A 458,017-nucleotide genomic window follows, 5' to 3' on the forward strand; every position below is an offset into this window, starting at 1 on the left:
TGCTGGTTGCGTCCGGTGTGGGCGAAGGTGACGATGCCCTCGCCCGGCCGGCTCCTGGACTCGCGCTTGTCGACGACCTCCGTCTCGGCGTAGAGGGTGTCGCCGTGGAACAACGGTTTGGGAAAGGCAACCTCACCGAACCCCAGGTTGCCGACGATGGTGCCCTGGGTGAGCTGGGCGACCGACAACCCCACCAACGTGGACAGCGTGAACATCGAGTTGACCAGCCGCTGGTTGAAAGGCGGCAGCGCATCGGAGAACGCGGCGTCCAGATGCAACGCCTGGGTGTTCATGGTCAGCGTGGTGAACAGGACATTGTCGGCCTCTGTGATGGTTCGCCCCGGCCGGTGCTGGTAGAGCACATCGGTCTCGAATTCCTCGAACCACAGACCACGCTGGACGACCGTCTTCTTCGGCGCTTCGCCCATCACTTCTGCCCGATCGTTCGCCCCGCTCACAAGCCCAACTCTCGCCCGATCAGCATCAGCTGCACTTCCGTGGTCCCTTCGCCGATTTCGAGGATCTTGCTGTCCCGGTAATGCCGGGCCACCGGGTACTCGTTCATGAAGCCGTAGCCGCCGAAGATCTGGGTGGCGTCGCGGGCGTTGTCCATGGCCGCCTCGCTGGCCACCAGCTTGGCGATCGCGGCCTGCTTCTTGAACGGCTTGCCCGCGAGCATCAACGCGGCCGCGTCATAGTAGGTCGCTCGGGCGACGTGGGCTCTGGTCTCCATCCGGGCGATCTTGAACGCGATCGCCTGGTTGGTCCCGATCTTGCGGCCGAAAGCCTCACGCTCCCTGGCGTACTTGACGCTCTCATCCACGCACCCCTGTGCCGCACCGACCGACAGCGCCGCGATCGCAATGCGGCCCTCGTCGAGGATGCGCAGGAAGTTCGCATATCCACGCCCCCGCTCGCCGAGAAGGTTCTCCTGCGGCACCCGCACGTCGTCAAAACTCAAAGGATGAGTGTCCGAGGCGTTCCAGCCCACCTTGTTGTAGGCCGGCTCCGCGGTGAAACCCTCGATCGGCACCGGCACCAGGATCGACGAGATCTCCTTTTTTCCCTCGTTCTCACCGGTGACCGCGGTGACCGTCACCAGCTTGGTGATGTCGGTGCCCGAGTTGGTGATGAACTGCTTGCTGCCGTTAATGACCCAAGTTGAGCCATCGCTCCGGGCGGTCGTCTTGGTGGCTCCGGCATCGCTACCGCCGCCCGCTTCGGTCAACCCGAACGCCCCGAGCGCCTTTCCGCTCGCCAGCAGCGGCAGCCACTCCTGCTTCTGCTCCTCATTGCCGAAGCGGTAGACCGGCATGGCACCCAGCGACACCCCGGCCTCCAGCGTGATCGCCACACTCTGGTCGACCTTGCCGAGCTCTTCCAGCGCCAGACACAGCGCGAAGTAGTCACCGCCCATGCCGCCGTACTCCTCGGGGAACGGCAGCCCGAACAGCCCCATGTCAGCCATCCCGGCCACGACCTCGTACGGGAACGAGTGCTCTTCGTCGTGTTTGGCCGAGACCGGCGCCACCACGCTCTGCGCGAAGTCGCGCACGGTCTTGACCAGCTGTTCGTAGTGGTCGGGCAGCGTGCCGGTCGCCAGGAAGTCGGTCGGCTGATTGTGGGTCGTCACTGCTGCGGCTCCTCAGTTGCCGTTATCCGGGCCAGCACCTGGCCCACTTTCACCTGTTCGCCCACGCTGACGAGCAGTTCCACCACACCGTCGACCGGTGCGGCCAGCGCGTGCTCCATCTTCATCGCCTCCACGGTGACCACCACCGCGCCGGTCGTCACCGTCGTACCGTCCTGGATACCGACCGCGACGACCGTGCCGGGCATCGGACTGGTCAGCTCGGCGTCGCCACTGTGCGCGTCATCAGGACGCACGGGCGCTTCCAGGATCTCCTCGACCAACGCGACCCGACCCGATCCGGCCAGCCACACCTGTGCGCCTACGGCAGCCACCAGGTATTGAGAGCGTAACCCGTCGACTGTCACCGACAGCCGGTCATCGTCGAGAGATGCCCGCAGGGTTCGGGTTCGACCACCTTCGACGGTGGCTGTGGCGTTGTCCGGTGAACCGGTCAGCCAGACGTGGTCGGTCCGCTCCCCGGCCCGCAGCCGGATGGTCGTGGGCGCGCGGCCTGCGATGCGCCAGCCCGAAGGGACGTCCCACGGGCTTGCCGGAGAAACCGGCCACGACTGCAGCCATCGGTAGGCCGCCGCGGCGATCAACTCACCGTCTCCAGGGCCCTGCGGGGTGAAATCCGGGGTGCGGCGGTCCAGCAACCCGGTATCCAGCCGTCCGGCGGCCACGTCGGGATCCGCAAGCAGAAACCGCAGGAATTCGACGTTGGTGGTGAGACCGAGCACGGCGGTCTCGGCCAACGCCGCGTCGAGCTCGCGCAGTGCGGTGGCCCGGTCGGCGCCGTGAGCGATGACCTTCGCCAGCATCGGGTCGTAGTCGCTGCCGACCATGGTGCCACGGGCCAACCCGGAGTCCACCCGGATCCCGGGTCCGGCCGGCTCGCGCAGGCCGACGACATCGCCACCGGTTGGCAGAAATCCGCGGGCGGGATCCTCGGCGTACACACGCGCTTCGATCGCGTGGCCGGTCATCCGGACATCGTCCTGGACGATCGGCAGCTTCTCCCCCGCGGCGATCCGCACCTGCAGCTCGACCAGGTCCAGCCCCGTCACCATCTCGGTGACCGGATGTTCCACCTGCAGGCGGGTGTTCATCTCCATGAAGAAGAACTCGTCGGGCCGGTCGGCGGAGACGATGAACTCCACGGTTCCGGCGCCGGTGTAGTCGACGCTGCGGGCGGTGTCACATGCGGCGGCACCGATGCGGGCGCGGGTGGTGGCGTCGAGCAGCGGTGACGGCGCTTCCTCGATCACCTTCTGATGCCTTCGCTGCAGGCTGCACTCACGTTCGCCGAGATGCACGACGTCGCCGTGGGTGTCGGCGAGCACCTGCACCTCGATATGGCGCGGGTTGAGCACGAATCGTTCGAGGAACAGCGTGTCGTCGCCGAACGCCGACGCGGCCTCACGCCGCGCCGAAAGGAGGGCAGCGCTGAGCTTCTCGGGGTCGTGCACCACCCGCATGCCCTTGCCGCCGCCTCCCGCCGACGGCTTCACCAGCACGGGGAAGCCGACCTCGGCGGCGCCGCCGATCAGGTCGTCGTCGGTCAGGCCGGGCCGGGAGATCCCCGGCACCACGGGCACCCCGAAAGCCGACACCGCTGCCTTGGCCGAGATCTTGTCACCCATTGTCTGGATCGCGGCCACCGGCGGTCCGATGAACACCACCCCCGCCGAGTTCAAGGCATCGGCGAATTGCGCGTTCTCCGAGAGAAATCCGTATCCCGGGTGGACAGCTTGTGCGCCGGTGCGATCGATCGCCGACAGCAGTGCATCGATCGACAGATAGCTCTGCCGGGCCGGCGCAGGGCCGAGGCGCACGGCGATGTCGGCCGCAGCGACGTGGCGGGCGTCGGCGTCGGCGTCGCTGTACACCGCCACCGAACGGATCCCCATGGACCGCAACGTGCGGATCACCCGGACCGCGATCTCGCCACGGTTGGCGACCAGTACGGTGTCGAAAAGCTGTGTCATGTCTTGGTCACATCCGAAATACGCCGTAGGAAACCGGTTCGAGCGCCGCTTGCCCGACGACCGAAAGTGCCAGCCCGACAACGGTTCTGGTGTCAGCGGGGTCGATGACCCCGTCATCCCACAGGCGTGCGGTCGAGTAGTAGGGATTGCCCTGATCTTCGTACTGTGCTCGGATCGGCGCCTTGAACGCTTCTTCTTCTTCCGCGGTCATCTCGCCGCGCACCGTGGCCAGCACCGACGCTGCCTGCTCGCCGCCCATCACCGAGATCCGGGCATTGGGCCACATCCACAGGAAGCGTGGCGAATACGCGCGGCCGCACATCGAGTAGTTTCCCGCGCCGTAGGAGCCACCGATCACCACGGTCAGCTTGGGAACCCGCGCACAGGCCACGGCCGTGACCATCTTGGCGCCGTGCTTGGCGATGCCACCGGCCTCGTAGTCGCGGCCGACCATGAACCCGGAGATGTTCTGCAGGAACAGCAGTGGGGTGACGCGCTTGTCGCACAATTCGATGAAATGCGCGCCCTTGACCGCAGACTCGCCGAACAACACACCGTTGTTGGCGACGATGCCGACCGGATGACCGTGGATGCGCGCGAATCCGGTCACCAGGGTGGCGCCGTACTCTGACTTGAATTCTGCGAACTCGCCGCCGTCGACGATGCGATTGATGACCTCGTGCACGTCGTAGGGCACCCGCGAGTCGACGGGGACGACGTCGTAGAGCTCGGCTTGCTCGGCGACCGGATCGACTGTCGGCGCCACTTTCCAAGGCGGTTCCGTCGGCGGCGCCAGGGTACCCACGATGCGGCGCACGGTCCGCAGCGCGTCGCGATCGTCGTGGGCGAGGTGATCGGTCACGCCGGAGACCTTCGTGTGCAGATCCCCCCCACCGAGTTCCTCGGCGGTGACGACCTCGCCGGTTGCCGCTTTCACCAGTGGGGGCCCACCCAGGAAGATGGTGCCCTGGTTCCGGACGATGACGGCCTCGTCACTCATCGCCGGGACATAGGCGCCGCCGGCGGTACAGGAGCCGAGCACCGCCGCGATCTGCGCGATCCCGTTGGCGCTCATGGTCGCCTGGTTGTAGAAGATGCGCCCGAAGTGTTCACGGTCGGGGAAGACCTCGTCCTGGCGGGGCAGGAATGCGCCGCCGGAGTCCACAAGGTAGAGGCACGGCAGATGATTCTGGGCCGCGATCTCCTGTGCCCGAAGGTGTTTCTTGACGGTGATCGGGTAGTACGTACCGCCCTTCACTGTCGCGTCGTTGGCGACGATCATGCACTCGCGGCCCGAGACGCGGCCGATCCCGGCGATCATCCCCGCTCCCGGGCACTCGTCGTCGTACATGCCGTCTGCCGCGAGCGCGGCCAACTCCAGGAAGGGGCTGCCCGGGTCGAGCAGGCCGTCGACACGGTCCCGCGGCAGCAACTTACCCCGGCTGACGTGACGTTCCCGGGACCGCTCCGGGCCGCCGAGAGCAGCCCGCGCCAGCTTGGTTCGAAGCTGCTCGACCAGCGCCACATGATCGTCACGATGTGATGCCCGCGCTGCCATCGCTGATTCCGCCTTGCTTGAGTTAATCGGGACTAACTGATGGTATGTTAATCATCATTAACTCTCGGTGTCCACCATCGGTATAGGAGGCGGCGGCATGAGCACGCACCACCCGCCGCCGCTCCCCCCGGTCGCCTCACGGCGCAGCAAGGCCAAATCCGACCGCCGCGGTCAACTGCTCTCCGCCGCAGAGCGGCTGATGGCCGAACACGGCTACCTCGCTGTGCGTCTCGAGGACATCGGCGCGGCGGCGGGTGTCAGTGGGCCTGCGATCTACCGGCACTTCCCGAACAAAGAGGCGCTGCTGGTGGAGCTGTTGGTGGGGGTGAGCACTCGATTGCTGGCCGGTGCGACAGATGTGGTGGGCCGCTCCGGCGACCCCCATTCCGCGCTCGAGGGGTTGGTCGACTTCCACCTGGAGTTCGCGCTCGGCGAGTCCGACCTGATCCGGATCCAGGACCGCGATCTCGGCAACCTGCCGGCTGCGGCGAAGCGACAGGTGCGACGCAAGCAGCGGCAGTACGTCGAGGTCTGGGTGGATGTGTTGCGTCGGCGCCAACCCGGGTTGACCGAAGCCGACGCGCGGCTGGCGGCTCACGCGACGTTCGGACTGCTGAACTCCACGTCGCACAGCGTGAAGCCGGGGATCACGAAAACGGCCGAGGCGAGCACGAGGACCGTCCTGAGAACGATGACGGTCGCCGCGCTGACCTCGGCCGAACGATTGTCCGATTGATCTTGTTGAGTCAGTACCAGGCTTTCCTGCCGCCGACCGGGCGCCCGACGGATCCCAGGATCCAGAAGACGGCACCGATCACCAGGAGCACGACACCGATGTAGGTGAGGATTGCCATATTGAACAAAAGACCCAGGATGAGCAGGATCGCACCCAAGACGATCATGACCGCTCCTTTTCTGCCAGATGACCAGTCAATTGACTACTGACTGGGTTGGGGAATATTGCACTCCGTGACTTCTGGATTGACACCTGCGTAGTTCAGCGGCCCTGCGACCACGGTCAGCGCGATGGTTCCCGCTGTGGCGCAATTGGCTTCGCCACCGGTGAAATAGTCCCGCTGATAGGCGGCGAAAACGCCGATCAACAGCCAGACGAGCACTATGACGCCGAGTACTCCTCGCATGCCATGCCTCCTCCGTATACGCACCCATCTGGCGCGCAACAAAGACTTACCCTGCAGACAATTTCGTAAACCTCTATCGACAGGTCAGTTGGCGAATGCGTCGGTCAACCAACCGGTCATCGCCTTCAGCAGCACCGCACGGTTCTCACGTTTGTCGATCTCGTGGCCGTCGTCCTCGAAGAGCAGCAGCTCCGTGCGGCGCCCGAGCGCGCGCAGCGCCTGGCACATCTGCTCGGACTCACTGGGCGGCACGTTGGTGTCATTGAGGCCGTGCACCAACAGAAGTGGCGCGGTGATGGCTTCGGCCCGCGGCAGCGGCGAGAGTTGTTCCAACAGCTCACGATCGCTGATCGGATGGCCGTACTTGGGGTAGGCCGCCGCGGCGATCCACTGTTCGGTGTTGCGGTACCAGGTGTTCAGATCGCTCATCCCGCAGATGCTGATGCCCGCGGCGAACTCGTCGGGATGGAAGGCCAGCGCCGCCTGCGTCAGGTAACCACCGTAGGACCAACCGCAACAGGCGACCCGCCCCGGCGGGGCATGGCCGTTGTCGACGAGGAACCGCACTGCATCGGCGACGTCGTCGATGGCGGCGAAGCGCCGCTCGCGGTCGTCGGCGTGCATGAACGTCCGCCCGAATCCTCCCGAACCGCGGACGTTCGGAAGAAACACACAGATGCCAGCTTCCAACAGCGCAGGGAAGAATTCGTTGTAGCCGGGCCGGCCCTGGCCCTCCGGGCCGCCGTGTAGGAACAGCATGGCACCGATCGTCTCCACACCGACCGGCGGCTGGAACAGCCAGCCGGTGAACTGCAGTCCGTCGCGTGCGGTGACGGTCTCCAGGGTCGGGTCGGCGGACAGCGGGCCACTGCTGGGCTCACGGTCGACGAGCTCCCATTCGCGAGTTCGCGGGTCGACCAGCTCCACGGTCGGGGGCTTGGACGGGCCCTCCACCGTCATGGCCAGCATCGATCCACCCGCGCTGATGCTCAGTTCGCTGGCGACCATGCCGGGCAACGGGATCGGATCGTGCAGCGTGCGGTCGGCATACTCGAGGATCTGCAACTCGCTGGCGCCGTGGTTGTTCCACAGAATCGCCACCGTCGACAGATCATCGCTGACGGTGAACTCGTCCAGCACGTAGCCCGGCCGCTCGGCCAGCACCTGGTACGCGACGCCGTCCGCGGTCGTCGTCACCTCGAGCAGCCGGGCGTGCTCGGTACCGTTCTCGCTTCGCACCAGCGCACGCACGTAGCCGTCGGTGCCGTTGAGGCCGTACTCCTTCGCCGGGTGGTAGAGCTTGAGGGTTTCGCCTTCCGGGCCCGAGCGCAGCCTGCGCGGGCTGTGGTCGTCGAGAATGATGCCGGTGTCGGTGGTCGAACCGGGATCGTACGGCAGCAGTGCGATTTCGGTGAGCCCCCGCAACATGATCAGGTCGCGGTAGCCGCGTGGGCCGACACGCACCAGCGACGCGCCGGCCCAGGCGTCGACCAGCCGGCCGCCGGAGCGACGGTCGAGCACGGTGGTCGTTCCCTCTGACGGATCGATCAGACACGAGCTGCCCACACCGTCTTCGCCGGTCAGGATGGCCGCGACGAGCGTGCCGTCCCATCCGATCAACTCGGCGGTGCCCTCGGCCTCTGTCGGCCAATGGTCGATCCGGCGGGCATCACGGTCGTCGGGATCGGTTGTCACGACCCAGATCTGGCTGCGGGTGCCGCCCTCGGGGGCGACCTGGCAGGCCAGCCAGTATCCGTCGGCCGAATGCATCACCCGCGTGACGGGTCCCTCGATGGGCAGCTCGACGTCGCGCGATGAGCTCGCCCGCCAGCCGCGCAGGAAGCGCTGCACCGCGCGCGGGTATCCCCCGGCGTCGACGAGGTGGGCGAACGCCGTGGCGTCCGGCGACATCGACGCCCCGTAGAGTCTGCGAACCTGCTGTACCACGGCTCCTGATTCTGCATGGTCTGCGCCCGTGAGGGGGTGCGGGCCGGTGACCGGCGCCTTGAGCGGTTGCACAGGTACCCTGCAGCCATGAGGTGGGCATGAGCGACCGCGGACGTGAGGAGCAATCAGGCTTCAGCGGACGTGAGGAGCGATCGGGGTTCAGCGGACGTGAGGAGCGATCGGGGTTCAGCGGACGTGAGGAGCCGACCCAGCAGTTCGGTTACGGCCACCCCGGGTACACCGATCCGGCCTATGCGAGCCAGACGCCGTACGGGCCGTCCTACGCGGCGCCGCCGCCGCACCCGACCGAGCACCTACCTGCGTATTCGCCCTACGGCTACGACCCATCAGCTACCGGGCGGTACGGGCCGCCCTATCCGCCCGGTCCCGGAGATGAGCCGCCACCACCTGAAGGCCCGAAGTCGCCACGCTGGCTGTGGATCGTCGCCGGAGTCGCGGTCGTCATGGTGGTCGGCCTGGTCATCGCACTGGTGATCGTCAACAGCTCCCGGCAGGAGACCGTGGTGGCGCCGCTGCCGTCGCTGCCCGAACCGAGTTTCTCCACCCCCACGACGACGCCGCGAAGTCCGTCCACGACGACGCGGGCCCCCTCGACGCCGATACTGCCGCTGCCCAGCCTCCCGTCGCGGACCCCGTCCACCGACACCACCGTCCCCGGCGCGACGGACAGCGTCGTCTACACCGTCGGCGGTGACGGTCGGGCCATCAACATCACCTACGTCGACACCGGCGGCCTGCTTCAGACCGAGTTCAACGTGATGCTGCCGTGGAGCAAGGAGGTGTCGCTGCCCCAGCCCGCCGAGGGCTCGGCCAGCATCAGCATCATCAACGTCGGCCGCGAGGTGAGCTGCTCGATCTCGGTCAACGGTGTCGCGGTGGAGGAACGCACCGGCGCCGGTCTGACCATCTGCGCAACCAGCTAATCGCGAATACGCACGTGCGGCGCCCGAACAGCCAGCATCGCTGCCAGACCGAGTGCGAGCACCACGCACAGGCCGCCCATTCCCGCCCGGTCGGTGCCGAAGACGTCGATGAAAACAGAGAACAGCCACGGCGCAAGGAAAGACACCGCGCGGCCGGTGGTCGTGTAGAGCCCGAAGGCGACACCCTCGTTGCCTTCTGCGGACATCCGTAGCAACAGGGTCCGGGACGCCGACAGAATCGGACCGATGAACAGGCACAGCAGCAGGCCGCACACCCAGAAGGCCAGTGCTCCGGACAACGCCATCAGGGTCAGCGCGACGACGATCATCGTCGCAAGAGACAGCACGATCACCCGTTTGGCCCCGAACCAGTCGTCGGCGTGACCGCCGAGCACCGCCCCGATCGCGGCCACCACGGACGCCGCGATACCGAACAGCAGCACATCGGCGGCTGAGACCCCGTACACGTTGACCCCGAGTATCGCGCCGAACGCGAAGATGCCGGCCAGTCCGTCGCGGAATATCGCGCTGGCGCCCAGGAAGTAGACGAAGTTGTGGTCCCGACGCCACTCCCGCCGGATCTCGGCTGCCAGCCTGCGGTAGGCGCCGCGGACGCCGACGCGCGCGCTTCGCTCCACCGCGGTCGCCGGCGGCACCGAGATCAGCAGCGGCAGGGCGAACAAGGCGAACCACGCTGCGGTCAGCAACATCGCCGCCCGCACGTTCTGGCCGTCGTCGACGGGAAGGCTCAGTAGCCCCCGGGTGTCACCGCTTCCGGAGATGAACCCGAGATACACCACCAGCAGCGCCAGCACGCTGCCGAAATAGCCGAGCCCGAGACCCAGCCCGGATATCCGGCCGGAGTTCCCCGGGGTGGTGAGCTCCCGCAGCATCGCGTTGTACGGCACCGTGGCGAGTTCACTGCACGCCGCGGTGCACGCCAGCAGGATCAGACCCGGCCACAGGTAGCGGTGATCGTCCCGGATGAGGCTCATCGTCGCGGTCAGCAGGACGACCATTCCGGTCAGCGCGGCGAGGACCCGCCGCCGGCGCGCCGGGGCGTCCACCCATACGCCCGTGACAGGTGCCAACAAAGCCACCACAAGGCCGGAAAGCCCGAGCGCCCGGCCGAGCCAGCTGGCCGGGCTGGTGTCCCCGGGCAGGTCGTCACCGACGGTTCCGGTCAGGTAGACCGAAAACACGAACGTCACGGCGATCGCGTTGACGGCGGTGGCGCCGAAGTCCCACAACGCCCACGCCAACACGCGCGATCGTGCCGTGGCGATAGCCGACGTCCGGACCGGAGGCGGCAGCTCGCTCATGAACGCCCACGATATAGTCCGGCGCATGGCAGTACCCGCTCCCAGCACCGACGCCCGTGCTGTCGTCACCGGTGCGTCGCAGAACATCGGCGAGGCGCTGGCCGTCGAGCTCGCCGCTCGCGGCCATCACCTGATCATCACCGCCAGGCGGGAGGACGTGCTCGCCGCGCTGGCGAGTCGGCTGCGCGAGCAGTACGGGGTGACGGTCGAGGTGCGCGCCGTCGACCTCGCCGATCCGGCCGGACGCGACGCGTTGTGTGAGGAACTCGCCGGTCGCAACATCTCGATCCTGTGCGCAAACGCCGGCACCGCGACGTTCGGAGCCGTGGCCGACCTGGACCCAGCCGAGGAACGGAAACAGGTGCAGCTCAACGTCCTCGGCGTTCACGATCTGGTGCTTGCGGTGCTGCCCGGCATGGTGGCACGGAAGGGAGGTGGCATCCTGATCTCCGGTTCAGCCGCCGGCAACTCCCCGATTCCGAACAACGCGACCTACGCCGCGACCAAGGCGTTCGTGAACACTTTCAGCGAATCCCTACGCGGAGAGCTGAAGTCAGCGGGCGTGCACGTCACCGTGCTGGCCCCCGGACCGGTGCGTACCGACCTGCCCGACCCCGACGAGCAGTCGCTGGTGGAGCGCCTGATCCCGGACTTCCTGTGGATCTCCACCGAGTACACCGCCAAGCTGTCGCTGGATGGCCTGGAACGCAACAAGATGCGGGTGGTCCCGGGCGTCACGTCCAAGGCGATGTCGGCGGCCAGCGGTTACGCCCCGCGTTCAGTCGTCGCGCCCATCGTCGGCGCGGTCTACAAGAAACTCGGCGGCGACTGAACCCCGTTGCGCCGGAACTGTATTCCAGCAGCGGATTTGCGAGTCGAGGCCTGCTGGAATGCAGTTCCGGCGCAGGGGTCGGCGCGGTTTACCGACGGCGGCGTCGGCGGCCGGTGCCGAAGATGCTGCGGGTGATCTCACGCCCGATCACCGTTCCTGCGGAGCGCATCGCGCTCTTGAACGCCGGGCTGTCCATCACCTGCTCCAGGAAGCCCGGTTCCGGCGGCAGACCCGGCGCCGGCATCGGCGGTACCTCGACAGCCGGTGGTACCTCGACAGCCGGTGGTACCTCGACAGCCGGTGGTACCTCGACAGCCGGCGGTACCTCGACAGCCGGCGGCACCTCGACGGGCGGTGGTACCTCGACGGGCGGTGGCGCCAGCCTGGCGGCCAACCGCTCGTAGGCCGAATCTCGATCGACGGATCGTCCGTACTCGGCCTGCAGTGGGCTTGCGGCCGCAGCCGCAGTGATCGCGTCCGGGCCGATGGTGTCCATCAGCGAGCGCGGCGCGCGCATCCGGGTCCAAGCCACCGGCGTCGGTGCTCCCTTTTCGGAGAGCACTGTGACAATGGCCTCACCGATACCCAGTGAGGTCAGTGCCGACTCCAGGTCGTACACGTCGGTCTTCGGATAGGTTCGCACCGTTTTCGACAGGGCCTTCTGGTCGTCGGGGGTGAACGCGCGCAGCGCATGCTGGATGCGGGCGCCCAGCTGGCTCAGCACGGCGTTGGGCACGTCGTTCGGTAGCTGGGTGCAGAAGAAGACGCCGACGCCCTTGGAGCGGATCAGTTTGACCGTCTGCTCCACCTGCTGCAGGAAGGCTTTGGAAGCGTCGGTGAACAGCAGATGGGCCTCGTCGAAGAAGAACACCAGCTTCGGTTTGTCGAGGTCACCCACCTCGGGCAGCGTGGTGAACAGATCGGCGAGCACCCACATCAGGAACGTGGAGAACATCACCGGCCGGGCGGCCTGGGTGCCGAGTTCGAGCAGGGTGATGATCCCCCGCCCCGAGGCGTCGACCCGCATCAGGTCAGCGGGCTCGAGCTCGGGTTCGCCGAAGAACGTGTCGGCACCTTCGGCCTCGAGGTTGACCAAGGCGCGCAGGATCACCCCCGCGGTGGTGGTCGAGACCGCACCCAGCGCCTTGAGCTGCGGCTTGCCCTCGTCGCTGGTCAGGTACTGGATCACCGACCGCAGATCCTTGAGGTCGAGCAGCGGCAAGCCCTGCTGGTCTGCCCAGTGAAAGATCAGGCCAAGCGTGGATTCCTGAGTCTGGTTGAGCCCCAACACCTTCGACAACAGGATCGGCCCGAAGCTGGTGACGGTCGCGCGGACGGGCACTCCGATCCCGGCCGTGCCCAGTGACAGGAACTCCACCGGGTACGCGGTGGGCGTCCAGGTGTCGCCGATATCGACAGAACGCTGGGTGATCTTGTCGTCGCCTTGCCCTGGGCGCGAGAGCCCGGACAGATCACCCTTCACGTCGGCCATCAGCACCGGCACGCCTGCTCCGGAAAGCTGCTCGGCCAGCACCTGCAGCGACTTCGTTTTCCCGGTGCCGGTGGCGCCGGCGACCAGGCCGTGCCGGTTGACCGTCGCCAGCGGGATTCGCACCTGCGCTACCGGATCACAGACCCCGTCGACAAGCACCGCGCCCAGTTCCAGCGCGGCACCTTCAGAGCTGTAACCTGCGGCGATCTGCCGTGCGGGGGACGCTGCGGACTCCGTGGCCATGCGGGGAACCCTACTTGGGCAGCCGCCAGTAGGTGGGTGTGGGAAGCCGCCCGAGGTCGTGGGGCTTACTGTTGAGCGCTGTGCGAGACGAACTGGTGTGGATCGACTGCGAAATGACCGGCCTGGACCTCAAGTCCGACCTACTCGTCGAGATCGCGGTCCTTGTGACCGATTCCGAACTCAACATCCTCGGCGACGGCCTCGACGTGGTGATCCACGCCGGAGACGAGGCACTGTCGTCGATGGTCGACGTGGTGGCACAGATGCACACGAAGTCCGGTCTGATCGAAGAGGTGCGGGCGTCGACCACCGACGTGGCCACCGCGGAGTCGATGGTGCTGGACTACATCCGAACCCACGTGTCCCAGGCCAAGACCGCGCCGCTGGCCGGCAATTCGATCGCCACGGACCGCGGGTTCATCGCCAGGGACATGCCCAAGCTCGACGATTACCTTCACTACCGGATGATCGACGTCAGCTCGATCAAGGAGTTGTGCCGCCGGTGGTATCCGCGGATCTACTTCGGTCAGCCGGAGAAGGGCCTCGCGCACCGCGCGCTGGCCGACATCCACGAATCCATCCGTGAGTTGCGTTACTACCGGCAGACGGCATTCGTGACCCCGCCTGGCCCGTCGACCAGCGATATCGCCGCGATAGCGGCCGAACTCGGTCCACCGACGCGCGACGACAGCGCTACCAATTCGGCTACGGAGGGTTCCACCGGCTAGTATCGACGACGCCGCGTGAGCGGCAATGGTGGCTGTAGTTCAGTTGGTAGAGCACCAGGTTGTGATCCTGGCTGTCGCGGGTTCGAGTCCCGTCAGCCACCCGCTCTCAGAGGCGCCGTCTACTCCGGTAGGCGGCGCTTCTGCGTCGGCGCCGGAAGAGTCTCGTTCCCGACGCCCACGCCGTCAGATCACGTGAAGCGAGGACAGGCCGCCCGCACCCGTCCCGGTGACGGGTGCGCCGTCGCTACTGCCCGTCAGATGTTGGCGTTGCCGGCTTCCCACTGCTCCCAGGGGACGTTCCAGTCGCCAAGACCGTCGGTGCCGGGCAGCGTCGATCCCACGGTGTTGATGATCTCGACCACGTCACCGCGCTTGGAGTTGTTGTAGAACCACTGGCCGTTGCTGGTACTCACGTTGATGCAGCCGTGGCTGACATTGCTGTATCCCTGGCTGCCCACCGACCACGGCGCGGCGTGAATGTAGATCCCGCTGTAGGAGATCTGGGTGGCCCAGTCGACCTCGGTGCGGTATCCGTTGGGCGAGTTGACCGGCACACCGTAGGTCGACGAGTCCATCACCATCTCCGCACGGCGGTCGCCGACGATGTAGACGCCGTTGTTGGTGGGGGTGCTGTTCTTGCCCATCGACACCGGCATGCTCTTGATGACCTCGCCGTTGCGGCGGACTGTCAGCGTCTTCGTGCTGTCGTCGACGGTCGTGATGACCGCATCACCGACGGTGAAGCGGGTGGACACGTTGTCCTGACCGAACAGACCGTCCCCCAGGTCCACGCCGTAGGTGTTGACCGCGACGTCCACGGTCGTACCGGGCTTCCAGTATTCCGCTGGGCGCCAACGGACTTCGCGGTTACTCAGCCAGTAGAAGGCGCCATCGACGGGCGGGGTGGTCTTGACGGTGATCGCGCGCTCCGCGGCGACCCGGTTCGGGATGTTCTCGTCGAAGCGGATGGCCACTGGCTGACCGACGCCGACGACCTCACCCTCGTTGGGGAGCACGTAGGGCATGGTGAGGTTCTCGGGCGAGTGCGTCTCGAACGTCATCTGCCGGCTGGTGGCACCGCCCAGGCCGAGCGACTGCGCGGTCAACGTGTAGCGCTTGTTGTATCCGAGCGGCTCGGCGGTTTCCCAGGTCAGGCCGTCCTTGGAGAGCTGACCGTCGACAGCCTCACCGTCTTCGTTGACCATCGACACAGCACCCAGCACACCGAATTCAGCGCTGACCTCGACAGGCGAATCGACGCTCACCCCGACGGCGCCGTCCTCGACCGAGGACGTCAGCTTCGGGACCAGCAGGTCACCGAAGGGTGTGCCCTTGTCGGTGATCACCTCGGGCTGCGCCGGTTCGGAACTCCCGCCGCATGCTGTCAAGGCAAACGCAATCGCGGGAACGATCGCGGCGGCCACCAACCGGGTCCGATTCCGTCGCAGACGGGCCACCGTGCTGACCTGCCACATACTTCGTTCCACCTCACATACAGGACTGTTCAACCGACAGCGAACAGTCTACGGCCAGATCCGACAAGGAGCACGATCGTGAGGAGGCTCCGGCCCCCACGGGGACGTTGTGATTTCTCCGTCTGCCGCCAGCCTGTTATTGTCTCTCACGCGCGCCGTTAGCTCAGTTGGTAGAGCAGCTGACTCTTAATCAGCGGGTCCGGGGTTCGAAACCCTGACGGCGCACTTCAGCCCTTGATGCCTCTGCACTGCAATCGAGACAAGTACCCCGCTCAGGCGGGTTTCTTGTCGTTCCTCGCGACGCCACGGCCCGTGCCCGCCGTTTGGCCACGCCGACAGCGGGTACCGCTCATCTAGGTGGTCGCGATCATCTGAGCGAGTCCTGAAATAGGGTTCCACGCCGAAACAGTCCGGCACTCTCGCGGCCGATCGATTCGGAAGGAGCGGCGCCATGCCCATGACCAAGAAGAGCGGCAAGCCGAAGAAGAAGGAACTGCCCAGCACGCTACGCAAGTCCGGTAAGAAGGCTCAGCGCACGTTCGCCAAGGCTCACGATGCAGCGGCCGAGGAGTACGGCGACCGTGAGCGCGCCCACCGCGTCGCCTACAGCACGTTGAAGCGCAAGTTCGAGAAGGTGGGCGACCACTGGGAGAGGAAGGACAAGAAGGGTCCGTCGGACGAGCGCGCCCGTAGCGGTGGCCCGAATCCCAAGGGCAAGACTGCCGAGGGAGTCAACGCGAATGCCACCAAGAAGCACCTCACCGAGGTCGCCCGCAAGCTCGACATCCCGCGTCGCTCGACGATGAACAAGGACGAGCTGGTCTCCGCGATCAAGAAGGCCAACCGCCGCGAAACCGCTCGCAACCGCTGAGCTGACCGCCCCCGGCTGCTTACGCCAGCCTGATTACGCCGCGACCAGGTCCTCCGCGGCTCCGGCCAGCTCCTCCACTGTCGCGCCGGCAACGGTCGGCAGCGCGATCTCGATGTCGCCGACGTTGATGAAGCCCCACTGGGTGAAGTTCTCGTACGGGGTGGCCGAACCGACCACCTGCAACGTCAGAGTGTCACCCGGTGACATGGTATAAGCGATCTGCTCGAGGTCGACGGTCACCGTGTGGGTACGTCCGTCGAGCGTCACCGGCACCGGCGTGACGAGATTGCCCAGGACGAGGCCAGTTGTCTCGTTGACCAACTGGGCGTAGATGTGTCGGCTGGTCCCGAGTCCCGAGTAGCTGAAGCTCAGGACCGGCGCTCCGACGATCTCGGTGGTGGTCTCCGGTCCCGGGATCTCGACGTCGAGCGCCAACCAGGCTTCCGAGGCCACCGCCGGCGACAACAGCAACGGTGTCGGCGACTGAGTCTGCGGCCCGGAACCGCCGAGCAGCGGGATGAGGGGCAGGAAACCCCCGGATCCCGTGGTGACGAGCGGCTCGCCGTAGAACGCCGGATCGGTCGGCAGCAGATCCGACGAGTGGTAGTCGCCGTTCTGATCGAACCACTCGAACCGCGGACCTGTCGGGACCAACTCGTCTCCGTTCACGTACTTGTCCAGCCAGGCCATCGTGGAGTCGATGAGCAGCGGTGTCTGCAACGGATTCTCCGGGTCCAGGCAGATCCCGTGCCCGCCGCAGGCCCAGATCATGCTCACCGGAGTGCCGGCTTCGTCCAGCAGCAGCGCGTTGGTGACGGACTGCGCAAGGGTGAAAAGTCCGTCGGCCGTGCCCTGGATCAGCAGCGTCGGGGCCGTGATGCTGCTCACCAGAACGGTGGGGCCGCTGCTCGCCAAGATGGCCTGCTGGCTCTCGGTCAGGAACCCCAGCAGATCACCGAGGATGAGTGCGGGGTAGATCTGCGAATTGATCCGGGCACCGGCCTCGAGGAGATCCAACCCGAGCAGCGTGCCCCAGCCGGACTTGAATGCCGCGGTCGGGTAGAGAGCTTCGATCAGCGAGTTCCACGCGATGACCGGGACGATCGCCTCGATGCGGTCGTCGATGCCCGCCGACACCAGCTGGATGCCGCCGCCGTACGAGCCGCCGACCATGCCCATCGTCGGATCCCCCGGCGCGTCCAGTTCGGTCTCCGGCCGCGTGGCGACCCAGTCGATGATGGCCTGCACGTCGCGACCTTCGAAGAACGGATTGTCCAGCTGCAGCACCCCACCGGACGCGAACTCGCCGCGGGGATCCCAGGTGACGACGTTGTAGCCGGCGTCACGTAGCGGCACCAGGCCCGGGACGAGGTCGAAGACGATGGTCTCGGAGGTGGGGTCGATGTTGCCCGCGCTGCCCAGCCCCGGCCCGTTGAGCACGGTCGTGGCGGTCTCGCCTGCCCCGAGTCCGCTCGCGGGGAAGAAGTTGGTGCTGATCTGCACACCGTCGAATGAGGTCACCATCGTGGTGAACGCCACCGGTGCCCCTTCAGGCACCAGCGCACCGACGTTGACGTCGATCGGCGCGAACACCCGGTAGCCGATGAACGGCTGCAGGATGGCCCCCAGGATGGGCACCTGCTGCAGGCCCAGCACGATGGGCTCGACGAAGTCGCCGAGGATCGGCACCTGCTCCAGCAGCGCCACGAGCGCAGTCTTCTGGCTGACCATCACGGTGAACTGCTCGATGCCGCGCGAGTCCACCACCGACAGATCAGGCAGGAAGGAGAACGTGCCGTCGGTGTTGAGCGTGACCTTTCCGCCCTGATCCGGGTCGTCGATGAGGGTGTAGATCAGCGGACGGTCGCGGGAGTCCGTGGCGCCGACGTCGCCGTAGATGACGCCGTTGGTGAACTCGAACGTCGGGCTCACCGAGATCGGTCCGCTGGCGACGAGCTGGTCGCGGCGCGCCGCCGCGGCCATCGCCCATTCCAGCGGCGTACCCGTCGGAGGCACTGACGGCCCGTCCTCGGCAAAGGGGTTCAGCACACCGTTGACGATCTGGAAGACGGCGTTCACCGGAGCCGTCGGCTGCGACGTCGACTCCGTTGAGTCACCCGTCGTCGGCGGCACTGCCGTCGTCGTCAGCGTCGGCTGGGCGACCGGCGTCGTCTCAGCCGGCGCCCGGCCGGCGGTTGCCTTCGGGCTGGACAGCCACGCCTCGGCCTGTTCCGTGGCCGTGGTCTCAGCAACGTTCTGGGTGGCGGTCTCGGAGTTGTCGCGGGATCGCTTGCCGGAACCGGAGCCCGAGGACACCGGTTCGTGTTGCGCATCGAGGTCCGAGTCACCGGTCTCCGTCGAGTCCGCTTCGGGCTCCTCCGCCAGGTCGGGTTCGTCGGCTGCGTCGGCGTCTGCGTCATCGGCGTCTGCGTCATCAGCGGTGTCTGCCTCGGCGTCGGCGTCAGAGGCGTCGGAGGCTGCCGAGTCTCGGTCCGACCTCTTGCGCTCCGAGGTCGTTCCCGATGAACCGCCGGAGTCGTCAGCGCCCTGCGAGGACGTGTTCGATTCCGATCCCCCGGACGCGGGTTCGGCCGCCGCGACGCCGTGGCCGGTGAAGACCGCCGTCCCGACCCCGAAGGCCACCGCGAGTCCACCGACACGACCGATATACCTTGCAGCGCTCATGGTTCCCCCAGGGCAGACGAGCAACGCGGCAAACTATATCCCCGGCCATCTCCCCGGAACCGGCGAATAGCGGGATATGTAACAAACGGATTTCGACGCTGAAACCGGCTTAGACCTTCGTCGTCTCCCCGTAGTAAGCCAGGATCGCGTCCGAGACGTCGGTGGAGCGTGTCAGCACCGCGTACGAGCGGATGAAGGACTCACCGACACATCCGTCGATCTTGATCCGGAAGCCGTCGACCATGACCCACGGCTCGGCGCCGGTGAACTCCTTCTCGGCGACCGTGACGACGTTGATGATCCCCGGCTTGAGGCCGATGGTGATGGCACCACCCAGGTTCCCGGCAACGCCGGGGAGGATGGCATCCGGGAACGGCCCGATGACGTCGACCCCGAGGATGCCGATCGAGGGAGTGATCCCCGCAGTGCCCGTCAGCGCCACACCGTTCGACGTGCTCATGTCGATACCGCAGCCGATCTGATAGCCGACTTCGAGCATGCCGCGCGGGGGCTCGTCCTCGGCCGGACCTGTCATGGACGCGGTGTAGGTGCCGCCGACCTCGTACTCACGCGTCGACAGCGCGGTGGTCAACGGCGCGATGGGCCGTTGAGTTTCCTCCTCGGCCGCCAAGGTGAGAGTCCAGCCGTCCGGGCTCGTGGTCGTCACCGGTGGCGGGGACACCACCATGCCGGTCGGCGCCTCCGCCGCAGGTGCGCCTGCCACCGGGGACGACGCTTCCGCGGCGACCGGCTCGACCGCGGGTTCCGCCGCCGCCACCGGAGCGATGATCGTAGTTGCCAGCAGGAAGCCGACTGATAGAACGCCGACTGATAGAACACTGGGGCGAATCAGCACAACTCACCCCCTTCTCGGGCGTTATCAGGCCGTGACCGTAAAGGGAACTTACCGTGCCTAAATACCCGACTGACGCGCGGTGGCGCGGAGGGTTCCCGCCCCGGTCAGCGGGCGCCGGGTCCGGGCTGGCCCAGAAGTGGGTTCATCTGGCCGCCACCCGGCGCAGTGTGCTCGCGTTGATGCTGCTGGATCGCGTTCAGCAACGGATTGTCTTTCATCATCTGACGCCGGTCCTCATCGGAGAGCTCGTAGAACGTCCACATTCCCCAAGCTGCAGGCCGGATGTAGAGAGTGACCTTCTGCCGCTTGCGGGGGCCCTGCGGCAACATCGCCGGAATCGGTACCACCCTGTCCAGGGTCACCGCACTCACGAACTCCTGCGCGAGTTTGTCGACGTCGGTGCCATCCTGGAGTTCGTACACCGATGACTGGTGGCTGGGCAGCGCCGAACCCTGCAGGGCGAGATACCACGCCATGGTGCGTCTCCTTTGCTCGTCGCGGACAGCGCCAGCGTAGAGGACACCCTTCTCGGCGTCTTACGGGGTGCCCCGCGACGTGGAGACGGCGCCGGTACATCACGGCAAATTTCGCGGCCGCCTTTCATCCGCGACCTGGAACAACTCATGTGCATCGACGCTCGATGCTTCATTGATGTGCTGGATATCAGCTTTGATGCACATCGCCGACGGGCGAACAAACCCGTCGGCAGTAACGGCCTTAACCGACCGGCTACATACATGGCCGTTGCGCTGGGCAAAAGGGAGGCGGTGATGCTAGAGTCTGTTAGCTGGCACGGACGATCACTACGCCACACGCGGCCAGCGGGTGCGAAATGAGGAATTAGCTGATGTCAAGCTCTTGCGAACCGGTGGCCTCCGGCGCCGACGGCGAGGACACAGCTATCGCCGTAGCTGCGCAACGGCCTGTGGCGGTGTACTCGTGCAGCCGCCTCGGTCGCGTCGCCAACCCACCCGGATTCTCGCTCGCCACCTGGTTGCGTTCCGGTCGCCTGCGCTGACCCGTCCGCTCAGCGTTGCCGCAGCCGGCGCACAGTCAGCACGAGCACCAAGGCGCCCACCGCCGCCAGCGACATCGCAACCGGGGGCTGTTTGACGAACCGCACCACACCGGCCTTGAGGTCCTCGGCGACCCGGCTGGGGTTGGCCCGAGCGGCGAGCGAGTCGACCGTCGACGCCAACTGCTCGCGCGCCTCGTCGATCTCAGCCTTGATGGTGTCGGGATCCCGGTCCGCCACTTCTGCCTCCGCTGCCTCAACGCCATTCCACGTCGTCATCGACGACGATCTCTTGCATGCAGTCTCCGAACACCCTGCCTTGCCGAACTACCCTAGATCAGCCGGTGCGCACCGCAGCGCTCCGGTCGACCGATCGATCAGAGGAACACCGCGATGCCGCAGACCCAACGACTCGAAGTGGGCGACAAAGCCCCTGCTTTCAGCCTGCCCGACGCCGACGGCAACACCGTGAAGCTCTCGGACTACAAAGGCCGGAAGGTCGTCGTGTACTTCTACCCAGCCGCGTCGACGCCCGGTTGCACGAAACAGGCCTGCGGCTTCCGGGATAGCCTCGCCGATCTCAACGACGCCGGACTCGACGTCGTCGGCATCTCCCCGGACAAGCCGGAGAAGCTCGCCGAGTTCCGCGACGCCGAACATCTCACCTTCCCGCTGTTGTCCGACCCGAAACGGGAGGTTCTCGAGGCGTGGGGCGCGTACGGCGAGAAGAAGATGTACGGCAAGACCGTGCAGGGGGTGATCCGCTCGACTTTCGTGATCGACGAGAAAGGCACTGTCGCAGCGGCGCAGTACAACGTCAAGGCCTCGAGTACGGACACCAAGATCGCGCGCTTCATCTCGGAGTTCGGAGGATAGGCCAGCGCTCAGACCGCCTGGATTGCCGATCGCCGAGGTTGTCCGTACCCTCGACGATGTTGCGTCACGCAGCCAGGTCGGGCTGCTAGCGGGCCGTTCACATCCACCGCCCACTAGGTATCGCCGCCAGGCCGAGCCGACCACTTTCGTGCAGTCGCCAAATTCGAGAAGCGCGCCAACTCCGCCAAGGGATTGAGGGCATAGGGCGGCAAATCACCAATGGAAAACCAATGCGACGGCTGTAACAGCCCTGTCCTGATCGACGAAAAGCTCTGCCCGAGATGTGTTGTGCGGCAGCAGAAGCAACCAGCGCTGTTGACGAAGTTGCTGCTGTGGAGACGGTCCACGCTGGCCTACCCCCGCACAAGGTGAGGCGTGAATCGGCGAGGTGCGGCCTGAGCTACACCGAGCCGAGACCCTGCAGCAGCAGCGCCTCGGCTGTAGCCGCACGCTCGAGAACACCCAGATGCAGGCTCTCGTTGATGCTGTGCGCCTGCGTGTCCGGGTCTTCGACGCCGGTCACCAGAACCTTGGCCTCCGGGAACGCCTCCGCGAACGAGGCGATGAACGGAATCGATCCCCCGACACCGGTATCGACCGCGTCGCATCCCCATGCGTCCCGGAAAGCCTCGCGGGCCACGTCGTAGATGGGGCCGGCGGCATCGATCGCGTACGGCTCGCCGAGGTCACCGGGAGTGACGGTGACGCGGGCCCCCCACGGTGCGTGTGACTCGAGATGTCGGGTCAGCGCGGCGAGATGATCCGCAGCGGCGCCGCCAGGCGCAACCCGCATACTGACCTTGGCCCGGGCCCGTGGGATCAGAGTGTTGGACGCCTGCGCGATCGGGGTGGCATCGATGCCGATGACCGTGATCGCCGGCTTGGCCCACAACCGTTGCGCCACTGAACCTGAACCGAATTCGTGTACCCCGTCGAGCAGGCCGGTGTCTGCGCGGACCCGCTCGGGGGTGTAGTCGACGTCCGCTGCGGCGGCTTCGTGCAGACCCGCGACCGCGACGTTGCCGTCATCGTCGTGCAGGCTGGCGAGCATCCGCACCAGGACGCTGAGCGCGTCCGGCACCACTCCTCCCCACATCCCCGAATGAAGACCGTGATCAAGGGTGGCGACCTCGACCACACAGTCCGCCAAGCCGCGAAGCGACACGGTCAGGGAAGGCACGTCGGTGCTCCAGTTGTCCGAATCCGCGATGACGATGACGTCGGCGGCCAGCAAGTCGTGGTGTGCTGAGAGCAAGCGCGACAGCGACGGCGAACCCGACTCCTCCTCCCCCTCGACAAAAACCGTCACGCCGACCGGCGGCCGGCCACCGTGGGCCCGGAATGCAGCCAGATGCGTTGCGATGCCGGCCTTGTCGTCAGCAGTCCCGCGTCCGTAGAGCCGCCCGTTGCGTTCGGTCGGCTCGAACGGGGGCGACTGCCATTGCGAGGGGTCGCCTTCCGGTTGCACGTCATGGTGGGCGTACAGCAGCACCGTCGGCGCTCCGGCGGGGGCGGGGTGGCGGGCGATCACCGCCGGAGCCCCTCCCTCGGCGACGATCCGCACGTCACCGAAACCCGCCTCGGTCAACAGCTTCGACACCGCGTCGGCGCTGCGTTGCACCTCGGGGCGGCGGGCGGGATCGGCCCAGACGGATTCGATGCGCACCAGGTTCTCGAGGTCGGCCCGCACCGAGGGCAGCACGTCGCGGACGCGCTGGACGAGATCGCTCATGGTGTACACGCTAGTTGCTTTCGATCACCGCGACCGCGCGCTCAGGCACACAGTTTGCGGCGCGCCGCTGTGCAAACATGCGCGCTCGCGGTGCCGGGGGTCAGCGCTCCTCGAGCACCGCGACGGCGGCGGCGGTGTCGGCCTCGTGGGTCAGCGACAGATGGATCGTCACCTCTTTGAGGTGTTCGGCGATCGCCCCCGACAGCCGCACCCGAGGCCGCCCCCACATATCGGTGATGACCTCGATGTCACGGTGGATGCCCTCGGGCAGCACCGGCCTCTTGGAGAACCGCGACCCGGACCATGCCTTGATCACCGCCTCCTTGGCCGCCCAGCGCGCGGCCAGGTGGCGCGCCGCCGACGAACTCTTGTCGGCGGCGTCGCGGCGCTCACCCGGGGTGAACGTCTCGGCGAACACCGTGCCCGGCCGGTCCACCTGTTCGGCGAATTCGGGAATGGAGACCAGATCGATGCCAATCCCGACTATGCCCACGGCGAGCACGCTATCTCACGGGTCAACGCAGGTACGCGCCGTCCTCGCCGAGTCGTGACGCCGCATCGAGCAGCATGGCCGCCTCCTGCACCTTCTCGGGGTGCTCCTGGTCGAAGCGGCGCCCGTCGGGCCGCTCGTACATCGGCCGCCCGCCGGCGATCGCCGACGCCAGCCTGCGCTGCCCGGCCAGGCTGCGCTCCTGCGCCTGAGCCGCGTAGGTCTCCCGCTGCTCGGGACTCAGCGACGCGATGAACGCCTGCGGGTGCACCAGGGCGATCAGACCCGACACGTGACCGAATCCGAGGCTGGTCACCAGGCCCGCCTTCAACGGGTATTTCTCGCCCATCCTCAGCGTCTCTCGCGGCCACACGAAGTGCGCGGAGGTGGCCAACTCGTCGTCGACGCAGTCGAGGCTGCGGTTCGGCGGGATGACGCCGTCACGCAGGATCTGGCACAGGCCCATCGTCTGGAAGACCGCCGCGCCGCCCTTCGCGTGCCCGGTGAGGCTCTTCTGACTGACGATGAACAGCGGCGCGCCCTCGGACCGACCCAGCGAGTCGGCGAGCCGCTCGTGCAGCTCCTGCTCGTTGGGGTCGTTGGCCAGCGTCGAGGTGTCGTGCTTGGAGATGACGGCGATGTCGTCGGCGCCCACGCCCAGCCTGTTCAGCGACTTGGCCAACACCGATTCCCGGCCACCACGACCGGCACCCAGAGCACCGAGGCCGGGAGCGGGGATCGAGGTGTGCACACCGTCGCCGTAGGACTGGGCGTAGGCGACCACGGCCAGCACCGGCAGCCCCATCCGGAGCGCCAGGTCGCCGCGAGCCAGCAGGATCGTGCCGCCGCCCTGTGCCTCGACGAAGCCCAGCCTGCGCCGGTCGTTGGCGCGTGAGAACTTCGAGTCGCTGATGCCCTTGGCCCGCATCACCCCGGTGTCAGCGGTGGCGGCCATGTCACCGAAGCCGATGACGGCTTCCAGTGTCAGGTCGTCATAGCCACCGGTGACGACGAGCTCTGCCTTGCCCAGCCGGATCTTGTCGAGCCCCTCCTCGAGCGAGACAGCCGCTGTCGCGCACGCCCCGACCGGGTGGATCATCGATCCGTAGCTGCCCACGTAGCTCTGGATCACATGTGCAGCAACCACATTCGGCAGAGTCTCCTGCAGGATGTCGTTGGGCTTGTTCTTGTCGAGCAGATTGCCGTGGAACATCGTCTGCATCGAGGTCAGGCCACCCATGCCGGTGCCCTGCGTGCTGGCAACCAGGCTGGGATGGACCCACCGCATCAGCTCCGTCGGCGAGAAGCCGGCGGACAGGAACGCGTCGACCGTCGCGACGAGGTTCCACAACGCCACCCGGTCGATGGAATTCGCCATGTCCGGCGTGATGCCCCAGACCTGCGGGTCGAATCCGGTCGGGATCTGCGCGCCGACCGTGCGGGACAGCTTCGACTTGCGCGGCACGCGGATCTCGGTACCGGCCTTGCGGATGACGGTCCAGTCGGTGCTGTCGGGCACCTGGCTGATGACCGTGTGCTCCGGGTCGAACTCCACGAACGCCCGCGCATCGGCCTCGGACGACACCACGAAGGAGAAGTCCTTGTCCAGGAACACCGACACCAGCAGCGGGGCCGAGTGATCCGGATCGATGGCCGCGTCGCCGACGAACTCACGGATGCCGACGCGCTCGACGACCACGTCGTGGTACTTCTCGACCAAGTCCGCTTCCTGGACGAGCTCACCGGATTCGGTGTCGTACCAACCCGGTTGAGGATCGTCTTCCCACTTGATCAAACCTGTGGTCCATGCGAGCTCGAGAACTCCGGCTGCCGACAGTTCATTGTCGACCTCCATCTCGAATCGGGTGCGCGACGAGCCGTAGGGCCCCAGTTCCGCACCACCGACGATGACGACCAGATCGGCGGGGTCGACGTCGAGGTCGGCCCAGTCCGGCGCGGGCGCCTGGGTGGCCGGACGTGGCGGCGACGGCAGCGCGGCGATCGTGTGATCGGCGGTCTCGTCGTCCTCGGCCTCCTCTGCCGGTGCGGCAGCGTTCTCGCGGGCCTTGGTGGCGAGCTCGGACAGATCCAAGTTGGCCTCCGCCAGACCGCCGGTCAGGTCGGCCTGCACAGGCTCGCGAGCAGCTGCCACCTTGGTCTCGACGTCGCACAGGTCCAGCAGCATGGCCGCCATCTGCTCGGTGGAGTAGGTGGTGACCCCGGCTTCCTCGACCGCATCGACGATGATGTCGTTGTGGCCCATCAGGCCGGTACCGCGGGTCCATCCGATCAGCGCATGCGCCAGGCTGACGCGCTGTGCCCACGACGTTTCCGCCTTCCAGCGGGACACCACCGCGTCCAACGCCGCCTTCGACTCGCCGTACGCGCCGTCACCACCGAACATGCCGCGATTCGGCGAGCCGGGCAGCACGACGTGCAGGCGGGCAGCGATGTCGCGGTCGGCACTGATGTGAGACAGCCCGCCGATGAGCCGCTGCACGGCCCACAGCAGAACCTTCATCTCCATCTCGGAGCGAGATCCGGCGTCGGAGAGGTCTCCACCCACCCGCGGTGCCGCGAACGGGAACAGCAATGTCGGGGTCAGCGCATCCTTGATGTGGATCGATTTCGGCCCGAGACTCTCGGTCTGCTCCGTGCCGACCCACTCGACCAACGCGTCGATGTCGTTGTAGGACGCCATGTTCGCCGGCAACACCCACAACTGCGCACCGAAGCGGGCGTTGTCGCGGTAGAGCTGACGGTAGAAGCCGAGCCTGCTGTCATCCAGCTTGGACGTGGTCGCGACCACGGTGGCGCCACCGTCGAGCAGCTGAGCCACCACCGAGGCGGCGATCGAGCCCTTCGACGCGCCAGTCACCACGGCGACTTCCTCGCTGTAGCGACCCGTGCCCGGGTTCTCCGCACCCGCTGCGGCGCGGGCGTAGAGCGAGGCGTGCACGTTGCGCCCTGCGGCCAGCGCCTTGCCCTGCCAGTAGGTCGCCTGGGTGCCCACGACGTGACCGGTCCCCTCGAACCGCTCCGACAGGCGCGGCCAGTCGGCCTCGATGTCGCCTTCGTCCATCAGCCAGATCTTGACCAGGTCCTCACGCGCACTGGCCCACCGGTCGTCGAACAGCACGGCCTTGCGCCCGTCGAATGACGGTGCCACCAAACGTGGCCAATCCGAACCGAGTTCGGCGGTGACCAGGTCGATGAGCTCCGCGTCCGCCGACGGCTCGGGGGTGACGACGGGAACGCTCAGGCCCAGCTGATCCAGGATGACGCGGGCCGCGTTGGCGAGCACCCCATCGGGACCCGTGACCTGCTCGGCGAACTCACCGAGCGCGGCGGAGTCGACCACTCCGCCACCAGCACCCGCGGCGGAGGGAATCGAGACCGACACACCACGGCGCGCGCCGACAGCGGCGACCGCGGCGTCGATCGCCTTGTCGACGCTCGCCGCGTCGGCCAAGGCGCCGTCGTGCAATCCACCCAGTGCTCCACCGCGGACACTGGAACCCTCGCGGGTGCCCAGCGCCACCTCGACGGTGGCGTGCTTGACCCAGCCGTCACCGAGCTCCCAGGTCTTCTTGACCCGCTCGGCGATGTAGGCCGGCCGCTTGCCGGACGGCCCGAAGACCGTGCGCAGCTGGTCGTTGATCGCATCGGAGAGCACCGGGCCGAACGGCTTGTAGGTGCGGGCCAGTTTGGTGACCTGCCCCTTCAGTCCGGCCAGATCCGCCTCGGCGGCACCGTCGATGGCACCGAGGTTGAGCTCGGAGCCGAGGTCCACCAGCATCTGGTTGCGTCGCGATGAGGCACCGTCGGTGATCGACTCGATGGAGTCGAGTGGTTCGATCTGGTCGATACGGATCTTGGCCGAGAGCGCGATCAGCGCCGTCGTGGCATCGGCAGCGTCGAAGGTCAGGTCGTCAGGGCGGGGGCCACCGCTGGGTGCGGCGGCAGGTGCCGCAGCAGCGGGTGCCGCGGCGGCCGCCGGTGCCGCTTCGGCAGCCGGCGCCGAATCCTCCACCGGCTCATCGACATCGGGCTCGGGATCGGTGTCCGTGGCGAACAACACCGCGGCGTCACGCTCGGCGTTGAGCACCTCGGTGGTGTTGTGCGAGTACTCCGGCAGCTTCAGCGTGTTGGTGGCCAGTCCCGCGACGGTCGGTGCGGATTTCACGCCGATCTCGACGAACCGTTCGATACCGAGACCACCCGCGGCCTCCTCGATGAAGAGCAGGTCCTGCGTCTCGATCCAGCGCACCGGGCTGGCGAACTGCCAGGCCAGCAGTTCGATGACGACCTTGCGCATCAGCTCACGCGGACGCTCGTTCCGCCAGGTGTCGTAGTCGGCCAGTATCTCGTCGAGCGGCTCGGCAGGCACCAGATCCCGGATCTCCTCGATGAAATCGCGATCCAGCGTGAACGGGCGCGGCACCAGGTTCGGGATGTACTTGCCGATCAACAACTCCGGATCGGCATCGGTCGGCATGACCCGCTCCAACGACCGGCGGAAGTCGGCGACACCGACCCGCAGCACCTCCGAGTGGAACGGCACATCGATGCCGGGCACCAGGATGAAGGAGCGCTTGCCGCCGCTGAGTTCGCGACGACGCTCGACCTCGGCCTCCAATTCCTCCAGCCCGCGCACCGTGCCGGCGATCGCGTACTGCGCGCCTCGCAGGTTGAAGTTCACGATCTGCAGGAATTCCCCTGTGCGCTCGGCGATCTCGGCGACGAAGTCGGTGACGTCGTTGTCGTCGAGGTCGATCTGCGACGGGCGGATGGCCGCGAGCCGGTAGTTCGACCTGCCCTGCGCGTCCCGCGGCACGATGTCGTGCATCTTCGAGCCGCGGTGGAAGACCACTTCCAGCAGCGCTTCGAGCTGGTACACGCCGGAGACGCAGGCCAGTGCCGTGTACTCGCCCACCGAGTGGCCACACGCGATCGCGCCCTCGACGAACGCACCCTGCTCGCGCATCTCGGCGACCTGGGCAGCGGCCACCGTCGCCATGGCGACCTGGGTGAACTGCGTCAGGTACAGCACCCCTTCGGGGTGGTGGTAGTGCACGCCGGAGGCGATCAGGCTGGTCGGGTTGTCGCGGACGACGTGCAGCACCGAGAAGCCCAGCGTTTCGCGGGTGAACTTGTCGGCCGAATCCCACACCTTGCGCGCGGCTTTCGACCGGGCGCGCACGTCCATGCCCATGCCCTTGGACTGGATGCCCTGGCCGGGGAACGCGTACACGGTCTTGGGGGCAGCGAGCTGAGCGGTTGCCGCCATCACGAGCTCACCGCCGACCTTGGCCGACACCTCGATGATCTCGGCACCGCGGTCGATGCCGACGCGGTCGACCCGGAACTCGATCTCGTCGCCGGGCAGCACCATCCCGAGGAACCGGGAGGTCCAACCGACCAGGCGTGCCGGCGGGGTGGCCCGTCCATCGGTTGCGGTGACAGCATGCTGCGCTGCGGCGGAGAGCCACATGCCGTGCACGATGGGCGTTTTCAGACCGGCGAGCAGCGCAGCCGCCCGGTCGGTATGGATCGGGTTGTGATCGCCCGAGACCACGGCGAAGGCGCTCATGTCCACAGGTGCGGTGACGACGACGTCGCGGCGCCTGCGCCGGGGCGTGTCGGTCGCGTTGTCGGTGATCGCTCCGCCGGCGCGCACGGGATCGGCCAGTTCGACCGGGCCGGTGCGACCCCGGATCGCGAAGCGCTCCTCCAGCGTTGCCAGCTCGGCACCGTCGGACCCGGTGATCGTCACCGCGACCGGGACAACGCGCCCGACCTCGGTGTCGACAGCCGTCGAAGCCGTTGCCGTGACCGTCAACTCGGCCTTGGTTGCGGGCATGCGCTGGAGCAGGTGTGCGGCGTGGTCGAGGTGCACCAGGCTCAGCAGGCCCTCGATGACCGGGAAACCGTCGTCGGTCAGCGCCGAACCGATGGCCGAGAACACCGCGGGCCAGCACAGGCCGACCAGGGCGTCGGGCACCAGGGTGAGACCTGGCGCCAGCGGGGCACCGAACGTCGCGGTGACCCCGGTGTGGTCGGCGACCTTCTCCGGGTCCCATTCGACGGTGACACTGACAGCACCGTTGCCGTCGACGGCGGGAAGGGTTTCCGGGCTCTCCACGCCTGCGGCGATCGCAAGCACCGCCCGCATCGCCTTCGAGGCGTCCTCGACGGTGACGATCGGCATGCCGCCGTCGACGGTGGTCGAGGGCAGCGTGAAGCGGATGTCGATCCAGATGTCGGACAGCGGCACGCTCAGCGTCACGGAGACGTTTCCGGCGCCGTCGGCGCTCTGTTCGAGGCGGGCGCCGGTGTTGGGATGCGTCGCGCTCGGCTTGCCGGGCACGTCGTTGACCTGCCACTCGGCGGGCTCGCCGATGCGGTGCACCGGGTTGATGGCGGTGCGTCCGGCCCACAGCACGTCGGGCGAATCGAGCACGACGGCCAGCGGGCCGCTCACGTCGGCGCGGGCCTGCCGGCGGGACACCACCGACACCGGCTGCACACCGGAGGCGACCACGTGATCGACGATCGCCTGCTCGAAACGGTCCAGCAACTCACCGACCGGCTCGTCGACGCGGGTGATACCCGCAACCGCCTGCGTACCGGGGATGATGCAGACCTGGTCGGCGGTGTAGCGGGCGTCATGCGCCTGCCACAGCGAGTCACTGCGCCACCAGCGGCGCACGTCCTTGTCGATGACGGGCACGAAGTTCACCGGCTTACCCGGCTTCTTGCACAACGTCACGAAGAACGGCACGTCGGCCGGATGCAGCTTCACGGTCTCGGCGTCGGGGTAACGGGCCACCAACATCGCGACGGCCTGGTCCGGATGCTCCAGCAGCGCCTGTCCCTCGGCGCCGGCGTACAGGGATTCGATGGGCCCGAAGTCCTGCTCGTTGAGACGCGCCTCGGCACGCCTGAGCATTTCGTCGAAGCGCTCACGCCAGGTGTCGGCCAGCCATGGGCTACCGGGGGCAGCGGTGTCTGCGGTGCTGTCACCGTCGCCGATGGCGAGCTCGAGGTAGCGCTGCAGCCACTGCAGGTAGGTCATGTCGGCGACGTCGCCGAAGTACGGCTTGGCGGTGTCGGCCATGGCGGCGATGATCTCGTCGCGACGCTCCGCGACAGCGTCCGCGTCACCGGCGACCTCGTCGAGCAGCCGACCGCACCGCGATGCGGTGTTGTCGATCTCGTGGATGTCGGCGCCCAGCTGGCTGCGACCGCTGGCCATGCCGTTGATGGCGTTCCCGGCGCCGACCCAGGTCTCGGTGCCGGTGGTGTCCACCAGCATCTGCTTGACCGCCGGTGACGTGGTGGCCTCCAACGTGGCCATCGCGGCGGTGCCCACCAGGATGCCGTCGACCGGCATCTCCGGGAACCCGTAGGCCCGTGCCCACTCGCCGGACAGGTACTCGGCCGCTCGCTCCGGAGTGCCGATGCCACCGCCGACGCAGATGGTGACGTTGGCGTACTTGCGCAGTTCCCCGTAGGTGCTCAGCAGCAGATCGTCGAGGTCCTCCCACGAATGGTGTCCACCTGCGCGGCCGCCCTCGATGTGGACGATGACGTCGCGGTCGGGCACTTCGGCCGCGATCTTGATGACGGACTTGATCTGGTCGATCGTGCCGGGCTTGAAGCAGACATGGGTGATGCCGACCGTGTGCAACTCCTCGATCAGATCGACGGCTTCCTCCAGATCGGGAATGCCCGCGGTGACGACCACACCGTCGATCGGGGCGCCGGACTGGCGCGCCTTCTGCACGAGCCGCTTGCCGCCGATCTGCAGCTTCCACAGATAGGGGTCGAGGAACAGTGAGTTGAACTGCACCGCACGGCCCGGCTCCAGGAGCTGGGTGAGCTCGGCGATACGTCCGTCGAAGATCTCCTCGGTGACCTGACCGCCGCCGGCCAGTTCGGCCCAGTGCCCGGCGTTGGCCGCAGCGGCGACGATCTTGGCGTCGACGGTCGTCGGGGTCATGCCTGCCAGCAGGATCGGCGACCGGCCGGTGAGGCGGGTGAACTTCGTCGAAGCCTTGACCGAACCGTCGGGCAGGGCGATGGTCTGCGGAGCGTAGCTCGCCCAGGCCGGTGCCACTGCGGGCGCAGCGCCCACGGTGAAGAGGCTGCGCTGGCCGGACCGCGTCGCGGCGGGGACGATTCCGATGCCGAGGCCGCGGATGATCGGCGCGGTCAACCGCGTCACGGTGTCACTGGGCCCCAGGTCGACGATCCACTTGGCGCCGGTGGCGGCCAGACCCTCGACCTCGGCCACCCAGTCCACCGGCTTGACGAAGATGGTCTCGGTGAGCTCGCGCGTCAGTTCGCGATCCAGGCCCGTACGGGCGGCCCACTCGTTGACCAGGTCCACACCCGCCGACAGGCGCGGCGTGTGGAACCCGACCTCGACGTTGAGCTGGTTGAAGATCGGGCGGAAGATCGCGCCGCCGCGCGTCTTGTTCTTGCGCTCGGCCTCTTCCTTCTCGGTGATCTTCTCGCAGTACAGCTCGAAGCGGGCCAACTGCTCGGGGGTGCCGGTGATGACGACGGAGCGCCGGCCGTTGCGGATCGACAAGGCCGGCGCCAACACGGTGCGCACGTCCTGGGCGAACTCGTCGAGAAGCTCCGCCATCCGCGCCGGGTCGACGTTGAGGACCGACACCATCGGGGCCTTGTCGCCACGGCCGACCATCCCGCAGCGGCGGGAGACCAGCGATCCGGCGGCGCCGATCAGCTGCCCGATGGCGAGTAGTTCCACATCACGGGTCCCGCGAGCCTTCAACGACTCCACGGCGGTGACGCCTTGCGAATGACCGGCGATCGCGACGGGAGGATGTCCGTCGAGATCCAGTCCCTGGCGCTTGAGGGCGCGCTGCGCGGCCATCTGGGTCAGCAGGATGCCGGGGCCCGAGATCGCGGCGGTCGTGAGGTCCTTGACGGCGGGCAACGGCTCGTCGGCGGCCAGTGCGCGGATCCACTTCATCGGTTCGAAGCCGATCGGGCGCACCACCACCAGTTCCCGCGCCAACGGCTCGAGCAACAGCTCGGCCTCGGCGACCAGCTGACTGATCTCGGACTCGATCCCTGCCGAGTTCACCAGCTCCTCGAGGTTCTCCAACCAGGCGCCGCCCTGGCCGCCGAACGCGACCGCATACGGCTCACCGGAGTGCAGTCGATCGACGAGGGCGTGCGTCCCTGACAGCGGTTCGAAGACCTCCCCGTTCTCGGAGGTGTGGGTGGCACGCTGCTGGTCGTTGATCGTCACGTCTTGTTGTCTCCTCGGTGTTGCGCGCTACATCGCTCGTCGTGGGGCTGCTGCTCGTCGTGGACTGTGGGCGGCCCCGTCCGGGTGCAGATCTGCACTCCGGCTGGAACCGTTGCGATTCGGCGTCGAATCCGGCTGGTGTCGTCCGCAACCCTGGGTGCCGCCAAGAAAGCGCAAGCACTCCGACGCATCCTCGCGGATCGCGGTGGACACTCCAGCCGTACTAAGAGTGTCATAAGAGACAGCACCATTTTTGCGCCGAGAATGGTTACTGGCGAGTTCTACGCATGGGTAACAGGGATTGCATAACGCGCTGTTCAGGACGCCCGAAACCCTTCCGGGACAAACGTCCTGCATGCAGGTGGTTACGGTCGAGTAGGAAAGAATCGCAGATCAAGGCAGTATTGTTACACAATCGTTATGTGGGAAGCACTGTTCGCACATGACGCGACCAGGCCAAGTGCACAGACGACAACTTGCGCACAAATGTCTTGTCATGTGTTTTCGCGATGTGTCCAAGTTTGCTGTCGAAACTTACCAGTCGGTAAGTCTTGAGTCCCGCGACCGAAACTCGGATTGAGGAACCTCCCAGAAGCCTCACTCGGCCCGACTCGCCTCCCGGGGCTCCCACTCACCGCTGAACAGGATCCCGGCGGTGTAATCGGTTGCCGAGGTCACCATCAGGCGTCGGGTCGCCTCGTCGAAGCGGGCGGCCAGGACGGCGGCCCCCAACTCACGGTAGTCCTGGACGACCTCGCGCAACCGGTCCATCTCATCGGGCCTGGGCAGGTACTGAGCGCCGACCCGGGCGCGGTACAAGCTGTTCAGGCTCGCGACGAACCCCTTGGCGGCGTCGTTGACGGCTCCGTCGGCCGCGTCGAGGAACTTCACCAGCGCGCGCACGTACAGCAGGCGGTCCGGTGACCGGCTCAGGATCTCGCCGACGACACCGTCGACCACCATCACCACCTTGCCGGCGACGATGTCGGCGAGGCCGTAGGACACCAACTTGCGGGCCTCTTCGGTGTCGGCGTCGAGGCCGACTGCCTCGCCTCGGTCCTCCGACGTGGTCCGCGGCCCCAGCACCGCCCGCTGAAGGCCCAGGATGTCCGCGAGGTCGGTGCCCTGGCGCATGCTCGTGAAGAACTCGGCGATGTGGGTCGAGGTGAAGCCCTTGCGCAGTAGCTCACTGATGGTGTTGAGCTGCGAGAGGTGGTAGTCGTCGTAGAGCGCGGACCTCCCGACCCTGCGGGGCGGGTCGAGAAGGCCACGTTCCCGGTAGGCGCGAATGTTTCGGGCGCTGACGCCGGATGCCCGCGCGAGTTCCTGCAGCTGGTACTCAGCCACCGCACCGCTCCCCCGCACGTCGTACCTGGCGGGGTGAACGGAGACTGCAGCAGTACATGGATCAACTTTAACCGCGCCGCCCGCCCATCGAGCGAAGCATTTTCACGGCGCCGTACCGACCCGCCCACAGCAAACCTGAGCGTTCTATCTGGGCAAACTCGGGCAAGGGCACAGAGCTGCCGACGTGCATGCACACTTCCAGCCAACTTCTCCCCCGGCGCAGAGTCGATCCGCGCGGCCCGCACACGGATATCGGTTGGCGCCGGCCCCCGCGTCTGGGGAATCATGGATGGGCCGCCCCTGCATTCGCAGGACATTAAGACAAATTACGAGAGGTGCCGCGTGCGTCCCTGGATCGTCTGGGCGACCGGGCTGCTCGCTTACATCGTGGCTGTGCTGGACCGCACCACACTCGGTGTCTCCGGCCTGGCAGCCGCCGACCGATTCGATGCGAGTCCGAGCCTGCTGGCGACGTTCGTCGTCCTCCAGGTCGTCGTCTACGCCGGCGCCCAGGTGCCCGCGGGGCTGCTGCTCGACCGATTCGGGTCGAAGGCCCTCATCGTGGCCGGGGCGGCACTGATGGCATCAGGGCAGCTCGTCCTGGCGTTCACCGAGTCGCTGCCGACGGCCATCGCGGCGCGCGCGGTCGTCGGGCTCGGCGACGCGGTGACGTTCATCTCGGTGCTGCGGCTGGTCCCTCACTGGTTCAGCCCGCGCCAGGTACCGCTGGTGACGCAGCTGACCGGGATCTGCGGGCAGCTCGGACAGGTGCTGTCGGCGGTGCCGTTCCTCGCGCTGCTGGCCGCCGCCGGCTGGTCGGTCGCCTACGCATCGGTGGCGGCCCTGGGGGTGCTGGCGATCGTGCTGATCCTGCTCATCGTCAAGAACGCCCCCGAGGGGCACGTGGTCACCGCGGAAGCGATGACGGTCCGGCAAACGCTGCACAGCGTCAAGACGGTGTGGCTTCGGCCGGGCACCCGGCTGGGGTTCTTCACCCATATGGGAACCCAGTTCTCGGTCACCGTGTTCGCGCTGATGTGGGGCGTGCCCTACCTGACGGTGGCGCAGGGACTGTCCGCGGCGGCGGCCGGAACGCTGCTGACACTGTCGGTCGTCGCCGCGATCTCCTCGGGGGTACTGGTGGGCATCTTCACCGGCAGGCACCCCCAGCGACGCTCCCGCCTGGTACTCGCCATCATCGCCAGCAACGCGCTGGTGTGGACGGTGGTGCTGGCGCTTCCAGGGCCGGCTCCGGTCTGGCTGCTTGTTGTCCTCGTCGTGGTCATCTCCGTCGGTGGGCCCGGGTCGATGGTCGGTTTCGACTTCGCACGTACCTTCAACCCCACCGCCACGCTCGGCACCGCGCAGGGCATGGTCAACATGGGCGGCTTCCTGGCGTCCCTGCTGCTCATGCAGGGGATGGGATGGCTCCTGGAAGCAGGTGGCGGCATCTCGTTCGACTCGTTCCGGATGGCCTGGACGCTGCAGTACGCGGTATGGACGCTCGCCGTGGTCGGCATCCTGATCACCCGGAGCAAGGCGCGCAGGCTGCTGCGGGAACAGAACGACCAACTGCTTCTCGAGGGCGCGGGGAACCTCGACAATCAGGGTTCGCGTTGACTGCTCGCCACGGCCTCAGCGACCGTATCGCTGATCCGGCAGAGCCGTTCGGCAGGTCGGTCCGGATCTGCGACGGGGCCGCCGCGATACTGTGCGTTCATGGGCGAGGCGGTCGGTGTGGTGCTGGCAGCCGGCCTGGGGACCCGGGTCGGCGCCGACGGGAACAAGGCATACCTGCCACTGGCCGGGCGCAGCATGGTGATCTGGTCCCTGCACACCCTGTCGCGGCTGCCGGACGTAGCGCGAACCGTCCTGGTGTACCGCCAGGGTGAGATGGAGGTGGCGCGCGACAGCGTGGCGCGCGAACTCCCCGACGCCCAAGTGGAACTGGTCGAGGGTGGTCAGACCAGGCACGCGTCAGAGTCCCGGGTGCTGCAGTACCTGTCCGCCGACATCGAGTCGGGCGCCGTGGACGTGGTCGCGATCCACGACGCGGCCCGGCCGCTCGCCGGACCTGAGCTGTTCCGTACGGCGATCGCAGTCGCCCGGGAGTTCGGCGGCGCGCTGCCTGCCCTGCCCGTCACGGGGCTTGTGCGGGTGGGTGCGGACGGGCCGGAATCGGTGGCCGCGGGCGGCGCGCTGGTCAGAGTGCAGACGCCACAGGCGTTCCGGGCGCAAGAGCTGCTGCGCGCCTACCGTTGCGCCGCAGGAGACGGCTTCGAAGGCACGGACACATCGTCGTGCGTCGAGCGCTACACCGATGCGCTGGTGCACACCTTCCCGGGCGACCCCACCAACCTGAAGGTCACCTATGCGCGCGACATCGCCGTCGCAGAGCACCTTCTCACGGCGTCGGAAGATCCTGCCGAGTTGTGATGAGCGCCGCGAGATAATCCGTGTCGCGGGGCAACTCGACGCTCAACGCTTCGGCGTCACCGTCGATGAGGCTCACCGGGACGCCTGCCGACAGCGCTGCCTCCAGTTCGTCGAACGGACCCGATCGGTGCAGACCGACCAGCTGCGTCAGCACGTCCGCGGCGAACCCGCGGGGATACTGCACGGTGCGCAGCTGTGAGCGGTCCAGCGTCGCTGTCAGGGCACCATCCGGATCGACCGACTTGACGCTGTCGGTGACCGGACGAGAGGGCATCACTGCCACCGCCCCCTCCCGCAGCGCGGCCGCGATGCGATCGACGACACCGGTGCCGGCCGTGGGCCACTCGATGTCGTGGACGACCACATGACTGGCGTCGGCGACAACGGTAAGACCGGCGGCCACACAGTGCACGCGTTCGCCCGGCGGCTCGGAAACGACCACCCGCACCCTTGAAAAAGGCTGTCCGGCAAGGGCCTCACCGACCTGGTCGGCGAGCGGACCGGCCACGGCGATCACGACGTCGCCCGCCACCTCGAGTGCGCGGACGGCACGGTCCAGCGGAGAGGTTCCCGCCACCGCGGCGAACACGGCGTCCCGACGCCGCGCGAACCGAACCGGCACCGGCAGGATCGCCGTGACTGTCACGGCGCTGAGGGTATACCGCTCACACCGGGTCGAACGACTCGATGAGCCAGGCGCCGTCGATCTTCGTCAGACCCACTTTGACGCTGCTGGCCGCGAACGCACCGTCGGGATTCTCCTTGCTGGTGGTGGTCTGGTTGATGAACACCAGGACCTCCGCGGAATCCGGTTGGATCTCCGAGACCGCGGCCCTCGCCACGGACGCCGCCGTCTTGACGGATTTCTCGGTGGCGGCCGGCGTGACGATCTGTTCGGTGAACTGTGTGTAGTAGGAAAGGAAGTCACCGGTGAGGCGGGACTTGGCAGCTGCGAAATCCTGGTCGAGCGATTCAGGCGAATACGACAGCAGCGCGATCGTGCCGGTGGTGGCGGCATCGAGCGCCACCTTCGCTGCAGCGGCGTCGGTCTGTTCATCCGGCCGGTACTGGTTGACGTACAGCCAGCCCGCCAGTCCCGCAGAACCGAGCAGGGCCGCGGCCAGCAGGATGGCACTCACCTTGAAACGCGTGCCACGCCACGCACTGCGGGGACGGTCACCGACGGCCGCATCGGCGTTCCGCGCTCCCTCTACGGACCCGGCGTCGTCGGACTCGTCAACAGCGGCATCGTCGCCTGCGACGGTGGCCGCGTCGGCGTCCTTGTCTTTTTCGCTGCCTTCATCGCTCACGGGACGAACTCGACTTTCGACATCTTGATCTGGTCACCTTCGCGCTGCAGATCCACGCTGAGTCGCCACGTCCGGGGCTCCTGGTTGGCACCCTCGGAGTTGGTGACGCGGGAGGACGCCGCGACGAGCACAACCGCCGAATTCTCGGTCATCGATTCCACGGCCACAGAGTTCACCGTGACCTCGGTGATGACCTTGGAGGCACGCGCCACCTCGACGAAGTCGGTGGCCTGCTGCTCGAAGTCCGTTTTGAACTGGCCGGTCGAGTTGTCGATGATGCGCTGCACATCCTCCTGCGCCTGGTTGAAGTCCAGCGACATCAACGTCACCACGCTCTGCCGACCCGCCGCGGTGTACTCGGCGTCCAACTGCTGCAGTTCAACCGCTTGACGGTGGTGCCAGACCATGTAGCCGCTTACCGCCAGCAGGGCCGCCGTGCACACGATCACCAGTGCGGCGAGCAACCCCTTCCAGCTCGGCCGCGGCAAGCGCCGCATCCGCCGGCCGGCGGATGCGTCCTCCGCGACGGTCGACTCGCCTTCGGTGTCGCCTTCGGTGTCGGTGTCGGTGTCGGTGTCGTCTTCGATGCTGTCTTCGGCGTAGGTGTCGAGTTCGGCGTCGGTGTCGTCCACCGCTTCCCGTTCGACCTCGGCCTGCGGCGCGTCGACGTCGACAGGTTCTTCGGCCTCTCGTCGCAACCTGATCGCGCGTGCTCGCGCCCGGGCGGCGGCCGCCATCGCCTCGGCCTCGGCAGCTTCTGCTTCTGCTTCCTCGGCCAGCGCTCGCGCCTGCTCGGCGTCGAGCGGACGGTCGAAGGTCCGCGGCGGGTCGACGGAATCGGCGTCGATCACCGAGTCACGGCGCCTGAAAGACGGCACACCGACCTCCTGAACTGAACCTCAGGGCACGTACGGATACGTGCACTACTGCGAGAATGGCATTCTTCATTTTGAGTATTGCCGCGACGATACCCGTCTCCGCGGAGCCCGGCAAAGAGCCATTGTCTGCGGAAATGATGTTTACACGCTGTGCGGATGCTCAGCGGTGATGGCCTTGCAACTTGTCTTTCATCACCTTGCCGGTGGCGTTCAACGGCAACTCGTCGAGGAACTCTACATACCGCGGCACCTTGAAACCGGCCATTCGGTCGCGACTCCACGCGATCAGTTGCTCGGCGGTCACCACCCCACCCGTGCTCTCGTCCGCCTTCGGCACCACGAATGCCTTTCCCACCTGTCCCAGACGTTCGTCGGGCACCCCGATGACCGCAGCCTGGGCCACCGCGGGGTGCTCCAGCAGGAAACCTTCGATCTCGGCCGGATAGGCGTTGAAGCCCCCCACGATGAACATGTCCTTCTTCCGGCCGACGATGCGCAGCCGACCGGCGCCGTCGATGGTGCCCAGGTCGCCGGTGTGCAACCAGCCCTGCGGGTCGATCGCCTCGGCGGTGGCGGTCGGGTCATCCAGATACCCCTGCATCACGGTGTAGCCGCGCACCAGCACCTCGCCGTCGTCGGCGATACGCATCTCGACACCGTCGCAGGCCACGCCGGCCGTCGTCGCGATGTCTTCGAACGAGTCCCCCGGCCGCGACAACGTCACCGTGCCGGCCTCGGTGAGGCCGTACCCTGTCGCCAGCGTCTGGAACGGAAGCTCCTCGTGCACCCGACGCACCAGCTCGACCGGGATGTCGGCAGCGCCGGTCACGCCGGCGCGAAGCGTCGCCAGAGCGGCCTTGTTCTCGACACCCAACAACGAGTGATACAGCGTCGGCGGCCCAGGCAACATCGTCACCCGCTCTGCGGCAATGAGTTCCACGACACGGTCGACGTCGAAGGTCGGAACCGGCAACATCGTCGCCCCTCGGATGCACGATGCGATCAGACCCGCCTTGTAGCCGAAGGTGTGAAAATACGGATTGACCATCAGGTAGCGGTCACCCTGGCGGAGATCCGCCAGCTCACACCACTCTTCGTACAGGCGCAGGTTCTGGCGATGGTTCATCATCACGCCTTTGGGCCGACCGGTGGTGCCCGAGGTGAAGATGATGTCGGAGATGTTTTCGCCATCGACCGGGCGGCTGTACGGCCGACCGCTCGACAGGAAGTCGGACTTGATGTCGATGACCGGGACACCCTGGGGTGCGGCGTAGTTCACGCCGAGGAAGCCCTGCTGAACCAGCACGGCCTTGGCTCCGCTGCGGCTGATGATGTCGGCCGCTTCGTCGGCCTTGAACCGGGTGTTGACGGGCACCAACACGCCGCCGGCGGTGATCAAGCCGAACGCGGCGATGATCCATTCGGCGCTGTTGGGCGCCCAGAGAGCGGCACGGTCACCTTTCGCGATGCCGAGATCAGCAAAGGCGCCTGCGGCACAGTGGATTCGCTCGACCAACTCGCTGAAAGACAAGCGCAGCGGACCGTCGACGACCGCTTCCGCGTCGCCGAATCGGTCCGCCGCGCTGGCGACCATCTCCGGGATGGTGTCCCAGCGGGCCTGGTACGTCACGTAGTGACGAGGCGACCCAGGTTGCCGCCCATGATCTTCGCCTGATCCTCGACGGAGAGATGCTCGAGCGCGGTCACGTAGTGTGTCGGTTCCGCCAGGCCCTCCGGGTGCGGCCAGTCCGAGCCGTAGAGCACCTGGTCCACTCCGATCAGGTTGATCAGATCGTCGATGCCCTCCTCGTAGAACGGGCTGACGTAGATGCGGTTCTTGATCTCTTCCATCGGGTTGCCGGCGAATGCCTCGGGCGCCTTCTTGTACACCTCGGCCATCGAGTCCAACAACGGGAACATCCACTTCGACCCCGCCTCCACGATGCCCACCTTCAGCTTCGGGAACCGGAACAGCGCGCCGTGGATCACCCAGGACGCCACCGCATCCTGGATCGGGCGCCACTCGTTGAGAATCGACATCGCATTGGTCTGGAACGGCAGCATCTCCTGCGCGGCGCCATCCCATTCGGAGGTGTAACGGGAGTAGCCGCTGTCACTGGAGTGCATTCCGACGAAGATGTCGTATTCGACGCAACGCTCCCAGAACGGATCGAACTCCGGCAGCGCGAACGAGCGCGGGCCGCGGAATCCCGGTACCGGAGCCGGGCGGATCAGGATGGCTCGGGCACCGCGCTTGACCGCCCACTCCAGTTCCTCGATCGCCTTCTCGACGATCGGCAGTGTGATCACCGGCGTGGTGAAGATGCGGTTCTTGTAATTGAATCCCCACACCTCGTGCAACCATTCGTTGAGCGCGTGCACGATGACGTGGATGGCGAGCGGATCGTCGCTGAGCCGCTCTTCGATCAGGCTGGCCAGGGTCGGGAACATCAGCGAACGGTCGAGACCGAGCTCGTCCATCTTGATCAGCCGGGGGGCGGGCTCGAAGAACGCCGGAATCGCCTTCATCGGCTCGCCGAAGAGTTCGCGCTTGCTCTTGCCATCCGGGTTGCCGAACTTGAAGTACTCCTCCCAGGCACCCGGCTTGGCGACCACCGAGAACGTCGGGTTCGGAATGTAGTTACTGATCTGACCCTTCAGCGCGATCTTGGTGCGCCCGTTGACCTCCACGTACTGGACGACGTCCTTGTACTCCTTCGGCAGGTACTTCGTCAGTGCCTCCGGTGGCTCGTACAGATGGTTGTCCGCATCGAACAACGGAAACGGGATGTCGACCCGGTGCGATAGTTGACCCATGAAACACTCCTTTTCTTCTTGAGAGAATCCTATTCTCATTGTTCGTGGGCCGCAACGAGCAGGGGGCCATCCTCACGTGCTCCCGCACTCCGCCCTCACGTGCTCCCGCACTGTGCCCTCACGTGCTCCCGCACTGTGCCCTCACGTGCTCCCGCACTGTGCCCTCACGTGCTCCCGCACGGCGAACTTCTGGACCTTGCCGCTCGCCGTCCTCGGATACTCGTCCACCCGGTGCAGCTCCTCCGGCCATTTCTGACGTGCCATCCCGGCGCCCCTGAAGTGGGCGCGGACGTCCTCCAGCGACGGCATCTCGTGGCCGTGCCGGATGCGCAACACGGCCGCGGCCCGCTCGCCGAGGCGGGCATCCGGCGCCGCCACGACCACAGCCTCGGCCACCGCCGGCATCGACAGCAGCACTTCCTCGACCTCGACCGCGCTGATGTTCTCGCCGCCGCGGATGATCACATCAGCCTTGCGGTCGGTGATCGTCAGGTATCCGTCCTCGTCGAGTACGCCGACATCGCCAGTGCGGTACCAGCCATCGTCGTCGAAAGCGCCGGCAGTCAGCTCGTCGTCGGTGTACCCCAGGCACAGATCTGGACCGCGGGAAAGGATCTCCCCGTCCTCGGCGATCCTGATCTCGACGCCGGGTCGCGGGTTGCCATCGGTGTAGAGGCGTTTCTCCTCGGGCGCCTGCGGACCTGATCCGGTGATCGACGGATGCTCGGTGCTGCCGTAGGACCGGAAGACGAACATGCCCAGGTCGGCCAGCCGGCGGGTCACCGCCGCGGGCACCGTGGACCCGCCGAGGCCCACCGTGGTGAACAGCCGGCGGTGGTCGTCGGTGCAATCGGGGTGGTCGAGCAGACTGGTGACGAAGTACGGCGGCCCTCCACCCACCGACAGGCCGTCGGACTTCATCAGAGCCAGGACCTTGCCCGGATCCCACACATCGACCAGGTCGATCGGGGCACCCTCGAGCACCGGTATGAGAAACGCGCCGAGCATTCCGATGAAGTGCCCGACGGGGGTGGCCGTGAGTTGGCGGCCCCGGTCGGTCGGATAGTTCGCCAGGAGCTGACGCGTCTCACAACTCAGCGTCTGATGACTGTGGATGACCCCCTTGGGCGCGCGGGTGGTCCCTGAGGTGAACGCGATCAGGGCGGGCCCGGCCGGGTCCGTCGCCTCGGTGCCGACCAGGGGTTCGTCGTCGAAGAGCTCGTCGAATCCGGCGGTACCCACAAGGCCGACGATCGGCACTTCGGCACACAGATCGGGCTGGTGCTGCATCCGTCCGAACGACTCGGCGGTGATGAACACCTGCGGCTTGGCGGCCGCCAGGATGTACGCGAGTTCCTTGCGGCCGTAGAAGTGCACGATCGGCACGATGACGGCACCCAGGAAAGATGCCGCCCAGAATGCGACGGCCGCTTCGCGCCAGTTCGGAAGCTGTATCGCCACGACATCGCCGGCGCCGGTCCCGCGCGAACGCAGACCGGCGGCCAGGCGGCGGGCGTCGTGTTCGACCTCGGCGAAGGTGCCGGCGTACGGCCGCACCTCCGAGTGGACGTGGAAGCCGGTGTCGGGACCGGCCGCCAGGCCCTGCGCGACGAGATCGCCGAGCGTTTCCTGGGTCCACCAGCCCTCTTGCTGGTAGAGCTTGGTCAGCTCAGCAGGAATTTCTCGCATGCCTGGCGCCACCTCCCGTTCGGGAGGCGATGCTATTCTCCGCTCGCGAGAATGCCAATACCGCAGATGGAGAACGGGCGATGGTGGACCTTGAATTCGACGATGGCCTGGCGGTCATCACCATCGACCGGCCGCACGCACGCAATGCGATCTCGCTGGAGACCATGGACCAACTCGACAAGGCGCTCGACGGCGCAGCGGGAGCAGCCGCCCTCGTGCTCACCGGGGCAGGCGACCGCGCGTTCGTCTCGGGTGGGGACCTGAAAGAACTCAGCGCGCTGCGCACCGAGGCTCAGGCCTCCGCGATGGCCTTCCGGATGAGGTCGATCTGCGACCGCATCGCCGGCTTCCCGGCGCCCGTCATGGCCGCTCTCAACGGTCATGCGCTCGGCGGGGGCGCAGAGTTCGCGGTCGCAGCCGATATCCGGGTGGCAGCAGACGACATCAAGATCGGGTTCAACCAGGTCTCGCTGGCGATCATGCCCGCCTGGGGTGGTGCCGAAAGGCTGGTGGCGTTGGTCGGCTACAGCAAGGCGCTGCTGCTGGCGGGCACTGGCCGCATCGTCGACGCGGCCGAAGCCGAGCGGATCGGGTTGATCGACCAGGTGTGCGCGCGCGCAACCTTCGACGAGCAGTGGCGCGCGATCGGGCGGTCGCTGGCCGCCGCACCGGCAGGGGAAGTCAAGCGGGTGATGCGCGGCGTTCCCACCACCGAAGCCGTCGCAGCGTTCGCCAGGCTGTGGGTGTCCGACGAGCACTGGGCAGCCGCGGACCGGGCGATGAAACGGCCCAAATAGACCGCCTCGTCACCGCGCGGAGGCTGCCCCGATACCCGCTCGCCCCGGATGATTCTCTCTGGACGAGAACGCCATTTCCGATTATCGTCAGCGTCGTGTCGACATCGCAACGGGCACTTGCGCCCGAAATATCCACCTGGCCGGCGGACGATCCCCAGCTGATCGGCAGCAAGTGCGACAGCTGCGGCGCTGTCACCTTCCCCACACAGCAGCGCTGTCCGCGTTGCAGTTCGGGATCGATGGCCGAGCTGCTCCTTCCTCGCACCGGGACGTTGGTCGCGTGGACCACGCAGGGGTTTCCGCCCGGGGCGCCGTACGCGGGGCCCACAGGCAAGGAGTTCGTGCCTTTCGGCGTGGGGTTGGTGCAACTCGGTACTGGAGAAGACGCCGTGATCCGGGTCGAGGGAAGACTCACCGAGAACGACCCGGCCAAGCTGGAATTCGGTCAGGACGTGGAGTTGACCATGATTCCGTTCACGACCGATGCCGACGGCAACGAGGTCGTGACTTTCGCCTTTCAACCGGTCACCAATTAAGGGACTCAAATGAGCAACGCCAACGACGTCGCGATCATCGGCGTGGGTCTGCATCCGTTCGGCCGGTTCGACAAGACGGCCATGGAGATGGGCGCCGAGGCGATCGATCTCGCGCTTGCCGACGCCGGGATGGAATGGAAGAGCATCCAGTTCGGCTTCGGCGGCAGCTATGAGGTCTCGAACCCCGACGCGGTGACCCGACTGGTCGGCCTGACGGGGATCACGTTCACCAACGTGTTCAACGCCTGCGCCACCGCCGCCTCGGCGATTCAGCAGACGGCGGACACGATCCGGCTGGGCAAGTACGACATCGGGATCGCGATCGGTCTGGACAAGCACCCCCGCGGTGCGTTCACCGACGATCCCGCCAAGCTGGCGCTACCCCAGTGGTATGCCGAGAACGGACAGTTCGTCACCACAAAGTTCTTCGGCATGAAGGCCAACCACTACATCCACAAGCACGGCATCTCGGAGGAGACGCTGGCGCGGGTGGCCAACAAGAACTTCCGCAACGGCACGCTGAACCCGAATGCCTTCCGGCGCAAAGAGATCTCGGTCGAGGAGATCATGGCGTCACCAGTGCTGAACTATCCGCTGCGGCAGTACATGTTCTGCGCCCCGGACGAAGGTGCAGCTGCGGTCATCATGTGCCGTGGCGACCTCGCCCACAAGTACACCGACAAGCCGGTTTTCGTGCGCGCCAGCGAGATTCGCACGCGCACGTTCGGGGCCTACGAAGTGCATGCCACCTCGGCGCCCCTCGACGAGGATCCGTCCCCCACCGTGTACGCGGCGAAAGCCGCCTATGAGGCGGCGGGCATCGGCCCCGAGGACATCGACATCGCCCAGCTGCAGGACACCGACGCCGGGGCCGAGGTCATCCACATGGCCGAAACCGGGCTGTGCGCCGACGGCGAACAGGAGAAGTTGCTCGCCGACGGCGCCACCGAGATCCACGGCGTCATACCCGTCAACACCGACGGCGGGTTGATCGCCAACGGCGAGCCCATCGGCGCCTCAGGACTTCGGCAGGTTCACGAACTGGTGCGCCAGTTGCGCGGTGAGGCCGGCGACCGCCAGGTACCGGGAGAGCCGCGGGTGGGCCTTGCCCAGGTCTACGGCGCCCCCGGAACCGCCTCGGCGACCATCCTCTCGCTGTAACGCCCCACCTGCTGGAGCTTCGGTTGCCGATCGGCTACTCTCTCTTCAAGTAGCCGATCGGCAACCGACAGATGGGGGCGTCATGCAGGTACTTGCCGAGGCCGAGGAACTGCCGAAGACGGCGAACATCAGGACCCAGCTGATAGCCCTGTGGACGACTCCGGTCATCGGCGCGATCCTGCTGGTCGCGTTCCTGGCCTTCCCCGGCTTCTTCCCGCCGATGTCGCCCACGATGTCCGCCGACGAGGTCGCGGCGTTCTATGCGGACAACACCGCGATGATCCGGTTCAGCATGATCACCTACAACCTCTGCGCCATCATGTTGTTGCCGTTCTTCATGGTGATCGTCGTGCAGATGAAGAGGATGGCCACCCAGAGCCACGCGTTGGCCTACTGCTATCTGACGGCCGTGGTCAGCGGCGCCACCATCTTCGCGTTGGCCGACATCTTCTACCTGGTCGCGGCGTTTCGCCCGGAGCGCAGCCCGGAGTTGCTGCTGTTGCTCAACGATCTGGCCTGGATCACATTGGTGGCCCCGGTCGGGATGCTCGTGGCGCAGAACCTGCTGCTCGCACTCGCCGTCTATCTGGATACCGGACCGAATCCCGTATTCGAGCGGTGGGTCGGTCATTTCGCGGTCGTGACCGGGTTGGCCATGGCACCGGCCGCGGCGGCCGCGGTGTTCCAGACCGGCCCGCTGGCCTGGGATGGTGCGATCTCGTTCTGGTTGCGTGCCGGCGCCTTCACCCTGTTCGTCGTGGTGATGTTCTTCGTGCTGCGTTCAGCGGTTCACCGGCAGGCCGTCGAGGAGGGCGTGGCGCGATGAGCCCGGTGGTGTCACCGGACGCGACGACCGCGTCGACCGGTCAGGAACCCGACACGACGAGCAAGCGTGACATCTGGATCGTCTTCTCGATCGTGCCGGCGTTCTACACTGCGTTCGGTGCGATCTTCTTCCTGCTGGCCAGGACCATGCCGCCGCCGCGCCCGGACGTGACCACCGAGGAGAAGGTCGAATTCTTCACCGCCCACAGCCTGACGATCCAGATCGGGTTCGGCATCCTGATCCTCATCGTGGGTGGCGCCGGGGTCGCCAACGGCATCGTCGTCTACCACATGAAACGCATGTCGGCGGGCTCGACTATGGCCTACGTGTACCTGGGCGGGATGGCCGTCGGCGCGCTTCCGGGTTGCCTGCTGGTCGCGTTCTGCTTCCTGGTCGCCGCCTTCCGCCCCGACCGCGATCCCGAGGTGCTGGCACTGCTCTACGACCTCGGGTGCCTTTCCTATGTCGGTTCGCTGGGTTGCTTCACCGCAGCATACTTCGGCTTCGCCATTGCGATCCTCTACGACCGCAACAGAATATTCCCGAAATGGCTTGGCTACGTCACCATCTGGCAGATCGTCACCGAGATCGTGGCAGTACCGGTCTTCGTTGCACCGGCGGGTCCGTTCGCATGGAACGGCTCGATGTCGTTCTGGACCGGGACGGTGATCTTCGGCTTCTGGCTGTCGTGTGTGATCTTCTTCCTCAAGAAGGCCAACGAGGAGCAACCCGCCGACCAGGTCCCGCTGCCATGACGGAGACGACTCAGACTGCCCCCCAGCGCGCCGAACGAGCGCCGGGCAACCACCTGCCCGGCGACGGCGCCATGTGGGTGATGGTGCTCGGCGACCTGATCATCTTCGGGTCGTACTTTCTGATCTTCATGGTGCACCGTGCGATGGCGCCACAGGAATTCCTCGAGGCGCAGCAGCATCTGAACCTCAACGTCGGCGTCCTCAACACCCTTGTGTTGCTGACGAGTTCGTGGTTCGTAGCGCGCAGCGTGGTGGCGGCCCGCAGTGGTGACCACGATGCAGCGATCCGCCTGACCTACGCCGGCGCCGGATGCGGAGCGCTGTTCATCGGGATCAAGGCCTACGAGTGGACGACGAAGGTCGCCGAGGGGCACACGATGGCGGGCAGCGAGTTCTTCATGTTCTACTACATGCTCACCGGCGTGCACCTGTTCCATGTGACGCTCGGGCTGCTGCTCATGGGAATTGTTGTGCGGGAACTACGAAACCCTCACAAGCGCCGGATGTCGATGGTCGAGTCCAGCGCGACCTACTGGCACATGGTCGACCTTCTCTGGGTCGTCATCTTCGGCCTGCTCTACGTGATGAGGTGAGCGGGTTGACCACGAGCACCGATTCTCCAGAGCGCTCCACACGTGCCATCACCGCCGCCTGGCTCGTCCTCTCGGCGATCACAGTGGTCTCGTGGTGGCTGGCTCCGGGGCATTCCGAAGACCACGCGAGCGCCAGCGTGCCCATCACCGTCACCGCGATTCTGCTCGGGTTCATCAAAGGCCGCGTGATCATCCGGTATTTCATGGAGGTCCGCGACGCCCCGCGGTGGCTGCGTCACAGCACCGACCTGTGGCTCGCGGCGCTGTGGGGGGCGGTGCTGGTCATCTATCTCTGGTGAGCGGGGTCGTCGACGGCGACCGGGGCGGCGGGCGTCACACCCGCTTCTGGTTCACCCTCGAGGCGCCTCAGCCACCCCTCGCAGAAGGCGAAGGTCTCCTCGTGACCGGTGGACATGCCGAGCGCACGTTCCATCACCAGCGCCTGCGACACGCTCGTCGCGAACACCGTCCACACCACCGGGGGGACGTCGGTGGCGTCGATGCCATGGCTCCGAAGTGCAGCGGCGATGGCCTTGTTCTGCTCGTCACGGAACCGCTCGGCGTAGTAGACGATCTCCGCGCGCAGGGCCTTGCGGTGGTTGGCCAGTCCCATGAACTCCATGGTCAGCCTCGTGGCCTCGGGAGCCGTGCTGAACCGCCACAGCGCCCACAGCGGCTGCGGCGACTGCAACGCGGTGGCGAGCACCTTGAGACCCTCTTCGGCTCTGCGGTGGAACACCGCCAGGAACAGGTCTTCCATGGTGCGGAAGTAGTAATGCACCAGCTGCGGCTTCAATCCCGCCTGGTCGGCCACCCGGCGTGAAGTCACCGCCGCGTAGCCCTCCTGGATCAGCAGCTGTTCGGCAGCATCGAGCAACACGACACGGTTCTTCGCGTCCGGCGCCCCGATCCGTCGCGGCGATGCCATGCCCAACTCCTGCTTCCCCAACTCGCGCTCATTGCCTGCGTGTCGCTTCGATCTTGACCCTAACTCTTACCTCATGCTAAGCAGGTGCTCAGCATTTTCGCGAAACCATCAAAACTGAGCGAATCAGCCCATCCCTCGATCAGCATGGCCCGGGAGGCACCAGCACATGAGCGACTTCGACACGATCGATTACTTCACCGATCAGTCTCTTGTGCCGGACCCGCACCCGTATTTCGACCATCTGCGCAGCAAATGCCCGGTGGTGCGGGAACCCAACTACGGCGTGCTGGCCATCACCGGCTACGACGAGGCCGCGACCGTCCTCAAGGACCCCGACACGTTTTCGTCGTGTATCGCCGTGGCCGGTCCGTTCCCGCCGCTGCCGTTCACACCCGAGGGCGACGACATCACCGAGCAGATCACGGCTCACCGATCACAGATGCCGATGTTCGAGCACATGGTCACCATGGACCCGCCCGAACACACCAACGCGCGTTCGCTGCTCAACCGCCTACTCACCCCCAGTCGGTTGAAGGAGAACGAGGACTTCATGTGGCGACTGGCCGACGAGGTCCTCGATGACATCATCGGCAGGGACCCTGTCGGCAAGTGCGAGTTCCTGAGCGCATACGCAAAACCGTTCTCGCTGTTGGTGATCGCCGACCTGCTCGGCGTACCGCAGGCCGACCACGAGGAGTTCCGCACCGTGCTCGGCTCCCCGCGGCCCGGCGCGGTCGTCGGCTCGCTCGACCACAGCGACCTCGTCGGCCTCAACCCGCTGGAATGGCTCGACGACAAGTTCGTCGGCTACCTCGAAGACCGCCGCGAATCCCCCCGCGACGACGTGCTGACGGCGCTCGCCACCGCGAAGTACCCCGATGGGTCGACGCCTCCGGTGCTCGAGGTGGCACGGTCTGCGACATTCCTGTTCGCCGCGGGCCAAGAGACGACCACCAAGCTGCTCTCCGCCTCGCTACGGGTGCTCGGCGACCATCCAGACATCCAGGAGACCCTGCGTCACGACCGCAGTCGCATCCCGGTGTTCGTGGAAGAGGCACTGCGAATGGACGCCCCCGTCAAAAGCCAGTTCCGGCTCGCGAAGAAGAACACCACCGTCGGGGACATGGACGTGCCGGCGGGCACCACGTTGATGGTCTGCCCCGGAGCGGTGAACCGGGACCCCAAACGATTCGAGCATCCCCACGAGTTCGACCTGAACCGCAAGAACGTCCGGGAGCACATCGCGTTCGGCCGGGGCGTGCATTCCTGCCCGGGAGGCCCGCTGGCCCGCGTCGAGGGGCGCGTCTCCATGGAGCGCATCCTGGACCGGATGGGCGACATCGCGATCGATGCCGAACGGCATGGCCCCGCCGACGATCGCAGCTACAACTACGAGCCCACCTTCATCCTTCGGGGCCTGACCGAGTTGAACATCACGTTCACCCCGCAGGGGTAGCCCCACCTTCCGCCGGAATTGCATTCCAGCAGGCGCTCACTCGCAGATCGACGCCTGGAATACCGTTCCGGCGGAAAGGGGGCGGGCGGGAAGGGGGCGAGCCGGCCAATCCGGGCACACGACGGGAAGCGTGTTCTAAGATTTGGAAATGCTGTTCTGCAAACCGCTTCCACTTGTCGCTGCGACCGCGGCCGGCTTGCTCGCAGCCAGTGCCGTGCTCGCCGATGTGCGCGCCGAAGCCCAACCGGCCCTGCACCACGTGCGCTACACCGTGGGGGCCAGTCAGGACATCGCGAACGCGGAGATTTACTACCGCGACACCCAGCCGCCGAGCTGGGCCGAGTACAGCCACAACACCTACCTCTACACGCCCAACGCCGAAGCCAACCTCGGGCCGGGTCAGCCGTGGGTGCTCGAAGCCATGCTGGCCGACCCGGAGGACTGGGCGATGGTCGTCGTCGGCCTACCGGGGCCCACCACCGCGCCGCTCGCGGAACCGGGCTTCGTCTGCGAACTGCGTGTCGACGATGTCGTGGTGGCGACCGACTCGGGCACCAAGGGCGCACTCTGTTCGCTGCGCAGTTGGTGACTCTGCTCTTGATGATTACTGGGGTGGCGGATTGCCGCCGCCCACCGACTGATCGCCGCGGGCCCAGTAGGACCGGTTGTCCTTCGCCACGCAGGTGAGGAAGAGCCCGTCCGGCGCCTGGGCCACTTCGCCTTCGAGGCTCGGGCACAGGGCACCCTCGTTCTTGATGCCGTGCATCTCGGGGGACCGGAACCATCGCGGCTCATATCGCCGCGGCGAGCCACAGAACACCAGCCGACCCCAGTCGGTCACCCCGAAGACGTAGTAGGTGGTGTTGTTGCAGTACGACCCCAGCACGATGTTGGGCGCGATTCCGGGCGTGCAGTTGGGGTAGTTGCATTCGGCCCCTGGTGGTGGCGGGGGTGGTTGAGCGGCCGCGGGCGGGGCGGCGAGAACCCACGCGGGACCCGCCAGGGCAGCCATCGCTGCAACAAGGAAACGCACCCCATCATTTTTCCATGTGCGGGAACGAAATTCTCACTTTTGGAGAGCATTCCTCCAGTGCCGATTAGGCTGGGTCTCATGCGCGCAGCACGTGTGATGAGCAGCCTTGCCGCGACGACGGTAGCCGTCGTCGGAAGTCTAGGCGCTGCACCGACGGCTCAGGCAACGGATTTCGGGGTGAACATTTCCGGAACATGGGAGGTGTTCTCCGACGGCGAATGGGCGCGGACCAACGAGGTTCTCATCGACCAACTGTCGGTGCGGGAGACCTGGACCGTCAACGTGTCCTGTGTGAGTCCGATCGAGTGCACCGGCGAGGTCACCAGCAGCCTCGGGTGGACAGGAACAGCCCGACTGCCGGGGGACTACTGGTTCATCGAACGCGATGTGCCGAACTGGATGCCCTGCCCCAACGGAACATTCGCCACGGGTCACCAGAAGTTCATCATGTGGGGCGTCGACCGCAACACCGAGGAACGACTGACCAAGAACTTCACCTACATGGCGGGACGCAACGTCACCAAGAGCGACAGCGGCGCGTGCGGCGTCAACACCCCGAAGGTGATCGAACTTCCGGTGTCGGCGCAGAAAGTCAGCTAGCTCGCCGCTCAGGTCGGCAGCAGATCCTTCCATGTCTTCGGGGCGGGCCCGGTCGCCACCTGCTGCAGCGCACCGTCCGCGGTCAGGTACTGGCCCGTTTCCGGGTTGTAGTGAGCGGTGGCCACCGATGGCCCGCCAGATGCGTTGCCGTCGAACGCACTCGGCGCAGCCGGCACTGCCTGACCGGGAGCCGACGGCCCCAGCGGCAGTGGGGGCGGCGACGGGGCCAGCTCGGGTGATCCCTGCGGTGTTCCGGACGGGGCCGCGCCGGGCGGCAGCGGAGTCCCCTCCGTCGGCGCGAAGATCCGCTCCTCGAAGTCGACCCGGTCATCGAGCGGAAGTCCCTGTGAGACCAGGTTGGGGTCGAACGGATACGGGCCGAGCAGATGATCGCGCATCGCCAACGGCTGATATCCCCTGGGGTCGTTGCAGAGCTCGACGGTAGGCGCCCGCTTGCCGGGATGCTCGATGCAGGGGTAGTTGCGGGCCCCGCGAACGTTGAGCGGAGAATCCTGGGGCAGCTTGCAGTACAAGCCGTCAGGGGTGTCGATCGTCGTCTCGTCTTCGGGTGATCGCCACTGTGACGGCGGCAGAAATCCGGTGGTACACGGGTTCGGATCGCTGATGGTCAACGCGAAATCGCCTGCGGGCAAACCCGTCGGGTTGTTCTTCGGCAGCCCGAAGGACTGCTGCGCTGCGATGATGCCCGGAAAGACCACCAGCAGTTGCTCGATCGACGGGTTGTAGGTGAGCAGGACCTGGCTCACCGTGGTGAGGTTGGCCAGCAGGATCGGCAGGGTGGGCTTGACCTGATCGAGCAGCGAGCTGACCTCCTGGGCGAAGCCGGGGCCGCTCTGCAGAATCGCACGCAATTGCGGATCGTTCTGCACGACCTGCGCGGTGACCCCCGACAGGCTGCGCGCCCACGTCCGGATCGCATCGGTCGTCTCGGCCTGCGATTCCAGAAGTGGACCGATGTCATCGACCAGCGCGCGGGTCTCGCCGGAGGCGTCGTTGATCCTGTCGGTCACCTCGGACGCGGAGTCCAGCAGCGATCCGAACTCCGGGCCCGCCCCGTTGAACGCCTTGAACGTCTCATCGAGAAGGTCGGGAATCCGGTCCTTGGGCAGACTCTCCACCAGCGCGCTGAGCTGATCGAGCATCGGACCGACCTGTTGCGGAACTGTGCTGGCCGACATCGGAATTCGCGATCCGTCTTCCAGGAACGGTCCGGAGTCGGTATTCGGACGCAGATCCACGTACTGCTCGCCGACAGCCGAGACGCTGAGCACCTCGGCCGCAAGATCGGCAGGGATCTTCGGCGACGTTTCCAGTGACAGAGTCGCTTCGGCACCGTTCTCGGTCAGCGCCACGTCGGTGACCTTGCCGACCTGCACCCCGCGGTACGTGACATTGCTGAACCGGTAGAGACCGCCGGAGGCAGGCAGTTCCAGCTTCACGGTCAGACGGCCGACACCGAGCAGGGTGGGCACCTGCATGTAGGCGAAGATCATCACCCCCACGCCGACGATCGACGCGATGGTGAAGATGATCAACTGGGTTCGGACGAAACGAGTCAGCATCAGCCGCCCCCTCCCGGTGTCGGTGCCACGGCGGCAGGCGGCGCGGCCGGCGCAGGCGGTTGCTCTCCGTACGGACCGGCGAAGATCTGCGCACCCGTGATCGGCTGTGCCTGCGGGAGCCACGGCGCGGAGGGCGGCGGCGGGCCCACCGGCAGCAGCGGTCCGGTGACCGGCGGCATCGGCTCACCGGGGGCGGCCTGCGGCGCCGGCAGCGCCTCCTCGGGCGGCGGCGCGACACCGATCTTCAACGGATCGTAGGAATAGTTCAGGTAGTACGGATCTCCGGGAGCGGGAATCAGTTTGGCGTTCTCGTCACCCCACCGCGTGCCGAGCAACAGGGTCTTCTTCAGGCGCGGATAGGTGAGGTCGAACGTCGCGAACAGGTTGATGTAGTCACCCTTGGTGATCTTCTCGGCGAAGCCCGGACCGTAGGGGAATGCGGAGGCCCACAGCAGAGCAAGGTTGAGGTCGGGCCCGATGTCGGCCAGCGCCCCGAGGACGGGTCCCAGATTGTCCAGGTTCTGCACCAGGTCGTCACCGGCGTCGTTGACCAGCCCGGTGGCGGTGTCGCTGAACTGTCCGAGCCTGTCCAGAGCGGTGGTGAACTGGGGCCGCTGCTGGATCAGCACGTCGAGCGCGGGCGGAATGTCCTTGAGCGCGCGGTCGATCGTCTCGGTCTGACCGGCGAAGGTTCCGGCGACGCGCTGCAGTTGCTGGATGGACGCAATGATGTTGTCCTGCTGCTGCTCCAAGACGCCGACAAAATCGTCGAGCCGGATCAGCAGGTCCCTGATCTCCGTCTCACGACCGGAGATGCCCGCGTTGAAGTTGTGGATGATGTCGCCGATCTGGCCGAGCCCTCCCCCGTTGATCACCGTCGACAGCGACGACAGGGTCTGCTCGGTGGTCGGGTACGTCGACGACGCGTTCAGGGGCAGGGTGGCCCCGGGCGCCAGTCGCCCGCTGGGTTCCTCACCGATCGGCGGGTTCAGCGACAGATGCATCGAGCCCAGCAGGCTGGTCTGGCCGACGGTGGCCACCGCGTTGCCGGGAACCACCACGTCGGGCTTGACCGAGACCTGGACATCGGCATGCCAGTCGTTCACCGTCATCTCACCGACGCTGCCCACGACCACGTCGTCGATCAGCACCGGCGAGTTCGATTCCAGCGTGGCGACATTGGCGATCTCGACGTGGTAGGTGACCGCATCCGGTCCCCGACCGACCGCCCCGGGCAGGGGCAGCGAGTTGACACCCTGGAACGCGCACCCGGTCATGGACAGGGCGACGCTGCACCCGACGACCGTCCATCGCTTCACACTGCGGATCATGACGGCGGCATCCCTTCTGCAGGTAGCAGCGGCGCACCGGGCGGCGCTGGTGGCGCCGGGGTCGGGGGCAACAGCAACCCGTCGACCGTCTGCGGCTGCGCCGGCAGATTGGTCTGCACGTTGGGCGGCCCGGGGATCGGCGCACCGGGGAACAACGCCGGCGACGGAATGGCGGGCGCATCGTCGTCGGTGGTGTAGATCCCGGGCGGACCGGCCGGCGAATGCCATCCCGGCGGTGGCGGGACGTCCCCGGCGCCGGTGTAGGCCGACACTGTGGGCGGCGCCTCGGGTGGGTCCCCGGGTCCCGCGCCGCCGGGCGCCAGCTTCGGGTCGGTGTAGATCAACCGGTCCGGGTTGACCGCCGGCCTCAGGTAGGGGTTGATCGGGAACGGCAGGTTACCGAAATTGACCAACTTCAACGCGGGACCGAGATACTGCGCGCACAGCTTGGCCGTTTCGGGGGCGGTGGTGTTCGCGACGCCACCGATCAGGCCGCAGACGAACCACACCGGGTTCGCGAAGTTCGACAGAGAGAACGCGCCCGTCACCGATCCACCGTTCGGGTAGAAGATGTTGTTGAAGTTGGCGATCGCGTTCGGCGTGATGTGCAGGACGTTCTCCAGATCCAGCCGGTTGTCGGCCAGCACCTGGGTGACATTGCCCAGCCGCTCGATCTGCTCGGAGGTCTGGTTCCTGCTGCCCGCGACGAAGCGCTGCACCTCACCGATGGCGACCGACAGGTCCGACAGCGCCGCGTCGAGGTCGGATCTGCTGTCGTTCACCACGCTCGTCAGGCTGGCGAGGCGGTTCTGGAACAGCACGATCTGGTCCTTGCTGTCGCGAAGCGCGGTGACGAAGGTCTGCAGGTTCTTGATGATGTCGACGATGTTGCCGCTGCCCTCGGCGAAGATGCGTGCCACACCCGAAAGCTGGCTCAGCGTCTGCCGTAGCTTGTCCCCGTTATCGTCGAGCGCATTTGCGGCACTGTCGACGAAGCGTGAGATCGAGGTATCGGAAACCCCCGCCTGGGGACCCAGTTCGGCGGCGAGCCGGGTCAGTTGGGTTTTGACCTCATCCCATTCGACGGGCACCGCGGTCCGGTCGCTGGGGATCACGCCGCCGTCGCCCATCGTCGGGCCGTCACCTTCACGGTAGGAGGGCGTGAGCTGGACGTAGCGCGCAGCCACCAGGTTCTGCGCGACGATCACCGCCTTCGCGCCGGCCGGGATCGGCACATCTCGGTCGACCTTGAGGGTCATCTTGGCCTCAGTGCCCTCGGGATCGATCCGGTCGATCGTGCCGACCTCGACGCCGGCCACCCGCACCTCGTCGCCGGGATAGATCGCGGTCGCCGTCGGGAAGTAGGCCGTGATCGTCTTGGGTCCGAAGAACACCTGCCGGACGAGGAAGACCGCGCCGGCGATCAGGACGATGGCCAGCAGGATCGTCGTGCCGGCCACCAGTCGCTTACGGGTTGCCGTCATTGGGGAGATCTCCTGGCTGCGGAATGCTGTTGACGGGGAAGGGGAGCTCCGCTCGCGGGCCCGCGTTGTCCGGCGGCTGGCCGGCATCGACACCGCGCCGGAAGCCGAACGCGTAGTCCAGGAACGGCTGCAGCAACTGTGCCGGTTGGATGTTGGGCACCAGGGCGTTGTAGTAGGCGCCGTTGGAGACGATCTCCCCCTGGGTCAGGTAGTACTTGGCGGCACCGGGCAGGATCTTGGCCAGGTTGTCCCGGTTGCGTTCCAGCATCGCGACGACGTTGTTCAACCGTTCCAGCGCCGGTGCCAACTGTTGCTCGTTGTCGGCGACCACCCCGGTCAGCTCGCGGGATACCGCCGAGATGTTGGCAAGCAGGCTGGTGATCGCGTAACGGCGGTCGTTGAGCACCGCGAGGAGATCGTTGGCGTTGAGGATCAACGCGTTGACCTGGCTGCTGCGTTCGGAGAAAATCCCGGTGACGTCGCCGGCGGTCTCGAGCAGCTCGGACAGGCTCTCGTTTCGGCTGTTGAGCGACCGCGACAGTCGCGACAACCCGTCGAAGGTCGGTCCCAGCTGCGGCGAGATCTGGTCGAGTGTCTGCGCGAGCGTATCCAACGACTGGTTCAGTGAATCGGTGTCGGTCTCTGCGGTATTGGAGGTGAGGTCACCGACCGCGTCGGTCAACGAATACGGCGACGACGTCCGCGATGTCGGGATGACCTTCTGTCGATCGAGCTTGCCGCTGCCGTCGGAATCCAGCGCCAGTACCCGCTCACCGAGCAGAGTTCCGGTGCGGATGTGGGCGGTGGTGTCCGAGCCGAGCGCGTACTTGCCGTCGATGGTGAAGCCGACGAGCGCGTCCCCGTTGTCGAGTTCGATCGAGGACACCGAACCGACCTTGATCCCGGAGACCGTCACGTCATTGCCGACAGTCAGACCGCCCGCTTCGGCGAACAGAGCCTGATAGCGGATTGCGGTTGCCCATGACAGCAGGCGTTCGGGCTGCAGCCCGACAGCGATGACCAGGATGATCACCACCACGCCGATGAAACCGGCCCTGGCGAGCTGAGATCCGCGATATTTCAGCATCTACTCGTCCACACACCTTCCGGTCTCTTGCTTGATCCACGGGAACACCACGGTGCGGCCCTCGAGATCGCTTGCACGGAAGGTGATGCCGCAGATGTAGTACGGGAACCAGGCGCCGTAGGAGCCGACGCGGGCGAGCTCGCGGTAGATCTCCGGCAACCGCTGGATCGTGGCGTCGAGACGCTCGAGGTCGTTGTCCACATACGGGGCGAGCCGGGCCAACTCGTCCACGGTGCCGGCCAGGGGCGCCCGTCCGCGACTGAGCAGGTCTGCGATCGAGGCGGTGCCGTTGTCGAGCGCCTCGATCGCGGTGCCGATCGGGTCACGGTCGGTCGACAACCCACTGACCAACTGCTCGAGGTCGTCTATCGCGCCGGAGAATTCGTCACCCTGTTCGGACAGCGTCGCCAGCACCGTCTGCAGGTCGCCGATCAACTGTTCGATCACCTCGTTGTTGTCGGCCAGCGAGTTCGTGAACGACGAGGTCTTGGAGAACAGCGATTCGATGGTTCCGCCCTGACCCTGCAGGATCTGCACCAGCGACGTGGTGAGGCCGTTGACGTCCTCGGGATTCAACCCCTGGATGACCGGTTTGAGACCCCCCAGCAGCACATCGAGGTCGAGTGCCGGCGCGGTCCGGGAGATGGGTATCTGCGAGCCGGCCGCGAGGATCTGCGTCGAGTCCGGGGTGTCGACGAGCTCGAGGAACCGATCGCCGACCAGGTTGAGGTAGCGGATCGCCACCTGGGTGCCGGTGGTCAGCGCGGTACCGCGGTCGGTGTCGAACGTGACCAGGACGTTCCTGTCGGCCTGCAGTTCCACGTCTTTCACCGTGCCGACCCGGATTCCGGCGATTCGCACCGTGTCCCCCGACTTCAGCCGCGATGCGTTGCTGAAAACTGCCGAGTACTCGTTGGTCGCACCGGTTCTGCTGTCGCTGAAGACCAGAAACAGGAATGCCGTCAGCACCGCCATGACGAGGCCGAACGCCGTGAACTTGAGCAGTGTCCCTGTTGATCGTGTCATCCCGGCATTCCGATCTGCGCGGAGTTGCGGGGCGGCCCGTCGAGGGGGCCGAACAGCCAGTTCTTGAGGCCCTCGGAGTTGAGCAGGATTCCGGCGTTGCCGTACTGGGCGGGGTTGGCGCCGACGTCGCCGATGAGCAACGGCGGCACGAACTCGGCAGGCAACTCGGGCAGGCCCAGTTCGGTGCAGTAGTCGCGGCCTCCGCTCTTGGCCGCGACCTTCGGCAGGTCGCCGGGATACCGGTACCGCTCGACCCCCAGAGTCAACCCAGCCGAAACGAAGACACCCGAGAACTGGGGCGGGGACTTCGCGAACGGGACAAGACCGCCGATCCCGCACCACAGCGACTTGCGGTACAGGCGGAGCAGCTCGGTGGTCGGCACCAGCAACCTCGTGACGTCGGTGAGGCCCTGCCGGTTGGCGCCGACCACCTCGTTGCCGAGCTCGGCCAGACCTGTTGCGCTGACCAGGAACTCGTCCAGGTTCTGCTGCTCCTCGACGATGGAATTGCTCAACTCGGAGGTGTTCTCGATGATCGACACGAGATCCTGGCCGGCGTCGCCGTAGGCGGTGAGCGCGGGAACGGACGCCTCGATGTCGCGGGCGAGATTCGGCAGGCTGGGTTCGAGTTCGGCCAGCAGCGCGTTGAAGTCGGACAGCGTCGTGCCGAACTGCTCGCCGCGGCCGTTGAACGCCTGGGCGATGGCGCCGAGGGTCTCGTTGAGCTTGACCGGGTCGATCTTGTCGAAGACCTGAACCAGTTGCTGGAACACCGTGTTGATCTCGACGGTGACCGTGTCGCCGCGCAGCACCTGGTCTTTCTTCAGGGTCTGTGCCGCGGGATCTGGGGGGGCCTCGAGCTGAACGAACTTGGCGCCGAAGACGGTGGAGGAGGCGATGTCGACGTTGACGTTCGACGGGATGAGGTGCAGTTGCGAGGGATCCATGTCCAGGCGCAGGGCCGCAGTGCCGTCGGGCCGGTAGTCGATCGACTTCACCGATCCCACCTGGACGCCCCGCATCTTGACCTTGGCGTCCGGATTCATCACCAGACCGGCGCGATCCGAGATCACGGTGACGGGAACGGTTTCGGTGAAGCTGCCACGGAACAGGCCGACCGACAAGGCGAAGACGGCGAGGAGGGCGACGATCAAGCCCAGCCCGGCCAGTGGCCGGACGAACGTGGACCCTCGGTTTGTGCTCAACTCGTCTCCTAGCCCGACAGGTTGAAGTTGCCGTTGGAGCCGTAGATCGCCAGGGACACCAACAGCGTCACCGACACCACGACCACCAGAGAAGTACGGACCGCGTTACCCACCGCCGCGCCCACACCCGACGGCCCGCCGGAGGCGAAGAACCCGAAGTAGGTGTGCACCAACAAAATCGCAATCGCCATCAACACCGCCTGCAGGAACGACCACAACAAGTCGATCGGGTTGAGGAAGGTGTCGAAATAGTGGTCGTAGAGTCCCCCGGACTGACCGAACAACACCACGGTGGTGAACTGGGAGGCAACGAACGACAGGATCACCGCGATCGAATACAACGGGGTGATCGCGATCATCCCCGCCACGATCCGGGTGGACACCAGATACTCCACCGACCGGATCCCCATCGAATCGAGCGCGTCGATCTCCTCGTTGATCCGCATCGCTCCCAACTGCGCGGTCACCCCTGCCCCGAAGGTCGCCGCCAGCCCGATCCCGGCGACCACCGGTGCGGCGATACGCACATTGATGAACGCCGCCAAAAAGCCCGTCAACGCCTCGATACCGATGTTGCCCAACGACGAGTAACCCTGGATCGCCAACGTGCCGCCGGCGGCGAGGGTCAAGAATCCGACGATCACCACGGTGCCGCCGATCATCGCCAAGGTGCCTGCACCCATCGAGATCTCGGCGATCAACCGGATGATCTCCTTGCGGAAATGCACAGCCGCGTGCGGGACCCCGCCCAACGCCCGGCCGTAGAACAACACGTGATCGCCGATGCGGGACAGCCAGGCCACCGGCCGACCGGCCTGGTTGACCAGCCGCGGGAACCGCGACCGCACCACCGTGGAAGTACCCATGACCGCGGCCCCTATCCCGTCGTCATCCGGATACCGATGGCCGTGACCACCACGTTGATCACGAACAACGCCATGAACGCGTACACCACTGTCTCGTTGACCGCGTTGCCCACCGCCTTGGCCCCACCACCGGTGATCGTCAACCCGCGATAGCACGCCACCAAGCCGGCGATCAGCCCGAACAGCGCCGCCTTGACACACGAGATGACCACCTCGGGCACCCCGGTCAGCAACGTGATCCCGGCAGCGAACGCCCCGGGATTCACGTCCTGGACGAAGATCGAGAAGAAGTAACCGCCCAGGATCCCGATGATCACCACCAGGCTGTTCAACAGCAACGCCACCAGACCCGCCGCCAGCATCCGCGGAGTCACCAGACGCTGCACCGGGTTGATCCCCAGCACCTCCATCGCGTCGATCTCCTCACGAATGGTGCGCGACCCCAGATCAGCACACATCGCGGTCGCACCGGCCCCGGCCACGATCAACACCGTCACCAGCGGACCCACCTGGGTCACCGCGCCGAACGCCGCGCCGGCCCCTGACAGGTCAGCAGCGCCCAACTCGCGCAGCAGGATGTTCAGCGTGAACGACACCAACACCGTGAACGGAATCGCCACCAACAAAGTCGGCGCCATCGACACCCGCGCCACGAACCAGCACTGCTCCAGAAACTCCCGCCACTGGAACGGCCGCACGAAAACGAACTTCACCGCATCGACAGCCATCGCGAAAAACCCGCCGACAGCCGCCATCGCCCCCGACAACCCGTTCGGTAACGCGATACCCGTCGACCACCGCTCCGGCCCCTTAACCGCCATCAGTCAGGTCCTCCAGGTCCTTCTAGGATCGTCACGCCCGCCACGGCCGTCGGACCGCCAATGTTGTGCGCCAGCGCGATCCGGGCACCGTCCACCTGGTTGACGGCCTCGCCGCGCAGTTGTTGGAACAACTCGACGCACTGTGCCACACCGGTGGCCCCCGGCGGGTGACCTTTGGCTTTCAGGCCCCCGCTGGGATTGACGGGCAGCGCCCCGCCGACGCTGGTCACCTCGGCCTCCAGAAGCTTGTATCCGCCCATCCTCTCGGCGAAGCCGAGGTCCTCGTAGCTCATCATCTCGATACCGGTCAGGAAGTCGTGCACCTCGGCGACATCCACGTCGCCCGGGGTCATGCCTGCCATCGCGAACGCCTGCTTCGCGGCCCGGGTGGTCGCCGGCAGCATCGTCATGTCCGGCTTGTGCTGATGCATCACCGAATCGAGGCCGAGACCGACACCCCGGATCCACACGGGTCTGTCGGTGAACCGGTCGACGACGTCTTCGGCGGCGATCACCAGCGCGGCCGCGCCATCGCTCTGCGGTGCGCAGTCGTAGAGCCGGAACGGGGTCACGACCGTCGGTGCGTTCAGGGCCTGCTCCATCGTGATCTCGAAGCGCAACCGCGCCTTGGGGTTGTTCACCCCGTGACGGTGGTTCTTGACCGCCACCATGGCTAAGTGTTCTTCAGTTGCCGGAGATTCGTGGAGATATCGACGAACATGTAAGGCGAATCCCGCGGGGGCGACCAGGCCGAGCGGATAATCCCAGGCCATGTCGCGGGCCATCGCCTCCCATTCCCACAGCATGCCCGCAGATGTGGTGTCGCGCAGCTTGTCGGCACCCATCACCAGCGCGACGTCGAAAGCCCCGGCGGAGACGGCGAACAACGCGTTGCGGATGGCGTCGTGTCCGGTCGCACAGGAGTTCTCGATACGGGTGACTGGCAAATCGGGCAGACCCAGTGTGTCGGCGAGGATGCCGGACGGGAATCCGTCGGCGGTGCCCATCGCACCGAACCAGGCGGCCTGCAGATCGGACTTGGCGAAGCCTTTGTCGACGGTGCCGGCACAGTCGGAGAACGCCATCGGAAGCAGATCTTTGATGCCGAGCGCGAAGTGCTCGCCGAACGGCGTCATGCCGGCGCCGACGACCGCAACCCTCCTCATGCCGCGGCTCCCACTCGCTCTGGTTCGAATGCGTAGCCGTAGTCCGGTACCCCGGAACGCACGGCAACACGACGCAGCGCCAGCCGCCCCCGGTCGCCGATGTCGACCACCCCCGCAGGCGCGCCGGTGACCTTCACCAGTGCGCGCACCCCGACCCCGTCGAGGTCGACGATGACCAGCGAGTAGGGCGTCCGCAGACCGGGCACCGGGATGTTCACGGTGGTCTCGGTGTAGACCGTGCCGGTGCGCGGCAGCGGCACCAGCTCGTAATCGGTGGCCAGAGCGCCGTCGGAGCCGACCCGGTACCGCGGGGGGAAATCGAGCTCATCGGAGTCGGTGAACTGTCCTGCCTCCCAACGGACTTTCGCCTCGAAGGCCCGCTCATAGGCGGCTAGCGAGATCGGGATGTCCACGCCCGCCGTGAAAGAGCCTTCGGGCACCGCTCGAGGGCTGGGTTCCCGTCGGTGGATGAGCGCGGTGCCCCCACTGACGGTGATGCCGGACAGGATCGCCTGTTCGACGGCGACCAGCGGCCCCGTGGCACCCCGTGCGGCCATTCCCGCCAGCGCGAACAGGCTCGAGCTGGCGCCCGCGGTCGGCAGTGCAGGCGGGTCCCCCAGACACAGATCGGCGGCGCGTTCATGGTCCACCCCGGCCACCGCGGCCGGCGTGTCCAGCCAGGCCGCGGCCAGCGAGGCGATCAATCCGCGCTCGTGCAGCAACCGCGGATCGCCGTAGTCATGGACATCGCCGGTGGATTTGCGGGTACGCACCGGCAGGCTGCGCGCGACCCGGGCCGCCGTGCGCACCTGCAGCCCGTGTTCGGCTGTCAGGATCGCCGCGGCCCCAGCCGGTTCGAGGTCACTGCCGATGATCAACGTCCTGGGCCGCGCCGAGCTGAGAGCGTCGACGGTCGCCGGGGCACCGCCCAGCCGTTCGTCGACCTCCAGCTCGGGATCCAACCCCAGACCCGCGAGAAGAACCGCGGCGTTGCTGCTTTCCACCAGCGGGAGATCACGGCTGACGAACACCACACGCTCGACGGCACCGCCACCGGACAACGCCGCACGGCCCGCCTCGACGGCCATCGTGACGGCGTCTTCGTCGTCGCCGGCCACCCGCTGCAGGGGTGTACCCCAGCAAGGCAGGTAGGTGCCGACGGACACGACGTAGGGCATGCTTGTCTCTCCAGTGGTGTGACGGTCGCTCAGGTGACGGCGCCGGCCGTCTTCAGCTCGATGATTCGGTCCCAATCGAGGCCCAGCTCCAGCAGGATCTCGTCGGTTTGCTCCGCGAAGCCTGGCGCCGGCCCCGATTGTGGTCCGGCGACGTCGAACTGCACCGGATTGGCCACCAATTCGAGTTCGCCTGCCCGAATGATGTATTCGTTTGCCCGGACCTGTGCGTCCTTGGCGGACTGCAGGGTGTCCTGCACCGGCGCCCATGGGCCGGCCAGTGTCGCGAAACGTTCGCTCCACTCGACCAGAGGGCGTTTCTTCATCGTCTCGGTGAGGATCTCGTTGGCCGCGGCGGTGTTCTCGGCGATCGCTTCGGCGGTGGCGAAGCGCGGGTCGTCGGCGAGTTCGTCGAGTTCCATGTGCCGGCACACATCGGCCCAGAACTTCGTGGGCTGCATCATGACAAATGAGATGTAGCGGTCGTCGGCGGTCGGATACAGGCCCACCAGCGGATTGATCGGTGACCCGTGCACCCCGGGCGGGAACGCCTCCATGCGCTCGCCGAGATGATTGGTCAGCGCCACCGTGTGCCCGAGCGACCACAGCCCGCTGCCGAGAAGCGAGACGTCCACCACCGAAGATTCGCCGGTCCGTTCGCGTTTGAGCAACGCCGCCGCGATGCCACCCGCGAGGTTGGTCCCGGAGATGGTGTCGCCGTAGGCCGGTCCGGGAGGCCCGATCATGCCCGGCATGTCGGGCGGGGTGATGGTGCGTGCGGTGCCGGCGCGGCACCAGAACGCGGTCATGTCGTAGCCGCCTTTGACCGCTTCTTCGCCGCGGGGCCCGAGCGCGCTTCCCCTGGCGTAGATGATGTCGGGATTGACCGCTCGGATGTCGTCGACGTCGATGCCGAACTTGTCGCGGTGACCGGGCAGAAAGCTGGTCAGGAACACGTCCGCGCGGCGGGCGAGGTCCAGGAGCACCTCTCTGCCCTCGGGCACCGACATGTCGAGTCCGATGCTGCGCTTGCCCCGGTTGGCGTGCTCGATGTTCGGGTTGGGATCCCCCTCGACCCGCAACAGCCCGGTCTGTCGCAGCCCTCGCTGCGGGTCACCGGTGACGGCGTGCTCGACCTTCACGACGTCGGCGCCCCACTCACCGAGCACCGCTCCGGCCGACGGGACGAACCCGTACATCGCGACCTCGAGGACCCTGATTCCCTCCAGCGGGCGGCTCATGACGTCTCCCCGGCGAGAACGGTCGCGAAGGTTTTCGTCTCCAGGAACTCCGCGAGACCGGCCGTGCCCATCTCCCTGCCGATCCCCGACTGCTTGTAGCCGCCGAACGGGCTGTCCGGGCTGAAGTAGTTGCCGCCGTTGATCGAGAAGGTGCCGGTGCGGATGCGTCGTGCCACTGCCAGTGCCCGGTCCTCGCTGCCGAACACGGCGCCGGAAAGGCCGTAGATCGAGTTGTTCGCGATGCGCACGGCGTCGTCGTCGTCCTCATAGGCGATCACGACCAGAACGGGTCCGAAAACCTCCTCCTGAGCGATCTCGCTGTCCGGGTCGACGTCGGCGAGCAACGTCGGGGTGTAGAAGTAGCCGGGGTCGACCTTCTCGCCGCCCGTGACCAGAGTTGCCCCAGCGGCGACGGCTCTCTGGACCATGCCGTCGACCTTGTCGCGCTGCTTCTCGCTGATCAACGGACCCATGTAGGTCTTGGGATCAGTGGGATCGCCGTACCGCACCATGCCGAAGTTGGTCTTGATCAACTCGACGATCTCGTCTTTGTGCTTCTTGGGCACCAGCAGCCGGGAGGTCAACGCGCAGCCCTGGCCTGCGTGGGTCACCATGCTGAACGCCGAGAACAGGGCCGCGGTACCGAAGTCGGCGTCGTCGAGCACGATCGCGGCCGACTTGCCGCCGAGTTCGAGGAACACCTTCTTGAGTGTTTCGCTGGCGGCGGCCATGATCCGGCGCCCGGTGGGCGTCGAACCGGTGAAGGTGACCATGTCGACGTCCGGGCTGGTGGTGAGCACCGCGCCGACCTCGGGATCGGCGCCGGAGAGCACGTTGACGACGCCGGCCGGGATGTCGGTGTGGTTGGCGATGAGTTCACCCAACGCCAGGGTGATCAGCGGAGTGTCGGGCGCGGATTTCAACACGACGGTGCAACCCGCTGCCAGCGCGGGCGCCAGCTTGGCCAGCGCGAGCTGATTCGGATAGTTGTAGGCGATGATCGCCGCGACGACGCCTGCCGCTTCCTTCTCCACCCATCGGTGGTGCTGCATGCCGCGGCTGGAGATGTTGCCCAGATCCTCGGTCATCGGATAGTCCCGCAGCAGGTCGGCGTAGTAGCGCACGATGCCGATGGGCTGATCCAGCTGGGCGCCTTGGCAGAGCGTCTCGGTGGCTCCCACCTCGGCAATGGTCAGCGCGGCGAGTTCGTCGCGGTGGTCGACGAGGGCCTGGTGCAGCTGCTCGAGGCACCGGACGCGCAGCTCGGTATCGGTCGACCAGTCGGTGGTGTCGAACGCCTGGCGCGCCGCGGTCACCGCTGCCTGGGCGTCGGCGACCGTAGCGTCGGGTGCGTGTCCGAGCACCTCTCCGGTCGCCGGGTTGAGTGAGGGAAACGACCGATCGGTCTCGATCAGACGTCCGCCGATCAAGATGCGCCGACTGACGTGCGAGGGCCGCTCATAACCCTCACGAACACCCGAGATCGTGGCTGTTTCCTGCATCATCCTCCTCAAGGACCTGTGACTTCAGCGCCTAGAAGTGGCTACTGTGATGGAAACTGCATTCTCATCCTCGGCGAATCATACATTCGCGAGATGAGAACTCAAGAAAATAAGCGGAACCGTCACTGCCTGCGGAGAACGGTGCGACAATCGGCCGTCAAACGTCTCACCAGTGCGAACAGCCAGGCCCACATGTCTTGCGAGAGAGCAGTATGCGAGAGTACGGTTCTCATAATCGGAAGGATGATTCTTGGATGACCAAGGATATCGAGAGCTCAGCCGGAGTCCACGAGTGAAGAACGCGGTCGTGACCGGAGGTGGTTCGGGCATCGGAGCCGCCGTGGCAGACCGGCTGCGTGCGGACGGCCTGCGCGTGGCCACCCTCGACCTCAACCCCGGCGAGGAGAAATTCTCCTACACCGCCGACGTCACCGATCGGGCAGCGGTTGACGCCGCACTCGACGAGATCCGAACCGAGCTGGGTCCGGTCACCGTGCTCGTCAACGCCGCGGGGCTGGAACGGTTCAAGCGCTTCGTCGACCTCACGTTCGCCGACTGGCAGAAGGTCGTCGACGTCAATCTCAACGGCGTGTTCCACTGCGTCCAGGCCACCCTTCCCGACATGATCGACGCCGGCTGGGGACGCATCGTCAACATCTCCTCGTCGAGCACACACTCAGGGCAGCCGTTCATGGCGCCCTACGTCGCGGCCAAGTCGGCGGTCAACGGCCTCACCAAGTCGCTGGCGCTGGAGTACGGGCCCGACGGCATCACCGTCAACGCGGTCCCTCCCGGATTCATCGACACCCCGATGTTGCGCAAGGCCGAGGAGCGCGGATTCCTCGGTGACACCCAGAAGCAGATCGATGCGACGCCGGTGCGCCGTATCGGCCGCCCCGAAGACATCGCCGCAGCATGCTCCTTCCTGATCTCGGAGGACGCCGGCTACATCACCGGACAGATCCTGGGCGTCAACGGCGGCCGGAACACCTGAGACAAACCAGCACAACCACAAGAACTTTCGAAAGGACAACGGGTTATGGGACGCGTTCAAGGAAAGGTCGCCTTCATCACCGGCGCCGCGCGTGGACAGGGACGCAGTCATGCCGTCCGGCTGGCCGAAGAGGGCGCCGACATCATCGCGGTGGATCTGTGTGAGAACGTCGAGACCATCGGCTATCCGATGGCGACCGCGGAAGATCTGGAGGAGACGGCCGCGTTCGTCGAGAAGACCGGCCAACGCGTCTACACCGCCAAGGCCGACGTCCGCGACGCCGCACAGCTGAAGAAGGCACTCGAAGACGGGATCGCCCAAATGGGTGGCCTCGACATCGTCGTCGCCCAGGCGGGCATCGCCGGCATGAAGGGCGATCCGCCGATGCAGGCGTGGACCGACGTGATCAACACCAACCTGGTCGGGACCATCAACGCCATCCAGGTGGCGCTGCCCCACCTCAAGGAAGGCGCATCGATCGTCGCGACCGGCTCGACCGCCGCGCTGATGGACGCCCACAACAAGCCGAACCCGGGCAGCGACCCCGGCGGCATGGCCTACATGACGTCAAAACGCCTGCTGTCTCAGTACGTGCACGACCTGTCGACGAATCTGGCCGTCCGCGGGATTCGCGCCAATGTCGTACATCCGACGAACTGCAACACCGACATGCTGCAGAGCCCCCCGATGTACAAATCCTTCCGGCCCGATCTGGAGAACCCGACCCGCGCGGACGCCGAACCGGTCTTCGGAGTCCAGCAGGCCATGAAGGTCAACTTCATCGAGCCCGAGGACATCAGCAACGCCATTCTGTGGCTGGTGTCCGACGAGGCCAGGTACGTCACCGGGATGCAGCTTCGCGTCGATGCCGGTGGCTACCTGAAGTGGTACGACTGGCACGTTTAGGAAGGACGGCGACTTGAAGGTTTTTGTGGACTCGGGACGATGCCAGGGGCACACGCTGTGTTCGATGATCGCGCCGGACTCCTTCGAGCTCAGCGATATCGACGGAACAGCGTCACCGGTCAACGAGGTCGTGCCGGTCGATCAGCAGGACGCGGTGCGCGAGGCCGCCCACTCATGCCCGGAACAGGCCATCTCGATCGAAGAATGACGTGTCCGATCGCTGTCAACAACAGCAAATGCACAGAGAGAAGACCGCTTTGAGTGTCGACGACGTCGTGAACGGCACCGCCGACGACAACCACCGCAAGAGCACCTATCACTTCGACAGGCACACGCCCGAGTACCGGTTGCAGTTCGAGAAGATCACCGAGGAGATGCAGAGCAAGTGTCCGCTCGCGTGGACGGACACCTACGACGGGCACTGGGTGGCCGCCGACAGCAAGCACGTCTTCGAGCTCGCCCGCTGCCCGGTGGTGTCCAACCATCACGACATCAGCGGTGAGACGCCGTTCAAGGGCATCACCATCCCGAAGGCCAGTCGCGCCACCGTCGTTCGCGGCGGCATCCTCGAGATGGACGAACCCGAGCACAGTACCTACCGCGGCGCGCTGAACCCCTATCTCTCCCCCGCAGCGATCAAGCGCTGGGAACCGTTCGTCGACGAGATCACCCGCGCCGCACTCGACGAGCACATCGCGTCGGGTCGGATCGATTTCGTCGAAGACCTCGCCAACGTCGTACCGGCGGTCTTCACCCTGGCGATGATGGGCATCGACCTGAAGAAGTGGAACGTCTACAGCGAGCCCACTCACGCCTCGGTTTACACCCCCGAACACGCACCGGAGCGCGAGAAGATCAACGAGCAGCACCGGGAGATGGGCATCGATCTCATCAACAACATGATGGAGATCCGCGAGAACCCCCGGCCCGGGTTGGTCAATGCGTTGCTGCAGTTGCGAATCGACGGCGAGCCGGCCCCCGATATGGAGATCCTGGGCAACCTGGGGCTGATCATCGGCGGCGGCTTCGACACCACCACGGCGCTCACCGCACACGCATTGGAGTGGCTCGGTGAGCACCCCGACGAGCGCGACCGCCTCAGCAGGGAGCGCGACAAGCTGTTGCACCCCGCCACCGAGGAGTTCCTCCGCTTCTTCACCCCGGCCCCCGGCGACGGTCGGACGTTCGCCGAGGACGTCGAGGTCGCGGGCCAGCAGTTCAAGCAGTTCGAGCGACTGTGGCTGTCGTGGGCGATGGCCAACCGCGACCCCTCGGTGTTCGAGAACCCGAACGAGATCGTGATGGACCGGAAGGGCAACAGGCACTTCAGCTTCGGTATCGGCGTGCACCGCTGTGTGGGTTCCAACGTCGCGCGCACCGTGTTCAAGTCGATGCTCACCGCCGTGCTCGACCGGATGCCCGACTATGTGTGCGACCCCGAGGGCACTGTGCACTACGACACCATCGGCGTCATCCAGGGCATGCGAAACCTGCCGGCCACCTTCACTCCGGGCAAGCCGCAGGGTCCAGGGTTGGACGAGACACTGGAGAAACTCCAACGCATCTGCAACGAGCAGGAGCTCGCGCGGCCGATCACCGAGCGCAAGGAAGCAGCCGTCATCGATTGACCGTCCGAACCGGCCCGCAATCCGCGGCGGGGTGGTTCGATGGATGGCGGCGGGGAGCAGAAGAAGGGCAGCACAGGGTCATGAAGCTCAGCAGGATCGGGTCCGCGGCGGCCGCGCTCATGGCGATGGCGACGCTTCTCGCGCCACCGTCGTCGGCGGCCGGGATGCAGTTGGGCAACTACGACCTCTGGACCAACCGGTATACCCAGGCGTCGTGGTTCTGGTTCATCAGTACCTGCACCCCCGACAAGAACCCGGACTGCATCAGGGTCGCCGCGCGGCCGCGGCTGAAGTTCTACGCGTACTACGAGAGCAGGACGTACCTGGTGGACGGACGGTACACATTCACCGTCGACGTCCCCGACGGGCTACGCTGCTGGGGACACAACATGCCCACGCGCGAAACGTACTCGTGGGACGCGACCACGCTGCTGGGCACGATCGACTCGAAGTTCGACGTCGGCTGCAACAACGGTCCGCCGGGAACCCAGTTCTGGACCTTCAAGCTCCAGCGACTGTGATCACGAGTCGCCGGCTCACAGCAACGCGTACCGCTGCCGGATCCCGTTGAAGCGAGCCCACATCTGCTCGGTTCGCTCAGCCACGGTCACCCTTGCCGAATCCGTGGGCAGCACCTCGGCCAGCTGAAAGCGCTCGACCAGTCGGGTCCGCAGCACCGCGGGCGCCCCCTCGAGCATGTGCCGGTACGTCAGGTTGCCCCGCTCGAAACCCTGGGTGTCGATCCAGTTGTGGTAGCCCGGGTCGTCGTGGGCAAGGATCAGCCGGACCTTGCCGTCGCCGTCGATTCTCGTGCGACTGGGCGTGTAGCTGACCGGGCGATAGAGGAAGTCCATGCTGTTGAAGAAGACGCCCATGTTCGTCAGCGTCCATAGTCCGTCGTGCGCATCGAACTCGACGACCAGCGCCTCATCCGGCCCGAGCACCCAGTGCATGTTGCTCGCGGCCCGGCCCCGCTTCTCATCATCTGGACTGGATCCCACAGCCGGAAAACTGTTCGGCTGATCGGGGTTGACGCCGCCGTGGGCGAAAGGGAACTCGGGCCAGTCGTGCATCACACCGGTGATGAACTCTCCCGCCCACCCGATCGCTTCGACCATCTCCTCGGCTGTCGGCAACGGTTTCGGTGAGGCCATGTCGACCCGTTCGATCCTCATCCGGGCCGGCCGCTCTTCCCAAGAATCGAAGCCTTGGCGGATGAACAACTTGCGCGAGCCCGGCGTGGTGGGCAACCAGTTCGGACCGTCGCGTGGTCCCCCGACGTAGACCTCGAAGCTTCCATCGGCGGAGACCTCGAGTTGGTCCCCGGCCAGACTCGCCTCGGGGACATCGCCGAACGGCTCGTGCAGCACGCCCGGCCCGTCGGCCCGCGGACCCTGCACGGTGATGTTGACAAACCTGGCCGTTCCTCGGTCTCCGGCGATTCGGTAGATTGACCGGCCGTCGATCCAGGCCTGCTGATAGGTGAAGTCGGCACAGTCCCCGCCCAGCTTTCGGGTCGGGCCGCAGAACGGGTGCAAGCTCGGGTAGCGGCTGTTCCTGGTCTCGAGCGCGAGGTCGAACGCCTGGCCGAGGTTCTGGGTGAGAAACCGCAGACCGTCCACCCGCTGACGGCTCGAGGATGTGTTGTGGTCCTTGAACACCTGCTGCCCGGCCGCCTTGAGCTGATCACAGAACGAGTCCCACGCGTGGTCGAGGGAGGCGTCGTCGGGGCCGTCGCCGAACGCCACCGGCTATCCCGCCGTGTCCTCGAGGCGCCGGAGCATCGCCGACACCGAAGCGCAGGCGCGGCTTGCAGCTTCGACTCGCCCTTCGCGCTCGATCCGAGGTCCGATCAACTCGAGATCGAAGCCATGCGGGTAGCCGGCGGTGAGCGCTTGGTCGATCACCGTCTCGAGGGGAATCGCACCGTCACCCGGCACGGCACGCGCCGGCAGCGCCCGGTCGCCGAGCACGTAGTCACTCAGCTGGATCATCACCGTGCGGGGCAATGCCCGCTCCACCAGGGCGGAGAGGTGCGCTTCTGTCCAGCAGTGGAACAGGTCGATGCAGATTCCCACGCCGGCCATCTCGGCAAGCTCGATGGTGTCCCGCAGCGTGTGCGCGATGTGGATGTCGGCGTAGAGGCCCGAGGCGTTCTCGATCGCGAGAGCCACCCCCGCCTGCCGCGCGGTGTCCGCACCCGGTTGCACCGCAGCGCAGAATCGATCGGCTGCCTCCTCCCAGGACAGTTCGCCCCGACCACCGGTCAGCATGTAGATCGAGCGTGCGCCGATGGCGGCGGCGGCGTCGATCACCCGGTTGAGACTGTCCGCCGATTCGAACAGATGGAACACCGTCTCAACCGTGTAACCCTGTTCGGAAATCACTTTCGGTAGTTGCGGTTCGAGTATCCGGGAATCGAGGAGGCTGAGCCGGGTGACTCCGAGTGTCTGCCAATAGGTGCACAGCTGGTCGAAAGACGCGTCGCCGAAGGTGACGCTGTGCACCGACAGGCGCTCGTCGACCGTCAACTCCTCGGGGGGCACCTCACTCACGTTTTTCTATCTCCACCCCGAATCGCTCGCGGAACGGCCGGAACTCCTCGTGCAGCACATCAAGATCCTCGCCGATGTCGGTGAGCAGCTTGGTCGAATAGCGGAACTTTCCGTGGCGGTCACCCCGGTTGTCGGCCAGATAGTCACGCATCGCGCCACCGGCTTCGGGCGTCATGGTCTGCCCACAGAACTCGTAGTAGCGGCGAGCCGTGTCCACCGGGTCGTCCACGAAGTCGCGGTAGCGGACGTGCATGATGCGCGGGTCGTCGACGAGTTCATGTGTCATGGTGTTGGCGATGCTGGCGCGAGTCAGGTCCAGATGCATCTTGGCCGCGGCCTGCAGATCGACCGGCCCGACGAGGCCCTCCATGATGTCGGCCATCATCATCGTCCGGGAGGCCGCGACCTGTACCGGGTCGCGGTGCAGCCACAGTAAGGTGGCGTCGGGGTACGCCGCGAACAGCTCGGCCAGCCGGAATCCGTGGAACCCTTTGAGCACCCAGCGCTTTGGCGTCCTCCCGTACTGGAACTGCTGCAGCATCGCCTTGTGGATGCGGTACTGCGCTCGGGCATCGGTGGGCAGTCCCCCGACCACCGTCTGCATCGGCACCCGCCACCACGCAGTGGGCGTCATGACCCGGAAGTCGAAGGCCCAGGTGCGTTCGTCCTCTGGCAGTCCGTTGCCGAGCATGTCGTTGTAGGGATGACTGTGCAGCCACTTCGGCATCTTCGTGTTGATCTCCCGCCAGTCGGCGTCGGCGCGAGACGGCCTCGGGTCGTCGGCACGGGCGAGCCCCGGGGGCGGTGACGGGTACATCACCTCCCAGAACCGCAGCGCGCGTGCCTGCGGGTCGACCGACAGCAGCGCATGCATGAGGGTGGTGCCCGAACGGGGTTCACCGGTCACGAACATGGGCCGCTCGATTCTCTCGTCGGCCACCGGGTATCGTCGGCGATCCTCGAAGAACTCCAGACGGGCGGTCAGCAATCCGTGGCATACCTCCGCGGCCTGACGCACGCCGTCGGAGTCCATGCCCTGACGGTTGAGATGCTCGACGGCGACCGCGAAACGCGAAGGCAGCGTCGGGTCCCCGTGGTCGCTCAGACCGGTGTCGTCGTGCGCCCGGGAGAGCATCCGGTCAGCATCCAGATGTGTTGTCACCGCGCGCCTTCACAGAGTCTCATGAGCTCGTCCTCCGCCCGGCGGACGTTCTCCGCCGACGCCGCCGCGTGGTCGAGTCCGGCCATGGCCCCGTAGTCCAGGATCTTGGGCACCCGCAGGCCGGCGTCGACGAAGTCGCCGATCATCCGCGCCACTTGTTCCGGCGTGCCGTGCGGCACCATCGCGAGGATCATCTCGGGCTCGACCCTTCCGAGGAAGTCGACGATGCGCTCGCGGGTGAGAACGGCGGGGTCGATGTCATGGAAGCCACCCCAGTTCTCCCCCATCGGATGCCCGAATCCGAAGCCGCGGAGCACCTCTGCGGATACCTGCAGCAAGAAGGACTTGACCAGCGGGGCCTGCAGGATCTCGGCCAACGCCGCCTCGTCACGGCCCATCACACAGATCTGGATGAAGCACGGGGTGATCGACATCGGATCGCGCCCCGCGCGATCGGCCGCGTTCCTGACACGCGCAAGCTTGCCTGCATAGTCCTCGGGGGTCCACGCGCCCGCCGGCCACCAGCCGTCCGCGAACCGTCCCGCGATGTCGAGAGACCGCGGACCGCTGGCGCCGATCCAGATGCGGGGGAACCGGCCCTCGTAGGGCTCGGTGTCGAGGCGGGCGTCGTGCAGTCGGAAGAATCGGCCCTCGAAGTCAACCGGACCGTCGGTCTCCCAGAGCATTTTGATGACCCGCAGTGCCTCCTCGAGCCGGCTGACCGGCCGGTCGAAGTCGAACCCGTAGGGAACGATGTTCTCGGCTTCGCCGCTCCCGAGCCCGAGGATGAAGCGGCCTCCGGACAGGTGGTCGATCGTCAACGCGCTCTGGGCCAGTGAGGCGGGATGGCGTCGCACGGTGTCCACCACGCTGGTGGCCAGCGGCACGTTCTCGGTCAGCACTGCCGCTGCCGCCGCGACGGCCATCCCGTCGAGATGGCGGTGTGGCGACGGCGACGCCGTGGCGAGATCGGTGAACTCCGGGGTCCAGATCGAGTCCGGCCAGAAGCTGACCATGTGGTCGGGCAGCCAGATCGAATGGTAACGGCCACTGTCGAGACGCTCGAGCTGACTCAGGTCCAGGGGCAGAGTGGTCCTCAGGAACGCGGCCGGCTGAACCTTCACGTGTGGTGCGCGTGCTATCGGCGGGGCAGGCCGAGTACCTGCTGCGCGATGATGTTGCGCTGGATCTCCGAGGTGCCGCCTGCGATGGTGCCGGAGAAGCTGCGCGCATACCGCTCGAACCAGCTCGCGAAGTAGTGGTCGAGGTTCATGTGTTCGTAGGGGCCGGAGGTCGACGGGTGGATCAGGCCGTCAGGCCCGGCCGCCGTCAGACAGGCGCTGGCAGCTCGCATCTCGGCTTCCGCACCGAGCAACTTCGGTATCGACACCGACGCGACGTCGACCTCGCCACGCGCGGCTTTGGCCAGTCCGACCGAACCGAGCAGGCGCAGTGCCTGATAGTCCATGATCGTGGTGGCCAGCTCATCGCGTTCGAGTGCGTTGGACGGCCGAGAATCGGCGATCGAGTTGGCGATTCGGTCCGCGAAGCCCAGCCACATCATGGTGCGCTCATGGCCCAGTGAGCCATTGGCTACGCCCCAACCGCCGTTGAGCGGGCCGACGAGGTTTTCGGCCGGCACCCGGACGTCGGTGAAGAAGACCTCGTTGAAGTCCAGGTTGTCGATCCCCGTCATGTCGGCGAACGGCCGGCACACGACACCCTCGAGGTCGGTCGGGATCAGCAGCACGCTGATGCCCTTGTGCTTGGGTGCGTCGGGGTCGGTGCGGACGAACGTCAGCAGGAAATCGGCGTCGTGGGCGCCTGAGGTCCACACCTTCTGGCCGTTGACGACGAAGTAGGGATCGTCGCCGCCCGAGACAAACTCAGCCTTGGTGCGCAGCGACGCGAGGTCGGACCCCGCGCTGGGCTCACTCATTCCCAGCGAAGCGGTGCGCTCCCCCTTGAGGACCGGCACTGCCCACTGGTGCTTCTGTTCCTCGGTACCGAACGTCAGCAGCGACGCCGCGATGATGTTGACGCCCTGGGGGTTGAAGCTGTGATAGATCCGGCGCCGGCACAGTTCTTCGAGGTGAACGTAGGTCTGCAGCACGGTGGCGTTGCGCCCGCCGAACTCCGGTGGCTGCGCGGGCAGCAGCCAACCGTTGTCGAACAGCTTTCGCTGCCAGTCACGGGCCCACTTCGGCATGTGCGACACCGACCGGGGGCGCTCGAGCGTCTCAGCCGGGGTCGGGATGTTCTCGTCGAGGAATGCGCGGAACTCGGCGCGGAATTCCTCGACATCGTTGTCAAAGGTCAGCTGCATCAAATTCCTCCGCGATGATGGCTCGATGCTCGGCAGCGCCGCCCAGCATGTGTTCACCGGCCTTGGCCCGTTTGAGCGCGAACTGGAGGTCGTTCTCCCAGGTGAACCCCATCGCGCCGAACATCTGCAGGCCGTGGCGGAACACGAGCGCCTGGCACTCCCCCGCCGATGCTTTGGCCATGGCAGCCGCCAACCGCCGGCGCGGGTCGTCGGCAGCGATGGTGAGTGCCGAGAAGTAGCACAGCGCGCGCGCCCGTTCGATCGCGACATGCATGTCGGTCGCCTTGTGCTGGATCGCCTGGAACGTCCCGATTGCCACCCCGAACTGCTGACGGCTCTTGGCATGCTCGAGCGCCAGGTCCAATATCCGCTGGCAGGCGCCGACCATCGTGATCGCCATCCCCATGAGCGCAATGTGGCGAGCCCGTTCGGTATCGGCAGCCAGCCGCTCTGCGTCGGCGACGTGCACTCCGACGAAGGACACCTCGGCGACATGCAGGACCGGGTCGAACACCTCGACACGACGCGAGGTGACGCTGGAGGCGTCGGCTCTCGGATCGACGAGGAAGACACCAGCGGGGGTGACGACGGCAAACCGCTCTGCGCGGTCCCCGTCGAGTACAAACCGGTCGGTTCCCGTCAGCACCCAGCCCTCGGCATCGCGGGTGGCGTTGACCCCGCTGTAAACCGCCGCGCCCGCTGCCAGCGGATCGAACCGATCACCGGCAAGGGGGGCGAACTGGGTCAAGGTGGCCAGCATCGGTGTCGGGTCGGTGACCCGGCCCAACTCCTCGAGAACGATCGCGAGCTCGACGGCGTTCTCCGGGTCGGTCAGCTCGGTCCAGCCGGCTTCCACGTAGCTGTTCCACAGCGGCGCCGGATCGACACCGTTCTCGGCGATGTCGCGGATCAGGGACGGCGGGCACTGCTTGGACACCGCATCGCGCACGGTCTCCTGCCACAGCCTCTGATCAGCGTCGAACTCAAGCAGCATCCAGCGCCTCCGGACTCGGTACGTTGAAGGGAGAATAGCATTCTCCGTTCCGGGGCCACCGTTCTCTTCACGCGGGTTGACACTTTCGCGAGCGAGAAGCTAAGCACTGTCCAGCGGTCCCGTTCACCTGCGTAGATGTAAGCGAAGTGCTGGAGAACAGAATTCTTGCTAAAGAAGAACAACGATCTACACTGGGATCGTGACGGCCGCGCCCTCGGTTGTCCGGAAAGCGAAGGATGGGGTCCGTGAAGGAATTCAATGACGGGGCCGGCGGGATCGAATCCGGCCCGGTGAAGGTCCCCGTCATCGATGTCAGCGTGCACATATTCAGCCAGTCGAACAAGGACCTGCGGCAGAACTTCATGCAGGAGCCGTTCCGCAGCCGCGGCTTTCCCGACTACGAGATGGACTGGTACGGCGCCCCCGGTGGCGAGTACGCCAAGCATGCCGAGGGCCCCGATCGCCAGTACCCTGGCTCGGACCCGGAGCTGGCCGGCAAGCACCTGTTCACCGATCGCGGCGTCGACGTGGCGATCCTGCACCCGATGACCCGCGGCATCATGCCCGACCGCCACCTGGGCACGGCCATCGCGGCCGCGCACAACGAGATGATGGTGACCCGCTGGCTGGAGCACCCCGAATTCGGGGACAAGTTCCGCGGCACCATCCGGGTCAACCCGGACGACATCGTCGGCGCGCTGCGCGAGATCCACAAGTACAAGGACCATCCGCGGGTCGTCCAGCTCGGGGTTCCGCTGCAGTCGCGCGAGTTGTACGGCAAACCGCAGTTCTGGCCCCTCTGGGAGGCGGCAGTGGATGCCGGCCTGCCGGTCGCCGTGCACTTCGAGGTCGGATCCGGCGTCATGTTGCCGCCCACGCCCAACGGAATCACCCGCACCTACGAGCAGTTCGTCGGGTTCACGGCGCTGAACTTCCTCTACCACCTGATGAACATGATCGCCGAAGGGGTGTTCGAGAGGATGCCCGCGCTGAAGTTCGTCTGGGCCGACGGCGCCGCCGACATGCTGACACCGTTCATGTGGCGGATGGACTGCTTCGGCAGGCCGCACCTGGAGCAGACACCGTGGGCGCCGAGGATGCCCAGTGACTACCTGCCGGGACACGTCTTCTTCGTACAGGGCAGCCTCGACGGACCCGGTGACGTGGAGTTCGCCGGCGAGTGGGCAGGGTTCACCGGCAAGGACGACATGGTGATGTACGGCTCGAGCTATCCGCACTGGCAACTCAATGAACTGTCGGTACCGAGCGCCTACAGCGCCGAGCAGCGCGACAAATTGTGCTGGCGGAACGCCGCAGAGCTGTACGGCATCCAAAGTCCGGTCATCGCGTCCGCCGCTGGGGCACAGTAGAGGGAACGAGGAGGCAACACCATGACCACCACAGCCAATCCACGGGTACCAGCCGCCGAGCGCATCGCGGTGCGGTGCGTCGACTCCGACGTCCACCCGGCGCCTCGCAGCGGCGATCTCGGTCAGTACATTCCCGAACCCTGGCGCAGCAAATATTTCGGCACGCACAAGGTCGGCGACCAGATCTACTACGACGCACCCGACTACGCGCACTCCTATGCGATGCGCCTGGACACCTTCCCCCCTGACGGCGAGTTCGCCTGCAGTGACCCCGATCTGGCATTCAAGCAGCTGATCATGGAGGCCGGATCGGACATCGCGATCCTGGAACCGGCGGCCTACCCGGCGCGAATTCCCGAAGCGAACCACGCGATGAACTGTGCGCTCAACGACTGGCAGGCCAACCACTGGCTCGACAGCCACAACAACTGGCACGAGCGGTGGCGCGGGTCGATCTGCCTGGCCATCGAGGAGCCGGAAAAGAGTGTGGCCGAGATCGAGCGCTGGGCCGGTCACCCCTACATGGCGCAGATCCTGATCAAGGCCGAGCCCCGTCCGTCGTGGGGCAATCCCAAATACGACCCCATCTGGGCCGCCGCCACCAAGCACGACATCACGGTGAGTTGCCACCTGTCACGCAGTCACTACGACGAACTGCCGATGCCGCCGGTCGGATTGCCCAGCTACAACCACGATTTCATGGTCACCTACTCGCTGCTGGCGGCGAACCAGGTGATGAGCCTGATCTTCGACGGCACGTTCGACCGGCATCCCAACCTGCGGATCGTGTTCGTGGAACACGCGTTCACGTGGATCCTGCCACTGATGTGGCGGATGGACGCACTCTACGAAGCGCGCAAGTCCTGGATGGACATCAAGCGCAAGCCGAGCGAGTACGTCAAGGACCACATCAAGTTCACCACCCAGCCGTTGGACTATCCGGAGGACAAGACCGAACTCACCCGGGCGTTCGAGTGGATGGAGTGCGAGAAGATCCTGCTGTTCTCCAGCGACTATCCGCACTGGACATTCGACGACCCCCGCTGGCTGGTCAAGCACCTCCCCGAGCACGCCCGTGAGGCCATCATGTTCCGCAACGGCATCGAGACGTACAAGCTGCCGGACACGGTGCCGGCGCTCGAGGGCCAGGTGCGGGTTTTCTGACACATGGACAAGGACAAGACGCCCCGCCTCGCGCAGGGGCGTGAACACGTCGTCGCCACAGTGGACGAGATCCCTTCAGGCACACACAAACTGGTGCCGATCGGGCGCCATGGTGTCGGCGTGTACAACGTCAACGGCACGTTCTACGCGATCGCGAACTATTGCCCGCACGAAGGCGGTCCGCTGTGTTCGGGCCGGGCGCGCGGCCTGAACATCGTCGACGACAGCGTGCCCGGTGACGCGGTGATGGTGCGGGACAAGGAATACATCTTCTGTCCCTGGCACCAGTGGGGATTCGAGCTCGCCACGGGAACGACCGCGGTCAAGCCCGAGTGGAGCATCCGCACCTACCCCGTTCGGGTCGTCGGCAACGACGTACTCGTGCAGGCCTGAACCGAGCGTCGAGCCCAGAAGACGGAGAAAAGTTGCCCAACAAGAAGATCGAGATCAACGGCGGGAACGTCGTGTACGAGGTCCTGGGCAAAGAGGGCGAGTTCATCGTCCTCACTCCCGGCGGCCGCTTCAGCAAGGACATCCCGGGCCTGAAGCCGCTGGCGCGCAAGCTGGTCGATGGCGGCTACCGCGTGCTGCTCTGGGACCGGCCGAACTGCGGCAAGTCCGACGTGCAGTTCTACGGTCAGAGCGAATCACACATGCGTGCGGAGACCCTGCAGCAGCTGATCTCCGAACTCGGCATCGGACCGTGCATCATCGCCGGTGGTTCCGGGGGCGCCCGCGACTCGATGCTGACCACCATGCTGTACCCGGAGTTGGTCAAGAAGTTGGTGGTCTGGAACATCGTCGGCGGCGTGTACGGCTCTTTCGTGCTCGGCTCCTACTACATCGTCCCGAGCATCCTCGCCGTCCGCGGAGCCGGCATGAAGGCCGTCGCGAAGGTACCCGAGTGGCAGGAGCGCATCGCCGAGAATCCGGACAACGAGGCGCGCTTCGCGGCCCAGGATCCCGAGCAGTTCCTCAAGCTGATGCTCCGCTGGCTCAACGCGTTCGTGCCCAAGCCGGGACAGACCATTCCGGGCGTCGAGGACGAGATGTTCGACAACATCACGGTGCCGACGCTGATCATCCGCGGTGGCGAGAACGACCTCGACCACCCCAAACGCACGTCACTCGAGGTGAGCTGCCTCATCAAGGGGTCGAAGGTCATCGACCCGCCATGGCCCGAGGATGCCTGGGAGCGGGCCGGTGAGGCGCGGGCGTCCGGGAAAGTCAAGCGCTTCAACATGTTCGACACCTGGGTACAGGCCGCCCCGGCGATCCTCGATTTTCTGAAGAAGTCGAAGTGACAGCGGGACGACGCTCACCCCGGTCAATCGACGGCGACGATCTGGACCTCGCAGTTCAGCGATGCCTCCAGGGCGGTGTGTACCCGGCTCTCGGGGATCCGCTGCAGGTCGGACTTGAGCAGCGTGACCTTGACGATGTCCCAGCCGTCCTCGGTGGGAACGCGCTCGATCTCGCCACGCAGGCCCAGCCCCGCCAACACCCCGTGCGCGTCATCGTCGGTTCCGCGGCTGACATAGGTCAGCACACCCGCCGATGGTCGGGCGCCGAATCGTCCGAATGCCGTGATGCACAGGCCGACCGCGATGTCCTTGAGCTGTTCGGGGTCCTCGCCGGCGATGAGCACCTCGACCTGCCGACGGCTGGCCGGCATCAACGAGAGATCGGCGTCGACGACCTGGATCCCGAGTTCGGCAGCCGACTGGACGAGCGCGGTCATGCCGTCGCGTAGCTGTGCCGGCGCCAGCAGCGCCGACGGGTCGACGTCGACTCGCACCACCGCAGTTCTCATGCCCGCCAGCCTATCCGCGGGCAGGAAGGCTCGATCATGACCACCACCGACAACGGGTTGGCAACCGGGTTCACCGTCACCGTGTGGCCCGGCGTGACGCCGCGCCTGCTGCGAATCTCCGACACCACCGAGGTCGAGGACCATCCCGCATACGTCGACTCGGGTGGTTACCAGGAACTCGACGATCCGGACGCACTGCTCGAGGAGGTCGACCGCAGCGGACTGCTCGGACGGGGCGGGGCGGCATTCCCGCTCGCGGTGAAGCTGCGCACGGTGCGTGATGCGAGCCGTGCAGGCAGCGCGACGGTCGTGCTCGCCAACGGCGAGGAAGGCGAACCCGCCTCCGTCAAAGACAAGTGGCTGCTGCGAAACCGGCCGCATCTCGTGCTCGACGGTGTCCGGCTGGCCGCACGCATCGTCGGCGCCGGCCGCGCCTACGTCTACGTCTCTGACGCCCAGGCCGCCAACGCGCTCCGCGCCGCGCTGGATGCCGCGCCCCTGGGTGACCTCGCCGCGTCGGTGGTGACCGTCGAGCCCGGCTATGTCGCCGGCGAGGAGACGGCCGCGGTACGCGCCGTCAACGGCGGTCTCGCCAAGCCCACCGACAAGCCACCACGTCCGTTCCAAGAGGGCGTGAGCGGTCTGCCGACAGTGGTCGGCAACGTGGAGACTCTGGCGAATCTGCCCTTCATCCTGCGCCACGGCAGCGACGCGTTCCGCGACCACGGCACGTCGGCCTCACCCGGCACGTTCCTGGCCACCGTGACCGGTGGTGGCAGACCGCCGGCACTCTACGAACTGCCGCACGGCACACCGGTCACCGATCTCCTCGAGCACCATCAGATTCCCGCGGGCGACGTGAAGGGCGTGTTGATGGGCGGTTACTTCGCCGGGCTGCTGAACCGCGAGGTCCTCGACACCACGCTCGACCACGAGTCCATGCGCCGGCTCAACAGCGGACTGGGCTGCGGCGCGGTCTCGGTCCTCACCGACGACTGCCCGGTTGCGGTCGCCGCGTCGGTGATGGCGTACTTCGACCGTGAGAACGCGGGCCAGTGCGGCTCGTGCTTCAACGGCACCGCGGCGATGTCCGCGGTGACCGACGCGCTGCGCCACGGTGCGGCCACCGAAGACGATCTGACCCGTCTGCAACGATGGTCGGTGGTACTGCGTGGCCGGGGTGCCTGCGCGACGCTGGATGCGGCCACCAACGTCGCCGCCAGTCTGCTGCGGGCCTTCCCGACCGACGTCGCCCGGCATCTGGCCGGGCAATGCGACTCCTGCCGCACCCACACCTACCACGCACTGCGGCCCTACGAGGTGGAGGCGGTTTCGTGAGCGAGCCGATGAAGATCAAACTGGACCGCACGATGTGCGACGGGTTCGGCGTCTGCGCCAAGCATGCGCCCGAGTACTTCTCCCTCGACGACTGGGGTTACGCCTCGCTGATCGGCGATGGCACCGTCGCCGATGCCGATCGCGACGCGGTGATGCGCGCGCTGCTGGACTGCCCCGTACACGCCATCACCGAGCTGGGCGAGCACGGCCCGCTCGGCCAGCGGCCGCCGGCAGTCAACGCCGAGGAAGCCGCCGAGCCTGATTTGACCAGCGAAGACAGCGAAGCGATCTCGGAGTTTGTTCGTTGACCAGACCACTGCCCCAGCTCACCGCACAGAACGAGTTCTTCTGGACGTCGGGCGCCGACGGGGAACTTCGCATCCAGGAGTGCCTGAGCTGCCGATCCCTGATTCACCCGCCCGCACCGGTGTGCCGGTACTGCCGCGAGACCACGATGGGCGTGCGTGTCGTATCGGGCAAGGCGACGCTGGCAGGCCTGAGCGTCAACCACCGCTTCGGCTTCCCCGACATGCCACCGCCCTATGTGGTGGCCGAGGTGGCACTCATCGAGGACCCACGAGTCCGGTTGACCACCAACATCATCGACGCCGATCCCGACGAACTCGCCCTCGGTCAACCCGTCGAGGTGACGTTCCAGCAGGTCGAGGATGTCTGGCTGCCGCTGTTCAAGCCCGCCGCCGACCAGTCCGCGCCCACCGCGATGCCGACCGACGAGATCCCACCCGAGCAGTTCGCCAGGTACGTCCGGCCGATGCTGGGCGACAAGAAGTTCGAGGATCATTCCGCGATCACAGGCATCGGCATGTCGACGATCGGCCGCAGGCAGATGGTCCCGCCGTTGTCGCTCACGATCGCTGCCTGCGAGCAGGCGGTGGCCGACGCCGGGCTCACCTACGACGACATCGACGGGTTGTCCACTTATCCCGGCCTCGACATGGCGGGCATGGGTGAGGGCGGGGTGAGTGCCCTCGAGGGCGCCCTCGGCCTGCGGCCCACCTGGATCAACGGCGGCATGGACACCTTCGGCCCCGGTGGTTCGGTGATCGCCGCGATGATGGCGGTCGCCACCGGCATGGCCCGCCACGTGCTGTGCTTCCGCACGCTCTGGGAGGCGACGTTCGGTCAGCTGGTCAAGGAGGGCAAGATGTCACCTCCGATGGGTGCCCGGACCTCCAGCTGGCAACATCCGTTCGGCGCCATCTCCGCGGCACACGTGTTGGCACAGAACGCAAGCAGGCACTTTCACCGATACGGGACCACCCGCGAGACACTGGGCTGGATCGCCTTGAACCAGCGCGCCAATGCCGCACTCAACCCGACCGCCATCTATCGCGACCCGATGACGATGGACGACTACCTGTCGGCCCGGATGATCACGACGCCGTTCGGGTTGTACGACTGCGACGTGCCCTGTGACGGCGCGGTGGCGGTGGTGGTGTCGGCCGTCGACGCCGCGAAGGACCTGGCCAAGCCGCCGGTGCGGTTCGAAGCCGTGGGCACCCAGATCATCGAGCGACTCGACTGGGACCAGACCACGCTCACCCATGAGCCGCAGGTACTCGGTCAGTCCGCGCACCTGTGGTCCCGGACGTCGCTGCGGCCCGACGATGTCGACGTGGCCGAACTCTACGACGGGTTCACGTTCAACTGCCTCTCGTGGCTCGAAGGGCTCGGCTTCTGCGGGATCGGCGAGGCCAAGGACTTCCTCGACGGCGGCAAGGCCATCGCCCGCGACGGGATCATCCCGCTCAACACGCACGGCGGCCAGCTGTCACACGGTCGTACCCACGGCATGGGGCTGATCCATGAGGCGGTGACGCAGTTGCGCGGCGAGGCCGGTGACCGCCAGGTGCGTGGCGCCCGGGTTGCGGTGGCCAGCAGCGGCGGCCTCACCCCGAGTGGCGTGATGCTTCTGCGGACCGACGGGTGACGGTCCACGACGAGGCCCCGGCGGCCGTTCCCGCGCCCCGACCGCGCGTCGTGCTGGTCGACGGGGTGCCGATGTCGGGACTGGCCGTGCAGGTCAAGGACCCACGAGGGATCGTCGTCGCGGTGCACGGCGGGGCCACCTCATCGGCGTACTTCGACTGTCCCGGACATCCGCGCCTGTCACTGCTGAGATCCGCTGCGGCACGCGGTTTCACCGCGATCGCCCTGGATCGCCCCGGATACGGCGCCTCCGCGGTGTATGCGGCCGAGTTCGCCGACGCCGACCGGCGGGTCGCCGCCGCGTTCGGGGCGGTGGACAAGATCATCGCCGACGGTGACCTCGGTGCCGGCCTGTTCCTCGTCGGTCACTCCGCAGGCTGCGAGCTCGCGCTGCGGATGGCGACGACGCGGTCTGACGTGCTCGGCATCGAACTGGCGGGAACCGGGTTGCGCTACAGCGACACCGCCAAGAACATCATCAGTGAAGCCACAGTCACGTCGCGGCCGGTAGGGCTGCGAGATCTGTTGTGGCAGCCCACCGAGCTCTATCCGGCAGAGGTGCTCACGGGAGCACTCTCCGCGCCGGGAGTCGCCTACGAGGCCGCGGTCACGGCCAACTGGGCGCGGCGCGACTTTCCCGAGATCGCCGCACGCGTAGATGTGCCCGTGCAGTTCAGCGTCGCCGACCACGAGAGCGTGTGGGAGTCCACGCCCGAGGCGCTCGCCGCCGTGGCGGCGCTGTTCACCGGTGCACCCCGCGTCCTCGTCAACACGATGGCGGACAGCGGACACAATCTCAGCGTCGGCCTCAGCGCCGACACGTACCACCGGAACGTCATGTCGTTCATCGAGGAATGCATCGCGGGCGCTGAGGGTCGCGATCACGAGCAATCGGAGGCGGGTTGATGAGGGTCGGATTCATCGGGCTGGGCAGTCAGGGCGGGCCGATGGCGCGCCGGATCGTCGAAGGCGGGTTCGAGCTCACCCTGTGGGCCCGCAGGCCCGCGTCGGTCGAACCCTATGCCGACACGGCTGCCAAGGTGGCCTCGACACCTGCCGAGCTCGCGGCGGCCAGCGACCTGGTGTGCCTGTGCGTCGTCGGGGATGACGACGTGCGAGAGGTGCTGACAGGAGAATCCGGGGTGCTGGCGGGGCTCGCTCCCGGTGGCATCGTCGCGATCCACAGCACCGTCCACCCCGACACCTGCCGCGAGCTGGCCGATATCGCTGCCGCACAGCAGGTCACCGTGATAGACGCCCCGGTCAGCGGTGGCGCCCCCGCGGTCGAGGAGGGCACGCTGATGGTCATGGTCGGCGGGGACGACGAGGTGGTCGAGAAGGTCCGTCCGGTGTTCGCCACCTACTCCGATGCGATCGTCCACCTCGGTGCACTGGGCAGCGGCCAGGTCGCCAAGATCCTCAACAACCTGTTGTTCAGCGCGAATCTCGGTGCGGCGATGAGCACCCTCGAACTCGGTGACGCCCTCGGCATCCCGCGTGACCGTCTCTGCGAGGTTCTGCACCGCGGTTCGGCGACCAGCAAGGCGGTCGGCAGCATCACGGTCTTCGGTGGAAGCCTGGAAGGGCTTGCCCCCATCGCCGGCGCGTTGTTGCAGAAGGACGTGCGGCACGCGGCGAGCCTGGCCCGGCACGCAGCCGCACCCGAGGGCACCGTGTTCAACGTGGCGGATACGGCGCTGAGACTGATGGAGCACGGTCGATGAGCGCTCGCGCGAAGAGAAGACAGCGGCGATGAGCGCTCGCGCGAAGAGAAAACAGAACCGATGAGCGCTCGCGCGAAGAGAAGACAGCGGCGATGATGAGGCTCTCATGAGAATCGGGTTCGTCGGCGCCGGCCGGATGGGCGCGCCGATGGTGCGTCGGCTCGTCGAGGCCGGCCATCAGGTGCGGGTTCTCGGCCGCTCCGGCGAGCAGCGTGCGGCGCTCCGGGAACTCGGCGCACAACCCGTCGCCGACATCGCGGAGGTTTCCGGCGGTGCCGACGCGGTGGTGGTCTGCGTGTTCACCGACGACCAGGTAAGGCAGCTGTGTCTGGACGGTGACCTGGTCGCGGCGATGCGGCCCGGCGCGACACTGGTCCTGCACACCACCGGCAACCCGGAGACCGCCCAGTCGATCAGCGAGCGCTTCGACCACGTCGCGGTCGTCGATGCGCCTGTCAGCGGTGGCCCCCACGACATCGCGGCCGGGCGGGTGACCTTGTTCGTCGGCGGGACCGATGACGCCGTCGAGCGGATCAGCACCGTGCTCGCCGCCTACGGCGACCCGATCCTGCACGCCGGCCGCACGGGATCCGGACAGCTGGTGAAGCTCGTCAACAACACACTGTTCGCTGCGCAGATCGGGCTGGTGGCCGAAGGGGTCAGGTTGGGCTCGCGCCTCGGCGTCGACGAAGGACCGCTGCTCAACGCCCTCACGCACGGCAGCGCGCAGAGCCGCGTCCTGTCGATGATCGCGTCTGCGGGTTCGGCGGACGCGTTCATCGCGGCGGTCGGCGAGTTCATCGGCAAGGATGTTGCGGTCGTGCGCAACACCGTCGCCGAACTCGGCGGTGACCTCGGCAAACTCGAGCCGCTCGTGGACAGCGCGGTACCGACATGAACCGCCCCCTTACGCTCCGCGATTCTGCTGACTTTCAGGCAGTTTTGCCGCATACTGTAGGCGTTACAGTTTGCCAGCCTTTCGTAATGTATCCGGCCCTGTGTACGGCGCCGAGGAGGACGCAGTGACCAAGCCCAAACTCGTGTTCAGCCCGGTGGCGCCGGATTACTTCGAGAATCCGTACGAGATATACCAGCGGATGCGCGACGAAGCCCCGATCTACTACGACGAAGACGAGGACTTCTACGCACTGACCCGGCACGCAGACGTAGCGGCGGCGTTCAAGGACCATGAATCGTTCTCGTCCGCCCGAGGGTGCCACCTGCCTCAAATCCGCTCCGGCGAGCCGCCGCAGAAGTCGATCATTTTCATGGACCCTCCGGACCATCGCCACATGCGTAGCCTGCTCAACAAGGCGTTCACTCCTCGCGCCATCCAGTCCCAGCGCGACACGGTCGTCGAACTCGTCGAGCATTACCTGAGCAAGGTCGATCCGGACCACTTCGACGTTGTCCAGGACTTCTCCGCCCCATTCCCCGTCGAGGTCATCACCCGCATGGCCGGGGTCCCTGAGGAGTTCCGTCAGCAGGTCCGGCATTGGATCGACCAGGGCCTCGAGTGCGAGCCCGGCGAGATGGAGCTCAGTGACAAGGCCATGGAGGCCAACATCCAGTCGGGGATCTACTACTACGGCCTGGTGCAGGAGCGCCGCAAGGACCCGCAGGACGACATGATCAGTCGGCTCATCGCCGCAGAGATCCCCGGCCCCGACGGCACCAATCGCATGCTCGACGACATCGAGATCACCGGCTTTGCGGCGCTGTTGGGAGGCGCGGGCGCAGAAACCGTGACCAAGCTGATGGGTAGCGCCGTGGTGGAGTTCGCACGCCACCCCGAGCAGTGGCAGAAACTGCTCGACGACCGAAGCAAGATCCCGGCCGCGGTCGAAGAACTGCTGCGCTACGTCGGCCCCGTTCAGTACAACGTCCGGTACAGCGTGAAGGAGGTGGAGTTGCCGAACGGCACGGTTCCAGCACACAAGCCGGTCTTCCTGATGGGCGCTTCCGCCAACCGGGACCCCCGGGCTTTCGACGACGCGGAGACCTTCGACATCGACCGCGACCGTAGTCAGGCGCAGAACCTCGGCCTGGGCTACGGCATTCACAGCTGCCTGGGGGCGGCGCTGGCACGGATGGAGAGTGCCATCGCCCTCGAGTACCTGCTCGACTTCATGCCGCGCTTCGAGGTCGACTTCGACGGACTGCAGCGCACCAACATGCAGAACGTGGCCGGTTACCACCACGTCCCGGTGAAGGTGCTGAGGTGAACCAGCGAGGAGCGAAGCGGGGTTGCGTATGACTCAAAAGGTGGACGTCGACTTCGGACTCTGCGAGAGCAACGGGGTGTGCATGGGCATCATCCCCGAGGTGTTCGACCTCGACGACGACGACTACCTGCACATTCTCCAGGACGAGGTGACCCCGGAGAATGAGCAACAGATCAGGGAAGCCGTCCGCCAGTGCCCGCGTCAAGCGATCTTCCTCAAAGACGAATGACCGCAACCGAACTCGTCTTCGACCCCTTCTCCCGAGAATTCTTCGACGGGCCGTGGGAGATCTACCGGCGGATGCGTGAAGAAGCGCCGGTCTATTACAACGCCGAGCACGACTTCTATGCGCTCTCGCGCCATGAGGACGTCGCCGCGGCGTACAAGGACTTCGCGACGTACTCGTCGGCCTACGGCCTCGACCTCGCGACCATCCGCTCATCGGAGCCGACGGCGGCGAAGATGATCATCCTCATGGATCCGCCCGAGCACCGGAAGATGCGCAGCCTGGTCAACAAGGTGTTCACCCCGCGCGCGATCGAGGCGATGCGGCCGATGGTCACCGAGACCATCGACCGCTACCTCGCCGGGGCCGGTCCGGGCAGCTTCGACGTCGTGCAGGACTTCTCGGCGTTCTTCCCGGTCGAGGTCATCACTCAGATGCTCGGTGTACCCGAGGAATACCGCCAGAAGGTGCGGGAGTGGGTGGACACCTCGCTGCACCGCGAGCCCGGCCAGATCGACATGTCCGAGGAGGGCATGCAGGCGATCGTCGAGGCAATGGGGTTGTACTACAACCTGATCCAGGAGCGCCGCGCCGAACCGCGTGATGACATGTTCAGTCGCCTCGTCGCTGCCGAGATCGAGCGCGATGACGGGGAGATGGAGTCCCTCGATGACTTCGAGATCGCAGGTTTTGCAACACTTCTGGGTGGAGCCGGCGCCGAGACGGTGACCAAGCTCGTCGGCAACGCAGCAGTGACGTTCGCGCGGTTTCCCGACCAGTGGCAGAAGGTGCTCGACGACCGGAGCAAGGTCGCAGCCGCAGTGGAAGAACTGCTGCGTTACGAGCCGCCCGTGCACTACAACGTCCGGCGCTCCATGCGCGAGGTGACGCTGCACGGAGTCACGATCCCGGAAGGCAAGCCCGTCTTCCTGCTCGGGGGGTCGGCGCACCGAGATCCCGAGGCGTTCACCGACGCCGACGTGTTCGACATCGACCGCGACCGCACCGAAGCGCAGAACCTCGGTTTCGGTTACGGCGTGCACAGCTGCCTGGGTGCCGCACTGGCGCGCATGGAGACTGCGATCGCGCTCGAGCGGCTGCTTGACACCATGCCGCGTTATGAAGTGCTGTGGGACGACTGCCGCCGGGTTGCGATGCAGAACGTCGCGGGCTGGTCCCACGTGCCTGTGCGCGTACTCGGCTAGCCATTCTCCGCGAAATAGCATTCCTGGCTGTGAATTGGCCTGCAACCACAGCCAGGAATGCTATTTCGCGTCAAGGGCGGGCGCCCCTCAGAAGCCGGAGACGATGACCCCGTTGCAGTCAGCGGCTGCCTGACGCAGCTTGGCAGCTGCCTGGTACTCGTCGGAGTAGTACCACTGCTTGGCAGCCTCGACCGACTCGAACTCCAGGAGCACGGTCTGGGTGCCGTGCCACTGCCCTTCGAGCGTCTCGGCCGCCGGGCCGAACGCCAACACCTTCGCGGTGCCCATCGTCTGACTGGCCAGCTTGCCGTACTCGGCCATGCCGTCGGCGTCCTTGATGTCTTCGGTGATGATCACATAACCTTTGGCCACTTACCGCATCTCCTTGAATGTCAACTGATTTCGCTTATCGCGTGTTCGGGACAGTTGTCGATGGCCTCGCGGGCGGCAGCCTCGAGCCCCGCGGGCACGTCCTCGGGGTCCGCGACCGCCCAACCGTCGTCACTCATTTCGAACACCTCTGGGCACAGCGTCAGGCACATGCCGTGGCCGGCGCAGCGGTCTTCGTCGACCGTGACCCTCATCTGACGTCGAACTCCAGATGCAGCTCGGTCAGCCCGCGCAGGATGTAGGTCGGAATGTACTGATACCGCCTGTCGCCCACCGGACCGTGCTTGCTCTCCGAGATCCGGATGTCGGTCGTCCGGTCGAGCAGCCGCTCCAGGCCGACGCGGGTCTCCGCACGGGCCAGCGGCGCGCCGGGGCAGCTGTGGATCCCACGGCCGAACGCCAGGTGCTGGCGCGCGTTCTTGCGCTCGGGGTCGAAGCTGTCCGGGTCCTCGAAGCGGCGCGGGTCGCGGTTCGCAGCGCCGTTGATCACCATCACCGTCGAGCCGGCTCCCAGCGCCTGGTCGCCGACGGTTGTCGGCACCCGTGACAACCGGAAGTCACCTTTCACCGGGCTCTCGATGCGCAGACACTCCTCGATGAAGTTGCCCAGCAGACTGCGGTCCTCGCGCAGTCTGGCCTGGATGTCGGGACGGTCCCCCAGCACCTTCAGCGCGGTGCTGAGCAGCCGCACCGTCGTCTCCTGTCCGGCCGAGAAGACATTGGTGGCCACGCGCACCACATCGCCGACCTCGGGCATGGTCCCATCGGGGAACATCGCCGTCGCCAGCCCGGTCAGCACATCGTCGCGCGGTTCGGCGCGTCGTTCCTCGACGTAGGTGGCGAACACCTCGTAGAGGTGCTCCAGCGGCGTCTTGTTCATCGTCTTCTCGGCATTGCCCACCGCGCTGCCGTGCGTGCCGCGCGCCAGCCGCTCGAGAAGGTCGGCGCGGTCCTCTTCGGGCACACCGAGCAGATCGGCGATGATCCGCAGCGTGAAGGGCCCCGCGAAGCCTTTGATGAACTCGCCCTCACCCGGGGCCAGGAAGTCGTCGAGGATGTCGTCGGCGAGGCCCCACATCGCGTCCTCGTTCTCCTTGAGGCGCTTGGGCGTGATCAGCCGCATCAGCAGGGCGCGATGATTGGTGTGCGTCGGTGGATCCAGCGTCGGCAACTGGTCGCTGAACGGGATCTCGTCGCGGTGCTCGACGATCAGGTCGGTCAAGTCGTCGTTCTCCCTGCCTTCCAGCGACACCGGAAAACCGGGGAACGGCCCGGTCACCGAGATGCACGACGAGAAGGTTTCGGAGTCGTTGTATACGTCGACGGCCTCCTGCCAGCCGGTGACCATCGTGACACCGTAGTGGTCCTCCCGGCTGACGGGGCACTTGTTCCGCAGTGCCTCGTAGAACGTGTACGGGTCGTCCGTCAGCCGACTGTCCCTGAAGAAGTCGACCGTGGTGAGGTCTTCCGACATGCCTGCTCCGCTCCGACGATCTCTCGATACGAGAACGTGATTCTCATTCCTGGGCATCAGGTTTTCACACCAGCCGCGTGCCGTCAACGAAGACCGGCCTCAGTGCCCTTCCGGCTGGACGCCCAGGACGTTCACCGTGACGGCCAGCAGCTGATAACAGCCGACCGTGAACAGCAGATCCAGGATCTGTTGCTCGTCGAAATGTTCCTGAAGCTGCGACCACGTGGTGTCGCTGACCGTGTGTGAATCCTCGACCTCGTCCACAGCGCGCACGACGAGCCCGTCAACCGGATCGGCGACCACACCGCCGCGGACTGCCTCGATCTCCTCGGGGGTGAGCCCGGCCCGTTCGGCGATGGGCACGTGGTGGTCCCAGAGGTACTCGGACCCACGACGGTGGACGGCTCGCAGCAACGCCACCTCACGCACCCGGGGGGACACCGTCGAGCGCAGCAGCAGGTGGGCGTTGAACTCGAGGTACGCGCGCGTGAGTGCCGGGTTGCGGAGAAGCGTGCTCACCACGTTGCCGGCGTCGCGGGGGTTGGCCCGCTCGGTCGGCAACAACGGCCTCACCGCGTCACGGACGTCGTCGTCCCAGTCCTCGGCGGGCAGCGGATCCATGCGGGGGGCGGACGTCATCCCTATTGGATCGGTTCGTCGCCGAGCACCGTGGTGCGCAACATCTCCCGCGGTGAATCGGGATCGTAGGGAGCGGCGCGGTGCAGAACACCGTTGTTGTCCCAGATCACCGTGTCGCCGACCGACCACCGGTGGCTGTACACCAGATGCGGTTGCGTGGCGCGGTCGAGCAACTCGGCCAGCAACGCCTGCCCCTCGTCACGATCCATCCCGACGACGTAGTGCGCCGAGGCGCCCAGCACGAGCGACCTGCGGCCGCTGCGATGCGTCCACACCAGGGGATGTTCGTGCGTCGGCCGAGACCGCCAACGCCTCAGTTGCTCTGCCGACGGGTCGGGGTTGACCCGACTTTGCGACGCCTCCAGCGAGTGCACGACACGAAGCTTGGCGAACCGTGCCTTGTCCTCATCGCTGAACGCTTCGTAGGCGGCGTAGGAATTCGCGAACTCGGTCTCGCCGCCACGCTCGGCCACCTGCACCGCGGACAGCACGGTGGCCTTCTGTGGGCATTCGTCACCGGTGGGTGTGCAGCCGTCGATGTGCCAGTCGAACGTCGCGCGCAGATAGGCCGCCGACGCGTTCTTCGACTTGTCCAGCGTGATCGGGTAGATGCCGGCGACCGGGTGGTGCCCGTCCGAGGAGTGGTCGACCTCCCCGAGGCGCGTGCAGAACGCCACCTGCGCTTCTGGGTCCAGGTGGAGGTTCGGGAACACCAGGACCCCGTTGTCTTCGAGCGCGTCGAGCACGGCATCGGCGAGCGAGTCGTCGTTCACGAGGCGGTCCGGATCCACGCCGACCACTTCGGCGCCGACTGATTCGGTCAGTTTGTTGATCGTCAGCAGGCTCATCGCCCGTCCTTTCCCGATTGTGTTGTTCGAAGGGGGGATCACGGAACCGGCGCACTGACGCGGTCGATGACGGCGTCGGCAGAGTCGGCGGGTTTCTGCGTACCGAAGACCTCCACGGCCATCGACACCATGATCATCGAGTAGATCAGGTGCAGCAGGTTCAGCACATCTTCAGGCAGATCGTCGAGCGGGAACTTGTCGCAGTAGTCGATCGCTTCCTCGAAGCGCGGCGAGAACGTGTCGTAGAACTGGTGGATCTCCGGCATCGGTGTGGTCAGCCGGGTCTCCCACCGCTCCGGTTCTGTTGCCAGGCACCACTTGTCGGCGAACGGTTCCAGTTCGGCGAACGCGGTGGGCAGTCGCTTGTCGGACATGCTCACACCCCGACCGGACGGCGCTCGTTGTTGTACTCCTCGACCCAGTCGACGGCCACTTTGTGCAGGTGGCGTACGAGGATCTCCTGGTCGTTGAGCGGATAGTCGTCGACTATCGGTTCGTCCAGGCCGTACTCCAGTGCGGCCTGGGTGCCACCCAGCATGCCGGCGTCCTGCAGCGCGAACTCCTTGAGAACGACCGAGGCGACCTCATGCTCGACACGCTCCCTCACCGTGGTCGCGGGGTGAAAGGCGTTGTACGCCTCGAACTTGTGCGTGTTGTGTGACGTCGGCCAATACCGGTACAGCAGGTACCACCCGTGGTAGATCAGGATCTCCAGGTTCGGGAAGATCTGGAAGTTGGTGATCCCCCACGGCTCGATGTTGCCGGGGTTCAACCCTGCCGAGAAATGCGTGTCCGGGGTGCGCCACGGTCCGACCAGACCGCTGCGGGTGGCCCGCTCGACGGGGTACATGTACTCCGGCGCGAGCAGCCAGCGTCGGGTGCCCGCGGTGGACACCAGGCGGTGCGGCCCGTCGATCTGGAAGTGCCCGCACTCGAATGTCGCGTTGGGCTGGCGCACCTCGGTCGGCACCTGCTGAGAGTGCAGCGACGGCACGTGGTAATACTCCTGGAACGCGTCGGCGAAGATCTTCCAGTTGCTGTTGTTGTGCGCGACGAAATCGTAACGCTCCGTCATCTTCTCGAACGGATAGTCGTCCAGCGCGGTGATCATCGGCCCGAGGAAGTCGCGTAGGCTCTGGCGCGGCTCCCGGTCGAGGTTGATGAAGATGAAACCGTTCCAGACATCGCAGTGCACCGGGCTCAACCCGTACTGCTGCTCGTCGAGGTCGAAGAACTCCCCGGCCTGCTGCACGAACTTCAGCTCGCCGTTGAGGCCGTAGCGCCACCCGTGGTACTTGCAGGTGAACTGGCGACAGGTGCCTTTGACCTCCTCGTTGGGATAGTCGTTCCAGACCAGTTTGTTCCCGCGGTGGCGGCAGACGTTGTGGAAGGCGCGGATCTTCTCGTCGCGTCCCTTGACGACGATGATCGATGTTCTCGCCACCTCGATTTCCTTTGTGAGGTAGCTGCCGACGCGCGGAACCTCTTCGACGCGAGCGACGTTGAGCCAGGCCCGCTTGAAGACCGCCTCCCGCTCGAGCTCGTAGAACTCCGGCGAGGTTGAATCGCGGAACGACACCGGCCCCGTCCCGAGCTCGGGATAGTGTTCCGTCCAGCTGCCCTCTTGGGGCTTAGGCCACCGGGCCATGTGAACCTCCCTGTTGTCGTGCGCTTTTCGTACGGCTGAGGACCGCGCGTTTCACGTCACATCACCGATCCGCCGTTGACCCCGAGGGTCTGACCGGTGATGAAGCCTGCCTCCTCAGAGCACAGGAACCCGACGGCGGCGGCGATGTCCTCGCCGGTGCCGAGATGGCCGACCGGGATGCTGGCCGCCATCTGCTCGTTGGGCGGTAGATGCCCTTCGGCCTGGGACTGATGCTGCATCGGCGTCTCGATGCCCGACGGCGGGATGTTGTTGACCGTGATGCCGACCGGGCCGTACTCCCGGGCAAGGGATTTTGTCAGCGAGATGAGCGCTCCCTTCGAGGCAGCGTAGTGCGCCATTCCCGGCGAGCCGCGTTGCGCGCTCGACGACGAGATCATCACGATGCGGCCCCACCCGGCTTCCAGCATGTCGGGCACCGCGACCTGCGCACAGTGGAAAGTCCCGTTGAGGTTGACGTCGATGAGACGCTGCCAGGTCTGCGGCGAGATGTCGACGAACGGTGCGAAGTCCACCAGTCCGGCACTGGTCACCAGGATGTGCACCGGCCCCAGCTCGGTGCGTACCTTGGCGAACGCTTCCTCGACTGCGGCGCGGTCGGTCACGTCCGCTGCGACCCCGAGCGCGTCCGCACCCTCGGCACGCAACTCCTCGGCCACCCGTTGTGCCGCTGCACCGTTGAGATCCAGGACCGCGACCCGGTGCCCCCGTCGGGCGAGCTCATGGCAGGTCGACTCACCCATGCCGGAGCCACCGCCGGTCACCACCGCCACGCGGCTCATCGGCTGCGCACCCTTATTCCGATCACATTCGAGCTCCTACTCATAGACCACACGGACCCTGCGGCTGGTGGGCAGCGTCTGACAGGTCAGTACCCAGCCCTCCTCGACTTCGTCGTCCTCCAGCGCGTCGTTGTTCAGCATGCGTGCACTGCCTTCGACGACGCGGGCCATACACGTTCCGCACGAACCGGTTTCACACGACGACGGGGCGCGCAACCCGGACATCCGCGCCGTCTGCAGCAACGTGTCGCCCTGGCGGTAGCTCGCCGTCGTCACGCGACGATCGAGTTCGATGACGACCTCTTCGGTGACGTCCGCGGCGTCGAGGAGCGCCTCTGGGGCGACCTCGGCCACGGTGAAACGCTCGAGGTGGAGCCGCTTGCTGGGCACGTCGGCTGACTGCAAGGCGCTCTCCACTGTCGCCATGAACGGCGCGGGCCCACAGATGTAGAAGTCTGCGTCCTCCGCACCCACGGCGAACCGTTCGACAGCCGCCGGTGTCACCACGCCCTCGTCCTCGTCATAGTGATGTTCGACGACCAACCTGTCGGCGTTGGCGTCGGCGAGGCGGGCCAGCTGCTCGGAGAAGATCACCGAGTCGCGTGCGCGGTTGGCGTAGAAGAGCTTGATACGTCGCGACGAATCGGCCAGTGCGGTCCGGACCAGCGACATGATCGGCGTGATCCCGCTGCCGCCCGCGAACGCAACCAGATCGGCGGCGGCCGAATCGCACTCCGGCAGGACGAACTTCCCGTCCGGCGGGGCGGCATGCAGCTCGGTACCCGCAACGGCGGAATCGTTGAGCCAGTTCGACACCACGCCGCCGGGATCTCGTTTGACGGTGATCTGCAGCTCGTCCTCGACCGGAGCCGACGACATCGAATAACACCGGCGCAGGTCCCTGCCGTCGACGGTGATCCGCACGGTGAGGAACTGGCCGGCCTTGTAGCGGAACTGGTGCGAGCAGTGCTCGGGCACATCCAGCACCAGTGACACCGCGTCCGAGGTCTCCCGCACGACACGCTTGACGCGCAGCGGTGCGAATCCGTCGGTGGTGCTCTCGTCGGCCATCCCGGCAATGTTATCAAGTACTTGTCATTATCCTCAAGTACTTGTCATGACCGGATTCAACGGATGGGCCTACGTCAGTTGTCGACGTGGTCTGCGAACAACTCGTGACCGGTGCCCTGCTCGACCACCCTGCCCAAGAGCTCGCGCAACGTCTTTTGCTCGTCCTTGCTCAGGACACCGAAGACCTTGTCGTGAGCGGCGATCGCGTCATGGACCACGGCGCCCGCGACCTTGCGCCCCTGGTCGGTGAGGTACGCCTGCAGAATCCGGCCGTGCTGCGGGTCCTGCTTGCGCTGGACCAGGTTCCGCCGCTCGAGCGCAGTCAGCGCGAGCTGCACACCCTGCGGGCTGATCAGCAGCCGGCGGGCGAGCTCCGCACCGGAGAGCCCCGGCTCGTTGGACAGCTGCCGCAGCACACCGATCTGGGCGGTGCTCACGCCGTGGTCACTGACCGCCTCGTTCACCGTCGTCAGCGTGAAGTAAAAGGCCTGTTTGAGCAGCCACAAGATGTTGTCGGTGAGCTCGATACCCAGCTCCGCGTCGCTGTTCATATGCGCCTCCACACCTGTGACGTTAGCTCTTGTAGATCGCGCCGTCCTTCATCACGAACTTCACGTCGAGTGTGGCCGCGATGTCCTGCGACGGATCCCCCGCCACCGCGATGACGTCGGCGAGGTAGCCCGGCGCCAGCCGGCCGAGTTCGTCATCGGCTTCGATGAGCTCGGCACTGGTGATCGTCGCCGCCCGCAACGCCTGCATCGGTGTCATGCCACGCGCAACCAGGGCGCACAACTCCTTGGCGTTCTGCCCGTGCGGCACGGCGGGCGCGTCGGTTCCACACGCGATCCGCACACCCGCCGCGATCGCCTTCGGCAGCATCGCCTGCGCCCGGGGAAAGACCTCCTCGGCCTTGCGGCGCAACTCGGGTGCGATGCGGTCGACCGCCATGGCCTCGGTGAGGTAGGTGGTCGACACCAGAAACGTGCCATGGTCGACCATCATCTGGATCGTCTCGTCGGTCGCGAGGAAACCGTGCTCGATACAGTCGATTCCGGCCCGGATACATGCACGAATCGCGCTGTCCCCCACGGCGTGCGCGGCCACCCGCACACCGGCTCGATGTGCTTCGTCGGCGATGGCCGCGAACTCGTCATCCGAGTACTGCTGTGCGCCGGGCGCAGTGCTGTGTGACATCACCCCGCCCGACGCCGACACCTTGATGAGCTTGGCGCCGTGCCGGACCTGATAGCGCACGCAGGTTCGCACGTCGTCGACGCCGTTGGCGATTCCCTCGGCGACCGACAGCGGCATGATGCCCGGAGCCAGCCGCTGGAACACCGTGGGGTCGAGGTGCCCGCCGTAGGGGGTCACAGCATGCCCCGCCGGGACGATCCGGGGCCCGACGTGCCAGCCCTGGTCAATCGCACGCTGCAGCGCCACGTCGAGCAGATAGCCGCCGGTCTTGACCATCAGGCCCAGGTTGCGCACGGTCGTGAAGCCGGCCTCGAGCGTGGTGCGCGCGTTGACCGCACCCCGTAGCGTGCGATACGCGGGGTCGTCCTGCACACCGTGCATGGGGCTGGGTAGCCCCTCGGGACCACCGGGTCCACCGATGAGCAGGTTGAGTTCCATGTCCATCAGCCCGGGCAGCAACGTGACATCGCCCAGATCGATGTCGTGGGCTGGATTATCGGGAAGCACAGCGGGGTTCACGCCGGTGATGCGGTTGCCCTCGATCACCACGACCGCGGGTGCGCGTACCTCACCGGCCTCGACGTCGGCCCAGCGCGCAGCCCGAAGGACGGTCGTGGCCGGGCCCGACGCGTCCCCGGACGAGCCGTGCTCGGTCACGGAACCGGTTCGGCGACGCAGTCCAGCGTGGTCGCTCCCGAGTCGGGCACCTTCGGTTGCTTCCAGCACTCGACCGGGAACGACACTTGGATCATCGAGTACAGCAGGTGCATCAGATTGAGTACGTCGTCGGGCAGGTCGTCGAGGCTGAACTTGTCGCAGTAGGAGATCGCCTCCTCGGCGCGTGCGGTGATCGCGTCGTAGAAGGCCTGCATCTCCCGCATCGACGTGCCGAGACGCTTGGCGTACCGCTCCTGCTCGGCGCCCAGACACCAGTCGGAATACCGCTCCAGGTCGGCGAATTCGGGTGGCAGTTTGGCTGTCATGGTGTCGGCCACGGTCACACCCCCTGTCCGACGTGCTGGGTCTTTTGCTGGTAGTCCTCGACCCACGCGGCGGTCTCCTTGTGCAGGTGGCGGATCAGCACCTCCTGATCGCAGAGCACGAAGTCCTCGAGCACCCGCGACTCGACCATCGTCTGGGTGGCCTCGAGGGTGTTGGCGTCCTGAAGCCCGTACTCCTTGAACGACACCGCGGCCAGTTCCTGGGCGATGCGTTCCCGCGGGGTGCGCGGCTGTGGGAAGTAGACGGTCCCCTCGAAGATGTGGGTGTTGTGCGAGGTCGGCCAGTAGTGATAGGTCAGGTACCAGCCCTGCCCCCAAAACAGGATGACGAAGTTCGGGAACAGCTGGAACGAGTCCAGGCCCCACGGGTCACACTTCGCCGGGTTGAGGCCGACCGGCATCTCCCCGAGATCCGGCTTGTCCCAGGGCCCGAAGAGTCCGCTCTGGCAGATGTCCTCGATCGGCTTGCGCATCTCGTCGGGCATCTCCCAGGCCCGCACACCCGAGGTGCTCACCAGGCGGTGCGGCCCTTCGATGCGGTAGTGGGGTGCCTCGAATCCGGCTTCCGCGGCGGCCTTCGAGTAGGCGGTCGGCGACTGGTTCGCATGCAGTACCGGCGCGTGGTAGAACTCCTGGAACGCGTCCATGTAGAGCTTCCAGTTCGCCTTGACCTCGGAGCGGTAGTGGAAGCGCGACGTCATCCTGTCGAACGGATAGCCTTCGAGATCGGTGATCATCGGCCCGAGGAAGTCCCGCAGCGTCTGCTCCGGTTCCGGTGCGAAGTTGACGAAGATGAAGCCTTCCCAGACCTCGCAGTGCACCGGGACCAGCCCGTAGCGGCTCTTGTCGAGGTCGAAGAATTCGCCCTCCTGCTGCACGAACGTCAGGTTGCCGTCCAGGTCGTAGCGCCATGCGTGGTACTTGCAGGTGAACTGCCGGCAGACGCCGCTGGTCTCCTCGAGCGGCATGTCATTCCACACGAGCTTGTTGCCGCGGTGCCTGCAGATGTTGTGGTACGCCTTCACCTCACCCGACCCGATTCCCCGGTCGCTTCGCTCCTGCCCGCCGGACGCGGTCCGCACCACGATGATCGAGGTGTTGGCGACCTTCAGTTCCTTGGTGAAGTAACTGCCCTTGCGGGGGATCTGTTCGACACGGCCCACATTGAGCCATGCGCGCTTGAAGACCGCCTTGCGTTCGACTTCGTAGAACTCCGGGTCGATCGAGTCCTCGTAGGACACCGGCCCGGTCCCCAGCTGCGGGTAGTGCTCAGTCCAGCTGCCTTCTGGCGGTTTGGGAAATCGGGCCATGGTCGTCTCCTGTTGACTTCATTCACTGTCGGGGCCGCCCGCTCGCGAAGCGCCGGACGAGTCTCTGAGGCAAACAAGCACGCACAGCTGCCTTTTCGCCATTTCGGAGGAGACGGCAGTTTCGACGGTATATGCTTGCCCAGGCAATCGCAAGTAGTTGATATTGAGCGGAACGTCAGGACGGAGACAGGCGGCGTGGGTTACGACGAGCTGTTCATCGGCGGCGCATGGCGCAAGCCCAGCACCGATCAGCGCATCGAGATCGTCTCGCCCCATACCGAGACGCACGTCGCACGGGTGGCCGCCGCCGCACCGGCCGACGTGGACCTGGCGGTTCAGTCCGCGCGGGCCGCGTTCGACAGCGGCCCGTGGCCCAGGACCTCTCCGGCAGAACGCATCGATGCGGTGCTCGGACTCGCCGAGATCTACGGCGGGCGTCGGGCCGACATGGCGGCGCTGATCACCTCCGAGATCGGCGCGCCCATCAGCTTCGCCCAGCGGGCGCAGGTGGCGCTGCCGTGGACGATGATGAGCGCGTTCTGCGATGTGGCGCAATCGTATCCGTGGCAGGAGGCGCGGCCCGGGCGCTACGGCTCCGACATCACGATCCTGCGCCAGCCGGTCGGCGTCGTCGCGGCCATCGTCCCGTGGAACATGCCGCAGTTCCTGATCGTCACGAAGCTGGTCCCGGCGCTACTGGCCGGGTGCGCCGTGATCCTCAAGCCGGCACCCGAATCGCCGCTCAACGCGCTGCTGCTCGCCGAGCTCATCACCGAGGCGGGGCTGCCGCCTGGCGTCGTGAGCGTGCTGCCCGGCGACGGTGCCGTCGGCGAGCACCTGGTCAGACACCCGGGGGTGGACAAGGTGTCCTTTACCGGTTCGACTGCCGCAGGCAGAGCCGTGGCCGCGGCCTGCGCCGCCGACCTGCGCCGGGTCAGCCTCGAACTCGGCGGCAAGTCGGCTGCGATCGTGCTCGACGACGCGGATCCGGCCACCGTCGCGACCGGCGTGCGGTCGGCCAGCCTGAGCAACAGTGGTCAGATCTGCAACGCGCTGACCCGGATTCTGGTGCCACGAACCCGCGCAACCGAATTCACCGACGCACTGGCAGCCGAGGTGAGTGCGCTCGTCGTCGGCGACCCGACAGACAGCGGGACACAGGTCGGGCCACTCGTCGCGCAGCGGCAGCAGCAGCGTGTCGCCGGATACCTCGAGCAGGGGGTACGCGACGGCGCCCGCATCGTAACCGGCGGTAGCGGTACGCCCGACGGCTGCGACCGCGGGTGGTACGTCAAGCCCACCCTGTTCGACCAGGCGGACAATTCGATGGCCATCGCCCGCGAGGAGATCTTCGGCCCGGTGCTGACCGTCATCGCCTATGACGACGAAGACGAGGCGGTGGCCATCGCCAATGACTCGGACTACGGGCTGGCCGGATCGGTGTTCACCGCGGACACCGACCGCGGAATGGCCATCGCCGCCGCGATCCGCACCGGCACCTTCGGCGTCAACCAGGGCTACACGATGGACCCGTTCGCACCGTTCGGCGGGGTGAAGGCCAGTGGATACGGGCGAGAGCTCGGCCCCGAGGGCATTGACGGCTACACCGACAGCAAATCGATATCCATCGCAGCGAAAAAGGATCCGGCCGCCGCAGCGGCGGGAAAGGGAGCGTGACGCTGTGACGACACTGCAGACCCGCGAACCGAATTTCGCCCGCCCGGTCGCTCCGCACCGGGCACGGATCTACCTCGGCGTCGGGCTGCTGACCGGGGTGGTTTTCCTGGGGATGACGATCGGCGTGCAGTTCGGGCTGATCACACCGAGCTTCACCGCCGACGTCATCGCCAACCTGCTCTTCGGTGTCCCGGTGATCTTGGTTCCGCTGGTCATCCTGTGGGACGCACCGGGCGAGAACCGAACACGGCTCGACAAGGCCGCCGAGCTCACACTGTTCTACCTGCCCTACACGGCATGCAGCCAGATCGGCTACGAGTTGATGTTCCTGATCGGCCATCCGCTCGGCTGGTGGACGCCGACGACGGACCCCGGCTGGAAGTGGTTGTGGTGGCAGTACGCGCTGGCCGACACTCGCTACGTCAGCGGAAACCCGTGGATATTCGCGCTCGAGGTGGTCGGCGTGGTCACCGGCGTCATCGTGTTCGTCATGTGGACGAGGTTGATCAAGGTGGATCTGTCCACGGAGTCCCGGATCCGTTGCCTCTGGGGCGCCTTCGCCGGCTGCGCTGTTCTGATGAGCAGCACCGCGGTGTACTTCCTGTCCGAGGTGGGCGCCGGCTTCGAGAACATCGGCCAGGACGGATATGGCCTGGGCTTCAAATTCATCGCCGAGAACGTGCCGTTCATCGTGCTGCCACCGCTGGTGCTCTACGCGATCTACCTTCAGATCGACTACCTCACGCGGCGGGCAGGGCAGGCGGGGTTCGCTATGCAGGCAGACCGAGGATTCGTCGAGCGATGACGTTGCGCTGACCGGTCGCCCGCTATTTCAAGCAGCTGCCCAGATCGATGGGCATCGCGACCCCGGTGACGAAGCGGGAGTCGTCGGAGGCGAAGAACATCACGGCGTTGGTGATGTCTTCGGCCTCGACCCACGGCCGCGGCATGGTGTGGAACATCTGGCAGATGGGCGCGATGTCGTCGGGGCCAGGGTTCTCCAGATCCGGCCGGAATAGGTCGAACGTCTGCTGGTTCATCACCAGCGGGGTGTCGACGTGGGTGGGATGCACGCTGTTCACCCGAATCATGTGCTGTCCCAGCTCGACCGCGCAGGATCGCATCAGGCCGACCACTCCGTGTTTCGCCGAAACATATTGACCCATCTGCGGATACGCTTTCAGGCCAGCGACCGAGCTGGTCAACACGATTGACCCGCCCAGCCCTCCGGCGATCATGTGTGGAATGCCCGCCTTCACGGTTTTCCATACGCCGGTGAGGTTGATGTCCATCATGGCCTGCCACACAGGTTCTTCCAGCATCTCGATGGTCTGGCCTCCGTTGCCGATGCCGGCGTTGGCCAAGATGATGTCCAGCCTGCCGAATTCGGCGACCCCGCGGTCCACGACAGATTTCATGGCGTCGAAGTCACGGACGTCGGCCTCTTCGGCGATGATGCGCCGACCAAGCGCCTCGACCCTTTCCTTCGTCTCCAACAGGTCTCCGGGCGAGGCGAGTTCCAGCTGACAGTGGTCGACGTTCTTGCAGATGTCGATCGCGATGATGTCGGCGCCCTCTTCAGCGAGTTTCAGCACGTGGCTGCGCCCCTGTCCGCGGGCTGCACCCGTGACAAAAGCGACCTTTCCCTCTACCCGTCCGGCCATTTCAAGGTCCCTTCGTTGTCATACCCGTGCAGGCATGCTGTCCCAGCCGCGCACTGTGGAGGACGAGGAAAACACCGCACTGTCGAGATCCACCTCCCAGTCCGGGAATCGGTTCATGATCTCGTCCAACGCAATTCGCCCCTCGATGCGCGCCAATGCGTTGCCGAGGCAATAGTGGGCACCTATTCCGAATGACAGATGCTGACGGGGCGAGCGGGTGATATCGAAGGTGTCCGCGTCGTCGCCGAAGCGACGTTCGTCGCGGTTGGCCGCGCCGATCAACGTGAGAATGCTGCTCCCCTCGGGCACCGTTGTGCCGTGTAGCTGGACATCGCGCGTGACGTATCGCGCGGCCTGGAGTGCGGGCGGCTCGAATCTCAACATCTCTTCGATAGCGCCCGGCAGCAGAGTGCGATCGGCTACCAACCGCGCGCGTTGCGCAGGATGTTCGGACAACAGCTTGCCCGCCCAACCGATCAGTCGGGTTGTGGTCTCCGCGCCTGCCACCGCAACCAGGTTCATGAACATCAGCAGTTCTTCTCGTCGCAATTTTCTGGTGCTGCCCGTCTCGTCCTCGAACTCCGCATGGAGCAACTCGGTCGTCAAGTCATCAGCCGGATGGTCGGCGCGCCAGTCGATGAAGTCGGCGAACACCTGGCCATCCGTAATCGCACCGTCCGGGTTGTCCGTCATCTGGCCACCGCGCTCGGTACGCACGAACTTCTCGCCGTCCTCCTGCACAAGACGCTGGTAGTCCTCGGGAATTCCGAACAGCATGCCGACCACCCGCAGCGGCATCACCGCCCCGAGCTGCTCGACGAAGTCGAACCGGTCACCACCTACCAACGGGTCCAGACACCGGGCGGTGAACTCGCGGATCTTCGGTTCAAGGCCGCTGATCTTGCGGGGCGTGAAGGCCCGCGACAGCAGACCTCGATGGAAGTCGTGGACCGGCGGATCCTCGAAGACCAGCAGGCCCGATGGGATCTCGATGCCCGACTTGATGATCTCGAGAACCGCGCCGCGGGCGGAGCTGAACGACTGGTGGTCTACCAGGACGCGGCTGGCGTCATCGAACCGGCTCACCGCATAGAAGTCGTGGACCTCGTTGTAGTACAGCGGGGCGTCATCGCGGAAACGTTTGAACGTGGGATACGGATCCGCATTGAGCTCAGCGTCCCAGGGGTCGTAGGCCAACTGGCCTGCTGGAGCAATGGACACAGTCACCTTTCAGAAACTCAGGCCGTGCTTCTCGAAATGCTTTGCCAGCGCCTGCATGTACCCGTCTCCGTGGAAGGGCCCACGCGCGCCTATCGCCGCCTCCAAGAACGGGCCGTACTCTTCGTCGTTCACATATGTCGACCAGTGCACGATCTCAGCGTCCTCGTTGGTATCGACGAAGCTGATCGAATAGAAGCCCATCACCTTGCCGTCGTTGACGTTCGTTCCCTCCCACCGGTAACGCATGACGAAACCGTTCTCGGCCGGCCAGCATTTGTAATCGACAGGCTTCCAATCGGGGAAGGTGATGCCGTACGCCTTGGCCTCCACGGTGGCAGCGGTATCCCAGTGCGTCGCCACGTCCTTGAGTACCAGTTCCTGCCCGGCAACGAAGTACGGCGAGGTGTAGACAGCGTCGTCGGTGAACACCCACTCGTCGTAGGTCTCGCCCTGCTGCACCTTCTGCAACACGTACTTGTCCCGGTAGCTCTCGGCCATACGGCGGTGTTTCGCGATGCGCTCTTCCAGCTTCATTCCGAGAGGTCTCCTTCGACCCTTTGAAAGGTCTTGCATTTTCGGCGATTTAGAGGGGATGCGGCACGCGGAGGCGCCGCGTCATCCCACAATATACAAACTCGTCTCTTTTATACAAGAGCGTATATGAACTGTGCGGCGTAGCCGAGCCATCCGGAACACAACCTGGAAGGATCAAGCCGTGGCAGAACGATGGACGCGGCAGCGGCGCATGGAACACACCCGGAGCCTGCTGCTCGATGCAGCGCAGGAAGTCTTCGCGAAGCAGGGTTTCGGCGGTGCCGCGCTCGACGACATCGCCGAGGTCGCGGGTTATACGCGCGGGGCGATCTACTCCCACTTCGGCACCAAGGAGGAACTCTTCCTCGCCGTGATCGAACGCCACATCAATCGCTTCCTGGACAGCTTCGCCGATGTGATCGAATCGTTCGAGGGCCTGGACACTCTCGACGTCGAACGGCTTGCCGAGAAGTGGCGTGACCTCACCATCGCGGGGCCGGACAGCGCAGCGCTGGGTTACGAGTTCTCGCTATTCCTTCTGCGCAATCCCGACGCCCGCGACCGACTGACCGCCCAGCGCGAGGAGGCGGTGAGTTCGCTCGCGAACTACATCACCATCCACATCGACCGCTTGGGCGGCGAACTCCAGATGCCTGCAGAAACCCTCGCGCGACTGCTCATCGCCAGCAATGAAGGCATCACGATCTTCGGGCACATCGATGGTGACGACCTGTTCGGACCCTTTCTGCAGATGGTGATGGCCAACGTATCGCCCAAGCCCGCCCCACCCACAAGGCCTCGCCGACGGGCCGACCGAGCGTCGCCGACGTAGCCTGGAACGTCAGGATATCGATCCGCGTCAGGGCAGCTTGATCGCTGACATGTACATCTCGATCACTGGACGGTAGAGGTCGACATCGTCGAGTTCGCTTCCCAGCACCACAGAATCGCTGGTGGCGACCAGCACCTGAGCCAAGGTCAGCGGCTCGATCAGCAGGGACCCACCGAGCCGGTCGATGCCCTCGACGATGAATTTCGCGAGCGCCTCCACGACCTCTGACCGCTTCTCCGCGACGCGCTCGCGCGCATCAGGATTGCGGAGCAGGTAGAGCGCGAACTCATGCCCGAGTGCGGCGTGCTCGGCGCCGCGGTCACGGCTGAGGTGCCGCCAGCGCGCGGCGATCTCGTCGAGCTCTCTCGATCCGACCTGCTCCGCGGACGCCATGACCTCGGCGAAGTTGTCGAAGTAGCGGCGCCAGTACCGGTCACTCACGGCCAGGAACAGGTCTTCCTTCGTGGCGAAGTGCTTGTAGATGGCGCCTTTGGTGTAGCCCGCCGCGTGCGCGATGTCGTCGAGAGTGGCCGGCGCGAAGCCCTTTTCCGCGAAGACATCCTCAGCGGCGTCCAGCAGCAGCGAACGCGTGTGCTCCAGACGTCGTTCCCGCGTCCAGCGCTCCACCATGCCGAAAGTGTGCCACAGAATCTGAGAAACCCTCTGGACATTCAGATACTGATTGGTATATTTCCGAGCTGGTGCGCATCGTGCGCACGTCTCAGGAGGGGCTTCGTGAGCGATTCGCCGAACAGGAAATCCGCCGTCACGCATTCGGTGAGCGACACCGTCGGCATGGGCGCGGTCACCCCGCGGTCGTCGAATGCCATCAAGATCTGGGCGACCGTCGGCGCCGTGTTCCTGGCGCTGACGCTGTATCTCATCATCCGATGGGTCAGCGGACCCTACTTCGAGCCTGTGGCGGGAGGGCCGAGCGAGCCACCGCTGTACATGAAGATCCCGTTGATCGCCAACGCGGTGGTGCTCTGGATCGGCCTGCCATTCGCACTCTGGTTCTTCATCATCCGGCCCTGGGTGCGGGAGAAGCGCATCACCCTCGACGGCATGCTGCTGGTGTCGATGGGCCTGATGATGTTCCAGGACCCGATGCTCAACTACTACAGCACCTGGTGCACCTACAACGCCTGGCTGTTCAACCAGGGATCCTGGGCACCGCACTTTCCGGGCTGGGTGGCGCACGAGGAACCGGGCCACACGGTGCCCGAACCCCTGCTGACCAACATTCCCGGCTACATGTACGGCGTGCTGCTGCTCACCATCGTCGGATGCGCGATCATGCGCAAGATCAAGAACCGGTGGCCGGGGATCAGCAATCTGCGACTGGTCTTGGTCACGTATGCGATCGCCTTCGTCTTCGACTTCATCATGGAGGCGCTCATCCTCCTGCCGATCGGCTTCTACTCCTACCCCGGCGCCATTCAGTCGCTGTCGTTCAATGCCGGCACCTACTATCAGTGGCCCATCTACGAGGGGCTGATGTGGGGTGGCGTCCAGACGGCGCTGTGCTGCCTGCGCTTCTTCACCGATGACCGGGGACGCACCTTGGTCGAACGTGGACTGGACAGCATCCGCGGTGGGTTCGTCAAGCAGCAGTTCATCCGCTTCCTGGCGATCTTCGGCGGTGTCAGCGCATGCTTCTTCCTCTTCTACAACGTGCCCGCGACCTGGCTCGGCATGCATGGCGACCCGTGGCCCGAAGACGTGCAGAAGCGCTCGTACTTCAATCCCGGCATCTGTGGTGAGGGGACCGACCGGCCGTGCCCGAACCCTGATGTGTTGCCGTACCCGACCAAGCACTCGGGCTACATCAACCACGACGGCGAATTCGTTCTGCCGGAAGGCGCCGAGATGCCCTCGCCCGTGCCCATCCAACGCGGGCAATGAGCCCTCAGGGCATCTTGACGGCGGAGACGTACATCTCGACGATGGGCTGATAGAGATCGATGTCGTCGAGGTGGCTGCCCAGCTCCACGGCGTCCGTGGTGGCGATGATGATGTGGGCGAAGGTCTTAGCCGGAATCAACAACGTGGCGCCGAGGCTGTCGATGCCCTCGACGATGTAGCGGGCGAGCTGGTCGACGACCTCTGATCGTTTGGCGGCCACGCGTTCGCGCGCCTCGGGGTTGCGCAGCAGGTAGAGGTTGAACTCGAGGCCCAATGCGGAATGTTCGGCGCCGCGGTCGCGGCTCAGCTCACGCCAACGCTCGCCGATGTCTTCGAGTTCTCGCGCCCCGATGTGATCCGACGACGACATGATCTCGGCGAAGTTGTCGAAATACCGGCGCCAGTACCGGTCGCTGGCTGCAAGGAACAGATCTTCCTTGGTGGCGAAGTACTTGTAGATTGCACCCTTCGAGTAGCCCGCCGCCCTGGCGATGTCGTCCAGAGTCGCAGGGATGAAGCCCTTTTCGGCGAACACCTGCTCTGCGGCATCGAGTAGCAGCGAGCGGGTGCGCTCGAGGCGCCGCTCCCGAGTCCACGGCTCCACCATGCGCCAAGCTTGCCATAGATCTTTTTTTGACCCCTTGGTCATTCAGATACTCACTGGTATATTTTCGACGCGTCGGCCACTTCGGGAGGGAGCTCTGAGGTCCATGGGATCGACAAGTGCAGAGGAGACGGTGTCGTGAGCGACCTGTCGAGCAGGAAAAAACCAGTTCTCACCGAAGCGCTCAGCGACGCAACACTCGGTGCGCAGCCACAGAAGAAGATCACGCCGATCAGAGTCTGGGCCACGGTCGGTGGCCTGATCCTCGCCTTCCAGCTGTATGTGTGGGGCAAATGGGTCACCGGGCCGCACTTCGAGCGGGTGCCCGCAGGACCGACCGACCCACCGACCTTCATGAAGGCGATCCTCTTCACGTGGACTGCCGTCATCGTGGTGGGTCTGCCAGTGGCCGTCTGGTGGTTCCTGATTCGCCCCTGGCGCCGGGAGCGGCGAATCACCCTCGACGGCATGCTCTTTGTGTCGTGCGGCCTGCTGTGGTTCCAGGATCCGTTGCTGAATTACTTCAGCACGTGGAGCACGTACAACACCTGGATGTGGAACATGGGCTCGTGGGTCCAGGACGTCCCAGGGTGGGTGTCGTACGGGGAACCGGGCGCCATGATGGCAGAACCCGTCCTGATGAACGCCCCCGGCTACTTCTTCGTGCTGCTGTGCACGATGCTCGGCTGCGCGGTGATGCGCCTCGCCAAGAGGCGGTTCCCGAACATCAACACCTACGGCTTGATCGGCGTGGTGATCGCCTGGACCTTCTTCTTCGACTTCGTCATCGAGGGCTTGTTCCTGATGCCGATGGGGCTGTTCACCTATCCCGGGGCCATCCAGGCGCTGTCGATCAACGCCGGCACCTACTACCAGTGGCCGATCTATGAAGGGCTCATGTGGGGCGGTGTCCAGGCGGGCCTGTGCTGCATGCGGTACTTCACCGACGACCGGGGTCGGACGTTCGTCGAGCGCGGGCTCGACCAGGTGCGAGGCGGTTTCGTCAAACAGCAGCTCACGCGGTTCCTGGCGATCTTCGCCGCGTGCAGCATGTTCTTCTTCGTGTTCTACAACATTCCGGCACAGTTCTTCGCCATGCACCAGGATCCGTGGCCGGAGGACATCCTCAAGCGCTCGTACTTCCTGATGGGCATCTGCGGTGAGGACACCGATCGGCCGTGCCCCGACCCCGCACTACCGATGCCCCTGACGAATTCCGGCTACATCAACCACGACGGTGAGCTCGTCCTGCCCGACGGAGTCGAGCTCCCCGTGAACGTTCCACTCGAGCGAGGAGATTAGATGTTGAACAGTACTTCTGCGGTGGTCGCCCCCGTTTCGCACGCACCGTTCTACCGTGCGGTGGGCGACGAGGTGGAGGTCTTTCAGGCGGCGGCCCGCCGAGGCTTGCCGGTGCTGTTGAAAGGCCCCACCGGCTGCGGGAAAACCCGGTTCGTGGAGGCAATGGCTCACCAGTTGAACCGGGATCTGATCACCGTCGCGGGCCACGAGGACATGACGTCGGCGGATCTGGTGGGCAGGTTCCTGTTGAAGGGCGGCGAGACGGTCTGGGTGGACGGGCCGTTGACCCGCGCGGTGCGTGAGGGCGCCATCTTCTATCTGGACGAGGTGGTGGAGGCGCGCCAGGACACCACCGTGGTGATCCATCCGCTCGCCGATCACCGCCGCGAGCTGCCCGTGGACCGCCTCGGCACCACACTGCAGGCGGCACCCGGCTTCCAGCTGGTGATCTCCTACAACCCCGGCTACCAGAGCGTGCTGAAGAACCTCAAGGAGTCGACGCGTCAGCGCTTCGTCGCCATCGAGCTCGGTTACCCGTCGCCCGAGATCGAGACCGAGGTGGTCGCCTACGAAGCTGGAATCGACACTGACACAGCGCGTTCACTGGTCAGACTCGCGTACGCCATTCGGAACCTGGACGGCTCACCGTTGCGCGAAGTGTCCTCCACGCGCATGTTGATCTTGGCGGGCGGCCTCGCCGCTGAAGGGCTCAACCTGCGCAGTGCCGTGCACGCGGCCGTGGTCCAGGTGCTCTCCGACGACGAGGACGTGATCCGCGCCCTCGACGAACTCGTCGACACGGTACTGCCGAACACGTGACCGGGGATTCGAACCCGGACCGGTTCCGGTTCCTCGCCACCTACATCGCGGGCAGGTCCGTCGAAGTCGTCGAGGCGCCGGGCGGCCAACCTGTACACACCAACGGTCAGTTCATCTTCGTGTCGGCCGGCGGTTCAGCCTCCGAGCAGCGACGCGAGATGCTGCTCCAGGCCGCACTTCTCGGCGGGGGCAGCCTCGAGCAGCGATTGATCAAGGGACTGCGGGCACGTGCCACGTTGACCCGCCGTTATCTGGCACTCGAAGGCCACCGGGTTCTCGCCGAACTCGCCGACCGGGTTCCACTCGATCCCGCACTTCTCGCTGAAGGGCACCCCAGTACCGCAACTGCCGACGAGTCTCTCGAGCTGGCAAAGAGCCGAGCAGCAATTGCCGACCCCCCGGAATGGTTCGGTGCCATCAGACCCTCCCGGCTGATGGCAGCGCCCGCCGGACCGGGGGGGCAGGCCACCGACAAAGACCTCAAACTGCAGTTCGACCCCATCGACTTGCCCGAATCGGACGACGATGAAGAAGACGACGACGAAGACGGCGGGAAGTCCGGGGAGAGCAAGATCCTCAAGCTGTTCGAGAGCCCACTCTTCAACAACCAGTCGATGTCGGACTACATGCGCAAGATGTTCGGCGGCAAACGCACCCCCGGCGAGGGGGCCGCAGGCGCCGAGATGACGGTCCGCTCCACCCGCCGGGTTCAGGAGATCGGCCCGAATGCCCGCCCCCTTCCCACTCGGATCCAATTCACCGATGACGGCAAGCCCGGTGCTGCCATTGGCGTGGGCGGCGCCCTGTATCCGGAATGGGACGTCTTCAACGACCGGTACAAGCCCGACTGGTGCCGGGTCATCGACTTCCCGCTGACCGTCTCCGCGGACGTCTCTGATGCCGGTGTCGCGCGCGACGACGTGCTACGGCGCCGTCTGGCCCGCGTCGGACTCGGCCCGAAGGTCCTGCGGGGCCGCGCCGACGGGGACGACCTCGACATCGAGGCGCTCATCGACCTGTTCGTCGACCTCCAATCCGGTTTCTCCGCACCTGAACACGTGTACCTCGAGCGCCGCAAACTCGCCCGCAACCTCGGCGTGCTGATCCTGATCGACGCCTCCGGGTCCGCCGTCGACGCCGATTCGGATGGCCTCGCGGTGCACGACCACCAACGCCGGGCGGCGACAACGCTGGCCGTCACACTCGAGGAACTCGGTGACCGCGTCGCCGTCTACGCGTTTCGGTCGCAGGGCCGCCACGCTGTCCATCTGCCGGCGATCAAGACGTTCGACCAGAATTTCGGTGCCCTCGGACGCGCTCGGCTCAACCAACTCGAACCAGCGAGCTACACCCGCCTCGGCGCCGGCATCCGGGGGGCGGGCGAGGTTCTCAAGAACGAGGCCGGCACACCGAATCGGCTGCTGCTGGTCCTCTCAGACGGCTTCCCCTACGACGACGGCTACGAAGGTCGTTATGCGGAAGCCGACGCCCACAAGGCCCTCGAAGAGCTCCGCACAGAGGGTGTTGCATGCCTGTGCCTGTCCATCGGCTCTGCCACGGAAAACGATGTGCTCGAACGCGTCTTCGGATCGGCAAGCTTCGCCAGCGCTCCCGCGTTGTCCGACCTGAGCCCTCAGATGGACGAGTTGTTCATGTCAGCGCTCGCCGAGCTCGCCGCCCCGAAACCCGCGCGGGTCTGAGACCCGCCAGCGGAACTGTCATCGGTCGAGGGACTCCCAGAACCGAATGAGCGCCGCGGCGCCGGCGGCGGGGTCCTCCAGCATCCACCAATGGCCCAGCCCGTCGAGCACCTCGGTCCGGGCGCCGGCTCGGCCGGCCGCCCGACGCTGCATCTCCTCGGTGCCGACGAAAGTGTCCGCGGTGGCCAGAAGCGCCAGTCCCGGGCGGGCAGCGGCGTTCTCGAGTGCCCGTCCGGCATCGGCCAAAGCCGGCTGGCATGCCGAGCGGTAGAGCGCCAGAACAGCGCGGCTCATCTCTGGCCCCTGCGCTGCCGCAAACGAAGTCGACACCTCGGCGGGAATGCCGAAGGTGACCAGCTGCTGTGCTCGTTGCTCTATCGAACCGTCGTGCATCATCGCGACGAGCTGCTCGCCAACCTCCGGGGTCTGGAACCCTTGGGCCACGTCGTGCCATACGTAGTCGCGGTCGAACAGGCCGACGACGTCAGTCGCCCAGCTGCGCACGAGTTCGGGCCGGTGCATCACGGTGTTCACGACGTGACCTCCGCCCCAGTCGTGTCCGACGAGGTCGACGGGCTGATCCAATCCCTCCAACTCGTCGACCAGCCAATCGCGGTAGGCGAGATAGGTCGCAGAGAACCCGCTGGGAAGGGGGGCTCCGAACCCTGGCGGAGACAACCGCACCACGTCCGTGCGCCCGAGGGCATCGACAAGCGGACTCCACACCGCATCGGTCTCCGGATTACCATGTACCAGAACCAAAGTCATGCCATGATCCTCGCACGACGGGACGGCGCGGAGAATCGCACCGCCGCGAATTGCACCTGCTGCACGCAGCCCAGATTATCAAGTACTTAACATTTGGGGTTCGGTGCGCTAAGACTGATGAGATGCTCGACGCAGAAAAGATCCTCATCACCGGCGCCACCGGCAAGATCGCCTTCCCCATCGCACGCGCGCTCGCGAAGAACAACGAGGTGTGGGGTGCCGCTCGCCTGAGAGAACCCGCCGACAGGGACAGGCTGGCCGAAGCCGGCATCATCCCGGTCGCGCTGGACCTGGGTGTCGGCGACTTCGCCGCCCTCCCTTCGGACTTCACATATGTGTTCCACGCCGCCGTGGACACCGGTGACGGTGAGTGGGCCCACTGCGTCGACACCAACGCGCAGAAATCCGGGGACCTGCTCTACCACTGCCGCACCGCCAAAGGCTTCGTGTTCTGTTCCACCGGTTCGGTCTACGGTTACCAAGGCCGGCGACCCCTACGGGAACCAGACCCGCCCGGTGTACCGCTGCGCGCGAACTACAGCTTCTCCAAGATCGCCGCGGAGGCGGTCTGCACGTGGGTCGCCAAGCAGTACGACATTCCGTTGACCATCATCCGGATCTGTTCCACCTACGGGCCGCAGGGCGGTGCGCCTGCGGACCGATTGGCGATGATGCTGGCGGGAAAGCCGATCCGGCTCCACCCCGACACACCCAACAACTACAACCCGATCTACGAGGACGACTACGTCGATCTCGGCGTGCGGGCCATGGAGGTCGCGGCCACCCCGCCCGTGGTCGTGAACTGGGCGGGCAGCGAGACGGTCAGCGTCGAGGAGTACTGCACGTACATGGGTGAGTTGGTGGGTGTCGAGCCGATATTCGAGTACACCGGCGACGCGCACACCCCGTTGTGGCCCGATGTCACCTACATGCACGAGGTACTGGGACGAACGAAAGTCCCTTGGCGCGACGGATTCCGGCGGATGATCGAGGCGCGCCACCCCGAGCTGCTACCCGCCACGGCCGACTGAAGGGACCCGACATGCAGTTACCCGGCAGGCCGTCCGACGACGCCGCCGATGTGCTCGCCGAAGGCAGCGGGGACATCACGACGCTGTTCGTGTCCATGGCACGGCGCCACCCCGAGGGTGCCGATGCCGACTACCTGCGCTGGCACACCCTCGACCACCGCCCGGAGCAGCACCGGCTTTCCGCGGTGCGGGCGTCGCTGCGGCTGGTGTCGACTCCGGCCTGCCGGTCCGTGCGTGCATGCAGTCATGACCGCTACGACGACATCGACCACGTGATGACCTACTTCTTCACCGATCCCGCGGGGATGGAGCCGTTCCTGAGCCTGTCCAAAGCGCTCGGTGACGCGGGCCGCAAGCTTCCGCTGCTGCCGCCGGTCGAACGCGGCGTCTACGCCGTCGGCACCAAAGCGGCGGTACCTGATGTCAAGGTCGGCGCCGACGTGCTGCCGTGGTGGCCGGTGCGTGGTGTCTACCTGCTGCTGGAATCGGCCGCGTCATCGCCGGCGGATCTGCTCGACGTCGACGGTGTCGCAGGGGTGTGGTCGGCGACGTCGCTGCCGGTCGAGGCGCGACTGGCGAGCGCAGTCGCGGGACAGACGATCTCGTACTGCTTCCTCGACGACGACCCGGTGACGACCGCCGAGAGGCTGGGGCCGGTGCTGGACAAGCGCTGGAGCGTGGGCGGGGTCGAACCGCTCTTCGCCGCCCCGTTCCATCCCGTCGTGCCGCACGAGTGGGACCGTTATCTGCCGTGACCATGTGCCGTGACAAAGGAGCGCCATGCGTATCGGGCTGATGGTCGGATCCGACAAGGAACGTCCGCGCGACGAGCGACTGTCCGGACTGCTGAGCGACGGGGCCGCCGCCGAAGCCTCCGGGTTCAGTTCGTTCTGGTTCCCCCAGGTGCCCGGTTATCTCGACGCGATGACAGCGCTGGCGCTGCTGGGACAGGCCACCACGACGATCGAACTCGGCACCGCTGTGGTCCCCGTCCAGACCCGCCATCCGATGATCCTGGCGCAGCAGGCGCTCACGACGACAACTGCGTGCGGCGGCCGGTTCACACTCGGCCTCGGCGTCTCTCACGATTGGATCGTCGACGGCCAGTTGGGCATTCCGTACGAGCGGCCCGCACACCAGCTGCGCGACTGTCTCGATGTCCTCGCCGCGGCGTTCGGCGGACCTGGCCAGGTCGACGTGGACAACAACACTTGCCGTGTGCACAGCCCGGTGGATGTCACCGATGGGACGGCTCCGCCGGTCCTGCTCGCCGCGCTGGGACCCACGATGCTGCGGATCGCCGGCGAGCGGACCGACGGCACGATTGTGTGGATGGCCGACGAGCGTGCGATCGGCGAGCACATCGTCCCGAAGATCAGCACGGCCGCTCAGGTCGCGGGTCGGCCCGCGCCTCGGGTCGTTGCGGGTATCCCGGTCGCGTTGTGTTCGCCGGCCGACGTACCGTCCGCGCGCACCCATGCCAGCGAGGTCCTCGGGCACGCGCACTTCTCCCCCAACTACGTTCGGCTTCTCGAGCATGGGGACGCCGGCGATGTCGGGGACACGATGGCTGCGGGGGACGAAGCCGCCGTTGTGGCCCGGCTGCGCCGGTACCGCGATGCCGGCGTCACAGATCTGGCTGCGCGGATCGTTCCGCTCGGGACCGACGTCGCCGCACGAGTGTCCTCCCGACGGCGCACCCAGGAGTTCCTGGCATCACTCGACGCGACGTGGTGACGCGGCAGAATCTGCCTGGTCGGCGGCGAAGCCACCCATGAACTCGATCGGCACCCCGCCCACGGAGCAGAAGAACAGGTCGACGCCGGGCACGCCCGCGTCGAACAATGTCACATCGCTGGCATACGCCTTCGCAGCCTCGTAGTTGCGGGCGAACTCCTCGGTCAGGAATGACAGGGCGGCCAGCCCTTCGGGCGCGGCCTCTCGCAGATGCTCCGGGACATCGAGCACCTCGATCAGTCCGGCCTCGCCGCTGCCGAGAATCGTCACGTCGGCGCCGTCGGACGGCGGCCATCCCAACGTGGCTTCGAGCACGGCGCCCGGCACCCGCAGCTGATACTGAACGCCCATACCCACCACGTCGGTGAGGAAGGCGATGAACGTCGCGGCCGAATGGCTGCGCATCACGACGTGGTGGAGCTGGCTCGGCACGGTCGGCCTCCTCGGGGTGGACACGGCGTGCGTACAGCTCGCCTCGTCGCAGGCTACCGAGTCGACGCCGCCCTGGCGCCGGATTGCGCCGCTTAGTTAGACGACGGTCGACTATTTATTTCGCCGAATCCGCCTGTTATGTTCGTGCAATGCCACCGATGACCGCAGGCAGTGATGCTGAACGTGGTCAGCGCCGCGCATCGTTCCAGCGGGCCCGGTCATACGAGACGAAGCGCCTGCTCGTGCAGGCGGCGATGGCACTGTGGCGCACCAAGGGATACGCAACGACCACCGTCGCCGACATCTGCACGGCGGCGGGCGTTTCGAAGGCGTTGTTCTACTTCTACTTCCCCCGCAAGGAGGACGTGCTCTTCGAGGTCGGAGTGATGTCCACCCAGTCGGCACAGCGTGCCATCCACAAACTGTTGACCAAGCCCTACGAGATCGAGACCGTCATTTCTGCCGCCCTGGTGGCGTTCGGGCAGTCGATGGCGCGAAATCCGAGGGAGCTGATCATCGAGACGATCCTCGAGGGCTATCGACACGAGCACCGGATCCTGGCCGGACGAACTCCGCGGGACTTGGATGCGGACATGTTCAGTGAGCTCTTCATCAGGGCGAAGGCGGACGGCAAGCTCGGCACCGGGGTCGACACAGCGCATCTGGCGTACCTCGCGCAGACAATGGTCAGCGAGGGTGCCCGTCACTGGGCGGCCGGTGCGTTCGGTCGGCGTTCGTTCGCCGAGGTCGTCACCGCCGACATCTGCGCGCTGATCCACGGATACAACCACCGACCCTGATCGCCGGCAAGGAGGCCGCATGTGGGATTTCGAGACCGACCCCGACTACCAGAAAGTGCTCGACTGGGCCGACGAGTTCGTCCGCGAGGAGGTGGAGCCCCTCGACCTGGCATGGCCGCACCAACAGTTCGTGCCGCTGGACGGCATGCGGCGCAAGGCCATCGACCCGCTCAAGCAGGAGGTGCGCCGTCGCGGTTTGTGGGCCACCCACCTCGGAGCCGACCTCGGGGGCCAGGGATACGGCCAGCTCAAACTCGCACTGCTCAACGAGATCCTCGGTCGTTCCCAGTGGGCACCGATCGTATTCGGATGTCAGGCACCCGACACGGGCAATGCGGAGATCATCGCCCACTACGGCACCGCCGAGCAGAAACAACGCTATCTGAAGCCGCTGCTGGAGGGCGAGTTGTTCTCCTGTTATTCGATGACCGAGCCGCATGCCGGCGCGGACCCCACGATGTTCACGACGACCGCGGTGCGCGACGGTGACGACTGGGTGATCAACGGCTGGAAGTTCTTCTCCTCCAACGCCAGAACCGCGTCCTTCCTGATCGTCATGGTGGTGACGAACCCGGACGTCAGCGCCTATCAGGGGATGTCGATGTTCCTGGTGCCCACCGACACCCCGGGAGTGAAGATCGTGCGCAACGTCGGCCTCTATGGTGAGCGCGCCGACGAGGGTTCGCATGCGCTGATCCACTATGACAATGTGCGGGTCCCGTCGGACGCCGTCCTCGGAGGCGAGGGCCAGGCGTTCGCCATCGCCCAGACCCGACTCGGCGGCGGACGCATCCACCATGCGATGCGGACGATCGGCTTGAGCCGCAAGGCTCTGGACATGATGTGCGAACGGGCGCTGAGCCGTGAGACCCAGGGAAGTCGACTGTCGGACAAGCAGTTCGTCCAGGGCTACATCGCCGATTCATACGCACAGTTGTTGCAGTTCCGGTTGATGGTGCTCTACACCGCCTGGGAGATCGACAAGTACAACGACTACAAGAAGGTGCGCAAGGACATCGCCGCGGTGAAGGTCGTGATGCCTACCGTTCTGCACGATATCGCCTGGCGGGCAATGCAAGTGCACGGGGCGCTAGGGGTGACCAACGAGGTGCCCTTCCTCGGCATGGTGACCGGCGCGGCGGTCATGGGCCTGGCCGACGGACCCACCGAGGTCCACAAGACGACGGTCGCCAAGCAGGTGCTGCGGGACTACCAGCCCGCGGAGGGCACCTGGCCGACGGAGTGGATTCCGGCCAAACGCGAAGCGGCCCAAGCGAAATTCGCCGAGTATCTCGAACACGAGGTGGGTAATCTGTGAGCGAGCTGGAAGTTGCCCGCCTTGCCGACTGGATGGACGCCGCAGCGCTGCCCGGCAAGGGCGAGCCGCTCGATGCCCGCTTCCTGTCCGGCGGCACGCAGAACGTGATCTACGAGCTTCGCCGGGGCGAGCACCGCTGCGTTCTTCGGATGCCGCCACCCGGTGCACCGCCCGACCGTGACAAGGGCATTCTGCGGGAGTGGCGGATCATCGAGGCGCTCGACGGGACGGATGTCCCGCATACCGCCGCGGTGGGCGTCTGTGACGACGCCTCCGTGCTCGGCCGCCCGTTCTACCTGATGGGCTTCGTGGACGGGTGGTCACCGATGGACACCCACGGCAAGTGGCCGGCACCGTTCGACAGCGATCAGGCGGCTCGGCCCGGGTTGAGTTACCAACTGGCCGAGGGTATTGCGCTGCTCTCGAAGGTGGACTGGCGCGCCGTGGGGCTGCACGACCTCGGGCGGCCCGAGGGCTTTCACGAACGGCAGGTGGACCGGTGGACCGGTTTCCTCGCACGGATCAAGCAGCGTGAGCTCCCCGGCCTCGAGGCGGCCACCGCGTGGTTGCGGGCACACAAGCCGCTCGACTACATACCCGGGCTCATGCACGGCGACTACCAGTTCGCCAACGTGATGTACCACCACGGTGCGCCCGCGCGGATGGCGGCGATCGTGGACTGGGAGATGGGCACCGTCGGCGATCCCAAGCTCGACCTGGGCTGGATGGTGCAGAGCTGGCCGGAGGACACCGACAATCCCGGTCCTTCGGAGATGAACTACGTCGACATGCGGGGAATGCCCTCACGTGACGACGTGGTCAGCCACTACGCCGCGGTCTCGGGACGTCAGGTCGACGACCTGGATTACTACCTGGTGCTCGCCAAATGGAAGCTGGCGATCGTGTTGGAACAGGGCTTTCAGCGCGCCGGCGATGATGAGAAGCTACTGGCGTTCGGCCCGGTGGTGACGAGCCTGATGACCTCGGCCGCCGAGCTCGCCGAGTCCACCGATTACCGGGGTTGACCGCACCGTGCGTGCCGCGATCTGCCCGCGATACGGCCCACCGGAGGTGGTCCGCGTCCAGGAGCACCCCGTGCCGGTAGCCGGTCCCGGCCAGGTCGGAGCGCGGGTGCGGGCGGCAGCGGTGAACTTTCCCGACGTCCTGCTGGTGGCCGGCACCTACCAGATCAGGGTGCCGCCGCCGTTCGTCCCCGGCAGCGAATTCGCCGGCGTCATCGACGAGGTCGGTTCCCCGGACTGCGGTTTCTCGATCGGGGATCAGGTGACGGGCACCGGGATGTACGGCGCGTTCGCCGAACGTGTCGTCGCCGACACCGCTGCAGTGACGCGACGCCCCGACGGTCTCGACGCGTTCGCCGCCGCCGCCGGCGGTGTCGCCTACCGCACGGCCTACCACACACTGCGTTCCACGGCGCGGCTGAGAGCCGGGGACGAACTCGTGGTGCTCGGCGCGGGCGGCGGTGTCGGACTGGCAGCGGTGCAGCTCGGTGTCGCACTGGGGGCGCGCGTCACCGCGGTGGCGTCGTCACCCGAAAAGCTGGCGGTTGCCGCCCACTACGGCGCCGGCACGTTGATCAGGCACGGCGACGGCCCGCTTAGGGCCGCGCTGCGCACCGCGCTTCCGGACGGAGCCGACGTCGTCGTCGACCCGGTCGGAGGCGAACTGGCCGAACCAGCACTGCGCTCCCTGCGCCGCGGCGGCAGGTTCGTCACGGTCGGATACGCATCAGGGGTCATCCCGAGCATTCCGTTGAACCTGGTGCTGGTCAAAGGGATTCACGTGCTCGGCTTCCAGTTCCAGGATGTGCCGGCCGACCAGTTCGAGCGCAATGAACACGAACTGCGCGATCTGCTGGTGTCCGGGCGCGTATCACCCCACGTCGGTGCGGTGTACCCGCTGACGCGGACCTCCGAGGCCCTGCGTCACGTGGGCGACGGCCGCGCTATCGGCAAAGTCCTGATCGATATGAGCTGACGGCGAACTGCCCGGTCAGCTCGCCGGAACCAGGTCCGCGGCGACCGACAGCATCATGCCGCAACAGAACGTCTCGCTGCGGCCGACCGGTTCGACGACCGCGCCGATGGCCACCGCGAGTGCCTGGGCCTTGAAGGCCCGCGCCGCAGCACTGAGCCGGTGCTCGACGGAATCGACGCTGCTGTCCAGTTCGGCGGGCAGGGGTGCGCCCCACAGGGTCACCTCGGTCGCACCTTGTTCGAGCGCCCCGAGAACCCCCCTGCGCACCCGGTCGTCACGGTCGAAGAGATCTGCGGCCACCGCCACTGTCTGCGGGTGCGGGCGCTGTTCCCATGACTCCAGCACTGCTTCCAGGTCCAAGGTCTGTGCGCCGAGGATCTCGAGGGGGCGCACGTCTTCGTCGCTTCCGACCAGCACGGTGACATCCCAGCCCGCCATCACCCGGTCGTAGATCCAGCCGCCGGCGAACTGCACCGCATCGAGCACGCTGGGCGCGACGACGTCGAGTCGGTACCTCATGTCGCCTCCTGCGGTGTCAGATCCCGCGCCAGCGACTCCGCGTACTCCTTGAACACCTCGGTCAGGGGGACTGAAGGGTCGAGTAGCCATAGGATCTCCATTCCGTTGATGAAGGCCAGAATCTCCACGGCCTTGGCGGCCGCGTCGAGGTCGGTGCGGTAGTTCCCGTCGCGCTGGCCGCGCTTGATCATCGACACCAGGATGTCCACCGCGTCTCGATAGCGCTTGTGCAGCCTGTCGTGCAACGGCGCGTCCGGGGCGATGTTCTCCGCCAGCAGTACCGCGAAGGTCCCGACGAGCTCGGGGGCCCGCTCGAAGCGCTCCGGGACACGGACGAGCTGGGCGATCAGGTCACCCGAGCGGTCCGCGTGGGCGTCGTCGTCGGCGTCTCGTGCGTCCAACACGGCGTTGAGGAGCTGCTCTTTGGACTCGAAGTGGTGCAGCAGGCCGGCGGGTGTCACCCCCGCCTCTTTGGCGATCAAGGCCAGCGAGGTGGTGCGCCAACCGTTGCGCGCCAACAATCGCTCTGCCACGGCGAGAATGCGCTGCCTGCGGTCCTCACCTTTGGCGAACAGGGTCGCGTAGGGGCGGGACACGGATCCGGGGGCTGCCACTGGACTCCTTGCTGAACCAACCTAGTGAACACACAGTAGGTAGGTTTGCGACCTGTGACAAGGGTCTCACCCGAATTGTTTTCGACGAGTTTTCGACCTACCCGGTCACAACCCCAGCGACTTGGCGATCATCACCTTCATGACCTCGCTGGTACCCGCGTAGATGCGGGCCACCCGCGCATCGGTGTAGAGCCGAGCGATGGGGTACTCCATCATGTAGCCGTATCCGCCGAAGAGCTGAAGGCAGCGGTCGACCACCCGCTGCTGCATCTCGGTGCAGAACAGCTTCACCCTGGCCGCGTCGGCGCCGGAGAGTTCGCCCTCGACGTGCAGCGCGATCGCCCGGTCCAGCATCGCCTGGCCGGCCTCGACATCCGTCGAACAGGCAGCCAGCTCGAATTTGGTGTTCTGGAACGACGCGACCGGCGTGCCGAAGGCCTTGCGGTCCTTGGTGTAGTCGATGGCCGCGGCGATCGCCGAGCGGGCCTGCGCCACCGATCCGACGGCCACGGTCAACCGCTCCTGGGAGAGGTTGTGGCCGAGGTAGCCGAACGCCTCGTCGACCTCACCGAGCACATTCGTCGCCGGGACACGCACGTCGACGAAGGACAGCTCCGCGGTGTCCTGCACCTTGCAACCCATCTTCTCCAGTTCCCGGCCGCGGGTGAAACCGGCCATCCCGTCCTCGATGACCAACAAGGTCAACCCCTTGCGGCGGTTGTCCGGATCGGTCGAGGTGCGGGCGACGACGATCACCAGGTCCGCCTGCATGCCGCCGGTGATGAACGTCTTGGCGCCGTTGACGATCCAGTCCGCGTCGTCCCCCGACCCGTCCCGGACCGCGGTGGTGCGCATCCCCGCGAGATCCGATCCGGTGCCTGGTTCTGTCATTGCGATCGCGGTCAGCAGCGTCCCCGCCGCGAGGCCGGGAAACCAGCGCCGCTGCTGCTCGGCATTCGCGTAATGCAGAAAGTAGGGAAGGATCACCTCGAGCTGGGTGCGCACCGTCGACAGCGTCACCAGCGCCCGGGCGGCTTCTTCCTGCAGCACCACGTTGTAGCGGTAGTCGGGCGTGCCCGCGCCGCCGTACTCCTCGGGGATGGCCATCCCGAGCATGCCGAGCGAGCCCATCTGTTCGAAGACCTCGCGGGGCATCCGGCCACCCTTTTCCCACTCCGGGTAGTGGGGGACGATCTCCTTGTCGACGAAATCACGGGCGAGCTCGCGAAAAGCCTCATGATCCTCGGTGAACAAGTCTCGACGCATTGTGCTCTCCTCAGGCGACGAGCTCGACCAGCGTGGCGTTGGCGGTGCCGCCGCCCTCACACATGGTCTGCAAGCCGTATCGAATTCCGTTGTCCCGCATGTGATGAATCATCCGCGTCATCAACACCGCGCCCGACGCGCCCAGCGGGTGACCCAGCGCGATCGCGCCCCCGAGTGGGTTGAGTTTGCGCTCGTCGGCTCCGGTGTCGGCCAGCCACGCCAGCGGGACCGGGGCGAACGCCTCGTTCACCTCGAACACGCCGACGTCGGAAAGGTCCACACCGGCTTTGTGCAGAACCTTCTCGGTCGCCGGAATCGGCCCGGTGAGCATCAGTTTCGGATCCGCGCCGGTGACCGCACCGGCCCGGTAGCGCGCCAGCGGCGTCACACCGAGTGCCACCGCGTTCTCGGCGGTCATGACCAGCAGCGCCGCTGCGCCGTCGGAGATCTGCGACGAGTTCCCGGCGTGGATCACACCATCGTCGGCGAATGCCGGCTTGAGGCCTGCGAGTTTCTCCGGGGTGGTGCCGCGCCGGATCCCCTCGTCGCCGGTGACCACTCCGCCCGATGTGAACACCGGCACGATCTGGTCCTTGAAGGCCCCGGCGTCCTGCGCGGCGGCCGCCCGCTCGTGGGACTGCGCTGAGTACTCGTCGAGCCGGGTGCGCGAGAAGTTCCACTGCTGCGCGATCATCTCGGCCGAGATGCCTTGGTTGAACGCGAAGTTGTGATAACGGGCAAGGACTTTGGGCCCGTAGGGCATCCCGGTGGCGCGTGCCGCTCCCAGGGGGACCCGGCTCATCACCTCCACTCCCCCGGCCACGACGACGTCCTGCTGACCCGACATCACCGCCTGCACGGCGAAGTCGAGGGCCTGCTGACTGGACCCGCATGCCCGGTTGACCGTGGTGCCGGGGATGTGTTCGGGCCAGCCTGCCGCCAGCACGGCGTATCGGCCGATGTTGCTGGACTGGTCGCCCACCTGGGATACGCAACCCCAGACGACGTCGTCGATGATGCCGGGATCCACACCGCTGCGTTCGACGAGCTCGTTGAGCACCACCGCCGACAGATCGGCGGCGTGTTGGTCGGACAGTCCGCCGTTGCGCTTGCCGACCGGTGTACGTACCGCCCCGACGATGACCGTTTCCCGCATCAGCTCTGCTCCTTCTCGTGCAACGCCCAATTTCCGGTGAACTCCGGCTCCCGCTTCTCGGCGAAGGCGACATACGCCTGCGTCGAGTCTGCCGTCGCGAAGTTGCCGGGCTGCGCCCGGGCTTCGTTGGCCAGCGCCTCGCGGAGCGTGGCGTTGGCGCCGTCGTTGAGCAGCGCCTTGCTCTGCGCCAGCGCGAACGGTGGTCCCGCGGCCAGCCGGGCGGCCAGCTCGTCGACGAACCCGTCGATCGCATCGGAGGCCTTCACCCAGGTGACGAGCCCGAGTGCGTGCGCTTCCTGCGCGTCGATCATGTCGGCCAGCAGCACCAGCCGCTTGGCCTGCTGCAGTCCGACGATCCTGGGCAGCAACCAGGACCCGCCGAGATCCACCGACAGTCCGCGCTTGGCGAAGATCTGGCAGAACCGCGACTCGGGGGTTGCCACGACCAGGTCGCATCCGAGCGCCAGGTTCCAGCCGGCGCCGACGGCGATGCCGGTGACCTTCGCGATCGTCGGCACCGTGAGTTCGTGCAGTGCCAGTGCGACATCGGTGAGACGGTCCAGCTTGTAGCGCGGGTGGATCTCCTCACCGGTGCCGATGTCGGCTCCCGAGCTGAACGCACCACCGGCGCCGGTGAGCACCAGCGCGCGCACGTCGCGGTCACGCCGGACGTCGCGGAGCGCGTCGGCGAGTTCCACCCACAGCCGGGCGTCCAGCGCATTTCTGCGTTCGGGCCGGTTGAGTGTGAGCGTGCGCACGCCGCCGCGATCCGCGGAAAGCAGCACCTGGTCGTCAGCCTTCTCCGGACGCGAGGAGGAATTGGACATCAGTAGGCCGGTCCGATCGCGCCCTCGGCCCGCAACCGGACCAATTCCTCGGTCGACACTCCCAATTCGCTTAACACCGCGTCGGTGTGCTGTCCCAGACCGGGGACCGCTCCCATCGGCTGTTCGAAGCCGCTGATCACCGGCGGGGGCCGCAGCGCCTGGATGTCACCGCGGGGGGTGGCCACACTCCGCCACCTGTCGCGCGCCGCCAATTGCGGATGCGCCACCACTTCGCTGGGGAGGTTGTAGCGGGAGTTGCCGATGCCGGCGGCGTCGGCGATCTGCTGGATGTCCGCCAGATCGTGCCTGGCACACCATGACCCGATGGCCCCGTCGAGGATCTCCCGGTGTGCACAGCGACTGGAGTTGGTGGCGAACCTCGGGTCGTCAGCGAGGTCCTGGCGATCGATGATCTCCCGGGCGACCCGCTGCCATTCGCGGTCGTTGGTGGTGCCGAGGACCACGGTCTGACCGTCGCGCGTGGGGAACGCGCCGTACGGCGCCACGGCGGGCGAGCCGACCCCGAGCGGTTGCTGGTCGATGCCGGAATGCTGGGTGTAGGTGAGCGCATAACCCATCACGTCGGTCATCACGTCGAACAGGCTCAGCTCCACCGACGGGGTCGCCGACCCTGCGGGTCGTGAGTTCCGTCCGAACAGCAACGCCAGTATCGAGATGGCGGCGTAGAGCCCGGTGCTGAAGTCGGCCATCGCCGGTCCGGGTTTCGCGGGCATCCCCGGATAGCCGGTGATCGCGCACGATCCCGACTCCGCCTGCACCAGGAGGTCGTAGGCCCGCTTGTGCGAGATCGGCCCGCCGGGTCCGTATCCGTCGATCTCTACCGGGATGACGTCGGGGTGCCGCTCGGCGAGGTCGGCGGGTGCGACGCCCAGCCGTGCCGTCGCGCCGGGCGCCAGGTTGGACACGAACACGTCGGCACGGTCGAGCAACCGGTGCAGCAGTTCGACACCTGCCGGAGTCTTGGTGTTGAGCGTCACCGACTCCTTGCCGCGGTTGCACCACACAAAGTGCGCGGCGAGGCCGCCGGGGCCGTTCACGACGTCGTCGTAGTCACGGGCGAAGTCGCCGCCGTTGGGGTTCTCGACCTTGATGACGCGCGCGCCGAAGTCGGCCAGCACCCGGGTACACATCGGTGCGGCGACGGCTTGTTCCATGGCGACGACGGTGACGCCGGCCAGCGGGGCGGGGTGGGGTTGCGGTTCTGTCACCTGTTCAGATCACCATGCCGCCGCCAAGCGACCTCTGCGGGGGCATCTAGTAGCTCCTGGGCAGACCGAGGACGTGTTCGCCGAGAAAGTTGAGGATCATCTCCTGGCTGACCGGGGCGATCTTCATCAGACGCGACTCCCGGAAGTACCGGGACACGTGGTACTCCTCGGAATATCCCATCCCGCCGTGCAGCTGCAGTGCCCGGTCGGCTGCCCCGAAGCCCGCGTCGGCGCACAGGTACTTCGCGGTATTCGCTTCTCGGCCACAGGGTTTGCCGTTGTCATACAGCCAGGTCGCCTTACGCAGCACCAGTTCGGCGGCATCGAGACGGGCCAGGGAGTCGGCCAGCGGAAATTGCAGGCCCTGGTTCATGCCGATGGGGCGGTTGAACACGACACGCTCGTTGCCGTACTTCACCGCCTTCTCCAGCGCGACGCGGCCGATGCCCAGCGCCTCGGCGGCGATCAGCATCCGCTCGGGGTTCAGTCCGTCGAGGATGTACTTGAACCCCTGCCCCTCTTCGCCGACGCGGTGCTCGATCGGCACCATCAAGTCGTCGATGAACAGTTCGTTGGAACTGACGGCGTTGCGTCCCATCTTCTTGATCGGACGGATGTCGACGTGGTCACGGTCGAGGTCGGTGAGGAACAGCGTCATCCCGTCGGTCTTCTTGGTGACGGCGTCGTACGGCTCGGTGCGGGTGAGCAGCAGGATCTTCTCGGACTCGAGCGCCTTGGAGATCCAGACCTTGCGGCCGTTGACGCGGTACCGGTCCCCTTCGCGTTTGGCGGAGGTGGTGATGCGTGAGGTGTCCAGTCCCGCACCGGGTTCGGTGACCCCGAAGCACACATGCAGGTCACCATCGACGATCCGGGGCAATGTCGCTGCTTTGAGCTCATCGGAGCCGTGTTTGACCACCGGCTGCATGCCGAAGATCGAAAGGTGGATGGCGCTGGCGCCGTTCATGGCAGCCCCTGAGCGTGAGATCTCCTCGAGCAGCAGCGTCGCCTCGGTGATGCCGAGGCCGTGACCGCCGTACTCCTCGGGGATGGTCATACCGAGCCATCCGCCCTTGGCGACGGCATCGTAGAACTCCCGGGGGAATTCGTGCGCCAGGTCCTTTTCCATCCAGTACTGGTCATCGAACCTGCCCGCCAGCTCGGCGACGGACTTGCGGATCAGCTCCTGGTCCTCGGTGAGTTCAAAACTCATGCCACCCGGCATATCTGCCTCTCTCCGTATCGTTCCACCGCCGGAACTGCATTCCAGCAGGTCTCTTCTTGAGCTTCCTCTGCTGGAATGCAATTCCGGCGACGTGCTGCTCAGTCCGCTCAGGCTGCTCAGCCTGCTCAGTCTGTGTTGCCGGACATCTCCTTGGCATTGGCCGCGAAGTCGGCGAAGCTGGGCCCCCCGTGGTCGTGCTTGCTGAGGGCTTGGATGGAGACGTCGTGGCCTTCGGAGGCTTTGCGCAGTGCTCCGACGGTGGCCTGGTCTTTGGGGACGTGGGTGAACGGGTCCCAGTGATACCAGCGCATCGCGTTCTCATAGGTCATCTTGTTGGTCTCGGCGTCGGTGACCTGATGGGTCTTGAGGACCGCGTCGAGTTCCTCGGGCGCGTTGGGCCACATCGAATCGCTGTGCGGATAGTCGGCTTCCCAGCAGATGTTGTCGATCCCGATCTCGTTGCGCAACGCCACCCCGACCGGATCAGAGATGAAACAGGTCAGGAAATGATCCCGGAACACCTCCGAAGGCTTCTGCTTGCCGAAATCCTGACCCGTCCACGTCGAATGCATCTCATAGGTTCGATCCGCACGCTCCAGGAAATACGGAATCCAGCCCGTCCCACCCTCGGACAACGCGATCTTCAACCCCGGATACTTCTTCACCGGCGCCGACCACAACAAATCCGCCGCCGCCTGCACGATGTTCATCGGCTGCAACGTGATCATCACATCCATCGGCGCATCCGCCGCGGTGATCGCCAACCGCCCCGACGACCCGATATGGACATTCATCACCGTGTCGGTATCGACCAACGCCTCCCACACCGGCGTCCAGTACTCATCATGAAACGACGGATACCCCATCGCCGCCGGATTCTCGCTGAAGGTCAACGCATGCACCCCACGCTCAGCGTTACGCCGAATCTCTTTCCCGCACGCCTCGGCATCCCAGATCACCGGCAACGTCATCGGAATGAACCGCCCCGGATACGCCCCACACCACCCTCGACATGCCAATCGTTGTAGGCCTGCAACAACGCCAAACTGAACTCCGGATCCTCAGTGGCGAACAACCGACCCGCGAACCCCGGAAACGACGGAAAACAAATCGACCCCAAAATGCCGCCGGCGTTCATGTCCTTGACCCGCTCATCCACCTTCCAACACCCCGGCCGGATCTCATCAAGACCCTGCGGCTCCAACCCGTACTCCTCCTTGGGCCGACCCGCCACCGCATTCAACGCCACATTCGGAATCACCACATCACGAAACTGCCAGGTATCCGACCCATCAGCGTTGTGCACCAACCGCGGCGCCTCATCCAAATACTTCCTGGGCAGATGATTCTTGAACATGTCCGGCGGCTCCACCACATGATCATCAACACTGATCAAAATCATCTCGTCCTTGTGCATGACGACTCCTCTCGTCCCACACGCCTACGTGTCGGACACCTGATACTGCTGCTTGTTCTCCTACTAAGGAAACTAGCTTCTCCACCAGCGAGAATCAACGTCCCTGCCGGAGTTCGCGGCCTCCTGGCTGCGTACTTGCACCCCGCGCCGCCAGGCCACTGACCGGCAGATCTGCCGTTCGCCGTTGACGAGCCATCCGAAAAGTGGAAATCTACTGGCCAAATATGAGAACCTGATTCTCATGAGCGAGAGGAGCTCGTCGGTGCGAGTCGCCCCCCTACCGGCAGACCGATGGGACGAGGCTGTCGAAAAGGCGTTGCGCATGATGCCCGAGGAGCTTCGGAATCCGACGGACGCCGGCAACGCGGTCTCGACATTCGTCAACCACCCTGACCTCACCCGCTCCTACCTCAGCTTCAGCTTCTACCTGCTGACGCGGTCGACGCTGCCCCCACGGCTGCGTGAGTTGGCCGTACTACGAATCGCACACCTCACCGGATGCGCATACGAGTGGAGCGAGCATCTGGTGATCGGCGGCAATGCCGGGTTGTCCGAAGATGACATCGCCGCGCTGCAGCACGGCGAGGCCGCCGACGAATTCGACCGCACCGTGCTGTCGGCAGTCGACGAACTCCTCGAGCACACCCGCATCTCCGACAAGACATGGGCGGCGCTGAGCGAGGTATTCGACACCCGCCAGCTGATGGACTTCGTCTTCACCGTGGGCGGCTACCACATGCTCGCGATGGCACTGAACACATTTGGCGTCGAACCCGCAAACGTCGAGTCAACAGAGGAGAACTGAACGTGGCATTCTTCCCCAAGCCCGAAGTTGGTAGCTGGACCGAGAACTGGCCGGAGCTCGGCACCGCACCGGTCGACTACACCGACTCGATCGACCCCGAGCACTTCAAGCTGGAGCAGCAGGCGATCTTCAAGAAGACCTGGCTCAAGGTGGGCCGGGTGGAGCAGCTACCCAAGAAGGGCAGCTACTTCACCCGCGAGATGCCGTCGGCCGGTCCGGGCACCTCGGTGATCATCGTCAAAGACAAAGATGACGTCGTTCGGAGTTTCTACAACCTCTGCCGCCACCGGGGCAACAAGCTGGTGTGGAGCGACTACCCCGGCGAGGAGGTCTCCGGTACCTGCCGTCAGTTCACCTGCAAGTACCACGCCTGGCGATACGGCCTCAACGGTGACCTGACCTTCGTGCAGCAGGAGGGCGAGTTCTTCGACCTGGACAAGGGAGACTACGGACTGGTCCCGGTGCGCTGCGAGGTCTGGGAAGGGTTCATCTTCATCAACTTCGACAACGATGCGGCACCGCTGCGGGAGTACCTGGGTGACTTCGCGAAGGGGCTCGAGGGCTATCCGTTCCACGAGATGACCGAGCACTACAGCTACCGCTCGGAGATCAACGCGAACTGGAAGCTGTTCATCGACGCATTCACCGAGTTCTACCACGCGCCGATCCTGCACATGAAGCAGGCGGAGAAGGAGGAGGCCGAGAAGCTGGCCAAGTTCGGCTTCGAGGCGCTGGCCTACGACATCAAAGGTGACCATTCCATGGTGTCCTCGTGGGGAGGCATGTCGCCGCCGAAGGACCTGAACATGGTCAAGCCGATCGAGCGGATTCTGCACAGCGGACTGTTCGGCCCCTGGGACCGGCCGGACATCAAGGGAATCCTGCCCGACGAACTGCCGCCGGCCATCAATCCCGGCCGTCACAAGAGCTGGGGCACTGATTCTTTCGAGTTCTTCCCGAACTTCACGCTGTTGTTCTGGGCACCGGGCTGGTACCTCACGTACAACTACTGGCCGACCGCGGTGGACAAGCACATCTTCGAGGCCGACCTCTACTTCGTGCCGCCGACGAACCTGCGCCAGCGGCTGTCTCAGGAACTGGCCGCGGTGACGTTCAAGGAGTACGCGTTCCAGGACGCCAACACGCTGGAGGCAACCCAGACCCAGATCGGCACCCGGGTGGTCACCGACTTCCCGTTGTGTGATCAGGAGATCCTGCTGCGCCACCTGCACATGACCGCCCATCAATATGTCGACCGGTACAAGGCCGCCAAGAACGGCAACGGATCCGCCAACGGAAGTGCGACGGCGGCCTCGACGGACGAGAAGGACGCCGCGCATGTCTAAGCTGCCTGAAGAATTCGCCGACCTGGAACGATTCGCCGACTGGTGCCTGCCCACCGAGGAGGAGCGGTACACCAAGCGCCTCAACTCGTCGATGGCCGAGATGCAGGAGCTCTACGACGCCGGCATCGCGCGACTCGAGGACATCATGGTCTACGTGGACGCCCGATTCCCGCTCAAGGGGATGCCCGAGGACGCCAAGGCGCTCGTCCATCTGGGCCAGTCGATCGTCATGGTGAGTTTTCCCATCGAGGTCTGGAAGCAGCCCCGCGTGCTAGACAGTGGAGCGGCCTACATCAAACTCATCAAGGAGCCGGTGGTCTGAGGGTGGTACTGACGCTCAAAGCAGCGGGCTACGTCGACGTCGACGCCGGCGAGATAATCCGGCCCGCCGTCGTCGTCATCGAGGACGACCGGATCGTCCGGGTCGGCGGCGAACCCGAAGGCGACGTCATCGATCTCGGAGCCGCCATCCTGCTCCCCGGCCTGATGGACATGGAGGTCAACCTCCTGATGGGCGGGCGTGGTGAGAACCCCGGCCTGTCCCAGGTCCAGGACGACCCGCCGACCCGGGTACTGCGAGCGGTCGGCAACGCCCGGCGCACGCTTCGTGCCGGCTTCACCACCGTGCGCAACCTCGGGTTGTTCGTCAAGACCGGTGGCTACCTGCTCGACGTCGCACTGGGCAGAGCCATCGACGCCGGGATGATCGAAGGTCCGCGGGTGATCCCTGCCGGACACGCGATCACGCCGACCGGTGGGCACCTCGACCCGACGATGTTCGCGGCGTTCATGCCTGGCGTGCTGGAACTCACCGTCGAAGAAGGCATCGCCAACGGCACCGACGAGATCCGCAAGGCGGTCCGGTACCAGATCAAACACGGTGCACAGCTGATCAAGGTGTGCTGTTCGGGTGGCGTCATGTCGCTGACCGGAGAGGCCGGCGCACAGCACTATTCGGACGAAGAGCTGCGCGTCATCGTCGACGAGGCACACCGGCGAGGGCTACGGGTCGCCGCGCACACCCACGGCGCGGAGGCGGTCAAGCATGCAGTGGCGTGCGGCATCGACTGTATCGAGCACGGATTCCTGATGGACGACGAGGCGATTCAGATGCTGGTCGACAACGACCGGTTCCTCGTCTCCACCCGCCGGCTGGCCGAGGCGATGGATGTCTCCAAAGCGCCGAAGGTGCTGCAGGACAAGGCGGCCGAGATGTTCCCGAAGGCACGGACCTCGATCAAGGCGGCCTACGAGGCCGGAGTGAAGATCGCCGTCGGCACCGATGCACCGGCCATCCCCCACGGCCGCAACGCCGACGAACTCGTCACGCTGGTCGACTGGGGTCTTCCGCCCGCTGCTGTATTGCGCGCAGCCACGGTCGTTGCGGCCGACCTGATCAACCGGCCCGACCTCGGTCGACTGGCCGACGGCTACCTCGCCGACATCATCGCGGTGCCCGGCGATCCACTAGCCGACATCTCCGTTACACAGCACGTCCATTTTGTAATGAAGGGCGGTAAGGTCTTCAAGAATGACACCCACAAGAACTGAGGATCTCGTCGAGATTCAGCAGCTGCTCGCCAAGTACGCCGTCACGATCACCCAGGGTGACGTCGATGGCTTGGTGGAGGTCTTCACGCCGGACGGCACCTACAGCGCGTTCGGGGACACCTACACGATCAACCGTTTCCCGGTCCTCGTCGATGCTGCGCCGAAGGGCCTTTTCATGACCGGAACCGCGCTCGTCGACCTGGTCGAGGGTTCCGATACCGCCACGGGTACCCAGCCGCTGTGTTTCATCGAGCACTCGAAGCACGACATGCGGATCGGCTACTACAAGGACACCTACGTCCGTACCGAGGACGGCTGGCGACTGAAATCCCGCGCCATGACGTTCATCCGGCGCAGCGGCGAGCACGACTCCGGCCGGCCGCACGCGATCGGGCGGCCGGAGGCCGGATGACCATCCCGCCCACAGCCGAGTTCCGATCGGATCTCATTGCCTGGCTGGATGACAACGACCTGACCCCACCACCTGACGACCACACGCTCTCAGGGCACATGCGGCAGTTCGCCCGGGTGCAGCGGGCGCTCTACGACGCCGGCTGGAGTCGCTACGGCTGGCCTGAGCATGCCGGCGGACTCGGCGGCCCGGCGATGCTGCGTGCCGTCGTCGGCGAAGAGGTCGTCGGCCGGCGACTGGCCGAGCCCGGGCCCTACTCGATGCTCGAAGTGCTGGCCCCGACGATGATCGACTACGCACCCCCAGAACTGGCTGCCGACATGGTTCCCCGACTGCTCAGCGGCGACGAACAGTGGTGCCAGGGGTTTTCCGAACCGGGATCGGGCAGCGATCTCGCCTCGCTGACCACTCGCGCCGTGCTGGACCCCGATTCGGGCGGCAGCCGCTACATCATCAACGGCCAGAAGGTGTGGACCAGCTTCGCCCAGTACTCGCACCGGTGCATCCTGCTGGCCCGGACCGGAGGTGCCGACACCCCCAACCACGAGGCGATCACCGCGTTCTTCGTCGATGTGGACACCCCGGGCATCACCGTGCGCCCACTGCGCACGATGCACGACGTCGACGAGTTCTGCGAGGTGTACTTCGACGACGTGGTGGTCGACGCGGGCCGGGTGCTCGGCAAGCCCGGTGACGGATGGCGCCTGGCGATGGATCTGCTGCCCTACGAACGCTCGACCTGTTTCTGGCAGCGCATCGCCTATCTGTACTCCCGGTTGGATGCGCTGATCCACGACGTCAAAGGGCTTGGTCAAGCAGCAGATTCGGACGTCGGTGATACCTACCTGGCCCTGCACACCCTGCGTTGCCGGTCCCGGGCCACTCAGCATCGATTGGCCGACGGTCACAAGCTGGGTCCCGACACGTCGATCGACAAGGTGCTGCTCGCCGGCGCCGAACAGAAGCTCTACGACACCGCACGCGATCTGCTGCCGGGCGCCGTCGAACTCGACGACACCGAGTGGCGCACCGAGTTCCTGTATTCGCGGGCCGCAAGCATCTACGGCGGCACCGCCGAGGTGCAGCGCAACATCATCGCCCGTCGGCTGCTCGACCTCGGGAAGGAGTGACAATGGACCCCGACTCTCTCGCATTGCTCGAAGACGGACTCCGCAAGACCATGCTGTCGACCTCCGGCGCCGAGCTGGACAAGGCGCTCGCCGAACTGGGCTGGGCCGAGATGCTGGCGGACATGCACGAGTCCGCCGTCCCGCTGGTGTTCCGGCTGCTGGGTGAAACCGGTTCGCACGCATCAGTTCTCAACGATGTAGTGCTCCTGACCGCCGGCCGCGAGGAAGGGGACACCCCGGCACTGCCCTACGCCGGCGGCACTTGGGTGGTGTGGGACTACGCCCAGGCGGGTCAGAGCTCCGCGCTCGGCGGGCTGCCGCTGCGTCGGGTGGAGGAGGGCGGGCACCTGCGACTGCCCGACGCCCGTCGCGCTGTGGGCTGGTGGCTGGTGGGCTCAGCACGGGCGATGCTGACCCTGGCACGCCAACACGCACTCGACCGTGTCCAATTCGGCAGACCGATCGCCGGTTTCCAGGCCGTGCGGCACCGACTCGCCGAGACGCTGGTGGCCATCGAGGGCGCCGAAGCCACGCTGAGCCTGCCCGGCGAGGACAATCCCGACCTGACCGCGCTGCTGGCCAAGGCCGCCGCCGGCAAAGCCGCACTGACCGCGGCCAAACACTGCCAGCAGGTGCTCGGGGGCATCGGCTTCACCGCAGAGCACGATTTGCACCACCACATCGAAAGGGCCCTGGTGCTCGACGGATTGCTGGGCAGTTCAAAGGAACTCACCAGGCGGGCCGGAGCAGGCCTGCGGGCCCGCGGTTCGGCGCCGCGCCTTGCGGTCCTCTGAGGGCGTCCCTTTCCCGTCGAGCGCGCGTGTCTGCACGCCGCCGCGCCGCAGATCCTGGCATTGCGTGCGCGCTCGCCGGCGTCGAGTGCGCGCTTGCTGCCGCCGCGTGACGGCGTGTCGCGTGCAGACACGCGAGCTCGGCCGGAGGGGTTACTTGTTGATGTTGGCCTTCATCTCGTCGAGGTTCACCAGCACCGGCCACCCACCGACGCTCAGCGCGTTACCGTGGCCGGTCTGGTGGACGTCGAACACCGACTGGATCGCCGCGTAGAACCCCTGGACATCCAGCGTCTGGTTGACCGCACGCTTGGCCTGGCGGAGTGCGAACGGCGGCATCGTGGCGATGTGTTCGGCCATCGCCCTGGTCTCGCTGTCGAGCTCATCGCGCGGGACCACCTTGTTGACCATCCCGGTGCGGTGGACTTCCTCGGCGGTCATCGCCCTGCCGGTGAACAAGATCTCCTTCGCCTTGCGAGGTCCGAGTTCCCAGGTATGGCCGTGGTATTCGACACCACCGATTCCCATCAGCACGACAGGATCGGAGAACTGCGCATCATCGGCGGCGATGATGAGGTCGCAGGGCCAGCACAACAGCAGGCCCCCGGAGATGCACCGGCCCTGCACTGCGGCAATGGAGGGCTTGGGGACGTTGCGCCAGCGGAGCGTGTACTCGAGGTAGCGCTTGGCTTCGTGCTGGATGATGAACTCCAGGGTGATCTTGTCCGGCACCGGACCGCCTCCCCGCAGGTCGTGGCCTGCCGAGAAATGCTTCCCGTTGGCGCGCAGCACGATCACCGCCACGTCGTTGTCCTCAGCCGCCCGCGTCCATGCCGCATCGAGTTCGTCGAGCAACTCCGGGTTTTGGGCGTTGGCGGCCTCGGGCCGGTTGAGGGAGATGGTTGCGATCTTGTCGGTCACGTCGTAGTCGATGTACACGGCGGATCCTCAGGTCTCGGAGCGTGCCCTCGAGGGCGACGCTGACAGTCGATTGTCGAGCGGTGGAAGAAGAGAGCAAAAGCGCCCCGGACTCGATGCCGTACTTGGGCCTTCTGTTATCACCAAAATGAGAATACTATTCTCGCGATGAGGAAGTTACAATCTCTGACACGTGGGCCGAGAGGGGGTGCAGGACCGCAATGGCAAGACGTTCTCCGGTACAGTCAGTGCATGTTCTCCCCAGTCGGGCTGCGACAGAGGCGCCGGTGACCAGCCCCAGCGAGGAACCCGCCTGGAAGCAGCGCGCGGTCGAACGGTCGATCAAGACCGCCAAGCTGCGCGCCGCCCAGCGCGTGCAGCGATTCCTCGACGCCGCGCAGGCCATCATCATCGAGAAGGGCAGCACCGACTTCACCGTACAAGAAGTCGTCGACCGCTCCCGCCAGTCGTTGCGAAGCTTCTACCTGCAATTCGACGGTAAACACGAACTGCTGCTCGCGCTGTTCGAAGATGCGCTGAGCCGCTCGGCCGACCAGATCCGCGCAGCCACCGACGGCCAGGAAGACCCGCTCGAACGCCTGAAAGTGGCAATCCAGCTGCTGTTCGAGACGTCCCGCCCCGACCCCACGGCCAAGCGACCGTTGTTCACCGACTTCGCCCCGCGCCTGCTCGTGTCGCATCCCTCCGAGGTCAAGGTGGCCCACGCCCCGTTGATCGCGCTGCTCACCGAGCTGATGGAGGAGGCCAGCGCCGCCGGCGAACTACGCGCGGGCATCAACCCGAAGCGCATGGCAGCGATGACCATGCAGACGGTGATGTTCGTCGCCCAGTCCAGCGGCGACGTCGGCGACGGCACCGCAAATCCCATCTCCGCCGACGAGGTCTGGGACTTCTGCGCCCACGGCTTCACCGCCGAATAGCGCAGAGTCGCCCTCTCCGATACTCAGAAGAGTATTTCCGGCAATGGACGGCCGACACATCGCACGCCTGGCGATTTCCTGAACGAGAGGGCTGTTCTTCTTTTCGGAGAGGGCTGCATGCCCGAAACGATTCCCCCATTGACACTCGCCTGTCCGCGATGCCAGAGTTGTGAGACAAATGGCATCCCGTTGTCTTACGAAGACTTGTCCAGCGAGAGGGACACTGTGACGATCAGCGCTGACAGCTCCGACGTGGATGACGTCGCGACCGACGAGCTGTACTACGACACCTACGGCGTCGACCTCAACATGAACCCCTATCCGGTGTTCGCCCGCATGCGTGAAGAAGCGCCGCTGTACTACAACGCCAAGCACGACTTCTACGCGTTGAGCCGGTTCGACGACGTCAATCGGGCCCTGATCGATCATGAGACCTTCATCTCCGGACGTGGAGCCATCCTCGAGATCATCAAGTCCGGCATGGAAATCCCCCCGGGCACATTGATCTTCGAGGATCCGCCGATCCACAACATCCACCGCAATCTGCTCTCGAGGATGTTCACCCCTCGGAAGGTCCTGGCTCTGGAACCGCAGATCCGGGAGTTCACCGCACGCTGTCTGGACCCGCTGGTCGGCACCGAGCGCTTCGATTTCGTCAACGATCTCGGAGAGCAGATGCCGATGCGCGTCATCGGGATGCTGCTGGGGATCCCTGAAGAACATCAGCGCCGGGTGACCGACCACGGTGAGGCCACTTTGCAGAGCCAGCAGGTCGACTTGATGGCGACCGGTGAGGTTTTTGCCGAGTTCATCGACTACCGAACCGAACATCCCTCCGACGACATCATGACCGACCTGTTGAACGTGGAGTTCGAGGACGAGACCGGCACCGTGCGTCGGTTGACCCGTGCCGAGCTGCTGATGTATCTGACGGTGGTCGCCACCGCAGGCGCAGAGACGACCACCCGGATGATCGGCTGGGCCGGAAAGACGTTGGCGGACTATCCCGATCAGCGTCGGGACCTCGCCGAAAATCCCGAGCTGATCCCCGGGGCGATCGAGGAGATCCTGCGTTGGGAGCCCCCCGCACTTCAAGTGGCCCGCTACGTCGCGCGTGACACGGAGTATTACGGCCGACCGGTGCCCGAAGGCAGCGCGATACTGCTGTTGGTCGGTGCCGCCAACCGTGACCATCGGCGCTTCCCGCCGGACGGCGACGTTTTCGACGTCCGCCGGGTACCGCGCTCGCACTTGACTTTCGGCGCGGGGACCCATTTCTGTATGGGCAATGCGCTCGCGCGGTTGGAAGGCCGGATCGCGCTCGAGGAGATCCTCAAGAGGTTCCCCGAGTGGGAGGTGGACTGGCCCAATGCTGTCCCCTCCCAGACCACCGCGGTCCGCGGCTGGGAATCCATGCCCACCTTCGTTTCCTGATTTCTCGACAACTACCACCACAAAGGACTGAACATCATGGCGGGACGCGTAGAAGGCAAAGTCGCTTTCATCACCGGTGCAGCGCGCGGGCAGGGACGGGCGCACGCGGTGCGGCTGGCTCAGGAGGGTGCCGACATCATCGCCGTCGACATCTGCAAACAGGTTGACAGCGTGCAGATCCCGCTGTCCACGCCGGAGGATCTCGCCGAAACCGCCGACCTGGTCAAGGGACTCAACCGGCGGATCTTCACCGCCGAGGTCGACGTGCGGGATTTCGACGCGTTGAAGACGGCTGTGGACACCGGTGTCGAGCAGATGGGCCGGCTCGACATCATCGTCGCCAACGCCGGTATCGGCAACGGCGGCGCCACGTTGGACAAGACCAGCGAGGTCGACTGGACCGACATGATCGACATCAACCTCGGCGGTGTCTGGAAGACCGTCAAGGCCGGTGTGCCGCACCTTCTCGCGGGTGGCCGTGGCGGGTCGATCATCCTGACCAGCTCGGTCGGCGGGCTCAAGGCTTACCCCCACACCGGCCACTACGTGGCGGCCAAGCATGGTGTGGTCGGCCTGATGCGGACCTTCGCCGTGGAACTGGGCGCGCAGAACATCCGGGTGAACTCGGTGCACCCCACCAATGTGAACACTCCCCTGTTCATGAACGACGGCACCATGAAACTGTTCCGGCCCGACCTCGAGAACCCGGGACCGGACGACATGAAGGTGGTCGGAGAGATGATGCACACCCTGCCCATCGGCTGGGTGGAACCGGAGGACATCGCCAACGCCGTGCTGTTCCTGGCATCCGATGAAGCGCGCTTCGTCACCGGCGTCACGCTGCCGGTCGACGGCGGCAGCTGTCTCAAGTAGCCGGCCGACCGATGACTGCCGCGGAACTGTCGATTCCGCAGGGATGGGACGAGATCTCGCCGGCGTGGATGACCTCGGCGCTCGCCCAGAGCTTTCCGGGCGCCGAAGTCGACGACGTGCGCGTGGTGCTGCGCGACGACGGCACCAACCGCCGGGCCCGCCTCGAACTGGGGTACTCGGCAGGCGACGGTCCGGCCACGGTGTTCGCCAAGGCCGTCGACCCCGAGCATGCCGATCTCGTCGCGTTGACCAGCGGCCTGTACCACGAACCACGGTTGTTCTCCTCAGAGGTCACACTGCCCCTGGACCACCCCGCCGTGTACACCGCGATCATCGACGAGGACCGCCGCGACTTCCTGCTGATCATGGAGGACGTGGTCGCTCGCGGCGCGGACCCGCGGGACTCGACTCGACCGATGTCGGTCGATCAGGCCGCGGCCGGGGTGCGCGGACTGGCCCGGCTACACAGCGGGTTCTGGGGCGGCCGGCTCACCGGGAATCCCGCGCTGCAGTGGGTGGAGCCGTTTGTCGCGTTCGAGGGACTCGAGTACGCGCCACTGCACATCGCGCACGAGCGTTTGGGGGACACCGCCCCTGCCGAGGTGATCGCGCTGAACGGTACCGAACTCTTCGTCGACATCTGGGCGCGCTACATCGGTTCACTGACCGCCTCGACCCCGACGCTGCTGCACGGTGACCCGCACATCGGCAACACCTATGTGCTGCCGGACGACACGGTCGGCTTTCTCGACTGGCAGATGGTGCGCCGTGGGAGCTTCTCCCTGGACCTGGGCTACTTCCTCCAGGGGGCACTGACCATCGAGGACCGCCGCCGGTCAGAACGCGACCTGCTCGAGCAGTATCGCGATGCACTGCAACTGCCCGAGGCCGACATGCCGACGGCTCAGGACATCTGGCTGGGTTACCGCGCTTCGGTCGCGCACGGTCTGGCGATCTGGATGGCCACGCTCTCCGGCGGTGATGCATGGCAGCGTGCGGACATCTGCCTGGCGTTCGCGCAGCGGTACGGCGCGGCGTTCGTCGATCTGCAGACGCGCGAGGCGCTGGACACCATCTGCGGCTGACGCTTTCGGGGAAACCACCCGTGATCATGATCCCGGGGTGGTTGCATGGTCTCCCATGAGGCGACTCAACGGCATGGACGCCATGCTGTTGTACAGCGAGACGCCGAATCTGCACACGCACACGCTGAAGGTCGCGGTGATCGACGCGGCCGGCTTGCGGGGTCAGTTCGGGTTCGATGAGTTCCGCCGGACGGTGGCGCGTCGACTCCATCTGCTCGAACCCCTGCGCTACCGACTCGTCGACATCCCTTGGCGGCTGCATCATCCGATGTGGATGCAGGACTGTCCGGTCGATCTGGACTATCACCTCCGCCGGGTGCGGGTTCCGGCCCCCGGCGGCCGGCGTGAACTCGACCGGGTGATCGGTGAGATCGCCGGCACGCCGCTTGACCGCTCTCGCCCCCTGTGGGAGTTCTACTTCGCCGAGGGGATGCCCGACGACCGGTTCGCGCTGATCGGAAAGGTCCATCACACCCTCGCCGACGGCGTGGCGTCGGCCAACCTGCTTGCGCGGCTGATGGATCTGACGGGTTCATCGCAGGACGAAAGCGAGGAACCGCCGCCGACGTGTGAGCCACCGTCTACCGGGCAACTGCTGTGGGAGGCCCAGCTCGACCACTTCCACAACATGGCCGAGATGCCGCGGCTGTTCGCTGACGCGGCGCGAGGGCTGTCCCGGCTGCGTCGGCGCGCCCGAAGTCGGAGTGACCACCCCGACCTGGCGAAGCCGTTCAATGCCCCGCCCACCTTCCTCAACCATGTCGTCTCCCCCGTCCGTACGTTCGCGACCGCAACGCTTTCGCTGGCCGAGGTCAAGGAAACCGCCCGGCAGCTGGGCGTGACTTTCAACGACATCGTGCTCGCGGTGGCCGCTGGTGGTCTGCGGGAACTGCTGCTGCGCTACGACGGCCGCGCCGACCGGCCGATCCTGGCCACCGTGCCGATCAGCACCGACAAATCCGCCGAGCGGATCACCGGCAACGAGATCGGCGGGCTGATGGTGTCGGTGCCGGTGCATGTCGACGATCCGCTGCACCGGGTCGAGCTGACCTCGTTGGCCACCAGGCGCGCCAAGGAGAACAACGACCTTCTCGGACCCACGCTGCAGGGCAGGATGCTCGAGTACCTGCCGCCGCCGCTGGCGCCTGCGATGTTTCGCGTGCAGTCCAGGCACGCCGACCACAACCGGATGATGAACGTCGCCGTCTCCAACGTCCCCGGCCCCCGGGTCCGGGGGCACATCGGCGGTGCGCCGGTCACCGAGATCTACTCTGTCGGAGTACTTTCGGCAGGTAGCGCCTTCAACATGACGGTGTGGAGCTACGTCGACCAGGTCGACATCGCGGTGCTGTCCGATGACCGCACGTTCACCGACCCACATGAGGCCACCGAGGCCATGGTCCATGCCTTCGACGAGTTGAGACAGGCGTGCGGCCTGCCGCCGTCGAGCATCGTGGACACCGCCATGGGCCCTGCGGTGGCCGTCGACTAGCCCTGTGCGCGAAGCTCGTTGCGCAGGATCTTGCCGGTGCTCCCGCGGGGCAGCTCGGGCAGAATGGTGATCTCGCGGGGTACCTTGTAGTTCGCCAGGTTGTCCCGCACGTGCTGTTTGAGGTCGTCGACGGTGACCGTGTCCCCGGCGGGACGGTCGGCGAGAACGACGAAGGCGACGAGGCGTTGCCCGTACTCGGCGTCGTCGACCCCGAGTACCGCCGCCTCGGCCACTGCAGGATGGCCGACGAGTGTCTTCTCGACCTCGATCGGATACACGTTCTCCCCGCCCGAGACGATCATCTCGTCGTCCCGGCCCACGACGAACAACCGGCCTGCGGCATCGAGGTAACCCATGTCGCCCGAGGCCATGAATCCGTCGTGGAAGTCTCGGGTGGCGCCGGAGGTGTATCCGTCGAACAGCGTCGAACTGCGGACGAAGATCTGCCCGACGTCCCCGGGCGGGGCTTCCCGGTGGTCACCGTCGAGAATCCGGATCTCGGTTCCGTCGGCCGGTCTTCCCGCGGTATCGGGCGCCGCACGGAGATCGGCCGGAGTGGCCGTGGCGATCATGCCCGCCTCCGTGGCGTTGTAATTGTTGTAGATGACGTCGCCGAACTCGTCCATGAACGCGGTGACGACATCGGGGCGCATCCGGGAGCCCGACGCAGTCGCGAAGCGTAAAGTGCTGCCGCTGTACAGGTTTCGTATCTCCGTCGGCAGGTCCATGATGCGGTCGAACATCACCGGCACAACCGCCAGACCGGTGGCCCGGTGCCTGTCGACGAGCTCGAGCGTCGCCTCGGGGTCGAACTTGCGTCGGGTGACGATGGTGCAGGCCAACAGGCCGGCGAACAGAAGCTGCGAGAAGCCCCAGGCGTGGAACATCGGCGCCGCGATGACGATCGGCTCCTCGGCCCGCCACGGGGTGCGATCGAGGACCGCCTTCAGGTCAGCTGCACCGCCGCTGCCGGCAGATCGTTTGGCGCCCTTCGGCGTTCCCGTGGTACCGGACGTCAGCAGGATGATGTCGCTCTTGCGGTGGCTCGGCTCCGGCCGCTGTCCGAGGTGGGCGCCGATCAGCTCGTCGAGCGTCGGCGTCGCTTCAGGGGCCTGTACCCAGCTCAGAAACCGGGTGACCCCCGGCGCGTTCTGAAGCGCCCTGTCGACGGTGCCGCTGAACTCCTGGTCGTAGATCACGACATCGGCGCCCTCGCGTTCGATCACCTCGGCCATGGCCGGACCGGCGAACGACGTGTTCAACAGCAGAACGTCGGCGCCGATGCGGTTGGCGGCCACCAGCGCCTCGACGAATCCTCGATGATTTCGGCACATCACCGCGACGGTTCTGGGGTCCAGCTTCTGTAGCGCAACCCCGAGTGCATCGATCCGATCGTCGAGCTGTTTCCAGGTCAGGGTGCCCTTTTCGTCGATGAGCCCGGGCCGGTCGGGGCACCGCTGGGCAGCCGCAGCGAACCCGACCGTCGCGCTCACCCCGGCACGGCGCACTGCCGCCCCCATGCGCAGATAGCGATCCGGACGTATCGGCGCGATCAGCCGTGCCCGCCACAGGGTCGCCAGCAGCCCCAACTGATCGGCCATCGCGCTCACCCCAGCACCGGAAAACGCCGTTGGCGGGACAACTCGTCGAGTCCTGCCTGCATGACCGCCCGCACGTGCAGGTCGACCTCGGCGACATCCGGGTCCTCGCCGAATTCCGCGACGACGTCGATCGGGTCGAGGACACGGGTGACGATCTTGGACGGCAGCGGGATGTTGGGCGGCAGGATCACCGACAGCCCGAACGGGAAACCGACGCTGACGGGCAGGATCTCAAGACGGGCTTTGTTGAGGCCGAGCCTGCGCGCGATCGAGTCGCCGCGGGCCAGGAAGATCTGGGTCTCCTGGGCGCCGATCGACACCATCGGCACGATCGGCACACCGGCTTCCACGGCCGTGCGGACGTATCCGGTGCGGCCGGCGAAGTCGACGACGTTCGCGGTGAGGGTCGGCCGGTAGGAGTCGTAGTCGCCTCCGGGGAACACCAGCACCACAGCACCGGAGCGCAGTGCCGCACCCGCGTTCTCGCGGCTCGCCTCGATGACGCCCGCGCGACGCAGATAGTCCCCCATCGGCCCGAGAAAGATGCCGTAGTGCCCCAACGTGTACAGCGGCCGGTCGAATCCGAATCGCTCGTAGAACTCCGGGGCGAACACCAGTACGTCCGGGGTGAGCATGCCGCCGGAATGGTTGGAGACCAACAGCGCCCCGCCCGCCGCAGGCATCGAATCCAGACCGCGCACTTCGGCACGGAAGTATCGTTTGATCAGCGGACCCACCCAGCTCGTGATGTGGCGGGTGAATTCAGGGTCCCACTCGGCCATCTCGGCGCGGTCGTCGGCCATCGTGACAGCATATGTTACTCTCCGTAAAAGAGAATGTCATATCCGCAGGTAGGAGTAGTTTATGCCGGGAACGGTGCTGGTCACCGGAGGCTTCGGACTGGTCGGCTCGGCGACTGTGCGACGGCTCTGCGAACTCGGCCGCCGCGTTGTGATCGCCGACCTCGACACCCCGGCCAACCGCACCGCCTCCGAGAAGCTGCCGGCCGGCGCCACGGTGCAGTGGGCGGACCTGACCGACGCGGACCAGACGGGACGACTGGTCGCCGCCGTCGACCCCGAGGCGATCATCCACCTGGCAGCGGTCATCCCGCCGGGCATCTACAAGAACCGCGCGCTGGCGCGGCGGGTCAACGTCGACGCCACCGCCACGTTGGTCGGCGTCGCCGAGGCCCGGCCCACTCCCCCACGATTCGTGCAGGCATCGAGCAACGCGGTGTTCGGGTCGCGCAACCCTCACCGAGCCACCGGGCCGGTCACCGCCGACATGCCGATGCGCCACTCCGACCTCTACAGCACGCACAAAGCCGAGGCCGAGGCGATTGTGCGGGCCTCCTCGCTGGAGTGGGTGGTGCTGCGGCTCGGCGGGGTCCTCAGCGTGGACCCGAAGGCGATGACGCTGTCTGCCGATGCGCTCTATTTCGAAAGCACGCTGCCCACCGACGGCCGGCTGCACACCGTCGACGTCCGCGATGTCGCGTGGGCGTTCGCGGCGGCGACGACAGCTGATGTCGCACGGGAGATCCTGCTGATCGCCGGTGACGATTCGCACCGGATGCTGCAGGGGGATGTCGGGCCCGCACTGGCCGCCGCCCGGGGACTCAAGAACGGTCTACCTCCGGGCCGCAAGGGCAATCCCGACAGCGACGACGACTGGTTCGTCACCGACTGGATGGACACCGCCCGCGCTCAGGAAGCGCTTGGTTTCCAGCACTATTCCTGGCAGGACATGATCGACGAGGCTCATCGGAACGCCGGTGCCGCGAAGTGGGTGCTGCCTCTGGCGGCACCGCTCGTCCGTGCGGTCCTCAGGCGTCGCGGAGCCTACTGGAAGCAGCCGGGGCAGTACGCCGACCCGTGGGGAGCGATCCGCCGCAAGATCGGCGACCCGTCGCCGGATTCATGATCCGGGCCCGAGCGTCGCGGTGCCCGTCTGCGGATGGAAGTACCAGCCTCCCGCCGCTTCGGTCCCGCCGTCCACGTGGATCGTCTGCCCGGTGATGTAGTCAGCCATGCTCGAGGCGAGAAACACTGCGGCAGAGGCCATTTCATCGACGTGACCGAAGCGGCGCATCGGGACGCCATCTGCGACGCCCGCGGGCAACTCGGCGCCGGCGATGTTCTGCAGCCCCTCGGTCATCGTGAGATCGGGCGCCAACGCGTTTACCCGGATCCCGTGTGGCGCGAGCTCGAACGACGCGGTCTTCGTGTAGTTGATGACGCCGGCCTTGGCTGCTGCATACGCTGCGTAACCCGGCGCCGCGCGCACCCCCTCGATGGAGGTGACGTTGATGACGCTGCCGGGAGCGCGTGCCTGCACCAACCGACGAGCGACCCGTTGGGTACACAGCAGTACGTGCCGCAGGTTGCTGCGGTACAACGCATCCCAGCCGTTCTCGGTGGTGTCCAGCAGCGGCGAGTTGAAGGTGCCACCGGCGTTGTTGACCAGGATCGACACCCTTCCGAGCTCGCGTTCGGTGCGCTCCAGCGCGGCGTCGACCGCCTCGGCGTCGCGCACGTCGGTCGGCACCCCAAGACCGCCGATGGCGTCGGCCGCCGCCGAACAGGTGTCGGGGTTGCGTTCCCAGATCGCCACCGACGCTCCGAACGCCGCCAGTCCCTGGGCGATGCCACGGCCGATGCCGGCTCCGCCTCCGGTGACGACCGCGACGCGGTCGGTGAGCAGGATGTGGGAGGGGTCGATGGCCATAACCGTCGACGTTAGCGGGCCGGCGATGTGCCGATGACGCCATCGGCGGTGAGTCGACCGATCTCGTCGGCGGTGAGTCCGAGTTCGGAAAGCAGTTCGGTGTTGTGCTGGCCGAGCAGCGGTGCGGAAGTGCGGTGCACACGACCGGTCTCCCCGGAGATCCGGAACGGCATGGTGGTGTGTCTGGTGGCGGGATTGACGGGATGTCCGACCACTTCGAAGAAGCCGCGTGACGTCAGTTGTTCGATCTCGGCCTGCCGGTGCGGCTGGATGACCTTGGCGACCGGGACCCCGTTGTCCCACAGCGCGGCGACGATCTCGTCTGCGGCGTGCGCGCCGCACCACTGGGAGAGATGGCGGTCGATCAGGTCGTGATGGGCGTGGCGACCCGGGGCGGTCACGAGCTCGTCGGACATCACCCATTCCGGCCGTCCGAGCGCATCGCGAAGCCCAATCCACTGAGCGTCGGTCGCCACCGCCACCGCCACCCAGCTGTCGAGCCGACCGAACTCGTCGATCTCGTTGGTGAGGTACAGGTTCTGCGGTGCCGCAGCCGGTCCGCGGTTGCCGTTGCGCTGCAGCAGGGCGCCGTAGGCGGAGTGCTCGATCACCTGCTCGGCGGCGATGGCGAGGGCGGCGTCGACCATCGCTGCTTCCACCATCACCCCTTCGCCGGTACGACGGCGATGTTCGAGCGCCAGCAGCACCGCGTTGAATGCGTGGATGCCGGCGTTGGGGTCACCCAGCGAGTACGGCTCGAATGGGTTGCGGTCGGGATAGCCCGTGAGCCAACTGATACCGGCGGCGGCCTCGATGACGTAGGCGAACGCCGGGTTGTCGCGCCACGGCCCGTCGAGCCCGAAGCCCGGCATCCGCACCATCACGATGTCCGGCCGGATGGCCCTGACAGCGTCATAGGTCAACCCCATGCTCTCCAGAACCCGCGGCGTGAAGTTCTCGACAACGACATCCGCGGTCGCGATCAGTCGGTTGAGTACGTCGCGGCCGGCAGTGCTCTGCAGGTTCAGCGTCAGCCCACGCTTGTCGGTGTTGAGCCCCGAGAAGATCGGCGAGCGCTCCCACCAGAGTTCCTCGGTCGCCGGGATGCCGGCGATGAGCCTGGTGCCGTCGGGATGGCGGGTGGACTCGACGTGGATGACGTCGGCACCGAGCATCGCCAGCATGTGGGTGCAGCTCGGTCCGGCCCAGAAGGTCGTCATGTCGACGACGCGCACGCCCTCGAGCGGCAACCCGTCTTTCGCCGGAACGGTATTCCACGTGGTCCTCGGGCCGGAATCACGACGTGGAATACCGTTCCGGCGGTAGGTCTCGGTGTGCTCGCCGAGCCGCGGCGCGGGCTCCGGCGGGCGCAGCGCAGCAGGTGTCATGCGGTACGGGTGCGCCGGCTGGGTGAAGCCGTCGCGAGGGTTGGGGACGAACGAGCGCCGGGCCACGAAGTGGTCGAGCGAGTCGACGTTGGCGCCGTTGGCGACCGGCGCGTTGGGAATCCGGAAGGCGGTGGCCAGGTCTCTGATCTCGTCGACGGACTGATCGGCCACCCACGCGTAGAGTTCCTCGGCCTTCTCGTTGGCCTGCTCGGTGATCGACAGTGTCGACTCCTCGTCGATCCACTCGACGTGCCCCGTCATCGCGCACAGGTCGAACCACTGCTGGGCGGTGCCGCAGCCGATGTCGACAAGTCCGTCCTTGGCGTGTGCGATGCCGGGAACGGTGAGTCGTCGCGCATCCCGCCAGGGCCTGCCGAGCATCTCGAAGTAGGTCACCGGGTAATACGTGAGTCCCAGGATCGCGGTCTCGAGCATTGACAGGTCGATCAGCTCGGCCCCACCCCGCATCCGCGACGCCAGCGTGGCCGCGCTGGCGTACGCCCCGGCGAGGTACTCGCCGACCTGGCCGCCGACGTGAACCGGGGCACGGTCCGGGGCGCCGCGACCGAGGCCGACGATGCCGCCCGACCACGCCTGCAGTGTGAATTCCGTTGCTGGACGGTCACTCCAGGGTCCGCGGAGACCGAACGGAGTGATGGCCGTGACCGTCAGATGTGGGTGGTTGCGGTGAATCACATCCACATCGAAGGCAGGGTCTTCGGCCACGCCGGACCCGCGTGACCACACGACCGCATCGGCGTCGGCGAGCAGTGCGTCGACGAAGTCGGTGTCCGAAGCCGCATCGGCCACCACCGAGTGCTTCGAGCACGCCAGATAGCTGAACAGCGCACCGTCGGTTCCGTCCGCGATGTCCGCACCCGAGGCCGACCAGCCGCGCAGTGGATCTCCCTGCGGCGATTCGACCTTGACGATCCGGGCGCCGCCGTCGGCGAGCAGCTTGGTGCAGTAGGCACCGGCGATGCCGCTGGACAGGTCGACGACGACGTAGCCGGCGAGCGGCGGCGCCGACGGCGGGGACAGCTCGGACATCGCCGCTCTAGTCCCCCTTCGCCCGGTTGCGCTTGCTCAGCCGGAATTCCGGCGGGAACTTGCTGTCGTTGTCGTTGACCGCGGCGGACAACCCGGAGTCGATCGACTCGAACATGTCCAGGTCCTCGTCACTGTCGTTGGCGACCCCGTTGCCCATCGATTCGAAGAACGCGCTCAGTAGGCTGCCCATGTACTCGCCCTGCTGCTGCTTGAAGATCTCGAAGAACATCTTCTGCTGGAACACGGTGTCCACCGGCCGGTTCCGTGCGCACGCCATGGCGTATTTGCGGGTCTCGGCCTCGAGCGCGTCGCGCGTCACCACCTTGTTGAGGAAGTTGCAGTCGTACATCTCCGCCGCAGTGAACGGCCGCCCGGTGAAAACCATCTCCTGGAACTTGCGCAACCCCATCATCTGCACCCAGGTCCACATCCGGGGACCCCAGCCGTGATAGCGGAACGACGGGTGCCCGAACAGCGCGTCATCGGAAGAGATCACCAGATCGGCGTCGGCGCACTGATAGAAGTGCCACCCGTAGCAGTAGCCCTTGGCCTCGACGATGCTGATCTTCTTGAAATCCTGCAACGCACGGTTGCCGGCCTGCGAGTTGGCGTACCAGGCACTGATGGTCGCCCCGTTCCGGAACGTGCCCTTCGGCGGGTAGGTCACCTCGCCCACGCCCTCGTCCTCGAGCCGCAACTCGGCCAGTCGCACGGCCGGATCGTCGTTTCCCTCCATGAACTCCGGAAGGTCCGCGCCGCTGCCCAGGTTGTCCCCGACGCCGCGGATTATCACCACCTTCACATCGTTGTCGGTGTTGGCCGCGCGCAACACATCCGCGTACCGCAACCGCGCCATCGAGGTCGGAGCGTTGAGGAATTCTGGACGGTTGAACGTGATGGTGGCGATCTTGGTCTTCGGATCCTTCTCGTAGAGGATGATCTCCTCCGGCGACGGCCGGTCAACCATGAACGGCCTCTCCGTATGCCGGAGCGGCCGACATCACCTCGGCGCCGTCGGCGGTGATCAACACCGCGTCGCGGGTGAGCACCCCCCCGACGCCCTCTTCCCAAACATAAGCGGTCACAGCGAGCACCATCCCTTCCTCGAGCACCTCGGCTTCGGCGGTCGCCCGCAGAGTCGGTGACACCACTGGCGGGTCGAAGCCCAACCCGAGCCCGTGCGCGACGGGCATCGCCGGCAGACGCTCACCGGCCTGGTGGTAGGCAGCCAGCAACGCGCTCGTGGCCGAACCGGGACGGCAGGCCTCGATCAACAGGCGCCACAGGTCGTCTCGCCGCCGGTACAGCGCGCGCACGGCGTCGGTCGGTTCACCGACATACAGCGTGCGTGCCACCTCCGCGACATAACCATCGGCCAGCACCCCGGCCGCCACCACCACCAGGTCACCGTCACGCACCCGGCCATCACCGTCGGCGCGGCGCCACGGATGCTCCTTCGACGTCACCCAGGCGGCATCCTGAGTCGCCGGGGTGCTCACGCCACCGGCGGCCTCGGCCTCCAGCACAGCGCCGGCGAGGGCGTTCTCGGTGGTACCCGGACCGAGGGCGGCCACACCCGCGGCAAGTCCCTCCTCAGCGACGACGAGCGCGCGACGCAGCGCCTGCACTTCCTCGGGCGTCTTGATCCGGCGGGCCGCTTGCATGGCCGGCTCAGCGTCGATCAGTTCCGCTTTCGGGAAGGCCATCGGTAGTAGCTTGGCGAACGTCGGTGTCAGGGCGTCTGTTCCGACTCGACGTACGGTGTCGGCACCCTTGATGTCCTGCAGTATGCCGATCAAGGTCATGGGGTTCCACGCGAACCCGTACAGGTTCTCGTGCGGTATCTCCTCGGGGATGCCCTCGTCCCACGTGCTGTTGAGGTGGATCTCACCGGTGGCACGCACGAACTCGCAGATCGGCCCGAAGGGACGCGTTCCCACCACCCACAACTGCGGGGCACCCGAGATGTAGCGAACATTGGCCTGTCTGCCCAGCACCAGCATGTCGAGGTCGTGAGCTTCCATCTGCGCGAGGGCACGCTCCCGACGGCTGAAACGCAAAGCGCGGCCGTCTGCCTCGATCTCAGTTCCCACCGGACACCTCGTACGGGTCGTAGGGATACGCGGTCAGCGGCATCCAGCCACCGTCGGTGACCACTACGATCTCCTCGCCGCGGTACCCACCGGTGCCGTCCTCCCAGACCACCGGCTCGAACACCAACAGCATGCCGGCCGGGAAGACGAAGTTGTCATCCCACTCCTGGCCGAGATCCGTTCCGATCATCGGCATCTCCGCCGCACTGGTCCCGATGCCGTGTCCCAGGTAGAAGTGCGGCAGCCACGGCTTCTCCCCACCGGCAGCTGCGGTCGCCGCGCGCCCGAGGTCACCACAGGTCGCCCCGGCCTTGGTCACCGCCAGCACGGCGTCGACGATCTCGGCCCACTTCTCGAACTGCCGCTGCTGAGCCGGCGTCGGATCCTGGCCCACGATCCAGGTGCGCCCGTGGTCGGAGCAGTAGCCGTGGTAGGCGATCGACACGTCGGTCCACAGCACATCACCCTGCTGGATCTCACGCTCGGTGGTCAGAAGGGGTAGCGCGAGATCGCCGGTGGTGGTCCAGGTGCCCTCGGCCTTCGATGTCGGCATGGCCTGCCAGATCGAGTCGAACATGTTGGTGGTCGCGCCGAGTTCGAAGGTGCGGCGGACGAATTCGGCAGACAGGTCGATCTGGCGTGCGCCCGGGGTCAGCGACTTCTGAATCTCGGCGATGGCTTCCTCGGTGATCTGACACGCGCGCTGGATACACGCGATCTGGTCGACGGTCTTGACCAGTTTGGCCGCGCCGACCACCGCGGCGGCATCCACCGGTGGGCTCGGGAAGAGTGCGCTGCCGGCCCGCCGCATCGCCCCGGTGAACTCGTCCGTCGCGATCGTCGCGCCAGCCGGAATGAGGCGGTCCAGCACCTTGGCGAAATCGGCGACGCCTTCGTCGAACTCCAGATAAACCGGCCCGTGCAGGTGATCATCAGGTAGGTCCGACTCCATGGCCGCACCCTCACGGAAGGGCAGGAACAGATGCGGGTGGTCGTCGTCGGCCAGCACCACCGCCACCGGCCGCTCGACATGCGACAACCCCGCGTCCGCCAACGGCCAACTGATGCCGGTGGCGTACATGACGCTGCCGTTGCCGAGCAAGACCAGCGCATCCACGCCCTGATCGGCCATTGCGGCGTGCAGACGTACGCCGACTTCTCTCCGCATCCGGGCGAAGTCGGGCTCGGCAGGGATGTCCAGCCACGTGTAACCGGTCCGGGCGATCTGGGTGACGCCCGAATTCGTGGCCGTCGTCGCCGTCGTGCTCACGAAAGCCCCAGGAACTTCTGCACGTTGGTGCTGACGATCTTGAGCGCGGCGTCCGGGCCCACCGCGTCGACCACCGACGCCAGCGACTTCTCGGAGTAGCCGAACGTGCTCTCGTTGTGCGGGTAGTCCGAAGACCACATCACGTTGTCGACGCCGATGCGATCGATCAACCGCAGGCCGAGCGGGTCGACCATGAACGAGGCACTCATGTGGTTGTCCCAGTAGTGACGGACGTCGTGCTCGAGTTGGTGGTTGAACATGTGCCGGTATGACGCGAGCATGTGCTCGGCGTCCTGCAGAGCGGTGGGCACCCAGGCGATCCCGCCTTCGAACCATCCGATCTTCAGCGACGGATGTCGGTCGAGGATCCCGGAGAACACGTATTTGGCGAACTGCTCGCGGAACGAGTCGACGTTGACCATCATGCCGACCACGACGCTGTTGTTCTGGCACGGTGTCTTGGGAGGCGTCTCGCCGATGTGATGGCTGACCGGGAGCCCGGCGGCCTCGATCTCATCCCAGACGGCGTCCATGGCGGTGCTGCCGTAGTCGTAGATGTTGCCGTCGTCGTCCTTGCCCGGGTTCAGCGGTAGCAGAAATGTCTTGAGACCGAGTGACTTCAGCTCTTCGAGCGTACTGCGGGTGCCTTTCGGATCCCACCAGTTGATCAACCCGACGCCGTAGAAGTGGCCGTTGGAACGTTCCTGCAGATCGGCGATGTGCTCGTTGTAGATCCGGAACACCCGCTCGCGTAGCGACTTGTCGGGGTAGTGGAACAGGGCCAGCACGGCATTGGGAAACGCCAGCTCCTTGTCGATGCCGTCTTCTTTGAGCTCCCGAATGCGCGCCTCGATGTTGTTGGAGGCGGCACCGGCGAGGTCGTCGTACTGCATGAGCACACGGCCGAAATCGCCCCCGGTCCAGGCCTTTCCCTTCATCCCCACCATATAGGCGCCGTCCTCGTACCAGATGCGCGGCGCCGCGCCCTTGAGTTCCTCGGGGAACCGCTCGTAGAAGATGTCATCGGCAACGGAGATGTGGTTGTCTGCGGAGAAGATCACCGTGTCTGTGGGAAGGCCGGTGACACCGCCGACGGAGTGGCCGTGGCGGTTCTTCGGTGCGCCCCACCCCTCCGGCGGATACAGGGTCGCCGGTGGGTCGGTGGGCGATGAAACTGTGGGAGTGGTCATCTTCGGACTCCAATCGGGCTGTGTGCGGGGCTGTGGATCGGGCGGCGGCTACCAGCTCACCGGAAGTTCATAGACGCCGTAGGCGAGTCGGTCGTGCTTGAAAGGCACCTCGTCGAGCGGGATGGCCAGACGCATCGTGGGGATCCGGCGAAGCACCGTGTGGAACACGATCTGCAGTTCGGCACGGGCCAGCTGCTGGCCGACACACTGGTGACGGCCGTAGCCGAAACCGAGTTGCTGGCCGGCGTCGCGGGTGAAGTCGAGCCTGTCGGGCTCGGGATAGGCGGCGCTGTCCCAGTTGGCCGGGGCGAGGTCGATGATGATGCCCTCGCCGGCACGGATGGTCTCACCGGCGATCTCGATGTCCTCGATGGCGACCCGGCGCTGCCCGTTCTGGATGATGGACAGATACCGCATGAGCTCTTCGGCGGCGTTGGCGATGAATTTCGGATCGTCCGAGTCCCGAAGTAGCGCGGCCTGTTCCGGGTTCTCCAGCAACGCCAGGATGCCGATGCCGATCATGTTGGCCGTGGTCTCGTGTCCGGCGATCAACAGCCCGGTACCGAGCTGCGCGGCCTCTTTGACGCTGATCTCCCCGGCGGTGACGCGCTCGGCCAGATCGGAGACCGCGTCTTCGGAGGGGTTGGCCTGCTTCTCCTCGACGAGATTGATCAGGTACTGATGCAGGCTCATCGCACCCTTCTGCATGGCATCCGCGGCGGCGTAGCGGGCCAGACCGGCGTTGGCGTGCTCCTGGAAGAACTCGTGATCGTCGTAGGGCACGCCGAGCATGTCGCTGATCACCCGGGTGGGCACCGGTAGCGCGAGCCTGGCCACCATGTCGGCCGGCTGCGGACCGGCGAGGATCTCGTCGATGCACTCGTTGGTGACGTCCTGGATCACCGGCCGCAGCGCCTCGACCCGACGGAACGTGAACGGCTTGGACAGCATCCGGCGGAACCGGGTGTGCTCCTCGGCGTCGGAGGTGAAGACCGACCGCGGCCGCTTGTTGACCGTGGAGAGCATGTGCTCGTTCCAGTGTGGGAAGCCCTCGATGCGATCGTCGACGCTCACCCGAGCGTCCGAGAACAGGGTGCGGGCCACCTCGTGTCCGGTGATCAGCCACGGCGTGGTGCCGTTCCAGATCCGCACTCGGGATAGAGGTTTCGACTGGTTCATCTCGAGCATCTGCCGCGGGGGCGCGAAGGGGCATCCGGACTCCCGCTCCATCGGATACTCCGGCGCGGCGGAGACCGCTTGCTCGTCGAGCGTGTCTGTCATGTTCACTCCTCGATGTGGATGGCCAGGGCCGGGCAGGCGGCCGCGGCATTTCGGGTCTGTTGGGCGTGGTCGGGGCCTGGTTCGGGATTCAGCAGCTCCACCACACCGTCGTCGTCGCGCTGGTCGAAGACCTCGCCGGCATTCATCACACACATCCCCGACGAGACGCACTTGTTCTGGTCGACGGTGACCAACATGTCAGGGCAACTCCGTGACCGGGGCCTGCCACAAGCCGACGATGGCGTCGATGATTCCTGATCCGACTGCGCTCCAACTCGTTCGAGGCAGGTCCGTGCCGTCGGCGAAGGCGCGCTCGAAATCAGCGCAGGTGTGGACCAGCAGGTTTCGCGCCATGATGTTGCGCTCGGTCACCACGGCCATCGGAAGGTCGGGCAGGCAGCGGGTGATCCCGTCGACGACACGCACCAACGATCGGGAAGCCAACGCATCCCGCACCACGACCCGCTGATACGCCGGATCAGCCAGTGCCTGGGCCGCGAAGCGCGCATACCATGTCGGGTTTCCGAGTTGGGCCAGATGCTCGGTCAGGGAGCACACCAGGCAAGCGATCCAATCACGCAGGTCCGCAGAATCTCCGGTGGCCGCCACCATCCGCTCCAGGAGCAGCTCGATCGACGCGCGATGCTTGTGTTCGATGGCACGCACCAGGTCGGTCTTGGTGCCGAAGTGATAGCCGACGGCGGCGTTGTTGCCCTGGCCTGCCGCCTCACTGACCTGCCTGTTCGACACCGCGTACACGCCGTGTTCGGCGTACAGCCGCTCGGCGGCTTTCAGGATCGCCTCTTGGGTGGTGCTGGCACGGTCGGCACGGACCGTCCTTGCTGTCGTCACCCTGTCAGTGAACCAAGTCACATCGTGTAAGTCAAGCGATTGATTTAAACCGGTCATCGCTGGCTGTCCCCTGTTTTCACGGTTCTGCGCACGATGACCTTGCCGGCGACGGTGCCACCGTCGATCGGTAGCACCGTGCCGGTCACATAACGGGATCTGTCGGTCGCCAGGTAGAGAGCGGCCTCGGCGACATCCGCGGCGGTGCCCTCCCTCTTCAGTGGTCGGTCGTCGCGCATCTGCTGCCGGATCCTGGCCTCGAACCGCTCGAGGCGTTCGCGGTCCTCGTCGGTGGCCGACGACGCGAGGATGGGTGTCGGGATGTTCCCCGGCGCCAGGCAGTTCACCCGGACCTCGTGATGCGCGAGCTCGATCGCGGCGCACTTGGTGAAGTGGATGATGGCGGCTTTCGACGCCCGGTAGCTCGACACGCCCCCGCCGGCCTGGATCCCGCCGATGGAACCGAGGTTGATGATCGACCCGCCGCCATGCTCGGACATGTGGCGCGCTGCATCCCTGGTGCCGGCCATCACCCCGAGGAGGTTGACGCGCATGACACGATCGAACTCTTCGAGGTCCTCGTCGAACAGGCTCTTGCGCAGCGGGCTGGAGATACCTGCGTTGTTGACCATCACGTCCAGTCCACCGAGCGTCATGGCGGCTTCAGCCACCAGTTCGGCGATCTGAGCCTGGTCGCCCACATCCGTCCTGCGGTACACCGTCCTCGAACCGGCTGAGTTCAGCTCCGCGGCAAGGGCTTCCCCCAGATCGTCGCGGACATCGGCGATCACCACGGCGGCGCCCTCGGCGGCGAACCGCTCGACGATGCCGCGGCCGATCCCCGACGCGCCACCGGTGACGACAGCGACCTTGCCTGTGAGTTCGGTCATGCCGCACTCCCTCTCGAATGCTGTTCGCCCGAACCGGTGTTCGGGCGGGATACTACGGCCTGTCCTCGCCGTCTCGTCGAATCCGGTGTCATACCGACGCCAGGAATTCGAGCAGTAGCTCGTTGACGGCCCTGGGCTGCTCGATCTGCGGGCAGTGCCCCGCGCCCTCGATCACCGCGGCTCGGCCGAGGGCAATCTGCTCGGCGATCTTGTCCGCCCAGCCCGCCGGCAGCAGCTTGTCCCCCTGTCCCTCTACCACCAGCGTGGGGACTGCGATGCGTTCATATGCCCGCACACTGCTCGGGGTGGCCGGCGCCTCGAGCCCGGGCCGGCGGAACCTCGCCGCCGCCAGCGATTCCCATGCACCGGGTGCGATGCTGGACTCGTAGCGTCTGCGCACGTACGCCACGTCTTCGGGAAAGGCGGAGTCCAGGAACAGCGCCGCGACGATCCTGCGCATACCGGCGAGGGTGGCGTCATAGTCGTAGAGCGCGCTGACATGCTCATTGCGCTGGATGTCACCGCCGCCGCAGATCGCCACAATGCTGCGAACCGGCAACACCGGCGATTCCGAGGTGGCGTCCACGAGCAGGTTGATCGCACCCATCGAGTTTCCGACGAAGTGCGCGGACGCGACGCCCATCACCTCGCAGAACCGGGCGATGTGCCTGATCCGCATGCCTCGGCCGTCGGTGAAATCGACGACCTTGGCCGATCCCCCGAACCCGAGCATGTCCGGTGCGAGCACGCGGTACCGCGCAGCCAGCGTGTCCACGGTGTGTTCCCAGCCGATCTCGGCGTTGGCGCCGAACTCGCCGCCGTGCAGCAGCACGACCGGATCGCCTTGTCCCGCCTCCAGATAACTGGTGCGTAGCCCGTCGACCAGCACAGTGTGCTGGTCGCTCACGCTGACGCCTTCGCTGTCCCGGCGAACGCCAGCAGCTGAGTGGCCAGCAGGCCGAGCTGATCGCCGACGGCGGCGCCCTGAGGAGTGTCGGCGAGCTCGCCCGACGAAGCCCATACCTGGTCGGCGGAGTTGATTGCCACACCGAGCGGTGTCGGCCACGCTCGCAACGCATGCCCGATGCCGCGCAGCTGGGTCAGCGTGCCGACCGCCGCCTGCCATCCGTAGGCACAGCTGATGCACCCCCACGGCGTGTTGTCGAGGTAGACGCGCGGATCCTCCCGGAGATCCTCGATGTAATCCAGGGCGTTCTTGACCAGACCGGACACGGCTCCGTGATAGCCGGGTGAGCCGACGACGACGGCGTCGGCGTCGCGTAGCGCCGTCACCAGTTCGAGTGCCCGCGGTGTGCGTTCCAGCTCGTGCGGGGCGTACATCGGCAGGTCGAGGTCCTCGGCACAGAACAACCGGGTTCGCCCGCCTTGGTCCTCCACCGCCGCCAGGCAGTACCGCAGTGCCCGCTCCGTGGAAGAGTTCGCCCGCAGTGTGCCACCGAGGCCGACGATGAACGGTTGCGCTGATCCTTTGTCACTGGTCATTTTCAACACTCACTTGATCGCAATCGGACTGACAGGGGCACCGACCGCACCCACCACCTTCAGCGGCGGCGCGATGAGCTGGAACTCGTAGACACCGTCGGCGGCACAGTCGGCGGCCAACGGTCCGAGGTCCCAATATTCACCGAGCATCAAACCCATGTCCCGAAGACACAACATGTGCATCGGCAGGAATGTGCCGTCGACTCCCTGGGACGGATCCGGGTCCTCCACCATCAGGTTGTCGGAGGCGACGGCGGCGACTTCGTGCTCATGCAACCAGGACGCACATGTCCAGTGCAGCCCGGAACCGGCCTCGGCGCCGTCCGCGGTGGCCAGGAACCTCGTCCACCATCCGGTGTGGACCACGACGACGTCACCCGAACGGACCTCGACGCCCTGCTTCGCGGAGATCTCGTCGAGTTCTGATGGCGTGATCGGCGTGCCGGCCTCGCAGAACGTATCGACGCCGCGATGGGCCACCACGTCGAGAAGCACACCTCGCGAGGTGATGCCCTTGTCGGCGACCTTCTCGATGCCGAGGTGGAACGCGCCGAAGCTGGTCACGGAATCCGCAGGAAAGCCGTTGTAGAGCTTGTCCTCGTAGTACACATGTGACAGCGCGTCCCACTGGGTTGCGGCCTGCAACGGCATGACGATGAGGTCGTCGTTGAACCGGAAGGGGTTGTCGGCGAAGAAGGCACTCACGTCGGCGGCCACCGCGTTGCGCAGCCATTGCGGGCCGTACTCGACCAGCGTCGAGGCGTCACCGCCATCGACGGTCATCACGTGCACGGGATTCTGCCGGAACTTGAATGCGCCCTGCGGCCCACCGGCGCCGAAGTCACCGCCAAGCGAGATGACCTTTCCCTGCCTCGCCAGACCCGCGCCTTCCGCAACCTTTTCGCGCGTGATGAGGTTCAACGTGCCGATCTCGTCGGCGTCCCCCCAGCGCCCCCAGTTGCGTACCTCGTCCGCCATCTTGCGGAAGTCCGCCATGCTGCCGGCCATCGTCAACTCCCCTGTGCCACTGAGGCGGTATGAACCTGGGTCCAGAATCGCTCGCCGAGTATCCCACCGTCGGTCCACAGCACCTGCCCGGTGATGTACCCGGCGGCGCGGCTTCCCAGAAACGCCAGTACTGCCGCCTGCTCCTCGGCGGTGGAGACCCGGCCCAGCGGAGCGGTGAAGGAGTCCAGGTACTGCTGTCCGTAGGCCGACCTCAACTGGTCCAGGATCGGGGTTTCGGTGACACCGGGTGCTGTGCAGTTGATCCTGATGCCCCGACCGCCCAGCTCCACGGCACGGCGCATCCCGTAGAGGATGATGGCCTCCTTGGACAACCGGTAGCCGCCGTCGGCGAGCGCATCGGGATTCTCCGCGCACCACTGCAGTCCCGCGGGTACCGATGCAGTCTCGACGAGACCAGCAGTGACACCTGCGTTCTCGCGGTAGGACGACGCCGCCAACGAGGACACATTGCAGATGGCCGCACCTGCGGGCATGCGGTTGACCAATGCCTCGGTGAACTGCCTCATGCCCAGGAAGTTGATCCGGACGACCACCAGCGGATCACCGATTCCGGACGAGACCCCCGCGACGTTGAACAGCGCGTCGACCGCACCGTCGACCGCTCCGGCCGCCGCTTCGACCGAACCGGGCTCGGCCAGGTCCACCTCGATGAAATCGGTTGGCGCCGTGCCGGTGTCGCTCGGCGCCCGGCGGTCCAGTCCGGTCACCCGGGCTCCGAGTCGGCCGAGGTGGCGGGTCAGCTGCTCGCCGATGCCCGAGGCGCAGCCGGTGACCACGGCGTGGGCACCGTCGTAGCGCACCAGCTCGTCGAGTGTGGTCACCTTCAGCTCGCGGCTTCCTTCGCGGCCTTGGCGTCCTTCTCCAGCTGAGCCGCTTTGACCCGACCCTCGTTGATCTCGGCCATCGCCTCGGGGATCTCACCGGCGGTGAACTTGCCGCCGCGGCCGGTGGGCAGCCCACCGAATGCGTAGGTGTCGTCGAACAGCGGCACATCCCAGGACTGCCTGCGCGCCTCCACCTTCTCAATCACCGGCTCGAGCCGCTTCGCCTTGTCGGCGACGGCCTTCGCGTCACGCTCGATGAACTCGGGCAGGATCTCCTTGCCCATGATCTCGATCGATTCCATCGTGCCCTCGTGGCTACGCGGGTTGAGCAGCAGGATGATCTCATCGACGCCGCTGGCCTCGTAGCCGCGGAGAAATTCCCGCACCGTGTCCGGTGAGCCGATCGCACCGCGCCCCGGCCCGTAGGCCAGTGTCGGATCCTCCTTGACGGCCTCTTGGTAGCGCTCCCACACCTTGGTGCGGCCCGGGGTGTGCATCCCCGTCAGGTAGTAGTGCATGATCCCGAACGAGAAGAACCCGCCGCCGGTGCCCAGTCGTCTGAGCGCCTCGTCGTCGCTCTTGGCGACCATCATCGACAGATCTCCGCCGATCGCCAGCAGGTTCGGGTTGATCGCCGGGGTGATCGGCGCCCCCTGCTCCTCGAACTCCCTGTAGTAGCCGTCCACCCTCTCCTTGAGCGCCTCCGGCCCGGTGTAGGCGAAGCTCAACGCACCGATCGCCTTCTGGGCGGCCATCTGTACCGAGGACGGTCGGGTGCAGGCCACCCAGACCGGTGGGTGCGGCTTCTGCAGCGGCTTGGGAATCACGTTGCGGGCGGGCATCTCGACATGCTCACCCTTGAACCCGCTGAACGGCTCCTCGACCATGCAACGGATCGAGACCTCCAGCGCCTCTTCCCACTGGGCGCGCTTGTCGGCCGGATCGATGTTGAACCCGCCGAGCTCGGCGACCGACGACCCCTCACCGGTGCCGAACTCCACCCTGCCGTTCGACAGGTGGTCCAAGGTCGCGACGCGTTCGGCGATGCGGGCCGGGTGGTTGATCGGCGGCGGCAGGTGCATGACGCCGAAGCCGAGACGGATGTCCTTGGTGCGCTGGCTCGCCGCCGCCAGGAACATCTCCGGGGCGGTCGAATGGCAGTACTCCTCGAGGAAGTGGTGCTCGGTCAGCCAGACAGTGGAGAAGCCGGCTTTGTCGGCGAGTTCCACTTCGTCGAGACCGTGCTGGAACAGCTGGTGTTCGTCGTCCTCGGACCAGGGCCGGGGCAACGGGAACTCGTAGAACAGGGAAATCTTCACTTCTTTTTTCCTCCTTGGCGTGCTGGGGGGACTTCGCTGTGTTCAACACTTCTCGTCGGGCAGGTTTCGGCGATGTGCCGGGCGGCGACGTAGCCGAAGGCCATCGCCGGTCCGATGGTGGCGCCGGCCCCCGCATAGCTGCGGCCCATGACCGCGGCGGACGCATTCCCGACCGCGTAGAGGCCGTCCACGACGCTGTCGTCGGCGCGCAGCACCTGGGCGTGCTCGTCGGTCCGCAGACCACCCGAGGTGCCGAGGTCACCGAGGATGATCTGGAACGCGTAGTACGGCGGCTTGCCCAACGGGTGCAGGTTCGGGTTCGGCAGCGTCGGGTCCCCGTAGTAGTTGTCGTAGGCGCTGTCGCCGCGATCGAAGTCGTCATCGTGCCCCTTGCGGGCCAGCTCGTTGAATCGCTCTGCGGTGGATCGCAATTGCGCGCCGGGGACGCCGATCTGCGCGGCGAGTTCCTCCCAGCTCGCACCCTCCTTGACCACGCCCGACTCCAGCCACGCCGACGGGACCTTCCAGCCGGTGGGCACCGGCGCGAACGGGATCTTCGGCAGGGGCAGATGCCCTGCCACGACGTAGCGGTGGAACGACCGGATATCGGTGATGAGCCAGCAGGGAATGTGGGTGACACCGGAGCGTTGGCCGGCGATCATCGCGTGGGCGAAGTCCATGTACGGGGCCGCCTCGTTGATGAAGCGTCTTCCGTCGCCGTTGACGACGAACTGGGAGGGCATCATACGTTCGTTGAGCATGAACTGCAGGCGGCCGTCCGGCCAGCAGATCGCCGGGAACCACCATGCCTCGTCGAGCAGCTCCGTGCTGCCCCCGACCTTCTCCCCGGCGCGGATTCCGTCTCCCATGGCGGCGGGATTTCCGAAACTCCAGTCCTTGTCGACCTCGGGGAGGTGCTCGGCACGCCATTTCATGTCGTGGTCGAAGCCTCCGCTGGCGATCACGACACCGCGACGGGCCCGGACCCGGATGCCACGGCCGTCCTTCTCGATCACCGCGCCGGTGACCGCGCCGTCGACATCGGTGATCAGCTCCGTCATCGGGGAGCTGAGCCACAGCGGGATGCCCTGTTGCTTCATCGCCAGCCGGAGCCGGGCGGCCAGCGATTGACCGATCGCGGCCATCCGGTCGCCGAACACCCGGGCCCGCAGCATTCGCCAGACCAGTTTCAGCAGCACTGCCTTGCCCCGCCACGACTGGCGGACCTGGTAGAACAGCCGCAGATCCTTGGGGCCGAACCAGATTCCCTTGGGAGCCAGGGCCAGCGGGGTCAGCAGGTTCTGCTCATCGTCGCCGAGCACCCTCAGATCGATGGCCTCGACGTTGATGGTGCTGCCGAGCGCCGAGCCTCCCGGCGCCTCGGGATAGTAGTCGGCGTACCCCGGCTTCCACACGAATTCCAGCCACGGGCTGAGGTTCTCGAGGAACTGCATCATCTCCGGTGCGGTGTCGACGTACTTACGCAGCCGCGCGTCGCTGACCAGACCGCCGGTGATGTGCTTCAGATAACCGAACACCGCGTCGGGGTCCGGGACGTGGCCCGCGCGGCGCTGGGACGGTGCGCCCGGTACCCAGATCCCACCACCGGACAGTGCGGTCGATCCGCCGAACTGGGCCGACTTCTCCACGACCAATGTGTCCAGGTCGGCGGCAGACGCCGTCAGCGCGGCGGTCATCCCGCCACCGCCGGATCCGATCACCAGCACATCGGTGACGTGGTCGAATTCCGGTTCTGTTGCTGCGCTCACGAGTTCACCGCCGTTCTGAGCGCAAACCCGGCGATCAGGTCCGGCGCGGCGCGGTAGAAGTGGTTGCTGGTCGTGTATCCGCCCTGGGCGGCCAGCGCTGCGAACGCGGCGACCCAGGTCCGTATCTCGTGGGCGGAGTTCCCCGCCTGCTGGGCGACCCAGCCGTTGTCCCAGCCGTCGACGTCGGCGAGCCGTTGGTTGTCGAGTAGGTCGAGGAACGCGTGGTCCCATTCGGGATTGAGGGGTGCGAGAGACCCGTGGCCCGAGGCGAACTCACGCGCAGCTTCCATCACCGCGACCTGGCGGGCTTGCCGCTGCTCGCCGGTCATCGGTTTGCCGTGCACGATCCGCTCCAGTGCTGCCGGCGGCGCGGTGGCGAGGGTGGGCACCGGTGGGTCGTGGGACAGCCCGCCGGAACCGACGACGAGCACCCGCTTGCCCAGCTCGGCCAGGTGGGTCCCGACGGCGGCCCCCAGCGCTCGCACCCGGCTCAGCGGTCCCAGCGGGGTGGCCACCGAGTTGATGAACACCGGGATCACCGGCTTGGCGGTGGCATCTCCGAAGAGTTTCTGCAACGGCTGCACGGTGCCGTGGTCGACGTGCATCGCCGCCGAGATCGCGATGTCGACGCCGGAGTCCAAAACCGCTCGGGCGCAGTCGTTCGCCAGATCGGCGGGAACATCGAGCGCCCCCTTGTGAGTGCCGTAGTCACCGACGCCTTCTGCAGCGGTGCCGATGCAGAACGGTGGCATCACGTTGTAGAAGAAGCCGTTGTAGTGGTCCGGCGAGAACGTGACCACCAGATCGGGATCGAACGCGGTGACGAACTCCCGCGCGTGCGCGATCGCCGACTCGATGTCGTCAAGGAGTTCCTGTGACGGTCCCGGAAGGTTCAGTAGCGGGCTGTGCGACATGCAGCACAGCGCGATCTGGGTTGCCATGAGAAGCGGGGTCTCCTTCCCGGCTCAGGGTGGCGGTGGTCAACTGCAGCACCGCGAACAGCGACGCAGACACCTCGGGTGCGCGTTGGGCGATACACGCCGCGGCGATGCACCGGTCGGGCCGCAGGAACAGTACGGAGTCGGTGTAGACGTCGAACCAGGATTTGAGGGCGCCGGTACGGTCGCCGACGACCACGACGTCGGGGTCGTCGTGCCCGGGCCAGTGCAGCTGTGTCATCGGGCGGGCTTCGATGAACTTGGCGCCCAACGTCTTCCAGCGATCGAACGCGCTCTCCCCGAGAACGGCGCGCAGATTGTTACTCCAGCACAACACGGCGAACCCTGTTCCCAGGACGTCGTCGAGCATCATGTCGTGTTGCTCCCGGGTGTCGACACGTGGCTGGATGAACAACGTGCCCGTCGGCGAGTTCCCGGATCGGCCTGCCTCTGGTGCGGCGTGGTGGACGGCACCGTCGAGGTAGCGCGGCATCGGCTTGAAACGCATCTCGAGCACATAGCGTTTTACCGACGGCACCACCGACGCGGCGTGGATGACACGGTCCCGCAGCGCGGCCACCCGACGGTTCGTCGGCGAGATGACCCGACCGACCATCGTCGAAAGGTCGATCATGGCGCGGGCGTGCTTGCGCCGCTCCACGTCGTAGGTATCGAGCAGCCCCTCGCCGGCCTGGCCGGATACGACGGCGGCCAGCTTCCAGCCGAGGTTGGCCGCATCCCGGATGCCGCTGTTGTAGCCCTGCCCCTGCCACACCGGCATCAGGTGCGCGGCATCGCCTGCGAGCATCAGCCGGCCCTTGCGGAAGGATCCGGCGATGCGCGAATGATGCGTGTAGACCCGGTGCCGGATCATGTCGACGCGTTCGGGATACGGAACCCGCTGCGCGAGCATGCGACGCACGAATTCCGGTTCTGCGGCCTGCTCGTCGGTCTCGTCGGGATGGATCAGGAATTCAAAACGCCGAATGCCGTGGGCGATCGAGATCGACACATAGGGCCGGCGGGGGTCGGCTCCCACTTCGCTGTTCGGATGCCCCAGCGGATCATTCGCCACGTCGACGACCAGCCATCGCGTCGATGACGTGGTCCCGTCGAAGGACACTCCCATCAGCCTTCGGATGGCACTTCGTCCCCCATCACAACCCACGACATAGCGGGCGGCCACCGGGGTGCGCCCATCGGCGAACTCGACGGTCACCCCGTCCGGGGTCTCGACACAGGTCTGCATCCGATGACCGAAGCGCACTTCCACGTGGTCGAATCGCTGCAGGCCGCGGCACAATTCGGCGTCGACCAGCGGCTGGACGAAACCGTTGCGCTTCGGCCAGCCGAAGCGGGCGTCCGGAGGTGCCATCTCGACGAGCAGGCGCCGTTGCGCATCGAAGAAGCGCAGGATCTGGTTCGGCACCGTGTGCGGCAGTACCTGTTCGACAAGCCCTATCGACTGGAAGGTGCGCAACGACTCGTCGTCGAGGCCGACTCCACGGGGATAGTCGATGAGAGTGTCGCGTTCCTCCACCACCAGTGTGCGAATGCCCTGGAGCCCGAGGATGTTCGCCAACGTCAGCCCTGATGGGCCGGCCCCGACGATGACGACGTCCACCTGGTTGTCCACCTGATCGTCCGTGTCCACGGCAGTCATGCGCGCCCCAGCAGGAAGTCCAGATGCAGCCGGTCGAACGTCTTGGGGTCCTCGTACTGCGGCCAGTGCCCGCAGCCCGGCATCACCTCGAAGCGGGCGCCGGGGATCATCGACGCCATCCGGCGTCCCTCCTGGACATCGGCGGTCGGATCGTCACTGGTCCACACCACGAGCGTGGGTGCGGTGATCGCGCCGTACTCGTCAGGGCCGAGCAGGTTGCGCGCACGGATCTGCGGATCCTGCAGGGCCATGATGTCTTTCATCGCTGCGGCGAAGCCCGGCTGCTGGTAGACGCGCTGTCGGCTGGCGACGATGTCGTCGTAGTCCTTTGACTTGTCGGCCATCAGCCACTTGATGCGCGCCTGAACGGTTTCCCAGGTGGGGTTCTCCGCCGCGGCCATCGACAACGTGATGATCCGCGCCATCACCTCGGGGTCGGCCTGGGACCCGCCCGCGGTGTTGAGGACGAGGCGCTCCACTCGGTGCGGGTGGTCTATCGCCATGCGGGCGGCGACCCATCCGCCGAGGGACTCCCCGCTGACGTGGGCGCGGCCGACTCCGATCGCGTCCAGGAACGCGACGAGATGTTCGACGTAGTGCGCGATCTCGAGGGGATGGCCGGGTTTGTCGGTGTACCCGTGGCCGAGCATGTCGATCGACCACGTGGAGAAGTGTTCGGCGTGTGCCTCGAGGTTGCGGACGTAGGCCTCGGCGTGCCCGCCGGACCCGTGCAGGAAAACCAGCGCCGGCTTGCCCTGGTCACCAGCGTGCAGATAGCGGGTGCGAACTCCCCCGGCATCGAGATAGCCCTGCGAGAAGGCGACGCCCTGCAGGTCGCTCCACACGCTCTCGAAGTCGGTCACCCCGCACCCCTTCCTGTTCTCGTTGAGGGCTTGACGACGAGAATGTGATTCTCGTATTTTGTAAGCACTCTGCTCATTTATCGCACATCCATGTGCACTATAGTCAGAGCATCACTCTCGGGAGTGTGTCTGTCAAGGAAGGCCCGCATGACTCGACCGTCCGTCGAACCGGGGAGCACCGCTGCGGCTGCCGGCGCCCCCGGCTCCCAGACGCTGGCCCGTGGCCTGAGCGCACTCCAGTTGGTGGCGAGTTCCCCGACCGGGCTGACGGTGACCCAGGTCGCCGACGACATCGGGGTGCACCGCACCATCGCCTATAGGCTGCTCAGCACCCTCGCCCAGTTCCGGTTCGTGGCCAAGGGAGAAGACGGCCGGTACCGCTCTGCGGCCGCCCTGGCGGTCCTGGGAGCATCGTTCGACAACAACGTCCGTCAGATGTGCGTGCCGACGCTGCGGGGCTTGGCCGACGAGCTCGGCACCACGGTGTCGCTGTTGGTGGCCGAGGGTGACCAACAGGTCGCGATCGCGGTGATCGTGCCGACCAACGTGTTCTACCAACTGTCGTTCCACGAGGGCAGCCGGTACCCGCTGGAGCGCGGCGCGGCCGGGATCGCGCTGTTGGCCAGCATGCCGCCGCGGCCGGGTGAACGGGACCTCGTACCGTTGGCGCGTCAGCAGGGCTGGGTGAGCACCCACGGTGAGATCGAACCCAACACCTACGGCCTGGCGGTCCCGGTACGCCGCCGGCCTCCGGCACCGCCCACCTGCATCAATCTGATCTCGCATCGCGAAGACGTCGTCGTCGACGGCCGCGAGACAGTCATCAAGGCGGCCGACGAGTTGTCGGCGATCCTCAGCTGAGATCCGGTCTCGCGGGCGCCGAACGAGGAAGGGAGACAAGATGACCGACTGGGACCACGACGTCGACGTCGTCGTACTGGGTAGCGGGGGCGCGGGGCTGACCGCCGCACTGTCCGCGGCGGTCGCCGGTGCCACGGTGGAGGTCTACGAGAAGGCCGAGACGGTCGGCGGCACGACCGCGGTCTCCGGCGGGATCGTCTGGATACCCGCGCACGGCCGGTCCGCCGACGGCCCGCTAAGCACCGATGACGCCATGGCATACCTGCGCGCTCAATCGCTGGGCTTCATGGACGACGAGTTGGTCGAGACGTTCGTGCGCAGTGGCGCCGCCATGCTCGACTTCGTGGAGGCGCACAGCGATCTCGAGTTCGAGGTCGCCACCGGGTTCCCCGACTACAAGCCCGAACTACCGGGCGGGAAGCCCGGCGGTGGACGATCGCTGAACGCCAAACCGGTCGACCTCGCACAGCTGGGTGACTGGCGTGACCGGATCACGTCGTTCCCTGCCGATTTCAGCAACGTCGGCATCGACGCCGAGACACGGGCCCGCATCCACGCGGCCGTAGACGACATGTCCGGCGAGTTCTGTGTCGCCGGAACGGCGTTGATCGCCGGGTTGCTGAAGGGGTTGCTGGACGCGGGTGTGGTCCCGCATACCGGTGCGCGGGCAGTCGAACTCATCGCCGATCCCCTCGGCATCACCGGCGTGCGGATCGAACAGGGCGGCAGCCAGTTACGGGTGCGTGCCCGCCGCGGCGTGGTGCTCGGAACCGGCGGCTTCGAGTGGGACCAGCGGCTGGTCGAGGCCTACCTGCGAGGTCCACTCCATGGCGCTGTCTCCCCACCCAACAACACCGGCGACGGCCTGCGGATGGCGATGGCGCACGGCGCCGACCTGGCCAACATGGGTGAGGCGTGGTGGGTACCGATCGTGCAGATCCCCGGCGACACCTACGCGGGACATCCGCGGAGTCGCAGTGTCCGGCTCGAGCGCACCCGCCCCCGGAGCATCATCGTCAACAGGGCGGGCAAGCGCTTCCTCAACGAAGCGGGGGAATACAACTCGATGGCGGGCCCGTTCCACTTCCTCGATCCCAAGCTCGGATATGCCAACGACCCGGCATGGATCGTGTTCGATTCGATCCACTTCAAGCACTACGGCTTTCTCGGCGTGGATCCCGACGGACCCGTGCCCGACTGGTTCTGCCAGTCCGCCGACCTCGCCGAGCTCGGCGACAAGACCGGCATCGACCCAGCAGGGCTGGAGCGGACGCTGCAGGCCTGGAACTGCAACGTGGCCGATGAGCACGATCCCGACTTCGGCCGTGGCGCAAGCGCATACGACGGCTACTGGGGTGACGACAAAGCAGCCACCCCGGCGGCAAAGACCCTCGGCCCGATCGACACCGCCCCGTACTTCGCGGTGCCGGTTTCCGTCGGTGCGATGGGCACCAAAGGCGGGCCGCGGACCGACAGCGACGGCCGGGTACTCCACGTCAACGGCACCGTGATCACCGGCCTGTTCGCCGCGGGCAACGCGATGGCGGGGGCAACGGGCAAGGCATACGGCGGCGCCGGCGGCACCCTCGGCCCGGCACTGGTGTTCGGCTACCGCGCCGGCCACGCCGCGGCCACCGGCAAATCGGTGTCCTGACACCGCAGGATCGGTTGCCGGTCGACTACCCTCGTCGCTGTGACCTCCGCGCCCATCGGCAGCCGGTTCAGCGCCATCTCGCGCACCGCCGCACAGACCAGGGTGCTGGACGCCGCCCTCAAACTCATCGCCGAGCACGGGGTCAGCGGAACGTCACTGCAGATGATCGCCGACGCCATGGGGGTCACGAAAGCCGCGGTCTATCGCCAGTTCAAGACCAAGGAAGAGATCGTCGTCGCCATCACCGAGCGAGAGATGGCCAGGCTCGAGGACGCGGTGGAGGCCGCCGAGGCCGAAGGCCACCCGGTGCGCGCGCGGGAAGTGCTGCTGGACAGGATGATCGATCAGGCTATCGAACGCCGCGGGGTGGTCAGCGTGCTGCAGTTCGATCCGGTGATCATCAGGCTGCAGGCCGAACACGAACCGTTCCAGCGCTTCGTCGAGAGGCTCTACGCGGCGCTGCTCGGCACCGAGGCCGGCGTCGAGGCACGCTTCCACGCGGCGATGCTGTCGAGCGCGATCAGTGTGGCTGTCATGCATCCGCTGATCGCCGATTTCGACGGCGCCACCCTCCGCGCGCAGTTGACCCAGATGACCCGCCGGATGCTCGACCTGCCCGAGTCCGCTCAGGATTCGGCAGGGACGACGAATAGCCGGTCGGCAGCCCCGTAGGGGTCGTCCCGGCCCTCGGCCACGGCCTGAGCCAGCCGTTCCAGGTCGGGATGACTACGTAGCCGGGTCTGTGCCATCGACAGGATCTGGGCGCGGGCGCGTGCAAGACGCCGGTCGGCGGTGTCGGTTCGGTGGTAGGTATCGATCGCCTCGAGCAACTCGACGATCCCGTCCCCCTGCGCAGCGACGAGTTTGAGGACAGGAGCGTCGGTCTCGGCGCGCAGCTCGCGCACCGTCTGGTCGGCGCCGGCGCGGTCGGCCTTGTTCACCACGACGATGTCGGCGACCTCGAGAAGCCCGGCCTTGGCGGCCTGCACCGCGTCACCGGCGCCTGGGTTCAGGATCACCACGGTCGGTTCGGCGACGGCCGCGATCTCGATCTCGGACTGACCGACGCCCACCGTCTCCAGAACCACGAGGTCATAGGACAGCGCCGCGAGCAACGTGACGGCGGCGGGCACCGCCGCCGCGAGTCCGCCCAGATGACCCCGGGCCGCGACCGAGCGGATCAGAACGTCGGGGTCGTTGATGTGGGCGGCCATCCGAATCCGGTCTCCGAGCAGCGCACCACCGCTGAACGGCGACGACGGATCGACCGCGAGCACCGCCACCCGAAGTCCGTTGGCGCGGTAGGCGCCCACCAGGGCGCCGACCGTCGTCGACTTCCCGGCCCCGGGGGGTCCGGTGATGCCCACGACGCGGACCGGAGCGACCTCACCGAGGGCGGCTAGCACCTCGTCGCGGCGCGGGCTCTCCACCAGACTGAGCAGCCGCCCGGTGGCTCTGGCCGAACCGTTGCCTGCTGCGGCGATGAGCTCGTCGATGGTCACTCCAGAAAGATTACGCAGCCGATTACCCCTCATCTCATGAACCCGTTCCGAACTTGAGAATGATATTCTCGCTCATCGAGAGTGTCAGTTTCAAGGAGGATGCGCATGCAGATCAGCGGTAGCTCTGCCCTCGTCGTCGGGGGCGCGGGCGGGTTGGGCGAGGCGACGGTGCGGCGGCTGCACGCAGCGGGCGCCAAGGTGGTGGTGGCCGACATGGCAGACGACAAGGGCAAGGCGCTCGAAGAAGAGCTCGGCGTGCGCTATGTCCCGACCGACGCCACCTCGGAGGAGTCCGTGAACTCCGCCATCGCCGCAGCAGAATCGCTTGCACCGCTACGCATCTCCGTCGACACCCACGGCGGGCCGGCCAGCGGCGGGCGGCTTGTCGGCAAGGACGGGTCCCCGCTGGACCTCGAGGGTTTCAAGACGACCATCGAGTTCTATCTGACCGCGGTGTTCAACGTGATGCGCCTGTCCGCCGCCGCCATCGCCAAGTCGGAGCCGCTCGACGAAGGCGCCCGCGGGGTCATCGTCAACACCGCGTCCATCGCGGGCTACGAAGGCCAGATCGGTCAGCTGCCCTACTCGGCCGCCAAGGGCGGCGTCCTCGGGATGACGCTGGTCGCCGCCCGCGATCTGTCACCGTTGGGAATCCGCGTCGTCACGATCGCGCCCGGGACCATCAACACCCCCGCCTACGGCAAGGCCGCCGGCCAGCTCGAGCAGTACTGGGGCCCGCAGGTGCCGTTCCCCAAGCGGATGGGGCGCTCGACGGAATATGCCCAACTGGCCCAGAGCATCATCGAGAACGACTACCTCAACGGCGAGATCATCCGCCTCGACGGAGCGCTGCGGTTCCCGCCCAAGTGAGCGGCGCACTCGCCGGAAAGGTCGCCTTCGTCGCCGGCGCCAGCCGGGGCATCGGCGCGACGATCGCAGCGGCGCTGGCTGCCGACGGCGCCGCGGTCGCCGTGGCGGCGCGCTCGGAGAACGAGGGCAGGGTTCCCGGGAACATCCACTCCGTCGCCGACAGGATCGAGTCCTCGGGCGGACGCGCACTTGCCGTCCCCTGCGACGTCACCAGCGAGCGCTCGGTCGACAGCGCGGTCGCAGCCACACTCGCCGAGTTCGGCGGAATCGACATCCTCGTCGCGAACGCGGGCGTGCTGTGGCTCGGCCCGATCGAATCCACCCCGCTGAAGCGCTGGCAGCTGTGCCTCGACGTCAACACCACCGGCGTCTTTTTGGTCACCAAGGCCGTCATCCCGCATGTGCGTGCCCGCGGTGGTGGCTCGCTGATCGCGGTGACGACCACCGGTGTCGGGATGACCGACCATGGCGCCAACGCCTACTGGGTGTCCAAAGCCGCCACCGAGCGGCTGTACCTCGGCCTGGCCACCGATCTGAAACCCGACAACATCGCGGTGAACTGCCTGAGCCCGTCACGGGTGGTGCTCACCGAGGGTTGGCAGGCCGGGGGCGGCGGGATGCAGGTTCCGCCCGACATGGTCGAACCACCCGAAGCGATGGCCGACGCCGCGGTGTGGCTGGCCCGGCAGGACGCCGGCGGGACCACCGGAACCATCCAGCGCTCCGAGAACCTCACCCGTTGACCGTGAAATATCATTCCTGGCTGTGATTTCAGCCAAACCCACAGCCCGGAATGATATTTCGCGGCAAGCGGGCGGTCACCCTTTGGCGATCAGGCCGTCCACGATCCTGTTGAAGTCGGCGGTCCCGAACGACACGTACTCCGCGAGGTTGGCGTAGTCCAACGACGCCATCACCGACTTCTCCAACTGGATGTTCATCAACCGCTTGGTGGCCTCCACCGCCTGCTGCGGCAGCTCCATGATTTTCTCGGCGCACGCGATCGCCTCGGTGACCGGGTCGGCGACGACGTGGTTGGCCAGACCCAGCTCGACCGCGCGCTGCGCCTTGATCCGGACGCCGGTCAACGCGAACTCCTTGGCCCGCAACATGCTGATCTGCGACGGCCACACCAGGGGCCCGCCGTCGGCGGCCACCAGACCGATCTGCACGTGCGGGTCGGCGAAGAACGCGTTCTCGGCGATGTAGACAATGTCGGACAGCGCAGCCAGGCTGCACCCGAGCCCGACGGCCGGGCCGTTGACGGCGGCGACCACCGGGACGCGGCACCGCACCATACCGATGACCAGATCGCGACCGTGTTTGATCGTCTTCTGGCGCAGAGCTTCGTCGTTGCGAAGCTCGTCGAGATAGTTGAAGTCACCGCCGGCGGAGAATGCCCGGCCCGCACCGGTGATCACTGCTGCCCGCGCATCGGCATCCTCGTTGAGCGCTTCCCACACCTTGGCCAGGCCCACGTGCAGGGCATCGTTGACGGCATTGAGTTCGTCGGGACGGTTCAGCGTGATGATCCGCAGGCCGCCGTCGGCGCGGACGTCGATTTCGGCTGGCATACCGTACATTTCAGGCTCCTCTGCTCTTCATCGCGATCCTCTGCTCTTCGCGCAAGCGCTCATCGCCCGCCGTCTGCTCTTCGCGCAAGCGCTCATCGCCCGCCCAATCCGAGAATGCGCTGCGCGATGATGTTCTTCTGGATCTGCGACGTGCCGCCCATCACGCTCTGAGCGCGGCTGTACATGTATGCGCCGAACAGTTCGGCATCCCCGGTGCCGACAGTGGCCAGTGCCGCATGTCCCACCGACTGCTCGACCCATGTCATCAACAGCTTGTCGAGCGAGCCCTGCGGACCATGGGAGATCCCGTCGAGTTGCTCCGAAAGCCGACGACGTACGTGCAGGCGGAGCATCTCGGTCTGCACCCACGCCCACGACAGCTCTTCGGGAGTGGCGGTGCCGCTCCGGGATGCCAACTGGCGCACCAGCTTGCCGTATCGCGCCGAGAAACCCAGCGTCGAGGGCTCCCGCTCATGGCTGACCACCGTCATCGCCAGCTTCCAGCCCTCTCCGGGTGCACCGACCATGTTCTCGGCGGGCACCCGGGCACCGTCGAAGCTCACCTGGCCGAACTCCCTGGTGACGCCGCTGATCATCTTCAGCGGGCGCTGCTCGATGCCGTCCTGGTGCATGGACACGATGAACGCCGAGATCCCCTTGTGCTTGGCCACACTCTTGTCGGTTCGGGCCAGTACCAGGCACCAGTCGGCGACGTCGGAGTAGCTCGTCCAGATCTTGTGCCCGTGGATCACATACGTGCCGGGGTCGTCTCCGCACGGGGTGGCGGTGGTGGTCAACGACGCCAGGTCCGACCCGGCGCCCGGCTCGCTGAACCCTTGGCACCAGCGCTCGGTCCCGTTGATCATCCCGGGCAGGAACCGTTGTCGCAGTTCCTCGTTGCCGTGGTGCGACAGACCGACGACGAGGTACCCCAGACTGGGCCGCGCCGGTGCCCCCGCCTTCGCGATCTCCTCGTCGACGATGACGTCGTAAACCGCGGGCAGATTCTTGCCGCCGTACTCCTCGGGCCACGACGTCCCGAAGAAGCCCGCCGCGTAGAGCGCCTGGTGCCACTCCCCCGCCTTGGCCCAGTACTCGTCACCAGAGGTCGGGAACTTTCCCTTCTGCTCGACCAACCAGCCGCGCAACCGCTCCCGAAAGGCGGCTTCATCTGTGGAATCACGAAAGTCCAATGGTCAGCTCCTCCAGCTTCACAGGCCACGTCTCGGTGGCGGCGAGCACCCGCCGCAGGTAGATGTGCGCCAGACACTCCCAGGTGTTGCCGATGCCGCCGTGGACCTGGATGGAGGTCTCACACACCGTCAACGCCGAACGTGCACAGTAGATCTTGGCCACCCGGGCGGCCTCGATGGCCGCCCCCGGGGCCAGCTCGTCGACGGCCCAGGCGGCGTGGCGCAGCACGCTGATCGAGCCCTCGATGAGCGCCAGACTCTCCGCCAGAAGATGGCCCACGGCCTGATATGACCCGATGGCAGACCCGTACTGCTCACGCACCTCGGCGTATTCGCAGGCAAGGGCATGGGTGCCGCGCGCAGCGCCCACGAGGTCGGCGCAGGTGACCGTCAGGGCGAGAGCACGCCACCGGTCGGCGTCCTCATCGGAGAGCTCGCCCAGTTCGGTTGGCGACTCGACGACACCGACCAGACTCCCGGTCAGGTCGACGGACTCAGGCGCCGTCATGGTCGAGGACGTTTCGCGGCCGAGCCGGCGGTTCAGGTCGTCGGCCAGCACCGGGCCCAGGAACGGCACGTCGACCAGGCGGCGGGCGAACTCCTCGGCGACGATCGCCACCTCGACACCGGAGGCGCCGTCGGAACGTAGTGTCCGAAAACCGGTCGCGTGCACCGCTTTCTCCAGCCGCGTGGTCCGGCTGCTGTCTTCGAGATCGGCGACAGATCCGGGTCCGAGGTCCTCGGCAAGACCCGCCGCGGCATCCCGCAGCTGTTGCTGTTCACTGGTCAGACGGACGTCCACAGACGCTCCTTCAGTACTCGGCGCAATACTTTTCCCGATGGCAGACGCGGTATCTCGGACACCACGAAGATCCGGCTCGGCTTCTTGTAGGTCGCCAACCGCTCTGCAACAAGCGCGACGAGCGCCTCGATTTCGACCGCAGCGCTCGTCTTCACCGCGGCGACAACGGCTTCGCCACTGGCTGCGTCGGGCACTCCGAAGACCGCACAGTCCTCGACGGCGGGATGCCCGTGCAGCACGGCTTCGACTTCCGCCGGCGCCACCTGGAATCCGCGCACTTTGATCATCTCCTTCGCGCGGTCGGTGATCCGCAACCAGCCGTCACCATCGAGGTAGCCCACGTCGCCGGTGCGGTACCACCCGTCGGCGAACGCATCCGCGGTCGTCTCGCTCGGCAGGTAGCCCGTCATCACCGACTCCGAGCGCACCTGGATCTCCCCGTCTGCCCCGGGGCCGAGCGTTTCACCGGAGTCGAGGGAGACGATCCGCACGTCCACCCCTGGCACCGGTTTACCCACGGTGTCCAGACGGGGTCCCTCGAGCTGATTGCAGGAGATCACCGGCAGTTCGCTGGCCCCGTAGGCAGTCATCCAGCTGACCCCGGTGCGGGCGGTGACCGTATGCGCCACGCTCTCGGTGACCGGAGTGGCACACCACATGATGTAGCGCAGCGACGACAGGTCGTGGGACTCCAGCCGCGGGTGCGCGGACAACGCCAGCGCGATCGGCGCGACGGCCATCTCGATGGTGATGCGGTCCGATTCGATGTGCCGCAGCATCATGTCGATGTCGAACCGGGGGTGCAGCCTGATCCAGGCGCCGGTGTCGAGCGACGTCACGATGTTGAGCAGACCGAGAATGTGCGACGGCGGAGTCAGCACCTGCATCCGGTCGGTCGCGGACAGGTGCAGCGCGTCCCGCCAGTGGCGCACCGCGGTGGCCAGCGAAGCGTGCGTGTGCCGCACAGCCTTGGGCATGCCCGTCGTGCCGGAACTGAAGACGAACACCGCATCGGCATCCCCGCCGCCCGCCCCGACCGCGCCGGCGTACCGTCGCGGGGTGATCGGCTCGTCCAGATGCAGCATCGGCATCGCGTCGGCGAGCACCGGGTTGTCGCCGACAGCATGCGACGGGGCGGTCAGCGTCAGCGCATGGCCGACCTCGGCCTGCTTCCACGCCGGGCTCAGCAACACCGCTGCGGCGCCCAACCGCCAGATGGCGCGTAGCGCAATGACGAATTCCGGCCGGTTCGACGACATCACCGCCACACGGGCGCCCGGGCCGACGCCCCGCGCGTCGAGCACGGTGGCGATGCCGCCGGCCAGTGCGTCGAGATCGGAGAGGCTGTACTGCCGGTCCTCGAAGGCGAGCGCCATCCGCTCACTCACGTTGCGCGCGCCCCTTCCGGAAGTCGTGGATGATGTCTACGAGAGGATTACCGGTTGTCCAGGAGAATAGTATTCTCCTAGAATCAGAATGACAATGTCGAAGGAAGGGTCCTCATGACCGACCCGCAGGGACCGGGTTCCTCAGTGTCCGAAATGCAGGAGGCGGGCACCGTCACCATCCACCTGGATGGAAGCACCGCATCGGTGACGCCGAAGGCCGGCGAGACGCTGCTGGAGAGCGCGCGCCGCGCAGGGATGGGCCCGCCCTTCTCCTGTGAAGCCGGCAACTGCGGCACCTGCATGGCACTGCTGACCGACGGCAAGGCCACGATGCGCGTCAACGACGCACTGACCGAGGACGAGGTCGACGAGGGATACGTGCTCACCTGCCAGGCCGTTCCCGACACACCATCGGTGACGGTCAACTACGACGAGTGAGCGGGGCGCGAAGCGCCACCTATGGCGTCAGCGTGCTCGTCGAGCCTGGGCGCGGGCCGATAGTCGGGGTCATAACCTTCGATCCGGATCGGGCTGCCCACCAGATCGAACTCCCCGGCTCTGATCACGACTTCCGGCGTGGCTGCGAGAGCCTCAGGCAGGGTGCGCACCGCAGAGACCGGGATGCCCAACGGCCGCAGTCTGTCCTGCCAGCGTGACGCGGTGTCGGTGGCCAGCACAGCGCTGACGACGGCGAGCACTTCGTCGCGGCGCGCCGCCCGCTCGGCCATCGTCGGAAAGCCCTCGATACCTGCCTCCGCGGCGAACGCCGCCCAGAACGCGTCGTGGGTGATGAACAGCGCGAGATATCCGTCAGCGGTCGCGAAGAGTTGTGCCGGAACGTAGTACGAATGCGCGCCGTAGGGGTGGCGTCGCGGTTCGACGCCTTCGTTGAGGAATGCCGCAGCGCGATAGTTCAACTGCGAGAGCATCACATCACGCAGCGACACGTCGACCTGCCCGCCGCGTCCGGAGATGATCTGGGCAAGAAGCCCCAGAGCTGCGGTGAGACCGGTCGAGTTGTCGGCCGACGAATACCCGGGCAGTGTCGGCGGCCCCTCTGGATCACCGGTCATCGCCGCCACCCCGGTGGCCGCCTGGATGACGTAGTCGAACGCCGGGTCGTCGCCGCCGTCGAGCCCGAACCCGGTCATCGCCACGCAGACGATGCGCTCGTTGAACGCCCGCAACGACTCGTAGGTCAACCCCAGCCGCCGAATCGCCGACGGCTTCATGTTCACCAGCAGCGCATGCGAATCCGCGACCAGCTCACCGAGCTTCTGCCGTCCCGCCGCAGACCTGAGGTCCAGGCAGATGCTCTGCTTGTTGCGGTTGAGGCTGGCGAAGTAACTGTCGCCGACCTGCCGGGAGATCTCGCCGCCGGGCGGCTCGACCTTGATCACCTCGGCGCCCAGATCGGCGAGCAGCATGGTGGCGTAGGGCCCGGCGAGCATCACGCCGACTTCGATGATGCGGATGCCTGCCAGCGGGCCCACCGACGTCACCGGCGTCACCGCACGGCTTTGGCGAGCTCGGCGATCACCTCTCGGGTGCGGTACTTCGACGCGACCAGCTCGTCCCTGGTGTCCCCGATCGGCAGCAGCCGCACCGAAAGATCGGTGACACCCGCGTCGGCGAACATCTGGAATCGACGCAGGATCTGCTCAGCATCGCCCGCCGCACACAGGTCTCCGACGTTGCGTGCGTCGCCGCGGTCCAGCAGCTTCTGGTAATTGGGCGACGTCTCCGCCTCGGCCAGGATCCGGTTGGCGCGCTCCTTGGCCGTGTCGATCTCCGAGTTGGCGCACAGGCACACCGGGATCCCGGCGACGATGCGCGGCGCGGGGCGGCCCGCTTCGGCGGCCGCCTTGTTGATCTTCGGCGCGATGTGGTCGCCGATCGCCTTCTCGTCTGCCATCCACAGAACCGTACCGTCGGCCTGCTCACCGGCGATCTGCAGCATCACCGGACCGAGCGCCGCGACCAGCACCGGCATCGGTGTCTGGGCAGCCAGGACGGTCGGGTTGTGCACCGTGAAGGAGTTGTTCTCGACATCGACCGGGCCGGGCCCGGCGATTGCCGTGTTGAGCACCTCGAGGTAGTCACGGGTGTAGGAGGCCGGCTTGTCGTAGGGCAGGCCGAGCATGTCCCTGACGATCCAGTGGTGTGACGGTCCTACCCCCAGCGCCAGCCGCCCGGCCGACATGGCGTGCACCGAAAGCGCCTGCCGCGCAAGGGCGATCGGATGCTGGGCCTGTAGCGGAACCACCGCAGTTCCCAGCTCGATGCGGGTCGTGTGCGCCGACATCAGCGCGACCATCGTCATGCAGTCGAAGTCGTCGGGAACCTGCGGCATCCAGGCGGTGTCCAACCCTGCCGATTCGGCCCACTCTACGTCGGCCACCAACTTGTTGACCTTGCGCGTCATGTCGCCGCGCTCCGCCCCGATCATCACGCCCAGTTTCATGCTTGATCGCCTGCCTTCTCGGTCAGCTCCCGTACGTCGTGCACCAGGGTCTCCAGCGAGGTGCCCGTCGGGAACACCGCCGCCGCACCGGCGTCCAGCAGCTTCTGCACGTCGCTACCCGGGATGGTGCCACCGACGACAACCGCGATGTCACCGGCATCCGCCGCGCGCAACGCGTCGACGGTGCGGGTGGTGAGCGCGACGTGCGCGCCGGACAGGATCGAGAGTCCCACCAGTGCAACGTCTTCCTGCAGTGCGATGGAGACGATGTCTTCGATGCGCTGACGGATCCCGGTGTAGATGACCTCGAAACCGGCGTCCCGCAGGGTGCGCGCGACGATCTTGGCACCGCGGTCGTGCCCGTCCAGGCCGGGTTTGGCGACCAGCACGCGGGTCGCCATCAGCACTGCCCTCGCATCTTCATCGATGGCTCTTCGCGCAAGCGCTCATCGCGGCGCAAAGCGCTCATCAGAAAACCACCGGCTGCTGGAATTCGCCCCACACTGCCTTCAGCGTCGACACCATCTCGCCCACCGTGCAATACGCTCCTGCGCAGTCGATCAGCTTGTGCATCAGGTTGTCGTCTCCCTCGGCTGCTCGAGCCAGCGCGGCAAGAGCTTCTTTCACGGCGATGTCATCGCGTTCGGCCTTGACCTTGGCCAGTCGCGCGAGCTGCTTGTCCCGGCCTTCGGCATCGAGCTCGTAGGTGGCCAGGTCGGGAGCAGGTTCGTCGACGACGAACTTGTTCACCCCGACGACGGGCCGCACACCCGACTCCACCTCCTGGTGGATCTTGTACGCCTCGTCGGCGATCAGGCCCTGCAGGTAGCCGTCCTCGATGCACCGCACCATGCCCCCGTGCTGTTCGAGGTCGTGCATGATCTCGATGATCTTGGCCTCCGTGGCGTCGGTGAGTGCCTCGACGAAGTACGAACCTCCCAACGGGTCGGCCACCTTCGTCACGCCGGTCTCATAGGCGAGAATCTGCTGCGTGCGCAGAGCCAACGTGGCCGACTCCTCACTGGGCAGCGCGAACGGCTCGTCCCAGGCCGCGGTGAACATCGACTGCACGCCACCGAGCACCGCCGCCATCGCCTCATATGCGACGCGCACCAGGTTGTTCTGTGCCTGCGGCGCGTACAGCGACGCGCCGCCGGCCACACAACCGAAGCGGAACATCGAAGCCTTGTCCGTCGTCGCGCCGTAACGCTCCCGCACGATCGTCGCCCAGCGCCGCCGCCCCGCACGGTACTTGGCGATCTCCTCGAAGAAATCGCCATGGGTGTAGAAGAAGAACGAGATCTGCGGTGCGAACTTGTCGATGGTCATCCGGCCGCGCTCGACCACGGTGTCGCAGTAGGTCACCCCGTCGGCCAGCGTGAAGGCCATCTCCTGGACCGCGTTGGCGCCGGCATCGCGGAAATGCGCACCGGCCACCGAGATCGCGTTGAATCTCGGCACCTCCGCGGCGCAGAACTCGATGGTGTCGGCGATCAGCCGCAACGACGGCTCCGGTGGCCAGATCCAGGTGCCGCGCGACGCGTACTCCTTGAGGATGTCGTTCTGGATGGTGCCGGTGAGCTTTTCCCGCGGCACACCGGCCTTCTCGGCCGCGGCCACATAGAGGGCCAGCAGGATCGCCGCGGTGCCGTTGATCGTGAAGCTGGTGCTGATCTTGTCGAGGGGGATGCTGTCGAACAGCAACTCGGCATCGGCGAGCGTGTCGACCGCCACCCCGACCCTGCCGACCTCCTCACCGAACTCAGGGTCGTCCGAGTCGTAGCCGCACTGGGTGGGCAGGTCCAGCGCGACCGACAGCCCGGTGCCGCCCTGGGCCAGCAGATAGCGGTAGCGGCGGTTGGACTCCTCGGCCGTGCCGAAACCCGAGTACTGCCGGAACGTCCACGTCTTGCCGCGGTAGCCGGACGCGAAGTTGCCACGGGTGAACGGGTAGCTGCCCGGCGGGGGCTGGTCGCCGGCCCGGTCGGCCGGTCCGTACACGGGTTCCAGCGGGAGCCCGGAAGGTGTCTGTACTGGCTCGCTCATCAGACGATAACGTACTTCCAAAAAAGGAGAATGCCAATACCGCCTCGCGGAAAGATGCACTCGGGAGCGGGTGCCGGGTCCGCAGTTCAGCGATCGAAACCCCGATACACAGCGATTATGCGATTCCCCTAAAATGAGAACCACACTATCCTGGTGTGCAGGGTCCGCCAGCCGAGGAGGCTTATGTCCAGCGAGTCATCATTCACCGACCGCACCCTGGTGGTCTCCGGTGGCAGCCGCGGGATCGGACTGGCCATCGCGCTCGGCGCCGCCAGGCTGGGCGCGAACGTGGTGCTGTTGGCCAAGACCGCCGAGCCGCACCCGAAACTGCCCGGCACCGTGCACACCGCGGTTGCCGAGGTGGAGGCCGCCGGCGGCAAGGGGCTGGCGGTGGTCGGCGACGTTCGCAACGAAGAGGACGTGCAGCGCGCCGTCGACGCGGCAGTGCAACGTTTCGGCGGGGTCGACGTCGTCGTGAACAATGCCAGCGCCATCGCGACCGACCGCACCGAGGATCTGTCGGCCAAGAAGTTCGACTTGATGATGGACATCAACGTCCGCGGCACGTTTCTTCTGACCAAGGCGGCGTTGCCGCATCTGCGCAAATCCACGCACCCGCACGTGCTGACGATCTCGCCGCCGCTGAACATGAACCCGTACTGGCTCGGGGCACACCCGTCGTACACGCTGTCGAAGTACGGGATGACCCTGCTGAGCCTGGGGTGGGCCACCGAGTACGCCGACGCGGGAATCGGATTCAGCTGCCTGTGGCCGCAGACCTACATCGCGACCTCGGCCGTGACCAACCTCGCCGAGGGCGACGCGCTGGTGGCGGCCTCCCGCCACCCCGACATCATGGCGGACTCAGCGGTGGCAATCCTGTCCGAACCGCCCTCCGAGGTCAACGGGCAGTGTTTCGTCGACGCCGACGTCCTCACCGCGGCCGGCGTCACCGACCTGTCGCGCTACGGCGGCGGCGACAACCCGATGTGGGATATCTTCCTGGACAAGTCATGAGTATCTCGTTGCTGTTGGAAATGGCGTCCTCGGCCGACCCGGACCGGACGGCGGTGGTCTCCGACGACGTCCGCCTTTCCACCGGCGAACTGAGCGCACTGGCCGACGGCGGCGCGGGCGTCTTCGCGGCCTCGGGCGCGCAGCACGTCGCCTACGTCGGCACCGGCGGGGCCATGCTGCCCCTGCTGCTGTTCGCCGCGGCGCGCGCCGCGGTGCCGTTCACGCCGCTGAACTACCGGTTGTCGGCCGACGGCCTTCGGGCGCTGCTCGACCGTCTTCCGGACCCACTCGTGGTGGTCGACGACGAGTACCGCGACGCCGTGGGTGCCGGCTACCGCACGGTGGGCTCGGACGAACTGCTCGACTCCGCCCGCGGCGCCGAGCCCGCAGCCGAGTTCGCCGACCCGGACGCGGTGGCCGTGGTGCTGTTCACCTCGGGCACAACCTCCAAGCCCAAAGCCGTCGAGCTCACCCACAACAACCTGACCAGCTACGTGACCGGAACTGTCGAGTTCGCTTCGGCCGATCCCGGTGACGCCGCCCTGATCTGCGTGCCGCCCTACCACATCGCCGGTGTCGGCGCGGCCCTGTCCAACCTGTACGCGGGGCGGAAAATGGTGTACCTCAGGCACTTCGACGCCGCCGAGTGGGTACGCCTGGTGGGCACCGAGAACGTCACCTCGGCGACGGTGGTGCCGACCATGCTCGACCGTATCGTCACCGTCCTCGATGCAGACAAGGTGACGCTGCCTTCGCTGCGCACCCTCGCCTACGGCGGCTCCAAAGTGGCCCTGCCGCTGGTCCGCAAGGCGCTGTCGTTGCTCCCGCAGGTCGGGTTCGTCAACGCCTACGGCCTCACCGAGACGAGTTCGACGATCGCCGTGCTGACCCCGGATGACCACCGCGCGGCGCTGGCCGCGGCCGACGGACCGGCCGCCCGGCGGCTCGGCTCGGTGGGCCAGCCGGTGCCGGGCATCGAAGTCGAGATCCGGGCGGAGGACGGCACAATCCTCGGCGCGGGCCAGACGGGTGAGCTGTTCGTCCGCGGCGAACAGGTGTCCGGCAAGTACACCGACATCGGCTCGGTGCTCGACGAGCACGGCTGGTTCCCGACCAAGGACGTCGCCTATCTCGACGACGAGGGCTACCTGTTCATCGGTGGCCGCTCCGACGACACCATCATCCGAGGGGGCGAGAACATCGCGCCCGCCGAGATCGAGGACGTGCTGGTCGAGCACCCGCAGGTGCGCGACTGCGCAGTGGTCGGCGTCGAGGATCCCGAGTGGGGGCAGATCATCGTCGCGGTCGTGGTGCCCAGGTCCGGCGCCGACCCCGACCCCGAGGACCTGCGATCGCACGTCCGCTCGCAGCTTCGCGGATCGCGCACGCCCGACCGGGTGGTCTTCCGGGACGAACTGCCCACGAACGCGACCGGCAAGGTGCTGCGCCGCGAACTCGTCAGTGAACTCAGCGAACTCAGCGCCCGATCCCCCACTGCGTCAACCAAGGAGCCCGCATGATCAAGAACGGCACCCGCCTGCAGAGCCAGGTCTGCGACACCCAGGTCATCGTGGTGCGTAGCGCCGACAGCCTCGACGACCTCCGGGCGGGCGGGGCGCCGATGGTGCCGATCGGTGAGCAGGCCGACGGCAGCCTGGCGCTCGACGATGCGCTGGCCGACGGGAACCTGATGGGCAAGCGCTACGTCGACGACAGCGGCGCCGAGGTTCTCGTCACGAAGGCCGGCAAGGGCACGCTCAGCATCGGCTCGACCCCGCTTGCTCTCAAGGAAGCCAAGCCGCTGCCCGCCAGCGACTGATACCTTCGGCCGTGTGAGGCCACGCCGCCTGCTGACCCGCTACGCAGCTGGTCTCACGTGGGCCTATGTGCTGACGGTCGCCGAAGTGGTGACGATCGTCGCGTCGCTGGTGGGGCGCAGCGTCGTCACCCCGGGCAACGTCATCGCCTTCGCCGTGGTCAGCGTCATCGGCACCGCCACCGTCGCCGTCGGCGCGGTCCTGATCGTCACCCCCACCCTGCGGTGGCTCGGCACCGGTCTGAGTCCGACCGATGCGCAACTGCGCTCGGCGACCAAGATGATGCGCCGGCAGTCCGCGATCACGCTGGCGCCGTGGGGCCTGGCCGCCGCTGTCCTGGTACCGCTCAACATCGACGCGGGGCCGACCGGGCTCATCGTTCTCGCCTCGGCCATCCTGTTCGGCGCCATCGCCACGGTGTGCACCGGATTCCTGTTCACGATCCGCACGCTGCGCCCGCTGCTGGCCGCCGTACCCGCTCACCTCACCCGGCCTGCCGCACCGGGCGTGCGCGCCCGACTGCTTCTGATGTGGACCGTGTGCACGGCACTGCCCGGGTTGGCCATCGCCATTCTGCTGATCATGCGGTCCAACGGCTGGTTGCTCGACGCCTCCGCCCCGATCGAACTCGCTCTCACCGTGTTGGCACTGGTCGCCGTGGTGCTGGGACTACGCGCGATGATCCTGGTGTCGATGTCGATCTCCGACCCGGTCAGCCAAGTGGTCGACGCGATGGCCGACGTCGAGAAGGGACACATCGACCGCACCATCGACGTCTACGAGTGGTCCGAGATCGGGCGGTTGCAGAGCGGGTTCAACCGCATGGTGGCGGGCCTGCGGGAGCGCGACCGGCTGCGGGACCTGTTCGGTCGCCATGTCGGCGAAGAAGTCGCCCGCCGCGCCGTCGAGCAGAACGCCTCGCCGGCAGGGGACGAACGTGAGGTGGCGGTGCTGTTCATCGACCTGGCCGACTCCACGCAGCTGGCGATCGTCCATGAACCCCATGAGGTGGCACGAATACTCAACGAGTTCTTCCAGATCGTGGTCGCCGCCGTCGACGAGCGGCACGGTTTGATCAACAAGTTCCAGGGTGATGCGGTGTTGGCGGTGTTCGGCGCGCCACTGAGCATCGCCGATCCCGTCGCCGCGGCGCTGTCCACCGCGCGAGCGCTGGCGACCGAACTGCGCAGGCTTCCCGTCGACTTCGGTATCGGGGTGTCGGCGGGGCCGGTGTTCGCGGGCAACATCGGTGCCGAGAACCGTTACGAATACACGGTGATCGGGGACCCGGTCAACGAGGCGGCACGACTGGCCGACTGCGCCAAGGAGTTCGATGGCAGGGCGCTGTGCTCGGGCGCGGCCTTCGCGCAGGCCGGCACCGACGAACGGGACCGCTGGGCTCCCCGCGGCAGCACCAGGCTGCGAGGCAGACCCGCGCCCACCGACATCTACGTGCCGTCGACGCGCAACTGAAGCAGCCGTCAGGGCGCGGCCACCGTGCGCACCAGCACCGTGGTGAACCGCCGCCGGGCAAGACGCCACCCGGATGCGGTGCGCACGAACTCGTCATCGTAATAGCCGACTGCGTTCACACCGGAGCTGTTGTCCTGCGCCATGATCAACGCATCGACGTAGGCACGGGCGGTTGCCGAGTCGCCCTCCACGGTGACCACCTGGTTGGTGATCCGGTGCATCGTGTGCCCCGCCATCTCGTGTGCCGCCACCATGAACTCGGTGACGGCGTCGACGCCGCTCCAGCTGCCGATGTCACCGTAGTCGAGTTCGCAGTCCTCGGTGAACACCGTGCGGAACAGCGGCCAGTCACGTCGGTCGATGCCGGTCGCATAACGGATCTGCGCGGAGCTGATTTCCTGGATGTCGGCGTGGTTGCTCATTTGATCAGCTCGGCGCGGGTTCGTATCGGAGCATGGTCACGTCGTGTTCGGGATAGTCGCAGAACACCGGTCGGACCCGCATGCCGACCGAGATGTCCTCGGGGTCCACGTTGACCAGTTCGGTCGAGAATCGCGGGCCCTCGTCCCACTCGACGATCGCCAGCAGCTGCGGCACCGCGTCGGCGAAGTGCGGGCCGACGGGACGGCGGGCCACGGTGAAGGCGTACACCGTGCCCATGCCGGAGATCTCGCGCCACTCCAGGTCGTCGGCGAGGGTTCTCGGCGCACGCACCCGCGGGTAGAAGACATAGGACTGCGACGACGGTGAGTACTGGATGAGCACCCGGTGTTCGGCCAGCGCATCCCAGAACGGGGCGCTGGTAGGGGTTTTGACAGGCATCGGTCGCTGGAACATCGCGCTGCTCACCGTCAGTCCCCTTCCAGTACGAGCGTGGTCTGTTCGGACAGGATGCCACCGTTTCCGGAGACGAAGGCCCGGTGGCAGTCGGCCACCTGGGCGGCGCCGGCACGGCCCATGATCTGACGAGTGGCATCACAGACGTGGTGCATGCCCCCGGCGTTGCCCGCCTGACCGAAACCGAGTTGGCCGCCCGCGGTGTTGAGGGGGAAGTCGCCTCGGAAGGTCAGGTCGTGCTGGGAGACGAACTCCATCCCCTTGCCCTTCTCGCAGAAGCCGGCATCCTCGAGGCTCAGCAGGACCGTGATCGTGTAGCAGTCGTAGATCGAGACCATGTCCATCTGTTGGCGGGTCAACCCAGACATGTCGAACGCGGTATCGGCGGCCCGGATGATGGGCGTCTGCAACAGATCCTCGGCGTAGGTCGGCGTCTTGTACGGCACCTGCTCGCCGAACCCCTTGATCCACACCGGACGGTTCGTCGACCGGGCCGCGGCGTCGGCACTGGCGACCACCACAGCGGCGCCCCCGACGCACGGCATCACGATCTCGAGCATGTGCAGCGGATCGGCGATGACCGGGCTTGCCAGCACATCGTCGACCGTCAGCGGCGTGTCTCTCCAGATCGCGCCCTCGGTGTGGTTGGCGTTGAAGCGCTGGTCCGCGACGATCTTGGCCATCGCACGCTCGTCGTAGCCGTAGACCGAGGCATACCGCTGGGCGACCTGACCGTACGGACCGTTCTGACCGAGGTTGCCGTACGGAATCTCGAATTCTGCCTGCGGAGAGCCGAACTGGTTGCTCGACGCGCCGAAGAACACCGCGTCCACCAGCGGTTTGGGCTTCTTCTCCGAGGTCGGGGTGATGTAGCGCGCGGGTATCGCGCACAGCACCACGTCGCAGATTCCCAACTCGACCGCGGCGGCCGCGCGCCACACCATGCCCACCGCGCTGGCTCCCCCGAGATCGACGAGCTCGGCGAAATTCGCCCGGACGCCGAGGTATTCCGTGACTGTCGACGGCACGAAGATCTCCGACTCACTCAGGTGTGAGGTGACGATGCCGTCCACCGACTCGCCGGCAAGTCCGGCGTCGGCCAGCGCGGCGGCACCCAACTCGGCCCACTGCTCCAGCATGAAAGGGGCCGGCGTGGCCTTGTTCAACCGTTCGGGAGGCAGCTCCACGTAGCCGACGATCGCGGCATCTCCGCGCAACCCCATGTGCACTCACTTCCGTTGAAGCCCCGCGTCACTTGCGGGGCAGTCCGAGGATCATCTGAGCGATGATGTTGAGCTGGATTTCCTTGGTCCCCCCGCCGATCAGCTCGGCCGGCAGGTGGAAATACGGTTCGACCACCGACAGTCCCCCGGGGCCAGCGTCCTCGGTCAGCGCTGCCGGGGCGGTGAGTTCGAGGGTGGCCTTGAAGGTGCGGCGCAGCATCACGTTCATCGCGACCTTCGCGATACTCGACGCCGGCCCCGCCGCCTGCCCGTCGAGCAGCCGGATGACCTCGCGCAGGGCCAGTACCTTGATCGCGTTGGCGTAGGCATCGGCATCACCGAGTGCGGACAGCACCCGGTCGTGGTCCGGCCCGGCGTCGTCGGCCAGGCGCCTCAGGATGCTGGCGCGGTCGAAGTTGACGTAGCCGCTGATCGCCACCCGCTCCTGCGCCATCGTCGCGATCGCCTGGTTCCACCCGTCGGTCGGTCCACCCAGCAGCATCTCGTCGGGCACGAAGACGTCGGTCAGGAACACCTCGTTGAAGTGTGACTGACCGGTTGCCTGCCGGATGGGTTGCAGCTCGATGCCTTCGGATCGCATGTCCACGATGAAGTAGCCCAGACCGCGGTGCTTCGCCACATCGGGGTCGGTGCGCGCCAGCAGGGCCCCGAAATCCGCGGTGTGGGCAGATGAGGTCCAGATCTTGTGGCCGTTGACCAACCAGCCGCCGTCGACCTTGGTGGCCCTGGTCGTCAGCGAGGCGAGGTCCGAACCGGCACCCGGCTCGCTGAACAACTGGCACCAACCCAGCTCGCCACGCTGCGTGGCCGGGATGAACCTGTTCTGGAGGTCCTCGGAAGCCGAGCTGATCAGCGTGGGCAGGATCCATTCGGCGATGCCGAGAGACGGTCTGACGAGATCGGGACGCTTGGCGAACTCCTCATCGACGATCAGCAGCTGCAGTTGGGTGGCGTTGACGCCCCACGGCCGCGGCCAGTGCGGGGCGATCAGCCCTGACTCCGCGATCAGTGTGCGTTGTGGCCCGGTGGCGAGGTTCTCGTAGTCTCCCTGCCGACCCGGCCGGTCGTTTCGAAGCTTCTGCGCCTCGTCGAGCACCGCGGCGACCTGTTGACGGAACCCGTCGTCGACGTCGCCCAGTTTGACTGCGACATCCCGTGTTTCGGTGCGGGACAGGCCACCCAGTGCGTGGGCGTAGCGACCGGCGGGGCCGATCGACGCCGCCAGACCGGTGGCCTTGCGCCAGTACAGATGTAGGTCGTGTTCCCAGGTGTAGCCGATCGCACCGAACATGGTCAGCGTGTCGAGAACGAGATCCGGCGCCGGAGCCACCGCCATGAGCGCCGCTCCCGCCGCCGCGATCCGTTGCTGCGCAAGACATTCGCCGCCCTCGGCGCCCTCGCTTGTCGACCTGACGGCGTCCCACGCCGCTGCGGTTGCCAGTTCGCTGTTGACCAGCAGCATCGCGGCCTGGTGCTGGAGCGCCTGGAACGCACCGATCGGTTTCCCGAACTGTTCGCGGGTACGCAGGTGAGCGGTGACCGCGTCGACGCACCAACGGATGGTTCCGGATGCGGCGGCGGCGGTCAGCGCCACGGTCAGGCAGCGGGCCTCCTCGTCGATGATCCCGGTGAGCGCCGAATCCGTTGTGCACGAATATCCGTCGAGCCGCACTGTCCCGACATCCATCGTCTTGTCGGTGCCGTTGAGCACATCGATGCCGACACCGGGCGCGGACGGGTCGAGCGCGAACCAGAGCGTGCCGTCGTCGCACTGGGCACCCACGACGATCACCTGCGCCGAGCACAGCCCCGGGGTCGCCGCCGACGCACCGCTCACCGTCCAGCCGTCGTGGCTCGATACCGCTCGAAGCCCCCGGCCATCCGGTAGGACGACCGCTGCCGAGGCGCCCTGAGCCAGTCGGACCAGCAGCGCCTGCGCATCCGGTGTCCGGTCGGCCGACAGCACGATCGCGCCGGCGGTCACCGTGGGCACCACCGGCCCGGGCAGCATCGCGGTGGCCGCCGCCTCCACCACGCACGCCGTGTCCATCAACGTGCCGCCCTGTCCACCGACCTGCTCGGGCAGGTGCACCGCGTGGAAACCGTTGACGACGAAGTCGTCCCACCACTGCGGCAAATCGCCGGCGGCGAGCGAGTCGAACGTGCCCCGTGTCTTCTCGATGGGTGCGTGGCGTGCGGCGAACTGGGTGACCGCCTCGGCCAGCTGCTGCTGCTCGGGGGTGAGTCCGATCGTCATCGTGATTCCTCTGCGGCCGCGGGCCGGCGGTGTGCTTCGCGGAAGAACTGCGCTGCCGCGACGATCGCCTCGGGTGTGGGCCGCGGTTGCCAGCCCAGTTCCCGGACGGCCTTGGTGTGATCCAACGGGGTCATGATGTGCATCAGGCGGATGTTGAGCGGCGTCAACTTGGTGTCGGCGCCCCGCAGACCGGCGATAGCACTGCTGACGTAGCCGGCTGCCGACATCAGGCGGATCGGCACCCCCCACCGCGGCGGTGCGACACCCACTGCATCGCAGGCGGTCTCGTGGATCTCCCGAGTGCTCATGAATCGTTCGGAGACGATGTAGCGTTCACCGATGCGCCCGTGCTCGCCGGCGAGGAGCAAGGCCTTCGCCGCATCCTCGACACCGACGACTTCGGCCTCGTAGCCGTCGATGTAGAACGGCAGCTTCCCGCGGACCGCGGCGGCCAGCAGGCCGCCGTGAGGGGTCGGCAACCAGTCGCCCGGTCCGTAGGTGTTCGCCACGCACATCGCCACGCCGGGCAGGCCCCTGTCACGACAGGCCTGCAGCAGCAGCTTCTCGGCGGCCACCCTGGAGCCGATGTAGTCGCCGCCCACGTCGAGCCAGTTGTGGACGGTGTTCTCGTCGGCGAGCCCGTGTTCGGATCTGCCGATGGTGCCGATCGAGCTGGTGAAGACGAACCGCGTCAGGTCGGCCTGCACAGCCACGTCCAACACCGTGCGCAGACCGTCGACATTGGTCCGCCACAACGGTGCGGGGTCACGCAGCCACGGTCGCGCGTCGACCACGCAGTAGTAGACGACATCACAGCCGTCCATGGCGGTGCGCAACGACGCGGTGTCGAAGACGTCGCCGTGGCGGACGTCGATGGGCAGCCCGTCGATGGCCCGCGTCGAGCTGGTGGCGCGGATCAGCACGCGCACGTCGTCACCACGCGCGACCAGCTGCTTGGTGACGTGCGACCCGAGGAAGCCGCTGGCCCCGATCACCAGCTTCGTTCCCACCATCGCCCCGTTCGTCCACACGATTTCACGAGACGCAACGTCTCGTCTTGTGGCAGACTACGGGCGATGTCTCAGGGTGTAAAGCGCAGGGTCGGTTGATGACCACCCAGGCCACTGCGCCGCGGCGGCGCAGCGAGAAGTCGCGCATGGCGATCGTCGGCGCCACCCGGGAACTGCTGCTCGAACGGGGCTTCGACAAGCTCAGCATCGAGGCGGTGGCCGCGCGCGCCGGTGTCGGGAAGCAGACGATCTACCGCTGGTGGCCCAGCAGGCACGCCCTCGTGGCCGATGTCATCCTGGAGGACGCCGACAAGATCCTGCGGCCGGTCACCAGGACCGACGACGTCACCACCGACCTCTGCACGTGGGCGGTCGGCCTCGCCACAACCCTGACGACGGCCCGCGGCAACGCCATGTTGCGCATCCTCACCACCGCCGGGATGGAGCATCCCGACACCGCAGCCCGACTACGCGCGGGGTTCAGCACCCCGCTGCACGAGACGGTGCACCAACGACTGCTGACCGACGGCTTCGACCACCGCACCGCCCAGGACGCCGCCGACGCCATCGTCGGCGGCGTCGTCTACGCCATCCTGACCGAGGGGCGGTCGTTCGCCCACCACCGGGCCGAGTCGATCACCCGTACCGTTCTCGGCGGCACGCGCACCAGCTGATCTGGCGCGACGACGCGCCGCGGGGTTGGATGAGGTGATGTCCGAGGTGAGCCGTACCCGCACGATCGCTGCCGACACGGAAAAGATCTGGGCGGTGCTGGCGGATTTCGGCTCGCTCAGCACGTGGGCCGACGGTGTGGACCATTCCTGTCTGCTCGGCAACGCCGCCGACGGTGACCCGCTCGGCATGACCCGCCGGGTGCAGGTCGGATCCGACACACTCGTCGAGACGATCGTGGCCTTTGCCCCGCCGCACCTCATCGCCTATGAGATATCAGGCGTGCCGCGTCCGATGTCGGCGTCGAATCGGTGGGATCTGCGGCCCGACGGCCCTGGGCGCACTACCGTGACGCTCACCAGCACCGTCCGGATGAAACCAAGTCCGCTGCGCCCGGTCGCCGAGAGGATCGGCGCCCGGCTGGTGGCGAAGCGCTCCGCGGCGCTACTGGACTCGTTGGCCGAGCACTGTGAGGAGACCCGATGACTGCCAGAACCAGCGGTGATCGACCCGACATCGTCATCGTGATGACCGACGAGGAACGCGCGGCCCCGCCGTACGAAACCGCGTCGATCACCACGTGGCGTGACCAGACGCTCACCGGGCGAAAATGGTTCGACGACAACGGCGTCAGCTTCATCCGGCACTACACCGGCTCACTGGCCTGTGTGCCCAGCCGCCCGACGATGTTCACCGGGCACTACCCCGACCTGCACGGCGTCACCCAGACCGACGGCCTGGGCAAGGCCGCCGACGACTCACGGTTGCGCTGGCTGCGCCGCGGCGAGGTCCCCACACTCGGCAACTGGTTCCGCGCCGCGGGCTATGACACCCACTACGACGGCAAATGGCACATCTCGCACGCCGACCTGATCGATCCGGCCACCGGGAGACCCCTGGCCACCAACGACGACGACGGGGTCATCGACGCCGAGGCGGTACGTCGCTATCTGGAAGCAGATCCCCTTGCCGCATATGGCTTCTCGGGATGGGTGGGCCCGGAGCCACACGGGGCGGCCCTGGCGAATGCCGGCATCCGTCGCGATCCGCTGATCGCCGACAGGGTGGTCGCCTGGCTCGAGGACCGCTACGCGCGACGTCGCGCAGGCGACGCCGCCGCACTCCGACCGTTCCTGTTGGTGGCCAGCTTCGTCAACCCGCACGACATCGTGTTGTTCCCGGGCTGGGTGCGGCGCAATCCGGTCGAGCCCTCCCCACTGGACCCGCCGCACGTCCCGCCCGCGCCGACAGCGGATGAGGACCTGGCCACCAAACCGGCCGCACAGATCGCCTTCCGCGAGTCGTACTACTCCGGCTACGGTCCGGCGCGGGTCATCGAGCGGACCTATCGGCGAAACGCGCAGCAGTACCGGGATCTCTACTACCGACTGCACGCCGAGGTCGACACCCCGATCGACCGGGTGCGCCGCGCGGTCACCGAGGGTGGCTCCGCCGACGGGCCCGACGACACGGTCATGGTCCGCACCGCCGACCACGGCGACCTGCTCGGCGCCCACGGCGGCCTGCACCAGAAGTGGTTCAACCTGTACGACGAGGCGACCCGGGTGCCGTTCGTGATCGCCAGGGTCGGGTCCCACCCGACGCCTGCGCGCTCGGTGTCGGCGCCGACCTCGCACGTCGATCTGGTCCCGACGTTGCTGTCAGCGGCCGGTGTGGACGTCGACGCCGTCGCCGCCACGCTGGCCGAGACCTTCTCGGAGGTGCACCCACTGCCGGGTCGTGATCTCATGCCGGTCGTCGAGGGCGCACCCGCCGACGACACCCGGACGGTGTACCTGATGACCCGCGACAACGTCCTCGAAGGCGACACCGGCGCCTCAGGCGCGGCACGCGCGCTGAAGTTGACCGCGAATCCGCCTGCGCCATTGCGTATCCGGATTCCGGCACACACCGCCGCCAACTTCGAGGGCCTTGTCGGGCGCGTGGACGACGACGCCGCGCCCGGAGGCGCCGGACATCTGTGGAAGCTGGTGCGGACGTTCGACGACCCGGGCACCTGGACCGAACCCGGTGTCCGCCATCTCGCCGCCGACGGGATGGGTGGTCCGATGTTCCGCAGCGACCCCCTCGACGATCAGTGGGAGCTCTACGATCTGACCGCCGATCCGGTGGAGGCACACAACCGCTGGACCGATCCCGACCTGCACGAGCTACGCGCACATCTGCGCGCTCAGCTGAAATACGTCCGCACGGAAGCGGTTCCCGAGCGCAACCAGCCCTGGCCGTACGCGGTGCGGCGTTCCGCGACCCCGGCGCGGCGGTCGCCGCTGCGCGCCCTGCGGGCCCGCTTCAGCTGACTCACTCGCACCGGGGAACTGCACACGAGATCCGACTTTTGTAACCAACTTTCGAGAAGAAGTCTGCAAAAGTCGGTTCTCGGCGTGCTTGGTGGCGCTGACTCACGCCTGCGCGAACTGCTTCTCGTCGTAGAGGCGGGCCCACTCGGCGCGGGGCCGGATCGACACGTCGACGTCGGCGCCCTTGGCCCGCAGCGCCCCAACGGTCGCCTGGTCGCGGGCAGTGCGCTCGAACGGATCCCAGCCGAAGAACCGGCAGGAGTTCTGCCAGGTGATCTTGTTGATGTCCGAGTCGTCGGCGCCTGCGGCGTTCAACTCCGCCAGCACCTGCTCGGGCGCGTCGGGCCAGAAGCAGTCCGAGTGCGGGTAGTCGCACTCCCACGCGATGATGTCGATGCCGATCTCGTGGCGCAGCTTCAGCGAGGTCTTGTCGGTGACGTAGCAGGCCAGCGAGTGTTCCCGGAAGACGTCGCTGGGCAACTTGTCGCCGAAGTCGCGACGCAGCCATTTCTGGTTCGTGTAATGCCGGTCGCTGCGGTCGAGATAGAACGGGATCCACCCGATGCCGCCCTCGGAGAACGCGAACTTCAGGTCGGGGTAGTTGCGCATGGCCGGGCCCCACAACAGATCCTGCGCACACATCGCCGACACCTGGGTGGCCAGGATGATCAGGTTGTCGATCGGCGCGTTGGGCGCCATGCTGATCGCGCCGAAACCGGTCCCGATGTGCAGGCACATCACCACCTGCTCTTCGGACAGGGTGCGGAACACCGGACCCCAGTACTCGTCGTCGTGGTAGCTCGGAAGTCCTTCCAGGTGCGGCAGTTCCGGCATCGTCACCGCGCGGCAGCCCTTGGCGGCCACCCTGCGGATCTCGGTGCACATGGCTTCCGGATTCCAGGTGGGGAGCACGGCGATCGGGATGAAACGGTCCGGGTACGAACCGGCCCACTCGTCGATGTGCCAGTCGTTGTAGGCCGACACCATCACCAGCGTCACGTCCTCGCGGTGCATGTTGAGGTGCCGGGCGGAGAAGCCGGTGAAGGTCGGGAAACACATCGACGCCAGGATCCCGTTGCGGTTCATGTCCCGGACGCGCTCGTGCACGTCGTAGACACCCGGTCGCATCTCGGCGAATCCGGCGGGGTCGCGTCCCCATTCTTCGGGCGGCCACGACACCACGGCGTTGAGGCCGCTGACGCCCTGCGGCCTGCCCTGGTACATCCATTGGTCGACGCCCTTGTCGTCGGTCACCACGATCGGCGCTTCCGCCTTGTACTTGGCCGGGACGTGGTTGAGGAACATGTCCGGCGGTTCCACCACGTGGTCGTCGATGCTCACCAGGATCAGGTCTTCGGTCTTCATATCTCCACTAGTACCGTGGTTGGACATGACCGTCTCTGCGTCTTCGGACAGAGTCTTGTCCGACGCGGCCAACATGCCCCGCCGCGTCATCGAGCTTCGGCGCGGCGGTTCCGCGCGGGGCGGGAGTTACCTCTACCAAGGCGACGCGCTGATCACCGGATGGCACTCCCACGAGGTGCACCAGATCGAGTACGCGCTGCACGGGGTGGTCGAAGTCGAAACCGACTCCGCGCACTACCTACTGCCACCGCAGCAGGCGGCCTGGATTCCGGCGGGCCTGGATCACCAGGCGGTGATGAACCCCGACGTCAAGACCGTGGCGGTGATGTTCGACCGGACGATGATCGCCGACGGCGGTGACCGTGCCCGCATCCTGGCCGTCTCCCCGCTGATCCGGGAGATGATGATCTACGCGCTGCGCTGGCCGATCGACCGCAGCCGCGGCGCGGCCCGCGACGAGGAGATGTCCGACGGGTTCTTCCGCACCCTGGCCGCACTCGTCGGCGAGGCACTCGAACACGAAGCACCACTGAGCCTTCCGACATCGGAGCACCCGATGGTCGCCGCCGCGATGGACTTCACCAAAAGCCACCTCGACGCGGTGACCTGTGCACAGGTCAGCCGGGCGGTCTCGGTCTCGGAGCGAACACTTCGCCGGTTGTTCTCCGACACCCTCGGCATGTCATGGCGCACGTACCTGCTGCATGCCCGGATGCTGCGGGCGATGGCCCTTCTCGCGGCCCCGATGCAGTCAGTGCAGGAAACCGCCACAGCCGTCGGTTTCGACAGCGTCAGCTCGTTCACCCGTGCGTTCGCCCAGTTCTGCGGGGAAACACCGTCCGCCTACCACAAACGGGTCACCGGGACCCAAGCAGACTCAGTCGGCACCGGGTCGGCGGAACAGACCTTCGCGGAGCAGTGAATCCACGGACGCCTGCCATCGCTGGAGTTGCGAAGGAGAGGTGAACGGCTCGGGAAGCTGCCGGTCGATGTGCGCGCTCAGACTGGCAGCACCGAGCGCGAGCACGATGCCGTTGAGGGCGGCCCACGTCAGATCGATGTCCGGCCGGGTTTCCCCGCGTTCCGCGCGCTGCTCCCAGCGAGCCTTACCCAACGCGAACAACGCGTCGAAGATCGTCGCCCCCAACGGACTGCCGTCGACGAGCGCCCGGCTGACATAGGCCGCGACATCGGGGTGCTCGACGAAGATCCGGTTCACCCGCTTGCCGATCTCGGCGATCGAGTCCACCGCGCCCTCGGGGATCGGCTGGGCCATCGGCGTGATCACCAGATCCAGGACACCCTCGTCGACCGCTTGGATCAGACCGGCCTTGGTGGCGAAGTGATGTTGCACCAGCCCCAGGGACACTCCCGCCGCCGCCGCCACCCCCCGCAGCGTCGTCCGCGACGTGCCCTGGGCCGCGAAGCACCGCAGGGCCGCAACACGAATCCGTTCGATGTTGCGCGGTTCTTCCGGCCCGGTCCGGTCCGGTTTCGAACTCACACTGGCCACCGTAGTCCTGGCCACCGTAGTCAACGTCACCCCAAGCAATTCGACAGTACAGCTGTACCGTTAGTACAATACAAGCGTATTGTCCACGACGGGAGGGAGGGTGTCCGTGCATCCGGTGTCGATCACAGAGGAAGCGTGGACCGCGCCGTGCACACGCGACCCCGACCGGTGGATGACCGCCCCCGACGACGGCGCCAAAGCCCTCTGCCGGGCCTGTCCCCGGCGCTGGCAGTGCGCCAAAGAGGCATGCGTCACGCCCGGAGCGGAGGGCTTGTGGGCCGGGATAGTGCTGCCCGAGAGCGGCCGCAACCGTCAGTTCGCCCTCCGGCAGCTGCGCTCCCTGGCCGAGCGCAACGGTCTCCCGGTGCGCAAAAGGTGAGCTGAGACTCCATCGCCCCGGCTGATGGTTTCGTCGCCGTACGCGTGGGTAACAACGATGCATCACCCGGTACGCGCACTAGGAGAACCCATGGCCGAGATGGCCGAAAGCCGCTACGACCCCGACGACCCGTTCACCGAGACCCTCGCTACAACCGGCCTGTTTCTCCTGGTCACCGCCATCATCGCGGTTGCGTTCGGCCTGGCGAGCTGGGGGATGTCCGAGACTCTGATGGCGGTCCTCGCCGGAGTCGCCGCGGTACTGAGCTTCACCGCGAGCATCTTGTGCTTCAAGGCCCAGGCCACCGAACTCCCTGCCGACGCGCCCGCCTGATCGGCGCGGCGTAAGCCGCAGACATCCGATGATCGAGTGCGGGCGGTGGGACTCGAACCCACACGTTCTTTCGAACACGGGCACCTAAAGCCCGCGCGTATCGCCAATTTCGCCACGCCCGCAGCGCTTCGATGGTAGCGCGGTACCGTTTAGACGTGTCCACTACACGGCGTAGCAGGCCTGCGCTCGTCCTGCTGGTGATCGCCGCCGCCGGCGGTTGCCTCGCCTTGGCGTGGTGGCAGTGGACCCGCTTCGAATCGACCTCCGGCAACTTCCAGAACCTCGGGTACGCACTGCAGTGGCCGCTGTTCGCCGGCTTCTGTGTGTATGCCTACTTCAAGTTCGTCCGCTACGAGCAGGCGCCTCCGGAACCACCCTCGCAGCAGACCGAGATCCCCGCCGGATTGCTGCCCGAACGGCCGGCGCCGGCGAGCCACATCGACGGCGACCCCACCCTGAGTGAGTACAACGCTTACCTGGCCGACCTGGCGAAGGCCGACAGTGACGATCGAAAGAAGACGACATGAGACTGACAGGAACTGGTACGTGACAGCACCCGACTCCCCCTCGCCCATCACCTCCGTGGAGAGCATTCGCAAGGCGTTACTCGGCTACCGAGTGCTGGCCTGGGCGACAGGCATCTGGCTGATCGCGCTGTGCTACGAGATGGTGATGAAGTACGCCTTCAACGACGATTCGCTGGGCTGGATCGCGGTCGTGCACGGGTGGGTCTACTTCATCTACCTGTTGTTCACCGCCAACCTCGCGGTGAAGGTCCGCTGGCCGATCGCCAAGACCGTCGGAGTGCTGCTCGCCGGCACGATTCCGTTGGTCGGCATCATCGTCGAGCACTTCCAGACCCAGAACATCAAGGCTCAGTTCGGCATCTGAGCTCGCTAGACTCGATGCGGTGACAGCCGGCACCGCGATGCGCCGCAGCGCTGCCCCGGCGGGTAGCAGCAACTCACACTCGTCTCGAATTCCCGCCCTGACCGGTATGCGTGCCGTCGCCGCGCTCCTCGTCGTCGGCACCCACGCGGCATTCGCGACCGGCTACCTCACCCACGGCTATCTCGGCGGGATCTACGCACGTCTGGAGATCGGTGTCGCGATCTTCTTCGTGCTCTCCGGATACCTGTTGTTCCGCCCCTGGGTGCGCGCGGCTGCGCACGGCGGCCCGGCTCCGTCCGTGACGCGCTACGGTCGGCACCGGGTGCGCCGCGTGGTCCCGGCCTACGTGCTCACGGTGGTCGCGACCTTCGAGATCTACATCGTTTTCGCCCCCGGCCCGAACCCCGGTCAGACCTGGCACGGGTTGCTGCGCCACCTGACGTTCACCCAGATCTACACCGACGACTACCTGACGACGATGCTGCATCCAGGGCTGTCACAGATGTGGAGCATGGCGGTCGAAGTCGCCTTCTACGCCGCCCTTCCCGCGCTGGCATATCTGCTGCTGCGGGTGCTGTGCCGCGGGCAGTGGCGACCGGCACTCCTGCTGACCGGGCTCGCCGCGCTCGCCGCCATCACGCCGGCATGGCTGGTCCTCGTCGTCAGCACCGAGATGCTGCCGAACTCCGCGGGCATGTGGCTTCCCGCGCACCTCGCCTGGTTCGTCGGTGGCATGGCCCTGGCGGTGCTGCAGGCGATGGGCGCCCACTGCCGGGCAGCGGTGGCGGTCACTGTCGCGGTCGCCCTGTATCTGGTGGTGTCGACACCGATCGGCGGTGCCCCGCCCGGGCCGGAACCGACATGGGCACCGGTCACGAAGTCGCTGCTGTATGCGGTGATCGCGACGTTGGCGGTGGCACCGCTGGCGCTGGGCTCCCCCGGCTGGTACTCGCGCCTGCTGGCGAGCAGGCCGATGGTCTGGCTCGGTGAGATCTCCTACGAGATCTTCCTGGTGCACGTCGTTGCCATGGCGCTGGTGATGCACCTGGTGCTGGGCTGGCCGCTGTTCACCGGCTCGATGCCCGGGCTGATCGCCGCGACCCTGGCCCTGACGATCCCCGCGGCGTGGCTCCTGCACCGGGTGACCAGACCTCAACTCTCCGCGACGAGGGCTCGCAGCGCCGGCACCAACGCCGCCAGCGCACGGCCGCGGTGTGAGACCGAGTCCTTGTCCTCTGGGCTGAGCTCGGCTGCCGTCCTCGTCGACCCGTCGGGGACGAAGACCGGGTCATAGCCGAACCCCCCGTCGCCGCGGGGCTCCCGCGCGATGCTGCCCACCCACTCGCCGCGGACCACCGAGTTGTCGGCGTCCCCGGGCCCGAACACCAGCGCGCACGCCGACACGAAGGCCGCCCCGCGCCGCTCGTCGGGGACATCACCCAGCTGTCCCAGCAGCAGAGCCGTGTTCGCGGCATCGTCGCCGTGCCGTCCCGACCAGCGCGCGCTGAGCACCCCCGGCATCCCGTTGAGCGCATCAACCGCCAGCCCGGAATCGTCCGCCACCGTGGGCAACCCCGTGGCCGCAAAACCGTCGCGCGCCTTGGCCACCGCGTTCTCCTCGAAGGTGGCCCCCGTCTCGGGCGCCTCGTCGAACGCCGGCACGTCGTCGAGCGACAGCAGCGTCAGCCCAGACAGTTCCGCCCTGTCGAGCACCCGGCGCAGTTCGGCCAACTTCTTCGGGTTGCGACTGGCCACCAGCAGCCGGGTCACCCGCGTCAGCTTCCGAACCCCTTCTTCGTGGGCTCTGCCGACTCGGGCAGGACACCGGGATACGGCAGCTCCAACGCCTGCCGCTGAACGTCGAACAGCTGATCGCAGGCGACCATCGCGACGTCGAGCATCTTGTCCAGCGTCGACCTCGGGAACGTCGCGCCTTCACCGGTGCCCTGGATCTCGACCAGCGTGCCGGTGTCGGTGGCCACGACGTTCATGTCCACCTCGGCGCGGGAGTCCTCGGTATAGGGAAGATCGACACGGATGCGGCCATCGACGACGCCCACACTGACCGCGGCGATCGCGCACGACAGCGGCCGCGGGTCCGAAAGCCGGCCCGCCGCGGACAGGTAGGTCACGGCGTCGGCCAGCGCCACGTATGCGCCGGTGATCGCCGCGGTGCGGGTTCCGCCGTCCGCCTGCAGCACGTCGCAGTCGATCGCGATGGTGTTCTCGCCCAACGCGGCCAGATCGATACAGGCGCGCAGCGACCGGCCGACCAGCCTGCTGATCTCCTGGGTCCGTCCACCCACGCGGCCCTTGACCGATTCGCGGTCCGAGCGGTCGTGCGTGGCGGCGGGCAACATCGCGTATTCCGCGGTCAGCCAGCCCTGGCCGGAGCCCTTCCGCCAGCGGGGCACGCCCTCGGTGACGCTGGCGGTGCACATCACCCGGGTCTGACCGAACTCCACCAGCACCGATCCCGCGGGGTGAGAGGTGAAGCCGCGGGTGATGGTGACCGGGCGCAGTTCGTCGTCGAGTCGGCCGTCTTCTCGTCTGGACACGGGGCAACCCTATCGGGTCACCCGACCCGCGCCGGGCCGCGGTTCAGGAGCGGGTGACCTCAAAAGACTCGTTGCACACCACGGCATGCACCGGACCGTCGAACTCCGCTTTGGCCTCGCTGATGACGTCCTCGCGCGACGTCCACGGCGGGATGTGGGTGAGCAGCAACTCGGACACGCCTGCCCGCGCGGCGGCCCGTCCGGCTTCCGTACCCGATAGGTGCAGCCTGGGCGGCCGCGACGGCGAATGAGTCCACGACGCTTCACAGAGGAAGACGTCGGCGCCGCGGGCCAGATCGATCAGGGCGTCGCAGTAACCGGTGTCGCCGCTGTAGACCATCGTGGCCCCGGACGGATCGGTGATGCGCATGCCGTAGGACTCGGTCGGATGACACACCAGCCTCGGCAGCACCGTCAGCGATCCGATCTGCACGGGCTGGTTGTCCACCCAGTGGCGGAGGTCGAAGATATCGCTGAAGTCGTCGATCTCGCCGCCCTCCGGCGAAGAGGCGGCACCCAGTCGCGCCCAGGTGTTGGCGGGTCCGTACACGATGCCCCGCTCAGGCGCCGGTGACGGATGGTAGCGGCGCCAGACGAAAAGCCCGGGCATGTCCAGACAGTGATCAGCGTGCAGATGGGAGAGCAACACATACACGGAGTTGGGGTCGGCGTGGCGTTGCAGCGCACCCAGCACCCCCCCGCCGAAGTCGAGGACCAGCGGCGGTGTGTCGGGCGCCGTCACCAGATATCCCGAGGCGGGCGAATCGGGGCCGACCACACTGCCGGAACAACCCAGTACGGTGATTCGCACGCCCACTAGCTTGCCATGCCCGCGATCTGCATGGCGAAAACATCGCCGCTTTCGGCGAGGAACGTCATGTTCGCGCGCCGAGGTGACGTTCGACCGGCCGGACCCCGTTCACCGACGGGCCCAGAAATCGTGCTGCCAGGGCGGTGAAAGCCTCGGGATCACCGGTAGCTTCGAAAAGCCGCAGCGCCCGGGGCGCCCCCGGCTCGGGATGCGGCTTGAGCAAGTCGTTCTCGGTGAGCACCCGCAGCAGATCCTTTGCTGTCTCCTCGGCGCTGGACACCAGGCTCACGTCGTCGCCCATCACCAACTGGATCAGGCCCGACAGCATCGGGTAGTGGGTGCAGCCGAGCACCAGCGTGTCCACCTCGGCGCGTTGCAACGGCTCCAGGTACCCCTCGGCCAGCCCCAGCACCTGTCGGCCGCTGGTCACCCCGCGTTCGACGAAGTCCACAAAACGCGGACACGCCACCCCGAACACCTCGATGTCGCGGGCCGCGGCGAACGCGTCCTGGTAGGTGCCCGAGGCGATGGTGGCAGCCGTGCCGATCACCCCGACGCGCCCGTTGCGGGTGGAGCGCACGGCCCGGCGCACCGCGGGCAGGATGACCTCGACCACCGGCACCGGCGCGTACCGCTCGCGGGCGTCGCGCAGGCAGGCCGAGGACGCGGTGTTGCACGCGATCACGAGCGCCTTGACGCCGCGGTCTGCGAGATGGTCACCGATGGCCAGGGCATGGGAGCGGATCTCCGGAACCGTCAGCGGGCCGTAAGGTCCGTTGCCGGTGTCCCCGACGTAGATGACGTCCTCATCGGGGAGTTGGTCGATGACCGCCCGCGCGACGGTCAGCCCCCCGACTCCGGAATCGAAGATCCCGATCGGGGCCTGCGGTGAGGTCATGTGTTCAGCGACGGCGGCCGCACCGGGCGCCGCAGCGCACGCGCCTTGCGTTCCGGCCCGGACAGCAGATAGGCGGCGAGCAGACCCGCCAGCGCCCCGCACAGATGGCCCTGCCACGAGACCCCGAACGTCCCGGGCAGCACGCCGAGCAGGATGCTGCCGTAGATGAACAGCACCACCACGCCGATGACGATCTCCCAGATGTTGCGGGTGAAGAACCCGAAAACGATCAGGAACGCCAGCCAGCCGAAGATCAGACCCGAGGCGCCGATGTGGTTGGTCTCGATCACCACGCCGTTGTAGACCGGTGCGCCGAAATTGCCGATCAGCCACGTGCCAAGCCCGCCGACGATCCAGATGATCGCGGTCGCGTACAGGAACCGGGACAGCCCGGCCAGCGTCACCAGGAACCCGAGCACCAGCGCCGGGCCGGTGTTGGCGATCAGGTGTTCCCAATTGGCGTGCAACAGCGGTGCCGTCAGGATGCCGGTCAGACCGTCGGTCTCCAGCGGCCGAATTCCGTTGTCGTCGAGCTGGTGCCCGGTCAACGCGTCGAAAAGCTCGATCACCCAGAGCAGGAACACGAACGAGACGATGGTGACGATCCCGACGACCCACGCCGGGCGTTTCTTCGGCTGCGCGGGCGGTCCGGCCATGCCCGGATAGCCGCCCGGCAGACTCATCGGCGAACCCTCAAGCCCATAGCTGCCCTTCCAGCGCGTCCTCTGCGTCATCCAGGCTACCGGCGTAGGCGCCGGTCGACAGATACTTCCACCCGGCGTCGCACACGGTGAACGCGATGTCGGCCCGCTCACCGGCCTTGACCGCCTTGGCGGCCATGCCGAGCGCGGCGTGCAGGATCGCGCCGGTGGAGATACCGGCGAAGATCCCCTCGGACTGCACCAGCTCGCGGGTGCGTCGCACCGCGTCATAGGAGCTGACGGCGAAGCGGGTGGTCAGCACGTCGGGGTCGTACAGCTCCGGGATGAAGCCCTCGTCGATGTTGCGCAGCGCGTAAACGCCCTCGCCGTAGCGCGGTTCGGCGGCGACGATCTGCACGCCGGGGACGTGCTCGCGCAGGTACCGGCCGGTGCCCATCAGCGTGCCGGTGGTACCGAGGCCCGCCACGAAGTGCGTGATCTCGGGCAGGTCGGCGAGCAACTCCGGGCCGGTGCCGTCGTAGTGTGCGGCGGCATTGGAGGGGTTACCGTACTGGTACAGCATCACCCACGAGGGATGTTCTGCCGCAAGCTCTTTGGCGTGCGCGACCGCGGTGTTGGAGCCACCTTCGGCCGGAGAGTAGATGATCCGGGCACCGTAGAGCTCCAACAGCTGACGACGCTCGATCGACGTGTTCTCCGGCATCACGCAGACCATCTGGTAGCCCTTGAGCAGCGCGGCCATCGCCAGGGAGATACCGGTGTTGCCGCTGGTCGGCTCCAGGATCGTGGCCCCGGGCTGCAACAGACCGCTGCGCTCGGCGTCGGTGATCATCCGCAACGCGGGGCGGTCCTTGATTGACCCGGTCGGGTTGCGGTCCTCGAGCTTGGCCCACAGCCGCACGTGTGGTGAGCCGGCCCAGGACGGCGAGATCCTCTGGAGCCCGACCAGCGGGGTACCCCCGAGCGCTTCGAGCAGCGAGTCGTACCTGGTCATGTCGCCGTCACCCCGACCATGTCAGCCACCGGCGACGGCGGGCAGGATCGTCACCGAGTCCCCGTCGGAGATCGCGGTGTCCAGGCCGCCGGAGAACCGGACGTCCTCGTCGTTGACGTAGATGTTGACGAACCGGTGCAGCTTCTCGCCGTCGACGATCCGCTCGGTGATCCCCGAATAGTTCGCCTCCAGATCGCTGATCACCGCGGCCAGCGTGTCGCCGGAGGCGCTGACGCGCTTCTCACCACCGGTGTGGGTGCGCAGAATGGTCGGGATCGAAACGGTGACGTTGGCTGAATCGGGCACAGGTTTCTCCTACTGGTACTGGTCGACGATCTTGACGGGCTCTTCGGTGACGACGCCGTCCACGATGCGGTAACTGCGCAACTCGTGCTCGTCGGGGTCACGGGTGGACACCAGCACGTAGTGGGCGTCGGGTTCGGCGGCGATCGCGACATCGGTCCGGCTCGGGTAGGCCTCGGTACCGGTGTGTGAGTGATAGATCACGATCGGCGCCTCGTCGGCCTCTTCCATCGCCTTCCACACCCGGAATTGCTCCATGGAATCGAACCGGTAGAACGTCGGCGAGCGCTCCGCGTTGAGCATCGCGATGAAGTTCTCCGGACGGTCGGACCCCTCGGGCCCGGAGATGACCCCGCAGGCCTCGTCGGGATGGTCGGCACGGGCATGGCTGACCATCGCGTCGACCAGGTCGGCACGGATCGTCAACACTGCGCCTCCTTCACGAGCTTCCTCTCATCCCGAACGCTCCCGGCAACAGGGAACGGTAGGTGGGTATTCCGGCGACCGACTCGGCGGCCAGCACTCCGACGAGCACCGCGCGGGCCAGACAGTCCGCGGCGGCTGCGCCGATCGCGGTGATCAGCGGCACTTCCGGGGACATCGACGCGGGGGTCGTCGGGTCCGGATCGACCTCTACCGCGCCGGTGGCCAATGCGAACACCGTATCGCCGTCGAGCGGGGTGTGGCACGGCAGGATGGTGCGCGCCAGCCCGTCATGCGCAGCAACCGCCATCCGGCGACAACCCGCCGGGCTGAGCGCGGCATCGGTGGCCACCACGGCGATCGTGGTGTTCAACGGGCTGAACTCGGCGCGCCGTTCGGCGTAGGCCGCCAGCTCGTCGGCCGGCGGCGGCACCAGCCCGAACTCCGCGATCTGATACGCCAGCCAGGGCAGCCCGGTGCCGCGGTCGACGACATCGCCGGCGGAGTTGACAACGACGAGCGCGCCGACGGTCACCCCGGAGTCGAGGGTCACCGAGGCGGTGCCCACGCCGCCCTTGAGCACCCCGGCCCGCGCCCCGACGCCCGCCCCGACGGTGCCCACCGCGACCTCGGTGCCCGCCCGTTGGGCCGCGAGATATCCGAACTCCGCGGTGGGCCTGCACCGCCAGCCCCCGACGGGAAGATCGAAGACCACCGCGGCCGGAACGATCGGCACCACGCCACCGTCCATCGCCACCCCGCGGTCGTGCTCCTCGAGCCAGGTCATCACGCCGTCGGCCGCGGCGAGCCCGAAGGCGCTGCCCCCGGAGAGCACCACACCGTCGACATGGCGCACCGAGTTGCTCGGGTCCAGCAGGTCGGTTTCGCGCGTCCCGGGCGCTCCCCCGCGACCGTCGACCGCGCCGACAGTGCCGGGAGGGGTCAGCACGACGGTCGTGCCGCTCGCCCAGCCGGAGCCGAGCTCTGCGTCGGAGTCGAGCATGTGGTGGTGACCGACGCGGATACCGCTGACATCGGTGATCGCGCCGACCACTAACGCTCTTCGTTCTTCGCGCAAGCGCTCATCAGCGTCTTCTGTTCTTCGCGCAAGCGCTCATCAGCGGCCCCCGTCGATCAGGCTCAGCACCAGATACTCCTGCAACACCGTCAGCCACTGGTACACGTCGAGGTGCCCGGCCATCGGATGGTCGGCGGGCAGCCGATCGGGCCCGTCGGCGCCGATGTCGAGCATCGTGCCCAACGCCAACCGCACGTCGTTGACAGCGGTGGCCCAGGCCTGCGCGTCGTCCTCGGTCAGTTCGAACTTCCCGCCGCCCGCCGGGACGGTGTCCAGCAGGCGTTGCGCCGCTTCACGTTTCGCGTCGATGATGGCCGGCTCGTGCAGGCCGCGCAGCGCGCTGTTGAGACTCTCCGCGGCACCGGACCCGGCAGGATGTTCGGTCGCCGGCCGATAGAAGTCCGGCAGCAGACGCTTCATCGTATCGTCTTCCGGCGGAACCGAATTGCCAGTTCGAATTCCGGTGATCTCGGCAAGCTCGTCGGTCGGAGCCGAGGACTGGCGATCCTCGAGCATTCCGAGCAGGGAGGTCACCAGGCTGCTCAACAACTCGGCTTCGTGTGCGGCCAGCGCCGACCGCAACCGCGGGCCGTCGGCGCCCTCGACCCGCTTCCACTTACGCACAATCTCCTCAGCGGTCCTGTTGCAGCGTCGCCCACAACCCGGCGGCGTGGAGCTTGGACACGTCGATCTCCATCGACTCCCGACTGCCCGCCGAGACCACCGCCTTGCCCTCGTTGTGGACCTGCAGCATCAGCTTGGTGGCATGCGGTTCGGAGTAGCCGAACAGCTTCTGCAACACATAGGTCACGTAGGTCATCAGATTCACCGGATCGTCCCAGACCAGCGTCACCCACGGGCTGTCGGGGGCGACCTCGTCCCGCGGGACGGTGGCGACGTCGCGTTCTTCGCGGGTTCCCGGACGGGCCTTCGCCGGCGTGACCATGCGCCCAAGAATACCGGGGCCACATCCGTGCGCCGAACCGATACGGTTGACGGGTGACTGGATCGCCCCCGGCCTCGTCTCCGGGTCTGCCGCTGGGGCTGCTGACCGACAAGTACGAACTGACGATGCTCGCCGCGGCATTGCAGGACGGTACCGCGCACCGGCGCGCCACGTTCGAGGTGTTCGCCCGGCGCCTTCCCGAAGGACGGCGCTACGGCGTCACCGCCGGTACCGCCAGACTCGTGGAAGCGTTGCAGGAGTTCAGGTTCGACGCACCCACGGTGAACTCACTGGACGACTTCCTAAACACCGACACCCTCGAGTACCTGGCAGGGTACCGGTTTCGGGGCGACATCGACGGCTACCCGGAGGGCGAGCTGTACTTCCCCGGGTCGCCGGTGCTGTCCGTTCACGGAACCTTCGCCGAATGCGTGCTCCTCGAGACGCTGACGCTGTCGATCTTCAACCACGACACCGCCGTCGCCTCGGCCGCTGCCCGCATGGTCGGCGCCGCCGACGGCCGCCCCCTGATCGAGATGGGCTCCCGGCGCACCCACGAACACGCCGCCGTCGCAGCGGCACGCGCGGCCTACCTCGCCGGATTCGCCGGATCGTCGAACTTGGAGGCCAAGCGCCGTTACGGGGTGCCGGCGCTCGGGACGAGCGCCCACGCCTTCACGCTGCTGTACACCACCGACGGCGAGGGGCAGTCGCCGTCGGACTGGGAGAAGGCGGCGTTCCGAGCCCAGGTCGCTGCACTGGGTGTCGAGACGACGCTGCTGGTGGACACCTACGACATCACCACCGGGGTCGCCAACGCCGTCGAGGTCGCGGGGCCCCGACTGGGGGCCGTCCGCATCGACTCCGGCGACCTCGGTGTACTGGCCCGTCAGGTACGCGAACAGCTCGACGGTCTCGGCGCCACCGAGACCCGGATCGTGGTCTCCGGCGACCTGGACGAGTTCGCCATCGCCGCACTTCGCGCCGAACCCGTCGACTCCTACGGTGTCGGCACGTCGGTGGTCACCGGATCGGGCGCCCCGACCGCCAACATGGTCTACAAGCTGGTCGAAGTCGACGACATCCCCGTCGAGAAACGCAGCAGCCACAAGGAATCTTACGGCGGGCGCAAATGCGCGGCCCGGGTGGCCAAGGGATCCGGGACCGTCGTCGAGGAAGTCGTGTACCCGGCCGACGAACCACCGCCCCCATCCCCGGGCCTGGTCTGGCGACAGCTGACGGCACCGCTGGTGCGCGGCGGGGAGCCGGTCGCCGACCTCGACGTGCACGCCGCGCGGGAACGCGTCGGCGAGGGTCTGCACAGCCTTCCGTGGGACGGTCTGAAGCTCTCCAAAGGAGACCCGGCGATTCCGACTCGGCTGATCGCGCCGACACGGCGCGGACGCTGAGAAACGGGGCTGCGGATGCCTGAGGTCACCGAGCTGCTGGCCCACGCTGTGGCCGCACTGGGCGGGACGGAACGCGCCGGGCAGATCGCCATGGCCGAGGCGGTGACCAATGCTTTCGCACGCGGTGAGCACCTCGCGGTACAGGCAGGCACCGGCACCGGCAAGTCGCTGGCCTACCTGGTGCCCGCGGTCGCGCACTCGCTGGCAGATCACCGCCCCGTGGTCGTGTCGACCGCGACCATCGCCCTGCAACGTCAGCTGGTCGACCGCGACCTGCCTCGACTCGCCGACTCGCTGGCCGGCTCACTGCCCCGCAGGCCGGAGTTCGCTCTTCTCAAGGGGCGGGGGAACTACCTGTGTCTCAACAAGATTCACAACGGCAGTCAAGCGGGCTCCGACGGCGCTCCGCCGGCACCGGAGGACCTACCGCAGGAGGAACTCTTCTCCCCCGTCGCGGCCAGCGCCCTGGGGCGCGACGTGGCGCGGCTGATCAAGTGGTCGTCGAGCACCGAGACCGGCGACCGTGACGAGCTGGCCCCCGGGGTCCCCGACCGGTCGTGGTCGCAGGTCAGCGTGTCGGCTCGGGAATGCATCGGGGTGTCCCGCTGCCCGTTCGGCACCGATTGTTTCGCCGAACGCGCCCGCGACCGGGCCGGCCACGCCGATATCGTCGTCACCAACCACGCCTTGCTGGCGATCGACGCGATCGGCGAGGCCAACGTCCTGCCCGAGCACGACCTGCTGATCGTCGACGAGGCCCACGAGTTGGTGGACCGGGTCACCGGCGTGGCGACCGCAGAGCTCTCGGCGGCGTCGTTGGGCATCGCGCAGCGCCGCGCGGCCCGGATAGTCGCCCCCGAACTCGCACAGCGGCTGGAGGGGGCGATCGCGACGTTCTCCTCGGCGCTGTTCGACGCCCGGCCGGGCCGCATCGACGTACTCGACGAGGAGCTGACGAATTACCTGACGGTGCTGCGGGACGCCGCGGCAGGGGCCAGGACCTCGATCGACACCGCACCCAATGACCCGAAGGCCGCCGCGGCGCGCGCCGAGGCGGCGACCGCGCTCTCCGACGTCGCCGACACCGCGTCCCGGGTCCTCAGCTCTTTTGTTCCCGCCATCCCCGACCGCTCCGACGTGGTGTGGATCGAGCAGACCGAGGATGCCCGCGCCGGTGCCCGCTCGACCCTGCGGGTGGCCCCGCTGTCGGTGGCAGGCCTGTTGCGCGCCAGCCTGTTCGGCCGTTCGACTGCGGTGCTGACGTCGGCCACGCTGACCGTCGGCGGCAACTTCGACGCGATGGCCTCGGCGTGGGGCCTCGATCGCGGCGACGAGGCCGAAGTCACGTGGCGGGGCATCGACGTGGGCTCCCCGTTCGACCACGCCAGATCGGGGATCCTCTACGTCGCGGCGCACCTGCCGCCGCCGGGGCGTGACGGCACCGGGTCGGCCGAGCAACTCGACGAGATCGAGTCGTTGATCGCCGCCGCCGGCGGACGCACACTCGGGCTGTTCTCCTCGATGCGGGCGGCCAAGGCCGCCGCCGAGATCATGCGGGACCGCCTGGACACCCCGGTGCTGTGCCAGGGTGAGGACACCACCTCGGCACTGGTGCAGCGCTTCGCGGACGACGAGCCGACCTCGCTGTTCGGCACGTTGTCGCTGTGGCAGGGCGTCGACGTCCCCGGCCCGTCACTGTCGCTCGTGCTGATCGACCGGATTCCGTTCCCCCGACCCGACGATCCGCTGCTGACCGCCCGGCAACGGGCGGTGGCCGCGCGGGGCGGCAACGGTTTCATGGCCGTGGCCGCCGGCCACGCCGCGCTGCTGCTCGCCCAAGGCGCCGGCCGACTGTTACGCCGGGTGGACGACCGCGGCGTGGTCGCCGTTCTGGACTCGCGGATGGTGACCGCGCGCTACAGCGGGTTCCTCCGCGCGTCCCTGCCACCGTTCTGGGCGACGACCGACGGGGAGTCGGTGCGCGCGGCGCTGCAGCGGCTGCGAGCACCGGCCTGAGCGTGGCCGAATCCGCCTGCGCCAGGTGCGGGCATCCGCCGATTCACTATCCTGACTGCAACGTTGCGGTGCGTGCCGCCCAGGCCGCGCAGTGACCATCGGGAGGCTGTCGTCCATGAGTCGATCCACGGGTCGGTACAGAAGGCGGCGTCACCTCGTCGGCGCCACGATCGCGACGTGCTCGGTGCTGCTCGGCAGCGCCTGCTCGACAACGCTGCAGGGCCAGGCGGTATCGGTGTTCGACGATCCGTTCAGCGTGGCCGGCATGCCGGCGACCGACGGGCCCACCGGCCTGCGGCCCAACGCCGAAGGGCCCACCCGGGACATCGAGGGCACCGACGGCGGCGAGATCGACCAACTGGCCGGAACCGCGATCAGTGACATCGAGCAGTACTGGGACGACGCCTACCCCGAGACGTTCGACGACGACTTCACCCCGGCGCGGGCCGTGGTCTCCTGGGATGCCGCCGGCTTCGACGCGGAGTTCTGCGGCGACAGCACCTACGGGCTGGTCAACGCCGGCTTCTGCTATCCCGACCGCACCCTGGGCTGGGACCGCGGCGAACTGCTGCCGTCCTTGCGGGCCGCGCACGGCGACATCGGTGTGGTGATGGTGCTCGCCCACGAGTACGGCCACGCCGTGGCGCGGCTGTCCGGCATGTCGAAGCGGGGCACCCCCACGTTGGTCAACGAGCAACAGGCGGACTGCCTGTCCGGCGCGTACATGCGCTGGGTGGCCGAAGACAACTCCCCGCGCTTCACGCTGAGCACCGGCGAAGGGCTCAACAACGTGCTGGCGGGCGTCATCTCGTTCCGGGATCCGCTGCTCAACGAGGGTGATCCCGATGCCGGATACGACGAGCACGGCTCGGCGTTCGAGCGGGTCTCGGCGTTTCAGTTCGGCTTCACCGACGGCCCGGCGGCCTGCGCGGCGATCGACCTGCGGGAGATCGGCCAGCGGCGTGGCGATCTCCCGGTGCTGCTGCCCGAGGACCAGACGGGCGAGCTCGCGGTGACCGAGGACTCGGTGCGCTCCATCATCGATGCGATGGGGGTCCTGTTCGAGCCCGCCGACCCCCCCGCACTGAGCTTCGACCCCGCCGACGCAGAGAACTGCGGCGATGTCAGGCCCAGCCCGCCGGCATCGTTCTGCCCCTCCAGGAACACCATCGTCGTCGACCTGCCGGGGCTCGAGATACTCGGCACCCAGGGCACCCCCCGCGATGGCAGCAACCTGGCCACCGGCGACAACATGGCCTATTCGGTGCTGGTGTCCCGTTACATGCTCGCTATCCAGCTCGAACACGGCGGAGTTGAGCTCGACACCGCCGCCGCCGCGTTGCGTACGGCCTGCCTGAGCGGGGTGGCGACGGTGAAGATGAGCAAGGAGGTCACCACCCCCGACGGCAACACCATCGCGCTGACCGCAGGCGACATCGACGAGGCGGTGTCGGGGATCCTGACCAACGGCCTGGTGGCCAGCGACGTCAACGGCGAGTCCGTGCCGTCCGGGTTCTCCCGGATCGATGCGTTCCGGGTCGGTGTTCTCGGCGACGCGCAGCGCTGCTTCAAGCGGTTCCGGTGACCGTCACGCGAGCGTGACCAGACCGAGTTCGTTGTCGGCGGCGAGCAGCCGGTGGTGCGGCAGCACCCGGACGGTGTAACCGACCGAACCGGTGATGGGCAGCGGTGTGGTCGCCGTGAACATCTCCTTGCCGCCGTCGACGGCTCCGGTGTGCCGCATCGGTACGGCGACGGGATCGACCAGGGCTTCGGCAGCGTCGACGCGGCCGAGCACCGCCTGCACCGACACCTCTTCGGGCTGCAGTCCGGCAAGGTCCACCTGCGCGGTCAGCGTGAGTTGCGAACCCAGCAACGGCGTGTCGGGCAGCCCGTAGCTGTCCACGTCGGTGATCTCGATCTGCGGCCAGGCCCGGTGGACGCGATGCCGGTACTGCGCGAGTTCGCGGGCAGCGCCGAACGGTGCGTCGAAATCGCCGGCGCTGGAACTGCCGGGTTCGATCGTCCGCCGTAGCGACCGGGCCGCCGGGATGTAGTACTTCTCGGTGTAGTCCTGCACCATCCGCGACGCCAGCACCTTGGGGCCGAGCACCTGCAGGGTGTGGCGGACCATCTCGACCCAACGTGTCGGGATCCCGCCTTCGTCCCGGTCGTAGAACTTGGGCGCCACCGTCTGCTCGAGCAGGTCGTAGAGGGCGGACGCCTCGATGTCGTCACGCCGGTCCTCGTCGGCCAGCCCGTCGGCGGTCGGAATCTCCCATCCGTTCTCGCCGTCGAACCACTCGTCCCACCACCCGTCCCGGATCGACAGGTTCAGCCCGCCGTTGAGCGCACTCTTCATCCCGGAGGTGCCGCACGCCTCGAGCGGCCGCAACGGGTTGTTCAGCCAGACATCACAGCCGTAGTACAGCTGCCGGGCCATCGACATGTCGTAGTCGGGAAGAAACGCGATGCGGTGACGCACTTGCGGGCGGTCGGCGAAGCGCACCACCTGTTGGATCAGCGCTTTGCCTCCCTCGTCGGCCGGATGCGCTTTACCCGCAACTATCAATTGGATCGGGCGTTTGTCGTCGAGGAGCAACTTCTCCAGCCGGTCCGGATCTCGCAGCATCAACGTCAGGCGCTTGTAGGTGGGCACCCGGCGGGCGAACCCGATGGTCAGTACCGCCGGATCGAAAGCCGTTGCAGTCCAACCCAGTTCGGCCTCCGCAGCGCCGCGCTCGAGCCAGGAACGCCGGATCCGGGCGCGTACGTCCTGGACCAGTGCCTCCCGCAACTGAGAACGTATCCACCACATGTGTCCGGGGTCGACCTTCTTGAGCCGCTCCCAGGTCTGCGGTTCGCGCAGCGAGCTCAGGTCGTCGCTGCCCAGCAACTCACGGCCCAGCTCCGTCCACTGCGGCGCGGCCCAGGTGGGCGCGTGCACACCGTTGGTGATCGAGCCGATCGGCACCTCCGCCTGGTCGAATCCGGGCCACAGGTCGTTGAACATCCCGCGGCTGACGTGCCCGTGCAACAGCGACACCCCGTTGGCGCGCTGAGCCAGCCGAAGACCCATGTGGGCCATGTTGAACTTGGTTGCGTCGTCTTCGTCGCCGAAGGCGACGATGCGGTCGACGGGCACACCGGGCAACAGTCGCGAACCCACCGCCCCCGGATCCGGCCCGAAGTAGCGTTCGACCAACTCGACCGGAAAACGGTCGATGCCGGCCGGAACCGGCGTGTGGGTGGTGAACACCGTCGACGCGCGGACGACGGTGAGCGCGGTGTCGAAGTCCAGCCCGGCCTCGATGAGCTCGCGAATGCGTTCCGCACCCAGGAAACCGGCGTGCCCCTCGTTCATGTGGAACACCTCGGGCGACGGCAGACCCTCGGCGGCGGTGAACGCCCGGATGGCCCGGACCCCGCCGATGCCGGCGAGGATCTCCTGCCGTATCCGGTGCTCCTGGTCGCCGCCGTAGAGCCGGTCGGTGACCCCGCGCAGGTCGTGTTCGTTCTCGGGGATGTCGGAATCGAGCAGCAGCAACGGAATTCGGCCTACCTGCGCGATCCAGATACGTGCGGCGAGCTGTGCATCGTCGGGCAGGGCCAACTCGATCAGGATCGCCTCGCCCGACGCGTCGACGAGCAGGCGCAGCGGCAGACCCTGCGGATCGAGCGACGGATAGCTCTCACGCTGCCACCCGTCGGCGGTCAACGACTGCCTGAAGTACCCCGACCGGTAGTGCAGCCCCACCGCGATCAGTGGAAGGCCCAGGTCCGAGGCCGACTTGAGGTGATCACCGGCGAGGATTCCCAGGCCGCCCGAGTAGTTCGGAAGCACCTCGGCGACGCCGAACTCCATCGAGAAGTAAGCGATGCCCTTGGGCAGCGCACCGTCGGCACCGCCGCCGGTCTCGGCGGCGAGCTGCTGATACCACAGCGGCCTGCTCAGATAGTCGTCGAGATCAGCGGCCAGGGCGTCGAGGCGCTGCACGAACGACTCGTCGCGGGCCAACTCGTCGACTCTCTCCGGGCCGACGTGACCGAGCATCGACACCGGATCGCAGCCGACCTGTTTCCACAGCGCGGGATCCATGGTTTCGAACAAATCCTGGGTCGGCTTGTCCCACGACCACCGCAGATTGCTGGAGAGCTGTTCGAGCGCGCGGAGCCGCTCAGGGAGGTGGGCGCGGACGGTGAACCGGCGGAGAGCTTTCACGCGAGCCAACCTTACTGACGTTGTGGCCCGCGCAGATCAGTTCGTAGGCGTCCGCTTCGGGCTCCGCGAGGTTGAGGTCCGCACTACGGTGGGTATAAGCGCCAGAGGGTCGAACAACCAGGCAGCGAACCAGACCAGACATCGACACGCGCGGCGCGCGCCGCACGGGCAAGGAGTGGCCAGTGACCGCCGGTCGGATCGAGATCGATGACGTTGCGCCCGTGGTATCCGGCGGACGGTTCCCGGCCAAGGCGGTCGTCGGCGAGGTGGTGCCGGTGACAGCGACGGTGTGGCGCGAAGGCCACGACGCAGTGTCCGCCACGCTGGTGGTGCGTTACCACGGGACGACCTATCCCCCGCTGGCCGACGAGCCACCCGGGCGGGTGCGGGCCCCTGAGCCGGTCCCGATCCAGGAACTGGTGAACGCGCCGCGGGTCCGCCCCGTCACCGTGCCGATGCTGCCGGGCAGCACACCAGATGTGTTCCACGGCCAGTTCAGTCCCGACGCCGTCGGCCTGTGGACCTACCGTGTCGACGGCTGGGGTGACCCGATCGCGACCTGGCGCCAGCATGTGATCGCCAAGCTGGACGCCGGCCAGAGTGAAGGCGAGTTGTCCAACGACCTGCTGGTGGGAGCCCGCCTGCTGGAACGCGCTGCGGCCGGGGTGCCGCGGCAGATGCGGTACCCGCTGATCGAAGCCGCGGAGCGGCTGCGCGAACCCGGCGACCCGTTCTGGCGCGCGGGCCCGGCACTGGCACCCGACGTGACCGACCTGCTCTACCAGTATCCGTTGCGCGAGCTGATCACGCGGGACGAGCAGCACGGGGTGTGGGTGGATCGGCCGTTGGCACGGTTCAGTTCGTGGTACGAGTTCTTCCCCCGGTCGACCGGTGGGTGGGACAGTTCGGGTAACCCCGTGCACGGCACGTTCGCCACCGCAACCAAGGCGTTGCCCCGAATCGCCCGGATGGGTTTCGACATCGCCTACCTGCCGCCGATCCATCCGATCGGGAAGGTGCACCGCAAAGGGCGCAACAACAGCGTCACCGCCGCGCCTGACGACGTCGGCTCGCCCTGGGCGATCGGCAGCGACGAGGGCGGGCACGATGCGGTGCACCCGGCGCTCGGCACCATCGAGGATTTCGACGAATTCGTCGCGGCCGCCCGCGACCACGGCCTGGAGGTGGCCCTCGACCTGGCGCTGCAATGCGCCCCCGACCACCCGTGGGCACAACAGCACCCGGAGTGGTTCACGGTGTTGCCGGACGGCACCATCGCCTACGCGGAGAACCCGCCGAAGAAGTACCAGGACATCTACCCCCTGAACTTCGACAACGACCCGGCCGGGTTGTACGAAGAAGTACTGCGGGTGGTGCGATACTGGATCTCTCACGGCGTCAAGGTCTTCCGCGTCGACAACCCGCACACCAAGCCGCCGAACTTCTGGGCGTGGCTGATCGGCGAGGTCAAGAACGAAGATCCCGACGTGCTGTTCCTCGCGGAGGCGTTCACCCGGCCGGCGCGGCTGTTCGGGCTGGCCAAGCTCGGGTTCACCCAGTCCTACACGTACTTCACGTGGCGTACCGCCAAGTGGGAGCTGACCGAATTCGGCCAGTCGATCGCCGAGCACGCCGACTACAGCCGTCAGAGCCTGTGGGTGAACACGCCCGACATCCTGCACGAGAGCCTGCAGCACGGCGGGCCGGGCATGTTCGCGATCCGCGCGGTGCTGGCGGCGACGATGAGTCCCACGTGGGGGGTGTACTCGGGCTTTGAACTCTTCGAGCACCGCGCGGTCCGTGAGGGCAGCGAGGAGTATCTCAATTCCGAGAAGTACGAACTGCGCCCCCGCGATTTCGACGCGGCGATGGCCGACGGCGAGTCCCTCGAACCGTTCTTGACCCGGCTCAACGAGGTCCGGCGCCTGCACCCCGCGCTGCAGCAGCTGCGCACCGTGACGTTCCACCACATCGACAACGACGCGCTGCTGGCCTACAGCAAGTTCGATCCGGAAACCGGGGATCAGGTGCTCGTGGTGGTCACCCTCAATCCGTTCGGCCCCGAGGAGGGCACGTTGTGGCTGGACATGGACGCGCTGGGAATGGAGCAGCAGGACCGCTTCTGGGTGCGCGACGAGATCACCGGAGATGAATATCACTGGGGTCAGGGCAACTACGTTCGCCTCGAACCCGCCCGGGCGGTGGCGCATGTGCTCAACATGCCCCAGCTGCCCGCCGACCGACGACTGACCCTTCTGCGTAGGGAGTGACGACATGACCAAAGCGTCCAACCTGACCAACCAGGTGCAGAGCCCGCATCTGCGACCGCACACCACCGACCTCAACCGCCTCCTGACCGGCGACCACCACGATCCGCACTCGGTGCTGGGCGCGCACGAGTACGGCGACCACACGGTCATCCGCGCCTATCGCCCGCACGCCGTGGCGGTCGACGCGGTGATCGGCGGCCGGCGGCACCGCTTCGAACACGTCGAATCGGGGCTGTTCGCCATTGCGCTGCCGTTCACCGATCTGATCGACTACCGCCTCGAGATCAGCTACGACAACGGCGGCGAGAAGCCGCACGTGCACGCGGTCGCCGACGCATACCGCTTCTTGCCCACGCTCGGCGAGATCGACCTGCACCTGTTCGCCGAAGGGCGCCACGAGCGGCTGTGGGAGATCCTGGGCGCGCACCCGCGCAGTTTCACCACTGCCGACGGCGTCGTCGAGGGTGTCTCGTTCGCGGTGTGGGCGCCCAACGCCAAGGGCGTCACCCTGATCGGGGAGTTCAACCACTGGGACGGCAACGAGGCGCAGATGCGCGCGCTGGGCTCCACCGGCGTGTGGGAACTGTTCTGGCCGGGGTTCCCGGTCGGCGGACTCTACAAGTTCAAGGTGCACGGCGCCGACGGCGTGGTCACCGAACGCGCCGACCCGATGGCGTTCGCCACCGAGGTGCCGCCGCAGACCGCGTCGCGCGTCACCCACAGCGAGTACACCTGGGCCGACGACGAGTGGATGGCCGGCCGCACGCTGCGCAACCCGGTGTTCGAGCCGATGAGCACCTACGAGGTTCATCTGGGCTCGTGGCGACCGGGGCTCAGCTACACCGAGTTGGCCGACCAGCTCACCGACTACGTGGTGGCACACGGATACACCCATGTGCAGATGCTTCCCGTCGCCGAGCATCCCTTCGGCGGCTCCTGGGGCTACCAGGTGACGTCCTACTACGCACCGTCCTCGCGGTTCGGCACACCCGACGAGTTCCGTCATCTCGTGGACACGCTGCACCAGGCCGGCATCGGGGTTCTCGTCGACTGGGTGCCCGCCCACTTCCCGAAGGACGCGTGGGCGCTGGGCCGGTTCGACGGAACCGCGCTCTACGAGCACGCCGATCCGCGCCGCGGCGAGCAGTTGGACTGGGGCACCTATGTCTTCGACTTCGGCCGGGCGGAGGTTCGCAACTTCCTGGTCGCCAACGCGTTGTACTGGCTGCAGGAGTACCACATCGACGGGCTGCGGGTGGACGCCGTCGCGTCGATGCTCTACCTGGACTACTCACGGCCCGAGGGCGGTTGGACACCGAACGTCCACGGTGGCCGCGAGAACCTCGAAGCAGTGCAGTTCCTGCAGGAGATGAACGCCACCGTCCACAAGATCAACCCGGGAATCGTCACCATCGCCGAGGAGTCCACGTCGTGGCCGGGCGTCACCCGCCCGACGAACCTCGGCGGGCTGGGCTTTTCGATGAAGTGGAACATGGGCTGGATGAACGACACGCTGGAGTTCATCAAGCGCGACCCGATCCACCGCAGCTACCACCACCACGAGTTGACGTTCTCGCTGCTCTACGCGTTCAGCGAGAACTTCGTGCTGCCCATCAGTCACGACGAGGTGGTGCACGGCAAGGGCACGCTGTGGGACCGGATGCCCGGAAACGACCACATGAAGGCTGCCGGTATCCGCAGCCTGCTCGCCTACCAGTGGGCACACCCCGGCAAGCAGTTGCTCTTCATGGGACAGGAGTTCGGCCAGCGTGCCGAGTGGTCCGAAGAGCGCGGGGTCGACTGGTTCCAGCTGGACGAAAACGGTTTCTCGGACGGGATCCTGCGGATGCTGGGCGACGCCAACAGCGTCTATCGCCGCAGCCGTGCCCTGTGGTCACGCGACTCCTCGCCCGAGGGCTACTCCTGGATCGACGCCAACGACTCGGCCAGTAACGTGCTGAGCTTCCTGCGGTTCGGCGACGACGGCTCGATGATGGCGTGCGTGTTCAACTTCTCGGGTGCCGAACACCCGCGGTACCGGCTCGGCCTGCCCCACACCGGCTCCTGGCGCGAGGTGCTCAACACCGACTCCGACTCCTACCACGGATCGGGCATCGGCAACTACGGCGCGGTCGAGGCGACCGACGAGCCGTGGCACGGTCGGCCGGCGTCGGCTGTCATGACGCTGCCCCCGCTCTCGGCGCTGTGGTTCGAACCGGTCGTCGGTTAGAGCCAACCCGCGTCCGGCACGCTGGCCAGCCTCACGTAGGTGGAAGCCGCCTCGGCCCGGTTCGTCGCGCGAAGTTTGCGCAACACCCGCTTGACGTGGGATTTCACCGTCCCCGTCGAGATGACCAGGTCGCCGGCGATCTGCTGGTTGGTGCGCCCTGCCGCCATCAGCCGTAACACCTCGACCTCGCGACGGGTCAGGACCGCCCGGATGGACTCCGGTTCGACCAGCGAGCGCGCTGCCGAACTCTGCTCCGGGGGTTCCACCTTCCGCAGGTCCAGGTCGGCATCCTGCAACGCTCGGGCTGCGGCTTCGGCGGTCGCCAGGGCGTTCCGCACGTCGGCCTGCTGGCGACGCATCCGCTCCATCAACACCGTGCGCTCGAACGCGTACCCGAAGCCCTCGGCGAAGGCCCACACGGTGTCACGATCTATGTCGTCCACGGTTTGACCGGAGTACAGGCGGTCGGCGTGCAGGAAGCCGATGACCTGGCCGGTGGGCATCACCGGGGCGGCGACGTAGGACCTGGTCAGTGAGAAGTCGATGATCGGCCGGTTGACCCGGGGATCGGTGGTCGCGTCGCGGACGATCGCAGGCGCCCGCTTCCGGATCATCTCGGTCTCGAGCAACATGTGATCCAGCGGAGGGGCCACCGACTGCGCGAATGCCACCATCTTCTCGGCCCCCGCGCTGTCGTCGCCGAAATAGGCGGCCTCCATCACCATCCGACCGTCGTGGACGCGGAACAACACCGCTCGGTCGAAACCGCACGATTCGACCAGTTCCCGGGGCGCCCGGTCGACGATCTCGGCGACCCCGTCGACCGCGCGCAGCTTGCTCAATCCGTCCTGCACCCGCAGCAGCGCCCGGCCGCGCCGGTGGGCGCCGTCCTCGATCAGTTCACGCTCGAGCAGCGACAGATCCAGCACCGACTCCAGCGCGGCCAGGGCTTCGTCATCGCCGTGGCCCTCCAGCGCGCACCGCACGACGGCGGCCGCCGCGTCGACGGCCTCGGCCACTGCCTGCGCCGGCATGTCCCCGGCGTCGCAGTGGATCAGCCCCTGTTCGCGCGCCTCCTGGATGCGACGGGACACGGCGGTGGCGCGCTCCGGGCGCGACGCCCATCCGGGGTGGCCGTCGTCGGCCAGCGCGGTCGGTGCGGGCACGCCGGAGGCATCGGTAGCCAGGTCGGTGATCGCCATCGTCCGCCGATCGTCTCACCGCTTGCGGGGCCTGGGAGGTGAATCCGCCCGGACGGGAGAACAAGTGCGTCCCATCGGGGGATCGACCAGGCCGACGTCGCGGATCAGGCTTCAACCATGACCTTCACCCGCGGCGATTCCGCGATCACCGGTTCTGCCCTCGACCTGCTCACCACCCCGGAGGGGATAGCCAACCCGTACCCCCTCTACGACACCCTGAGGGCCGCGTCGCCGGTTGCCGGCTATCGCGACTGGCCGCCGGGCACCGTGCCGGGAGCCGACGAGCCGGTCACCGCCTGGGCGTTGTTCCGCTACGAACAGATTTTCGCCGCGGCCCGTGACCCCGAGACGTTCTCCTCTCGCGATCCGATTCAGGAAGCTTCGTCGGCGCCGAGCCTGATGCTGGTGAACACCGACGCTCCCCGACACACTATCGAGCGCAAGCTGGTCAGTCAGGCGTTCTCACCGCGACGGGTGAAGCGACTCGACAGCTGGCTCGGCGAACTGGCCCCCCATCTGCTGGCCGAGTTCGACGGCGACGCCGCGGAGACGGTGGTCGATGTGATGGATTTCGCCGCCGAGGTCCCGACCCGGGCGATGGTCCGGCTACTCGGCCTGCCCCAGGGTGATCACGTCCGCTTCAAACGGTGGGCCAATGCATTCATGTTGTCGTCGGATCTGACACCCGAGCAACGGATCGCCAGCAACGAGGAGATGGTTGCAGCGTTCGCCTCACGGTTGGTCGAACACACCGGCCACCTGGCCGAACGCCCACCCAGTGGCGGCATCGAAGAGGCCGAGGACCTGATCTCGGCACTGTTGCGCGCCGAGGTCGACGGTGACCGCTTGACGCCCGAGGAGATCGTCCGGTTCTGCGTGACGCTGGTCGTGGCGGGCAGCGAGACGACCACCTACCTGATCGGCAACCTGCTGCACGCGCTCGCCCGGGAACCGGAGATCGCCGAACGGGTACGCGCAGACCGCTCGCTGGTGCCGGTGTTCATCGAGGAGACGATGCGGGTGGACGGGCCGCCCCAGCGACTGTTCCGGATCGCCACTCGCGACGTGCAGATCGACGGTGCCGACATCCGCAGCGGCGACTGGGTGGCGTTGTTCTTCGGCGCGGCCAACCGGGATCCCGACGTGTTCACCGACCCGGAGAAGATCGATCTGGACCGCCCGAACATCCGCCAGCAGCTCTCGCTCGGCCATGGTGTGCACTTCTGCCTCGGCGCCCCCCTGGCCCGGTTGGAGGTGACCGCGGTACTCAACGCCGTCCTCGACCGTTATCGGGGCATCGCCCTGACCGATGACCCCGGCGACAAGCAGACAGCGAGCCTGCTCACCCACGGATTCGTCCGGCTGCCGATCCGGCTGACCCGATGAGCCGGCGCAACATCGACGCGACCGCGGCGATCTACGCCGCCATCCCGGCCGGTGATCTCGATGGCGCCCTCGTGCACCTGGACCCCGAGATACGGATCACCTACTACGGGACCCCGGCGATCCCGTATGCGGGCGACTACCGGGGCATCGACGAGGCGTTGACCTTCTTCTCCAGGGTGGGCACCGCAATCGAGATCGTCGAGATGCAGGCGTGGAAGTTCATCTCCGAGGGAGACGACCTCGCGGCATGGGGACGGCAACGGTTCCGGCGACGCGACACCGGCCGCGAATGGGAATCGGAGTTCGCCCACATCATCACGCTGCGTGACGGCCGGTGGCTGCACTTCCGGGACTTCATGAACTCCGCTCTGACGCATCTCGCGTTCAGCGAAGGCTGACCGGGCCGGTCAGTACAGAGCGTTGGCGAGGTTGCGCCGACCTGCGATCACCTCGGGATCGGCGGGGTCGAACAGCTCGAACAGTTCGATTAGCCGCGTCCGGACCTTCGTGCGCTCGTCACCCGAGGTGCGCTTGACCAGTCCGGTCAACCGCTGGAACGCCGCTGCGATGTTCTGCTGCAGGACCTCGACGTCGGCGGCGGCGAACGCCGCCTCGATGTCGTCCGGTGACGCGTCGGCGACCGCGACGGCGTCCCGCGGGTGCGCGGTGGCCCGCTGCAGGAAACCGATCTGACGCACCGCGCCGTTGGCCTCGGCGTGGTTCGGATTGCCTTCGAGGATCTGCTGGTAGGCGGTCAGGGCGGCGTCGAAGTCCCCGTTGTCGAGGTGCGTTCGAGCCTGTTCGACCACCGGGTCGACCTGCTCGGCCTGCTCGGCGTCAGCTGCGCCGGTCAGCTTTCCGGCCGTGGCGTCCAGCAGCGAATCGATCCAGCGCCGCAGCTGATCGGGGGGCTGCATGCCCTGGAAGCTCGACATCGGTTGGCCGGCGGCCAGCGCGACGACGGTGGGTACCGCCTGCACGCCGAACATCTGGGCCACCCGCGGCACGGTGTCGACGTTGACCGTGGCCAACGCCCACTTGGGGCCGTCGGCGGCGGCGAGGCCGGCCAGCGCTTCACCGAGCTGGACGCTCGTGTCGCTGCGCGGCGACCAGAGCACCACCACCACGGGCACCTCGTTGGAGCGAACCAGCACCTCGGCTTCCAGATTGGCCTCGGTGATTTCCACTCCGCCGGGCTTGCCGGGGGAGGCACCCGACGGCGTGCCCTCATTGGGGGCGGTGGCCCGCTGTTTGAGTGCCGACAGATCAACGGCGCCCGCCATGGCAGGCGCGATCGGGGGTCGAGGACGAGTCACGAGATCAAGTCTGTCACGTTGTTTCCGGTACCGACCGCCCTGGTTGCCCACCGGCGGGCACCACGCTCGCGGTTGCCGAGGACGGGTCCATCCGACCCGTCCGATCAGCCCATATGAGGAAAATCACACTGCCCAACGGCACGATGCTGCCCAGCAACGCCAGCAACCATGTGCCGATCCCCCACTTGTGGGCGAGACCGACCAGCACGGCCGCCACCACGAAGGCGACGAAGACCCCACCGTGCACGGGTCCGAACACCTTCACCCCGACCTCGGTCTGCGGGGAGCCCAGGTACTTGAAGTACATGCCGATCAGCAGTCCGACCCAGCTGACCGCTTCAGCCAAGGCGATCAGCCGGAACCATCCCGCGACACTGCGAACGTCGAATGCGCTTGTCATGGCCACCATTGTGCCGGAATCCCCGCCCAGCTACTACGTTGCGTCGTTGATCAGCCCGCGCGGCTCAGGGGCGCCGCAGGATCAGAGCATCACCCTGGCCGCCGGCGCCGCACAGCGCTGCCACCGCATACCCCGGCCGTCCACCTGCACCGCCCCGGCGCGCCAACTCCAGCGCGGCATGCAGCGCGATTCTGGCGCCCGACATCCCGATCGGATGGCCGATGGCGATGGCCCCGCCGTTGGTGTTCACCCGCTCGGGGTCGACTCCCAGCTCCTTGGTGGAGGCCAGCGCGACGGCGGAGAAGGCCTCGTTGATCTCGATGACATCGAGGTCGTCGAGACTGATGCCTTCCTTGGCCACCGCCTTGCGGATTGCGTTGGCGGGCTGGCTCTGCAGTGTCGAATCCGGTCCGGCGACGACGCCGTGAGCACCGATCTCGCACAGCCAGGTCAGCCCGAGTTCCTCGGCTTTCGCTTTGTTCATCACCACGACCGCGCATGCGCCGTCGGAGATCTGGGAGGCAGATCCGGCGGTGATGGTGCCGTCCTTGCGGAACGCGGGCCGCAGACCTGCCAGCGACTGGGCCGTGGTGTCGGCGCGGATGCCCTCGTCCTCGGTGAATTCAACCGGATCACCCTTGCGCTGCGGGATCTTCACCGGCACCACCTCGTCGGCGAAGACGCCGTCTTTCCAGGCCCTGGCGGCTTTCTGATGCGATGCCGCGGCGAATTCGTCCTGCTCCGCGCGGGTGAACTGATCCACGTCGTTGCGCTGCTCGGTCAACGCCCCCATGGGCTGGTCGGTGAAGACGTCGTGCAGACCGTCGTAGGCGAGGTGATCGAGCGCGGTGACATCGCCGTATTTGTAGCCGGACCGGCTGTTCATCAGCAGATGCGGCGCCTGGGTCATCGACTCCTGACCGCCGGCGACGACGACGTCGAACTCCCCGGCACGGATCAGTTGGTCGGCCAGCGCGATGGCGTCGATGCCCGACAGACACATCTTGTTGATGGTCAGCGAGGGCACATCCCAGCCGATTCCGCCGGCCACGGCCGCCTGACGGGCCGGCATCTGCCCGGCGCCCGCGGTCAGCACCTGCCCCATGATCACGTACTGCACCGCCGAGGCCGGGAGACCTGCCTTCTCGAGGGCACCCGCGATGGCGACCCCACCGAGATCACTGCCGGAGAAATCCTTCAGCGAACCCATCAGCTTGCCGACCGGCGTGCGGGCTCCAGCAACAATCACAGACGTCGTCATGCGTACCTCCAGGCAGGTTTCGAGCGGCTCAGAAACGGCTAGTTCAGGCTATACATCCGGCCCGACCTATTCGAAACCGATGTCGTTAGGTTACCTTTGCGATATGACCGCCGAGCAGACTGACGCCCGTCCTGTGCTGGCCACCGCGCTGGTCACCGCCATCGACCACGTCGGCATCGCCGTGCCCGACCTGGACGTTGCCATCAAGTGGTATCACGATCATCTGGGCATGATCGTGCTCCACGAAGAGGTCAACGAAGACCAGGGTGTGCGCGAAGCGATGTTGTCGGTGCGGGGCGCCCCGCTGGGCAGCGCCCAGGTGCAACTGATGGCCCCCATCGACGACACCTGCACGATCGCCAAGTTCATCGACAAGCGTGGCCCGGGCCTGCAGCAGCTGGCCTACCGCGTCAGCGACATCGACGCGCTGACCGCTCGGCTGCGCGAGCAGGGTGTGCGGTTGCTCTATGACGCCCCGCGGCGCGGCACCGCCAGCTCGCGGATCAACTTCATCCACCCCAAGGATGCGGGTGGCGTTCTCATCGAGCTCGTCGAGCCGGCGGCCGCCGAGGACGATCACTAGACCTCCACCAGACCCCCGGTGTCACGACCACCTGCGTGTCGGGCCACGGGTCGCCCGGTGGGTCCAGCACGCAGTGTGCCAGTGTCTGCGGTCCTCGACCGCGTGCGGCGCGCCTGAGTCCGCCGGCAGCGCGACCACATGCGCTGTTCCCGGCCTGATCTCGTGGTCGCAACCGGGACACCGATAGACCTTCGTCGCTCTCGCCGCCGGCACCGGCCGGACCTCGTAGTCGTTGCCGTCGGCGCCCACCTCGATACGCCGGGGCGCCGGTAGCGGATTCCGACTCGGCGTTCTCCGTCCCGCCGCTCGCCGCCGCACCATCAGAACAGCCGGAACTCGTCGCTGTCCATGCCGCGCATCTTGTCGTAATCCAAAGTCAGACAGCGGATCCCGCGGTCCTGAGCCAAGGTGCGTGCCTGCGGCTTGATCTGCTGGGCGGCGAACACGCCCGCCACCGGGGCCAGCAGGGAGTCGCGGTTGAGCAGCTCGAGGTAGCGGGTGAGCTGTTCGACCCCGTCGATCTCACCGCGACGCTTGATCTCCACCGCCACCGAGCGGCCCTGCTCGTCTCGGCAGAGCAGGTCCACCGGGCCGATCGGGGTCATGTACTCGCGGCGGACCAACGTGTACCCGGAGCCGAGCAACTCGACGTGTTCGGCCAGCAGCGCCTGCAGGTGGGCCTCGACGCCGTCCTTCACCAGCCCGGGGTCGACACCCAACTCGTGGCTGGAATCGTGCTCGATGTCCTCGACGGTGATGCGGAGTTGTTCACCGGCCTTGTTCTCCACCACCCACACCGGCGCGGCACCCCCCGCGTCCTCGACCAACCAGCACGGCGGGCTCATCCAGTTCAGCGGCTTGTAGGCCCGGTCGTCGGCGTGCACGCTGACCGATCCGTCGGACTTGAACAGCAGTAGGCGCCGGGCCGACGGCAGATGAGCGGTGAGCCGACCGACGTAGTCGACGGTGCACTGGGCGATCACGAGACGCACCCGAACCACCTTAAACGTCGAACAAACGTCTCGACCCGACACGGTCATTAGGCTGACGCCACGATGACGGCGAACCGGACGGTGGCACAGCGGCTGGGCCGTGTGCTGGAACGAGTGACCAAGCAGAGCGGCAGGGTCGCGGCGACCCCCGAGTTCGGTTCGTGGATCCTCGGCCGCGTCTCCGAGAGTCAGGGTCGACGACGGGTCCGCATCCAGGTCATCCTGACCACGTTCGTGGTGATCGCCAACCTGATCGGGATGGGCGTCACGGCGCTGGTGGTCACCGTCGCGTTCCCCACCCCAAGCGTGTTCGACCGCGACGTCGTCTGGATCACCGCGATCGCGGTGCCGGTCTATCTGGTGACCGCGTTGGTTGTCGGGGTGTTCTGGGCCACGCTGCGGGTCATCAAGAACGTGCGCTGGGCGATCGAGGAGCGTCCCCCCACGCGCGCGGACCAACGCAACACATTTCTGGCCCCGTGGCGGCTGACCCGGGTCCTGTTGATCCTGTGGGGCCTCGGCACCCTGGTCCTCACCACGCTCTACGGTGTGCAGGACACCGCCTACATCCCGAAATGGCTACTGGGGGTGAGCTTCCCCGGCATCGTCGTGGCCGCGAGTTGTTATCTCTTCACCGAGTTCGCGCTGCGCCCTGTCGCCGCCCAGGCGCTGGAGGCGGGCAAGCCCCCGCGCCGCTTCGCCGAGGGCCTGATGGGCCGCACCATGCTGGTGTGGGCGCTCGGGTCCGGGGTGCCCGTGCTCGGCATCTTCCTCGCAGCCGCAATCACGTTGATCCAACGCAACCTGACACCAACCCAGTTCACCGTCGCGGTGATGATCCTGGCGCTGTTCGCCCTCGTATTCGGGGCCATTCTGATGTGGATCCTGGCCTGGCTCACGGTGACACCGGTCCGGGTGGTGCGGGCGGCTCTCAACCGGGTCGAGCAGGGCGACCTGGACACCAGCCTGGTGGTCTTCGACGGCACCGAACTCGGCCAGCTGCAGCGCGGGTTCAACGCGATGGTCCACGGGCTGCGGGAACGCGAGCGGGTCCGTGATCTGTTCGGACGTCACGTCGGCCGGGAAGTCGCCGCGCTGGCGGAGCAGGAACGGCCCGAGCTGGGAGGCGAGGAGCGCTACGCCGCAGTCGTCTTCGTCGACATCATCGGGTCGACCAAGCTGGTGACCAGCCTGCCGGCCGCCGAGGTCGTGGAACTGCTCAACCGGTTCTTTGCGGTGATCGTCGAGGAGGTCGACCGCTACCACGGGTTGGTGAACAAATTCGAGGGTGACGCCGTGCTGGCGGTGTTCGGCGCCCCGGTGTCGCTGGAACATCCCGAGGACGAGTCGCTGGCGGCGGCGCGGGCCATCAGCCGTCGGCTGTGTGACGAGGTGCCCGAGTGCGAGGCGGGCATCGGCGTCGCCGCGGGACATGTCGTCGCCGGCAACGTCGGCGCGTGGGAACGCTTCGAGTACACGGTCATCGGCGAACCCGTCAACGAGGCGGCCCGGCTCTGCGAACTGGCCAAGAACGAACCGTCACGGCTGGTGGCCTCGGCCTCGGTGGTGCGCAACGCCACCGAAACCGAAGGTGCGCACTGGACTCTCGGAGAGTCGGTGACCCTGCGCGGATACGACGAGCCGATCCGGTTGGCCACTCCGATCAGTGCGAACTGACGCGTCAGGTGCGATCCAGCCAGGCCTGCGCTTCGTCGACGGCGGCGTCGACGGTGTGGAAGCGAACTGCTTGCAGCTCGGACTCCGAGCGGATGACGATCCCGTCGGGGTCCACCAGATAGCCGACCTTGCCGGCGGACCGTAGCGCAGCGCTCATGCCCGACAGCAGTGCCCGTGCGGTGTCGTCGATGTCGTCGACACGGGACACGTCCAGGATCGCGACCTCGAAGTTGTCCCGGTCCCGGTCAGCGACGCGCAACACCTGCTCGGCTCCGCTGAACAGCAGATCGCCATGGGTCTCATAGACCCGAACGCCCGGGCGGGGCTCGTACACCGCACGCAGTGTCGACCGGGAATCTCGCGCCACCGTCAGGAAGTGCAGACCCAGCTGTTCGGACAGGCTGCGGCACAACAAAACTCCGCGCACACTGTTGCCCTTGCCATCGAGCAACGGGGAATACACCCCGATGCCGAGCTGGCCTGGCAGCACCGCGACGATCCCGCCGCCGACGCCGCTCTTGGCGGGCATGCCCACCGCGCTGACCCAGTCTCCGGCTGCGTCGTACATCCCGCAGGTGACCATCACCGACAGCGTGCGCCTGACCACCGCGGCGCCGACGACCCGCCGGCCGGTCTGGGGGTTGACACCGCCGCGGGCGAGCGTAGCCCCGATCTTTGCCAGGTCCGTCGACGTCACGCGCAGCGAGCACTGGCGGAAGTACACGTCGAGGACTTCGTCGGGATCGTCGTCGAGCGCCCCGAGACTCTGCAGCATGTAGCCGATCGCGCGGTTGCGGCTGCCGGCAGCCTTCTCGGAGGCGTAGATGTCATCGTCCAGTTCGAGTCGCCGTCCCACGATCGCCGAGTAGAAGCCCCGGATCAGCGCGAACCGCTCGTCGGGAGAGGCGCCGGGTACGAGTGAGACCGCGGCGATCGCCCCGGCGTTGATCATCGGGTTCTTGGGCTTCTTCGTCGCGCGGTCCACGCTGATCTCGTTGAACGCTTCGCCGGAGGGTTCCACGCCGATCTTCGCATCGACTGCAGCCATCCCGATGCGCTCGAGCGCCAGCGCGTACGTCAACGGCTTGGAGATCGATTGAATCGTGAATTCGACTGATGCGTCGCCGGATTCGTAGATGAAGCCGTCTGCGGACGACAGCGAGAGGCCGAAACCGTTCGGATCGGCAGATGCCAGCTCGGGGATGTAATGAGCCAGCTCGCCGTCGGTGACACCGGCATGTTCGGCGCGGATGCCGTCGAGGTAGCGCTGCACCAGTTCGGCCACAGCTCGGAGTATGGAGCTTGCACCCCGGGTTTGTCATGCTCTGACGTGTTCGGCCCGGACAGCTTCGATGTCGGTTTTCCGCTAGTGATGTCGGCGCCCACGTGTAAGTGTGAATGTCATGCACACCGACTTCGACCGCTGCTACCGGGCCGTCCAGGCCAAGGACGCGAGGTTCGACGGTTGGTTCGTCACCGCTGTGCTCACCACGAAGATCTACTGTCGGCCCAGCTGTCCGGTCCGGCCGCCCTTTGCCCGCAACATCTGCTTCCATCCCACCGCGGCCGCGGCGCAGCGGGCCGGATTCCGGGCCTGCAAGCGGTGCCGGCCGGACGCCTCCCCCGGCTCACCCGAATGGAATGTCCGCGGTGACGTCGTGGCCCGTGCGATGCGGCTGATCGCCGACGGCACGGTCGACCGGGAGGGCGTCACCGGTCTGGCTGCGCGGATGGGGTACACCGTGCGCCAGCTGGAACGGCTCATGCATGCCGAGGTGGGAGCGGCGCCGCTGGCGCTGGCCAGGGCACAGCGGGCGCAGATGGCACGAGTGCTCATCGAGACCACCGAGATGCCGTTCAGCGACGTCGCTTTCGCGGCCGGGTTCTCCAGCATCCGCCAGTTCAACGACACCTTGCGCACGGTCTGCGACCTGACACCGACGTCGCTACGCCGAAGGGCGCGTACCCGTTTCGGCGCTGACGACACCCTCGGCACCGGTGTTATGACGCTGCGGCTGCCGGTGCGGGCACCGTTCGCCTACGAAGGGCTGTTCGGCCATCTGGCGGCCAGCACCGTGCCCGGTGTCGAGGAAGTGCGTGACGGCGCGTATCGGCGGACGCTGGCCCTACCACACGGCACCGGGATCGTCAGCCTGCAACCACACCCCGACCATGTCCGGTGCCGACTTGTGGTCGACGACTTTCGAGACGTGTCCACAGCGATTGCCCGGTGCCGGCGACTGCTGGATCTGGACGCCGATCCCGAGGCCATCGTGGCTGCGCTCGGCGCCGACGAGGAGCTCGGTACGTTGGTCGCCAAGGCCCCCGGTCAGCGCATCCCACGGACGGTCGACGAGCACGAGATCGCCCTGCGTGTCGTCCTCGGCCAGCAGGTGTCGATGGCGGCGGCGCGTACCCACGCCGGACGAATCGTGGCGGCCTACGGCCGTCCCATCAAGGACGCCGAAGGCCACCTGACCCATGTGTTTCCGTCGGCCACCGACCTTTCGGACCTCAACGAGGAACTGCTGGCATTTCCGAAGGCCAGGCGGCGCACGTTGACCGCGCTTGTCACCGCGTTGCGGGACGGGGACGTCGTGCTGGACTCCGGATGTGATTGGACCCTGGCGCGCAACCAGTTGCTCAAGCTTCCCGGCATCGGCCCCTGGTCCGCGGAGATGATCGCGATGCGCGGCCCCGGGGATCCGGATGCGTTCCCGGCCACCGACCTGGGGGTGGTGGCGGCGGCGCGCCAGCTCGGGTTGCCGACGGCGCCGACTCATCTGCAGGAGCGCAGCACCCGTTGGCAGCCGTGGCGTTCCTACGCCACCCAGCACCTCTGGACCGCACTCGACCACGCCGTGAACCAGTGGCCACCCAAGGAGAAATGATGGAACACATTCGATATCGCACCATGGACAGCCCAGTCGGCACGCTGACACTTGCCGGCTCGGCGGGCCGGCTACGGCACCTGCGCATGGTGGATCAGACCTATGAACCCAGCCGCGCCGGCTGGGAACCTGACGACACTGCGTTCGCCGACGCCGTCGCCCAGCTCGAGGAGTACTTCACCGGAACACGAACGGATTTCGAGCTGGAACTGGACCTCGTGGGAACCGCTTTTCAACGCCGAGTGTGGGCGGCACTGCTGACGATCCCGTATGGAGAGACACGTTCGTACGGCCAGATCGCCAAACAGCTCGACGCCCCGGGCGCCTTCCGCGCCGTCGGACTCGCCAACGGCCACAACCCGATCGGCATCATCGTGCCGTGCCACCGAGTCATCGGGGCGAACGGGAGCCTGACCGGATACGGCGGCGGCCTTGAAAGAAAAAGGGCGCTTCTGGAAATGGAGAAGCAGAAAGTAGCACCGGTGGCGACTCTGTTCGACTGACCAGAATAGGTGACGGAATAGCTGCAGAAATACCGTCTTTTAAATGCCTTTGCCCCCCAATTGTGTTTGGGGGGCAAAGGGCTTTAATGTGTGTTCGGCGGTGTCCTACTTTTCCACCCGTGTGGGTAGTATCATCGGCGCTGGCAGGCTTAGCTTCCGGGTTCGGGATGGGACCGGGCGTTTCCCTGCCGCTATGGACCGCCGTAACTTTATTTTCACTCGTTTTTGAGTGCCACCCCGTGTTGTGGGGTGGAGGTGTTATTTGGTGGTGGGGTGTGAATGCGTGTTTGGGCATTCGTGGTGTGGTTGCGAGGTTTTGTTGTTGTTGTAAGTTTTCGGCCGGTTAGTGCCAGTTCCCTGCGCCTATTGCTAGGTTTCTAGGTCTGGTCTATCGATCCCGTGGTCTGCGGGGGGCCTTATCCCACTGAATGGGTGAGAAGCCTGGTCTTGGAGGGGGTTTCCCGCTTAGATGCTTTCAGCGGTTATCCTGTCCGAACGTGGCTATCCAGCGGTGCCCCTGGTGGGACAACTGGTGTACCAGAGGTTCGTCCGTCCCGGTCCTCTCGTACTAGGGACAGGTTTCCTCAAGCTTCTGACGCGCGCGGCGGATAGAGACCGAACTGTCTCACGACGTTCTAAACCCAGCTCGCGTGCCGCTTTAATGGGCGAACAGCCCAACCCTTGGGACCTGCTCCAGCCCCAGGATGCGACGAGCCGACATCGAGGTGCCAAACCATCCCGTCGATATGGACTCTTGGGGAAGATCAGCCTGTTATCCCCGGGGTACCTTTTATCCGTTGAGCGACACCCCTTCCACTCGGGGGTGCCGGATCACTAGTCCCGACTTTCGTCCCTGCTTGACATGTACGTCTCGCAGTCAAGCTCCCTTGTGCACTTACACTCAACACCTGATTGCCGTCCAGGTTGAGGGAACCTTTGGGCGCCTCCGTTACTTTTTAGGAGGCAACCGCCCCAGTTAAACTACCCGCCAGGCACTGTCCCTGAACCGGATAGACGGTTCGAGGTTAGAAGCCCAATACGATCAGAGTGGTATTTCAACAACGACTCCACAACCACTGGCGTGGCCGCTTCACAGTCTCCCACCTATCCTACACAAACCGTATCGAGCACCAATACCAAGTTGTAGTGAAGGTCCCGGGGTCTTTTCGTCCTGCCGCGCGTAACGAGCATCTTTACTCGTAATGCAATTTCGCCGAGTCTATGGTTGAGACAGTTGAGAAGTCGTTACGCCATTCGTGCAGGTCGGAACTTACCCGACAAGGAATTTCGCTACCTTAGGATGGTTATAGTTACCACCGCCGTTTACTGGGGCTTAAATTCTCCGCTTCACCCCGAAGGGTTAACGGGTCCTCTTAACCTTCCAGCACCGGGCAGGCGTCAGTCCGTATACATCGTCTTGCGACTTCGCACGGACCTGTGTTTTTAGTAAACAGTCGCTTCTCACTGGTTTGTGCCACCCCCCACCGCTGCCCACCGCAAAGGGTGTTGACGGTACGGGGGTCCCCCTTCTCCCGAAGTTACGGGGGCATTTTGCCGAGTTCCTTAACCATAGTTCACTCGTACGCCTTGGTATTCTCTACCTGACCACCTGTGTTGGTTTGGGGTACGGGCCGTGTGTGTGCTCGCTAGAGGCTTTTCTCGACAGCATAGGATCACCGAATTCGCCTCAATCGGCTATGCATCACCTCTCAGGATATGTGAAACCCGGATTTACCTAGGTTCCTCCCTACAGGCTTACCCCAGTATTACCACTGACTGGTACGGCTACCTTCCTGCGTCACCCCATCGCTTGACTACTACCCATCCGGGTCCCGCGCAGCCGGCGAACCCCGCACCCTCGAAAGGGATTGGTGATCCACCATTTGGGCGGTTAGCAGAACAGATTCATCAGGGACGCCCACACACGGGTACGGGAATATCAACCCGTTGTCCATCGACTACGCCTGTCGGCCTCGCCTTAGGTCCCGACTCACCCTGGGCGGACTGGCCTGGCCCAGGAACCCTTGGTCTTTCGGCGGGCAAGGTTCTCACTTGCCTAATCGCTACTCATGCCTGCATTCTCACTCCCACACCCTCCACCACTAGATCACTCTGTGGCTTCACCGGATGCAGGACGCTCCCCTACCCAGCACAACAAGTGTGCTGCCGCGGCTTCGGCGGTGTGCTTGAGCCCCGCTACATTATCGGCGCACAATCACTTGACCAGTGAGCTATTACGCACTCTTTCAAGGGTGGCTGCTTCTAAGCCAACCTCCTGGTTGTCTCTGCGACTGCACATCCTTTTCCACTTAGCACACGCTTAGGGGCCTTAGCCGGCGATCTGGGCTGTTTCCCCTCTCGACGCACGGAGCTTATCCCCCGCCGTCTCACTGCCGCATTACACCGTGTCGGCATTCGGAGTTTGGCTGACGTCAGTAACCTTGTGAGGCCCATCGGCCATCCAGTAGCTCTACCTCCGACACGAACACTGCGACGCTGCACCTAAATGCATTTCGGGGGAGAACCAGCTATCACGGAGTTTGATTGGCCTTTCACCCCTACCCACAGCTCATCCCCTCAGTCTTCAACCTAAGTGGGTTCGGGCCTCCACAACATCTTACTGCTGCTTCACCCTGGCCATGGGTAGATCACTCCGCTTCGGGTCCAGAACACACCACTACACCACACACTGTTGTGTGGATACGCCCTATTCAGACTCGCTTTCGCTACGGCTACCCCACACGGGTTAACCTCGCGACATGTCCCTGACTCGCAGGCTCATTCTTCAAAAGGCACGCCATCACCCCACCACGAAGGAGGGCTCTGACGGATTGTAAGCGCACGGTTTCAGGTACTATTTCACTCCCCTCCCGGGGTACTTTTCACCATTCCCTCACGGTACTAATCCGCTATCGGTCACTGAGAAGTATTCAGGCTTACCGGGTGGTCCCGGCAGATTCACAGCAGATTCCACGGGCCCGCTGCTACTCGGGGAACCTGTGACAGCAGATAACGTGTTTTCGCCTACGGGGCTCTCACCCACTACGGCAGACCATCCCAGGCCACTTCGACTAACACACTATTTTATAACTGCTGCTCTCCTCGGCGGAGGAAAGAACACAGACCCCACAACACCGCACACACAACCCCCGCCGGGTATCACATGCACACGGTTTAGCCATCCTCCGCTTTCGCTCGCCACTACTCACGGAATCACTTTTGTTTTCTCTTCCTACGGGTACTGAGATGTTTCACTTCCCCGCGTTCCCCCCCGCACCCTATGTATTCAGGTACGGGTGACACGACATCACTCGCGCCGGGTTTCCCCATTCGGACATCCTCGGATCCACGCTCGGTTGGCAGCTCCCCGAGGCATATCGCAGCCTCCCACGTCCTTCATCGGCTCTCAGTGCCAAGGCATCCACCATGCGCCCTTAAACACTTACAACACAAAACCAAAAAAATGAGTCATCACCCACACACCACACCCACCCCCGAAAGAGCAGACACCATGTGCGGGTATCAGAAAAATTTGCATTACATCCAAGAACACAACCCCAAAAAGGCTGTGCCTCTTGATGCTCGCAACCACTATCCACAAATCAAACACCACACCCCACCACCAAAGCAGGGCAACAACACTCCGACTCCACCAACGCAGAGCCACCCCCGACAGGGGCACGGGCTTGTTGTCTCAAAGCCCAATAGTGTGTCCGGCAGTCATTCTCGACCAGGAATCGAACCCCCGAAAGGATCCTCCCGACCCGGTCAGTTGCTTGTTGTCTAACTTTATGCACCAGACCCCCACCCACTACAGGCGAAGGGCCATCCACAGAATCGCCCAGACAATCCCGAACCCCCACACGATGTGGGCGGGCACTGAGTCTTGTGGTGCTCCTTAGAAAGGAGGTGATCCAGCCGCACCTTCCGGTACGGCTACCTTGTTACGACTTCGTCCCAATCGCCGATCCCACCTTCGACGGCTCCCTCCCACAAGGGGTTAGGCCACCGGCTTCGGGTGTTACCGACTTTCATGACGTGACGGGCGGTGTGTACAAGGCCCGGGAACGTATTCACCGCAGCGTTGCTGATCTGCGATTACTAGCGACTCCGACTTCACGGGGTCGAGTTGCAGACCCCGATCCGAACTGAGACCGGCTTTGAAAGGATTCGCTCCACCTCACGGCATCGCAGCCCTTTGTACCGGCCATTGTAGCATGTGTGAAGCCCTGGACATAAGGGGCATGATGACTTGACGTCATCCCCACCTTCCTCCGAGTTGACCCCGGCAGTCTCTCACGAGTCCCCACCATTACGTGCTGGCAACATGAGACAAGGGTTGCGCTCGTTGCGGGACTTAACCCAACATCTCACGACACGAGCTGACGACAGCCATGCACCACCTGCACACAGGCCACAAGGGAACCGACATCTCTGCCGGCGTCCTGTGCATGTCAAACCCAGGTAAGGTTCTTCGCGTTGCATCGAATTAATCCACATGCTCCGCCGCTTGTGCGGGCCCCCGTCAATTTCTTTGAGTTTTAGCCTTGCGGCCGTACTCCCCAGGCGGGGTACTTAATGCGTTAGCTACGGCACGGATCCCAAGGAAGGAAACCCACACCTAGTACCCACCGTTTACGGCGTGGACTACCAGGGTATCTAATCCTGTTCGCTCCCCACGCTTTCGCTCCTCAGCGTCAGTTACTGCCCAGAGACCCGCCTTCGCCACCGGTGTTCCTCCTGATATCTGCGCATTCCACCGCTACACCAGGAATTCCAGTCTCCCCTGCAGTACTCCAGTCTGCCCGTATCGCCCGCACGCCCACAGTTAAGCTGTGAGTTTTCACGAACAACGCGACAAACCACCTACGAGCTCTTTACGCCCAGTAATTCCGGACAACGCTCGGACCCTACGTATTACCGCGGCTGCTGGCACGTAGTTGGCCGGTCCTTCTTCTGCAGGTACCGTCACTTTCGCTTCGTCCCTACTGAAAGAGGTTTACAACCCGAAGGCCGTCATCCCTCACGCGGCGTCGCTGCATCAGGCTTGCGCCCATTGTGCAATATTCCCCACTGCTGCCTCCCGTAGGAGTCTGGGCCGTATCTCAGTCCCAGTGTGGCCGGTCACCCTCTCAGGCCGGCTACCCGTCGTCGCCTTGGTAAGCCATAACCTCACCAACAAGCTGATAGGCCGCGGCCCATCCCACACCGCAAAAGCTTTCCCCCACCAGTCATGCAACCAGCAGGAAATATTCGGTATTAGACCCAGTTTCCCAGGCTTATCCCAAAGTGCAGGGCAGATCACCCACGTGTTACTCACCCGTTCGCCACTCGAGTACCCCGAAGGGCCTTTCCGTTCGACTTGCATGTGTTAAGCACGCCGCCAGCGTTCGTCCTGAGCCAGAATCAAACTCTCCAAACAAAACCCTCTCGCACCCACAGGCACAAGCAGAATTCGAATCAGAACAAGCCTGACCTAACAAACAGACACCAAAAACTGGCATCCAAAAAACAGTCACACCCCCAAACGGGAAAATGCAGGCATGACCAAAAAACAAACAAAAACCACCAAACACACTATTGAGTTCTCAAACAACACACCCGGTTTTCAGGCAACCCTGCCACTGTACTGCATGTGACCAGGGAGGTCAAACCTCGTCCGCCGCGCCTTTTGGGCTGGGGCCGTTGGCTTCTTCCGAAATACTACGCGCTGTGGCGCTCAGTCCCAAATGACCAGCACAGCGCCAGTTCTGGGCTGCGGGACACTACTCGACGCGCTCGATCTCCGCGCCCAGAGCGACCAGGTTTTCCACGAACTTCGGGTAACCGCGGTCGATGTGAAAGACGTCGTGCACCTCGGTGTCACCATCGGCGACCAGACCCGCGAGCACCAGACCGGCGCCGGCGCGGATGTCCGAGGACCACACCGGAGCACTCGACAGCTGAGGAATCCCCCGCAGCACGGCATGGTGACCGTCGGTCCGGGCGTCGGCACCGAGCCGGATCATCTCTTCGACGAACCGGAAGCGCGCCTCGAACACGTTCTCGGTGATCATCGATGTCCCCTCGGCGATCGCCGCGAGACCGATGGCCATCGGTTGGAGATCTGTGGGGAAGCCGGGGAACGGCAGCGTCGCCACGTTCACCGCCTTCGGGCGTTCGTACTGGACCACCCGGAAGCCGTCGTCACTCTGCGTCACCGTCGCCCCGGCGTCGTGCAGTTTGTGCAACACCAGCTGCAGATGGGCAGGATCCACCCCGGTGACCGAGATGTCGCCTCGTGTCATCGCCGCCGCGATGCCCCACGTCGCGGCCACGATCCGGTCACCGATGACCCGGTGCTGCGTGGGATGGAGACGGTCGACACCGGTGATCGTCAGGGTCGACGACCCGGCACCGGCGACCTGGGCGCCCATCTGGTTGAGCATCGTGCACAGGTCGACGACGTCAGGTTCGCGGGCGGCGTTGTGGATCGTCGTCACACCCTCGGCGAGCACCGCGGCCATCAGGATGTTCTCGGTGGCGCCGACGGACGGGAACTCCAGTTGGATCTCGGCGCCGCGCAGGTGGTCGGCTTCCGCGACGACACAGCCGTGTTCGATGTTGCATCGCGCACCCAGCTGGCGCAGGCCCGACTGATGCATGTCCAGCGGACGCGAGCCGATGGCGTCACCGCCGGGCAACGCCACCTTCGCCCGCTTGCACCGCCCCACCAACGGACCGAGCACACACACCGACGCGCGGAACTGACGGACCGCGGCGAAGTCCGCGTCGTACTTCAGCTCGTCTGGTGAGGTGATCTGCACGACGCTGCCGTCGAGCTCCACGGTGGCGCCGAGGCCCCGGAGCACCTCGGCCATCAGCGGCACATCGAGAATGTCGGGGCAGTTGGTGATGGTGCTGGTGCCCTCCGCGAGCAGCGAGGCCGCCATCAGCTTCAACACGCTGTTCTTGGCGCCCCCGACGGCAACTTCGCCAGATAACCGACTGCCGCCGGTCACTACGAAACGCTCGCTCACGCGGCCAGTGTAAACAGCCTCCGACGAGCGTGTCAGTTTCCTGGCATCCAACGCGCCGCCCGCACCGGTACGGTTTCAGCATGGCTGTCCACCTCACCCGCATCTACACACGGACCGGCGACGATGGGACCACCGGGCTCAGCGATTTCAGCAGGGTCTCGAAGAACGACGCACGGTTGGCGGCGTACGCCGACTGTGACGAGACCAACGCCGCGCTCGGTGTCGCCGTGTCTCTCGGACATCCCGAGGGGCGACTTCTCGACGTGCTGCGGCAAATTCAGAACGACCTCTTCGACGCGGGCGCCGATCTGTCGACCCCGGTGGTCGAGAACCCGGAGTACCCGCCGCTGCGCATCAAGCAGGACTACATCGATCGCCTGGAATCGTGGTGCGACGAGTTCAACGAGGGGCTGCCGGCGCTCAATTCGTTTGTGCTGCCGGGCGGCACGGCGCTGTCCGCGTTGCTGCACGTGGCGCGCACCGTGGCGCGGCGAGCCGAGCGGTCCGCGTGGCATGCGGTCGACACCGAAGGAGAGTCGGTCAGCGTGTTGCCCGCGAAGTACCTCAATCGGCTCTCCGACCTGCTTTTCATCCTGTCCCGCGTGGCGAACCCGCAGGGCGACGTGCTCTGGCGGCCGGGCGAGCAGTCTCAGTAGCTTCGGCGCCGCGCCCGCGGCGACGGCCGCGATTCCAGCCACGAGGTGAACGCCGTCAACGCGCCGCGATCCAGCGCGATCTCATAGCCTCGTCCGGGCTCGGGTCCGACGTCACGCAATTCCAGGATGACAATCTCCTCGGTCATGATGTCGAACTCGTCACCGCGGGGCGCTCGCCTCGACACGACCTCCAGACCCCGACGGCTCAGCGTCCGGTCCGGCCACCACCGCATGCTCGACAGCCGGTAGAAGCCGGCCTCCCCGCCGCGGTACCGCATCACGCCGTGCCGCCAGCCGTGACCGCCGACGGCGGGCACGTCCCGCAGGATCGCCGCGGTGCCCCCGACCTGCCTGAGCTTCCACAACCGGTACGAGAGCGCGACGACGACGATCAGCAGCACGCCGACCAGCGCGACCATGAACAGCATGGACGCGCTCACCGGCTCGCCTGCTAGTCGATCTGACCGAGGGCGCGAAGCCGCGCCCTGCCCCATGCCGCGGTGTGCTCGTCGTCGGACTCGGAGTCCTGCTTCGCCTCGTCGGCATTGATCTCCGACTCGAACTCGGCCCGCTCCACCAGGATCCGCACTGCCTCTTCGGTGACAGACAAGAACCCGCCGTCGACCGCGATGCGCAGGTCGTCCTCGCCTTCGCGCTCGACACGCACCATCGCGTCGTCGACGAGCTCGGCCACCAGCGGGATGTGCCGCGGCAGGATGCCGATCTCGCCGGCGGTGGTGCGGGTGAACACGAACGTCGCCTCACCCGACCACAGTTCGCGCTCCACGGCGACGATCTCGACGTTGATTTCGGCCACGTCACACCACCTTTCGCAGCACAGCGCTCAGTGCTCGTCGGTTCTTCGCGCGAGCGCTCATCACAGCTTGGCGCCGAGGCTTTCGGCCTTCTTCGCCAGGTCGTCGAGCCCACCGATCAGGAAGAACGCCTGCTCGGGCAGGTGGTCGAAATCGCCCTTGCTCAGCTTGTCGAACGCCTCGATGGTCTCCTTGAGCGGCACCGTCGAGCCAGGCTGACCGGTGAACTGCTCGGCCGCCATCATGTTCTGGCTCAGGAAGCGCTCGATCCGCCGTGCCCGGTTGACCAGCTGCTTGTCCTCTTCGGACAGCTCGTCGACACCGAGAATGGCGATGATGTCCTGGAGGTCCTTGTAGCGCTGCAGGATCCGGATGACTTCCTGTGCCACCCGGTAGTGCTCGTCACCGACGACCGAGGGATCCAGGATCGTCGAGGACGACGCCAGCGGGTCCACGGCCGGGAAGATGCCCTTGGAGAACACGTTTCGGCTGAGCTCAGTGGTCGCGTCGAGGTGCGCGAACGTCGTGGCCGGCGCCGGGTCGGTGTAGTCGTCGGCGGGCACGTACACGGCCTGCATCGAGGTGATGGAGCGGCCCCGGGTCGAGGTGATGCGCTCCTGCAGCTCACCCATCTCGTCGGCCAGGGTGGGCTGGTAACCGACCGCGGACGGCATACGGCCGAGCAGCGTCGACACCTCGGAACCGGCCTGGGTGAACCGGAAGATGTTGTCGATGAACAGAAGCACGTCCTGCTGCTTCTCGTCGCGGAAGTACTCCGCCATCGTCAGCGCCGAGAGCGCCACACGCATACGGGTGCCGGGCGGCTCGTCCATCTGGCCGAACACCAGCGCGGTGTCCTTGAGCACGTCGGCATCGGCGAGCTCGACCCACAGGTCGTTGCCCTCACGGGTGCGCTCCCCCACGCCGGCGAACACCGAGGTGCCACCGAAGTTGCGGGCGATGCGGTTGATCATCTCCTGAATCAGCACGGTCTTGCCCACGCCGGCGCCGCCGAACAGGGCGATCTTGCCGCCACGCACGTACGGGGTGAGCAGGTCGACGACCTTGAGGCCGGTCTCCAGCATCTCGGTGCGAGGCTCGAGTTCGGCGAACGGCGGCGGCTTGCGGTGGATGGACCAGTGGTCGAAGTCCTCGCCGTAGCCGGGTTCGTCCAGGCAGTCGCCCAGCGCGTTGAACACGTGGCCCTTTACGCCGTCACCGACGGGTACCTCGATCGAACGGCCGGAGTTGGTCACCTCGACGCCGCGCACCAGACCGTCGGTGGGCTGCATGGAGATGGTGCGCACCAGGTTGTCGCCGAGGTGCTGCGCGACCTCGAGGGTCAGCGTCTTGGCCAGGTCCCCGTAGGTGATCTCAGTGTGCAGCGCGTTGAACAGCTCGGGCACCGCTCCCCGCGGGAACTCGACGTCCACGACCGGCCCGGTGATACGCACGACGCGACCGGCGGAACCGCTCTTGCTGTCGCTCTTGGTCTCTTCTGCGGTTGCAGTCATTTCCTCTTCGCTTCCTACGGGGGCTTACTTCGCGTCGGCCAGCGCGTTGGCGCCGCCGACGATTTCGCTGATTTCCTGGGTGATCTGGGCCTGACGTTCGCGGTTGGCCATCAGCGTCAGATCCTTGATGAGATCGTCGGCGTTGTCGGAGGCCGACTTCATGGCGCGTCGCCGCGACGCCGACTCCGAGGCCGCCGCTTCCAGCAGCGCGGCGTAGACGCGGGTTGCGACGTACCGCGGCAACAGCGCATCGAACAGCGTCTCTGGGTCCGGCTCGAACGAGAACAGCGTCCGAGGCCCGTCATCTTCGGGCTCGTCCTCGACGTACTCGACCACCATCGGCGCGATCCGGCGGGCCGCAGCGGTCTGCGACAGCATCGACCTGAACTCGGTGAACACGATGTGCAGCTCGTCGACGCCGAGAATGCCGTCGTCGCCGGGTTCGTCACCTTCGTCGTCGACCCCGGACATGAACGCGTTCACCAGCGTGCCGGCGATCTCCCGCGCGTTCTCGTAGGTCGGCCGCTCGGAGAACCCGGTCCACGACTCGGTCACCTCACGCTGGCGGAAGTTGTAGTAGCCCAGGGCCTTTCGGCCGACCACGTACAGCTCCGGTGTCTTGCCCTCTTCCCGTAGCAACGCGAACAGTTCCTCGGCCTGCCGCAGCACGTTGGCGTTGTAGGCGCCGCACAGTCCGCGGTCCGAGGACACCACCAACACGCCCGCCCGCTTGGGGTTCTCCCGCTGAACGAGCAGCGGGTGGTCCAGCGCGCTGGCGCTGGCGAGCTCGGTGAGCATGTTCGTGATCTCGTTGGCGAACGGCCGAGCCGCCTGGACTCGGGCCTGCGCCTTGGCGATTCGCGACGTCGCAATGAGTTCCTGGGCCTTGGTGATCTTCTTGATCGACCCGGCGGAACGGATGCGCCCGCGAAGTTCGCGCAGTGTTGCAGCCATCTAGCTCTCCAGACCCTTTCCAGATCCTATGATTTCGGGTCCGCTCTACTTCTTGGGCGCCGGCTTACGGACCTTCACGGATTCTTTCTCGACGTCTTCCTCGTCCATGGCCTCGGTCTCGGCTTCGTTGACGACCACCGAGCTGCCGTCGCTGGCCGAGAAGCCCTTCTTGAACTCGTTGATGACGTCGGTCAGCTTCTTCTCGGTCTCCTCGGAGAGCTTCTTGCTCTCCCGGATCTCCTTGAGGATCTCCTCGTGGGACGCCCGGACGTGCTCCAGGACCTCGGATTCGAAGCGCGCGACGTCTTCCACCGGAACCGAGTCGAGGTGACCCTTGGTGCCGAGGAAGATGGCGACGACCTGGTCTTCCACCGAGTACGGCGTGTACTGCGGCTGCTTGAGCAGCTCGACCAGACGGGCGCCACGCTCCAGCTGGGCCTTCGACGCAGCATCCAGATCCGAGGCGAACGCGGCGAATGCCTCGAGCTCGCGGTACTGGGACAGCTCTAGGCGCAGACTTCCCGCCACTTCTTTCATCGCCTTGATCTGTGCGGCGCCACCGACGCGGGACACCGACACACCGACGTTGATGGCCGGTCGCACACCCTGGTTGAACAGATCGGACTCCAGGAAGCACTGGCCGTCGGTGATCGAGATGACGTTGGTCGGGATGAACGCCGAGATGTCGCTGGCCTTGGTCTCGATGATCGGCAGTCCGGTCATCGAGCCGCCGCCGAGTTCGTCGGACAGCTTCGCGCAACGCTCCAGGAGCCGCGAATGCAGGTAGAACACGTCGCCGGGGAAGGCCTCGCGACCCGGGGGGCGGCGCAACAGCAGCGAGATCGCGCGGTAGGCGTCGGCCTGCTTGGACAGGTCGTCGAACACGATCAGCACGTGCTTGCCGTCGTACATCCAGTGCTGGCCGATGGCCGAACCGGTGTAGGGCGCCAGCCATTTGAAGCCAGCGGCGTCGGATGCGGGTGCTGCGACGATGGTGGTGTACTCCATCGCGCCGCCCTCTTCGAGGGCCCGCTTCACGCTGGCGATCGTGGTGCCCTTCTGGCCGATCGCGACGTACACGCAGCGCACCTGCTGCTTGGGGTCGCCGGTCTCCCAGGCTTGGCGCTGGTTGAGGATCGTGTCCACGCAGACGGCCGTCTTGCCGGTCTTGCGGTCGCCGATGATGAGCTGGCGCTGGCCGCGGCCGATCGGAGTCTGCGAGTCGATCGCCTTGATACCGGTCTGCAGTGGCTCCGACACGCCCTGGCGCTGAATCACCGACGGCGCCTGGAGTTCCAGCGCGCGGCGGGTGTTCGACTCGATGTCGCCCTGACCGTCGATGGGCTGTCCCAGCGGGTTGATGACGCGCCCGAGGAACGCGTCCCCGACCGGCACCGAGAGCACCTCGCCGGTGCGCTTGACCTGCTGGCCCTGCTCGATCTTCTCGAAGTCACCGAGGATCACCACGCCGACGCTGTGCTCGTCGAGGTTCAGCGCCACCCCGAGCACACCGCCGGGGAACTCGAGGAGCTCCTGGGTCATGACCGAGGGCAGGCCTTCTACGTGCGCGATGCCGTCACCGGCGTCGATGACTGTGCCGATCTCCTCACGCTCGGTCTCGGCGGAGAAGTTGGCGACGTAGTCCTCGATCGCCCCTTGAATGTCAGAAGCCGAGATTGTCAACTCTGCCATGGCTTTTGGTTCCTGCCTTCGTGTCTGTCGTGTCGAATTCTGTTAGTCGGGCAACTGGGTCTCGGCCGCTGCCAGCCGTGACGACAGCGAGCCGTCGATGACCTCTTCGCCGACGGCGATCTTCAGGCCGCCCAGCACGTCGGGGTCGAGGTGGAGCTGCAGCGACACCGGGTGCCCGTAGATGCGCGTCAGCACTTCCGTGAGACGGGTACGTTGCCCGTCGCTGAGATCGGCGGCCGCGGTGACGTGCGCGACGACCTCGCCGCGACGGGCCACCGCGAGTTCGGCGAGTTCCCGGACCGCCTCGTCGGCCCGCTCGCCTGCAAGCAGTTCGATCGTCTGGTTCAACAACGCCCGCGTCGTGGAGTTGGCGTTGTCGCCGAGTACGCCGTCGAGCAGACCGATCCGCCCCTCGGCGGGTGCGGTGTGATCGCTCAGCAACGAGTTCAGCTGCGATTCGGAGTCCAGGACACGGCCGAACCGGAACAGCTCGTCCTCGACCTCGGTGGTCTCGTTGTTCCGCTCCGCCCGCACCAGCAGGGCCAGTCTGGCGACGTGCCGGACCGCGAAGGCCAGATCCGCTTCGCTCGACCAACGCTGTGACACCGCGGCTTTGACGATCTCGAGCGAGGTGTCGGAGATCTTGCCCGACAGCAGGGTTTCGGCCAGGCCGGCTTTGCCCTGTCCCTCGTCCGCAGGCTCGGCGAAGTGCTTGGCCAGCACCATCTCCGCGCGCAGCAGCTTCGCGAACGACGTCAGGTCGTCCGCCACCGTCGACAGACCCTCGGCGTCGACGTCGGAGGTGAGTTCGTCGAACCGCGCGACCACGGCATCCAGGGAATCTCGGCTGGTGGCTCGCAGTTCGCTACCCGCGGTGTCCGCGATCACGGCCTCCGACGGGGCCATGGCGTCCAACTCGTCGAGGAACCGATCGACAGTGGCCGCCTGCCGGTCCGCGTCCGACACGTGCTGCCGGACGAGTTCGCCTGCGCGATAGATGGATTCGGTGCCGAGATTCTGACGAAGCTCGCGGATCAGCTGCTGCCGCAGCAGTTGGACCTGCGCGGCACCCTGCACCTTGATCCGCTCGACCTCTGCATCGGCTTGCGCCCGCAGCTGCTCGCCGATCTTCTCGGCATCAGCACGCGCCTCCTCGACCACCTTGGAAGCGTCGGCTTTCGCCGCCTCGACCGCCTTGGTGTGCTCGGAGTCGGCCTTCGCCACCTTCTCGGCGGCGACGGCGCTCTCCTCGAGTTGACGGCGCACCGTTTCCTGCTGCGCTGTCATCATCTTGCGTACCAGGGGCACGATGTAGCGCACCACAAGGAACACGATGAGCAGGAACCCGACGAACTGACCGATGAATGTCGACATTTGTTACCGTCCCTGACTGCTCGTCGGGGCGACGTCCACGCCGAGCACGCGGCTGGCCAGCTTCTCCGACAGAGCCTCGATCGACGACTGCAGTTCTGTGGTGGTCGCCCGGCCCTGTTCGGACAGCTGGTCGTTGGCTTGCTGCAGGGTCTCCCCGGCTTCGGCACCGGCTCGACCGCGCATGTCCTCGACGATCTTGCGCCCTTCACCGCGCGCCTCGTCCCGGATCGCCGACGCCTCACGGCGAGCCTCGGTCATCACCTCTTGTGAATCGGCCTGCGCTGCGGCCGACAACTCGGACGACTTGCGCAAGTCCTCGTTGGTCTTGGCGACCATTGCCTCACGTTCGTGCAGCACCTTGCTGATCGGCGGCACCACGAACTTGGCGATGACACCAAGCACGATCAGGAAGATGAGCAGCACGAAGATGAACGTGCCGTTGGGGAGCAGGAAGTTGCCTCCCCCGCCCTCTTCCTGGGCGAGGATGGTCGTGCTCAGGTCACCCATGACTCGAGACTCCAAGCCGACTACGCAACCGGGGTTGCGAAGACGAACAGCGCCATGAACGCCAGGTTGATGAAGTACATCGCCTCGACCAGACCGACTGTGATGAAGAACGGGACGAAGAGCCGGCCCTGAGCTTCGGGCTGCCGCGCGACGCCGTTGACCAGCGCGCTACCGACGACACCGTCGCCGATTGCCGCGCCGATGGCGCCGCCCCCCAACAGAAGTCCACCGCCGATGAGCGCGCCGGCAGCGATTGTGGGATCCATTTCTTTCCTCCTTGCTAGCTGGTAGGAGTCCTACCAGGTGTCGTGGGTCGAGCATGTCGGGATGGTCAGTTCAGTGTGCGTCGTGCTCTTCCAACTCCATCGACTGACCGAAGTACAAGATCGTCAGAAGCGCGAAGATGAACGCCTGGATGGCGCCGATGAACAGTTCGAAGGACTTCCACAGCGCGTTGGGCGCCCACAGGATGTAGGCCGGGAACAGCGCGATGATCGTCACCATGATGCCGCCGGCGAACACGTTGCCAAAAAGACGGAGTGACAACGAAACCGGCTTGGCGATCTCTTCGACGAGGTTGATCGGCGCGAGGAACGCGACGTGGCCCTTGAGGAGCTTGATCGGGTGTCCGATCACGCCGCGGCGCCAGAAGCCGGCCGCGTGGTAGCAGACGAACACGAACAGACCGAGGGCGATGACGAAGTTGATGTCCGAGGCGGCCGGCTTGAGGAACTCGTGGATGCCGGTCTCGTCGGAGTACTGCCACGGGAACACCGACAGCCAGTTGGCTGCGAGGATGAACACGAACAGCGCCAGCGCCAGCGGGAGCACGAACGGCGCGATCCGCATGCCGATGGCGCTTTCGATCTGGTTTCGCGTCTGGACGGTGATGGCCTCCCAGAACAGCTGCACACCACCGGGCACGCCGGTGGACGTCACCTTGGCGCGGAGGAAAAACGCCAACGCGAGCACGATCACCGCGGCGATCGTCGTCGAGAGCAGGGTGTCGGTGTTGACCGTCAGACCGAACCACTCGGCCTCGGTGTGCTGCCCGACGTGAATGCCGGACTCGGCGGCGAGAATCGTCCCGTTCATTGCTAGCTGACTTCCCCTTCGGCTCCGTGGCTTGCCGGGCTGCTCGCGTCGGCGGCGCCGGCCCGCAGTTTCTTTGCCACCGGTAGTGCGGTCGTAAACACCAGCAGAAGCTGGAACAAAGCCATGCCGAACACCACACCCAGTCCGTCAGGCCGGAACACGAACGCGATCGTCAAGCCGATGACCGTCATGATCATCAGGCGAGTCGCGGAATTGACCGCCATCTTGCTCTTGAGTGGATGCTCCTCGGCGGTGATCTTGCTGACCGACCGCCGGATGAGCAGCGCGTTGATCAGACCCAGCCCCAGCCCGATGCCGAAGAACACCCCGATCATCACGCGCCCCACAAGTCCGAGGCCAAGGGTCGCCAGAGCGGCGAGCACGACACAGATCACCAGGAGGCGTACGGGCCTGAAAGCGACGGACGGAAACACCAACGGCGCATCTTGCGCTGGTGTCGTCACTTGTTCACCTCAATCCCGCGGTCGTCGAAACTGCTGAGCCTTCACAGGAGCCGGTCCCGATGATCCGGTGCGTAGTGCCCGTAGCGTAACGGAGGGCGGCAGGCGCGCTGGAATCACCCAAGAGGTAGCTCCTGTGATCGGTCGAACTGTCGGTCAAAGTTCCGTTCCGATCGGTGTGAACCGATGGTCCGGGGCCGGCAACCCGCGAGGTAATTTCGGGTTCTCATCGAACCCTAACATATGGTGAGAGCCACAAAAGAGGGCCTACTACTTTCCGTCGTACAGCTGCTCGGCAGGGTCGTCGCGGCGCCGCAGCAGCGGGATCAGGGTCGCCACTACGGCGATCAAGATCGCCCCCGCCATCACCGCCGCGGTGTGTCGTGGGTCGAAGAAGATGGTGCTCGCTGCGCCGAGCGCGACGATGCCCACCCAGAGATAGATCAGCAACACCACCCGCCGGTGGGAGTGGCCGATCTCGAGCAGTCGGTGGTGCAGGTGCATCTTGTCGGGGCTGAAGGGGCTCAGCCCCGCGCGGGTGCGCCGGATGATCGCCAGCAACATGTCCAACGCGGGCACGAACATCACCGCCACGACGAGCAGGAACGGCGACAGCAGCGCGAACACGTCGCGGGCGCCGTACGCGGTCTGGGAGATCGGTCCCGCGGCGGTCGTCGATGCGGCGGCGAGCATCAGGCCGATCAACATCGAGCCCGAGTCGCCCATGAAGATCCTGGCCTTGTGGAAGTTGTGCGGGAGAAAGCCCAGACAGGCTCCGGCGAGGACGACGGAGATCACCGCCGGCGGGTAGAACAGCACGTCGCCGCCGTGGTCGCGAAGCAGCCCGATGGAGAAGATGCAGATCGCCGAGGCGGTGATCAGTCCCAGGCCCGCGGCCAGGCCGTCCAGGCCGTCGACGAAGTTCATCGCGTTGACGATGGCGACCGTCAATGCCAGCGTGAGCAGGATCGAGGAGACCTGATCCAGCACGATGGTCCCGACGCCGCCGATCGGGATGTAGAGGACGCTCCACGCGACCCCCATCGTGACGAGCACGCTGGCCGCGGTGATCTGACCGGCGAACTTGGTCAGCGCGTCCAGTCCCCACCGGTCGTCGATCAGGCCGACGACCATGATGAGCCCGCCCGCTACCACAACCGCGGGCATGCCCGACGAATAGACGAAGCCGCGGGTCAACGCCGGCAGCTGGGACGCCAACAGGACCGCGGCCACCACCCCCAGGTACATCGCGAGCCCACCCATCCGCGGGGTGGGCTGCAGGTGGACGTCGCGCTCGCGCGGGTAGGCAACCGCTCCCCACCGGGTGGCCAGCATCCGGACCCAGCCGGTCGCCAGATAGGTGATGATCGCAGCGGTCAGGCCGACCAGCGCGAGTTCCCGCAGCGGGACGCCCGCGCCCCGGTCGGACAGCGCCAGCAGCGTCGAGGACAGTGGCTCCGTCGCGGGCACTGCCGTGATCATCGCTGAACCGTAAGGCACGAGGCTCCAGAGTCAATCCGACTGGGCGGTCAGAGCCGCGGCGTCGACGCCCAGCACGCCGGCGATCGCCTCGGTCGTCACCGGACCCTGACGTAACACCCGCGGATGCGTCCCGGTCAGATCGACGATCGTCGACGCCGCCTGCTGCTCGGCGGGACCACCGTCGAGGTAGACCTCGACGAGATCGCCGAGTTGCTCGCGGGCCTGCGCTGCGGTCAGGGCGGCCGGCCGGCCGGAGATGTTCGCGCTCGACACGGCCATCGGCCCGACTTCCCGCAGCAGCTCGATGGCCACCGGATGCAACGGCATGCGCAGCATCACGGTGCCGTTCGCGTCGCCGAGATCCCATTGCAGCGACGGAGCCTGGCGGACCACCAGGCTCAGCGCGCCCGGCCAGAACGCCTGGATCAGCTCTTGTGCGCTCTTGGGGACCGTGTAGACGAGTCCCTTGATGGTGTGCCAGGACCCGACCAGCACGGGCACCGGCATGTCCCGGCCACGCCCTTTCGCCGCCAGCAGCGCCGCGACCGCGGCACCGTCGAAGGCGTCGGCGCCGATGCCGTACACCGTGTCTGTGGGCATCACGACGAGGCGCCCGCCATTGACCGCGCTGATCGCCGATGCGATGCCGGCCTCGCGCTGTGCCGGATCGGTGCAGTCGAACGCTTCAGTCACAAGATCAGCCTCTCACCCGCGTCGTACCGCGGTCACGAAGCGGGGTCGACCGGTGAGGTCGTGTCGTGCTGTGACCTCGACGAATCGTGCTGCGTGGGTGAATGCTTCGACCGTGAGCGCCGAGGTGGTGTCGTCGTGCTCGACGGCGCAGAAACCGCCCGGACGCAGCAGTCGTGCCGCCAGTGGGACAAGGTGGGTCACCACCGCCATCCCGTCCTTCCCGCCGAACAGAGCATGCGGTGGGTCATGTTCGGCCACTTCGGGTTCCAGCCGTGCGCCGGTGGGAATGTAGGGCGGGTTGGCCACCAGCACGTCGACGGTCCCGTCGAGTTCGGTCAGTAGATCCGGACCGGTCACGTCGGCACGCAACAGTTCCACGGACGTGCCGCCGATGTTGCGTCGCGCGTAGGCCAGTGCGTCCTCGGAGTCGTCGACGGCGATCACCCGGGCCGCAGGCCGGTGGTGCCACAGCGCCAGCGCCAGGGCGCCCGAGCCGGTACACAGATCCACGATCGTCGGGTGCTGCGGCAACGGTTGGGTGAGCACCCAGGCCAGCAGCGACTCGGTCTCCGGGCGCGGGACGAACACGCCCGGGCCCACCTGTACGGTCACGGCGCCGAATGCGGCGGTTCCAATGAGGTGCTGCAGCGGCACCCGCTCGACGCGTTTGGCGACGAGCCGGTCGTACTGTTCGACGAAATCCGGGCCCGGTTCGATCAGCGCGAGCCGGCCGCGGTCGGTTCCGGCTACATGCGCGGCCAGCAGTTCGGCGTCCACCCGTGGGGATCCGATGCCGGCGCGGGTCAGCGCCTCCGTCGCGGCACCGATCGCGTGATGCAGCTGACGGGTTCTCATCGTCGAATCGTCACGTGTTCTGCAACCTGGATTGCTTGTCGGCGACGGCCAGCGCGTCGAGCAGTGGATCCATGTCGCCGTCGAGCACCTGGTCGAGGTTGTGCGCCTTGAAGTTGATGCGGTGGTCGGCGATCCGGTTCTCCGGGAAGTTGTAGGTCCGGATCCGTTCGCTGCGGTCGACGGTGCGGATCTGGCTGGCGCGGTCGGCCGACGCGTCGGCGGACGCCTGCTCCTCGGCCAGCAGCTGAAGCCGCGCAGCGAGTACCTGCATCGCCCGGGCCCGGTTCTGCAGCTGCGAGCGTTCGTTCTGGCAGGTGACCACGATGCCGGTGGGCAGGTGGGTGATACGCACCGCGGAGTCGGTGGTGTTGACGCCCTGGCCGCCCTTGCCCGACGACCGGTAGACGTCGATGCGCAGGTCGGACTCGTCGATCTGCACCTGCTCGACCTCTTCGGGCTCGGGGTAGACCAGCACGCCGGCAGCCGACGTGTGCACCCGCCCCTGGGACTCGGTGACCGGCACCCGCTGCACCCGGTGCACGCCGCCCTCGAACTTCAGGCGCGCCCACACCCCATCGGCGCTGTCCCCCTTGCTGGTGATCGACAGCGTCGCGTCCTTGTAACCGCCGAGGTCGGAGAACGTCTCGCCGAGAACTGTGACGTTCCAGCCGTGTCGCTCGGCGTAGCGGATGTACATCCGGGCGAGGTCGGCGGCGAACAGCGCCGACTCCTCGCCCCCCTCGCCGGACTTGACCTCCAACACGATGTCGTCGGCGTCATGAGGATCGCGGGGAGCGAGCAGATCGGTGAGCTGGGTGTCGAGTTGCTGCACGGTCGCGGTGAGTTCCTCGACCTCGGCGGCGAACGAGTCGTCGTCGGCGGCCAGTTCCCGGGCGGCCTCGAGGTCACCGCGGGCGGTCTCGAGTTTGCGGTACGTGGAGACCACGGGCGCGAGCTGTGCGAACCGTCGGCCCGCCTTGCGTGCGGCCCCCGGGTCGGCGTGCAGTTCGGGATCAGACAGGCGCCGTTCCAGATCGGCGTGCTCGGCGAGCATCGCGTCGATCGCCGGTGCCGTGTCGGTCACCTCGCCTCCTCTGCCGCCGTCTGCTGCTACCTACCCCTTCTCACGAAGCGGCGCCCGGCCTGCGCGGACAGCGCAGAGCGGGCGCCGATCTCCAGAGCTACTTGTCGTCGGCAGCCTTGGCCCCGGCACGCTTGCCGTAGCGCTTCTCGAAGCGTGCGACACGGCCGCCGCTGTCGAGGATCTTCTGCTTGCCGGTGTAGAACGGGTGGCACTTCGAGCAGACCTCGACAGTGATCTGTCCGCTCTGCTTGGTGCTGCGGGTGGTGAAGCTGGCGCCGCAACCACACAGCACGCTGGTGTCGACATAGTCAGGGTGAATGCCCGATTTCATGGTTTCCTCTTCGATAGTGGGCCCCGGGTCGCCCCTCCCGTCCTGGGAGGCGTGCGGCGTGAACCGGAACCGAGGTGTCGGCGATGAATTATGCCAGGTCAACCGCCAGTGTCCTAAACGCCCGCGCAGCAGGCCCTATTCCCCGCCGACAGTCCGGTAGGTGTCCCCGGCACGTTTCCACAGCACCCGACCTGCGGGCTGCGCACCCATCGCGACCAACTCCCGTTTGACCACCTTGTTGGTGGCGGTGCTCGGCAGTTCGGCGGCGATCCAGACGTGGCGCGGCCACGCCTTCGGCGACAGGTCCGGCTGCGCGGCGAGGAACTCGCCGAACTCGGTCGGCGTCAGCGTCGCATCGTCCTGCAGGACGATCGCGGCCATCACCTGGTCGCCGACGTGCTCGTCGGGCACCGGGTAAACCGCCACCTGGCTGACCGCGGGTTGGCGGATCAGGATGCGTTCGATCGGCGCCGCCGTCATGTTCTCGCCGTCCACCCGCATCCAGTCCGCGGTGCGACCGGCGAGATAGATCCAGCCGTCGGCGTCGCGGTAGGCCAGGTCGCCGGACCAGAACATGCCGTGGCGTAGGCGCTCGCCGGTCGCCCCCGGGTCGTTGTAGTAGCCCGCGAACATCCCGGCGCCCTCGGTGTTGACCAGTTCACCGATCGCTTCGTCTCCATTGGCCAGCGCACCGTGTTCGTCGAACCGCGCGACAGCGCACTCGGTCAGCGTCTCGGAGTCATAGATGGCCACCCCGGGGAAACCCTTGCCGATGGACCCGGCGGGGCAGCCGTCCTCCCGCGTCACCGTCACCGCGTTCTCGGTCGAACCGAAACCGTCCCACACCGCGCAGCCGAAGCGCCTGGCGAACTGCTCGATGTCGCGGTCGCTGGCTTCGTTGCCGAACGCCACCCGCAACGGGTTGTCCAGGTCGTCGGGCCGTTCGTGACTCGCCAGGATGTAGGCCAGCGGCTTGCCGACGTAGTTCATGTACGTGACGCCGTACCGGCGGACGTCGTCGATGAACCCGGAGGCGGTGAACTGCGCCGGGGCCATCGCGGCACCTGCATTGAGCGCCACCGACCACCCGGCGAGCACCGCGTTGCTGTGGAACAACGGCATCGACAGGTAGCAGACGTCGTCGCGGGTCAACTCGAAGCGGCCGGCGAGCGCCGCGCCGGCCAGCAGCACCATCGCGTGTATGACCTGGACAGCCTTCGGGTCGCCGCTGGTGCCGGACGTGAAGATCAACATGTAGGTGTCGGCCGCCACCGCTTCGCGGTGTGGTTTCAACTCCCCCGCCTGCTGCATGAGGTCCCGCCACTCGGGGCTGCCGACCACGAGCACCCGAACGTCGGTCAGGTCCAGGCCGTCGAGAAGCGGGAGGTGACGGTCGTCGGTCACCAGGAGCTGGCAGTCGGCGCGGCGGACGTCGCGGGCCAGCGACTCACCCCGTCGGGTGTTGTTGATCCCGCACAGCACGTATCCCCCGAGCCCTGCGGCGGCCATCGCGGTCAGCATGTCGGGGGTGTTGTCGAGCAGGACGCCCACGTGAAGGGGTCTGCCCGGGTCGGCGACACCGATCAGCGCCGCGGCCTGCCGTGCCGCGGCGTCGAGGTGCTCCCGCCAGGTCCACGTCCGGCCCTCGTACTTGATCGCCACGCCGTCGTCATCGGTGCGTTCCCGCAGTAGCTGCTGAACTGTCTCTGCCACCCGCCTGCCCTTCGAAGTCGGTGAACAGATTGCCCTACGTGTCTACTCGATCCGTCGCGGGCCTGGCGCATCGACCCACCGATGTCCGCACATTTGCGAAGATAGGGGCGTGACTGTCGGCGCCGAGGCGAAACCCGAGACCAAATCCGTTCGTGATCGGTTGATCGATGCCGCCGAACAGTGTCTGACTGCCAAAGGGATTCGTGCGACCACCGTGTCCGAGGTGGCCGAGGTGGCCGGGGTCAGCCGTGGGTGGCTCTATCGGCACTTCCCGGACAAATCCGAACTGCTCGGCGCCGCGATCGTCCGGCTCAACGACGCGTTCTGGACCGAATCACGAATTCGGCTCGACGCAGTGACCGGGCTCGACCAGCAGATCACCAGTGGGATCGCGCTGGCGCGCAGAGAGTCCGAGACCCCCGGCGCGCTCGTGCTCAAGTTGCGCCAAGAGGAGCCGGAGGCTTTCACCGCGTGCGTGGGCCTCGGGGTCCGCGGGCTCATCCCCGAGATCGCGGCTTTCTGGGTCCCGTATGTCCAGGCCGCGGTCGACCGCGGTGAGATTCATCAGGACACCGACTGTGCAGAGGCAGCCGAGTGGATCGCGCGGATCACGATGAGCTTGGCGACCGTGCCGGGCGAACATTGCGACGTCGACGATCACGACTCGGTGCTGCGCCATGCCCGCCGGTACATCGTGGCGGCGCTACAGTGCGACCCGGCCGAAGGGTGACTTTCTAGTCGCCGTCGTTTCCGCCGGGCGTGTTCTTCGACACCTGGACCAGGAACTCGTAGTTGTTCTTGGTCTTGCGCAACTGACTCATCAGCAGGTCGATCGCCTGGTGCGGATCCAGCCCGGACAACACCCGACGCAGCTTGTGCACGACGGCGAACTCGTCGCTGGACAGCAGCAGCTCGTCCTTACGGGTGCCTGACGGGTTGACGTCGACGGCAGGGAACACCCGGCGCTCGGAGATCTTGCGGTCCAGTTTGAGCTCCGCGTTACCGGTGCCCTTGAACTCCTCGAAGATCACCGTGTCGCCGGTGGACCCGGTCTCGACCATGGCCGTTGCGATGATCGTCAGCGAGCCGCCCTCTTCGATGTTGCGTGCCGCGCCCAGGAACCTCTTGGGCGGATACAACGCCGTGGAGTCGACGCCACCGGAGAGGATTCGGCCCGACGCCGGCGACGCGTTGTTGTACGCGCGACCCAGGCGGGTGATCGAGTCCAGCAGCACCACGACGTCCTTGCCCTGCTCGACCAGGCGCTTGGCCCGCTCGATGGCCAGTTCGGCGGCCTGGGTGTGGTCTGACGGCGGGCGGTCGAAGGTGGAGGCGATCACCTCGCCCTTGACCGAGCGCTGCATGTCGGTGACCTCTTCGGGACGCTCGTCGACCAGGACGACCATGAGATGGCACTCCGGGTTGTTCCTGGTGATCGCGTTCGCGATGTCCTGCATGATCGTGGTCTTACCGGCCTTGGGCGGTGACACGATCAGGGCGCGCTGTCCCTTGCCGATCGGCATGATCAGGTCGATGACGCGGGTGGTCAGCTTGTCGGGGGTGGTCTCCAGGCGCAGCCGCGTGTTGGGGTACAGCGGAGTCAGCTTCTGGAACTCGGGCCGCTTTCTGGCCTCCTCCACCGGCTTGCCGTTCACCGTGTCCAGGCGCACCAGCGGGTTGAACTTCTGCCGGGAGTTTTGCCCGCTGTTGTCGCCGTCGCGGGGCACCCGCACCGCCCCGGTGACCGCGTCACCGCGGCGCAGACCGTTCTTGCGCACCATGTTCATCGAGACGTAGACGTCGTTCGGCCCCGCCAGATATCCGGAGGTACGCACGAACGCGTAGTTGTCGAGAACGTCGAGAATGCCTGCGACGGGCTGGACTACGTCGTCCTCGCGAAGCTCGGTGTCGCGCTCGCCGCCACCGCCACCGCCGCCGTCGCCGCCACGGTCCCGCCGCCGCCGATCACGGAACCGGCGGCCGCGCCTGCCCTGACGGCCTTCGCCGTCATCGTCGGCGTTGCCGCCCCGGTTCTGACCGCCCTGCTGGTCGGAATTGTCGCCACGGTTGTCACCGCGATTGTCGTTGCGATTGTCGTTGCGATTGTCGGAATCGCGGTTGCCGCGGTTCTCGGAATCCCGGTTGTCCCTGTCCGACTTGTTGCCTTCGGACTTGTTGCCGTCGGCCTTTTCAGACTTGTCAGGCCTGTTGCCCTCGGACTTGGGCGCCTGGTTCTGGTCCTTGACCTGGTTCTGGCCGCCCTTGTCCTGGTCCTTGGCCTGATCCTGGTTGGTGGGTCCGCCGGCGCCGCGGGAGGCCGACCGGCGCTCCCGGCGCTGCTGGGGCTGGGCCTCGGGGTTGGTCTGTTCCGGCGAGCCTGCGCTGGAGTCCGGGCTGGAGTCGGCGGCAGGGGCACTCTCGGCGGGCGCGGAAGAGGCGGCGGGCTCGCCGGCGGCGCTGCTCTCCGCTTTGCCCGCGGAACGGCCATTGGACTCGCCACGGCGCTCACGGATGGCGGCGATCAGCTCGCTCTTACGCATACCGGAGGCGCCGTCTACGCCGATCTCCTTGGCCAGGGCGCGCAACTCAGGCAGCACCATGCTGGTCAGAGCACCGCGGCGGGTGCCCGAGCCGGCTCCGGTGGAGCTCTCGGGGGCCGCTGCCGTCGGAGCATTCTCCGCAGCCTTGGGCTCCGCGGGAGAAGTGCTGTCCGCAGTCACGGTTTTCGGCAGCTCATTGCCTTCAGCGCTGCCACCAGCCGTGATGAGGTCCGTATCAGTCACGGATTTCCTTTCTTCCCTCGCTGATCGAGTCACGCGGGGGTTCGGTGCGCTCAGCCAAACTGCTGAACGCGAAGGTCACACCATTGCCACTGCAACGGTGATCGCCGGGTTTCGCCGAAACGGCAAACCGTCAGTCCACTAATTTGAACACCTGAAAGAAGAGTGGTCGTCCTAGTGTCGGCGCAGCTTCAGACGCTGCGATTGCTGGACGAGAGCGAGAATAACCCGCATCCGGGCCGGAAGCAAGAAACGCCGTGATTCGCATGTTACGGATGTTGCTCCCGCGTCGCGGTCGCGCTAGGGCCGGGCCGCTACGCCGGATGTCCAGCTCACCCCGTTGCCCACCGACATCTTGCTGACGGCGAAGCCGTGATCGCGGCCGTAGTCGACAACGTCCGCCGGCAGGTCCGGGTCGGTGCTCAATGCCAGCACTGCAGGTCCAGCGCCGGAAAGCACCGCTGCAATGCCACAACGGCGGAACACTGCCAGGTATTCCGCCGACGCGGGCATGGCGGGCGCCCGCTGCGGTTGGTGCAGGACGTCCTCGGTGGCCGCCATGAGCAGGTCGGGTCGCTGGGTGAGGGCGACGACGAGCAGCGCCGCCCGGCTGAGGTTGAAGCGTGCGTCGGTGTGGCTGATCTGCTCGGGCAGCAGCACCCGGGTCTCCGCGGTCGACGAACGCTCCTGCGGCACTGCGGTGAACACGTTGATGTCGGGGTGCAAGACCAGCGGGGCGGCCGCGTAGTGCGGGCGTTCAGCGCCGGACTCCGTCCAGGACACCACCGCCCCGCCGAGCACCGCCGCTGCCGCGTTGTCGGGGTGACCCTCGAACTCGGCGGACACCTGGACCAGCTGCTCCGGCGTGAGTGCGGCCGAACCGTTCTGCGCAGCAAGGCCACTGGCGACGGCGAGACCGCCGACGACGGCCGCGGCGGAGGATCCCAGTCCACGGGAATGCGGAATGTCGTTGCGGCAACGGACGATCAAGCCCGGCGCGGCAGCGCCGACTTCACGCAGACCACGCTCGATGGCACGCACCACCAGGTGGGAACTGTCCAGCGGGACCTGTCCGGCCCCTTCCCCGTCGACTTCGACGACGAGACCGGATTCCGTTGTCTCGACCTCGATCTCATCGTAGAGACTCAGCGCGAGTCCCATGCTGTCGAAACCGGGCCCGAGGTTGGCACTCGAGGCCGCAACCACAGCGGTGGCCGTCAGCCCGGATGGCAGGGTGCGTGTCACTGGAGTCCGTTCTAGACCAGGCCGAGCTTGGCGACCACGGCCACGGGATCGACGGGTACCGGGATCACTGCGGGCATCCCCTTCAGGGCGGTGTCGGGATCCTTGAGCCCGTTGCCGGTCACGGTGCACACGACGGTGGAACCCTTGGCGACCCAGCCGTCTTCTATCGACTTCAGCAGCCCCGCGATGCTCGCCGCCGAAGCGGGTTCGACGAAGACGCCCTCCGCCCGTGCCACCAGATGGTAGGCGGCGAGGATCTCCTCGTCGGTGGCGGCGAGGAAGCGACCCTTGGACTCCTGCTGCGCTTCCACCGCCGAGGTCCACGACGCCGGCGAACCGATCCGGATGGCGGTGGCGATGGTCTCGGGGTCGCTGACCGGCTCACCGAGGACCAGCGGCGCCGCTCCGGCCGCCTGCGTACCCAGCATCTGCGGCAACCGGGTGGCCAGACCGTCGCGGTGATACTCGGTGTAGCCCTTCCAGTAGGCCGTGATGTTGCCGGCGTTGCCGACGGGCAATGCATGCACGTCGGGTGCGTCGCCGAGCGCGTCGACGATCTCGAACGCCGCGGTCTTCTGCCCTTCGATACGAAACGGGTTGACCGAGTTGACAAGTGACACGCTCGGGAAGTCGGAGGTGAGCTTGCGGGCGAGCTCGAGGCAGTCGTCGAAGTTGCCGTCGATCTGGATGATCTTCGCACCGTGCATGACGGCCTGGGCCAGCTTGCCCATGGCGATCTTGCCCTGCGGTACCAGCACTGCACAGGTGATCCCCGCGCGCGCCGCATACGCCGCCGCCGACGCCGACGTGTTGCCCGTGGAGGCGCACAGCACCGCCTGCTGCCCGCGGGCCACCGCCTCGGTCACCGCCATCGTCATGCCGCGGTCCTTGAACGACCCGGTCGGGTTGAGCCCTTCGACCTTCAGATGCACGGTGCACCCGGTGTATTCGGACAACCGGGGCGCCGGCAGCAGCGGCGTGCCGCCCTCGCGCAGCGTGATCGGTGTCCAGCTGTCGTCGACAGGCAACCGGTCACGGTAGGCCTCGATCAGGCCGGGCCAGGGCTGATGCACGGCTCGGGGGGCGGTGGTACTCACTTTGTGGTCCCTTCCATGCGCAGCACGCTGTTGATACTCTGCACGACCTCCAGGTCAGCCAGCGCCGCAACCGTTTCCGAGAGTGCCGCGTCCGTGGCCTGGTGGGTGACGACGACGATGCGCGCACCGCAGCGCTGGCCCCCGTCGTCGACCATGCCCTCCTGGCGCACCTCGGCGATGCTGACCTCGCGCTTGCTGAACTCCGCTGCGACGGCGGACAGGACGCCCGGCCGGTCCGCGACGTTCATGTTGACGTAGTAGCGGGTGGGGATGAACCCGATCGGGGCCACCGGCAACTTGGCGTACTTGGACTCGCGGGGTCCGCGACCACCCTGCACCCGGTTCCGGGCCGCCATCACCAGATCACCCAACACCGCCGACGCCGTCGGCGCGCCTCCGGCGCCCTGGCCGTAGAACATCAGCCGCCCTGCCGCTTCGGCTTCGACGACCACCGCGTTGAACGCACCGTTGACCGAGGCCAACGGATGATCCAGGGGCACCAGCGCCGGGTAGACGCGGGCCGAAACCCGCTGCTGTCCCTCGTCGCTGGTGAGCCGTTCGCAGATCGCCAGCAGCTTGATCGTGCACCCGAGGGCGCGCGCGGACTCGAAGTCGGCGGCGGTGACGGTGCTGATGCCTTCGCGGTAGACGTCCTCGGTGGTAACCCGGGTGTGGAATGCGATCGACGCCAGGATGGCCGCTTTAGCCGCGGCGTCGTAGCCCTCGACGTCCGCGGTCGGATCCGCCTCCGCGTAGCCGAGCGAGCAGGCGTCGGCGAGCGCCGAGGCGTAGTCGGCGCCGGTGCTGTCCATCTCGGAGAGGATGTAGTTGGTGGTGCCGTTGACGATCCCGGCCACCCGCAGGACGGTGTCACCGGCCAGCGACTGGGTCAGCGGGCGGACGACGGGGATGGCGCCGGCGACGGCCGCCTCGAAATACAGGTCTACACGTGCGTTCTCGGCGGCCTGGGCGAGTTCGCCGGTGGACACCGCCATCAGCGCCTTGTTGGCGGTCACCACCGATTTGCCCTGCTCGAGCGCGGTCAGGATGGCCTTGCGGGCAGGTTCCACCGGGCCCATGAGTTCGACGACGATGTCGACGTCGTCGCGGGACACCAGTTCCTCGATGTTGTCGGTGAGCAACTCGACCGGAACGCCGCGGTCGCCGTCCACCCGACGCACGCCGATGCCGCGGATCGCCAGTGGTGCTCCGATACGGGCGGTCAGATCCGCGGCGCTCTCGTTGATGATGCGCACCACCTGGCTGCCGACATTGCCCAGACCCAGCACGGCTACGCCGATTGCGTTACTCACGCTCACCTCACTTCCAAACTCAAGAGATCATCGACCGTCTCCCGGCGCAGGATCAGGCGTGTCCGCCCGTCGCGCACGGCCACGACGGCCGGCCGGCCGATCAGGTTGTAGCGGCTCGACATCGAATAGCAGTATGCGCCGGTCGCGGCGACCCCCAGTAGGTCGCCCGGAGTCACGTCGTCGGGCATCCATGCGTCGCGCACGACGATATCGCCGCTCTCGCAGTGCTTCCCGACAACGCGGGACAGCGTCGGTGCGGCTTCGCTGACCCGCGAAAGCAGCCGCACGTCGTACTCCGCGCCGTAGAGCGAGGTCCGGATGTTGTCGCTCATCCCGCCGTCGACGCTCACGTACCGCCGGTGCCTGTCGGATGCGACGGCCACGTCTTTCACGGTGCCGACCTCGTAGAGGGTGATGGTGCCCGGTCCGGCGATCGCACGCCCCGGTTCGACCACCAGTGTGGGTGCGGGCAGACCCACGGCCGCGGACTCGCTGCGCACGATCGCCTGCAGCTTGTCGGCCAGTTCCTTCATCGGCGGCGGATGGTCCTCCGGGAGGTAGGAGATGCCCAGTCCGCCCCCGAGGTCGACGATCGCGATCTGCGCGGTCTTGTCGACACCGAACTCGGCGACGACATCTCTGAGCAAGCCGATCACCCGGTGGGCGGCCAACTCGAAGCCCGCCACGTCGAAGATCTGCGAGCCGATGTGGCTGTGCAGGCCGACCAGGCGCAGATGGTCGGCCTGGAAGACCGCGCGCACCGCAGCCATGGCGGCGCCACTGGCCAGCGACAACCCGAACTTCTGGTCCTCGTGGGCGGTGGAGATGAACTCGTGGGTGTGCGCCTCGACCCCGACCGTGACGCGCACCAGCACGTCCTGCACGACGCCTGCCGCCCCCGCGATCCGGTCGAGGCGATCGATCTCGATCATCGAGTCCAGCACCACGTGCCCGACACCGCTGTCGACCGCCGCCGTCAGCTCCACCACGGATTTGTTGTTGCCGTGCAACGCGATCCGCTCGGCCGGGAACCCGGCGTGCAGGGCGACCGCGAGCTCTCCCCCGCTGGCGACGTCGAGGGACAGGCCTTCCTCGTCGACCCAGCGGGCCACCTCGGTGCACAGAAACGCCTTGGCGGCGTAGCGGACGGACTCGCCACCGCCGAACGCGGTCGAGATGTCGCGGCAGCGTGCCCGGAAGTCGGCCTCGTCGATGACGAACACCGGCGTGCCGAACTCCGCGGCGATCTCGGTGACCGGCACCCCGGCTATCGACACCACCCCGTCGTCACCGCGGGCGGCATTGTCCGGCCATACATTCGGCGCCAGCGCCAGCACTTCGGCGGCGTCGCGCGGGCGGTCGGGCGCCCCGCCGTGGTGGATCTCTTCGGCGTGCCGGGGGCCGGCGGGATGCGCGTTCACATCCGCTCCGGAGCGCTGACACCGAGGATGTTCAGTCCGTTGGCGATGACCTGGCGGGTGGCCTGACACAGCGCCAGACGCGCCGCGTGCAGCGGGCCTGGCTCCTCGTCACCCTGCGGGAGCACCCGGCAGGAATCGTAGAAGCGGTGGTAGTCGCCGGCCAGGTCTTCCAGATAGCGCGACACCCGGTGGGGCTCACGCAGGTCGGCGGCGGTCTTCAAGACCCGGGGAAACTCGCCGATGTTGCGGATCAGCGTGCCTTCCTTGTCGTGGGTCAACAGGTCGAGATGGTCCGTGCCGGGCGTGATGCCCAGTTCGGCGGCGTTGCGGGCCAGCGCCGACAGCCGCGCGTGGGCGTACTGCACGTAGTACACCGGGTTCTCCGCCGACGCCGACGACCACAGCGCCAGGTCGATGTCGATCGGGGTGTCGACCGAACTGCGGATCAGTGCGTAGCGGGCGGCGTCCACCCCGATCGCGTCGACGAGGTCGTCGAGCGTGATGACGGTGCCGGCCCGCTTGCTCATCCGCACCGGTTGTCCGTCGCGGACCAGGTTGACCATCTGGCCGATGAGCACCTCGACGGTGTCGGGATCGTCACCGAGCGCTGCGGCGGCGGCCTTCAGGCGGGCGATGTAGCCGTGGTGGTCGGCGCCGAGCATGTAGATGCACAGGTCGAAACCGCGTTGCCGCTTGTCCAGGAAGTACGCGAGGTCGCCTGCGATGTAGGCGGGCTGACCGTCGCTCTTGATCACGACGCGATCCTTGTCGTCACCGAAGTCGGTGGTGCGCAACCAGACTGCGCCGTCGGACTCGTAGATGCTGCCGGTCTCGCGCAGCTTGGCGATGGCCTGCTCGACGCGACCGGAGGTGTGCATCGAGTCTTCGTGGGTGTAGACGTCGAAGTCGGTGCCGAACTGGTGCAGCGATTCCTTGATGTGGTTGAACATCAGGTTCACGCCGACCGCGCGGAAGGTCTCACGCATCTCGGCCTCGGGCAGGCCCAGCGCGTCGGGTTCCTTCTCGAGCACCGCCGAGGCGATGTCGGCGATGTAGGAACCGGCGTAGCCGTCCTCGGGGGCGGGCTCGCCCTTGGCGGCGGCGATCAACGAGTTGGTGAACCGGTCGATCTGCGCGCCGTGGTCGTTGAAGTAGTACTCCCGTACCACCTGGGCGCCCTGGGTGCTCAGCAGCCGGCCCAACGCGTCGCCGACAGCCGCCCACCTGGTCCCGCCGATGTGGATGGGACCGGTGGGGTTGGCCGAGACGAACTCGAGGTTGACCTTGACGTCCAGCTCCGCCGAGGTGCCGTAGCCGGTGCCCGCGGCGATGACGTTCCCGACGATGACGTTCTGGGCCGACGCCTCGATCCGGAGGTTGACGAACCCGGGTCCGGCGACGTCGGCGGCCGCGATGCCACGCTGGTCGGCCAGCGCCGCGGCCAGCCAGCCGGCCAGCTCACGCGGGTTGGCGCCGACCTTCTTGCCCAGTTGCAGGGCCAGGTTGGTGGCGTAGTCGCCGTGCTCGGGGTTGCGGGGACGCTCGACGGTGACGGTCGCAGGCAGCGCGGCGGGGTCGAGGGCGTGCTCGGCCAGCACCGCGGCAGCGGTGGTCCTGAGCAGCTCAGCCAGATCGGCGGGGGTCACGGGGGTCCATCCTATGGTCTGGGGTCATCGCGCCCCGAATCCATTACGGCGTCGCGCTGCGGGGCGAGGCGCTTTTTTCGGCGTCGCGGCCGGCGATCTGTCCGTTGACGGGACGCCCCACAAGATGCGTTAGTCTGTGCAGGCCCATTCGGCGCAGCTGATCCAGCACGCGCCCCCGTAGCTCAGGGGATAGAGCGTCCGCCTCCGGAGCGGAAGGCCGCAGGTTCGAATCCTGCCGGGGGCACCAGGTCAGACGGTATTTCTGACCATCGCGTGCAACATGCGTGCGATTCAGCCCCCTGGGCCGGGCCCCAGTGACGTGATGGACGAGCTGCCCCGGTGGGCCCAGGGACTACCGCAGCGCCCTCATCAGGCGGATGGTGTGGACGACCTTCCGCCGCTCACATACGACAACATCCATGCAGGTGCGGAACGCTATCGCAGCGCAACCGCGCTATTTCGGCAGTTAGACACAGGTAGCCGGACGACCGAACACTGTCTCCTGGCCTTGCTAGCCTAGCGGCATAGCGGCATAGCGGCACACGCGGCCCCGGGGAGAGACCATGACCATCGACACCGACACTAACTTCGAGATTGATGACGCGATCGTCCTTCTGCTTGGCGCACCCAGTCAGAATCGTCCGACGGGCGAGACCGGCGAAATGCAGGGTGTGACACGGCTCGAGAAGCTGCTGTTCCTGCTTGAGCGCGAAACATCTGCGGGCAAATGGCTGACCGAAGATGCTGAGTTCAAGGCTTACAACTACGGACCGTTCTCGTCCAAGGTCTACCAAGCTGTTGATCTGCTTGCGGGGGCCGGCCTGCTTACCGACTCCGCCAAACAGTCGGCCGACGAGGAAGACAGCTGGGAAAAAGAAAACGCCATCTTCGATCGCAGCGACATAGACCCTTACGCAACGCGGGACTTCAAGCTGACCGATGTTGGCTGGGAATACTTCAACGCTTTGGCATCTGAAATAGGGCCGGACAAACTGAATGAGATATCTGAGTTCAAGGCGCAATTCGCGGACATACCGCTGAGGCAACTCGTTCGTTATGTATATGAACGGTACGACGAGTTCACGACAAAGTCCGTCATTCGAGACTCTGTTCTCGGGCAGTGACGCCTTGGACCGTTTGACTGTGCTTGGCATTGCTGCGGCGATCGTTGTGCCAGCACTGTTGATCTTTCCCAAGGCATCATCGTTTCGGGGCGACCTGCACGATAAATGGCACCAGCGGGCCACGCTTTGCGGCGCAGCATTGGCCGAACGTGCGTACCGTCGAATCCGAATTCTGCGCGACGAAGCCACTCGCCTTATCGGCGAGGCCGGCGCGCCGTTCGATCCCTCGCTAGCGGTGGGCGATCCGCAACAGTTAGTTCGCTATGTGACCGAGTTTCAGGACGCCATACGGCTGCGGGCAAATCTCGATCGATGGCTCAAGTCGATGATCAAAACCGCGGGCATCGCGCCTATCGCGGTTGGACTGTATGTTATTGGAACCTCGATCGGCACAACCTACTATGCCAACTGGTGGGAGTGGCCTCCTGCCCTGGTCATCGCGTGTGGGTGTGCGGGGGGTGGGGTGTTGCTAGCAGTTGTCGTAATTGCGGCTCACTTCTATTTCGACCGCCGACTCACTTCGGCGGAGATCATCGCGAATGAGCCGGATGAGCTATGACGATTTCAGTGTTGCCGGAACTTCCAGCCGAGCGCCGCCTCGAAGCCCCACTGATGCGCTTCTTAGCGACTTCCGGGCGGATAAGACATGACACTCTCATCGTTCACGAATTCCCTTGGAACGGTAGGCGTGTCGATATCGTGACGCGCACCGTCTCCGGAATAACATCGGCTTACGAGCTCAAGATCGGCAACGTCAGCCGAGCAATTGAGCAGGCTACCTACAATGCCCTCAGCTTCGACAAATCGTGGATCGTTGTTGCGCGCGAAGTTAGTCCGAGGAATCTAGATCACTGCTCAAAGTTCGGCGTAGGAGTCCTAGTTGTGGACGAAAGCGGTGTGCGTATCCAATTGAGCGGACGACCCTCACGTGGTGGAAATACTGAAGCGAAGCGCCGCCTAGCACTCAAACTGTCTCACAGGAGATTCCGATAATGGCCTTCGAGCACTATCTGAGTTACGGCTCAACGGATCAGCTGACAGCTCGGACGTTGACGGATTTTTACGATGGACTGCTGGTGCCTGGCACCGTAGCGGCGTTCCAGGCCGATGGCACGAAAGGGTTTGTGTTAACTCTTTCGGCAGCGCACCAGAAGCCGTACATCATCGATCCGAGATTCCCGCTATTTCAAAATCGACTATCCACACCGAAGAAGTCGCACGTCAGTCTGGCTACCGTCCTCGGCGATCCGTCTCTGGTAAGCGAGCACTCCGCCCCTACAGCAGACGAGTTCGACGATGCTCGATGCCAAGTGATTGCCCGCAGTTGGGTTGAATTCAATGCTGGTTATACAACTGTAAGCTCCAAGCACTTCGCCAAATATGCCAAGCGACTGGGGCGCGAGATCGCGCCCACCAACAGCCAAGTGCCACGCTTGATCCTCGCCCCCTACGTCATGTCCAGCGGAATAGACGATGGTTGGTGGGACGTCTCGGAACGTTTATACGCGCACACTATCGCCGCTGCTCAGGCCATACCGACGGATATTGGCGTGTTTCGGGTTGTTGCGGCGAAATCCACTGCTGCACTTGAGCAACTACTTACCCAGCCTGCGGCGTCTGAACCAGGCGTGTTCATCTGGGTGGATAACTTGCACGAACTCGAATCCTCGGTTGAAGATCTGGTTCGCTACGGTCGCGCCATCCGCGGAGCGAAAGAGCGCGGCTTAGGCACCTGGGCGCTCTACGGTGGCTACTTCTCAGTCGTGATGGGTCAGTTTGGGCTCGCAGGATCATCGCATGGGATCGGTTACGGCGAGAGTCGCCAATGGAAGGAACTGCCTAGTTCCGGTCCGCCACCGGCTCGCTTCTACTTACCGCGGGTACACCGATACGTTGCAACCGACCTCGCCGAATTCCTTTGGAACGAAGCCCCCGAGCTGGTGAACTCGGCTGTGTATTCAGGGTCACCTGCGGCGCTTGACTACCACGACCTGATGGCCCATTCCGTCAGGTGCCGACAAACAGAGATCAATGACTGTGACGGGTTGTCGCCAGCGGTGATTGCGCAACGCCTACGGCAAACGAACCGGGAGTTCAGCGAGGCGCTCAATACGCTCTCGATACCAAGTGCGTTGAGACGCAAAGCGATCGACGCGCATATCCACCTGCCACAGTGGGCAGATGCCATCGACGCGATCGCGCGCTGAGCTTGTAGCGACCGCTTGCGCGAGAAGACACGGCGCGGACGGTACCCGCGGGGTTCATAAGTGCATTTTCACCGAATCCCGCTGCAGCTACCCGCCGATTCGGCGGCGCATCCACGGTGGCGGCGGTGGAATCTTGCCTTCCCTCGCACGGCGGGCGGTGTCGATGGGGCTGACGATGTGCATCTGTTGGCCGATGGCGTGGGCCAGAACGTCGTAGGCCGCGACCGCCGCCGCCACCCGGTCGGGTTGGTGCTGCCCGGCTTCCCAGGTCACCGCCTGGGCCTCGAAGTCGGGCAGGAACCCCGCCACCCGGGCGCGCCCGGTCCCCATCGCGGCCAGCAGGCCGGTCGAACGTGCCACGGCATCGCCCTTGCCCCGGTCGGTGCCCTTTGGTGGCCAGCCGGTCACCTTGATGGGCCGGTTGACGCGGAACCGGGCCAGCACCTCGGTGACCAGCCGGGTGTACGTGGCACGCGCCGCGAACGCCTCGACAGCGATCTCGCTGGCACCCACGTCGGCTGCGAGTTGCACGGCCCGCACCGCCCAGGCGTCGGAGGTCATCCGGCCCGACACGTCGGCGATCAGCGCCACCACGCCATCGGCGGTCAGCGCGGCGGCGATGATGCCGGTCTCATCGCCCTGGCCGGAGTCGGCGGGGTCCACCCCGACGACGATCTTCACGGTCCCCGGCGGTGCGGCGGGGAGCCGCCAGGTGTCGATCCACGCCGCCTTTATTGTCGGATACAAGCGATCAAGCGCGTTCAGGGCCTGCCTGCCCACTTGCCGCCACCGATCGCCTTCGCTATCGGCGAATGTGACGCCAAGGGTGTCCACCTCCGACCACGCAGCTGCACCGCCTACTAGCGGGCGTAACCGAGCAGTGCAACCGAGCAAGCCAGAACAATAGCGGCGCGAAAACTTAAGCCCAAGTTTCCATTTGAGCCAGCATTTCCAGGTCTGGCTTCCCTGTGGCCTGCGCCAACCGCGCGATTGCACGGACCACTTCCGAAGCCGGTATTCCCGTATAAAACGGCACCTCAGTGCGATCTAGGTTGGAGGTGTCCGTTGAATCCGTCTTCGGCATGTCCTGCATCGCGAGCCCGATCACCCTACCGTCGTCACCGACGATCGGCCCACCACTGTTCCCTGGGCGCGTTGTTGCGGAGTACAAGAACACCTTTCGCATTTCCGGATAGGTCTCGTTAGCAGCACTAACGACCTCACCTCGTTCCACTTTGACCTCTCGGCTATCCGCAGCGGGGTTTACCACAGTGCCGCTGTGGACCGTAATGCCGCTATCCGTGGTCCGAGGCACTCGTGGGTATCCGAAAACATGCACACCGTCGCCCCACCTCGGATTTCGAAATGTCATATCCGTCAGTGATGCACCGACAAGCGCGGGCAGCATTGGCTCCATAAATATTGCGATGATTGCGACGTCCACATCCAGATCGTCGCGGGACTCCTCCGATTGAGGTTCATAGTGAATCCATGAATGATGGATTGGGATTGAGAGTGCGCGACGCGGCCCTCGATTGAGCGCGGCCGCCGGTTGCGCCGGAGAAAACACCCTTATGTTGCGTCGCATTTTTTCGACAACATGCCGGTTCGTTATAACGTGCCACGGATCAAGAACCAGCCCGCTACCGGAGCCGGCGTAGTTGCCGTATTCATCATCTCCGGTGATGAGAACGGTCGCAGAGTTGTACGCAGGAATCGTGATCTCGGCTCCGAAAACTTCTGCTAGCCAAAGTTCACCCATCGTCTTAAACGGATCCTCGTCGATGGCAACAAATTTCTGACCCATTATCGGCAGGGTCTCGTCATAACCACTACCTATAAGCAGGCCAGCGCGCTCCATAGCAAGAAGCACCTGCATCACATCCCGCAGTGGGGGCGGCTGGCTGATCGCCGTTTCGTCTCCGCGCTCCAGGTACGTCATGAAGTCGTGGACCGTCCAGGCGCCATTCGTGCCATCCTCTGGCTCGGGTTTATCGATGACATCGGCAGCGCCAGCACTCCGGTATCGTGCAGAGAAAAACCAGTAGGCCATTTCTGCTAATATGACTCGTCGATTCACACTTGGGGCTGGCGAGTTAATCTCCTCGAAGAGCGCTGCCAAATGTGCGTCGCGACCTTCTGGGCGAGACATCTCGTCAATGACGGCTGCAGCATCTTGCCATTCTTCCTGCGTCTCATTCCAGAAGATTTCGAGGTCGTCTTGATCGCTGGAGTCCACCACGCTTCAAAGTTATTGCCGCCGGCAATCTGGTAAGACGAGGACACGCCGTCCGCAGAAACGATTCTCCGTAAACGAGCCGGATCGCGGGCTGGTCGGCAATACTCGGAAGCGTGCGGATCTAATCTAGGCACTTCCGGGGTCGCTTCTGGTGAGCGCGTAGCGGCATCAAGTTGGTCGCATTCGTAAGCGGCCGCAAGGATGGCAGTGGCAAGGTTTCTCCCATCGTCGACAGACATCCGAGCGAAGGGTCTGGGACGCGAATTTCCAACCACCTCCGGTCAATAGCACCAGTGTCGTGCTGCCTGCCGACGACTGCGACCGGGTCACGGCCAACTGAACGGACACGTCCTGCGAATTCAAGCCACCAGCTTCCGTCGCTTGTTGCCACTCATGGCATTCACCGCACCCGGCGGTTCAGGGACGTGCCCGAACTAAAGTGCGCACCGGAGATTTGACGTCGCATAGGACCGGGCCTCGTTGCGGATCCGTTCTGCTGAGCACCCATAGTTCTCCAGTACTTTCAGATCCGCAATCTGGACCGCAGTCAGCTGGCGGCAATGTCATGCCATGTCGTCACACGAGCAAGCGGATGACCTACATCCGACCCAATCGGTTAATGCCGAAGCCCCTCCAACTGCATTGTTGACCTCCGATTGACCCGCGTCCAAACCCAGACGGAGCAACAATGGCAGCCGAAGTCGAATCCAACGAGAAGGGTGGCCTCGATGACGGAGAACGTCGAAGGGTCTGACGCGACTGTCGGTCCAGAGGGGTTCGGGGCGTGCACGCTGTGTAGCTGCAAGGGATACAACCCGAGCCGGGCCTACGGAACCTGTGAAGCCAAGCGCGACGACGGGTCCACCGTGTGCGGCCACTACAACACGTCGCACGCCGCGAGTTGACCTCCAGCTGACCACTGCACGCGCCCAACAGCTCGCCTGGACACTGAGAGGCGGTCTGGCACGAACGGCAATCCCCTCGATGGCGAGCGCGTGATGCGCCGGAGGAGGATGCACTCATGAAGGGAAGGCCGTGTCCGGGCGCGGGCAAGAACTGGTCGGTGAACAAGGACGGCAAACCGATCTGCCCCGGCTGCTACCGGGGTTTGAGCACCGTCGCCGGCTTCGGAAAGACGGTGCGCAACACGCGAACCGTGCCCCCGCACTCCCGTCCTGGTCCCGCGGACACCCCGAAGCCGCGCCGCGAGCGACGAACCGACTGACCAGGCATATCCGCTCGGGTCATTCCAAAACCGGGGGCGTTGCTTCGAGGCTGCTCCAGAGTCGGGGCATCGGGCGAACGCCGAGTTGGTTGACCACCATCTGTGCGGCTTGGTTGACCCCTTCGGTGAAGGTGGGGAAGGCGAACTGGAGCTCCGCGACGTCCTCGATGCGCATCCCCGCCGCCATACAGGTGGCCACCATCTGGATCACCTCGGCGGAGTACTCGCCGAGCACGTGAGCCCCGACGATCTGGCGGCGAGTGGTCTCCACGATCAGCTTGCAGAATCCCTCCGGCTGGACGTCAGGACCACTCCGCGAGCACCCGCATCTTGTCGGCCTTCACCGCCGCGTCTCGTCGCAGCTTCTTGAGCTGCGGCGCGAACGCGTTGCGCGCGTTGTCCTGGAAGTTCAGCGGCAGCTCCAGCGCGCTGACCAGCTTGGCTTCCAGGTACCACGGCTCGGGTTGCAGTACCCACGACACCGCGGCGTTCTCTGCCATCCACTGGTTCAGGACGGCTTCTCCGCCGGCGAAGGTCTGCCGCTTGCCCGAGCCGATCCGGCGCAACGCGAAGCCGAGCTGATCGCCGAGCAGCACACCGAGGGACTTGCGCAGCGTGGAACCGTCCGCACCGGCATTGCCGGCCCCGAAGTGGTAGCGAATGCGTTTGCGCAGGTCCTGGGGTGTCTGCGGCTTGCCGTCGGCCCGCGGCGGACCGGGACTGATGCCGACGTAGAGCAGTGTCCAGCCGTCCCGCTGTTCGCAGCTGGAGACATCGATATCGCCCGGGATGTCGCGGAACCACCAGCCGTGAGCGCCGGCTTCGTCGGGCACCGGGCAGGGCTCGGCGAACACCTCGTCACGGGTATACCGCTGAGCCGCAAGGAAGTTCGCAACAGCGGCGGCATTCCGCTTCGCGGAGATCGACTCAGCCATACATCCAAGGGTAGTCGCGGCCGGCGCGCAGCGGCCCCAGTGGATCCAGCCGGTGTGTTCCAGGCCCCGATACGGAATCCAGGGTTTGTAGAATCTGTTCACTCTGGCCGCCGATCCGGACGGTCGGCGACGCCAGCGCGTCAGGAGAGGCGGCTATGCCAGCCAGGACCATGCCGACACGCGCGGCACTGCTCCTCGCGGTCGCGCTGACGCTGACAGGCTGCGCTGAGACCGCCGCGCCGCCGACCGCCCCGCCCCAGTCCAGCGCCAATGCCCGGGCGCCCGCTCCTCCGCCACCCGGCCCGGTCCCGTCGTCGCCCGAACCCGCGCAGCCGCGGCTGGCGTCCGACCCGGCGCAGTTGGTCGACGACCTCGTGGCCGACGAACTGGCGCTGCGCGACCCGGCGTCGTCACCGGCCGTGATGCAGACGGCGGCGCGCCGTCAGCAGGTCGCCTATCGCGCCATCGGACGGCACCCCGAATGGGATCCGATCGCCCGCCCGCGGATCCCACCGCCACTGCTCGAGGTCTACGACCGCAACGTCGAAGCCCGCAGGCAACTCGCGTCGATGATCAAGAACCCACAGCCAACCGTGCCTGCGTGGCGGATCAAACCGCCGCCACCGGCGCACGAGCTTCTCGACCACTACCGACAGGCCGAGTCGGCGACCGGTGTCGGCTGGAACTATCTGGCCGCGATCAACTTGGTCGAGACCGCGTTCGGCCGCATCGAGGGCGTGAGCACCGCCGGGGCGCAGGGACCGATGCAGTTCATGCCGTCGACGTTCGCCGCGTTCGGCAATGGCGGCGATATCCATTCACCACGCGACAGCATCATGGCGGCCGGCCGCTACCTCGCCGCCAACGGCTTCGTCGGCGACCCGGACTTCGCCCTGTACCGCTACAACAACTCGCAGCAGTACGTCCGTGCGATCAAGGACTATGCGGCGGTGATCGCTTCCGCCCCTGAGGCATTCACCGCGTACCACCTGTGGGACGTGTACTACCGAACCACCGCCGGTGACGTCGTCCTACCCGTCGGCTATGCCGCAGACGCCCCCATCCCCGTCGAGGAGTACCTGGCCACCAACCCGCAGTGATCGAGACCGCTAGATACTCAGGGGGGTGCCGGGCTCACACTCGGCGGATTCTCAGAGCATGCGGGCGTCGGGCTGCGAAGGATCGCTGCGGACTTCATCAGGCTGGCGTGAGGGTGAAGGCGGTGGCCCCGACCGGCCCGCCGCCCCCGCACGGGTTTGGCCCGTTGAGCGTGTACACGCCGTTCGTGCCGTCTAGATTGAACGTGTACCTCGCGACGATGTCGACGGCACGCCCGTCCGGGCATGATGCCCCGGCCGGCACGAACTGGTCGAGGACGTACTGCGACCCCTGAACCCTTGCCTGGCCCTGGTCTCTGTTGAGCGTGACATTGAACAGGTTGATACAGCCGGGACCGCAACTGTCGACCCGCAGCGTGTTGTCCGTGACGACGCCGTTGGCCATGACACTTCTGTACAGGTAGACACCGGGTGCGAGATCGGCATTGGCCGGTGTGGCCAGGGCGACGCTGCCAACCGCGAGTCCGATGGCGGCCACGCCGCCGATCCCATACTTCATCGTGCCTCCGATCAGCGAACCTCGGCCAGTCTAAGTAGCCACGACCAGACGACGGAGCGTTTTCGCAAGTCAAGCTGCCCACTGGCTCTACCGACCAACCAGGTGGTTAGTCTGCAGAGAGGAACCCATTCGAGCAGGAGGCTGCCATGCAGTTGGCGCTGACACCCGAGGAAGCCGCCTTCCGCGACGAGCTTCGCAACTTCTATCGCACCGAGATCCCGGCCGAGATCCGCGAGCGGACCCGCATCGCCGCGGAGGCCAATCGCGAGGACATCGTCACCACGCACAAGATCCTCAACGACAACGGCCTGGCGGTACCCAACTGGCCGGTCGAATGGGGCGGCAAGGACTGGACCGCGACCCAGCAGCAGATCTGGCTCGACGAGATGCAGCTGGCCAGCGTCCCCGAACCGCTGACCTTCAACGCGAACATGGTGGGACCGGTGATCGCCGAGTTCGGCTCCCAGGAGGTCAAGGAACGCTTCCTGCCGCCCACCGCCGCGCTGGACATCTGGTGGTGCCAGGGATTCTCCGAGCCCGAGGCCGGCTCGGACCTGGCCTCGCTGCGGACCACGGCATTGCGCGACGGTGACAGCTACGTCGTCAACGGCCAGAAGACGTGGACGACGCTGGGCCAGTACGCCGACTGGATCTTCTGCCTGGTCCGCACGGACCCCGACGCGCCGAAGAAGCAGGCGGGCATCTCCTTCCTGCTCATCGACATGAACGCGCCGGGCATCACGTTGCGGCCGATCAAACTGATCGACGGCAGCTATGAGGTCAACGAGGTCTTCTTCGAAGACGTCCGAGTGCCCGCCGACCAACTCGTCGGCGAAGAGAATCAGGGCTGGACCTACGCGAAGTTCCTACTGGGCAACGAGCGCAACGGCATCGCCCAGGTGGGCCGCACCAAGCTCCGCCTCGCCGAGATCAAGGCGCGGGCACAGTCGAACGGCCTGATCGACGACCCACTGTTCGCCGCACGACTGGCAGAAGCCGAGAACGACATCCTCGCGCTGGAACTGACCCAGATGCGGGTCGCCTCGGGCTCACAGGGCGGCAAGGCGAACCCCGCGTCGTCGGTGCTGAAGCTGCGCGGCAGCCAGTTGCAGCAGCTGGCGACCGAGCTGCTGTTGGAGGTCGCCGGGCCCGACGCGTTGCCCTACGACGCCGACGGCGTCGCCTCCCCGCAGTGGGCGCAACACAGCGCGCCGCGCTACCTGAACTACCGCAAGACCTCGATCTACGGCGGCAGCAACGAAGTGCAGCGCACCATCATCGCGTCGACCATTCTCGGATTGTGAGGTAGACCATGGACTTTCAACTCAGTGAAGAGCAGGTCCTGCTGCGCGACACCACCAGAAACGTGCTGTCGCGCACCTACGACCCCGAGAGCAGGCTCAAGGTCCTCGACAGCGACCTGGGCTGGAGCCGCGACGTGTGGACCCAGCTGGCCGAGATCGGCATCCTCGGACTGGGATTCGAAGAGGACGCCGGTGGTCAAATCGAGGTTCAGGTGGTGGCCACCGAGATCGGTCGACGCCTGGCGCCCGAGCCGGTGGTGCACGCGGCGCTGGGACCGGGCAGCCTGATCGCCGACGTGGGCACCGCGCAACAGCGCGCGCTGCTCGACGAGGTCGCCGCGGGTGAGCGGCTGCTGGCGTTCGCGCATTCGGAACCCGGAATGCGGCTGCCCACCGGGACATTGACGACAAGCGCTGCCCGAGAAGGCGATTCGTGGACGCTAAGCGGGCGCAAGAATCCGGTGTTGGCCGGGGACTGTGCTGACACCCTGGTGGTCAGCGCCGCCCTACCCGACGGCGGCACCGGTTTGTTCCTGGTCGATGCCGCGGCCGTGACGCGGCGGCCGTACCGCACCTTCGACGGTCAGCGCGGCGCGCAGATCGACCTCGACGAGGTCGCCGCCGAACCCCTCGGCGAGCCGGCCGACGCCGGCGCCGCCATCGGCCGCGCGATGGTGCGGATCTCGTCGGCACTGTGCGCCGAGGCGCTCGGCGCGATGGAGGAAGCCCTGCGCCTGACGACGGAGTATCTGACCCAGCGCAAGCAGTTCGGCGTCACGCTGAGCAAGTTCCAGACCCTCACCCAGCGCGCGGCCGACATGTACGTCTCCCTCGAACTCGCCCGCAGCATGACGTTGTACGCGGCGATGTCGATTGCGGACGGTGACCTCGACGAGACCATCGCGGCACGGGCCAAGCTGCAGATCGGCCGCTCAGGGCGCCACATCAGCCAGGAGGCCATCCAGTTGCACGGCGGTATCGGGGTGACCGCCGAATACCCCGTCGGGCACTACGCCGCGCGGCTCACCGCGATCGAGCACACCCTCGGGTCGTCGCAGGACCAGCTGCATGTGCTGATGGGTCAGCTCGGCGACTACGAAGTCGTCACCGTCTGAGTCGGGCCGGACGTTAACGGGTATCGCGGCGGATGCGATACAACGGATGAAGGACCGCAACGAGCATCCAGATAATCAGGCAGAGGAGTGCACGATGCAGGTGAAGAGAGTTCTTGCCGCCGCCGCGATCACCGCAGGTCTCGGATCGGCCGGCCTGGGGTTCGCAGGCAGCGCCGCCGCAGACGACCGTTGGTGGGCGCCGAAGCCGCCGCCACCCGGCCACGTCGGACAGATCGTCAATGTCCCGCCCGGTCACCTCGGTCAGATCATCGGCGTGCCACCGGGACACTGGGACAAGCCGTGGAAGTGGGTCAAGTAGCGCCCACCGCCTAAAGGCGCAGCGTGGTGCCGGTTTCAGCCTCGGCGAACTCCCACAGCGCCCTGGCCGCGTCGTAGTCGCAGGCGTTCGGCGTGCGCCCGCTCAGAGTCGGGCCGCCCTTGAACCCGAACCTGCCGTTGATGCCCACGTAGCTGCCCGGCGGGATCGGCTCCGAGATGCAGTACAGCGTGGGTGCTGCGCCGGCGTCGATGTCGTTGCCGATCCTGTTGGCGACGGCCTGGGCGGCCGAGTGGACGGCCGACATCACCCGGGTGTCGGAGATGTTGGTCAGGTTGGAGGAGACCCACCCCGGGTGGGTCAGCTGGGCGGTGACCGGTGATCCCGCTTCGCGCAGCCGCCGGTCGAGCTCCAGACCCCACAGCATGACTGCCAGTTTCGACCGGGCGTAGGCCGGAAACGACGACCATTCGCGGGTGCGCAGGTGCGGGTCGTCGAGCGCGAGGTGCGCCCGCTTGTGAGCGTCGGACCCCACGTTGATGATCTGCGAACCCACCCGGTCGAACAGCAGGTTGGTCAACGCGAACGGGCCCAGGAAGTTGGTGCCGAGGGTGACCTCGAAACCGTCGACGGTCTCGGTCCGGGTCTGCGCGACCAACCCGGCGTTGTTGATCAGGATGTCGACGTCGCCGTCGAACAGGCCCGGGAATGCGCGAACCGACGACTGGTCGGCGAGGTCGAGTTTCACCACCTCGGTGTCGCCTCCCATCTCGGCGGCGCGCTGCGCGCCCAGGTCCAGGTTGCGAACCGCCAGGATCACGTGGGCGCCGGCACGGGCGAGAGCGCGTGCCGTCGCCAGTCCTACGCCGTTGGTCGCACCCGTCACGATGATGCGCTTGCCGCTGAGATTGCCGAGTCGGCTCGGCGACCAGTCCGAAGTCACGCAGCGAGATTAGCCGGTGAGATCGTTGACATGACACATCCCGGCTGGTTGTCTACCGAGAAATGACAACAACTCAGGTCACCGCGGATCACCTGGAATCATCGCTGAGCGGGCTGCGGCCATGAGTGACAGCGCCCGCGAAATCGAGAACCTGGTCTACACCTACGCCGAGCGTCTCGACGCTGGGGACTTGGACGGGGTCGCGGCCCTGTTCGCGCACGGACGCATCGCCGGGATGGAGGACGGCCCGCCGGAAACGGTCTTCACCGGTGTGAGCGGGGTCCGGAAGATGTACGAGATGGCGACCCGCCTCTACGAGGACGGCACCCCGAAGACCAGGCACCTGACGAGCAATGTCCGGATCGTCGTCGACGACGCGGCCGGCACCGCCGAGGGCGGCGCGTACTACTGCGTCACCCAGGCGACCCCGGACCTGCCGCTGCAGATCATCGTGACGGGCCACTACCGCGACACCTTCCACCGCATCGACGGCCAGTGGTGGTTCGACACCCGGATCATGTTCGTCGATCAGGTCGGAGACACCAGCCACCACCTGAAGTTCTGACCGCGGTGCCGACGCCCTTCGATCCGACTCAGCTCGCGACGACCGCACAGCACAAAGAGGGGCTGCAGGACTGGGGCCCGCTGCCGTTCGAGGAGCCGCTGGCGGTGCTGACCGACAGCTACGACACCGCGTATGCCGCCGCCGACCTGAACGACATCGGCGTGCACATCCTGCGCTCCGGTCTGGTGCACAGCCTGCGGATGCGGTTGCGCGCCCAGGAATGGATCCGCCGCCATCCCGAGATCACCCGGGAGAGCATCGTCGCACCCATCGTGGTGGTCGGCATGATGCGCAGCGGAACCACGCTGCTGCAACGGTTGCTGGCCGCTGACGACCGCTTCCACTGCGCGTACGGGTGGGAGGTGGTGGAGGTCGCACCGAAACTCGACCACCAGTGGTCGACGGCCGACGAGGACCCTCGCATCGCGATCAGCGAGAAGCGCGAAGCGACGTCGCGGGAGCTGGCTCCGGAACTGTTCGCCATCCACCCGATGTACGCCCGCGAACCCGAAGAGGAGATCGTCTTCCTGTCCGACGCGTTCCTGTCCCACGTCCCCGAATCCGGGGCCCACGTACCCGCATACCGGGCCTGGATCGACACTCAGGACTTCACGCCGGCCTAAGCGTATCTGCACCGGATGCTGCAGTTCCTGCAGTGGCAGAAGCGCCGGCAGGGGCATTCGGCGCAGCGGTGGGTGCTCAAGTCCCCCGCCCACCTGGGCTACCTCGATGTGCTGCGGGCTCACTTCTCGGACCTGCACATCGTGCACATGCACCGCGATCCACGCGAGACGATCCCGTCGGGCGCCAGTCTCAACGCGACCCTGCACGCCATGCACTCCGACCACGTCGACCGCCACCGCGTGGGCGCCGAATGGCTGGCCCGCATGGGGTGGACCAACGACCGCGCCATGGCGACCCGGGCTGGCTGGTCCGACGAGTCCGCGCGGTGTACCGACGTCGAGTTCGCCGACGCGGTCGTCGATCCGATCGCTGCGGTGGCCCGCGTGTACGACGCGATCGGGGTTCCGTTGACAGCGCATGCCGAGGCGGCGATGCGCCGCTGGCTCGACGTACGGCCGCGCGAGGTGGCGCGCCCGTCCTACACCGCGTCCGACTACGGCCTGAGCAACGGCCTGATAGACGATCGGTTCGCCGCATACAACTCCCGATTCCGTTCCGCTGCAAATACTTCGAGGAGGACCTGATGTCTGAGTACCCGGGCGACCCGGTGGCTACCGCGTCACAGCACGAACAGGAACTCGCGGCGCTGGAGCTCACGTCGCACCCCGTCGTCAAGGCGGCCTACCGCCGGGTCGCCGACACCTGGCTCGGACGGGCCAAAGCCTCCGCCGCGATGCGTTCTGTCTTCGACGATGCGTTCGCCGAGGTGATGTTCTCCGCGGCCGTGTGGTCGTCGAATCAGGACAAGCTCCGGCCGAAGGTCAGCTGCATCACCCGTCTGGGCCACCCGGTCGACGGCCGACCGGTCCCCGGATCACGTTGGGGCATCGACAATCCCGACAGCGTGTACCGGGTGATCCCGATCTCCGGCGAGGAGCGTTATGAAATTCGCGGCCGTGTCGGCGAGAATCGGTTGACGGAGAACTACTTCACGTTGTGGGACGCCCACATGGGCACCGTCGCGGTGCTCAACGGCCGCACCATGGACGTCGAATCCGACGGATCTTTTGTGATCCCGGTGGACTCGGACCCGGCCGGTGGCCGGCCCAACCATGTGCAGTCCACGCCTGAAGCACACGAGTTCTACATCCGTGACGTGCTGCTGAACTGGGACCGCGACGACCCCAACCACCTCTCGGTGCAACGACTCGGCGGCGAACCGTCGGCCCCGGCCCGCACCCTCGACGAGCAGGCCGAGGCCACCGCGGACATGATGGCCTACTTCGCGAACTTCACCGGAAAGCTCAGCCACGGCATCTACAAGATGGCGCCCAACAACTTCAACCTCGCCTGGTCGGCCGACAAGGTCGGGGCGATGCGTAACCAGGTGTACGTGATGGGCAGGTTCGACCTGAACCCCGGCGAGGCCTTCGTCGTCGATGTCAGTGACGGTGGAGCCGAGTACTTCACGGTTCCGCTGAGCAACATCTGGGGCACCACCCTCGACATCGTCGACCGCACCGGCAGTCTGAACAAGGCCCAGTCGGTGCCCAACGAGGAAGGCACCTACACCTACGTCATCTCCCCCACCGATCCCGGCGTCGCGAACTGGATCGACTCGGACGGCCTCAACGAGGCGATCCTGACGCTCCGGATGGCCGAGTTCGGCCCGGACGGGCCGACGCAGGATCTCGGCGCACGCGGACGGGTGGTCGCACTCGACGACCTCGAGCGGCAGGTGCCGGGACTGCGCCGGGTCTCAGCGCAGCAGCGGGCGACCGAACTGGCCGAACGCCGGGCGTCGTATCTGCGCCGGCTACCGGAAGGGACGAACTGACATGGGCTGCTGGCTGATCACCGGGTGCTCCACCGGAATCGGGCGGGAGATCGCCCGCGCGGCACTGGAAGCCGGGCACTCGGTGGTTGTGACGGCGCGCCGGACCGAGACGGTCGCCGACTTCACCGCCGACTACGGTGACCGCGCGGTTGCCGTGGCTCTCGACGTGACGGACAAGGACCAGATCGCCAACGCGGTGCACACCGCCGACGAAATCTTCGGCGGCATCGATGTGCTGGTCAACAACGCGGGCAACGGCTACCTGTCCGCGATCGAGGAGGGCGAGGACGAAGCGGTCCGGAAACTGTTCGACACCAACTACTTCGGCGTGGTGGACACGATCAAGGCGGTGCTGCCCGCGATGCGCGCCCGCCGCAGCGGACACATCGTCAACATCTCGTCAATGACCGGTCTGGTGGCCAACCCCCCGAACGCGTACTACTCGTCGACAAAGTTCGCGCTCGAGGCGCTGACCGAGGCGTTGGCCCAGGAGGTCAAGCCCTTCGGCATCAAGGTGACGGCCATCGAACCAGGTGCGTTCCGCACCGACTGGGCAGCGCGCTCGATGTGGGAATCATCGACGCCGATCAGCGATTACGACGACAACGTCGGCGCCCGCAAGACCATGATCAAGGAGTTCGCGAACCACCTCCCCGGGGACCCTCGCAAGGTGGCGGAGGCGGTGTTGATGGTGACCACTCTGAACGAGCCACCGCTGCGTCTGTTGCTCGGCCGTGACGTACTCAAGGCGGTGCGGGACAAACTCGCCGCGTTCTCGGCGTCCATCGACGAATGGGAAGCCGTCACCAAGAACGTCAACTTCCCGAAGGAATGACGATGGGATCCCTCGATGGGAAGGTCGCGTTCATCACCGGTGCCGCACGCGGCATGGGCCGGGCGCACGCCGTCCGGCTCGCCGGTGACGGTGCCGACATCGTCGCCCTCGACATCTGCGCCGAGTTCGACTCCACCGACTATCCGGGCTCGACCCCGGACGACCTGGCCACCACGGTGGAACTCGTCGAGGGCCAGGGACGTCGGATCCTGGCGCGCCAGGCCGACGTCCGCGATCCCGCATCGGTGGACGCGGTGGTCGCCGACGCCGTCCGGGAGTTCGGCCGCCTCGACGTCGTGGTCGCCAACGCGGGCATCATCCGGGTGACCGACAGCGACGACCGGCGACAGACGTTCCGCGACGTCGTCGAGGTCAACCTGATCGGCGTGTGGAACACCGTCGACGCCGCGATCCCGGCGATGATCGCGGGCGGCCGCGGCGGGTCCATCGTGCTGGCCAGCTCCACCCAGGGGATCAAGGCGTCGGGGACCGACCGGCCGGGCATCCAGGCCTACAGTGCCTCCAAGCGTGCCCTGGTGGCGCTCATGCAGGGCTGGGCGTCATCGCTTGCGCCGCATTCGATCCGGGTCAACACCATCCATCCCAGCGGGGTGGCCACCGACATGATCATCAACGAGGCCACCATGGGGCTGGCCGCGGCCGGCGATGAGTGGCTCGCCAGCCAGCAGAACGCGCTGCCGATCGCCCTGCTGCAGCCGGAGCAGATCGCGGGAGCGGTCGGGTGGCTGGTGTCGGACGCGGCGAACTTCATCACAGGCACGTCCTGGCCGCTCGACGCGGGTTTCACGCTGCGCAGTTAGCGCCGGGGCACCGGATCATCGGCGACGAAGCGCTCGCTGTAGGCACGGAACCGTTCGGCGACCTCCCCGAGGTCGAGGCCGAGCGCCGCGGGGTCGTAGATCACCCCGCCATAGCGGCCACGCGGATGCTCGGCGAGGAACCGGTGCATCGCTGCCTGCACCCCGGAGTCGAACGGCTGGTCCGCGCGCTCGTAGATGGCCTGGATCGTCGCCTTCTCGTCGGCCATGAACTCGTCGAACCCGATGTCGATCGACTGCCCTGCCGGCAGCACGTCGCGGTCGCGTACACAGCCGTTGAGGAGATCGTCGATGCGGTCGAGCCAGTAGCGGGTGATCTTCGCCGGGTCCGGATGGGTGACCGCCATCCGGGTGGCGTAGCAGAGCATGGTCAGCATCGACGTGGTCACCTCGACCGGATCACGATGGGTCAGCACAAAAGTCGCGTCGGGGAAGGTCGCGGCCAGGACCGGGAACTGCTCGAGATGCTGTGGCGACTTAAGCACCCATCGGGTGCCACCACGCAACCATTGCATCGCCTGCAGGGTGCGCTTGAGGTAGCCGTAGGACGGTCGCTGATCGTGCGCCTTGTAGTGCGCCGCGAAACTCGGTACGTGATAGGTGGTTTCGAACAACATTCCGGAGATGTCGTTGGCCAGCAGCTGGATCTCTTCATGCGCGTGCTCGACGGTCATGTCGTGCATGCGGCGGAACTCCGGCATCGAGGTGTGCACCAGTTCCAGTCCCGCCGCGCACCGTTGGCGACGCGGCTCGGGGTCACCGTCCTCAGGTGCGGGAAACGGTTCCAGGCTCTCCCAGTACGGCAGATACCGCAGGGACGGATCGGCGGCCAGCAGGTTGTGCAGGTGGGTGGTCCCGGTGCGCGGCAGACCGCAGATGATGATCGGACGTTCGATCCGGACATCCTCGATCTCGGGATGCCTTCTCACCAGCGCTTCCAGCCGGAGCCTGTTGACCAGGTTGCCGACCAGTTGTTCGAAGGCGATGGCTCTGCCGGAATCGCTGAGCCCGGCTTCGTCGCGCAGTGAGGCACACAGCACCTCGAGGCGCTCGCCGAACCCGGGATCACCCCAGTCGTCGAGGCCGGTGCGCTCGACCGCCGCGGCCCGCAGCGCTTGAGGGCTCAGGTCCAGCACGGCCCCGTAGGCAGCCAGCCCGTCGCGGATCGGCGTCGCGGCTTCCGGGTACACCGGATCGGTCAGATCGGTGAGCCGAACCGGCGCAGGCCGCGCGGTATCGGTGCTCACCCGCTCACCGCTTCGGTGAGTTCCGCCGGGCCGACGACACGGCACTGCGGTCGACTCGGTGTTTCCTCCGGCAGGAACCAGCGCAGCCAAATCAGACCCTTGCGCCGTCCCGCGGTGGACACCCAATTGGGGTGGCCCGGATCGCGGTCGCTGATCACGATCTTCCACGAGCCGTCCGGTTCGTAGGTGATCTGAGAGCCGTTGATCGTGACACGTTCGTAGGTGTGATCGTAGGTGTGCAGGAAGGGATTCCACAGGCACAGGTTCCAGAACACACACTGCGGTGACGTGCCGGTCACCACCAGGGCCTGATCGGACGTCAATTCGAAGGCGCCCATGGCGTAGGCGGCGTCGGCGGCCGACCAGCCGTAGGCGTTCTCGGGCACCGGGAACGGTTCCATGATCTCGTTGGGTGGGTCGATCCGGGTCGGGAGGAACGAGACTTGTTCCCGCAGCCAGGTTCTGGCGGACTGCAGCCTGCGGGTGAGATCCTCGGCGCTGTCGCGGCGGCGGGCTGGCGGGTCGACTGCCTCGAGCTTCCACACCGGGCGGCGGCCGGTTGCCGGCTCGTTGAGGTAGTCGCGGGTGAGCGCGAACTCGGCGTCGGGATCGAGCTGGAGCCACGCCCCGTCCCCGGCTTGCGGGCCGAGCATGAACTCGAAGTTGCCGGCACTGTCGAACTCCAGGTTGCGGTCGTTCATCGTCCCGACGATCCGGTTGCTGTACTGACCGTTGCCGGGGCCCCCGTAGACGGTCATCGACAAATAGACTGCGTCGCCGCGGTTTCCGGTGACCCGGTAGTTCCGGTTCGGGTCCAGCGGGGCGAGCTGGTAGTAGGCGTCGGAGTTGTCGCCACCCCACTTCAGGTACGGGCCGATGACGTCGACCAGAATCGGGTTGTCCCGGTCTCCCCATACGTAGGCGTCGACGGTGATACGCAGCAGGCTGAACGTCAGCCGATAGGCGTCGAGCAGGTCGGGTTCGTCCAGCGCCGGCTGCGTGGACAGCACCTTCTGCTCGAAGGCGCGGACCTCGTCGAGCAGTTCGTTGAACGCCCGCGACAGCTCTGTCGTCTCGGTCATCGGTTTGCCTTCCTCCGGTTCGGGACTGCGAGGACACCCTGGATCACCAGGGAGCACAGTCGTTCTGCGAGTTGTGCGGTGTTCGACGCGGCGTCCATGACCACCTGCGCCTGGTAGAACGTCGTGCCGATGACGAGCTGGTAGAAGGCGTCGACGTCGACAGCCGGGTCGACGACACCCTGATCGATGCCGCTGCGCACCAGGGACCGGAAGTGCGCGACGGTCCGTTCGTCGAGCAGTTGCTGTGTGCGGATGTGCAATTCGGGGTCACGGCGCCGTTCGGCGAGGATGCCGAGCGCGGCGGCCTCTACCACGGGGTCCCGCCAGAAGGTCAGCGCAGCGCTGACGAAGGTGCGTAGGTCGGTGTCGAAATCGCCCGACTGCGCCGGAAGTTCGTCGTCTCCCGGATGGCCGAACGCTGCGTCGAAGACCAGGTGGGCCTTCGACGGCCACCGCCGGTACACGGTGGGTCTGCTGACACCGGCCGCCTTGGCGATCGACTCGATGCTGATCTGTTCGTATCCGTCGGCGGCGAGCAGTTCGCGGGTGGCGGACATGATGTCCCGGTCGGCACGCGGATCACGGGGGCGACCCCGGACTCCCGATCCCTCGACGGACACCCGATTATCATTACACTACGTAACGTAAATATTGCAACCGGTCTGTCCCGCCAGGCCATTGGGACAAGCCGTGGAAGTGGCCAAGTGACAACCCACGGGCGGCGTCCTCAGCGCTCGAGTACTACAACCGCGTAGCCGTCGAGTGCGATCTCCTCGCCACCCTCGACCCGCACCTGTTGCGGTACGCCGGTCTTGTTGATCAACAGCAGCTTCTGCACGCCACTCGGGGTGACGAACCCCTGGGTGTACACCCGCGACTCGGGCAGTTCTGGCTGACCGATACGGGTTGCGACCAGGGTGTCACCGGGCCCGAAGTGCTGCAGCAGCAGCTGCAGTGCCCGGTAGCGGGCGTTGGGTTCACCGGATTCCCAGTCGAGCAGTGTGACCCCCGGGATCATGCCGGGGTAGTCGATGAACTCGGCGATGCCGACCAGGTCGATGCCGAGGGCCACCAACCGCGCCCACACGTAGGACTGCACCGCAGCACTGAGTGACCAGTATTCGTCCGGGATGGCGGGGGTCGGGTTCATCGGTTCGGGGGTCATCGTTCCGACCTCGTTGATGAAGGTCTTCGTCTCCGGCGCCAGGCGGCGCCGGATCGACTCGATGTAGTTGACCTGCGCGAGAAAGCCGTCGGCCTGCGAGAAGAACAGGTCACGCCAGTGCTCGAATGGCGAATTGCCCTCCGGCGCTGTGGGGTTGATGATCTCGGGATGTGCATAGAAGTGGTAGGAGATCGCGTCGGGCGGCGCACCGTCGGCGTGTTGGGCCGGATCGAGGAACCTCCAGAAGTACTCGGGCTCGCCGTGCCTATGCGTCAGCGACAGCCCGACGAACTTCATCTGCGGATCCAGCGGCGCCAACCGTGCCACCACGGCGTCGAACAGTGCGGTATAAGTCTCCGGAGACATGCCCCGCATATCCGGTTCGCACAATACTTCCCAGTAGGCAAAACGGTAGTGGTGACCGGATTCGAGTCGACGGCCCAGTTCGTCGGTGAACCCGCCCGCGATGTACCAGCTGGCAAGTCGATAGAAATAGTCGGCGACCTCGCTGCAGCTGGGATCGCGCAAGTGAGTGCCCCGTTCGTAATCCCAGACGATCTCGTCAGGGTCATCGGGCACGTGCACCGGGGTGGTGAACATCCACGCCGGGATCGTGGCGAAGTTGGCCACCACGGGTCGTCCGTTCGTCGCGGACATGAAATCCGTCACGAACGGGTCCAGCGCTGAGAAGTCCCATGAAGTCTCGGTTTTTGTCGGCGGCCGGAGCGCGGGCACAGAGAAGTGCGGGTGCGAGAACCAGGGCAGAAACCGGACCAGGTCGGCGCCGAGATCGCTCAAAGCCTGAAATGCCGTGTCGTGCAGTGCAGATCCACGCCGCAGCGGAGGAGCCGTCCACAGGTGGGTTGTCAGAGTGGTCCTGGACACTGCGATGGAGTCCGACCAGTCGACATCCACAGCAATCGTCATAGGTGACACTTTCGTTTGTCGGGGACCCCGCGCCCCAGCGCGGGAAGGATGGCCTGATCGACGATGGCAGCGCGAACCTCGACATCGGGCAGCATGCCGGTGTCGATCTGGTGCTTGATCACCAACGCTTCACCGATGTCGGCGACGACCGGGGTGATGAGCCGCGCATCGACCTCACCGAGCGCCGAGTAATGGTCCATCACGATGCGGGTGAAGCGCCCCCCGTGGGCGTCGAACACTCGCCGGTAGAGCTCCTCGACGAATTCGGGACGCCGTCCGCGCTCGGTCAGGATGGCCGCTACCACCGCCGCGGCCGGGCCGGAAAGCCACTCGGCGAGTTGGTCCAGCGAACGCAGGAGATCGGCACGAAGATCACCGCCTTCCGGGGTCGGCGTCTCGACGGGGTAGATCTCCACCAGAGCATCGAGTAGCAGATCGTCGACGGTCGCCCAGTGCCGGTAGATCGATGTCTTGGCGACCGCCGCCCGCCGGGCGACGCCCTCGACCGTGAGTCCGACGACTCCGGTTTCGACGGCCTCACCCAATACCGCAGCCCGACACGCCGCCTTGAGATCTTCCGCGGTTCTCCGCATGGCGGAAAAATTAGCAACGATGACGTAGCTACGCAAGCGTAGCTACGTCTGGTGGGTCAATAGGCGTCGTGCAGACGCATCCACTCATAGGGCGGCTGTTGCGGCCAGCCCTCGGGCGAGTCCTCCCAGCTCTCCTGCCGGCCGTAGGGCGTGAGGTCGAGCAGGTCGAACACCACCATGAACGGCTCCTCGCCGCGATCGAACGTCTGCCAGGTGTGGAACACCCGGTCCCCGTCACGCAGGAACACGCTGATCGAGTGGCGCTCCTCGCCGTCGACAGTGGTGTGGAAATCCTCGTTGAACGACGATCGTCCCGACGACACCCACGGCAGGTCCCATCCCATGCGGTCCTTGAACGCCACCAGCTTGCCCACCGGTGCCCGCGACACCAGCACCAGCGAGGTGTCCTTGGCGTAGAGGTGTGACAACGGGCCGATGTGATCGGCCATCATCGAGCAGCCCGAACAGCCCTCGTCCCAGTCCGGGCCGAACATGAAGTGCTGCACGATCAGCTGGCGGCGACCGTCGAACAGCTCGAGCAGCGACCACGGACCGGATTCGGTGTCGAACTCATACGGCGTCTCGATCGCCACCATCGGTAGCCGACGGCGGGCGGCGCTGACCGAGTCCTTGAGCCTGATCAGTTCCTTTTCCCGGACGAGCAGTTCAGCGCGGGCACGGTCCCACGCGGCCCGCGAGACGATCGGTGGCATGGCTTCGGCGTTCCCCATCCCCCGAGCATGCCACCACGCCTAACCGAAGTCGCCGAGCCTCAACCGAAGTCGCCGACCACCTCGGCGACCTGACGCACCTGGTCGATGTCCGCGCTCGTCGGGATCAGATGCAACTCGTCGGTGCCGATGTCGGCGAACCGCTGCAGTGTCGCGTGCAACTGCTCCGCGGTCCCCGCCCAGCCGGTGGTCGGCGCCATCGCGTCCACGATCTCGGCGGGAATCCAGTTCATGTAGCGCTGCAGGTGGCGGTGGACCTGGGCGCGGGGCTCGTCACCGTCACCGATCGCGAACCAGAACGACGTCGCCAGATGCGGCGCCGACCTGCCGGCCTGCTGCCACGCGTCGCGTGCCACGTCGAACAACTCGTTCTGCTTGTCGACATCCAGATCCAGGGTGGTTCCGGCGAGTCCGTCGGCCCAGCCGGCGGCGTGACGCATCGTCTTCGGTCCCATCGTGCCCACCAGCAGCTTCGGCCCCCCGGCCTGCACTGGCGGCGGACCCACCGGCAACGTCGACTCGGTCACCTTCTCGCCGGACCACACGCGTCTCATCACCGCCACCCGCTCGGCCATCTCGCGCATCGTCTGAGTCGCCGGGTCGGCCCCGGCGGCGCGGTAGTCCTCGTGCCGGCCGCCCACACCGAGGCCGACGGTGAGTCGGCCGTCGCTGAGCATGTCCGCGGTGGCCAGCGCCTTGGCCAGCATCACGGGGTCGTGCAGTTGCGGGATCAGCACCGTGGTCACCAGCTGCACCCGATCGGTCCAGGCCGCCATCGCCCCGAGCAGCGTGAGGCTCTCCGGATTGTCGAACGCCATGCGCTCGCCCCAGCACAGCGACGAGAACGGTCCGCTGTCCACGAGGTGCGCCCACGCTTTCAGCGTCACCGCATCGAGGTTGGGCTCCATCACCGGCAGGGTCATCCCGATACGCACGTCGGCGATTCTGACATGCCGGGCGAATCCGGCGCGGCTACCGACCGTGGTGGGTCGTCAGCGCGCCGGATCCGTGGCGGGCGGATCCTTCTGCGCGCGGATCGGATCGGTTCCCGGAGGCGCGAACAGCCCACCGCGCATCCCACCGCCGAACGTCCGCACCGCCACCAGACACCAGGTGGCCAACAACCCGATGTAGGCGACGGCGGCGGCGACCCGGAACGCCGGCAGCTCGGTGTGCACGGCGAGCTGCGTCGTGCCGGTGACGAACGTGCCGACCGGGAACGTCAGGCTCCACCACGTCAGCGCAAACGGCATGCCCCGGCGCAGCGTGCGCACGGTCAGCGAGGTGGCCAACCCAATCCACAGCACGGCAAAACCCCACACCGGAACGCCGTAGAGGATCGCGAACACGCTCATCCCGTCGGCGATCTGCTGGTCGACGGCCAGCGCCGCGTCGGTGGCCAGAAGGCCTGCCACGGTGATCGATTGACCCAACGGGCCCAGGACGATCCACAATGTGGGCACCCGGGCGGTACCGGAGGTGCCGAAGTGCGCCAGCCGGCTCCAGATGATCGTGATGATGATCAGCGACGCCACCAGCGACAGCCCGAACATCGCGTAGCAGCCGTAGAACATCGTGGTGCGACCCGTCCCCGGCGCCATGTGCGGGATCAGCATCGCGCCCGTCGCGGCGGACACCATGGGCGGTACCACCGGCATCAGCCATCCGCCGAACGCGGCATCGGGTTCGACCCGGTACTGCGTGAACATCATGAAAGGGATGCTCATCGCGGTGAACAGCCCGCCGAGAGTCCCTGCGGTCCACAACACCCAGGCCAGGTCGACCGCCGCGCGTTCGCCGATCAGGTCCCTGCCCACCAGCAGTGCCCCGGCGCCGACGGTGAGCAGCGCCATCGGAGCGGCCCCGTAGAAGTGCGCCATCTGCGGATTACGAACGTGGCTGCGCGCCACCGTGGGGTTGCGCACCCAGTGGGCGATCATCGCGAGGATGAGCAGCACCAGCCACAACGCCGAGGCCACCCAGACCCCCAGCGCGAAAGTCCGCAGGCCGGGGACGTGCACCGGCAGCGTCGCACCTGCCGTGGCCACGATGCCCGTGCCCATCACCGACGCGAACCAGTTCGGCCCGAGGTAACTGAGTGGGCTGGGCCGGTCCCTGGTCATCTCGCCGGTCATGCAGGCAAGTATGGCGGTAGCACCCGCACGATCGAGGGCACTTGCCAGCAGGGGGGTTATCCCCCGCCGGAATCTGAGGAAAACGCTGTGTCGCCGCCGCGGGCGGGTCCATAGGTTGGAGTCCATGGCCGCTATTGCTGACATGGACGCAGTCACCGACCCCGGTCCCGCCGTCCCGCACGAGCCGACCGTGGCCGAGCCACCGCGGCCCCGCACCCTCGGCCTGGTACCGACTGCATCGATGATCACCGGCGGCGCGCTCGGCTCGGTGTGGTTCTGGATCCCGTTGGCGATCGTCGTCATCGGCATCTCCTCGATCCCCAGCATCATCGGGTTCCTCGTGGCCGGCGTGGTCTTCATCTACCTGATGCGTGGCGTCGACCAGATCGAGCGGGTGCGCAGCGAAGCCGTGTTCGGCATGGGCATCGGGGTTCCGCCACGGCGGCTGTCACCGCACACCGGCTTCCAACGCTGGGCCCACCAGCTGTGGCTGGACCTGAGCAGCACCCGGTTCTGGAAGGCGGTGGCCCACCACTACCTGCGGATGATCTACGACATCCTGGTCACCGGGCTGGCACTGGCGCTGCTGGTGTTCGCCTTTCTCGCGCCGGCCGCCGCGATCGCCATCGACAACAGCGACGCCGATGCCGGCCTGACCTTCGTTCCCGCTCCGCTGGCCTGGCTGTTGGCGGTGGTGGCACTCGCCGCGGCGGTCGTGCTGCTGGTGTTCGCGCCGGCGCTGGACGCGACGATCGACCGCTGGCTGCTGTCTCCGTCACCGACGGCCGCGCTCCAACATCAGGTCAGTGCGCTCGCCGACGCGCGGCAGGGCGCGGTGACGTCAGCGCAGACCGAACGGCATCGCATCGAGCGCGATCTGCACGACAGCGTGCAGCCGCGGCTGGTGTCGCTGGCGATGACGATCGGTCTGGCCCAGACCAAGCTCGACACCGATCCGCCCGCGGCCAAGGCCTTGATCGCCGAAGCGCACGACGACGCCAAGAGCGCTCTGGTGGAACTGCGCAACGTGGTTCGCGGTATCGCTCCGACCATCTTGGCCGACCGCGGTCTGGATGCCGCGCTGTCGGCGGTCGTCCAGCGCGCGACGAATGCGGGTGTCCCGACGACGCTGAGCGTGCATCTGCCTCGTCGGCTGCCGGATGAAGTCGAGGCGTGCGCCTACTTCGTGGTCGCCGAGGCCCTGACCAATGTCACCCGACACGCCGGCGCCTCCCATGCGGCGGTCACCGTGCGACTCGACGAAGCCGCGAACCGGTTGTACGTCACGGTGTTCGACGACGGCCGTGGAGGCGCGTGGATCACCGACGACGAGAACACCACCGGGCTGCGAGGCCTCGACGAACGGGTGCGCGCGGCCCGTGGCACGTTCTCGGTGGCCAGCCCGGTCACCGGACCCACCGTCGTCACCGCGGTGCTGCCATGCGCATAGTGATCGCCGAGGATTCCGCGCTGCTGCGGGCCGGTATCGAGCGGATACTCACCGACGCCGGGCACCAGGTGGTCGCCGGCGTCCCCGACGCGACGAACCTGCTGCGCCTGGTCAACGAGGAACGGCCCGACCTGGCGATCCTCGACGTGAGGATGCCGCCGACGTTCACCGACGAAGGGATCAGGGCCGCCGCCCTGCTCCGCAGCCAGAACCCGGAGTCGCCGGTGCTGGTGCTGTCCCACTACGTCGAAGAGCGCTACGCCGCCGAGCTGATCGCCTCGGACACAAAAGGGTTCGGTTACCTCCTGAAAGACCGGGTGGCCGACGTCCCCGCGTTCCTCGATGCCGTGGCCGTCGTCGGCGCCGGCGGCACCGTGCTCGACCCCGAAGTCGTCTCCCAGATCCTGGCCCGCTCGCACCGCAACAACACCCTGGACGGGCTGACCGCGCGTGAGCGTGAGGTCCTGCAGTTGATGGCCGAGGGCCGGACCAACTCCGCCATCGCAATGGCACTTCACATGTCGGTGGGCTCGGCGGAAAAGCACATCGCCTCGATCTTCACCAAGCTGGACCTCGCACCCGACGAGAGCGAAAACCGCCGCGTCCTCGCGGTGCTGCGATACCTCGAATCCTGAAGCAGTGAAAGGACTCTGACGTGACGACCACCCTCGCGCCACCACCCGAACCGGCATCACCTCCCCCACCGCTCTCCCCCGGCGGGCGCACCGCTGTCCGGGCCGTGTTGATGATCGCCGCCGCGGTTCTCGTCATCGGACTGGTCGTCACGCTGTCCACGCTCGCCTGGGGAGTGAGCACCTTCCGGGTCATCACCGATTCCGCGGCACTGCCTGCCACGCTGCGCTCCGTGGCGATCGACACCGGTTCTGTTCCGGTGGCGATCCGCATCACCAGCGACCGCGAGGCGCGCGAGCCCAGAGTGGACATGCGAATGGTGAACTCCACCCGTGCGGGCTCGGATCCGTTGTCGGTCAGCACCGATGAACTCACCGCGCGGGTGACGATCGACGCCGAGGACTCACCGATCCTGGATTGGGGCAGAGCATCGGAGATCACCCTGGTGCTGCCGCCCGAGGTCGCACGCCGCATGGCGGTGACCACCCAGCAGCAGATGGGCGTGGTGCTCGCCCAGGCCGATGTCGACCAGCTGATCGCCCGGACCGACGAAGGTGCCGTCGTGCTCAGCGGCTCGGCCAACCACATCGACATCACCAACGAGAACGGCGACGTCCACACCCGCGAACCCATCGAGGTGTCCGAATCGTTCCAGGTGGTGACCCGCAATGGGGACGTCAGCGTCGACTTCACCGCGGCGCCGGAGACGATCGATGCCGAATCGGACACCGGGGACATCGTTCTCGCGCTGCCCCGACCCGGTCCTTACAGCGTCGACGCGACGACCGGGCAGCGGTGGGGCACCACGGTGGTTCGGGTCCCGCAGACCCGGGACCCGCAGAACGCGGCGTCGGTGGTGACGGTCCGCTCGGACACCGGCGACGTGATCGTGGAGGAGCTGCGTTAGTCGAGCGTCAATCGTCCAGGATTCGCCGGGCTTCGCGCACTCCGCTCAGGTAGGCCCCGTGAACGGTTGCAAAGAACTCCTCGTGCGTTGCCTCACCCGCAAAGGCGAGTCGTTCTCCGACCGGTTCGGCCAGGGCGCGCTGGTCGTGCGGACCGGACCCCACTGCGAGAAAGCTGTAGGCCCCACGGGCATACTCGTCGGCCGCCCAGCGAGTGACGAGCGCGCCGACAGGTTCGGGGCCGCCCAGCACACGCGACACCTCCCGGATCGACCGCTCGTCGGACTGCATTTCACGCGCCCGCGCGTTCGCGCCACCACGCAGCCCCACCAGAAACGGCGTGGCGGCGAAGCGCAGACCGTTGACGAGATCGGATACTGGCTGGTCCCGGCCGACGATGCCGAATGTGTCCGGCTCCTGCGGCCAGAACGGCTCATCGTAGGCAAGCACCACTTTGTCGAGCACGCCGAACCCGAGCCGATCGATCGCCACGCGTTTCGGTTCGGGCAACGGGGGGTCGAATGAGATCGTCCTGGCCTTCAACACTCCGAGGGGGACGGTGACAATCACCCGGTCAGCGAGGAAGATTCCCCGTGACGTCTCGATCCGCGCCTCGGAACCGTGGTGCGCGATCCGCTCGACCACGGTATCGAGTTCGACGATCAAACCGCGTGCGAGGTGATCCACCAGCTGGCCGTACCCGCCGGGCAGGATCAGATCGGGTCCGTCGAGTTCACCTTCGTGCCCGAACCACCGTAGCGACAGCTCATCTGGGTCGGCGGCGTATTCGGCGGCGATGGCGGATGCGACGCACCACTGCATGAGCGGATCGTCGAGATCGAGGATGTCGGGCAGGGCATCCGCGACCGAAGCGTCGGATGTGGCGTTGTCAGTCGCCAGGTACATCGCCTCGATGGCATCGTGACATGTGCTCAGCGCCGTGGCAGTTGCCGCGGCGCCGACCCACGAGCCGCCGTCGAGCAAGGCCACGCTCTCGAAGTCCGTCTCGACCGTCCGGGCACCGACCTCGGCGGCGAGTCCGATCAACGGGTTGCCGTCGGTGCCGTGCAGCCATGCCGCGCCGAGGTCAACCGGCACCCCCAGCGAGGTGTCCGTCCATGTCCGCCCGCCGATACGGTTACGCGCTTCCAGCACCGTCACCGAGACACCGGCGTCGGTGAGGCGCCGGGCGGCGGCCAACCCCGCCATTCCCGCACCGACCACCACCACGTGCTGGTCACTCGCCCGCCCGGCACCGCCGCAGGCGACTAGCAGCGGCGTTGCCGCCGTCACGCCGAGGCCCAACGTGAACGCCCGCCGAGTGAGCATGATCAGGCAGCCTGGGCTGCCAGCTTCTCGACGATCGAGGCGGCGGGCGCGGGTTCGGCCTGCCGATATCCCGTGCCCGCCCATACGTTGACCGCCTGCGGATCCCCGGCACGCACCGCCGCCGCCCGCACCGGACTGGTCAGGTAGTGGACCTCGGGATACCCGAACGGCGCCAGGGCTTCGTGCTCATCGACGAACCGGTTGCGTAACCCGCGCGCGTAGCGGCCGGAAAATGCCCGTGTGACAACGGTTTCGGTGAACTGGGGATCCCGCAGCGCCGCGCGGTGCACTGCACTGCTGCCGGCTTCGTCGGCGAGCAGGAATGCGGTTCCCAGCTGGGCGGCCACCGCTCCCGCCTGCAGCACCCGGCGAACGTCGCCTGCGCCCATCAGCCCGCCGGCGGCGATGACAGGGATGTCGAGATCGGCGACGATCCTGGCCACCAGCACGTCGAGCGTCTCGTCCGGCGGCGCCGCGGTCGCGTCGAACGTGCCGCGGTGCCCACCCGCCGAGGGGCCCTGCGCGACAACGGCGTCGACGCCGCACTCCGCGGCGAACCTCGCCTCGGTCATGGTGGTCACGGTGCCGATGGTGCCGATCCCGGCATCGGTGAGTCGGCGCCGTTCTTCGGCGCTCGGCAGCCCGAAGGTGAACGACACCACCGCCGGCCGCAGCTGCAGCAGTACCTCGATCTTGGCGGCCCAGCTGTCGTCATCGAAGCGCGGCTCACCCAGGCTGACGCCGTAGCGCTGCGCCTCGGCGGCCAACGAATCGGCGTACGCGCCGATGGCGGCGGGGGTAGCCGCACTGGGCTGAGGCACGAACAGATTGGCACCGACCGGCCCGGTGGTCAGTCGTCCCGCGCCCTCCAGTCGCTCGGCGAACACCTCCGCTGCCAGATATCCCGCGGGCACGAACCCCAACCCGCCCGCATCGGCACCCGCCCCGGCCAGCTCTGGAGTGGACGGTCCGCCCGCCATCGGGGCGATCAGAACCGGCACCGCGAGATCGCGAACGTCGAACATCGCACCCTCCTTGGAAGCCATGACTAACCGACCGAGTGCCCCCGCGCCTCTTCCTGGCTTCGGTAGTCGTCAGCCAGCACGCACACGTGTTCGGGTAGCGCACCGGCGACGACGTCGGCGAGGCTGGTCTGTTCCAGCACCGAACGCATGCTCGCCCGCAGGGCTCGCCACACGTCCGTCAGCGCCGCTGTGGGACCGGAGTACGGCAGGTCGCCCAGACCGATGTCACGGACGCTGGCCAGCGGCCCGTCGATGCACCGCAGCACGTCGGCAATGCTGATGTCGCCGGCGGGCCGGGCGAGCTCGTAGCCGCCCTCCCGGCCGCGGTGGCTCCGCACCAGACGATCGGTGCGCAGGTCGGACAGGATGTCGACAAGGAACTGTGGCGGGATCCCCTGGGCCTTGGCCAGGTCGTCGGTCTTGACGACGGTGCCGTCGCCGACCGTGGCCAGCTGGACCATGGCCCGGACGGCATATTCCGCCTTGGCCGACATCCGCATAGGCCCACGCTAGTCGGATAGGTCCGCCGATTGGTGAACCAGCCACCCCGGAAACGCCCGCAGGTGTGGCTGCGCAGCTACGAACCGTCGACGACAGCGACCGGGACCGGCCGAGGCGGTGGCCGGCCCCGGTACGCCGCGTGTCGTCACGGTTGTGTCTGGCCCGGAATCCCCTCGTAGGCGATGTCGCCGGTTTCGAGGTTCTTCTTGGTCAGGTCCGACAACCCGTCGAGGAACTGCTGCCGCTCGGTGACCACGTGCTGGATCGCGACTTCGACGTTGTCCCTGGTGATGGCGGGCATCACGTACACCGGCTCGGTGTTGACCTCTTCGCCCTTGGCGAGCGCATTGGCCACAGCCAGCCCCGCCGACAACTCGACGGTGCCGTTCTGCAGCGACGTGCCGATGAACTCACCGCTCTTGACCGCGTTCAGCCCGTCCTCGATGCCGTCGATGCCGACGATCGGCACGTCGTTGCGGCCGGATTCTTTCAGCGCCTGCAGCGCGCCAAGGCCCATGTCGTCGTTCTCGGCGACGACCGCGTCGATCTGGTCCCCGAACCCGGAGATCCAGTTCTTCATCTTGTTGACGGCCTCGTCGCGCTTCCAGTTGGCGGTGTCCTTGGCCAGCACCCTGATCTCGGGGTAGTTCGCCAGCACCTGCTCGATGCCCTTGGTGCGGTCGATCTCACCGGACTGGCCGAGCGGCCCCTGCAGGATGACGATGTTGCCGCGACCACCGAGGTGGTCGGCCATCATCTGCATCTCCTGCATGCCCGCCGCGACATCGTCGGGCTGCACGCTGCCGGCGACGTCCGGGTTGTTCAGCGCCGCGTTGACCGCCACCAGCGGGATGCCTTCAGCTTTGGCCCTGGCGACCTGCGGCCCCAGCGAGTCCGCCTGGATCGGGACCACGATGATCGCGTCGACGCCCTGATTGACCATCGAGTCGACCTGGTTGGCCTGCGTGGCGACATCGAGGTTGGCGGAGTTCCAGACCAATTCGATGTTGTTGTCGTTGGCATAGGCCTCCATGCCCTCCTTGCCCGCGGTGATGAACGAACTCATGTCGTACACCGAGACGCCGACGCGGGTGGTGTCGCTGTTGGACGCCGTATCGCCCGCCCCGCAGGCGCTCAGCCCGAGGCCGAGGACGCCGACCGAGGCGATCGCCGCGATTCTGGTGGTGAGTCTCATGTCCTTCTCTCTTTTCATTGCAGTGTTTCGACGGTGAAAGACCCTGCGCCGGTCAGTGTTCGGGTGGAATCAGGTTCGCCTCCTGGATGACCACACGTCGACCGCGACCGCGGCGACGATCAACACGCCCTTGATGACGTCCTGCCAGTACGCGGGGACCACCAGGATGTCGAGGCCGTTGTTCAGCGTCATGATCATGAAGAGCCCGAGGGTGGTGCCCCAGATGCTGCCACGCCCACCCATCAGGCTTGCACCGCCGATCACCACGGCGGCGATGGCGTCGAGCTCGTAGCCCTGCCCCAGATTCGGCGGACCCGAGATGACGCGCGAAGCCAGCATCACGCCGGAGAGCCCGGCGAGCAGGCCGGAGAACGCGTACACACTGAACAACACGTTCTTGGCGTTGATACCAGCGAGTTCGGCGGCGTTGCGGTTGCCGCCGACGGCGTAGACGCGCAAGCCGTAGGAGGTACGTTTCATGATGACGGCGAGCGCGACGATGCCGATGATCATCAGCAGCACCGGGATCTGCAGACCGAGGATCTTGGTGTTGGCGATCGAGCCGAACTCGGGGGGCAGACCGTTGATCGGTGCGCCACCGCCGATGACGTAGGCCACGCCGGAGCCGGCGGTCAACGTGCCCAGTGTCGCGATGAAGGGCGGCACGTTGATCCGCGACACCAGCACACCGTTGATGCAGCCGAAAGCCAGGCCGACGGCCATCGCCACCGAGACCGTCATCCAGACCTGCCCGGGATTGGCCTTGGCGGTCGCCGCGCCTGCCATCGCCGACACCGCGATGACGCTGCCCACCGACAGGTCGATCCCGCCGGTCAGGATCACCAGTGTCTGGCCGAGTGCGATCAGCGCGAAGGGCGCCGCGGCGACCAGGATGGTGACCAGGTTGTCGGGTGTGGCGAAACGCGCACTGCGGTAGCTGAAGTAGGCGATCACCAGCAGCACGACGATGACCATCGAGTACCGCAGCAGGATGCCCGAGAACCATTGCCGGGAAAACAGTTTCACCGGCGCTCCGGTGATCGGTGAGGCCACGGTCGGGGCCTTGGACGGCCCGGGCGGCTGCGTGTCTGCGTCGACGTCGGTCGTCATGGTGCCTCCTGCTGAGTCATGGTCGTGGGTCCCCCGTCGAGTGCGGTCGCCAGGCGGAACACCGACTCCTGAACCTCGGGATGGTCGAGCGCGTCGCGGTCGAGCTCACCGACGAACGTCCCGCCGCGCATGACGAAGGCCCGGTGCGACAGACCGACGATCTCGGGCATGTCCGACGACGCCATCAGCACCGCCATCCCCTGGGCGGCGAATTCGGTCACGATGCGGTAGATCTCGCTGCGGGCGCCGACGTCGACGCCGCGGGTGGGTTCGTCGAGCAGCAGTACCTTGACGTCGCCGGTGAGCCAGCGCGCGAGCACCACCTTCTGCTGGTTTCCCCCGGACAGTGTGCCGACCTCCTGGCCGAGCCCGCGACTGCGTAGCCGCACCGAGGCCATCACGTCGGACACCGCCTTGGTGCGGGATTTTCCGCGCAGCCAGCCTGCGAGTGAGAATGACCCGAGCCGCGGCAGGGTCCCGTTGTCCAGCACGCTCATCGAGAGCACGGCACCTGAGAGTTTGCGATCCTCGGGCACGATGGCCATTCCGGTGGTGATGGCCGCGGCGGGGTGGTTGCGTTTGACGAGTTTGCCCCCGACGGTGACCTCGCCTGCGGTGCTGCTGCGGGCGCCGAAGATCGCTTCCAGCAGCTCAGTGCGCCCGGCGCCGACAAGGCCGGCCAGGCCGACGATCTCGCCCGCACGCACCGTGAACGAGACCGGTCCCGTCGCTCCCTCGACCTGCAGGTCGCGCACCTCGAGTACCGGATCGGTCCCGGGTTCGGGGCGGGCGGGGAACAACGCCTCGAGTTCCCGGCCGATCATGGCGGTGACGATCTCGTCGTCGGTCACCTCCTGGATGCCCTTGTCGAGGATCAGTCCGCCGTCGCGCAGCACGACGACCCGGTCGGCGATGGCGCGGATCTCGGCCATCTTGTGGGTGGTGTACACCATCGCGACGCCGTGCTCACGCAGGGTGCGTACCACCTTGTAGAGACCCTCGACCTCGCGCTCGGAGATCGCCGAGGTGGGTTCGTCGAGCATGACGACCTGCGCACCGGTGCGGGCGGCCTTGACGATCTCGACGATCTGACGCAACCCGACGGGCAGGCTGCCCATCCGGGCCGACGGGTTGATCTCGATGCCGAACACCGCCAGCGCGTCGCGTGCCTCGTCGATCATCGCGCGCCGGTTCAGGAACGGACCTACCTTGAGTTCCCTTCCGACGAATAGGTTCTCGTAAACCGTCAGGTACTCGATGGAGGCCAGTTCCTGCGGCACGATGGCGACCCCGTGCCGGACCGCATCCCTGGTGCTACCCGGCGCCAGCTTGGCGTCGCCGACCTCCACCACGCCACGGTCGGCGGTGTACTGGCCGCTGATGATCTTCATCAGCGTCGACTTTCCCGCCCCGTTCTCACCTGCCAGCGCGGTGACGGTGCCGGGTTGCAGTTCGAGTGCGATACCGGTGAGCACCGGAACGCCGCCGAAGCTCTTGTGGATGTCGTTGCACCGCAACAGCGAATGCGCGGCGGGGGCGTGTGCGGCGGTCATGTGGGTACCACGATCGACTTGAGGCTGGCCGGATCGGAGTCGGTGTCGAGGGCCTCACCAACGTGGTCCAGGTCGTAGCGCCCCGTCACCATGCCGTCGAGGTCGACGGCTCCCGACGCCACCAGATGGATGGCGGCGGGCCAGGTGTCGGTGTAGCGGAAGACGCCGGTGACAGTGATCTCGTGATTCGCGATGTGGCTGACCGGCAGCGCGTATTCGTCGGCACCCATCCCGACCAGTACGACGTGGCCGGCGGGGCCCACCGCCTTGATTCCGCTGACGACGGCCGCGGGTACCCCGGTGGCATCGACGAAGGCGTCCACCGGCTCGATCGCCGCAATGTCCACCACGGTCGGGTCCAGCGCTTCGGTGGCGCCGAACTGCAGCGCCTTGTCCCGGCGTTCGGCGACGAGATCTGTGACGACGATGCGCGACGCGCCGAACGCCCGCGCGGTCTGTGCGCAGATCACTCCGATCGGACCTGCTCCGGCGATGAGGATCGACGTGCCCGGGGCAATGTGCGCCTTGCGCATGGTCGCGATCGCCACCGACAGCGGCTCCAGCAACGCCGCCGCCTCGTCGGAGATCCCGTCGGGCACCGGATGCGCCATGTCGTCGTCGATGAGCACGTAGCGGCAGAAGGCCCCGTCGATGGGCGGTGTGGCGTAGAACTCGATGTGCGGGCACAGGTTGTACCGCCCGGCCTTGCACTGCGCGCAGCGTCGGCACGGATGCTGCGGCTCCACCGCGACGCGCTGACCGATCCGTCCCGGATCCACCCCGGCACCGACTGCGGCGATGCGGCCGGACAGTTCGTGCCCGAGGACCATCGGCTGGTCGACGATGAAGTCACCGATGCGGCCGTGCAGGTAGTAGTGCACATCGGAGCCGCACACGCCGACGGCGGCCACTTCGACCAGCACTTCGCGCTCCCCGGGTGTCGGCACCGGTCGGTCCTCGATCTTCAGAGTGCGCACACCCGTCATGACGCTGGCACGCATGGTGGCTGGCGTGGGTTCGACCGCTGCGGTCATCGCGCTTCCCTTCGTTCACGCACCGGCGAGCCGGGCGACACCCATCCGACAGCCGCGCTCATCTGTTGCACACGCTGCTCATATGAGGGCTTGTGATGTGGATCATCGTCTGGGCTATGCTCATGTGTCAAGCGGACCCGCTCATATGAGCGGCCGCATCGTCGTGTAGGAGGCGCCATGGGACCTGACGAGCTGTTCCAGCGCGCCGTGATCGCCCGCCGCTACTACCTCGAGGGCCGCACTCGCGTCGAGATCGCCGAGGAATTCGGGCTGTCCCGCTTCAAGGTGGCCCGGATGCTGGAAGAGGCCTTGGAAACCGGGATGGTCGAGATCAAGATCCACGACCCGGGATCGATCGACGTGGAGTTGTCCACCGCCTTACAGCGGAAGTACTCGCTCCAGCACGCGTATGCCGTCGCCGCGGAGTCCAAGAATGCTGCCGACAAAGTGGAGGCCGTCGCCAAGGCGATGGCCGATCTGCTGCAGTCGATCCTGCGTGACGACGACGTCATCGGGGTGGACTCGGGCAGGACCATGACGCACATCGCGGCCTACCTGACCTCGCTGCCGAAATGCGACGTCGTGCAGATCACCGGATTGGCCGGCGCAATCACCTACAACGGCGCGGACCTGACCCGGCGGATCAGCGAGATCACGGGCGGCAGATCATGGCCACTCTATGCACCGCTGGTCGTGTCCGACGCGCGCACAGCCGAAAGCCTGGCGAGCAGCCAACAGATGAAAGAGACCTTTGCGCAGCACGCCAACGTGACGTGTGCCCTCGTCTCTGTGGGCGCTTGGGGTCCGGACACGTCACAGGTCTACGCGCCGCTGACCCCGGCCGAGGCCGCAGGCTTCGAGGCCGCAGGCGTATGCGCCGAGACCTGCGCCCTACTGCTCGACGCCGACGGAAACCGCATCGCCGGACTCGACGAACGCCGAATGGGCATCAGTGAGGCGAACCTGCGCGCGATCCCCACCGTTATCGCGCTCAGCACCGGCGTGGCGAAAATCGCTGCAACAAAGGCGGTGCTGAGATCCGGGCTGATATCGGCCATCGTGACCGACACCGAGGTCGCTGCGGCGATGCTCGACTGATTCACCCCGACGCATTCACCCGACAGCGATCATCGACGCCCCAGAAAGCACACCAGGAAGACTCACAAGGAAGACTATGGAACCCAGTACCGAACCCGTTGTGGACCTCGACTTCTCGCTGAAAGACAGGGTCGCGGTGGTGACCGGCGGCGGCTCCGGCATCGGTGCCGCGATCGTCGCGGCATTCGCGAGCAAGGGCGCCCGGGTGGCAGTCGTCGATCTCGACGGAGCTGCGGCATCGAAACAAGCCACCGCTGTCGGCGGAGAGAGTCGCGGATTCGACTGCGACGTAGCCGATCCCGCGTCCGTGAGGACGACTGTCGACGCCGTGGTCGAAGCCTTTGGCCAGATCGACATCCTCGTCAACAGCGCCGGGGTTGTCATGCTCGGCCCCGCGGAGGACCTTCCCCTCGATGCCTGGGACAAGACCATCGACATCAATCTCAAAGGCACCTTCCTGGTGTGCCAGGCCGTGGGCAGGCACATGCTCGCGGCGGGCCGCGGCGCGATCGTCAACATGGCATCACAGGCGGCGACGGTCGCGCTGGACCAGCACGTCGCCTACTGCGCGTCCAAATTCGGCGTCGTCGGCGTATCGAAAGTCCTGGCGGCCGAGTGGGGTCGTCGCGGCGTCAGGGTCAACACCATCTCGCCGACGGTGGTGCTGACCGACCTCGGACGAAAGGCTTGGGACGGCCCCCGCGGCGACGAACTGAAGAAGCTGATTCCGGTGGGCCGATTCGCATATCCCGATGAGATCGCGGCCGCGGCGATATACCTCGCCTCCGATGCCGCGGCGATGGTCACCGGCGTCGACCTGCTCATCGACGGCGGTTACACGATCAAGTGAGGTGGGCGGTCGGCGACGTCCGCGCTGATCTCGGGTCCGCTAGTCGGGTATGTCCGCCGATCCAGCAACCACCACGGCAAACAGGTCGGCCAGCGCCGCCAGGCTGGCCGCCTGCATCGCCGACGCCGGGACGGGGTCGCCCTCCGGGCCGGGCAGCGCCCGGGTGGCGGTTGCACCGGCGACCACCGTCGGCGCATAGCCCAGGTTGAACGCGCCGCGGGCGGTGGAGTTCACGCACATGTGCGTCATGAATCCGGCCAGGACCAGGTGCGACGCGTCGACGGTCTTGAGCAGTCCGTCGAGCTCGGTCTTGACGAACGAATTCGGATAGTTCTTGATGACAACCGGCTCCGCGTCCCGCGGCGCCACCTGCGCGACGATCGCTCCGCTCTCGCCGTCGACGTCGTAGAGCGAGCCGGGACCGTCGTCGTGCTGGATGTGGATGACGGGGATACCTGCCGTACGCGCCCGCTCGAGCAGGGCCGCCGCTTCGTCGAGGGCCGGCTGGACCCCCTCGAGTTCCATCACCCCGTGGGTGTAGGTGTTCTGGCAGTCGATCAGGATGAGCGCCGAATCGGCCAGGCTGACCGGGGCAAGCGGAAGGCCTGCCATCGCGCGCAGGGTATTGGGATCAGACACGGTCCCAGCCTACTGGTGACCACCGGCAGGATTCGGAGGTTCAGCGGGCGGTGACCGCCAGCACCGCGTCGGCGAGTTCGGGACGGCACACGATCAGGTCGGGAAGTTTCGAGTCCCCCTGGTTGTACCGCAACGTGGAACCGTCGATGCGCGAGGTGTGCAACCCGGCGGCTCGGGCCACGGCCACCGGAGCCGCGGAGTCCCACTCGTACTGCCCGCCGGCATGGACGTAGACATCCGAGAGCCCCTGCACCACGGACGCCACTTTTGCTCCGGCCGAACCCATCTCGACGAGCACGCCGCCGAGCGCATCCCGAACCTCGAGCGCGACGGCGGGTGGGCGGGTCCGCGAGACCACGATCCGCGGCACCGCGGGCGCGGGCGGCGGGTCGGCCACCGTCGGGGTGGCCAGCGTGATGTCCTGCGCCGGCAGCGCGACCGCGCCGGCGATCAGTTCGCCGCCGTCGCCGTGGCGCTGCCAGAGCGCCACGTGCACCGCCCAGTCCGTCCGGCCGAGCTCGGAGAACTCCCGGGTACCGTCGAGCGGGTCGACGATCCAGACCCGCTCGGCGCCGAGCCGCACCGGATCGTCGACACCCTCCTCGGAGAGCACCGCGTCATCGGGTCGCTCGGCAGCCAGCGCCGCCATCAGGAAGTCATGCGAGCGCTTGTCCCCCGCCGCCTTCCTCTCCTCGGCGGTGGCTTCCGCCAGTTCCTGCCGGACATCGAGCAGCAGCGCACCGGCCTGGGTGGCCAGCAGCGCGGCGAGCTCGTGGTCGGTCACGTCCTTCCCTCGAGCATCTCGATGACCGCAACCGCCAGCTCGTCGGGGGTGCGGTCCGAGGTGAGGCGCAGATCCGGGTTCTTCGGCCGTTGATACGGGCTGTCGACACCGGTGAAGTGGGTGATCTCGCCGGCACGCGCCTTGGCGTACAACCCCTTCGGGTCGCGCCTCTCGCAATCCTCCAGCGGGGTGTCGCAGAACACCTCGTAGAAGTCGACACCGGCTTCGGTGGCCACCGTGCGCGCCAGCTCACGGTGCTCGGCGAGGGGACTGATCGCCGGCACCAGCACCACCTGACCGGAGTCGGCGAGGATCGCGGCCACGTGCGCGAGCCTGCGGAGGTTCTCCGACCGGTCGGCCATCGAGAAACCGAGGTCCGCGTTGAGGCCGTGACGCAGGTTGTCGCCGTCGAGAACGTAAGCGGGAATCCCCTTTTCGAGCAACTTCTGCTCGACGAGCATGGCCACCGAGGACTTGCCCGAGCCGGACAGGCCGGTGAACCACACTGTGCGCCCCCTTGTCAGCCGGTCCTCGGCGGTGCACAGCGACTCGTGCCGGACCGTGTTCGGGCTCGCAGTGCGTACCGTGCCGTCGCGCAGCACCATGCCCGCGGCCACGGTCCCGTTGGAGTTCGGGTCGATCAGGATGAACGAGCCGGTGGTCGCGTTGCGGCTGTACTCGTCGAGCAGCAGCGGCACGTGGGTGCGCAGCGAGACCCGGCCCAGCTCATTGAGTTTGAGCGCTGTCGCCGATTTGTCACGATGCAGGGTGTTGACATCGAGGCGGTAGTCCAGACCCGTCACCTTGACCCGCGTGGTGCGGGTGTTGTGCTTGATCAGGTAGTCGCGACCGGGTTCAAGCGACGCGCCGTCGGCCATCCAGCACACAGTGGCGTCGAAGTCCTGCGAAACCCTGGGCTGATTGTTCGGACGCGCGATCAGGTCACCACGGGAGATGTCGATGTCGTCGGTCAGGCTGACCGACACCGCCATCGGCGGGAACGCCTCTTCGATTGGGCCGCCCGGGCTTTCGATCGCGGCGATCTTGGTCGTCTTGCCGGTGGGCAGCACCACGACCTCGTCACCGACCCGCATCACCCCGCTGGCCAGCGTGCCCGCGTAGCTGCGGTGATCATGGTGGTCCCGGGTCTGCGGGCGGATCACGTACTGCACCGGGAACCGGACGTCGACGAGGTTGCGATCGCCGGCGATGTACACCTCTTCGAGGTGGGTGAGCAGCGACGGCCCTTCGTACCACGGCGTCACGTCGGACTTGGTGACCACGTTGTCGCCGTTGAGCGCCGACAGCGGGATGGTCGTCACGTCATGGACATCCAGGCGTGCGGCGAAGTCATGGAACTCGTTGCGGATCGACTCGAAACGCTCCTCGTCCCAGTCGACCAGGTCCATCTTGTTGACCGCCAGCACGACGTGCTGGATGCCGAGCAACGAGGCCAGGAAGGCATGCCGCCGCGACTGCTCGAGCAGCCCGTGGCGCGCATCGACGAGCACGATGGCCAGCTGCGCAGTCGACGTTCCGGTGACCATGTTGCGGGTGTACTGGATGTGACCCGGGGTGTCGGCGATGATGAATTTCCGCTTGGCCGTGGCGAAATAGCGGTAGGCGACATCGATGGTGATGCCCTGCTCGCGCTCGGCCCGCAGGCCGTCGGTCACCAGCGCCAGGTCGGTGTAGTCGTGTCCGCGCTCCTTGGAGGTGCGCTCGACTGCGGCAAGCTGGTCCTCCATGACGGCCTTGGAGTCGAAGAGCAACCGGCCGATCAGCGTGGACTTGCCGTCGTCGACCGAACCGGCGGTCGCGATCCTCAGAAGTGTTGCCATGGTTATTTCACCCGTCGCTTCGCTCGCCTTGGCATCAGAAGTAGCCCTCTCGCTTGCGGTCTTCCATGCCCGCCTCGGAGATCCGATCGTCGGCGCGGGTGGCGCCACGTTCGGTCAGCCGCGAGATGGCGGTCTCGGCGATGACCTCGGCGACGGTGGCCGCCGTCGACTCGACGCAGCCGGTGCAGGTGACGTCGCCGACGGTGCGGAACCGCACGGTCTTCTCGATGATCGGCTCGTCCTCATGTGGCTGCAGATACTTGTGGACGGCCAGCAGCATGCCGTCGCGCTCGAACACCTTGCGCTGGTGGGCGTAGTAGATCGACGGCAGCTTGATCTTCTCGGCGCCGATGTAGGACCAGATGTCGAACTCGGTCCAGTTGGACAACGGGAACACCCGGATGTGCTCACCCTTGTGGTGACGGCCGTTGTAGATGTTCCACAGCTCGGGGCGCTGAGCCTTGGGATCCCACTGGCCGAACTCGTCGCGGAAGGAGAAGACCCGCTCCTTGGCCCTGGCCTTCTCCTCGTCGCGGCGGGCACCGCCGAAGGCGGCATCGAACTTGTTCTCGCGGATGGCGCGCAACAACGTGAAGGTCTGCATCGGATTGCGCGACGGGATGGTCTCGACCACCCGGCCGGCGTCGATGTCGTCCTGCACCTTGGCGACCACCAGCCGCACGCCGGACTCCGCGACCAGCTCGTCACGGGCGGCCAGCACCTCGTCGAAGTTGTGGCCGGTGTCGACGTGCATCACCGGGAACGGCAACCGGCCGGGCCGGAAGGCCTTGATCGCAAGATGCAGCATGACGATCGAGTCCTTGCCACCCGAGAACAGCAGGACCGGCCGCTCGAACTCGGCGGCCACCTCCCTGATGATGTGGATGGCCTCGGCCTCCAACGCTCGCAGGTGGCTCAGTTCGTACCGGCCGGCGTTCTGGGTGAGCTCGTCGTCGGTGACCGTCATCGCATCTCCATAAAGTCGGTAGATATGACCAACTTACCAATCATGCCCTGGAATCTAGCGATCTGCCGCCGGTGCTGTCAACGTCGAGCGACTCCGCAGCCGGTACGCGGGCACGCCCAAATCCGACTTCTGCAGCAGAATTGCGAGTAACAGCCTGCAAAAGTCGGGTCTCGGCGTGCTTCGGGTCGCGCTGTCTAGGCGGTGACCTGTCAACGCTGCAGGTCGTACACGGTCGCACCACCGACGCTCATCGGGGTGAAGTTCTGCTCGACCCAAGTGGTGATGTCGGTCGGCGATCCGATGCCGCGGCCGGGCCCACCACGGTCGTCGGCGATGAAATAGCGCACCTGCCTGTCGGAGACATAGGCCTGGAACTGCTCGAGGGTCGGTGAGTTGTCGCCGCCGGTGAACCCGCCGATCGCCATCACCGAAGCGCCCGTCGCCAGCTCGAGGCCGCCTGCGGACATCGAGCCGATGGTTGCAGCAGCCCAGCGGTTGTCGTCGGCCGCCTCCACAAGCTGCTGCAGTTCGGTGTTGTCCGACACCGAGCCGCCGGCACCCCGGCCTCCCGGGCCACCGTCGGAGGCTGCCGGACCGGACATCGCCATCGGTCCCTCATCGGCGCGCATCGCCGTCTCGATCGTGTAGGCGGCAGGCACGGCCGCACCGAAGAACACTGCTGCGGCGGCGCCAATCGCGGTCGCACGACCGAGCCGGTGTAGGCCGACGGCGAGCGTCACGGCCACCACCACAGCGCCGATCAGCACCACCCAGCGCAGCCAGGGCAGCCAGTCCGGCGTTCGGTCGAGAAGGACGAACGCCCACACCCCGGTCGCCGCACACATCGTCGTCAACACCGCGCGCGGCGCCCGATACCGCCGGCCTCGCCAGAGTTCGGCCGTGCAGATCCCGACCAGTGCGGCGACCGCCGGGGCCAACGCCACGGTGTAGTACGGGTGGATGATGCCGTCCATGAAGCTGAACACCGCACCGGTGACCAGCAGCCAACCACCCCACAGCAACAGGCTCGCTCGGACTCCGGCCGTACGTGCAGTCCTGCGGGTGAACCACAGGCCCGCCCCCAGGCCGATCAGCGCAGCCGGCAACAGCCACGATGCCTCGGCGCCCATCGACGCACCGAACAGCCGACCGATCCCGGGCTCGCCGCCGAAGAACAGATTGCCGCCCGCCCCGTCCGGCCCGCCACCCGGCCCGCCACCGTCAGGGCCGCCACCAGGGCCGCCTTCGCCGCCGGTGACGCGCTGGATACCGTTGTAGCCCAATGCGAGTTGCACCAGGCTGTTGTCGGTGGAGCCACCGACGTACGGCCGTGAGCCTGCGGGCCAGATGCTGACCATCACCAGGAACGATCCAGCGGTCGCGATCATCGCACCGGCCGCCAACAGCAGCTTGCGCACCCGCTGCCACCACCCGACCGGCGCGGCCACCAGGAACGCCACCGCGAAACCGGGCACGACGAGGACGCCCTGCAGCATCTTGGCCAGGAACGCAAACCCCAGCACCACCCCCACCAGGACCAGCCACCGGGTGCCCGCCGTCTCCACCGCGCGCACCATGCAGTACGCGGCGACGACGAGCAGCAGCACCAGCAGCGCATCGGGGTTGTTGTACCGGAACATCAACGCCGCCACCGGCGTGACGGCGAGCACGGCGCCGGCGAGCAGGCCGGCGCCGGGGCCACTGACCCGGCGTACGGCGGCGTACACCACACCGACCGCCGCGACACCCATCAGTGCCTGCGGCAGCAGCATCGTGAACGGTGTGAACCCGAACAGCCTGCCCGACAACACCATCATCCACAGCGCGGCGGGCGGCTTGTCCACGGTGATCGCGTTACCGGCGTCCAAAGATCCGAACAGCCAGGCCTTCCAGTCCTGGGTACCCGCCTGCGCCGCTGCGGCGTAGTACTGGTTGGCCCAGCCCGAGGACCCCAGATCCCACAGGTAGAGCACCGCGGTGACGCTCAGCAGCGCGAGCAGTGCCGGCCGCACCCAGCGGGGCTGCGCCAAGCGGTCTTCCGCGCCGGGCAGCACAGGTGAGTCGGTGGTCAGTGTCTTCGCGGTCATCGCGGCTTTCCTTCTGTTTTGCTGCGCAGTGGGTGGAACACCCAGCCGCGCAGCAGGACGAAGCGCACCGCGGTGGCGAGCAGGTTGGCCCCGACGAGGACCGCGAGTTCGACTGTGTGGGGTGGCGCCTGCGTCGTGGCGTGCAGAATCCAGAGCGAGCCGCTGGTGATGGACAACGCGACGCCGAAGACGATCAGCCCTTCGGCGTGATGTCGGATCAAACGGGCGCTGCCCCCGACGCCGAACGTGAACCGCCGGTTGGCCGCCGTGTTGGCGAGCGCGGTGAGCAGCAGTGCGATCAGGTTGGCCAACTGCGCACCGGCCCACCCCTGAATCAGCACGAACAGCAGGACATAGGCGGCGGTCGATGCAACCCCGACGGCCCCGAACCGCACGACCTGCCGCAGCAGTGAACCCGGGGCGGCCGGGACTCCCGAAAGTCCGAGCTGTGCGGCGATGGTGTTGACCGGGATGGCGCCGGTGGCGAAACCGCGCAGCAGCCGTCCGATGCCGCGTAGGTCGGCGGCGGCTGTCGCCACGATGTCCACGGTGGTGTTCGGATCGTCCACCCAGTCCACCGGCACCTCGTGGATGCGCAATCCACTGCGCTCTGCCAGAACCAGAAGTTCGGTGTCGAAGAACCACCCGGTGTCCTCGACAAACGGCAGCAACCGAGCTGCGACGTCGGCGCGAATCGCTTTGAACCCACATTGTGCGTCGGAGAACCCGGCCGCCAGTGTGGATTTCAGCAGCAGGTTGTAGCAGCGGGAGATGACCTCCCGTTTGGGGCCGCGCCGCACGCGGGCACCGCGACCGAGCCTGGTCCCGATCGCAAGATCGGAGTGGCCCGAGACCAGCGGCGCGACCAGAGGGGCGAGTGCCGCGAGATCGGTGGACAGGTCGACGTCCATGTACACCAGGACCGTCGCGTCGGACGTCGACCAGACCTGATGCAGGGCGCGTCCCCGTCCCTTCTGTTCCAGCCTGACCACCCGCACGTCGGCCAGCTCGCCAGCGAGATCTGTCGCGATGCGGGCTGTGTCGTCGGTGCTCGCGTTGTCGGCGATGGTGATCCGCGCCGGGAACGGGACGGCCTCCCGCAGGTAGCGGTGCAGGCGGTGCACTGTGTCGGCCAGCACCTCTTGCTCGTTGTAGACGGGGACCACGACATCGAGCACCGGCACCCCGGAAGCGCGCGCTGCCGCCGCAGCGTTCGGCCGGGGTTCGAACGGCTTGTCACCACAGTGGAACTCGTGCTCGAGCACAGTGTCTGTCATGACATCCATGCTCGGCTGCACAGGTGTGCTCAGCGTTGGCCCGAGCTGTGTTCGGGCTGTGAGACGGCGGCCGGCGTGGTCAGGTCGTAGACGACCACCCCGTCGATGGTCTGTGCGGCATAGTGCGCCTGCACCCAATCGGTGATCGACGCCGACTCTCCACCGTCACCGCGACCCGGGCGACCCATCATCCGGCCCTCGATGAAGTAGTGGATCCGTCCCCCGTCGACGTGACCGATGAACTGCTCGAGCGTCGGCGCGGGGTCGGTGCCGTTGAAGCCCCCCACCGCCATCACCGGAGCACCGGATGTCAACTGGTACCCAGCGGCATTGTTGGACCCGACAACCGCTGCCGCCCAGGCATACTCGCTGGCCTGCGCGGCGATACGACGGGACAGCTCAGGCCCCGGGACCGGCGCGTTCAACAAGCCGTCGGGAAGACCGGGCCCACCGCTTCGTGCCGGTCCGACCGTAGGGATCGCTCCGCTGTGCGGTGTCGACGCGGTGGCAATGGAGTACGCGGTAGGCGCGGCGATGCACGCCACCACCGTGAGCAGCGCGACTGCATGGGTCGCCCTCTCACCCAACCAGTTCGACAGAAGCACCAGCACGGCCGCGCCCACTCCTGCGACAGCGACTCCCGCCCGCAGCACCGGCGCCCAGTCGCCATCACGGGCCAGCAGTACTGCCGCCAAGACAGCGGTGAGGAGGACCACGCCGGACAGTGTGGTCGCGGCGCGGACATCGGAACGCCTGTGCCACAGCAATGTTGCACCGATTCCGATTCCGGCGGCGATCGCCGGCGCGAGCGCCACCGTGTAGTAGGAGTGCACAATGCCGTTCATGTAGCTGAGCACCGCAGCCGTCACAGTCAGCCAGCCGCCCCAGATGATCAGAGCGGCACGGGTGGAGTCGGTGCGCGGTGCGCGGCGGGTGGCGACGAAACCCGCGGCGATGCAGATGATCGCTGCCGGCAGCAGCCACGCGATGTCCATGCCCATCCCCGAGCCGAACAGTCGACCCCAGCCGACGTCGTGGTTGAGGTTGCCCAGACCGCCGGGCTCGTCACCGGTCAGTCGACCGAACCCGTTGTACCCCAGAGTGAGTTCGACGATGCTGTTGTTCTGTGACCCGCCGATGTACGGTCGCGACGATGCCGGCCACAGGTCCACCAGCAGCAGAAACCAACCGGCGGAGAGCGCCACCGCGGCCACCGCGAACCCGGTGTGCAGGAACCGCCGGCCCAGCGGCCTGGACCCGGCAAACAGGTAGGCCGCCGCGAGCGCGGGTAACACCAGCAGCGCCTGCAACATCTTGGCCAGGAAGCCGAGCCCGACCGCCACACCCGCCGCGATCAGCCACCATCTGCCTGCATCCTTCTCACACGCGCGTTGGGTGCAGTAGGCGGCGAGGACCAACAGCAGTACCAGCAGCGCATCGGGATTGTTGAACCGGAACATCAGCGCCGCCACCGGCGTCAACGCAAATACCACGCCGGCAAGAAGTGCGGCCGTGGGGCCGGCGACGCGGCGGACCCCGGCATAGAGCACTGCGACCGCGGCGACGCCCATCAATGCCTGCGGCGCCAGCACGGCCCATGAGTTGAATCCGAACACCCGCACCGATACGGCCATCACCCACAGCGCGGCGGGGGTCTTGTCCACCGTGATGGCGTTCGCGGCGTCGCTGGACCCGAACAGCATCGCCGTCCAGTCGCTCGCGCCCGCCTGTGCCGCCGCTGAGTAGTAGGCATTCGCCCAGCCGCTGTATGCGAGGTTCCACAGGTAGAGAACCCCGGTGCCGCACAGCAGCAGGATCAACCCCGCCCGCGCCGAGCAGACGCGAAATCGCACACCCCGGGGGCTTTCTGCGCGATTTCGTGGCTGCTCGGCAGGAAGGAGGAAGGGCACCGATCGATCATCGGGGCCGGCGCTAGGTGCCCGGTTGGGCTCCGCTGTGGGCCGGCTGTGCATCGCCGGGCAGCCTGACGGTGAATTCCGTTCTGCCCGGGACACTGTGCACTTCGATCGTGCCGCGGTGTGCCCGCACCACCGCGTCGACGATCGCCAGGCCGAGCCCGGTGCTGCCGTCCCGTCGCGAACGCGAGGAGTCACCGCGCGCGAACCGCTCGAACACATCGGGCTGCAGCCAGGGTGGGATGCCCGGCCCGTCGTCGAGGACGGTCAACACCGCGTCGGCCCGGTCACCCACCGCCAGCGATGTGGTGACAGAGGTGCCCGGCGGGGTGTGGATACGGGCATTGGCCAGCAGGTTGGCCAGCACCTGGTGCAGACGCGCCTCGTCTCCGACGACCATGACGGGTTCGTCGGGCAGATCCAGCTCCCATTTGTGCTCCGAACCGGCGATGTGCGCGTCGCTGACCGCGTCCACGACCAGGCGGGTCAGGTCGACCGGATCCCGCTGCAAGGGACGTCCGGTGTCCAGGCGGGCCAGCAGCAGCAGGTCCTCGACGAGGTGGGTCATCCGCTCGGTCTCGGATTCGACGCGGCTCATCGCGTGGGCGACGTCCTCGGGCAGTTCGCTCTGCTTGCGTTGGGCCAGTTCGGTATAACCGCGGATGGCCGCCAGGGGCGTACGCAACTCATGGCTGGCGTCGGCGACGAACTGCCGCACCCGGGTCTCGCTGGCCTGGCGCGCCGACAGCGCCCCGGCGATGCGGTCGAGCATGCGGTTCAGCGCGCCGGAGAGCTGGCCGATCTCGGTGTGCGCGGCGGCCGGATCGACCTTGACGATCGGTGTCGGCAACCGCACCTCACCTCGGTCCAACTCCAGATCGGCGACCTGCTGGGCGGCCGCGGACACCCGCGCGAGCGGCTCGAGCTGGCGCCGGACGATGACGATGCCCGCCGTCGCTGCGGCCAGTAGGGCGACGGCGCCGACCACACAGAAGATGACGAATACCCAGAGCATGGTGTCGTCGACATCGGCAGTGGGCAGGCCGGTGACGATGGCCTCGCCCGGGTGGTGGGCAGGCGAGCTCACTACCCGATAACGGCCGAGCCGCTCGAGGTCGAGCGTCCTGGGACGCATGTCGACGGGAAGCTCGGCGAGTTGCTGGGCCGCTGCCGAGGAGATCGCGGCGCGGGACCCGTCGGTGGTGATGACGCCGGCGTCCAGCACGGATCCTTGCGACACGACCGCGCCGACCGTGCGGATCGCCTGGCCCGGCGCGTTGAGGAAGGCCGGACCCACCTCGTCGCCGTCGCGGATGACCACGCGAGGCGCGGAGCCGGGCGGCCGGGGCAGGCCGGGCTGCCGCATCATCGGCGGGCCCATACCGGGCGGTGGCGGTGGCGGCCCGAAGTCGAAAATCATCGCCGAGCGCCTGGCGGCCTCCACCACCTGTTCGTCGAGCTGGTTCATCAAGAACCGTTGCAGCGCAAACTCGGTGGCGATGCCGATGCCCGCGCACACCGCCGCCAGCAGCACGACCTGGGTGACCAGCAGACGCGTCCGCAGCGACCAGCCGCGCGGCGCGCGCCAGCCCGCCCGCGCAGAATCAGCGCGCGGGCTTGAGGACATAGCCCGCACCCCGCAACGTGTGGATCATCGGTTCCCGTCCGCTGTCGATCTTCTTGCGCAGGTAGGACACGTACAGCTCGACGATGTTCGACCGCCCGCCGAAGTCATAGCTCCACACCCGATCGAGGATCTGCGCCTTGCTCAGCACCCGTTTGGCATTGCGCATCATGAACCGCAACAGTTCGAACTCCGTCGCGGTCAGCGAGATGACGTCGCCGGCGCGAGTCACCTCATGGCTGTCTTCGTCGAGCACGAGGTCTCCGACGACGATCTTGGCCCCGCCGCCCTCGGTGGTCACGCCGGTGCGCCGCAGCAGTGCCCGCAGCCGCAGCACCACCTCTTCGAGGCTGAACGGCTTGGTCACGTAGTCATCACCACCGGCGGTCAGGCCCGCGATGCGGTCCTCGACCGAGTCCTTGGCGGTGAGCAGCAGCAGCGGCAGCCCCGGGATCTGCTCACGCAGCTTGCGCAGCACCTCCAGCCCGCTCATGTCCGGCAGCATCACGTCGAGCACGACCACGTCAGGCGGCGTCTCCCTGGCGAGTGCGATCGCGGTGGCACCGTCGCCGGCGGTCACGATCTCCCAGCCCTCGTAACGCAGCGCCATGGATACCAACTCGGCGAGCACTGGCTCGTCGTCGACGACGAGGACGTGGATGGGACTTCCGTCCGCGCGGCGCATCACCACCCGGGCACCGTCGCCGGAGGCGGCGAAACCGGCACCGTCGCCGGAGGCGGCGAAACCGGCACCGTCGCCGGAGGCGGCGAAACCGGCACCGTCGCCGGAGGCGGCGAAACCGGCACCATCGCCGTCGGAAACAGGGGTGTCGGCCACTGACCCATTATGTGCCCGGGCGCTAGGCGCACTCTGTGCCGTTACTGTGCGCAGGCTGTGAACGTTCACCCACATCCGATGCTGGGTCGCCGCACAGCCCGTGCACATCGGGCGGATCCAGTGTGATGGCATGAGCAACGACGACGTGATGTTCGACGACTCCGTATGGGGCAGCCCGCAACCGGGGCCGCGGCGCTGGAGCGCTCGTGAGACGGCGGTGGCCGTCGGTATCGCGGCGGTCATCGCGGGGCTCGGCGGGGCGGCGATCTATGCGGCGACCTCGGAGTCCGCACCTGCGCTCGGACCACCTGACCACCCGGCTCTCGGCCGGTCAGGACCTGGGCAACCGCCGATCCGATAGCGGCAGCCCGGTGCCGATCAGCCACGCCGAGGACACCTGAACGGGCTGTGTCAACACATTTCTCCTAACCTGTCCGAATGCAGCCCAGCGGCGGACCCACCGCATGACCCGCTTCCTCGCGCGTCGGCTGCTCAACTACATCGTGCTGCTGGGCATCGCGTCGTTCCTCACGTTCACGCTGACGTCGCTGACGTTCGAACCGCTCGACAGCCTGCTGGAACGCAACCCGCGGCCTCCCCAGTCCGTCATCGACGCCAAGGCCGCCGAGCTGGAGCTCGACGAACCGATTCCGGTCCGCTACGCGAACTGGGTGTCGGGGGCGGTCCGCGGGGACTTCGGGACCACGGTCACCGGTCAGCCGGTCACCGAGGAGCTGTGGCGTCGCATCGGGGTGAGCCTGCGGTTGGTCGTGATCGGTTCGGTGGTGGGCACCGTCGTCGGCGTCGTCGTCGGCGCGTGGGGCGCGGTCCGCCAGTACCGGCTCTCCGACCGGGCCGTCACCGTGGCATCTCTGCTGATCCTGAGCACCCCGACCTTCGTGGTGGCCAACCTGCTGATCCTGGGCGCGCTGAAGGTGAACTCGGTCCTGGGGATACAGCTGTTCGAGTACACCGGGGAGACGTCACCGGACGCGGTGGGGGGCGCCTGGAATCAGTTCGTCGACCGGCTGCAGCATCTGGTCCTGCCCACCTTCACGCTCGCGCTGGCGTCGATCGCCGGGTTCAGCCGCTACCAGCGCAACGCGATGCTCGACGTGCTCGGACAGGACTTCATCCGAACCGCGCGGGCCAAGGGGCTGACCCGGCGGCGGGCGCTGTTCAAGCACGGCCTGCGCACCGCGCTCATCCCGATGGCGACGCTGTTCGCCTACGGCGTCAGCGCCCTGGTCACCGGCGCGGTGTTCGTCGAGAAGATCTTCGGGTGGCACGGCATGGGTGAGTGGGTGGTGCAGGGTATCGCCTCCCAGGACACCAACATCATCGCCGCGATCACGGTCTTCTCCGGGGCGACGATCCTGCTGGCGGGGTTGCTGTCCGACGTGATCTACGCCGCGCTCGACCCGAGGGTGCGTGCGTCGTGAGCGAATCATCGACCGAATACCAGTTCGTCTCCCGGCGCACGCTGGTGCTGCGACGCTTCCTGCGCAACCGGGCGGCCGTGGTGTCGCTGGTGGTGCTGTGTCTGCTGTTCGTGGGCTGCTACGCGTTGCCCCCGCTGCTGCCCTATTCCTACAACGATCTGGACTACTACGCCCTGCAGCAGCCACCGACCACCGAGCACTGGTTCGGCACGAACGCGCTGGGCCAGGACCTGCTCGCGCAGACTCTGCGCGGTATGCAGAAATCGCTGCTGATCGGTGTCTGTGTGGCGTTCATCTCGACGATCATCGCGGCGACGGTCGGCGCGATCGCCGGGTATTTCGGCGGCTGGCGCGACCGGTCGTTGATGTGGCTCGTCGACCTGCTGCTGGTCGTTCCGAGCTTCATCCTTATCGCGATCGTCACACCCCGGATCAGAGAGTCCGGCACCGTCCTCTGGCTCATCCTGTTGCTGGCGGTGTTCAGCTGGATGATCAGCTCCAGGATGGTGCGCGGCATGACGATGAGCTTGCGGGAGCGCGAATTCGTGGTCGCCGCGCGATACATGGGCGTCAGCCACTGGCGCATCATCGTCCGTCACATCCTGCCCAACGTGGCGTCCATCCTGATCATCGACACCGCGTTGAACGTCGGCCTGGCCATCCTGGCGGAGACCGGTCTGAGCTTCCTCGGCTTCGGGGTGCAACCTCCCGACGTGTCGTTGGGGACCCTGATCGCCGACGGCACCCGGTCGGTGACGACGTTCCCGTGGGTGTTCCTGTTCCCCGCCGGAATGCTGGTGGCGATCGTGTTGTGCGCCAACCTCATCGGCGACGGGCTGCGCGACGCCCTGGACCCGGCCGCGCGACCCGCCCCGAGCCGTAGCCGGCGCCGCGCGCAGAAGGCGGAGCGCCGCCCATGACCCTTCTCGAGGTACGAGGTCTGACGGTCGGCTTCGCCACCGACACCGAACACGTGGCCGCCGTGCGCGGCCTGGACTACCACGTCGAAGCCGGTGAAGTCGTCGCGCTGGTCGGCGAATCCGGCGCGGGGAAGTCGGCGGGCGCGATGGCTGTCATCGGCCTGCTCCCCCCGTACGCCGAGGTGTCGGGTTCGGTCCAGTTGCACGGCGAGGAACTGCTGGGTCTGTCCGACCAGCAGATGTCCCGCATCCGGGGCCGCAGGATCGGCACCGTCTTCCAGGACCCGATGTCGGCGCTGACCCCGGTCTACAGCGTCGGCGACCAGATCGCCGAGGCGATCCAGATCCACCACGGCGACGTCAGCGGCAGGGCGGCGCGCACCCGCGCCGTCGAGCTGCTCGAACTGGTCGGGATCGCCCAGCCGCAGCGACGAGCTCGCGCGTTCCCGCACGAACTGTCCGGCGGGGAACGCCAGCGCGTCGTCATCGCGATCGCGATCGCCAACGACCCCGACCTACTGATCTGCGACGAACCCACGACCGCGCTCGACGTCACTGTGCAGGCGCAGATCCTCGACGTGCTGCGCACGGCCCGCGACGTCACCGGCGCCGGGGTGCTGATCATCACCCACGATCTCGGCGTCGTCGCGGAGTTCGCCGACCGCGCCCTGGTGATGTACGCCGGGCGGGCGGTGGAGACGGCTCCGGTCGCCGATCTGTACCGCAGCCGCCGGATGCCCTACACCGCCGGTCTGCTCGGCTCGGTCCCGCGCCTGGACGCAGACCAGGGTGCCCGGCTGGTGCCGATCCCCGGCGCTCCCCCGTCACTGGCGGCGTTGCCTGCAGGCTGCCCGTTCACCCCGCGGTGTCCGCTCGCCATCGACGCCTGCCACGCGCAGGAGCCGGAACTCGAGACGGTCGGCGCCGATCACCGGGTTGCCTGCATCCGCAGTGACGAAGTCGCCGGCCGCAGCGCCGCCGAGATCTACGGCCTGTCGACCGGACCGCAGCCGGTGGTCGGCCCGGCGGCCGACGAATCCGTCGTGCTGCGCGTTCGCGATCTGGTCAAGACGTACACGTTGACCAAGGGAGTGGTGCTGCGCCGCCGGATCGGTGAGGTACGCGCTGTCGACGGCATCGGTTTCGAGTTGCAGCAGGGTCGCACCCTGGGCATCGTCGGGGAATCGGGCTCGGGCAAGTCGACGACACTGCATCAGATCCTGGATCTCACCGCACCCCAGGGCGGATCCATCGAGGTGCTCGGCGCCGACGTCGCCACGTTGGACAGACGCTCCCGCAAGGTGTTGCGGGGTGACCTGCAGGTGGTGTTCCAGGATCCGGTCGCGTCCCTGGATCCCCGGCTGCCGGTGTTCGATGTGCTGGCAGAGCCGCTACGGGCCAACGGCTTCGACAAGAACACAATCGATGACCGGGTGGCCGGACTGCTCGCCGAGGTCGGGTTGCGCCGGGAGGACGCCGGCAGGTACCCGGCGGAATTCTCCGGCGGCCAGAAGCAGCGCATCGGTATCGCCCGGGCGCTGGCATTACAACCGAAGATCCTGGCGCTCGACGAGCCGGTGTCTGCGCTGGACGTGTCCATCCAGGCCGGCATCATCAACCTGCTGCTCGATCTGCAGGACCGCCTCGGACTGGCCTACCTGTTCGTCTCCCACGACCTGTCGGTGGTCAAACACCTCGCCCATCGGGTGGCGGTGATGCACAAGGGCGTGATCGTCGAGCAGGGTGACGGTGAGCAGGTTTTCGCCCACCCCCGACACGAGTACACACGCCGGTTGCTGGCTGCGGTGCCGCGGCCGCCGGCGGATCACGGATAAAGTCGGTGGGCATGACCTACCGAACCTCCCGAGCAGTCGCAAAATCGCACGAGCCGCCCCTGTCGCGTGCGATTCTGCGTCTGCTCGGTGTCGGCATGGCGGCGGTGCTGGTGCTGACCGGCTGTTCCAGCCCGGACAGCGACGTGCCTTCCGCCGGTGGTGACGCCGAGATAGGTGCGACCGCCGACATCAACCCGCAGGATCCTTCGACGCTGCAGCAGGGCGGCAACCTGCGGCTCTCGCTGTCGGGTTTCCCGCCCAACTTCAACTACCTGCACATCGACGGCAACCTCGCGGACCTCGGCGCGTTGTTGCGCGCCACGCAGCCGCGGGCCTTCTTCATCAGGCCCGACGGGGAGATGACGGTCAACGAGGACTACTTCACCAACGTCGAGTTGACCAGCACGGACCCCCAGGTCGTCACCTACACGATCAACCCGAAGGCGGTCTGGTCCGACGGCACGCCGATCACCTGGGACGACATCGCGGCCCAGATCAACGCCACCAGTGGCAAGGACCCGGCATATCTGTTCGCGGCCCCGAACGGCAGCGAGCGCGTCGCGTCGGTGACCAAGGGTGTCGACGACCGGCAGGCCGTCATCACCTTCGCCAGGCATTACGCCGACTGGCGGGGCATGTTCGCAGGCAACAGCATGCTCGCCCCCAAGGTGATGACCGAGACGCCGGAGGCGTTCAACACCGGCTTCCTGGACGGGCCCGCGCCGTCGGCCGGGCCGTTCACGATCACCTCCGTCGACCGCGGGGCACAGCGAATCGTGTTGAGCCGCAACCCGCAATGGTGGGGCACCCCGCCGGTTCTGGATTCGATCACCTACACGGTGCTCGACGACGCAGCCAAGATCCCGGCCCTGCAGAACAACGCGCTCGACGCGGTCGGGCTGGCCACGCTGGATGATCTGACGATCGCCCGCCGCACCGACGGCGTCTCGGTCCGGCGGGCACCGGCACCGAGCTGGTACCACTTCACGTTCAACGGCGCGGAAGGGTCGATCCTGTCCGATCCGGCGCTCCGGACGGCGATCGCCAAAGGCATCGACCGCCAGGCCATCGCGGCGATCACGCAGCGTGGCCTCGTCGACAACCCGGTACCGCTGAACAACCACCTCTACCTCGCGGGCCAGGAGGGCTACCAAGACAACGCCACCGCCTTCGACCCGGAGGCCGCAAGGCGTGATCTGGATGCGCTCGGCTGGACACTCGGCGGCGACGGCCAGTTCCGAGAGAAGGACGGCCGCAGGCTCACCATCCGCGACGTCTTCTACGACGCGCAGAGCACCCGCCAGATCGGTCAGATCGCGCAGAACAACCTGGCGCAGATCGGGGTCGAACTGCAGTTGAACGCCGTCGCCGGCGGCACCTTGTTCAGCGACCACATCACGCCGGGGAACTTCGACATCGCCCAGTTCGGTTGGGTCGGCGACGCGTTCCCGCTGGGTGGCCTGACCCAGATCTATGCCTCAGATGGCGAGAGCAACTTCGGCAGGATCGGCAGCCCCGAGATCGACGCGAAGATCGAGGAGACGCTCTCCGAGCTGGACCCGGCCAAGGCCCGCACCCTGGGCAACGAGCTCGACGAGATGATCTGGGACGTCGGCTTCAGCCTGCCGCTGTTCCAGTCACCGGGCAACGTCGCGGTGCGCAGCAACCTGGCCAACTACGGCCCATCCGGCATCGGTGACCTGAAGTACACCGCGATCGGCTTCATGAAGGAGTGACCGGGCGCCCGGCGCGGGAGATCGCGTCGGGCACCACGGACTCCGCCTTCGCCGCGATGTTGATCGCGCCGGCGAGCAGTCGCAGGGACAGGTTCGCCGGTAGGGCATCCAGTTCGGTTGACAGCGCGGGGAGTTCGTGGATGTCGCCGGAGTACGCGGACTTGCAGATCCGCAGCGCGGCCTGTTCTCGGGTGTCGAGGATGCTGTGACCGGCCGTCGGGAGTTCGACGAGCACCGCGTCCGGGATGAGTTCGGCGACCCGCTGTGCCACGGCCGGTGGCGTGGTCAGGTCACGCCCGCCGGAGATCACCGCAGTCGGCCACGAGAAGCCCGGCATGGCGATCGTCAGATCGTACGGCTCGGCGACGAAATCCGGTTCACCGCTGGCGATCTCGCGGAACGCGACGGCCGGGTCGAGCGGCTCGCCGTCGGGTACCGCACCGTAGTTGAGTTCCCGGTAGGCGATGCGCTCGACGAGGTCCGGCTCATGGTGGTACGGCGTCTGACGCTCCAGCAACAGCCTGGTTCCCAGCCCCACCGCGGCCCACAGCCAGTCGTGACCGGCCAGCAGCAGGTCCAGCTGACGGTCCAGGACCTCCGGGCCCGCGATGCCGTACATGCCTGCAGCCCGCAGCACGGCCGTCGGATCCAGGATGCCGTCGGCAACCAGTCGGCGCACCTTGACCGCCAGGTCCGAGCTCTCCGGGACCAGCCCGTCCCAGAGCACCCGTCGGATCTGTGCCCGGACGTCGTCGATGTCGTCGGCCGAGAGCAAGGGGCTGTCCAGCACCATCGTCTGGATCCGTGCGGGGTGACGCACCCCGAGACCGGCTGCCAGATACGTGCCGTAGGACGTGCCGTACACGGTCGCCGTATCGACCTGGGCGTCGTCGAGCACGGCGGCGATGTCGTCGACCGCCGCGTCGACGGTCAGCGCCTCCGGGGGCAGGTCGACGCCGTCGTCGTCGTGGCGGGACAGGCCGACCCCGCGGTGCTCGACCATGATGACGTCGAGCCCCTCGACCGCAGCGTGGCGCCGAAACGCCCGGTAGAGCGCCACCGACGCCGCTCCGGGCCCGCCCGGGACGACGAGCAGCGGATGGCTGGATTTGCGCCCGGTCCGCACGTAGTAGAGGTCGAACTCACGGTCGCCGCCACGCCCGACCGGCCTGCGGACCGGGCGCACACCGGCCAGTGCGGCGAGCTTGTCGTGCGCTCGGCGCCGCGAGGCGTTCATCGTCATCACGTTTCATTGTGCCGTGCGCGTTCTCAGCGCACTCGGCGGCCACGAAGGTGCGCTCGATGTCCGCGGTTGACGGCGCGTCGGTGTGCAGACGCGCGTTCGCGGTCAGGAGGTGATGAGGTCGGCGGCTTTCTCGCCGATCAACACGCTGGGTGCGTGGGTGTGGCCGCGGATGATCGACGGCATCACCGACGCATCGGCCACCCGCAGCGCCTTCACGCCGCGGACCCGCAGCTCGGGATCGACGACGCTGGCGTCGTCGCGGCCCATCCGGCAGGTGCCGACCGGGTGATAAAGCGTGTGCGACAGCGATTCCATTGCCCTGACCAGGGTTTCGTCGTCGAGCGTGGTGGCGTCCAACGGGCGGGCGATTCTGCCGATGGTCCCCCGCAGCGCGGGGGCTCGGGCGATGTCGGCGCACACCCGCAGGCCTGCCATCAGCGCGTCACGATCCGCTCCCGCGTCGTCGGTCAGGTACCGGGGGTCGACCAGCGGCTTGTCGTGCGGGTCGGCGGTACGAAGCGTGATCGTGCCCCGGCTCTGCGGTTTGAGCAGGATCGGACCCATCACGACGGCGTGGCCGACGTACGGGTCGCCGATCCCCTCGTCGAAATAGGGTGCGGGAGCGAAGATCAGCTCGAGATCCGGGAGCTCCAGATCCGGCCGGCTCTTGATGAAGCCGTAGGCCTCTCCGACGTTCGAGGTGAGCATTCCGCGCCGCCGCACGAAGTAGTTGAGCAGCTCCAACGGTTTCTGCGCCGCGAACAGCGAGTCGTGGGGGACGTCGAAGCCCAGCGGGATGACGAGGTGATCGATCAGGTTGGCGCCCACTTCCGGCGAGTGCGCGACGCCGACGATACCGTGGCGGGTGAGTTGATCGTTGTCACCGATCCCGGAGAGCATCAGCAGCTGCGGGGTGTTGATCGCCCCGGCACACAGCACCACCTCGCGGCGTGCGGTGACCACGGTGCGGCCGTCTTTGCCGTCGAACTCGACGCCGATCGCGCGGTCGCCGGCGAACACCACCCGCGTCGCCGTGGCCTCGGTGAGCACCCGCAGGTTCTTACGTTTGCGGATGGGCTTGAGGTAGGCGTCCGCGCTGCTCCACCGCGCGCCCCGGCGCTGGGTGACATGGGTCTCGCAGAAGCCTTGTGGCTGCGCCTGGTTCGGCTCCTCGACGGGGTATCCGCATTCCTGCGCCGCGGTCAGCCAGGCTGCGGTCGACGCCCGCGGGCTGCGTTGGCGTGAGATGACCAGCGGCCCGGATTCGATGCGCCGCAGGTACGGCTCGAGGTGGGCGTGGTCCCATTGCTCGCCGGCGTGTTCACCCCACTCGTCATAGTCGGCGGAGAACCCACGCACCCACATCATCGCGTTCATCGAGGACGACCCGCCGAGCATCTTGCCGCGGGGCCAGTAGATCCGGCGTCCGCCGAGACCCCGTTGCGGTTCGGTCAGGTAATTCCAGTCCAGCGGGCCCCGCATCAACTGGGCGAAGCCGGCAGGGATGTGGACGAACTTGTCCTTGTCCCGCCGGCCCGCCTCGAGCACGGTGACCCGGACGGAGGGATCGGCACTGAGGCGGTTGGCCAGGACAGCGCCGGCAGAGCCTGTTCCCACGATGACGTAATCGGCGTCCACGAGCGGAAGTCTAGGTGCCGGCCCGACAGAGGCCGACGGTTTCAGGCGGTCAGCTCGATGTGCTGGGCGCAGCGCACCCCGGCGTAACGCTGTGGGCTGCACGTCAGGATGATGACCTGGCCGTCGGTGGAGACCGCGTCGAACACCTCGGCCATCTTCGTCAGCCGTTCGGCGTCGGTGAACCCGAGCGCGTCGTCGATCACCACCGGCACGCTGTCCTCCTTGGCGACCAGGACGGCGCCGGCCAGTCGGGCGACGATGCCCAGTTGCTCCTTGGCTCCCCCCGACAGCGACTCATAGGGCACGGTGCGCCCCGACAGGGTGCGGCCCTCGATGCACAGCTTGCTGTCGATGTCGACCTCGAAGCTCTCGCCGAACACGATGCGGCCCAACCGCTCCACCTCGTCGCGGAACGGGTCGACGTAGCGCAGCCGCATCGCGTCCCGGTGGCGGCCCATGACCGTGCGGAGCAGCTGCGCGGCCCGGGCGCGGCGTTGCACTCGCTGATGCTCGCCCTCGGCGTGCTCGCGTTCGGCCTCCGCGGTGTCCAGCCGGCCTTTGCGCCCCTCGGTGCCGTAGACCTTCAACTGAGCGGCGATTTCGCGCAGCTCCTCGGCGGCGAGGTCACGGCGAGTCTGGATGCCGGCGGCGGCCCGCTCTGCGTCCTCGAGTTCGGCGGCGACCACCGCCGGTTGGTGGCCGGCCAGTTCGGCGTCCAGCCGGGCGACCAGAGCCAGCGCTTTCGCCGACACCTCAGCTTCGGTCTCGGCCTTGACCGCCAGCTCGTCGTCACCGGCGGCCTGTCGCTGCGTGGCGAGCCGCTGTCCGGCGGCGGTCAGCTCCGTCTGCGCGGCCTGCAGCTTCTCCTTGGCGCGAGCCGCACGCAGTCCACGCTCGGCGAGCAGCTTGGTCGCCTCTTCGGCGACCTTGCGGTGGGTCTCACAGTCCCGGACGGTCTGCTGATGCGCCGAGGTGGCCGCCTCGAGTTCGGCGTGCACCGCGGCGGGCTCCTGCGGGCCGGCTGCCGCCCGGTCCCACAGACCGTCCTCGGTGGGCATGCGGGCCTGCAGCTGCGACAACCGCGACCGTAGGTCCTCGAGGGTGTCTTCTGCGGTGAGCGCACCGAGGACGGATCGCAGCCGTTCCACGGCATGGTCCAGGCTGCGGCGTTGTTCGTCGAGGGTGCGCGCTGCGGCGACGTCGGCGACGCCGGCCTGCTGCAGCGCGGCCGCCAGGTTCGCCCGGGCGGCGTCGAGCGCGGCCTGGGTGGTCGCGGCCGGCGTTCCCGCGGTGACCCGCATCGAGAGCACGCCGGAAACGTCGACCCCGGTCGCACCGCTGACCCCTGTCGACCATCGGTCGCCCGCGCGCAACGTGACGGTTTCTCCGCCGACCTGCACCTCGAGATCGGTGGTGGCGACGAGCTCGAGGTGCGCCGAGGCCTGCTCGGCAGCGGCGCCGGCCCGCTCGACCGCGCCCGCGGCACCTTCGATGGTCTGCATCAGCTGACCGGTGAGCGTGATCGCGGACAGACTTCGCTGCGCGGCATCGAGTTCGAGTTGGTGGCCTTCGATGGTGCCGATACGGGCGGCGATGCGGTCGACCTGGTCCCGGTCGGCCAGCAGCTGCGCAGCAGCACGCGCGGCGTCGACCCGGGCCTGAGCGGTTTCGAGGGCGGACCGCGCCTGCGTTGCCGCCTCCTCGGCCGCCAACTGGACCTCCTCCGCGGTCGCCAGTTCGTCGGCTGCTTCGTCGGACGCAGCCTGCAGGCCGGCGATCGCCGCGGTGCGTTCGTCGATGTCGGCCCGCGCGCGGCGCCGCTCGGTCAACGCCGCGAGCGTCGCGGTGTGCGTCGACTTCGCCGCATCGGCCAGCGCGGTGGCCTGAGCGAGCTCGCCGCGCAGCCTCGCGATGGTCGCAGCGGCGGTTCTGGCGCCGGTGAGTCGCTCGAGTGCAGCGGCGCTGTCCGTCGTCAGCACCGCGACCTGGGCGGTCAGCGTGGCGTGGGTGCGGACCGCCTCGTCGACCTCGGCAACCGCAGCGGCGCACTTGGCCACGTCCTCGTCGGCAGCCCGCAGTCTGGCGATCGCGGTCGCCCATTCCCCGGTGGGGCGCCCCGTCGTGGTGAAGTATCGTCGGTACTCCTCGTCGATCCGGTTGATCAGCAGCGTGTCGACGTCACCGCAGTTGCCGCCGTTGGGCAGGGCGGTGTCTGCGGTGTCTGCGACCTCGCCGGCCGCCACATCGAGGGCGCGGGACAGGGCGTTGCATCCGGACAGGTCAGCCGCCGAGGTGGGCGCCGACTGCAACACCCGCTGGGCCTGCCACAGATCCATGTCGACGGTTTCGGCGAGCATCGCCAGCACCCTGTCGTGGGCGTCGTCACCGGTGAGTTGTTCGCGCCGCGGCGCCAGCAGCGTCAACTCCGTCTCGGCGCGCTTGTGGAACCGTTTCCGGTACACGAAACGGTAAGGCCCGGTCGAGATCTCGGCGGTGACCTCGGCACCGACATCGGCGTGGGTGGGCTTGACCTGTTTGACCTCTTTCTTGGTCGAGCGGTCCTTGGTCTCGAGCAGCAGGTCGAGAGCCTCCAGCATCGAGGTCTTGCCGGTCTCGTTGGCGCCGCTGATGACGACCACGCCGTGGTCGGGCAGCTCGATGTCGCGGTGGGAGATGCCGCGGTAGTTCGTCAGTGTCAGGCGGTGCAACTTCATGCGGCACCACCCTCGGCCAGCCGCCGCAGCAGCGCCAGCGCACCCCGGGCGTCCTCGGCTTCCTCGCCGGTGGAGCGCGCGGCAGCCACCAGTTCGTCGACCGCGGCGACCGCGAAACCGCCGATGCCGAGATCGTCGAACTCGCCGTCGGCGGGCATCACCGCGATGTCGGTCTGCCTGTCCCACGGGACGAGCGCGGCGAACAGCCGGGCGTAACGGTCCAGACAGCCGTCCAACGTGGCCTTGTCGGTGACGGTCAGCGTTCCGGTCAGACCCAGCCGGATCACCGTGCGCTCCTTGTCCGGCATCAGGTCGAGGTTGATGTCGAGATCGGCGATGTCCCGGCTGTTGTCCACCGGACGGCGTAGCGACACGAACCGCCAGTTGCCGATCCGGCGGGCGTCGACCGCGACGGGTCGCTGCGGGTCGGATTCATCGATGTCGACGACGAGCACCTGTCCAGGGTCCGGTTCGATGTCGTCGTAGTTCGTCACCTCCGGTGAGCCCGAGTACCAGACGCGCCCGGTGGCGCCGACGCTCAACCGGGAGTGCTTGTCCCCCAACGCGACATAGTGGACCGCACCGCGGGCGACGGCGGACTCCAGCGCTGCGAACCCGATCAGTGAAGGTCTGTCCTTGTCGGGCACGAGGATGTCGACCGCACCGTGGCCGACGAGGATTCGGGTGGTCCCGTCGGCCGGCAACGCCTCGAGAACCTCGGCGACGAGGTCGGTGGTGGGCGCCTTCGAGTACCACGGCGCGGCAACCAGCTGCAGACCGGGCCGCACCTCGTGGATACCGGGGCGGTCCAGGACGACGACGTTGTCGGGCCGCTCTGCGGCGAACAGCGCGCTGGTGTACACCGACGACGCATCGAGCGGGTCGTGATTGCCGGGAAGCAGATAGACCGGCACGTTGACGGCGCGCATCGCCTCCAGCGACTGGCTGACGTCGCGCGGGGCCAGCTGATTGTGCTCGAACACATCGCCGGCGACGACGACGAACTCGGCGTCGACCTCGGTGGCGAGCGGGCCGAGAGCCGCGACCGCGGCGCGCCGGGCAGCCGAATACCGAGGCTGCGCTTCCCCGTTGAGGAAATGGCGGGTCATCCCGAGTTGCCAGTCGGCAGTGTGCAGAAACCGCATCTCACCCGTCCTTCCTCACCTGGTCCCCCGGCCTGTCGGCCATGGCACCGCGAGTGTATGGCGGGCCACCGACAAGTCCGGGGACGCGCACCGCAATGCCCTACCGTTGTTGCCATGAGCACCACGATCCGCACACTGTTGCTGCTGCGCCACGCCAAGTCGGACTATCCGTCCGGCGTCGACGACCATGAGCGCCCGCTGGCCGAGCGGGGCATTCGGGAGGCCGCACTGGCCGGCGACTGGATACGAACGAACGTCGGTGACGTCGATGCGGTGTTGTGTTCGACCGCAACCCGCACGCGCCAGACGCTGGAGCGGACCGGGATCACCGCGGCGGTGCAGTATGTCGATCGCATCTACGACTCGACACCCGGCATCGTCATCGACGAGATCAACGGCGTGCGATCACGATTCGCCGCAGACCTCGGGGACCACGCCGAACTCGCCACCCTGCTGGTGGTGGGACACGAACCGGTGATGTCAGCGCTGGCGTTGAACCTCGCCGACGACGACACCAACAACGGTGCTGCCGCCCAGGAGATCTCGGCGAAGTTCCCGACGTCTTCGATCGCGGTGTTGCGCACCGCCGGTCCGTGGGATCAGCTGGCGCTGGGCGGTGCGGAGCTCGTGGATTTTCATATCGCACGCTGAGCGTGCAGAACGGCGTTACGCGCGGGTGGCCAGCGTCAGCTCCATGAGCTTGATCGCCATCCCGCAGGCGTCGATACCAGGGGTCTGCGGATTGACCCACCAGCCCACCACTCCCGCGGCGTCGCTGGCCACACCGCAGGCGCCGTTGGGGTCGTTGGGACGCATCACGATCGACTGGATACCGGCGACCGACCGGCTCTCGATCTGATACTCCAACTCCTCGGCGGTCTGGCGCTCGTTGTCGAGGCTGCCCAGCTCGAACCAGAAACGGGTGATGTCGACCAGCCCGGCGGGGTTGGCCGCCTGCCATCTGCAGACCGCACCGACGAAGGTGCTCTGGATGTCCAACGGGTCCGCACCGACGGTCTCGGCGAGGATGTCCTCCGTGAGCACGTCGCATTCCTTCAACAGGTTCGGGTACTGGCGCTCCGAGTCGTCGTTGCGGGGCGTGTTCCCGGAACCCGCCTTGGCCGCGGTGCCCTCGACGGTCTGGGTGCAGCCGGTCAACAGGACCAGACCGGCCAGGGCGGCGATCGCACCGGCCCGTGTCCGCCGCGCGCTCACCGGGAGTTCACGATCGACTGGCGGGTCAGCTCGGTGGCCACCTCGCAGGCATCAGGGAACGGCGGCTGCGCATAGCTGATCGACCACTCGATGAAGTCATCACCGAACTGGACGCCGATCTCGCACAAATTCACGTCGCCGGTGGTCAGATCCTCGTTGATACCCATGAAGCCCTCGTGGCCCTCGATGTTGATGTCCTCCACGCTGGTGCGCGACAGCTCCATGGTCTTGCGCTCCCGGCCGATGGGGCTGCCGCGGAACCAGGTGAACGAGAAGTGCGGGCCGAGGATGCTGCCGCCGGCCAGCCACTGGCACCCCACCGACGTCTTGGCGGTGTTGACCAGGCCGGCCACCTGTGTCTGGTTGATGACCTCTTCGTCGCTGATTCCGCCGCATTCGGGAAAGAACGGACCGTGCGAGATGCCCTCTGCCGGCGCGTCCGTTGTCGGCACGGTCGGAGACGCCGGCTCGGAGTCGGAGCACGCGGCAAGGACCGGGATCATGGCCGCGACCGCGACGGCCAGAGCTTTGGTCGACTTGCTGGGTGTCACGCCATGCACTGTAGCGGCCACGTCCGAGGGGAACCACCGACATGCCGACTGAGCAGCTCATTTAGGGAGTTCTCAGGCAGGGCAGCCGAACACGCGTCCCGCCTGGAGGGTGTGCGAAAGTAGCGGGATGCTCTGGGAGCTGCTCCGACGGCACGTGCGGCCGTACCGGCGGTTGCTTGCGGTGGTGGCGCTGCTCCAGGTCATCAGCACCCTCGCGACGCTGTACTTGCCGACGGTCAACGCCGCGATCATCAACGACGGCGTCGCACAGGGCAACCTGACGCTGATCGTCGAGCTGGGCGGGGTGATGCTCGCGGTCACCGCGTTGCAGGTGGTGTGCGCCGTGGGAGCGGTCTACTTCGGATCACGAACGGCGATGAGCGTCGGCCGGGATCTGCGTTCGGCGATCTTCCACCACGTCACCGGCTTCTCGGCAGAGGAGACCGGGAGGTTCGGCGCCCCCTCGCTGCTGACCCGGACCACCAACGACGTCCAGCAGATCCAGTTGCTGGTGCAACTCACCTGCACGATGCTGATCACCGCCCCGATCATGTGCGTCGGCGGCATCGTGATGGCGATTCACCTCAACGCCGGTCTGGCTTGGCTGCTGGTGGTCAGCGTGCCGCTGCTGGCGGTCGCCAACTACTGGATCGTGTCGCACCTGCTGCCCATCTTCCGACGGCTGCAACGCCAGATCGACGGCATCAATCGGGTGATGCGTGAACAGCTCACCGGCCTGCGGGTGGTGCGGGCGTTCGCGCGGGAGCCCTACGAGCGCAACCGATTCGCCGAGAGCAACCGGGCGCTGGCGGACACCGCGCTGGAAGCCGGACGATGGCAGGCGCTGATGCTGCCGGTGACCACGCTGGTGATCAACATCTCCAGCGTGGCGCTGATCTGGTTCGGTGGGCAGCGCATCGACGCCGGCCAGATGCAGGTGGGGTCGCTGATCGCCTTCCTGTCGTACTTCATGCAGATCCTGCTCGCGGTGCTGATGGCGACATTCATCCTGGTGGTCATCCCCCGCGCGTCGGTGTGTGCGGAGCGCATCACCGAGGTGCTCACCACCACCCCTGCGATCACCAGCAACGAGACCGCTGTGCGGCCCGAGCGGATCATGGGTGAGGTCCGCCTGGATTCCGCGACGTTCAGCTACCTGGGAGCCGACCGTCCGGTGTTCGAAGACGTTTCGCTCACCGCGCACCCAGGCACCACCACCGCGATCGTCGGCTCCACCGGGTCGGGCAAATCGACGCTGCTGTCCCTGGTCTGCCGGATGTACGACGTGACCGGCGGTTCGGTGAACGTGGACGGAATCGACGTGCGCGACTTGGACATCGAACGACTCTGGTCGGCGATCGGGCTCGTCCCGCAGCGTGGCTACCTGTTCTCCGGCACTGTGGCCGACAACCTGCAACTCGGCGCGCCCCCAGGGCATGTGGCGGACGAAGACGAGATGTGGGAGGCGCTGCGGGTGGCCGCAGCCGACGACTTCATCGCCGCCCACCCGGACGGCCTGGCCATGCAGGTGGCCCAGGGGGGCATGAACTTCTCCGGCGGGCAACGCCAACGCCTGGCGATCGCCCGCGCCGTGATCCGCCGCCCTGCGATCTACCTGTTCGACGATGCGTTCTCCGCACTGGACGTTCACACCGATGCGCGGGTTCGCGCCGCGCTGCGCGAGGTGTCGGCCACCGCGACCGTGCTGATCGTCTCGCAGCGCATCGCCACGGTCGCCGAGGCCGACCAGATCGTCGTCATCGACGACGGCCGGGTGGTCGGCACCGGCGACCACGCGCACCTACTGCGGACGTGTTCGCAGTACCGCGAATTCGCTGATTCCCAGTCGGTCAACGCCGGTCAGACATGAGCGGACCGCTGGCGCGACCGTTGCGCGGCGCCGAGCCGCCGGAGGTTCGGTCCCGCGACTTCAAGGGCTCCGCGGTCCGGTTGTTCAAGCGCCTCATCCCCTACCGCGGGCTGACGGTGGCGGTGATGCTGCTCGGTGTCGGCGGCATCGCCATCGGGGTAGTGGGCCCCCGCATCCTCGGCCACGCCACCGATCTGCTGTTCAACGGTGTCATCGGCCGCCAGCTCCCGGAGGGCCTGACCAAGGCGCAGGCCATCGACGCGGCGCGGGCGCGGGGTGACGACAGCTTCGCCGACCTGCTGTCCGGCATGGACGTGGTACCCGGCCAGGGAGTCGACTTCGGCGCCGTGGCCCAGACCCTCGCTCTGGCTCTGGCACTGTATCTGGTTGCCGCCCTGATGGTCTGGCTGCAGGCCAGGATGCTGAACGTCGTCGTGCAGCGGACCATGATCGCGCTGCGCGCCGACGTCGAGGACAAGGTGCACCGGCTGCCCCTGCAGTACTTCGATTCCCGGCGGCGCGGGGAGGTGCTCAGCCGGCTCACCAACGACGTCGACAACGTCCAGACCTCGCTGTCGATGTCGATCACCCAACTGCTGACCTCGGTCCTGACGGTGTTCGCGGTGGCGGTGATGATGCTGACCATCTCGCCGTTGCTGACGTTGCTGACGGTGGTGACGGTGCCGCTGTCACTGTGGGTCACCCGCACGATCGCCCGCCGGTCACGAAAACTGTTCGTCGCGCAGTGGCGCAACACCGGGCGACTCACCGCGCACATCGAGGAGACCTACAGCGGCTTCACCGTGGTGAAGACCTTCGGACACCGCGCCCAGGCCGAAAAACAGTTCAGCGAGCTCAACGACGATGTCTACCAGGCCAGCTTCGGCGCCCAGTTCCTGTCGGGACTGGTGTCGCCCGCCACGATCTTCGTCGGCAACCTGAGCTATGTGGCGGTGGCCGTGGTCGGCGGGCTGCAGGTGGCCACCGGGCAGATCACGCTCGGCAGCATCCAGGCGTTCATCCAGTACGTCCGCCAGTTCAACCAACCACTCACCCAGATCGCGGGGATGTACAACACCCTGCAGTCCGGGATCGCGAGCGCGGAACGGGTCTTCGACCTGCTCGACGCCGACGAGGAGCCGGCGGATACCTCCGAGACGATGCCCCCGGTCGGCGACGGGCGCAGCGGCCGGGTCGAGTTCGACCACGTCTGGTTCGGCTACCTGCCCGACACCCCCGTCATCGAAGATCTGTCGCTGGTCGCCCAACCGGGCACCACGGTCGCGATCGTCGGACCCACCGGCGCGGGCAAGACGACACTGGTGAACCTGCTGATGCGGTTCTACGACGTCGACTCGGGGCGGATCCTGCTCGACGGCGTCGACATCTCGTCGGTGAGCCGCGCTTCCCTGCGCTCCCGGATCGGGATGGTGCTGCAGGACACCTGGCTGTTCGCCGGCACGGTGTACGACAACATCGCCTACGGCCGCCCGGACGCCACCGAGGAGGAGGTGATCGAGGCGGCCGCCGCGGCGTACGTCGATCGGTTCATCCACACCCTTCCCGATGGGTACGACACCCTTCTCAACGACGGTGGCACGAACATCAGCGCGGGCGAGAAGCAGCTGATCACGATCGCCCGCGCCGTACTCGCCCGGCCCCAGCTGTTGATCCTCGACGAAGCCACCAGCTCGGTGGACACCCGGACCGAGGTGTTGATCCAGCACGCGATGGGCAGGCTGCGCCAGGACCGCACGAGTTTCATCATCGCGCACCGGCTTTCGACGATCCGTGATGCCGACATGATCCTGGTGATGGAGGCCGGCAGGATCGTGGAACGGGGCAGCCACACCGAGTTGATCGCCCGCCGCGGCGAGTACTGGACGATGACTCAGGCCTGAGTCCAATCGTCGGATTAAGCGGATCGCTTCGTGCAGGATGACCACATGGGCACCGCGTCGGACCGCAAGACCGTTCACACGTTCTGCCGATACTGCCTGGCCTCGTGCGGTGTCGACGTGACCGTCGAGGGCAACCGCGTCATCAAGATCTCTGCCGACAAACAGAATCCGCACAGCTGGCACGACTTCTGCGCCAAGGGACGCACCGCCGCACAGCTGGTCGAACATCCCAGGCGGATCCTGGCCCCGATGCGACGGGTGGGCGATTCGTACGTCGAGGCGACCTGGGAGGAGGCCATCGACGACATCGCATCGAGGATGAACGCTGTCATCGACGCCGACAGCCCGGACGCCGTCGGTGTCTACTACGGCAACCCTTCCGGCTTCTCGTCGTCCAACATCATCTTCATGAACGGCTGGTTGGATGCGATCGGCACCCGCAGCCGCTACTTCGTCGGCTCGATCGACCAGAACGCGATGCACGTGGTGGCGGCGGCCATGTACGGCTCGATCCTGATGGCACCGGTCTCCGACATCGACAACTGCGACTACTTCCTGTTGGTCGGCACCAACCCCGCCGTCAGCGCCTGGAACTGGCTGGAAACGGTGCCCGGCGGTTGGCGCCGCGCCCTGGCGCGCCAGTCCCAGGGCGCCCAGATCGTCGTCGTCGACCCGTTGCGGACTGAATCCGCGGAGAAGGCAGACCGCCACCTGGCCGTGCGTCCCGGTCAGGACTGGGCGTTGCTGCTGGCGATGGTCAAGGTGATCCTCGACGAAGGACTGGAGCACGCCCAGGACTGTGCCGAACTCGCCACCGGGATCACGGAGCTACGCGAGCTCGTCGCACAGGCCGACCTCGACGACCTGGCACGGCGTTGCGACCTCGATCGCACTCATATCGAAAGCGTGGCAAGGGATTTCGCCGCCGCACGGCGGGCCATGGTGGTGACCCGCACAGGTGTGTCGCTGCATCTGGCCGGTACCGTCGCCGAATGGCTCGGCCACGTGCTGAACGTGATCACCGGCCGGATGGACCGCCCCGGCGGCCGCCGGTACGAGCCGGGCTACGTCGACGCCATCAGGATGTCGGGCATGGTCAAGACCAGCCCGCACCGCAACCGGCTGTCGGGCCGGCAGATGGTGGCCGGCGCCCACGCGTTGTCCGAACTCCCCGCCGAGATCACCACCCCCGGTCCCGGTCAGATCCGGGCGATGGTGATCAACTGCGGCAACCCGGTGGTGTCCGGGCCCGACGGGGCACGTCTGGACGCAGCGCTGGCGCAGCTGGACCTGCTGGTCGCGATCGACTTCGTGCAGCGGGAGAGCCATCGCCATGCACATTGGCTGTTGCCCGCGGTGCACTGGCTGGAGCGCGACGACCTGCTGGCGTTCACCAGCAACATGCACGACGAGCCCTACCTGCAGTACGGGGTCAAGGCCGTCGACCCGCCGCCGGGCGCACGTCAGGAATGGCGGATCTTCGTCGACCTCGCGATCGCCATGCGCAAGCCGCTCTTCCGGGCCAAAGGGCTCAACGGCTTCATCGGCGCGACCCGACGGATCGCCCGGTGGACGGGCCGGCCGAGCCTGGAGTTCACCCCGCACTGGATCAACCGCCTGGTGGTCGCCACGGGGCGGAAATTCAACGGGCGCAGGATCAAATGGCGTGACATCTTGGCCCACCCGCACGGCTGGGTGTTGGGACCCCGCGAGTTCGGACACTTCAGGCAGGCGCTGCGCACGCCGGACAAGAAGGTGCACGCGGCGCCGGCCGAGTTCGTCGCCCGGGCCAGGGAACTGCTGGCCGAATCCCCGCCGCAGGCGCCTGCGGACTACCCGTTCCAGCTCGCCAACCGGCGCCACCGGCACTCGATGAACTCCTGGCTCAACGAGTTGCCAGGTTTGCACCCGGCGGGCAGACGCAACGAGGTACTCCTGCATCCGCAGGACGCGGCGAACCTGGGTGTCGGCGACGGCGAGCTGGTCAAGGTGTTCTCGTCGGTCGGCGAGATCGAACTGACGGCATCGCTGAGCGATCGTCCCCGCCGCGGCGTGGTGGTGGTCGACCACGGCTGGGGCTCACGCATATTCGACCCGCGCGGCGGCGCCGAGCCGCTGTCGTTCGGCGCCAACCGGAACCTGCTCGTCGACGCCGGCCCGGTGGACCCGTTGTCGCAGACCTCGGCGTTGAGTTCCTGTTACGTGGGCGTCGAACCCCTGACCTGATCCGCCGGAACGGTATTCCAGCAGCACTTTTGCGAGTGGGAACATGCCGGAATACCGTTCCGGCGGGGTCTAGACCTGCGGGCCCGCGGAGCGCAGATCGTCGACGTTGCGCATCGCCTCACGCAGCTTTCCCAGCCATTCGTCGGCGTGTTCACCGACCAACCGGACCGACCACGCCAGCGCGTCGGAGCGGGACCGGGCCACGCCCGCGTCCACCAGCGTGTCGAGCACCTGGCGTTCCGGCTGCCGGAGTCGGGTCATCACCGGTACTGCCATGTGGGTGAACAGGATTCGTTCGGGGGCCGCGCCGGTCGCTGCGATCTCGACGCCCCAGGCCACCTTGCGGCCGTACCGCGCCTCGGCTTCGTCGGCGATGCGCATCCGTTCCGCGCGCGTCTGCTCACGGAACCGCGCCGCGCGACCCGACGCGCGAGCCTCGCTCTCCGAACTGCCTGCACCTTCTGGCAGTCGGCCGATCACGGTGATCTCTTCGCGGTCGACGATGACCTCCGGGTCACCGGCGAACCAGTCTTCGGGCACCCGGCCGGCGATCCAGTCGGCGGCGTCGGTGGCATCGGGTTGATCGGCCTGCTGCCAGCCGCCGGAGCGGCCCGACCTGCGGCTGTGGGGTTGGTGTCTCATGATTACATGCTTACACCGTTACATCGCTGGTGAACAGCAGTTCGCCACCGGCGAAACGGGGGTGAGCCGGCGTCAGCGACGCTTCATCAGCACCGCGGCACCGCCGCCGAGCACGCCGGCGATCAGCAGCAGCGCCGCCCAGCCGGCACCGAAGAGCCACCACACGACACCAAGTCCCACCAGCACCGGCGACAGCGCGAACAGCACCATGCCGGGGTGTTGCCTGATCACCGCGAGGGCGCCCTGTGCCCGCTGACGGTCGATTTCCTTTGCCATCACCCAAGAATGCCAGCTGCCGGGTTCTCGCGGCATAGGGTGGGGATCCGGTCGTACGTTAAGGAGGCAGCGGTGACAGGACCTGGACAAGGCAGTTGGCAGCCCGATCCGGAGGGCCGCTACGAATACCGGTGGTTCGACGGGCAGCAGTGGACCGACCAGGTCTCCCAGCAGGGCCAGGTGATCCGCGCACCGCTCGGCGGCGGCGGACCGGGTCCGCAACCTGCGTCACAGGAGAGCGGCCATGGACAGCACGCAGCCCAGCCGCAGGGCCGGCATCAGGAGCAGGCGCAACTCCACCCGAGCGGAGGCGCTGACGGATTCGCCGGCATCAGCGGGGACCTGGTCGACGGACGGTTCAGCGAAAAAGAAGACAAAGCGGTCGCCAACCAGAACTCGAGGCTGCTGAGGGTCCGCCTGGGCGAGCCGTTCATGGCCCGGCAGGGGTCCATGGTCGCCTACCAGGGCAATGTGGACTTCGCCTTCGAAGGCGGCGGGGCGTCGAAGTTCATCAAGAAGGCCCTCACCGGTGAAGGGCTGCCGTTGATGCGCTGCTCCGGCCAGGGGGACGTCTTCCTCGCCGAGTTCGCCTATGACGTACACCTGCTCAACCTCACCAACTCGGGCCTGTCCATCAGCGGCGGAAACGTGCTGGCGTTCTCGTCGAGCCTCGACTGGAACATCGAGCGGGTCAAGGGTGCGAGCATCGCGACCGGGGGCCTGTTCAACACGACGCTGCGCGGCACCGGATGGGTGGCACTCACCACGCACGGCCCGCCCGTGGTGCTCGATGCGGCCGAGGCTCCCACGTTCGCCGATACCAATGCGGTGGTGGCCTGGTCGGCGAACCTGCAGACACAGCTGAAGACGAGCTTCAAGGCCGGCGCGCTGATCGGCCGCGGCTCGGGTGAAGCGGTGCAGGTGTCGTTCTACGGCAACGGCTTTGTCATCGTGCAACCGTCCGAAGGGGTACCGACGCCGGTGCAGTGATCATCACAGCTCCAGCAGCACGGTGACCGGGCCGTCGTTGACGAGGTCGACCTGCATGTGCGCGCCGAACACCCCGGTCTGCACGCGGGCGCCGAGGCCGGTCAGCACCTCGGCGAACGCATCGACCAGCGGTTCGGCGACCGCACCCGGTGCCGCGGCGTTCCACGTCGGGCGTCGCCCCTTGGCCGTGTTGCCGTACAGCGTGAACTGACTGACCACCAGGATCGGCGCGCCGACGTCACTCGCGGATTTCTCGTCGTCCAGAATCCGCAACTGCCAGAGTTTTTCGGCCAGCTTCCGGGCCGTGCCGACGTCATCGGTGTGGGTGACCCCCACCAGCGCGAGCAGGCCCTGACCGTCGGGCCGGATCTCGGCGACCGTCTCGGCCGCCGAGCCGGCACCGACCGTCACGCGCGCGGAGGTGACCCGCTGGACCAGAATCCTCATGTCGGCGATGCTGCCATGCGCTACATGGAGTCCAGGATCTGCCTCATCGTGTCGATTTCGCGCACCTGGGCTTCGATGATGTCGGTCGCCAGCGCAACGGCGGGGTCGAACTGGCCGGCGTCGATCTCGCTCTGCGCCATCGTCACCGCGCCCTCGTGATGCTGGATCATCCCGGTGAGGAACTGCCGACTGGCATCGGCGCCCTGCGCCTGCCGCAGCGCCTCGAGCTGCTGGTCGGTCATCATCCCCATCGCCTCGTGCACGGACCCGTGCATCGGAGGATCGCCGGGCATGTCGTGGCCCTCGTGTCCGGACGGCGCCGGAGCTGCGCCCCACTGCGCGAGCCAACCCCTCATCGTCTCGATCTCGGGCCCCTGCGCGGCCTTGATCTGGTTGGCGAGCTCGGTCACGCGCGGATCGATGTCCTGCTTGACCAGGATGATGTCACTCATCACGATCGCCTGCTCGTGATGAGGGATCATGTCGCGGGCGAACGCGACATCCGCATCGTTGGGCGGGTCGGTGGGCGGATCGTTGTGGGCGTCGTTGTGCGTGTCACCGTGCGCACCGTCGTGTCCTTCGGCCGCTTGTGAGGTCGACTCCTGCGGCGGCGTCGCGGTGTCCTGCCCGGCCTCGGTGCCGTCACTGCTGCATCCCGCCATCAGCAGCACCAGCGTGGCACCCACGGCACCCACTCCAACCTGCACACTGTGTTTCCGCATCCGTTCCTGCTCCCTTCGAACCTCTTGAATACCCTAGGGGGGTATGGTACACAGGTGTCAAGCACGTCGTCACCGGAGAGGAACCCCATGCGATCCACCACCTTCACCGTTGCGGGAATGACCTGCGCAGGGTGCGCCTCCTCGGTGCGCGCCGAACTGACCGCCGTTCCCGGCGTCGTCGACGTCGACATCGACCTCTCCAAAGGTACGGTGACGATCGACAGCACCGAGCCGGTGGACAGCTTGGCCGTCCGCGCCGCCGTGGAAGAGGCCGGCTACCAGCTGGCCGGATGACAGGCGCCGCCGTGAACGTCGTCACCAGAATCGCAGTGTTCGCCGCCCTGCTCGTCGCGGTGTTCGCGGTCTCGGCCTGGGTGGGCGGCACCTTCGGCCCCGAGCCAAACAGCCCGGTGCCGCACTCTGAGTCGACGAGCGAGCACCTGCCCGCGCACGGCGAGGCCGGTCGATGACGTCGGTCGACCTGTCGATCAGCGGGATGACGTGCGCGTCCTGCGCGAGCCGCGTCGAGAAGAAGCTCAACAAACTCGACAACGTGGTGGCCACCGTCAACTTCGCGACCGAGAAGGCCCGCGTGCAGTTCGGTGACGACGTCACCCCGGAACAACTCGTGGCCGCCGTGGAGTCGGCCGGCTACCAGGCCCGGCTGCCCGAGCCGACCCCGCCATCAGACGGTCCTGTCGACGACCCGACCGCGGCGCTACGTCGGCGCCTGCTGATCTGCGTGATGCTGTCGGTCCCGGTGATCGCGATGGCGATGGCACCGGCATTGCAGTTCACGTACTGGCAGTGGCTGTCGCTGACCTTGGCGGCCCCCGTCGTGGTGTGGGGTGCATGGCCGTTCCATCAGGCGGCGTGGACGAACCTGCGGCACGGGACCGCGACCATGGACACGCTGATCTCGATCGGCACGCTGGCCGCCCTCGGCTGGTCGGTCTACGCGCTGTTCTGGGGTACCGCCGGGACGCCGGGCATGACGCATGCCTTCGAGCTGACCATCGCCCGCACCGACGGCACCGCCAACATCTACCTCGAAGCCGCCGCCGGGGTGACGACGTTCATCGTCGCCGGACGGTATTTCGAAGCGCGCGCCAAGCGGCGAGCGGGCGCAGCGCTGCGGGCGCTGATGGAGATGGGCGCCAAGGAGGTCTCGGTCCTCAGGGATGGCGTAGAGCAACGGATACCGGTCGACCTGCTGGGCGTCGCCGACGAGTTCGTGGTTCGGCCCGGGGAGAAGATCGCCGCCGACGGAGTGGTCATCGAGGGCAGTTCGGCCGTCGATGCGTCGATGCTGACCGGCGAGTCGGTGCCCGAGGAGGTGCAACCCGGCGACCAGGTGGTGGGTGCGACGGTCAACGTCGACGGCCGGCTGGTGGTGCGGGCCGAACGCGTGGGCTCCGATACCCAACTGGCCCAGATGGCCCGGCTGGTCGAGGACGCGCAGAACGGCAAGGCCCAGGCGCAGCGGTTGGCCGACCGGATCTCGGCGGTCTTCGTACCGGTCGTGATCGCGTTGTCGGTTGCGACACTTGGTTTCTGGGTCGGCGCGGGCGCGTCGGCCGCTGCCGCGTTCACGGCGGCGGTCGCAGTGCTGATCATCGCGTGCCCCTGCGCACTCGGGCTGGCCACGCCCACCGCGCTCATGGTCGGAACCGGGCGCGGGGCGCAGTTGGGCATCCTGATCAAGGGGCCCGAGGTATTGGAGTCCACCCGACAGGTCGACACGGTGATCCTCGACAAGACCGGCACCGTGACGACCGGCACGATGACGCTGTTCGATGTGTTCGCCGTGGACGACGAGCAACCCGACCAGGTGCTGAGAATCGCCGGCGCCGTGGAGAGTCCGTCTGAGCATCCCATCGCCCGGGCGATCTCCGCCGGCGCCAGGGACAAGCTCGGCGAACTGCCCGGGGTCGAGGCGTTCACCAACCTGAGGGGCCTGGGTGTCGAGGGGACCGTCGACGGCCACACCGTGCTGCTGGGCCGGCTCAAGCTCCTGGCCGACCGGTCCTACGACGTGCCCGACAGCCTGGCCCTCGCCGCGCACCAGGCGGAGCTGGATGGCCGGACGGCCGTCGCCGTGGCGTGGGACGGGCGCGCCCGTGGGCTGCTGATGGTGGCCGATGCGGTGAAATCGACGTCCGCCGAAGCCATTTCCCTGCTGAAGCGCCTCGGACTGACCCCGATGTTGGTGACCGGTGACAACGAAGCGGTTGCGCGCACGGTGGCGGCGCAGGTCGGCATCGACGCGGTGATCGCCGGCGTACTGCCACAGGACAAGGCCGACACCGTCAAGCGCCTGCAGAGCGACGGCAAGGTAGTGGCCATGGTGGGTGACGGCGTCAACGACGCAGCCGCACTGGCGCAGGCCGACCTGGGGCTGGCCATGGGCAGCGGAACCGACGTGGCCATCGAGGCGAGCGATCTGACGATCGTCGGTGACGACCTCCGGGCGGTGCCTGATGCGATCCGGTTGTCCCGCAGGACGTTGAGCACGATCAAGGGCAATCTGTTCTGGGCCTTCGGGTACAACGTCGCCGCACTACCGCTCGCCGCAGCCGGACTGCTCAACCCGATGATCGCCGGTGCCGCAATGGCGTTCAGCTCGGTGTTCGTGGTCAGCAACAGTCTGCGGCTGCGCGGGTTCACCCCCTCGCGCTGATCACCTCCCGCGGTCAGGACAACAGTGACACCGATGTTGACAGGTGGTCCCACATTCTGAAGACTGAGATCCCTGAGCGCGGAGGTTCCGAATTCCGCTGAGAGACATCCCGTTCCTTCCTGCACATCGAGCACCGAGGTGACCAATGCCCCCCACGCAGGAGTCCGGCGGCGGCACCGCAGTTGTCTCGCTGCGCGAGCGGCAGCGCAACGCACTGCGCGCCGACATCCAGCACGCTGCGCTGCGGATGTTCGCCGCGCACGGGTTCGACAACGTCACCACCGAGGCGATCGCCGAAGAGGTGGGCATCTCCCCCAGCACGTTCTTCCGACACGTTCCGAGCAAGGAGCACCTTCTTCTCGGAGCCACCCAGCGTGGACGGGCCGAGATCGTGGCCAACTTCCATGCCCGTCCGCAGGACGAGGACGTCGTGGATTCCCTGGCCGCGGCCATCCTTGCCCGCACCTCTCAGTTCGTGGACGACGACGAGACACTGGAACTGTGGCGCCAGGCGATGGCGTCGGCGCCGGCAGAGCTGCGGCGCGCGTCCCTGCTGAACCGCGAGGACTACGAAGAGTTGATCGGGGCGGTGGCACGTCGCTGGGACGACACCGTTCCCGCGGCAGACATGCGGGCCGGGGTACTCGTGCGCGCGGCCGTCGCAGCGGTCGAGTACGCCTACGAATGGTGGCTGGCCCACGGCCAGAGTGAATCCCTGCACGCTCTCACCGAGCAGGCCCTGCAACTGGTGACCCGCGGGCTCGCCGGACCGATCCCCCCGACACGTCGTCGCCGGCGATGATGCTCTCCCGGTGCGGTGACCGTATGTCGTTCACGCACCGCCGGCGGTAGGGCGCAGTCGCGGTACCGGCACCTCCATCGCCGGCCGTTCACAACCACCGTCGACGTGAAGCAGTTTGCCGGTGACCCACGCCGACGCCGGAGAGCACAGATAGAGTGCGGCGCAAGCGATGTCCTTGGGAGTTCCCGGCCGACCCATCGGGGTGTTGGCTTCGAACTGGGCCCGCAGTTCGTCGTTGGTGAGCACCACGTCCAGACCCTGGGTGGCAACGCCGCCGACAATGATCCCGTTCACCCGAACGACAGGGGCGAACTCGACTGCGAGGTTGCGGGTCATCTGGTTGAGGGCGGCCTTTCCCGCGCCGTAGGCCGCGAACGACGGCATCACCATGTCGGAGGCCCGCGACGAGATGTTGACGATCGCACCGCTGCCCGCGGTGTCGACCATCGCCTGTGCGCCTAGCTGGCTCATCAGGAACGGCGCGGTGACGTTGAATTTCATTGCCATGTCGAAGAACTGCTCGGAAGTGGCCATCGCAGACCGTGGGCCGGTGCCGCCGGCGTTGTTGATCAGTACGTCCAGCCGGCCGTAGCGTTCGACCGCAGCGTCGATGAGTCGGCGTCGATCGTCGTCGGCCAGTACGTCGGTGACAACTGCCAGCGCGCTGCCACCGCCCTGCGCGACCTGGGCCACGACTGCGTCGAGATCGGCCTCTGTGCGGGCCCCGACCACGACACTGGCGCCGGCCTCCGCCAGACCCAATGCGATTCCACGGCCGATGCCCTGGCCGGCACCGGTGATGACGGCGACGCGACCATCGAGGCGGAATTCGTCGAGGATCACTTGATGCGGCCCAGTCCGAACTGCGGTGCTGCGCGGCCGGCGAGCAACGGCAGGTCGAGATAGGTCTTGATGCCGGGATCGGCGGCCACGACGTACGGGATCGCGCTGACACAGTGGTTGGCGGTGACGACGATCCCGGGGTTGCGAACCAACCCCTCCTCGATGGTGTCGGGCTGCAGCCCTTTGAACGTCAGCTTCACATCGGGTTCACCGCTGATCTCCACCTCGAACCGCTCCCCCTCGGGTCCGAAACTCCAGGCCGGGTCGAAGTGCTCCTCACCCATGAACCAGTTGACGCTTGCCGTGACGACGGGCGTCCCATCCACCAGAGCCCGCCAGTGGAACTTTCGCGCGGCGACCTGACCCGGCTCGATGATGCCTACCGGAGTGTCGATCGGTTGCGTGGCCACCGCGACCTCCTGCACGGTGTCGAGTTCGGGATCGATGTCGAACCCCATCTCCGTCACAATCATCCGGACCGAGGCCTTGAATCCCGCGGCGAGCAGGTCGACGATCGGTCCGGCCATCGCCACTTCGGGCGGCACGCCGAACCCCATGATGTGGCGCACCACGTCGGGCGCGTTGTAGGTGCGGATGTCGCTGAACTCCTCCGACCGCACATGGGTGACACCGGCGGTCAGCGCAGAGACCATCAGGGGAAACCGCTCCGTGATGCCACCAGGATGGATACCGGTGCCGTGCAACGTGCTTCGACCCTGTGCGCACGCGTCGAGAATCGCCCCGCAGTTGTCGAGATCCGGGTAGACCCAGCCGACGGGGGTGACGACGTTCTTGCCCGAGCGGAGGATCGCCACCACCTCGTCCTCGTTGGGGAGGAGCGGACTGTAGACCACACACTCGGCGTCGAGGGCCAGTATCTCGTCGACGCTGGTGGTCGCTTCGACGCCGATGGGCTCCATCCCGACGAGCTCGCCGACGTCTCTGCCGTGCTTGGCCTCCGAATGCACCCATGCCCCGACCAGTTCGAGGTCGGGATGTGCCAGCACCCCTTCGATCGCAGCCTTACCCACGCCCCCGGTCGCCCACTGCACCACTCGAATCGCCATGGGCACCATTCAAGTCCTACGTGAGAGTGACTGTCAATATCGTAGTGACTGGCATTCTGCGCAGATCCGCGGCGCACTCACGGTGCGCGTAGCCGCGGGGGCGTGATGTTCCGATCGGGATGGGGCCCGGGAACGACATGCCGGGGCCGGGCGCCCAGGCGGGCATCACTCCGCCCGTCGCGCCCGGAACGCCTTGACATCGGGCTTGATGCCCTTGAGGTGTTTCGCACCGGCGAACGACCATGTGAAGCGGTCGTCGTCGCCGATCGCCTCGCGGGTCGCCTCGGCCACGAGCACCGAACCGGGCCGCGCCGCGCCGGTCACCCGGGCCGCCAGGTTCACCGGGCTGCCGAACCAGTCCCCCTCCCGGCTGACGGCCATGCCGGTCGCGACGCCGACACGTAACCGCGGGAACCCATCGTCGCTCTCGGTGGCCTCGACCAACTGCAGGACCGCGTCCAGCAGCGGTGCCGGGTCCGGGCTGACGAGCATCACCTCGTCGCCGATGGTCTTGATGAATCGCACCGGCCCGACCGACACGTCGCGGGTCAGCAGGGCCAGCCGCTGCGACAACCGCTCGAGATCTTCGGGCTGTAGCGCTTCGCCCAGGCTGGTGAAGCCGACGAGGTCCGCGAATCCGATCGTCACCAGCCGCGCGCCGGGCAGGTGCTGACCTTCGGCCCGCTCCGTCGCGTTGATGGCTTCGGTCTCGATCGCGTGGCGCAACTGCAGCAGCAGCACCTCTTCGATCATCGGACCCAGCAGGGGTGCCACGTTGCCGACGAGCACCTCGGAGGCTTGCGCGATCTCCAATTCGGTTGCGCCGGGCCGCATCACGGCAGCCAGCGCGGCATGGCGCATCGCCTCTGCAGCCCGGGACAGGCCATCACCGAGCAGCCGCGTGATCTGCAGCAGTTCGTCGGGTTGAATGCCCGCGTCGAGGAACTCCCGGGTGAACTTGGCGGACTCCGCGTCGGCGCGCAGGAACACGGCAGCGTCCGGGTCCTCGACCCGCGGCAGACCCATCGCACGTTGCATCCGTTGGAACAGATCGACATCGACCCCCGCTTTGGCGGCGGCCAACCGTGCAGAGACGTACTGACCGTCGTCACCGATGACTCGCCGCGACGCCAGCATCATCGGCGCCGAGGTGCCACGGATCTGCTCGAGGCTCACCCCACGCTCGATCAGCCAGGGGATCAGCTCGGCGCGCTCTGCCCGCGCCTTCCCTTCGAGCCCGTCGAGCAGTCCGGATGCCTCGAGATCGACTTCGTCATGCACCTGCCCAACGTATACGGCGCCCGCCGGTGCGATAGACATGAACGATGACGTCGCCGACGCTCGAGAGCTTCCCGCCGCTCGTCGGCGCAGGTGCGCGCATCCTGATCCTCGGCAACATGCCCGGCGTCGCGTCCCTGCAGGCCCAGCAGTACTACGCTCATCCGCGCAACGCGTTCTGGCGGATCACCGGTGAGCTCTACGGCTTCGACCCCGCAGCGCCGTACGGCGAGCGTGTGGTGGCCCTGACTCGCGCCGGAGTGGCCGTGTGGGACGTGCTGCGGTACTGCCGACGGGTGGGCAGCCTCGATGCCGCCGTCGAACCGGACAGCATGGTGGCCAACGACTTCGACGCATTCTTCACGGCGCACCCGACGATCACGCAGGTGTGCTTCAATGGCGCGGCCGCAGAGAGGAACTACCTGCGCCTCGTCGGTGCTCGGCTCGGAGTCAGTCCGCAGCTGCACCATGCGCGCCTACCCTCCACCAGCCCGGCGCACACGATGCCGTTCGAGGCCAAGCTCGCCGCCTGGCGGCATGCCGTCACCGCCTAGGACGCCGCGGGGCGGCGCTGCCGCCACGGCCTCGCCTGCTCGATCTGCGCGCCCAGCGACAACAGCGTCGCCTCGTCAGAGGGCCTGCCCACCAACTGGATCGAGGTCGGGATGCCAGACGTGTCCTGCCCCCAAGGCACCACCGCGGCGGGTTGGCCCGTCACATTGAACATCGCCTGGAACGGCACCCGGGCCGACACCAGCGCCAGGGTCACGATCGCGCCCCGCCGTTGATAGCCCCCGATGCGTGACGGTCCCGCCGCGGTACCCGGCGTGACTACCACGTCGACATCGTCGAAGATCGACATGATGCGTTCGGCGAGAACGGCTTCGGCGGCCCGCATGGTCTGCAGCCTGCGGTCGGAGACCAGGGCGCCCAACCGTGCGAAGGCGCGGGTCCGCGGGTCCAGCCGTTCGGGCCTCGGCAGCGTCCGGACGTCGTCGTGCACCCCGCGGAAGTACCTCGGCAGCGCCTGGGCGTACACCGCAGCGGGTGGATAGTCCGGGTCGCGCACCACGACCTGGTGACCGAGGTCCCGGAGCAACGCCGTGGCCTCGACGACGGCGGCCCGCTGCTGCGGACCGACCCTGGCGAGCAGGGGCGGCGGGACCTTATTGCTCACCGCTATTCGCAGTCGACCGGGCGCGCTTCGGGCAGCACCGAGAAAACCGCCCGCCGGAACCGGCAGCATCGTCGTGGCGTCCAGGAAGAGCGCCGCATCCTCGACGGTCCGTGCCATCGGGCCGTTGACGCTGAGCCCGTTCCAGGCGTCGTCGTGCGGCGCCAACGGCACCCTGCCCCGCTGGGGCTTGATCCCGAACAGTCCACACCACGTGGAAGGGATTCTGATGGAACCCATCCCGTCGGACCCCAGCGCCATCGCGGCCAGCCCTGCCGCCACCGCGGCACCACTGCCGCCGCTGCTGCCTCCCGGCGTGAAAGCGGTGTTGTACGGATTGCGCGTCGCGCCGAAGGTCACCGTCTCGGTGAACGGCCAGATCATCATCTCCGGCACGGCGGTCTTGCCGAGGATCACCGCGCCGGCGGCGCGAAGGCGGCGGACCACCTCGGCATCGTCGGCGCGCGCCGGGCCGTGCGCGGCACTGCCGTAGGTGGTCACCTCACCGGCCACATCCACGTCGTCCTTGATCGCGATGGGCACCCCGAGCAGCGGCAAGCGCTCCCCCGCATCGAGCCGGTCCTGCGCTCGGGCCGCCTGCAGCCGGGCACTGTCAGCCATCACCACGCGGTAGCAGCGCAGCTCCGGGTCCAGTGCGGCGATGCGGTCGAGGTACCGCTCGACCAGCGCAGGGGCGGTGATCACTCCGTCGGCCAACAGGCGCGCTTGCTCCGCCGCACCGGCGAACGCTACGTCGTCGGAGCTCACGTCGGTCATTGTGCGCCGGAACGGTGTGGACCGTGGCGATTCCCTGCGTCTAGCGTGGCGGGATGCCCTGCGTGTTCTGCGCCATCGTCGCCGGAGAAGCCCCCGCCGTCCGCATCCACGAGGACGACGACTGTCTCGCCATCCTCGACATCCGGCCGTTCACCCGCGGCCACACGCTGGTCTTCCCCAAGCGCCACACCGTCGACCTCACCGACACCCCTCCGGGCACCGTGGCGGGCATGGCGGCCATGGGGCAGCGCATCGCCAAGGCGGCACGCGCGTCGGGCCTGCACGCCGACGGCAACAACATCGTCATCAACGACGGCAAGGCCGCGTTCCAGTCGGTGTTCCACATCCACCTGCACGTGGTGCCGCGCCGGGCCGGCGACAAGTTCTCGTTCGCCAAGGGCATGCTTGTGCGACGCGACCCCGACCGCGAGGAATCCGGGCGGCTGTTACGTGAGGCGCTGGCGCGGATCGACGTAGATGAGAAGGATTGACGAGATGAGCATCGCACGCTGGTTGGAGAAGAACGTCGGATGGCGACTGCTGATGACGCACGACGCACTCTACAAAGGCACCAACGGCCGGATCGGGCATCGCATCCCGCTTCCCGGCGTCCCGCCCAGCCTGTTGTTGCACACCGTCGGCGCCAAGACCGGCAAGCAGCGCACCAACACCCTGTCCTACTTTCCCGACCGCGGTGACTACCTGGTCGTCGCCTCCAAGGGCGGGGACCCCAAGGCGCCCGGCTGGTATCACAACCTCAAGGCCGACCCCGACGTCGAAATCAACGTCGGCCCGAAGCGGCTGGCCGTCACGGCGACACCGGTGCTGCCCGACGATCCCGACTACGCCCGGATGTGGTCGCTGGCCAACAAGCAGAACTCCGATCGCTACAACGGCTACCAGAAGCGGACGTCGCGGCCCATTCCGATCGTGCGGCTCACGCCGAAGCCCTAGAACAGCTCCTTGGCGAGCAGCTCCAGCGTGGTCTCGCGCGCGGGCGCCGTCGCCGGGTCCGTGCCGCGGAACGCCGAGGCGACCGGGTGCACCATCACCTCGTCGACGTCGAACCGCTCGGCCAGAGCACGCAGCTGATCGGCCGCCTCCGCCGGCGCACCCACCACCGCCTGCCGCAACCCCGCCTCGACAATGGCCTGGGCGTGGGCGCTGACCTGTTGCTGTTCGGCGTCCTCGACAAGGTCGAGCGGCACCATCGGTTGCCCCGTCCGCAGCCGGCCCATCATCTGCAGGTTCGGCTGGATCAAGCGCATCGCCTCGTCCCGGGTGTCGGCCACGGCGGCGTTGACCGTCAGGAACGTGACCGGCTCCGAAGCGAGATCGCTGGGGCGGAATTCGGCGCGGTAGGTCCGCAACGCCTCGTCGGTGCCCTGACCGGAGAAGTGGTGGGCGAACACGTAGGGCAGACCCTTCGCTGCAGCCAGACGCGCCGAGTACATCGACGATCCGAGCAGCCACAGCGTGGGCACGGTGGCTGCTGCCGGGGTGGCCTTGAGGATGTAGGTCTCACGCATCAGGTCGCGGGGCAACGACACCTGAACACCGTGCGCGCTCATCAGGGCGACCACGTCGTCGAGGTACTCGGGGAACGCCTCGATGTCGCGATCGTCGCGTCCCGCCGGACCGCGCAGCGCCATCGACGTCACCGGGTCCGAGCCGGGAGCGCGGCCGATGCCCAGGTCGATGCGTCCCGGGTGTGCCGCTTCCAGCAGCGCGAACTGCTCTGCGACGGCCAGCGGCGCGTGATTGGGCAGCATCACGCCTCCCGACCCAAGCCGCAGCGCCGAGGTGTGCGCGGCCAGATGGGCGATCAGCACCGGGGGGCTGGTGGCGGCGACCGACGGCATGTTGTGGTGCTCGGCGAGCCAGTAGCGGGTGTAGCCGAGCCGGTCGGCGACCTGTGCGAGACGGGTTGTCGCGGCCAACGCGTTCGACGTGCTCTGGTCCGAGCGCACGGGAACGAGGTCGAGTACGGAAAGACGCATTGTCGGTGTAACGCCCGCGGCTCAGGTTCCGTTCCCCGCTGCGGGCTACTGTTCGAGGCTTTCCCAGAACTCGGTGAGGGCCGCGGCGCCGCGCTGCGGATCTTCCACCATCCACCAGTGGCCCAGCCCCTCGAGCACCTCGGTGCGGGCGCCTGCGCGATCGGCCGCGCGACGGCGGGTGTCGTTCACACCGACGAACGGGTCAGCCGTGGCCAGCAGCGACAGACCAGGCCGGGCGGCGGCCGACTCCAGGTCACGACCCGCCTCGGCCATCGCGGGCTGGGCCGCCGACCGGTAGAGCGCCAGGACGGCGGTGCGCATGTCGGCGTTCTGGAACTCGGCCATGGCGGCGGCGATGTCGGCGGGAATGCCGAAAGTACCCATCAGCTCGGTCCGCTGGGGCACTCCGCCGCCCAACATCGCCTCCAGGTGTTCCTCGCCGGCGCCGGGCGTCTGCCACACCTGCGCCATGTCGTGCCAGACATAGTCGGGGTCGAACAGGCCGAGGACGTCGCTGACCCAGCTCCGGACCAGCTCGGGCCGGTGCATGACCACGTTGACCACATGGCCACCGCCCCAGTCGTGGCCGACCAGATCGATCGGGCCGTCGATCGCTTCCAGCTCGGCCTCGAGCCAGTCGCGGTACTCGAGGTAGGTGGCGCCGAACCCGTCGGGCAGCGGCGCGCCGAAGCCCGGTGGCGACAGCCGCAGTACATCGCGCCTTCCGAGCGCAGCGACCAGCGGCCCCCAGATCGCATCGGTCTCGGGGTTGCCGTGGACGAGGACCACTGTCATGGCTCACATCGTGGCACGCCCGGGGATTTCGGCGTGGCAGGTCGCGCTCAGCGCGACCGTTCACGCCGAAATCGCCAGCGCTGTGGCGAAGATCTCGTCCATCATCGCCGGGGTGAGCCTGCCCGTGAAGGTGTTCTGCTGGCTGGGGTGGTAGCACCCGAGCAACTGCACCGGCCCCTGCGTGGTGCTCAGCGAGGCGACCGTGCCGTGACCGAACTTCGGTGCGGGCGTGCCCACCGCCCCTCCGCAGCGGCGGACCAGCGCCAGCGCCGACTGCCAGGCGAACCCGCCCAGCGCGACGATGACCCGGACGTCGCCGCCGGTCAGCCGCCACTCGGCATCCAACCAGGGCGCACAGCTGCTGCGCTCCGCCGGTGTCGGCGCGTTGCCGGGTGGCGCGCACCGGACTGCGGCGACCACCCGAACGTCATTGAGCACCAAACCATCCGCGCTGTCGGTACACGACGCTTGATTGGCCAGACCGCTGCGGTGCAGCGATCCGAACAGGAAGTCCCCCGACCGGTCGCCGGTGAACACCCGCCCGGTGCGGTTCGCGCCGTGGGCCGCCGGTGCGAGCCCGAGAACCAGCACCCGCGGATGCGTCGACCCGAAACCGGGCGCGGGCCTGCCCCAATACGGCTGATCGGCGTAGGACCTGCGCTTGGCCACCGCCACCTCCTCGCGCCACTGCACCAGCCGTGGGCAGGCTCGGCACACCGAGACGCCGGCGTCGACCTGCTCGACGGTGCCGGCCGCCGCCGCCATCGTCGCCACCTGAGCGGGCGTCTGTGCGGCGGCGGTGCGCTTGGTCGCCGGATCACCGGGCCATCCGGAGCCCGGCCGCACCGGGGAGTCGAACCGGCCGCCGGTGCGCGGGTGGGGCAGTTTCACCACACCACTGTGAGCCACCGGCGCCCACGGGGAAAAACCGGTCGTCGCGCCGACCTGCGCCTTGCTACATTCGCCCCGATATCCCATGACACAAAAGAGTGTGCTGAGCAGGCGTGGCCCGCTGTCGCTGATCCTGTTCGCCGCGCTGATGGCCGGGGCCGGCAATGGGATCTCGATCGTCGCGTTTCCGTGGCTGGTGCTGCAGCGCACCGGATCCGCGCTCGATGCCTCGATCGTGGCGATGGCGGGAACCCTGCCGCTACTGGCGGCGACGTTGCTCGCCGGCGCGGCGGTCGACTTCATCGGCCGACGATCGGTGTCGATGATCTCCGATGCGCTGTCGGCGCTGTCGGTGGCGGCGGTGCCGGTCTTGGCGCTGATCTTCGGTGCCGACGTCATCAACGTCGCGGTGCTGGCCGGGCTGGCGGCACTGGGCGCGCTGTTCGACCCGGCCGGCATGACAGCCCGCGAGACGATGCTGCCCGAGGCGGCCACCCGGGCGGGATGGACCCTGGACCAGGCAAACAGCGCCTACGAGGCGATCTTCAACCTCTCCTACATCGTGGGTCCGGGCATCGGCGGCCTGCTGATCGCGACGCTCGGCGGTGTCAACACCATGTGGGTGACCGCTGCGGCGTTCGTGCTGTCGATCATGGCGATCTCGGTGCTCCGGCTGGAAGGCGCGGGCCGACCGGACCCCTCGGTGCGCACCGGCGGGGTCTGGGCCGGGATCGTCGAGGGCTTGCGATTCGTGTGGAACAACCGGGTGCTGCGCACCCTGGCGGTCGTGGACCTGACGGCCACCGGCCTGTACATGCCGATGGAGAGTGTGCTGTTTCCCAAGTACTTCACCGACCGCAACGAGCCGGCGCAGCTCGGCTGGGTGCTGATGGCACTGAGCGTCGGCGGGCTGATCGGCGCGGTGGGCTACGCCGTGCTGTCGAGGTTCATGCGCAAGCGGACCGTCATGCTGATCGCGGTGCTGACCCTCGGCGTGGCCATGACCGTCATCGCGTTCCTGCCGCCGTTGCCGGTGATCCTGGTGTTGTGCGTCGTCGTCGGCTTCGTCTACGGGCCGATCGCGCCGATCTACAACTACGTGATGCAGACCCGTGCCCCCCAGCACCTGCGCGGACGGGTGGTGGGAGTGATGGGCTCGCTGGCCTATGCCGCAGGACCGCTCGGTCTGATCGTGGCGGGCCCGCTGGCCGACCAGACCGGTCTGCACACCACGTTCCTGGCGCTGTCGATACCGATGCTGCTGCTCGGTGTCGTCGCGGTGTTCCTGCCCGCACTGCGTGATCTGGACCGCGTGTGACTGCACCAGCGACTGCTCTCAATATCGGCTGCGTCACCGATACCCGATGGCGGCCTTCAACTGACGGTCAGGTCAGGGGGCGCCGAGCAATCGGTGATAGAGACAGCGGTTACCACCCGATTTCGTCCCGCCTGTTTCGCGCGGTACAACGCCCTGTCCGCTTCATGCATCAGGGAACCTTCATGCTGGCCACGATGTGCGACCACTGACGCGACGCCCGCGCTGGCGGTCACCTGCTGCGACCCGCCGCCGAAAACAATCCCGAGGTCGTTGAATGACGTCAGGATCGCTGCAGCGATCCTCTGCGCCTCAGCCGAGTCGGTGCTCCCGAGGAGCAAAGCGAACTCGTCACCACCCAAGCGGGCCGCAAGGTCGCTGGGCCTGCGGGAAAACTCCTTCAGCACGCGACCGAGTTGGATCAAGCAGTAGTCGCCGGCGAGGTGTCCGCATTCGTCGTTGTATGGCTTGAAGCGGTCGATGTCGACTGCGATGAGACTGATCGGCGACCCGAAGCGCTTACTCCGGCCAAATTCTCCACGCAGCGTGAGGTTGAAATAGCGCCGATTGGCCAATCCGGTGAGCGGGTCGTGCATGGCGAGGTGTTCGACACGTTCCTCGGCCAACTTGCGCCTGGTGATGTTGTGGTGCGAGATCGCGAACAGGGGCCTCGACTCATCTTTCAGGCGGTTGACCTGCATCACAAACCAGCGTTTTTCTTCCGGACTGTGGCAGGGGTACTCAAAGTAGAAGGACTCACGCTGATCGTTCACAACATCGCGAATTCCTTCTGCCGCTGCCCCCGCTGACGTGTCACCGTCGGCGGAAGAGGCAGCCAGTGCTTCGAGATAGTTTGTTCCTCGCCACACGTAATCGGGAGCGATTCCGTTCTTGATCCCGAATTCGGTCCATGCATCATTGACATCGATGATGACGCCCGCCCCGTCAATCACGGCGATTTGCTCGGACAGCCCGTTGAACACCAGCGTATGCACTCAACCAGACCTTCCGCGACTCGATCACACGGGACTCCCAAGTGACACGTCGGTAACCGGGATCTTGACGAATCACGGTCAGATGCACGCCTTGTGACGGGTGATCGGTGTGCAACCGCTTCGCGCGGTGGCGTTCGACTATCAGTGCGCAGGGGTGCTGCATGTCTTCGAGCCGGAGCCTCGCGTCGATCTTACCCTCGAAGACCTGCGGACTTCTGTGATTGCTAGACACCGGGAGTTCGCCCGTGAGTCACCGCGGGATCGGGCTGACGTGCCGCATGGTCCTCGGTTCACCCCGACCCGCCCGAAGAGCCGCCCGAAACCGCATCGCGCGCCGCGGAGCACCTCGTAGCATCGAGAGGTGGCCGCCGACATGCTCGCTGAGTTGATCTCCGCGCTGCCCGACGGCACCGTCGTCACCGACCCCGACATCCTCGAGTCCTACCGTCAGGACCGGGCCGCCGACCCGGCGGCGGGCACCCCGATGGTGGTGGTCCGGCCCCGGCGCACCGAAGAGGTGCAGACCGTGCTCAGATGGGCTGCGTCCCACCGGATCGCGGTCGTGCCGCGCGGCATGGGCACCGGCCTGTCCGGCGGCGCGACGGCGCTCGACGGCGGCATCGTGCTGAGCACCGAGAAGATGCGCGACATCACCGTCGACCCGGTCACCCGCACCGCCGTCGCCCAACCCGGACTGCTCAACTCCGAGGTGAAGAAGGCCGTCGCCGAATACGGGATGTGGTACCCGCCGGACCCGTCGTCGTTCGAGATCTGCAGCATCGGCGGCAACATCGCCACCAACGCCGGCGGCCTGTGTTGCGTGAAGTACGGCGTCACCTCCGACTACGTACTCGGACTGCAGGTGGTGCTGGCCGACGGCACCGCGGTCCGGCTCGGCGGGCCCCGCCTGAAGGATGTCGCCGGTTTGTCGCTGACCAAGTTGTTCGTCGGCAGCGAGGGCACGCTCGGGGTGGTGACCGAGGTGACGCTCAAGCTGCTGCCCGCTCAGCACCGCGGGTGCACGGTGGTGGCGACGTTCGATTCGGTGTCGGCCGCCTGTGATGCGGTGGCCGTCATCACCGGCAGGATCCGCCCGTCGATGCTGGAGTTCATGGACGGGGTGGCGATCAACGCCGTCGAGGACAAACTGAAGATGGGGCTGGACCGCAACGCCGCCGCCATGATGGTCGCCGCCACCGACGACCGCGGGCCGGCCGGCGCCGAGGATGCCGAGTACATGGCCGGCGTGTTCACCGAACACGGTGCCACTGAAGTGTTCTCGACCGACGACCCGGACGAGGGTGAGGCGTTTGTCGCCGCACGCCGCTTCGCGATCCCCGCTGTTGAGGCGAAGGGTTCGCTGCTGCTCGAGGACGTGGGAGTCCCGCTGCCCGCGCTGGCCGAGTTGGTCTCCGGGGTGGAGAAGCTCGCCGAGCAGCACAACCTGATGATCTCGGTGATCGCGCACGCCGGCGACGGCAACACCCACCCGCTGATCGTCTACGACCCGGCCGATGCCGCGATGACCGAACGCGCCCACACCGCGTTCGGCGAGATCATGGACCTCGCGGTGCGCCTCGGTGGCACCATCACCGGCGAACACGGCGTCGGCAGGCTCAAACGGCCGTGGTTGGCCGGTTACCTGGGCCCAGAGGTGATGGAACTCAACCGGCGCATCAAGGCCGCGCTCGACCCGGACAACATCCTCAACCCGGGTGCGGCAATCTGAGGCCTCCCCTGGCGCCTCTGCGGTGCCCACTTCTGCAGGAGGGTCGTGGGGATCGGGTCTTCGCGACCCTGGTGCAGAAATCGGCGCCCCAGGTTGCGATCTGCCCATAGCTATTGACACAGATAGACACACTGTCGTACCCATAAGACATGACTGCGATTCTGTCTCAGGATTCTCCTGTGCGGTTCGAGCCGGCCGACGCCTCGACCTGGCGTGACCCGTGGCCGATGTACCGGGCACTGCGCGACCACGACCCGGTCCACCATGTTGTCCCCGAGGACAGGCCGGATCACGACTACTACGTGCTGTCCCGGCACGCCGACATCTGGGCCGCCGCCCGCGACCACCAGACGTTCTCGTCGGCGCAGGGCCTGACCGTGAACTACGGCGAGCTGGACCTCATCGGGCTGGCGGACAATCCGCCGATGGTGATGCAGGACCCGCCCGTGCACACCGAGTTCCGGAAACTGGTCTCGCGCGGGTTCACGCCCCGCCAGGTGGAATCGGTGGAACCCAAGGTCCGGGATTACGTGGTCGAACGCATCGAGGGGTTGCGCTCCCGCGGCGGCGGGGACATCGTCGCCGAACTGTTCAAGCCCCTGCCGTCGATGGTGGTCGCGCACTACCTCGGTGTGCCCGAGGAGGACCGCGGACAGTTCGACGGCTGGACCGACGCGATCGTCGCCGCCAGCACCGCCGAGGGCGGGATCGGAGGAGCGCTCGAGACAGTGGGCGACGCGCTCGGCGGGATGATGGCGTACTTCACGGCGCTGATCGAGCGCAGGCGGGTGGAACCGGAGGACGACACGGTCTCGCATCTGGTGGCCGCCGGCGTCGGCGCCGACGGTGATGTCGCCGGCGTGCTGTCGATCCTGGCGTTCACGTTCACGATGGTGACCGGCGGCAACGACACCACCACCGGGATGCTGGGCGGCTCGGTGCAGCTGCTGCACCAGCGTCCCGACCAGAGACGCCTGCTGGCACAGCACCCCGAATTGATCCCCGACGCGGTCGACGAACTGCTGCGGCTGACCTCCCCGGTGCAGATGCTGGGGCGCACCGTGACCCGCGACGTCACTATCGGTGACGTCACCATCCCCGAGGGACGGCGGGCGATGTTCCTCTACGGGTCGGCCAACCGGGACGAACGCCAGTACGGCCCCGATGCGGCGGAACTCGACGTCACCCGCAAGCCCCGCAACATACTGACGTTCAGCCACGGCGCGCACCACTGCCTGGGGGCCGCGGCAGCCCGGATGCAGTCACGGGTGGCGCTGACGGAATTGCTGGCACGGATACCGGATTTCGAGGTCGACGAGTCCACAATCGAGTGGGCCGGCGGCAGTTACGTGCGACGACCGGTCTCGGTGCCCTTCACGGTGACGAGCTGATGGCAGGCGACTGGCTGGCGGCGCGCCGCACCGAGGTGGCCGCCGACCGCATCCTGGACGCAGCGGGCGAACTGTTCGCCAGGAAAGAGGCGGCCGGCGTCGGCATGCACGAGATCGCCACGGCCGCAGGATGTTCGCGTGCCACGCTGTATCGCTACTTCGAGAACCGCGAAGCTCTCTACACCGCCTATGTGCACCGTGAGAGCTACCGCCTGTACCGCGAGATGACCGACCAGATCATGTCGGTGCTGGATCCGCGGGAGCGGCTCATCGAGGGCATGCTCTCCTCGCTGCGCAATGTCCGCGAGAGCCCGGCCCTGGCGTCGTGGTTCGCGACCACCCAGCGGCCCATCGGCGGTGAGATGGCCGAGCAGTCGGAGGTGATCAAGGCGCTGACCGAAGCGTTCGTGATCTCGCTGGGTCCCGATGCGCCGGAACTGGTCGAGCATCGGGCGCGCTGGCTGGTCCGGGTGATGACGTCGCTGCTGGTGTTCCCCGGCCACGACGAAGCCGACGAACGGTCGATGCTCGAGGAATTCGTCGTGCCGATCGTGCTGCCCGCGGCGCAGGCCGATCAGATCACCTCACGGCGTCAGGCCACCCAGTAGGCCTGAGCTTTGATCGCCTTGCGCGGAATGTTGTAGTCCTCGCACAGCAGCTTGGCGACCGCGCGGGTGGTGCGGTTGTCGCAGGCCACCCAGCCGAAGTGGTCGGCGGCGTCGAAGGCGGCCGATTCCACCGCCTGCACCAGGGATTCACCGGCGTTCTTGCGATCCACCCACGTCACATCAGTGCCCCGCGCCACGGGCAGTTGCTTGTCGTCGTCGTGCGCGGCTTCCAGGAAGACCTGCGCGGGAGCGTCGCCGATGGCGTCGAGCAGGGAGTTGATCGCCGGCAGCGACGCCGTGTCGCCGACGATGACATAGCCGGCCGGGCGCGGTTCGGGCAGCGCGAAACTGCTGCCCAGCACGGTGACCTCGATGGTGTCGCCCGGCGCTGCCTGCTGCGCCCATCGGGACGCGACGCCGTCGTGCAGCGCGAACTCGACGTCCACGGTGTCGTTCGCCGGATCCGGGTTGACCAACGTGTAGCCGCGCTGGTGCAGCTTGTCCCCGTCGGAGAACCACATCCTGATCCACATGGTCGGATGCAGTGCCCGGTCGGCCAGCAACCCACCGGCCTGGAAACTCAGCCGCAGATAGTGCGGGGTCACCTGGGTGCTCGCGGTGACGGTCAGCTCGTAGTCGCCCGCGCGCAGTAGCTTGAGTACCGCGCCCGCGAATCCGCGCGACTGCTTCGTGTCCGACATGGCCCCTCATCCCTGATCGATTACTTAGGCGAGCTTAACCTAACTCAGGGCCGGTGACGGGTCTCAGCTCCGGACGCGGGTGAAGCGGTGCAGCAGCCAGGCCAGCGGGATCGTCACCACCAGCGTTCCGGTGAACAGCAGCCAGACAGAGCCGGTGTAGATGGGATAGCGGACGATCTCCACCATGACCAGCTCCATCGTGATCAGGTGGATCAGGAAGATCTCATAGGAGATCTCGCCGAGGAACACCATCGGGCGGCTGGCCAGCACCCGCCGGTAGAGCCCCGCGCCCGCCCGTTGGTCCGTCAATGCCAGCGGCGCGACCAGCAGAGTGGCGATCGCGGCATAGAACGCGGTCTTGACCAGTGCCTCGCGCAACTCGGCCGGTGAGGTCGTCGGCTCCCCCGCCAGCGGCGTGGCCACGATGAAGTAGCTCACCACCGCCAGCGGGACGCAGGCCAGCGCGTAGGCCCGCACCCCCAACGGCTGCAGCGCCGCCAGCGCCATCCCGCCGATGAACCACACCAGATATCCCGGCAACCACAACTGTGCGCCGTCGGGCAGCCAGTCGGTGGTGTGTACCAGGGTCAGCCACGCCGGCGAGACCAGCGCGAGTCCGGCCAGCCCGGCCAGCAGCAGCCCGGGCCGCCAGCGTCGTCGGCACAGCACCACCAACAACAGATATGCCAGAAGCGGCAGCACCACGTAGAACGCGACCTCGACCGCGAGGCTCCACATCTGGGTGAGGCCCTGGTGCAGAAACGAATAGAGGTAATCGTCGGTGTAGATCTGGGTGAGCGTGAGGTTGCGGAACAGCCCTTCCCAGGTGTGCCCGGGATTGGGGCCGGCCGTGCGGAAGTGGTAGACGAGGTAGGCCGCGACGACGGTGACCGCGTAGGCGGGCATGATCCGGCGCACCCGGTGCCAGGCGTAGCGCCGCACCGACGGCGCCGGACTTCTGGACGCGGCAGCCTTCACCCACGGTGCGAACAGCAGGAACCCGGACAGCACGAAGAAGATCGGCACGCCGATCTCCATCCGCGAGTACACCAGGCCGAGGTAGCCCTGCGGATACTTGCCGGTGGTGTAGGCGGCGTGGGTGAGCACCACGAGCAGCGCTGCCACTGCCCGGATTCCGGTGAGCGAGTCGACACGTCCGGTCGCCGTGACCGATTCCAAACCGCCCTGCGCATCGAGTTCCCTGGGCACGGTCATGTCGCCGGTTGCCTCAGTAGGACTTGCGGCGCGCCTTCGGCCCGCGATCGGGTTCGAGGTGGATCAGCTGACCCTGGATCCTGGTGTGCTCGAGCTTCTTCAGCGTCTCCTTGGACAACTTCGCCGGCAACTCGACCAGTGAGTGGTCGGGCTTGATCGAAATGTGCCCGAAATCGCTGCGGTGCAGCCCACCTTCGTTGGCGATGGCGCCCACGATGGCCCCGGGCATGACCTTGTGCCGCTTGCCGACCGCGATGCGGTACGTCGCGAGGTCGCTGCGCACCTCGCGGCGCTTGCGCGGTGCGCCGTCGTCACGTCCCTGGCGCTCGGGCCGTTCGCGGCGCTTCTCCGGCGGCGGCTCCGTCATCAGGAACTCGCCGCCGTCGCGGCTCTGCAACGCCAGCGCCGCGGCGATGTCGGCCATCGGTACGTCGTGATCGCGCTCGTAACCCTCGATCAGCTTGCGGAACAACTCGATTCCCGGGTTGGCCAGCGCTTCGGTGATCGAGTCGCGGAACTTCTCCACACGCTGGGCGTTGACGTCATCAACCGATGGCAGGCCCCTCTCGACCAGCTTCTGCCGGGTCACCCGCTCGATCGAGTTGAGCAGGTGGCGTTCACGGGGTGACACGAACAGCAGCGCCGTGCCCGAGCGGCCGGCCCTTCCGGTGCGCCCGATGCGGTGCACGTAGGACTCCGGGTCATGCGGGATGTCGTAGTTGAGCACGTGCGAGATGCGGTCGACGTCGAGACCGCGCGCGGCCACGTCCGTCGCGACAAGGATGTCGAGCTTGCCGTCCTTGAGTGAGGCGATGGTGCGCTCGCGCACGGCCTGCGCGATGTCGCCGTTGATGGCCGCGGCGGAAAAGCCGCGGGCACGAAGCTTCTCGGCGACCTCCTCGGTCGCCTGCTTGGTGCGGACGAACACGATCATCGCCTCGAACGGCTCGACTTCGAGCAGCCGGGTGAGCGCGTCCATCTTGCGGTTCCCGGATACCTGGATGTATCGCTGAGCGATGTTGTCGGCGGTCGCGGTCTTGGATTCGACCTTCACCTGGACCGGGTCGTGCAGGTACTTGGAGGTGATCTTGCGAATCGCCGGCGGCATCGTCGCCGAGAACAACGCGACCTGCTTGTACTCCGGGGTGCCCTCCAGAATTCGCTCGACGTCCTCGGCGAAGCCCATCTGCAGCATCTCGTCGGCCTCGTCGAGCACCAGATAGTCGAGGTGCGAGAGGTCCAAGCTGCCCTTCTCGAGATGGTCGATGACCCGGCCCGGGGTGCCGACGACGATCTGGGCGCCCCGCCGCAGCCCGGCCATCTGCGGGCCGTAGGGCGAGCCGCCGTAGATCGGCAGCACGTTGACCGACAGATGAGCGCCGTAGCGGCTGAATGCTTCCGCGACCTGCAGCGCCAGCTCCCGGGTCGGTGCGAGGACCAGCGCCTGCGTGACGCGGCTGGCGGTGTCGATCTTCGACAGGAGCGGGATGGCGAAGGCGGCGGTCTTCCCGGTTCCGGTCTGCGCGAGCCCGACGACGTCGGAGCCCGCCATCATCGCCGGGATGGTCGCCGCCTGGATGGGCGACGGCGTTTCGTATCCGACGTCGACGACAGCCTGCAGCACCGAGGGGTGAATCTGCAGGTCAGCAAAGCTCAGCTCGCCGGCCGGGACATCGCTACCCGGCTCGGAGTTCGAAGACGTCATCGAGGTGGCAGTCTAGTGCCAGTCGCCGCCATTTCCCGCCGCGCGCCTCTCATCACCCCAATCGCCGTGACGGTACGGTGCGCAGTTGTGAAATGGACGGCGGTGACCGGTGCCCTGGCGGGCGTCGTGGCGTTGACCGTCGCCGGCTGCGGCTCGGGCGACTCGACCGCCTCCAAGACACCGGGGCCGACGGCGGTGTCGACGCCTGCGCAGACACCTGTCGCCGTGGCCCCGCCACCTCCTGCGCCCGGCCCTCCCGCGGCCAACGATCCGTGTGCCGTCAACCTCGCCGCACCCGAGATCCTCAGGGCGGTGTCCGAACTACCTCCCGACCCGCGCAGTGAGCAGGCCTGGAACCCCGAGCCGCTGGCCGGCAACTACAACGAATGCGCGCAGCTGTCGGCGGTGATCATCAAGGCCAACACGAACTCGGAGAACCCGAACACCCGCGCGCTGCTGTTCCACCGGGGCAAGTTCATCCCGACGGGGGTGCCCGACACGTTCGGCTTCAACGGCCTGGACAGCTCGGAGACCACCGGCGACACCGTCGCGCTGGAGTACTCCGGCGGGGTGCCCGGGCTCGACAGCGTGGTGAAGTTCCGCTGGAACGGCAGCGGCGTGGAGTTGATCGGCAACACCGGCTGAGCGTTCGCCGCGAAATATCATTCCGGGCTGTGGCTTCGGCCCCGTTCGCAACCCGGAATGATATTTCGCGGCAGGCCGGGGTGTCGGCGGGCTGGCCTACAGTGGCTGCGTGTTCGTCGGCGAGGATCGGGTCATCTACAGCGCCTCCGACCTCGCCGCCGCCGCTCGCTGCGAGTACGCGCTGCTGCGCTCGTTCGACGCCCGGCTCGGCTGGGGTCCGCCGGTCACCACCGACGACGAACTGCTCGCCCGTACCGCCGAACTCGGTGATGAACACGAACGACGCCACCTCGACGAACTGCGGCAACAGCCGGAGACCGGCGACATCACCGTCATCGGCCGTCCCGAATACACCGTCGCGGGACTGTCGGCCGCGGCCCAGCAGACACTGGCCGCGATCGAGCGCGGCGCGCCCGTCATCTACCAGGCCGCCATGTTCGACGGTCGGTTCGTCGGGTTCGCCGACTTCCTGGTGCTCGAGGACTCCCCCGAGGGGCACCGCTACCGGTTGCGCGACACCAAGCTGGCCCGCTCGGTCAAGGTGGAGGCTCTGCTGCAGTTGGCGGCGTACGCGCAGACGCTGACCGACGCGGGAGTGCCGGTGGCCCCCGAGGTGGACCTGGTCCTGGGCGACGGATCCGCGGTCAGCTACCCCGTCACCGAACTACTGCCGGTGTACGCGCCGCGCCGGGCCGCGCTGCAACGCCTACTGGACACTCATCTCGCCGGTGGCAAGCCGGTGACCTGGGAGGACGACGTACGCGCCTGCTTCCGCTGCACGGAGTGCGAGCAGCAGGTCCGCGCGTCCGACGACCTGCTGCTGGTCGCCGGAATGCGCGTGAGCCAGCGGGCCCGGTTGATCGACGCGGGCATCACCACCGTGCACGAGCTGGCCGGACACCGCGGGCCGGTTCCCGAGCTGTCGACCCGTACGGTCACTGGGCTGGCGGCGCAGGCCCGGCTGCAGGTCGCCGACCGGGTGCAGGGCATGCCGCCCTACGAGGTCGTGGACGCGCAACCGCTGATGGTGTTGCCCGACGCCGACAAGGGAGATCTGTTCTTCGACTTCGAGGGTGACCCGCTGTGGACCGTCGACGGCCGCGAGTGGGGGCTGGAATACCTGTGGGGTGTGCTGACCGCGGCTGACCAGTTCACCCCACTGTGGGCCCACGACCGGCCCGGCGAACGTCAGGCACTCGTCGACTTCCTGGCGATGGTGCGCAAGCGCCGGCGGCGCTATCCCGGAATGCACATCTACCACTACGCGGCGTACGAGAAGAGCACGCTGCTGCGACTGGCCGGGCGCTACGGCGTCGGGGAGGACGAAGTCGACTCACTGTTGCGCGAGGGCATGCTCGTCGACCTGTACCCCTTGGTACGCAAGAGCATCCGGGTGGGCACGGAGAACTACAGCATCAAGTCGCTCGAGCCGCTCTACATGGGCGCCGAGCTGCGCAGCGGTGAGGTGACCACGGCTACCGCGTCGATCACCGAGTACGCCCGCTACTGCGCGCTCACGGAGAGCGGGCGCACCGACGAGGCCGCGACGGTGCTGCGCGACATCGAGGAGTACAACCGCTACGACTGCCGGTCCACGCACCGGTTGCGCGACTGGCTGATGGCCCGCGCCATCGAATCGGAGGTACCGCCGCGCGGTCCTGTTCAGGTCACCGGCGGGAGTACGCCGGGGCCCGCCGCGGCCGCCGACCCGCCCGATGAGGTCGAGCGCAAGCTGTTGAAGTTCGCCGGCGACGGTGTCGACGCCCGCAGCCCGGCGCAGACCGCGGTCGCGATGTTCGCCGCTGCCAAGGGTTTTCACAAACGTGAAGACAAACCCTTCTGGTGGGGTCACTTCGACCGGGTCAACAATCCCGTCGACGAATGGGCGGACAACTCGGGCGTTTTCATCGCCGAGGACCACGAGATCGTGGCGGACTGGCACCAACCGCCCCGGGCGCGCAAACCGCAGCGCCACATCAGGCTGTTCGGCGAGATCGCCGCGGGCGATCTGACCAGGGACATGTACGCGCTGTACGACCCGCCCTCGCCCAGCGGACTCTCCGACGACCCGGACCGCCGGGGGTTCGGCCGGGTCACGGTGCTGGAGTGTGACAACACCGAAGCACCCACCGAGGTCGTGATCTGCGAGCGCCAACCCAAGAACGGTGAGGTGTTCGACCAGGTGCCGGTCGCGCTGACCCCGGACGCCCCGTTCAACACCAAGCCGCTCCAGGACGCCATCGCCGGCAGCGCCGCGGCTGTGGCCGCCGGGCTGCCGGGCCTGCCGGCCGACGCCGTCACCGACATCCTGCTGCGCCAGGTCCCCCGCACCCGGAGCGGACATGCGTTGCCGCGCACCGGAGACGACGTCGCCGACATCACCGCCGCGCTGCTGGACCTGGACTCGTCCTACCTGGCGGTACACGGACCGCCCGGCACGGGCAAGACCTACACCTCCGCCCAGGTGATCGCCGGCCTGGTGGGCGAGCACCGGTGGCGGGTCGGGGTGGTGGCGCAGTCGCACGCCGTGGTCGAGAACCTGTTCGGCGACGTGCTGAAGGCCGGGGTGGACGGTTCCCGCGTCGGCAAGAAGCCCAACACGGTCACCACCGGATGGACCGAGCTGGGTCCCGACGACTTCGCCGGTTTCCTCGGTCAGGACGGCTGCGTGGTCGGCGGCACGGCCTGGGACTTCGCCAACGACAACAGGATCCCGATGGGAAGTCTCGATCTGTTGGTCGTCGAGGAGGCCGGGCAGTTCAGCCTGGCGAACACGATCGCGGTGTCCCGCGCGGCGCGCAACCTGTTGCTGCTCGGCGACCCCCAGCAGCTACCGCAGGTCAGCCAGGGCACCCATCCGGAACCGGTCGACGGCTCCGCCCTGGCCTGGCTCGTCGACGGACACCACACGCTGCCGCCCGAGCGCGGCTACTTTCTCGACCGCTCCTACCGGATGCACCCCGACGTCTGCCTCGCGGTCTCACGGTTGTCCTACGACAGCCGCCTGCACTCACACGTCGCCGTGACCGCTGCGCGTCGGCTCGACGGAGTCACCCCCGGGGTGCGGTCACTGCTGGTCGACCACGACGGCAACTCCACCGAGAGCCCCGAGGAGGCAGCGACGATCGTCGCGGCCATCGAAGGCCTCTTGGGCACCACATGGACCGACGAACACGGCAGCCGGGCACTGACCCAGAGCGACGTCCTGGTCGTCACCCCGTACAACGCCCAGGTGGCGCTCACCCGGCGCCGACTCGACGCGGCCGGACTCACCGACGTGCGCGCCGGCACCGTCGACAAGTTCCAGGGCCAACAGGCGCCGGTGGTGTTCGTCTCGATGACGGCGTCGTCGGCCGACGATGTGCCGCGCGGAATCGCCTTCCTGCTCAACAGGAACCGGCTCAACGTTGCCGTCAGCCGGGCGAAGTACCTCGCCGTGATCGTACGGTCGGCCCAGCTGACCGAGCATCTGCCGGGCACTCCCGACCGCCTGGTGGAGTTGGGGGCGTTCCTGGCTCTGAGCACATGTGATACACCCACGGGGTGACCGAAGCGCTCACCGGACGGCTTACGGCGATCGTCGGACCCGGCTACGTCAGCACCGATGCCGACGTGCTGGCCGGCCGCAGCGTCGATCACACCGGGCGGTACCGGGGGCGTGCCAGTGTGCTGGTGCGCCCGGGCACCACCGACGAGGTCGCCGCGACCCTGCGTGCCTGCCGCGAGGCCGGCGTCCGCGTCACCGTGCAGGGCGGTCGGACCTCTCTGGTGGCCGGGACCGTGCCCGAACACGACGACGTGCTGCTGTCGACCGAGCGACTGCGCGAAGTCGGCCCGGTCGACGTGGCTGAGCGCCGTATCCACGTCGGCGCCGGCGCGACGTTGGCCGAAGTGCAGCGCGCGGCCGGCGCGGCCGGGCTGGTGTTCGGTGTCGACCTCGCCGCTCGGGATTCGGCGACCGTGGGCGGAATGGCCTCGACGAACGCGGGCGGACTGCGCACGGTGTGCTACGGCAACATGGGCGAACAGGTCATCGGTCTGGACGTGGCGTTGCCGGACGGCACCGTGGTGCGCCGGCACAGTCAGGTCCGCAGCGACAACACCGGCTACGACCTGGCCTCGCTGTTCGTCGGCGCCGAGGGCACACTCGGGGTGATCACCGGCCTGGATCTGCGACTGCACCCCGCGCCCGGCCAACGGGTCACGGCCATCTGCGGATTCGCCGACCTCGACGCGCTCGTCGACACCGGCAGGGCGTTCCGCGATCTGGAGGGCATCGCCGCCCTGGAACTCATCGACGCCCGTGCGAGCGCCCTGACCGCCGAACACGTCGGCGTCCGTGCACCGGTCGAGGGGGCCTGGCAGTTACTCGTCGAGCTCTCAGGGGATACGGATCTGACCGAACGGCTGGCCGGCGTGCTGGAGTCCGCGGCGCTGTCCGACGAGCCGGCCGTCGGCGTGGACTCGAGTGCCCAGCAGCGGCTCTGGCAGGTGCGCGAATCGGTCGCCGAAGTCCTGGGCGCCTACGGGCCTCCCCTGAAATTTGATGTCTCACTGCCCCTTTCGGCGATCCGCCGGTTCGCCGAGGAATCCGCGGCGCTGGTGGCCACCCATGCTCCCGACGCCATCCCGGTGCTGTTCGGGCACATCGGGGAAGGCAACCTGCACCTCAACATCGTGCGTTGTGAACTGTCCGGGGCCCGCGAACGTGACCTGTACTCGGCGATGATGGTGTTGATCGCCCGCTGCGGTGGCAACGTCAGCTCCGAACACGGCGTCGGATCACGCAAGCGGGAGTACGTGTCGATGTCTCGCTCCGACGCCGACATCACGGCGATGCGGACGGTCAAGGCGGCGTTCGATCCGGACGGCTATCTGAACCCCGCAGTGCTGTTCAGCTGACGTCACCACACCGTCACGCCGACCCGGGCGCCGACCACGTAGCGTGTCGGTGTTGTGGGTATCGAAGCTGACTACCTGGTTGTCGGGGCAGGCGCCATGGGCATGGCGTTCGTCGACACGCTGCTGACCGAGAACGCCGAGGCCACCGTTGTGCTGGTCGACGAGAACCACCAGCCCGGCGGCCACTGGAACGCGGTGTATCCGTTCGTGCGATTGCATCAGCCGTCCGCGTACTACGGGGTGAACTCGCTCCCGCTGAGCAACGAGGACTCCATCGACACCACCGGCTGGAACGAAGGCTTCTTCGAGCTGGCGACCGGTCACGAGGTCTGCGCCTATTACGACCAGGTGATGCGCCACCACCTGCTGCCCACCGGGCGGTTGTCCTACTTCCCGGCCACGCGATACCTGGGTGACCACAGGTTCCGCACCCTCGATGGCGCCGAGCACACCGTGTCCGTGCGACGCCGGGTGGTCGATGCGACGTACCTGCTGACCGTGGTCCAGTCGATGAGGCCGGCACCGCCGTTCGCGGTCGCCGACGGGGTGGACATCGTCACCCCGAACGACCTGCCCCGCCGGGCCGCGGACCACCAGCACTACACGATCGTGGGCGGCGGCAAGACCGGGATGGACTGTTGCCTGTGGCTGATGCGCAACGGCGTTCCGGCCGAGCGGCTGCGCTGGATCATGCCGCGTGATTCGTGGCTGCTCAACCGGGCCCACGTCCAGCCCGGGCCGGATTTCGTGAGACAGCTGCGCGACTCGATCAACACCCGGATGACGGCGATCACCGAGGCGACCTCACTCGAGGATCTCTTCGACCGGCTGGAGGCCGACCAGAACCTGCTCCGCCTGGACACGGCGGTGCGTCCCACGATGTACCACTGCGCCATTGTGTCGCTCGGCGAGCTCGACCACCTTCGCCTCATCGAAGACGTGGTGCGGCTCGGGCACATCGACCGGGTGGAGCAGGATCGGCTGCTGTTGGCGCAGGGCACGATCCCGGTGCCGGTGCCCTCGCTCTATGTCGACTGCACGACGCCGGGTCTGCCCCGGCCCCCTTCGGTGCCGGTGTTCAACGGCGACCTGATCACCTTGCAGAGTGTGCGGGGCTGCCAGCAGGTGTTCAGCGCGGCGTTCATCGCCCACGTGGAAGCGGCCTACGGCGACTCCGCTCGAGACGACGCTGCGCGCAACGACTTGTGCGAACCCATCCCGCACCCGGACGCGCCTGTCGACTGGCTGCGGATCTTGTTGTCGGACAATCGCGCTCAGATCCGGTGGCTGAAGGACCCCGAGCTGCTCGACTGGCTTCAGTCGGCCCGCCTGAACGTGCTGCGCGACCTGTTCCCGAAGTTCCCGGCGGACCGGCCCCGGGTGCGGGAAAAGGCCATCGGTGCGCTCACGGTGGCGCTCGACAAGACCAACCAGCGGCTCGCCGCTCTGATGGATTCCGGCTAATCCGGTCCCCGCGCGTGCCGACCACCGCGGGTTTCGGCTTGGTCGTCAACTTCATGGAAACCGTTGTGCGCGTGACCGTTCGGCGCCGGTTCGGGGGGCGGTTCCTCAAGCAGCAGGTCGAGGATGTTGCGCCATTCCGGATCGGCGGCGACCGAATCCGGGCCTGTGGATCGTGCCGGCCTGTCGCTCGTCGGCCCGGTGACCGAATTCTCCCCGTCGACATCCTCCCCGTCGACATCCTCCCAGTCGACGACGTACTCGACGTACTCATCGTCGTCGAAGGCCCCGTCGGCGAAGGTCTCGTCGTCCCAGTCGCCGTCGTCATCGGCCACGGTGACCGGGTCCGTGGGCGCCACCGGGGCCGTGGCGTACCCGAGCAGCAGCAGTGCCGCGATCACCCCGATCAGGGCGACGAACGCCGGCAACAGCATCGCCTGCGACATTGCGGCGGCGAACGGGGCGTGCAGGAACTCCGGAAGCTGGGTGGCCGCCCCTTCTGCCCGCGGCGCCGTGTCCGCCGCGGCCGGCATCTCGGCGGACAGCCGTGAAGCCATGAACGCCGCCATCCCGGCGCTGCCGAGCACCGACCCGACCTGCCGGTTGGTGTTGTAGACACCGGAGCCGGCACCGGCCAGCTGTGGAGCCAGGTTCCGGGTCGCGGTGGCCGCCAGCGGCGACCAGATGAACGCCATGCCCACCCCCATCGCCGTCAGCGGCAGCACCAGCCGCCAGATCGGCGTCGTCGGCGTCATCTCGATCGACAGCCAGGTCAGCCCGATCGCGATCACCGAGAAGCCGAAGCCGACCACCGGCCGGGGGTGTGACCGGTCGACGATCCTGCCGACCAGCGGGGCGAGCACCCCGGTCGCGATCGCCATCGGCGCAGTCAACAGGGCGGCCCGGGTCGGTGAGAGCCCACAGACCGACTGGGCGTAGAACATCAACGGCAGGAACATCGAGGTCGCGACGAACCCGATGGTCGCCACCCCGAGATTGGACATCGAGAAGTCGCGGTCGCTGAAGATGACCAGCGGGATCAGTGGCTCGCCTTTGGTGACCGACTGCCAGTAGAGGAACGCCGACATGACCGCGACGCCGATGACGATCGTCGCCCAGATCCACGGCGCCCAGTCGTAGGCCTGGCCCTCCTGCAGGGCGAACACGATCAGGAACATCCCGACGGCCGAGAGCACCACGCCCCGCAGGTCGAAGCCCTGCTTCTGCGTGGGCAGGGCCGGTACCAGCCGGACCGCCATCACCAGGCCGACGACACCGATCGGCACATTGACGATGAAGATCCACTGCCACCCCAGGTGGTCCACCAGCAACCCGCCGGCCAGCGGGCCGATCAGCGTGGCCACCCCTGCGGTGGCACCCCACACGCTCATCGCGACGCCGCGGCGCTGCGCCGGGAAGGTCCGGGTGATCACCGACAGCGTCTGCGGTGTCAGCAGCGCTGCCCCGATGCCCTGGACCACCCTGGCGGCGACCAGCGTGCCGATGCTGTCGGACAGCCCACACCACAGCGAAGCGACCGTGAACACCGCCAGGCCCAGCAGATAGAGGTTCTTGGGTCCGTACCGGTCCCCCAGCCCGCCCGCCACCAGCAGCGGCACCGCGTACGCCAGCAGGTAGGCGCTGGTCACCCAGATCACCGCGTCGTAGTCGGCGTCCAGGCTCGCCATGATCGCCGGGTTGGCGACGGCGACGATGGTGGCGTCGACCAGGATCATGAAAAAGCCGATGAGCAACGCCCACAAGGCATGCCACGGGTTGGCACTCGGGGCGCGCGGTGTCACGGTCTCGGACATGGTGATGTGGTCGGCAGTCTCGTGAGTCGAAGCAGGGCGGTGCAGAGCGGGGACGGCCCGACGCTACGGATCGACGGGAAGCCCGACAAGTCCGGTGTCGGGCATCACGTCCTCACACCGGGTCGGCGACGGTGTCACCAGCGACGGCGTCGACGGTCGCCGGCTTGTGCACCCCGGTGACCAACAACGCCGCCAACGCGATCATGACGCCGGCCGACATCACCACCGCCATCGCCAGTTCGTCGTTGCCGAGCACCCCGACCAGCGGGGCGACGGCGGCGCCGAGGCCGAACTGGGCGGCCCCCAGCAGCGCGGCCGCGGTGCCCGCCGCGTCGGGGTGACGGGTCAGCGCGACCGCCGGAGCGTTCGGGATCACCAGCCCCATCGCGGCGAGGATGCCCCACACCGGCACCACGAAGCCGACCAGGCCGCCGATATGGGCCGCGGCCAGGGCCACGAAAACGGCCCCGGACACCGACGCTGCGACCAGCGCCCACACCATGATCTGCTGGGGCGAGAAGCGCCGCAGCAACACCACGTTGCACTGGGTGGAGGCGATCAGCGCGATCGCCCCCGCACCGAACACCAGCGCGAAGGCGGTCTGATCGAGCCCGTAGCGGCCCTGCAGCACGAACGACGCTCCCGCGATGTAGGCGAACAGGCCGGACATGCCCAGCGCCGCGATCAGCACCAGCATGACAAACCGCAGGTCACGAAGCAGTTCCAGGTAGGTCGCACCGATTCCGCGAACCTTCAGCGGGCGCCGGTGGTTCGCGGGCAGCGTCTCGGGCAGCGCCAGCGCCGCCATCACCAGCAGCGCCCCGGCCAGCACGACCAGCGCGGCGAACACCCAGTGCCAGGACGCGTGCAGCAGCACCGCGGCACCGAGCGACGGGGCGAGCACCGGTGCCACACCGAGCACCAGCATCAGCCGCGACATCACCGTGGCGGCGACGTTGTCCTTGAACAGGTCGCCCACCACCGCGATGGCGACCACCATCGCCGCCGCGGCGCCAAAACCCTGCAGTCCGCGCGCGACACCGAGCACCGCGATCGACGGCGCGAACATGCACAGCAGCGAGGCCGCCATGTGCAGCACGATCCCGGCGATCATCGGTTTGCGGCGGCCCAGCGAATCCGACAGCGGACCGACGACCAGCTGGCCCAACGCCAGCCCGGCCAGCGTCCCGGTCAGCGTCAGCTGCACCACCGACGACGACACCGACATGTCATCGGCGATCTTCGGCAGAGCGGGCAGGTACATGTCGATGGTCAGCGGACCCAGCGCCACCAACAGGCCCAGGACCACGATCATCCGGGTGCGGCTCGGCGCGCTGACATCCACGTCCACGGATACTGCCATGAGAATGGTTAGCGTCGCTTCCCAATATTTTCTTCCCCAGATCCCGAACAGTGACCGCAATCACGTTCGGGCACCGGATGTAGGCCGTCGTTCGTTTGACAAGCACTAGCCTGAGGGGACCGCACAGGGAGGGACCACCGCATGCGCGCCCGGTCACACACCAAGAACCAGTTGCCCGCCGTCGGGGACGAGGATCCGAGCACCGCGGCCAAGGTGCTGTCCCAGATCATCGAACGCGGCGCCCGCGTCCAGGCCCCGGCGGTGAAGGCCTACGTCGAACGGCTGCGCGAGCACAATCCCGAGGCGAGCCCCGCCGACATCATCGAGAAGCTGGACAAGCAGTACATGGCGGCGGTGATGGCCAGCGGCGCGGCCGTCGGTTCGGCCGCGGCGTTGCCCGGTATCGGCACGCTGGTCGCGATGTCGGCGGTCGCCGGCGAGACCGTGGTGTTCCTCGAGGCCACAGCGGTGTACGTGCTCGCGGTGGCCGAGGTTCACGGCATCCCCGCCGAACACCGCGAACGCCGCCGCACCCTGGTGCTGGCCGTGCTGGTCGGCGACAACAGCAAGCGCGCGGTGGCCGACCTCCTCGGCCCGGGCCGCACCAGCGGGGCGTGGCTGTCCGACGGGGCCGCGACACTGCCGCTGCCGGCGGTGTCCCAGCTGAACTCGCGGCTGCTGCGCTACTTCGTCAAGCGCTACACCCTCAAGCGCGGCGCGATCGCGTTCGGCAAACTGCTCCCGGTCGGTCTCGGTGCGGTGGTCGGCGGGGTGGGCAACCGGATGATGGCCAAGAAGATCGTCGCCCATGCGCACAAGGCCTTCGGCACCCCGCCGGCGCGCTGGCCATCGGCGCTGCGGCTGTTGCCCGCGCCCCGCCCTTGACCGCGCCGACCCGTCCGCTCGACGGCGGGGATCGGCCGTTCGGCTACCCGATGTTCATGTCCGCAATGACCATAACCACGTTGCCTGGTCCGGCCCGCGGCAGAAGCGCTAGCCTTTATAGGGCGGAAATGCGGGAGACCGCACACCGGGGTTGGATTGGGTGGCCGGCTGTTGTTCGGAGCCGGCTCGAAGCGAAGAATTGAGGCGAACAGCAGCCGTGAATTCACCTTCACCATTCGGTCAGAACGAGTGGTTGGTCGAAGAGATGTACCGCAAGTTCCGGGAGGATCCTTCGTCGGTCGACCCCAGTTGGCACGAGTTCCTCGTCGACTACTCCCCCGAACCCACCAACGACACCGCCCCCAGGGCCAACGGTAAATCCGCCGCAGGCCCGACCACCGCACCCGAACCCGCACGGGCACCGGCACCGGCACCGGCACCGAAATCAGCGAGCAGCAACGGCGAGACCAAGGCGGACAAGCCCTCCCCGAAGCCGGCCGCCTCTGAGAAGACCGCCGACAAGCCCGCCGAGGACAAGCCCGCCCAGGACAAGCCCGAAGCCAAGAAGAGCGAGTCCAAGAAGCCGGAGGCGAAAACGCCCGAGGCTCCCGAGAAGAGCAAGCCGGCCGCACAGGAAGACGAGACCCAGGTACTGCGTGGCGCCGCAGCGGCAGTGGTGAAGAACATGTCCGCGTCGCTGGACGTGCCGACCGCCACCAGCGTGCGAGCGATCCCGGCCAAGGCGATGATCGACAACCGGATCGTCATCAACAACCACCTCAAGCGGACCCGGGGCGGCAAGATCTCGTTCACCCATCTGCTGGGTTACGCGATCGTGCAGGCGGTCAAGAAGTTCCCGAACATGAACCGCCACTTCGCCGAGGTCGACGGCAAGCCGAACGCGGTCACGCCGGCGCACACCAACCTCGGCCTGGCGATCGATCTGCAGGGCAAGAACGGCAGCCGCCAACTTGTCGTCGCGGCGATAAAGAACTGCGAGACGATGCGGTTCGGTCAGTTCATCGCCGCCTACGAGGACATCGTGCGCCGCGCCCGCGACGGCAAGCTGACCGCCGAAGACTTTGGCGGCGTGACGATTTCATTGACCAACCCCGGCACCATCGGCACCGTGCACTCGGTGCCGCGGCTGATGCGGGGGCAGGGTGCGATCGTCGGTGCCGGTGCCATGGAGTACCCGGCCGAGTTCCAGGGCGCCAGCGACGAGCGCATCGGTGAACTCGGTGTCGGCAAGCTCATCACGCTGACGTCGACCTACGACCACCGCATCATCCAGGGCGCCGAGTCCGGCGACTTCCTGCGCACAATCCACCAGTTGTTGCTCGACGACGAGTTCTACGACGAGATCTTCCGCGAGCTCGGCATCCCCTACGAGCCGGTTCGCTGGCGGATCGACAACCCCGATTCCATCGAGGACAAGAACGCCCGGGTCATCGAGCTGATCGCGGCCTACCGCAATCGCGGCCACCTGATGGCCGACATCGACCCGCTGCGGCTGGACAACACCCGCTTCCGAAGCCACCCCGATCTCGACGTCAACACCCACGGCCTGACGCTGTGGGATCTGGACCGGGAGTTCAAGGTCAACGGGTTCGCCGGCAAGACCAACAAGAAGCTACGTGACGTGTTGGGCCTGCTGCGTGACGCGTACTGCCGCCACGTCGGGGTGGAGTACACCCACATCCTCGAGCCCGAACAGCAGGAGTGGCTGCAGCAACGCATCGAGATCAAGCACGAGAAGCCGACCGTCGCCGAGCAGAAGTACATCCTGAGCAAGCTCAATGCGGCCGAGGCGTTCGAGACCTTCCTTGCGACCAAATACGTTGGCCAGAAGCGGTTCTCGCTCGAAGGAGCCGAGACCGTCATCCCGATGATGGATGCCGCGATCGACCAGGCCGCCGAACACGGCCTCGACGAGGTCGTCATCGGCATGCCGCACCGGGGCCGTCTCAACGTGCTGGCCAACATCGTCGGCAAGCCGTATTCGCAGATATTCACCGAGTTCGAGGGCAACCTCAACCCGTCACAGGCGCACGGTTCCGGCGACGTCAAGTACCACCTCGGCGCGACGGGCACCTACATCCAGATGTTCGGTGAGAACGACATCGCCGTGTCGCTGGTCGCCAACCCCAGCCACCTCGAGGCGGTCGACCCGGTGCTCGAGGGCATCGTGCGCGCCAAGCAGGACATGTTGGGCGTCGGGGAAGAGGTCGACGGGTCCAACCAGTTCACGGTCGTGCCGATGATGCTGCACGGCGACGCCGCGTTCGCCGGCCAGGGGGTGGTGGCCGAGACGCTGAACCTGGCCCTGCTGCCCGGCTACCGCACCGGCGGGACCATCCACATCATCGTCAACAACCAGATCGGGTTCACCACCTCTCCGGGTGACTCCCGCTCCTCGGAGTACTGCACCGACGTCGCCAAGATGATCGGCGCGCCGATCTTCCACGTCAACGGCGACGACCCGGAGGCCGCGGTGTGGGTTGCCAAGCTGGCCGTCGACTTCCGGCAGCAGTTCAAGAAAGACGTCGTCATCGACATGCTGTGCTATCGGCGGCGCGGCCACAACGAGGGCGACGACCCGTCGATGACGCAGCCCAACATGTACGACGTCATCGACACCAAGCGCGGCGTGCGCAAGACCTACACCGAGGCGTTGATCGGCCGCGGTGACATCTCGATGAAGGAAGCCGAGGACGCGCTCCGCGACTACCAGGGCCAGCTCGAACGGGTCTTCAACGAGGTGCGTGATCTCGAGAAGCACGAGATCGAGCCCAGCGCCTCGGTGGAGTCCGACCAGATGGTTCCGGCGGGGATGAACACCGCGGTGGACAAGGCGCTGCTGGCGCGCATCGGCGACGCCCATCTGGCGGTCGCCGAGGAGTTCAACGTCCATCCACGCGTGAAACCCGTGCTGGAGAAGCGCCGCGAAATGGCCTACGAGGGCAAGGTCGACTGGGCGTTCGCCGAGCTGCTGGCACTGGGCTCGTTCCTGGCGGAGGGCAAGACGATCCGGTTGACCGGGCAGGACACCCGGCGCGGCACGTTCACCCAGCGCCATTCGGTGATCATCGACCGCAAGACCGGCAAGGAGTTCACGCCTCTGGACCTGTTGACGGTCGACACCGACGGAAACCCGACCGGCGGCAGGTTCATGGTCTACGACTCCGCGCTGTCGGAGTTCGCCGCGGTGGGCTTCGAGTACGGCTACTCGGTCGGCAACCCGGACGCGCTGGTGCTGTGGGAGGCCCAGTTCGGTGACTTCGTCAACGGCGCGCAGTCGATCATCGACGAGTTCATCAGCTCCGGCGAGGCCAAGTGGGGCCAGCTCTCCGATGTGGTGCTGCTGCTGCCGCACGGCCACGAGGGCCAGGGACCCGACCACACCTCGGGCCGCATCGAGCGGTTCCTGCTGTTGTGGGCGGAGGGGTCGATGACGATCGCGATGCCGTCGACGCCGGCGAACTACTTCCACCTGCTGCGCCGGCACGGTCTCGACGGGATCCACCGACCGCTGATCGTCTTCACGCCGAAGTCGATGCTGCGCAACAAGGCGGCCGTGAGCGACATCCGCGACTTCACCGAGATGAAGTTCCGCTCGGTGCTCGAGGAACCCACTTACACCGACGGGGAAGGTGAGCGCTCCAAGGCCAAGCGGATCCTGTTGACCAGCGGCAAGCTGTACTACGAGTTGGCCGCGCGCAAGAACAAGGAACAGCGCGACGACGTGGCGATCGTCCGCATCGAGCAGCTCGCGCCGTTGCCGAGACGCCGACTCGCCGAGACGCTCGACCAGTACCCCAACGCCGCCGAGTACTTCTGGGTGCAGGAGGAGCCTGCGAACCAGGGTGCATGGCCGACGATGGGGTTGACACTGCCCGAGGTGCTGCCGGACAAGCTCACCGGCATCAAGCGCATCTCCCGTCGGGCCATGTCCGCGCCGTCCTCGGGTTCATCGAAGGTGCACGCCGTCGAGCAGCAGGAGATCATCGACGAGGCGTTCGCCTAGCGCTCTTCCGGGCGAGGGTGCTCAGCCGAACAGCGAGAACGGCACGCCGTCGGTCATCGCGACGACCGCGCGCGGGCAGAAGATCTGGATCGCCAGTCCGGTGAACATCGTCGCCGGCCCGAGCGGTCGACCGAGTTCGTCGGCGACCCGGGCGGCGACGTCGGCGGCGTCCTGTCCGGGATCGGCCAGCATCGGGCAGATCGACTCCCCGACCCGGACCGCGGTCGCCGGGTCGATGCCGCCGACGCGGTAGTGGTCGAGCGCCCCGAGGAAGACGTCGGCCTCGGTATCTGCGTGCGCCGGTGCCGCGGACATCGTCGCCGCCGCCACGGCGGCCGACGCGACGAGCGTTGCAACGGCCCGGTACCTGTTGGTCATGCCTCTACTGTCGTCGCGGACGGCCCGGGCATTACGCCGACGCCACCCGAACAGGGTCGGTACCCGCGGTACCGGGTAGGCTGACACGCACTCAACACGCGTAGAACAACACGAGGGAGTGGATATGCAGGGCTTCGCCGGAAAGGTGGCCGTCGTGACCGGCGCCGGCTCGGGCATCGGTCAGGCGCTGGCGATCGAACTGGGCCGCTCCGGCGCCCACGTGGCGATCAGCGACATCGACACCGAGGGCCTGGCCGTCACCGAGGAGCGCCTCAAGGCCATCGGCACCCAGGTGAAGTCCGACCGCCTCAACGTCACCGAGCGGGAGGCCTTCCAGCTCTACGCCGACGGCGTCGCCGAGCACTTCGGCAAGGTCAACCAGATCTACAACAACGCCGGCATCGCCTTCACCGGCGACATCGAGATCAGCCAGTACAAGGACATCGAACGGGTGATGGACGTCGACTTCTGGGGCGTGGTCAACGGCACCAAGTCCTTCCTGCCGCACCTCATCGCCTCCGGCGACGGACACGTCGTCAACGTCTCCAGCGTCTTCGGCCTGTTCGCGGTGCCCGGCCAGGGTGCCTACAACGCGGCGAAGTTCGCGGTGCGTGGCTTCACCGAAGCGCTGCGCCAGGAGATGGCGCTGGCCAGGCACCCCGTCAAGGTCACCTGTGTGCACCCCGGTGGCATCAAGACCGCCATCGCCCGCAACGCCACTGCCGCCGAGGGCCTGGACCCCGAAGAACTCGCCCAGACCTTCGACAAGAAACTCGCCAGCACGAGTCCGGAGAAGGCTGCCCAGATCATCCTGGACGGGGTGCGCAAGAACAAGGCGCGGGTGTTGGTGGGCAATGACGCGAAGATGTTCGACATCGTCATCCGGGCCGTCGGCGCTCGCTACCAGACCCTGTTCCCCAAGGTCGTCTCACGGCTCACGCCGCCGGCGCACTGAGCGCGCTCACGCACGGTTAGTGACCGATGCCGAGCGGGTGCGCGTCGAGCCACTGCCCGGCCACCAGGCCCACATCGGCGCCCTCGGCCACGCGGCGGCGCATCTCGGCCAGCGAGCCGGTCTCCAGCACCCCGGCGAGCTCGTTGAGCGCGAGCACCTGGGACTCGGTCAGTTCGTTGCGCCGGTACAACGGCACCACGTTCTCCGCACGGATGAGCGACGTTTCGTCGGACAGCACCACCACCTCCGGCGGCACGTCCCCGGCGGCGGTCGTCGTCCACGCCGCATCGATCTGACCGGCCCGAAGCGACGCGAACATCGCTGCGTCGTCCGGGAACTCGCGTACCCGAGGCAGGTCGCAGGTGCCCAGCGACGACGGCCGCGCCGCACCGCTCACCGCGCCCACCGACACGTCCTCACACCGGCGGGCCAGCGCCGACACATCACTGACATCCCAGTCCTCGGAGGTCTTCTCGGTCACCGCGACGGCGGGTTTGTCCTGTGCCGAGGTGGTGTAGTCACCGGCGGCGATGCCCTCGGGCAACGCCGCGACCAGCATCCGGTACACCTGCACGTCGGACCGTGCGGGGGCATCCGGGTCGAACCGTTGCAGCAGACGCCCGGTGAACCCCGGCGCGACGCGGATCTGCCCAGAGTCCAGCCGATCAAGTGGATCCTGCTCGACCTCGACGTGTGCGGCGTTGCCGTAGTAGCGCAGCGCGGCGGCGTAGAGGTGGGCCACCAGTTCGGCTTCCGGATCCGAGGTCGCCCCCACCGGAATCGACGGCGGCGGTTGCGCACCGCCGCAACCCGCGGCCACCAGAGAGACGACCAGCACAGACGCCAGTCGACTCGCGATGCGTCCGCGGCTCAGCCGACCGCATCCTCGGACGCGGCGGCGACCGCGGCGGCCACCGCGGGACCCACCCGCGGGTCCAGGGCGCTGGGCACGATGTGGTCGACCGTCAGGTCGTCACCCACCACGGAGAAGATCGCCTCGGCGGCGGCCACCTTCATCTTCTCGGTGATGCGGCGCGCCCCCGCGTCCAGCGCACCGCGGAAGACACCCGGGAACGCCAGCACGTTGTTGATCTGGTTCGGGAAGTCGCTGCGCCCGGTGGCCACGACGGCCGCGTACTTGCGGGCCACGTCGGGGTGGATCTCCGGATCGGGGTTCGACATCGCGAACACGATGCCGCCCGGCGTCATCGTCGCGATCAACTCCTCCGGCACCAACCCGGCCGACACACCCATGAACACGTCGGCGCCGTCGAGCGCCTCGGCGATGCCGCCGCGGAGACCGCGTGGGTTGGACCGGGACGCCAACTCCGCCTTGAACGGGTTGAGGTCGTCGCGCCCGGTGTGCACGACGCCCTTGCTGTCGAGCACTGTGACGTCACCGATGCCCTTGGCCAACAGGATGTTCGCGCAGGCGATGCCGGCGGCACCGGCACCGGAGATGACTACCTTCATCGTGTGCATGTCACGGTCGAGCACCCTGCTGGCGCCCAGCAGCGCGGCGAGCACGACGATGGCGGTGCCGTGCTGATCGTCATGCATGACCGGGCAGTCCAGCGCCTCGATGACGCGGCGCTCGATCTCGAAGCAGCGCGGCGCCGAGATGTCTTCGAGGTTGACCGCCCCGAACGTCGGACGCAGCCGGATGATCGTCTCGACGATCTCATCGGGGTCCTTGGTGTCCAGCACGATCGGGATGGAGTCCAGCCCGCCGAACGTCTTGAACAGCGCGCTCTTGCCCTCCATCACCGGCAGCGAGGCCGCCGGTCCGATGTCGCCGAGCCCGAGTACTGCGCTGCCGTCGCTGATGACCGCCACCAGCCGGTTCGCCCAGGTGTAGCGCTTGGCGAGGGTGGCGTCCGCGGCGATCGCACGGCTGACCTGCGCCACCCCGGGGGTGTAGGCGATCGACAGTGCCCGCTGGGTGTCCAGTGGCGATTTCAGTTCGACGGTGAGCTTGCCTCCCTCGTGCGCCTCGAAGATCTCGTTGTCCTCGATGACAACCTGGGGCGTGCGGGTCTCTGACCCGCGCGAGGGACCGACAACACTTTCCGACACGGCCGTCAGGGTAGCCGACGGCGCGAGCTCACAGAGATGGGTTCCCCCTTCGTGAGCAGATCGCCGCCGGCGCGCGACGCGTAGCATCCCTGCTACCGGTCAGGGCACTCGATCGGGACACCTCATTTCGGAGGGAGGCCCGCGCATGCCGTCGTTTCGCGCGTTGCCGCCGTCGCGACTGCGCCAGCCCCGCACCCCGACCGTCGGGCCGGACGCCAAGAGCATCCACGTACCCGTGGCCCGGGCGATGGTCGACTGCGGCGTCTACTGTGACGGCGCCCGACTGCCGGGCAAGTACACCCACGCCGCCGCGCTGCGCAAGGTGCACGAGATCGAGGCCGAGGGCAGGGATGCCTTCGTCTGGGTCGGGCTGCACGAACCCGACGAGCATCAGATGCAGACCGTGGCCGACGTTTTCCGCCTGCACGAACTCGCGGTCGAGGACGCCGTGCACGCCCACCAACGGCCCAAACTCGAGCGCTACGACAAGACGCTGTTCCTGGTGCTCAAGACCGTCATCTACGTCGACCACGAATCGATGGCCAACGCACGCGAGATCGTGGAGACCGGCGAGGTGATGATCTTCGTCGGCCCCGACTTCGTCGTCACCGTCCGTCACGGCGAGCACGGCGGGCTGGCCGGGGTCCGCCGACACCTGGAGGCTTCGCCCGCCACCCTGCAACTCGGACCGTATTCGGTGATGCACGCCATCGCCGACCACGTCGTGGACACCTACCTCGAGGTCACCGAATCCATCGAGACCGACATCGATGCGATGGAGGAGAACATCTTCTCCCCGCAGTCGCAGACCAACATGGCCTCGATTTATCTGCTCAAACGCGAGGTCGTCGAACTGCGCCGCGCCGTCGCCCCGTTGGTGACCGACCTGGAGCGCATCGGCACCGATCACGAAGACCTGATCAATGTCGAGATCCGCCGCTACATGCGCGACGTCCTCGACCACACCATCAAGGCCTCCGAACGCATCGCCAGCTACGACGAACTGCTCAGCTCGCTGGTGCAGGCCGCGCTCGGCAAGGTCGCCATGCAGCAGAACGTCGACATGCGCAAGATCTCTGCCTGGGTGGCCATCGCGGCCGTGCCCACCGCGCTGGCAGGCATCTACGGGATGAACTTCGAGCACATGCCCGGACTGGAATGGACCTGGGGTTACCCTGCGGTGCTGTTGCTGATGACGACCGTGTGCGTGATGTTGTACCGCACATTCCGGCACAACAACTGGCTCTGACCCCCGCCGGAACTGTATTCCAGCAGGCCAAATCTCAAGGTTGGCTGCCGGAATACAGTTCCGGCGCAGGGACTGGCGGCCCGCCGCTCACTTCGGACTGGCGGCTCGCCGCCGTGGGTCCGTGGGATCGACCCCGTCCTGCACCCACGCCTCCCGCATCGCCTCGGCGCCCTTGAGCCGCACCCACGCCGCCTCGGTCGCCGTGATCGGCACCGCCGACAACACCGAGACCGGCGACAGTGGTTCGGGCAGCACGACGTCGTCGATGGTGCTGGGCCCCAACAGGTATGCCGTGAAGGGTGCCCCCTGCCACAACGGTGTCTCCAGATCGACGAGCGCGTCGGGTTCCAGGATCAACCCTTCGACCGCAGGCGCCGCGGCGACCACCGCGAGCGACCGCGCCAGCCCGGCCGGTGACGGTCCGCGCAGTGCGATCGCGACCTCGGCGCGCGGCCCCCGGACAGGATCTGCGAGCAGCTCAGCCGGGTCGACCATCGGGTGGCGTGAACAACCGACCGACACGTAATGCACTGCAGCGCCATCGCCGCCGTCCGGCACCCCGAACCGCACGACGTCGATCGGGTCCGCACCGAGGAACGTGACGCTTGCCTCGGTGGGCTCCGCGGTGACGCCCATCCGCGTGAAGTGGTCGACCAGGTGAGCGCGTACGCGGGCGAGGACGTCGCTCATCGGGTCCCGGTGATCGACTCGGTGATCGAAGCCATCCGGAAATCAGATCGTCAGACGTGCCAGCAGGTCCCGACCCCGCTCGGCGCTCTGCGGATCACACAATACGTCGTACCGGCCGGCGACGAGTTGCAGCGTCGAGCTGAAATCCCTTGTGCCCCGGGCCATCGCGTACGGGATCGCCGAGGTGATCAGACCGAAGAACACCCCGGCGACCAGACCGGTGATCAGCGCGCTCCACGGGTTGGGGCTGAAGAAACCCAGGATGAGGCCGATGAACAACCCCAACCAGGCGCCCGTGAGGACACCGCCGCCGAGCACCTTGGGCCAGGTCAGTTTCCCGGTGACCCGCTCGACCTGCATCAGGTCGACCCCGACGATGGTCACGTGTTCGACAGGAAACTGCTGGTCGGTGAGGTAGTCCACGGCACGCTGGGCTTCCGCGTACGTCGGATACGACCCGATCGGCCACCCCTTGGGAGGGGTGGGCAGGCCGACCGGACGGCCTCGCCCCGAGGCGGGGACGCCGGATGCCCCACCGGGATTCTGTCCAGGCTGGAACGGGCTGGTCATCGTCGTGAACTCCTTCGATTGCGCGACGTGCAAGGCTAGTGTGCCGTCAACGATCCCGGCCGGCCAAAGGTGCCCGACTTGGGCTCACCTCGGGTTACCTTCGGTTGCGCTAGGTTGATCAGCATGACAAATTCGGACGACGAGTCAGGCCGAATCGAATCTTCCGATTCCACCGGCGGCGGGTCCGAGCCGTCCGCTGCCGGCCACGAGGCACCCCCGACCGAGCAGAACGGGCCGTCGACGCCGTCGCAGGGCTCTTCGCCCGCGCCGTCGGACTATCCGGCCCCCGCATACGGCCAGCAGCCCACCACGCCGGATTCCGGGTTCGACACCCCGGCCACCGGCTTCCCGCCGCCCGGTGGTTACCAGCCCTCCGGCGGCTACCCGCCCTCCGGCGGCTATCCCCCACCGCCTTCCGGTTACCCGCCGCCATATCCCGACCAGGGAACGGCGCAGTACCCGAATTCGGGGTACGGCGCGCCGGCGTACCCACCGCCGCCGCAGTACGGCGGCTACCCACCGCCGCCCGCTGGCTACCCCGGTGCCGACTACGGCTATCCCGGATCGGATTACGGCTACGGCGCTCCGGTTCAGCAGGGCACCAACAGTCTTGCGATCTGGTCGCTGGTCGCGTCGATTCTCGGGGTGTGCTGCGGCCTGGGCTCGATCGTCGGCATCGTGCTCGGGTTCATGGCGCTCAGCCAGATGAAGCAGACCCGGCAGGCAGGCAACGGCCTGGCGATCGCAGGCATCGTCGTCGGTGTGGTGACGCTGCTGATCAGCTTCGGCTGGACCATTGCGATGCTGGCCGCCTGACCGGGTAGCCCCGCATGACCACCAGCGGACCCGAAGAGCCCGGTCGAGGTTTCGGACCGCTGTGGGACTACCCGGCCGACGCAGGGCTGCCGCCGCCGCTGTACCCCCCGCCGTACCCGGGCTACTACCAGCCATATCCGACGTCGCCGGGCTACCCACCGGCCTGGCCGCTGAAGCCACCGGGCACCAACGGCAAGGCGGTCGCCGCGCTGGTGACATCGCTGGGCGGCATGATCTGCTGCGGCCTGCCCGCGGTTGTCGGTCTGGTGCTCGGGATCGTCGCGATGCGCGAGACCAAGCGGACCGGGCAGGACGGACACGCGCTGGCCGTGGCCGCCGTCGTCGTCAGCACAGTCGTCCTCGTCGGCTACTTCCTCTACCTGTCGGTGGCGATCCTGCTCAACCTCGGGTGACCGATTCGGCGGTCACTCCGGGGGCCGGAACGGTTCCCCGGTGCGCTGCATGCCCGCCGCACGACCCTTGCCGGCGATGACGAGCGCCATCTTGCGGCTCGCCTCGTCGATCATCTCGTCGCCGAGCATCACCGCACCCCGCGCGCCGCCGGCGCGGGAGGTGTGCCATTCATAGGCCTCCAGGATCAGTTCGGCGTGGTCGTAGGACTCTTGTCGCGGGCTGAAGATCTCGTTGCCCGCGGCGATCTGGTCGGGGTGCAGCACCCACTTGCCGTCGTAACCCAGCGCCGCGGAGCGGCCCGCCACCACCCGGAACGCGTCGGTGTCGCGGACCTTGAGATAGGGCCCGTCGACGGCGGCGATGCCGTGGGCGCGGGCGGCCACCAGGATCCGCATCAGAATGTGGTGGTAGGCGTCACCGACGTCGTATCCCTCCGGCTGCTCGCCCACCACCAGCGTGCGCATGTTCAAGCTGGCCATCAGATCAGCGGGGCCGAGCACGAGCGCCTGGACGCGGGGAGCGGCCGCGATCGCGTCGATGTCGGTCAGTCCCCGGGCGTCCTCGATCTGCGCTTCGATACCGATCTTCCCGGCCGGCAGGCCGTGGGTGGCCTCCAATTGCCCCAGCAGCAGATCCAGCGCGTGGATGTGTGACACATCGGCCACCTTGGGCAACACCACGACGTCGAGTGCCGCGCCCGCACCCTCGACCACCTCGATGATGTCGGCGTGGGTCCACGGCGTCGTCCAGTCGTTGACGCGGACGCCCCGCAGCTGACCGCCCCAACCGGGCTCACCGAGTGCGGCGGCGACGCGTGCCCGCGCTTCGCTCTTCGCGTCGGGGGCGACGGCGTCTTCGAGGTCGAGAAACACCTCGTCGGCCGGCAATGTCTTGGCCTTCTGGATCATCTTGGCGCTGGAGCCCGGCACGGACAGGCACGTCCGCCGGGGTCGATACCGGTTTTCCACAACATTCTCTCTACCCTTACGACCATGGCGTCGGTCAACAGGGTCTATGCGGCCCGACTTGCGGGAATGGTGGTGCTCGGCCCCGACGGCGAATCCATCGGCCGCGTCCGTGATGTGGTCATCGGCATCAGCCTGGTGCGACAACAACCGCGCGTCCTCGGCCTCGTCTGCGAGTTGCTCAGCCGTAGAAGAATTTTTGTGCCGATCCTGCGGGTCACGGCGATCGAGCCCGGTGCGGTGACCTTGTCCACCGGCAACGTGTCGCTGCGGCGTTTCTCCCAACGTCCCGGCGAGGTTCTGGTGCTGGGGCAGGTCATCGAGACCCGCGTCCGCGTCGACGACCCGGATCTGGAGCAGCTCGCGGGACTTGACGTGGTGGTCGTGGATCTCGGCATCGAGCAGACCCGGACCCGCGACTGGGTGGTCACCAAGGTCGCGGTGCGTCCGCAACGCCGGCTCGGACGGCGCAGCAATGTGCACGCCGTCGACTGGCAGCACGTCCACGGCCTGACGCCGTCCGGCCTGGCGATGCCCGATCAGGGTGTGGCCCAGTTGCTCGAGCAGTTCCAGGGTCAGAGGGCCGTCGAGGTGGCCGACGCCATCCGCGAACTGCCCAACAAGCGCCGTTACGAGGTGGTCAACGCGCTCGACGACGAACGACTCGCCGATGTCCTGCAGGAACTGCCGGAAGACCAACAGCTCGCGGTGCTGCGGCAGCTGAAGACCGACCGGGCCGCCGACGTGCTCGAGGCGATGGACCCCGACGACGCCGCAGACCTTCTCGGGACGATGACGCCGGCGGACGCCGAGCAGTTCCTGCGTCGCATGGACCCGGAGGACTCCGAGGACGTGCGCCGCCTGCTCAGCCATTCGCCGAACACCGCAGGCGGTCTGATGACCTCGGAGCCGGTGGTGCTGGCCCCTGACACCACCGTCGCCGAAGCCCTTGCCCGGGTGCGGGATCCGGACCTGACGCCGGCGCTGGCGTCGGTGGTATTCGTCGTTCGTCCGCCCACCTCCACACCCACCGGCCGCTACCTCGGTTGTGTGCATCTGCAGCGTCTGCTGCGCGAACCACCCGCCGAGCTGGTCAGCGGGATCGTCGACACCGACCTGCCCTACCTGCGGCCGGAGGACTCGCTGGGCGCGCTCACCCGCTATTTCGCCGCCTACAACCTGGTGTGCGGGCCGGTTGTGGACGACGAGAACCACCTCGTCGGCGCCGTGTCCGTCGACGACGTGCTCGACCACCTGTTGCCCGACGACTGGCGTGAACGTGAGGCCGAACCCGAGATCTTCACCGTGGAGGGCACGCGATGAGCGAGAGCTCCGCCCGGCAGCGGCTCGACACCCCCCGGGTCTCCCGGTCCCTGACCCCCCGGCTGGACGTGGAGGCCGTCGGCCGGGTCAGCGAACGGTTCGCCCGGTTCCTCGGCACCGGTCGGTACCTGGCGATCCAGACCGTCGCGGTGATCGCGTGGATCCTGCTGAACGTCGGAGCCTTCGCCTGGCAGTGGGATCCGTATCCGTTCATCCTGCTCAATCTGGCGTTCTCCACCCAGGCGGCGTACGCGGCGCCGCTGATCCTCCTCGCCCAGAACAGGCAGGAGAACCGCGACCGGGTCTCGCTGGAGGAAGACCGCAGGCGCGCCGAGCAGACCAAGGCCGACACCGAGTACCTGGCGCGTGAGCTGGCAGCGCTGCGTCTGGCGGTCGGTGAGGTCACCACCCGCGACTATCTGCGCCGCGAGTTGGAGGAGGTCCGCGAGCTGATCGCGACGCTGCGCCCACCGGTCGAGGACGGCAGCGAGGAGCCGAGCAAACACGACACCGAGCGGCGGTCGAAGAAGAACGGGTGAAACAGCTGCGGCGATTGCTGTTACACCAGCGTTGCCGAGTCGGTATGGTGACTTGATTCACAGGCGACCACACGACTAGGACGGTTGAGTGCACATCGGGCGAAAAGCCTCCGCAGGGACGGCGAAGCGGCAGGTTGGTCGAGTGGTTCACATGCCGGCTTTTGGTGTCGCCGCGGTGCTCGCCCCACTTGTGCTCGCCGGTGCCGTCGGCGCGTCCGCGCCGTCTGCCAACCTGCCGAACCGCGATTCGGCGGTGATGCCGCTTGCCGCCGTCGAACTCTCGCCCGATGACCGTTCCGGCGCGTCGGTGGTCGCGGTGACCAAGACACCGTCCCCCGTGCGCATCGCCGCCAGCAACTCGTCCGCACCACCACCGGCGGCTGTCGTCAATTCACCTGGAGCGCTGCGTATTCCGTCGATGGCGCTGGCGGCTTACCGCAACGCCGAGAGCATGATGACCGCGGCCTACCCGGGCTGCGGGGTGAGTTGGAACCTGCTGGCCGGGATCGGCCGGATCGAGTCGATGCACGCCTACGGTGGCGCGACCGACGCCCGCGGCACCGCGGTGCGTCCGATCTACGGACCCACACTGGACGGCACGCTGCCCGGCAACGAGGTCATCGTGCAGAGCCGCAGCGCCGACCGGGTGACCTACGCCAGGGCCATGGGTCCGATGCAGTTCCTGCCGGGAACCTGGTCGCGCTACGCCTCCGACGGCGACGGCGACGGCAAGGCAGATGTGCAGAACGTCTACGACGCGTCGCTGGCGGCGGCCCGCTACTTGTGCAGCGGCGGGATGAACCTGCGCAACCAGTCCGACGTGATGGCCGCGATCCTGCGCTACAACAACTCGATGGCCTATGCCCGCAACGTGCTGAGCTGGGCGGCGTCCTACGCGACGGGCGTCGTGCCCGTCGACCTGCCGCCGATCAACGGGTCGGTCCCGTCGCTGGATGACTACACCGCAGGCACCGCCGCCGCCACCCACCTCGAGCGCACGCAGGGAATCGGGCCGGGGCTGCCGATGAACGCCACCGGCCTGCCGGCCAACGATCCGCTGTCGCTGCTGCCGCTGATGGAGCGGACCGATGCGGCCCGCCAGATCTCGACCAACCTGCCGGGGTTCGCGCCCGGACAGTCCCTCGGCCCGCTGCCCGGTCCCGCACCGGCCCCGGCGGCTGCACCGCAACCGGCGACCCCACCGCCGCCCTCATGGCTGCCCGCGTGGCTGCAACCACCAGCGCAGCAGCAGCCGGAGTGCGCGGTGTTCTGCATCCAGAGCACCCCACCGCCAGCCGCACCCCCTGCCCCCGGGATCGCGCCGGTCGCCCAGCCGCTTCTCCCGCCGGGCCCACCCGCCGCGGCACCGCCGGCTCCGGGGCCCGGCCCCGTGCCGCCGGCCCTCGGACCCGCACCCGGGCCGGTGGGCTGAACCACCGCGTTCGGGCCGGCACCGGCCTGCGGCCTAGACTCGCAGGTGATGTCCCCAACTCCGATTGACCTCGAATCCTCGGTGCGCGCCGCGCTCGGCAAGGTGATCGACCCCGAACTGCGTCGTCCGATCACCGATGTCGGCATGGTCAAGAGCGTCACCGCCGAGGCCGACGGTTCCGTGCACGTCGAGGTGTACCTGACCACGTCGGCATGCCCAAAGAAAACCGAGATCACCGACAGCGTCAGCCGGGCCGTCAGCGACGTTCCCGGCACCGGTGCGGTCAAAGTGACCCTCGACGTGATGAACGACGAACAACGCGCCGAGCTGCGCAAGCAACTGCGGGGCGATTCCCGTGAACCGGTGATCCCGTTCGCGCAGCCCGATTCGCTGACCCGCGTCTACGCAGTCGCGTCCGGGAAAGGCGGCGTCGGCAAGTCCAGCGTCACGGTGAACCTGGCCGCCGCGATGGCCGCCCGCGGGCTCTCCGTCGGGCTGCTGGACGCCGACATCTACGGGCATTCGGTGCCCCGGATGATGGGCACCTCCGACCGGCCCACCCAGGTCGACTCGATGATCCTGCCGCCGGTCGCGCACGACGTCCGGGTGATCTCCATCGCGATGTTCACGCAGGGCAACACACCGGTGGTGTGGCGCGGGCCGATGCTGCACCGGGCGCTTCAGCAGTTCCTCGCCGACGTGTACTGGGGTGATCTGGACGTATTGCTGCTCGATCTGCCGCCCGGCACCGGTGACATCGCGATCTCGGTTTCGCAGTTGATCCCCGGCGCGGAGATCCTGGTGGTCACGACGCCCCAGGTGGCCGCCGCCGAGGTCGCCGAGCGGGCCGGTGCCATCGCGTTGCAGACCCGGCAGCGCATCGTCGGGGTGGTGGAGAACATGGCCGGGCTGGTGCTGCCGGACGGGACGACCATGCAGATCTTCGGCGAGGGCGGTGGCCTCAAGGTCGCCGAGAACCTGTCGCGGGCGGTCGGCGCCGACGTGCCGCTGCTCGGTCAGGTGCCGCTGGATCCGGCGCTGGTCTCGGCCGGCGATTCGGGAACTCCACTGGTGCTGTCCGACCCGGACTCCGCGGCAGCCAAGGAGCTGCGCAGCATCGCCGATAAGCTGTCGAGCCGCAAGCGTGGCCTGGCCGGCATGTCGCTGGGGCTGGACCCCGCCGGCCGCTGACCCGCCACGCCGGAACTGCCCCGCCCCGCCGGAACTGCGTTCCAGCAGGGCCGCTCTCGTAACTTTGCTGCTGGAATACCGTTCCGGCGCAGAGAAGGCTACGTGGCGTCGGTGTCGAAGGGCGTCGACGCCGACGGCTCGGGCTCGGGCGTTGGCGTGGGCGCGGGCGTGGCCGGTGCGACCTCAGCCGGGCCGGGTCCGGACTGCGGCTTCACCGTCGGATCCTGCTTGGCGCCGGTGCCGTCGAACTTGCCGGTGAAGATCGAGTCGTCGCCGTCGAGCAGGTGCTTGGTCAGCGCCGCGCGCGGCGTCATCCCCCGCAGCCGTTGCAACTCCGAGAGCGGTTCCCGCAGATCCTCGAACTCCGGGCCGAGATCCTCGCGGAGCTGGCTGGTGGCACCGCTGACGTAGTCCCGGGCCTGGCGCAACGCCCCCGACGTCCACCGGATCGCCCCGGGCAACCGTTCCGGTCCGAGGATCACCAGACCCGCGATCACCAGGAGCAGCATCTCGCCCCACCCGACGTTAGCGAACACGGGCTACGTGCTGTTGTCCGGACCGGGGGTGACGGTCAGCGTCACGCGTCGGCCGTCGCGGACCACCTCGATGGGTGCCGCCTCACCGATCTTGAGTTGCCGCACGGCGACGACGAACTCGTCGGCGTCGGCGACTTCGCGGGTCCCCACCTTGACGACGACGTCGTTTTCCAGGATTCCGGCCCGCTCGGCGGGTCCGCCCTGCGCGACGTTGGCGATCTGCGCACCGTTGGCGACGTCGTTGCTCACCGAGCGCGCTGTCAGCCCCAGCGTCGGATGAGCGATCCTGCCGCTCTGGATCAAAGCCTCCACGACCTGCTTGACCTCGTTGACCGGGATGGCGAACCCGAGGCCGCTGGCGCTGTCCGACAGCGACTTGCCTGCGGTGTTGATGCCGATGACCTCGGCGTTCATGTTGATCAGCGGCCCACCGGAGTTGCCGTGATTGATCGATGCGTCGGTCTGCACGCCGTCGATCACGGTGTCGGTGTCGGAGCCGTCGCCGGACAGCGGTACCGGGCGGTTGAGCGCGCTGATGATGCCGGTGGTGACCGTGCTGCGCAGCCCCAGAGGGGCGCCCGCGGCGATCACCTCTTCACCGACCTGCAGATCGTCGGAGTTCCCCATCCGCGCGACGACCAGGTTGTCGACGTTGTCGACCTTGAGCACCGCGAGATCGGTCTTGGGATCACGGCCCACCAGGTTGGCCGGCACCTGTTTGCCGTCGTTGAACACCACCGCCAACTCGTAGTTGGCCGGGTTGGTGGCGGCTTCGGAGATCACGTGGTTGTTGGTGACGATGTAGCCGCGGCCGTCGACGACGACGCCGGAACCCTGGGAACCCTCGTTGTCGCTGGTGGCCTCGATCGTGACCACCGAATCCGCAACCGCAGCAGCCACTTCGGTGAACCGGCCAGGCGGCAGGTCTGGCCTGTCACCGGTCTCCAGAGTCACCTTCGAGGTCGTGAAAGCGCCGACGACCTCCGCGGTGGTACGACCGACCCAGCCACCGGCGACACCGATGACCAGCGCGACGATGCCCAGCACGCCGAGGGCCGCGTAGGACACCCTGCCGCCGAAGAGCACGTCCCGCACCCCCAGCTTTCCGGTCGCGGCACTCACCGGCGCCGGTGCGCTCGGCGCGAACGCCGGGGTTCCCAGTGCGGCGGCCGAGCCGGGGTTGCGCCACGGATCGTCGGGTTCATCGGCAGTGTCATCGCGTTCCGCCTCGAGCGCGCCCGCGTCGGTCGGGTGCCGCTGCAGTGACTCGCTGTCCGGGTGGGTGCGACCGAAGGCCTCGGCCAGCACCGGGTCCGGGGCCTGGTCTGTCGGGGTGTACTCACCCTGGTCGCGATGCTGGCCGGCGGCGACAAAAGATCCGTTCACGCCCTCGGGCCTACCGAACACCCGCTCGGCCGCCGGATCGACCGGCGGACGCGACACGGGGCGCGGCTCCAAACGCTCCCGACCTGACTGGTCCAGATTGGTCACCCGTTCATCGCCCTTCCCAATACCTTTTGACTAGGTCGCCTAGGCGCCAGCAATCGCCGACGCACGTCGATGGTCGACTCAGCTTTCACCTTACCGGCGCTTGCGACGAGCGCGCGGCCTGCCATCAGCTAACTGGGGCCCCTCGGGCGGGTCCAGAGGTTCCTCCGGTGGGTGGTGCGGGATCTGGGACAACAGCCCCAGCAAAGAACTCGGCATCGCCACTGGACAAGAATCCCGCAACGCCGACCGCGCCTGGCGCTGGGCGTCGACCTCGAGCGCGCAGTCTTGGCACAGGGAGAGGTGATGCGCCGCGCGCAGATGTGCTGACATCCGGAGTTCACCGTCGACGAAGGCGGCGACGGCTTCGGTCGACAGATGTTCGGTGGACCCGAACTGGCGCGGACCGACGGGTGAGTCGCTCTGTGAAGCGAACTGGGTGGGAAGCCAGGAGAAGGCGCGCCGGAATGCATGTCCGGGATCAACCATCACCCAGCTCCTCTCTCCGGTCACCTCGCCCCTACTTCGAATGTAGCGCGGCATGCTGTGAGACACCGAGTGAACGTCAGGCTGACTTGGCCGCGTCGCGCAACCCCTCCGGCACACCGGCGTCGGAATGGCGCGCCAAGTGGTCGCGCAGCGCCTGCCGCCCGCGGTGGATGCGGCTGCGAACGGTGCCCAGCTTGACGCCGAGGGTCGCCCCGATCTCCTCGTAGGACAGTCCTTCGATGTCACACAGCACCACGGCGGCGCGGAACTCCGGCGGAAGCGAATCGAGCGCGGCCTGCAGGTCGGGACCGAGCCGCGAGTCATGGTAGATCTGCTCGGGGTTCGGTTCGTCTGCCGGCACGCGGTCGTAGTCCTCGGGCAAGGCCTCCATCCGGATGCGGCCGCGGCGGCGCACCATGTCGAGGAACAGGTTCGTGGTGATGCGGTGCAGCCAGCCCTCGAAGGTGCCGGGCTGGTAGTTCTGCACCGAGCGGAACACCCGGATGAACGTCTCCTGGGTCAGGTCCTCGGCATCGTGCTGATTGCCGGAAAGCCGGTAGGCGAGCCGGTACACCCGGTCGGCGTGCTGGCGAACCAGCTCGTCCCAACTGGGCATCGCGGTCTTGTCACCGGTGGCGTCGAACACGGCCGTACCGATCAACTCGTCTGTCGGCTCCACCCATTCGCCCTCGGTGTACTGCTCGCGATGAGCCATCGACACAGGTGCAGCCACCGATGCGGCAGGCGAGACAGTGTGGGTGGTGATCGTCGGATCCTCCAGTTCGTGATGTTGACGGTCATCAGTCGAAAACCGCTCGATATCGACAACACGACGCGGGCCGGCGTTCTTCCCCGAGCGAATATCGGGCCGCAGGAACTCGCTGCGTGCGCTGAACGCGCCGTCTGTCATGCAATCACCGTCTCCTGCGCTGGTGTGCCTGGCATATGAGCTAACTGAACATTTCCTGAGAAAGATCGCTACCCATTTTTCGACCTGCGAAAACAGTGGTCATCGCCCCTGTGCTCGGAAACTGCGCCCGGGCGTGTCGCAGTACCGGCAACCCGCGCTTCGCTCTACGCTGCGGGGCATGGCCAGCACCGACGAGCCCGAAGCTCGCTCCGGCGATTCCGGCGCGCGGGCGAGTCAGGCCGAGGCGATCGTCTCCCACGCCGAGCACTCGATCTCCGAGGACGCCATCGTGGCAGCGGCCAGGGAACGGGCGGTGGACATCGGCGCCGGTGCGGTGACCCCCGCGGTGGGCGCGCTGCTCTGCGTCCTGGCCAAGCTGACCGGCGCGAAGGCGGTCGTGGAGGTCGGGACCGGCGCAGGGGTGAGCGGGTTGTGGCTGCTGTCCGGGATGCGGGAGGACGGGGTGCTCACGACGATCGACGTCGAACCCGAGCACCAACGCATCGCCAAGCAGGCCTACACCGAGGCCGGCGTCGGGCCGGGCCGCACCAGGCTGATCAGCGGCCGCGCCCAGGAGGTGCTCACCCGACTGGCCGACGATTCCTACGATCTGGTGTTCATCGACGCCGACCCGGCCGACCAACCCCAGTTCGTGGTCGAGGGTGTGCGACTGCTGCGCCCCGGGGGTGCGATCGTCGTGCATCGCGCCGCGCTCGGTGGGCGTGCCGGCGACGCATCCGCCAACGACAGCGAGGTCAGCGCGGTCCGCGAGGCTGCGCGGTTGATCGCCGAGGACGAGCGACTGACGCCGGTACTGATCCCGCTGGGTGACGGCCTGCTCGCCGCCGCCCGCGACTGACCCACTTTTCCGCGAGCGCGCGCGTCTGTGCGCCGACACGCCACAAACACTGACCTTTTGCGCGCGCTCGCCGCCGCCGACCGCGACACTCTTGACCAAGCATTGAACGTGCGTTTAGCATACTGAACATGCGTTCAGCACCTGCGGATCGCACCGCCCCGGCCCGGATTCGCGACGCGGCGATCGACGAGTGGGGCCGCAACGGCTTCACCGTCGGCCTTCGCCGTATCGCCGAGGCCGCCGGTGTCAGCGCCGCTCTGGTGATCCACCACTTCGGCTCCAAAGACGGCCTCCGCAAGGCCTGTGACGACCACGTCGCCGAGACCATTCGCGCCACCAAGTCCGAGTCCATCCAGACATCCGACCCCGCGACATGGTTCGCGCAGATGGCCGAGATCGAGGACTACGCACCGGTGATGGCCTACCTGATGCGCAGCCTCCAGAGCGGCGGGGACCTTTCGAAACTCTTGTGGCGCAATATGATCGACAATACCGAGCAGAACCTCGAAGAGGGGGTGCGTGCCGGAACCGTCAAGCCGAGCGCCGACGCGAAGTCCAGAGCCCGGTTCCTGGCGATCAGCGGCGGCGGTGGTTTCCTGCTCTACCTGCAGATGCACGACGACCCGACGAATCTGCGGGCGGTTCTGCACGATTACGCCGAAGAGATGGTGCTGCCCGCCCTGGAGCTGTACACCAACGGCCTGATGGCGGATTCGACGATGTACGACGCATTCGTCGCCAAGCGCGAGCAGGGCATTCCGTTCACGTCGGGAGAAGGAGTCCACCATGACTGAGCACGGCGAGCGATTCGCAGTCGAGATCAACGGGCTGTCGAAGTCCTTCGGGCGCACCTTGGCTCTCGACGGCCTGGATCTCACCGTCGCCCCCGGTGACGTGGCGGGGTTCCTCGGGCCCAACGGCTCCGGGAAGTCCACCACCATCAGGGTCCTTCTCGGACTGTTGCGCGCCGACGGCGGCACCGTGCGGCTGCTGGGCGGTGATCCCTGGCGTGACGCGGTCGCCCTGCACCGCCGGATCGCCTACGTCCCCGGGGATGTCACGCTGTGGCCGAATCTCACCGGGATGCAGGCCATCGACTTCCTCGCCGGCCTTCGCGGCACGGACACCGTGGACGCAAAACGCCGGGACGAGCTGATCGAACGGTTCGAACTCGACCCGCACAAGAAGGCGCGCACCTACTCCAAGGGCAACAGGCAGAAGGTGGCGATCGTCGCCGCGTTCAGCACCCGCAGCGAGCTCTTGGTCCTCGACGAGCCGACCTCCGGTCTGGATCCGTTGATGGAGAAGGAATTTCAGCGTTGCGTGCGAGAAGTCGCCGACAAAGGGACCGCGGTGCTGCTGTCGAGTCATATCCTGGCCGAAGTCGAGCAACTCTGCGATACCGTGACGATCGTTCGAGGCGGCCGCACGGTCAAGTCCGGAACACTGCAGGAGCTGCGGCATCTGATGCGCACCACCGTCACCGCGCGCACCCATGCGGACGGCAGCGATCTGCAACGAGCTCCTTACGTTCACGACGTGCGTGCCCACGACGGTCAACTGCACTTCTCGGTGGACCGCGACAACCTCGACCAGGCGATGTCGGACCTCAGTGGCCTGGGTATCGAGGAACTGACCGTCGCGCCGGCGTCACTGGAGGACATGTTCCTCAGTGAGTACCAGGAGACGAACCTGTGAGCGTCGCAACGACCGCCACCGGTTCACCGCCGCACGCCGGCCGGCACGCCGCTTCCCCGCCGGCGTCGCCCTGGACCGGGACCGCGCACCTGATCCGGCTGGCACTACGCCGGGACCGGGTGCGCCTGTCGGTGTGGATCGCAGCGCTGACGCTGATGATGGCCTACGCGCCCAACGCGATCAAGCTCGCCTATCCCGAGGAGTCGCAACGACGGGCGCGCGTCGAATTGCTCAAGACACCCGCGGGGATGATGCTGGGCGGGCCGATGTTCGGGGAGAACGAAACCGACCTCGGGGTGATGATGGCCAACGAGATGATGCTGTCGCTCATCGTCGCCATCTCGATCCTGGCCGTTCTCACCGTCATCCGGCATACCCGTGCCGAAGAGGAGAGCGGGACCGCCGAACTGGTTCTGGCCTCGGTCGTCGGCCGGTACGCACGAACCACCGCAGCGCTGGTCCTGGTCGCCGCCGTCAACGTCGTTCTCGCGGTGACCATGACAGCAGCGATGGCGGCCAACGGATTCGACTTCGTCGATACCGCCGCCATGTGCATCGGAATCACGGCGGTGGCGATGGTCTTCGGTGCTGTCGCGGCGGTGACGGCTCAGATGTGGAGAACCGGCCGCGCGGCCACCGGTGCCGCGATGGCGGTGCTGGCGCTGGCGGCACTGGTCCGCGGGGTCGGCGACGTCATCGACTACTCGGGCAGCGTGGTGAGTTGGTTCTCCCCCATCGCATGGGCTCAGCAGATGCGGGCGTTCGTCGACCTGCGGTGGTGGCCGCTGGCGCTGCTGGTCCTGCTCACGATCGCGCTGATCACCGTGGCCGCGCTGCTGGAGGCACGCCGCCAGTACGACACCGGCACCGTCGCGTCCACCGGCGACCGTCCCGACGCCCGCCCCATCCGCGGCGTTTTGGGCTTGCATCTGGTGCTGCAACGCGGTCAGACGATCGGGTGGTCGGTCGGACTGTTCTTGGCAGGGCTGGCGTTCGGGTCGATGACCAAGTCGTTGATCGACACCGCAGAGGACAACGAACTGCTCGCCCGGATGTTGTCGACCCAGGGCACCGACGGCGTCTACACCACGATGTCGCAGTTCCTGGCAGCCGCCGCGTCCGCCTACGTGGTGTCGGCGGTACTGCGGGTGTACACCGACGAGCAGTCCGGCCTCGCCGAGGCCGTGCTCGCCGGGGCGGTGTCGCGCTGGCGGTGGCTGTGTTCGGCGGTGCTTTCGGCGGTGTTGGGCTCGGCGGTGCTGATGTTCTTCGCCGGCCTCGGCAATGGTCTGGGTGCCGGGGTGACGCTGGGTGAGCCGCACACCGTGCTGCGCCTGACGCTCGCCGGGCTGGCGTTCGTCCCGGCGCTGGCGGTGCTGGCCGGCGTGGCCGCGTTGGCGGTCGCGCTCCGTCAATCCTGGATCGGCTGGCTGGCAGTGACATTCGTCGTCGGCTCCCTGTACCTCGGTGCGCTGCTACGGCTGCCGAGCTGGCTGATCGACCTGTCGCCGGTCGGGCGGACCACGGCGCCGATCGACGTGCCGGCCGTCGCTCTAGCTGTGATGGCCTTGATCGCAACAGCGTTGACGCTGTCGGCCGGATGGTTGTACCGGCGCCGCGACGCGGTGTGAGCGACTCTGGTGACGCCTGCGAGTATCACCTGATGAGCGACACCGTCGGGTCCCACCCGCAATACGAGGCGTTCGCAGAGGAATTCCTCGAGCACGCCGCCGACAACCTCTACAACGCTCACTACGACCGGCCGGCCTGCCTCGAGCTTCTCGGCGATGTCGCGGGCTTGACCGTTCTGGACGCGGCGTGCGGCCCTGGGCTCTACGCCGAGGAACTGAGCGTGCGCGGCGCAGCCGTGATCGGCTTCGACCAGAGTCCACGGATGACCGAGCTGTCTGCGCAACGCGTGCCCTCGGGCCGTTTTCGGCCACACGATCTCGCCGATCCTCTCGACTGGCTGCCCGACCACTCGGTGGACCGCGTGCTGTTCGCGTTGGCAGTCGAGTACATCGACGACAGGGTCCGCGCGTTACAGGAACTTCGGCGGGTACTCCGCCCCACCGGCGCACTCGTCCTGTCGCGGTTGCACCCCACCGGCGACTGGCTCCGTCACGGCGGCAGCTATTTCGACGTGCGAATCATCGAAGAGATCTGGAGCCGGGGCTGGCAAGTTCGGTACTGGCTGGCTCCACTGCAGCAGACCTGCGAGGAATTGCACGAGGCCGGCTTCCTGATCGAACGGCTTCTGGAGCCGCGTCCCGTCGCCGCTGCCGCCGAAATCAATCGCGAGGACTACGACCGTCTGACCCGCGAACCGACCGGATTCCTCGCCATCAGAGCGGTGCCCGATCCGCGGCGCAGCTGACCCGGCGCGCCGAAAGTGAACCCAGGGCTGTGAACCATGGCCCGATCACGACCCGGAATGATATTTCGCGGCGGGAAGGTGAGTGGAGCTAGACCCAGACGCCCTTGCCGACGGCGACCACGCCCCCCGAGCTGATCGAGAACCGCTCGCGGTCCTTGTCCAGGTCCACCCCGACCATCTCACCGGGTCCGACGACCACGTTCTTGTCGAGGATCGCGTGGCGCACCACCGCTCCCCGACCGATGCGGGCGCCGGGCATGATCACGCTGCCCTCGACGATCGCCCCGTCTTCGACGACGACATTGGACGACAGCACCGAGTTGCGCACCGAGGCGGCCGAGATGATGCTGCCCGCCCCGACGACGGACTCCTGGGCGGATCCGCCGTTGACGAACTTGGCCGGCGCGAGGTTCTCCGAGCTGCCGCGGATCGGCCAGCGCTTGTTGTACAGGTTGAAGACCGGATGCACCGAGACCAGGTCCATGTGCGCGTCGTAGAACGCGTCCAGCGTTCCGACATCGCGCCAGTAGCCGTGGTCACGCTCGGTGGCGCCGGGCACCTCGTTGGCATTGAAGTCGTAGACCGACGCCATCCCGTCGGCCACCAGCCGCGGGATGATGTCGCCGCCCATGTCGTGGTCGGAGTCGTTGTCCTCGGCATCAGCGCGGATGGCGTCGATCAGCACCTTGGTGGTGAAGATGTAGTTGCCCATCGACACGAACGTCTGCTCGGGGTCGTCGGGGGTGCCGGGAGGATCGGCGGGCTTTTCGATGAACGACCGGATCCGGCCGGACTCGTCGGCGTCGATGCAGCCGAATGCGCTGGCCTCGGCCCGCGGGGCCCGGATTCCGGCCACGGTGGCGCCCGCGCCGCTCTCGATGTGCTGCTGGACCATCTGCTCGGGGTCCATCCGGTACACGTGGTCGGCACCGAAGATCACGATGAAGTCCGGGTCCTCGTCGTAGATCAGGTTCATCGACTGATAGATCGCGTCGGCCGAACCGGTGTACCACCGCGGGCCCAGCCGCTGTTGGGCCGGGACCGGGGTGATGTACTCCCCGGCAAGCCCGGACAACCGCCAGTTCTGCGAGATGTGGCGATCCAGCGAATGCGACTTGTATTGCGTGAGCACACAGATTCGCAGGAATCGGGCGTTGACGAGATTGGAGAGCACAAAGTCGATGAGCCGGTAGGCACCCCCGAAGGGAACCGCGGGCTTGGCCCGGTCAGCAGTGAGCGGGTACAGCCGCTTGCCCTCTCCGCCTGCCAGGACGATGCCCAACACATGTGGCGCTTCCCTCATACTGCAAACCTATCGGGACGTCGGGACCGCGGCTAGCCATTCGCGCTATTGACGGCCGGTTCTCGGGCTGTCCATCAAGACAATTGGTGATGCGGCGCGACGGGGAACGAATTTGGCTACGGTCACAGCATGCGGGTTGCGATGATGACTCGGGAGTACCCACCTGAGGTCTACGGCGGGGCAGGTGTTCACGTCACTGAGCTCGTCGCGCAGTTGCGGCATCTCTGTGACGTCGACGTGCACTGTATGGGCGAGACCCGGCCGGGGGTCACGGTCGCCCAGCCCGACCCCGCACTGCGAGGGGCCAACGCCGCCCTTTCGACGTTGTCGGCCGACCTGGCCATGGTCAACTCGGCCGCCGACGCCACGCTGGTGCACTCGCACACTTGGTACACCGGGATGGCCGGACACCTCGCCGCGCTGCTCTACGGGGTCCCGCACGTGCTCACCGCACATTCCCTGGAGCCGATGCGGCCGTGGAAGGCCGAGCAGCTCGGCGGTGGCTACCGCGTGTCGTCGTGGGTGGAGAAGACGGCCGTCGAGGCGGCCGCTGCGGTGATCGCCGTCAGCTCGGGGATGCGTGAGGACGTCCTGCGCACGTATCCGGCGCTGGACCCGCACCGCGTGCACGTCGTCCGCAACGGCATCGACACCGAGGTGTGGCATCCCGACCCCGCTCCGGCAGCGGAATCGGTACTCGAGGACCTCGGCGTCGACCGCACCCGCCCGATCGTCGCGTTCGTCGGCCGGATCACCCGGCAGAAGGGGGTGGCGCACCTCGTTGCCGCGGCGCACCATTTCGACCCCGATGTCCAACTGGTGCTGTGCGCGGGCGCTCCGGACACCCCGGAGATCGCCGAGGAGGTGGCCTCCGCGGTGCAGGAACTCTCCGCGGCGCGCACCGGCGTGCACTGGGTGCGAGAGATGCTCCCCACCAACAAGATTCGCGAAATACTTTCGGCAGCAACCACTTTCGTATGCCCGTCGGTGTACGAACCCCTCGGCATCGTCAATCTCGAAGCGATGGCGTGCGGGACGGCGGTGGTGGCCTCCGACGTCGGCGGGATCCCCGAGGTGGTCGCCGACCAGCAGACCGGGCTGCTGGTGCACTACGACCCCAACGACGCGGCGGGCTTCGAGCGCGAGCTCGCCTACGCCGTCAACTCGCTGGTCGCCGAGCCGGAGAAGGCCCACCGGTTCGGGGCCGCGGGCCGGCAGCGGTGTATCGACGAATTCTCCTGGGCGCAGATCGCCGAACAGACGGTGGCGATCTACCGGATGTTGTCGTAGCGAACGCGAAAAAGAACGGTCGCGGGCTGACCGCGACCGTTCTTTTCGGTGGTGCTAGCTGGTGACGCTCTTGAGTTCGTCCCCGAGCGCGGCAGCTTCGTCGGGGGTGAGCTCGACGACAAGCCGGCCACCACCTTCCAGTGGTACCCGCATCACGATGCCGCGCCCCTCCTTGGTCGCTTCCAGTGGACCGTCTCCGGTCCGGGGCTTCATCGCCGCCATCGAGTACTCCCTCCGCATGGGCGTGCCCGTATGGGCCCGTTCTGTCGGTACGAGCCGGATCTGCCCACTCTTCGAGGAACACTGACAGAATCCGGCCTTGAACTGCTACAGCACTCCATTGTTCCCTATCAGCGCCCTCTCGTGTGCAAAGACCCGGCCAAGGCGACGCGGACGGCGTCCCGGAGCACCGGTTTCGCGGATCCGGCGAGCGGGCTCTACTCGGTCAGCCGCGGGACCCAGCAGTTCGCGACGTGGTCGTCGACCATCCCGGTGGCCTGCATCAACGCGTACGCCGTTGTCGGGCCGACGAATCTGAACCCGCGGCGTTTGAGCTCCTTGGCCATCGCCTTGGATTCGGGCGTCACCGCCGCAACCTGCGACAGATCAGCAGGTCGCGCCCGGCTCATCCGGTCCGGCGGGGCGAACGACCACAGCAGTTCGGAGAGGTCGACGCCGCCGTCGGCCAGGTCGGCGACGACCCGGGCGTTGGAAATGGTGGCATCGATCTTGGCCCGGTTGCGCACGATCCCCTGGTCGGCCAGCAATCGGTCGACGTCACGCTCGGTGTAGCGAGCGACGCGTTCGACATCGAAGCCGTCGAACGCGGCCCGGAAGTTGTCCCGCTTGCGCAGGATGATCAGCCAGGACAACCCGCTCTGAAACGCCTCGAGACTCACCCGTTCGAACAACGCCGCCGAACCCTGCAGCGGGCGGCCCCACTCGTCGTCGTGGTAGTTCCGGTAGAGGTCGAAATCGGTAGGCGACAAGCGTGATTGGTCGATCCAGCCGCACCGGATCCGGCGATCGACCGAGGCCGTCGTCATGGCTGTTCCGGTGCCTCGTCGGTGGGCAGCGCGTGCGCACCGTGGCCGGCGTCGGCGTGGGCGGGTTCGTCCAGACCGTGGGTGGCACGCACCGCTGCCAGCTCACCGCGAAGAGAGTCGAGTTCCTGTCCCAGCCGGTCGAGCACCCAGTCGACCTCGCTGGCCTTGTAGCCGCGCAGCGCCTGGGTGAACTTCACCGCGTCGACATCGGCGCCGGTGACACCCGAGGCGGGTAACACGGCGGCCGTGGTGGCGTGCGGGAGCGGCGGCAGCACCTCCCCCCGGCCGAAGAGCACGCTGCCGAGAGCGAACAGCACGATGCCGACGAGCACCAGCACCACGAGGTAGAGAAGAACGAGGGTCACGCCTCGATAGTGCCTCATCCCCCCGGAATTGCATTCCCGCAGGTCCCCTGCCGAACTACGGCTGCCGGAATGCAGTTCCGGCGGGCAGAAACGTCAGCGGGGGCGCAGGGTCACCATCGGCGGCCGATCCTGCAGGGACACCGTCGACATCCGCGGGCTGTAGTCCTCGCCGTCGGCAAAGAACTGGGTGAGCCCGACCCCTGAATCCGGCACTCCGCACCGGGACAGCAGGGTGGCGATCACCTGCCTGCTCATCGATGCCAACTCGGTCAAGGGCCGGTTGCGATGCGTGCGTACCCCGAGGTTCACCTGGGCGATGGCATCAAGACCCAACCGGTCGTAGGCGTCGATGAGCAGCCCGATCTCCACGCCGTAACCCGGCGCGAACGGCACCGCGGTCAGGAGCTCACGGGTTCCGGCGTATTCCCCGCCCAGGGGCTGGTACAGGCACATCAGCTCCGGCCGCAGAGCAGCCAGCAAGGGGCGTGCCACGAGCTCGGTGACGCGGCCGCCCCCGTTGGCGTCCTCGCTGCCGCTGACCTTGAGGGGCCGCCGGTAGAAGCCCTTGACCAGGTGCACGCCGTCGGTGGTGAGCAGCGGGCCCAGCAGCTTGGGGACGAACATCGGATCGGGATCGAGCAGATCGGAATCCACGAAGGCGACGATGTCGCCCGTGGTGGCGGCCAGCGACCGCCACAGCACCTCGCCCTTGCCCGGCTGGGGCGCGACTTCGGGCAGTGCGACCTCACGGCTGATCACCCGGGCGCCTGCGGCGAGCGCGCGGATCTCGGTGTCGTCGGTGGAGCCGGAGTCGAGCACGATCAGCTCGTCGACCAGTCCACCGACGAGCGGGGTGATGGTCTCGACGACGCTGGCGACGGTCTCTTCTTCGTTGAGCGCGGGCAGCACCACCGACACGGTGCGTCCTGCCTTCGCCGCTTCGAGTTCGGCGATCGTCCAGGCCGGCCGGCTCCAGCTGTGATCGGTCAGCCAGCGATGTTCGGCCACACCTTCTGTGGCCAGGTCTGAGACTCGATCGGATAACACAGTCATGCCAGTCCCCTCACCGTGCGAGTCGGCGGCCGCGCGCCTTGGATCGACGCGACCATTTCCAGCACGCGTCGTGTGGGCCCGACCTCGTGCACCCGGAACATCGCAGCTCCGTCCGCGGCGGCCAGCGCGGTGGCCGCCAGGGTGCCTTCCAAGCGTTCGGTCAGGTCCACACCCAGAGTCTCCCCGACGAAATCTTTGTTGCTGAGCGCCATCAGGACCGGCCATCCAGTATTTACAAGCTCTTTCACCTGGCGCAACAAACTAAGGCCGTGGTAAGTGTTCTTGCCGAAATCGTGCGTCGGATCGATGAGAATGCCGTCGCGGCGCACCCCCTGCCCGACCGCCCGCTCCGCGGCCGCGGTTACCTCGGCAATGACGGCGTCGACCACGCCCCGTTCGGAGACCCCGTAGTTCACCCGGAACGGGCGCGTCCGCGGCACGGCACCGCCGGTGTGCGAACACACCAGTCCGGCGCCGAACTCGGCGGCGACCGCCGCGAGGTCGGGGTCAACTCCGCCCCACGTGTCGTTGATCAGGTCCGCGCCCGCTGCGCAGGCCTGTTTGGCCACCTCGGCCCGCCAGGTGTCGACGCTGATCAGCTGGTCGGGGAATTCGGCGCGCAGCCACTCGATGAACGGCACGACGCGGTTGATCTCCTCCGCGACGTCGACCGTGTGACCGGGCCCGGCTTTCACCCCGCCGACGTCGACGACGTCGGCGCCCTCACCGACCACGCGGTGCACGGCCTGCTTGGCGGCGTCGTCGGTGAACGTCGCACCGCGGTCGTAGAACGAATCCGGCGTGCGGTTCACGATCGCCATGATCAGCGCGCGGTCCCCGGCCACCGGGCGCCCCAGAAACGTCCTCTGCACGCCACCAGGCTACGGGCCTGCTACTTCGGCTTCTTGCCGTCCTTGACCTCGCCGAGGTACTCGTCGTAGAACGGCACGTACCCCTCCTCCTTGCCGGAGAGCACATAGATCGGGTCGTCGATCTTGACGTCGTCGTCGTCGCCCTCGCCGCTGGAGCCGCCGTAGCCCTCCTTGCGCAGGTCGACCTTTTGGCTCTTGAACGTCGAGGTGTGCGCCAGCTCCTCGACCACCCGCACGAACAGCGGGATCGCGTAGCCGGGCAGCTTGTCGTAGACCGCCTTGGCCAGGGCCTTGCCGTCGAACTCGGCACCCTCCCTGAGCTGGATCGCGACCATGCCGGCCTTACCGCCGGTGTCGGGCACCTCGACCCCGAAGACGGTGGCTTCCTCGACCTGCGGGTCGGTGGACACCGCGGCCTCCACCTCGGTGGTGGCGACGTTCTCGCCCTTCCACCGGAACGTGTCGCCGAGCCGGTCGGTGAACGCCGCGTGCCCGAAGCCCTGCGAGCGCATCAGGTCGCCGGTGTTGAACCACACGTCGCCTTCCTTGAAGGCGTCGCGGACCAGCTTCTTCTCGGTGGCTTCCTTGTCGGTGTAGCCGTCGAACGGCTGGAAGTTACTCACCTTGGACAGCAGCAGCCCGGGTTCGCCGTTGGCGACCTTGCGCACCCGGCCGTCCTTGTCGCGCACCGGGTCGCCGGACTCGTCGTATTCGACGAAGGCCACCGGTGACGGGCAGATGCCGGTGGTCTTGTCGACGTTGAGGACGTTGACGAACGCGGTGTTGCCCTCGGATGCGGCGTAGAACTCGCAGACCCGCTGGATTCCGAACCGCTCGGTGAACTCGTCCCAGATGGCCGGGCGCAGACCGTTGCCGGCGATCACCCGCACCCGGTGTTTGCGGTCGGTGTCCTTCGGCGGCTGGTTGAGCAGATACGTGCAGACCTCGCCGATGTAGACGAACGCGGAGGCGTCGTGGCGGATGACGTCGTCCCAGAACTTCGACGCCGAGAACGACTTGCCCAGCGCCAGCGTGGCACCGGAGTTCAGCACCGACGACAGTGCCACCGTCAACGCGTTGTTGTGGTAGAGCGGCAGGCAGCAGTAGAGAGTGTCGTTGCTGTTCAGGCGCATGCCGAGGCCGCCGAAACCGGCCAGTGCCCGCAACCACCGGTAGTGCGTCATCACGCTGGCCTTGGGCATTCCCGTGGTGCCGGACGTGAAGATGTAGAAAGCCTTGTCCTTGGCGAGCACCGCAGAGGTGGTGGCCGGGTTGGTCGTCGGCGCCGTCTCGGCGAGTCGCTTGAGTTCGTCGAGGGTCAACAGACCGTCGGTGTCGGCGCCGCTCTCGCTGATGGGTTCCACGAACTCGGTCTCGGCGACCACGACCGAGGCCGACAGCAGACCGAGGCTGTGCTCGAGCACATCGTCACGCTGGTTGTAGTTCAGCATTCCCGAGATCGCGCCACACTTGACCGCCGCCAGCATGAGCAGCACCGGTTCCACGGAGTTGCGCAGCATGATGCCGACGACGTCACCGTGACCGACGCCCCGGGCGGCCAGCACCGCGGCGTAACGGTTGACGGTCTCGTTGGCTTCGCCGTAGGTGAGCTCACGATCCTCGAACTTGAGGAAGACCTTGTCGGCGTAGCGGCCGGCACGGTCCTGGAAGACCTTGCCGATCGAGGTCTTCGCCGAGGGCCGCGCGAGAAAGCCGGTGACAACGCCGCGCACGATGACCGGCGCGTCCATCACCAAACCGGGCACTTGGCCGGCAATATCGAGCAAGCCGACACTGCGCCGGACTCCGGACTTCTCGCTCATAGGACGTTGTTCCTCCGCTGTGTCGGTTTGTCGGCCACCCTAACTGCGAGTGACATCGGTCATACAACCGGTGCACATGCGGCCAGAGCGGCATCGACGTCATCGACGACGATGAGCCGCCGCAGTGCGTCCGCGGCGACGTATCCGCTGTCGACCAGCCCGCGCAGCCAGTCCAGCAACCCCCCGTAGTGCCCGAAGGGATCGAGCATCACGATCGGTTTGGAGTGCATACCCAAATACCCCGCTGTCCAGGCTTCGAAGAATTCCTCGAGGGTGCCGATACCGCCGGGCAGCGCGATGAACGCATCGGCGCGGTCTTCCATCACCTGTTTGCGTTCCCGCATGGTGTCGGTGACGACCAGTTCGTCGGCCTCGGTGTCGGCGACCTCGCGGTGCACCAGCGCCTTGGGAATGACTCCGACGGTGTAACCGCCGTGGGCCCGGGCGGTACCGGCCACCGCGCCCATCGCCGAGACGTTGCCGCCTCCGGAGACCAGGGTCCATCCCCTCTCGGCGATGGCCGTTCCCACGTCGCTGGCCAACTCGAGTAGCGGCGGGTGGGCCGGGCCTGACGCGCAGTAGACGCACACAGCCCATTCGTCGTCGGTTCGTCGACTCACTTCCGGGGACACGCAGACAAAGGTAGCCATAGGCTTTCCCGGTGCCTGTGCAAGTGCCGATCGGATGGGTGACCGCCCCCGTCGAACCAACCCTCGATCAGCTCGAATCCGGGGTGCGGACCCGGGTCGGCGCGGTGCTGATCGGTTCTGCGGGTGTCGGCAAGACCTCGCTGGCGCGGCAAGCCGCCGAGCGGCTGAGCGCCGATTTCCCGCGGGTGGACTGGGTGCGTGGGACGGCGTCGGGCGCGGCGATCCCGTTCGCGGCCTTCCAGCGACTGCTGGAGGTGCCGGAGACGGGCAAGACCGCCGCGGTGTTGCGGGCGCTGCGCGATGGCCTCGGCGACGGACGGTTGTTGGTCGTCGACGACGCCCACCTGCTGGACCCGCTGTCGGCCGCACTCGTCTATCAACTCGCCGTCGGTCGCACCGTTCGGATGCTGGTCACCGCGACCGTCGCCAGGGCCCCGGTGCCGCCCGAGGTCTCGGCGCTGTGGCAGGACGGGCTGGTGGCGCGGATCGACCTGCAACCGCCCGGCCACGACGACAGCCGGCTGCGGGCGCAGGTCGAGGAGTTCGTCGACACACTGCCCGGGACGGCTCGCCGGGTGCTGGAGTTCCTGGCCGTCGCCGACCCGCTGCCACTGGCCGACGCGGTGGCGCTGGCCGGGGCCGGCGCGGTCGACGACGCCGTGGGATGCGGAGTGGTCGTCGCCGGCGACGACGGTGTGCGACCGGCGCATCCGCTGTTCGTCGACTCGGTGCGCGGCGCACTCGGTGGACCGGACCTGCGCCGGCTTCGCACCGCGTTGGTCGAGCGGTTGTCGGCGTCCGACGGCGGTGGGGTGGTGGCCCGGCTACGCCGGGCGGTGCTGGCGGTCGGTAGCGACCGTCCGCAGCCCGTCGCGGAGGTCTGCGCCGCCGCCCAGGAAGCCCTCCGGTTGGGTGATCTCGAGCTCAGTGAGCGACTCGGACAGACGGCGCTGAGCCGGGAGCCCGACCTGGCCACCCGGCTCACCGTCGGCTACGCCCTGGCGTGGCAGGGCCGCGGCAGAGAGGCCGACGAGGTGCTCGCCGAGATCGACCCGGGGGTGCTGACCGAGGACGAACTGATGTCATGGGCGCTGCCCACGGCGGCCAATCAGTTCTGGATGCTGTCCGAACCGGAACGGGCGACGGCGTTCCTGCGCGCGACCCGCGGCAAGGTGTCCTCCCCCGCGGCGGTGACGACGCTGGACGCGCTGTCGGCGACGTTCACGATGAATGCGGGCAACCTCAGCCGGGCGATGGACATCGCCGAGGAAGTGCTGGCCTCACCGGACGCCGACGACACCGCGATCGGGTGGGCCGCCTCGTCGGCCGCGCTGAGCTCGGCACGGATGGGTCGCTTCGGCGACGTCGACACACTCGCCGAGCGGGCGTTGTCCGCGGGGCATCCGGGCTTGCTGCGGTTCACCAGCGGATTCGGGCAGACGACGACGCTGCTGATGACGGGCGACCCGGAGCGTGCGCTGACGTTGGCACGCCGCCTCACCGAGTTCGCCCAGCGACAGCAGCCGGGACGGTCGATCGGCGAGGTGCTGGTGGCGGAGATGCTGATCGCCACCGGCGAGCTGCACCGCGCGGTGACGCTGCTGCGGGGCGCGGCGCACACGCTGGCGCCGACGGGCTACTCCTGGGGGCCGCTGGCATGGATGCTGCTCGCACAGGCGCTGGGTCGCCTCGGTGAGCCGATCGAGGCGGCAAAGGCGTTGGGGCGGGCGGAATCCCGGCACGGGCTGAAATCGATGCTGTTCGCTCCCGAGCTGGCGTTGGCCAGGGCGTGGACGAAGGCGTCGCGGGGCGACACCCACGGGGCCGTCGCCTCGGCCCGGGACGCGGTCAAGGCGGCCGAGCGGGGCGCGCAGAGCGCGGTGGCGCTGCGCGCGGCAGCGGATGCGGTACGCCTCGGGGACCCGCGGGGGCGGGACACGCTGACGCGGCTGAGCGGGGTGGTCGACTGTGCGTTCGGCAGGGCCGCGCTGGCGGCGGGCAGCAACTGATGCGCCACCACCCTGTGCTGCGGACCTAGAATCGTCAGCAGGTCGAGGAGGTAGGGATGGTCGAACCGCTCTCGGTGAACACCGACGGCGTGCGCTCGCTGGCAGAGGTCCACACCGCTGTCGCCACCGGTCTGGGTGCGCTCGCTGCCGGCACGCCCGGCCCGGCAGGGGTCGCCGCCTCCCACGGGCCCATCGCCCACGGCGTCGGTACCGCGTTGTCCGCGGCACTCGGGTCCCGGACCGGGGCCATGAACGTCACCCGGACCAGCGGTGCGCAGATCTCGGAGCTCCTGCACCAGGCCGCCGTGGCCTACGAGCGCGGCGACGAGCGTGGCGCGCAGGAGATCAGAGCGGCGGCCGAAGCGCTGGCCGAACCGGGCGCGGCCCGCCCCGAAACCGACTAGATGTACTGAGTCATGACGTTGGTGTCAGCCGGCTGATCGGTGGGAGGCCGCCGAGTGCGCTGTGACGCCGTTGAGTGTTGTAGTACTCGAGCCAGGGTGCAAGGGCTGCGGCGCGGTGGGCATTGGAAGTGAAGACACGCTTGTAGGCCCATTCGGTCTGCAGGGTGCGGTTAAGCCGTTCCACCTTGCCGTTCTGCCAAGGGCAGTGCGGTTTGATGAACACTTGGCGGGCGCCCAGATCGGCGCAGATGTGGCCGATCGAGTAGCGATAGGCCCAAGCGTTGTCGGTCATCACGCATTCGATGGTGGCGATGCCGTGGGCGCGGAAGTTGGCTGCCGCTCGGTGCAGGAAGGCCGCGCAGGTGGCGCCTTTTCGTCGGTCAGGATTTCGGAGTAGGCCAGCCGCGAATGGTCATCGACGAGTGAGTGGATGAAGTCGAACCCGTTGCCATGCTTGCGGTCTCGGTCCGGCGCACGTTCCCGCCCGTGCGCCCGCCAGCCACCTCCGTCAGGGATGCGGCCCAGCTTTTTGACGTCCATGTGCACCAGTTCGCCCGGTCGGTCCCGCTCGTAGCGCACGGTGGTGGACTTCGAGGCTCGGATCACCTGACCGGTCATCGGATCGCAATCACGAAGGTGCGGCACTTGGCGCCGGTTGAGCACCCGCGACACCGTGCGGGCACATATTCCCAGCTTGGCGCTGATCTCGTCCGGGCCGCAGCGATGACGTCGCCGCCAAGCCACGATCTGGTTCTCCAGGCCGCGCGGAATGCGAGTGGGCATGGTGTGCGGACGTGAGGATCGGTCGAGCAGTCCGGCCTCGCCCTCGGACTCGAACCGGCTGACCCAGGTGTGCACGCACTTGCGTGACACTCCCATTGCGCTGGCGATATGGGCTTTGGACCAGCCAGCCTGATACCGGCGCACCATCAGCAGCCGGCCATGAAACGTCGTACGAGCATTACGGTGGGACACGAGAACCTCCGGACGGTGGTGGACCTAGACAAGCCACACCCCACCCGGAGGTTCTCCTCACATCAAGCCAACACGCCCGTTACCAACGTCATGTCCCGGTACAACTAGAGCTCCGTCAGCCTGTGGTCCTCCAGGCGCAACACCCGATCGACGCCCACCGCGTCGAGGAACGAATCGTCATGGCTGACAACGAGGAACGCACCCCGATAAGCCGCGAGCGCGCTCTCCAGTTGGGCGACGCTGGTGAGGTCGAGATTGTTGGTCGGCTCGTCGAGCAGCAGCATCTGCGGCGCGGGCTCGGCGAAGAGCACGCTCGCCAGCGTCGCGCGCAATCGCTCACCTCCGGACAGCATTCGCACCGGTCGGTCGACGTCGTCGCCACGGAACAGGAACTGCGCCAACAAGTGCCTGCGCCGGGTCAGCGACAGGCTCGGTGCGAGCATCGCGAGATTCTCGGCAACGGTCCTGTCGTCATCGAGCAGATCCAGCCGTTGCGACAGGTACGCCACCCGGCCGTCGGCCACCTGGACCGATCCGGCGTCGGGTTCGGTCTCGCCGAGCAGCACCCGCAACAACGTGGTCTTGCCGGCACCGTTGGCGCCCGTCAGCGCGATCCGTTCCGGCCCGCGCACCACCAGGTCCAGCTCCGCAAACAACTCGCGACCGGCACGACACACCTGTAAACCATTGGCCTCCAACACGGTCCGGCCCGCCGGGACCGAGGTGTCGGGCAGGTCGAGCACAAGATCCCGATCGTCGCGCAGCGCCTGCTCGGCGTCGTCGAGACGCGCCTGGGCTTCGCCGAGACGTCTGGCGTGGACACCGTCTGCGCGCCCGGCGCTCTCCTGTGCTCTGCGTTTCATCGCCCCTGCCACGATCTTCGGCAGCCCGGCGTCCTTGAGATTGCGCTTGGCGGTACCGGAGCGGCGCGCCTCCCTTTCGCGGGCGGTCTGCCGCTGCGCCTTCTCCCGCTTGAGATGCTGCTCGGCACTGCGGACGGCGGCCTCTGCGTGCCGCGCGGCCTCGTCGACCGCGGCTTGATAGCTGGTGAAATCTCCTCCGTAGAAATCCATTTCGCCACGATGCAGCTCGGCGATCCGATCCATCCGGTCCAGCAGAACTCGGTCATGGCTGACCAGAAGCAGGCAACCCGCGTAGTCGTCGAGCGCGGCGTAGAGGCGTCGCCGGGCTGCCCTGTCGAGGTTGTTGGTCGGCTCGTCGAGTAGCAGGACATCGGGCCGGCGCAACAGTTCCCGGGCCACCCCGAGAGTGACCACCTCGCCACCGGAGAGCGTACGCAGCGACCGGTCGAGGGAGACGCCGCCCAGGCCGAGACGGTCGAGTTGGGCGTGGGTGCGCTCCTCGATGTCCCAGTCGTCGCCGATCGCGGCGAACACCGCCTCACTGGAATCGCCCGCGGCCAGCGCATCGAGCGCGTGGATCGTCGGGGCGACCCCGAGCAGCTGGGCGACGCTGCGGTCGTCGAGCAACGGCAGCGTCTGGGACAGATAACCGACCGTGCCGTCCACGGTCACCGCTCCCGCTGTGGGGCGCAGGTCGCCGGCGATCAGGCGCAGCAGCGTGCTCTTGCCTGCGCCGTTGGGGGCGACCAGGCCGGTGCGGCCGGCGCCGACGGTGAACGACAGGTCGGCGAACAGCGATGTGCCGTTGGGCCATGCGAACGACACACCGGAAAAGGTCACTGAGGAAGACATGCGGGAACTCCCGTGAAGCGGGCAGCAACAGGCCCGAAGATCAGGATTGGGGACGTGCGGATTCTCCGGAACTATCCGGAGAAGTGGTCTGCTCCCAGCATGTTTCCCAGGGTATCCGCGCCGTCAAGCGGTTAGATACCGCCGGAGTATGTCGGTCACCGCGGTGATCTGTTCGGCGTCGACGCGTTCGTCGGAGCGGTGCGCCAGGTTGGGGTCACCGGGGCCGTAGTTGACGGCGGGGATGCCCAGCGCCGCGAACCTCGACACGTCGGTCCAGCCGTACTTGGCCCGTACCTGCCCCCCGGCGGCGTCGACGAGCCTGGCCGCTGCGGGCCGGCCCAGACCCGGAAGTGCCCCGGCCGCCGAATCGGTGAGGTCGATCCCGACGTCGAGGCCATCGAAGACCTCACACACGTGGGTGTAGGCCTGATCGACGCTGCGATCCGGAGCGAACCGGAAGTTGACCGTCACCGTGGCCGCGTCGGGGATGACGTTTCCGGCGATGCCCCCGTCGATGCGCACTGCGGACAAGCCCTCGCGGTAGAGGCAGCCGTCGATGTCCACACTGCGCGCCTGATACTGCGTGAGCCTGGCCAGCACCTCACCCAGCTTGTGGACCGCATTGTCGCCCAGCCACGACCGGGCGGAGTGCGCCCTGGTTCCGGTAGCGCTGATCACCACGCGCAGGGTGCCCTGGCACCCTGCCTCGATGAAGCCCCCAGACGGCTCCCCGAGGATTGCGACGTCGGCGTCGAGCCACTCGGGCAGCTCCCGCTCGATGCGGCCGAGACCGTTGGCCGAGGCCTCGATCTCCTCGCAGTCGTACATCACCAGGGTGAGGTCGTGGGCGGGGTCGGCGACGGTGGCGGCCAGATGCAGGAACACCGCGTCGCCCGATTTCATGTCCGAGGTGCCGCAGCCGTGCAGTACCCCGTCGACCAGCCGGCTGGGCACGTTGTCGGCCGCGGGCACGGTGTCGGTGTGCCCGGCCAGCAGAACCCGTGTCGGCTTTCCGAAGTGGGTGCGGGCGAGCACGGCGTCACCGTGGCGGATCACCTCGAAACCGGTGGTCTGCTCGCGCAGCGCCGCCTCGATCTCGTCGGCGATGCGCTTCTCGTGCCGGGATTCGCTGGGGATGTCGACCAACGCCGCGGTCAGCGCGATCGGGTCACCGTGTAGGTCAAGCGATGAGCCGCTCGGGCGAAGAGCCGACGATGAAGCCACACCGTTGACGTTAGTCTGACCCCCGTGACTTCTGCATCAGGCGTCGGCGTGGCGACCATCGCCGCCGACGGGACGGTTCTGGATACCTGGTTCCCGGCACCCGAGCTGACCGGCGACGCACCGTCGGGGACGGCCCGGCTGTCGGTGGCCGAGGTGCCCGACGAGTTGGCGGCGCTGGCGGGCCGCGACGAGGATCGCGACGTCGAGACCGTGGTCGTGCGCACCGTCATCGCGTCGCTCGATGACAAGCCCGCCGACGGGTACGACGCCTACCTGCGGTTGCACCTGCTCTCCCACCGGCTGGTCCAGCCGCGCGGCGCCAACGTGGACGGGATCTTCGGGGTGCTGGCCAACGTCGTGTGGACCAACTTCGGACCGTGCGCGGTCGAGGGCTTCGAGACCGTCCGGGCTCGGTTGCGCCGCCGCGGCTCGGTCACCGTCTACGGGATCGACAAGTTCCCGCGCATGGTCGACTACGTCACCCCGACGGGGGTGCGCATCGCCGACGCCGACCGGGTGCGGCTGGGCGCCCACCTCGCGGCGGGCACGACGGTGATGCACGAGGGCTTCGTGAACTACAACGCGGGCACCCTGGGCTCCTCGATGGTCGAGGGCCGGATCTCGGCCGGTGTGGTGGTCGACGACGGCTCCGATGTCGGCGGCGGCGCCTCGATCATGGGGACGCTGTCGGGCGGCGGCAAGGAGGTCATCTCGGTGGGCAAACGCTGTCTGCTGGGCGCCAACGCCGGACTGGGGATCTCCCTGGGCGACGACTGCGTGATCGAGGCCGGCCTCTACGTCACCGCGGGCACCAAGGTGCAGACGGGCGATGGTCAGACCGTCAAGGCGCGTGAGCTGTCCGGGGCGAACAACCTGCTGTTCCGGCGCAACTCGGTGACCGGCGCGGTCGAAGTCGTCAAGCGAGACGGCACCGGCATCACGCTCAACGAGGCCCTGCACGCCAACTAGCCTCCGCGAGCGCTACCCCGCCGCGTTGGGCAGCAGCGGCGGACAGTTGCCGTTCGCATCGACCGCGAGCTCGAAATGCCAGATTTCGTTCGCATAGATCTGGCACAGCCCGAACTGTCTGCCGTTGCCGATCAGCCACCTGTCGGCTTCCACCGGGCCGATGTCGATCGCCTGCCCCGTCACATGTCTGGACACTTCCGGCGTCGCGACGAGCTCGGCGGCGGCATCGACGCTGCCGTAGGTTTGCACCGCGTTGTCGAACAACCGCTGTTGGAAACCTCTCGAGCGCCAGCCCGAGGTGACCCATAGCTGTACTCCCTGAGCCTCGGCGGCACGGGCTGCGTCCTGCACGGCCTGTAGCAGCGCCGGCTCGAGTTGCGAGAGAATGGGATTGGCGGTGTCGAACGGCGAAAGCATGGTCCCGTCGGGCAACCAACCGCCGGTGGTGTCGACGGCACCGGGACCGATGCTGAGGGCGTCGGCGGGCGGCACCTCCGGCTCCGGCGCCGGGGGCACTTCGATGCTGGTCTGCATCAGCGCCACCTGCGGTGACTGGCCGCAGGCCGCCAGCACACCGACAGCGAGCGCTCCGCCGATCGCCACGAGCGTGCGGCATCTGCCGGCAGAGGGCGGCGTGTTGCGTGCAGACACGCCCGCTCGCGGGACGATGGGCCTCAGACCCATTGCACCAGTTCCTTCTTCAGCACCTTGCCCATCGCGTTGCGGGGCAGGCTGTCCACCAGCCGGACCACCCGCGGCCGCTTGTGCGCCGAGAGCTGCTGCGCCACGAACTCGATCAGCTCGTCCGGCGAGGCGTCACCGACCACGAACGCGACGATGCGCTGGCCCAGGTCATCGTCGGGCGCACCCACGACCGCGACCTCCTGCACACCGGCGTGCCCCAGCAGCACGGTCTCGATCTCGCCGGCCCCTACCCGGAAGCCGCCCGTCTTGATCAGATCCACCGATTCGCGACCCACGATCCGGTGCATGCCGTCGCCGTCGATGACGGCGACATCGCCGGTGTGGTACCAGCCGTCGGCCGCGAGCACCTCGGCGGTGGCGTCGGGACGGTTCAGATAGCCGTCGAACATCGTCGGGCTCTGAACCTGCAGCCGGCCAATGGTTTCCCCGTCATGTGCCACCTCCTCGCCGGTCTCGGCGGTCAACCGGGTCCGCACCCCGGTCAGCGGCAGCCCGACCCAGCCCGGCCTGCGCTCGCCCGCGGCCAGCGTGCTCAGCGTGATCAGGGTTTCGGTGCTGCCGTAGCGCTCCACGGGCTGGTGCCCGCTCAACGCGGCGAGCCCGTCGAACACCGGGACGGGCAGCGGCGCGCTGCCGGAGACGAGCAGCCGCGCGGGTGCCAGCGCGCGCGCCGCGCCGTCCTCGACGATCCGCGACCACACCGTCGGGACCCCGAAGAACAACGATCCGCCCCCCTCCGACGCGGCCTGCGCGTACGCCGCCGGGCTGGGTTTGCCGGTGTGCACGAAGCGGTTTCCGATGCGCAGCGACCCGAGCAGACCCAGCACCAGACCGTGTACGTGGTACAGCGGCAGCCCGTGCACCAAGGTGTCGTCCGCGGTCCACTGCCAGGCCTCGGCGAGCATGTCGATGTCGGCCGCGATCGCCCGACGGCTCACCACCACGCCCTTGGGCGCTCCGGTGGTGCCGGAGGTGTAGATGATCAGCGCGGCGGCCTCGGGCGGGGGCTCGGCGTAGCGGTGCCACGAGCGGGCATGCAGCCGCACCGGGATGTGCGGCAGCGCGTCCTGCCCGTCGGCGTGCCCGGGCCTTTCCCCCAGCCACGCCTGGGCCCCGGAGTCGGTGAGGATGTGGTGCCGCTCGGCTGCGCCGACGTCGGCGGGCACCGGCACCACCGGCACGCCGGCGATCAGGCAGCCCGCGATGGCCAGCACCGTGGCGGGGGTGGGGGTGGCCAGCACGGCGACCCGGCCGGCGACCGCCACCCGCTCCGCGACCGAGGTCGCCGCACCGACCAGATCACTGCGGCTCAGCGTTGTCCCGTCGATGCGAACCGCGTCGGCGATGTCGGCGCCGGCGGCGACCGCCGCGGGGTTCAAGGAGGCCAGCAGCACGGGGTTCGAGGCTACTCCTCATACTGACGCGGTGGATTCGATCCGGACCGAGGCGTCGCGCGAGGTGTACCGGAACAACTGGCTCACGATGCGCGAAGACGACATCCGCAGGCCAGACGGCAGCAGTGGGATCTACGCGGTGGTCGACAAACCGACCTATGCGCTGGTGATCCCCCGCGACTCGGAGCCCGGCGGTGACCGCTTCCACCTCGTCGAACAGTTCCGCTATCCGCTCGGACTGCGACGCTGGGAGTTCCCGCAGGGCACCGCGCCGGACAGGGCGGATCTGGACGGCACCGAGCTCGCCGCCCGTGAGCTGCGCGAGGAGACCGGGCTGCGCGCCGAGTCGATGACCGAACTCGGCCTTCTGGACGTCGCTCCCGGCATGAGCAGCCAACGCGGCCGGGTGTTCCTGGCCACCGGGATCACCGAGGGAGACCACGACCGCGAGCACGAGGAACAGGACATGCGCAGCGCGTGGTTCACCCGTGTCGAGGTCGAGCAGATGATGTGTGACGGCGTGATCACCGACGCCCAGTCGATCGCCGCGTGGACGCTGATGCTGCTCGCCGAGCGCCGACAGTGAGCTTTGTTACGCGCGAACATCATTCGTCGGTGGGCTCCGATACCAACCCGTGACACAACCGTGCCCCGACGTACCGTGTCGGGGTGCCCCGTTGACAGTCGAGCCGACTAGGTTGCAGATGCCACAGATGGCACCTTTTCGAGAAACCACGGTGAGGGAACCATGTCTGCCCGACGGGCCTGCATCGCACTTGCATCCGCGACACTGGTTGCGGTGGCGGGCGTTTGCACCGCGACCACGGCTGCGGCAGCGCGGCCGGACTGGAGTGGTCGCTACACCGTGGTGACCTTCGCATCCCAGAAGGTCGGCACCAGCATCGCCGCCCGCCAGCCGGAGCCCGATTTCAGCGGTCAATACACGTTCTCGACGTCCTGCTCCGGCAGCTGCGTGGCCACCGCGGCCGACGGTCCGGCGCCCAGCAACCCCACCGTCCCGCAGCCGAGCCGCTACACCTGGGACGGCCGGCAGTGGGTGTTCAACTACAACTGGCAGTGGGAGTGCTTCCGGGGCGGCGACGTGCCCCGCGAGTATGCCGCGGCACGGTCGCTGGTGTTCTATGCACCGACGCCGGACGGGTCGATGTTCGGCACGTGGCGTACCGAGATCCTGGAAGGGATCTGCAAGGGCACCGTGGTCATGCCCGTTGCGGCGTATCCGACGTAACCGCGCGGTCACGCACAGGGAAAGCTCCCGAAACCGTCGGCTCCAAAGATGGGTCCACCGGCCCGGTCGCTGCGCGGCAGGGCACCGCATGCAGGCGGGAGCACAGCGTTGATGGCCACACTGGCGAAAATCCTGAACCAGGGCAATCCCGGCATGCGACCTGTGGACGAGGTGCCGCCGCTGAGGCGGTTGTTGCCCCTCGGGGTCCAGCACGTGCTGGCGATGTACGCCGGCGCGGTCGCGGTGCCGCTGATCGTCGGCGGCGCGATGGTGGGCGCCGGGCAGCTCGAACAGTCCGACATCGTGCACCTGATCATGGCCGACCTGTTCGTGGCCGGGATCGCGACCATCATCCAGGCCGTCGGCTTCTGGCGGTTCGGGGTCAGGCTCCCGCTGATGCAGGGGGTGACGTTCGCCGCCGTCGGCCCGATGATCACCATCGGCCTGAACCACGGCGTCACCACGATCTACGGCTCGGTGATCGCCTGCGGGCTGTTCATGATGTTGCTCGCCCCCGTCTTCGGCAAGCTGATCCGGTTCTTCCCGCCGCTGGTGACCGGCACGATCATCTTGATCATTGGGGTGTCGCTGATGCGGGTGGCGGCCGGCTGGTTCGGCGGCGGCACCGCCGCCGGAACCGACTTCGGCGCCCCCGCCGCCATCGGGATGGGCTTTTTCACCCTCGCGACGATCGTCGTCATCGAGAGGTTCGCCCCGGAGAGCCTGCGGCGGGTGTCGATCCTGCTCGGGCTCGTCATCGGCACGGTCGTGGCGGTGCCGTTCGGCATGACCGACTGGGACCACATGGGCGATTACAGCTGGGTCGGTGTCGTCACCCCGTTCCAGTTCGGGGTGCCGACGTTCGAGATCAGCTCGATCATCGCGCTGCTGATCGTCGGGATCGTGATCATGACCGAGACGACCGGTGACATCGTGGCGGTCGGCGAGATCGTCGACGAGAAGATCACCCCGCGCAAGCTGGCCGACGGCCTGCGCGCCGACGGACTGGGCACCGTGATCGGCGGCATCTTCAACACCTTCCCCTACACCGCGTTCGCCCAGAACGTGGGCCTGGTGGCGATCACCGGGGTGCGCACCCGCCATGTCGCGACCGTCGCGGGGATCATCCTGGTGGCGCTCGGTCTGCTGCCCAAGATGGCCGCCGTCGTCGAGGGAATCCCGCTGCCGGTGCTCGGCGGCGCCGGAGTCGCGCTGTTCGGCATGGTCGCCGCCAGTGGCATCCGCACGTTGACCAAGGTGAAGTTCGACAACACCAACATCCTGGTCGTGGCGATCTCGGTCGGGGTGGCGATGTTGACCGAGGCCAAGCTCTACTACACCGACAGGTCGCTGTCGGATTCACCGGTGAACGTCGCGCTGGACCTGTACCACCAGTTCCCCGACTGGTTCCAGACGATCTTCCACTCCGGCATCTCGGCGGGAGCGATCACCGCGATCGTGCTGAACCTGTTGCTGAACAACAGCACTGACGACGACGCCGAAGTAGGCGACCTGGCGGCACACGACGCGCCACGAGGTGCGTTGCCGGACCCGCTGGACGCGTTGCGCGCCGCGGATCCGTCGACCCCGCCCGACGACCTCGAGGCCCTGGCGCAGAAACGCCCCGAGTTGCACACCATCATCGTCACCAACCCCTCGACCTACGTGTCGACCTGCGACTGGATCAAGGGCCGGGGCAACCCGCAGGTCGACCAGGTGTATCAGAAGTGGGACGAGGTCACCGAGGGCAGATTCTCCAGACGCAGCCGCGAGTGACGCCGCGCCGTTTGAGACTGCAGCCACGGCAACAATTTTTGTGAGGACCACGCCGTGAGCGCAGCCTCAACGCCCCACGGGTCACCGTCGGCGTTCGGCCAGCGCCCGCAGGAAGAAGGTCAGGTTCGCCGGCCGCTCGGCCAACCGACGGACGAAGTAGCCGTACCACTGGGTGCCGAACGGCACGTACACCCGCACGTTGTTGCCCTCGTCAGCCAGCCGGCGCTGCTCGCCGTCCCGGATTCCGTAGAGCATCTGATACTCGAAATCGTCGACTCCGCAGCCGTTCTCCCGGGCAAGCGCCGGGACAGCGGAGATGATCTCCGGATCGTGGGAGGCCACCATCGGATAGCTGCTGCCCGCCATCAGCACGGTCAGACACCGCAGGTAGGAGTCGGTGATCGCGGCGCTGTCCCGGTGGGCGACCGAGGCGGGTTCCTCATAGGCGCCCTTGCACAACCGGATCCGTGCACCCCGGCCTGAAGTGGCTCCCGGTGGGGCGGCGAAATCCTGGCAGTCGGCATGAGTGCGCTTGAGGTAGGCCTGCAGCACCGTGCCGACCCAGTCGAAGTCGACACGGAGCTCACGCACCACCGACAGCGTGGAGTCGGTGGTCGTGTGGTCCTCGGCGTCCACGGTCACCCACACACCTGCACGCTGGGCGGGTTCGCAGATCGCGCGGGCGTTCTCCAGCGCGATCTTCTCCCCGTCCCGGGGTAGCGCCTGCCCCAGCGCCGACAGCTTGATCGACACCTCCAGCGGCCGCACCCCGGCGGCGGCCTCGCCTCGCGTCGAGAAAGCCTCGATCAGCTGCAGATAGGCCGCGACAGTGGCCTCGGCGGTCTCCCTGTCGGTGACGTCCTCACCGAGGTAGTCGATCGACACCAGACGGTGCGAATTGCGGAGCTGCTCCACCGAATCCATCACGTCGGCGACACTCTCCCCTGGGACGAACCGGTGCACCACCTCGCGGGTCACCGGCAGCCGCTCTGCGGCCCGTCGCAGGCCGTCCTGCCTGCCGGCGGCCAGGATCACAGGCCGGGCGACGCTGCGGAACACGCCCATGGGTCACTGCTCCATGTGGGGATAAGGGTGGTCGGTGGGCGGCACGAACGTCTCCTTGATCGACCGGGCCGAGGTCCAGCGCAGCAGGTTCATCGCGGAGCCGGCCTTGTCGTTGGTGCCCGACGCCCGGGAACCGCCGAACGGCTGCTGGCCCACCACCGCGCCGGTGGGCTTGTCGTTGACGTAGAAGTTGCCCGCCGCGTGCCGCAACCGACGCTCGGCCTGAAGCACCGCCGCCCGGTCGTCGGCGATCACCGCACCGGTCAGCGCGTACCGGGCGCCGCCGTCGACGACGTCGAGGATGCGTGCGTAGTCCTGGTCGGGGTAGACGTGCACGGCCAGGATGGGTCCGAAGTACTCGGTGGAGAACGCCTCGTCTGACGGATCGTCGGACAGCAGCACCGTCGGCCGGACGAAATAGCCTTCGCTGTCGTCGTACTCGCCACCGACCGCGATGGTCACGTTGGCTGCGCTCTTCGCCCGTTCGATGGCCTTGACGTTCTTGGCGAATGCCCGATCGTCGATCAGCGCCCCACCGAAGTTGGTGAGGTCGGTGATGTCGCCGAAGCGCAGTGCCTCGGTGGCGCCCAGGAAGTCGTCGCCCATCTGCTGCCACACCGACCGCGGGACGAACGCCCGCGACGCGGCTGAACACTTCTGCCCCTGGTAGTCGAACGCACCCCGGATCAGGGCGGTGCGCAGCACCTCCGGGCGTGCCGAGGGATGAGCGACCACAAAATCCTTGCCGCCGGTCTCCCCCACCAGCCGCGGGTAGGTGTCGTAACGGTCGATGTGCGTGCCGACCTCACGCCACAGGTGCTGGAACGTCGCGGTCGAACCGGTGAAGTGGATGCCGGCCAGCCGCCGGTCTGCGAGCACCACATCCGACACCGCTTTACCGTCGCCGGCCAGCAGGTTGATCACCCCGGCGGGCAGCCCCGCGGCCTCCAGCACCTGCATGATCAGGTACGCGGCGAAGGTCTGGGTGGGTGCTGGCTTCCACACCACCGTGTTGCCCATCAGGGCAGGGGCGGTGGGCAGATTGCCGGCGATGGCCGAGAAGTTGAAGGGGGTGATCGCGTAGACGAAGCCTTCGAGCGGGCGGTAGTCGGTGCGGTTCCACACGCCGCGCGAGCTGACCGGTTGCTGCTCGAGGATCTGGCGCGCGAAGGCGACGTTGAACCGCCAGAAGTCGACGAGCTCGCAGGGCGAGTCGATCTCGGCCTGGTACGCCGTCTTGGACTGGCCCAGCATCGTCCCCGCCGCGATCTTCTCCCGCCACGGCCCGGCCATCAGATCGGCGGCCCGCAGGAACACCGCCGCGCGCTCGTCGAACGGGGTGGCCTCCCACTCGGCTTTGGCCGCTGTCGCCGCCTCGACCGCAGCGGCGGCGTCGGCGTGGTCGGCGTTGGTGAAGGTGCCCAGCCGGGCGGAGTGCCGGTGCGGTTGGACCACGTCGACGCGCTCGCCGGCCCCCGTCCGGTGTCGGCCGCCGATGACGTGCGGCAGGTCGATCGCGGCGGCGGAAAGACTCTGCAGCGCCTCGGCGAGTCTGGCGCGCTCCGGTGATCGGGGGGCGTAGTCGTGAACCGGCTCGTTTTGCGGTACCGGCACCTGAGAAATCGCAGCGATCGCGTCCATGCGGCAAGGATGCTCCTTTTCGGCGCGTTATCCGATGGCTGATCGGACAAGCCCTGGCACACTGGATAGTCCAAACGGACAAGGCGTGGTGATGGCGGCGCAACAGGGACCGGGGCTCGGGCTGGGCCAGTTGCTGCTCGCCCTCGACCGCACGATGGTGACGTTGGTCGACGCACCGCGCGGACTGGACATGCCGGTCGGCACCGTCGCTCTCGTCGACGCCGACGACGTCCGGCTCGGCCTGGCGGTCGGGCCCGGGTCCGCTGATCTGTTCTTCCTGCTCGGGGTGCCCGACACCGACGCCGTCGACTGGCTCGAACAGCACGCGGGCCGTCCCGCCGCCATCTTCGTCAAGGAGCCCACCCCTTCTGCGGTGGCCCGCGCGGTCAGGCTGGGCACCGCGGTCGTCGCCGTCGACCCCAGAGCCCGGTGGGAACACCTGTACCGCCTGGTCAACCACGCCTTCGAGCATCACGGGGATCGCCATGACCCGCAGCGCGACTCGGGCACCGACCTGTTCGGGCTGGCGCAGTCGATCGCCGACCGGACCCGCGGCATGGTCTGCATCGAGGATGCCGACAGCCACATGCTGGCCTACTCGGCCTCCAGCGACGAAGTCGACGAGCTGCGCCGGCTGACGATCCTGGGCCGTGCCGGCCCGCCCGAGCATCTGGAGTGGATCGGGCAGTGGGGCATCTTCGACGCGCTGCGCTCGGGCGCGGACGTGGTGCGGGTCGACGAACGGCCCGAACTCGGGCTTCGTCCCCGCCTGGCGGTGGGTGTGCACCTGCCCCCTGCCGACGCCGGCCTGCCCCCCGGCTTCGCCGGCACGATCTGGCTGCAGCGGGGGTCGACACCGCTGGCCGACGACACCGAGGAGATTCTGCGGGGCGGGGCGGTGCTCGCGGCGCGGATCATGTCGCGGCTGGCGGCGGCGCCGTCGCAACATGCCGCGCGGGTGCAGCAGCTGCTCGGCCTGGCGGGCAGTGAGACCGACGACGTGGCACTGCTCGCCCGCGAGCTCGGGATCCCCGGCGACTCCCGCGCCGCGCTCGTCGGTTTCCGCGGGCTCGGCGGGGCCGTGCCTGCCGATGTCCTCGCGCTGAGCGCCAGCGCATTTCGTGCCGATGCGCAAGTCGCCTCGACCGGCGACCGGGTCTATGTGCTGCTGCCGAAGATCGGCGCGGTGGCGTCGGTCACGTCATGGGCACGCGGGGTCGTCGCCGCGTTGCGCCGCGAACTCGGCCTCGACGTCCGCGCGGTGACGGCCGCACCGCTGGCGGGGTTGACCGGCGTCCCGGCGGCGCGCCACGAGGTCGACCGGGTCTTCGACAGTGCCGAACGCCATCCCGCCGCCATCAGCCGGGTGACCTCGCTGGACGAGGCGCGCACCACGGTGCTGCTCGATGAGGTCGTCTCACACGTGGCGGCCGAACCGCGGCTGGTCGATCCGCGGATCCGCGACCTGTGCGCCCGGGACGCCATGCTCGCCGACACGCTGCGGGCCTACCTCGACGGATTCGGCGACGTCGCCGCGGTGGCACGGCAACTGCACGTCCACCCCAACACGGTGCGCTACCGCATCCGCAGGATCGAGAAACTGCTCGGCACGTCGCTGGACGACGCCGACGAGCGTCTGGTGCTGGCCCTCGGACTGCGGGCCGCCGACGGCTAGCGAATCGGGCGCGCGAAACCACCGCCAGGGTGCGTCAGCGCGCCGGATCCGCCAGCCGCTGCACCGCAGCGGCGATGCGCTCGTCGGTCGCCGTCAGCGCCACCCGCACGTGGCGCGCTCCGCCGGGTCCGTAGAACTCGCCGGGCGCGGCGAGAATGCCGCGCTGCGCCAGCCACCCGACGGTGTCCCGGCACGGTTCGCCGCGGGTGGCCCACAGATAGAGCCCGGCCTCGGAGTGGTCGACGGTGAAACCGGCCGAGCGCAGCGCCGGCAGCAAGATGTCGCGTCTGCGGGCGTAGCGCTCGCGTTGAGACTGCTCGTGTGCGTCGTCGTCGAGTGCGGCCACCATCGCGGCCTGCACCGGGGTGGGCACCATCATGCCGGCGTGCTTGCGCACCGCCAGCAGTTCGGCGACGACTGCGGGATCACCGGCGACGAACCCCGCGCGGTAGCCGGCCAGCGACGAGGTCTTCGACAGCGAGTGCACGGCCAGCAGGCCGGTGTGGTCGCCGTCGCAGATGTCCGGGTGCAGTACCGACAGCGGGGTGGCGTCCCAACCGAGCCCGAGGTAGCACTCGTCGGAGGCGATCAGCACGCCGCGTTCCCGGGCCCATCCGACAACCTTGCGCAGGTGGTCCGCCCCGAGCACCTTGCCGGTCGGATTGCTGGGCGAGTTCAGGTAGACGAGCGGCGGTGACGCCGGGCCCAGCTGGGTCAGCGAATCCGCCCGCAGCACGGCGGCACCGGCGAGCAGGGCCCCCACCTCGTAGGTGGGGTACGCCAGCTCCGGCACCACGACGGTGTCGGCGCCACCGAGCCCGAGAAGCGTCGGCAGCCAGGCGATCAACTCCTTGGTGCCGATCACCGGCAGGACCGCATCGGGCGACAGGCCGGTGATGGCATACCTGCGGTGCAGCGCGGCGACGGCAGCCTCCCGCAGCGTCGGCGTGCCGGCGGTCGTCGGATATCCGGGGGCACCGCTGGCCGCGGCGAGCGCGTCTCGGATCAACGGCGCCACCGGATCGACCGGGGTGCCGACAGACAGGTCGACGATGCCGTCGGGGTGGGCGCGCGCGAGGGCGGTGACGTCGGCCAGGGTGTCCCACGGGAACACCGGAAGCGACGCCGACCTCAGCGGCCGGCGGGCGCCCTCAGGCGGCTGGTGCTGGGCGGGAGACTGCGCCGTGGTTCTCAGTCCTCACCCTGCGGGGGCAGGTCCTTGACCACCTGCGGGTCGTTGTCGGTCTGACCGACCTTCGACGCACCACCGGGAGAGCCGAGTTCGGCGAAGAAGTCGGCGTTGATCTGGGTGTAGGTGCCCCACTGATCAGGCACGTCGTCCTCGTAGTAGATCGCCTCGACCGGGCAAACCGGCTCACAGGCGCCGCAGTCGACGCATTCATCCGGGTGGATGTACAGCATGCGTGCGCCCTCGTAGATGCAGTCGACAGGGCACTCCTCGATACATGCCTTGTCTTTGACGTCGACGCAGGGTTCGGCGATCGTGTACGTCACGAACTTCTCCTCGAGTTCTCTCCAGCTACTACCTACCAGTGGGCTGCTGTCTAGGCGGGGCTCAGCTATCGACCTCGGCCAGCCTCAGCAAGTATCCCTGCCGATAGTTGGACGCGTGTCTCAGTGTGCCCTAACTTCCACGCGCAACCCGTCTCAAGGGTTGCGCGTGGTTACTGATACTAAACGTCGCACATACAAGTCGCCTAGTGCGCCACGGCTATGCACGTCGATGCAGTGCAACTAGTTGCATAGGCGCGGCGAGGATCGCTACGCTGCGCCGGTGGCCCTTCCCCATGCGATCCTGGTCTCGCTCTGCGAGCAGTCGAGTTCGGGGTACGAGCTGGCCCGACGCTTCGACCGGTCGATCGGGTACTTCTGGGCCGCCACCCACCAGCAGATCTACCGCACGCTGCGCTCGATGGTGGACGACGGCTGGGTGCACGTCGCCGAGGTGGCCCAGCACGGCCGGCCCGACAAGAAGGTCTACACGGTGAGTGACAGCGGTCGCGCCGAACTGGCGCGCTGGATCTCCGCGCCCCTGGTGGGCCGTGGCGGTTCGGTCGCCGACAGCCGGACACGTGACCTTGCGGTGAAGATCCGCGGCGCGGCCTACGGTGACATCGACGCGATACGTTCCCAGGCGATGTCGCTGCGCTCCGAACGCGCGGAACTGCTGGAGGCCTACCGGGGATTCGAGAAGACCCAGTTCCCGGACCCCCGCTCCGTCACCGGCGCCGATCTACATCAGTATCTGGTGTTGCGTGGCGGTATCCGCGCCGAGGAGAGCGCCCTCGGTTGGCTCGACGAAGTGGTGCCGGCGTTGGACCGAATCCGATGAGCGGTACCTCGCCCTACCCCCACCTGATGTCGCCGTTGGACCTCGGATTCACCACGCTGCGCAACCGGGTGGTGATGGGGTCGATGCACACAGGCCTCGAGGACCGTGCGCGTGACACCGACCGACTCGCAGAGTATTTCGCCGAACGCGCCCGCGGGGGCGTCGGCCTGATCATCACCGGCGGCTACGCCCCGAATCGCACCGGGTGGCTGCTGCCGTTCGCCGCCCAGATGGTGTCGGCAGCGGATGCCCGCAGGCACCGACGGATCACCGCGGCGGTACACGCCGCCGACACCAAGATCCTGCTGCAGCTCCTGCATGCGGGTCGTTATGCGTACCACCCGTTTTCGGTCAGTGCATCACCTATCAAGGCCCCCAACAACCCGTTTCGGCCGCGTAGGCTGCGCAACGTCGAGAAGACCATCGACGACTTCGTGCGCAGTGCGGTGCTGGCCCGAAAGGCCGGCTACGACGGTGTCGAGATCATGGGCAGCGAAGGTTACCTGCTCAACCAGTTCCTGGCGCCGCGCACCAACAAGCGCACCGACGACTGGGGCGGCACCCCCGAGAAGCGCCGCCGGATGCCCGTCGAAGTCGTCCGGCGCACCCGCGCGGCCGTCGGCTCCGACTTCATCATCTGCTACCGGCTGTCGATGGCCGACTATGTCGAAGAGGGGCAGAGCTGGGACGAGATCGCGGCGCTGGCAGCCGAAGTGGAGGCGGCCGGGGCGACGATCCTCAACACCGGAATCGGCTGGCACGAAGCGCGCGTCCCGACGATCGTCACCTCGGTGCCCAACAGTGCATTCGTCGAGATCAGCAGCGCGCTGGCCGAATTCGTCGACATCCCGGTGATGGCGTCCAACCGGATCAACATGCCGCAGTCGGCCGAGCAGGTGCTGGCCGAGACAGACGTCAGTCTGATCTCGATGGCCCGGCCGTTTCTGGCCGACCCGGACTGGGTCCGCAAAGCCGATGCCGGCGCCGCCGACGAGATCAACACCTGCATCGCGTGCAACCAGGCCTGCCTGGACCACGCGTTCGTCCACAAGACGGTGTCGTGCCTGCTCAATCCGCGCGCGGGCCACGAGACCACGCTGATGTTGGGCCCGACCCGGCACACCCGTTCCATCGCCGTCGTAGGCGCCGGGCCCGCCGGTCTGGCCGCCGCTGTCACCGCGGCCCAGCGTGGGCACCGGGTCACGCTATTCGACTCCCGGCCGGTGATCGGCGGCCAGTTCGACTTGGCCCGAAGGATTCCCGGTAAGGAGGAGTTCGGCGAGACCCTCCGCTACTTCACCAGGGTGCTGGACAAGCACGGCGTCGCGGTACGGCTGGGCACCCACGCGGGCCTCGATCTGCTGTTGGGCTACGACGAGGTGGTGCTGGCCACCGGCGTGGTGCCCCGGGTGCCCGACATCCCCGGTATCAACCATCCGATGGTGCTGTCCTACGCCGACGCTCTCGCCGGGGAACCGGTCGGCGAGAGGGTCGCGGTGGTGGGTGCGGGCGGCATCGGCTTCGACGTCACCGAGTTCCTCACCACAGACCACTCCCCCACGCTCGACCTCAAGCAGTGGCGGGCCGAGTGGGGTGCGTTGCCTCCGCACGAAGCCCCCCGAGTCCAGGGTTCGCTGACCACGCCGTTGCCCGCGGCCGCGACGCGGCGGGTCTACCTGCTGCAGCGCACGAAGGGTCCGCAGGGCCGCGGGCTGGGCAAGACCACCGGCTGGGTGCACCGGGCGTCGTTGCGGGCCAAGGGCGTCGAGCAGCTCTGCGGGGTGAACTACGAGCGCATCGACGACGGCGGGTTGCACATCAGCTTCGGGCCGGACCGTTCCGATCCGCGGCTGCTCGAGGTCGAGAACGTGGTGATCTGCGCGGGACAGGAGTCGGTGCGTGATCTCGAGGACGGCCTGCGGGAACGCGGCATCACCCCGCACGTCATCGGCGGTGCCGCCGTGGCGGCCGAGCTGGACGCCAAGCGCGCGATCCGTCAGGGCACCGAGCTCGCCGCCCGCCTGTAACCCGCCTCGTCCCGCCAGCGCGCTCAGCTGATGCACTATCTCCCGGTCAGTGCGCCGCCGGTCACGGCCGTCGGACCGTCGAGCACGTCGAACTCACGGATGGACAGCTCCGTGAAGTGTGGGCTGTCGAGCAGGCCGGCGAACACCGCGGTCTCGCGGCTTGCCTGCGCGGCGTCGCGTGATTCGAAGACGTACACGCCGCCGTAGGTGTTCGTGGCGGGGTCGGCGAGCCAGACCTTGCTCAGCAGCCCGGGCCAGGCGGTGAAGGCCCCGGCGATCTGCTCGGCATGGGCGGTGTAATCCTCGGGCGAGAGATCGGCCAGAGCGAAGGTGACGATCCGCACGTACATGTTGCTCCTCGGATGCTGTCAGTCGATGGGGTGGGCGTCGACGCCGAATGCGTCGAGCAGCGAGGCGATCTGGTCATGAGTCGGCGCCGGAACCGGCTCGGCCTCACTGGCGGCCGGCACCGAGTCCAGGGTGTGGTCGATGCCGCGCCGGACCGGAGGCAGGTGCGACGAGAGCAGCACGGAAGGAGCGAGCCGGCGAACGGCTTCGATCTGGTCGCGCAGCTTGTCACCGTCGGCGTGGGCGACCCAGGGGCTGTCGGTGCCGGCCCAGGCCACCTGCGCGGACCGCAGCACGTCCGGATCGATGTGGTCGGTGTCCGGTCCTGCGACCAGGTCTGCGGGAAGTGGCGCACCGAAGCAGTCCGAGCTGAAATATGCGCCGGTCGATCGGTCGAGGAAACCCAGCGTCCCGGGGCTGTCGTAGAGCGGAGGCCGAACGGCCCGCAGCACCCGGTCGTCGACGTGGACGTCGTCGCCGGGGTTGACGATGCGGGTTCTGTCGAACGGCACGGCGCCGTCGGGTGCGGCCCGCCCGAAGGTCAGGAACGTTCCGAGAACTGTTGCCTTGGGCGCCAACTCGAGAAGTCGCTCCAGTGCGCCGGTGTGGTCGCGGTCCTCGTGGGTCAGCCAGATCCATTTCAGATCCGGCAGTTTCACGCAGTCGGCGAGGGCGTCGACAAAATCCGGCGCGAGTACGCCCGTGCCGGTGTCGACCAGAACCGGCTCCGCGGAATGCAGCAGGAAGGCGTTCATCGGGATGACACCCATGCCGGGGACCGGCCAGTAGGTCGGGATCACGTCCACCCCGGATGACGCGGCGAACGGGCTGCCGACATGTGGTTGGTTCATGAGTCGCTCCTTGGCAGAGATGAATTCGGGTCGGCGACATGCACGACCAGATACCGGAGGAAGAACTGCGTCAGCGGGCCGACGCCCAATGCGAACACCACTGTTCCCAGACCCACGGTGCCTCCGAGCAGGAAGCCCGACGCCAGCACCGAGACCTCGATCCCGGTGCGGACGCGGCGGATCGGCCAGCCCGCCCGGCGGGCCAGCCCGGTCATCAGGCCGTCGCGCGGCCCCGGCCCGAGCTGCGCCCCGACGTACAGCGCAGTGGCGAAGGCGCAGACCACAACGCCGGACAGCGCGTAGCCGTAGCGCATCACGATGCCGTCCGGTGTCGGCAGCAGGGCCAGGCTGAGGTCGGCGAACGGGCCCAGCAACGCGGTGTTGAGGACGGTGCCGAGTCCCGGCATCTGGCGCAGCGGGATCCATGCCGCCAACACCCCGAGTGCGGTGAGGACGATGATCGCCCCGAGGCTGAGCGGAGCGTGCAGCGCGACGCCGGCATGGAAGACATCCCAGGGTGCGGCACCCACCGCACCCTCGATCATCAGCGCGATCGACAGGCCGTACAGCCAGAGACCGATCACCAGGCGGGCCAGGCGTTCCGGCAGGCGGCCCGCGGTCAGCTGGGCCACCGGACCGAGATTGGCCAGCTTTGCCTCAGTATTGGTTGTGGACATGCGACGAGAATGCCGACAATTGGCCTTGGTTTACATATCCAATTGGCTCATAATGGCCTCGTGAACACTGCGCTGGGGCCGGAACGGCTTGCTCGTCTGGTCGGCGACTTCGATCGCGCTCCGGCGTACCGCGGGCTGAGCGACGTGCTGCAGGAGCTGATCGGCGACGGTCGCATCCCGATCGGCACCCGGCTTCCCAGCGAGCGCACCGTGACAGCTCCGCTCGGCGTGTCGCGCACGACCGTCACCCGCGCCTATGCCGACCTGGTGGCCAGCGGGTTCGCCGTCGCCAAACAGGGGTCGGGAACCTATGCCGCGGTACCGGTCGATCGGCGCAAGGTTCACGACCGGGCGCGGCGCCCCCTCGGGATGCCTGCGCCCGCCGCAGGTTCGGTCGACCTGAGCATCGCCGCCGGCGGGGCCACGCCCGGGACCATGGCCGCCTACGAACGAGCACTGCAGGCGTTGCCGTCCTACCTCGTCGGTGACGGCTACCTGCCGTCGGGCCTGCCCGATCTGCAGGCCAGGGTTGCCGACTCCTTCACCGACCGCGGACTGCCCACCTACCCTGAGCAGATCGTGGTCACCTCCGGCGCGTTGGCGGCGATCGCGACCGTGGCACGAGCGCTGTCGCGGCCCGGCGACCGGGTGATGGTCGAGTCACCGGTGTACTCCAACGCCGTCGAGGCGTTGCGGCAGGGCGGGGCCCGCCTGGTGAGCTCACCGCTGCCGGATCCGCTCGACAGCGAGGGCTGGGACCTCGAAGGAATCGACGCCGCATTGCGGCAGACCTCGCCCCGGCTGGCCTACCTCATCCCGGACTTCCAGAATCCGACGGGTTTCCTGATGAGCGACGCGGACCGGGATCGCTATGCCGCAGCGCTGCGCCGGGCGCGCGCCACCGCGATCGTCGATGAGACGCTGCAGCCCCTCAGCTTCATCGACGGCCGGATGCCGGCTCCGTTCGCCGCGTTCGAGCCCACCGCCATCACGATCGGCAGTGCGTCGAAGGCGTACTGGGGTGGGCTGCGGGTCGGCTGGATCCGGGCGCCTCGGCCGCTGGTCGACCGGATCGTCGCCGCCCGGGTGCGCTCCGACCTGGGCACCTCAGTGCTCGATCAACTGGTCGTCAGCGAGCTGATGGCCACCGACGGAATCCTCCCCCGGCGCCGTGAGGAACTGCGGCAACGGCGTGATGCGCTCGCCGACGCGGTACGCCGGCAACTGCCCGGGTGGCGTTTCAGGCTTCCGGAAGGCGGGGTGAGTCTCTGGGTCCGGCTTCCCGGCGGAAGCGCCACGCGCCTTGCTGTCGAACTGGAACGCCACGGCGTCCAGGTCGCGCCGGGACCGGTGTTCACCGTCGAGGGAGGCTCGGATTCGTGGGTCCGGATCCCGTTCGCCAAACCCGCCGAGGAACTCGTCAGGGCCGTCGGGCTGATGGCGCAAGTGTGGCCCGACGCGGCGGGTGCGCGCAGCAGCACCGACGCCGCGCGCACCTTGATCGCCTGAGCGGGATCGCACGGGAATGTATTCGGACCGCAGTCCGTTTGTTGTGGGGTATCTGTCGGACCCGCCGGCGCCACACGACGAAAAGAGACACCACATGACCACCGCCACACAGTTGTCCACCGGAACCTGGGCCATCGACCCCGTCCACTCGACCGTCGGCTTCTCGGTACGCCACCTGATGGTGAGCAAGGTCCGAGGGCAGTTCGACACGTTCAGCGGCACGATCACCGTGGCGCCGGACGGCACGCCCTCGGTGCACGCCGAGATCGCCGTCGACTCGGTCAACACCCGCAACGAGCAGCGCGATGCGCATGTGCGGTCCGCAGACTTCTTCGATGCCGAGACCTACCCGGTGGCGACGTTCACGTCCACCGGCGTGCGGGCCGACGGCGACCACTACGTCCTCGACGGTGATTTCACCCTCAAAGGTGTCACTCGGCCGATCTCGCTGGATCTGGAGTTCAACGGGGTCAACCCCGGCATGGGTCACGGCGAGGTTGCCGGGTTCGAGGCGTCGGTTGTCCTGAACCGCAAGGACTTCGGTATCGACATCGATATCCCGTTGGAGACCGGAGGCGCGGTCGTCGGCGACAAGGTGACGATCACGCTCGAGATCGAGGCTCTCAAGCAGGCCTGAAGCCGGCACGGAAGGCCACCGCGGTCCCCTCGCGGTGGTCTTCGCCGGCACTACTCGGTGATCGAATGACTGATCTCCCCGATCTGGTCGATGACCAGCGTGAGCCGGTCTCCCGGCTGTAACCACCGACCCGTCTCCATACCGCTGCCACCCGGCAGGGTGCCGGTCGCGAACAGTTCTCCCGGATAGAGATGTTCGCTACGCGAGGCGTGCGCGAGCACCTCACCGATCGACCACTGCATCCCCCGGCTGAACACCGTGCCGACCGTGGAGCCGTTGACGCTGACCGAACCACTGAGCGCATCCAGCCTGGGCACGATCTCGTCGGCGGAGACCGCCACCACCGACATCGAGGACGCGAAGTGTTTGGACTTCTGCGGCCCCAGCCCGGTGGCCATCTCGCTGCGCTGGACATCGCGGGCGCTGAAGTCGTTGACGACGACGAATGCGCCGACCGCGTCGAGTGCCTCCTGCGGGGTCGCGTTGTACAGCGGCGCCATCAGCACGAAGCCGAGTTCCAGCTCGAAGTCCAACGCCGACGAATACGAGGGAATCGCCACCGGGGCACCGCTGGGGATGAAGCTGAGGTGGTTGGACATGTAGTAGATCGGCTGCCGGTAGAACAGTCCTTTGGGCTTGAACAGTGGAAATGGTTTGCGGGTCAGCCTTTCGACGAGCGTCGCCGCCCGGGCCTGGGCGGGGTGGAACCGGCGGACCAGTCCGCGTGCCGCGTCGACGGCATGCTGCTCGTAGAGCATGAAGTCACGAAAGGACGCCGGCTGGAACGGCAGCACGTTGCCGGACAGGTCGACATGCCGTTGGGCGGTGGCGAGTTCCCAAGCGGAGTCGAAGACCGTCCCGCCGAGAACAGCCTGATCCTGCGCGGGAGCCCAGGAGCCGTCCGGCGTCATCGACTGCAGGGTCAGCCTGCCGTCGGCGAGCGTGCGTCGAAACTTCACATCTACGTCCTACCAGTCCCGGCACTACTCCGGAAATCGTTGTGGCGCTATGGCAGCGGAGGAGTGGGTCCCGGCGGAAGGCTGGCACCGGGAGGTGGCGCCGTTCCAGGCAGCGGTTCACCGAGCTGATCCTGTGGCATCTGGCCGAGAAAGCTGCCCCTGAGGTATCCGCCCTCATAGAGGTGCCACAACCGCCTCGCAACATCGATTCTGGATAGGTCGGTGTTCTCTGCCCCCGGCACGCCGTCGAATATTGTGCCCTCGCCGGGTGCCGAGGGCGCCAGGTTCTGCGGCAACAAGTGGGCATTGTTGAAGGCCTCGAGGTCCGGCGGCGTGCCGGGCGGCCCCCCCGGCGCCGCCGGCACCGGATTCTGGCCGAGCAGGTACTGACTCGGGTCGGCGGGTAACCCGGGCAGTAGTGATCCACGCTGCTCCGACAGCCCTCCGAGCAGCGGTGCTGACGGACCCGAAACCACCGGGGGCGCCGGAACCGCCGGATCGGGCAGTGACGGAAGAGGTTGCGCGGCCGCAGTTGTCGATGAGCCGACCACAGCCAGCAGTACGGCTACCGCGATGCTCGCCATCACGTCCGTCGTCATGCGGTCTTGGCCGACCATCTTCGTATCCGGTCCTCAGACGGCTTTGGTGACGCCGTAGTAGGCGATGATGTCGTCGGTGTCCGTGGTGGAGCTCGTCAGTATTGCGTAGGACCGCAGGAATGACTGACCGACACAGCCGTCGATCGTGATGTGGACATCCTTGAGGGTGACGCGCGTTGTGGTGCCGCTGAACTCCTTCTGAACAACCTGTACCTCCTGGACCATGCCGGGCAGGAGATCGACTTCGATCGAGCCGCCGATCCCAACGTCGAATTCGAGTGAGTCGGGCAGCGGGAAAAGGTCGAAGCCGCCGGAGCTCAGGCCGCCGCCGAGGGTGACCTTGTCCAGGGTTATACCGCAGCCGATCTGATACCCGACGACCAGCGTTCCGCCATCCAGCTCGGTGCCACCCGAACCCGTGACGGTCCCGGTGAATGTGCCGGCCGCCAGGTATTCACGGGACGAGACGGCAGTCGTCAGAGGTGCCACCGGCAACTGAGTCTCGTCGGTCGCGGTGACCGTCAAGATCCAGCCGTCCGGGGTCGTCACGACGCTGGCGGGCTCGGACGCGACAGCCCCGGTATCCGGTGGCGCGACCCCCGGGCCGGGCGGCAGCGGTTCCCCCGATGCGAGCGGTGCCGTCCCCAGCACTGGCAGCAGACACACAGCGGCCAGAACGGCGAGACGAAGCAATATCGGCCGGTCGAGAAACCTCACACAAGTTGTCACTCGGCGGAACTGCGGCACTGCCTGACTCCTCATTCGTCGTGGTGACATGTCGCAAAGCCCCGCGGCGGTCAGACGATCTTGGTGACACCGAGATAAGTGATGACATCCTCGGTGTCCTCGGTCGAGACGGCCAGGGTCGCACGGGACCGGATGAACGACTGACCGACACATCGATCGAAGTTGACGCGCAGACCGGTGATGGTGACCCGGGCTTCGTCGCCCTCAAACTTCTTGTCGGCGATGTCGACCACCGAGATCTGGCCCGGCAGCAGGTCGATACTTCCGTCGATGCCGAACTGGCCGTCGAAGTCTGGTATCGGAAGTACCACGGCTAGGCCGGCGCTGGGCTCGATCGCGATTTCATCCGCCAGGACCCCACAGCCGATCTGGTACCCGGCAACAAGCGTTCCGCCGGTCAGCTCCGTCGTGCCGGAGCCCGTGACCTTCCCGACGAAGGTGCCACCGACCAGGTATTCACGCGACGAGATCGCCGTCGTCAGCGGCGCAACGGGCAGCTGTGACTCGTCACGTGCAGACACCTCGACACGCCAGCCGTCGGGAGTGTCCAAGACTCCCGGGGCGCCCGATGCCACGACGCCGGGTGGCGGGGGCGGGCCGACATCGGCGACCGGTTGCACCGGCGGCTCGGGCAGTGGTTCCGCCCACGCGAGTTGCGCCGACCCGACGGTCATCAACCAGCCAGCAACCGCAAAGGCGGTGAAACTCTTCGACATGCGGTGGTTCGCCTTTCGCGGACACATCTCGCAGAACTGTAGTCGGGGCGGTCCCCGGCGGCGAGCGGACGACCAAACCTTCCTGCGCGGTTCGCAAACTGGTCACCGGCACTGTGCGCGGCGAACGCGCGGAAGGCCCAGTGAGCCTATTGACAGGTTTTCGAAGTGGGTCGAGGATTCGGGTCATGGCCGCTCCGGGTGTCGTCGGGCGACTTCTGGCCGCGGGGCTGATCGCGTTCGGTATCGGCCTGGGCGGCAGCACCACGAACGCTTCCGCCGATCCAGGCGAGGCGGAGCCGCCGGCTCCCGGGCCGGCAGCGGTCGGCGTACCTGTTGAGGGCGACCCCGCGGAGTCGGTCAGCGCGGCCTGCCGACAGTTCACCGCGGCGCTGCGGGTCGCCTCCGTCTACTACAACAACTTCGCCTACTCGATTGCCGGCAATGGCGCGTATGTCGACTACCAAGATCCGGCCGTCCGCAGCGAAAACCTGGATGGGCGAACCGCGTTGCGGAAAGCAGCCGGTGAAGCGCTGAGCGCGGCGTCGACACCCGGCCTGCCGCCGAACATCGCCAATCCGATGCGATCGTGGTCATGGCACGCCGGGAAGCTGGTGCTGGCCATGGGGCTTCGCGCTGACGGCGACACCCTCGACAACACGGCAGCCGAACTCGACAAGGAGGCGGAGATCACCCAGATGGCCTGCGCCAACGCCGGCGCACTACCGGCAAGGGGCCCGCGTCGATAGCTCGCGCACCCGGACGGCGAAAGCCCGCACGCGTGTCGCCCCGTCGCCCCGTCGCAAAGAACCCGGACCACCGGGAAAGAACCGGATGGGTTGGTCCAACGTGCTACCGGCACTGTCCAGGTTGCATAGACTGGCCCGCACGGCATCAACGCACATCGAGGAGCGACCATGACGACGCCTGGTGTCAAAGTTCGTCGGGTCATCGTGTTCGGTGGCTTTGCCATCGCCGCCGCCATCGGGCCGGCGGTGGCCGCGTCAATCGGCGCCGAACCGACTGACACGCCGATGGCCACGTGCCCGCCGGGCGAACACCAGGATCCCTCGACGCTCGCCTGCTTGCCGGGGCCGGCGCCCGTCGGTGTAGATGTTGCCCCTGGCCTCAACCAGCAATGGGTCGAGCAGGACGTCTACGGCACGCCCGGCGAGCAACCCGCCCATGCCGGCGGCACCACGGTTCCTTGAGGCCGGCACCGCCGGCCGCGAGCGCGACAGAAATGCCCGCCGGTCGCGGCGCGGCGGCGTGCAGACCCGCGCGGTCGCGGAACGGGGAGGTCAGGCGGCCAGCGGGGTGTAGGTGGTGGTGCGCTGCCGGGCGGGACGGCCGATGCCGGCCGCGATGCCGATCAGGTCCTCGATGCTCTTGTACGAGCCGAACTCCGAGCCGGCCATCCGCGAGATGGTCTCCTCCATCAAGGTGCCGCCGAGGTCGTTGGCCCCGCCGTTGAGCATCACCTGGGTGCGCTCGACGCCGAGCTTCACCCAGCTGGTCTGGATGTTGGAGATCCTGCCGTGCAACATGATTCGCGCCAGCGCATGCACTGCGCGGTTGTCCCGGTGCGTCGGCCCGGGGCGCGCCCCGCCCGCCAGGTACAGCGGCGAGGACTGATGCACGAACGGCAGTGGCACGAACTCGGTGAAACCTCCGGTGCGGTCCTGGATCTCGCGCAGCACTCGCAGGTGCCCGACCCAGTGGCGCGGCGCGTCGACGTGGCCGTACATCATCGTCGAACTCGACCGCAGCCCGACTTCGTGTGCCGTCGTGACCACCTCGATCCACATCGAGGTGGGCAGCTTGCCCTTGGTCAGCACCCACCGCACCTCGTCGTCGAGGATCTCCGCTGCCGTCCCGGGAATGCTGTCCAGCCCGGCCTCCCGCAGTTCGGTGAGCCAATCACGAATGCTCACACCGCTTTTGGCGACACCGTTGGTGATCTCCATCGGGCTGAATGCGTGCACATGCATCGACGGCACCCGCGCCTTGACTGCACGAACCAGGTCGGCATACCCGGTGACGGGTAACTCGGGGTCGATACCACCCTGCATGCACACCTCGGTGGCCCCGGCGGCGTGCGCCTCCCACGCCCGCTGGGCGACCTCGTCGGTCGACAGCGAGAACGCGTCGGCGTCCCCCTTGCGCTGGGCGAACGCGCAGAACCGGCAGCCTGTGTAGCAGATGTTGGTGAAGTTGATGTTGCGGTTGACGACGAACGTGACGTCGTCCCCGACCGCGTCGCGGCGCAACGAATCAGCCAGCGCCGCAACGGCATCCATCGCAGGACCATCCGCGGTGGCCAGCGCGAGGTACTCGTCGTCGGTGCAACCGGCGGGATCGCGCTCGGCCGAGCGCAGCGCGGCGAGCACGTCGGTGTCGACTCGCTCGGGAGCGCGGGTGGCCAGCTCGTGCACCTTCTCCCGGATGGACTCCCAGTCACCGAACGCGCTGCCGAGATCACTGCGGGTCTCGGTCAGCCTGCCCTCGGCATCGATCGCGGCGTGCAGGTCGGTGCGACCCAATGACTCGGTCGCTTCGTCGGGCTCCTGCCAGGGGCGGCCCACCGGATTGACATCGAGGGCGTAGCCGGTCTCGGGGTCGGCGAGGGCGTCGACGTGCCCCTGCACCCGGGGGTCGATCCAGCCGGCGCGGGCCTGCACGTACTGCGGCTGCGCCGTCAGCCGCTGCACCAGGTCGTAGCCCGCTTCGGCCGTCACCGCTGCGAGCTCGTCGAGCGCGGGCCAGGGACGCTCGGGGTTGACGTGGTCGGGCGTCAACGGCGACACCCCTCCCCAGTCATCCACACCTGCCCCGAGAAGCGCCAGACAATCGGCCCGCGACACCAGGTTCGGCGGGGCCTGGATGCGCACCTTGGGACCCATCACCAGCCGGCTGACCGCCAGCGTGGCCAGGAACTCGTCGATCTCCGCATCGGGCGTTGCCGCCATCGCGGTGTGCTCCTTGGCGCGGAAGTTCTGCACGATCACTTCCTGGACGTGCCCGAACGACTTGTGTGACCGGCGGATGGCGTGGATGGTCTCGGCGCGCTCGCGCAACGTCTCACCGATGCCCACCAGCAGCCCGGTGGTGAAGGGAATCGACAACCGGCCGGCGTCGTCGAGCGTCCGCAACCGCACCTCGGGATCTTTGTCCGGGCTGCCGTAGTGAGCTTCCCCGCGCGTCTCGAACAGCCGCCGCGACGTCGTCTCGAGCATCATCCCCATCGACGGTGCGACCGGTTTGAGCCGAGACAGTTCCGTCCAGCTCATCACGCCCGGGTTGAGGTGCGGCAGCAGACCGGTCTCCTCGAGCACCCGGATCGCCATCGCCCGCACATAGTCCAAAGTTGAGTCGTAACCCCGCTCGTCGAGCCATTGACGCGCCTCGTCCCACCGCTCTTCCGGGCGGTCGCCGAGGGTGAACAACGCTTCTTTGCAACCCAATTCGGCGCCACGACGAGCGACGTCGAGAATCTCGTCGGGCTCCATGTACATGCCTTTGCCCGCTGCCCGCAGCCGGCCGGGGACGGTGACGAAGGTGCAGTAGTGGCAGGTGTCGCGGCACAGGTGAGTGACGGGGATGAACACCTTGCGCGAGTAGCTGATGGGCAGCCGGCCTGTCGGGCCTCGCCGGCCCGCGGCTTCCAGTCCGGCGTCGCGCACCCGCGCGGCGCTGGCGCACAGGTCGGCCAGATCGTCGCCACGCGCCGTCAGCGCTACCGCGGCCTCGTCGACGTTGAGCGCCACCCCGTCGCGCGCGCGCCGCAGCACCCGCCTCATAGCGGCCGGACTCGCTGCACCCGCCTTCGGCGGAACAGCGGGGATGGGCAGGTCGGCGCCGCGTTGGGTGTTCAGAGCCACTTCCCTGTAACTCCGGAGTCGTCGCGGATCATCCGCGCGTCTCACTATCTGAAACCGAGTGCGCGCGACATGCCCCTGACATAGACGTCACAGTAGTCATCCGACGACGGCGCCGGGGTCCGCCCCGTCGATCGGGTGCCCGGATCAGCCCGCGGGCGTCGAGTGCCGCACCAGCACCCAGGCGCCGGGCAGCGCTCCCAACGCGATCAGCAGCAGCGGGGCGAACTCCATGATCCCGGTGCCGCCGAAGACGATGTCGTCGCCCGGACCGCCGAAGGTGAACACCAGCACGGTCAGCAGCCACGTCCACAGCGGCAGCGCCGCCAGCCGGGGACTCGGCGTCCACTGCAGCGCCGCCCACACCAACAACGCGTTGAGTACACCGCTGAGCAGCGCACTGACCGGCAGCGGCACCGGGCCGATTCGCAGGGGCAGGAAGAAGACCGCCATCAGTGCGGAGAACACCCCGTCGGCGCCGATCAGGACCAGCATCGCGAGACGGAGCCGGCCCGAGGCCGGCGTGGACGTCGCTGTCAGGTCGGGATGCTGTCGAGCACGGAGACGAGCGAACCCACGACCCACTGGAAGCTGTCGAGGCGGTCCTGCCAGTGCTGCAGGTTGGGATCCAGGTCCGGGTCCATGCGCTTCCCCTCCGTGCGACCGATCGGTTTCGGGCAGCTTACCCGGTCATCGCGCCGACTGACCCGCGGCTAACACAAACCGACGGTGCGCGTGATCACGGCGCCGGCCTCATGCATCGCTTCGCGTAGCGGATCGGCCAGTTCGTCGGGCAGCACGTCACGAGACCACACCAACCTGCAACGGTCGGCGCCGTCCGGAATGACCTGCATGACCGCGTTGTCGTGATCTGGCCGCAGTGAGTCGCCGATGACCGAATACACGATGCGACGCGCAGCGTCATCGCGAGCGACCAGCCGTTCGCGGGCGATGGTGCCGTTGGCGAAGGTCACCACCCGGACGTCGCCCTCCGCCTGCGATGACACGACATAACCCGGCGCCATGGCGGCCGGGCCGGCTGCCCAGTCGCCGACCACTCGCCACGCCCGTGCAGCGTCAACATCGATCAGGAACTCGGTGTGAATCGAAGCCATGCATGCAGCCTGCGCCCGCAACCCGCGACGGGTCTTGAACATTTTTGCGCAACCGAGGTGTCGGAGAGAGCGGCTAGTGTCGAGCCGTGCCGACTGCGGTGACCCTGGTGACGCGCCCGGAGTTCAGCCTGCATGCTTGGACTTGCCGCGGCGGTGACACGGGCTGGTCTGCCCCTGAGCGGCCGGTGGATGCGCGGCTGGTGCTGGTTCGCGCCGGGCGCTTCCGGCGACGCAGCCTCAGCGGTCAGGTCGATCTCGACCCGACAGTCGGATATCTGGGTGCACCCGGCGAAGAGGAGGTGTTCGCGCATCCGCATGGGGGCGATGCGTGTACCTCGCTCCAGCTGGCCGGGGACTGCTGGCGGGCGCTGGTCGGCGATCCCGGGAACATCTTCCACGGCACGTTCTACGTCGACGCGAGAGTCGAACTCGGGCATCGCATGCTGCTGGCGGCCGGGCCGGCCGATGCCGATGGCCTGCTGGCCGAGCGGTTGGTCCATCTGATGGCGGCGGCGCTTTGCCCCACAGCCGACCGTCGGATGCCGGTGACGGACCGACCCACACCCGCCGACCAGCGACTGGTGCATCGGGCCCGTGCCGCCATCCACGATGGTCACCCGGCAGCACACGGCCTGTTCGCCCTGGCGGCGCTGTTGGGTGCGTCCCCGTATCGGTTGAGCCGAGCCTTCCCACGGGAGCTGGGCGTATCACTGACCAGATATCGCAATCGGGTGCGGGTGGGCTGGGCCCTCGACCGGCTGCGCCGCGGCGACGCGACGCTCGCCGATCTGGCTGCACAGCTCGGTTTCGCCGATCAGGCCCACCTGACCCGCACGATGCGTGAGCATGTCGGATACCCACCGGCGGCGGTTCGCAGAATGCTGGGCAACGAGCGCCCGCACCGGCCACGGTCCCCTCCCCGCTAACCCAGCTTCAGCCCGGCCAGCAAGTCGGACTCCCAGCCACGATCGTCCCGTTGCCCGGGCGCACCTGCGGCCAGGACGTAGTACTCCCACCCGTCGATCGGCAGCGCGATGCTGTTCGACAGTGCGCCGGCCCTGCCGTCCGCGGACACGCTCACCTGAGTCTGATGCGCGCGCAGCGCCGCGACCTTCGCCGGCAGGTGCGCACTGACGTCCAGCGCCGCATCGATCGCGTTGTCGGCGAAGCCGAAGGGAAGGTCGGCGCCGGTGACCCGCGTCCACTCCTCCGGCACATCGGTGAGCGCCTCCAACCCGGCGGTCATCGCCGACGTCGACATCACCGTCCAGTACACCTTCGGCACCTGCCAGTCGGCCGCCTCGAGCGCCGCCGTCGTCACCCGGTGCACGTGCACGTGGTCGGGGTGCCCGTAGCCGCCGTCCGGGTCATAGGTGACGACGACGTGCGGACGGAGGCCGTCGATCACCGCGGCCATCGCGGCCGCCTGTTCGCCGAGATCACCGTCGACGAACCGTTCCTGGTGCCGCTTCGGAGTGCCTTCCATGCCTGAGTCGCGCCAGCGCCCGGGCCCGCCGAGGAAACGCGGGCGGTCCACCCCGAGCGCGGTCAGCGCCGCCGTCAGCTCACCGATCCGGTAGCCGCCCAACTGGTCGGCGCAGTCGACGGCGAGTTGCGCCCACTGCTCGCCGATCACCTCCCCCTCCTCGCCGAGCGTGCACGTGAGCACCTGCACCTGCGCGCCACGGGCCACGTAGTGCGCGATGGTCGCGCCCGTGGTCAGGGTCTCGTCGTCGGGATGGGCATGGACAAAGAGCAGCCGCGCGGTCTCCATCCGACCAGCTTGCCAACTCTTCACGCTCCGCGGGGGGTGGCGGGTCCACAGCTGCCGAAGCAGCGTTCCTGGGAGCCCACCACGCTCCGCGAAAAATACCTGCGACGCGCCCGAACAACCCATTGACACAGCTCGGCTGGTGAGTTTCGATGAGTATCTCGACGTTTGCTAGCAAAGTCTGTCGCAAAGGGGAGCGAGTCGCTGTGGAATCCCGAACCAGTCGTTCGTACAAGTCCGTAGGTATCGCGGCAATCGGTGCCGGTGCGATCTCCGTCGCCTCCGTCATGGCCCCACCTGCCGACGTCGAGGTGCCGGAGCACCAGCCCACCAATACGGCGAGCTCGACCAGGGAAATGGTCGAGTTGCTGGCCGCCGTACAGCAGCGCACGACACCAACCGCCGACACGTCACCCGTGCCGGCCCGCGACACCTCAGCCCCCAAGCTCCTGGCGCTACCACCCATCCCATTGCTGGACGCCATGGCGCCACCGGTACCGACGCCTGCTCCAACGCTCCCCGCGCCGGGCGCCGGCGCCCGGGAGACAGCGATTTCGGGCTCCGACGCACCGACACCCGAGATGCTCACACTGCCGGCCAACCCCCTACTCGGGGGGCTCGCTGACGCGATCGACAACACCTACAACGCGGTGGAAACTCCGATCCGCGCTCTGGTCGAGGCGGTCGAGGAGGGGCTGACACAACTCGGCGTCCCCAACTTTCTCGCAGCTCAAGGCACCATCCTCTATACGTTCGGCGAAGCCGTCGTGAAGAGCGTCCTCTTCAATGGCACCGATTGGCTCCGGGGTGAGGGCAGCTTCTTCTCCAACGTGGAGGACCTCGGGAACGACCTTCTCGCCGCCGGCCTATGGCTGACAATCGACGAGTTGAATGCGTTCGACCTGTTGCCGCCGACTCCGGTCGACCTGCCGAGACCGCCGATGAATCAGTCGGTTGAAACTGGCTTCACCACGTCGCCCACTGCTGACGAGGAAGACACCGTCGACGAGGGCGCTCGCTCTCTTGCGGATGAAGCAGCAAGCACCGACAGCTCCGTCACCGAGACCGTCACAGAGGTCGACGTGAGCGGTGACCTGGACCCAGGCGATACCGCCAACGGCACAGCGGAGCCCACCGAAACAGACACTGCGAGCACTGACGACATCAGCGCCCAGAACATCGACGAGGCGACCGACGACAAGCGGTCAGGCGATACCGGCGGCGACAACGACGCCTCGTCGCACGGCGATACCGGCGGCGACAACGACGCCTCGTCGCACGGCGATTCCGACCCGGACCAGGATGCTGACAAAGGCGAGAAGCGCGACAAGCGCGACGGCAAGGGCCGGTCAGCACAGGCGGACACCGACCGCTCGGATTCCGACAAGGACAGCGACTAGCTCAGCCGTCCTTCCGTCGGACAGAGCGACCGCATCGTCGGTCGCTCGCGGCTCATCACCCTCCGCGGACGGCGGCACTGGCATACATTCGGGCGGTGACGCGGCGCACCGTTGAGTTCGGCTGCGCGGTCGTCGTCATCGGCCTGCTCGCCGGGGTCGCCGGAGCGGCGACGACGCTGCTGCTGCACGCGGTCGAGCATCTGACCTATCGCTACTCCTTCGGCACCTTGCTGACCGGGGTGGAGAACAGCGAACCCGTCCGTCGCGTGCTGGGTCCGATGGTCGGCGGCGCGTTGGCCGGATGTGGGTGGTGGCTTCTGCGGCGCCGCTGCGAGGTCCCGGCACTGTCGGCGACCATCGCCGAACACCGCCCGATCCCCCGGCTGGCGATGTCGATCGACGCCGGCCTTCAGGTGCTGCTGGTCGGGTCGGGGGCGTCCCTGGGCCGCGAGGGCGCCCCGCGGCAACTGGCCGCCGCGTGGGGTGATCTGGGCACCTCCCGGTGGGCGCTGACCGCCCGCGACCGCGAGATCCTGCTGGCGTGTGCCGCCGGCGCCGGCCTGGGTGCGGTGTACAGCGTGCCGCTGGGGGGTGCGGTGTTCGCTGCCCGCATCCTGCTGGGCTCCTGGCATCCGCGGGTGTGGGGCACCGCGCTGATCACGTCGAGCCTGGCGGTGGCGGTGGCCGCGCCCGTCACCCACCTCGAGCACGCCCTGGTGTGGCCCGAAGCCGAACTGTCCTACCTGTTCGGGTTCCTGGCGTTGGCGCTGGCGCCGCTGTCGGTCGTCGTGGGTCTGGCCTTCGATCGGATGTTGTCGGCCGCCAAACCCAGGGTGCTGCCGCAGTCGGCGACGTTGATCCCGGCCATCGCCGGGGCCGGGCTGCTGACCGGCATCTGCTCGATCTGGCTGCCGGAGCTGCCCGGCAACGGCCGCAGCATTCTCGAGGTCAGCACGAACAGCGGGCTGACGCTCGGCTCGGCCGCGGCCATCCTGCTGTTGAAACCGCTGCTGACCGCATGCTTCCTGCGAGCGGGGGCGGTGGGCGGGCTGCTCACGCCCGCCCTGGCGACGGGCGCGGCCGCAGGGTCACTGGTCGCGCTGGGCCTCAACCAGTGGGCCGGCACAGACCTGCACATGGCGGCGCTGTCACTGAGCTGCGCGGCGGGCGTGCTGGCGATCACCCAACGCTCGCCGCTGTTCGCGGCGCTGTTCGTCTGGGAACTCGCCCGTCCCCCGCTGTGGCTGCTGGCGGTGTTCGCCATCGCCGCCTACACGGCATACGGCATCGCGGAGCTGCGTCAGCGACGCCGGGCCGCCGGGGTCACTGGGGCAGCTTGACCCAGTTGCCGGCGTCGCCGACGATGCCGACCGGCACCGCGCCGGTGAGGCTGACGTTCTGCAGCCTCGGACCCGCCGCGACGATCGTGGTGTCCTGGATGATCGGCAACACCGTCCACATGTCCCACAGCCGCGGCTCGACCGCGTCGATCACGTCGCCGACGTCGGCGGTGCCGCGCAGCGCGGCGTCGATCTGCGGCTGGATGGTGCCGTCGCAGATGCCGCTGATGTTGCTCGGCGCCTGGACGAGCTCGTCGCTGTCGGGCTCCGACGTCGGCGGTGCAGTGGTGGTGGTTGCGGGCGACCGCGGCGCCGGTCGCGACGGGGACGGCTGGGCGGACGGCGATGGAGACGGCTGGGCGGGCGGCGATGGAGACGGCTGGGCGGGCGGCGATGGTGACGGCGTGCTCACCGGCTGCGCCGGGATCGGCGTCGCCTCCAACGCGGGGCAGCCGTAACGCGATGCCAGTGCGGTCGCCAGGTCGCCGCCGGCCTGGCGCCAGCCGACCACCGCGTCGACCCGGTTGTTGACAAGTGCGTCGCCGTAGAGCACCACCGGATCCAGGGCGGAGACCGAAGCCGCGATGCCGACGTTGCGCAGCTGGTCGGCGGCGGTGTTGGCGACGGCGATCGACGTCGGGTCGTTGTCGGAGACCCCGAGCACCAACGTGAGCGGCTCGCCGTCCTTGGCGAGGTGGCCCCGGTTGCTCTCGGGCAGGGTCGGGGTGGGCGGGGCCGGGCTGGTCGTCGAAACCGGATCGATCTGGTAGCCGGCCTCAGCGAGCAGCGTCATCGCCGCCTCCCGCGTCATCGCCGGTGGTGCCGTGGGAACATACCCGGGGTCCGACGGCGAGCGGACCTGAGCCTGCGCCAGCGTGACCGAGTTGTCGTCGCCGGCACCGACCGCGGCCAGCAGGTCGACGTCGAGCAGGCCGAGAACGGCCCGGCGGACTCGGGCGTCCTCGAGATCGGGATCCTGCGCACGCAACGTGAGCTGCAGAACGCGCGGGGTGACGATCCGTGCAGTCCGCACATCGGGGATCGCCGACAGCTGGGCGAAAGCCACTGCGCCGCCGTGCACCTGGGCGACCTGGGTGTCGCCATTGCGGATCGAATCGGCCAGGGCGGCGGGCGCCCCGCCGCGACGGAACAGGATCAGGTCGGGTGCGGCGGGCTGTCCCCAGTAGCGGTCGTTGCGGGCCAGCAGGATCTCGTCGCGTTGCGGATCGATGGTGTCCACCCGGAACTGGCCCCCGGTGACCGGCATCGCCTGGGTCAGTCCGGACGCGAAACCGCCAGGCACGTCCTTGACGATGTGGGCGGGCAGGATGTTGTTGAACAACTCCCGCCACGCCGGGTAGGGCTGCGAGAACGTCACCACCGCGGTCTTGCCGCCGTCCAGCGACTGCACGCCGGTGATCAGGTCGTAGCCGGCCGGGTCCACGGTCCCGGGCTGACCGACCATCTGGCGCCACAGGTACCAGAAGTCGTCCGCCCCGATCGGAGCGTTGTCGGTCCACTGCGCTTCGGGACGGATCCAGTAGGTCACCGTGAACGGATCTTCACTGGTGACCTCCGCCGACTCCAGCAGCGAGGTGTCCAGTTCCCAGCGCGAGCCGGTCGGCGTGCGGGCGTCCGGGATCGGCCGGAACGAACTCGGCAGGACCAGCGAACTGATCGCCGCGTTCACCGGGGATTGGTCGGACAGCAGGTGCGGGTTGAACCCGGGCCCGATCGAATCGATCGCCATGATGATCTGCGTCGCCTTCATCGGCGGCGGCGGCGTCACCTCGGTGGTGTCGGTGCTCTGCGGCGCCGGTGGCGGGCTGACCGTACAACCGGTGACCAGGGCCAGCGTCATCAGCAGTGCGCCGGCCAGTGCCGACCAACGGACGGCGCTGACGCGTCGTGGAGTCGTCGGCACGTCCTACAGCGTATCCATCCGTCAGTTGCGCGCTTTGGCGCGTGAACGGGCCCGCCCCCGGGTGGTCGCGTCGAGTTCGGCTTTGCGCACTCGGACGATCTCGGGCGTCACCTCGACGCATTCGTCCTCGGCGCAGAACTCCATCGCCTGCTCGAGGCCCAGCTCGAGGGGCCGGGCCAGCGTCTCCATCACGTCGGCGGTGGAGGACCGCATGTTGGTGAGCTTCTTCTCGCGGGTGACGTTGACGTCGAGATCCTCGGCCCGCGGGTTGATCCCGACGACCTGGCCCTCGTAGGTGTCGTCGCCGGGTTCGACGAAGAACTGGCCACGGTCGGACAGCTGGATCATCGCGAACGGCGTCACCGAACCGGACCGGTCGGAGACCAGGGAGCCGGTGTGGCGGGCCCGGATCTCCCCGGCCCACGGCCGGTAGCCATCGAAGACCGCGTTGGCGATGCCTGTGCCGCGGGTCAGTGTCAGGAAGTCGGTCCGGAACCCGATCAGTCCGCGGCTGGGCACGATGAAGTCCATCCGCACCCATCCGGCGGCGTGGTTGGTCATCTCTTCCATCCGGCCCTTGCGGGCGGCCATCAGCTGGGTGATGGCGCCGACGAACTCCTCGGGGCAGTCGATGGTCATGGCCTCGAACGGCTCATGCAGCTTGCCGTCGATGGTCCTGGTGACCACCTGCGGCTTGCCCACGGTGAGTTCGAAGCCCTCGCGGCGCATCTGCTCGACGAGCACGGCCAAGGCCAGCTCGCCGCGGCCCTGCACCTCCCAGGCGTCCGGACGGCCGATGTCGACGACCTTGATCGACACGTTGCCGACCAGTTCCTGATCGAGGCGGCTCTTGACCATCCGGGCGGTGAGCTTGTGCCCGGAGACCTTCCCGGCGAGCGGCGAGGTGTTGGTGCCGATGGTCACCGAGATCGCCGGTTCGTCGACGGTGATGCGGGGCAGCGCGTGCGCATGGTCGACGTCGGCGAGGGTATCGCCGATCATGATCTCGGGCATCCCGGCCACTGCGACGATGTCGCCTGCGACGGCCTCGGCGGTGCTGGTCCGTTCCACGCCCTCGGTCGCCAGCAACTCGGTGATCTTGGCGTTCGTGATGACCGGGTGACCATCCACCTCGCGCATCCACGCCACCTGCTGGCCCTTGCGGATCCGGCCCTTGTAGATGCGGATCAGCGCGAGCCTGCCGAGGAACGCCGAGGCGTCGAGGTTGGTCACCAGCGCCTGCAGTGGGGCCTCCGGGTCACCCTGCGGCGGCGGGATGTGCTCGAGCAGCACGTCGAAGAGCGGGTCGAGGTTCTCACCGTCGGGGTTCTCGCCGTTGGCGGGTTCGGTGGTGCTGGCGATGCCGGCCCGCCCCGACGCGTACAGCGTGGGCAGCCCGAGCGCCTCCTCGGCGGCCTTCTGGGCCTCCTCGTCGAGGTCGGAGGCGACGTCGAGCAACAGGTCGTGACTGTCGGAGACCACCTCGGCGATCCGGGCATCCGGCCGGTCGGTCTTGTTGACCACCAGGATCACCGGCAGGTGTGCGGACAGGGCCTTGCGCAGCACGAACCGGGTCTGGGGCAGCGGCCCCTCCGACGCGTCGACCAGCAGCAGCACACCGTCGACCATCGACAGGCCGCGCTCCACCTCGCCGCCGAAGTCCGCGTGCCCCGGGGTGTCGATGACGTTGATCACCGTCATCCCGCCGTCGGGGTGGTGCCGGTGGACGGCGGTGTTCTTCGCCAGGATGGTGATGCCCTTTTCCTTCTCCAGGTCACCGGAGTCCATCAGACGTTCGATGGCGTCGTCGCCGCGGTGACTCAACGCTCCCGATTGGCGCAGCATCGCGTCGACCAGGGTTGTCTTGCCGTGGTCGACGTGGGCCACAATGGCGACGTTGCGGAAATCGGGGCGTGCATTCACGTCCGTGATTGTCGCAGTGCAGCGCACTGATCACGAAAACGAGAGAGACAGCTCACTTGAAGCCCGGCCGGCTCGGCGATCTGAAACCCAAGAAGAAGTGTTGCCGCAGCAAGCCGCGCTGCAAGCGCTGCCCGGTGGTCGTGCAGAAAGTACACAAGGCCGAACTCAACGGAATTCGCGGCAAGGAGCTGGCAAAGGTCTTCAAACGGGCACGCCGATCCTGAGCCGCACCTGAGGCGCAAATCGCACGTTGGAGCGGCGCCGTCGTTTGCGGGAAGGTAGGGTCTGATCCGCGCCGACGCGGCCCTCGACACCGAAACCGCCCAGATACGTAACTGACGATGACGACGATGACGACAACGACGACCACGAGGAGGCGGTAATCGTGCCGACCCCACCCGAGCAGAAGAGCGCGGACGGCAGGCGGCAGAATCCCCTGACCAACGCCTGGCGGAGCCTGGAACCGGCGGTGTTCATCCCCTCTTCGCTCATCATTCTCGGGCTGATCGTCTTTGCGGTCGTGTATTCGTCGTCGGCCGAGGACGCCTTCACCAACCTCAACGGCTGGATCACCGACGGCGTCGGATGGTGGTACGTGCTGGTCACCACCGGCTTCGTGGCGTTCGCGATCTACTGCGGCGCCTCCCGGATCGGCACCATCCGACTCGGCGACGACGACGAGAAACCCGAGTTCAGCTTCATGGCGTGGCTGGCGATGCTCTTCAGCGCCGGGATGGGCATCGGCCTGGTGTTCTACAGCGTGGCCGAGCCGCTGACCCACTACGTGAGTCCGCCGGAGTCCCGCGGCATCGCCGGAGAGACCGACCCCGCGGCCAACCAGGCCATGTCGCTGACACTGTTCCACTGGGCGCTGCACCCGTGGGCGATCTACGTCGTCGTCGGTCTGGGTATGTCCTACATGACCTACCGCCGGGGTCGGCCGCTGTCGGTGCGCTGGTTGCTCGAGCCGCTTCTGGGACGGGAGCGCGTCGAGGGCCCGATCGGTCACGCGGTCGACATCACCGCTGTCGTCGGCACCCTGTTCGGCGTGGCGACCTCCCTCGGATTCGGGATCACCCAGATCGCGGCCGGACTGGAGTACCTGGGCTGGATCCAGATCAACAACTGGTGGACGGTCGGGATGATCGCTTTGATCACCCTGGTCGCGACGATCTCGGTGGTCACCGGTGTCAGCAGGGGCCTGAAATGGCTGTCGAACATCAACATGATGATGGCCGCCGCACTTGCGCTGTTCGTCATGCTGCTGGGCCCGACGCTGTTCCTGTTGCAGGCGTTCGTGCAGAACCTCGGCATCTACATCCAGTCGCTGCCGGAGCTGATGCTGCGTACGGCGCCCTTCTCCGACGGCGAGTGGCTCGGCGGCTGGACCATCTTCTACTGGGGCTGGTGGATCAGCTGGGCGCCGTTCGTCGGCATGTTCATCGCGCGCATCTCGCGGGGCCGCACCATCCGTGAGTTCGTCGGCGCGGTGTTGCTCGTCCCGAGCGTCATCGGCGCGCTGTGGTTCACCATCTTCGGCGATTCGGCGATCCTGCGGCAGCGGGAGAGCGGCGACATGCTGGTCGACGGCGCCGTGGACACCAACACCTCGCTGTTCCAGCTTCTCGGCACGCTGCCGATCGCGACGATCACCAGTGTGCTGGCGATCACGGTGATCGTGTTCTTCTTCGTCACCTCATCGGATTCGGGCTCGCTGGTCATCGACATCCTGTCCTCGGGCGGCGAGCTGGAGACCCCCAAGGTGTCCCGGGTGTACTGGGCGGTGATGGAGGGACTGGTCGCCGCGGTGCTGCTGCTGGTCGGCGGCGCCGGTTCCCTGACCGCGCTGCAGACTGCGTCGATCGCGACGGCGGTGCCGTTCTCGTTGGTGATGGTGGCGGCCTGTGTGTCGATGTTGCGGGCGTTCCGCTATGACCTGGCGACCACGCCGCAACTGTTGCGCATCTCGGTGCCCGAAGAGATGAGCACCTCGCGGCGCCACGATGTCTCGGCCACCTTGGCGGGGCTGGTCGAGGTCCGCTCAGTCCATCCCGATTCCTATGTGGTGCATCCGACGACCGGCGAGGTGACGTTCGAGGAGCCGGTGGATCCGTTGAATGGCGAGCACGTCGCCAGCAGCGAGGAAGCCGAACCCAAGGCGCCCTGACCGTTCCGAGTCACCGCAGCAGCGCCGCTAACTGCGGCAGCCACGCGGTGTCAGCGGGCACCCACGGCAGGTCGTCGAGTTCGTCGACGCGCACCCACCGCAGCGCGCGGTGTTCGTTGGGGTGCAGCTCACCGTCGATCCGGGTGACCAGGTAGGCGCGCAGCGTCGTCGTGCCGCTCAGCGCGACGTCCTCGCCGAGACGTGCGCCGACGGCCACCTCGATGCCCAGTTCCTCGCGTAGTTCGCGGATCAGCGCGACGGCGTCCGTCTCGCCGGGAGCGACCTTGCCGCCGGGCAGTTCCCACAGCCCGGCCAGTTCGGGAGGCCGGGCCCGCTGGGCGACGAGCAGGGCCGCGTCGTGGATCAACGCGCCGGCGACCACGATCAGGTGGGGCAACTGGTTTGACACTGTCTGGCTTGACCCCGTCCGGTTCGACACTGCCGCGAACGGTATACCTTCGGATACATGGCTGTGTTAACGGACGACCAAGTAGACGCCGCACTGCCCGATCTCGATGGCTGGGAGCGCGCCGACGGCGCCCTGCGCCGCTCGGTGAAGTTCGCCGCGTTCCTCGACGGCATCGACGCCGTGAAACGCGTCGGCGAGCACGCCGAGGCGCAGGATCACCATCCGGACATCGACATCCGTTGGCGGACAGTAACTTTCGCTTTGGTCACGCACTCCGAAGGCGGCATCACCGACAAGGACGTGGCGATGGCGGGAGAGATCAACCGGATCGTCGGGCAGTAGCGGCGATCCACGCCAGCGTCGCCAGCGTGGCGACGATGTAGATCAGGCCGGCCCACGCCAGGTACCAGGGCCGGGGGATCGTCCAGATGCTCGGTTGCGCGAAGCTCAGCAACCACGGCACCCCGACGGCTGTCAGGACGAGCCACCCCCAGCCGAGGATCCGTGCGCCCAGGCGCGCGCGCAGCGGGCCATGCAACAGCCAGATCATCAGCGGTATCAGCCACACCCAGTGGTGGGTCCACGAGATCGGCGACAGCAGCAACCCGAACAACTGGACGATCACGACGGCGGCGAGTCGGTCGTCGGCACCGCCGACCGCGCGCCACGCCAGCAGCGCCAGCACAGCGGTCACAGCGATGCCCGCCAGTACGACCGGGCCGTATCCGGCGTCATGCCCGAGGATCCGCGAGATCCCCCCGCGCCACGACTGGTTGAAGGACGTCCCAACAGGGCCGACCCGGCTCGCGTCGCCGAGCAGTTCGGTGAAGTAATAGCGCGCCTGGCCGCCGACCACCAGAGCCGACACGCCGACGGTCAGAAAGAACACCACCGCGGAGAACGCCGCCGCGGCCCAGCGCCGGGCGCCGACGAAGTACAACCCGGTCACCGCTGGGGTGAGTTTCACCCCGGCCGACAACCCCACAAGCGCACCGGAGAGCCACCACCTGGTGCTGAGCACGGCGCACAGGACGGCCAGCACCAGCAGAACGTTGACCTGGCCGTAGTCGAAGGTGCTGCGCAGCGGCTCGATCCAGATGCCCACCGCGGTCCAGGCCATCGCGACACGCCGACCGGCGCCCGGCGATTCCTCGCGGTTCGGAAGGAGTCGCTGGCTGACCCGGACGACGCCGTAGAGCGCCGCGACGATGCCGACCTGCCAGGCCAGCGCCACCACTCCGAACGGCAGTAGGTGCAGCGGGTAGAACAGCACGGCCGCGAACGGCGGATACGTGAACGGTAGTGGGAAGTCCGGGGTCTGGTCGGCGTACACGTAGTCGTACAGCGTGCCGGGGTCGTCCACAGCCGCTGCGCCACCGAGATAGACATGCAGGTCAACGAAGTTCGCGCCATTGGGCACCAAGTAGGTCCAGGCCAGTCGGGCACTGATGCTCACGATCAGCAGCACCGGCGCGGCAGCTGACAGCCCGGCCGCCAGGCGGGAGCCGGGCGGCGCGGAGGCGGAAGCGGTGGCGTCTATGCCGACCGACTCTATCGAGCGGTCACCATCGGCACTCGTTGCAGTAACGGTTGCATAAATGCCACACGTGTCACTTGAGTAACTCTAGTAACGGGCTAGCTTCGGGTTCAGGCGTGCCATCAAACCGATTGGGAGAACCATGCATCGCACCGGGAAATTGTTCGCAACCACGATGATCGCAGCGGCGGGAGCGGTCTCGGCTTCGCTGGCGCTCAGCACATCTGCGGCGGCGCAGCCAGCACCTGCCCCCGCACCGGGCCCGGCTCCCGAGGTGCCCGGCCTGCCGTTCCTGCAGCAGCTCGCGAACCCCGACGCGGCCAGCCAGCTCATGCAGACGGTCGCGACCGCGATCGGCAACGCCGCGCCGACCCCGCAGACCGGACCGGTCGCCCCGGCCACTGCACCGTCGGCCACCGTGCCGTCGGCCACCGCATCGGTGACCCTGCCCCAGCCCGCGGCCACACTGCCCGGCAACACCACCACGGTTCCCGGAGCGACGGTTCCCGGCGCCGCGGCCACCACCCCGGCGTCGACCACGACCCCGTCGCTGCTGCCGACCGGGCTGACCGATCAGCTGGGCGTCCCCGGCGGCCTCGCGTCGTTGCTGCCGAGCGGGATCCCGCTGGCCGGCCTGCTGCCCACCGGTGGCGCCGCGGCACCTGCGGTTCCGGTCGCACCCGCGGCGGCACCCCCGGCCGCACCGGTCGGACCGGTCTTCACACCGCTGTCTGCCCTGCCCTGACGCCCGGACCCGACACCCGCCACCTGACCCACCGAACGCATTGGGGAATCATGCCAACGACCAAGACGAGGCTCACCACCGCGATGGCGGTGGGTTCGTCGACCGCGCTGCTGATGGTCGGCATCACCGGGGTTGCGCACGCGCAGCCGGTGCCCGCTCCCGCACCGATCGACGGTCTGCAGGCTCCTGGTCTGCCGGCGGTGGAGAGCCTCGGGCCCGTCATCCAGCAGGCGGCGGCTGACCCGTCCAACGCCGCATCGATGCTGATGGCCGCCGCCGCGGTGTTCGCCGGAGACGCGGCGGCGCCGCCGTCCTCCCGCGACGTCGCGTCGGCGGTCAACCAGTTCGTCGCCGAACCGGTGGCGCACGTCCCGGCCACCGCGGCGGCCGGCCCGTCGGCGCATCTACCCGCGGGTGTCAACCCGGCGCACGCGGTCGGCCCGATGCCGGAGGCGCTGCCGCAGGCCGCACCGGAGGTCGCCCATGAGCCGGTGCCCGCTGCGGCGCCCGGCCCGGCCCCCGCGCCCGCGCCCGAGGCGGTTCCCGCTCCCGCTCCCGCTCCTGCACCTGGACCCGACGGCGCGGCGCCCGCCGGTACACCCGCTTTCGGCCCGGATGCGCCCGTCACCCAGGACTTCCTGTATCCGTCCATCAGCAACGGCTGCCTGGCCGACGGCGGAAACGTCCTGGCCACCGCGATCTCGGTGGCCGGACCCGCGAAGATCCCCGCCCCCGGTCCCCAACCCGGCCAGACCGCCTACGTGTTCACCGCGATCGGCACCCCCGGCCCGGCCGCCGAGCAGAAGTTGCCCCTCAACGTCACCTGGGTGAACCTGAGCACCGGCAAGTCCGGCAGCGCCACGCTCACCCCGAGGGCGGACATCAATCCGGAGGGGCCCACCACGCTCACCGCCATCGCCGACACCGGATCGGGCAGCATCATGTCGACGATCTTCGGCCAGGTGACCACCACCGAGAAGCAGTGTCAGTTCATGCCGACGATCGGTTCGACCGTCGTCCCCTGACCTGCCGCACCCCGCCGCGGTGATCAGTAGGCCATGAAGAGGATGGCGTCGCGGTCGTAGTCGCGGCCGGGATGCACCTCGGACAGGTGGGTTTGGGCCTTCTCCACCAGCTCGTCCTCGTCCTTGCCGGTGATCGCTTCGCCGCACGGGCAGTTCAGGTGAGTCTTCATACGTTCACAATGACACAGCAGTGACGTCCGTATGGGCCGGGATCGGTTCCTCCGGCCGGCGCGACGGCGTGCCTGTGACACCCGGGCCGCAGCTCGTGAGACCTTGGAACGGTGACGGTGACGTTGGGTTACGCAACGGCCGCAGGGACCGACCGGGACCTCGAGGATCAGGTCGCCGAGCTCACGGCCGCGGGCGTGGATCCGCGCCGGATCTTCACCGACAGGGCATCAGGAGCCGCCGACAAGATGCGCCCGGGACTGCTGGCCCTACGCAGCTACGCCCGCCCGGGTGACTCCGTGGTCGTCGTCGCGCTCACCAGGCTGGGCCGCTCCGCCGCGGAGGTCACCCAGACGGTCGCTGACCTCGCCACCCGCGGAATCACGCTGCGCTGTTTACAGAACGGTCTCGACACGGCCACCGCCACCGGACGGGTGGTGGCCGAGGTGCTCAGCGACCTGGCTGCACTCGACGCGGTCCATCACGGCGAGACTGCGCACGGAGCGTGACCGCGGACGCTCAGGCCTTGGCCTCTTTGGTCTTGGCCTTGGCTTCCTTCTTGTAGCTGCGCACCTTCTGTAGCGAGCCCGCGTCCAACACGTCGGCCACCGACATGTGGGTGCCCGCCTTGCCGTAGTCACCGGCAGCGGCCCGCCAGCCTTTCGGCGTCACCCCGTACTGCTTGCCCAGCAGCGCGAGGAAGATCTTCGCCTTCTGCTCACCGAATCCCGGCAGCGCCTTGAGCCGGCGCAGCACTTCCTTTCCGTCGGCACCGTCGGACCAGACGGCAGCGGCGTCGCCGTCGTACTCGTCGACGATCACCTGGGCCAGCGCCTGCACCCGCTTGGCCATCGAGCCCGGAAACCGGTGTATCGCAGGCGTTTGCGAGCACAACGCGGCGAACTCCTCGGCGTCGTGGTCCGCGATCACCCGGGCGTCGAAGCCACCGATCCGATCTGCGATCTTCTTCGGCCCACCGAACGCCACCTCCATCGGAATCTGCTGGTCGAGCAGCATTCCGACCAGCAGGGCGAATGGGTTCGCTTCCAGCAGTGCGTCGGCTTCCGGATCCTGGACCAGCTGCAACGTGGGCACCCCGCCAGTCTAGGACGACCCGGGGCGGAGTGATCGGGTCGGTTCAGTTCGCAGGTCTGTGTCGCTGCGGTGTGCAATCGTGAAGACGACAACCGGTGGATACACCCCTGAGGAGACGGACATGAGACGGGTGATCGCACCCCTCGCCGCGGCGCTCGCTACCGCAATGGTGTTGGCCGGCACCGCCGGCGCGGTGCCGGACCAGGGCACACTGGCGTTCGACGAATACCTGCAAGGCCTGCAACGCAACGGCTACAACCTGAACCCGGACACCGCGTGGCGGGTTGCCCACCAGGCGTGCATCGGCGGCATCCCGGGATACATCGGTCTGGAACTGGCCGCTCAAGGGGTCATCGGCCCCGGAGCGCAGCAGCGGGTGATGGAAGTGGCCACGAAATACGCGTGTCCCGTTCAGTAGTGACGGGCGAACCGGCCACGGGGTGCTGAACTACCGCAGTTTCGCCACACCACCGGTTTAAGGTGGCCACAACTGCACAGAAGGTGACATGTCGGGCGAGCTCGCGATAGCACTGACGGCCGCGCTGATCCTGGCAGCGGTGGCCGCGGTGGTGCTCGCCGTGCGCACCAGACGGGTCGTGGCCACCCCCACCGAACGCGCCGTCCACGCCGCGCTGCACACCGCGTCACTGGCCGCTCGTGCGTTGCGTCAGGGCCTCGACACCGACTCCGCGGAGACGGCCGCGCCGTTCCTCCGGGGGCTCACCGGTACCAGCGGGTTGGCCCTGTTCAGCAGCGACGGCCAGCTCCTCGCCCGCGACCCCGCCGATGACGTGATCTGGGACGACGTCATCGTCGAGGCCTGCGACGGCGCCGCGGAACAGTCGATCTCCGGAGAACGCCGGGTGCTGGCGCACGCCAACGCCGCCACCGTCGTCGCGCAGCCGATGCTGGCCGAGATCGGTGACATGCTCGGCGTACTCGTCGTGGTGACGACACGCTCCCCCGCACCCGGGATGCTGGGCGCCTTCGGCGAGGTGGCCCGCTACGCGGCCAGCCAGATCGAACTCGCGGAACTCGATGCCTCCCGCGCCCGACTCGACCGTGCCGAGGTGCTGGCCCTGCGCGCGCAGATCAGTCCACATTTCATCTACAACGCGCTCAACACGATCGCCTCGTTCGTCCGCACCGATCCCGACCGTGCCCGGGAGCTCATCCTCGAGTTCGCCGACTTCACCCGCTACTCGTTCCGCGCCGCCGGGCAGTACACCACGCTGGCCGACGAGCTTCGCAACATCGACCGCTACCTCAATCTGGAACGGGCCCGATTCGGCACGGCTCTGAAGGTCACGCTGCAGGTGGCGCCGGAGGTCCTCAACGTCGTGGTCCCATTCCTGGCGCTACAACCGTTGGTGGAGAACGCCGTTCGGCATGGGTTTGCCGGACGCGGCGGTGGATCCATCGAACTCATCGCCCGCGACGAGGGCTCCGACTGCGTCATCACCGTCGAGGACGACGGGGTCGGAATCGACCCCGACGCGCTGCGGACCGGTCCCGGCGACCCCCTCTCCGACGGCGTGCCGATCGCCGAAGGGAACTCCGCGCACGTCGGCCTGACCAATGTGGACCATCGGCTGCGGGCGGCCTTCGGCAACGATTACGGTCTGGTGGTCGAAACCGCGATCGGTGCAGGCACCAAGGTCCTGATGAGGGTGCCGAAGTTCCGGTCGGGTGTCCGGGCCAGTGGAGCCGCATTCGGGGCGGGAGGGTGATGGTGAAACCACTCACCGTTCTCGCCGTCGACGACGAGGCCCCGGCCCTGGACGAACTGGCCTACCTGCTCGGCAGGCACCCCGACATCGCCGAGGTCCTCCGCGCCGGTGATGCCACGTCGGCGCTGCGGGAACTCAACGCACGCAACATCGACGCCGTGTTCCTGGACATCAACATGCCCGGCCTCTCCGGTATCGAACTGGCCGGGGTGCTGACGAACTTCTCCCAACCGCCCGCGATCGTGTTCGTCACCGCCCACGACGACAAGGCCGTGGCGGCCTTCGACGTGGGCGCCGTCGACTACCTGCTCAAACCGATCCGCGACGACCGCCTCGACGAAGCGGTCCGTCGGGTCATGTCAGCGCAGACCACCTCGCCCAGCGATGCACAGCCTGCCGAGAGCAACGACGTGCGGGAATCCGAGTCCGACGTGATTCCCGCGGAACTGGGCGGCGTGACGCATCTGGTGCCACGCGACAGCATCGGCTGGGTGGAAGCCGAGGGCGACTACGCCCGACTGCACTCGACGTCGGGCTCACATCTGGTGCGCATCCCGCTCGGCACGCTCGAAACCCGTTGGCGCGATCACGGTTTCCAGCGTGTGCATCGCTCGTACCTGGTCGCGCTGCGGCTGGTGACGGGGTTGCGGTCCACCGACGGCGCCGTTCTGGTGCGGTTGCGCGCCAACGGCGCGTCACCAGCTGTCGAGCTTCCCGTCAGCCGCCGTCAGGCCCGCGAACTGCGCGACCGGGTGGTGCGGAACCCGATGCGCAATCTCAGACCCACCGGGAGCAACGATGACTAGCGCCGGCGGTCCACAGCGCCAGCGTGTGGTGCTCGCCCACCGTCGCGGCGCGCGAATGGTCCGCACCCGGGTGGAGGTCCAGGAGCAGACACAGGTCGGCGACGCACTGGTACGCGGGCTGGTGCGGGCCCAGCTGGGCCTGGCTCTGCGATTGGCCGGGGTTGTGGTGCTGCTCATCGGGTCCATCCCGTTGTTCAACGCGGCCTTCCCGGATCTGGCTGCCGTCACGGTGTTCGGTATCCGGCTGAACTGGCTGATTCTCGCCGGTCTGGCCTATCCGCTGGTGTACGGCATCGGCTGGTTCTACGTCCGGCTGGCCGAGCAGGCGGAACGCGACTTCGTCGGCGTCGTCGACGCGGAGCCATGACCGGCGAGCCGCTGACGGCCTTCGCGCTGCTCGCCGCGGCAGTGGCCACCGTGGCGATCGGCGTCTACGGTGTGCGATTCTCGCGCACCACCTCCGACTTCCTCGTCGCGTCACGCACGGTGGGCCCGCGGTGGAATGCCGCCGCGATCTCGGGTGAATATCTCTCGGCCGCATCGTTTCTCGGTGTCGCCGGGCTCATCGCCAAATACGGTGCCGACGCCCTGTGGTATCCGGTGGGCTTCACCGCGGGCTATCTCGGGCTGTTGCTGTTCGTCGCGGCACCGCTGCGACGGTCGGGCGCCTACACGGTGCCCGACTTCGCGGAGTTCCGGCTCGGGTCGGCACGGCTGCGCAGGGTCGCGATGGTCGTCGTCGTTGTCATCTGCATCTTCTATCTGGTACCGCAGTACCAGGGCGCCGGCCTGACGCTGAAAACGCTTCTGGGCCTGCCGGTGTGGGTGGGTCCGCTGGCAGTCGGCGCCATCGTGATCACCAACGTGGTTGCCGGCGGCATGCGTTCGATCACGTTCGTGCAGGCATTCCAGTACTGGCTCAAGCTGACCGCGGTCGCGATCCCGGCGCTGGCACTGACCGCGCTGTTCCTGACCGACCGGGGCGGCGAACTCGGCGGCCCGCTGCCGCCGACAGTGCAGCAGGCCACCACCGTGGCCGTCGAGACCGATGTGGTCGTTGGAGTCTCCGAGCCGGCCGGGATCACGGTGACGGGCACACTCGATGGTCGCCGCGTCGAGGGGGCGCCCGTCGGGTCCGCCGGCGAACACACCCTCGGCGCGGGCAGCACGCTGACGCTGGCGGCCGGTGCGGCGACACCGGTGCTGGCGGGCACCCCCGCCGCCGGCGCCGACTGGATCTCCTCCGGCGGCGGCCTCGGTGGCCCCCACCCGTTGTACCAAGTGCTGTCCACCATGGTGGCCACGTTCCTGGGAACCATGGGCCTGCCGCACGTGCTGGTGCGCTTCTACACCAACCCCGACGGCCGGGCCGCACGTCGCACCGCGCTGGCGGTGATCGCGCTGCTGTCACTGTTCTATCTGTTCCCGACGCTGTTGGGGATCTTCTCCCGGCTCTATGTTCCGCAGCTGTTGATCACCGGGACCGCGGACGCCGCAGTGCTGTTGGCGCCGTCCTCGGCGATCGCCGGGCCCGTCGGCCAAATGCTGGCCGCGCTGGTCGCCGCCGGCGCCATCGCCGCATTCCTGGCGACGTCGTCCGGGCTGCTGGTCAGCCTCGCGGGTGCACTGGCCACCGATGTGCTGCCCGGCCGGGTCCGCGATTTCCGGCTGGCTGCCCTGATCGGCGGGCTGATCCCGATTCCGTTGGCGCTGGCCGTCTCCGGCGGACTGGAGCTGTCCCGCAGTGTCGGCCTGGCGTTCGCCGTCGCGGCGTCGACACTGTGCCCGCTGCTGGTGCTGGGGATCTGGTGGCGTGGTCTGACTGCGATGGGTGCGACGTGCGGCCTGGTCGTGGGCGGGCTGCTGTCCGGCGGCGCGGTGACCGTCGCGGTGGCCGGCGGAATCGACGAAGACGCGATCGGCGGGTGGCCCGCCGTACTGATCGGGTACCCGGCGGCGATCAGCGTCCCGCTGGCTTTCGCGACGATGATCGTCGTCAGCCGCGCCACCCGCGCGACCGTGCCCCTCGACGTCGCGCAGACCTTCGCCCGGATGCACGTACCGGAGAATCTCGGCATGGGCATCGAGCGCATGCCCAGGGTGGGCTAGAGCCTCTCACCGTTCGTCGTCGGCGATCGACCGTTCACCGCAGCCACCCCCGGCCTCAGCGTGTGACCTGCATCAGGCCTGGGTATGTGACCCACATCTCAACTACGTTCACCGCAGTACCGGTTCACTCAGTCAGGAGCGTGAGATCAAGGTGTCCGAGACAGATTCTCCCATTCGCCCGGAAGCGATCAGCGGTGATCGCTATCTGGAAGTCCAGGCCAGTCCCGAGTTCCAGGAACTCCGAAGTAGGTTGCGCCGCTTCGTATTTCCCATGACAGCAATCTTCTTGATCTGGTACTCCCTGTACGTCGCCCTCGGCGCCTTCGCCAGCGACTTCATGGGTACGCGGGTGTGGGGGGACATCAACATCGGGCTGATCATCGGATTGGGCCAGTTCCTCTCGACCTTCGTGATCACCGGAATCTACGTGCGGTTCGCCAACCGCGAACTCGATCCGCGGTCAAGCAAGATCCGCGCCGAACTGGAGAGTGAGATCAAATGACCACGCTTCTGGCCCAATCCGAGACGGTCGGCAACCCGATCGCCAACATCGGCATCTTCAGCCTGTTCGTCATCGTCACGATGGCGGTGGTGATCCGGGCGAGCAAGCGCAACGCCACCGCCGCGGAGTTCTTCACCGGCGGACGCGGATTCTCGGGAACGCAGAACGGCATCGCGATCGCCGGTGACTACCTGTCGGCGGCCAGCTTCCTCGGCATCGCCGGGGCCATCGCGGTCTACGGCTACGACGGCTTCCTGTATTCGATCGGCTTCCTCGTCGCGTGGTTGGTCGCACTGCTCCTGGTGGCCGAATTGCTGCGTAACACCGGCAAGTTCACGATGGCCGATGTGTTGAGCTTCCGGCTCAAGGAGCGGCCGGTACGCCTGGCGGCGGCCACCAACACGTTGACGGTGTCGCTGTTCTACCTGCTGGCCCAGATGGCCGGCGCGGGCGGCCTGGTGGCACTGCTGCTCAACATCGAGAGCCGCTCGGGCCAGTCCGTGGTGATCGCCGTCGTCGGCATCTTGATGATCGTCTACGTCTTGGTCGGCGGCATGAAGGGCACCACCTGGGTGCAGATCATCAAGGCAGTCCTGCTGATCGCGGGTGCGGGCCTGATGACCATCATGGTGTTCGCCAAGTTCGGCCTGAACTTCTCCGAGATCCTCGGCGCCGCCCAGTCGGCGATCAGCGGCGCCACCACGGCAGGGGTTGCCGACCGCGACGTGCTGGCCCCCGGCGCACAGTACGGCGGTTCGCTGACCTCGCAGATCAACTTCATCTCCCTGGCCATCGCTCTGGTGCTCGGCACCGCGGGTCTGCCGCACGTGCTGATGCGCTTCTACACGGTGCCCACTGCCAAGGAAGCACGGCGCTCGGTGGTCTGGGCGATCGCTCTGATCGGTGCCTTCTACCTGTTCACGCTGGTGCTGGGCTACGGCGCGGCGGCGCTGGTCGGTCCGGACCGCATCCTCGGCGCGGCAGGCGGAGTCAACTCGGCGGCCCCGCTGCTGGCGTTCGAACTGGGCGGGGTCATCCTGCTTGGGGTCATCTCGGCGGTGGCGTTCGCCACCATTCTGGCGGTGGTGGCCGGCCTGACCATCACCGCGTCGGCCTCGTTCGCCCATGACATCTACGCCACGATCCGCAAGGGCCACAAGGTCACCGAGGCCGAACAGGTGCGGGTGTCCCGGATCACCGCGGTGGTGCTCGGCACGCTGTCCATCGGTCTGGGCATCCTGGCGAACGGGCAGAACGTCGCGTTCCTGGTGGCCCTGGCCTTCGCCGTCGCCGCGGCGGCGAACCTGCCGACGATCGTCTACTCGTTGTACTGGCGGCGGTTCAACACCCGCGGCGCGCTGTGGAGCATGTACGGCGGCCTGATCTCGACC

Annotated in this window: 429 protein-coding genes, 4 tRNA genes, 3 rRNA genes and 5 pseudogenes (2 of these 441 cut by a window edge); 187 read left to right on the top strand and 254 right to left on the bottom strand. The window is 67.1% G+C overall.

All coding sequences use genetic code 11. The features are described from left to right. The 4 genes in view from G6N53_RS23430 to G6N53_RS23445 are tightly spaced (at most 26 nt apart) and all read right to left on the bottom strand, a layout consistent with a single transcriptional unit that may run on beyond the window. On the bottom strand, positions 1–428 hold the 5' portion of the coding sequence (locus G6N53_RS23430; RefSeq protein WP_163892860.1) for a MaoC family dehydratase. 67 nt of this gene lie to the left of the window's left edge; 428 of the gene's 495 nt are visible here — the first part of the coding sequence; its start codon is at positions 426–428; the stop codon falls past the left edge of the window. A gap of 26 nt (positions 429–454) precedes the next feature. Then, entirely contained in the window at positions 455–1,633 is a 1,179-nt protein-coding gene (locus G6N53_RS23435; protein ID WP_163892863.1) for an acyl-CoA dehydrogenase family protein, read from the bottom strand. Continuing rightward, positions 1,630–3,621 (bottom strand): acetyl/propionyl/methylcrotonyl-CoA carboxylase subunit alpha, encoded by a 1,992-nt coding sequence (locus G6N53_RS23440; protein WP_163892866.1) that lies wholly within the window; start codon positions 3,619–3,621, stop codon positions 1,630–1,632. Before G6N53_RS23440 ends, G6N53_RS23435 begins: the two co-directional genes overlap by 4 nt. Positions 3,622–3,628: 7 nt before the next feature. Then, positions 3,629–5,179, bottom strand: a complete 1,551-nt coding sequence (locus G6N53_RS23445) for a carboxyl transferase domain-containing protein (RefSeq protein ID WP_163892869.1) — start codon at positions 5,177–5,179, stop codon at positions 3,629–3,631. Positions 5,180–5,276: 97 nt separating this feature from the next. On the opposite strand from G6N53_RS23445, the gene G6N53_RS23450 reads away from it, so the two are divergent. Then, on the top strand, positions 5,277–5,915 hold the full coding sequence (locus G6N53_RS23450) for an SACE_7040 family transcriptional regulator (RefSeq protein WP_163892872.1): 639 nt from the start codon (positions 5,277–5,279) through the stop codon (positions 5,913–5,915). Between the two features lie 10 nt (positions 5,916–5,925). On the opposite strand, the gene G6N53_RS29925 is transcribed toward G6N53_RS23450, so the two are convergent. The 3 genes from G6N53_RS29925 to G6N53_RS23460 form a co-directional block, all read right to left on the bottom strand. Further along, complete coding sequence (locus G6N53_RS29925; protein WP_159233730.1) at positions 5,926–6,081, bottom strand: DUF6131 family protein; 156 nt, start codon at positions 6,079–6,081, stop codon at positions 5,926–5,928. A 36-nt stretch (positions 6,082–6,117) separates the two neighbouring features. Continuing rightward, the gene (locus G6N53_RS23455) at positions 6,118–6,321 is read right to left on the bottom strand and encodes a hypothetical protein (protein ID WP_159233731.1); all 204 of its coding nucleotides are present in this window, start codon (positions 6,319–6,321) and stop codon (positions 6,118–6,120) included. Positions 6,322–6,405: 84 nt separating this feature from the next. After that, positions 6,406–8,232, bottom strand: a complete 1,827-nt coding sequence (locus G6N53_RS23460) for an alpha/beta hydrolase family protein (RefSeq protein ID WP_163896296.1) — start codon at positions 8,230–8,232, stop codon at positions 6,406–6,408. A 128-nt stretch (positions 8,233–8,360) separates the two neighbouring features. Here G6N53_RS23460 and G6N53_RS23465 point away from each other — a divergent pair, with 128 nt between their 5' ends. Beyond that, the gene (locus G6N53_RS23465) at positions 8,361–9,212 is read left to right on the top strand and encodes an MmpS family transport accessory protein (protein ID WP_237166622.1); all 852 of its coding nucleotides are present in this window, start codon (positions 8,361–8,363) and stop codon (positions 9,210–9,212) included. On the opposite strand, the gene G6N53_RS23470 is transcribed toward G6N53_RS23465, so the two are convergent. Next, positions 9,209–10,534, bottom strand: coding sequence for an MFS transporter (locus G6N53_RS23470; protein ID WP_163892878.1), 1,326 nt, complete (start codon positions 10,532–10,534; stop codon positions 9,209–9,211). The two genes, G6N53_RS23465 and G6N53_RS23470, sit on opposite strands and share 4 nt — an antisense overlap. A 25-nt stretch (positions 10,535–10,559) precedes the next feature. Between G6N53_RS23470 and cmrA the strand changes: the two genes are divergently transcribed. Then, a complete protein-coding gene (gene cmrA, locus G6N53_RS23475) occupies positions 10,560–11,366 on the top strand; it encodes a mycolate reductase (protein ID WP_163892881.1) in 807 nt (268 codons plus the stop codon). Positions 11,367–11,454: 88 nt separating this feature from the next. Here cmrA and G6N53_RS23480 read toward each other — a convergent pair whose 3' ends face one another. Beyond that, positions 11,455–13,101, bottom strand: a complete 1,647-nt coding sequence (locus tag G6N53_RS23480; protein WP_163892884.1) for a helicase HerA-like domain-containing protein — start codon at positions 13,099–13,101, stop codon at positions 11,455–11,457. Between the two features lie 80 nt (positions 13,102–13,181). On the opposite strand from G6N53_RS23480, the gene orn reads away from it, so the two are divergent. Together orn and G6N53_RS23490 are read left to right on the top strand one after the other, a co-directional pair. Beyond that, on the top strand, positions 13,182–13,829 hold the full coding sequence (gene orn, locus G6N53_RS23485; RefSeq protein WP_163892887.1) for an oligoribonuclease: 648 nt from the start codon (positions 13,182–13,184) through the stop codon (positions 13,827–13,829). Between the two features lie 28 nt (positions 13,830–13,857). Continuing rightward, positions 13,858–13,930 (top strand) — tRNA-His (locus G6N53_RS23490). Positions 13,931–14,083: 153 nt separating this feature from the next. Here G6N53_RS23490 and G6N53_RS23495 read toward each other — a convergent pair. After that, positions 14,084–15,304, bottom strand: a complete 1,221-nt coding sequence (locus G6N53_RS23495; RefSeq protein WP_163892890.1) for a L,D-transpeptidase — start codon at positions 15,302–15,304, stop codon at positions 14,084–14,086. A gap of 152 nt (positions 15,305–15,456) precedes the next feature. On the opposite strand from G6N53_RS23495, the gene G6N53_RS23500 reads away from it, so the two are divergent. Both G6N53_RS23500 and G6N53_RS23505 read left to right on the top strand, forming a co-directional pair. Further along, positions 15,457–15,529: transfer RNA gene (locus G6N53_RS23500), tRNA-Lys, on the top strand. A 226-nt stretch (positions 15,530–15,755) separates the two neighbouring features. Then, a complete protein-coding gene (locus tag G6N53_RS23505; RefSeq protein WP_163892893.1) occupies positions 15,756–16,175 on the top strand; it encodes a ChaB family protein in 420 nt (139 codons plus the stop codon). Positions 16,176–16,208: 33 nt separating this feature from the next. Here the strand turns inward: G6N53_RS23505 and G6N53_RS23510 are convergent, their stop codons facing one another. The 3 genes from G6N53_RS23510 to G6N53_RS23520 all read right to left on the bottom strand — a co-directional run bounded on the left by G6N53_RS23510 (position 16,209) and on the right by G6N53_RS23520 (position 20,192). Further along, positions 16,209–18,860 carry a S15 peptidase family protein gene (locus G6N53_RS23510; RefSeq protein ID WP_163892896.1) on the bottom strand — a complete coding sequence of 884 codons (2,652 nt, stop codon included), beginning with the start codon at positions 18,858–18,860 and terminating at the stop codon, positions 16,209–16,211. A 109-nt stretch (positions 18,861–18,969) separates the two neighbouring features. Then, a complete protein-coding gene (locus G6N53_RS23515; RefSeq protein ID WP_205390441.1) occupies positions 18,970–19,716 on the bottom strand; it encodes an MspA family porin in 747 nt (248 codons plus the stop codon). A 104-nt stretch (positions 19,717–19,820) separates the two neighbouring features. Beyond that, entirely contained in the window at positions 19,821–20,192 is a 372-nt protein-coding gene (locus G6N53_RS23520; protein WP_163892899.1) for a hypothetical protein, read from the bottom strand. 371 nt (positions 20,193–20,563) lie between these two features. Here G6N53_RS23520 and G6N53_RS29930 point away from each other — a divergent pair, with 371 nt between their 5' ends. Further along, positions 20,564–20,734, top strand: a complete 171-nt coding sequence (locus tag G6N53_RS29930; RefSeq protein ID WP_205390442.1) for a hypothetical protein — start codon at positions 20,564–20,566, stop codon at positions 20,732–20,734. A gap of 9 nt (positions 20,735–20,743) precedes the next feature. Here G6N53_RS29930 and G6N53_RS23525 read toward each other — a convergent pair whose 3' ends face one another. After that, a complete protein-coding gene (locus G6N53_RS23525) occupies positions 20,744–20,971 on the bottom strand; it encodes a DUF3618 domain-containing protein (RefSeq protein WP_163896300.1) in 228 nt (75 codons plus the stop codon). A gap of 153 nt (positions 20,972–21,124) precedes the next feature. On the opposite strand from G6N53_RS23525, the gene bcp reads away from it, so the two are divergent. Continuing rightward, on the top strand, positions 21,125–21,607 hold the full coding sequence (gene bcp, locus G6N53_RS23530) for a thioredoxin-dependent thiol peroxidase (protein ID WP_163892902.1): 483 nt from the start codon (positions 21,125–21,127) through the stop codon (positions 21,605–21,607). A 400-nt stretch (positions 21,608–22,007) separates the two neighbouring features. Here bcp and G6N53_RS23535 read toward each other — a convergent pair whose 3' ends face one another. From G6N53_RS23535 to G6N53_RS23550, 4 genes are all read right to left on the bottom strand, one after another. Then, on the bottom strand, positions 22,008–23,339 hold the full coding sequence (locus G6N53_RS23535; protein ID WP_163892905.1) for a dipeptidase: 1,332 nt from the start codon (positions 23,337–23,339) through the stop codon (positions 22,008–22,010). A gap of 100 nt (positions 23,340–23,439) precedes the next feature. Continuing rightward, positions 23,440–23,832, bottom strand: a complete 393-nt coding sequence (gene acpS / locus G6N53_RS23540; protein ID WP_205390443.1) for a holo-ACP synthase AcpS — start codon at positions 23,830–23,832, stop codon at positions 23,440–23,442. Positions 23,833–23,854: 22 nt separating this feature from the next. Next, the gene (locus tag G6N53_RS23545) at positions 23,855–33,118 is read right to left on the bottom strand and encodes a type I polyketide synthase (RefSeq protein WP_163892911.1); all 9,264 of its coding nucleotides are present in this window, start codon (positions 33,116–33,118) and stop codon (positions 23,855–23,857) included. A gap of 597 nt (positions 33,119–33,715) precedes the next feature. Then, entirely contained in the window at positions 33,716–34,465 is a 750-nt protein-coding gene (locus G6N53_RS23550) for a MerR family transcriptional regulator (RefSeq protein WP_163892914.1), read from the bottom strand. A gap of 342 nt (positions 34,466–34,807) precedes the next feature. Here G6N53_RS23550 and G6N53_RS23555 point away from each other — a divergent pair, with 342 nt between their 5' ends. Both G6N53_RS23555 and G6N53_RS23560 read left to right on the top strand, forming a co-directional pair. After that, positions 34,808–36,085, top strand: a complete 1,278-nt coding sequence (locus G6N53_RS23555) for an MFS transporter (protein ID WP_163892917.1) — start codon at positions 34,808–34,810, stop codon at positions 36,083–36,085. Between the two features lie 99 nt (positions 36,086–36,184). Next, positions 36,185–36,901: an IspD/TarI family cytidylyltransferase gene (locus tag G6N53_RS23560; RefSeq protein ID WP_163892920.1), complete on the top strand. Its 717-nt coding sequence runs from the start codon at positions 36,185–36,187 to the stop codon at positions 36,899–36,901. On the opposite strand, the gene G6N53_RS23565 is transcribed toward G6N53_RS23560, so the two are convergent. From G6N53_RS23565 to G6N53_RS23590, 6 genes are all read right to left on the bottom strand, one after another. Continuing rightward, positions 36,870–37,547 carry an IspD/TarI family cytidylyltransferase gene (locus G6N53_RS23565; protein WP_163892923.1) on the bottom strand — a complete coding sequence of 226 codons (678 nt, stop codon included), beginning with the start codon at positions 37,545–37,547 and terminating at the stop codon, positions 36,870–36,872. The two genes, G6N53_RS23560 and G6N53_RS23565, sit on opposite strands and share 32 nt — an antisense overlap. Before the next feature lie 19 nt (positions 37,548–37,566). After that, positions 37,567–38,211 (bottom strand): hypothetical protein, encoded by a 645-nt coding sequence (locus G6N53_RS23570; RefSeq protein WP_163892926.1) that lies wholly within the window; start codon positions 38,209–38,211, stop codon positions 37,567–37,569. Continuing rightward, positions 38,208–39,089: an Rv1363c family protein gene (locus G6N53_RS23575; protein ID WP_163892930.1), complete on the bottom strand. Its 882-nt coding sequence runs from the start codon at positions 39,087–39,089 to the stop codon at positions 38,208–38,210. Before G6N53_RS23575 ends, G6N53_RS23570 begins: the two co-directional genes overlap by 4 nt. 160 nt (positions 39,090–39,249) lie before the next feature. Then, a complete protein-coding gene (locus G6N53_RS23580; protein WP_237166780.1) occupies positions 39,250–40,683 on the bottom strand; it encodes a FadD3 family acyl-CoA ligase in 1,434 nt (477 codons plus the stop codon). Positions 40,684–40,715: 32 nt separating this feature from the next. Then, positions 40,716–41,906 carry an amidohydrolase family protein gene (locus tag G6N53_RS23585; RefSeq protein ID WP_163892935.1) on the bottom strand — a complete coding sequence of 397 codons (1,191 nt, stop codon included), beginning with the start codon at positions 41,904–41,906 and terminating at the stop codon, positions 40,716–40,718. A gap of 141 nt (positions 41,907–42,047) precedes the next feature. Continuing rightward, entirely contained in the window at positions 42,048–43,595 is a 1,548-nt protein-coding gene (locus tag G6N53_RS23590) for an AMP-binding protein (protein WP_163892937.1), read from the bottom strand. Positions 43,596–43,675: 80 nt separating this feature from the next. Here G6N53_RS23590 and G6N53_RS23595 point away from each other — a divergent pair, with 80 nt between their 5' ends. The 7 genes from G6N53_RS23595 (at position 43,676) to G6N53_RS23625 (ending at position 48,562) form a co-directional block, all read left to right on the top strand. Next, entirely contained in the window at positions 43,676–44,392 is a 717-nt protein-coding gene (locus G6N53_RS23595) for an enoyl-CoA hydratase/isomerase family protein (protein ID WP_163892940.1), read from the top strand. A gap of 83 nt (positions 44,393–44,475) precedes the next feature. Continuing rightward, on the top strand, positions 44,476–44,928 hold the full coding sequence (locus tag G6N53_RS23600; protein ID WP_163896302.1) for a Zn-ribbon domain-containing OB-fold protein: 453 nt from the start codon (positions 44,476–44,478) through the stop codon (positions 44,926–44,928). 9 nt (positions 44,929–44,937) lie between these two features. Continuing rightward, positions 44,938–46,089 carry a thiolase family protein gene (locus tag G6N53_RS23605; protein WP_163892944.1) on the top strand — a complete coding sequence of 384 codons (1,152 nt, stop codon included), beginning with the start codon at positions 44,938–44,940 and terminating at the stop codon, positions 46,087–46,089. 82 nt (positions 46,090–46,171) lie between these two features. Beyond that, the gene (locus tag G6N53_RS23610) at positions 46,172–46,915 is read left to right on the top strand and encodes a hypothetical protein (RefSeq protein ID WP_163892947.1); all 744 of its coding nucleotides are present in this window, start codon (positions 46,172–46,174) and stop codon (positions 46,913–46,915) included. Further along, positions 46,912–47,670, top strand: a complete 759-nt coding sequence (locus G6N53_RS23615) for a hypothetical protein (RefSeq protein ID WP_237166623.1) — start codon at positions 46,912–46,914, stop codon at positions 47,668–47,670. The genes G6N53_RS23610 and G6N53_RS23615 overlap by 4 nt, the downstream gene beginning before the upstream one ends. After that, the gene (locus tag G6N53_RS23620) at positions 47,667–48,263 is read left to right on the top strand and encodes a cytochrome c oxidase subunit 3 family protein (protein ID WP_163892951.1); all 597 of its coding nucleotides are present in this window, start codon (positions 47,667–47,669) and stop codon (positions 48,261–48,263) included. Before G6N53_RS23615 ends, G6N53_RS23620 begins: the two co-directional genes overlap by 4 nt. Then, positions 48,260–48,562 carry a cytochrome C oxidase subunit IV family protein gene (locus tag G6N53_RS23625; protein WP_308494825.1) on the top strand — a complete coding sequence of 101 codons (303 nt, stop codon included), beginning with the start codon at positions 48,260–48,262 and terminating at the stop codon, positions 48,560–48,562. The genes G6N53_RS23620 and G6N53_RS23625 overlap by 4 nt, the downstream gene beginning before the upstream one ends. On the opposite strand, the gene G6N53_RS23630 is transcribed toward G6N53_RS23625, so the two are convergent. Next, complete coding sequence (locus tag G6N53_RS23630; protein WP_163892958.1) at positions 48,550–49,191, bottom strand: TetR/AcrR family transcriptional regulator; 642 nt, start codon at positions 49,189–49,191, stop codon at positions 48,550–48,552. The genes G6N53_RS23625 and G6N53_RS23630 overlap by 13 nt on opposite strands. A gap of 166 nt (positions 49,192–49,357) precedes the next feature. On the opposite strand from G6N53_RS23630, the gene G6N53_RS23635 reads away from it, so the two are divergent. Beyond that, on the top strand, positions 49,358–50,647 hold the full coding sequence (locus tag G6N53_RS23635; protein WP_163892962.1) for a cytochrome P450: 1,290 nt from the start codon (positions 49,358–49,360) through the stop codon (positions 50,645–50,647). Positions 50,648–50,795: 148 nt separating this feature from the next. After that, a complete protein-coding gene (locus G6N53_RS23640) occupies positions 50,796–51,236 on the top strand; it encodes an Rv2576c family protein (protein ID WP_163892964.1) in 441 nt (146 codons plus the stop codon). Between the two features lie 15 nt (positions 51,237–51,251). Here G6N53_RS23640 and G6N53_RS23645 read toward each other — a convergent pair whose 3' ends face one another. Beyond that, complete coding sequence (locus G6N53_RS23645; protein WP_163892967.1) at positions 51,252–51,680, bottom strand: hypothetical protein; 429 nt, start codon at positions 51,678–51,680, stop codon at positions 51,252–51,254. Positions 51,681–51,758: 78 nt separating this feature from the next. On the opposite strand from G6N53_RS23645, the gene G6N53_RS23650 reads away from it, so the two are divergent. Then, entirely contained in the window at positions 51,759–52,280 is a 522-nt protein-coding gene (locus tag G6N53_RS23650; protein ID WP_163892970.1) for an Rv2253/PknI dimerization domain-containing protein, read from the top strand. 8 nt (positions 52,281–52,288) lie between these two features. On the opposite strand, the gene G6N53_RS23655 is transcribed toward G6N53_RS23650, so the two are convergent. Genes G6N53_RS23655 through G6N53_RS23710 form a run of 12 tightly spaced genes read right to left on the bottom strand, consistent with a single transcriptional unit; the run spans position 52,289 to position 66,767 of the window. Then, positions 52,289–53,863 (bottom strand): MCE family protein, encoded by a 1,575-nt coding sequence (locus G6N53_RS23655; RefSeq protein WP_163892973.1) that lies wholly within the window; start codon positions 53,861–53,863, stop codon positions 52,289–52,291. Beyond that, complete coding sequence (locus G6N53_RS23660) at positions 53,863–55,194, bottom strand: MCE family protein (RefSeq protein WP_163892976.1); 1,332 nt, start codon at positions 55,192–55,194, stop codon at positions 53,863–53,865. Before G6N53_RS23660 ends, G6N53_RS23655 begins: the two co-directional genes overlap by 1 nt. Beyond that, entirely contained in the window at positions 55,191–56,678 is a 1,488-nt protein-coding gene (locus G6N53_RS23665; protein ID WP_163892979.1) for an MCE family protein, read from the bottom strand. The genes G6N53_RS23660 and G6N53_RS23665 overlap by 4 nt, the downstream gene beginning before the upstream one ends. Beyond that, positions 56,662–57,765: an MCE family protein gene (locus tag G6N53_RS23670; protein WP_163892982.1), complete on the bottom strand. Its 1,104-nt coding sequence runs from the start codon at positions 57,763–57,765 to the stop codon at positions 56,662–56,664. Before G6N53_RS23670 ends, G6N53_RS23665 begins: the two co-directional genes overlap by 17 nt. Then, entirely contained in the window at positions 57,766–58,791 is a 1,026-nt protein-coding gene (locus tag G6N53_RS23675) for an MCE family protein (protein ID WP_163892985.1), read from the bottom strand. After that, positions 58,788–59,996: an MCE family protein gene (locus tag G6N53_RS23680; RefSeq protein WP_163892988.1), complete on the bottom strand. Its 1,209-nt coding sequence runs from the start codon at positions 59,994–59,996 to the stop codon at positions 58,788–58,790. The genes G6N53_RS23675 and G6N53_RS23680 overlap by 4 nt, the downstream gene beginning before the upstream one ends. A gap of 8 nt (positions 59,997–60,004) precedes the next feature. Next, positions 60,005–60,862, bottom strand: coding sequence for an MlaE family ABC transporter permease (locus G6N53_RS23685; RefSeq protein ID WP_163892991.1), 858 nt, complete (start codon positions 60,860–60,862; stop codon positions 60,005–60,007). An 11-nt stretch (positions 60,863–60,873) separates the two neighbouring features. Further along, positions 60,874–61,683 carry an MlaE family ABC transporter permease gene (locus tag G6N53_RS23690; protein ID WP_163892994.1) on the bottom strand — a complete coding sequence of 270 codons (810 nt, stop codon included), beginning with the start codon at positions 61,681–61,683 and terminating at the stop codon, positions 60,874–60,876. After that, positions 61,683–62,849: a thiolase C-terminal domain-containing protein gene (locus tag G6N53_RS23695; RefSeq protein WP_163892998.1), complete on the bottom strand. Its 1,167-nt coding sequence runs from the start codon at positions 62,847–62,849 to the stop codon at positions 61,683–61,685. Before G6N53_RS23695 ends, G6N53_RS23690 begins: the two co-directional genes overlap by 1 nt. Continuing rightward, positions 62,846–64,027 carry an OB-fold domain-containing protein gene (locus G6N53_RS23700; protein WP_163893001.1) on the bottom strand — a complete coding sequence of 394 codons (1,182 nt, stop codon included), beginning with the start codon at positions 64,025–64,027 and terminating at the stop codon, positions 62,846–62,848. Before G6N53_RS23700 ends, G6N53_RS23695 begins: the two co-directional genes overlap by 4 nt. Positions 64,028–64,056: 29 nt before the next feature. Further along, positions 64,057–65,265: a CaiB/BaiF CoA transferase family protein gene (locus G6N53_RS23705; protein WP_163893004.1), complete on the bottom strand. Its 1,209-nt coding sequence runs from the start codon at positions 65,263–65,265 to the stop codon at positions 64,057–64,059. Beyond that, on the bottom strand, positions 65,262–66,767 hold the full coding sequence (locus tag G6N53_RS23710) for an aldehyde dehydrogenase family protein (RefSeq protein ID WP_163893007.1): 1,506 nt from the start codon (positions 66,765–66,767) through the stop codon (positions 65,262–65,264). The genes G6N53_RS23705 and G6N53_RS23710 overlap by 4 nt, the downstream gene beginning before the upstream one ends. Before the next feature lie 292 nt (positions 66,768–67,059). Between G6N53_RS23710 and G6N53_RS23715 the strand changes: the two genes are divergently transcribed. The 5 genes from G6N53_RS23715 to G6N53_RS23735 all read left to right on the top strand — a co-directional run bounded on the left by G6N53_RS23715 (position 67,060) and on the right by G6N53_RS23735 (position 70,816). Beyond that, positions 67,060–67,761 (top strand): SDR family NAD(P)-dependent oxidoreductase, encoded by a 702-nt coding sequence (locus tag G6N53_RS23715; protein WP_163893010.1) that lies wholly within the window; start codon positions 67,060–67,062, stop codon positions 67,759–67,761. Between the two features lie 45 nt (positions 67,762–67,806). Next, positions 67,807–68,667: a mycofactocin-coupled SDR family oxidoreductase gene (locus G6N53_RS23720; protein WP_163893013.1), complete on the top strand. Its 861-nt coding sequence runs from the start codon at positions 67,807–67,809 to the stop codon at positions 68,665–68,667. A 13-nt stretch (positions 68,668–68,680) separates the two neighbouring features. Further along, complete coding sequence (locus tag G6N53_RS23725; protein WP_163893017.1) at positions 68,681–68,875, top strand: ferredoxin; 195 nt, start codon at positions 68,681–68,683, stop codon at positions 68,873–68,875. A 28-nt stretch (positions 68,876–68,903) separates the two neighbouring features. Beyond that, on the top strand, positions 68,904–70,295 hold the full coding sequence (locus G6N53_RS23730; RefSeq protein ID WP_371870858.1) for a cytochrome P450: 1,392 nt from the start codon (positions 68,904–68,906) through the stop codon (positions 70,293–70,295). Positions 70,296–70,375: 80 nt separating this feature from the next. Then, entirely contained in the window at positions 70,376–70,816 is a 441-nt protein-coding gene (locus tag G6N53_RS23735) for a hypothetical protein (protein ID WP_163893023.1), read from the top strand. A 15-nt stretch (positions 70,817–70,831) separates the two neighbouring features. Here the strand turns inward: G6N53_RS23735 and G6N53_RS23740 are convergent, their stop codons facing one another. The 6 genes from G6N53_RS23740 to G6N53_RS23765 are packed head-to-tail and all read right to left on the bottom strand — an operon-like array spanning position 70,832 to position 77,332. Then, positions 70,832–72,043 (bottom strand): DUF1214 domain-containing protein, encoded by a 1,212-nt coding sequence (locus G6N53_RS23740; RefSeq protein WP_163893026.1) that lies wholly within the window; start codon positions 72,041–72,043, stop codon positions 70,832–70,834. 3 nt (positions 72,044–72,046) lie between these two features. Continuing rightward, complete coding sequence (locus G6N53_RS23745; RefSeq protein ID WP_237166781.1) at positions 72,047–72,841, bottom strand: sugar phosphate isomerase/epimerase family protein; 795 nt, start codon at positions 72,839–72,841, stop codon at positions 72,047–72,049. Position 72,842: 1 nt separating this feature from the next. Then, positions 72,843–74,012 (bottom strand): sulfotransferase family protein, encoded by a 1,170-nt coding sequence (locus G6N53_RS23750; RefSeq protein WP_205390444.1) that lies wholly within the window; start codon positions 74,010–74,012, stop codon positions 72,843–72,845. Continuing rightward, positions 74,009–75,136 carry an LLM class flavin-dependent oxidoreductase gene (locus G6N53_RS23755; RefSeq protein WP_163893030.1) on the bottom strand — a complete coding sequence of 376 codons (1,128 nt, stop codon included), beginning with the start codon at positions 75,134–75,136 and terminating at the stop codon, positions 74,009–74,011. The genes G6N53_RS23750 and G6N53_RS23755 overlap by 4 nt, the downstream gene beginning before the upstream one ends. Before the next feature lie 14 nt (positions 75,137–75,150). Then, the gene (locus G6N53_RS23760) at positions 75,151–76,338 is read right to left on the bottom strand and encodes an acyl-CoA dehydrogenase family protein (protein ID WP_163893033.1); all 1,188 of its coding nucleotides are present in this window, start codon (positions 76,336–76,338) and stop codon (positions 75,151–75,153) included. Further along, on the bottom strand, positions 76,322–77,332 hold the full coding sequence (locus tag G6N53_RS23765) for an acyl-CoA dehydrogenase family protein (protein WP_163893036.1): 1,011 nt from the start codon (positions 77,330–77,332) through the stop codon (positions 76,322–76,324). Before G6N53_RS23765 ends, G6N53_RS23760 begins: the two co-directional genes overlap by 17 nt. Positions 77,333–77,568: 236 nt before the next feature. On the opposite strand from G6N53_RS23765, the gene G6N53_RS23770 reads away from it, so the two are divergent. The 4 genes from G6N53_RS23770 to G6N53_RS23785 are packed head-to-tail and all read left to right on the top strand — an operon-like array spanning position 77,569 to position 81,170. Next, positions 77,569–78,702 carry an amidohydrolase family protein gene (locus tag G6N53_RS23770; RefSeq protein WP_237166624.1) on the top strand — a complete coding sequence of 378 codons (1,134 nt, stop codon included), beginning with the start codon at positions 77,569–77,571 and terminating at the stop codon, positions 78,700–78,702. A 21-nt stretch (positions 78,703–78,723) separates the two neighbouring features. After that, on the top strand, positions 78,724–79,866 hold the full coding sequence (locus G6N53_RS23775; RefSeq protein ID WP_163893039.1) for an amidohydrolase family protein: 1,143 nt from the start codon (positions 78,724–78,726) through the stop codon (positions 79,864–79,866). A gap of 3 nt (positions 79,867–79,869) precedes the next feature. Then, positions 79,870–80,259: a Rieske (2Fe-2S) protein gene (locus tag G6N53_RS23780; protein ID WP_163893042.1), complete on the top strand. Its 390-nt coding sequence runs from the start codon at positions 79,870–79,872 to the stop codon at positions 80,257–80,259. A 32-nt stretch (positions 80,260–80,291) separates the two neighbouring features. Continuing rightward, on the top strand, positions 80,292–81,170 hold the full coding sequence (locus tag G6N53_RS23785; protein WP_163893045.1) for an alpha/beta fold hydrolase: 879 nt from the start codon (positions 80,292–80,294) through the stop codon (positions 81,168–81,170). 23 nt (positions 81,171–81,193) lie between these two features. Here the strand turns inward: G6N53_RS23785 and G6N53_RS23790 are convergent, their stop codons facing one another. Further along, positions 81,194–81,679, bottom strand: coding sequence for a hypothetical protein (locus tag G6N53_RS23790; RefSeq protein WP_163893048.1), 486 nt, complete (start codon positions 81,677–81,679; stop codon positions 81,194–81,196). Between the two features lie 36 nt (positions 81,680–81,715). On the opposite strand from G6N53_RS23790, the gene G6N53_RS23795 reads away from it, so the two are divergent. The 9 genes and pseudogenes from G6N53_RS23795 to G6N53_RS23835 all read left to right on the top strand — a co-directional run bounded on the left by G6N53_RS23795 (position 81,716) and on the right by G6N53_RS23835 (position 90,347). Then, positions 81,716–83,017: an NADH-ubiquinone oxidoreductase-F iron-sulfur binding region domain-containing protein gene (locus G6N53_RS23795; RefSeq protein ID WP_163893051.1), complete on the top strand. Its 1,302-nt coding sequence runs from the start codon at positions 81,716–81,718 to the stop codon at positions 83,015–83,017. Between the two features lie 8 nt (positions 83,018–83,025). Continuing rightward, positions 83,026–83,325: a ferredoxin gene (locus G6N53_RS23800; protein ID WP_163896313.1), complete on the top strand. Its 300-nt coding sequence runs from the start codon at positions 83,026–83,028 to the stop codon at positions 83,323–83,325. Then, positions 83,322–84,968, top strand: coding sequence for a thiolase C-terminal domain-containing protein (locus G6N53_RS23805; RefSeq protein WP_163893054.1), 1,647 nt, complete (start codon positions 83,322–83,324; stop codon positions 84,966–84,968). Before G6N53_RS23800 ends, G6N53_RS23805 begins: the two co-directional genes overlap by 4 nt. A 71-nt stretch (positions 84,969–85,039) precedes the next feature. After that, on the top strand, positions 85,040–85,873 hold the full coding sequence (locus G6N53_RS23810) for an alpha/beta hydrolase (RefSeq protein ID WP_163896315.1): 834 nt from the start codon (positions 85,040–85,042) through the stop codon (positions 85,871–85,873). Further along, positions 85,873–86,691 carry an NAD(P)-dependent oxidoreductase gene (locus tag G6N53_RS23815; RefSeq protein ID WP_163893057.1) on the top strand — a complete coding sequence of 273 codons (819 nt, stop codon included), beginning with the start codon at positions 85,873–85,875 and terminating at the stop codon, positions 86,689–86,691. The genes G6N53_RS23810 and G6N53_RS23815 overlap by 1 nt, the downstream gene beginning before the upstream one ends. A 103-nt stretch (positions 86,692–86,794) precedes the next feature. Continuing rightward, positions 86,795–87,589 (top strand): annotated as a pseudogene (locus G6N53_RS23820) (NAD(P)-dependent oxidoreductase); the annotation flags it as partial. Positions 87,590–87,713: 124 nt separating this feature from the next. Then, entirely contained in the window at positions 87,714–88,916 is a 1,203-nt protein-coding gene (locus tag G6N53_RS23825) for a cytochrome P450 (protein WP_163893063.1), read from the top strand. 28 nt (positions 88,917–88,944) lie between these two features. Continuing rightward, positions 88,945–89,145 carry a ferredoxin gene (locus G6N53_RS23830; protein WP_163893066.1) on the top strand — a complete coding sequence of 67 codons (201 nt, stop codon included), beginning with the start codon at positions 88,945–88,947 and terminating at the stop codon, positions 89,143–89,145. Then, entirely contained in the window at positions 89,142–90,347 is a 1,206-nt protein-coding gene (locus G6N53_RS23835; RefSeq protein ID WP_163893069.1) for a cytochrome P450, read from the top strand. The genes G6N53_RS23830 and G6N53_RS23835 overlap by 4 nt, the downstream gene beginning before the upstream one ends. Positions 90,348–90,434: 87 nt before the next feature. On the opposite strand, the gene G6N53_RS23840 is transcribed toward G6N53_RS23835, so the two are convergent. From G6N53_RS23840 to G6N53_RS23900, 13 genes are all read right to left on the bottom strand, one after another. Further along, complete coding sequence (locus tag G6N53_RS23840; protein WP_159232989.1) at positions 90,435–90,719, bottom strand: DUF1330 domain-containing protein; 285 nt, start codon at positions 90,717–90,719, stop codon at positions 90,435–90,437. A 20-nt stretch (positions 90,720–90,739) separates the two neighbouring features. Then, positions 90,740–90,931 carry a ferredoxin gene (locus G6N53_RS23845; RefSeq protein WP_163893071.1) on the bottom strand — a complete coding sequence of 64 codons (192 nt, stop codon included), beginning with the start codon at positions 90,929–90,931 and terminating at the stop codon, positions 90,740–90,742. Beyond that, complete coding sequence (locus tag G6N53_RS23850) at positions 90,928–92,211, bottom strand: cytochrome P450 (protein WP_163893074.1); 1,284 nt, start codon at positions 92,209–92,211, stop codon at positions 90,928–90,930. Before G6N53_RS23850 ends, G6N53_RS23845 begins: the two co-directional genes overlap by 4 nt. A gap of 99 nt (positions 92,212–92,310) precedes the next feature. Continuing rightward, positions 92,311–92,850, bottom strand: a complete 540-nt coding sequence (locus G6N53_RS23855; RefSeq protein ID WP_205390446.1) for a carboxymuconolactone decarboxylase family protein — start codon at positions 92,848–92,850, stop codon at positions 92,311–92,313. Between the two features lie 2 nt (positions 92,851–92,852). Next, complete coding sequence (locus G6N53_RS23860) at positions 92,853–93,698, bottom strand: TauD/TfdA dioxygenase family protein (protein ID WP_163893078.1); 846 nt, start codon at positions 93,696–93,698, stop codon at positions 92,853–92,855. A 38-nt stretch (positions 93,699–93,736) separates the two neighbouring features. Beyond that, positions 93,737–94,072, bottom strand: a complete 336-nt coding sequence (locus tag G6N53_RS23865; RefSeq protein ID WP_163893081.1) for a hypothetical protein — start codon at positions 94,070–94,072, stop codon at positions 93,737–93,739. Between the two features lie 2 nt (positions 94,073–94,074). Continuing rightward, positions 94,075–95,346, bottom strand: a complete 1,272-nt coding sequence (locus G6N53_RS23870) for an aromatic ring-hydroxylating oxygenase subunit alpha (protein WP_163893084.1) — start codon at positions 95,344–95,346, stop codon at positions 94,075–94,077. 56 nt (positions 95,347–95,402) lie between these two features. Continuing rightward, positions 95,403–96,146: an SDR family NAD(P)-dependent oxidoreductase gene (locus tag G6N53_RS23875; protein WP_163893088.1), complete on the bottom strand. Its 744-nt coding sequence runs from the start codon at positions 96,144–96,146 to the stop codon at positions 95,403–95,405. A gap of 36 nt (positions 96,147–96,182) precedes the next feature. Further along, positions 96,183–97,217, bottom strand: coding sequence for a ferredoxin--NADP reductase (locus tag G6N53_RS23880; RefSeq protein ID WP_163893091.1), 1,035 nt, complete (start codon positions 97,215–97,217; stop codon positions 96,183–96,185). A gap of 74 nt (positions 97,218–97,291) precedes the next feature. Further along, entirely contained in the window at positions 97,292–97,744 is a 453-nt protein-coding gene (locus G6N53_RS23885) for a MarR family winged helix-turn-helix transcriptional regulator (protein ID WP_163896319.1), read from the bottom strand. Positions 97,745–97,790: 46 nt separating this feature from the next. Next, the gene (locus G6N53_RS23890) at positions 97,791–99,068 is read right to left on the bottom strand and encodes a metal-dependent hydrolase family protein (RefSeq protein ID WP_163893094.1); all 1,278 of its coding nucleotides are present in this window, start codon (positions 99,066–99,068) and stop codon (positions 97,791–97,793) included. Continuing rightward, positions 99,065–99,394: a hypothetical protein gene (locus G6N53_RS23895; RefSeq protein ID WP_163896321.1), complete on the bottom strand. Its 330-nt coding sequence runs from the start codon at positions 99,392–99,394 to the stop codon at positions 99,065–99,067. The genes G6N53_RS23890 and G6N53_RS23895 overlap by 4 nt, the downstream gene beginning before the upstream one ends. A gap of 14 nt (positions 99,395–99,408) precedes the next feature. Continuing rightward, positions 99,409–100,722 (bottom strand): aromatic ring-hydroxylating oxygenase subunit alpha, encoded by a 1,314-nt coding sequence (locus tag G6N53_RS23900; protein WP_163893097.1) that lies wholly within the window; start codon positions 100,720–100,722, stop codon positions 99,409–99,411. Between the two features lie 195 nt (positions 100,723–100,917). On the opposite strand from G6N53_RS23900, the gene G6N53_RS23905 reads away from it, so the two are divergent. After that, a complete protein-coding gene (locus tag G6N53_RS23905) occupies positions 100,918–102,399 on the top strand; it encodes an aldehyde dehydrogenase (protein ID WP_163893101.1) in 1,482 nt (493 codons plus the stop codon). Between the two features lie 4 nt (positions 102,400–102,403). Beyond that, a complete protein-coding gene (locus G6N53_RS23910; RefSeq protein WP_163893104.1) occupies positions 102,404–103,204 on the top strand; it encodes an emopamil-binding protein in 801 nt (266 codons plus the stop codon). Between the two features lie 22 nt (positions 103,205–103,226). Here the strand turns inward: G6N53_RS23910 and G6N53_RS23915 are convergent, their stop codons facing one another. The 3 genes from G6N53_RS23915 to G6N53_RS23925 are packed head-to-tail and all read right to left on the bottom strand — an operon-like array spanning position 103,227 to position 105,818. Continuing rightward, positions 103,227–104,063, bottom strand: coding sequence for a mycofactocin-coupled SDR family oxidoreductase (locus G6N53_RS23915; RefSeq protein WP_163893107.1), 837 nt, complete (start codon positions 104,061–104,063; stop codon positions 103,227–103,229). Positions 104,064–104,081: 18 nt separating this feature from the next. Beyond that, positions 104,082–105,290 carry a cytochrome P450 gene (locus tag G6N53_RS23920; protein WP_205390447.1) on the bottom strand — a complete coding sequence of 403 codons (1,209 nt, stop codon included), beginning with the start codon at positions 105,288–105,290 and terminating at the stop codon, positions 104,082–104,084. A gap of 3 nt (positions 105,291–105,293) precedes the next feature. Next, positions 105,294–105,818, bottom strand: coding sequence for a hypothetical protein (locus G6N53_RS23925; RefSeq protein WP_163893114.1), 525 nt, complete (start codon positions 105,816–105,818; stop codon positions 105,294–105,296). 181 nt (positions 105,819–105,999) lie between these two features. On the opposite strand from G6N53_RS23925, the gene G6N53_RS23930 reads away from it, so the two are divergent. Further along, entirely contained in the window at positions 106,000–106,650 is a 651-nt protein-coding gene (locus tag G6N53_RS23930; protein WP_163893117.1) for a TetR/AcrR family transcriptional regulator, read from the top strand. A gap of 27 nt (positions 106,651–106,677) precedes the next feature. On the opposite strand, the gene G6N53_RS23935 is transcribed toward G6N53_RS23930, so the two are convergent. Then, positions 106,678–107,280 carry a TetR/AcrR family transcriptional regulator gene (locus G6N53_RS23935; RefSeq protein WP_163893120.1) on the bottom strand — a complete coding sequence of 201 codons (603 nt, stop codon included), beginning with the start codon at positions 107,278–107,280 and terminating at the stop codon, positions 106,678–106,680. 105 nt (positions 107,281–107,385) lie between these two features. Between G6N53_RS23935 and G6N53_RS23940 the strand changes: the two genes are divergently transcribed. Further along, positions 107,386–108,555: a spirocyclase AveC family protein gene (locus G6N53_RS23940; RefSeq protein WP_163893123.1), complete on the top strand. Its 1,170-nt coding sequence runs from the start codon at positions 107,386–107,388 to the stop codon at positions 108,553–108,555. A 4-nt stretch (positions 108,556–108,559) separates the two neighbouring features. Here G6N53_RS23940 and G6N53_RS23945 read toward each other — a convergent pair whose 3' ends face one another. After that, on the bottom strand, positions 108,560–109,162 hold the full coding sequence (locus tag G6N53_RS23945) for a TetR/AcrR family transcriptional regulator (RefSeq protein WP_163893126.1): 603 nt from the start codon (positions 109,160–109,162) through the stop codon (positions 108,560–108,562). Positions 109,163–109,297: 135 nt separating this feature from the next. Between G6N53_RS23945 and G6N53_RS23950 the strand changes: the two genes are divergently transcribed. Genes G6N53_RS23950 through G6N53_RS23960 form a run of 3 tightly spaced genes read left to right on the top strand, consistent with a single transcriptional unit; the run spans position 109,298 to position 112,980 of the window. Beyond that, positions 109,298–110,461: a spirocyclase AveC family protein gene (locus G6N53_RS23950; RefSeq protein ID WP_163893129.1), complete on the top strand. Its 1,164-nt coding sequence runs from the start codon at positions 109,298–109,300 to the stop codon at positions 110,459–110,461. After that, the gene (locus tag G6N53_RS23955; protein ID WP_163893134.1) at positions 110,462–111,280 is read left to right on the top strand and encodes a CbbQ/NirQ/NorQ/GpvN family protein; all 819 of its coding nucleotides are present in this window, start codon (positions 110,462–110,464) and stop codon (positions 111,278–111,280) included. Continuing rightward, positions 111,277–112,980, top strand: a complete 1,704-nt coding sequence (locus G6N53_RS23960) for a nitric oxide reductase activation protein NorD (RefSeq protein ID WP_163893138.1) — start codon at positions 111,277–111,279, stop codon at positions 112,978–112,980. The genes G6N53_RS23955 and G6N53_RS23960 overlap by 4 nt, the downstream gene beginning before the upstream one ends. 18 nt (positions 112,981–112,998) lie before the next feature. Here the strand turns inward: G6N53_RS23960 and G6N53_RS23965 are convergent, their stop codons facing one another. After that, a complete protein-coding gene (locus G6N53_RS23965) occupies positions 112,999–113,748 on the bottom strand; it encodes an alpha/beta fold hydrolase (protein WP_163893141.1) in 750 nt (249 codons plus the stop codon). Between the two features lie 122 nt (positions 113,749–113,870). Between G6N53_RS23965 and G6N53_RS23970 the strand changes: the two genes are divergently transcribed. Genes G6N53_RS23970 through G6N53_RS23980 form a run of 3 tightly spaced genes read left to right on the top strand, consistent with a single transcriptional unit; the run spans position 113,871 to position 116,516 of the window. Continuing rightward, positions 113,871–114,779, top strand: coding sequence for an NAD-dependent epimerase/dehydratase family protein (locus tag G6N53_RS23970; RefSeq protein ID WP_163893144.1), 909 nt, complete (start codon positions 113,871–113,873; stop codon positions 114,777–114,779). 11 nt (positions 114,780–114,790) lie between these two features. After that, positions 114,791–115,534, top strand: a complete 744-nt coding sequence (locus G6N53_RS23975; protein WP_163893147.1) for a hypothetical protein — start codon at positions 114,791–114,793, stop codon at positions 115,532–115,534. 25 nt (positions 115,535–115,559) lie between these two features. Continuing rightward, positions 115,560–116,516: a TIGR03564 family F420-dependent LLM class oxidoreductase gene (locus tag G6N53_RS23980; protein WP_163893150.1), complete on the top strand. Its 957-nt coding sequence runs from the start codon at positions 115,560–115,562 to the stop codon at positions 116,514–116,516. Here G6N53_RS23980 and G6N53_RS23985 read toward each other — a convergent pair. After that, entirely contained in the window at positions 116,496–116,948 is a 453-nt protein-coding gene (locus G6N53_RS23985) for a hypothetical protein (protein WP_163893153.1), read from the bottom strand. The genes G6N53_RS23980 and G6N53_RS23985 overlap by 21 nt on opposite strands. A gap of 149 nt (positions 116,949–117,097) precedes the next feature. On the opposite strand from G6N53_RS23985, the gene G6N53_RS23990 reads away from it, so the two are divergent. The 4 genes from G6N53_RS23990 to G6N53_RS24005 are packed head-to-tail and all read left to right on the top strand — an operon-like array spanning position 117,098 to position 121,064. After that, positions 117,098–117,748, top strand: a complete 651-nt coding sequence (locus G6N53_RS23990; RefSeq protein WP_163893156.1) for a TetR/AcrR family transcriptional regulator — start codon at positions 117,098–117,100, stop codon at positions 117,746–117,748. 19 nt (positions 117,749–117,767) lie between these two features. Beyond that, entirely contained in the window at positions 117,768–119,066 is a 1,299-nt protein-coding gene (locus G6N53_RS23995) for an acyl-CoA dehydrogenase family protein (RefSeq protein ID WP_163893159.1), read from the top strand. Positions 119,067–119,098: 32 nt separating this feature from the next. Continuing rightward, positions 119,099–120,091, top strand: coding sequence for a phosphotransferase family protein (locus G6N53_RS24000; protein ID WP_163896323.1), 993 nt, complete (start codon positions 119,099–119,101; stop codon positions 120,089–120,091). A gap of 7 nt (positions 120,092–120,098) precedes the next feature. Next, complete coding sequence (locus G6N53_RS24005; RefSeq protein WP_163893162.1) at positions 120,099–121,064, top strand: NADPH:quinone oxidoreductase family protein; 966 nt, start codon at positions 120,099–120,101, stop codon at positions 121,062–121,064. Between the two features lie 15 nt (positions 121,065–121,079). Here the strand turns inward: G6N53_RS24005 and G6N53_RS24010 are convergent, their stop codons facing one another. The 8 genes and pseudogenes from G6N53_RS24010 to G6N53_RS24045 all read right to left on the bottom strand — a co-directional run bounded on the left by G6N53_RS24010 (position 121,080) and on the right by G6N53_RS24045 (position 129,317). Further along, positions 121,080–121,583: a hypothetical protein gene (locus G6N53_RS24010; protein WP_163893165.1), complete on the bottom strand. Its 504-nt coding sequence runs from the start codon at positions 121,581–121,583 to the stop codon at positions 121,080–121,082. Then, positions 121,580–122,197: a TetR/AcrR family transcriptional regulator gene (locus G6N53_RS24015; RefSeq protein WP_163893168.1), complete on the bottom strand. Its 618-nt coding sequence runs from the start codon at positions 122,195–122,197 to the stop codon at positions 121,580–121,582. The genes G6N53_RS24010 and G6N53_RS24015 overlap by 4 nt, the downstream gene beginning before the upstream one ends. Before the next feature lie 105 nt (positions 122,198–122,302). Further along, entirely contained in the window at positions 122,303–123,463 is a 1,161-nt protein-coding gene (locus G6N53_RS24020; protein WP_163893171.1) for an acyl-CoA dehydrogenase family protein, read from the bottom strand. Between the two features lie 10 nt (positions 123,464–123,473). Then, a complete protein-coding gene (locus tag G6N53_RS24025) occupies positions 123,474–124,619 on the bottom strand; it encodes a thiolase family protein (protein ID WP_163893174.1) in 1,146 nt (381 codons plus the stop codon). Continuing rightward, entirely contained in the window at positions 124,619–125,446 is an 828-nt protein-coding gene (locus G6N53_RS24030; RefSeq protein WP_163893177.1) for an enoyl-CoA hydratase/isomerase family protein, read from the bottom strand. Before G6N53_RS24030 ends, G6N53_RS24025 begins: the two co-directional genes overlap by 1 nt. Continuing rightward, entirely contained in the window at positions 125,446–126,675 is a 1,230-nt protein-coding gene (locus tag G6N53_RS24035) for a CaiB/BaiF CoA transferase family protein (RefSeq protein ID WP_163893180.1), read from the bottom strand. Before G6N53_RS24035 ends, G6N53_RS24030 begins: the two co-directional genes overlap by 1 nt. Positions 126,676–126,721: 46 nt before the next feature. Further along, a complete protein-coding gene (locus G6N53_RS24040; RefSeq protein WP_163893183.1) occupies positions 126,722–127,888 on the bottom strand; it encodes an acyl-CoA dehydrogenase family protein in 1,167 nt (388 codons plus the stop codon). A gap of 137 nt (positions 127,889–128,025) precedes the next feature. Continuing rightward, positions 128,026–129,317: pseudogene (locus tag G6N53_RS24045) on the bottom strand (amidohydrolase family protein). Between the two features lie 262 nt (positions 129,318–129,579). Between G6N53_RS24045 and G6N53_RS24050 the strand changes: the two are divergent. From G6N53_RS24050 to G6N53_RS24080, 7 genes are read left to right on the top strand one after another with little or no spacing between them, the layout of a single operon-like run. After that, positions 129,580–130,122, top strand: a complete 543-nt coding sequence (locus G6N53_RS24050; protein ID WP_163896325.1) for a carboxymuconolactone decarboxylase family protein — start codon at positions 129,580–129,582, stop codon at positions 130,120–130,122. Between the two features lie 2 nt (positions 130,123–130,124). Further along, on the top strand, positions 130,125–131,468 hold the full coding sequence (locus tag G6N53_RS24055) for an SRPBCC family protein (RefSeq protein ID WP_163893186.1): 1,344 nt from the start codon (positions 130,125–130,127) through the stop codon (positions 131,466–131,468). Next, positions 131,461–131,790 (top strand): hypothetical protein, encoded by a 330-nt coding sequence (locus G6N53_RS24060; protein WP_163893189.1) that lies wholly within the window; start codon positions 131,461–131,463, stop codon positions 131,788–131,790. Before G6N53_RS24055 ends, G6N53_RS24060 begins: the two co-directional genes overlap by 8 nt. 2 nt (positions 131,791–131,792) lie before the next feature. Next, positions 131,793–133,019, top strand: coding sequence for a metal-dependent hydrolase family protein (locus G6N53_RS24065; RefSeq protein ID WP_163893192.1), 1,227 nt, complete (start codon positions 131,793–131,795; stop codon positions 133,017–133,019). Then, entirely contained in the window at positions 133,000–133,431 is a 432-nt protein-coding gene (locus G6N53_RS24070) for a nuclear transport factor 2 family protein (protein ID WP_163893195.1), read from the top strand. The genes G6N53_RS24065 and G6N53_RS24070 overlap by 20 nt, the downstream gene beginning before the upstream one ends. Beyond that, positions 133,428–134,561 (top strand): acyl-CoA dehydrogenase family protein, encoded by a 1,134-nt coding sequence (locus G6N53_RS24075; protein WP_163893198.1) that lies wholly within the window; start codon positions 133,428–133,430, stop codon positions 134,559–134,561. The genes G6N53_RS24070 and G6N53_RS24075 overlap by 4 nt, the downstream gene beginning before the upstream one ends. A 2-nt stretch (positions 134,562–134,563) precedes the next feature. Then, the gene (locus tag G6N53_RS24080; RefSeq protein WP_163893201.1) at positions 134,564–135,355 is read left to right on the top strand and encodes an acyl-CoA dehydrogenase family protein; all 792 of its coding nucleotides are present in this window, start codon (positions 134,564–134,566) and stop codon (positions 135,353–135,355) included. 150 nt (positions 135,356–135,505) lie between these two features. Here the strand turns inward: G6N53_RS24080 and G6N53_RS24085 are convergent, their stop codons facing one another. Further along, a complete protein-coding gene (locus G6N53_RS24085) occupies positions 135,506–136,291 on the bottom strand; it encodes an enoyl-CoA hydratase (protein ID WP_163893204.1) in 786 nt (261 codons plus the stop codon). 200 nt (positions 136,292–136,491) lie between these two features. Here G6N53_RS24085 and G6N53_RS24090 point away from each other — a divergent pair, with 200 nt between their 5' ends. The 5 genes from G6N53_RS24090 to G6N53_RS24110 all read left to right on the top strand — a co-directional run bounded on the left by G6N53_RS24090 (position 136,492) and on the right by G6N53_RS24110 (position 142,095). Further along, positions 136,492–137,211, top strand: coding sequence for a TetR/AcrR family transcriptional regulator (locus G6N53_RS24090; protein WP_163893207.1), 720 nt, complete (start codon positions 136,492–136,494; stop codon positions 137,209–137,211). Between the two features lie 225 nt (positions 137,212–137,436). After that, positions 137,437–138,645 (top strand): cytochrome P450, encoded by a 1,209-nt coding sequence (locus G6N53_RS24095; RefSeq protein ID WP_237166626.1) that lies wholly within the window; start codon positions 137,437–137,439, stop codon positions 138,643–138,645. 36 nt (positions 138,646–138,681) lie between these two features. Next, positions 138,682–139,518 (top strand): mycofactocin-coupled SDR family oxidoreductase, encoded by an 837-nt coding sequence (locus G6N53_RS24100; RefSeq protein WP_163893213.1) that lies wholly within the window; start codon positions 138,682–138,684, stop codon positions 139,516–139,518. An 11-nt stretch (positions 139,519–139,529) separates the two neighbouring features. Continuing rightward, positions 139,530–140,603: a phosphotransferase gene (locus G6N53_RS24105; protein WP_163893215.1), complete on the top strand. Its 1,074-nt coding sequence runs from the start codon at positions 139,530–139,532 to the stop codon at positions 140,601–140,603. 55 nt (positions 140,604–140,658) lie between these two features. After that, entirely contained in the window at positions 140,659–142,095 is a 1,437-nt protein-coding gene (locus tag G6N53_RS24110; protein WP_163893218.1) for a WS/DGAT/MGAT family O-acyltransferase, read from the top strand. Here G6N53_RS24110 and fadD12 read toward each other — a convergent pair. Next, positions 142,092–143,696 carry an acyl-CoA ligase FadD12 gene (fadD12, locus tag G6N53_RS24115; protein ID WP_163893221.1) on the bottom strand — a complete coding sequence of 535 codons (1,605 nt, stop codon included), beginning with the start codon at positions 143,694–143,696 and terminating at the stop codon, positions 142,092–142,094. The two genes, G6N53_RS24110 and fadD12, sit on opposite strands and share 4 nt — an antisense overlap. Positions 143,697–143,701: 5 nt before the next feature. Beyond that, entirely contained in the window at positions 143,702–144,499 is a 798-nt protein-coding gene (locus G6N53_RS24120) for a lysophospholipid acyltransferase family protein (protein ID WP_163893224.1), read from the bottom strand. Between the two features lie 61 nt (positions 144,500–144,560). Between G6N53_RS24120 and G6N53_RS24125 the strand changes: the two genes are divergently transcribed. After that, positions 144,561–145,622 carry an NAD-dependent epimerase/dehydratase family protein gene (locus G6N53_RS24125; RefSeq protein ID WP_163893226.1) on the top strand — a complete coding sequence of 354 codons (1,062 nt, stop codon included), beginning with the start codon at positions 144,561–144,563 and terminating at the stop codon, positions 145,620–145,622. On the opposite strand, the gene G6N53_RS24130 is transcribed toward G6N53_RS24125, so the two are convergent. From G6N53_RS24130 to G6N53_RS24220, 19 genes are all read right to left on the bottom strand, one after another. Then, on the bottom strand, positions 145,617–146,426 hold the full coding sequence (locus G6N53_RS24130) for an SDR family NAD(P)-dependent oxidoreductase (protein WP_163893229.1): 810 nt from the start codon (positions 146,424–146,426) through the stop codon (positions 145,617–145,619). The genes G6N53_RS24125 and G6N53_RS24130 overlap by 6 nt on opposite strands. Before the next feature lie 11 nt (positions 146,427–146,437). After that, positions 146,438–148,864: a CaiB/BaiF CoA-transferase family protein gene (locus G6N53_RS24135; protein WP_163893233.1), complete on the bottom strand. Its 2,427-nt coding sequence runs from the start codon at positions 148,862–148,864 to the stop codon at positions 146,438–146,440. Between the two features lie 7 nt (positions 148,865–148,871). Beyond that, the gene (locus tag G6N53_RS24140) at positions 148,872–149,831 is read right to left on the bottom strand and encodes an enoyl-CoA hydratase/isomerase family protein (RefSeq protein ID WP_163893236.1); all 960 of its coding nucleotides are present in this window, start codon (positions 149,829–149,831) and stop codon (positions 148,872–148,874) included. Further along, complete coding sequence (locus tag G6N53_RS24145; RefSeq protein ID WP_163893239.1) at positions 149,824–150,957, bottom strand: M24 family metallopeptidase; 1,134 nt, start codon at positions 150,955–150,957, stop codon at positions 149,824–149,826. The genes G6N53_RS24140 and G6N53_RS24145 overlap by 8 nt, the downstream gene beginning before the upstream one ends. Further along, positions 150,947–152,125 (bottom strand): M24 family metallopeptidase, encoded by a 1,179-nt coding sequence (locus G6N53_RS24150; protein ID WP_237166783.1) that lies wholly within the window; start codon positions 152,123–152,125, stop codon positions 150,947–150,949. Before G6N53_RS24150 ends, G6N53_RS24145 begins: the two co-directional genes overlap by 11 nt. Positions 152,126–152,223: 98 nt before the next feature. Then, positions 152,224–153,417 (bottom strand): amidohydrolase family protein, encoded by a 1,194-nt coding sequence (locus G6N53_RS24155; RefSeq protein WP_163893242.1) that lies wholly within the window; start codon positions 153,415–153,417, stop codon positions 152,224–152,226. A 48-nt stretch (positions 153,418–153,465) separates the two neighbouring features. Continuing rightward, the gene (locus G6N53_RS24160; RefSeq protein ID WP_163893245.1) at positions 153,466–154,698 is read right to left on the bottom strand and encodes a cytochrome P450; all 1,233 of its coding nucleotides are present in this window, start codon (positions 154,696–154,698) and stop codon (positions 153,466–153,468) included. 2 nt (positions 154,699–154,700) lie between these two features. Then, entirely contained in the window at positions 154,701–154,895 is a 195-nt protein-coding gene (locus G6N53_RS24165) for a ferredoxin (RefSeq protein ID WP_163893249.1), read from the bottom strand. A gap of 1 nt (position 154,896) precedes the next feature. After that, positions 154,897–155,607: a TetR/AcrR family transcriptional regulator gene (locus tag G6N53_RS24170; RefSeq protein ID WP_163893252.1), complete on the bottom strand. Its 711-nt coding sequence runs from the start codon at positions 155,605–155,607 to the stop codon at positions 154,897–154,899. After that, positions 155,604–156,437 carry an SDR family NAD(P)-dependent oxidoreductase gene (locus G6N53_RS24175; RefSeq protein WP_163893255.1) on the bottom strand — a complete coding sequence of 278 codons (834 nt, stop codon included), beginning with the start codon at positions 156,435–156,437 and terminating at the stop codon, positions 155,604–155,606. Before G6N53_RS24175 ends, G6N53_RS24170 begins: the two co-directional genes overlap by 4 nt. Positions 156,438–156,525: 88 nt before the next feature. Continuing rightward, the gene (locus tag G6N53_RS24180) at positions 156,526–157,344 is read right to left on the bottom strand and encodes an alpha/beta fold hydrolase (protein WP_237166627.1); all 819 of its coding nucleotides are present in this window, start codon (positions 157,342–157,344) and stop codon (positions 156,526–156,528) included. Then, positions 157,341–157,940: an NADPH-dependent FMN reductase gene (locus tag G6N53_RS24185; RefSeq protein WP_163893263.1), complete on the bottom strand. Its 600-nt coding sequence runs from the start codon at positions 157,938–157,940 to the stop codon at positions 157,341–157,343. The genes G6N53_RS24180 and G6N53_RS24185 overlap by 4 nt, the downstream gene beginning before the upstream one ends. A gap of 9 nt (positions 157,941–157,949) precedes the next feature. Further along, complete coding sequence (locus G6N53_RS24190) at positions 157,950–158,948, bottom strand: cyclase family protein (RefSeq protein ID WP_163893266.1); 999 nt, start codon at positions 158,946–158,948, stop codon at positions 157,950–157,952. 2 nt (positions 158,949–158,950) lie between these two features. Continuing rightward, positions 158,951–159,790, bottom strand: coding sequence for a coniferyl-alcohol dehydrogenase (locus tag G6N53_RS24195; protein WP_163893269.1), 840 nt, complete (start codon positions 159,788–159,790; stop codon positions 158,951–158,953). Positions 159,791–159,792: 2 nt separating this feature from the next. Beyond that, complete coding sequence (locus G6N53_RS24200) at positions 159,793–161,112, bottom strand: LLM class flavin-dependent oxidoreductase (protein ID WP_163893272.1); 1,320 nt, start codon at positions 161,110–161,112, stop codon at positions 159,793–159,795. Continuing rightward, positions 161,109–162,881: an FAD-binding protein gene (locus G6N53_RS24205; RefSeq protein WP_163893275.1), complete on the bottom strand. Its 1,773-nt coding sequence runs from the start codon at positions 162,879–162,881 to the stop codon at positions 161,109–161,111. Before G6N53_RS24205 ends, G6N53_RS24200 begins: the two co-directional genes overlap by 4 nt. Further along, positions 162,878–163,795: a 3-carboxyethylcatechol 2,3-dioxygenase gene (locus tag G6N53_RS24210; RefSeq protein WP_237166784.1), complete on the bottom strand. Its 918-nt coding sequence runs from the start codon at positions 163,793–163,795 to the stop codon at positions 162,878–162,880. Before G6N53_RS24210 ends, G6N53_RS24205 begins: the two co-directional genes overlap by 4 nt. Continuing rightward, complete coding sequence (locus G6N53_RS24215; RefSeq protein WP_163893281.1) at positions 163,743–165,482, bottom strand: bifunctional 3-(3-hydroxy-phenyl)propionate/3-hydroxycinnamic acid hydroxylase; 1,740 nt, start codon at positions 165,480–165,482, stop codon at positions 163,743–163,745. The genes G6N53_RS24210 and G6N53_RS24215 overlap by 53 nt, the downstream gene beginning before the upstream one ends. Continuing rightward, complete coding sequence (locus G6N53_RS24220) at positions 165,479–166,345, bottom strand: alpha/beta fold hydrolase (protein WP_163893284.1); 867 nt, start codon at positions 166,343–166,345, stop codon at positions 165,479–165,481. Before G6N53_RS24220 ends, G6N53_RS24215 begins: the two co-directional genes overlap by 4 nt. Before the next feature lie 147 nt (positions 166,346–166,492). Here G6N53_RS24220 and G6N53_RS24225 point away from each other — a divergent pair, with 147 nt between their 5' ends. Genes G6N53_RS24225 through G6N53_RS24235 form a run of 3 tightly spaced genes read left to right on the top strand, consistent with a single transcriptional unit; the run spans position 166,493 to position 169,532 of the window. Continuing rightward, a complete protein-coding gene (locus tag G6N53_RS24225) occupies positions 166,493–167,206 on the top strand; it encodes an IclR family transcriptional regulator (RefSeq protein ID WP_163893287.1) in 714 nt (237 codons plus the stop codon). A gap of 40 nt (positions 167,207–167,246) precedes the next feature. Further along, positions 167,247–168,860 carry an FAD-dependent oxidoreductase gene (locus G6N53_RS24230; protein ID WP_163893290.1) on the top strand — a complete coding sequence of 538 codons (1,614 nt, stop codon included), beginning with the start codon at positions 167,247–167,249 and terminating at the stop codon, positions 168,858–168,860. Between the two features lie 39 nt (positions 168,861–168,899). Next, positions 168,900–169,532 (top strand): TetR/AcrR family transcriptional regulator, encoded by a 633-nt coding sequence (locus G6N53_RS24235; RefSeq protein ID WP_163893293.1) that lies wholly within the window; start codon positions 168,900–168,902, stop codon positions 169,530–169,532. Here G6N53_RS24235 and G6N53_RS24240 read toward each other — a convergent pair. Then, positions 169,487–170,362: an ArgK/MeaB family GTPase gene (locus G6N53_RS24240; RefSeq protein WP_237166628.1), complete on the bottom strand. Its 876-nt coding sequence runs from the start codon at positions 170,360–170,362 to the stop codon at positions 169,487–169,489. The genes G6N53_RS24235 and G6N53_RS24240 overlap by 46 nt on opposite strands. Before the next feature lie 105 nt (positions 170,363–170,467). Between G6N53_RS24240 and G6N53_RS24245 the strand changes: the two genes are divergently transcribed. Together G6N53_RS24245 and G6N53_RS24250 are read left to right on the top strand one after the other, a co-directional pair. Then, positions 170,468–171,232: an SDR family NAD(P)-dependent oxidoreductase gene (locus tag G6N53_RS24245; protein ID WP_163893299.1), complete on the top strand. Its 765-nt coding sequence runs from the start codon at positions 170,468–170,470 to the stop codon at positions 171,230–171,232. Continuing rightward, on the top strand, positions 171,229–171,975 hold the full coding sequence (locus tag G6N53_RS24250) for an SDR family NAD(P)-dependent oxidoreductase (protein WP_163893302.1): 747 nt from the start codon (positions 171,229–171,231) through the stop codon (positions 171,973–171,975). Before G6N53_RS24245 ends, G6N53_RS24250 begins: the two co-directional genes overlap by 4 nt. Positions 171,976–172,050: 75 nt before the next feature. Here G6N53_RS24250 and G6N53_RS24255 read toward each other — a convergent pair whose 3' ends face one another. The 4 genes from G6N53_RS24255 to G6N53_RS24270 form a co-directional block, all read right to left on the bottom strand. Beyond that, positions 172,051–172,815, bottom strand: a complete 765-nt coding sequence (locus tag G6N53_RS24255; RefSeq protein ID WP_163893306.1) for an enoyl-CoA hydratase/isomerase family protein — start codon at positions 172,813–172,815, stop codon at positions 172,051–172,053. A gap of 83 nt (positions 172,816–172,898) precedes the next feature. Next, positions 172,899–173,999, bottom strand: coding sequence for an acyl-CoA dehydrogenase family protein (locus tag G6N53_RS24260; RefSeq protein WP_163893309.1), 1,101 nt, complete (start codon positions 173,997–173,999; stop codon positions 172,899–172,901). After that, positions 173,986–174,801, bottom strand: a complete 816-nt coding sequence (locus tag G6N53_RS24265) for an acyl-CoA dehydrogenase family protein (RefSeq protein ID WP_163893312.1) — start codon at positions 174,799–174,801, stop codon at positions 173,986–173,988. Before G6N53_RS24265 ends, G6N53_RS24260 begins: the two co-directional genes overlap by 14 nt. Beyond that, positions 174,786–176,189, bottom strand: a complete 1,404-nt coding sequence (locus tag G6N53_RS24270; protein ID WP_163893315.1) for a class I adenylate-forming enzyme family protein — start codon at positions 176,187–176,189, stop codon at positions 174,786–174,788. The genes G6N53_RS24265 and G6N53_RS24270 overlap by 16 nt, the downstream gene beginning before the upstream one ends. Positions 176,190–176,303: 114 nt before the next feature. Between G6N53_RS24270 and G6N53_RS24275 the strand changes: the two genes are divergently transcribed. Beyond that, positions 176,304–176,627, top strand: coding sequence for a 2Fe-2S iron-sulfur cluster-binding protein (locus G6N53_RS24275; protein WP_163893318.1), 324 nt, complete (start codon positions 176,304–176,306; stop codon positions 176,625–176,627). Here the strand turns inward: G6N53_RS24275 and G6N53_RS24280 are convergent. The 4 genes from G6N53_RS24280 to G6N53_RS24295 form a co-directional block, all read right to left on the bottom strand. Next, entirely contained in the window at positions 176,615–177,691 is a 1,077-nt protein-coding gene (locus tag G6N53_RS24280; RefSeq protein ID WP_163893320.1) for a CaiB/BaiF CoA transferase family protein, read from the bottom strand. The two genes, G6N53_RS24275 and G6N53_RS24280, sit on opposite strands and share 13 nt — an antisense overlap. A 5-nt stretch (positions 177,692–177,696) precedes the next feature. Next, positions 177,697–178,653 (bottom strand): LLM class F420-dependent oxidoreductase, encoded by a 957-nt coding sequence (locus tag G6N53_RS24285; RefSeq protein ID WP_163893322.1) that lies wholly within the window; start codon positions 178,651–178,653, stop codon positions 177,697–177,699. Next, the gene (locus tag G6N53_RS24290; protein ID WP_163893324.1) at positions 178,650–179,054 is read right to left on the bottom strand and encodes a cobalamin B12-binding domain-containing protein; all 405 of its coding nucleotides are present in this window, start codon (positions 179,052–179,054) and stop codon (positions 178,650–178,652) included. Before G6N53_RS24290 ends, G6N53_RS24285 begins: the two co-directional genes overlap by 4 nt. Positions 179,055–179,121: 67 nt before the next feature. Further along, positions 179,122–180,699 (bottom strand): methylmalonyl-CoA mutase family protein, encoded by a 1,578-nt coding sequence (locus tag G6N53_RS24295; RefSeq protein ID WP_163893326.1) that lies wholly within the window; start codon positions 180,697–180,699, stop codon positions 179,122–179,124. A gap of 183 nt (positions 180,700–180,882) precedes the next feature. On the opposite strand from G6N53_RS24295, the gene G6N53_RS24300 reads away from it, so the two are divergent. The 4 genes from G6N53_RS24300 to G6N53_RS24315 are packed head-to-tail and all read left to right on the top strand — an operon-like array spanning position 180,883 to position 185,006. Next, positions 180,883–181,716, top strand: coding sequence for an SDR family oxidoreductase (locus tag G6N53_RS24300; protein WP_163893328.1), 834 nt, complete (start codon positions 180,883–180,885; stop codon positions 181,714–181,716). Next, positions 181,713–183,236: a class I adenylate-forming enzyme family protein gene (locus tag G6N53_RS24305; RefSeq protein ID WP_163893330.1), complete on the top strand. Its 1,524-nt coding sequence runs from the start codon at positions 181,713–181,715 to the stop codon at positions 183,234–183,236. Before G6N53_RS24300 ends, G6N53_RS24305 begins: the two co-directional genes overlap by 4 nt. After that, the gene (locus tag G6N53_RS24310) at positions 183,233–183,535 is read left to right on the top strand and encodes a hypothetical protein (RefSeq protein WP_163893332.1); all 303 of its coding nucleotides are present in this window, start codon (positions 183,233–183,235) and stop codon (positions 183,533–183,535) included. Before G6N53_RS24305 ends, G6N53_RS24310 begins: the two co-directional genes overlap by 4 nt. 13 nt (positions 183,536–183,548) lie before the next feature. Beyond that, positions 183,549–185,006, top strand: a complete 1,458-nt coding sequence (locus G6N53_RS24315; protein WP_163893335.1) for an adenylate/guanylate cyclase domain-containing protein — start codon at positions 183,549–183,551, stop codon at positions 185,004–185,006. An 8-nt stretch (positions 185,007–185,014) separates the two neighbouring features. On the opposite strand, the gene G6N53_RS24320 is transcribed toward G6N53_RS24315, so the two are convergent. The 5 genes from G6N53_RS24320 to G6N53_RS24340 are packed head-to-tail and all read right to left on the bottom strand — an operon-like array spanning position 185,015 to position 190,357. Then, a complete protein-coding gene (locus G6N53_RS24320; protein ID WP_163893337.1) occupies positions 185,015–185,428 on the bottom strand; it encodes a nuclear transport factor 2 family protein in 414 nt (137 codons plus the stop codon). 4 nt (positions 185,429–185,432) lie between these two features. Further along, positions 185,433–185,843 carry a Zn-ribbon domain-containing OB-fold protein gene (locus G6N53_RS24325; RefSeq protein WP_163896329.1) on the bottom strand — a complete coding sequence of 137 codons (411 nt, stop codon included), beginning with the start codon at positions 185,841–185,843 and terminating at the stop codon, positions 185,433–185,435. A 14-nt stretch (positions 185,844–185,857) separates the two neighbouring features. Next, a complete protein-coding gene (locus G6N53_RS24330; protein WP_163893339.1) occupies positions 185,858–187,066 on the bottom strand; it encodes a thiolase family protein in 1,209 nt (402 codons plus the stop codon). 28 nt (positions 187,067–187,094) lie between these two features. Beyond that, the gene (locus tag G6N53_RS24335) at positions 187,095–189,344 is read right to left on the bottom strand and encodes an acyl-CoA dehydrogenase family protein (RefSeq protein WP_163893340.1); all 2,250 of its coding nucleotides are present in this window, start codon (positions 189,342–189,344) and stop codon (positions 187,095–187,097) included. Beyond that, the gene (locus G6N53_RS24340; RefSeq protein WP_163893342.1) at positions 189,341–190,357 is read right to left on the bottom strand and encodes an NAD-dependent epimerase/dehydratase family protein; all 1,017 of its coding nucleotides are present in this window, start codon (positions 190,355–190,357) and stop codon (positions 189,341–189,343) included. Before G6N53_RS24340 ends, G6N53_RS24335 begins: the two co-directional genes overlap by 4 nt. A 95-nt stretch (positions 190,358–190,452) precedes the next feature. Here G6N53_RS24340 and G6N53_RS24345 point away from each other — a divergent pair, with 95 nt between their 5' ends. The 3 genes from G6N53_RS24345 to G6N53_RS24355 are packed head-to-tail and all read left to right on the top strand — an operon-like array spanning position 190,453 to position 193,344. Then, positions 190,453–191,028: a TetR/AcrR family transcriptional regulator gene (locus G6N53_RS24345; protein WP_163893345.1), complete on the top strand. Its 576-nt coding sequence runs from the start codon at positions 190,453–190,455 to the stop codon at positions 191,026–191,028. A 37-nt stretch (positions 191,029–191,065) separates the two neighbouring features. Next, positions 191,066–191,512 carry an SRPBCC family protein gene (locus G6N53_RS24350; protein ID WP_163893347.1) on the top strand — a complete coding sequence of 149 codons (447 nt, stop codon included), beginning with the start codon at positions 191,066–191,068 and terminating at the stop codon, positions 191,510–191,512. Beyond that, entirely contained in the window at positions 191,509–193,344 is a 1,836-nt protein-coding gene (locus G6N53_RS24355) for a sulfatase-like hydrolase/transferase (protein WP_163893349.1), read from the top strand. Before G6N53_RS24350 ends, G6N53_RS24355 begins: the two co-directional genes overlap by 4 nt. A 102-nt stretch (positions 193,345–193,446) precedes the next feature. Here G6N53_RS24355 and G6N53_RS24360 read toward each other — a convergent pair whose 3' ends face one another. Next, a complete protein-coding gene (locus G6N53_RS24360) occupies positions 193,447–194,709 on the bottom strand; it encodes an amidohydrolase family protein (RefSeq protein WP_163893350.1) in 1,263 nt (420 codons plus the stop codon). A gap of 25 nt (positions 194,710–194,734) precedes the next feature. Here G6N53_RS24360 and G6N53_RS24365 point away from each other — a divergent pair, with 25 nt between their 5' ends. Further along, a complete protein-coding gene (locus G6N53_RS24365; RefSeq protein ID WP_163893353.1) occupies positions 194,735–195,631 on the top strand; it encodes an AraC family transcriptional regulator in 897 nt (298 codons plus the stop codon). Here the strand turns inward: G6N53_RS24365 and G6N53_RS24370 are convergent. Beyond that, a complete protein-coding gene (locus G6N53_RS24370; protein WP_371870861.1) occupies positions 195,587–196,213 on the bottom strand; it encodes a TetR/AcrR family transcriptional regulator in 627 nt (208 codons plus the stop codon). The genes G6N53_RS24365 and G6N53_RS24370 overlap by 45 nt on opposite strands. Positions 196,214–196,328: 115 nt before the next feature. On the opposite strand from G6N53_RS24370, the gene G6N53_RS24375 reads away from it, so the two are divergent. Both G6N53_RS24375 and G6N53_RS24380 read left to right on the top strand, forming a co-directional pair. Beyond that, positions 196,329–196,601, top strand: a complete 273-nt coding sequence (locus G6N53_RS24375; protein ID WP_163896333.1) for a WhiB family transcriptional regulator — start codon at positions 196,329–196,331, stop codon at positions 196,599–196,601. Between the two features lie 90 nt (positions 196,602–196,691). Continuing rightward, positions 196,692–196,934, top strand: a complete 243-nt coding sequence (locus G6N53_RS24380) for a hypothetical protein (RefSeq protein ID WP_163893356.1) — start codon at positions 196,692–196,694, stop codon at positions 196,932–196,934. Positions 196,935–196,971: 37 nt separating this feature from the next. Here the strand turns inward: G6N53_RS24380 and G6N53_RS24385 are convergent. Further along, a tRNA-Leu gene (locus G6N53_RS24385) sits at positions 196,972–197,056 on the bottom strand. A 33-nt stretch (positions 197,057–197,089) separates the two neighbouring features. On the opposite strand from G6N53_RS24385, the gene G6N53_RS24390 reads away from it, so the two are divergent. The 3 genes and pseudogenes from G6N53_RS24390 to G6N53_RS24400 form a co-directional block, all read left to right on the top strand. Further along, the gene (locus tag G6N53_RS24390) at positions 197,090–197,461 is read left to right on the top strand and encodes a hypothetical protein (protein WP_163893358.1); all 372 of its coding nucleotides are present in this window, start codon (positions 197,090–197,092) and stop codon (positions 197,459–197,461) included. Positions 197,462–197,480: 19 nt separating this feature from the next. After that, on the top strand, positions 197,481–197,825 hold the full coding sequence (locus G6N53_RS24395) for a DUF3817 domain-containing protein (RefSeq protein WP_163893361.1): 345 nt from the start codon (positions 197,481–197,483) through the stop codon (positions 197,823–197,825). Positions 197,826–197,862: 37 nt separating this feature from the next. Beyond that, positions 197,863–198,951 (top strand): annotated as a pseudogene (locus G6N53_RS24400) (acyltransferase family protein); the annotation flags it as partial. A gap of 26 nt (positions 198,952–198,977) precedes the next feature. Here G6N53_RS24400 and rdgB read toward each other — a convergent pair. From rdgB to clpS, 11 genes are all read right to left on the bottom strand, one after another. After that, entirely contained in the window at positions 198,978–199,595 is a 618-nt protein-coding gene (rdgB, locus tag G6N53_RS24405; protein ID WP_163893364.1) for an RdgB/HAM1 family non-canonical purine NTP pyrophosphatase, read from the bottom strand. 5 nt (positions 199,596–199,600) lie between these two features. Then, a complete protein-coding gene (gene rph, locus G6N53_RS24410) occupies positions 199,601–200,383 on the bottom strand; it encodes a ribonuclease PH (protein WP_163893367.1) in 783 nt (260 codons plus the stop codon). Positions 200,384–200,426: 43 nt separating this feature from the next. Then, a complete protein-coding gene (locus G6N53_RS24415; RefSeq protein ID WP_163893370.1) occupies positions 200,427–201,200 on the bottom strand; it encodes a cyclic nucleotide-degrading phosphodiesterase in 774 nt (257 codons plus the stop codon). A 58-nt stretch (positions 201,201–201,258) separates the two neighbouring features. Continuing rightward, a complete protein-coding gene (gene murI / locus G6N53_RS24420; RefSeq protein WP_163893373.1) occupies positions 201,259–202,092 on the bottom strand; it encodes a glutamate racemase in 834 nt (277 codons plus the stop codon). Next, the gene (locus G6N53_RS24425; RefSeq protein ID WP_163893376.1) at positions 202,089–202,775 is read right to left on the bottom strand and encodes a rhomboid family intramembrane serine protease; all 687 of its coding nucleotides are present in this window, start codon (positions 202,773–202,775) and stop codon (positions 202,089–202,091) included. The genes murI and G6N53_RS24425 overlap by 4 nt, the downstream gene beginning before the upstream one ends. A 10-nt stretch (positions 202,776–202,785) precedes the next feature. After that, positions 202,786–203,748 carry a cysteine synthase gene (locus G6N53_RS24430; protein ID WP_163893380.1) on the bottom strand — a complete coding sequence of 321 codons (963 nt, stop codon included), beginning with the start codon at positions 203,746–203,748 and terminating at the stop codon, positions 202,786–202,788. A 21-nt stretch (positions 203,749–203,769) separates the two neighbouring features. Then, entirely contained in the window at positions 203,770–204,054 is a 285-nt protein-coding gene (locus tag G6N53_RS24435; protein WP_163893382.1) for a MoaD/ThiS family protein, read from the bottom strand. Between the two features lie 9 nt (positions 204,055–204,063). Continuing rightward, positions 204,064–204,480 (bottom strand): M67 family metallopeptidase, encoded by a 417-nt coding sequence (locus G6N53_RS24440; protein ID WP_163893385.1) that lies wholly within the window; start codon positions 204,478–204,480, stop codon positions 204,064–204,066. Positions 204,481–204,490: 10 nt separating this feature from the next. Then, the gene (locus tag G6N53_RS24445; protein WP_163893389.1) at positions 204,491–205,528 is read right to left on the bottom strand and encodes a P1 family peptidase; all 1,038 of its coding nucleotides are present in this window, start codon (positions 205,526–205,528) and stop codon (positions 204,491–204,493) included. A 63-nt stretch (positions 205,529–205,591) separates the two neighbouring features. Further along, positions 205,592–206,176, bottom strand: a complete 585-nt coding sequence (gene aosR, locus G6N53_RS24450; RefSeq protein ID WP_163893392.1) for an oxidative stress transcriptional regulator AosR — start codon at positions 206,174–206,176, stop codon at positions 205,592–205,594. Between the two features lie 7 nt (positions 206,177–206,183). Continuing rightward, positions 206,184–206,498: an ATP-dependent Clp protease adapter ClpS gene (clpS, locus tag G6N53_RS24455; protein WP_159230728.1), complete on the bottom strand. Its 315-nt coding sequence runs from the start codon at positions 206,496–206,498 to the stop codon at positions 206,184–206,186. 53 nt (positions 206,499–206,551) lie between these two features. Here clpS and G6N53_RS24460 point away from each other — a divergent pair, with 53 nt between their 5' ends. The 3 genes from G6N53_RS24460 (at position 206,552) to G6N53_RS24470 (ending at position 211,508) form a co-directional block, all read left to right on the top strand. After that, positions 206,552–207,907, top strand: a complete 1,356-nt coding sequence (locus tag G6N53_RS24460) for a nicotinate phosphoribosyltransferase (RefSeq protein WP_371870862.1) — start codon at positions 206,552–206,554, stop codon at positions 207,905–207,907. A gap of 15 nt (positions 207,908–207,922) precedes the next feature. Then, a complete protein-coding gene (locus tag G6N53_RS24465) occupies positions 207,923–209,923 on the top strand; it encodes an ATP-dependent DNA helicase (protein ID WP_163893394.1) in 2,001 nt (666 codons plus the stop codon). A 115-nt stretch (positions 209,924–210,038) separates the two neighbouring features. Beyond that, positions 210,039–211,508, top strand: coding sequence for a neutral zinc metallopeptidase (locus G6N53_RS24470; protein WP_163893397.1), 1,470 nt, complete (start codon positions 210,039–210,041; stop codon positions 211,506–211,508). 3 nt (positions 211,509–211,511) lie between these two features. Here G6N53_RS24470 and glgP read toward each other — a convergent pair whose 3' ends face one another. Then, the gene (gene glgP / locus G6N53_RS24475) at positions 211,512–214,145 is read right to left on the bottom strand and encodes an alpha-glucan family phosphorylase (protein ID WP_163893400.1); all 2,634 of its coding nucleotides are present in this window, start codon (positions 214,143–214,145) and stop codon (positions 211,512–211,514) included. Between the two features lie 182 nt (positions 214,146–214,327). Here glgP and G6N53_RS24480 point away from each other — a divergent pair, with 182 nt between their 5' ends. Together G6N53_RS24480 and glgB are read left to right on the top strand one after the other, a co-directional pair. Next, positions 214,328–216,415: an alpha-1,4-glucan--maltose-1-phosphate maltosyltransferase gene (locus G6N53_RS24480; protein WP_163893403.1), complete on the top strand. Its 2,088-nt coding sequence runs from the start codon at positions 214,328–214,330 to the stop codon at positions 216,413–216,415. 4 nt (positions 216,416–216,419) lie between these two features. Continuing rightward, a complete protein-coding gene (gene glgB, locus G6N53_RS24485; RefSeq protein WP_163893406.1) occupies positions 216,420–218,645 on the top strand; it encodes a 1,4-alpha-glucan branching protein GlgB in 2,226 nt (741 codons plus the stop codon). Here the strand turns inward: glgB and G6N53_RS24490 are convergent. Then, positions 218,642–219,847: a LuxR C-terminal-related transcriptional regulator gene (locus tag G6N53_RS24490; protein ID WP_163893409.1), complete on the bottom strand. Its 1,206-nt coding sequence runs from the start codon at positions 219,845–219,847 to the stop codon at positions 218,642–218,644. The two genes, glgB and G6N53_RS24490, sit on opposite strands and share 4 nt — an antisense overlap. 117 nt (positions 219,848–219,964) lie before the next feature. On the opposite strand from G6N53_RS24490, the gene G6N53_RS24495 reads away from it, so the two are divergent. Both G6N53_RS24495 and G6N53_RS24500 read left to right on the top strand, forming a co-directional pair. Then, complete coding sequence (locus G6N53_RS24495) at positions 219,965–221,233, top strand: cytochrome P450 (protein WP_163893412.1); 1,269 nt, start codon at positions 219,965–219,967, stop codon at positions 221,231–221,233. Continuing rightward, positions 221,230–221,631 carry a nuclear transport factor 2 family protein gene (locus G6N53_RS24500; protein WP_205390450.1) on the top strand — a complete coding sequence of 134 codons (402 nt, stop codon included), beginning with the start codon at positions 221,230–221,232 and terminating at the stop codon, positions 221,629–221,631. The genes G6N53_RS24495 and G6N53_RS24500 overlap by 4 nt, the downstream gene beginning before the upstream one ends. A 9-nt stretch (positions 221,632–221,640) precedes the next feature. Here the strand turns inward: G6N53_RS24500 and G6N53_RS24505 are convergent, their stop codons facing one another. The 3 genes from G6N53_RS24505 to G6N53_RS24515 are packed head-to-tail and all read right to left on the bottom strand — an operon-like array spanning position 221,641 to position 224,210. Beyond that, positions 221,641–222,549, bottom strand: a complete 909-nt coding sequence (locus G6N53_RS24505) for a tetratricopeptide repeat protein (protein WP_205390451.1) — start codon at positions 222,547–222,549, stop codon at positions 221,641–221,643. A 13-nt stretch (positions 222,550–222,562) separates the two neighbouring features. Beyond that, positions 222,563–222,958: a DUF3817 domain-containing protein gene (locus tag G6N53_RS24510; RefSeq protein WP_205390452.1), complete on the bottom strand. Its 396-nt coding sequence runs from the start codon at positions 222,956–222,958 to the stop codon at positions 222,563–222,565. A 55-nt stretch (positions 222,959–223,013) separates the two neighbouring features. Continuing rightward, on the bottom strand, positions 223,014–224,210 hold the full coding sequence (locus G6N53_RS24515) for an acetyl-CoA C-acetyltransferase (RefSeq protein WP_163893418.1): 1,197 nt from the start codon (positions 224,208–224,210) through the stop codon (positions 223,014–223,016). Positions 224,211–224,313: 103 nt separating this feature from the next. On the opposite strand from G6N53_RS24515, the gene mce reads away from it, so the two are divergent. After that, positions 224,314–224,793 (top strand): methylmalonyl-CoA epimerase, encoded by a 480-nt coding sequence (gene mce / locus G6N53_RS24520; protein ID WP_163893420.1) that lies wholly within the window; start codon positions 224,314–224,316, stop codon positions 224,791–224,793. A gap of 21 nt (positions 224,794–224,814) precedes the next feature. Here the strand turns inward: mce and G6N53_RS30335 are convergent, their stop codons facing one another. Both G6N53_RS30335 and nucS read right to left on the bottom strand, forming a co-directional pair. Beyond that, positions 224,815–225,114 carry an Rv1322 family protein gene (locus G6N53_RS30335; protein ID WP_163893423.1) on the bottom strand — a complete coding sequence of 100 codons (300 nt, stop codon included), beginning with the start codon at positions 225,112–225,114 and terminating at the stop codon, positions 224,815–224,817. Beyond that, entirely contained in the window at positions 225,114–225,785 is a 672-nt protein-coding gene (nucS, locus tag G6N53_RS24530) for an endonuclease NucS (RefSeq protein WP_163893426.1), read from the bottom strand. The genes G6N53_RS30335 and nucS overlap by 1 nt, the downstream gene beginning before the upstream one ends. A 63-nt stretch (positions 225,786–225,848) precedes the next feature. On the opposite strand from nucS, the gene G6N53_RS24535 reads away from it, so the two are divergent. Next, on the top strand, positions 225,849–227,462 hold the full coding sequence (locus G6N53_RS24535; protein WP_163893428.1) for an adenylate/guanylate cyclase domain-containing protein: 1,614 nt from the start codon (positions 225,849–225,851) through the stop codon (positions 227,460–227,462). 4 nt (positions 227,463–227,466) lie between these two features. Here G6N53_RS24535 and glsA read toward each other — a convergent pair whose 3' ends face one another. Beyond that, positions 227,467–228,747, bottom strand: coding sequence for a glutaminase A (gene glsA / locus G6N53_RS24540; RefSeq protein ID WP_163893431.1), 1,281 nt, complete (start codon positions 228,745–228,747; stop codon positions 227,467–227,469). Positions 228,748–228,865: 118 nt separating this feature from the next. On the opposite strand from glsA, the gene G6N53_RS24545 reads away from it, so the two are divergent. Next, entirely contained in the window at positions 228,866–230,353 is a 1,488-nt protein-coding gene (locus tag G6N53_RS24545) for a DNA-3-methyladenine glycosylase 2 family protein (protein ID WP_163893434.1), read from the top strand. Next, a complete protein-coding gene (locus tag G6N53_RS24550) occupies positions 230,353–230,856 on the top strand; it encodes a methylated-DNA--[protein]-cysteine S-methyltransferase (RefSeq protein ID WP_163893437.1) in 504 nt (167 codons plus the stop codon). Before G6N53_RS24545 ends, G6N53_RS24550 begins: the two co-directional genes overlap by 1 nt. A 92-nt stretch (positions 230,857–230,948) precedes the next feature. Here the strand turns inward: G6N53_RS24550 and rrf are convergent. The 4 genes from rrf to murA form a co-directional block, all read right to left on the bottom strand. Next, positions 230,949–231,062 (bottom strand): 5S ribosomal RNA (gene rrf, locus G6N53_RS24555). A 117-nt stretch (positions 231,063–231,179) separates the two neighbouring features. Beyond that, positions 231,180–234,304: ribosomal RNA gene (locus G6N53_RS24560) — 23S ribosomal RNA — on the bottom strand. Between the two features lie 454 nt (positions 234,305–234,758). Then, positions 234,759–236,278: ribosomal RNA gene (locus G6N53_RS24565) — 16S ribosomal RNA — on the bottom strand. Together the 16S, 23S and 5S rRNA genes form the textbook arrangement of a ribosomal RNA operon. Before the next feature lie 343 nt (positions 236,279–236,621). After that, on the bottom strand, positions 236,622–237,875 hold the full coding sequence (gene murA / locus G6N53_RS24570) for a UDP-N-acetylglucosamine 1-carboxyvinyltransferase (RefSeq protein WP_163893439.1): 1,254 nt from the start codon (positions 237,873–237,875) through the stop codon (positions 236,622–236,624). Positions 237,876–237,955: 80 nt separating this feature from the next. Here murA and G6N53_RS24575 point away from each other — a divergent pair, with 80 nt between their 5' ends. Then, positions 237,956–238,531, top strand: coding sequence for a cob(I)yrinic acid a,c-diamide adenosyltransferase (locus G6N53_RS24575; RefSeq protein ID WP_163893442.1), 576 nt, complete (start codon positions 237,956–237,958; stop codon positions 238,529–238,531). Here the strand turns inward: G6N53_RS24575 and G6N53_RS24580 are convergent. The 16 genes from G6N53_RS24580 to fadD1 all read right to left on the bottom strand — a co-directional run bounded on the left by G6N53_RS24580 (position 238,525) and on the right by fadD1 (position 253,101). Continuing rightward, complete coding sequence (locus tag G6N53_RS24580; RefSeq protein WP_234897448.1) at positions 238,525–238,971, bottom strand: DUF2550 domain-containing protein; 447 nt, start codon at positions 238,969–238,971, stop codon at positions 238,525–238,527. The genes G6N53_RS24575 and G6N53_RS24580 overlap by 7 nt on opposite strands. A gap of 11 nt (positions 238,972–238,982) precedes the next feature. Further along, the gene (locus G6N53_RS24585) at positions 238,983–239,348 is read right to left on the bottom strand and encodes a F0F1 ATP synthase subunit epsilon (RefSeq protein WP_163893445.1); all 366 of its coding nucleotides are present in this window, start codon (positions 239,346–239,348) and stop codon (positions 238,983–238,985) included. 60 nt (positions 239,349–239,408) lie between these two features. Further along, positions 239,409–240,860: a F0F1 ATP synthase subunit beta gene (atpD, locus tag G6N53_RS24590; RefSeq protein ID WP_163893448.1), complete on the bottom strand. Its 1,452-nt coding sequence runs from the start codon at positions 240,858–240,860 to the stop codon at positions 239,409–239,411. 24 nt (positions 240,861–240,884) lie between these two features. After that, positions 240,885–241,814, bottom strand: coding sequence for a F0F1 ATP synthase subunit gamma (locus tag G6N53_RS24595; protein WP_163893451.1), 930 nt, complete (start codon positions 241,812–241,814; stop codon positions 240,885–240,887). Positions 241,815–241,859: 45 nt separating this feature from the next. Beyond that, the gene (gene atpA / locus G6N53_RS24600) at positions 241,860–243,506 is read right to left on the bottom strand and encodes a F0F1 ATP synthase subunit alpha (protein WP_163893453.1); all 1,647 of its coding nucleotides are present in this window, start codon (positions 243,504–243,506) and stop codon (positions 241,860–241,862) included. Positions 243,507–243,548: 42 nt separating this feature from the next. Next, the gene (locus tag G6N53_RS24605) at positions 243,549–244,880 is read right to left on the bottom strand and encodes a F0F1 ATP synthase subunit B/delta (RefSeq protein WP_163893457.1); all 1,332 of its coding nucleotides are present in this window, start codon (positions 244,878–244,880) and stop codon (positions 243,549–243,551) included. 3 nt (positions 244,881–244,883) lie between these two features. Continuing rightward, entirely contained in the window at positions 244,884–245,387 is a 504-nt protein-coding gene (locus G6N53_RS24610; protein WP_163893459.1) for a F0F1 ATP synthase subunit B, read from the bottom strand. A 20-nt stretch (positions 245,388–245,407) separates the two neighbouring features. Then, complete coding sequence (locus tag G6N53_RS24615; protein ID WP_069407341.1) at positions 245,408–245,653, bottom strand: F0F1 ATP synthase subunit C; 246 nt, start codon at positions 245,651–245,653, stop codon at positions 245,408–245,410. Between the two features lie 70 nt (positions 245,654–245,723). Beyond that, positions 245,724–246,482 carry a F0F1 ATP synthase subunit A gene (gene atpB / locus G6N53_RS24620; RefSeq protein WP_163893463.1) on the bottom strand — a complete coding sequence of 253 codons (759 nt, stop codon included), beginning with the start codon at positions 246,480–246,482 and terminating at the stop codon, positions 245,724–245,726. A 2-nt stretch (positions 246,483–246,484) separates the two neighbouring features. Continuing rightward, positions 246,485–246,946, bottom strand: coding sequence for an ATP synthase subunit I (locus G6N53_RS24625; RefSeq protein WP_163893466.1), 462 nt, complete (start codon positions 246,944–246,946; stop codon positions 246,485–246,487). Between the two features lie 267 nt (positions 246,947–247,213). Continuing rightward, on the bottom strand, positions 247,214–248,425 hold the full coding sequence (locus tag G6N53_RS24630; protein ID WP_163893469.1) for a glycosyltransferase family 4 protein: 1,212 nt from the start codon (positions 248,423–248,425) through the stop codon (positions 247,214–247,216). Positions 248,426–248,455: 30 nt separating this feature from the next. After that, positions 248,456–249,118 carry an L-threonylcarbamoyladenylate synthase gene (locus G6N53_RS24635; RefSeq protein WP_163893472.1) on the bottom strand — a complete coding sequence of 221 codons (663 nt, stop codon included), beginning with the start codon at positions 249,116–249,118 and terminating at the stop codon, positions 248,456–248,458. Between the two features lie 12 nt (positions 249,119–249,130). After that, positions 249,131–249,973: a peptide chain release factor N(5)-glutamine methyltransferase gene (gene prmC / locus G6N53_RS24640; protein ID WP_163893475.1), complete on the bottom strand. Its 843-nt coding sequence runs from the start codon at positions 249,971–249,973 to the stop codon at positions 249,131–249,133. A gap of 10 nt (positions 249,974–249,983) precedes the next feature. After that, positions 249,984–251,057: a peptide chain release factor 1 gene (gene prfA / locus G6N53_RS24645; RefSeq protein ID WP_163893477.1), complete on the bottom strand. Its 1,074-nt coding sequence runs from the start codon at positions 251,055–251,057 to the stop codon at positions 249,984–249,986. Between the two features lie 97 nt (positions 251,058–251,154). Continuing rightward, positions 251,155–251,388, bottom strand: coding sequence for a 50S ribosomal protein L31 (rpmE, locus tag G6N53_RS24650; protein WP_163893479.1), 234 nt, complete (start codon positions 251,386–251,388; stop codon positions 251,155–251,157). 135 nt (positions 251,389–251,523) lie between these two features. Next, positions 251,524–253,101, bottom strand: a complete 1,578-nt coding sequence (gene fadD1 / locus G6N53_RS24655) for a fatty-acid--CoA ligase FadD1 (RefSeq protein WP_163893481.1) — start codon at positions 253,099–253,101, stop codon at positions 251,524–251,526. A 109-nt stretch (positions 253,102–253,210) separates the two neighbouring features. Here fadD1 and G6N53_RS24660 point away from each other — a divergent pair, with 109 nt between their 5' ends. Further along, positions 253,211–253,831, top strand: a complete 621-nt coding sequence (locus G6N53_RS24660; RefSeq protein WP_163893482.1) for a TetR/AcrR family transcriptional regulator — start codon at positions 253,211–253,213, stop codon at positions 253,829–253,831. Positions 253,832–253,835: 4 nt separating this feature from the next. On the opposite strand, the gene rho is transcribed toward G6N53_RS24660, so the two are convergent. The 6 genes from rho to argS all read right to left on the bottom strand — a co-directional run bounded on the left by rho (position 253,836) and on the right by argS (position 262,603). Next, complete coding sequence (gene rho / locus G6N53_RS24665; protein ID WP_163893484.1) at positions 253,836–255,884, bottom strand: transcription termination factor Rho; 2,049 nt, start codon at positions 255,882–255,884, stop codon at positions 253,836–253,838. A gap of 297 nt (positions 255,885–256,181) precedes the next feature. Continuing rightward, positions 256,182–257,126, bottom strand: coding sequence for a homoserine kinase (gene thrB, locus G6N53_RS24670; RefSeq protein WP_163893486.1), 945 nt, complete (start codon positions 257,124–257,126; stop codon positions 256,182–256,184). 11 nt (positions 257,127–257,137) lie between these two features. Beyond that, the gene (gene thrC, locus G6N53_RS24675) at positions 257,138–258,223 is read right to left on the bottom strand and encodes a threonine synthase (RefSeq protein WP_205390453.1); all 1,086 of its coding nucleotides are present in this window, start codon (positions 258,221–258,223) and stop codon (positions 257,138–257,140) included. Continuing rightward, a complete protein-coding gene (locus G6N53_RS24680) occupies positions 258,220–259,536 on the bottom strand; it encodes a homoserine dehydrogenase (protein ID WP_163893488.1) in 1,317 nt (438 codons plus the stop codon). Before G6N53_RS24680 ends, thrC begins: the two co-directional genes overlap by 4 nt. A gap of 2 nt (positions 259,537–259,538) precedes the next feature. Next, entirely contained in the window at positions 259,539–260,957 is a 1,419-nt protein-coding gene (gene lysA / locus G6N53_RS24685) for a diaminopimelate decarboxylase (protein ID WP_163893490.1), read from the bottom strand. Next, on the bottom strand, positions 260,954–262,603 hold the full coding sequence (gene argS, locus G6N53_RS24690; RefSeq protein WP_163893492.1) for an arginine--tRNA ligase: 1,650 nt from the start codon (positions 262,601–262,603) through the stop codon (positions 260,954–260,956). Before argS ends, lysA begins: the two co-directional genes overlap by 4 nt. 171 nt (positions 262,604–262,774) lie before the next feature. Here argS and G6N53_RS24695 point away from each other — a divergent pair. The 4 genes from G6N53_RS24695 to G6N53_RS24710 all read left to right on the top strand — a co-directional run bounded on the left by G6N53_RS24695 (position 262,775) and on the right by G6N53_RS24710 (position 265,934). After that, positions 262,775–262,850 (top strand) — tRNA-Arg (locus tag G6N53_RS24695). Between the two features lie 316 nt (positions 262,851–263,166). Further along, on the top strand, positions 263,167–263,727 hold the full coding sequence (locus G6N53_RS24700; RefSeq protein ID WP_163893494.1) for a hypothetical protein: 561 nt from the start codon (positions 263,167–263,169) through the stop codon (positions 263,725–263,727). Positions 263,728–263,746: 19 nt separating this feature from the next. Then, positions 263,747–264,286 (top strand): hypothetical protein, encoded by a 540-nt coding sequence (locus tag G6N53_RS24705; RefSeq protein ID WP_163893496.1) that lies wholly within the window; start codon positions 263,747–263,749, stop codon positions 264,284–264,286. Positions 264,287–264,719: 433 nt separating this feature from the next. Then, positions 264,720–265,934, top strand: a complete 1,215-nt coding sequence (locus tag G6N53_RS24710; RefSeq protein WP_163893498.1) for a hypothetical protein — start codon at positions 264,720–264,722, stop codon at positions 265,932–265,934. A gap of 87 nt (positions 265,935–266,021) precedes the next feature. On the opposite strand, the gene G6N53_RS24715 is transcribed toward G6N53_RS24710, so the two are convergent. Next, positions 266,022–266,681, bottom strand: coding sequence for a hypothetical protein (locus G6N53_RS24715; RefSeq protein ID WP_308206851.1), 660 nt, complete (start codon positions 266,679–266,681; stop codon positions 266,022–266,024). A gap of 172 nt (positions 266,682–266,853) precedes the next feature. After that, positions 266,854–268,176, bottom strand: a complete 1,323-nt coding sequence (locus G6N53_RS24720) for a S1 family peptidase (RefSeq protein WP_163893501.1) — start codon at positions 268,174–268,176, stop codon at positions 266,854–266,856. A 1,018-nt stretch (positions 268,177–269,194) separates the two neighbouring features. Between G6N53_RS24720 and G6N53_RS24725 the strand changes: the two genes are divergently transcribed. Further along, a complete protein-coding gene (locus G6N53_RS24725) occupies positions 269,195–269,398 on the top strand; it encodes a hypothetical protein (RefSeq protein ID WP_163893503.1) in 204 nt (67 codons plus the stop codon). 19 nt (positions 269,399–269,417) lie between these two features. Here the strand turns inward: G6N53_RS24725 and G6N53_RS24730 are convergent, their stop codons facing one another. Continuing rightward, the gene (locus tag G6N53_RS24730) at positions 269,418–269,669 is read right to left on the bottom strand and encodes an oxidoreductase dimerization domain-containing protein (protein WP_163893505.1); all 252 of its coding nucleotides are present in this window, start codon (positions 269,667–269,669) and stop codon (positions 269,418–269,420) included. 31 nt (positions 269,670–269,700) lie between these two features. Then, on the bottom strand, positions 269,701–270,333 hold the full coding sequence (locus G6N53_RS24735) for a GIY-YIG nuclease family protein (RefSeq protein ID WP_163893507.1): 633 nt from the start codon (positions 270,331–270,333) through the stop codon (positions 269,701–269,703). Positions 270,334–270,488: 155 nt separating this feature from the next. Between G6N53_RS24735 and G6N53_RS24740 the strand changes: the two genes are divergently transcribed. Beyond that, complete coding sequence (locus G6N53_RS24740; RefSeq protein ID WP_237166629.1) at positions 270,489–271,433, top strand: lytic transglycosylase domain-containing protein; 945 nt, start codon at positions 270,489–270,491, stop codon at positions 271,431–271,433. Positions 271,434–271,530: 97 nt separating this feature from the next. On the opposite strand, the gene G6N53_RS24745 is transcribed toward G6N53_RS24740, so the two are convergent. Continuing rightward, a complete protein-coding gene (locus G6N53_RS24745; protein WP_163893509.1) occupies positions 271,531–271,929 on the bottom strand; it encodes a hypothetical protein in 399 nt (132 codons plus the stop codon). A gap of 167 nt (positions 271,930–272,096) precedes the next feature. Here G6N53_RS24745 and G6N53_RS24750 point away from each other — a divergent pair, with 167 nt between their 5' ends. From G6N53_RS24750 to G6N53_RS24760, 3 genes are all read left to right on the top strand, one after another. Further along, the gene (locus tag G6N53_RS24750; protein WP_163893511.1) at positions 272,097–273,254 is read left to right on the top strand and encodes an acyl-CoA dehydrogenase family protein; all 1,158 of its coding nucleotides are present in this window, start codon (positions 272,097–272,099) and stop codon (positions 273,252–273,254) included. Positions 273,255–273,262: 8 nt separating this feature from the next. Next, entirely contained in the window at positions 273,263–274,369 is a 1,107-nt protein-coding gene (locus G6N53_RS24755) for an acyl-CoA dehydrogenase family protein (RefSeq protein WP_163893514.1), read from the top strand. A gap of 94 nt (positions 274,370–274,463) precedes the next feature. Then, a complete protein-coding gene (locus G6N53_RS24760; protein WP_163893516.1) occupies positions 274,464–274,688 on the top strand; it encodes a hypothetical protein in 225 nt (74 codons plus the stop codon). Positions 274,689–274,698: 10 nt separating this feature from the next. On the opposite strand, the gene G6N53_RS24765 is transcribed toward G6N53_RS24760, so the two are convergent. Next, entirely contained in the window at positions 274,699–275,589 is an 891-nt protein-coding gene (locus G6N53_RS24765; RefSeq protein WP_163893518.1) for an SDR family NAD(P)-dependent oxidoreductase, read from the bottom strand. Positions 275,590–275,710: 121 nt separating this feature from the next. Between G6N53_RS24765 and G6N53_RS24770 the strand changes: the two genes are divergently transcribed. From G6N53_RS24770 to G6N53_RS24790, 5 genes and pseudogenes are all read left to right on the top strand, one after another. After that, positions 275,711–276,154, top strand: a complete 444-nt coding sequence (locus G6N53_RS24770; RefSeq protein WP_163893520.1) for a nuclear transport factor 2 family protein — start codon at positions 275,711–275,713, stop codon at positions 276,152–276,154. Positions 276,155–276,354: 200 nt separating this feature from the next. Further along, positions 276,355–277,362 (top strand): annotated as a pseudogene (locus G6N53_RS24775) (sulfotransferase family protein). Next, complete coding sequence (locus tag G6N53_RS24780) at positions 277,362–278,615, top strand: hypothetical protein (RefSeq protein WP_163893522.1); 1,254 nt, start codon at positions 277,362–277,364, stop codon at positions 278,613–278,615. The pseudogene G6N53_RS24775 and the gene G6N53_RS24780 overlap by 1 nt, the downstream one beginning before the upstream one ends. 1 nt (position 278,616) lies before the next feature. Next, positions 278,617–279,450 carry an oxidoreductase gene (locus G6N53_RS24785; protein ID WP_163893524.1) on the top strand — a complete coding sequence of 278 codons (834 nt, stop codon included), beginning with the start codon at positions 278,617–278,619 and terminating at the stop codon, positions 279,448–279,450. Positions 279,451–279,452: 2 nt separating this feature from the next. Then, positions 279,453–280,271, top strand: coding sequence for a mycofactocin-coupled SDR family oxidoreductase (locus G6N53_RS24790; protein ID WP_163893526.1), 819 nt, complete (start codon positions 279,453–279,455; stop codon positions 280,269–280,271). On the opposite strand, the gene G6N53_RS24795 is transcribed toward G6N53_RS24790, so the two are convergent. From G6N53_RS24795 to G6N53_RS24830, 8 genes are all read right to left on the bottom strand, one after another. Next, the gene (locus G6N53_RS24795) at positions 280,268–281,536 is read right to left on the bottom strand and encodes a sulfotransferase family protein (RefSeq protein WP_163893528.1); all 1,269 of its coding nucleotides are present in this window, start codon (positions 281,534–281,536) and stop codon (positions 280,268–280,270) included. The two genes, G6N53_RS24790 and G6N53_RS24795, sit on opposite strands and share 4 nt — an antisense overlap. Further along, positions 281,533–282,618 (bottom strand): DUF1214 domain-containing protein, encoded by a 1,086-nt coding sequence (locus G6N53_RS24800; protein WP_163893530.1) that lies wholly within the window; start codon positions 282,616–282,618, stop codon positions 281,533–281,535. The genes G6N53_RS24795 and G6N53_RS24800 overlap by 4 nt, the downstream gene beginning before the upstream one ends. Continuing rightward, on the bottom strand, positions 282,615–283,238 hold the full coding sequence (locus G6N53_RS24805; protein ID WP_237166630.1) for a TetR/AcrR family transcriptional regulator: 624 nt from the start codon (positions 283,236–283,238) through the stop codon (positions 282,615–282,617). The genes G6N53_RS24800 and G6N53_RS24805 overlap by 4 nt, the downstream gene beginning before the upstream one ends. A gap of 107 nt (positions 283,239–283,345) precedes the next feature. Next, entirely contained in the window at positions 283,346–284,710 is a 1,365-nt protein-coding gene (locus G6N53_RS30340; RefSeq protein ID WP_237166631.1) for a hypothetical protein, read from the bottom strand. Then, positions 284,707–285,303: a TetR/AcrR family transcriptional regulator gene (locus G6N53_RS24815; RefSeq protein WP_163893532.1), complete on the bottom strand. Its 597-nt coding sequence runs from the start codon at positions 285,301–285,303 to the stop codon at positions 284,707–284,709. Before G6N53_RS24815 ends, G6N53_RS30340 begins: the two co-directional genes overlap by 4 nt. Before the next feature lie 56 nt (positions 285,304–285,359). Continuing rightward, a complete protein-coding gene (locus G6N53_RS24820) occupies positions 285,360–286,034 on the bottom strand; it encodes a DUF899 domain-containing protein (protein ID WP_163893534.1) in 675 nt (224 codons plus the stop codon). 41 nt (positions 286,035–286,075) lie between these two features. Further along, positions 286,076–286,957 (bottom strand): LLM class flavin-dependent oxidoreductase, encoded by an 882-nt coding sequence (locus G6N53_RS24825; protein ID WP_163896348.1) that lies wholly within the window; start codon positions 286,955–286,957, stop codon positions 286,076–286,078. Between the two features lie 69 nt (positions 286,958–287,026). Beyond that, positions 287,027–288,169, bottom strand: a complete 1,143-nt coding sequence (locus G6N53_RS24830) for a TDT family transporter (RefSeq protein ID WP_237166632.1) — start codon at positions 288,167–288,169, stop codon at positions 287,027–287,029. A 142-nt stretch (positions 288,170–288,311) separates the two neighbouring features. On the opposite strand from G6N53_RS24830, the gene G6N53_RS24835 reads away from it, so the two are divergent. Genes G6N53_RS24835 through G6N53_RS24845 form a run of 3 tightly spaced genes read left to right on the top strand, consistent with a single transcriptional unit; the run spans position 288,312 to position 291,159 of the window. Next, on the top strand, positions 288,312–289,619 hold the full coding sequence (locus G6N53_RS24835) for a sensor histidine kinase (protein WP_163896350.1): 1,308 nt from the start codon (positions 288,312–288,314) through the stop codon (positions 289,617–289,619). Then, on the top strand, positions 289,610–290,254 hold the full coding sequence (locus G6N53_RS24840; RefSeq protein ID WP_163893539.1) for a response regulator transcription factor: 645 nt from the start codon (positions 289,610–289,612) through the stop codon (positions 290,252–290,254). The genes G6N53_RS24835 and G6N53_RS24840 overlap by 10 nt, the downstream gene beginning before the upstream one ends. 20 nt (positions 290,255–290,274) lie before the next feature. Continuing rightward, positions 290,275–291,159 (top strand): DUF4097 family beta strand repeat-containing protein, encoded by an 885-nt coding sequence (locus tag G6N53_RS24845; RefSeq protein WP_163893541.1) that lies wholly within the window; start codon positions 290,275–290,277, stop codon positions 291,157–291,159. Between the two features lie 7 nt (positions 291,160–291,166). Here G6N53_RS24845 and G6N53_RS24850 read toward each other — a convergent pair whose 3' ends face one another. The 7 genes from G6N53_RS24850 to G6N53_RS24880 form a co-directional block, all read right to left on the bottom strand. Next, complete coding sequence (locus tag G6N53_RS24850; RefSeq protein WP_308206854.1) at positions 291,167–292,486, bottom strand: flavin monoamine oxidase family protein; 1,320 nt, start codon at positions 292,484–292,486, stop codon at positions 291,167–291,169. A 2-nt stretch (positions 292,487–292,488) separates the two neighbouring features. After that, on the bottom strand, positions 292,489–293,511 hold the full coding sequence (locus G6N53_RS24855; protein ID WP_163893543.1) for a nitronate monooxygenase: 1,023 nt from the start codon (positions 293,509–293,511) through the stop codon (positions 292,489–292,491). Positions 293,512–293,534: 23 nt separating this feature from the next. Further along, positions 293,535–294,011 (bottom strand): Rrf2 family transcriptional regulator, encoded by a 477-nt coding sequence (locus G6N53_RS24860; RefSeq protein ID WP_163893545.1) that lies wholly within the window; start codon positions 294,009–294,011, stop codon positions 293,535–293,537. Between the two features lie 146 nt (positions 294,012–294,157). Beyond that, complete coding sequence (locus G6N53_RS24865; protein ID WP_163893547.1) at positions 294,158–295,207, bottom strand: substrate-binding domain-containing protein; 1,050 nt, start codon at positions 295,205–295,207, stop codon at positions 294,158–294,160. 69 nt (positions 295,208–295,276) lie between these two features. Then, a complete protein-coding gene (locus G6N53_RS24870) occupies positions 295,277–296,317 on the bottom strand; it encodes an ABC transporter permease (RefSeq protein WP_163893549.1) in 1,041 nt (346 codons plus the stop codon). Continuing rightward, positions 296,314–297,870 (bottom strand): sugar ABC transporter ATP-binding protein, encoded by a 1,557-nt coding sequence (locus G6N53_RS24875; RefSeq protein ID WP_163893551.1) that lies wholly within the window; start codon positions 297,868–297,870, stop codon positions 296,314–296,316. Before G6N53_RS24875 ends, G6N53_RS24870 begins: the two co-directional genes overlap by 4 nt. Next, on the bottom strand, positions 297,867–298,904 hold the full coding sequence (locus G6N53_RS24880) for an NAD(P)-dependent alcohol dehydrogenase (RefSeq protein WP_163893553.1): 1,038 nt from the start codon (positions 298,902–298,904) through the stop codon (positions 297,867–297,869). Before G6N53_RS24880 ends, G6N53_RS24875 begins: the two co-directional genes overlap by 4 nt. Positions 298,905–299,081: 177 nt before the next feature. Here G6N53_RS24880 and G6N53_RS24885 point away from each other — a divergent pair, with 177 nt between their 5' ends. Further along, positions 299,082–300,002, top strand: a complete 921-nt coding sequence (locus G6N53_RS24885) for a sugar-binding transcriptional regulator (protein WP_163893556.1) — start codon at positions 299,082–299,084, stop codon at positions 300,000–300,002. Between the two features lie 76 nt (positions 300,003–300,078). Then, positions 300,079–300,852: an SDR family oxidoreductase gene (locus tag G6N53_RS24890; RefSeq protein WP_163893558.1), complete on the top strand. Its 774-nt coding sequence runs from the start codon at positions 300,079–300,081 to the stop codon at positions 300,850–300,852. A gap of 39 nt (positions 300,853–300,891) precedes the next feature. Here G6N53_RS24890 and G6N53_RS24895 read toward each other — a convergent pair whose 3' ends face one another. The 9 genes from G6N53_RS24895 to G6N53_RS24935 all read right to left on the bottom strand — a co-directional run bounded on the left by G6N53_RS24895 (position 300,892) and on the right by G6N53_RS24935 (position 312,672). Continuing rightward, positions 300,892–301,491 carry a cysteine hydrolase family protein gene (locus G6N53_RS24895; RefSeq protein WP_163893561.1) on the bottom strand — a complete coding sequence of 200 codons (600 nt, stop codon included), beginning with the start codon at positions 301,489–301,491 and terminating at the stop codon, positions 300,892–300,894. 40 nt (positions 301,492–301,531) lie between these two features. Next, positions 301,532–302,275, bottom strand: a complete 744-nt coding sequence (locus G6N53_RS24900; protein WP_163893563.1) for a 3'(2'),5'-bisphosphate nucleotidase CysQ — start codon at positions 302,273–302,275, stop codon at positions 301,532–301,534. Further along, the gene (gene cysN / locus G6N53_RS24905; RefSeq protein ID WP_264062502.1) at positions 302,272–304,224 is read right to left on the bottom strand and encodes a sulfate adenylyltransferase subunit CysN; all 1,953 of its coding nucleotides are present in this window, start codon (positions 304,222–304,224) and stop codon (positions 302,272–302,274) included. The genes G6N53_RS24900 and cysN overlap by 4 nt, the downstream gene beginning before the upstream one ends. Next, a complete protein-coding gene (gene cysD, locus G6N53_RS24910; RefSeq protein ID WP_163893568.1) occupies positions 304,151–305,083 on the bottom strand; it encodes a sulfate adenylyltransferase subunit CysD in 933 nt (310 codons plus the stop codon). The genes cysN and cysD overlap by 74 nt, the downstream gene beginning before the upstream one ends. Before the next feature lie 209 nt (positions 305,084–305,292). Continuing rightward, positions 305,293–307,170 (bottom strand): ArnT family glycosyltransferase, encoded by a 1,878-nt coding sequence (locus G6N53_RS24915; RefSeq protein WP_163893569.1) that lies wholly within the window; start codon positions 307,168–307,170, stop codon positions 305,293–305,295. Then, entirely contained in the window at positions 307,167–308,447 is a 1,281-nt protein-coding gene (locus G6N53_RS24920) for a bifunctional glycosyltransferase family 2/GtrA family protein (protein WP_237166633.1), read from the bottom strand. Before G6N53_RS24920 ends, G6N53_RS24915 begins: the two co-directional genes overlap by 4 nt. A 29-nt stretch (positions 308,448–308,476) precedes the next feature. Then, positions 308,477–310,420, bottom strand: a complete 1,944-nt coding sequence (locus G6N53_RS24925) for a glycosyltransferase family 39 protein (RefSeq protein WP_163893573.1) — start codon at positions 310,418–310,420, stop codon at positions 308,477–308,479. Beyond that, entirely contained in the window at positions 310,380–311,990 is a 1,611-nt protein-coding gene (locus tag G6N53_RS24930; RefSeq protein ID WP_163893575.1) for a sensor histidine kinase, read from the bottom strand. The genes G6N53_RS24925 and G6N53_RS24930 overlap by 41 nt, the downstream gene beginning before the upstream one ends. Beyond that, positions 311,968–312,672 (bottom strand): response regulator transcription factor, encoded by a 705-nt coding sequence (locus G6N53_RS24935; RefSeq protein WP_163896355.1) that lies wholly within the window; start codon positions 312,670–312,672, stop codon positions 311,968–311,970. The genes G6N53_RS24930 and G6N53_RS24935 overlap by 23 nt, the downstream gene beginning before the upstream one ends. Positions 312,673–312,955: 283 nt before the next feature. Between G6N53_RS24935 and G6N53_RS24940 the strand changes: the two genes are divergently transcribed. From G6N53_RS24940 to G6N53_RS24960, 5 genes are all read left to right on the top strand, one after another. Beyond that, positions 312,956–313,186 (top strand): hypothetical protein, encoded by a 231-nt coding sequence (locus G6N53_RS24940; RefSeq protein ID WP_163886481.1) that lies wholly within the window; start codon positions 312,956–312,958, stop codon positions 313,184–313,186. A gap of 103 nt (positions 313,187–313,289) precedes the next feature. After that, positions 313,290–314,267, top strand: a complete 978-nt coding sequence (locus G6N53_RS24945) for an oligopeptide ABC transporter permease OppB (protein ID WP_163893577.1) — start codon at positions 313,290–313,292, stop codon at positions 314,265–314,267. Continuing rightward, positions 314,264–315,187: an oligopeptide ABC transporter permease OppC gene (locus tag G6N53_RS24950; RefSeq protein ID WP_163893580.1), complete on the top strand. Its 924-nt coding sequence runs from the start codon at positions 314,264–314,266 to the stop codon at positions 315,185–315,187. Before G6N53_RS24945 ends, G6N53_RS24950 begins: the two co-directional genes overlap by 4 nt. Further along, the gene (locus G6N53_RS24955) at positions 315,184–317,022 is read left to right on the top strand and encodes an oligopeptide ABC transporter ATP-binding protein OppD (RefSeq protein WP_163893582.1); all 1,839 of its coding nucleotides are present in this window, start codon (positions 315,184–315,186) and stop codon (positions 317,020–317,022) included. The genes G6N53_RS24950 and G6N53_RS24955 overlap by 4 nt, the downstream gene beginning before the upstream one ends. Positions 317,023–317,117: 95 nt before the next feature. Next, a complete protein-coding gene (locus G6N53_RS24960) occupies positions 317,118–318,758 on the top strand; it encodes an oligopeptide ABC transporter substrate-binding protein OppA (protein ID WP_163896356.1) in 1,641 nt (546 codons plus the stop codon). On the opposite strand, the gene G6N53_RS24965 is transcribed toward G6N53_RS24960, so the two are convergent. The 4 genes from G6N53_RS24965 to G6N53_RS24980 all read right to left on the bottom strand — a co-directional run bounded on the left by G6N53_RS24965 (position 318,745) and on the right by G6N53_RS24980 (position 325,501). Beyond that, a complete protein-coding gene (locus G6N53_RS24965) occupies positions 318,745–320,001 on the bottom strand; it encodes an alpha/beta fold hydrolase (protein WP_163893584.1) in 1,257 nt (418 codons plus the stop codon). The two genes, G6N53_RS24960 and G6N53_RS24965, sit on opposite strands and share 14 nt — an antisense overlap. A gap of 105 nt (positions 320,002–320,106) precedes the next feature. Beyond that, positions 320,107–321,642 (bottom strand): GMC family oxidoreductase, encoded by a 1,536-nt coding sequence (locus tag G6N53_RS24970; RefSeq protein ID WP_163893586.1) that lies wholly within the window; start codon positions 321,640–321,642, stop codon positions 320,107–320,109. Positions 321,643–321,683: 41 nt separating this feature from the next. Beyond that, positions 321,684–324,356 (bottom strand): AAA family ATPase, encoded by a 2,673-nt coding sequence (locus G6N53_RS24975; RefSeq protein WP_163893588.1) that lies wholly within the window; start codon positions 324,354–324,356, stop codon positions 321,684–321,686. Beyond that, on the bottom strand, positions 324,353–325,501 hold the full coding sequence (locus G6N53_RS24980; RefSeq protein ID WP_163893590.1) for a metallophosphoesterase family protein: 1,149 nt from the start codon (positions 325,499–325,501) through the stop codon (positions 324,353–324,355). The genes G6N53_RS24975 and G6N53_RS24980 overlap by 4 nt, the downstream gene beginning before the upstream one ends. A gap of 114 nt (positions 325,502–325,615) precedes the next feature. On the opposite strand from G6N53_RS24980, the gene G6N53_RS24985 reads away from it, so the two are divergent. Beyond that, the gene (locus tag G6N53_RS24985; RefSeq protein WP_163893592.1) at positions 325,616–326,152 is read left to right on the top strand and encodes a SixA phosphatase family protein; all 537 of its coding nucleotides are present in this window, start codon (positions 325,616–325,618) and stop codon (positions 326,150–326,152) included. A gap of 15 nt (positions 326,153–326,167) precedes the next feature. Here the strand turns inward: G6N53_RS24985 and G6N53_RS24990 are convergent, their stop codons facing one another. Both G6N53_RS24990 and G6N53_RS24995 read right to left on the bottom strand, forming a co-directional pair. Continuing rightward, entirely contained in the window at positions 326,168–326,716 is a 549-nt protein-coding gene (locus G6N53_RS24990; RefSeq protein ID WP_163893594.1) for a DUF3558 domain-containing protein, read from the bottom strand. Further along, on the bottom strand, positions 326,713–327,276 hold the full coding sequence (locus G6N53_RS24995; protein ID WP_163896357.1) for a DUF3558 domain-containing protein: 564 nt from the start codon (positions 327,274–327,276) through the stop codon (positions 326,713–326,715). Before G6N53_RS24995 ends, G6N53_RS24990 begins: the two co-directional genes overlap by 4 nt. 118 nt (positions 327,277–327,394) lie before the next feature. Here G6N53_RS24995 and G6N53_RS25000 point away from each other — a divergent pair, with 118 nt between their 5' ends. From G6N53_RS25000 to G6N53_RS25010, 3 genes are read left to right on the top strand one after another with little or no spacing between them, the layout of a single operon-like run. Continuing rightward, complete coding sequence (locus G6N53_RS25000) at positions 327,395–329,137, top strand: ABC transporter ATP-binding protein (protein ID WP_163893597.1); 1,743 nt, start codon at positions 327,395–327,397, stop codon at positions 329,135–329,137. Then, the gene (locus tag G6N53_RS25005) at positions 329,134–331,038 is read left to right on the top strand and encodes an ABC transporter ATP-binding protein (RefSeq protein ID WP_163893599.1); all 1,905 of its coding nucleotides are present in this window, start codon (positions 329,134–329,136) and stop codon (positions 331,036–331,038) included. Before G6N53_RS25000 ends, G6N53_RS25005 begins: the two co-directional genes overlap by 4 nt. 45 nt (positions 331,039–331,083) lie before the next feature. Beyond that, a complete protein-coding gene (locus G6N53_RS25010) occupies positions 331,084–333,264 on the top strand; it encodes a molybdopterin-containing oxidoreductase family protein (protein ID WP_163893601.1) in 2,181 nt (726 codons plus the stop codon). Between the two features lie 69 nt (positions 333,265–333,333). Here the strand turns inward: G6N53_RS25010 and abmR are convergent, their stop codons facing one another. Together abmR and G6N53_RS25020 are read right to left on the bottom strand one after the other, a co-directional pair. Beyond that, positions 333,334–333,906, bottom strand: a complete 573-nt coding sequence (gene abmR, locus G6N53_RS25015) for an ATP-binding transcription factor AbmR (RefSeq protein WP_163893603.1) — start codon at positions 333,904–333,906, stop codon at positions 333,334–333,336. A gap of 72 nt (positions 333,907–333,978) precedes the next feature. Further along, positions 333,979–334,182 carry a hypothetical protein gene (locus G6N53_RS25020; protein ID WP_163893605.1) on the bottom strand — a complete coding sequence of 68 codons (204 nt, stop codon included), beginning with the start codon at positions 334,180–334,182 and terminating at the stop codon, positions 333,979–333,981. A gap of 72 nt (positions 334,183–334,254) precedes the next feature. On the opposite strand from G6N53_RS25020, the gene G6N53_RS25025 reads away from it, so the two are divergent. After that, positions 334,255–335,172, top strand: a complete 918-nt coding sequence (locus tag G6N53_RS25025; RefSeq protein ID WP_237166635.1) for an AIM24 family protein — start codon at positions 334,255–334,257, stop codon at positions 335,170–335,172. A 3-nt stretch (positions 335,173–335,175) separates the two neighbouring features. Here G6N53_RS25025 and dtd read toward each other — a convergent pair whose 3' ends face one another. Both dtd and G6N53_RS25035 read right to left on the bottom strand, forming a co-directional pair. Beyond that, on the bottom strand, positions 335,176–335,619 hold the full coding sequence (dtd, locus tag G6N53_RS25030) for a D-aminoacyl-tRNA deacylase (protein ID WP_163893609.1): 444 nt from the start codon (positions 335,617–335,619) through the stop codon (positions 335,176–335,178). 20 nt (positions 335,620–335,639) lie between these two features. Beyond that, positions 335,640–336,341: a DUF305 domain-containing protein gene (locus tag G6N53_RS25035; RefSeq protein ID WP_163893611.1), complete on the bottom strand. Its 702-nt coding sequence runs from the start codon at positions 336,339–336,341 to the stop codon at positions 335,640–335,642. 87 nt (positions 336,342–336,428) lie between these two features. On the opposite strand from G6N53_RS25035, the gene G6N53_RS25040 reads away from it, so the two are divergent. The 4 genes from G6N53_RS25040 to G6N53_RS25055 all read left to right on the top strand — a co-directional run bounded on the left by G6N53_RS25040 (position 336,429) and on the right by G6N53_RS25055 (position 339,823). Beyond that, a complete protein-coding gene (locus G6N53_RS25040; protein ID WP_163893613.1) occupies positions 336,429–336,635 on the top strand; it encodes a heavy-metal-associated domain-containing protein in 207 nt (68 codons plus the stop codon). Continuing rightward, on the top strand, positions 336,632–336,811 hold the full coding sequence (locus tag G6N53_RS25045) for a hypothetical protein (RefSeq protein ID WP_163886482.1): 180 nt from the start codon (positions 336,632–336,634) through the stop codon (positions 336,809–336,811). Before G6N53_RS25040 ends, G6N53_RS25045 begins: the two co-directional genes overlap by 4 nt. Then, the gene (locus G6N53_RS25050; protein WP_163893615.1) at positions 336,808–339,021 is read left to right on the top strand and encodes a heavy metal translocating P-type ATPase; all 2,214 of its coding nucleotides are present in this window, start codon (positions 336,808–336,810) and stop codon (positions 339,019–339,021) included. The genes G6N53_RS25045 and G6N53_RS25050 overlap by 4 nt, the downstream gene beginning before the upstream one ends. Positions 339,022–339,166: 145 nt before the next feature. Further along, on the top strand, positions 339,167–339,823 hold the full coding sequence (locus tag G6N53_RS25055; RefSeq protein WP_163893617.1) for a TetR family transcriptional regulator: 657 nt from the start codon (positions 339,167–339,169) through the stop codon (positions 339,821–339,823). Positions 339,824–339,853: 30 nt separating this feature from the next. On the opposite strand, the gene G6N53_RS25060 is transcribed toward G6N53_RS25055, so the two are convergent. The 3 genes from G6N53_RS25060 to G6N53_RS25070 all read right to left on the bottom strand — a co-directional run bounded on the left by G6N53_RS25060 (position 339,854) and on the right by G6N53_RS25070 (position 343,053). Beyond that, positions 339,854–340,666: a glucose 1-dehydrogenase gene (locus G6N53_RS25060; RefSeq protein WP_163893619.1), complete on the bottom strand. Its 813-nt coding sequence runs from the start codon at positions 340,664–340,666 to the stop codon at positions 339,854–339,856. Next, the gene (locus tag G6N53_RS25065) at positions 340,663–341,742 is read right to left on the bottom strand and encodes an NAD(P)H-dependent amine dehydrogenase family protein (RefSeq protein WP_163893621.1); all 1,080 of its coding nucleotides are present in this window, start codon (positions 341,740–341,742) and stop codon (positions 340,663–340,665) included. The genes G6N53_RS25060 and G6N53_RS25065 overlap by 4 nt, the downstream gene beginning before the upstream one ends. 156 nt (positions 341,743–341,898) lie before the next feature. Beyond that, positions 341,899–343,053, bottom strand: a complete 1,155-nt coding sequence (locus G6N53_RS25070) for an adenylate/guanylate cyclase domain-containing protein (RefSeq protein WP_163893623.1) — start codon at positions 343,051–343,053, stop codon at positions 341,899–341,901. A gap of 5 nt (positions 343,054–343,058) precedes the next feature. On the opposite strand from G6N53_RS25070, the gene G6N53_RS25075 reads away from it, so the two are divergent. After that, positions 343,059–343,565 carry a DNA-deoxyinosine glycosylase gene (locus tag G6N53_RS25075; RefSeq protein ID WP_163893624.1) on the top strand — a complete coding sequence of 169 codons (507 nt, stop codon included), beginning with the start codon at positions 343,059–343,061 and terminating at the stop codon, positions 343,563–343,565. Here the strand turns inward: G6N53_RS25075 and G6N53_RS25080 are convergent. Then, positions 343,562–344,953, bottom strand: coding sequence for an amidase (locus G6N53_RS25080; RefSeq protein WP_163893626.1), 1,392 nt, complete (start codon positions 344,951–344,953; stop codon positions 343,562–343,564). The genes G6N53_RS25075 and G6N53_RS25080 overlap by 4 nt on opposite strands. A 62-nt stretch (positions 344,954–345,015) precedes the next feature. Here G6N53_RS25080 and G6N53_RS25085 point away from each other — a divergent pair, with 62 nt between their 5' ends. Together G6N53_RS25085 and G6N53_RS25090 are read left to right on the top strand one after the other, a co-directional pair. After that, on the top strand, positions 345,016–345,453 hold the full coding sequence (locus tag G6N53_RS25085) for an HIT family protein (protein WP_163893628.1): 438 nt from the start codon (positions 345,016–345,018) through the stop codon (positions 345,451–345,453). Between the two features lie 4 nt (positions 345,454–345,457). After that, the gene (locus tag G6N53_RS25090) at positions 345,458–345,916 is read left to right on the top strand and encodes a nitroreductase family deazaflavin-dependent oxidoreductase (RefSeq protein WP_163893630.1); all 459 of its coding nucleotides are present in this window, start codon (positions 345,458–345,460) and stop codon (positions 345,914–345,916) included. On the opposite strand, the gene G6N53_RS25095 is transcribed toward G6N53_RS25090, so the two are convergent. Genes G6N53_RS25095 through G6N53_RS25105 form a run of 3 tightly spaced genes read right to left on the bottom strand, consistent with a single transcriptional unit; the run spans position 345,913 to position 348,648 of the window. Further along, positions 345,913–346,962 carry an LLM class flavin-dependent oxidoreductase gene (locus G6N53_RS25095; protein WP_163893632.1) on the bottom strand — a complete coding sequence of 350 codons (1,050 nt, stop codon included), beginning with the start codon at positions 346,960–346,962 and terminating at the stop codon, positions 345,913–345,915. The genes G6N53_RS25090 and G6N53_RS25095 overlap by 4 nt on opposite strands. A gap of 45 nt (positions 346,963–347,007) precedes the next feature. Continuing rightward, a complete protein-coding gene (locus G6N53_RS25100; protein WP_163893634.1) occupies positions 347,008–347,757 on the bottom strand; it encodes an alpha/beta fold hydrolase in 750 nt (249 codons plus the stop codon). A gap of 60 nt (positions 347,758–347,817) precedes the next feature. After that, entirely contained in the window at positions 347,818–348,648 is an 831-nt protein-coding gene (locus tag G6N53_RS25105; RefSeq protein WP_272870989.1) for a uracil-DNA glycosylase, read from the bottom strand. A gap of 85 nt (positions 348,649–348,733) precedes the next feature. On the opposite strand from G6N53_RS25105, the gene tap reads away from it, so the two are divergent. Next, complete coding sequence (tap, locus tag G6N53_RS25110) at positions 348,734–349,966, top strand: multidrug efflux MFS transporter Tap (RefSeq protein WP_163893638.1); 1,233 nt, start codon at positions 348,734–348,736, stop codon at positions 349,964–349,966. A 56-nt stretch (positions 349,967–350,022) separates the two neighbouring features. Here the strand turns inward: tap and G6N53_RS25115 are convergent, their stop codons facing one another. Then, a complete protein-coding gene (locus tag G6N53_RS25115; protein WP_163893640.1) occupies positions 350,023–350,958 on the bottom strand; it encodes a sensor domain-containing diguanylate cyclase in 936 nt (311 codons plus the stop codon). 373 nt (positions 350,959–351,331) lie between these two features. Between G6N53_RS25115 and G6N53_RS25120 the strand changes: the two genes are divergently transcribed. From G6N53_RS25120 to G6N53_RS25130, 3 genes are all read left to right on the top strand, one after another. Beyond that, a complete protein-coding gene (locus tag G6N53_RS25120; protein WP_163896358.1) occupies positions 351,332–352,687 on the top strand; it encodes an FAD-binding oxidoreductase in 1,356 nt (451 codons plus the stop codon). A 149-nt stretch (positions 352,688–352,836) separates the two neighbouring features. Continuing rightward, positions 352,837–354,078 carry a cytochrome P450 gene (locus G6N53_RS25125; protein WP_163893642.1) on the top strand — a complete coding sequence of 414 codons (1,242 nt, stop codon included), beginning with the start codon at positions 352,837–352,839 and terminating at the stop codon, positions 354,076–354,078. Further along, positions 354,078–354,686 (top strand): TetR/AcrR family transcriptional regulator, encoded by a 609-nt coding sequence (locus G6N53_RS25130; RefSeq protein WP_163893644.1) that lies wholly within the window; start codon positions 354,078–354,080, stop codon positions 354,684–354,686. The genes G6N53_RS25125 and G6N53_RS25130 overlap by 1 nt, the downstream gene beginning before the upstream one ends. Here the strand turns inward: G6N53_RS25130 and G6N53_RS25135 are convergent. The 3 genes from G6N53_RS25135 to G6N53_RS25145 form a co-directional block, all read right to left on the bottom strand. After that, positions 354,671–355,387, bottom strand: coding sequence for a siderophore-interacting protein (locus G6N53_RS25135; RefSeq protein WP_163893646.1), 717 nt, complete (start codon positions 355,385–355,387; stop codon positions 354,671–354,673). The genes G6N53_RS25130 and G6N53_RS25135 overlap by 16 nt on opposite strands. A 63-nt stretch (positions 355,388–355,450) precedes the next feature. Next, entirely contained in the window at positions 355,451–356,602 is a 1,152-nt protein-coding gene (locus tag G6N53_RS25140) for an acyltransferase family protein (RefSeq protein ID WP_163893648.1), read from the bottom strand. 13 nt (positions 356,603–356,615) lie between these two features. Then, complete coding sequence (locus G6N53_RS25145; RefSeq protein ID WP_163893650.1) at positions 356,616–358,307, bottom strand: DEAD/DEAH box helicase; 1,692 nt, start codon at positions 358,305–358,307, stop codon at positions 356,616–356,618. Positions 358,308–358,394: 87 nt separating this feature from the next. On the opposite strand from G6N53_RS25145, the gene G6N53_RS25150 reads away from it, so the two are divergent. The 4 genes from G6N53_RS25150 (at position 358,395) to G6N53_RS25165 (ending at position 365,318) form a co-directional block, all read left to right on the top strand. Next, entirely contained in the window at positions 358,395–358,952 is a 558-nt protein-coding gene (locus G6N53_RS25150) for an LppP/LprE family lipoprotein (RefSeq protein ID WP_163893652.1), read from the top strand. A 109-nt stretch (positions 358,953–359,061) separates the two neighbouring features. Next, positions 359,062–362,499: a TM0106 family RecB-like putative nuclease gene (locus G6N53_RS25155; RefSeq protein ID WP_163893653.1), complete on the top strand. Its 3,438-nt coding sequence runs from the start codon at positions 359,062–359,064 to the stop codon at positions 362,497–362,499. Beyond that, positions 362,496–363,854, top strand: a complete 1,359-nt coding sequence (locus tag G6N53_RS25160; RefSeq protein ID WP_163893655.1) for an FAD-binding oxidoreductase — start codon at positions 362,496–362,498, stop codon at positions 363,852–363,854. Before G6N53_RS25155 ends, G6N53_RS25160 begins: the two co-directional genes overlap by 4 nt. Before the next feature lie 96 nt (positions 363,855–363,950). After that, complete coding sequence (locus G6N53_RS25165) at positions 363,951–365,318, top strand: NAD(P)/FAD-dependent oxidoreductase (protein ID WP_163896359.1); 1,368 nt, start codon at positions 363,951–363,953, stop codon at positions 365,316–365,318. Here G6N53_RS25165 and G6N53_RS25170 read toward each other — a convergent pair. Together G6N53_RS25170 and G6N53_RS25175 are read right to left on the bottom strand one after the other, a co-directional pair. Beyond that, complete coding sequence (locus tag G6N53_RS25170) at positions 365,315–367,129, bottom strand: MFS transporter (RefSeq protein WP_163893657.1); 1,815 nt, start codon at positions 367,127–367,129, stop codon at positions 365,315–365,317. The genes G6N53_RS25165 and G6N53_RS25170 overlap by 4 nt on opposite strands. A gap of 112 nt (positions 367,130–367,241) precedes the next feature. Beyond that, positions 367,242–368,492 carry a multidrug effflux MFS transporter gene (locus G6N53_RS25175; protein ID WP_163893659.1) on the bottom strand — a complete coding sequence of 417 codons (1,251 nt, stop codon included), beginning with the start codon at positions 368,490–368,492 and terminating at the stop codon, positions 367,242–367,244. A gap of 141 nt (positions 368,493–368,633) precedes the next feature. On the opposite strand from G6N53_RS25175, the gene G6N53_RS25180 reads away from it, so the two are divergent. Both G6N53_RS25180 and G6N53_RS25185 read left to right on the top strand, forming a co-directional pair. Next, positions 368,634–369,377 (top strand): hypothetical protein, encoded by a 744-nt coding sequence (locus G6N53_RS25180; protein ID WP_163893661.1) that lies wholly within the window; start codon positions 368,634–368,636, stop codon positions 369,375–369,377. 265 nt (positions 369,378–369,642) lie between these two features. Further along, a complete protein-coding gene (locus tag G6N53_RS25185; RefSeq protein ID WP_237166788.1) occupies positions 369,643–373,404 on the top strand; it encodes a multifunctional oxoglutarate decarboxylase/oxoglutarate dehydrogenase thiamine pyrophosphate-binding subunit/dihydrolipoyllysine-residue succinyltransferase subunit in 3,762 nt (1,253 codons plus the stop codon). Positions 373,405–373,425: 21 nt separating this feature from the next. Here the strand turns inward: G6N53_RS25185 and G6N53_RS25190 are convergent, their stop codons facing one another. After that, positions 373,426–373,782: a DUF732 domain-containing protein gene (locus G6N53_RS25190; protein ID WP_163893665.1), complete on the bottom strand. Its 357-nt coding sequence runs from the start codon at positions 373,780–373,782 to the stop codon at positions 373,426–373,428. A 124-nt stretch (positions 373,783–373,906) separates the two neighbouring features. On the opposite strand from G6N53_RS25190, the gene G6N53_RS25195 reads away from it, so the two are divergent. Continuing rightward, entirely contained in the window at positions 373,907–374,737 is an 831-nt protein-coding gene (locus G6N53_RS25195; RefSeq protein WP_163893667.1) for an SDR family NAD(P)-dependent oxidoreductase, read from the top strand. A gap of 16 nt (positions 374,738–374,753) precedes the next feature. On the opposite strand, the gene G6N53_RS25200 is transcribed toward G6N53_RS25195, so the two are convergent. Together G6N53_RS25200 and G6N53_RS25205 are read right to left on the bottom strand one after the other, a co-directional pair. Continuing rightward, positions 374,754–375,584 (bottom strand): glycine betaine ABC transporter substrate-binding protein, encoded by an 831-nt coding sequence (locus tag G6N53_RS25200; protein ID WP_275999357.1) that lies wholly within the window; start codon positions 375,582–375,584, stop codon positions 374,754–374,756. 23 nt (positions 375,585–375,607) lie between these two features. Then, complete coding sequence (locus G6N53_RS25205) at positions 375,608–376,813, bottom strand: NAD(P)-dependent malic enzyme (protein ID WP_163893671.1); 1,206 nt, start codon at positions 376,811–376,813, stop codon at positions 375,608–375,610. A gap of 145 nt (positions 376,814–376,958) precedes the next feature. Here G6N53_RS25205 and corA point away from each other — a divergent pair, with 145 nt between their 5' ends. After that, positions 376,959–378,062, top strand: a complete 1,104-nt coding sequence (gene corA, locus G6N53_RS25210) for a magnesium/cobalt transporter CorA (RefSeq protein ID WP_163893673.1) — start codon at positions 376,959–376,961, stop codon at positions 378,060–378,062. Between the two features lie 87 nt (positions 378,063–378,149). Here corA and G6N53_RS25215 read toward each other — a convergent pair whose 3' ends face one another. Together G6N53_RS25215 and G6N53_RS25220 are read right to left on the bottom strand one after the other, a co-directional pair. Continuing rightward, positions 378,150–378,752, bottom strand: coding sequence for a suppressor of fused domain protein (locus G6N53_RS25215; RefSeq protein WP_163893675.1), 603 nt, complete (start codon positions 378,750–378,752; stop codon positions 378,150–378,152). A 42-nt stretch (positions 378,753–378,794) separates the two neighbouring features. Beyond that, positions 378,795–379,322: a YflT domain-containing protein gene (locus G6N53_RS25220; protein ID WP_163893677.1), complete on the bottom strand. Its 528-nt coding sequence runs from the start codon at positions 379,320–379,322 to the stop codon at positions 378,795–378,797. 123 nt (positions 379,323–379,445) lie between these two features. On the opposite strand from G6N53_RS25220, the gene G6N53_RS25225 reads away from it, so the two are divergent. Both G6N53_RS25225 and G6N53_RS25230 read left to right on the top strand, forming a co-directional pair. After that, positions 379,446–380,138 carry a DUF4190 domain-containing protein gene (locus tag G6N53_RS25225; protein ID WP_163893679.1) on the top strand — a complete coding sequence of 231 codons (693 nt, stop codon included), beginning with the start codon at positions 379,446–379,448 and terminating at the stop codon, positions 380,136–380,138. 14 nt (positions 380,139–380,152) lie between these two features. Continuing rightward, on the top strand, positions 380,153–380,551 hold the full coding sequence (locus G6N53_RS25230) for a DUF4190 domain-containing protein (RefSeq protein WP_163893702.1): 399 nt from the start codon (positions 380,153–380,155) through the stop codon (positions 380,549–380,551). Positions 380,552–380,563: 12 nt separating this feature from the next. Here G6N53_RS25230 and G6N53_RS25235 read toward each other — a convergent pair whose 3' ends face one another. Further along, on the bottom strand, positions 380,564–381,520 hold the full coding sequence (locus G6N53_RS25235; protein WP_163893703.1) for an HpcH/HpaI aldolase/citrate lyase family protein: 957 nt from the start codon (positions 381,518–381,520) through the stop codon (positions 380,564–380,566). Positions 381,521–381,544: 24 nt separating this feature from the next. Here G6N53_RS25235 and G6N53_RS25240 point away from each other — a divergent pair, with 24 nt between their 5' ends. The 4 genes from G6N53_RS25240 (at position 381,545) to G6N53_RS25255 (ending at position 386,002) form a co-directional block, all read left to right on the top strand. Continuing rightward, positions 381,545–382,840: a magnesium transporter MgtE N-terminal domain-containing protein gene (locus G6N53_RS25240; protein WP_163893705.1), complete on the top strand. Its 1,296-nt coding sequence runs from the start codon at positions 381,545–381,547 to the stop codon at positions 382,838–382,840. Next, positions 382,837–383,379: a DUF1003 domain-containing protein gene (locus G6N53_RS25245; protein WP_163893707.1), complete on the top strand. Its 543-nt coding sequence runs from the start codon at positions 382,837–382,839 to the stop codon at positions 383,377–383,379. Before G6N53_RS25240 ends, G6N53_RS25245 begins: the two co-directional genes overlap by 4 nt. 151 nt (positions 383,380–383,530) lie before the next feature. Next, on the top strand, positions 383,531–384,811 hold the full coding sequence (locus G6N53_RS25250) for a lytic transglycosylase domain-containing protein (protein WP_163893709.1): 1,281 nt from the start codon (positions 383,531–383,533) through the stop codon (positions 384,809–384,811). Between the two features lie 48 nt (positions 384,812–384,859). Continuing rightward, positions 384,860–386,002 carry an Mrp/NBP35 family ATP-binding protein gene (locus G6N53_RS25255; protein ID WP_163893711.1) on the top strand — a complete coding sequence of 381 codons (1,143 nt, stop codon included), beginning with the start codon at positions 384,860–384,862 and terminating at the stop codon, positions 386,000–386,002. Positions 386,003–386,100: 98 nt separating this feature from the next. Here the strand turns inward: G6N53_RS25255 and tatB are convergent, their stop codons facing one another. The 4 genes from tatB to sigE form a co-directional block, all read right to left on the bottom strand. Continuing rightward, positions 386,101–386,538, bottom strand: a complete 438-nt coding sequence (gene tatB / locus G6N53_RS25260; RefSeq protein WP_163893713.1) for a Sec-independent protein translocase protein TatB — start codon at positions 386,536–386,538, stop codon at positions 386,101–386,103. Positions 386,539–386,541: 3 nt separating this feature from the next. Then, on the bottom strand, positions 386,542–388,029 hold the full coding sequence (gene htrA / locus G6N53_RS25265; RefSeq protein ID WP_163893716.1) for a serine protease HtrA: 1,488 nt from the start codon (positions 388,027–388,029) through the stop codon (positions 386,542–386,544). 90 nt (positions 388,030–388,119) lie between these two features. Beyond that, the gene (rseA, locus tag G6N53_RS25270) at positions 388,120–388,515 is read right to left on the bottom strand and encodes an anti-sigma E factor RseA (protein ID WP_163893718.1); all 396 of its coding nucleotides are present in this window, start codon (positions 388,513–388,515) and stop codon (positions 388,120–388,122) included. A gap of 76 nt (positions 388,516–388,591) precedes the next feature. Further along, a complete protein-coding gene (sigE, locus tag G6N53_RS25275) occupies positions 388,592–389,425 on the bottom strand; it encodes an RNA polymerase sigma factor SigE (RefSeq protein ID WP_163893720.1) in 834 nt (277 codons plus the stop codon). 178 nt (positions 389,426–389,603) lie between these two features. On the opposite strand from sigE, the gene G6N53_RS25280 reads away from it, so the two are divergent. The 5 genes from G6N53_RS25280 to G6N53_RS25300 all read left to right on the top strand — a co-directional run bounded on the left by G6N53_RS25280 (position 389,604) and on the right by G6N53_RS25300 (position 394,359). After that, positions 389,604–390,284 (top strand): O-methyltransferase, encoded by a 681-nt coding sequence (locus G6N53_RS25280; protein ID WP_163893723.1) that lies wholly within the window; start codon positions 389,604–389,606, stop codon positions 390,282–390,284. 128 nt (positions 390,285–390,412) lie between these two features. Then, entirely contained in the window at positions 390,413–391,078 is a 666-nt protein-coding gene (locus G6N53_RS25285) for a TetR/AcrR family transcriptional regulator (RefSeq protein ID WP_163893725.1), read from the top strand. After that, positions 391,071–391,982 (top strand): ABC transporter ATP-binding protein, encoded by a 912-nt coding sequence (locus G6N53_RS25290; RefSeq protein ID WP_163893727.1) that lies wholly within the window; start codon positions 391,071–391,073, stop codon positions 391,980–391,982. Before G6N53_RS25285 ends, G6N53_RS25290 begins: the two co-directional genes overlap by 8 nt. Continuing rightward, a complete protein-coding gene (locus G6N53_RS25295; RefSeq protein ID WP_205390457.1) occupies positions 391,979–393,613 on the top strand; it encodes an ABC transporter permease in 1,635 nt (544 codons plus the stop codon). The genes G6N53_RS25290 and G6N53_RS25295 overlap by 4 nt, the downstream gene beginning before the upstream one ends. Positions 393,614–393,645: 32 nt before the next feature. Next, positions 393,646–394,359 carry a class I SAM-dependent methyltransferase gene (locus tag G6N53_RS25300; protein WP_163893729.1) on the top strand — a complete coding sequence of 238 codons (714 nt, stop codon included), beginning with the start codon at positions 393,646–393,648 and terminating at the stop codon, positions 394,357–394,359. 88 nt (positions 394,360–394,447) lie between these two features. Here the strand turns inward: G6N53_RS25300 and glgC are convergent, their stop codons facing one another. Then, positions 394,448–395,662 carry a glucose-1-phosphate adenylyltransferase gene (glgC, locus tag G6N53_RS25305; RefSeq protein WP_163893731.1) on the bottom strand — a complete coding sequence of 405 codons (1,215 nt, stop codon included), beginning with the start codon at positions 395,660–395,662 and terminating at the stop codon, positions 394,448–394,450. Between the two features lie 129 nt (positions 395,663–395,791). On the opposite strand from glgC, the gene glgA reads away from it, so the two are divergent. Then, on the top strand, positions 395,792–396,952 hold the full coding sequence (gene glgA / locus G6N53_RS25310; protein WP_205390458.1) for a glycogen synthase: 1,161 nt from the start codon (positions 395,792–395,794) through the stop codon (positions 396,950–396,952). Positions 396,953–397,006: 54 nt separating this feature from the next. On the opposite strand, the gene G6N53_RS25315 is transcribed toward glgA, so the two are convergent. The 7 genes from G6N53_RS25315 to log form a co-directional block, all read right to left on the bottom strand. Next, positions 397,007–397,174: a DUF3117 domain-containing protein gene (locus G6N53_RS25315; protein ID WP_011211259.1), complete on the bottom strand. Its 168-nt coding sequence runs from the start codon at positions 397,172–397,174 to the stop codon at positions 397,007–397,009. A 215-nt stretch (positions 397,175–397,389) separates the two neighbouring features. Then, the gene (locus G6N53_RS25320) at positions 397,390–397,998 is read right to left on the bottom strand and encodes a DNA-3-methyladenine glycosylase I (RefSeq protein WP_163893733.1); all 609 of its coding nucleotides are present in this window, start codon (positions 397,996–397,998) and stop codon (positions 397,390–397,392) included. Continuing rightward, on the bottom strand, positions 397,995–398,363 hold the full coding sequence (locus G6N53_RS25325; RefSeq protein WP_163893735.1) for a DivIVA domain-containing protein: 369 nt from the start codon (positions 398,361–398,363) through the stop codon (positions 397,995–397,997). Before G6N53_RS25325 ends, G6N53_RS25320 begins: the two co-directional genes overlap by 4 nt. A gap of 93 nt (positions 398,364–398,456) precedes the next feature. After that, a complete protein-coding gene (locus G6N53_RS25330) occupies positions 398,457–399,416 on the bottom strand; it encodes a glucosyl-3-phosphoglycerate synthase (protein ID WP_163893737.1) in 960 nt (319 codons plus the stop codon). Beyond that, positions 399,413–400,288 (bottom strand): dihydropteroate synthase, encoded by an 876-nt coding sequence (folP, locus tag G6N53_RS25335; protein ID WP_163893739.1) that lies wholly within the window; start codon positions 400,286–400,288, stop codon positions 399,413–399,415. The genes G6N53_RS25330 and folP overlap by 4 nt, the downstream gene beginning before the upstream one ends. Before the next feature lie 20 nt (positions 400,289–400,308). Continuing rightward, positions 400,309–402,111 carry a long-chain-acyl-CoA synthetase FadD6 gene (gene fadD6 / locus G6N53_RS25340; protein WP_163893741.1) on the bottom strand — a complete coding sequence of 601 codons (1,803 nt, stop codon included), beginning with the start codon at positions 402,109–402,111 and terminating at the stop codon, positions 400,309–400,311. A 59-nt stretch (positions 402,112–402,170) separates the two neighbouring features. Next, positions 402,171–402,731: a cytokinin riboside 5'-monophosphate phosphoribohydrolase gene (gene log, locus G6N53_RS25345; protein ID WP_163896362.1), complete on the bottom strand. Its 561-nt coding sequence runs from the start codon at positions 402,729–402,731 to the stop codon at positions 402,171–402,173. Between the two features lie 53 nt (positions 402,732–402,784). On the opposite strand from log, the gene G6N53_RS25350 reads away from it, so the two are divergent. Both G6N53_RS25350 and G6N53_RS25355 read left to right on the top strand, forming a co-directional pair. Beyond that, positions 402,785–404,770: an AAA family ATPase gene (locus tag G6N53_RS25350; protein WP_371870897.1), complete on the top strand. Its 1,986-nt coding sequence runs from the start codon at positions 402,785–402,787 to the stop codon at positions 404,768–404,770. A gap of 56 nt (positions 404,771–404,826) precedes the next feature. Continuing rightward, complete coding sequence (locus tag G6N53_RS25355; RefSeq protein ID WP_163893743.1) at positions 404,827–405,174, top strand: type VII secretion target; 348 nt, start codon at positions 404,827–404,829, stop codon at positions 405,172–405,174. A gap of 10 nt (positions 405,175–405,184) precedes the next feature. Here G6N53_RS25355 and G6N53_RS25360 read toward each other — a convergent pair. The 3 genes and pseudogenes from G6N53_RS25360 to dapE all read right to left on the bottom strand — a co-directional run bounded on the left by G6N53_RS25360 (position 405,185) and on the right by dapE (position 409,088). Then, positions 405,185–406,149 (bottom strand): annotated as a pseudogene (locus G6N53_RS25360) (IS481 family transposase). Positions 406,150–406,253: 104 nt separating this feature from the next. Further along, the gene (locus tag G6N53_RS25365) at positions 406,254–407,864 is read right to left on the bottom strand and encodes an ABC-F family ATP-binding cassette domain-containing protein (protein ID WP_163893745.1); all 1,611 of its coding nucleotides are present in this window, start codon (positions 407,862–407,864) and stop codon (positions 406,254–406,256) included. Between the two features lie 123 nt (positions 407,865–407,987). Then, complete coding sequence (dapE, locus tag G6N53_RS25370) at positions 407,988–409,088, bottom strand: succinyl-diaminopimelate desuccinylase (protein ID WP_163893747.1); 1,101 nt, start codon at positions 409,086–409,088, stop codon at positions 407,988–407,990. A 24-nt stretch (positions 409,089–409,112) separates the two neighbouring features. On the opposite strand from dapE, the gene dapD reads away from it, so the two are divergent. Beyond that, entirely contained in the window at positions 409,113–410,057 is a 945-nt protein-coding gene (gene dapD, locus G6N53_RS25375) for a 2,3,4,5-tetrahydropyridine-2,6-dicarboxylate N-succinyltransferase (RefSeq protein ID WP_163893749.1), read from the top strand. 12 nt (positions 410,058–410,069) lie between these two features. On the opposite strand, the gene G6N53_RS25380 is transcribed toward dapD, so the two are convergent. Next, the gene (locus G6N53_RS25380) at positions 410,070–410,741 is read right to left on the bottom strand and encodes a M15 family metallopeptidase (protein ID WP_163893751.1); all 672 of its coding nucleotides are present in this window, start codon (positions 410,739–410,741) and stop codon (positions 410,070–410,072) included. Beyond that, positions 410,732–412,156 (bottom strand): acyl-CoA synthetase, encoded by a 1,425-nt coding sequence (locus G6N53_RS25385; RefSeq protein ID WP_163893753.1) that lies wholly within the window; start codon positions 412,154–412,156, stop codon positions 410,732–410,734. The genes G6N53_RS25380 and G6N53_RS25385 overlap by 10 nt, the downstream gene beginning before the upstream one ends. Positions 412,157–412,187: 31 nt before the next feature. Between G6N53_RS25385 and G6N53_RS25390 the strand changes: the two genes are divergently transcribed. From G6N53_RS25390 to G6N53_RS25400, 3 genes are all read left to right on the top strand, one after another. Further along, entirely contained in the window at positions 412,188–412,742 is a 555-nt protein-coding gene (locus G6N53_RS25390; RefSeq protein WP_163893755.1) for an NUDIX domain-containing protein, read from the top strand. Positions 412,743–412,904: 162 nt separating this feature from the next. Further along, positions 412,905–413,405, top strand: coding sequence for an Rv2253 family sensor-like surface protein (locus tag G6N53_RS25395; RefSeq protein WP_163893757.1), 501 nt, complete (start codon positions 412,905–412,907; stop codon positions 413,403–413,405). Positions 413,406–413,516: 111 nt separating this feature from the next. Then, positions 413,517–415,181 (top strand): nucleobase:cation symporter-2 family protein, encoded by a 1,665-nt coding sequence (locus G6N53_RS25400; protein ID WP_163896364.1) that lies wholly within the window; start codon positions 413,517–413,519, stop codon positions 415,179–415,181. 81 nt (positions 415,182–415,262) lie between these two features. Here G6N53_RS25400 and G6N53_RS25405 read toward each other — a convergent pair whose 3' ends face one another. After that, the gene (locus G6N53_RS25405; RefSeq protein WP_163893760.1) at positions 415,263–416,246 is read right to left on the bottom strand and encodes a proline dehydrogenase family protein; all 984 of its coding nucleotides are present in this window, start codon (positions 416,244–416,246) and stop codon (positions 415,263–415,265) included. 3 nt (positions 416,247–416,249) lie between these two features. After that, positions 416,250–417,878, bottom strand: coding sequence for an L-glutamate gamma-semialdehyde dehydrogenase (gene pruA / locus G6N53_RS25410; protein ID WP_163896365.1), 1,629 nt, complete (start codon positions 417,876–417,878; stop codon positions 416,250–416,252). Between the two features lie 100 nt (positions 417,879–417,978). Here pruA and G6N53_RS25415 point away from each other — a divergent pair, with 100 nt between their 5' ends. Then, complete coding sequence (locus tag G6N53_RS25415; RefSeq protein WP_163893762.1) at positions 417,979–419,562, top strand: PucR family transcriptional regulator; 1,584 nt, start codon at positions 417,979–417,981, stop codon at positions 419,560–419,562. A gap of 34 nt (positions 419,563–419,596) precedes the next feature. Here the strand turns inward: G6N53_RS25415 and dapC are convergent, their stop codons facing one another. Together dapC and fdxA are read right to left on the bottom strand one after the other, a co-directional pair. Continuing rightward, positions 419,597–420,676 (bottom strand): succinyldiaminopimelate transaminase, encoded by a 1,080-nt coding sequence (dapC, locus tag G6N53_RS25420; protein ID WP_205390460.1) that lies wholly within the window; start codon positions 420,674–420,676, stop codon positions 419,597–419,599. Positions 420,677–420,753: 77 nt separating this feature from the next. Beyond that, positions 420,754–421,077, bottom strand: a complete 324-nt coding sequence (gene fdxA / locus G6N53_RS25425) for a ferredoxin (protein WP_163893764.1) — start codon at positions 421,075–421,077, stop codon at positions 420,754–420,756. 280 nt (positions 421,078–421,357) lie between these two features. Here fdxA and G6N53_RS25430 point away from each other — a divergent pair, with 280 nt between their 5' ends. Both G6N53_RS25430 and G6N53_RS25435 read left to right on the top strand, forming a co-directional pair. Continuing rightward, entirely contained in the window at positions 421,358–421,915 is a 558-nt protein-coding gene (locus G6N53_RS25430; protein ID WP_163893766.1) for a PadR family transcriptional regulator, read from the top strand. Beyond that, entirely contained in the window at positions 421,912–423,942 is a 2,031-nt protein-coding gene (locus tag G6N53_RS25435; RefSeq protein WP_163893768.1) for an NADPH-dependent 2,4-dienoyl-CoA reductase, read from the top strand. The genes G6N53_RS25430 and G6N53_RS25435 overlap by 4 nt, the downstream gene beginning before the upstream one ends. 35 nt (positions 423,943–423,977) lie before the next feature. Here G6N53_RS25435 and G6N53_RS25440 read toward each other — a convergent pair whose 3' ends face one another. Genes G6N53_RS25440 through yczE form a run of 3 tightly spaced genes read right to left on the bottom strand, consistent with a single transcriptional unit; the run spans position 423,978 to position 425,818 of the window. After that, positions 423,978–424,292, bottom strand: a complete 315-nt coding sequence (locus tag G6N53_RS25440) for a YdhR family protein (protein WP_163893770.1) — start codon at positions 424,290–424,292, stop codon at positions 423,978–423,980. An 18-nt stretch (positions 424,293–424,310) separates the two neighbouring features. Beyond that, a complete protein-coding gene (locus tag G6N53_RS25445) occupies positions 424,311–425,141 on the bottom strand; it encodes an oxygen-binding di-iron domain-containing protein (RefSeq protein ID WP_163893772.1) in 831 nt (276 codons plus the stop codon). Then, a complete protein-coding gene (gene yczE, locus G6N53_RS25450) occupies positions 425,138–425,818 on the bottom strand; it encodes a membrane protein YczE (RefSeq protein WP_163893774.1) in 681 nt (226 codons plus the stop codon). Before yczE ends, G6N53_RS25445 begins: the two co-directional genes overlap by 4 nt. Before the next feature lie 60 nt (positions 425,819–425,878). Between yczE and yczR the strand changes: the two genes are divergently transcribed. Together yczR and G6N53_RS25460 are read left to right on the top strand one after the other, a co-directional pair. Beyond that, a complete protein-coding gene (yczR, locus tag G6N53_RS25455; RefSeq protein ID WP_205390461.1) occupies positions 425,879–427,327 on the top strand; it encodes a MocR-like transcription factor YczR in 1,449 nt (482 codons plus the stop codon). 94 nt (positions 427,328–427,421) lie between these two features. After that, a complete protein-coding gene (locus G6N53_RS25460) occupies positions 427,422–427,964 on the top strand; it encodes a YceI family protein (protein WP_163893778.1) in 543 nt (180 codons plus the stop codon). A gap of 50 nt (positions 427,965–428,014) precedes the next feature. Here the strand turns inward: G6N53_RS25460 and G6N53_RS25465 are convergent, their stop codons facing one another. From G6N53_RS25465 to G6N53_RS25480, 4 genes are all read right to left on the bottom strand, one after another. Then, positions 428,015–428,923: a fumarylacetoacetate hydrolase family protein gene (locus G6N53_RS25465; protein ID WP_237166638.1), complete on the bottom strand. Its 909-nt coding sequence runs from the start codon at positions 428,921–428,923 to the stop codon at positions 428,015–428,017. A 47-nt stretch (positions 428,924–428,970) separates the two neighbouring features. Next, on the bottom strand, positions 428,971–429,522 hold the full coding sequence (locus tag G6N53_RS25470) for a hypothetical protein (protein WP_163893779.1): 552 nt from the start codon (positions 429,520–429,522) through the stop codon (positions 428,971–428,973). Positions 429,523–429,555: 33 nt separating this feature from the next. Beyond that, a complete protein-coding gene (locus tag G6N53_RS25475) occupies positions 429,556–430,218 on the bottom strand; it encodes an MspA family porin (protein ID WP_237166790.1) in 663 nt (220 codons plus the stop codon). Positions 430,219–430,319: 101 nt separating this feature from the next. Beyond that, the gene (locus G6N53_RS25480) at positions 430,320–430,985 is read right to left on the bottom strand and encodes an MspA family porin (RefSeq protein ID WP_163893783.1); all 666 of its coding nucleotides are present in this window, start codon (positions 430,983–430,985) and stop codon (positions 430,320–430,322) included. A gap of 185 nt (positions 430,986–431,170) precedes the next feature. On the opposite strand from G6N53_RS25480, the gene G6N53_RS30345 reads away from it, so the two are divergent. Together G6N53_RS30345 and G6N53_RS25490 are read left to right on the top strand one after the other, a co-directional pair. After that, complete coding sequence (locus G6N53_RS30345; protein ID WP_237166639.1) at positions 431,171–431,731, top strand: Rv2240c family protein; 561 nt, start codon at positions 431,171–431,173, stop codon at positions 431,729–431,731. Positions 431,732–431,899: 168 nt separating this feature from the next. After that, positions 431,900–432,193, top strand: coding sequence for a hypothetical protein (locus tag G6N53_RS25490; protein WP_163893785.1), 294 nt, complete (start codon positions 431,900–431,902; stop codon positions 432,191–432,193). Between the two features lie 90 nt (positions 432,194–432,283). Here G6N53_RS25490 and G6N53_RS25495 read toward each other — a convergent pair whose 3' ends face one another. The 3 genes from G6N53_RS25495 to G6N53_RS25505 form a co-directional block, all read right to left on the bottom strand. Next, positions 432,284–434,863 carry a bifunctional FO biosynthesis protein CofGH gene (locus G6N53_RS25495; protein ID WP_163893787.1) on the bottom strand — a complete coding sequence of 860 codons (2,580 nt, stop codon included), beginning with the start codon at positions 434,861–434,863 and terminating at the stop codon, positions 432,284–432,286. Positions 434,864–435,007: 144 nt separating this feature from the next. After that, complete coding sequence (locus tag G6N53_RS25500; RefSeq protein ID WP_163893789.1) at positions 435,008–435,445, bottom strand: hypothetical protein; 438 nt, start codon at positions 435,443–435,445, stop codon at positions 435,008–435,010. A gap of 128 nt (positions 435,446–435,573) precedes the next feature. Further along, on the bottom strand, positions 435,574–435,975 hold the full coding sequence (locus G6N53_RS25505) for an SRPBCC family protein (RefSeq protein ID WP_163893791.1): 402 nt from the start codon (positions 435,973–435,975) through the stop codon (positions 435,574–435,576). 86 nt (positions 435,976–436,061) lie between these two features. On the opposite strand from G6N53_RS25505, the gene G6N53_RS30350 reads away from it, so the two are divergent. Further along, positions 436,062–436,901, top strand: coding sequence for a helix-turn-helix domain-containing protein (locus G6N53_RS30350; RefSeq protein WP_163893793.1), 840 nt, complete (start codon positions 436,062–436,064; stop codon positions 436,899–436,901). Here the strand turns inward: G6N53_RS30350 and mshB are convergent. Further along, positions 436,898–437,749, bottom strand: coding sequence for an N-acetyl-1-D-myo-inositol-2-amino-2-deoxy-alpha-D-glucopyranoside deacetylase (mshB, locus tag G6N53_RS25515; protein WP_163893795.1), 852 nt, complete (start codon positions 437,747–437,749; stop codon positions 436,898–436,900). The two genes, G6N53_RS30350 and mshB, sit on opposite strands and share 4 nt — an antisense overlap. 203 nt (positions 437,750–437,952) lie before the next feature. Here mshB and G6N53_RS25520 point away from each other — a divergent pair, with 203 nt between their 5' ends. Together G6N53_RS25520 and G6N53_RS25525 are read left to right on the top strand one after the other, a co-directional pair. Next, positions 437,953–439,146, top strand: a complete 1,194-nt coding sequence (locus G6N53_RS25520) for a hypothetical protein (RefSeq protein ID WP_163893797.1) — start codon at positions 437,953–437,955, stop codon at positions 439,144–439,146. Positions 439,147–439,241: 95 nt separating this feature from the next. Continuing rightward, positions 439,242–440,486, top strand: coding sequence for a chloride channel protein (locus G6N53_RS25525; protein ID WP_163893799.1), 1,245 nt, complete (start codon positions 439,242–439,244; stop codon positions 440,484–440,486). On the opposite strand, the gene G6N53_RS25530 is transcribed toward G6N53_RS25525, so the two are convergent. Beyond that, the gene (locus tag G6N53_RS25530) at positions 440,470–442,347 is read right to left on the bottom strand and encodes an ABC transporter family substrate-binding protein (protein ID WP_163896369.1); all 1,878 of its coding nucleotides are present in this window, start codon (positions 442,345–442,347) and stop codon (positions 440,470–440,472) included. The two genes, G6N53_RS25525 and G6N53_RS25530, sit on opposite strands and share 17 nt — an antisense overlap. An 84-nt stretch (positions 442,348–442,431) precedes the next feature. After that, complete coding sequence (gene typA, locus G6N53_RS25535; protein ID WP_163893801.1) at positions 442,432–444,333, bottom strand: translational GTPase TypA; 1,902 nt, start codon at positions 444,331–444,333, stop codon at positions 442,432–442,434. A 56-nt stretch (positions 444,334–444,389) separates the two neighbouring features. On the opposite strand from typA, the gene G6N53_RS29940 reads away from it, so the two are divergent. Further along, positions 444,390–444,557 carry a hypothetical protein gene (locus tag G6N53_RS29940; RefSeq protein WP_205390462.1) on the top strand — a complete coding sequence of 56 codons (168 nt, stop codon included), beginning with the start codon at positions 444,390–444,392 and terminating at the stop codon, positions 444,555–444,557. 212 nt (positions 444,558–444,769) lie between these two features. Next, a complete protein-coding gene (locus G6N53_RS25540; protein ID WP_276000529.1) occupies positions 444,770–446,500 on the top strand; it encodes a BCCT family transporter in 1,731 nt (576 codons plus the stop codon). A 10-nt stretch (positions 446,501–446,510) separates the two neighbouring features. On the opposite strand, the gene G6N53_RS25545 is transcribed toward G6N53_RS25540, so the two are convergent. After that, on the bottom strand, positions 446,511–446,897 hold the full coding sequence (locus G6N53_RS25545) for a (deoxy)nucleoside triphosphate pyrophosphohydrolase (RefSeq protein ID WP_163896370.1): 387 nt from the start codon (positions 446,895–446,897) through the stop codon (positions 446,511–446,513). A gap of 69 nt (positions 446,898–446,966) precedes the next feature. Here G6N53_RS25545 and G6N53_RS25550 point away from each other — a divergent pair, with 69 nt between their 5' ends. Next, a complete protein-coding gene (locus G6N53_RS25550) occupies positions 446,967–447,251 on the top strand; it encodes a 4a-hydroxytetrahydrobiopterin dehydratase (RefSeq protein WP_163893806.1) in 285 nt (94 codons plus the stop codon). Here the strand turns inward: G6N53_RS25550 and G6N53_RS25555 are convergent. Further along, positions 447,229–448,464 carry a mannosyltransferase gene (locus tag G6N53_RS25555; RefSeq protein ID WP_371870898.1) on the bottom strand — a complete coding sequence of 412 codons (1,236 nt, stop codon included), beginning with the start codon at positions 448,462–448,464 and terminating at the stop codon, positions 447,229–447,231. The genes G6N53_RS25550 and G6N53_RS25555 overlap by 23 nt on opposite strands. A gap of 124 nt (positions 448,465–448,588) precedes the next feature. Here G6N53_RS25555 and G6N53_RS25560 point away from each other — a divergent pair, with 124 nt between their 5' ends. Continuing rightward, positions 448,589–449,191, top strand: coding sequence for a hypothetical protein (locus tag G6N53_RS25560; protein ID WP_163893809.1), 603 nt, complete (start codon positions 448,589–448,591; stop codon positions 449,189–449,191). Positions 449,192–449,241: 50 nt separating this feature from the next. Next, complete coding sequence (locus tag G6N53_RS25565; RefSeq protein ID WP_163893811.1) at positions 449,242–450,216, top strand: Rv1157c family protein; 975 nt, start codon at positions 449,242–449,244, stop codon at positions 450,214–450,216. Between the two features lie 23 nt (positions 450,217–450,239). Here G6N53_RS25565 and G6N53_RS25570 read toward each other — a convergent pair whose 3' ends face one another. Next, positions 450,240–450,386 (bottom strand): DUF1059 domain-containing protein, encoded by a 147-nt coding sequence (locus tag G6N53_RS25570; protein ID WP_163893813.1) that lies wholly within the window; start codon positions 450,384–450,386, stop codon positions 450,240–450,242. Positions 450,387–450,497: 111 nt separating this feature from the next. Between G6N53_RS25570 and G6N53_RS25575 the strand changes: the two genes are divergently transcribed. Continuing rightward, positions 450,498–450,893, top strand: a complete 396-nt coding sequence (locus tag G6N53_RS25575) for a recombinase family protein (RefSeq protein ID WP_163893815.1) — start codon at positions 450,498–450,500, stop codon at positions 450,891–450,893. Positions 450,894–450,903: 10 nt separating this feature from the next. On the opposite strand, the gene G6N53_RS25580 is transcribed toward G6N53_RS25575, so the two are convergent. After that, complete coding sequence (locus G6N53_RS25580) at positions 450,904–451,479, bottom strand: HhH-GPD-type base excision DNA repair protein (RefSeq protein WP_163893817.1); 576 nt, start codon at positions 451,477–451,479, stop codon at positions 450,904–450,906. Positions 451,480–451,600: 121 nt separating this feature from the next. On the opposite strand from G6N53_RS25580, the gene G6N53_RS25585 reads away from it, so the two are divergent. The 7 genes from G6N53_RS25585 to G6N53_RS25615 form a co-directional block, all read left to right on the top strand. Next, complete coding sequence (locus tag G6N53_RS25585) at positions 451,601–451,897, top strand: DUF732 domain-containing protein (protein WP_163896372.1); 297 nt, start codon at positions 451,601–451,603, stop codon at positions 451,895–451,897. Between the two features lie 88 nt (positions 451,898–451,985). Then, positions 451,986–453,209 carry a sensor histidine kinase gene (locus G6N53_RS25590; RefSeq protein WP_163893819.1) on the top strand — a complete coding sequence of 408 codons (1,224 nt, stop codon included), beginning with the start codon at positions 451,986–451,988 and terminating at the stop codon, positions 453,207–453,209. Next, the gene (locus G6N53_RS25595; protein WP_163893822.1) at positions 453,209–454,015 is read left to right on the top strand and encodes a LytR/AlgR family response regulator transcription factor; all 807 of its coding nucleotides are present in this window, start codon (positions 453,209–453,211) and stop codon (positions 454,013–454,015) included. Before G6N53_RS25590 ends, G6N53_RS25595 begins: the two co-directional genes overlap by 1 nt. Next, positions 454,008–454,382: a DUF485 domain-containing protein gene (locus G6N53_RS25600; protein WP_163893824.1), complete on the top strand. Its 375-nt coding sequence runs from the start codon at positions 454,008–454,010 to the stop codon at positions 454,380–454,382. The genes G6N53_RS25595 and G6N53_RS25600 overlap by 8 nt, the downstream gene beginning before the upstream one ends. Next, entirely contained in the window at positions 454,379–456,124 is a 1,746-nt protein-coding gene (locus G6N53_RS25605; RefSeq protein ID WP_163893827.1) for a sodium/solute symporter, read from the top strand. Before G6N53_RS25600 ends, G6N53_RS25605 begins: the two co-directional genes overlap by 4 nt. 151 nt (positions 456,125–456,275) lie before the next feature. Beyond that, positions 456,276–456,626, top strand: a complete 351-nt coding sequence (locus G6N53_RS25610) for a DUF485 domain-containing protein (RefSeq protein WP_163893829.1) — start codon at positions 456,276–456,278, stop codon at positions 456,624–456,626. After that, positions 456,623–458,017 carry the 5' portion of a monocarboxylic acid transporter gene (locus G6N53_RS25615; RefSeq protein WP_163893831.1) on the top strand. Its footprint extends 237 nt past the window's final position, so 1,395 of the gene's 1,632 nt are visible here — the first part of the coding sequence; it begins with the start codon at positions 456,623–456,625; the stop codon falls past the right edge of the window. Before G6N53_RS25610 ends, G6N53_RS25615 begins: the two co-directional genes overlap by 4 nt.

This window comes from Mycolicibacterium hippocampi (assembly GCF_010723735.1).
Classification (GTDB): Bacteria; Actinomycetota; Actinomycetes; order Mycobacteriales; family Mycobacteriaceae; genus Mycobacterium; species Mycobacterium hippocampi.

Bases quoted from the DNA above. Each gene is read 5' to 3' on its own strand.
- G6N53_RS24915 (WP_163893569.1), bottom strand. From the start codon at position 307,170: ATGACCGCGAAGACACTGACCACCGACTCACCTGTGCTGCCCGGCGCG.
- G6N53_RS24345 (WP_163893345.1), top strand. From the start codon at position 190,453: ATGACCACCCAGGCCACTGCGCCGCGGCGGCGCAGCGAGAAGTCGCGC.
- G6N53_RS23880 (WP_163893091.1), bottom strand. From the start codon at position 97,217: ATGGCCGACGAGAGCACCACCGACGGATTCGCACCGCTGCGCGTCAAG.
- G6N53_RS24965 (WP_163893584.1), bottom strand. From the start codon at position 320,001: ATGACGATGAACGCCTCGCGGCGCCGAGCGCACGACAAGCTCGCCGCA.
- G6N53_RS23710 (WP_163893007.1), bottom strand. From the start codon at position 66,767: ATGCAGGAAACAGCCACGATCTCGGGTGTTCGTGAGGGTTATGAGCGG.
- G6N53_RS23580 (WP_237166780.1), bottom strand. From the start codon at position 40,683: ATGGTCGCCAGCGCGGCGGACCGATTCGGCGACGCGGAAGCGGTCGTC.
- G6N53_RS24340 (WP_163893342.1), bottom strand. From the start codon at position 190,357: ATGGTGGGAACGAAGCTGGTGATCGGGGCCAGCGGCTTCCTCGGGTCG.
- G6N53_RS24955 (WP_163893582.1), top strand. From the start codon at position 315,184: ATGACCCTTCTCGAGGTACGAGGTCTGACGGTCGGCTTCGCCACCGAC.
- G6N53_RS24925 (WP_163893573.1), bottom strand. From the start codon at position 310,420: ATGCACAGCCGGCCCACAGCGGAGCCCAACCGGGCACCTAGCGCCGGC.
- G6N53_RS24550 (WP_163893437.1), top strand. From the start codon at position 230,353: ATGGAACACATTCGATATCGCACCATGGACAGCCCAGTCGGCACGCTG.
- G6N53_RS24575 (WP_163893442.1), top strand. From the start codon at position 237,956: ATGGCTGTCCACCTCACCCGCATCTACACACGGACCGGCGACGATGGG.
- G6N53_RS29930 (WP_205390442.1), top strand. From the start codon at position 20,564: ATGTCAAGCTCTTGCGAACCGGTGGCCTCCGGCGCCGACGGCGAGGAC.
- G6N53_RS24090 (WP_163893207.1), top strand. From the start codon at position 136,492: ATGGCAAGACGTTCTCCGGTACAGTCAGTGCATGTTCTCCCCAGTCGG.
- G6N53_RS23760 (WP_163893033.1), bottom strand. From the start codon at position 76,338: ATGCAGCTGACCTTTGACAACGATGTCGAGGAATTCCGCGCCGAGTTC.
- G6N53_RS23695 (WP_163892998.1), bottom strand. From the start codon at position 62,849: ATGAGGAGGGTTGCGGTCGTCGGCGCCGGCATGACGCCGTTCGGCGAG.
- G6N53_RS23610 (WP_163892947.1), top strand. From the start codon at position 46,172: ATGCAGGTACTTGCCGAGGCCGAGGAACTGCCGAAGACGGCGAACATC.
- G6N53_RS23990 (WP_163893156.1), top strand. From the start codon at position 117,098: ATGCCACCGATGACCGCAGGCAGTGATGCTGAACGTGGTCAGCGCCGC.
- G6N53_RS24830 (WP_237166632.1), bottom strand. From the start codon at position 288,169: ATGACCGGCGAGATGACCAGGGACCGGCCCAGCCCACTCAGTTACCTC.
- G6N53_RS25240 (WP_163893705.1), top strand. From the start codon at position 381,545: ATGGCGTCGGTCAACAGGGTCTATGCGGCCCGACTTGCGGGAATGGTG.
- G6N53_RS23630 (WP_163892958.1), bottom strand. From the start codon at position 49,191: ATGGCATCGCCGCGACGGATCGGGGCGCCGGACGCGAAGAACCGTGTC.
- G6N53_RS25505 (WP_163893791.1), bottom strand. From the start codon at position 435,975: ATGGCTTCGATTCACACCGAGTTCCTGATCGATGTTGACGCTGCACGG.
- G6N53_RS24430 (WP_163893380.1), bottom strand. From the start codon at position 203,748: ATGACCAGGTACGACTCGCTGCTCGAAGCGCTCGGGGGTACCCCGCTG.
- G6N53_RS24210 (WP_237166784.1), bottom strand. From the start codon at position 163,795: ATGTCGCACAGCCCGCTACTGAACCTTCCGGGACCGTCACAGGAACTC.
- G6N53_RS24100 (WP_163893213.1), top strand. From the start codon at position 138,682: ATGGCGGGACGCGTAGAAGGCAAAGTCGCTTTCATCACCGGTGCAGCG.
- prmC (WP_163893475.1), bottom strand. From the start codon at position 249,973: ATGAGAACCCGTCAGCTGCATCACGCGATCGGTGCCGCGACGGAGGCG.
- G6N53_RS25130 (WP_163893644.1), top strand. From the start codon at position 354,078: ATGGCAGGCGACTGGCTGGCGGCGCGCCGCACCGAGGTGGCCGCCGAC.
- G6N53_RS24300 (WP_163893328.1), top strand. From the start codon at position 180,883: ATGTCCAGCGAGTCATCATTCACCGACCGCACCCTGGTGGTCTCCGGT.
- murI (WP_163893373.1), bottom strand. From the start codon at position 202,092: ATGACCTCACCGCAGGCCCCGATCGGGATCTTCGATTCCGGAGTCGGG.
- G6N53_RS23895 (WP_163896321.1), bottom strand. From the start codon at position 99,394: ATGACAGCCAAACTGCCACCCGAATTCGCCGACCTGGAGCGGTATTCC.
- G6N53_RS25220 (WP_163893677.1), bottom strand. From the start codon at position 379,322: ATGACCAGCCCGTTCCAGCCTGGACAGAATCCCGGTGGGGCATCCGGC.
- G6N53_RS25435 (WP_163893768.1), top strand. From the start codon at position 421,912: ATGAGCGGTACCTCGCCCTACCCCCACCTGATGTCGCCGTTGGACCTC.
- G6N53_RS24225 (WP_163893287.1), top strand. From the start codon at position 166,493: ATGACTCGACCGTCCGTCGAACCGGGGAGCACCGCTGCGGCTGCCGGC.
- G6N53_RS24155 (WP_163893242.1), bottom strand. From the start codon at position 153,417: ATGACCACTCCCACAGTTTCATCGCCCACCGACCCACCGGCGACCCTG.
- G6N53_RS24025 (WP_163893174.1), bottom strand. From the start codon at position 124,619: ATGCGGGAAACGGTCATCGTCGGGGCGGTACGTACACCGGTCGGCAAG.
- G6N53_RS25070 (WP_163893623.1), bottom strand. From the start codon at position 343,053: ATGTCTATCGCACCGGCGGGCGCCGTATACGTTGGGCAGGTGCATGAC.
- G6N53_RS24595 (WP_163893451.1), bottom strand. From the start codon at position 241,814: ATGGCTGCAACACTGCGCGAACTTCGCGGGCGCATCCGTTCCGCCGGG.
- G6N53_RS23965 (WP_163893141.1), bottom strand. From the start codon at position 113,748: ATGACTTTGGTTCTGGTACATGGTAATCCGGAGACCGATGCGGTGTGG.
- G6N53_RS24355 (WP_163893349.1), top strand. From the start codon at position 191,509: ATGACTGCCAGAACCAGCGGTGATCGACCCGACATCGTCATCGTGATG.
- G6N53_RS24780 (WP_163893522.1), top strand. From the start codon at position 277,362: ATGTCTGAGTACCCGGGCGACCCGGTGGCTACCGCGTCACAGCACGAA.
- G6N53_RS24615 (WP_069407341.1), bottom strand. From the start codon at position 245,653: ATGGATCCCACAATCGCTGCCGGCGCGCTCATCGGCGGTGGACTTCTG.
- G6N53_RS25040 (WP_163893613.1), top strand. From the start codon at position 336,429: ATGCGATCCACCACCTTCACCGTTGCGGGAATGACCTGCGCAGGGTGC.
- G6N53_RS25085 (WP_163893628.1), top strand. From the start codon at position 345,016: ATGCCCTGCGTGTTCTGCGCCATCGTCGCCGGAGAAGCCCCCGCCGTC.
- G6N53_RS23635 (WP_163892962.1), top strand. From the start codon at position 49,358: ATGAGCGACTTCGACACGATCGATTACTTCACCGATCAGTCTCTTGTG.
- G6N53_RS24490 (WP_163893409.1), bottom strand. From the start codon at position 219,847: ATGGCGATCACCGACCTGGCTACCGATGCCTCCGGCGTGCCCGCACCG.
- G6N53_RS23795 (WP_163893051.1), top strand. From the start codon at position 81,716: ATGACCACCACCGACAACGGGTTGGCAACCGGGTTCACCGTCACCGTG.
- G6N53_RS24160 (WP_163893245.1), bottom strand. From the start codon at position 154,698: ATGACAGACACGCTCGACGAGCAAGCGGTCTCCGCCGCGCCGGAGTAT.
- G6N53_RS23835 (WP_163893069.1), top strand. From the start codon at position 89,142: ATGACCGCAACCGAACTCGTCTTCGACCCCTTCTCCCGAGAATTCTTC.
- G6N53_RS25120 (WP_163896358.1), top strand. From the start codon at position 351,332: ATGCTCGCTGAGTTGATCTCCGCGCTGCCCGACGGCACCGTCGTCACC.
- G6N53_RS24855 (WP_163893543.1), bottom strand. From the start codon at position 293,511: ATGTTCGACGTTCGCGATCTCGCGGTGCCGGTTCTGATCGCCCCGATG.
- G6N53_RS24465 (WP_163893394.1), top strand. From the start codon at position 207,923: ATGCCTGAGGTCACCGAGCTGCTGGCCCACGCTGTGGCCGCACTGGGC.
- G6N53_RS23590 (WP_163892937.1), bottom strand. From the start codon at position 43,595: ATGCGAGAAATTCCTGCTGAGCTGACCAAGCTCTACCAGCAAGAGGGC.
- G6N53_RS24335 (WP_163893340.1), bottom strand. From the start codon at position 189,344: ATGACGATCGGACTCACCCCCGAGCAGCAGCAGCTGGCCGAGGCGGTC.
- G6N53_RS24230 (WP_163893290.1), top strand. From the start codon at position 167,247: ATGACCGACTGGGACCACGACGTCGACGTCGTCGTACTGGGTAGCGGG.
- G6N53_RS25055 (WP_163893617.1), top strand. From the start codon at position 339,167: ATGCCCCCCACGCAGGAGTCCGGCGGCGGCACCGCAGTTGTCTCGCTG.
- bcp (WP_163892902.1), top strand. From the start codon at position 21,125: ATGCCGCAGACCCAACGACTCGAAGTGGGCGACAAAGCCCCTGCTTTC.
- G6N53_RS24290 (WP_163893324.1), bottom strand. From the start codon at position 179,054: ATGGCGACCCGCGTGCTGGTCGCCAAACCCGGCCTGGACGGGCACGAC.
- G6N53_RS23670 (WP_163892982.1), bottom strand. From the start codon at position 57,765: ATGCTGAAATATCGCGGATCTCAGCTCGCCAGGGCCGGTTTCATCGGC.
- G6N53_RS23720 (WP_163893013.1), top strand. From the start codon at position 67,807: ATGGGACGCGTTCAAGGAAAGGTCGCCTTCATCACCGGCGCCGCGCGT.
- G6N53_RS23700 (WP_163893001.1), bottom strand. From the start codon at position 64,027: ATGCCCTACGTCGTGTCCGTCGGCACCTACCTGCCTTGCTGGGGTACA.
- G6N53_RS24610 (WP_163893459.1), bottom strand. From the start codon at position 245,387: ATGGGTGACCTGAGCACGACCATCCTCGCCCAGGAAGAGGGCGGGGGA.
- G6N53_RS25145 (WP_163893650.1), bottom strand. From the start codon at position 358,307: ATGACGTCTTCGAACTCCGAGCCGGGTAGCGATGTCCCGGCCGGCGAG.
- G6N53_RS23480 (WP_163892884.1), bottom strand. From the start codon at position 13,101: ATGGCCACGGAGTCCGCAGCGTCCCCCGCACGGCAGATCGCCGCAGGT.
- atpA (WP_163893453.1), bottom strand. From the start codon at position 243,506: ATGGCAGAGTTGACAATCTCGGCTTCTGACATTCAAGGGGCGATCGAG.
- G6N53_RS23605 (WP_163892944.1), top strand. From the start codon at position 44,938: ATGAGCAACGCCAACGACGTCGCGATCATCGGCGTGGGTCTGCATCCG.
- G6N53_RS25125 (WP_163893642.1), top strand. From the start codon at position 352,837: ATGACTGCGATTCTGTCTCAGGATTCTCCTGTGCGGTTCGAGCCGGCC.
- sigE (WP_163893720.1), bottom strand. From the start codon at position 389,425: ATGACAGACGGCGCGTTCAGCGCACGCAGCGAGTTCCTGCGGCCCGAT.
- G6N53_RS24365 (WP_163893353.1), top strand. From the start codon at position 194,735: ATGACCGTCTCTGCGTCTTCGGACAGAGTCTTGTCCGACGCGGCCAAC.
- G6N53_RS23800 (WP_163896313.1), top strand. From the start codon at position 83,026: ATGAAGATCAAACTGGACCGCACGATGTGCGACGGGTTCGGCGTCTGC.
- G6N53_RS24935 (WP_163896355.1), bottom strand. From the start codon at position 312,672: ATGCGCCGCGCGGACGGAAGTCCCATCCACGTCCTCGTCGTCGACGAC.
- G6N53_RS25550 (WP_163893806.1), top strand. From the start codon at position 446,967: ATGGCTGTGTTAACGGACGACCAAGTAGACGCCGCACTGCCCGATCTC.
- G6N53_RS24725 (WP_163893503.1), top strand. From the start codon at position 269,195: ATGAAGGGAAGGCCGTGTCCGGGCGCGGGCAAGAACTGGTCGGTGAAC.
- G6N53_RS25170 (WP_163893657.1), bottom strand. From the start codon at position 367,129: ATGTCCGAGACCGTGACACCGCGCGCCCCGAGTGCCAACCCGTGGCAT.
- fadD6 (WP_163893741.1), bottom strand. From the start codon at position 402,111: ATGAGCGAGAAGTCCGGAGTCCGGCGCAGTGTCGGCTTGCTCGATATT.
- G6N53_RS25595 (WP_163893822.1), top strand. From the start codon at position 453,209: ATGGTGAAACCACTCACCGTTCTCGCCGTCGACGACGAGGCCCCGGCC.
- G6N53_RS25490 (WP_163893785.1), top strand. From the start codon at position 431,900: ATGACGACGCCTGGTGTCAAAGTTCGTCGGGTCATCGTGTTCGGTGGC.
- rseA (WP_163893718.1), bottom strand. From the start codon at position 388,515: ATGGTTGATCCCGGACATGCATTCCGGCGCGCCTTCTCCTGGCTTCCC.
- G6N53_RS24630 (WP_163893469.1), bottom strand. From the start codon at position 248,425: ATGATCACGGCAGTGCCCGCGACGGAGCCACTGTCCTCGACGCTGCTG.
- G6N53_RS24150 (WP_237166783.1), bottom strand. From the start codon at position 152,125: ATGCGGAGAGAAGTCGGCGTACGTCTGCACGCCGCAATGGCCGATCAG.
- G6N53_RS29925 (WP_159233730.1), bottom strand. From the start codon at position 6,081: ATGATCGTCTTGGGTGCGATCCTGCTCATCCTGGGTCTTTTGTTCAAT.
- G6N53_RS24515 (WP_163893418.1), bottom strand. From the start codon at position 224,210: ATGACGACGTCTGTGATTGTTGCTGGAGCCCGCACGCCGGTCGGCAAG.
- G6N53_RS25590 (WP_163893819.1), top strand. From the start codon at position 451,986: ATGTCGGGCGAGCTCGCGATAGCACTGACGGCCGCGCTGATCCTGGCA.
- cmrA (WP_163892881.1), top strand. From the start codon at position 10,560: ATGGCAGTACCCGCTCCCAGCACCGACGCCCGTGCTGTCGTCACCGGT.
- G6N53_RS25090 (WP_163893630.1), top strand. From the start codon at position 345,458: ATGAGCATCGCACGCTGGTTGGAGAAGAACGTCGGATGGCGACTGCTG.
- G6N53_RS23860 (WP_163893078.1), bottom strand. From the start codon at position 93,698: ATGAGCCTGCTGACGATCAACAAACTGACCGAATCAGTCGGCGCCGAA.
- G6N53_RS24920 (WP_237166633.1), bottom strand. From the start codon at position 308,447: ATGACAGACACTGTGCTCGAGCACGAGTTCCACTGTGGTGACAAGCCG.
- G6N53_RS24940 (WP_163886481.1), top strand. From the start codon at position 312,956: ATGAGCAACGACGACGTGATGTTCGACGACTCCGTATGGGGCAGCCCG.
- G6N53_RS23850 (WP_163893074.1), bottom strand. From the start codon at position 92,211: ATGTCGGAAGACCTCACCACGGTCGACTTCTTCAGGGACAGTCGGCTG.
- G6N53_RS25605 (WP_163893827.1), top strand. From the start codon at position 454,379: ATGACCGGCGAGCCGCTGACGGCCTTCGCGCTGCTCGCCGCGGCAGTG.
- G6N53_RS25315 (WP_011211259.1), bottom strand. From the start codon at position 397,174: ATGGCGGCGATGAAGCCCCGGACCGGAGACGGTCCACTGGAAGCGACC.
- fadD12 (WP_163893221.1), bottom strand. From the start codon at position 143,696: ATGGCCGATCAGTTGGGGCTGCTGGCGACCCTGTGGCGGGCACGGCTG.
- G6N53_RS24885 (WP_163893556.1), top strand. From the start codon at position 299,082: ATGGGACCTGACGAGCTGTTCCAGCGCGCCGTGATCGCCCGCCGCTAC.
- G6N53_RS23780 (WP_163893042.1), top strand. From the start codon at position 79,870: ATGGACAAGGACAAGACGCCCCGCCTCGCGCAGGGGCGTGAACACGTC.
- G6N53_RS23440 (WP_163892866.1), bottom strand. From the start codon at position 3,621: ATGACACAGCTTTTCGACACCGTACTGGTCGCCAACCGTGGCGAGATC.
- G6N53_RS23510 (WP_163892896.1), bottom strand. From the start codon at position 18,860: ATGAGCGCTGCAAGGTATATCGGTCGTGTCGGTGGACTCGCGGTGGCC.
- G6N53_RS24140 (WP_163893236.1), bottom strand. From the start codon at position 149,831: ATGGTTGACCGGCCGTCGCCGGAGGAGATCATCCTCTACGAGAAGGAT.
- G6N53_RS25440 (WP_163893770.1), bottom strand. From the start codon at position 424,292: ATGTACGTGCGGATCGTCACCTTCGCTCTGGCCGATCTCTCGCCCGAG.
- G6N53_RS25230 (WP_163893702.1), top strand. From the start codon at position 380,153: ATGACCACCAGCGGACCCGAAGAGCCCGGTCGAGGTTTCGGACCGCTG.
- G6N53_RS23975 (WP_163893147.1), top strand. From the start codon at position 114,791: ATGCAGTTACCCGGCAGGCCGTCCGACGACGCCGCCGATGTGCTCGCC.
- G6N53_RS25000 (WP_163893597.1), top strand. From the start codon at position 327,395: ATGCTCTGGGAGCTGCTCCGACGGCACGTGCGGCCGTACCGGCGGTTG.
- G6N53_RS23460 (WP_163896296.1), bottom strand. From the start codon at position 8,232: ATGTCGCCGGACGCCACGGCGTTCGCCCACCTCGTCGACGCCGGGGGA.
- G6N53_RS25585 (WP_163896372.1), top strand. From the start codon at position 451,601: ATGAGACGGGTGATCGCACCCCTCGCCGCGGCGCTCGCTACCGCAATG.
- G6N53_RS24215 (WP_163893281.1), bottom strand. From the start codon at position 165,482: ATGACTGCCGTGGACACGGACGATCAGGTGGACAACCAGGTGGACGTC.
- G6N53_RS23790 (WP_163893048.1), bottom strand. From the start codon at position 81,679: ATGAGAACTGCGGTGGTGCGAGTCGACGTCGACCCGTCGGCGCTGCTG.
- G6N53_RS24275 (WP_163893318.1), top strand. From the start codon at position 176,304: ATGACCGACCCGCAGGGACCGGGTTCCTCAGTGTCCGAAATGCAGGAG.
- G6N53_RS23935 (WP_163893120.1), bottom strand. From the start codon at position 107,280: ATGGTGGAGCGCTGGACGCGGGAACGACGTCTGGAGCACACGCGTTCG.
- abmR (WP_163893603.1), bottom strand. From the start codon at position 333,906: ATGAGACACCAACCCCACAGCCGCAGGTCGGGCCGCTCCGGCGGCTGG.
- G6N53_RS24865 (WP_163893547.1), bottom strand. From the start codon at position 295,207: ATGAGACTCACCACCAGAATCGCGGCGATCGCCTCGGTCGGCGTCCTC.
- G6N53_RS24605 (WP_163893457.1), bottom strand. From the start codon at position 244,880: ATGTCGACATTCATCGGTCAGTTCGTCGGGTTCCTGCTCATCGTGTTC.
- G6N53_RS23955 (WP_163893134.1), top strand. From the start codon at position 110,462: ATGTTGAACAGTACTTCTGCGGTGGTCGCCCCCGTTTCGCACGCACCG.
- G6N53_RS24800 (WP_163893530.1), bottom strand. From the start codon at position 282,618: ATGACCGAGACGACAGAGCTGTCGCGGGCGTTCAACGAACTGCTCGAC.
- G6N53_RS23970 (WP_163893144.1), top strand. From the start codon at position 113,871: ATGCTCGACGCAGAAAAGATCCTCATCACCGGCGCCACCGGCAAGATC.
- G6N53_RS23855 (WP_205390446.1), bottom strand. From the start codon at position 92,850: ATGACGTCCGCCCCCCGCATGGATCCGCTGCCCGCCGAGGACTGGGAC.
- G6N53_RS23615 (WP_237166623.1), top strand. From the start codon at position 46,912: ATGAGCCCGGTGGTGTCACCGGACGCGACGACCGCGTCGACCGGTCAG.
- G6N53_RS25075 (WP_163893624.1), top strand. From the start codon at position 343,059: ATGACGTCGCCGACGCTCGAGAGCTTCCCGCCGCTCGTCGGCGCAGGT.
- G6N53_RS25095 (WP_163893632.1), bottom strand. From the start codon at position 346,962: ATGCGTCTTTCCGTACTCGACCTCGTTCCCGTGCGCTCGGACCAGAGC.
- G6N53_RS24710 (WP_163893498.1), top strand. From the start codon at position 264,720: ATGGCCTTCGAGCACTATCTGAGTTACGGCTCAACGGATCAGCTGACA.
- G6N53_RS24060 (WP_163893189.1), top strand. From the start codon at position 131,461: ATGTCTAAGCTGCCTGAAGAATTCGCCGACCTGGAACGATTCGCCGAC.
- G6N53_RS25135 (WP_163893646.1), bottom strand. From the start codon at position 355,387: ATGTCGGACACGAAGCAGTCGCGCGGATTCGCGGGCGCGGTACTCAAG.
- G6N53_RS24105 (WP_163893215.1), top strand. From the start codon at position 139,530: ATGACTGCCGCGGAACTGTCGATTCCGCAGGGATGGGACGAGATCTCG.
- G6N53_RS24360 (WP_163893350.1), bottom strand. From the start codon at position 194,709: ATGAAGACCGAAGACCTGATCCTGGTGAGCATCGACGACCACGTGGTG.
- G6N53_RS24175 (WP_163893255.1), bottom strand. From the start codon at position 156,437: ATGACCGAACTCACAGGCAAGGTCGCTGTCGTCACCGGTGGCGCGTCG.
- G6N53_RS25380 (WP_163893751.1), bottom strand. From the start codon at position 410,741: ATGGGTCTGAGGCCCATCGTCCCGCGAGCGGGCGTGTCTGCACGCAAC.
- G6N53_RS23450 (WP_163892872.1), top strand. From the start codon at position 5,277: ATGAGCACGCACCACCCGCCGCCGCTCCCCCCGGTCGCCTCACGGCGC.
- G6N53_RS24010 (WP_163893165.1), bottom strand. From the start codon at position 121,583: ATGAGGTACCGACTCGACGTCGTCGCGCCCAGCGTGCTCGATGCGGTG.
- G6N53_RS23945 (WP_163893126.1), bottom strand. From the start codon at position 109,162: ATGGTGGAGCCGTGGACTCGGGAGCGGCGCCTCGAGCGCACCCGCTCG.
- G6N53_RS25565 (WP_163893811.1), top strand. From the start codon at position 449,242: ATGCCAACGACCAAGACGAGGCTCACCACCGCGATGGCGGTGGGTTCG.
- G6N53_RS30335 (WP_163893423.1), bottom strand. From the start codon at position 225,114: ATGGTGCGGCGGCGAGCGGCGGGACGGAGAACGCCGAGTCGGAATCCG.
- G6N53_RS25470 (WP_163893779.1), bottom strand. From the start codon at position 429,522: ATGACGACGGACGTGATGGCGAGCATCGCGGTAGCCGTACTGCTGGCT.
- G6N53_RS24305 (WP_163893330.1), top strand. From the start codon at position 181,713: ATGAGTATCTCGTTGCTGTTGGAAATGGCGTCCTCGGCCGACCCGGAC.
- G6N53_RS25415 (WP_163893762.1), top strand. From the start codon at position 417,979: ATGGCGGCGCAACAGGGACCGGGGCTCGGGCTGGGCCAGTTGCTGCTC.
- G6N53_RS25480 (WP_163893783.1), bottom strand. From the start codon at position 430,985: ATGTCGAAGAGTTTCACCGCCTTTGCGGTTGCTGGCTGGTTGATGACC.
- G6N53_RS23690 (WP_163892994.1), bottom strand. From the start codon at position 61,683: ATGGCGGTTAAGGGGCCGGAGCGGTGGTCGACGGGTATCGCGTTACCG.
- G6N53_RS24255 (WP_163893306.1), bottom strand. From the start codon at position 172,815: ATGTACGGTATGCCAGCCGAAATCGACGTCCGCGCCGACGGCGGCCTG.
- G6N53_RS24820 (WP_163893534.1), bottom strand. From the start codon at position 286,034: ATGGGGAACGCCGAAGCCATGCCACCGATCGTCTCGCGGGCCGCGTGG.
- G6N53_RS24030 (WP_163893177.1), bottom strand. From the start codon at position 125,446: ATGTCCAATTCCTCCTCGCGTCCGGAGAAGGCTGACGACCAGGTGCTG.
- G6N53_RS23705 (WP_163893004.1), bottom strand. From the start codon at position 65,265: ATGAGCCGCCCGCTGGAGGGAATCAGGGTCCTCGAGGTCGCGATGTAC.
- G6N53_RS23560 (WP_163892920.1), top strand. From the start codon at position 36,185: ATGGGCGAGGCGGTCGGTGTGGTGCTGGCAGCCGGCCTGGGGACCCGG.
- G6N53_RS25020 (WP_163893605.1), bottom strand. From the start codon at position 334,182: ATGGCAAAGGAAATCGACCGTCAGCGGGCACAGGGCGCCCTCGCGGTG.
- G6N53_RS24785 (WP_163893524.1), top strand. From the start codon at position 278,617: ATGGGCTGCTGGCTGATCACCGGGTGCTCCACCGGAATCGGGCGGGAG.
- dtd (WP_163893609.1), bottom strand. From the start codon at position 335,619: ATGAGGATTCTGGTCCAGCGGGTCACCTCCGCGCGCGTGACGGTCGGT.
- G6N53_RS25035 (WP_163893611.1), bottom strand. From the start codon at position 336,341: ATGCGGAAACACAGTGTGCAGGTTGGAGTGGGTGCCGTGGGTGCCACG.
- G6N53_RS24835 (WP_163896350.1), top strand. From the start codon at position 288,312: ATGGACGCAGTCACCGACCCCGGTCCCGCCGTCCCGCACGAGCCGACC.
- G6N53_RS23445 (WP_163892869.1), bottom strand. From the start codon at position 5,179: ATGGCAGCGCGGGCATCACATCGTGACGATCATGTGGCGCTGGTCGAG.
- G6N53_RS30340 (WP_237166631.1), bottom strand. From the start codon at position 284,710: ATGACGATTGCTGTGGATGTCGACTGGTCGGACTCCATCGCAGTGTCC.
- G6N53_RS23870 (WP_163893084.1), bottom strand. From the start codon at position 95,346: ATGGCCCGGTGGCCTAAGCCCCAAGAGGGCAGCTGGACGGAACACTAT.
- G6N53_RS25280 (WP_163893723.1), top strand. From the start codon at position 389,604: ATGGCCAGCACCGACGAGCCCGAAGCTCGCTCCGGCGATTCCGGCGCG.
- G6N53_RS24110 (WP_163893218.1), top strand. From the start codon at position 140,659: ATGAGGCGACTCAACGGCATGGACGCCATGCTGTTGTACAGCGAGACG.
- G6N53_RS25165 (WP_163896359.1), top strand. From the start codon at position 363,951: ATGGGCATGGCGTTCGTCGACACGCTGCTGACCGAGAACGCCGAGGCC.
- G6N53_RS23730 (WP_371870858.1), top strand. From the start codon at position 68,904: ATGCACAGAGAGAAGACCGCTTTGAGTGTCGACGACGTCGTGAACGGC.
- G6N53_RS23585 (WP_163892935.1), bottom strand. From the start codon at position 41,906: ATGGGTCAACTATCGCACCGGGTCGACATCCCGTTTCCGTTGTTCGAT.
- G6N53_RS24185 (WP_163893263.1), bottom strand. From the start codon at position 157,940: ATGACCAGTGACAAAGGATCAGCGCAACCGTTCATCGTCGGCCTCGGT.
- G6N53_RS24320 (WP_163893337.1), bottom strand. From the start codon at position 185,428: ATGAGCAACCACGCCGACATCCAGGAAATCAGCTCCGCGCAGATCCGT.
- G6N53_RS24740 (WP_237166629.1), top strand. From the start codon at position 270,489: ATGCCAGCCAGGACCATGCCGACACGCGCGGCACTGCTCCTCGCGGTC.
- G6N53_RS24750 (WP_163893511.1), top strand. From the start codon at position 272,097: ATGCAGTTGGCGCTGACACCCGAGGAAGCCGCCTTCCGCGACGAGCTT.
- G6N53_RS23775 (WP_163893039.1), top strand. From the start codon at position 78,724: ATGACCACCACAGCCAATCCACGGGTACCAGCCGCCGAGCGCATCGCG.
- G6N53_RS24850 (WP_308206854.1), bottom strand. From the start codon at position 292,486: ATGCTCACTCGGCGGGCGTTCACGTTGGGCCTCGGCGTGACGGCGGCA.
- G6N53_RS24125 (WP_163893226.1), top strand. From the start codon at position 144,561: ATGCCGGGAACGGTGCTGGTCACCGGAGGCTTCGGACTGGTCGGCTCG.
- G6N53_RS24700 (WP_163893494.1), top strand. From the start codon at position 263,167: ATGACCATCGACACCGACACTAACTTCGAGATTGATGACGCGATCGTC.
- G6N53_RS23620 (WP_163892951.1), top strand. From the start codon at position 47,667: ATGACGGAGACGACTCAGACTGCCCCCCAGCGCGCCGAACGAGCGCCG.
- G6N53_RS25400 (WP_163896364.1), top strand. From the start codon at position 413,517: ATGGCCACACTGGCGAAAATCCTGAACCAGGGCAATCCCGGCATGCGA.
- G6N53_RS25245 (WP_163893707.1), top strand. From the start codon at position 382,837: ATGAGCGAGAGCTCCGCCCGGCAGCGGCTCGACACCCCCCGGGTCTCC.
- G6N53_RS25005 (WP_163893599.1), top strand. From the start codon at position 329,134: ATGAGCGGACCGCTGGCGCGACCGTTGCGCGGCGCCGAGCCGCCGGAG.
- yczE (WP_163893774.1), bottom strand. From the start codon at position 425,818: ATGTCCACAACCAATACTGAGGCAAAGCTGGCCAATCTCGGTCCGGTG.
- G6N53_RS23595 (WP_163892940.1), top strand. From the start codon at position 43,676: ATGGTGGACCTTGAATTCGACGATGGCCTGGCGGTCATCACCATCGAC.
- G6N53_RS24310 (WP_163893332.1), top strand. From the start codon at position 183,233: ATGATCAAGAACGGCACCCGCCTGCAGAGCCAGGTCTGCGACACCCAG.
- G6N53_RS25320 (WP_163893733.1), bottom strand. From the start codon at position 397,998: ATGACGACGGCCTCGGTCGATCGCCGGATCCGGTGCGGCTGGATCGAC.
- G6N53_RS23865 (WP_163893081.1), bottom strand. From the start codon at position 94,072: ATGTCCGACAAGCGACTGCCCACCGCGTTCGCCGAACTGGAACCGTTC.
- G6N53_RS24735 (WP_163893507.1), bottom strand. From the start codon at position 270,333: ATGGCTGAGTCGATCTCCGCGAAGCGGAATGCCGCCGCTGTTGCGAAC.
- G6N53_RS25570 (WP_163893813.1), bottom strand. From the start codon at position 450,386: ATGAAGACTCACCTGAACTGCCCGTGCGGCGAAGCGATCACCGGCAAG.
- G6N53_RS25600 (WP_163893824.1), top strand. From the start codon at position 454,008: ATGACTAGCGCCGGCGGTCCACAGCGCCAGCGTGTGGTGCTCGCCCAC.
- G6N53_RS25560 (WP_163893809.1), top strand. From the start codon at position 448,589: ATGCATCGCACCGGGAAATTGTTCGCAACCACGATGATCGCAGCGGCG.
- G6N53_RS24020 (WP_163893171.1), bottom strand. From the start codon at position 123,463: ATGCGTCGAGACTTGTTCACCGAGGATCATGAGGCTTTTCGCGAGCTC.
- G6N53_RS25290 (WP_163893727.1), top strand. From the start codon at position 391,071: ATGACTGAGCACGGCGAGCGATTCGCAGTCGAGATCAACGGGCTGTCG.
- G6N53_RS24790 (WP_163893526.1), top strand. From the start codon at position 279,453: ATGGGATCCCTCGATGGGAAGGTCGCGTTCATCACCGGTGCCGCACGC.
- G6N53_RS25365 (WP_163893745.1), bottom strand. From the start codon at position 407,864: ATGTCTTCCTCAGTGACCTTTTCCGGTGTGTCGTTCGCATGGCCCAAC.
- G6N53_RS25300 (WP_163893729.1), top strand. From the start codon at position 393,646: ATGAGCGACACCGTCGGGTCCCACCCGCAATACGAGGCGTTCGCAGAG.
- G6N53_RS25225 (WP_163893679.1), top strand. From the start codon at position 379,446: ATGACAAATTCGGACGACGAGTCAGGCCGAATCGAATCTTCCGATTCC.
- G6N53_RS25190 (WP_163893665.1), bottom strand. From the start codon at position 373,782: ATGACCAACAGGTACCGGGCCGTTGCAACGCTCGTCGCGTCGGCCGCC.
- G6N53_RS24070 (WP_163893195.1), top strand. From the start codon at position 133,000: ATGACACCCACAAGAACTGAGGATCTCGTCGAGATTCAGCAGCTGCTC.
- G6N53_RS25250 (WP_163893709.1), top strand. From the start codon at position 383,531: ATGCCGGCTTTTGGTGTCGCCGCGGTGCTCGCCCCACTTGTGCTCGCC.
- G6N53_RS24130 (WP_163893229.1), bottom strand. From the start codon at position 146,426: ATGGCCATCGACCCCTCCCACATCCTGCTCACCGACCGCGTCGCGGTC.
- G6N53_RS24470 (WP_163893397.1), top strand. From the start codon at position 210,039: ATGAGTCGATCCACGGGTCGGTACAGAAGGCGGCGTCACCTCGTCGGC.
- G6N53_RS24825 (WP_163896348.1), bottom strand. From the start codon at position 286,957: ATGACCCTGCCGGTGATGGAGCCCAACCTCGATGCGGTGACGCTGAAA.
- G6N53_RS23640 (WP_163892964.1), top strand. From the start codon at position 50,796: ATGCTGTTCTGCAAACCGCTTCCACTTGTCGCTGCGACCGCGGCCGGC.
- G6N53_RS30345 (WP_237166639.1), top strand. From the start codon at position 431,171: ATGGCCGCTCCGGGTGTCGTCGGGCGACTTCTGGCCGCGGGGCTGATC.
- G6N53_RS24190 (WP_163893266.1), bottom strand. From the start codon at position 158,948: ATGGCCGGCAGCATGGCGGACTTCCGCAAGATGGCGGACGAGGTACGC.
- G6N53_RS25395 (WP_163893757.1), top strand. From the start codon at position 412,905: ATGTCTGCCCGACGGGCCTGCATCGCACTTGCATCCGCGACACTGGTT.
- G6N53_RS24985 (WP_163893592.1), top strand. From the start codon at position 325,616: ATGAGCACCACGATCCGCACACTGTTGCTGCTGCGCCACGCCAAGTCG.
- G6N53_RS25195 (WP_163893667.1), top strand. From the start codon at position 373,907: ATGCAGGGCTTCGCCGGAAAGGTGGCCGTCGTGACCGGCGCCGGCTCG.
- G6N53_RS23535 (WP_163892905.1), bottom strand. From the start codon at position 23,339: ATGAGCGATCTCGTCCAGCGCGTCCGCGACGTGCTGCCCTCGGTGCGG.
- G6N53_RS24295 (WP_163893326.1), bottom strand. From the start codon at position 180,699: ATGAGCGAGCCAGTACAGACACCTTCCGGGCTCCCGCTGGAACCCGTG.
- G6N53_RS23675 (WP_163892985.1), bottom strand. From the start codon at position 58,791: ATGACACGATCAACAGGGACACTGCTCAAGTTCACGGCGTTCGGCCTC.
- tap (WP_163893638.1), top strand. From the start codon at position 348,734: ATGACACAAAAGAGTGTGCTGAGCAGGCGTGGCCCGCTGTCGCTGATC.
- G6N53_RS24135 (WP_163893233.1), bottom strand. From the start codon at position 148,864: ATGTCCGAGCTGTCCCCGCCGTCGGCGCCGCCGCTCGCCGGCTACGTC.
- G6N53_RS23925 (WP_163893114.1), bottom strand. From the start codon at position 105,818: ATGAAGCTGGAAGAGCGCATCGCGAAACACCGCCGTATGGCCGAGAGC.
- G6N53_RS25215 (WP_163893675.1), bottom strand. From the start codon at position 378,752: ATGAGCGACGTCCTCGCCCGCGTACGCGCTCACCTGGTCGACCACTTC.
- G6N53_RS24510 (WP_205390452.1), bottom strand. From the start codon at position 222,958: ATGGTGGCCATGACAAGCGCATTCGACGTTCGCAGTGTCGCGGGATGG.
- G6N53_RS25330 (WP_163893737.1), bottom strand. From the start codon at position 399,416: ATGACTGTGTTATCCGATCGAGTCTCAGACCTGGCCACAGAAGGTGTG.
- G6N53_RS24165 (WP_163893249.1), bottom strand. From the start codon at position 154,895: ATGTTGGTCACCGTCGACCAGAACAAGTGCGTCTCGTCGGGGATGTGT.
- clpS (WP_159230728.1), bottom strand. From the start codon at position 206,498: ATGGTCACGCCGGCGAAGGCCCGTCCGGGAACCCGCGAAGAACGCGAC.
- G6N53_RS23520 (WP_163892899.1), bottom strand. From the start codon at position 20,192: ATGGCGTGGTATCTCGCCCTGCAGGGTTCGGCGCTGCCCAGCCACCAG.
- G6N53_RS23665 (WP_163892979.1), bottom strand. From the start codon at position 56,678: ATGACGGCAACCCGTAAGCGACTGGTGGCCGGCACGACGATCCTGCTG.
- mshB (WP_163893795.1), bottom strand. From the start codon at position 437,749: ATGGAGACCGCGCGGCTGCTCTTTGTCCATGCCCATCCCGACGACGAG.
- G6N53_RS24075 (WP_163893198.1), top strand. From the start codon at position 133,428: ATGACCATCCCGCCCACAGCCGAGTTCCGATCGGATCTCATTGCCTGG.
- G6N53_RS24930 (WP_163893575.1), bottom strand. From the start codon at position 311,990: ATGTCCTCAAGCCCGCGCGCTGATTCTGCGCGGGCGGGCTGGCGCGCG.
- G6N53_RS24840 (WP_163893539.1), top strand. From the start codon at position 289,610: ATGCGCATAGTGATCGCCGAGGATTCCGCGCTGCTGCGGGCCGGTATC.
- G6N53_RS25065 (WP_163893621.1), bottom strand. From the start codon at position 341,742: ATGGTGCCCATGGCGATTCGAGTGGTGCAGTGGGCGACCGGGGGCGTG.
- G6N53_RS24815 (WP_163893532.1), bottom strand. From the start codon at position 285,303: ATGCGGAGAACCGCGGAAGATCTCAAGGCGGCGTGTCGGGCTGCGGTA.
- G6N53_RS23495 (WP_163892890.1), bottom strand. From the start codon at position 15,304: ATGTGGCAGGTCAGCACGGTGGCCCGTCTGCGACGGAATCGGACCCGG.
- G6N53_RS23770 (WP_237166624.1), top strand. From the start codon at position 77,569: ATGGGGTCCGTGAAGGAATTCAATGACGGGGCCGGCGGGATCGAATCC.
- G6N53_RS24535 (WP_163893428.1), top strand. From the start codon at position 225,849: ATGACGGCGAACCGGACGGTGGCACAGCGGCTGGGCCGTGTGCTGGAA.
- G6N53_RS24170 (WP_163893252.1), bottom strand. From the start codon at position 155,607: ATGACCGGTTTAAATCAATCGCTTGACTTACACGATGTGACTTGGTTC.
- rpmE (WP_163893479.1), bottom strand. From the start codon at position 251,388: ATGAAATCGGGCATTCACCCTGACTATGTCGACACCAGCGTGCTGTGT.
- G6N53_RS24755 (WP_163893514.1), top strand. From the start codon at position 273,263: ATGGACTTTCAACTCAGTGAAGAGCAGGTCCTGCTGCGCGACACCACC.
- G6N53_RS25355 (WP_163893743.1), top strand. From the start codon at position 404,827: ATGGTCGAACCGCTCTCGGTGAACACCGACGGCGTGCGCTCGCTGGCA.
- glgC (WP_163893731.1), bottom strand. From the start codon at position 395,662: ATGAGGGAAGCGCCACATGTGTTGGGCATCGTCCTGGCAGGCGGAGAG.
- G6N53_RS24980 (WP_163893590.1), bottom strand. From the start codon at position 325,501: ATGCGGTTTCTGCACACTGCCGACTGGCAACTCGGGATGACCCGCCAT.
- G6N53_RS24120 (WP_163893224.1), bottom strand. From the start codon at position 144,499: ATGGCCGACGACCGCGCCGAGATGGCCGAGTGGGACCCTGAATTCACC.
- G6N53_RS23815 (WP_163893057.1), top strand. From the start codon at position 85,873: ATGAGGGTCGGATTCATCGGGCTGGGCAGTCAGGGCGGGCCGATGGCG.
- G6N53_RS23830 (WP_163893066.1), top strand. From the start codon at position 88,945: ATGACTCAAAAGGTGGACGTCGACTTCGGACTCTGCGAGAGCAACGGG.
- G6N53_RS23735 (WP_163893023.1), top strand. From the start codon at position 70,376: ATGAAGCTCAGCAGGATCGGGTCCGCGGCGGCCGCGCTCATGGCGATG.
- G6N53_RS24545 (WP_163893434.1), top strand. From the start codon at position 228,866: ATGCACACCGACTTCGACCGCTGCTACCGGGCCGTCCAGGCCAAGGAC.
- cysD (WP_163893568.1), bottom strand. From the start codon at position 305,083: ATGACGGTCACCGACGACGAGCTCACCCAGAACGCCGGCCGGTACGAA.
- G6N53_RS23470 (WP_163892878.1), bottom strand. From the start codon at position 10,534: ATGAGCGAGCTGCCGCCTCCGGTCCGGACGTCGGCTATCGCCACGGCA.
- G6N53_RS25530 (WP_163896369.1), bottom strand. From the start codon at position 442,347: ATGACGCTGGCCCTGGTCACCGGTTGTACGGTCAGCCCGCCACCGGCG.
- G6N53_RS23660 (WP_163892976.1), bottom strand. From the start codon at position 55,194: ATGATCCGCAGTGTGAAGCGATGGACGGTCGTCGGGTGCAGCGTCGCC.
- G6N53_RS23900 (WP_163893097.1), bottom strand. From the start codon at position 100,722: ATGGCCCGATTTCCCAAACCGCCAGAAGGCAGCTGGACTGAGCACTAC.
- atpB (WP_163893463.1), bottom strand. From the start codon at position 246,482: ATGAACGGGACGATTCTCGCCGCCGAGTCCGGCATTCACGTCGGGCAG.
- G6N53_RS23455 (WP_159233731.1), bottom strand. From the start codon at position 6,321: ATGCGAGGAGTACTCGGCGTCATAGTGCTCGTCTGGCTGTTGATCGGC.
- G6N53_RS23685 (WP_163892991.1), bottom strand. From the start codon at position 60,862: ATGGGTACTTCCACGGTGGTGCGGTCGCGGTTCCCGCGGCTGGTCAAC.
- G6N53_RS24495 (WP_163893412.1), top strand. From the start codon at position 219,965: ATGACCTTCACCCGCGGCGATTCCGCGATCACCGGTTCTGCCCTCGAC.
- G6N53_RS23810 (WP_163896315.1), top strand. From the start codon at position 85,040: ATGTCGGGACTGGCCGTGCAGGTCAAGGACCCACGAGGGATCGTCGTC.
- mce (WP_163893420.1), top strand. From the start codon at position 224,314: ATGACCGCCGAGCAGACTGACGCCCGTCCTGTGCTGGCCACCGCGCTG.
- G6N53_RS24425 (WP_163893376.1), bottom strand. From the start codon at position 202,775: ATGAGTCTGCCGGGCGGCTATCCGGGCATGGCCGGACCGCCCGCGCAG.
- G6N53_RS24960 (WP_163896356.1), top strand. From the start codon at position 317,118: ATGGCGGCGGTGCTGGTGCTGACCGGCTGTTCCAGCCCGGACAGCGAC.
- G6N53_RS25140 (WP_163893648.1), bottom strand. From the start codon at position 356,602: ATGACCGTGCCCAGGGAACTCGATGCGCAGGGCGGTTTGGAATCGGTC.
- corA (WP_163893673.1), top strand. From the start codon at position 376,959: ATGCCGTCGTTTCGCGCGTTGCCGCCGTCGCGACTGCGCCAGCCCCGC.
- G6N53_RS25460 (WP_163893778.1), top strand. From the start codon at position 427,422: ATGACCACCGCCACACAGTTGTCCACCGGAACCTGGGCCATCGACCCC.
- G6N53_RS23505 (WP_163892893.1), top strand. From the start codon at position 15,756: ATGCCCATGACCAAGAAGAGCGGCAAGCCGAAGAAGAAGGAACTGCCC.
- G6N53_RS24285 (WP_163893322.1), bottom strand. From the start codon at position 178,653: ATGAAACTGGGCGTGATGATCGGGGCGGAGCGCGGCGACATGACGCGC.
- G6N53_RS25180 (WP_163893661.1), top strand. From the start codon at position 368,634: ATGCGCGCCCGGTCACACACCAAGAACCAGTTGCCCGCCGTCGGGGAC.
- G6N53_RS25285 (WP_163893725.1), top strand. From the start codon at position 390,413: ATGCGTTCAGCACCTGCGGATCGCACCGCCCCGGCCCGGATTCGCGAC.
- G6N53_RS24770 (WP_163893520.1), top strand. From the start codon at position 275,711: ATGAGTGACAGCGCCCGCGAAATCGAGAACCTGGTCTACACCTACGCC.
- G6N53_RS25100 (WP_163893634.1), bottom strand. From the start codon at position 347,757: ATGACAGTGGTCCTCGTCCACGGCAACCCCGAGACCGATGCGATCTGG.
- G6N53_RS25255 (WP_163893711.1), top strand. From the start codon at position 384,860: ATGTCCCCAACTCCGATTGACCTCGAATCCTCGGTGCGCGCCGCGCTC.
- G6N53_RS23995 (WP_163893159.1), top strand. From the start codon at position 117,768: ATGTGGGATTTCGAGACCGACCCCGACTACCAGAAAGTGCTCGACTGG.
- G6N53_RS24245 (WP_163893299.1), top strand. From the start codon at position 170,468: ATGCAGATCAGCGGTAGCTCTGCCCTCGTCGTCGGGGGCGCGGGCGGG.
- G6N53_RS24080 (WP_163893201.1), top strand. From the start codon at position 134,564: ATGGACCCCGACTCTCTCGCATTGCTCGAAGACGGACTCCGCAAGACC.
- G6N53_RS24000 (WP_163896323.1), top strand. From the start codon at position 119,099: ATGGACGCCGCAGCGCTGCCCGGCAAGGGCGAGCCGCTCGATGCCCGC.
- G6N53_RS24890 (WP_163893558.1), top strand. From the start codon at position 300,079: ATGGAACCCAGTACCGAACCCGTTGTGGACCTCGACTTCTCGCTGAAA.
- G6N53_RS23915 (WP_163893107.1), bottom strand. From the start codon at position 104,063: ATGGCCGGACGGGTAGAGGGAAAGGTCGCTTTTGTCACGGGTGCAGCC.
- G6N53_RS23655 (WP_163892973.1), bottom strand. From the start codon at position 53,863: ATGCTGACTCGTTTCGTCCGAACCCAGTTGATCATCTTCACCATCGCG.
- G6N53_RS23875 (WP_163893088.1), bottom strand. From the start codon at position 96,146: ATGAGCCGCGTGGCGGTGGTGACCGGCGGTGGCTCCGGCATGGGTGAG.
- G6N53_RS24945 (WP_163893577.1), top strand. From the start codon at position 313,290: ATGACCCGCTTCCTCGCGCGTCGGCTGCTCAACTACATCGTGCTGCTG.
- G6N53_RS24870 (WP_163893549.1), bottom strand. From the start codon at position 296,317: ATGACGACCGACGTCGACGCAGACACGCAGCCGCCCGGGCCGTCCAAG.
- glgA (WP_205390458.1), top strand. From the start codon at position 395,792: ATGCGGGTTGCGATGATGACTCGGGAGTACCCACCTGAGGTCTACGGC.
- G6N53_RS24975 (WP_163893588.1), bottom strand. From the start codon at position 324,356: ATGAAGTTGCACCGCCTGACACTGACGAACTACCGCGGCATCTCCCAC.
- G6N53_RS24330 (WP_163893339.1), bottom strand. From the start codon at position 187,066: ATGGGGTTGCGCGGAGATGCCGCGATCGTCGGCTACGTGGAGCTGCCT.
- G6N53_RS24500 (WP_205390450.1), top strand. From the start codon at position 221,230: ATGAGCCGGCGCAACATCGACGCGACCGCGGCGATCTACGCCGCCATC.
- G6N53_RS24380 (WP_163893356.1), top strand. From the start codon at position 196,692: ATGGCCGAGATGGCCGAAAGCCGCTACGACCCCGACGACCCGTTCACC.
- G6N53_RS24040 (WP_163893183.1), bottom strand. From the start codon at position 127,888: ATGAGTTTTGAACTCACCGAGGACCAGGAGCTGATCCGCAAGTCCGTC.
- glgB (WP_163893406.1), top strand. From the start codon at position 216,420: ATGACCAAAGCGTCCAACCTGACCAACCAGGTGCAGAGCCCGCATCTG.
- G6N53_RS25175 (WP_163893659.1), bottom strand. From the start codon at position 368,492: ATGGCAGTATCCGTGGACGTGGATGTCAGCGCGCCGAGCCGCACCCGG.
- G6N53_RS25050 (WP_163893615.1), top strand. From the start codon at position 336,808: ATGACGTCGGTCGACCTGTCGATCAGCGGGATGACGTGCGCGTCCTGC.
- G6N53_RS24350 (WP_163893347.1), top strand. From the start codon at position 191,066: ATGTCCGAGGTGAGCCGTACCCGCACGATCGCTGCCGACACGGAAAAG.
- G6N53_RS24325 (WP_163896329.1), bottom strand. From the start codon at position 185,843: ATGTTCCAGCGACCGATGCCTGTCAAAACCCCTACCAGCGCCCCGTTC.
- G6N53_RS25185 (WP_237166788.1), top strand. From the start codon at position 369,643: ATGTACCGCAAGTTCCGGGAGGATCCTTCGTCGGTCGACCCCAGTTGG.
- G6N53_RS25445 (WP_163893772.1), bottom strand. From the start codon at position 425,141: ATGAACCAACCACATGTCGGCAGCCCGTTCGCCGCGTCATCCGGGGTG.
- G6N53_RS23845 (WP_163893071.1), bottom strand. From the start codon at position 90,931: ATGAGGGTCACGGTCGACGAAGACCGCTGCGCCGGCCACGGCATGTGC.
- atpD (WP_163893448.1), bottom strand. From the start codon at position 240,860: ATGACTGCAACCGCAGAAGAGACCAAGAGCGACAGCAAGAGCGGTTCC.
- G6N53_RS24875 (WP_163893551.1), bottom strand. From the start codon at position 297,870: ATGACCGCCGCACACGCCCCCGCCGCGCATTCGCTGTTGCGGTGCAAC.
- G6N53_RS23765 (WP_163893036.1), bottom strand. From the start codon at position 77,332: ATGCTGCTTGAGTTCGACGCTGATCAGAGGCTGTGGCAGGAGACCGTG.
- G6N53_RS24760 (WP_163893516.1), top strand. From the start codon at position 274,464: ATGCAGGTGAAGAGAGTTCTTGCCGCCGCCGCGATCACCGCAGGTCTC.
- G6N53_RS25010 (WP_163893601.1), top strand. From the start codon at position 331,084: ATGGGCACCGCGTCGGACCGCAAGACCGTTCACACGTTCTGCCGATAC.
- G6N53_RS24860 (WP_163893545.1), bottom strand. From the start codon at position 294,011: ATGCGGATGTCGGCCAAGGCGGAATATGCCGTCCGGGCCATGGTCCAG.
- G6N53_RS25405 (WP_163893760.1), bottom strand. From the start codon at position 416,246: ATGGGCGTGTTCCGCAGCGTCGCCCGGCCTGTGATCCTGGCCGCCGGC.
- G6N53_RS24880 (WP_163893553.1), bottom strand. From the start codon at position 298,904: ATGACCGCAGCGGTCGAACCCACGCCAGCCACCATGCGTGCCAGCGTC.
- G6N53_RS25045 (WP_163886482.1), top strand. From the start codon at position 336,632: ATGACAGGCGCCGCCGTGAACGTCGTCACCAGAATCGCAGTGTTCGCC.
- G6N53_RS23650 (WP_163892970.1), top strand. From the start codon at position 51,759: ATGCGCGCAGCACGTGTGATGAGCAGCCTTGCCGCGACGACGGTAGCC.
- G6N53_RS23980 (WP_163893150.1), top strand. From the start codon at position 115,560: ATGCGTATCGGGCTGATGGTCGGATCCGACAAGGAACGTCCGCGCGAC.